At 73.0% G+C, this 339,644-nt stretch carries 329 protein-coding genes, 1 other RNA gene, 4 pseudogenes and 3 riboswitches; of the genes and pseudogenes, 136 read left to right on the top strand and 198 right to left on the bottom strand.

The genetic code is table 11. The features are described 5' to 3' along the window. Positions 1–173: 173 nt before the first annotated feature. Complete coding sequence (locus VFG42_RS08655; protein ID WP_324907330.1) at positions 174–923, top strand: glucose 1-dehydrogenase; 750 nt, start codon at positions 174–176, stop codon at positions 921–923. A 62-nt stretch (positions 924–985) separates the two neighbouring features. On the opposite strand, the gene VFG42_RS08650 is transcribed toward VFG42_RS08655, so the two are convergent. After that, complete coding sequence (locus VFG42_RS08650) at positions 986–1,549, bottom strand: molybdopterin-dependent oxidoreductase (protein ID WP_324907328.1); 564 nt, start codon at positions 1,547–1,549, stop codon at positions 986–988. Between the two features lie 115 nt (positions 1,550–1,664). On the opposite strand from VFG42_RS08650, the pseudogene VFG42_RS08645 reads away from it, so the two are divergent. Together VFG42_RS08645 and VFG42_RS08640 are read left to right on the top strand one after the other, a co-directional pair. Then, positions 1,665–2,435 (top strand): annotated as a pseudogene (locus tag VFG42_RS08645) (ABC transporter ATP-binding protein); the annotation flags it as partial. Between the two features lie 65 nt (positions 2,436–2,500). Beyond that, the gene (locus VFG42_RS08640) at positions 2,501–3,310 is read left to right on the top strand and encodes an ABC transporter permease (RefSeq protein ID WP_324907324.1); all 810 of its coding nucleotides are present in this window, start codon (positions 2,501–2,503) and stop codon (positions 3,308–3,310) included. Here VFG42_RS08640 and VFG42_RS08635 read toward each other — a convergent pair. Continuing rightward, the gene (locus VFG42_RS08635) at positions 3,297–3,638 is read right to left on the bottom strand and encodes a luciferase family protein (RefSeq protein ID WP_324907322.1); all 342 of its coding nucleotides are present in this window, start codon (positions 3,636–3,638) and stop codon (positions 3,297–3,299) included. The genes VFG42_RS08640 and VFG42_RS08635 overlap by 14 nt on opposite strands. A gap of 80 nt (positions 3,639–3,718) precedes the next feature. Further along, positions 3,719–4,747: a 3-deoxy-7-phosphoheptulonate synthase gene (gene aroF / locus VFG42_RS08630; protein ID WP_324907320.1), complete on the bottom strand. Its 1,029-nt coding sequence runs from the start codon at positions 4,745–4,747 to the stop codon at positions 3,719–3,721. A 57-nt stretch (positions 4,748–4,804) separates the two neighbouring features. Here aroF and VFG42_RS08625 point away from each other — a divergent pair, with 57 nt between their 5' ends. Together VFG42_RS08625 and VFG42_RS08620 are read left to right on the top strand one after the other, a co-directional pair. After that, on the top strand, positions 4,805–5,278 hold the full coding sequence (locus VFG42_RS08625) for a hypothetical protein (RefSeq protein WP_324907318.1): 474 nt from the start codon (positions 4,805–4,807) through the stop codon (positions 5,276–5,278). 3 nt (positions 5,279–5,281) lie between these two features. Beyond that, on the top strand, positions 5,282–5,950 hold the full coding sequence (locus VFG42_RS08620) for a YoaK family protein (RefSeq protein WP_324907316.1): 669 nt from the start codon (positions 5,282–5,284) through the stop codon (positions 5,948–5,950). Here VFG42_RS08620 and VFG42_RS08615 read toward each other — a convergent pair. From VFG42_RS08615 to VFG42_RS08595, 5 genes are all read right to left on the bottom strand, one after another. Then, positions 5,947–6,849: a sugar phosphate isomerase/epimerase gene (locus tag VFG42_RS08615; RefSeq protein ID WP_324907314.1), complete on the bottom strand. Its 903-nt coding sequence runs from the start codon at positions 6,847–6,849 to the stop codon at positions 5,947–5,949. The genes VFG42_RS08620 and VFG42_RS08615 overlap by 4 nt on opposite strands. Positions 6,850–6,940: 91 nt before the next feature. Further along, positions 6,941–7,801: a heavy metal-binding domain-containing protein gene (locus VFG42_RS08610; protein WP_324907312.1), complete on the bottom strand. Its 861-nt coding sequence runs from the start codon at positions 7,799–7,801 to the stop codon at positions 6,941–6,943. A gap of 11 nt (positions 7,802–7,812) precedes the next feature. Further along, the gene (locus VFG42_RS08605; protein WP_324907310.1) at positions 7,813–8,673 is read right to left on the bottom strand and encodes a heavy metal-binding domain-containing protein; all 861 of its coding nucleotides are present in this window, start codon (positions 8,671–8,673) and stop codon (positions 7,813–7,815) included. Continuing rightward, positions 8,670–9,041 (bottom strand): hypothetical protein, encoded by a 372-nt coding sequence (locus tag VFG42_RS08600; protein WP_324907308.1) that lies wholly within the window; start codon positions 9,039–9,041, stop codon positions 8,670–8,672. Before VFG42_RS08600 ends, VFG42_RS08605 begins: the two co-directional genes overlap by 4 nt. A gap of 31 nt (positions 9,042–9,072) precedes the next feature. Beyond that, on the bottom strand, positions 9,073–11,058 hold the full coding sequence (locus VFG42_RS08595; protein WP_324907306.1) for an ABC-F family ATP-binding cassette domain-containing protein: 1,986 nt from the start codon (positions 11,056–11,058) through the stop codon (positions 9,073–9,075). Positions 11,059–11,081: 23 nt separating this feature from the next. On the opposite strand from VFG42_RS08595, the gene VFG42_RS08590 reads away from it, so the two are divergent. Further along, on the top strand, positions 11,082–12,440 hold the full coding sequence (locus VFG42_RS08590; protein WP_324907304.1) for a hypothetical protein: 1,359 nt from the start codon (positions 11,082–11,084) through the stop codon (positions 12,438–12,440). 133 nt (positions 12,441–12,573) lie between these two features. Here the strand turns inward: VFG42_RS08590 and VFG42_RS08585 are convergent, their stop codons facing one another. Then, complete coding sequence (locus tag VFG42_RS08585) at positions 12,574–13,302, bottom strand: enoyl-CoA hydratase/isomerase family protein (protein ID WP_324907302.1); 729 nt, start codon at positions 13,300–13,302, stop codon at positions 12,574–12,576. Between the two features lie 29 nt (positions 13,303–13,331). Between VFG42_RS08585 and VFG42_RS08580 the strand changes: the two genes are divergently transcribed. The 3 genes from VFG42_RS08580 (at position 13,332) to VFG42_RS08570 (ending at position 16,462) form a co-directional block, all read left to right on the top strand. Then, on the top strand, positions 13,332–13,601 hold the full coding sequence (locus tag VFG42_RS08580; RefSeq protein ID WP_324907300.1) for a hypothetical protein: 270 nt from the start codon (positions 13,332–13,334) through the stop codon (positions 13,599–13,601). Positions 13,602–13,679: 78 nt separating this feature from the next. Beyond that, positions 13,680–14,435: a crotonase/enoyl-CoA hydratase family protein gene (locus VFG42_RS08575; RefSeq protein ID WP_324907298.1), complete on the top strand. Its 756-nt coding sequence runs from the start codon at positions 13,680–13,682 to the stop codon at positions 14,433–14,435. Between the two features lie 44 nt (positions 14,436–14,479). Further along, a complete protein-coding gene (locus tag VFG42_RS08570) occupies positions 14,480–16,462 on the top strand; it encodes an SDR family oxidoreductase (RefSeq protein ID WP_324907296.1) in 1,983 nt (660 codons plus the stop codon). A 1-nt stretch (position 16,463) separates the two neighbouring features. On the opposite strand, the gene VFG42_RS08565 is transcribed toward VFG42_RS08570, so the two are convergent. After that, complete coding sequence (locus tag VFG42_RS08565) at positions 16,464–16,979, bottom strand: PadR family transcriptional regulator (protein WP_324907294.1); 516 nt, start codon at positions 16,977–16,979, stop codon at positions 16,464–16,466. A gap of 21 nt (positions 16,980–17,000) precedes the next feature. Here VFG42_RS08565 and VFG42_RS08560 point away from each other — a divergent pair, with 21 nt between their 5' ends. After that, complete coding sequence (locus VFG42_RS08560) at positions 17,001–18,437, top strand: carotenoid oxygenase family protein (RefSeq protein ID WP_324907292.1); 1,437 nt, start codon at positions 17,001–17,003, stop codon at positions 18,435–18,437. Here the strand turns inward: VFG42_RS08560 and VFG42_RS08555 are convergent. After that, positions 18,427–19,431, bottom strand: coding sequence for an ArsR/SmtB family transcription factor (locus VFG42_RS08555; RefSeq protein WP_324907290.1), 1,005 nt, complete (start codon positions 19,429–19,431; stop codon positions 18,427–18,429). The genes VFG42_RS08560 and VFG42_RS08555 overlap by 11 nt on opposite strands. An 82-nt stretch (positions 19,432–19,513) precedes the next feature. On the opposite strand from VFG42_RS08555, the gene VFG42_RS08550 reads away from it, so the two are divergent. Then, on the top strand, positions 19,514–20,698 hold the full coding sequence (locus tag VFG42_RS08550; protein WP_324907288.1) for an MFS transporter: 1,185 nt from the start codon (positions 19,514–19,516) through the stop codon (positions 20,696–20,698). Positions 20,699–20,736: 38 nt separating this feature from the next. Here the strand turns inward: VFG42_RS08550 and VFG42_RS27515 are convergent. From VFG42_RS27515 to VFG42_RS08510, 8 genes and pseudogenes are all read right to left on the bottom strand, one after another. After that, a pseudogene (locus VFG42_RS27515) lies at positions 20,737–21,117 on the bottom strand (methyl-accepting chemotaxis protein); the annotation flags it as partial. An 891-nt stretch (positions 21,118–22,008) separates the two neighbouring features. Beyond that, positions 22,009–22,854, bottom strand: a complete 846-nt coding sequence (locus tag VFG42_RS08540) for a nuclear transport factor 2 family protein (protein ID WP_324907285.1) — start codon at positions 22,852–22,854, stop codon at positions 22,009–22,011. Further along, on the bottom strand, positions 22,851–23,660 hold the full coding sequence (locus tag VFG42_RS08535; RefSeq protein ID WP_324907282.1) for a phosphohydrolase: 810 nt from the start codon (positions 23,658–23,660) through the stop codon (positions 22,851–22,853). Before VFG42_RS08535 ends, VFG42_RS08540 begins: the two co-directional genes overlap by 4 nt. Next, entirely contained in the window at positions 23,657–24,562 is a 906-nt protein-coding gene (locus VFG42_RS08530; RefSeq protein WP_324907280.1) for a polysaccharide deacetylase family protein, read from the bottom strand. The genes VFG42_RS08535 and VFG42_RS08530 overlap by 4 nt, the downstream gene beginning before the upstream one ends. Positions 24,563–24,577: 15 nt before the next feature. Beyond that, a complete protein-coding gene (gene ppk1, locus VFG42_RS08525) occupies positions 24,578–26,761 on the bottom strand; it encodes a polyphosphate kinase 1 (RefSeq protein ID WP_324907277.1) in 2,184 nt (727 codons plus the stop codon). Next, positions 26,758–27,366: a CHAD domain-containing protein gene (locus tag VFG42_RS08520; RefSeq protein ID WP_324907275.1), complete on the bottom strand. Its 609-nt coding sequence runs from the start codon at positions 27,364–27,366 to the stop codon at positions 26,758–26,760. Before VFG42_RS08520 ends, ppk1 begins: the two co-directional genes overlap by 4 nt. Then, the gene (locus VFG42_RS08515; RefSeq protein WP_324907273.1) at positions 27,363–27,836 is read right to left on the bottom strand and encodes a CHAD domain-containing protein; all 474 of its coding nucleotides are present in this window, start codon (positions 27,834–27,836) and stop codon (positions 27,363–27,365) included. The genes VFG42_RS08520 and VFG42_RS08515 overlap by 4 nt, the downstream gene beginning before the upstream one ends. 10 nt (positions 27,837–27,846) lie before the next feature. Beyond that, a complete protein-coding gene (locus tag VFG42_RS08510) occupies positions 27,847–28,755 on the bottom strand; it encodes a hypothetical protein (RefSeq protein ID WP_324907270.1) in 909 nt (302 codons plus the stop codon). A 35-nt stretch (positions 28,756–28,790) separates the two neighbouring features. Between VFG42_RS08510 and VFG42_RS08505 the strand changes: the two genes are divergently transcribed. Together VFG42_RS08505 and VFG42_RS08500 are read left to right on the top strand one after the other, a co-directional pair. After that, positions 28,791–29,687 (top strand): ABC transporter ATP-binding protein, encoded by an 897-nt coding sequence (locus tag VFG42_RS08505; protein ID WP_324907268.1) that lies wholly within the window; start codon positions 28,791–28,793, stop codon positions 29,685–29,687. Continuing rightward, positions 29,680–30,432 (top strand): ABC transporter permease, encoded by a 753-nt coding sequence (locus tag VFG42_RS08500; protein ID WP_324907266.1) that lies wholly within the window; start codon positions 29,680–29,682, stop codon positions 30,430–30,432. The genes VFG42_RS08505 and VFG42_RS08500 overlap by 8 nt, the downstream gene beginning before the upstream one ends. A gap of 2 nt (positions 30,433–30,434) precedes the next feature. On the opposite strand, the gene VFG42_RS08495 is transcribed toward VFG42_RS08500, so the two are convergent. Further along, positions 30,435–31,034 (bottom strand): GNAT family N-acetyltransferase, encoded by a 600-nt coding sequence (locus VFG42_RS08495; protein WP_324907264.1) that lies wholly within the window; start codon positions 31,032–31,034, stop codon positions 30,435–30,437. A gap of 20 nt (positions 31,035–31,054) precedes the next feature. Here VFG42_RS08495 and VFG42_RS08490 point away from each other — a divergent pair, with 20 nt between their 5' ends. Beyond that, a complete protein-coding gene (locus VFG42_RS08490) occupies positions 31,055–31,741 on the top strand; it encodes a metallophosphoesterase family protein (RefSeq protein ID WP_324907262.1) in 687 nt (228 codons plus the stop codon). On the opposite strand, the gene VFG42_RS08485 is transcribed toward VFG42_RS08490, so the two are convergent. Then, entirely contained in the window at positions 31,738–32,829 is a 1,092-nt protein-coding gene (locus tag VFG42_RS08485; RefSeq protein WP_324907259.1) for a sensor histidine kinase, read from the bottom strand. The two genes, VFG42_RS08490 and VFG42_RS08485, sit on opposite strands and share 4 nt — an antisense overlap. A 78-nt stretch (positions 32,830–32,907) precedes the next feature. Here VFG42_RS08485 and VFG42_RS08480 point away from each other — a divergent pair, with 78 nt between their 5' ends. Together VFG42_RS08480 and VFG42_RS08475 are read left to right on the top strand one after the other, a co-directional pair. After that, positions 32,908–33,426: a hypothetical protein gene (locus tag VFG42_RS08480; protein ID WP_324907257.1), complete on the top strand. Its 519-nt coding sequence runs from the start codon at positions 32,908–32,910 to the stop codon at positions 33,424–33,426. A gap of 224 nt (positions 33,427–33,650) precedes the next feature. Beyond that, a complete protein-coding gene (locus VFG42_RS08475; protein ID WP_324907255.1) occupies positions 33,651–34,988 on the top strand; it encodes a reverse transcriptase family protein in 1,338 nt (445 codons plus the stop codon). Here the strand turns inward: VFG42_RS08475 and VFG42_RS08470 are convergent. The 9 genes from VFG42_RS08470 to VFG42_RS08430 all read right to left on the bottom strand — a co-directional run bounded on the left by VFG42_RS08470 (position 34,935) and on the right by VFG42_RS08430 (position 43,277). Further along, a complete protein-coding gene (locus tag VFG42_RS08470; protein WP_324907253.1) occupies positions 34,935–35,945 on the bottom strand; it encodes a GGDEF domain-containing protein in 1,011 nt (336 codons plus the stop codon). The two genes, VFG42_RS08475 and VFG42_RS08470, sit on opposite strands and share 54 nt — an antisense overlap. A gap of 134 nt (positions 35,946–36,079) precedes the next feature. Beyond that, positions 36,080–37,297 carry an acyl-CoA dehydrogenase family protein gene (locus tag VFG42_RS08465; protein WP_324907252.1) on the bottom strand — a complete coding sequence of 406 codons (1,218 nt, stop codon included), beginning with the start codon at positions 37,295–37,297 and terminating at the stop codon, positions 36,080–36,082. Beyond that, entirely contained in the window at positions 37,297–38,598 is a 1,302-nt protein-coding gene (locus VFG42_RS08460; protein WP_349260403.1) for an acyl-CoA dehydrogenase family protein, read from the bottom strand. Before VFG42_RS08460 ends, VFG42_RS08465 begins: the two co-directional genes overlap by 1 nt. A 17-nt stretch (positions 38,599–38,615) precedes the next feature. Continuing rightward, positions 38,616–39,311, bottom strand: a complete 696-nt coding sequence (locus tag VFG42_RS08455) for a TetR/AcrR family transcriptional regulator (protein WP_324907247.1) — start codon at positions 39,309–39,311, stop codon at positions 38,616–38,618. Between the two features lie 75 nt (positions 39,312–39,386). Continuing rightward, complete coding sequence (locus tag VFG42_RS08450; RefSeq protein WP_324907245.1) at positions 39,387–40,622, bottom strand: cytochrome P450; 1,236 nt, start codon at positions 40,620–40,622, stop codon at positions 39,387–39,389. A gap of 14 nt (positions 40,623–40,636) precedes the next feature. Continuing rightward, complete coding sequence (locus VFG42_RS08445) at positions 40,637–41,143, bottom strand: GNAT family N-acetyltransferase (RefSeq protein ID WP_324907243.1); 507 nt, start codon at positions 41,141–41,143, stop codon at positions 40,637–40,639. A 93-nt stretch (positions 41,144–41,236) separates the two neighbouring features. Then, positions 41,237–41,992 (bottom strand): hypothetical protein, encoded by a 756-nt coding sequence (locus VFG42_RS08440; RefSeq protein WP_324907241.1) that lies wholly within the window; start codon positions 41,990–41,992, stop codon positions 41,237–41,239. 17 nt (positions 41,993–42,009) lie between these two features. Further along, the gene (locus VFG42_RS08435; RefSeq protein ID WP_324907239.1) at positions 42,010–42,396 is read right to left on the bottom strand and encodes a hypothetical protein; all 387 of its coding nucleotides are present in this window, start codon (positions 42,394–42,396) and stop codon (positions 42,010–42,012) included. Next, the gene (locus tag VFG42_RS08430; protein ID WP_324907237.1) at positions 42,393–43,277 is read right to left on the bottom strand and encodes a hypothetical protein; all 885 of its coding nucleotides are present in this window, start codon (positions 43,275–43,277) and stop codon (positions 42,393–42,395) included. Before VFG42_RS08430 ends, VFG42_RS08435 begins: the two co-directional genes overlap by 4 nt. Before the next feature lie 427 nt (positions 43,278–43,704). Here VFG42_RS08430 and VFG42_RS08425 point away from each other — a divergent pair, with 427 nt between their 5' ends. Together VFG42_RS08425 and VFG42_RS08420 are read left to right on the top strand one after the other, a co-directional pair. Next, positions 43,705–46,713 carry an OmpL47-type beta-barrel domain-containing protein gene (locus VFG42_RS08425; RefSeq protein ID WP_324907234.1) on the top strand — a complete coding sequence of 1,003 codons (3,009 nt, stop codon included), beginning with the start codon at positions 43,705–43,707 and terminating at the stop codon, positions 46,711–46,713. Between the two features lie 87 nt (positions 46,714–46,800). Beyond that, positions 46,801–47,379, top strand: a complete 579-nt coding sequence (locus tag VFG42_RS08420; protein ID WP_324907232.1) for a hypothetical protein — start codon at positions 46,801–46,803, stop codon at positions 47,377–47,379. Here VFG42_RS08420 and VFG42_RS08415 read toward each other — a convergent pair. Further along, positions 47,336–48,022 (bottom strand): TetR family transcriptional regulator, encoded by a 687-nt coding sequence (locus VFG42_RS08415; protein ID WP_324907230.1) that lies wholly within the window; start codon positions 48,020–48,022, stop codon positions 47,336–47,338. The two genes, VFG42_RS08420 and VFG42_RS08415, sit on opposite strands and share 44 nt — an antisense overlap. Before the next feature lie 64 nt (positions 48,023–48,086). Here VFG42_RS08415 and VFG42_RS08410 point away from each other — a divergent pair, with 64 nt between their 5' ends. Together VFG42_RS08410 and VFG42_RS08405 are read left to right on the top strand one after the other, a co-directional pair. Next, positions 48,087–49,058, top strand: a complete 972-nt coding sequence (locus VFG42_RS08410; protein WP_324907228.1) for an ATP-binding cassette domain-containing protein — start codon at positions 48,087–48,089, stop codon at positions 49,056–49,058. Next, positions 49,055–49,861, top strand: a complete 807-nt coding sequence (locus VFG42_RS08405; RefSeq protein WP_324907226.1) for an ABC transporter permease — start codon at positions 49,055–49,057, stop codon at positions 49,859–49,861. Before VFG42_RS08410 ends, VFG42_RS08405 begins: the two co-directional genes overlap by 4 nt. Here VFG42_RS08405 and VFG42_RS08400 read toward each other — a convergent pair. Further along, positions 49,858–50,400, bottom strand: a complete 543-nt coding sequence (locus tag VFG42_RS08400) for a hypothetical protein (RefSeq protein WP_324907224.1) — start codon at positions 50,398–50,400, stop codon at positions 49,858–49,860. The genes VFG42_RS08405 and VFG42_RS08400 overlap by 4 nt on opposite strands. A 138-nt stretch (positions 50,401–50,538) precedes the next feature. Beyond that, the gene (locus VFG42_RS08395; protein ID WP_349260402.1) at positions 50,539–51,705 is read right to left on the bottom strand and encodes an acyl-CoA dehydrogenase family protein; all 1,167 of its coding nucleotides are present in this window, start codon (positions 51,703–51,705) and stop codon (positions 50,539–50,541) included. Positions 51,706–51,983: 278 nt separating this feature from the next. On the opposite strand from VFG42_RS08395, the gene VFG42_RS27510 reads away from it, so the two are divergent. The 6 genes from VFG42_RS27510 (at position 51,984) to VFG42_RS08370 (ending at position 55,860) form a co-directional block, all read left to right on the top strand. Beyond that, positions 51,984–52,241 (top strand): SRPBCC domain-containing protein, encoded by a 258-nt coding sequence (locus VFG42_RS27510; protein WP_414642346.1) that lies wholly within the window; start codon positions 51,984–51,986, stop codon positions 52,239–52,241. Next, complete coding sequence (locus VFG42_RS08390; protein ID WP_324907220.1) at positions 52,166–52,957, top strand: ABC transporter permease; 792 nt, start codon at positions 52,166–52,168, stop codon at positions 52,955–52,957. Before VFG42_RS27510 ends, VFG42_RS08390 begins: the two co-directional genes overlap by 76 nt. 19 nt (positions 52,958–52,976) lie before the next feature. Next, a complete protein-coding gene (locus VFG42_RS08385; RefSeq protein ID WP_324907218.1) occupies positions 52,977–54,017 on the top strand; it encodes an ABC transporter substrate-binding protein in 1,041 nt (346 codons plus the stop codon). Positions 54,018–54,036: 19 nt separating this feature from the next. Beyond that, a complete protein-coding gene (locus tag VFG42_RS08380) occupies positions 54,037–54,756 on the top strand; it encodes an ABC transporter ATP-binding protein (protein WP_324907216.1) in 720 nt (239 codons plus the stop codon). A 76-nt stretch (positions 54,757–54,832) separates the two neighbouring features. Beyond that, positions 54,833–55,450 carry a nucleotidyltransferase domain-containing protein gene (locus VFG42_RS08375; protein ID WP_324907214.1) on the top strand — a complete coding sequence of 206 codons (618 nt, stop codon included), beginning with the start codon at positions 54,833–54,835 and terminating at the stop codon, positions 55,448–55,450. Continuing rightward, positions 55,450–55,860, top strand: a complete 411-nt coding sequence (locus VFG42_RS08370; protein WP_324907212.1) for a hypothetical protein — start codon at positions 55,450–55,452, stop codon at positions 55,858–55,860. The genes VFG42_RS08375 and VFG42_RS08370 overlap by 1 nt, the downstream gene beginning before the upstream one ends. A 21-nt stretch (positions 55,861–55,881) precedes the next feature. Here the strand turns inward: VFG42_RS08370 and VFG42_RS08365 are convergent, their stop codons facing one another. Further along, positions 55,882–56,658, bottom strand: a complete 777-nt coding sequence (locus VFG42_RS08365; RefSeq protein ID WP_349260401.1) for an HAD-IIA family hydrolase — start codon at positions 56,656–56,658, stop codon at positions 55,882–55,884. Between the two features lie 34 nt (positions 56,659–56,692). After that, positions 56,693–57,475, bottom strand: coding sequence for an alpha/beta hydrolase (locus tag VFG42_RS08360; RefSeq protein ID WP_324907208.1), 783 nt, complete (start codon positions 57,473–57,475; stop codon positions 56,693–56,695). A 39-nt stretch (positions 57,476–57,514) separates the two neighbouring features. Between VFG42_RS08360 and VFG42_RS08355 the strand changes: the two genes are divergently transcribed. Then, positions 57,515–57,883, top strand: coding sequence for a hypothetical protein (locus VFG42_RS08355; protein WP_324907206.1), 369 nt, complete (start codon positions 57,515–57,517; stop codon positions 57,881–57,883). On the opposite strand, the gene VFG42_RS08350 is transcribed toward VFG42_RS08355, so the two are convergent. Beyond that, positions 57,884–58,633: a sulfite exporter TauE/SafE family protein gene (locus VFG42_RS08350; RefSeq protein ID WP_324907203.1), complete on the bottom strand. Its 750-nt coding sequence runs from the start codon at positions 58,631–58,633 to the stop codon at positions 57,884–57,886. Positions 58,634–58,771: 138 nt separating this feature from the next. Between VFG42_RS08350 and VFG42_RS08345 the strand changes: the two genes are divergently transcribed. The 3 genes from VFG42_RS08345 to VFG42_RS08335 are packed head-to-tail and all read left to right on the top strand — an operon-like array spanning position 58,772 to position 61,924. Beyond that, positions 58,772–59,737 carry an ROK family protein gene (locus VFG42_RS08345; protein WP_324907201.1) on the top strand — a complete coding sequence of 322 codons (966 nt, stop codon included), beginning with the start codon at positions 58,772–58,774 and terminating at the stop codon, positions 59,735–59,737. Next, positions 59,734–60,396 (top strand): ribose 5-phosphate isomerase A, encoded by a 663-nt coding sequence (gene rpiA, locus VFG42_RS08340; protein WP_324907199.1) that lies wholly within the window; start codon positions 59,734–59,736, stop codon positions 60,394–60,396. The genes VFG42_RS08345 and rpiA overlap by 4 nt, the downstream gene beginning before the upstream one ends. A gap of 4 nt (positions 60,397–60,400) precedes the next feature. Next, positions 60,401–61,924, top strand: coding sequence for an NAD(P)/FAD-dependent oxidoreductase (locus tag VFG42_RS08335; protein WP_324907197.1), 1,524 nt, complete (start codon positions 60,401–60,403; stop codon positions 61,922–61,924). Here the strand turns inward: VFG42_RS08335 and VFG42_RS08330 are convergent. Next, the gene (locus VFG42_RS08330; RefSeq protein WP_324907195.1) at positions 61,874–63,175 is read right to left on the bottom strand and encodes a S8 family serine peptidase; all 1,302 of its coding nucleotides are present in this window, start codon (positions 63,173–63,175) and stop codon (positions 61,874–61,876) included. The two genes, VFG42_RS08335 and VFG42_RS08330, sit on opposite strands and share 51 nt — an antisense overlap. Before the next feature lie 72 nt (positions 63,176–63,247). Here VFG42_RS08330 and VFG42_RS08325 point away from each other — a divergent pair, with 72 nt between their 5' ends. The 3 genes from VFG42_RS08325 to VFG42_RS08315 are packed head-to-tail and all read left to right on the top strand — an operon-like array spanning position 63,248 to position 65,570. Continuing rightward, positions 63,248–64,471 (top strand): EAL domain-containing protein, encoded by a 1,224-nt coding sequence (locus VFG42_RS08325; RefSeq protein ID WP_324907193.1) that lies wholly within the window; start codon positions 63,248–63,250, stop codon positions 64,469–64,471. Continuing rightward, positions 64,468–64,911 carry a GNAT family N-acetyltransferase gene (locus VFG42_RS08320; RefSeq protein ID WP_324907191.1) on the top strand — a complete coding sequence of 148 codons (444 nt, stop codon included), beginning with the start codon at positions 64,468–64,470 and terminating at the stop codon, positions 64,909–64,911. Before VFG42_RS08325 ends, VFG42_RS08320 begins: the two co-directional genes overlap by 4 nt. Positions 64,912–64,913: 2 nt before the next feature. After that, on the top strand, positions 64,914–65,570 hold the full coding sequence (locus VFG42_RS08315) for an HAD family phosphatase (RefSeq protein WP_324907189.1): 657 nt from the start codon (positions 64,914–64,916) through the stop codon (positions 65,568–65,570). A gap of 60 nt (positions 65,571–65,630) precedes the next feature. Here the strand turns inward: VFG42_RS08315 and infA are convergent, their stop codons facing one another. The 4 genes from infA to VFG42_RS08295 all read right to left on the bottom strand — a co-directional run bounded on the left by infA (position 65,631) and on the right by VFG42_RS08295 (position 68,862). Further along, positions 65,631–65,852, bottom strand: coding sequence for a translation initiation factor IF-1 (gene infA / locus VFG42_RS08310; RefSeq protein ID WP_324907187.1), 222 nt, complete (start codon positions 65,850–65,852; stop codon positions 65,631–65,633). A gap of 182 nt (positions 65,853–66,034) precedes the next feature. Beyond that, a complete protein-coding gene (locus VFG42_RS08305; protein ID WP_324907185.1) occupies positions 66,035–67,039 on the bottom strand; it encodes an acyl-CoA dehydrogenase family protein in 1,005 nt (334 codons plus the stop codon). Beyond that, complete coding sequence (locus VFG42_RS08300; protein WP_324907183.1) at positions 67,036–68,190, bottom strand: acyl-CoA dehydrogenase family protein; 1,155 nt, start codon at positions 68,188–68,190, stop codon at positions 67,036–67,038. Before VFG42_RS08300 ends, VFG42_RS08305 begins: the two co-directional genes overlap by 4 nt. 3 nt (positions 68,191–68,193) lie before the next feature. Next, entirely contained in the window at positions 68,194–68,862 is a 669-nt protein-coding gene (locus VFG42_RS08295) for a TetR/AcrR family transcriptional regulator (RefSeq protein ID WP_324907181.1), read from the bottom strand. On the opposite strand from VFG42_RS08295, the gene VFG42_RS08290 reads away from it, so the two are divergent. Both VFG42_RS08290 and VFG42_RS08285 read left to right on the top strand, forming a co-directional pair. Continuing rightward, a complete protein-coding gene (locus VFG42_RS08290) occupies positions 68,861–69,442 on the top strand; it encodes a hypothetical protein (protein ID WP_324907179.1) in 582 nt (193 codons plus the stop codon). The genes VFG42_RS08295 and VFG42_RS08290 overlap by 2 nt on opposite strands. 60 nt (positions 69,443–69,502) lie before the next feature. Beyond that, positions 69,503–71,467, top strand: coding sequence for an MDR family MFS transporter (locus VFG42_RS08285; protein ID WP_324907177.1), 1,965 nt, complete (start codon positions 69,503–69,505; stop codon positions 71,465–71,467). A gap of 25 nt (positions 71,468–71,492) precedes the next feature. On the opposite strand, the gene VFG42_RS08280 is transcribed toward VFG42_RS08285, so the two are convergent. Then, entirely contained in the window at positions 71,493–72,689 is a 1,197-nt protein-coding gene (locus tag VFG42_RS08280) for an ROK family transcriptional regulator (protein ID WP_324907175.1), read from the bottom strand. A 57-nt stretch (positions 72,690–72,746) separates the two neighbouring features. On the opposite strand from VFG42_RS08280, the gene VFG42_RS08275 reads away from it, so the two are divergent. The 3 genes from VFG42_RS08275 to VFG42_RS08265 all read left to right on the top strand — a co-directional run bounded on the left by VFG42_RS08275 (position 72,747) and on the right by VFG42_RS08265 (position 75,714). Beyond that, the gene (locus VFG42_RS08275; RefSeq protein WP_324907339.1) at positions 72,747–73,703 is read left to right on the top strand and encodes an ROK family protein; all 957 of its coding nucleotides are present in this window, start codon (positions 72,747–72,749) and stop codon (positions 73,701–73,703) included. Next, entirely contained in the window at positions 73,627–74,751 is a 1,125-nt protein-coding gene (locus tag VFG42_RS08270; protein WP_324907174.1) for a sugar ABC transporter substrate-binding protein, read from the top strand. Before VFG42_RS08275 ends, VFG42_RS08270 begins: the two co-directional genes overlap by 77 nt. A gap of 78 nt (positions 74,752–74,829) precedes the next feature. Next, on the top strand, positions 74,830–75,714 hold the full coding sequence (locus tag VFG42_RS08265; protein ID WP_324907173.1) for an HAD family acid phosphatase: 885 nt from the start codon (positions 74,830–74,832) through the stop codon (positions 75,712–75,714). On the opposite strand, the gene VFG42_RS08260 is transcribed toward VFG42_RS08265, so the two are convergent. Then, positions 75,702–76,862, bottom strand: a complete 1,161-nt coding sequence (locus VFG42_RS08260) for an MFS transporter (RefSeq protein WP_324907171.1) — start codon at positions 76,860–76,862, stop codon at positions 75,702–75,704. The two genes, VFG42_RS08265 and VFG42_RS08260, sit on opposite strands and share 13 nt — an antisense overlap. 87 nt (positions 76,863–76,949) lie before the next feature. Between VFG42_RS08260 and VFG42_RS08255 the strand changes: the two genes are divergently transcribed. The 3 genes from VFG42_RS08255 to VFG42_RS08245 are packed head-to-tail and all read left to right on the top strand — an operon-like array spanning position 76,950 to position 79,075. Continuing rightward, on the top strand, positions 76,950–77,897 hold the full coding sequence (locus tag VFG42_RS08255; protein WP_324907169.1) for a VOC family protein: 948 nt from the start codon (positions 76,950–76,952) through the stop codon (positions 77,895–77,897). Next, positions 77,898–78,551, top strand: a complete 654-nt coding sequence (locus tag VFG42_RS08250) for a phospholipase (RefSeq protein ID WP_324907168.1) — start codon at positions 77,898–77,900, stop codon at positions 78,549–78,551. Then, positions 78,548–79,075, top strand: coding sequence for a MarR family winged helix-turn-helix transcriptional regulator (locus VFG42_RS08245; protein ID WP_324907166.1), 528 nt, complete (start codon positions 78,548–78,550; stop codon positions 79,073–79,075). Before VFG42_RS08250 ends, VFG42_RS08245 begins: the two co-directional genes overlap by 4 nt. Here VFG42_RS08245 and VFG42_RS08240 read toward each other — a convergent pair. Further along, the gene (locus VFG42_RS08240) at positions 79,012–79,494 is read right to left on the bottom strand and encodes a hypothetical protein (protein WP_324907164.1); all 483 of its coding nucleotides are present in this window, start codon (positions 79,492–79,494) and stop codon (positions 79,012–79,014) included. The two genes, VFG42_RS08245 and VFG42_RS08240, sit on opposite strands and share 64 nt — an antisense overlap. Before the next feature lie 2 nt (positions 79,495–79,496). Between VFG42_RS08240 and VFG42_RS08235 the strand changes: the two genes are divergently transcribed. Continuing rightward, positions 79,497–81,167, top strand: a complete 1,671-nt coding sequence (locus VFG42_RS08235; protein WP_324907338.1) for an NAD(P)/FAD-dependent oxidoreductase — start codon at positions 79,497–79,499, stop codon at positions 81,165–81,167. A gap of 14 nt (positions 81,168–81,181) precedes the next feature. Here the strand turns inward: VFG42_RS08235 and VFG42_RS08230 are convergent, their stop codons facing one another. Further along, positions 81,182–81,397 (bottom strand): hypothetical protein, encoded by a 216-nt coding sequence (locus VFG42_RS08230; RefSeq protein WP_324907162.1) that lies wholly within the window; start codon positions 81,395–81,397, stop codon positions 81,182–81,184. A 24-nt stretch (positions 81,398–81,421) separates the two neighbouring features. Beyond that, the gene (locus VFG42_RS08225; protein WP_324907160.1) at positions 81,422–81,649 is read right to left on the bottom strand and encodes a hypothetical protein; all 228 of its coding nucleotides are present in this window, start codon (positions 81,647–81,649) and stop codon (positions 81,422–81,424) included. Positions 81,650–81,732: 83 nt separating this feature from the next. Between VFG42_RS08225 and VFG42_RS08220 the strand changes: the two genes are divergently transcribed. Beyond that, the gene (locus VFG42_RS08220) at positions 81,733–81,936 is read left to right on the top strand and encodes a hypothetical protein (protein WP_324907158.1); all 204 of its coding nucleotides are present in this window, start codon (positions 81,733–81,735) and stop codon (positions 81,934–81,936) included. Between the two features lie 31 nt (positions 81,937–81,967). Here the strand turns inward: VFG42_RS08220 and VFG42_RS08215 are convergent, their stop codons facing one another. Both VFG42_RS08215 and VFG42_RS08210 read right to left on the bottom strand, forming a co-directional pair. Continuing rightward, positions 81,968–82,504 (bottom strand): helix-turn-helix domain-containing protein, encoded by a 537-nt coding sequence (locus tag VFG42_RS08215; protein ID WP_324907156.1) that lies wholly within the window; start codon positions 82,502–82,504, stop codon positions 81,968–81,970. 72 nt (positions 82,505–82,576) lie between these two features. Beyond that, positions 82,577–83,863: a hypothetical protein gene (locus VFG42_RS08210; RefSeq protein ID WP_324907154.1), complete on the bottom strand. Its 1,287-nt coding sequence runs from the start codon at positions 83,861–83,863 to the stop codon at positions 82,577–82,579. 835 nt (positions 83,864–84,698) lie between these two features. On the opposite strand from VFG42_RS08210, the gene VFG42_RS08205 reads away from it, so the two are divergent. Together VFG42_RS08205 and VFG42_RS08200 are read left to right on the top strand one after the other, a co-directional pair. Next, a complete protein-coding gene (locus tag VFG42_RS08205) occupies positions 84,699–86,357 on the top strand; it encodes a hypothetical protein (protein ID WP_324907152.1) in 1,659 nt (552 codons plus the stop codon). A 66-nt stretch (positions 86,358–86,423) separates the two neighbouring features. Further along, positions 86,424–86,987, top strand: coding sequence for a hypothetical protein (locus VFG42_RS08200; protein ID WP_324907151.1), 564 nt, complete (start codon positions 86,424–86,426; stop codon positions 86,985–86,987). Positions 86,988–87,120: 133 nt separating this feature from the next. Here the strand turns inward: VFG42_RS08200 and ssrA are convergent. Both ssrA and VFG42_RS08190 read right to left on the bottom strand, forming a co-directional pair. After that, positions 87,121–87,486, bottom strand: a transfer-messenger RNA (tmRNA) gene (gene ssrA, locus VFG42_RS08195). Positions 87,487–87,504: 18 nt separating this feature from the next. Continuing rightward, the gene (locus tag VFG42_RS08190; RefSeq protein ID WP_324907149.1) at positions 87,505–88,041 is read right to left on the bottom strand and encodes a GNAT family N-acetyltransferase; all 537 of its coding nucleotides are present in this window, start codon (positions 88,039–88,041) and stop codon (positions 87,505–87,507) included. A 231-nt stretch (positions 88,042–88,272) separates the two neighbouring features. Between VFG42_RS08190 and VFG42_RS08185 the strand changes: the two genes are divergently transcribed. Together VFG42_RS08185 and VFG42_RS08180 are read left to right on the top strand one after the other, a co-directional pair. Further along, entirely contained in the window at positions 88,273–90,072 is a 1,800-nt protein-coding gene (locus VFG42_RS08185; protein ID WP_324907147.1) for a M3 family oligoendopeptidase, read from the top strand. Continuing rightward, positions 90,069–90,926: a site-2 protease family protein gene (locus VFG42_RS08180; protein WP_324907145.1), complete on the top strand. Its 858-nt coding sequence runs from the start codon at positions 90,069–90,071 to the stop codon at positions 90,924–90,926. The genes VFG42_RS08185 and VFG42_RS08180 overlap by 4 nt, the downstream gene beginning before the upstream one ends. Positions 90,927–90,928: 2 nt before the next feature. Here the strand turns inward: VFG42_RS08180 and smpB are convergent, their stop codons facing one another. Together smpB and VFG42_RS08170 are read right to left on the bottom strand one after the other, a co-directional pair. After that, positions 90,929–91,408: an SsrA-binding protein SmpB gene (gene smpB, locus VFG42_RS08175; RefSeq protein WP_324907143.1), complete on the bottom strand. Its 480-nt coding sequence runs from the start codon at positions 91,406–91,408 to the stop codon at positions 90,929–90,931. Beyond that, a complete protein-coding gene (locus tag VFG42_RS08170) occupies positions 91,371–92,204 on the bottom strand; it encodes an alpha/beta fold hydrolase (protein WP_324907141.1) in 834 nt (277 codons plus the stop codon). Before VFG42_RS08170 ends, smpB begins: the two co-directional genes overlap by 38 nt. Before the next feature lie 66 nt (positions 92,205–92,270). Between VFG42_RS08170 and VFG42_RS08165 the strand changes: the two genes are divergently transcribed. Beyond that, positions 92,271–92,801 carry a helix-turn-helix domain-containing protein gene (locus VFG42_RS08165; protein ID WP_324907139.1) on the top strand — a complete coding sequence of 177 codons (531 nt, stop codon included), beginning with the start codon at positions 92,271–92,273 and terminating at the stop codon, positions 92,799–92,801. Here the strand turns inward: VFG42_RS08165 and VFG42_RS08160 are convergent. The 5 genes and pseudogenes from VFG42_RS08160 to ftsE all read right to left on the bottom strand — a co-directional run. After that, complete coding sequence (locus VFG42_RS08160) at positions 92,786–94,588, bottom strand: ribonuclease R family protein (RefSeq protein WP_324907137.1); 1,803 nt, start codon at positions 94,586–94,588, stop codon at positions 92,786–92,788. The genes VFG42_RS08165 and VFG42_RS08160 overlap by 16 nt on opposite strands. 3 nt (positions 94,589–94,591) lie before the next feature. Continuing rightward, positions 94,592–95,776, bottom strand: a complete 1,185-nt coding sequence (locus VFG42_RS08155) for a S41 family peptidase (protein WP_324907135.1) — start codon at positions 95,774–95,776, stop codon at positions 94,592–94,594. Positions 95,777–95,812: 36 nt separating this feature from the next. Beyond that, positions 95,813–96,676, bottom strand: a complete 864-nt coding sequence (locus tag VFG42_RS08150; protein WP_324907133.1) for an alpha/beta fold hydrolase — start codon at positions 96,674–96,676, stop codon at positions 95,813–95,815. An 85-nt stretch (positions 96,677–96,761) separates the two neighbouring features. Continuing rightward, positions 96,762–97,655 (bottom strand): cell division protein FtsX, encoded by an 894-nt coding sequence (locus tag VFG42_RS08145; protein ID WP_324907131.1) that lies wholly within the window; start codon positions 97,653–97,655, stop codon positions 96,762–96,764. A 105-nt stretch (positions 97,656–97,760) separates the two neighbouring features. Beyond that, positions 97,761–98,441, bottom strand: a pseudogene (gene ftsE / locus VFG42_RS08140) (cell division ATP-binding protein FtsE); the annotation flags it as partial. Between the two features lie 143 nt (positions 98,442–98,584). On the opposite strand from ftsE, the gene VFG42_RS08135 reads away from it, so the two are divergent. The 3 genes from VFG42_RS08135 (at position 98,585) to VFG42_RS08125 (ending at position 101,276) form a co-directional block, all read left to right on the top strand. Next, entirely contained in the window at positions 98,585–99,847 is a 1,263-nt protein-coding gene (locus VFG42_RS08135; protein ID WP_324907129.1) for a pitrilysin family protein, read from the top strand. A gap of 93 nt (positions 99,848–99,940) precedes the next feature. Continuing rightward, positions 99,941–100,330, top strand: a complete 390-nt coding sequence (locus VFG42_RS08130; protein WP_324907128.1) for a hypothetical protein — start codon at positions 99,941–99,943, stop codon at positions 100,328–100,330. Between the two features lie 82 nt (positions 100,331–100,412). Further along, complete coding sequence (locus tag VFG42_RS08125; protein ID WP_324907127.1) at positions 100,413–101,276, top strand: hypothetical protein; 864 nt, start codon at positions 100,413–100,415, stop codon at positions 101,274–101,276. A gap of 61 nt (positions 101,277–101,337) precedes the next feature. On the opposite strand, the gene VFG42_RS08120 is transcribed toward VFG42_RS08125, so the two are convergent. Next, positions 101,338–103,176, bottom strand: coding sequence for a hypothetical protein (locus VFG42_RS08120; protein WP_324907126.1), 1,839 nt, complete (start codon positions 103,174–103,176; stop codon positions 101,338–101,340). Between the two features lie 165 nt (positions 103,177–103,341). Between VFG42_RS08120 and VFG42_RS08115 the strand changes: the two genes are divergently transcribed. Then, a complete protein-coding gene (locus tag VFG42_RS08115) occupies positions 103,342–104,052 on the top strand; it encodes a DsbA family oxidoreductase (RefSeq protein ID WP_324907124.1) in 711 nt (236 codons plus the stop codon). 42 nt (positions 104,053–104,094) lie between these two features. Here VFG42_RS08115 and VFG42_RS08110 read toward each other — a convergent pair whose 3' ends face one another. Genes VFG42_RS08110 through nadC form a run of 3 tightly spaced genes read right to left on the bottom strand, consistent with a single transcriptional unit; the run spans position 104,095 to position 106,641 of the window. Further along, positions 104,095–104,745, bottom strand: coding sequence for a DUF2461 domain-containing protein (locus tag VFG42_RS08110; protein WP_324907123.1), 651 nt, complete (start codon positions 104,743–104,745; stop codon positions 104,095–104,097). A 25-nt stretch (positions 104,746–104,770) separates the two neighbouring features. Further along, a complete protein-coding gene (gene nadA / locus VFG42_RS08105; protein WP_324907122.1) occupies positions 104,771–105,784 on the bottom strand; it encodes a quinolinate synthase NadA in 1,014 nt (337 codons plus the stop codon). Positions 105,785–105,792: 8 nt separating this feature from the next. Further along, complete coding sequence (gene nadC, locus VFG42_RS08100) at positions 105,793–106,641, bottom strand: carboxylating nicotinate-nucleotide diphosphorylase (protein ID WP_324907121.1); 849 nt, start codon at positions 106,639–106,641, stop codon at positions 105,793–105,795. 28 nt (positions 106,642–106,669) lie between these two features. Here nadC and VFG42_RS08095 point away from each other — a divergent pair, with 28 nt between their 5' ends. Together VFG42_RS08095 and VFG42_RS08090 are read left to right on the top strand one after the other, a co-directional pair. Beyond that, positions 106,670–107,224, top strand: a complete 555-nt coding sequence (locus tag VFG42_RS08095; RefSeq protein WP_324907120.1) for a hypothetical protein — start codon at positions 106,670–106,672, stop codon at positions 107,222–107,224. Beyond that, positions 107,221–107,985 (top strand): tyrosine-protein phosphatase, encoded by a 765-nt coding sequence (locus VFG42_RS08090; RefSeq protein WP_324907119.1) that lies wholly within the window; start codon positions 107,221–107,223, stop codon positions 107,983–107,985. Before VFG42_RS08095 ends, VFG42_RS08090 begins: the two co-directional genes overlap by 4 nt. On the opposite strand, the gene VFG42_RS08085 is transcribed toward VFG42_RS08090, so the two are convergent. Then, positions 107,972–108,256 carry a hypothetical protein gene (locus VFG42_RS08085; protein ID WP_324907118.1) on the bottom strand — a complete coding sequence of 95 codons (285 nt, stop codon included), beginning with the start codon at positions 108,254–108,256 and terminating at the stop codon, positions 107,972–107,974. The two genes, VFG42_RS08090 and VFG42_RS08085, sit on opposite strands and share 14 nt — an antisense overlap. 12 nt (positions 108,257–108,268) lie before the next feature. Between VFG42_RS08085 and VFG42_RS27505 the strand changes: the two genes are divergently transcribed. Both VFG42_RS27505 and VFG42_RS27500 read left to right on the top strand, forming a co-directional pair. After that, positions 108,269–108,538, top strand: coding sequence for a hypothetical protein (locus VFG42_RS27505; protein ID WP_324907341.1), 270 nt, complete (start codon positions 108,269–108,271; stop codon positions 108,536–108,538). Positions 108,539–108,576: 38 nt separating this feature from the next. Next, a complete protein-coding gene (locus VFG42_RS27500) occupies positions 108,577–108,963 on the top strand; it encodes an SDR family NAD(P)-dependent oxidoreductase (protein WP_324907336.1) in 387 nt (128 codons plus the stop codon). A gap of 65 nt (positions 108,964–109,028) precedes the next feature. Here VFG42_RS27500 and VFG42_RS08070 read toward each other — a convergent pair whose 3' ends face one another. Beyond that, complete coding sequence (locus tag VFG42_RS08070; RefSeq protein WP_324907117.1) at positions 109,029–110,033, bottom strand: tocopherol cyclase family protein; 1,005 nt, start codon at positions 110,031–110,033, stop codon at positions 109,029–109,031. Positions 110,034–110,110: 77 nt separating this feature from the next. Between VFG42_RS08070 and VFG42_RS08065 the strand changes: the two genes are divergently transcribed. Both VFG42_RS08065 and VFG42_RS08060 read left to right on the top strand, forming a co-directional pair. Then, complete coding sequence (locus tag VFG42_RS08065) at positions 110,111–112,312, top strand: ATP-dependent Clp protease ATP-binding subunit (RefSeq protein ID WP_324907116.1); 2,202 nt, start codon at positions 110,111–110,113, stop codon at positions 112,310–112,312. Positions 112,313–112,444: 132 nt separating this feature from the next. Continuing rightward, positions 112,445–113,620, top strand: a complete 1,176-nt coding sequence (locus tag VFG42_RS08060; protein WP_324907114.1) for a hypothetical protein — start codon at positions 112,445–112,447, stop codon at positions 113,618–113,620. On the opposite strand, the gene VFG42_RS08055 is transcribed toward VFG42_RS08060, so the two are convergent. The 5 genes from VFG42_RS08055 to VFG42_RS08035 form a co-directional block, all read right to left on the bottom strand. Next, on the bottom strand, positions 113,617–115,116 hold the full coding sequence (locus VFG42_RS08055; RefSeq protein ID WP_324907112.1) for an amino acid decarboxylase: 1,500 nt from the start codon (positions 115,114–115,116) through the stop codon (positions 113,617–113,619). The genes VFG42_RS08060 and VFG42_RS08055 overlap by 4 nt on opposite strands. Positions 115,117–115,156: 40 nt before the next feature. Beyond that, on the bottom strand, positions 115,157–116,269 hold the full coding sequence (gene prfB, locus VFG42_RS08050; protein ID WP_414642339.1) for a peptide chain release factor 2: 1,113 nt from the start codon (positions 116,267–116,269) through the stop codon (positions 115,157–115,159). After that, a complete protein-coding gene (secA, locus tag VFG42_RS08045) occupies positions 116,270–119,140 on the bottom strand; it encodes a preprotein translocase subunit SecA (RefSeq protein ID WP_324907111.1) in 2,871 nt (956 codons plus the stop codon). It abuts the gene before it with no gap. Between the two features lie 214 nt (positions 119,141–119,354). After that, a complete protein-coding gene (gene hpf / locus VFG42_RS08040; RefSeq protein ID WP_324907110.1) occupies positions 119,355–119,726 on the bottom strand; it encodes a ribosome hibernation-promoting factor, HPF/YfiA family in 372 nt (123 codons plus the stop codon). Positions 119,727–119,840: 114 nt separating this feature from the next. Next, positions 119,841–120,539: a ComF family protein gene (locus tag VFG42_RS08035; protein ID WP_324907109.1), complete on the bottom strand. Its 699-nt coding sequence runs from the start codon at positions 120,537–120,539 to the stop codon at positions 119,841–119,843. 123 nt (positions 120,540–120,662) lie between these two features. On the opposite strand from VFG42_RS08035, the gene VFG42_RS08030 reads away from it, so the two are divergent. After that, positions 120,663–121,568, top strand: coding sequence for a cytochrome c oxidase assembly protein (locus tag VFG42_RS08030; protein ID WP_324907107.1), 906 nt, complete (start codon positions 120,663–120,665; stop codon positions 121,566–121,568). Between the two features lie 51 nt (positions 121,569–121,619). Here VFG42_RS08030 and VFG42_RS08025 read toward each other — a convergent pair whose 3' ends face one another. The 12 genes from VFG42_RS08025 to VFG42_RS07970 all read right to left on the bottom strand — a co-directional run bounded on the left by VFG42_RS08025 (position 121,620) and on the right by VFG42_RS07970 (position 135,492). Continuing rightward, positions 121,620–122,984, bottom strand: coding sequence for a UTP--glucose-1-phosphate uridylyltransferase (locus VFG42_RS08025; protein ID WP_324907106.1), 1,365 nt, complete (start codon positions 122,982–122,984; stop codon positions 121,620–121,622). An 11-nt stretch (positions 122,985–122,995) separates the two neighbouring features. Next, positions 122,996–123,718 carry a PKD domain-containing protein gene (locus VFG42_RS08020; RefSeq protein ID WP_324907104.1) on the bottom strand — a complete coding sequence of 241 codons (723 nt, stop codon included), beginning with the start codon at positions 123,716–123,718 and terminating at the stop codon, positions 122,996–122,998. Between the two features lie 165 nt (positions 123,719–123,883). Then, positions 123,884–125,134, bottom strand: coding sequence for an adenosylhomocysteinase (locus VFG42_RS08015; RefSeq protein WP_324907102.1), 1,251 nt, complete (start codon positions 125,132–125,134; stop codon positions 123,884–123,886). 108 nt (positions 125,135–125,242) lie between these two features. Continuing rightward, the gene (gene ahcY / locus VFG42_RS08010) at positions 125,243–126,697 is read right to left on the bottom strand and encodes an adenosylhomocysteinase (RefSeq protein WP_324907100.1); all 1,455 of its coding nucleotides are present in this window, start codon (positions 126,695–126,697) and stop codon (positions 125,243–125,245) included. Then, on the bottom strand, positions 126,694–127,089 hold the full coding sequence (locus VFG42_RS08005; RefSeq protein ID WP_324907098.1) for a MerR family transcriptional regulator: 396 nt from the start codon (positions 127,087–127,089) through the stop codon (positions 126,694–126,696). The genes ahcY and VFG42_RS08005 overlap by 4 nt, the downstream gene beginning before the upstream one ends. 38 nt (positions 127,090–127,127) lie before the next feature. Then, a complete protein-coding gene (locus VFG42_RS08000) occupies positions 127,128–127,664 on the bottom strand; it encodes a hypothetical protein (protein WP_324907096.1) in 537 nt (178 codons plus the stop codon). Positions 127,665–127,701: 37 nt separating this feature from the next. Then, positions 127,702–128,766 (bottom strand): bifunctional phosphoglucose/phosphomannose isomerase, encoded by a 1,065-nt coding sequence (locus VFG42_RS07995; RefSeq protein ID WP_324907094.1) that lies wholly within the window; start codon positions 128,764–128,766, stop codon positions 127,702–127,704. Between the two features lie 41 nt (positions 128,767–128,807). Further along, a complete protein-coding gene (locus tag VFG42_RS07990) occupies positions 128,808–129,929 on the bottom strand; it encodes an NDP-sugar synthase (protein WP_324907092.1) in 1,122 nt (373 codons plus the stop codon). Positions 129,930–129,932: 3 nt separating this feature from the next. Next, the gene (locus VFG42_RS07985) at positions 129,933–131,222 is read right to left on the bottom strand and encodes a UDP-glucose/GDP-mannose dehydrogenase family protein (protein WP_324907090.1); all 1,290 of its coding nucleotides are present in this window, start codon (positions 131,220–131,222) and stop codon (positions 129,933–129,935) included. A gap of 30 nt (positions 131,223–131,252) precedes the next feature. Beyond that, positions 131,253–132,767, bottom strand: coding sequence for an LCP family protein (locus tag VFG42_RS07980; protein WP_324907088.1), 1,515 nt, complete (start codon positions 132,765–132,767; stop codon positions 131,253–131,255). Beyond that, a complete protein-coding gene (locus VFG42_RS07975) occupies positions 132,764–134,359 on the bottom strand; it encodes an LCP family protein (RefSeq protein ID WP_324907086.1) in 1,596 nt (531 codons plus the stop codon). The genes VFG42_RS07980 and VFG42_RS07975 overlap by 4 nt, the downstream gene beginning before the upstream one ends. Further along, a complete protein-coding gene (locus VFG42_RS07970) occupies positions 134,356–135,492 on the bottom strand; it encodes a M20 family metallopeptidase (RefSeq protein WP_324907083.1) in 1,137 nt (378 codons plus the stop codon). The genes VFG42_RS07975 and VFG42_RS07970 overlap by 4 nt, the downstream gene beginning before the upstream one ends. 40 nt (positions 135,493–135,532) lie before the next feature. Between VFG42_RS07970 and VFG42_RS07965 the strand changes: the two genes are divergently transcribed. From VFG42_RS07965 to VFG42_RS07955, 3 genes are all read left to right on the top strand, one after another. Next, positions 135,533–136,633, top strand: a complete 1,101-nt coding sequence (locus VFG42_RS07965) for a hypothetical protein (protein ID WP_324907081.1) — start codon at positions 135,533–135,535, stop codon at positions 136,631–136,633. Positions 136,634–136,735: 102 nt separating this feature from the next. Next, positions 136,736–137,062 carry a hypothetical protein gene (locus tag VFG42_RS07960; RefSeq protein ID WP_324907079.1) on the top strand — a complete coding sequence of 109 codons (327 nt, stop codon included), beginning with the start codon at positions 136,736–136,738 and terminating at the stop codon, positions 137,060–137,062. A gap of 219 nt (positions 137,063–137,281) precedes the next feature. Further along, complete coding sequence (locus tag VFG42_RS07955; protein ID WP_324907077.1) at positions 137,282–137,845, top strand: hypothetical protein; 564 nt, start codon at positions 137,282–137,284, stop codon at positions 137,843–137,845. A gap of 86 nt (positions 137,846–137,931) precedes the next feature. On the opposite strand, the gene atpC is transcribed toward VFG42_RS07955, so the two are convergent. The 9 genes from atpC to VFG42_RS07910 all read right to left on the bottom strand — a co-directional run bounded on the left by atpC (position 137,932) and on the right by VFG42_RS07910 (position 145,212). After that, positions 137,932–138,360 (bottom strand): ATP synthase F1 subunit epsilon, encoded by a 429-nt coding sequence (gene atpC / locus VFG42_RS07950; protein ID WP_324907075.1) that lies wholly within the window; start codon positions 138,358–138,360, stop codon positions 137,932–137,934. A 9-nt stretch (positions 138,361–138,369) separates the two neighbouring features. Beyond that, a complete protein-coding gene (atpD, locus tag VFG42_RS07945) occupies positions 138,370–139,845 on the bottom strand; it encodes a F0F1 ATP synthase subunit beta (RefSeq protein ID WP_324907073.1) in 1,476 nt (491 codons plus the stop codon). Between the two features lie 55 nt (positions 139,846–139,900). Further along, on the bottom strand, positions 139,901–140,806 hold the full coding sequence (gene atpG, locus VFG42_RS07940; protein ID WP_324907071.1) for an ATP synthase F1 subunit gamma: 906 nt from the start codon (positions 140,804–140,806) through the stop codon (positions 139,901–139,903). 3 nt (positions 140,807–140,809) lie between these two features. Further along, on the bottom strand, positions 140,810–142,450 hold the full coding sequence (atpA, locus tag VFG42_RS07935; protein WP_324907069.1) for a F0F1 ATP synthase subunit alpha: 1,641 nt from the start codon (positions 142,448–142,450) through the stop codon (positions 140,810–140,812). Between the two features lie 61 nt (positions 142,451–142,511). Further along, positions 142,512–143,042 (bottom strand): ATP synthase F1 subunit delta, encoded by a 531-nt coding sequence (atpH, locus tag VFG42_RS07930; protein ID WP_324907067.1) that lies wholly within the window; start codon positions 143,040–143,042, stop codon positions 142,512–142,514. Continuing rightward, positions 143,043–143,627 carry a F0F1 ATP synthase subunit B gene (atpF, locus tag VFG42_RS07925; RefSeq protein WP_324907065.1) on the bottom strand — a complete coding sequence of 195 codons (585 nt, stop codon included), beginning with the start codon at positions 143,625–143,627 and terminating at the stop codon, positions 143,043–143,045. A gap of 6 nt (positions 143,628–143,633) precedes the next feature. Further along, positions 143,634–143,924: an ATP synthase F0 subunit C gene (atpE, locus tag VFG42_RS07920; RefSeq protein ID WP_081854208.1), complete on the bottom strand. Its 291-nt coding sequence runs from the start codon at positions 143,922–143,924 to the stop codon at positions 143,634–143,636. A gap of 20 nt (positions 143,925–143,944) precedes the next feature. Then, complete coding sequence (gene atpB, locus VFG42_RS07915; protein WP_324907061.1) at positions 143,945–144,838, bottom strand: F0F1 ATP synthase subunit A; 894 nt, start codon at positions 144,836–144,838, stop codon at positions 143,945–143,947. Further along, positions 144,838–145,212: a hypothetical protein gene (locus VFG42_RS07910; protein WP_324907059.1), complete on the bottom strand. Its 375-nt coding sequence runs from the start codon at positions 145,210–145,212 to the stop codon at positions 144,838–144,840. Before VFG42_RS07910 ends, atpB begins: the two co-directional genes overlap by 1 nt. 630 nt (positions 145,213–145,842) lie before the next feature. Between VFG42_RS07910 and VFG42_RS07905 the strand changes: the two genes are divergently transcribed. The 3 genes from VFG42_RS07905 to VFG42_RS07895 are packed head-to-tail and all read left to right on the top strand — an operon-like array spanning position 145,843 to position 149,099. Further along, a complete protein-coding gene (locus tag VFG42_RS07905) occupies positions 145,843–146,043 on the top strand; it encodes a heavy-metal-associated domain-containing protein (RefSeq protein WP_324907057.1) in 201 nt (66 codons plus the stop codon). Next, positions 146,040–146,879 carry a hypothetical protein gene (locus VFG42_RS07900; RefSeq protein WP_324907055.1) on the top strand — a complete coding sequence of 280 codons (840 nt, stop codon included), beginning with the start codon at positions 146,040–146,042 and terminating at the stop codon, positions 146,877–146,879. Before VFG42_RS07905 ends, VFG42_RS07900 begins: the two co-directional genes overlap by 4 nt. Further along, positions 146,880–149,099 carry a heavy metal translocating P-type ATPase gene (locus VFG42_RS07895; RefSeq protein ID WP_324907053.1) on the top strand — a complete coding sequence of 740 codons (2,220 nt, stop codon included), beginning with the start codon at positions 146,880–146,882 and terminating at the stop codon, positions 149,097–149,099. Here the strand turns inward: VFG42_RS07895 and VFG42_RS07890 are convergent. Continuing rightward, entirely contained in the window at positions 149,092–150,420 is a 1,329-nt protein-coding gene (locus VFG42_RS07890; protein ID WP_324907051.1) for a hypothetical protein, read from the bottom strand. The two genes, VFG42_RS07895 and VFG42_RS07890, sit on opposite strands and share 8 nt — an antisense overlap. Then, positions 150,417–150,947: an RNA polymerase sigma factor gene (locus VFG42_RS07885; RefSeq protein WP_324907049.1), complete on the bottom strand. Its 531-nt coding sequence runs from the start codon at positions 150,945–150,947 to the stop codon at positions 150,417–150,419. The genes VFG42_RS07890 and VFG42_RS07885 overlap by 4 nt, the downstream gene beginning before the upstream one ends. A gap of 54 nt (positions 150,948–151,001) precedes the next feature. On the opposite strand from VFG42_RS07885, the gene VFG42_RS07880 reads away from it, so the two are divergent. Beyond that, entirely contained in the window at positions 151,002–152,411 is a 1,410-nt protein-coding gene (locus tag VFG42_RS07880) for a cytochrome P450 (protein WP_324907047.1), read from the top strand. On the opposite strand, the gene VFG42_RS07875 is transcribed toward VFG42_RS07880, so the two are convergent. The 6 genes from VFG42_RS07875 to VFG42_RS07850 all read right to left on the bottom strand — a co-directional run bounded on the left by VFG42_RS07875 (position 152,314) and on the right by VFG42_RS07850 (position 156,429). After that, complete coding sequence (locus VFG42_RS07875) at positions 152,314–153,312, bottom strand: hypothetical protein (protein ID WP_324907045.1); 999 nt, start codon at positions 153,310–153,312, stop codon at positions 152,314–152,316. The two genes, VFG42_RS07880 and VFG42_RS07875, sit on opposite strands and share 98 nt — an antisense overlap. Next, the gene (locus tag VFG42_RS07870; protein WP_324907042.1) at positions 153,309–153,689 is read right to left on the bottom strand and encodes a cupin domain-containing protein; all 381 of its coding nucleotides are present in this window, start codon (positions 153,687–153,689) and stop codon (positions 153,309–153,311) included. Before VFG42_RS07870 ends, VFG42_RS07875 begins: the two co-directional genes overlap by 4 nt. Before the next feature lie 129 nt (positions 153,690–153,818). Next, a complete protein-coding gene (locus VFG42_RS07865) occupies positions 153,819–154,010 on the bottom strand; it encodes a hypothetical protein (protein ID WP_324907040.1) in 192 nt (63 codons plus the stop codon). A gap of 134 nt (positions 154,011–154,144) precedes the next feature. Continuing rightward, on the bottom strand, positions 154,145–154,270 hold the full coding sequence (locus tag VFG42_RS07860) for a hypothetical protein (protein ID WP_324907038.1): 126 nt from the start codon (positions 154,268–154,270) through the stop codon (positions 154,145–154,147). Positions 154,271–154,542: 272 nt separating this feature from the next. Then, a complete protein-coding gene (locus VFG42_RS07855) occupies positions 154,543–155,436 on the bottom strand; it encodes a hypothetical protein (protein ID WP_324907036.1) in 894 nt (297 codons plus the stop codon). Between the two features lie 66 nt (positions 155,437–155,502). Further along, the gene (locus VFG42_RS07850) at positions 155,503–156,429 is read right to left on the bottom strand and encodes a ribonucleotide-diphosphate reductase subunit beta (protein ID WP_324907034.1); all 927 of its coding nucleotides are present in this window, start codon (positions 156,427–156,429) and stop codon (positions 155,503–155,505) included. A gap of 84 nt (positions 156,430–156,513) precedes the next feature. Here VFG42_RS07850 and VFG42_RS07845 point away from each other — a divergent pair, with 84 nt between their 5' ends. Further along, complete coding sequence (locus VFG42_RS07845) at positions 156,514–157,146, top strand: helix-turn-helix domain-containing protein (protein ID WP_324907032.1); 633 nt, start codon at positions 156,514–156,516, stop codon at positions 157,144–157,146. A 7-nt stretch (positions 157,147–157,153) separates the two neighbouring features. Here the strand turns inward: VFG42_RS07845 and VFG42_RS07840 are convergent, their stop codons facing one another. Then, positions 157,154–158,332 (bottom strand): MraY family glycosyltransferase, encoded by a 1,179-nt coding sequence (locus tag VFG42_RS07840; protein ID WP_324907030.1) that lies wholly within the window; start codon positions 158,330–158,332, stop codon positions 157,154–157,156. A gap of 49 nt (positions 158,333–158,381) precedes the next feature. On the opposite strand from VFG42_RS07840, the gene VFG42_RS07835 reads away from it, so the two are divergent. Continuing rightward, positions 158,382–159,389, top strand: a complete 1,008-nt coding sequence (locus VFG42_RS07835) for a glycosyltransferase (RefSeq protein WP_324907028.1) — start codon at positions 158,382–158,384, stop codon at positions 159,387–159,389. Between the two features lie 30 nt (positions 159,390–159,419). Next, positions 159,420–159,659 (top strand): hypothetical protein, encoded by a 240-nt coding sequence (locus tag VFG42_RS07830; RefSeq protein ID WP_324907026.1) that lies wholly within the window; start codon positions 159,420–159,422, stop codon positions 159,657–159,659. On the opposite strand, the gene glyA is transcribed toward VFG42_RS07830, so the two are convergent. The 12 genes from glyA to VFG42_RS07770 form a co-directional block, all read right to left on the bottom strand. Beyond that, a complete protein-coding gene (gene glyA / locus VFG42_RS07825) occupies positions 159,595–160,890 on the bottom strand; it encodes a serine hydroxymethyltransferase (protein ID WP_324907024.1) in 1,296 nt (431 codons plus the stop codon). The two genes, VFG42_RS07830 and glyA, sit on opposite strands and share 65 nt — an antisense overlap. A gap of 30 nt (positions 160,891–160,920) precedes the next feature. Further along, a riboswitch (ZMP/ZTP riboswitch) is annotated at positions 160,921–161,009 on the bottom strand. 11 nt (positions 161,010–161,020) lie between these two features. Next, entirely contained in the window at positions 161,021–161,485 is a 465-nt protein-coding gene (gene rpiB / locus VFG42_RS07820; RefSeq protein ID WP_324907022.1) for a ribose 5-phosphate isomerase B, read from the bottom strand. Positions 161,486–161,497: 12 nt separating this feature from the next. Continuing rightward, on the bottom strand, positions 161,498–162,118 hold the full coding sequence (locus VFG42_RS07815) for an L-threonylcarbamoyladenylate synthase (protein ID WP_324907020.1): 621 nt from the start codon (positions 162,116–162,118) through the stop codon (positions 161,498–161,500). Between the two features lie 7 nt (positions 162,119–162,125). Next, positions 162,126–162,971, bottom strand: a complete 846-nt coding sequence (gene prmC, locus VFG42_RS07810) for a peptide chain release factor N(5)-glutamine methyltransferase (RefSeq protein WP_324907018.1) — start codon at positions 162,969–162,971, stop codon at positions 162,126–162,128. A 21-nt stretch (positions 162,972–162,992) separates the two neighbouring features. Beyond that, the gene (gene prfA, locus VFG42_RS07805) at positions 162,993–164,039 is read right to left on the bottom strand and encodes a peptide chain release factor 1 (RefSeq protein WP_324907016.1); all 1,047 of its coding nucleotides are present in this window, start codon (positions 164,037–164,039) and stop codon (positions 162,993–162,995) included. A 47-nt stretch (positions 164,040–164,086) separates the two neighbouring features. Further along, positions 164,087–165,103 carry a DUF1385 domain-containing protein gene (locus tag VFG42_RS07800; protein WP_324907014.1) on the bottom strand — a complete coding sequence of 339 codons (1,017 nt, stop codon included), beginning with the start codon at positions 165,101–165,103 and terminating at the stop codon, positions 164,087–164,089. 94 nt (positions 165,104–165,197) lie between these two features. Beyond that, positions 165,198–165,416: a 50S ribosomal protein L31 gene (rpmE, locus tag VFG42_RS07795; RefSeq protein ID WP_324907012.1), complete on the bottom strand. Its 219-nt coding sequence runs from the start codon at positions 165,414–165,416 to the stop codon at positions 165,198–165,200. Positions 165,417–165,462: 46 nt separating this feature from the next. Further along, entirely contained in the window at positions 165,463–166,218 is a 756-nt protein-coding gene (locus VFG42_RS07790) for a CARDB domain-containing protein (RefSeq protein ID WP_324907010.1), read from the bottom strand. Between the two features lie 151 nt (positions 166,219–166,369). After that, entirely contained in the window at positions 166,370–168,106 is a 1,737-nt protein-coding gene (locus tag VFG42_RS07785; protein ID WP_324907008.1) for an electron-transfer flavoprotein:ubiquinone oxidoreductase, read from the bottom strand. Between the two features lie 4 nt (positions 168,107–168,110). Further along, positions 168,111–169,082, bottom strand: coding sequence for an electron transfer flavoprotein subunit alpha/FixB family protein (locus tag VFG42_RS07780; protein ID WP_324907006.1), 972 nt, complete (start codon positions 169,080–169,082; stop codon positions 168,111–168,113). 31 nt (positions 169,083–169,113) lie between these two features. Further along, positions 169,114–169,908 (bottom strand): electron transfer flavoprotein subunit beta/FixA family protein, encoded by a 795-nt coding sequence (locus VFG42_RS07775; protein WP_324907004.1) that lies wholly within the window; start codon positions 169,906–169,908, stop codon positions 169,114–169,116. 124 nt (positions 169,909–170,032) lie between these two features. After that, positions 170,033–170,461, bottom strand: a complete 429-nt coding sequence (locus VFG42_RS07770; RefSeq protein WP_324907002.1) for a cobalamin B12-binding domain-containing protein — start codon at positions 170,459–170,461, stop codon at positions 170,033–170,035. A gap of 126 nt (positions 170,462–170,587) precedes the next feature. Between VFG42_RS07770 and VFG42_RS07765 the strand changes: the two genes are divergently transcribed. Beyond that, positions 170,588–170,830 (top strand): hypothetical protein, encoded by a 243-nt coding sequence (locus VFG42_RS07765; RefSeq protein WP_324907000.1) that lies wholly within the window; start codon positions 170,588–170,590, stop codon positions 170,828–170,830. A 21-nt stretch (positions 170,831–170,851) separates the two neighbouring features. On the opposite strand, the gene VFG42_RS07760 is transcribed toward VFG42_RS07765, so the two are convergent. Both VFG42_RS07760 and VFG42_RS07755 read right to left on the bottom strand, forming a co-directional pair. Further along, on the bottom strand, positions 170,852–171,175 hold the full coding sequence (locus VFG42_RS07760; protein ID WP_324906998.1) for a cupredoxin domain-containing protein: 324 nt from the start codon (positions 171,173–171,175) through the stop codon (positions 170,852–170,854). A gap of 33 nt (positions 171,176–171,208) precedes the next feature. Next, the gene (locus tag VFG42_RS07755) at positions 171,209–172,870 is read right to left on the bottom strand and encodes a methylmalonyl-CoA mutase family protein (protein WP_324906996.1); all 1,662 of its coding nucleotides are present in this window, start codon (positions 172,868–172,870) and stop codon (positions 171,209–171,211) included. A 39-nt stretch (positions 172,871–172,909) separates the two neighbouring features. Here VFG42_RS07755 and VFG42_RS07750 point away from each other — a divergent pair, with 39 nt between their 5' ends. After that, complete coding sequence (locus VFG42_RS07750; protein ID WP_324906994.1) at positions 172,910–173,767, top strand: amidohydrolase family protein; 858 nt, start codon at positions 172,910–172,912, stop codon at positions 173,765–173,767. Here the strand turns inward: VFG42_RS07750 and VFG42_RS07745 are convergent. Beyond that, positions 173,692–174,954 (bottom strand): potassium/proton antiporter, encoded by a 1,263-nt coding sequence (locus tag VFG42_RS07745; protein WP_324906992.1) that lies wholly within the window; start codon positions 174,952–174,954, stop codon positions 173,692–173,694. The two genes, VFG42_RS07750 and VFG42_RS07745, sit on opposite strands and share 76 nt — an antisense overlap. Positions 174,955–174,957: 3 nt before the next feature. Next, entirely contained in the window at positions 174,958–175,119 is a 162-nt protein-coding gene (locus tag VFG42_RS07740; protein WP_324906990.1) for a hypothetical protein, read from the bottom strand. A gap of 86 nt (positions 175,120–175,205) precedes the next feature. Here VFG42_RS07740 and VFG42_RS07735 point away from each other — a divergent pair, with 86 nt between their 5' ends. Together VFG42_RS07735 and VFG42_RS07730 are read left to right on the top strand one after the other, a co-directional pair. Beyond that, on the top strand, positions 175,206–176,129 hold the full coding sequence (locus tag VFG42_RS07735; RefSeq protein WP_324906988.1) for a sensor histidine kinase: 924 nt from the start codon (positions 175,206–175,208) through the stop codon (positions 176,127–176,129). Then, on the top strand, positions 176,126–176,788 hold the full coding sequence (locus VFG42_RS07730; RefSeq protein ID WP_324906986.1) for a response regulator transcription factor: 663 nt from the start codon (positions 176,126–176,128) through the stop codon (positions 176,786–176,788). Before VFG42_RS07735 ends, VFG42_RS07730 begins: the two co-directional genes overlap by 4 nt. 8 nt (positions 176,789–176,796) lie before the next feature. Here VFG42_RS07730 and VFG42_RS07725 read toward each other — a convergent pair whose 3' ends face one another. The 3 genes from VFG42_RS07725 to VFG42_RS07715 are packed head-to-tail and all read right to left on the bottom strand — an operon-like array spanning position 176,797 to position 179,875. Then, positions 176,797–177,927, bottom strand: a complete 1,131-nt coding sequence (locus VFG42_RS07725) for an acyl-CoA dehydrogenase family protein (protein ID WP_324906984.1) — start codon at positions 177,925–177,927, stop codon at positions 176,797–176,799. Then, positions 177,924–178,697, bottom strand: coding sequence for an HAD-IB family hydrolase (locus VFG42_RS07720; protein ID WP_324907332.1), 774 nt, complete (start codon positions 178,695–178,697; stop codon positions 177,924–177,926). Before VFG42_RS07720 ends, VFG42_RS07725 begins: the two co-directional genes overlap by 4 nt. Beyond that, positions 178,694–179,875, bottom strand: coding sequence for an acetyl-CoA C-acetyltransferase (locus VFG42_RS07715; protein WP_324906982.1), 1,182 nt, complete (start codon positions 179,873–179,875; stop codon positions 178,694–178,696). Before VFG42_RS07715 ends, VFG42_RS07720 begins: the two co-directional genes overlap by 4 nt. A gap of 71 nt (positions 179,876–179,946) precedes the next feature. Between VFG42_RS07715 and VFG42_RS07710 the strand changes: the two genes are divergently transcribed. Both VFG42_RS07710 and VFG42_RS07705 read left to right on the top strand, forming a co-directional pair. Further along, positions 179,947–181,431 carry a leucyl aminopeptidase gene (locus VFG42_RS07710; protein WP_324906980.1) on the top strand — a complete coding sequence of 495 codons (1,485 nt, stop codon included), beginning with the start codon at positions 179,947–179,949 and terminating at the stop codon, positions 181,429–181,431. A gap of 25 nt (positions 181,432–181,456) precedes the next feature. Beyond that, on the top strand, positions 181,457–182,656 hold the full coding sequence (locus VFG42_RS07705) for a hypothetical protein (protein ID WP_324906978.1): 1,200 nt from the start codon (positions 181,457–181,459) through the stop codon (positions 182,654–182,656). Here VFG42_RS07705 and VFG42_RS07700 read toward each other — a convergent pair. Beyond that, on the bottom strand, positions 182,613–182,879 hold the full coding sequence (locus VFG42_RS07700) for a hypothetical protein (protein ID WP_324906975.1): 267 nt from the start codon (positions 182,877–182,879) through the stop codon (positions 182,613–182,615). The genes VFG42_RS07705 and VFG42_RS07700 overlap by 44 nt on opposite strands. 44 nt (positions 182,880–182,923) lie before the next feature. On the opposite strand from VFG42_RS07700, the gene VFG42_RS07695 reads away from it, so the two are divergent. Both VFG42_RS07695 and VFG42_RS07690 read left to right on the top strand, forming a co-directional pair. After that, entirely contained in the window at positions 182,924–183,631 is a 708-nt protein-coding gene (locus tag VFG42_RS07695; RefSeq protein ID WP_324906973.1) for a hypothetical protein, read from the top strand. Between the two features lie 2 nt (positions 183,632–183,633). Beyond that, on the top strand, positions 183,634–184,470 hold the full coding sequence (locus VFG42_RS07690; RefSeq protein ID WP_324906971.1) for a hypothetical protein: 837 nt from the start codon (positions 183,634–183,636) through the stop codon (positions 184,468–184,470). On the opposite strand, the gene meaB is transcribed toward VFG42_RS07690, so the two are convergent. The 4 genes from meaB to VFG42_RS07670 are packed head-to-tail and all read right to left on the bottom strand — an operon-like array spanning position 184,447 to position 187,694. After that, positions 184,447–185,427 (bottom strand): methylmalonyl Co-A mutase-associated GTPase MeaB, encoded by a 981-nt coding sequence (gene meaB / locus VFG42_RS07685; protein ID WP_324906969.1) that lies wholly within the window; start codon positions 185,425–185,427, stop codon positions 184,447–184,449. The two genes, VFG42_RS07690 and meaB, sit on opposite strands and share 24 nt — an antisense overlap. A gap of 21 nt (positions 185,428–185,448) precedes the next feature. After that, a complete protein-coding gene (locus VFG42_RS07680) occupies positions 185,449–186,003 on the bottom strand; it encodes a TetR/AcrR family transcriptional regulator (RefSeq protein WP_324906967.1) in 555 nt (184 codons plus the stop codon). A 33-nt stretch (positions 186,004–186,036) separates the two neighbouring features. Then, complete coding sequence (locus tag VFG42_RS07675) at positions 186,037–187,104, bottom strand: CU044_5270 family protein (protein ID WP_324906965.1); 1,068 nt, start codon at positions 187,102–187,104, stop codon at positions 186,037–186,039. Further along, complete coding sequence (locus tag VFG42_RS07670) at positions 187,101–187,694, bottom strand: RNA polymerase sigma factor (protein ID WP_324906963.1); 594 nt, start codon at positions 187,692–187,694, stop codon at positions 187,101–187,103. Before VFG42_RS07670 ends, VFG42_RS07675 begins: the two co-directional genes overlap by 4 nt. Before the next feature lie 65 nt (positions 187,695–187,759). On the opposite strand from VFG42_RS07670, the gene VFG42_RS07665 reads away from it, so the two are divergent. Further along, positions 187,760–188,449, top strand: coding sequence for an acyltransferase (locus VFG42_RS07665; RefSeq protein WP_324906961.1), 690 nt, complete (start codon positions 187,760–187,762; stop codon positions 188,447–188,449). A gap of 51 nt (positions 188,450–188,500) precedes the next feature. Here VFG42_RS07665 and VFG42_RS07660 read toward each other — a convergent pair whose 3' ends face one another. Continuing rightward, on the bottom strand, positions 188,501–189,871 hold the full coding sequence (locus VFG42_RS07660; protein ID WP_324906959.1) for a 1,4-alpha-glucan branching protein domain-containing protein: 1,371 nt from the start codon (positions 189,869–189,871) through the stop codon (positions 188,501–188,503). A gap of 3 nt (positions 189,872–189,874) precedes the next feature. Then, positions 189,875–190,672 carry a class I SAM-dependent methyltransferase gene (locus VFG42_RS07655; RefSeq protein WP_324906957.1) on the bottom strand — a complete coding sequence of 266 codons (798 nt, stop codon included), beginning with the start codon at positions 190,670–190,672 and terminating at the stop codon, positions 189,875–189,877. A gap of 46 nt (positions 190,673–190,718) precedes the next feature. Here VFG42_RS07655 and VFG42_RS07650 point away from each other — a divergent pair, with 46 nt between their 5' ends. Next, a complete protein-coding gene (locus tag VFG42_RS07650; RefSeq protein WP_324906954.1) occupies positions 190,719–191,627 on the top strand; it encodes a class I SAM-dependent methyltransferase in 909 nt (302 codons plus the stop codon). 113 nt (positions 191,628–191,740) lie between these two features. On the opposite strand, the gene VFG42_RS07645 is transcribed toward VFG42_RS07650, so the two are convergent. Then, on the bottom strand, positions 191,741–193,153 hold the full coding sequence (locus VFG42_RS07645) for a deoxyribodipyrimidine photo-lyase (RefSeq protein WP_324906952.1): 1,413 nt from the start codon (positions 193,151–193,153) through the stop codon (positions 191,741–191,743). 35 nt (positions 193,154–193,188) lie between these two features. Here VFG42_RS07645 and VFG42_RS07640 point away from each other — a divergent pair, with 35 nt between their 5' ends. Next, on the top strand, positions 193,189–193,812 hold the full coding sequence (locus tag VFG42_RS07640; protein ID WP_324906950.1) for an LON peptidase substrate-binding domain-containing protein: 624 nt from the start codon (positions 193,189–193,191) through the stop codon (positions 193,810–193,812). Here the strand turns inward: VFG42_RS07640 and VFG42_RS07635 are convergent. Beyond that, positions 193,757–194,683, bottom strand: a complete 927-nt coding sequence (locus VFG42_RS07635) for a DMT family transporter (RefSeq protein WP_324906948.1) — start codon at positions 194,681–194,683, stop codon at positions 193,757–193,759. The two genes, VFG42_RS07640 and VFG42_RS07635, sit on opposite strands and share 56 nt — an antisense overlap. An 85-nt stretch (positions 194,684–194,768) precedes the next feature. Here VFG42_RS07635 and VFG42_RS07630 point away from each other — a divergent pair, with 85 nt between their 5' ends. Beyond that, positions 194,769–195,515: a methyltransferase domain-containing protein gene (locus VFG42_RS07630; RefSeq protein ID WP_324906946.1), complete on the top strand. Its 747-nt coding sequence runs from the start codon at positions 194,769–194,771 to the stop codon at positions 195,513–195,515. Here the strand turns inward: VFG42_RS07630 and VFG42_RS07625 are convergent. The 3 genes from VFG42_RS07625 to VFG42_RS07615 all read right to left on the bottom strand — a co-directional run bounded on the left by VFG42_RS07625 (position 195,472) and on the right by VFG42_RS07615 (position 199,901). Then, positions 195,472–195,915 (bottom strand): hypothetical protein, encoded by a 444-nt coding sequence (locus VFG42_RS07625; protein ID WP_324906944.1) that lies wholly within the window; start codon positions 195,913–195,915, stop codon positions 195,472–195,474. The two genes, VFG42_RS07630 and VFG42_RS07625, sit on opposite strands and share 44 nt — an antisense overlap. Positions 195,916–195,979: 64 nt before the next feature. Further along, positions 195,980–198,337 carry an arylsulfatase gene (locus tag VFG42_RS07620; RefSeq protein ID WP_349260399.1) on the bottom strand — a complete coding sequence of 786 codons (2,358 nt, stop codon included), beginning with the start codon at positions 198,335–198,337 and terminating at the stop codon, positions 195,980–195,982. A 103-nt stretch (positions 198,338–198,440) separates the two neighbouring features. Next, positions 198,441–199,901 carry a gamma-glutamyltransferase gene (locus tag VFG42_RS07615; protein WP_324906940.1) on the bottom strand — a complete coding sequence of 487 codons (1,461 nt, stop codon included), beginning with the start codon at positions 199,899–199,901 and terminating at the stop codon, positions 198,441–198,443. A gap of 195 nt (positions 199,902–200,096) precedes the next feature. On the opposite strand from VFG42_RS07615, the gene VFG42_RS07610 reads away from it, so the two are divergent. The 4 genes from VFG42_RS07610 to VFG42_RS07595 all read left to right on the top strand — a co-directional run bounded on the left by VFG42_RS07610 (position 200,097) and on the right by VFG42_RS07595 (position 205,007). After that, a complete protein-coding gene (locus VFG42_RS07610; protein WP_324906938.1) occupies positions 200,097–200,450 on the top strand; it encodes a response regulator transcription factor in 354 nt (117 codons plus the stop codon). Between the two features lie 16 nt (positions 200,451–200,466). Next, on the top strand, positions 200,467–201,102 hold the full coding sequence (locus tag VFG42_RS07605) for a response regulator transcription factor (RefSeq protein ID WP_324906936.1): 636 nt from the start codon (positions 200,467–200,469) through the stop codon (positions 201,100–201,102). After that, complete coding sequence (locus tag VFG42_RS07600) at positions 201,099–203,351, top strand: PAS domain-containing protein (protein WP_324906933.1); 2,253 nt, start codon at positions 201,099–201,101, stop codon at positions 203,349–203,351. The genes VFG42_RS07605 and VFG42_RS07600 overlap by 4 nt, the downstream gene beginning before the upstream one ends. A 96-nt stretch (positions 203,352–203,447) precedes the next feature. After that, a complete protein-coding gene (locus VFG42_RS07595; RefSeq protein WP_324906931.1) occupies positions 203,448–205,007 on the top strand; it encodes a putative bifunctional diguanylate cyclase/phosphodiesterase in 1,560 nt (519 codons plus the stop codon). Here the strand turns inward: VFG42_RS07595 and VFG42_RS07590 are convergent. The 4 genes from VFG42_RS07590 to VFG42_RS07575 all read right to left on the bottom strand — a co-directional run bounded on the left by VFG42_RS07590 (position 205,004) and on the right by VFG42_RS07575 (position 208,598). After that, a complete protein-coding gene (locus VFG42_RS07590) occupies positions 205,004–205,321 on the bottom strand; it encodes a hypothetical protein (RefSeq protein WP_324906929.1) in 318 nt (105 codons plus the stop codon). The two genes, VFG42_RS07595 and VFG42_RS07590, sit on opposite strands and share 4 nt — an antisense overlap. A 202-nt stretch (positions 205,322–205,523) precedes the next feature. Beyond that, a complete protein-coding gene (gene ftsZ / locus VFG42_RS27410) occupies positions 205,524–206,612 on the bottom strand; it encodes a cell division protein FtsZ (protein WP_349260398.1) in 1,089 nt (362 codons plus the stop codon). Positions 206,613–207,330: 718 nt separating this feature from the next. Further along, positions 207,331–208,086: an AAA family ATPase gene (locus VFG42_RS07580; RefSeq protein WP_324906925.1), complete on the bottom strand. Its 756-nt coding sequence runs from the start codon at positions 208,084–208,086 to the stop codon at positions 207,331–207,333. 164 nt (positions 208,087–208,250) lie between these two features. Next, positions 208,251–208,598, bottom strand: coding sequence for a hypothetical protein (locus VFG42_RS07575; protein WP_324906923.1), 348 nt, complete (start codon positions 208,596–208,598; stop codon positions 208,251–208,253). 47 nt (positions 208,599–208,645) lie between these two features. On the opposite strand from VFG42_RS07575, the gene VFG42_RS07570 reads away from it, so the two are divergent. The 3 genes from VFG42_RS07570 to VFG42_RS07560 all read left to right on the top strand — a co-directional run bounded on the left by VFG42_RS07570 (position 208,646) and on the right by VFG42_RS07560 (position 211,544). Next, the gene (locus VFG42_RS07570; protein WP_324906920.1) at positions 208,646–209,560 is read left to right on the top strand and encodes an ArsA-related P-loop ATPase; all 915 of its coding nucleotides are present in this window, start codon (positions 208,646–208,648) and stop codon (positions 209,558–209,560) included. Continuing rightward, a complete protein-coding gene (locus VFG42_RS07565; protein ID WP_324906918.1) occupies positions 209,557–210,696 on the top strand; it encodes an ArsA family ATPase in 1,140 nt (379 codons plus the stop codon). Before VFG42_RS07570 ends, VFG42_RS07565 begins: the two co-directional genes overlap by 4 nt. 68 nt (positions 210,697–210,764) lie before the next feature. Next, positions 210,765–211,544, top strand: coding sequence for an arginase family protein (locus tag VFG42_RS07560; RefSeq protein ID WP_324906916.1), 780 nt, complete (start codon positions 210,765–210,767; stop codon positions 211,542–211,544). Here the strand turns inward: VFG42_RS07560 and VFG42_RS07555 are convergent. Next, on the bottom strand, positions 211,510–211,752 hold the full coding sequence (locus VFG42_RS07555) for a hypothetical protein (RefSeq protein WP_324906913.1): 243 nt from the start codon (positions 211,750–211,752) through the stop codon (positions 211,510–211,512). The genes VFG42_RS07560 and VFG42_RS07555 overlap by 35 nt on opposite strands. Positions 211,753–211,824: 72 nt before the next feature. Next, positions 211,825–213,087: a hypothetical protein gene (locus VFG42_RS07550; protein ID WP_324906911.1), complete on the bottom strand. Its 1,263-nt coding sequence runs from the start codon at positions 213,085–213,087 to the stop codon at positions 211,825–211,827. Between the two features lie 101 nt (positions 213,088–213,188). Between VFG42_RS07550 and VFG42_RS07545 the strand changes: the two genes are divergently transcribed. Together VFG42_RS07545 and VFG42_RS07540 are read left to right on the top strand one after the other, a co-directional pair. Further along, positions 213,189–213,767 carry a hypothetical protein gene (locus VFG42_RS07545; protein ID WP_324906909.1) on the top strand — a complete coding sequence of 193 codons (579 nt, stop codon included), beginning with the start codon at positions 213,189–213,191 and terminating at the stop codon, positions 213,765–213,767. Between the two features lie 35 nt (positions 213,768–213,802). Beyond that, positions 213,803–214,369 carry a nitroreductase/quinone reductase family protein gene (locus VFG42_RS07540; protein ID WP_324906907.1) on the top strand — a complete coding sequence of 189 codons (567 nt, stop codon included), beginning with the start codon at positions 213,803–213,805 and terminating at the stop codon, positions 214,367–214,369. On the opposite strand, the gene VFG42_RS07535 is transcribed toward VFG42_RS07540, so the two are convergent. The 6 genes from VFG42_RS07535 to VFG42_RS07510 form a co-directional block, all read right to left on the bottom strand. After that, positions 214,302–216,098, bottom strand: coding sequence for an N-acetylmuramoyl-L-alanine amidase (locus VFG42_RS07535; RefSeq protein WP_324906905.1), 1,797 nt, complete (start codon positions 216,096–216,098; stop codon positions 214,302–214,304). The genes VFG42_RS07540 and VFG42_RS07535 overlap by 68 nt on opposite strands. A 266-nt stretch (positions 216,099–216,364) precedes the next feature. After that, positions 216,365–216,736: a helix-turn-helix domain-containing protein gene (locus VFG42_RS07530; RefSeq protein ID WP_324906903.1), complete on the bottom strand. Its 372-nt coding sequence runs from the start codon at positions 216,734–216,736 to the stop codon at positions 216,365–216,367. A 43-nt stretch (positions 216,737–216,779) separates the two neighbouring features. Then, the gene (locus VFG42_RS07525) at positions 216,780–217,772 is read right to left on the bottom strand and encodes a Fic family protein (protein WP_324906901.1); all 993 of its coding nucleotides are present in this window, start codon (positions 217,770–217,772) and stop codon (positions 216,780–216,782) included. 147 nt (positions 217,773–217,919) lie between these two features. Beyond that, complete coding sequence (locus VFG42_RS07520) at positions 217,920–218,627, bottom strand: AIM24 family protein (RefSeq protein ID WP_324906899.1); 708 nt, start codon at positions 218,625–218,627, stop codon at positions 217,920–217,922. An 88-nt stretch (positions 218,628–218,715) separates the two neighbouring features. Next, the gene (locus VFG42_RS07515; RefSeq protein WP_324906897.1) at positions 218,716–219,873 is read right to left on the bottom strand and encodes a PilT/PilU family type 4a pilus ATPase; all 1,158 of its coding nucleotides are present in this window, start codon (positions 219,871–219,873) and stop codon (positions 218,716–218,718) included. Between the two features lie 165 nt (positions 219,874–220,038). Continuing rightward, entirely contained in the window at positions 220,039–221,145 is a 1,107-nt protein-coding gene (locus VFG42_RS07510; RefSeq protein WP_324906895.1) for a sigma-70 family RNA polymerase sigma factor, read from the bottom strand. 341 nt (positions 221,146–221,486) lie between these two features. Between VFG42_RS07510 and VFG42_RS07505 the strand changes: the two genes are divergently transcribed. Beyond that, on the top strand, positions 221,487–222,074 hold the full coding sequence (locus VFG42_RS07505; RefSeq protein ID WP_324906893.1) for a hypothetical protein: 588 nt from the start codon (positions 221,487–221,489) through the stop codon (positions 222,072–222,074). Between the two features lie 12 nt (positions 222,075–222,086). On the opposite strand, the gene VFG42_RS07500 is transcribed toward VFG42_RS07505, so the two are convergent. Further along, complete coding sequence (locus VFG42_RS07500) at positions 222,087–223,415, bottom strand: hypothetical protein (RefSeq protein WP_324906891.1); 1,329 nt, start codon at positions 223,413–223,415, stop codon at positions 222,087–222,089. Positions 223,416–223,563: 148 nt separating this feature from the next. Continuing rightward, a riboswitch (cyclic di-AMP (ydaO/yuaA leader) is annotated at positions 223,564–223,723 on the top strand. A 129-nt stretch (positions 223,724–223,852) separates the two neighbouring features. Here VFG42_RS07500 and VFG42_RS07495 point away from each other — a divergent pair. After that, on the top strand, positions 223,853–224,497 hold the full coding sequence (locus VFG42_RS07495) for a septal ring lytic transglycosylase RlpA family protein (RefSeq protein WP_324906889.1): 645 nt from the start codon (positions 223,853–223,855) through the stop codon (positions 224,495–224,497). Between the two features lie 155 nt (positions 224,498–224,652). Here VFG42_RS07495 and VFG42_RS07490 read toward each other — a convergent pair whose 3' ends face one another. Further along, the gene (locus tag VFG42_RS07490; RefSeq protein WP_324906887.1) at positions 224,653–226,011 is read right to left on the bottom strand and encodes a hypothetical protein; all 1,359 of its coding nucleotides are present in this window, start codon (positions 226,009–226,011) and stop codon (positions 224,653–224,655) included. Between the two features lie 85 nt (positions 226,012–226,096). Between VFG42_RS07490 and glp the strand changes: the two genes are divergently transcribed. After that, positions 226,097–227,278: a gephyrin-like molybdotransferase Glp gene (gene glp / locus VFG42_RS07485; protein ID WP_324906885.1), complete on the top strand. Its 1,182-nt coding sequence runs from the start codon at positions 226,097–226,099 to the stop codon at positions 227,276–227,278. Here the strand turns inward: glp and VFG42_RS07480 are convergent. Continuing rightward, entirely contained in the window at positions 227,264–228,109 is an 846-nt protein-coding gene (locus VFG42_RS07480) for a DICT sensory domain-containing protein (protein ID WP_324906883.1), read from the bottom strand. The two genes, glp and VFG42_RS07480, sit on opposite strands and share 15 nt — an antisense overlap. Positions 228,110–228,226: 117 nt before the next feature. On the opposite strand from VFG42_RS07480, the gene VFG42_RS07475 reads away from it, so the two are divergent. Together VFG42_RS07475 and VFG42_RS07470 are read left to right on the top strand one after the other, a co-directional pair. Then, positions 228,227–229,123 (top strand): NAD(P)H-binding protein, encoded by an 897-nt coding sequence (locus VFG42_RS07475; RefSeq protein ID WP_324906881.1) that lies wholly within the window; start codon positions 228,227–228,229, stop codon positions 229,121–229,123. A gap of 13 nt (positions 229,124–229,136) precedes the next feature. Then, complete coding sequence (locus tag VFG42_RS07470; protein ID WP_324906879.1) at positions 229,137–229,868, top strand: hypothetical protein; 732 nt, start codon at positions 229,137–229,139, stop codon at positions 229,866–229,868. Here the strand turns inward: VFG42_RS07470 and glpX are convergent. The 9 genes from glpX to VFG42_RS07425 form a co-directional block, all read right to left on the bottom strand. After that, a complete protein-coding gene (glpX, locus tag VFG42_RS07465) occupies positions 229,859–230,854 on the bottom strand; it encodes a class II fructose-bisphosphatase (RefSeq protein WP_324906877.1) in 996 nt (331 codons plus the stop codon). The two genes, VFG42_RS07470 and glpX, sit on opposite strands and share 10 nt — an antisense overlap. A 19-nt stretch (positions 230,855–230,873) precedes the next feature. Next, positions 230,874–231,281, bottom strand: coding sequence for a hypothetical protein (locus VFG42_RS07460; protein WP_324906875.1), 408 nt, complete (start codon positions 231,279–231,281; stop codon positions 230,874–230,876). Positions 231,282–231,303: 22 nt separating this feature from the next. Beyond that, on the bottom strand, positions 231,304–232,524 hold the full coding sequence (locus VFG42_RS07455) for a PLP-dependent aminotransferase family protein (RefSeq protein WP_324906873.1): 1,221 nt from the start codon (positions 232,522–232,524) through the stop codon (positions 231,304–231,306). After that, entirely contained in the window at positions 232,521–233,033 is a 513-nt protein-coding gene (locus VFG42_RS07450) for a hypothetical protein (RefSeq protein ID WP_324906871.1), read from the bottom strand. The genes VFG42_RS07455 and VFG42_RS07450 overlap by 4 nt, the downstream gene beginning before the upstream one ends. Positions 233,034–233,172: 139 nt before the next feature. Next, on the bottom strand, positions 233,173–235,503 hold the full coding sequence (locus VFG42_RS07445; protein WP_324906870.1) for a sulfatase-like hydrolase/transferase: 2,331 nt from the start codon (positions 235,501–235,503) through the stop codon (positions 233,173–233,175). 36 nt (positions 235,504–235,539) lie between these two features. Beyond that, complete coding sequence (locus tag VFG42_RS07440; protein ID WP_324906868.1) at positions 235,540–236,232, bottom strand: glycosyltransferase family 2 protein; 693 nt, start codon at positions 236,230–236,232, stop codon at positions 235,540–235,542. A gap of 17 nt (positions 236,233–236,249) precedes the next feature. Continuing rightward, a complete protein-coding gene (locus VFG42_RS07435) occupies positions 236,250–237,632 on the bottom strand; it encodes an NAD(P)/FAD-dependent oxidoreductase (protein ID WP_324906866.1) in 1,383 nt (460 codons plus the stop codon). Then, positions 237,629–237,889, bottom strand: coding sequence for an anti-sigma factor family protein (locus VFG42_RS07430; protein ID WP_324906864.1), 261 nt, complete (start codon positions 237,887–237,889; stop codon positions 237,629–237,631). Before VFG42_RS07430 ends, VFG42_RS07435 begins: the two co-directional genes overlap by 4 nt. After that, positions 237,886–238,527 carry an RNA polymerase sigma factor gene (locus VFG42_RS07425; protein WP_324906862.1) on the bottom strand — a complete coding sequence of 214 codons (642 nt, stop codon included), beginning with the start codon at positions 238,525–238,527 and terminating at the stop codon, positions 237,886–237,888. The genes VFG42_RS07430 and VFG42_RS07425 overlap by 4 nt, the downstream gene beginning before the upstream one ends. Before the next feature lie 60 nt (positions 238,528–238,587). On the opposite strand from VFG42_RS07425, the gene VFG42_RS07420 reads away from it, so the two are divergent. The 11 genes from VFG42_RS07420 (at position 238,588) to VFG42_RS07370 (ending at position 251,418) form a co-directional block, all read left to right on the top strand. Beyond that, on the top strand, positions 238,588–239,496 hold the full coding sequence (locus tag VFG42_RS07420) for an ROK family protein (protein ID WP_324906860.1): 909 nt from the start codon (positions 238,588–238,590) through the stop codon (positions 239,494–239,496). Between the two features lie 67 nt (positions 239,497–239,563). Beyond that, positions 239,564–240,673, top strand: coding sequence for a transaldolase (gene tal / locus VFG42_RS07415; RefSeq protein WP_324906858.1), 1,110 nt, complete (start codon positions 239,564–239,566; stop codon positions 240,671–240,673). 85 nt (positions 240,674–240,758) lie between these two features. Then, positions 240,759–242,369: a hypothetical protein gene (locus VFG42_RS07410; RefSeq protein WP_324906856.1), complete on the top strand. Its 1,611-nt coding sequence runs from the start codon at positions 240,759–240,761 to the stop codon at positions 242,367–242,369. A 3-nt stretch (positions 242,370–242,372) separates the two neighbouring features. After that, complete coding sequence (gene gnd, locus VFG42_RS07405; RefSeq protein ID WP_324906853.1) at positions 242,373–243,305, top strand: phosphogluconate dehydrogenase (NAD(+)-dependent, decarboxylating); 933 nt, start codon at positions 242,373–242,375, stop codon at positions 243,303–243,305. A gap of 11 nt (positions 243,306–243,316) precedes the next feature. Beyond that, the gene (zwf, locus tag VFG42_RS07400; RefSeq protein ID WP_324906851.1) at positions 243,317–244,873 is read left to right on the top strand and encodes a glucose-6-phosphate dehydrogenase; all 1,557 of its coding nucleotides are present in this window, start codon (positions 243,317–243,319) and stop codon (positions 244,871–244,873) included. 19 nt (positions 244,874–244,892) lie between these two features. Continuing rightward, on the top strand, positions 244,893–245,957 hold the full coding sequence (locus tag VFG42_RS07395) for a glucose-6-phosphate dehydrogenase assembly protein OpcA (protein WP_324906849.1): 1,065 nt from the start codon (positions 244,893–244,895) through the stop codon (positions 245,955–245,957). Positions 245,958–246,078: 121 nt separating this feature from the next. Beyond that, entirely contained in the window at positions 246,079–246,750 is a 672-nt protein-coding gene (gene pgl, locus VFG42_RS07390; protein ID WP_324906847.1) for a 6-phosphogluconolactonase, read from the top strand. Continuing rightward, positions 246,750–247,316 (top strand): histidine phosphatase family protein, encoded by a 567-nt coding sequence (locus VFG42_RS07385; RefSeq protein ID WP_324906845.1) that lies wholly within the window; start codon positions 246,750–246,752, stop codon positions 247,314–247,316. Before pgl ends, VFG42_RS07385 begins: the two co-directional genes overlap by 1 nt. A gap of 52 nt (positions 247,317–247,368) precedes the next feature. Next, the gene (locus VFG42_RS07380) at positions 247,369–248,991 is read left to right on the top strand and encodes a DUF1800 domain-containing protein (RefSeq protein ID WP_324906843.1); all 1,623 of its coding nucleotides are present in this window, start codon (positions 247,369–247,371) and stop codon (positions 248,989–248,991) included. 15 nt (positions 248,992–249,006) lie between these two features. Continuing rightward, positions 249,007–250,380 (top strand): DUF1501 domain-containing protein, encoded by a 1,374-nt coding sequence (locus VFG42_RS07375; protein ID WP_324906841.1) that lies wholly within the window; start codon positions 249,007–249,009, stop codon positions 250,378–250,380. A gap of 105 nt (positions 250,381–250,485) precedes the next feature. Beyond that, positions 250,486–251,418: a GGDEF domain-containing protein gene (locus tag VFG42_RS07370; protein WP_324906839.1), complete on the top strand. Its 933-nt coding sequence runs from the start codon at positions 250,486–250,488 to the stop codon at positions 251,416–251,418. A gap of 9 nt (positions 251,419–251,427) precedes the next feature. Here VFG42_RS07370 and VFG42_RS07365 read toward each other — a convergent pair whose 3' ends face one another. Both VFG42_RS07365 and VFG42_RS07360 read right to left on the bottom strand, forming a co-directional pair. Beyond that, positions 251,428–251,880 (bottom strand): hypothetical protein, encoded by a 453-nt coding sequence (locus tag VFG42_RS07365; RefSeq protein ID WP_324906837.1) that lies wholly within the window; start codon positions 251,878–251,880, stop codon positions 251,428–251,430. A 34-nt stretch (positions 251,881–251,914) separates the two neighbouring features. Next, on the bottom strand, positions 251,915–254,194 hold the full coding sequence (locus VFG42_RS07360; protein ID WP_324906834.1) for an MMPL family transporter: 2,280 nt from the start codon (positions 254,192–254,194) through the stop codon (positions 251,915–251,917). Positions 254,195–254,365: 171 nt separating this feature from the next. Between VFG42_RS07360 and VFG42_RS07355 the strand changes: the two genes are divergently transcribed. After that, a complete protein-coding gene (locus VFG42_RS07355) occupies positions 254,366–256,354 on the top strand; it encodes a glycoside hydrolase family 15 protein (protein ID WP_324906832.1) in 1,989 nt (662 codons plus the stop codon). Here the strand turns inward: VFG42_RS07355 and VFG42_RS07350 are convergent. Then, positions 256,311–257,522: an MFS transporter gene (locus VFG42_RS07350; RefSeq protein WP_324906830.1), complete on the bottom strand. Its 1,212-nt coding sequence runs from the start codon at positions 257,520–257,522 to the stop codon at positions 256,311–256,313. The genes VFG42_RS07355 and VFG42_RS07350 overlap by 44 nt on opposite strands. Then, positions 257,519–258,106 (bottom strand): TetR/AcrR family transcriptional regulator, encoded by a 588-nt coding sequence (locus tag VFG42_RS07345; RefSeq protein WP_324906828.1) that lies wholly within the window; start codon positions 258,104–258,106, stop codon positions 257,519–257,521. The genes VFG42_RS07350 and VFG42_RS07345 overlap by 4 nt, the downstream gene beginning before the upstream one ends. A 150-nt stretch (positions 258,107–258,256) precedes the next feature. Between VFG42_RS07345 and VFG42_RS07340 the strand changes: the two genes are divergently transcribed. The 5 genes from VFG42_RS07340 (at position 258,257) to VFG42_RS07320 (ending at position 263,380) form a co-directional block, all read left to right on the top strand. Continuing rightward, positions 258,257–259,360, top strand: a complete 1,104-nt coding sequence (locus VFG42_RS07340) for an SUMF1/EgtB/PvdO family nonheme iron enzyme (protein ID WP_324906826.1) — start codon at positions 258,257–258,259, stop codon at positions 259,358–259,360. Beyond that, complete coding sequence (gene egtD / locus VFG42_RS07335; RefSeq protein WP_324906824.1) at positions 259,357–260,364, top strand: L-histidine N(alpha)-methyltransferase; 1,008 nt, start codon at positions 259,357–259,359, stop codon at positions 260,362–260,364. The genes VFG42_RS07340 and egtD overlap by 4 nt, the downstream gene beginning before the upstream one ends. A 129-nt stretch (positions 260,365–260,493) precedes the next feature. Beyond that, entirely contained in the window at positions 260,494–261,486 is a 993-nt protein-coding gene (locus VFG42_RS07330) for a GGDEF domain-containing protein (protein ID WP_324906822.1), read from the top strand. An 88-nt stretch (positions 261,487–261,574) separates the two neighbouring features. Further along, a complete protein-coding gene (locus VFG42_RS07325; protein ID WP_324906820.1) occupies positions 261,575–262,609 on the top strand; it encodes a helix-turn-helix domain-containing protein in 1,035 nt (344 codons plus the stop codon). 9 nt (positions 262,610–262,618) lie between these two features. Continuing rightward, a complete protein-coding gene (locus VFG42_RS07320; protein ID WP_324906818.1) occupies positions 262,619–263,380 on the top strand; it encodes an SDR family NAD(P)-dependent oxidoreductase in 762 nt (253 codons plus the stop codon). Between the two features lie 65 nt (positions 263,381–263,445). On the opposite strand, the gene VFG42_RS07315 is transcribed toward VFG42_RS07320, so the two are convergent. From VFG42_RS07315 to VFG42_RS07305, 3 genes are all read right to left on the bottom strand, one after another. Further along, a complete protein-coding gene (locus tag VFG42_RS07315; RefSeq protein ID WP_324906816.1) occupies positions 263,446–263,919 on the bottom strand; it encodes an SRPBCC family protein in 474 nt (157 codons plus the stop codon). A 2-nt stretch (positions 263,920–263,921) separates the two neighbouring features. Continuing rightward, entirely contained in the window at positions 263,922–265,085 is a 1,164-nt protein-coding gene (locus tag VFG42_RS07310; RefSeq protein ID WP_324906814.1) for an acetyl-CoA C-acyltransferase, read from the bottom strand. 152 nt (positions 265,086–265,237) lie between these two features. Then, positions 265,238–265,771: an NUDIX hydrolase gene (locus VFG42_RS07305; RefSeq protein WP_324906812.1), complete on the bottom strand. Its 534-nt coding sequence runs from the start codon at positions 265,769–265,771 to the stop codon at positions 265,238–265,240. A 116-nt stretch (positions 265,772–265,887) separates the two neighbouring features. On the opposite strand from VFG42_RS07305, the gene VFG42_RS07300 reads away from it, so the two are divergent. Then, complete coding sequence (locus VFG42_RS07300) at positions 265,888–267,126, top strand: sensor histidine kinase (protein WP_324906810.1); 1,239 nt, start codon at positions 265,888–265,890, stop codon at positions 267,124–267,126. Further along, positions 267,114–267,776: a response regulator transcription factor gene (locus VFG42_RS07295; RefSeq protein WP_324906808.1), complete on the top strand. Its 663-nt coding sequence runs from the start codon at positions 267,114–267,116 to the stop codon at positions 267,774–267,776. Before VFG42_RS07300 ends, VFG42_RS07295 begins: the two co-directional genes overlap by 13 nt. A gap of 279 nt (positions 267,777–268,055) precedes the next feature. Here the strand turns inward: VFG42_RS07295 and VFG42_RS07290 are convergent, their stop codons facing one another. The 7 genes from VFG42_RS07290 to VFG42_RS07260 form a co-directional block, all read right to left on the bottom strand. After that, positions 268,056–269,030 carry a hypothetical protein gene (locus tag VFG42_RS07290; protein WP_324906806.1) on the bottom strand — a complete coding sequence of 325 codons (975 nt, stop codon included), beginning with the start codon at positions 269,028–269,030 and terminating at the stop codon, positions 268,056–268,058. Beyond that, positions 269,000–269,326: a hypothetical protein gene (locus VFG42_RS07285; RefSeq protein WP_324906804.1), complete on the bottom strand. Its 327-nt coding sequence runs from the start codon at positions 269,324–269,326 to the stop codon at positions 269,000–269,002. Before VFG42_RS07285 ends, VFG42_RS07290 begins: the two co-directional genes overlap by 31 nt. Further along, entirely contained in the window at positions 269,314–270,837 is a 1,524-nt protein-coding gene (locus VFG42_RS07280; RefSeq protein WP_324906802.1) for a GMC family oxidoreductase, read from the bottom strand. Before VFG42_RS07280 ends, VFG42_RS07285 begins: the two co-directional genes overlap by 13 nt. After that, on the bottom strand, positions 270,834–271,196 hold the full coding sequence (locus VFG42_RS07275; RefSeq protein ID WP_324906800.1) for a hypothetical protein: 363 nt from the start codon (positions 271,194–271,196) through the stop codon (positions 270,834–270,836). Before VFG42_RS07275 ends, VFG42_RS07280 begins: the two co-directional genes overlap by 4 nt. Then, positions 271,193–271,873 carry a FadR/GntR family transcriptional regulator gene (locus VFG42_RS07270; protein ID WP_324906798.1) on the bottom strand — a complete coding sequence of 227 codons (681 nt, stop codon included), beginning with the start codon at positions 271,871–271,873 and terminating at the stop codon, positions 271,193–271,195. The genes VFG42_RS07275 and VFG42_RS07270 overlap by 4 nt, the downstream gene beginning before the upstream one ends. Positions 271,874–272,040: 167 nt before the next feature. Then, complete coding sequence (locus tag VFG42_RS07265) at positions 272,041–272,667, bottom strand: metallopeptidase family protein (protein ID WP_324906796.1); 627 nt, start codon at positions 272,665–272,667, stop codon at positions 272,041–272,043. Positions 272,668–272,718: 51 nt separating this feature from the next. Further along, on the bottom strand, positions 272,719–273,870 hold the full coding sequence (locus VFG42_RS07260) for an acyl-CoA dehydrogenase family protein (RefSeq protein ID WP_324906794.1): 1,152 nt from the start codon (positions 273,868–273,870) through the stop codon (positions 272,719–272,721). 40 nt (positions 273,871–273,910) lie between these two features. Between VFG42_RS07260 and VFG42_RS07255 the strand changes: the two genes are divergently transcribed. The 4 genes from VFG42_RS07255 to VFG42_RS07240 all read left to right on the top strand — a co-directional run bounded on the left by VFG42_RS07255 (position 273,911) and on the right by VFG42_RS07240 (position 276,949). Continuing rightward, the gene (locus VFG42_RS07255; RefSeq protein WP_324906793.1) at positions 273,911–274,132 is read left to right on the top strand and encodes a DUF6458 family protein; all 222 of its coding nucleotides are present in this window, start codon (positions 273,911–273,913) and stop codon (positions 274,130–274,132) included. A gap of 66 nt (positions 274,133–274,198) precedes the next feature. Then, positions 274,199–274,987, top strand: a complete 789-nt coding sequence (locus VFG42_RS07250) for a GNAT family N-acetyltransferase (protein ID WP_324906792.1) — start codon at positions 274,199–274,201, stop codon at positions 274,985–274,987. Between the two features lie 52 nt (positions 274,988–275,039). Continuing rightward, positions 275,040–276,491: a methyl-accepting chemotaxis protein gene (locus VFG42_RS07245; protein ID WP_324906791.1), complete on the top strand. Its 1,452-nt coding sequence runs from the start codon at positions 275,040–275,042 to the stop codon at positions 276,489–276,491. Between the two features lie 107 nt (positions 276,492–276,598). After that, positions 276,599–276,949, top strand: a complete 351-nt coding sequence (locus tag VFG42_RS07240) for a rhodanese-like domain-containing protein (protein WP_324906789.1) — start codon at positions 276,599–276,601, stop codon at positions 276,947–276,949. Between the two features lie 155 nt (positions 276,950–277,104). Here VFG42_RS07240 and VFG42_RS07235 read toward each other — a convergent pair whose 3' ends face one another. From VFG42_RS07235 to VFG42_RS07225, 3 genes are all read right to left on the bottom strand, one after another. Then, positions 277,105–277,308: a cold-shock protein gene (locus tag VFG42_RS07235; protein WP_324906788.1), complete on the bottom strand. Its 204-nt coding sequence runs from the start codon at positions 277,306–277,308 to the stop codon at positions 277,105–277,107. A 148-nt stretch (positions 277,309–277,456) separates the two neighbouring features. Continuing rightward, positions 277,457–278,962, bottom strand: a complete 1,506-nt coding sequence (locus VFG42_RS07230) for a long-chain fatty acid--CoA ligase (protein WP_324906786.1) — start codon at positions 278,960–278,962, stop codon at positions 277,457–277,459. Positions 278,963–279,042: 80 nt separating this feature from the next. Then, positions 279,043–279,834: a SigB/SigF/SigG family RNA polymerase sigma factor gene (locus VFG42_RS07225; protein WP_324906785.1), complete on the bottom strand. Its 792-nt coding sequence runs from the start codon at positions 279,832–279,834 to the stop codon at positions 279,043–279,045. 92 nt (positions 279,835–279,926) lie between these two features. Here VFG42_RS07225 and VFG42_RS07220 point away from each other — a divergent pair, with 92 nt between their 5' ends. After that, positions 279,927–282,671: an EAL domain-containing protein gene (locus tag VFG42_RS07220; protein ID WP_324906783.1), complete on the top strand. Its 2,745-nt coding sequence runs from the start codon at positions 279,927–279,929 to the stop codon at positions 282,669–282,671. Here the strand turns inward: VFG42_RS07220 and arfB are convergent. The 4 genes from arfB to VFG42_RS07200 form a co-directional block, all read right to left on the bottom strand. Then, positions 282,631–283,050, bottom strand: a complete 420-nt coding sequence (arfB, locus tag VFG42_RS07215) for an alternative ribosome rescue aminoacyl-tRNA hydrolase ArfB (RefSeq protein ID WP_324906781.1) — start codon at positions 283,048–283,050, stop codon at positions 282,631–282,633. The genes VFG42_RS07220 and arfB overlap by 41 nt on opposite strands. 48 nt (positions 283,051–283,098) lie before the next feature. After that, entirely contained in the window at positions 283,099–283,824 is a 726-nt protein-coding gene (locus tag VFG42_RS07210) for a TIGR00730 family Rossman fold protein (RefSeq protein WP_324906779.1), read from the bottom strand. A gap of 93 nt (positions 283,825–283,917) precedes the next feature. Beyond that, positions 283,918–284,934, bottom strand: coding sequence for a peptidoglycan-binding domain-containing protein (locus VFG42_RS07205; RefSeq protein ID WP_324906777.1), 1,017 nt, complete (start codon positions 284,932–284,934; stop codon positions 283,918–283,920). 86 nt (positions 284,935–285,020) lie between these two features. Next, positions 285,021–285,189: riboswitch (cyclic di-AMP (ydaO/yuaA leader) on the bottom strand. Positions 285,190–285,248: 59 nt separating this feature from the next. Beyond that, on the bottom strand, positions 285,249–286,418 hold the full coding sequence (locus tag VFG42_RS07200) for a M20/M25/M40 family metallo-hydrolase (RefSeq protein ID WP_324906775.1): 1,170 nt from the start codon (positions 286,416–286,418) through the stop codon (positions 285,249–285,251). On the opposite strand from VFG42_RS07200, the gene VFG42_RS07195 reads away from it, so the two are divergent. Next, positions 286,417–286,905: a peroxiredoxin gene (locus VFG42_RS07195; RefSeq protein ID WP_324906773.1), complete on the top strand. Its 489-nt coding sequence runs from the start codon at positions 286,417–286,419 to the stop codon at positions 286,903–286,905. The two genes, VFG42_RS07200 and VFG42_RS07195, sit on opposite strands and share 2 nt — an antisense overlap. Before the next feature lie 33 nt (positions 286,906–286,938). Here VFG42_RS07195 and sufD read toward each other — a convergent pair whose 3' ends face one another. After that, positions 286,939–288,117 carry a Fe-S cluster assembly protein SufD gene (gene sufD, locus VFG42_RS07190; protein WP_324906771.1) on the bottom strand — a complete coding sequence of 393 codons (1,179 nt, stop codon included), beginning with the start codon at positions 288,115–288,117 and terminating at the stop codon, positions 286,939–286,941. Further along, positions 288,110–289,558, bottom strand: a complete 1,449-nt coding sequence (sufB, locus tag VFG42_RS07185; RefSeq protein ID WP_324906769.1) for a Fe-S cluster assembly protein SufB — start codon at positions 289,556–289,558, stop codon at positions 288,110–288,112. The genes sufD and sufB overlap by 8 nt, the downstream gene beginning before the upstream one ends. 200 nt (positions 289,559–289,758) lie before the next feature. Between sufB and VFG42_RS07180 the strand changes: the two genes are divergently transcribed. Further along, positions 289,759–291,420 (top strand): S8 family peptidase, encoded by a 1,662-nt coding sequence (locus VFG42_RS07180; RefSeq protein WP_324906767.1) that lies wholly within the window; start codon positions 289,759–289,761, stop codon positions 291,418–291,420. Between the two features lie 4 nt (positions 291,421–291,424). Here the strand turns inward: VFG42_RS07180 and VFG42_RS07175 are convergent, their stop codons facing one another. Next, positions 291,425–291,745, bottom strand: a complete 321-nt coding sequence (locus VFG42_RS07175) for a non-heme iron oxygenase ferredoxin subunit (RefSeq protein WP_324906765.1) — start codon at positions 291,743–291,745, stop codon at positions 291,425–291,427. Positions 291,746–291,792: 47 nt separating this feature from the next. Between VFG42_RS07175 and typA the strand changes: the two genes are divergently transcribed. Beyond that, positions 291,793–293,652, top strand: a complete 1,860-nt coding sequence (gene typA, locus VFG42_RS07170) for a translational GTPase TypA (RefSeq protein WP_324906763.1) — start codon at positions 291,793–291,795, stop codon at positions 293,650–293,652. Here typA and VFG42_RS07165 read toward each other — a convergent pair. Beyond that, complete coding sequence (locus tag VFG42_RS07165; RefSeq protein ID WP_324906761.1) at positions 293,649–297,344, bottom strand: hypothetical protein; 3,696 nt, start codon at positions 297,342–297,344, stop codon at positions 293,649–293,651. The genes typA and VFG42_RS07165 overlap by 4 nt on opposite strands. A gap of 24 nt (positions 297,345–297,368) precedes the next feature. On the opposite strand from VFG42_RS07165, the gene VFG42_RS07160 reads away from it, so the two are divergent. Beyond that, positions 297,369–297,596: a hypothetical protein gene (locus VFG42_RS07160; protein ID WP_324906759.1), complete on the top strand. Its 228-nt coding sequence runs from the start codon at positions 297,369–297,371 to the stop codon at positions 297,594–297,596. Here VFG42_RS07160 and VFG42_RS07155 read toward each other — a convergent pair. The 4 genes from VFG42_RS07155 to VFG42_RS07140 are packed head-to-tail and all read right to left on the bottom strand — an operon-like array spanning position 297,593 to position 300,602. Then, positions 297,593–298,021 carry an iron-sulfur cluster assembly scaffold protein gene (locus VFG42_RS07155; protein WP_324906757.1) on the bottom strand — a complete coding sequence of 143 codons (429 nt, stop codon included), beginning with the start codon at positions 298,019–298,021 and terminating at the stop codon, positions 297,593–297,595. The two genes, VFG42_RS07160 and VFG42_RS07155, sit on opposite strands and share 4 nt — an antisense overlap. Positions 298,022–298,041: 20 nt before the next feature. After that, positions 298,042–299,256: a SufS family cysteine desulfurase gene (locus VFG42_RS07150; RefSeq protein WP_324906755.1), complete on the bottom strand. Its 1,215-nt coding sequence runs from the start codon at positions 299,254–299,256 to the stop codon at positions 298,042–298,044. Positions 299,257–299,284: 28 nt separating this feature from the next. After that, a complete protein-coding gene (gene sufC / locus VFG42_RS07145) occupies positions 299,285–300,055 on the bottom strand; it encodes a Fe-S cluster assembly ATPase SufC (protein ID WP_324906753.1) in 771 nt (256 codons plus the stop codon). 37 nt (positions 300,056–300,092) lie between these two features. Next, on the bottom strand, positions 300,093–300,602 hold the full coding sequence (locus VFG42_RS07140; protein ID WP_324906751.1) for an Rrf2 family transcriptional regulator: 510 nt from the start codon (positions 300,600–300,602) through the stop codon (positions 300,093–300,095). A 67-nt stretch (positions 300,603–300,669) separates the two neighbouring features. Here VFG42_RS07140 and VFG42_RS07135 point away from each other — a divergent pair, with 67 nt between their 5' ends. From VFG42_RS07135 to VFG42_RS07120, 4 genes are read left to right on the top strand one after another with little or no spacing between them, the layout of a single operon-like run. Then, positions 300,670–301,338: an SDR family oxidoreductase gene (locus tag VFG42_RS07135; RefSeq protein WP_324906749.1), complete on the top strand. Its 669-nt coding sequence runs from the start codon at positions 300,670–300,672 to the stop codon at positions 301,336–301,338. Between the two features lie 57 nt (positions 301,339–301,395). Then, a complete protein-coding gene (locus tag VFG42_RS07130) occupies positions 301,396–302,169 on the top strand; it encodes a dienelactone hydrolase family protein (RefSeq protein WP_324906746.1) in 774 nt (257 codons plus the stop codon). Positions 302,170–302,222: 53 nt separating this feature from the next. After that, positions 302,223–303,047 (top strand): hypothetical protein, encoded by an 825-nt coding sequence (locus VFG42_RS07125; RefSeq protein ID WP_324906742.1) that lies wholly within the window; start codon positions 302,223–302,225, stop codon positions 303,045–303,047. A gap of 12 nt (positions 303,048–303,059) precedes the next feature. Continuing rightward, positions 303,060–303,239, top strand: a complete 180-nt coding sequence (locus tag VFG42_RS07120; RefSeq protein ID WP_324906740.1) for a hypothetical protein — start codon at positions 303,060–303,062, stop codon at positions 303,237–303,239. Between the two features lie 21 nt (positions 303,240–303,260). Here VFG42_RS07120 and VFG42_RS07115 read toward each other — a convergent pair whose 3' ends face one another. The 12 genes from VFG42_RS07115 to VFG42_RS07060 all read right to left on the bottom strand — a co-directional run bounded on the left by VFG42_RS07115 (position 303,261) and on the right by VFG42_RS07060 (position 322,058). Further along, entirely contained in the window at positions 303,261–304,433 is a 1,173-nt protein-coding gene (locus tag VFG42_RS07115) for an NAD(P)/FAD-dependent oxidoreductase (protein WP_324906738.1), read from the bottom strand. Positions 304,434–304,463: 30 nt separating this feature from the next. After that, on the bottom strand, positions 304,464–304,961 hold the full coding sequence (locus VFG42_RS07110; RefSeq protein ID WP_324906735.1) for a cysteine dioxygenase family protein: 498 nt from the start codon (positions 304,959–304,961) through the stop codon (positions 304,464–304,466). Then, complete coding sequence (locus tag VFG42_RS07105; protein ID WP_324906732.1) at positions 304,958–305,920, bottom strand: hypothetical protein; 963 nt, start codon at positions 305,918–305,920, stop codon at positions 304,958–304,960. The genes VFG42_RS07110 and VFG42_RS07105 overlap by 4 nt, the downstream gene beginning before the upstream one ends. Positions 305,921–305,959: 39 nt before the next feature. Beyond that, the gene (locus VFG42_RS07100) at positions 305,960–307,162 is read right to left on the bottom strand and encodes a glycosyltransferase family 4 protein (protein WP_324906730.1); all 1,203 of its coding nucleotides are present in this window, start codon (positions 307,160–307,162) and stop codon (positions 305,960–305,962) included. A 65-nt stretch (positions 307,163–307,227) separates the two neighbouring features. Next, entirely contained in the window at positions 307,228–309,285 is a 2,058-nt protein-coding gene (gene treY / locus VFG42_RS07095; protein ID WP_324906728.1) for a malto-oligosyltrehalose synthase, read from the bottom strand. Further along, positions 309,282–311,414 (bottom strand): glycogen debranching protein GlgX, encoded by a 2,133-nt coding sequence (gene glgX, locus VFG42_RS07090; protein ID WP_324906726.1) that lies wholly within the window; start codon positions 311,412–311,414, stop codon positions 309,282–309,284. The genes treY and glgX overlap by 4 nt, the downstream gene beginning before the upstream one ends. A gap of 81 nt (positions 311,415–311,495) precedes the next feature. Then, positions 311,496–313,283: a malto-oligosyltrehalose trehalohydrolase gene (gene treZ / locus VFG42_RS07085; protein ID WP_324906724.1), complete on the bottom strand. Its 1,788-nt coding sequence runs from the start codon at positions 313,281–313,283 to the stop codon at positions 311,496–311,498. Beyond that, on the bottom strand, positions 313,273–314,637 hold the full coding sequence (locus tag VFG42_RS07080) for an NCS2 family permease (protein ID WP_324906722.1): 1,365 nt from the start codon (positions 314,635–314,637) through the stop codon (positions 313,273–313,275). The genes treZ and VFG42_RS07080 overlap by 11 nt, the downstream gene beginning before the upstream one ends. Next, entirely contained in the window at positions 314,634–316,859 is a 2,226-nt protein-coding gene (gene glgB, locus VFG42_RS07075; protein ID WP_324906721.1) for a 1,4-alpha-glucan branching protein GlgB, read from the bottom strand. The genes VFG42_RS07080 and glgB overlap by 4 nt, the downstream gene beginning before the upstream one ends. A gap of 8 nt (positions 316,860–316,867) precedes the next feature. Next, a complete protein-coding gene (locus VFG42_RS07070; RefSeq protein WP_324906720.1) occupies positions 316,868–318,271 on the bottom strand; it encodes a maltokinase N-terminal cap-like domain-containing protein in 1,404 nt (467 codons plus the stop codon). Further along, positions 318,268–320,088 (bottom strand): maltose alpha-D-glucosyltransferase, encoded by a 1,821-nt coding sequence (treS, locus tag VFG42_RS07065; RefSeq protein WP_414642344.1) that lies wholly within the window; start codon positions 320,086–320,088, stop codon positions 318,268–318,270. Before treS ends, VFG42_RS07070 begins: the two co-directional genes overlap by 4 nt. Before the next feature lie 8 nt (positions 320,089–320,096). Beyond that, positions 320,097–322,058, bottom strand: coding sequence for an alpha-1,4-glucan--maltose-1-phosphate maltosyltransferase (locus VFG42_RS07060; protein WP_324906716.1), 1,962 nt, complete (start codon positions 322,056–322,058; stop codon positions 320,097–320,099). Between the two features lie 96 nt (positions 322,059–322,154). Here VFG42_RS07060 and VFG42_RS07055 point away from each other — a divergent pair, with 96 nt between their 5' ends. The 4 genes from VFG42_RS07055 (at position 322,155) to VFG42_RS07040 (ending at position 325,769) form a co-directional block, all read left to right on the top strand. Then, positions 322,155–323,402 (top strand): 4-alpha-glucanotransferase, encoded by a 1,248-nt coding sequence (locus tag VFG42_RS07055; protein WP_324906714.1) that lies wholly within the window; start codon positions 322,155–322,157, stop codon positions 323,400–323,402. Positions 323,403–323,415: 13 nt separating this feature from the next. Then, positions 323,416–324,066 carry an SGNH/GDSL hydrolase family protein gene (locus VFG42_RS07050; RefSeq protein ID WP_324906712.1) on the top strand — a complete coding sequence of 217 codons (651 nt, stop codon included), beginning with the start codon at positions 323,416–323,418 and terminating at the stop codon, positions 324,064–324,066. Positions 324,067–324,303: 237 nt separating this feature from the next. Next, positions 324,304–325,164: a sigma-70 family RNA polymerase sigma factor gene (locus VFG42_RS07045; RefSeq protein ID WP_324906710.1), complete on the top strand. Its 861-nt coding sequence runs from the start codon at positions 324,304–324,306 to the stop codon at positions 325,162–325,164. Between the two features lie 71 nt (positions 325,165–325,235). Next, positions 325,236–325,769: a DapH/DapD/GlmU-related protein gene (locus VFG42_RS07040; RefSeq protein WP_324906708.1), complete on the top strand. Its 534-nt coding sequence runs from the start codon at positions 325,236–325,238 to the stop codon at positions 325,767–325,769. Here VFG42_RS07040 and VFG42_RS07035 read toward each other — a convergent pair. Next, on the bottom strand, positions 325,762–326,502 hold the full coding sequence (locus VFG42_RS07035) for a hypothetical protein (protein ID WP_324906706.1): 741 nt from the start codon (positions 326,500–326,502) through the stop codon (positions 325,762–325,764). The two genes, VFG42_RS07040 and VFG42_RS07035, sit on opposite strands and share 8 nt — an antisense overlap. A 236-nt stretch (positions 326,503–326,738) precedes the next feature. Here VFG42_RS07035 and VFG42_RS07030 point away from each other — a divergent pair, with 236 nt between their 5' ends. The 3 genes from VFG42_RS07030 to VFG42_RS07020 are packed head-to-tail and all read left to right on the top strand — an operon-like array spanning position 326,739 to position 332,565. After that, positions 326,739–330,293, top strand: coding sequence for a M36 family metallopeptidase (locus tag VFG42_RS07030; protein WP_324906704.1), 3,555 nt, complete (start codon positions 326,739–326,741; stop codon positions 330,291–330,293). After that, positions 330,290–331,483 carry an MGH1-like glycoside hydrolase domain-containing protein gene (locus VFG42_RS07025; protein ID WP_324906702.1) on the top strand — a complete coding sequence of 398 codons (1,194 nt, stop codon included), beginning with the start codon at positions 330,290–330,292 and terminating at the stop codon, positions 331,481–331,483. The genes VFG42_RS07030 and VFG42_RS07025 overlap by 4 nt, the downstream gene beginning before the upstream one ends. 14 nt (positions 331,484–331,497) lie before the next feature. After that, positions 331,498–332,565, top strand: a complete 1,068-nt coding sequence (locus VFG42_RS07020) for a metallophosphoesterase (protein ID WP_324906700.1) — start codon at positions 331,498–331,500, stop codon at positions 332,563–332,565. Here the strand turns inward: VFG42_RS07020 and VFG42_RS07015 are convergent. From VFG42_RS07015 to VFG42_RS07005, 3 genes are all read right to left on the bottom strand, one after another. Continuing rightward, a complete protein-coding gene (locus VFG42_RS07015; RefSeq protein WP_324906698.1) occupies positions 332,540–336,172 on the bottom strand; it encodes an indolepyruvate ferredoxin oxidoreductase family protein in 3,633 nt (1,210 codons plus the stop codon). The genes VFG42_RS07020 and VFG42_RS07015 overlap by 26 nt on opposite strands. Before the next feature lie 106 nt (positions 336,173–336,278). Continuing rightward, positions 336,279–337,055, bottom strand: coding sequence for a FadR/GntR family transcriptional regulator (locus VFG42_RS07010; protein WP_324906696.1), 777 nt, complete (start codon positions 337,053–337,055; stop codon positions 336,279–336,281). A gap of 84 nt (positions 337,056–337,139) precedes the next feature. Continuing rightward, the gene (locus tag VFG42_RS07005; protein WP_324906694.1) at positions 337,140–337,340 is read right to left on the bottom strand and encodes a hypothetical protein; all 201 of its coding nucleotides are present in this window, start codon (positions 337,338–337,340) and stop codon (positions 337,140–337,142) included. A gap of 53 nt (positions 337,341–337,393) precedes the next feature. Here VFG42_RS07005 and VFG42_RS07000 point away from each other — a divergent pair, with 53 nt between their 5' ends. Both VFG42_RS07000 and VFG42_RS06995 read left to right on the top strand, forming a co-directional pair. Beyond that, positions 337,394–339,256: a glycoside hydrolase domain-containing protein gene (locus VFG42_RS07000; protein WP_324906692.1), complete on the top strand. Its 1,863-nt coding sequence runs from the start codon at positions 337,394–337,396 to the stop codon at positions 339,254–339,256. A 70-nt stretch (positions 339,257–339,326) separates the two neighbouring features. Next, positions 339,327–339,644 (top strand): annotated as a pseudogene (locus tag VFG42_RS06995) (hypothetical protein); the annotation flags it as partial.

Below are 339,644 nucleotides of genomic sequence, written 5' to 3'. Positions count from 1 at the left end.
GGGTCAACGGTACTGCGGCAATCTGTTTTCGGGGGCGCACCTGTACCTTCGGACAGGTATGAAAACAACGGGCCTACGGCCTCCGCCGGCGAGCCCGAAAAATCCTGAGTCGGGGAACATGGGCGGTCATCTAAAGCTTGGTTGATATTCGAAACTATTCAGGCGGAGGCAAAATGAACAGGCTCGAAGGAAAAGTAGCGGTGGTGACCGGCGGCAACAGCGGAATCGGCCTGGCGTCGGCGAAGCGGCTGAAAGACGAAGGCGCGCGCGTCGCGATTTCCGGGCGCAACCAGAAAACTTTGGACGAAGCGACGGCAATCCTCGGCAAGGACGTGCTGGCCGTCCAGGCGGACGTCTCGAAGCTGCCCGAAATCGACAAATTTTTCGGCGCTGTAGCCAAGAAATTCGGCAAGATCGATATTCTCTTTGCGAATGCGGGCGTCGGCAAATTCGTCCCACTCGACCAAACCACCGAGCAGGTTTACGACGAGATGTTCGACATCAACGCGAAGGGCACGTATTTCACGGTGCAGAAAGCGCTGCCGCATCTCAACGACGGCGCTTCGGTGATTTTGAACACGAGCGTCGTGAGCCACGAAGGGCTCGCGAACGGCTCAGCCTACGCCGCGACCAAAGCGGCGATGCGCTCGATGACGCGTTCGATGGCCGCCGAGCTCGTCGGCCGCAACATCCGCGTGAATGCGGTCGCGCCCGGCCCGATCGCGACGCCGATTTTCGACCGCGTGGGCGTCCCGAAAGAACAGATCGATGAACTCACCAAGATGCTGATCGCCACGGTGCCGATGAAGCGGATGGGAAAATCGGAAGAAGTGGCGGGCGCGGTGGCGTTTCTCGCATCGCCCGATGCGTCGTTCATCACCGGCGTCGAAATCGACGTCGACGGCGGGCGCGGCCAGATCTAAGCCGCCGCGGCCAATGCATTATTGCGCGACGTTGGGGGCGGGTTCGAACCCACCCCCTGCGGTCATTTCGGCACTTTCCCGATCGTGATGGAGCGCAGCATCCGCACCCAGCGCGCGGGTCGCTTGTCATGTGGCGCGATCAGCTTCAGCGGCCCCTCGCGTGCGCCCAGTGGCGCGCCGTCCATCGTGTCGGCGACAATTACATCCGAATCCTGAAAACTCGAGTCGAGTTCGGCGGCTGCGTAGAGCGCGCGATAACCGTCCGCACCCTCAGCGATTACATAGCTCGCCATCGCGGCGCCGCGCAGCGATTCACCCTGCGGCATCCCCGCGCGTTTCAATAACTCGGCGAGCGGCACTCCTTCGTAGGTCTCCTGCTTGTGCGTGTGCCCGTTTGTGACCGTAAGCGTTTTGCGCGGCATGTGGCGCAAATCGTCGAGCGAAAGCGACAGCGGCGTCGGTATGTCGCCATTGACGACGAGCGCGGGACCAGCCGCAGTCTGCGCCGCAGGAGGAGCGGCGGATTCCGCCGGCGCCTGCGCGCCAACAAATGCCGGCGCACCGCAAAGAAGCAATAGCGTCAGCGTGCAAACGATCCCCCGATATTTCCAGCGCGCACGTAACACGGTTTGGTCCCTCGCTGTGTTGAATTTCACGGGACAAATGGTAGCGCCGGCTGCCGAAAGTGTCGAGCCGGATGAGAACCGCTATACTGTTCCCTCAGCGAATGCGCAGGCGGCAATGGAGGTCAGGGGCGTGGCGGAAACGGAAACCGGAAGTTTGCAGCAGGCACAAAAGGGAACCGCGACAGCGCGGGCGGGCGAGTCAGGATCGGCGAACGCGGTTGAGACGCGCGGGCTCACGCGGCGATTCGGGACGCTGGTCGCTGTGGATCATCTGACGATCGCGTTTCCGCATGGCTCAATCTTCGGCCTGCTCGGGCCCAACGGCGCGGGCAAGACCACGGCGGTCAAGCTGCTCACCACGCTCCTGAAGCCGTCCGAGGGCAGCGCGACGGTGGCCGGCGTCGACCTCGCCGCCGATCCCCAGGGCGTGCGCGAGCGCATCGGCCTGGCCGGCCAGAACGCGACGGTCGACGAGCTGCTGACCGGCCGCCACAACCTCGAGATGATCGGGCGGCTGAACCACCTCGGCCGCGCGCGGTCGCGCGAGCGCGCGCAGGAGCTGCTGGAGCAGTTCTCGCTCGAGGACGCCGCGGGCCGCCTGGTCCGGACGTACTCCGGCGGCATGCGGCGGCGGCTCGACCTCGCCGCGTCGCTGGTCACCGCGCCGCCGGTGCTGTTCCTCGACGAGCCCACGACCGGGCTGGACCCGCGCTCGCGCAACGACCTCTGGGACCTGCTGCGCGGGCTGGTCGCCGACGGCACCACGTTGGTGCTGACCACGCAGTACCTCGAGGAGGCCGACCAGCTGGCCGACGACATCGTGGTCCTCGACCACGGCCGCGTGATCGCGCGCGGCACCCCGGCCGAGTTGAAGGCCATGGTCGGCGAGGGCGCGAGCCTCGACGACGTCTTCCTGCACCTGACCGACCGTCCCGCCGTGGAGGTGACGGCATGACGATGAACAAGATCAAGTGGGCGCTGGCCGACGGCTGGGTCGTCGCGCAGCGCAACCTGATGCACGTCCGCTACGTGCCCGAGAAGCTGCTGGACGTCACGCTCCAGCCGTTGATGTTCGTGTTGCTCTTCGCCTACGTCTTCGGCGGCGCCATCGGCGTGCCGGGCGGCGGCGACTACAAGGAGTTCCTGATGGCCGGGATCTTCGTGCAGACCATCGCCTTCACGTTCATGGGCGCGGGGATGGGCATGGCCGAGGACCTCCAGCAGGGTGTCGTCGACCGCTTCCGCGCGCTGCCGATGGCGCGGTCGGCCGTGTTGAGCGGACGCGTGATGGCGGACTTCGCGACGGGGATCATCGCCCTGTGCGTGCTTGTCCTCTCCGGGCTGCTGATCGGCTGGGGCATCCACACCGACGTGCTCCACGCGGCGGCCGCGTTCGGGATCCTGCTGCTGTTCCTGCTGGCGATCCTCTGGTCGGGCACGCTGATCGGGATGGTCGCCCGCGCGCCCGACGCCGTCCAGGGCCTCAGCTTCGTGATCCTCTTCCCGATGACGTTCCTGGCCAACACGTTCGTGCCGACGCAGGGCATGGACAAGGTCGTCCGGACGCTCGCCGACTACAACCCGATCTCGGCCGTCGTCGCCGCGCTGCGCGACCTGTTCGGCAACCCGAGCGCGGTGACCGACGGGGCGCCGTGGGTGTTGCAGCACCCCGTGGTCACCGCCGTGGCCTGGTCGCTCGGCATCCTCGCCGTGACCGTGCCGCTGGCGATCCGCCGCTACCAGCGCGTCACGACCGCCTGACCGCCCGCTCGTACTGCTCGCGCAGGATCGCGATCACGTCGGCCACGTCGCGGTCGTCCTCGATCCGCCGCGCCCCCGGGCCCCGGCGATCGGGGAAGACCGGGTGGTGGGTGATCCGGTGCTGCGCGAGGAGGTCGTCGAAGACGTCCTTCGGAAGCATGAAGTGCGCGGCGTGGTCGCCGTGCAGGTGCCCGATCTCGCGCTTGCCGAGCCGGAACGACCACTCGCCGCGCCGGCCATGACCTGCCGTGACGCCCGGCCACGAGGTCACCTCATCGGTGATGCGGGTGCTCGGCCGGGCGTCCGTCTGGGTGTGCTGGGGAGCCATGGCCGGGCATGGTGAAGGTTCAAGTGAGGTTGAAGTCAAGGGGCCGAGGTCGCGCGCGTGCCCAAGGCAGCGCGCGCGCCCTACGCCGGCTGCCCCGCCGCCACCGACGCGACCGCGCGCACCCGCGCGGCGAAGGCCGGCAGCGTGTCCAGCGTGATCGCCTGCGGCCCGTCGCACCGCGCGTTGCGCGGGTCCGGGTGGCACTCCACGATCAGGCCGTCGGCCCCGCAGGCCGCGGCGGCCAGCGCCAGCGGCTCGACGAGCGCGCGGCGGCCCGCGGCGTGCGACGGGTCGACGATGACCGGCAGGTGCGTGTGCTCCTTGAGCACCGTCACCGCGGCGAGGTCGAGGCAGGAGCGCGCCGGCGTCGCCTTGGCGTGGATGCCGCGCTCGCAGAGCACGACGCGCTGGTTGCCCTCGGTGAGGATGTACTCGGCGGCCAGGAGGAGGTCGTCGATCGACGCGCCCATCCCGCGCTTGAGCAGCACCGGCAGGCCCGCCTTCCCCAGCTCGGTCAGCAGCGGGAAGTGCTGCATGTTGCGGGCGCCGACCTGGATGCAGTCGGCGTACTCCACGACCGTCTCGATGTCGCGCAGGTCGGTCAGCTCGGTCACGATCGGCAGGCCGGTCTCGGCGCGCGCCTCGGCGAGGATCTCCAGGCCCGGCTGGCCGAGGCCCTGGAAGGCGTAGGGGCTGGTCCGCGGCTTGAACGCGCCGCCGCGCAGCAGGTCGGCGCCGGCCTCGGCGCACGCGCGGGCGGCGGTCAGCGTCTGCTCGCGCGACTCGACCGCGCACGGGCCGAGGATCAGGCGGAAGTCGGCGTCGGGCCCGCCGAACGCCACGCCGGCGACCTCGACCGGATGCGGCATGTCGCCGTGGCGGTGCTTGTGGGCGAGCTTGTAGGGCGAGGAGACGGCGACGACGCGGTCGACGCCGGGGTCGGCGTCCAGCTCCAGCGAGGCGATGTGGTCGCGGTCGGCGTCGATGACGCCGATGACCGTCTGCTCGGCCCCGACGACGCGCTGCGCGCCGGCGCCGGTGGCCGTGATCCGCTGGGTGACGGCCTCGATCTCGTCGGGCGTCGCGTCGGGGTGGAAGATGACGAGCATGGGTGTCGCCACAGTGCCACATCCGCGCCCCGGGCAGCGGCGTCGTACCCTGACACGATGACCACCAAGGCCTCGTTCAACGCCGAGGAGTGGGCGGTGGTGACGACCGCCCCGGCGCTCGCCGGCCTGTACGTCGCCGCCTCCGAGCCGGGCGGCCAGCTGCGCGAGTCGGTCGCGCTGTCGCGCGCGTACGCCGAGGCGCGGGCCAAGCAGCCGGGCGAGCTGCTGGAGGCGGTCCTGACCACGGCGCCCTCGCTGGGCCCGCAGGACGCGCCGCGCTCGCCCGAGGAGATCCGCGACCGCGCGCTCGCCGACCTGCGCCGCGCGGTGCGCACGCTGGACCGCCTCGCCCAAGATGACGAGTTGGTGGCCTACAAGCGCTTCGTGTACACCTTGGCCGAGGAGGTCGCGCAGGCCCACCGCGAGGGCGGCTTCCTGGGCATCGGCGGCAAGCCGGTCAGCGACAACGAGCAGGCCGCGCTCGACGCGATCGCGGCGATCTTCGACGAGCCGATCCCCGTCGAGGGCTGACCCGTGCCGGGCGCGCCGTCGACGCCGCGCCCCGCGGCGCCGCGCGCGATCGTCGCCACGCTCCTCGCGCTGACGGTGACCACCGGCGTCGTCGACGCGGTCTGCTACCTCGGCCTCGGGCGCGTCTTCACCGCCAACATGACCGGCAACGTCGTCCTGCTCGGCTTCGGCCTGGCCGGGACCGACGGGCTCCCCGTGCTCGCCCCGCTCGTCTCGCTGGGCGCCTTCGCGCTCGGCGCGGGCGTCGGCGGCGCGCTGATCCGCCGCCACGGCGCGCCGCGCCTGCACGTCGCGCTGGTCTGCGAGGCCGCGCTGGCCACCGCGGCGACGATCGTCTGCGCGGCCGTCCACATCCGCGGCGGCACGGTCGTCGCGGGCGTCGTGATCGCGTTGCTGGCCTCGGCGATGGGCCTGCGCAACGCGATCGTGCGCAAGCTCGCCGTCCCCGAGCTGACGACGACCGTGCTGACGATGACGATCACCGGCCTGGCCGCCGACGGCGCGGCCGCCGCGCGCTCCCACGTCCGCCGGCTCACCGCGCTCGTCGCGATGATCGCGGGCGCGTTCGTCGGCGCGCTGCTGGTCAGGCACACGCTGTGGGTGCCGCTGGCGCTGGTCGCCGCGACCGCGCTGGCGCTGACGCGCGCCGCGGCGACGTCGTCGTCCCGCTAGGCGGCGGCCGGGACCGCCGCCGGGCGGCGACGCAGCAGCGCGGTCGTGTCGGCCGCCAGCGCCGCAGGCGCGGCGCCGTGGGAGCGCTCGACCTCCAGCATCAGCGGCGCGCCGTGGCCGGCGAGCAGCGGCCCGAGGCGATCCCAGGGCAGGCAGCCCGCGCCGGGCGGCAGGTGGAGGTCGAGGCGAAGCGGATCGACCCCGGGCGCGCCGAGGTCGTGGCGCCGAGCGCCAAGGTTGTCGTGCACGTGGAAGACGACCACGTCGTCGAGCGCGTCCCGGACGACGCGCTCGGCGCTCTCGCCGCGCAGCGACGCGACGAGGTGGGCGTGGCCGACGTCCAGCAGCACGCCGACGGCAGGAGAGCCCAGGCGGCGGACGAGGTCGCGGACGGCGAGGACGTCGTGGCAGACCCGCGCGCTCCGCGACGGGTAGGTCGGCGCGAGGTTCTCCAGCGCCAGCACGAGGCCGAGCGCCTCCGCCCGCTGGGCGAGGCGGCGCAGCGAGCGCTCCTCGGCGGCCAGGCGCTCGTCGAGGCGCCGCGCGGCCGCGGGGCCCTCGGCCACCGGGAAGCTCATGGCTCCGACGCCGACCAGCTCCGCACCCGCCTCCGCCGCGTAGTCCATCAACCCGTCGAAGGCCCGGTCGTGCTCGATGGTCCCGGCGCTGAGGTCGTCGGGGCCGTGGAGGAGGAGCCGCAGGCCGTGAGGAGCGAGAGCGGCGCGAAGGGCACGCGCGTGGCGTCGGCCACGCTCTCGGTCGGCCAGCATCGGGCGGGGCGGGGTGTGGACCTGGACCCACGCGAACCCCGCCGACCCATAGGAGTCGAGGAGGGCGGCCGTGGGCCATTGGTCACGATGGACGTTGAGGCCGAGGCGGGTGCCGAGCTCGATCGTCACGCCCCGATGGTGCCCGCGATCGCCGCGACACCTGTGACCGCTCAGTGATGTAGGCGTGAACGACCCGTGAAGGCCGGTCCGGCCGGCGACCTCAGAAGCCGCGGAACCCGCTCTGGCGGCTGTCGTCGTTCAGGCTCAGCACCAGCGACGGCGCGGGGATCTGGTGGTCCTCGGACGTCGGGACGACGGCGGTGCCGACCGCGAAGTACTCCAACACGTGCGAGCTCCACCCGTGGTTGCCCTCGACCAGCTGCACGCCGACGATCCCCTCGGCCTCGGTGGCCTCGGCCTCGGCCTGCATCCGCTCCATCGCCAGCTCGCGCGCGTCGTAGAGCGCCTGGGTGAAGTTCGGCATCTCGACGTTGCGGCCGATGCGCTTCACCCAGCTGCCCATGCCCTGGTGGGCGACGTGGTAGACGCACGTCCCCATCACCATGCCCACCGGTCGGTACCCGGCCGAGAGCAAGGTGTAGAAGTCCTGGCCGCTGAGGTCGCTGGTGAACGGGCGGCCGCTCGGCGCGCGGTGCAGCTTGCCCTCGCGATGGCGGACGGCGGTGCCGATCGCGACGAACTCCGCGAGGTCGTTGCCCCACTCGCGCCGGCTGACGTCGAGGCGGACGGCGACGACGCCGTCGGCGCCGAGCTGGTCGGCCTCCTCCTCCATGCGCGTCATCGCCAGCTCGCGCGCGTGGTACATCGCCTGCGTCAGGACGTCCATCTCCTGGTTCCTGCTCCACGCGCCCGCCTGGAACCCGATGTGGTAGATCGACGAGCCGACGACGAGGCCCAGCGGCTCGAAGCCCGCGGCGCGCACGAGCAGGAACTCGTTGACCGACAGGTCGCTGGTGAACAGGCTGCGGTCGCGCATGCGCGCGAGGCGCTCGCGACCGGCCTCGGGGATGCCCGCCGTGCTGGTGGGGTCGTAGTCCTCCTGGTGCTGGTCGTCGGCCATGGGGGTTCCCTTCAGGTCAATGGCAAGGCGATGTTCTTCTCGGGCGGTGGCGGGCCGTCGGCGGCCTCGACGATCGCCGTCCCGAGCACGTGCATCGTGATGATCAGGTCGGTGAACTTGGTGTTGTTGACGTCGCGCTCGTACTCGTGCTCCGAGCGTTCGATCGCCACGCCGACGACGCCGTGCGCGTGCAGCGCGTGCGCGTCGCGCTCCAGCCGTCCCATCGCCAGCGCGCGGGCGTCGTAGATCCCGCGCGAGAAGTCCGGCAGCTCCTGGTTGGTCATCGAGGAGAGCATCCCGATCGTGCGCCGGCGCTGGTTCCATCCGGTCGCGACGTAGGCGACGGTCGAGCCGCCGACGATGCCCACCGGCCAGAAGCCGTGGGCGACGAGCTTGGCGACGTCCTGGCCGGAGAGGTTGCACAGCAGCGGCGCGTCGTCGCCGAAGTCGTGGGTCGTGCTGCGCACCGCGGTGCCGACCGCGACGAACTCCGCGAGGTCGGCGGCCCAGTCGCGGAAGCTGCGCCGGACGTGCACGCCGACGACCGCGTCGGCGCCGGCGGTCGCGGCCTCCTCGCGCAGGCGCGCGATCGCCAGGCGGCGCGCCTCGTTCCACGCCTCGGTCTGGGTGGACAGCTCGTGCGTCTCGCCGTCGCCGCCGCCGCGGCCGCGCGAGATCGTCCACGGCATGCTCTGCCAGCCGACCTTGTAGTAGGACACGCCCATCACCTGCGTGAGCGGGACGAACCCGGCCTGGCGGACGGCCAGGGCCTCGGCGGCCGACAGCGCGGAGGTGAAGCCCGGACCGCCCTTCTCGCGCAGGCGCGTGAGGCGCTCGCGCGCGGCGGGTGGGATGCCGGCGGCGTCGCTCACGCGTTCAGCAGGCCGTCGAGGGCGGCGCGGGCGTGGGCGCTGCGGGCGGCCTCCTCGACCAGGCCCGCCGACAGCTCGTCGATCCAGGCCCCGAGGTCGAGGTCCTCGCTCTTGAGCGCGATCCCGCGCACGACCGTGCGTCGCCGGCAGGCGACCTGTCGCCGTTCGCGCTCGGCCTCGTAGACCCGCTCGCCGAGCGTGACGGTCAGCGCCTCGGGCGCGCCGCGCCCGAGGAGCCCGCCGCGGCGGATCTCGACCTGCCCGGGCAGCACCTGCTCCAGCTTGGCCGCCAGGACGTCGAAGAACACGTCGACGTCCGCGGCATCCGCGCGCAGGGCCGAGGCCACGAGGTCGAACTCCGCCGCCATCGCGCCAGAGCGTTCCCCCGGGCGTCCGGGGCTACGCCTCGATTCTCTCGAGGTGCTCCTCGAGCGCGGCGTAGGCGTCCTCGACGGCGCGCTTGGCCGCGGTGTGGCGGGCCGTGCTCTTGGCCGACTCGTACTGGGTCGCCCACGCCTCGGGCGCCGCCAGCTCCTCCTCGAGCGTGGCCAGCGCGACCTCGGCGGCCTCGATCGCCTGCTCCAGCTTGGTGGTCTGGCGGGCGGCGTTCTTGGAGGGCTTGGGCGCCGCGGCGGCGGCGTTGCCGTTCCCGTTGGCCGTGGGCGCGGCGGCGGCCGGCTTGGGCGCCGCCGCCTTGGGCGGCGCCGGCTTGGGCTTGGCCTTCGCCTTGGGCGCGTCGGGCAGCGGGCCCGCGGGGTCCTCCCCGTTGGCGCGGCGCTCCTCGCGGATGCGCGCGTACTCGACCCAGCCGCCGAGGTAGGACCGCAGCCGCTGGTGCTCCAGCGCGACCGTCCGGGTGCCGACCGCCTCCAGCAGCGCGCGGTCGTGCGTCACCAGCAGCAGCGCGCCCTCGAAGCCCTTCAGCGCGTCCTCCAGCGCCTCGCGGGACTCCAGGTCGAGGTGGTTGGTCGGCTCGTCCAGGATCAGGACGTTGGCGCCCTGCGACAGCAGGATCGCCAGCGCCAGGCGCTTGCGCTCGCCGCCGCTGAGGCCGTCCAGCGGCTTCTCGGCGTCGTCGCCGGAGAACAGGAACCGGCCCAGCAGCGAGCGCGCCTGGTTGGGCGTCAGCCCCGTGCGCTTGACCGCCGCCTCGGCGACCGTGCGCGCCGTGCCCAGCCCCTCCAGCTCGGAGTCGTGCTGGCTGAGGTACCCGATCTTGAGGTTGTGGCCGGTGCGCAGCTTGCCGCCGTCCAGCGGCCGCTGCCCGGCCAGCGCCTCGATCAGCGTGGTCTTGCCGGTGCCGTTGGGCCCGACCAGCGACACGTGCTCGCCGCGCTCCAGCCAGATCTCGGAGTCCTCCAGCAGCAGCTTGTGGCGCTCGCCCTCGCCGACCTCCAGGCGCCCGTCCTCCAGCTCGAAGATCACGCGGCCGGTGCGCTCGGGCTTGGCGAACTGGAAGCCCATCTCGCGCGTGTCCTTCGGGTCGCGCGCGATGCGCTCGATCTTGTTGAGGGCCTTGACCCGCGACTGCGCCTGGCGGGCCTTGGTCGCCTTCGCGCGGAAGCGCTCGACGAACTGCTCCATCCGCGCGATCTCGGCCTGCTGCTTCTCGATCGCCTTGCCCAGCGCCAGCTCGCGCGCCGCCTGCTCCTTGCGCCACTGCGCCCACGTGCCCTTGAAGAACCGCGAGCGGCCGGCCTCCAGCTCCAGGACCGCGGTGCCGACGGCCTCCAGGAACCAGCGGTCGTGGGCGACGAGGACGATCGCGCAGTCCAGCGACGTCAGCGTGCTCTCCAGCCACTCCAGCGACTCGATGTCGAGGTGGTTGGTCGGCTCGTCGAGCAGCAGCAGGTCGGCCTCGACGGCCAGCGCGCGGGCCAGCGAGGCGCGCGTCAGCTGACCGCCGGAGAAGGTGTTCAACTTGCGGTCCAGCGCGTCGTCGGCGAAGCCGAGGCCGTGGAGGTAGTTCGACGCGCGGTCGCGCCAGCCGTAGCCGCCGGCCGCCTCGAACTTCGCGTACACGTCGGCGTAGCGGTTCATCGCGGCCTCGTCGCCCTCGGCCATCTTGACCTCCAGCTCGGCCAGCTCGGCCTCCAGCGCGAGCTGCTCCTTGCAGGCGGAGAGCACGTAGTCGCGCAGCGTGACGTCCTGGTCGCGCGGCGGGCGCTGGTCGTGCAGCGCGACGCGCACGCCCTTCTGGAAGACCAGCTCGCCGCCGTCGATCGACGTCTCTCCGGACAGCATCCGCAGCAGCGTCGTCTTGCCCGCGCCGTTGCGTCCGGCGATCGTCAGCCGGTCGCGGCGCTCGAGCTTGAACGAGACGCCCCGCAGCAGCGGGACGCCGGACATGTCCTTGGAGAGGTCGGAAGCGATAGCGACGGCCACGTCCCTCATGGTAGGTATGCGCGATGTCCCACCGCTCAGCGCTCGCGGCCGGCCTGGCCGCCGTCGTCTCGCTCGCGTTCGCCGCCGGGGCGCGCGCCGCCGAGACGCAGACCACGATCACCGGCTGGACCAAGGCGCCCGGGCCGCGCGCCTACGACCGGCTGGACGTCACGAGGTTCGGGTCGTCGTCGGCCAGGACCGTCCTCGTCCTGGTCCCCGGCACGAACGGCGGACGCGGCGACTTCACGCTCACCGCGCGAGAGCTGGTGCGCGACGTCCCCGGCCTGCAGGTGTGGGCGGTCGACCGGCGCTCGCAGCGGCTGGAGGACACGAAGGTCTTCGCCGACGCGCTGGCCGGTCGCGTGACCCCGAAGGCGATGTTCGACTACTACGCGGGCTGGATCGCGGATCCGAGCATCCAGCCGCACTACCAGCCGCCGGACCTCGCGAAGCTCGGCTTCGCCGCCGACTGGGGGCTGAAGGTCCAGCTGGAGGACGTCCGGCGCGTGATCGCGGCGGCGCGGCGCGGCGGCGCGCGGCGCGTGATCCTCGGCGGCCACTCGCTAGGCGCGTCGGTCGCGGTCGCCTACGCGTCGTGGGACTTCGCCGGGCACGCCGGCTACCGCGACCTCGACGGGGTCGTGCTGATCGACGGCGGGCTGCGCGGGTCGTTCGACAGCGCCGGGCTGGCGGACGCCAAGAAGCGCCTGGCCGCGATCCGCAAGCAGCCGTTCCTCGACCTGCTCGGGCTCGGCCTGCCGTGGGTGACCGGGATCCTCGCGGAGTCCGCGGCGATCCTGGCGATCAAGGACCCGACCGGCCCCTCGGTCGGCCAGGCCTTCCCGCTGCTGCCCGCCGCGTTCAAGCCGCCGATCCCCGCGACCAACCGCGGCCAGTTCGGCTACGCGTTCGACGCGTCCACCTCGCCGAAGGAGCTGGGGCTGATCCAGGTGCGGTCGGGCTCGCTCGGCGCGAACGGCGACTGGGTCGACGGCGAGGTCTCCCCCATCGAGCGCGTCGCCGAGACGTTCGGGCAGGAGCCGGCCAACGCGGTCGAGTGGTTCTACCCCGCGCGCCTGAACCTCGACGTCGACGCGGCGTCGCCGCTGGTCGAGAACGCCGCGGCCAAGTACCTGGGGTTGCGGTTGAAGTGGGCGCGGCAGTCCAACATCCCGGTCTACGCACTCCAGACGACGTTGACGAACGGTGCCGTGCTGAGAGGCGCCGAGTCGTTCGTCAAGCGGTCGAAGACGCCAATGGCCATGTATGTCAACGCCACCGGCCATAGCCATCTCGACCCGCTCACCGCCGCGCCGGGGAAGAACAAGTACCTCAGGTCGGTCGTCCCCTGGCTGAAGAAGGTGATGAAGGGCCGCTACTGACGCGCGCGGCGCGACGGGGCGATCCGCTGGACCACCGCGCCGCCAGGGCGGAGTCGCGCGGCCGCGGCAGACGCGGCGGCGGCGGGCGCGAGCAGGGCGGCGCCGCCGATCGCCACCGCCGCCCGGCGGCGGGTCACTTCTTCACACCGCCGTACGGCAGGCCGCCGCCCGTGCGCTGGAACTCCACGATCTCGGCGTTCTCGCGCGCGACGCGGTACTTGGTGCCCTCGTACTCGCGGAAGAGGTCCTTGAGGTGCCGCAGGCCCGCGGCCGGATACGGCGTCAGCTCCCGCGCCAGCGCGATCGCCTCGGCCTCGGCGTCCGCCGCCGTCGTCCGCCGCGCGAGCAGGCCCAGCGCCTCGGCCTCGTCGACCGCCACGACGCGCCCGGTCATGATCAGCTCGCGCGCCTTCGACAGCCCGACGAGCGGCACCAGCCGCGCCGGGCCGACCGGCACGCCGAGCTTCGCGCCCGGGAACACGAGCTTGAGGTTGTCGCCGCCGACGCGCAGGTCGCAGCCCGCCGCGACCTCGGCGCCCGCGCCGACGACGTTGCCGACGCAGACCGCGATCGTCGGCGCCGGGAACGCCTCGATCGCCGCGTAGAGGCGCGCGAAGGCCTCCATCCGGGCCACGCCCGCCTCGTGGTCGAGCTGCTCGGAGACGTCAGCGCCCGCACACAGCGCGCGCTCGTTCGTCGTGCTGACGACCAGCGCCTTGAGGGTCTCGTCGAGCGCCAGCTCGGCCAGGACCGCGTCCAGCTCGGCGAGCATCGCGCTGTCCATCGCGTTGCGCACCTCGGGGCGGTCGAGCCGCAGCACCTCGATGTCGTCGTCCAGCCGCTCACGCGTCAATGCCGCCATGGCGCCGCATTCAATACGATGCCCTGGCGATGCGCCGTCTGATCACGTCTCTGCTGCTCACCCTGTCGCTGCTGGCCCTGTCCGCGCCCATGGCGTTCGCCCAGGCGTCCGGCGAGGGCACCTACGGCGAGACCGACGACAAGGTCGTCACGAACGCGGCGTTCATCGTCCTCGCGTTCTTCCCGGTCCTCGTGCTCGTCGTGTCGCTGATCCAGGGCCGCCTGGAGAAGCGCAAGGACGCCAGGAAGGCCGCGATCAAGTCGGCCGGCGGCGACCAGCGCTGGCACGGCGGCTGGTGAACGCTCGCCCAGGGGGCGAGGTTCACTGGCGAAGAATCGCCTAGCGGCGATGTTCGCGGGGTCGCTTAGGCTCCGCCAATGGCTGTCTCTTCCGAGCGCGTCGGCGCCGCCTTCGTCGTCACCATCGACCGTCCGGAGCGCCGCAACGCGGTCGACGGCCCCACCGCGGAGGCGCTGCGCGACGCCTTCGACGCGTTCGAGGCCGACGACGACGCGCGCGTCCTGGTGCTCACCGGCGCGGGCGGGATCGCGTTCTGCGCCGGCGCCGACCTGAAGGCGATCGACACCTACGCGGGCCGGCTCGACCTCGCCGAGGGCCCGATGGGCTTCACGCGGCTGACGCCGTCCAAGCCGACGATCGCCGCGATCGACGGCTTCGCGCTGGCCGGCGGCCTGGAGCTGGCGCTGTGGTGCGACCTGCGGATCGCGACGCCGACGTCGTCGTTCGGGTGCCCTGAGCGGCGCTGGGGCGTCCCGCTGATCGACGGCGGCACGCAGCGGCTGCCGCGGATCGTCGGGATGGGCCGGGCGCTGGACCTGATCCTGAGCGGCCGGATCATCGACGCGGCCGAGGCCGAGCGCTTCGGGTTGCTGACCGAGATCGCCGACGACGCGGTGGCCCGCGCGCTGGAGTGGGCGCAGGCGCTGGCCGCGTTCCCGCAGGAGACGATGCTCGCCGACCGGCGCGCGGCGATCGAGGGCTTCGGCCTGCCGCTGGACGCGGGGCTGGCGCTGGAGGCGGAGACGGCGCGGGCGACGTTCGGCGTCGCGGTCGCGGGCGCGGCGCGCTTCGCGTCCGGCGAAGGGCGCGGCGGTGCGGGAGCGGGCGTATAGGGTAGGCCTCGTCCTGCTTGGAGGAGTCGAGGAGAGGTGTCTGCATGGCGTACTTCGTGACCGGCGCGACCGGCTTCATCGGTCGGCATCTCGTCGAGGAGCTGCTGCGCAATCGCGACGGCGAGGTCTTCGTGCTCGTCCGCGAGACGTCGCGGGGGCGGCTGGACGAGCTGATCGCCGACTGGCCGAACGCCGACCGCGTCACGCCGGTCGTCGGGGACCTCGCCGAGGCGCGCCTGGGCGTCGGCGACGACTGGATCGCCGAGCACCGCGGCCAGATCGACCACTTCTTCCACCTCGCGGCGATCTACGACATGACCGCCGACGAGGAGCGCAACGAGCGCCTCAACGTCGAGGGCACGCGCAACGCGGTCGAGCTGGCCAACGCGCTGGAGGTCGGGACGCTGCACCACGTCTCGTCGGTCGCCGCCGCCGGCGCGCACCGCGGGCTGTTCCGCGAGGACATGTTCGACGAGGGCCAGAAGCTCCCGTCGGCCTACCACCGCACGAAGTTCGAGTCGGAGAAGATCGCGCGCGAGGAGGCCACGACGCCGTGGCGCGTGTACCGCCCGGCGATCGTCGTGGGGCACTCGCAGACCGGCGTCATGGACAAGGTCGACGGCCCCTACTACTTCTTCAAGGCCCTGCAGAAGATCCGCGGCTGGCTGCCCGAGTGGGCGCCGCTGGTCGGCCCCGAGCTGGGCTGGACCAACGTGGTGCCGGTCGACTACGTGGCGAAGGCGATGGACCACATCGCCCACGAGCCCGACCTCGACGAGCAGGCGTTCCACCTCGCGCACCCCAAGGGCCAGCGCTCCGGCGACGTGCTGAACACCTTCGCCCGCGCCGGCCACGCGCCGCACATGGCGATGCGCATCGACAAGAAGCTGTTGGACATGTTGCCCAAGGGCACGTTGTCGATGGTGATGAAGCTGCCCGCGCTGAAGGGCGTGCGCGACAGCATCCTGATGGACTTCGGCATCCCGCCGGAGGTCGTCGAGCACGTCGGCTTCACCTGCCAGTTCGACACGCGCGACACCGAGCGCGCGCTGAAGGGCACCGACATCGCGGTGCCCGAGCTGGACACCTACGCGGCCAAGCTGTGGGACTACTGGGAGCGCGTGCTGGACCCGGACCTCTACAAGGACCGGTCCTTCGAGCACGCGGTCAACGGCAAGACGGTGGTCATCACCGGCGCGTCCAGCGGCATCGGCCTGGAGACCGCGCACAAGATCGCGCGCGCGGGCGGCATCCCGATCCTCGTGGCGCGCTCGATGGACAAGCTGGAGGAGGCGCGCGCCGCCATCGAGGCCGAGGGCGGCACGGCGTACGCCTACTCCGCGGACCTCAGCGCGTTGGACTCGATCGACGACCTCGTCCGCGCGCTGCTGGCCGACCACGCGTCGATCGACATGTTGGTCAACAACGCCGGGCGCTCGATCCGCCGCTCGATCGCGCTGTCGCACGACCGCTTCCACGACTTCGAGCGCACGATCCAGCTCAACTACCTCGGCACGATCAAGCTCACCATGGGGTTGCTCCCGCACATGCGCGAGCGCGGCTTCGGCCACATCGTCAACGTGTCGTCGATCGGCGTGCAGACGTCGCCCCCGCGCTTCAGCGCCTACGTCGCGTCGAAGGCCGCGCTGGACGCGTGGACGCGCGTCGTGTCGTCCGAGGTCATCGGCGACGGCATCACGTTCACGACGATCCACATGCCCTTGGTCCGGACGCCGATGATCGCGCCGACCAAGATCTACGACTCGTTCCCGACGATCTCGCCCGACGAGGCCGGCGACATCATCTGCGAGGCGATCCGGAGCAAGCCCAAGCAGATCAACACGCGCCTGGGGACGTTCGGCGAGGTGCTCTACGCGGTCGCGCCGAAGGCCGTCGACCAGATCCTGCACATGGCCTACAAGGTGTTCCCGGACTCCGCGGCGGCCAAGGGCGAGAAGGACCCGGACGAGAAGGCGTCGGTCGAGCAGATCGCGATGGCCAACATCATGCGCGGGGTGCACTGGTAGGTCACGACGCCAGGCCCTTCGCCTTCCAGATCTCGATCATCGCCTCCTCGTGGGCGATGCCGACGTCGAGGGCGAGGAGCTGGCCGGGCGCCACGAAGCCGGCGATCTGGGCGCGCAGCGCGCGGTACTCCGCGAGCTGGCGCTCGTGGACGGCGATCTGGTGGGACGCGACGGTCCGCGGGTCGGCGCCGAAGAAGAGCTTGAGCACGCCGGCGTCCCGAAGCTCGGGCGCGTCGTCGGGCGCCGTGGAGCGCCAGGCGGCCAGGGCCTCCCGACCGCTGTCGGTGATCGCGTAGAAGCGCCGGCGCCGGCCGCCCTCCTCGCGCCGCTCGGTGACGTAGCCGCCGCCCGCCAGCCGCTCGGGCTCGCGGTAGATCTGGGCGTGGGGCACCGACCAGAAGCAGTCGACGCTGATCGCCATCGCCTGCTTGAGGTCGTAGGGCGTGGCCTCGCCGTCGGCCGCTTCGAGCAGGCCGAGGACGATGTAGGAGGTCGGCGTCAGTTGCAATGGTCTCATTCGGACGGTACGGTTCGGATCATGTCGATCGTAGCCGCCGGTTCCGCAGTCTCGCAGTCGCACACGCTCGGCTTCGCCGACCAGACCGAGGAGGTGCGGGTCGACGCCCTGCCGGTTGCGGGCGAGGTGCCGACGTGGCTGCGGGGTGGGCTCGTGCGGGTCACGCCGGCGCAGATGGACTTCGAGAAGCGCTCGGTCACGCACTGGTTCGACGGCATGGCGATGCTCAACCGCTTCGGGTTCGCCGGGGACGGCACGGTCTCCTACGCGTCGCGGTTCCTGGACACCAAGGCCCGGCGCGAGGCGCTGGCCAGCGGCGGCGCGTCGATCGCCGGCTTCGCGACCGACCCGTGCCGCTCGCTGTTCCAGCGCGTGCAGTCGGTCTTCAACCCCGCGCTGACCGACAACGCCAACGTGAACCTGTCGCGCGTCGGCGACGAGTACATCGCGATGACCGAGACGCCGATCCCGGTCCGCTTCGATCCCGAGACGCTGGCGACGCTCGGCCACGACGAGGGCGTGGCGCGCTTCGGCCAGATCACGACCGCCCACCCCCACCACGGGGTGGGTTCGGACGGAGTCGCCGAGCTGATCAACTTCGCCGCCCACCTCGGGCGCAAGTCGGTGTACAAGATCTACGCGCGCCGCAGCGCGTCGGAGGCGCGCACGCTGGCGACGCTGCCGGTCCGCGAGCCGTCCTACATGCACTCCTTCGCGCTGACCGAGCGCCACGTCGTGCTGATCGAGAACCCGCTGGTCGTCAACCCGATCAAGCTCGCGCTCGGCGCCAAGTCGTTCATCCACAACTACGTCTGGAAGCCCGAGCTGGGCACGCGCATCCACGCGTTCGACCGGGCGACCGGCGCGCTCGTGCGGACCTGGACGGCCGAGCCGTTCTTCGTCTTCCACACCATCAACGCCTACGACGACGGCGACCGGCTCGTCCTCGACCTGTGCGCCTACGAGGACGCGTCGATCATCGACCTCCTGGAGCTGGACCGGCTGCGGGCCGGCGCGGCCGAGCCGGGCCTCGACGCGCGGCCGCGGCGGCTGACGCTCGCCCCCAACGGCTCCGTCGACACGCGCCCGCTGGCCGACGTCGACCTCGAGCTGCCGCGGATCAACTACCGCACCCGCAACGCCAAGCCCTACCGCTACGTCTACGGCGGCAGCTCCGGCGGCGCGCCGTTCCTGAAGCGCCTGGTGAAGATCGACGTCGCCGACGGCTCCCATCGCGTGTGGGACGAGCCGCACGCGTGGGCGGGCGAGCCGGTGTTCGTGCCGCGGGTCGACGCGACCGAGGAGGACGACGGCGTCGTGCTGTCGGTCGTGCTCGACGCCCTGGCGGGAACGTCGTTCCTGCTCGTGCTCGACGCCCACACGTTCACCGAGATCGCCCGGGCCGAGGCGCCGCACCACGTCCCGTTCGGCTTCCACGGGCAGTTCTTCAGCGCGTAGAGGCCTCGGTCGCCGCCGCGCGGGCCGTCCGGATCAGCTGGTCGCCCGCGCGCGTGCGCCCGTAGAGCACGTGGCGCCCGGCGCGGCGGCCGCCGACCAGCCCGGCGCGGCGCAGGACCTGCAGGTGCGCGGACACGCCGGCGGCGCTCGCGCCCAGCCGCGCGGCCAGCTCCAGCGTCGCGACCGGGCGGTCGAGTGCCAGGAGGACCGCGGCGCGCCGGGCGCCGAGCAGCTCGGCCAGCGCGCCCGACGCGCCGTCGGCGTCCTCGGGCGCCCAGAGGTCGGCGACGCCGCGCGGCGTGTAGACGATCGCGGGCTGCCACGGCGGGTCGGACATCGGCCAGACGTCGGGCCAGGCGAACGCGGCGGGGACGAGCAGCAGGCCGCGCCCGGCCAGGTCGACCTCGGCGTCGGAGTTGACCGTGTCCACCTCGACGCGCCCGTCGCGCCACCGCACGCGCTCGCCGAGGTCGTCGAAGGCCGCGGCCGGACCGACGTCGGCGAGCTGCCGGCCGCGTTGCGCGATCTCGGATTCGAGCATCGCGAGGATCGCGTCCCACTTCGGCGCCAGGAGGGCGTCCCACCAGGCGCGCATCTGGGCCACGAGCTGCCGCATCCCTCGCTCGGGATCGTCCACGAGCAGCCGCGCGGCGTCGGTCAGGCCGTTGGGGTGCGCGCGGCGGACCTCGGTGGCGACCTGATGCGGATCGGTGGTCAGAACCCTGCTCAACTCACCCTCAAGCTGAGCCTTAGGCTCGTGCGGCGGCGGGCTGAAGAAGTCCGGGTAATAGGCCGAATTCGGTGGGACCACCGCGTCGAGCAGGTCCCAGTCCAGCCCGGTTATCCGATCGCGCGCCCAGGCGGCCCACGGCGCGTGCACGGCGTGCTGCTCGGGCTCGCGGAACGCCTGGATCGAGCCCGAGAGCTCCATCAGCGGGGAGATCGCGAAGCGGGTGCGCAGCAGGTCGTCGTGGCCGAAGCGGTAGGCGAGCACGGCGCGCTCCAGGCTACTCCCGGATTCGGGCTGGCGCGAATCGATTGGCGCTCGGGCGGCCCGGCGGCGATCGTCCGCCGCCATGTTCGCGGTCCTCCGCCGGCCCGGCGTCCTCGCCCTCCTCACGCTCAACGTGCTGTCGCGCATCGCGCCCGCCGGCGCCGGCGTGCTGATCGTCGTCCACACCCACGCGCTGACCGGCTCCTACGCCGCCGCGGGCGCGGTCGCCGCCGCGAGCGCGCTGTCGCTCGCGCTGGCCGCGCCGCTGCTCGGCGGGATCGTCGACCGCCGCGGCCAGACCGGCGTGCTCGTCGTCTCCGGCGCGGTGTCCGGCGGCGCGTTCCTCGCGCTCGCGCTGCTCCCCTCCACCGCGCCGACGGTCGCGATCGCCGCGGTCGCCGCCGTCGCCGGCGGCTCCCAGCCGCCGCTGGGCGCCTGCCTGCGCACGCTGTGGCCGGACCTCCTCGACCACGACGAGGACGCGGTCGACGCCGCGTTCTCGCTGGAGGCCGCGGTGCTCGAGCTGACCTACATCGCCGGCCCGCTCGGGTTCCTGACTCTGGCCGCGCTGGCCTCCAGCCGCGTGTCGGTCGGCGTGCTGGGCGCGCTGGTCGTCGTCGGCACGATCGCCTTCGCGCTGCGGCCCGAGTCCCGCGCCTGGCGCCCGCACGACCACGGCGAGGACGCCGCGCGCGCCGCCCGCAGCGCGCTGGCGGCGCCCGGGGTCCGCATGGTCGTGGCGGTCATGGCGATGGTCGGCGTGCTGGTCGCGGCCGTCGAGGTCGCGGTCGCGGCCGCCTCCCACGACGCGGGCGCCGCCGGCGCCACCGGGCCGCTGCTGGCGCTGTGGGGCGTCGGGTCGCTGGTCGGCGGCGTCCTCGCGGCGCGCACGGGCGGCGTCCGCAACGTGCCGCTGCTGCTCGTCGCGCTGGCCGTCTCGCACGGCGCGCTGGCGCTCGGCGCCACGACGCCGGTCCTGCTCGGCGCGATCCTCGTCGTCGCCGGGGCGTTCATCGCGCCCACGTTCGGCGCCATGAGCGCGCTGACCGGCCGCGTCGCCCCGCCGGGCACGGCGACCGAGGCCTTCGCGTGGACGACGACCGCGCTCGGCGCCGGGGTCGCGGCGGGCGCGGCGATCGCCGGCGTGGTCGTCGACGCGGCCGGCCCGGCGGCGGCCTTCGCCGCGGCGGGCGCGCTCACGCTGCCGGCCGCAGCGGTGGCGGTCGTCTACGCGCCCCACGCGCGCGCCCCGCTGCCGGCCGGCTGACCGCCGGCCCGCGAGCGCGACGGCTGCGCGTCGCGGCGTCAGACGACGAAGCGCTCGACCATCCGCTCCAGCTCGTGGGCCGACCGCGCCAGCTCCGCGGTCGAGGCCGCGACCTGCTGCGTGGAGGCCGAGGACTGCTCGGCGGCCGCCGACACGTGGCCGGTCGCCTCGCCCGCCTGCCGGGCCACGAGCGTGACCTCCTCGGTCGCGCTCGCGATGCGGTTCACGCAGTCCGACACCTCGGCGATCGAGACCGCGAGGCCCTCGAACGCCTGCCGCGTCTGCGCGACGGTCCGGGCCGACGACTCCGCGAGCTTGCGGACCTCCTCGGCCACGACCGCGAAGCCGCGGCCCTGCTCGCCGGCGCGCGCGGCCTCGATCGCCGCGTTCAGGGCCAGCAGGTTGGTCTGCTCGGCGATCGCCGCGATCTCGGCGGTCAGCGTCACGCCCTCGTGGGCGACCCCGTCGGCGCGCGACGACAGCTCCACGGCCTCGCCGGTCACCGCGCGCGCCTCGACCACGAGGCGGATCTGGCGGTCGGCGCCCTCCGCGACGCCGGTCGACGCCTCGGCGATCTCCTGGATCGCCCGGCCGGTCTGGTCGGCGGTCGCCGCCATCTCGCGCGAGTGCGTGGCCACCGCCGAGGCGGTCGACCCGATCTCGCCGATCATCGCCGCCAGGCCGCCGCGCATCTCGTTGTAGCTGGCCAGGCCGCCCTGCGCCCGGCCCAGCATGACGTTGAACGTCTCCCCCAGCGTGCCGAGCCGCTCGCCCTCCCCGGGCGTCAGCGGCGTCGTCACCGGGACGGCGTCGCGCGTGAGGTCGCCGCGCGCGGTGGCGGCCAGCCCGTCGCCGAGCGCGACCAGGCAGTTGTCGCTCAACGACGTCAGCCGCTGCCGCAGCGGGCGCAGCGACGAGCGGTCGCCGAGCGCCTCCCGCAGCTCCTCCCGCAGCCGCTCGTACTTGACCAGGGCGTCCTGGGCCGTGGCCAACATGGTGTTGAAGAGGTCGACGAGCGCCGCCGCGGCGGGGTCGTCGGGGCGCCGGTCGATCGGCGCGGTGACCGGCGCGACGGCGACCGTGAGGTCGCCGGCGGTCATCGCGTCCAGCCCGGCGGCCAGGCTCGTGAGGCAATGGGCCTGGAGGCTGTGCAGCCCGGCCTCGACGGCGGCGACGTCGAGCGCCCGGTCCTGGGCCGGATCGGGCGTGCGCTGGTTCAGGAATCGCATTGCCCCACTTCTCGGCCCCCCGATCGGGGGATGTGAGCGGGAACGCGCCTGAAACATCGGTCAGGCTATGCGCGGCGGCGCCTACTCCTCGTCGGCGACGAGCATGGCCTGCGCCAGGAAGTCCTCCGCCTTGGCGGTCATCCGGACCAGCCCGTAGGCGTCGAGGACGGCGCGGGGCAGCTCGGTCGCGCCGGCGGCCCGCAGGCGCCGCATCAGCTCGGCGACCTCGCGCAGCGGCACCTCGTCCAGCGCGCGCGGCCCCAGCTCGCGCACGCGGATCTCCGGCGTGCCCACGGGCCGCAGGACCTCCGAGCCCTCCTCCATCTCGATCGCGCCCGCGCCCTTGAGGCGGAACGTCGCGCCCGACAGCGGCGCCCGCGCGATCGACGTCAGCGCCTTGCCGCCGCTGGCCTTCACGTAGAGCCGGTAGGCGCGCTCGGCGAGGATCGGGCCCTCGGCCGAGACGATCTCCAGCAGCACCGGGCCGATCGCCTCGCGGCCGGCCGACCGCGGATCCGGCACCGCGTGCGGGCTCCACGCCGTGTAGGGCTCGAGGTCGACGGTGATCGCCCCGGTCTTGCGCCCGCCGCCCGAGGCGACCGGGAAGACGCCGGTGACGTGGCGCGCGATCCGCTCGCCGCGCAGCACGAGCATGCCGTACTGGCGGACCGGGTCCTCCTCGCCCGCCGTGACCGTCGTCTGGTAGCTCAGGACGTCCTGGGCCTCCACGGCCTGGGTGACCTCGATCGCGGGCGCGGTCGCCAGCAGCGCGGCGAAGTGGTCGCGCAGGGCGGCGTGGCCGACCACCGGCCGGTCGGAGCGCAGCAGGAGCGCGTCGTCGTGGTACTGGGCCACGAGGGCCTCCAGCTCGCCTGCGGCGATCAGCCGCAGCTGGCGGTCGAACACGGAGCGGGGCGTGTTGCTCATATCTTGAACACCGGGACCAGGCGCGCCTCGTGCTCGGCCTCGATGCGCGCGATCACCTCGACGTGCTCGGCCAGCGGCGTCCCGCGCAGCTTGGTCCCCAGGCCCTCGTCGACCTGGTAGATCCCGGCGCTGTTGGACATCTCGATCTCGATCCGGACGGCCTTCTCCTCGCCGGGCGAGATCTTCACCGACTCGATCGCCTTGGACGAGACCGAGTGGATGTTCGGCAGCATCTTGTCGGCGCGCGACCGGCCCTTGGCCATGTCCAGCGCGTCGGCGACGCGGACGATCGCGCCCTCGATCGTGAACGGCGCGCCCTTGGAGCGGTGCGAGATGATCGCGTGCGAGGCCTCGGCGACGATGATCGTCCGCGCCGGGTCGTCGTAGATCGGCGCCAGCAGCTTGGGCAGCTTGTCGGCCGTCAGGAACAGCGAGAACTGCTCGTGGTCGGCGCGCTGGATCGACATGCCGACGCAGTGGAAGAGCGCCGCCGCGGCGATGATGACCTCGGCGTCGCGCTCGGTCAGGCCGTGGTCGGCGACGCACGACGGCACGATGCCGCGGCGGAACAGCAGGCGCGCCAGGCGCAGCCCGATGTTCGTGACGATCTGGATGTGGACCCACGAGTGGTCCGACATCTCCAGGCGCTCGGCGTTGATCGCCGCCGCGTGCCACCAGCCCTTCAGCTCGACGTCGTCGTTGACCGCGGCGATGAGCTTCTCCAGCTTGCGGTTGCCGCGGCCGGGCGCCCGGATGTGCGCCGCGAGGACCCGTTCCTCCAGGGTCTGCTCGTCGTCGCCGCTCATGCGCCACGGACCCTAGCGAGCACCGCGGCGGCGCTGTCCCCCGCGTTGACGCGGATGCGCGAGAGCGCGTAGCGGTCCTGCGACGGCGTGGCGCGGCCGGGCCGCTCGGTCGTCGCGGCGCGGTAGCCGGCGGCGCGCACGGCCTGCTCGACGGTCGGGTCGAAGCGCCCCGCCGGGTAGCAGAACGCGTCGACCGGGACGCCGAAGGCCTGCTGGATCTTCTGGCGCGAGCCGGCGACCTCGCGGCGCAGCGCCGCGGCGTCGAGCGTCGTCAGGTCCGGGTGGGTGATCGTGTGCGCGTCGATCTCCCAGCCGTCCTTGATCATCTGCTTGATGCGCGTGCGGGTGATCCCGCCCGGCGTGCCGAGGTTGTGCCAGGCCAGGTTCAGCACGCCCGGCCAGCCGCGCGCGGCGAGGATCGGGCCGGCGTCCTTGCCCTGGCTGAGGTAGCCGTCGTCGAAGCTCAGCACGATCGGCTTGGCGGGCAGCGTCGGCTTGCCCTCCCACGCGTCGAGGACCGCGTCGAGCGTGACCGCCGTGTAGCCGGCCTTGGCCAGCGCGTCGACCTGGGCCTTCAGCGCGTCGGGCGCGACCCACAGCCCGGCGTACTTGGCGCCGGGCGGGGCGGGCGCGATCACGTGGTACATCAGGATCGGGACCGCCGCGTGGCGGTCGGCGTGCAGCGGGACCTTCGCGGGCTTGGCTGCGGCCGACGAGGACGAGGGCGACGAGGATGACGAGGAGGACGACCCCGCCGGGCCGTTGGCGACCTGCTCGGCCGCGCCGTTGACGGCGGGCGTCGTGGCGGCGTGATCGCCGGAGCCGCCCCCGCCGCAACCGGCGAGCGCGAGGAGGAGCAGCGCGGCGAGCGCTGCGATCAAGACGGCGCGGGGGCGCGTCACCCCGAGGAGCCTACGTCAGGACGGGCTTGCGGGGTCCCGTTCGGCGGCTCGCGCGGTGTGGCCCAGCATCAGCTCGCGCTGCAGATCGCGGGGTTCGGGCCCGCCCTCCCCGCCGTCGGGATGCGTGCGGCGCGTCCAGCCGCCCTCGGCGTCGAGCACCCAGGCGTGCGTGTCGTCGGCGAACGCGCGCTCCAGCGTGTCGAGCAGGTCGTCGCGCAGGACCTCGTCCTCGACCGGCGCGACCAGCTCGACGCGCGTGTCGAGGTTGCGCGGCATCAGGTCGGCCGACCCGATGTACACGCGCTGCTCCTCGCCCCGCTGGAACGCGTAGATGCGCGAGTGCTCCAGGAAGCGCCCGACGATCGACACGACGCGGATGTTGTCGCTGACGCCCTCCACGCCCGGCACCAGGCAGCAGATCCCGCGGATGTTCAGCTCGATCGGCACGCCCGCCTGCGACGCCCGGTAGAGCGCCTTGATGCACGCGCGGTCCACCAGGGAGTTCATCTTCATCTGGATCCGCGCGGGCCGGCCCTCCAGGTGGGCGGCGATCGTCTGGTCGATCTCGTCGATGATCCCGTCGCGCAGGTGGTCGGGCGCGACCAGGGCCTTGCGGTAGCGGCGCGGCCGCGCGTAGCCCGTGAGGAAGTTGAACATGTCGGCGACGTCGGAGCCGAGGCGCTCGTCGGTCGTGAACAGGCCGAAGTCGGTGTACAGCCGGGCCGTCTTCGGGTGGTAGTTGCCGGTGCCGACGTGCAGGTAGTGGCGCACGCCGTCGCCCTCGCGGCGCACGACGAGGATGCACTTGGTGTGCGTCTTCAGCGCCGGGTGGCCGTAGACGACGTGGACGCCGGTCTCCTCCAGCTTGCGCGCCCACTCGATGTTCGCGCGCTCGTCGAAGCGGGCCTTCAGCTCCACCAGGCAGACCGCCTGCTTGCCGCGCTCCGTCGCGCGGATCAGCGCGGGCACCAGCGGCGTGTCGTCGGAGGTCCGGTAGATCGTGAGCTTGATCGCCAGGACGTCGGGGTCGTTGGCCGCCTGCTCGACGAAGCGCCCGACCGACGTGGAGAACGAGTCGTAGGGGTGGTGGACGAGGATGTCGCCCTGGCGCATGGCGGCGAAGATGTCCGCCTTGGTGTGGTGCTCGCCGGGGCGCAGGCGCGGCTGCGTGACCGACGACCACGGCGGGTCGCGCAGGTCGTCGTGGCCCTTCAGGCCGACGATCTGCCACAGGTCGGTGAGGTCCAGCAGCCCGCTGACCTCGTAGACCTGGCGCTCCTCGACCTCCAGCGCCTCGGTCAGCGCCTCGCGCAGCGCGGGCCGCATGCCCGCCTCGATCTCGACGCGCACGACCTCGCCGAAGCGGCGGCGGCGCAGCTCGTCCTCGACCGCGGTCAGCAGGTCGTCGGCCTCGTCGGAGATCTCGAAGTCGGCGTCGCGCGTGACGCGGAAGACGCCCTGCTCGACGACCTCCATGCCCGGGAACAGCGACTCGAGGTTGGCGGCGATCAGCTCCTCCAGCGGGACGAACGTCGTCGGCTCGCCCTCCAGCGCGACGAAGCGGTCGAGCATCTCCTTCGGGACCTTGACGCGCGCGAACGTCGTCTGGCCCGACACCGGGTCGCGGACGAGCACGGCGAGGCTCAGCGACAGGTTCGAGATGTAGGGGAACGGGCGGCCGAGGCCGACGGCCAGCGGCGTGAGCACCGGGAAGATCTGGCGGCGGAAGCGCTGGTCCAGCGCGCGGCGGGCCTCGGTCGAGACGTCGTCGATCGGCACGATGCGGATGCCGTGCTCGGCCAGCGCGGGCTGCAGGTCGTGCGAGAGCGCGACGCACTGACGGGCGTTCAGCGCGTCGACCTTCTCGCGGATCGCGTCGATCGTCTGCGACGGCGTGCGGCCGTCGAGCTTGGGCGCGGTGATGCCGGCGTCGACCTGGTCGTGCAGGCCGGCGACCCGGATCATGAAGAACTCGTCCAGGTTGGAGCTGAAGATCGCCGCGAACTTGCAGCGCTCCAGGAGCGGCTGGCTGGTGTCCTCGGCGAGCTGCAGGACGCGGTCGTCGAAGTCGACCCAGGACAGCTCCCGGTTGATGTACAACTCGGGCGCGTCGAGGTCCTCGGGCGCCGCGGGGGGCGGCGCGACGGGCTCGACGGCGCGGATCGACTCTTGCGTGAGCGGCTGCGGTTCTGACGTCATGGGGTGGACGCCTCCGACGTTATGGCGTGGTCCGGGGGTGCGCCGTTACCACCGTGTGAACGGGATGTGATCGCTTCGAGGAGCCGGTCGCGGAAGCCGTCGCGCTCGAGCTTCTCCCACCTGGCCAGGAAGCGGTCGAACAGCAGCTCGCGCCGGGCGCTCAGCGCGACGTCCATCGTGGTCAGGCCGCGATAGGCGGCGCGGTGCGGCGCGTCGGCGACCAGCGCCGGGTCGAGGTCCTTGGCGTCCGGGTCGGCCAGCGCGCGGACGGCGCGGGCGTCGGCGGCGCGCAGCTCCCGCGCCAGCGCGGCGATCCGCGGGCGGGTGACGTCGCAGTCGTGGATCTCGCCGAGGACGTCCTGGAGCTTCTTGGCCTGCTTGGCCGCCTCGACCGCGTAGGGGCCGAGCTGGTCGCCGAACAGCTCGAGGACGTAGCGCAGGCGCTTGGCGGCGATCCGCATGTCGTGCAGCGTGTGGACCGCCAGCGGGTCCCGCGCCTTGGGCATGAACGAGCCCAGCTCGTCGAGACGGACCGCGACGATCTTGGCGACCTGGTCGGCGGCCGCGCCGTCGGGGTCGATGCCCTTGACCTTGCGCGCCTTCATCCCGCCACCGCCACCAGCCGCTCCAGGCGGCCGCGCAGGTCGTCGTCGGCGATCCGCTTCAGCGCGGCGGCCAGCGTCGCGTTGCCGTCCCGCTGCTCGGTCCGGACGCGGTCGGCGAACGCCTCGATCCCCGCGCGGTCGGCCTCGGGCAGCGCGGCCTCCAGCTCCATGAGCGCGGCGAGCTGGACGTCGGGGTCGCGCCGGGCGCCGAGCGCGTCGGCCAGCTCCTTGACGTCCCGGAGCACCGCCTTGTGCTCGGCCCGGTCGAAGGCCGCCGCGAAGACCTCCAGGACCGCGCGCAGCCGCCGCGTCGCCACGCGCATGTCGTGGACGCGCTCGATGTCCTCGGTGTCCAGGACGCCCGCGGCATGCTCGAAGACCTCGGCCGCGCGCACCGACACCGACTCGCGGGCCACCGCCCGAAAGCTGTGGCGGCCGTCGAGGCCGGGGATGTCGCGGGCCTTGGCCATGGTGCTGGCCCTACGTGTACCCGACTTGCCCGAGCAGGTCCAAGATCACGCCCTCGCGCAGGCCGCCGCAGCCGACCCGCAGCGGGCAGCCCGCCGCGCGCGCGACCTCGGCGAGCAGCAGCAGCCCGGCGGGCAGCAGGCGCACGCGCTCGACGTGCAGGCCGAGGTCGACGGAGGTCGCCGGCGCCGGCTCGGCCACCAGCCGCTCCAGCGCGGCGTCCAGGACCGTGGCGGTCAGCGCCTCGCCGCACAGGCGCCGCAGCGAGGTCGCGCTGCCGCCGACCGCCCAGGCGACGTCGGCGTCGGGGCAGCCCGCGGCTGCGATCGCCGCCGCCGCGTCGGCGCGGGCGCGGGCCAGCTCGTCGCGGGACGGCGGGTCGGTGGCGAAGTGGTGCTCGGCCAGCGCGCCGGAGCCGACCGGCAGCGACGCCCACCACGACGGCGCGGCGCCGGGCGCGCCGCAGGCCAGCTCGGTCGAGCCGCCGCCGACGTCGGCGACGACCACGCGGCGGACGCCGTCGCGATCCGCTCCCGCCAGCCCCGCGGTCGCCCCCGCGAAGGCCAGCCGCGCCTCCTCCTCCCCGCTGAGGACGTCGACCGGGACGCCGGCGGCCTCGGCCAGGCGCTCCAGCAACGCCGCGCGCCCGGGCGCGTGGCGCAGCGCCGCCGTGGCCACGACGCGCAGCGCGTCGACGTCGTTGGCGCGCGCGGTCAGCGCCTGCTCGGCGACGGCGTCCGCGATCACCCGCGCCTTCTCCGGCGGGATCCCCCCGGCGCGCTCGGCGGCCGTGAGGCGCACGAACGCGCGATGGGCCGCGACCTCGACGACCGCGCCCGGGCGCGCGGGATCGGGCTCGGCGACCAGCAGCCGGGTCGTGTTGCTGCCGATGTCGATCACGGCCGCCCTGGGCAACGTCACATAGGTTCTCACGCGCGCGCTGCTTGAATGAAGGGGTGACCGCAACCGCCCCGGCGATCCTCGTACGCGACCTGCGCAAGTCCTACGGGGGCTTCCAGGCGGTCCGGGGCATCGACTTCGAGGTCGCGCCCGGCGAGGTCTTCGGCCTGCTCGGCCCCAACGGCGCCGGCAAGACCTCGACGGTCGAGATCCTCGAGGGCTACCGCCGGCGCGACGGCGGGATCGTCTCGGTGCTCGGCCAGGACCCCGCGCGCCGCCCGCGCGACCTGCGCCGCCGGATCGGCATCGTCCTGCAGTCGACGGGGATGTACCGCCACATCACGGTCCGCGAGGCGCTGACGCACTGGTCGCGCTTCTATCCGCATCCGCGCGACGTGGACGAGGTGCTGTCGTTGGCCGGACTTCAGGAGAAGGCCGACGCGATCGCCCGGACGCTCTCCGGCGGCCAGATGCGGCGCCTGGACTTCGGGCTGGCGCTCGTCGGCGACCCCGAGCTGATCTTCCTCGACGAGCCGACGACGGGCTTCGACCCGGCCGCGCGGCGCGCCGCGTGGGAGGTCGTGCGCTCGCTGCAGGAGCTGGGCAAGACCGTCCTGCTGACCACGCACTACCTCGACGAGGCCCAGGCGCTCTGCGATCGCGTGGCGATCGTCAAGGAGGGCCGGATCGTCGCCTCCGGTCCGCCGGCCGAGCTGGGCGCGTCGTCGTCGACCTACACGGTCGCGTGGCGCTCGGCGGAGACCGGCGACCTGGAGTCCCGCCAGACCGAGGACCCGACGGCGCTGCTGCACCAGCTGACCAGCGCGGCGCTGGCGCGTGGCGAGGGCCTGGTCGACCTGTCGGTCACGCGCCCGTCGCTGGAGGACGTGTACCTGGAGCTGACGGCCGAGCCGGTCGGCGCCCCCGAGCAGGAGGCCGCGCTCGATGGCTGACGCGCTCACGCTGGCGTGGCACCAGTACCGGCTGGAGCGCCGGATGTTCTGGCGCAACCCGACGTCGGCGTTCTTCAACTTCCTGCTGCCGCTGCTGTTCCTGGCGCTCTTCGGCGCGATCTTCAGCGGCAACCAGCACGACCTCAACGTGCTGATCCCGGGCATCGCGGGGATGTCGATCATGGCCACGACGTTCTCCAACCTGGTCATGAACCTCACGTTCCTGCGCGAGCAGGGCGTGCTGAAGCGGATGCGCGGCACGCCGCTGCCCGAGGGCTCCTACCTGCTCGGGATCTTCGCCAACGCGGTCGTCAACGCGGTCATCCAGGTCGCCCTGGTGATCGTGGCGGGCAAGCTGCTGTTCGGCACCGGCTGGCCCAAGGACTGGATCGAGCTGATCGTCTACGTCGCGTTCGGCGTCGTGTGCCTGGCGTCGCTGGGCGTCGCGTGGTCGCACCTCGTGCCCAACTACGACGCGGCCGCGGCCTACAACAACATCGTCTTCCTGCCGGTGATCTTCATCTCCGGCGTCTTCTACGACGTCGACAACGCGCCGCAGTTCCTGCTGCACCTCGCCCAGGTCCTGCCGCTCGTGCACCTGATCGACGGGCTCAGCGGCGCGATGGTCAGCGGACGGTCGCTGGCCGACAACGCGTCGGGCCTGTGCGTCGTGTGCATCTGGACGCTCGTCGGGGTCTTCTTCGCGGTCCGCGGCTTCCGCTGGGACGCCAAGCGCGACCAGTAGGACTAGGACTCGATCAGCGCCCAGGCCGCGGGCGGGCGGCCGATCGCGGTGACGCGCGTCTCGCGCAGCGGCCCGTCCTCCCAGTCGGCGCGCAGCATCCCGAAGACGTGCACGTCGAGCTGGCGGTCGCCGTGGCGGTGCCAGCCGCGCAGCGTGCCCTCGCGGGTGAAGCCGACGCGCTCCAGCGCGCGGGCGGAGCGGACGTTCTCGGGGTTGGAGTAGGCGCCGAGGCGCTCGAAGCCGCAGATCCCGAACGCGAGGTGGGCGATCAGCGCCTTGGACTCGGCGTTGGCGCCCGAGCCCCAGTGCGCGCGGCCGAACCACGTGCCGACCATCGCGCGGCGGTCGCGGAAGCTCAGCTCGCCGAGGCCGGTGACGCCGATCGGGCCGTGCTCGCGGTCGTGGACGACGAAGTCGAGCTGGAGGCCCTGCTCGCGCTTGGCCTGCTGCTCGGCGATCCACGCCAGCGGCTGCTCGACCGCGGTGTAGGGACCCCACGAGAACCAGCGGGTCACCTCCGGGTCGGAGGCCAGGGCCAGCAGCGTCTCGGCGTCGTCCGGGGCCGGGGGCTTGAGGGTCAGATGCGGTCCACGCAGTTCCATCCGCACGGCATCATGGCGACATGCTCGCGATCCTGTACGACATCCACGGCAACCGGCCCGCGCTGGAGGCGGTCCTGGAGGACGCGCGGTCGCTCGGCGCCGACCGCTGGCTGCTGGGCGGCGACTACTCCGCGTTCGGCGCCTGGCCGGTCGAGTGCGTGGAGATCCTGCGCGCGCTGGAGGAGGAGGCGACGTGGATCCGCGGCAACTGGGAGCGCTGGCAGGTCGAGGAGGACGCGCTGCCGGACGCCGAGGTCATCCGCGGCGCCTGGGTGGCGGTGCGCGAGGCGCTGGGCGACGGGCTGGTGGACGAGCTGTTCAGGCTGCCCGTGTCGGCGACGCTCGGCGACACGCTGTTCGTGCACGGCTCGCCGGGCTCCGACGTCGAGTCCTTCACGCCCGAGGCCTCCGAGGACGACGACCAGCTGCTGGCGGGCGTCACCGCGCCCCGCGTGATCTTCGGCCACACGCACCTGCAGTTCGCGCGGCGCGCCGCGAGCGGGATCGAGCTGGTCAACCCCGGCTCGGTCGGCCTGCCGTGGGACGGCGACCCGCGCGCGGCCTACGCGACGCTCTCCGACGACGGCGAGACGCTCGACCTGCACCGCGTCGAGTACGACGTCGAGGCGGCGGCGACCGCGGTGACCGCGCTCGGCGGCGCGTGGGCGGAGGCGACCGCGCGGCGGCTGCGCGACGCGCGCTTCTAGCGCGTCGCCAGCCCGACCGGCGCGTCGGGCAGCAGCGTGTGGAACGCGGCGCCGCGGCCGGGCTCGGACTCGACGTAGATCCGCCCGCCGTGGCGCTCGGCGATGCGGCGGCAGATCGCCAGGCCGATGCCGGTGCCCGCGTACTCCTCGCGGCCGTGCAGGCGCGTGAACATCGCGAAGATCCGCTCCTGGTCGGCCTCCGGGATGCCGATGCCGTCGTCGGCGACCGTGACGACGCAGCCGCCGATCGTGCGTCGCGCGGTGATCCGCACGACGGGCGCCGCGCCGTGCGGGTGGAACTTCACGGCGTTGCCGATCAGGTTCTGCAGCAGCTGGGCGAGCTGGCCGGGCTCGGCCTCCAGCGTCGGCAGCTCGCCGATCTCGATCGTCGCCCGCTCCTCCTCGATCGCCGGGCCGAGGATCGCCAGGACGCCGTCGACCAGCGCGCGCAGGTCGACCTCCTCCCGGCGCGGCTCCTCGTTGGCGACGCGCGAGTAGAGCAGCAGGTCGTCGATCAGGTGCCGCATCCGCGCCGCGCCGGCGGCCGCCTGCACGAGGTACTCGCGGCCCTTGTCGTCGAGCCGCGGGCCGTTGCGCCGCTCCAACAACCCCAAGAACGACGCGACCATCCGCAGCGGCTCGGAGAGGTCGTGGGAGGCGGTGTAGGCGAAGTCCTGCAGCTCGGCGTTGGTGCCCTGCAGGCGCTCGGCGCGCTGGGCCAGCTCGTGCTCCATCGCGAGGCGGTCGCTGACGTCGCGGCCGACGATGTAGAACGCCTCGTCGCCGGGCCCGCCGCTCCAGGCGTACCAGCGGATCGCCCCGTCGCGGCAGAGGATCCGGCAGACGTGCTCGGCGATCGTCTCGCCCTCGGCCAGCCGCGCGATCTGGTTCTGCGTCTCGGCGCGGTCGTCGGGGTGGACGATCTCCATGTAGGGCTTGGCCTCGAGCTCGGCGCGCGACCAGCCCAGCTGCGTCGCCCACGCGTCGTTGAAGCGCTTGAGGAGCCCGTCGAAGCCCGCCGCCGCCAGCAGGTCGGGCGACATGGCGAACAGGCGCGTCAGGTGCTCCGTCTCGGTGGCGGCGTCCATGGCGTGGGGGGCGGGGAGCGAGCCTGGATCGCCTCCCCGGGGCGCATCCTCTCACAGGGCCGTGACATCCTGAGTCCGATGACCGACGAACGCAACGACCACGCCGACGACGAGGAGATCGACCTCGTCGCCTCCGTCGGGCCGCTGGACGCGGTCGTCGAGACGCTCAGGGACGTGCTCCACCGCTCGGGCGCGCTGCGCGTCGCGGTGGTGGTGGACATGCCCGACGACGGCCCCGCCGCGCTCGTGGACGTCGGCCGCCTCGCGCCGGTCGAGGTGCGGATCGCCGACCGCGTCATGCACCTCCCCCACGCCATCGAGCTCGAGGCCGACGCGCTCTCGGGCGCGATCGAGCTGCGCCAGCTGCCGCCCTTCGAGGTCGAGCCCGAGACCGGCCAGGTCACCGGCACGCTCGGCGGCCTGGACATGCTCGCCGACGCTATGAAGGACCTCGCCGCCCTCCTCGGCGGCCGCTCCGTCGCCATCGCCGTCTACCAGACGACCACGCCCGGCATCGACCTCACGGTCACCGCCCGCGGCGAGGAGCCCGTGCTGGTGACGCTCGGCGACCAGGAGTGGGAGCTGCCGGAGCGCTGACCGCTCAGCGCGCTCGACGCGTATGCTCGGCACGCGCGGCGCCGAGCCCGAGCCGGTCCGCCCCGTCGCCCGCGACGGGGCCGGGCTCTTCCGGGGTCACCCCGGGGACCAGCTGGAACCACGGCACGGCAGCGCGTGCGCCCGTCCGCGACTTCCGCCGCGGTGCGGCGCACGCACGACGAAGGAGCGTCGGGAGCGGCGCCGCGCGATGCACCCCGACCGCCATGACCGACCGCTCCGACCTCCCCGACGCGCTCGCCGCCGCGTTCCTGTCGGGCGCCTGGACGGAGACCGCGCTGCGCCGCCGCGCGCGGGAGGCGCTGGCCCCGCCGCCGCGCACGCCGCTGCCGTGGCTGGGACCGCTCGTCGCCCGGGTGCTCGACGGCTACCCGCGCCCGCCGCACGACCGCCCCCGCGAGCTGCGCGCCTACGTCGCCGGCGCGCTGGACGCGCTGCGCGTGTGGCCGCGCCCGCACGCGCGTCGCTTCTTCCTGCCACCCGCGCGGATGGCCGACCGACGACCGTGGCCGGGGCTCCCCACGCTCGACACGTCCGGCGACCTAGCGGCGTTCCTCGACGTCGAGCCGGGACAGCTGGCCTGGCTGGCCGACGTGCGCTCACGCGAGCGGACCGCCGACGACCGCCGCCTGCGCCACTACACCTACGCCTGGATCGCCCGCCCCGGCGCGCCGGTCCGGCTGCTCGAGCAGCCCAAGGCGCGACTGAAGTCGATCCAGCGCCGCCTGCTGCGCGAGCTGTTGGTGGAGATCCCGGCGCACGACGCCGCTCACGGCTTCGTCCCGGGCCGCTCGGTCGCCGGCCACGCCGCCGCGCACGCGGGCGCCGCGACCGTCCTGCGCTTCGACCTGGAGGACTTCTTCGTCTCGCTGCCCGCGGGCCGGATCTACGGGATCCTGCGCCGCGCCGGCTACCCCGAGGCCGTCGCCCACCTGCTGACCGGCCTGACCACCAACGCCGTCCCGCCCGGCGCGTGGGCCGACATCCCGGTCCCGGACGACCCGCGCCTGCGCCGTGCTCACGGGCTCCTCGGCCGCCGCCTGGCGACCCCACACCTCCCGCAGGGCGCGCCGACCTCGCCGCTGCTGGCCAACCTCTGCGCGTTCACGCTCGACCGCCGCCTGGCCGGCCTCGCCGCCCGCCTGGGCGCGACCTACACGCGCTACGCCGACGACCTCGTGCTCTCCGGCGACCGCCGCCTCGCCCGCGGCGCCACGCGCCTCACCGAGACCGTCGCGGCCATCGCCGCCTCCGAAGGGCTGCGCCTCAACGCGCGCAAGACCGCGGTCATGCCCGCCGCCGGCCGCCAGCAGGTGACCGGGATCGTCGTCAACGCCCACCCCAACGTGGCCCGCGACGAGTACGACCGCCTCAAGGCGATCCTGCACAACGCCGCCCGCCACGGCCCCGAGTCCCAGAACCGCGACCACGTCCCCGACTTCCGCGGCCACCTGCGCGGGCGCGTCGCCTGGGTCGCGTCGCTCAACCCGTCACGCGGCGCGAAGCTCCGCGACCGCTTCGACGCCATCGCCTGGGAGCGCTGACGCGCACCGCACCGCGTCGCGCCCCTCCTGCTTGGCCCGGTACAGCGCGGCGTCCGCGCGGGAGTAGGCGTCGTCCCAGTCGAAGGTGCCCGGCGACGAGGCGGCGACGCCGAAGGACATGGTGATCGGCAGCGTGGCGATGGGCTGGGCGGCGATGGCCTCGCGGAGGCGCTCGGCCAGCGCGGCGGCGGTGGGCTCGTCGGCGCCGGGCAGGACGAGCGCGAACTCCTCGCCGCCGACGCGGTAGGCGAGGTCGAAGGCGCGCAGCTCCTTGCGCATCACGTAGGCCAGGTCGCGCAGGACGTGGTCGCCGGTCGTGTGGCCGTGGGTGTCGTTGACGGCCTTGAAGTGGTCGACGTCGCCGACGACGACGGCGACCGGATGGCCGGTCACCGACGCCTGGTGGGCGATCTCGTGCGTGCGCGCGTCCAGCGCGGTGCGGTTCAGCATCCCGGTCAGCCCGTCGAGGATCGCCGCGCTGCGGTGCTGCGCGTCGCTCTCGCGGATGACCGCCGACATCAGCACGACGGCCAGGACGGTGGCGATCGGCAGCGTCAGCAGGATCGGGTCGTGCAGGACGACGTCGCCGTCGAAGCCCAGCGACGCCACCAACATCAGCGCGATCGTGAACGCCGTGAACGCCCACACCACACGCGCCGCGAAGCGCCCGCCGGCCGCGACCAGCGGCCAGACGAGGATCGCCAGCCCGACCGAGTGCTGGCGGTCGTCGACGACCACCGCCGTCACCAGCATCAGCTGCCCGAACAGCAGCCCGCCCGCGATCAGCAGCTCGGGCCGGTCGTAGCGCGTCGCGTTGTGCTGCGCCCACGCGTAGCCGACCACCGCCGCGATCAGCGGGATCGGCGAGTACGGGCTGTCGAACGGGATCGTGGGCGCCAGCAGCAGCGCGATCAGCACCAGCACCCGCTGGTGGGCGGGCAGGATGCGCGCGTGCATGTCGAGGAACCGCTCGCGCTCGGGCTGATCGCGGCAGATCCAGGACGGACGTGACGATGGTGGCGCGACGGGTCGCACATCACCCTGATCGGCGTGTGCGACCCGATCTGAACATCTTTAGCCGTGAAGAACGCTCAACGGAGTTGCGCGGACGACAGCCCCAGCAGCTGACGGGCGATGATCAGCAGCTGGATCTGCTGGGTGCCCTCGAAGATGTCCAGGATCTTCGCGTCGCGCGCCCACTTCTCCAGCAGCATGGTCTCGCTGTAGCCCAGCGTGCCCGCCAGCGCGACGCAGCGCAGCGCCACGTCGACGCACGTCCGCCCCGCCTTGGCCTTGGCCTGCGACGCCTGCAGCGAGTTCGGCTTGCCGTTGTCGGCCATCCACGCCGCCTGCAGCGTCAGCAGGTAGGCGGCCTCGTAGTCGGCGTCCATCGCCAGGTACTCGGCGGCCGCCGCGGTCTGCGTCGCCTCCGGCGCGTCCCAGTCGGGCTCGACGCCCGCCTCGGCCAGGAGCTTCTTGGTCTCCTCCAGGCACGCGCGCGTCAGGCCGACGGCCATCGCCGCCACCAGCGGCCGCGTGTTGTCGAACGTCTGCATCGCGCCCGCGAAGCCGCCCGTGCTCTCCGCGACCTCCGGCGGGCCGAGCAGGTTCTCCTTCGGCACGCGGCAGTCCTGCAGCGTGAACGCCGCGGTGTCGGACGCGCGGATCCCCAGCTTGTGCTCCAAGCGGTCGAGCTTCAGCCCCGGGTTGGAGCGCTCGACCACGAACGACTTGATCGCGCCGCGACCCTTGGAGCGGTCCAGCGTCGCCCACACGACCACGAGGTCGGCGCGCTCGCCGGCCGTCACGTAGATCTTCTCGCCGTTCAACACGTAGTCGTCGCCGTCGCGCACCGCGGTGGTGCGGATCGCGGCGCTGTCGGAGCCCGCCTCCGGCTCGGTGATCGCCATCGCCGCCCACTGGCCCGCGAAGCGCTCCAGCTGCTCGTCGTCGGCGACCGACGCGATCGCGCTGTTGCCCAGGCCCTGGCGCGGCATGGACAACAACAACCCGACGTCGCCGCGGCACAGCTCGATGATGCTCAGGGCCGTCGACAGGTTCGACCCATTGCGATTGCCTTCCGGCCCGTCGCCGTTCTTGGAGCGACGGACGCCCGCGGCGCCCGCGCCGCCCATGTCGGACCCGTCGTTCATGCCGTCGACGACGGCGGCGAGCATGTCCAGCTCCTTGGGCCGCGCGTGCTCCTCGCGGTCGTACCGACGCGAGATCGGCCGGAAGACCTCGTCGGCGACCTGTCGCGCCTGGGCGATCAGCGGGCCGAACTTCTTGGGGGTCTCGAGGTTGTACATCAGACGACCAGGACGCCTTCCATCAGGCCGGCCGCGCGCAGGTCGCGGTACCAGCGTTCGACCGGGTGCTCGGTGATGTAGCCCGCGCCACCCAGGATCTGGACGCCGTCGGAGCCGATCTGCATGCCGTGGCGCAGCGCCAGCGAGCGGGCCAGCGCGGCCTCGCGGGCGAAGTCCTTGTCCTGGTCGGCGCGCGACGCCGCCTTCAGCGTCACCAGCCGCAGGCCCTCGTACTCGATCGCGATGTTGGAGATCGTGAACGCGACCGCCTGGCGGTGGCTGATCGGATCGCCGAACGCGATGCGCTCGTTGGCATAGGGGATGACGTAGTCGAGCACGGCCTTGCCGACGCCCGCGGCGACCGCCGCCCACGCCAGGCGCGAGCGCGACACGCACTCCGCGAAGACCTTCGGGTCGCCCTCGGCCAGCAGCGCGGCGCGCCCGACCGGCGCGTCCTGCAGCAGCACGCGGCCGAAGCCCGCGCCGCGCAGGCCCATCGCGGGCTCCTCCTTGACCAGCACGCCGCCGTCGGACGGCTCGATCAGGAACAGCCCCGCGGTGCCGCGGCCCTCGATGCGCGCCGCGACGAGCAGCAGCTCGGCGTCGGCCGCGCGCGGGACCAGGGACTTCTCGCCCGAGATCACGAAGCCGCCGGCCTGCGGGCGCGCGACGGTCTCCAGGCGCTTGACGGGATCGAACAGCGGGCGCGGCTCGGCGATCGCCAGCGCCGCGGCGGGCACGTCCTCGCTGACCAGCGCCGGCAGGTACGTGGCCTGCTGGTCGGCGTCGCCCCAGAGCGCCAGCGCGGTCGCCACGCCGGCGGGCGCCAGCGCGCCGATCGTGAGGCCCGCGTCGCCGTGGGCCAGCGCCTCGGCGGCCAGCACCGCGGTCACCGCGGAGCGCTCGCTGATCGCGCCGCCCAGCTCCTCGGGCACGCCGAGCATCGTCAGCCCCAGCTCCATCGCCTCGGCGTAGACCGCGGCGTTGCCCTCGCCCTTCTCGGCGGCCGCGGCGGCGGGCCGCAGGCGGTTGGCGGCGAAGTCCCGCCACGCCTCGACGAGCATCTGCTGCTCGTCGTCGGGCGTGAGGTCGAAGAGGCCCGAGCCGGAGCCGGCGGGCCGGGGGCGCGCGGGGCGGCCGAGCCGCTGCGTGGCGGCGAACGTCCGCCCGGCCCGGCCGACGACCTTGAACCCGTCGCGGGTGGCGCGGTACAGCGCGCGCTCGGCCGGCTTGCGGACGCCGAGGCGATCGACGACCTCCGATCCGGCCAGGCGGTTCAGCGCGCGCAGGCCCAGGCCCATGCTGCGCTCGGCGACGGTCATCGAACGGATTCCTCCTGTTGGGTGATGCGTGCGAGCCCCGGCTCGACGGTGTTGATCAAGAGCTTGGCGACGTCCCGCGCGGGCATCGTGCCGGTGCTCAGCCACCAGCGGGCGAGCCCTTCGGCGGCGGCCATCACCATCACCGACGACGCCTCGATCAGCTCGCGCGAGCCGGTGCGGCGGTGCGGCGGCATCAGCGCGACCATCGCCTGCGCGAGCATCTCCAGCAGGCGGTCGCGGTAGCGGGCGACGGCGGCGGCGATCTCGCCGGACTGCGGGACGGTCTCGTCGAACAGGACGCGCCAGGCGTCGCGGTCGCGGTCGACGAAGTCGTAGAAGGCGATGACGCCCAGGCGCAGGGCCTCGGCGGGGGTGCGGGCGCGGGCGACGGCCGCGGCGATGGCCTCGATGAGCGCGTCGCCGGCGGGCGCCATGCACGCCTCGTAGAGCCGCTCCTTGTTGCCGAAATAGGCGTACAACAAGGGCTTCTTCACGCCGACCTCGTGCGCGATGCCCTCCATCGTCACGGCGGCGAACCCGTGGCGCGCGAACCGCTCGCGCGCCACGCGCAGCACCTGCTGCTCGCGATCGGCGCGCGACAGGCGCCGGGAGACGCGCGTCGGCGCCTCGCCATCGGCGCGGCGTGACGAGGCGACTCCGCGCGCAGGGTCGTGTGGCTCGGTGCGGACCATCCGGCCGCGCACCGTAGCGCCAATTTATACGTCGGTCAACTGGCCGTCGCCGTTCGGACGACCGTGGGCGTTTCCCTATGCGCGCAGACGCACCGGCAGGGTCTTGAGCTGGTTGATGAACGGCGACTCGGCGTAGACCGGGCGACCGTCGAGCGCGATCTCCGGGAAGCGGGCCAGCGTCTCCTCGAAGAGGATCCGCAGCTCCAGCCGCGCCAGCGCCGTGCCCAGGCAGAAGTGCCGGCCGCCCGCCCCGAAGGCCTGGTGCTCGGGGTTGCGCGTGACGTCGAAGACGTCCGGGTTCTCGTAGCGCGTCTCGTCGCGGTTGGACGACACGTACCACATGGCGACCTTGTCCCCCTCCTTGATCCGCGCGCCGTTGAGCTCGACGTCGCGGGTCGCGGTGCGGCGGAAGTGCGCGAAGGCGGGGAACATCCGCAGCGCCTCCTCGACCGTGCCCGGGATCAGCGCCGGGTCGGCGAGCACCTGCCGCATCTGCGCGTCGTCCTCCATCAGCGCGCGCATGCCGGAGCAGAACGTGGCCTTGGTGGAGTCGTTGCCCGCGGCGACCAGCAGGAAGAACCCCATGACGATCTCGTGCTCCTCCAGGCGCTCGCCGTCGATCTCGGCGTGGACGAGGATCGACATGAGGTCGTCGGTCGGCTCGGCGCGCCGCGCCTCGATCAGCGCCTGGCAGCGGCGGAAGATCTCCGGGACGTCGCGCTCCATGACCGTCTGGATGCCCTCGGGGTTCATGTCCGGGTCGCCGGCGCCGAGCGTCTGGTTCATCAGCCGCGCCCAGATCGCGTCGTCCTCGGGCGCGGTGCCCATGAACGAGCCGATCACGCGCGCGACGACCGGCTGGGCGACGTCGCTCACCAGGTCGCACGTGTCGCGACCCTCGAGGCGGTCGAGGACGCCGCGCGTGATCTCGCGGATCGCCGGCTCGTGCTCGGCGATGCGCCGCGGCGTGAAGCCGCGCTGGAACAGCGCCTTGAGCCGGTCGTGCTTCGGCGGGTCCATGCCGATGAACATGGCCTGCATCAGCTCCAGCGGCATGATCGCGCTGGTCAGCAGCGTGAAGCCCGTGGCCGACGAGAACGTCTCCCAGTCGCGGGAGACCGCGTGGACGTCGTCGGCGGTCGTGACCGACCAGAAGCCGGCCTCCTCCGGGTACTCGCTGATCTTCGAGGTCCAGTGGACGGGGCACTCGCCGCGCATGCGCTTGAACAGCTCGTGCGGAGGCCCGTCCAGCCACTGCTCGCGGTCGGTGACCAGCGTCTCCGCGAGGGGCGTGATGGGATCGGCGGACATGGTTTGACACTGTGTCAGACTTTCCGCTCGAAGACCAGCTCTCGACCGTCGACCTCGTCGAGCTGCTCGCCGACCTGGACGAATTCGAGCCGGTCGACCAGCGCCAGCGACGCGACGTTGCCCGGCGCCACCGACGCGCGCACGACCGCCACGCCGCCGTCCGCGCGGGCGTGGTCGACCAGCCACGCGACCGCCGCCCGCCCGAAGCCGCGACGGCGGTGCTCGGGCGAGATCTCGTAGCCGATCTCGACCATGCCGCGCTCGTCGGGCGGCCCGTGGAAGCCCGCCAGCCCGACCGCCGTGCCGGTCGCCGCGTCGACGACGACGCGCGTCAGCCACGGCGCGTGGCCCGGCTCGCCGACGAGCTGGCCGAAGCGCAGCGTCCACAGCAGCTCGTTCTCGGAAAACCACGCCGGCAGCGCGACGCCGGCCGCCGCGGAGGCGGCCTCCAGGTCGCCGCGGACGAGCGCCTCCAGCGCCCGGGCGTCGAGCAGCGGGAGGTCGACACGGGGGACGGGCATCCGCCCATCCTGAAGGACCAGGAGGCCCTCCGGTGCGTCCATGAGGGGCCGGATCCTCACCGGCGGCGACCGCGCCCGCGCGCGGCTCCGACCTCAGCGCCGGAACGTGCGCTTGGCGGACGCGACCTTCGCGCCGCCCTGCGTGAGCGAGATCGTCGCCGTGTAGCTCCCCTTCGGCAGCGCCGAGGTGGCGGCCAGCTTGAGGTCGACGATCCCGCCCGGGAGGACCCGGACGGCGGCGATCGAGCGGTTGACGGTGCCGCGCGGGCCGACCAGCCGGACCGAGCCGGCGACGGGATCGACGGTGTTGCCGGTGTTGCGCACCGCGACGACCGCGGACTTCCCGGACACGCGCGCGTCGCCGATGCGGACGCCGTGCCGGGCGCGCGCCGCGGTCAGGCGCAGGCTGGAGATGATGCGGTACTGGGCGGTGATCCCGTTGCCGGGGGCCTTCTTGGTGGGCTTGCCCACGACCTCCATCGCCGCGTACAGCGCGCCGCCCGACGGCTTGCGCAGCAGCCGCACGTCGACCGTGCGCTTCGTGCCCGGGGCCAGCGTGAAGGACTTGGCGCTGACGCCGACGACGGACCGCAGCGTCTTGGAGCGGTCCGGCGAGACCGCGCCCGAGCGCGCCTGGCGCCACGGCCGCGGCGTCACCGTGATCTTCAGCGACGTGCTCGCGGTGTTGGACACCACGACGCTCCCGACGTTCCCGACCGCCGCGCGGTGCTCGAGGATCGCCGGCGAGATCGACAGGCCGCCCGCGGCGAAGGCGGACGGCAGGACGGCCCCGAGCGCGCAGACGGCGGCGAGGACGACGAGCAGGCGGGCGGTACGGCGGCGGAGCATCATGAGGTCCTTCGGTTCTACGGCGTCTGGGCCGAGACGGTGATCAAGAGGTAGGGGTCGCTCGTCTTGGCGTGGCCGCCGACGGAGATCGTCACCGGCTCGGAGGCCAGCGGCCCCGACCACGAGCGCAGCAGCGGGTCGATCGGCACGCCGAGCGGCTGGAACACCGAGCCGACCGCGGCCGTCACCCCCAGGCCGGGCGACCCGGCGACGGTCAGGCGGGTCGCGTCGACGGTCGACGTGATCTCGGTGTGGAACACCGACGGGCCGTCGTCCAGGACGGTCAGGCCGAGCGTCGCGTCGACCGTGCCGCCGATCTCCACCCCGTCGCGCGCGAGCGCGGCCGCGGGCGAGGCGACGGCGAGCGCGCCGGCCAGCACGGCGATCGCGGCCAGGCGCCTCATCGGCGGGCCACCGTCACGGGGATCTTCACGCGCGACGCGCTGCCGTCGGCGGACCGGTAGCGGAACTCGATCGTGCGCGACGAGCGGTAGGACAGCAGGATCGTGATCGCGCCCGCGCCCCGGACCGTCGTGCCGCTCTTGCCGAGCACGCGCTTGCCGATGACGTTCAGGAGCTCGACCTTGGTCCCGCGCGGCGCGCTGACGCGGCGCGTGCCGCGCCGGCAGGTCAGGCGGCCGGAGAAGCGGTAGCGCGCGTTGCGCTTGAGGACCGGCCGCCCGTGGGCCAGGCGCAGCGGCTTCTGCGCGAGCATCATCGACAGCTTGGGCGCCGCGCAGGCGACCGCCGTCGTGCTGGACTGGCCGCCGACCGGCGCGCCGGTCGAGCCGCCGCCGTCGCCGGCGCCGGCGCCGCCGACGTCGGTCGTCCCCGAGCCGGGGTCCGCGCCGCTGCCGACCGCCACGACCACCGAGGAGGTCGTCAGGATCGGCGCGTTGCGCACCGCGATCGCCTGGTCGACCGCCGTCGCGGAGCCGCCCGCGCCGTCGACGACCACGACCTGCAGGCGGTGCTCGCCGTCGGCCAGGGACGTGGTGTCCACCGCGAGCGCGAGGTCGGCGAGCTCCGGGCACGCCGTGCCCGGAGCGCAGCCGGTCGTCGCGGACGCGACCACGGCGCCGTCGACCAGCGCCGACGCGGACGCCACGCCCGCGTCGCCGTCGCTGGCCCAGACCGAGAGCGCCAGCGTCCCGGCCGCCGGGCTCACGAGCCCGCCGACCGCCGCGCGCGGCGCCGCCTGGCCCGCCGCGGGCAGGGCGAGCAGCAGCCCGGCCACCGCGCAAAGCGCGAGCAGGAGGCGCGATCCGTGCACCCGTGAGGTCAAGACATCGTCCATACGTCGAGAACACGCCGCGGCCCGAAGGGCTCGGGCCCTGCCCGCCGATGTCGGTGGGCACCCCCGCAGCGCGTTGCCGCGAGCACTATGACATCCCCGCCCGCTGTGGGGAAGGAATCCGCGTGCTTTGTACGACGTGGCGTTTCGAATTCGACAGCGGGGCCAATTCCCCTGATGCCTCGCGCCGTTTAGGGTGCGCGCCTTCTCGGCCACACGACGTGGCCGTCCGAATGGGGGAACTGATCCAGTGACCGGAAGTCGCGTCCGAACCGGGGCCATCGCCTCGTTCGCCGCCGTCGCCGCCAGCTTCGCGCTGCCGGCCGTCGGCGTCGCCAACAAGCCACACACGACCACCGCGAAGGCGCAGGTGACGCATAGGGCAAGCTCGCCCCGGCGCACCTTCTTCCCGACGCGGATGAGCTCCGTGCCCGCGTCGGCCCAGGCCGGCAAGGCGTACAAGCTCACCACCAAGGTCGTCAACCACGGCAACGCCGTGCGCAAGGCCACCTACAAGGTCCGTCTGATGAAGGCCGGGTCCAAGCCCATCGTCGTCGGCACCACCGCCGTCGCCGTCGAGCCGCACCGCTCCGACGTCTTCGACGTCTCCGTCACCCTGCCCAAGGGCTTGTCCAAGGGGTCCTACTCGGTCGTCGGCTGCGTGCCGCGCGGCACGCAGGGCTGGCTGGAGTGCATCACCGCCGCCAAGCACGTCGAGGTCGGGACCGCGTCGCGGGCGGCCAAGGCGCCCGTGCGGCGCTCCGCCGACGAGACCTGCACCTCGGGCGCCCGCACGCTCTCGCAGCCGGGCGACCGCGTCTACCCCGAGATGGGCAACGGCGGGTACATCAGCACCCACACCGACGTCCACCTCACCTACGACGCCCCGAGCAACGCGTTCCTGTCCGGGACGCACGTCGACCTGACCCAGGTCTCCACCCAGTGCCTGAAGGACTTCAGCCTGGACTTCGAGACCAAGTCGCCGACCGGCGCCTCCACCGGCCCCAACATGACGGTGAGCTCGGTCGAGGTCAACGGCAAGCCGGCGAGCTTCCAGTTCAAGCAGCCGACCTACCCCGGTGATCCCAACGGTCAGGACGACCCGGACCCCAACGCGCACCTGACGGGCCAGACCAACCCGGTCACGGCCGCCATCAACGTCCCGCCGGCCTGCTCGCCGGGCGGCACGGGCGCCGCGCTGCAGGGCCAGCCCTGCCCGGCCAACAAGCTGGTCATCACGCCGTCCGACGCGATCCCGACGGGCTCGCAGTTCGTCGTGACCGTCAACTACACCGGCAACCCCGGCCTGCACGTCGACGGCGACGGCTCGACCGAGGGTTGGTTCAAGAACGGCACCGACGGCTCGTTCGTCACCACGGAGCCGGTCGGCACCGAGGACTGGATGCCGCTGAACAACCACCCGACCGCGAAGCCGACCTACGACTTCTACGACACGGTCAACCTCGGCAAGCAGGCGATCGCCAACGGCGAGCTGGTCTCCAGCGAGGACAACCCGAACGACACGACGATCCCCGGCGGGACGTCGACCTGGCACTGGCACAACCCCGAGCACGTGGCCAACTACCTGATCACGAACTCGATCGGGTCCTACGACCTGAGCCAGCGCCTCTCCTCGACGGGCGCTCAGGCCGGCGTCGTCTACTACGAGGCGCAGGCCAGCTCGATCACCGCCACCAAGAAGGCCACCAACAAGGCCATCATGGACACGCAGCAGGACATCACGGACTTCCAGTCGCAGTTCAATGGGAAGTTCCCGTTCTCGACCAACGGCGTGATCATCGGCATCCCCTCGGCCTCGTTCGAGGAGGAGATGCAGACCAAGATCACGTTCGCGGGCGGGTCCATCAGCTCGGGCACGTTCAACCACGAGAACATGCACCAGTGGTGGGGCGACAACGTGTCGGAGTCGAAGTTCTCCGAGACGTTCCTGAAGGAGGGCTGGGCGACGGTGGGCGAGTACCTGAACACCGCCCGCAACGTCTCCCCCGGCAACCTCGGCCCCGGTGACGCAGGCTTCGAGACGAGCCTGATCAACCGGTTCAACACCAACTACAACGCGACGTCGTCGTCCACCTGGACGGGGGCGCCGTCGAACCCGACCGCGGGCAACCTGTTCAGCACCGCGAACACCTACACCCGTCCCGGCACCGCCTACCTGGCCCTGCGCCAGATCGTCGGCGGCGCCAACTGGGTGAAGGCGATGCAGCGGATGCAGTCGCTGTACGGCGGCGGCAACTTCACCGAGGACGGTGAGAAGGCGGTGTTCAAGGCGCTGCTGCCGAACCAGAGCACGGCCTGCCAGTCCAAGCTGGATCAGTTCTTCGTGCAGTGGTTCGACACGGCCTACCCGACGCCGAACAACGCCACGAACAAGCCGCAGATCACGGGCCCCGGCCTCGCCGGCCCCGGCTTCTACGACGCGACGGGCGCCTGCTCGCGCGCGGACGTCCCGACCACGACGGCGAGCTTCTCGCCGGCGCAGGTGGGCGGCTACTACAGCAACCCGACGGTGACGCTGACCGCGTCGACGCCGGGCGGCGCGGGCACGACGTACTACAGCCTCGACGGGGCCGGCTACGTCGCGTACACCGCGCCGGTGAAGGTCACCGGCGACGGCTCGCACACGTTGAAGTACTACTCGACGGACGCCTCGGGCAACCAGGAGCCGTCGAGCACGACGACGTTCGCGGTCGACGGCACCGCGCCGACGACGACGGCGACGGTGACCCCGAACCCGGTCAACGGCGCGATCGCCAACGGCCCGGCGACGGTCACGCTGTCGGCGACCGACGCGCTGGCCGGCGTCAACACCACCAGCTACGCGGTGGACGGCGGCGCGCCGGCGTTCTACACCGGGCCGATCACGGTCTCGGGCGGCGGTCAGCACGTCGTCTCGTACGCGTCGCTGGACAAGGCGGGCAACGTGGAGGCCACCAAGTCGGTGTCCTTCCAGATCCAGCCCGCGACGTCGGTCGAGGTGGGCGGCAACGTCCAGAGCACGCTCGGCCTGTCGCTGGGCAACGCCTCGCCGACGGCGTCCCTCGGGACGTTCGCGGCGGGCGTGGCGGCCGACTACACCGCCACGCTGCCGGCGACGGTGACCAGCACGGGCGGCAACGCCACGCTGACGGTCACCGACCCGAGCGGCAACGCCGCCGGGCACCTGGTCAACGGCGCCTACGCGATGCCGCAGGCGCTGCAGGTGGCCGCGACCGGCAACGGGGCGACGTCGCCCGCGTTCGCCGCGCTCGGCGGCTCGCCGCTGACGCTGCTGAGCTACACCGCGCCGGTCTCCAACGACCCGGTGACGCTGTGGCTGAAGCAGTCGATCGGCAAGACCGACGCGCTGCGGACGGGCAAGTACGGCAAGACGCTCGTCTTCACGCTGTCGACCACGCAGCCGTAGGACGAGAAGCAGGGCACACGCAGTCGACGCGGGCGGCCTCCGGGCCGCCCGCGTTGCGTTCGCGGCCGGTTGTTAGGCTCCGGCGCGATGCCCTCCGCGCGTGCCGAGACGTTCCTGCTGGTCGACGGGGAGAACATCGACGCCACGCTCGGCGGCTCGCTGCTCGGCCGGCGGCCCGCGCCCGAGGAGCGCCCGCGCTGGGACCGCGTCCGCGACTACGCGCGGGCGGTCTTCGACCAGCCGGTCCGGCCGCTGTTCTTCCTCAACGGCTCCGGCCAGGTGCCGATGCCGTTCGTCCAGGCGCTCGACGCGATGGACTTCCAGCCGGTGCTGCTGTCGGGCCCGTCAGACGTCAAGGTCGTCGACGTCGCGATCCAGCGCACGCTCGAGGCGCTCGCGCAGCGCGGCCACGGCGACGTCCTGCTGGCCTCCCACGACGGCGACTTCGCGCCGCACGTCGCCGAGCTGCTGCGCGAGGGGGACGGGCAGCGCCGCGTCGGGCTCTTCGGCTTCCGCGAGCTGGTGTCCAGCGCGCTGCGCGAGCTGGTCGACGAGGGCCTGGAGATCTACGACCTCGAGGACGACGCCGGGGCGTTCACCGTGCCGCTGCCCCGGGTCAAGGTCATCCCGATCGAGCGCTTCGACCCCTGGTCGCTGCTCGGCTAGGCTCCCGGCGCCGCGCCGTCGCCGGCCGCGGGTAGTCGCCGAAGCCGCCGGCCACCAGGTCGAAGGCCTCGTCGGCGCGCGCCAGCAGCTCGGCGAGGAAGGCCTTGGGGTGCTCGCCGGCGGCCAGGCGCGGCAGCGCGGCGTCGAAGACCGCCGACTGCGTGCCCAGCAGCGCGGCGGCCAGCGCGCGGGGGCGCAGGTCGTCCGGCTGCGCCCCGGCCTCCTCGGCGATCGCCCGCGCCAGGGCGTCGAGCCCGCGCGCGGTGACCTCGCGGCCGTAGGTGCGCAGCGCGGGCGTGTCGTGGATGAGCGAGAAGAACCCGGCCTGCGGGCGGTCGGGCGACAGGCCGGCGATCCGCTCCCAGAACGCGCGCGTGAATGCGCGGAAGGCGTCGACCGCGGTGGTGTCGGCGTCGCGCTCGCGCAGCGTCGCCACGATCGACGCCTCGATCTCGGCGGCGCGGTCGAAGACCAGGTCCTCCTTCTGCGGGAAGTAGTTGAAGACCGTCTGCTTGGCGACGCCCGCCGCCGCGGCGATCTCGCCGACCGTGACCTCGTGGAAGCCCCGGCGCGCGAACAGCCCGGTCGCGACGTCCGCGATGCGCGTGCGCGTCTGCGCCTTCTTGCGCTCGCGGAGCGACATGGGGTCCATGGTCCAACCACAGTATCACTTGCACTTGGACCCGGTCCAAAGTTAGACTCGGTCCATGACCATTGCTCCCCAGCGGGCGGTGGTGGCCTCGGGCCTGACGCGGCGCTTCGGCGACGTGACGGCGCTCGACGGCGTCGACCTGGAGATCGAGTTCGGCCGCGTCATCGGCCTGCTCGGACACAACGGCGCCGGCAAGACCACCACCGTCAACATCCTCACGACCCTCCTCCTCCCCACCGACGGCCGCGCGGAGGTCTGCGGCCACGACGTCGTCCGCGAGCCCGCCAAGGTCCGCGAGTCGATCGCGCTCGCCGGCCAGCAGGCGACGCTCGACGAGCTGCTGACCGGCCGCGAGAACCTCGTGCTGCTCGGCTGCCTGCTCGGGCTCTCGCGCCGCGACGCCAAGGCCCGCGCGGCCGAGCTGCTGGAGCGCTTCGGCCTGGCCGATGCGGCCGACCGCGTCTGCGGCGGCTACTCCGGCGGCATGCGCCGGCGGCTGGACCTCGCCGCCTGCCTGCTCGTGCCGCGCCCGTTCGTCGTCCTCGACGAGCCCACGACCGGGCTGGACCCCGCCAGCCGCATCGAGGTCTGGGCCGCCGTGCGCGAGCTCGTCGACGACGGCACCGCGCTGCTGCTCACCACGCAGTACCTCGAAGAGGCCGACCGCCTCGCCGACCGGGTCGTCGTGCTCGCCGGCGGGCGCGTCGTCGCCGAGGGCACGCCGAGCGCGATGAAGGACCGCGTCGGCGGCCGTCGCGTGGAGGCGATCCTGTCCGACGCGGCGCTGGTCGACGCGGCGCGCGACGCGCTGGTCGCCGCCGGGCTGGACGCGGCCGCCGAGCACCGCCTCTGCACCGTCAGCGCGCCCGCCCCGCGCGGGTCGCTGGACCTCGAGGCCGCGCTGGAGGCGCTGCGCGGCGCCGACATCGAGCCGGTCGAGGCCGGCCTGCGCCGCCCGACGCTCGACGACGCGTTCCTCGCGCTGGCGGGCGAGCAGGTGCTGGACGAGGCGGTCGCGGCGTCATGAGCGTCTTCGCCGACACCCGCCGCGGCGCGCGCGAGACGCTGTTGCTCGCCGAGCGCTCGCTGCGCCACATCCCGCGCGTGCCCGAGAAGCTCGCCGACGCGACGATCATGCCGATCGTCTTCATCTTCACGTTCGCCTACGTCTTCGGCAGCGCGATCAGCGTGCCGGGCGGCGGCAGCTACCACGAGTACCTGATCGGCGGGATGTTCGCCCAGGGCGCGCTGCAGCCGCTGCAGGGGCTGGCGGTCGGCGTCGCCGAGGACATGCGCACGGGCCTGGTGGACCGCCTGCGGGTGCTGCCGATCGGCCGCGCCGCGTTCCTCACCGGACGGAACCTCGCCGACCTCGCCGAGCGCGTGCTCGGCTCGGTCGTGTTCATCGTCCTGGGGTTGATCGTCGGCTGGCGCGTGCACTCCGGCGTCGCCGACTTCCTCGCCGCGTTCTTCCTGATCCAGCTGTTCGCGTTCGCGTGCTCGTGGCTGGGGACGTGGGTCGGGCTGAAGGTCCGCTCGGGCGAGGGCGCGCAGCAGCTGATCTTCATGTTCATGTTCCCGCTGATGTTCGTGTCGGGCACGTTCGTGCCGATCGGCGGGATGCCGCACGTCCTGCGCGTGCTGGCCGAGTGGAACCCGCTGACCGCGGCGGCGACCGCCTGCCGGCAGCTCTTCGGCAACCCGACCGGCGACGTGCCCGACGTGTGGCCGCTGCAGCACCCGGTGATCACCACGCTGCTGTGGTGCGCGGTGATCACCATGGTGTTCATGCCGTTGGCGATCCGGCGGTATCGGATGATCGGGCGCTAGCCGGTGATCGCCGTGCCTCCCGGGTTCACCATGTACCAGAAGGCGCCGAACGCGTCGAGGCCCTGGCCGTTGGTCTGCCCCGGCGCGGTGTCGCCGATGTAGCGGTACAGCGGGTGGCCGTCGTAGGTGACCTGCGTCGCGCCGTTGGAGCGCTTGGAGGTCTTCAGCATCGACGCCTTCGCACCGTGGACGGCCTTCGGCGTGCCGGAGGTCGTCACGGGCGGCCACGCGGACGCGCAGGCGCCGTTGCAGGTGCTCTTGGAGGTCGTGTCGGCCTCGAAGAGGTAGAGCGTGCGGCCCCTGGCGTCGACCAGGTGGCCGTGCGCGACGCCGATCGCCGCGATGGAGGCGGCGGCCGTCGCGGGCGCCGAGACCGCCTTGGTCGTCGACGACGACGCGCCGCCGCCGTACGCGCTGCCGTTGCCGCTGGATGCGGACGTGGTCGAGGACCCCGATGTGCTCGACGATCCGCACCCCGCGGCGGCGATCGCGACGGCGGCGGCGACGGCTGCGAAGGAGAGGGGCTTGAGTCCGGTCATGCACAGCAAGACCCCTCGGGCAGCGGGACCTTCCCCGCCGGCGCTCAGCTCAACATCTCGCCTGTGCGGGCGCGCGCCGCGACCGCCGCGGCGCGCAGCGTGTCCGGGTCGCCCTCCAGGACGAGCGCGAGCCGCCGCTCAGGCCCGCACCTCGCCGAGGCCGAGGTCGCGGCCGATGATCTCCTTCATGATCTCGTTGGACCCCGCCCAGATCTTGGTCACGCGGGCGTCCATCCACGCGTGGGCGACCTCGTACTCCTCCATGTAGCCGTAGCCGCCGTGGAGCTGCACGCACGCGTCGATGACCTCGTTCTGCACCTGCGCGCTCCACCACTTGGCCTTGGCGGCGTCGACCGCGCTCAGCGCATGGCGGGCGTGCGCGGCGACGCACTGGTCGACGAACGCCTGCGTGACGTCGAGGCGCGTCCGGAGGTCGGCGGCCAGGAAGCGCGAGTTCTGGAACGTGCCGACCGGGCGGCCGAAGGCCTTGCGGGTCTTGATGTACTCCAACGTGACCGCGAAGGCGTGTTGCGCATGGGCGGTGTTGGAGATCGCCGAGCCCAGGCGCTCCTGCGCGAGGTGCTCCATCATGTGGTGGAAGCCGCGGTCGACCTCGCCGATCAGCTGGTCGTCGGTGACGCGCACGTTCTCGAAGAACAGCTCGGCCGTGTCGGCCTCGTGCTGGCCGACCTTGTGGAGCTTGCGGCCGCGCGAGAAGCCCTCCATGCCCTCCTCGACGGCGAAGAGGCTGATGCCGCGGCCCTTCGGGTCGGTCGCCGTGCGGGCGGCGACGATCACCAGCTCGGCGTGCGCGCCGTTGGTGATGAACGTCTTGGAGCCGTTGATGACCCACTCGTCGGGGTGGGCGGGATCGCGCTTGGCGGTGGTCTTCAGGCCCTGCAGGTCGGAGCCGGCCTCGGGCTCGGTCATGCCGATCGCGGTGACGATCTCACCGGTGCAGAAGCCCGGCAACCAGCGCTGCTTCTGCTCCTCGGTCGTCAGGCGCGTGAGGTACGGCGCGCAGACGTCGGCGTGGATCGTGAACGACGAGGAGTAGGCCATCCCCGCGCGGGACAGCTCCTCGTTGAAGATCGCGTTGTAGGTGAAGTCGACGTCGCTGCCGCCGTACTGCTCGGGGATCGCGACGCCGAGGAAGCCCGCGTCGCCGGCGGTGCGCCACAGCTCCTTCGGGATCCGGCGCTCCTCGCGGATCGCCTCTCGGCGGGGCAGGATCTCGCGGTCCACGAAGGCGGCGGCCGACTCGCGGAAGAGCTTGTGATCGTCGTCGAAGAGCGTGCGCGGCATGGACATGCGGCCGAAGACTACGGACGCCGGGGCTCGGCGGCGCGGACGGCGCGGTGTCCCCTTCCGAATGGAGGCCGCCCGCCGCGACCCCCTGGTCAAGGAGAAGGAGCTGGCCCGCGCGCGGTACCGCCGCTTCTTCGAGCCGGGCGTCGGCACGTGGCCGGACGGCGGCCGCGTCGGCCGCTCGATGATGGCCGACAGGCCACCAACATCGCGCACATGCACGCCCGCGACACCACGTTGGCCTACATCTCGCGCGCGCGGAGGCCTCGGTCGACCTGCGCGTCGGCGGCGAGTACGGCGGCGGCGGGCGCTACGCCGAGATCGACCCGCCGCGCCGCCTGGCCTTCACCTGGCTGTGGGACCACGAGGAGACGCGGATGCTCGCGGAGGTGCCGGCGGAGGGCCGAGGCCTTTCTCTACATTCTTGGTCGAAATTAGGTAGGTTGCGCGGCGTCCGATGTCCGACGCCCTGCACACCCGCATCGCCCTCCGCGTCCTCTCGCTCGTCGTCTTCCTGGCGATCTGGTGGCTGATCGCCGAGCTGAACGTCTGGTCCGACCTGTTCGTGCCGGACCCGACCGCCGTGTTCGCCCGGCTGATCGACGGCGAGACGACGCACGCGGGCGCGCGGGGCCTGAGCGGCTACTACCTGCACGAGCACCTGTGGCATTCGCTGTGGCGGATCCTGCGCGGCCTGTTCTGGGCGATCGCGTTCGGGGTGCCGCTGGGGCTGCTGCTGGCCACGGTCAAGCCGTTCCGGGTGGTCGTCGAGCCGTACGTGACGTTCGTCCGCGCGCTCCCGCCCCTGGCCTACTTCTCGTTGTTGATCATCTGGTTCGGCATCGAGGACGCGTCCAAGGTGTGGTTGTTGTTCCTGGCGGCGTTCCCGCCGATCACGCTGGCGGTGCTCCACGGCGTGCGGTCGATCCCGGAGCGCCGGCTCGACGGCGCGCTGTCGCTGGGCGCGTCGCGCTGGCAGGTGACGCGGTTCGTCGTGTTGCCCAGCGTGCTGCCGGAGCTGTTCACCGGGATCCGCCTGGCGATCGGCTTCGCGTGGACGACGATCGTCGCCGCCGAGACCGTGGACGGGATCCCCGGGATCGGCGGCCTGGCGTGGGAGACCAAGAAGTTCCAGCAGACCGACGTCGCGGTGCTGTGCATCGTGCTGATCGGGCTGTCGGCCATCGTCCTCGACCAGCTGGTGCGGGCGATCGAGGCCCGCGTCGTGCCCTGGCGGGGCAAGTCATAGATCAAGGAGGAAGTGCGTCATGATGAACCACCGTCTCGGGGTCGCGGGCCTGCTGACCGCGGCCGCGCTCGGGCTCGCCGCCTGCGGGTCCGACGACAAGGGCGGCGACCAGGCGACCGCGGCCGCGAAGGCGAACGCGCCCGCCGCGCCCAAGACCATCACGATCGCCTACCAGGCGATCCCCAACGGCGACCTCGTCGTCAAGCATGAAGGCTGGCTGGAGCAGGCCCTGCCGGGGACCAAGATCGAGTGGAAGCTGTTCGACAGCGGAGGCGCGGTCAACGAGGCGGTCGCGGCGGGCTCGGTCGACATCGGCCTGGCCGGGTCGTCGCCGGTCTCGCGCGGGCTGTCGCAGCCGCTGCCCTACGAGGTGCCGTGGATCCACGACGTGATCGGCAAGGCGGAGGCCTTGGTCGTCAAGAAGGACATCACCTCGGTGGCGCAGCTGAAGGGCAAGAAGGTGGCGACGCCGCTGGCGTCGACGTCGCACTACTCGCTGCTGGCGGCACTGGGCGACGCGGGGCTGAGCGGCCAGGACGTCAAGGTCGTCGACGCCGAGCCCGACGACATCTACGCGGCGTGGAGCCGCGGCGACATCGACGGCGCGTACGTGTGGAACCCGAACCTGGCGAGGATCGTCAAGGACGGCGGGCACGTGCTGGTCACCAGCGAGGACCTCGCCAAGGAGGGCAAGACGACCTACGACCTGGCCGTCGTGACGAAGGACTTCGCGGGCAAGTACCCGGACGCGGTCAGGACCTGGGTCGCCCAGGAGGACCGGGCGGTCAAGTTGTACCGGTCGAACCCCGACGCGGCGGCCACGGATGTCGCCGCCGAGCTGAACCTCGGGAAGGACGAGGTGTTGCCGCAGATGAAGGACTTGATCTTCCTGGACGCCCAGGAGCAGGCGGGCGCCGAGTACCTCGGCGGCGGGCTGGCCAAGAACCTCTACGCGGCCGCGCGGTTCAACAAGACGCTCGGGCAGATCCCGAAGGTCGCCGACGAGGCGTCCTACGCGTCGGCCGTGAACGCGACGTTCGCCCGTGGCGTCGGCGGCTGAGCCCGTCCTGCTCCGCGGCGTGGCCCATCGCTACGCCGCGGTGCACGCCCTCGGGCCCCTGGACCTGGAGATCGCGGCCGGCGAGCTGGTGACGCTCGTCGGCCCCTCCGGCTGCGGCAAGACCACGTTGTTGGGGCTGTTGGCGGGCTTCCTGACGCCGACCGAGGGCGAGGTGCGGGTCGGCGGAGCGCGCGTGACGAAGCCCGGGCCGGACCGCGGCGTCGTCTTCCAGCAGCCGAACCTCTACCCCTGGTTCACCGTGCGCGACAACGTCGCGCTAGGGCCCCGGTTGCGCGGCATCGGCAAGGCCGAGCGCCGGGCCCTCGCCGACCGCGAGCTGGAGCGGGTGGGTCTGAGCGACTTCGCCGGCGCGCGCCCCTACGAGCTGAGCGGCGGCATGCAGCAACGCACCCAGATCGCCCGCGTCCTGGCCAACGACCCCGGGATCCTGCTCCTCGACGAGCCCTTCGGCGCCCTGGACGCCCTGACCCGCGAGCGCCTCCAGCACCAACTCCACGACGTCTGGCGCACCGCGACCAAGACCGCGCTGTTCATCACGCACTCGGTGGAGGAGGCGACGTTCCTCGGCACCCGGGTGCTGGTCATGTCGCCACGTCCCGGGACGATCGTCTTCGACGAACGCCCACCGTTCGCGCACGCGGAGCGCACGCCGGAGCTGCGGGCGGCGCCGGAGTTCGTGGCCTTCCGCGAGCGCGTGCGGGCGGCGATCCGGGAGTGAGCGTAATTCCGCTCACGTGAGCGTAAATCTGCATACTTGAGCGTCATTTCGCGCACATGAGCGCTATTCTGCTCATATGGACGTTGCCCACCCCTACCGCGCTGTCATCCCCTCGCTCGACGGCGACGTGCTGGTCGCCCTCGCCGGCACGACCCGGCCACTCACCGGCCGCCAGCTCGCCGCGCTCGCGCCTCGTGGCTCCCAGCGCGCGGTGGCCACCGTCCTCGATCGGCTGGTGGATCAGGGACTGGTCCACCGTGAGCACGCAGGCCGCGCCTACCTCCACACGCTGAACCGCGATCACCTCGCGGCACCGTCCGTGGAGGCGCTCGCGGGCCTCCGCACGGAGTTGCTCACGCGGATCCGCACCGTCGCCGCGGCGTGGACGATCCCGCCGGTGGCCCTGGCGATGTTCGGCTCGACCGCCCGTGGCGACGGCGACAGCGCCTCGGACATCGACCTGCTCGTCGTCAGACCGGCCGGCACCTCCGCGACCGACGAGGGCTGGCACGGGCAGATCGGAGACCTCCGGGACGGCGTGCATCGGTGGACCGGCAACCACGCCGCGGTCATCGACCTCGCCGAGGAGGAGATCCCCGCGCTGATCCGCGACGAGCGACCCGTCGTGGCCGAGATCCGGCGCGACGCCATCGACTTGGTCGGCTCACCGGTGCGGTCGCTGCTGAGGGCGTGATGGCGAGACAGGGCCGAACACAGCGCTGTGGTCAGGCGGAGGCGCGAACGCGCCTCCAGGACGCCCGCGCACACCTCGACCTCGCCGATCTGCACGGGCCGACGAGCGACGCCGCGGCCCGGAAGGCGGCGATCTCCGCGGCCGTCCTCGCGGGCATCGCCGCGGCGGACGCCGTCTGCTGCGCCGCGCTCGGCGAGCGGTCGCGCTCGCAGAACCACCGCGACGCCACCGAGTTGGTGCACGGCATCGCTCCCGGAGGTCCTGCCGCGGCGAAGCGGCTCGCCCAGCTGCTCGACGTCAAGGACGCCAGCCAATACGGCTTCAAGGACCTGACCGGACAGCGGCTCACCGCTGCGCTACGACAGGCTCACGCTGTCGTCGCGTGGGCCGAGACCATCGTTCTGCGCTGAGCTCGCGGGGCCCCAGCGCGGTCAGCCCTCCGTCGTCACCGTCCCCGTCTCCTCGATCTCCTTGGCCAGGTCGGCCACGGAGTCCAGGATGCGGGAGGGGCGGAAGGGGAAGCGCTCGGCGGACTCGCGGGTGGAGACGCCGGTGAGCACCAACACGGTCTCCAGCCCCGCCTCGAGGCCGGCGACCACGTCGGTGTCCATGCGGTCGCCGATCATGGCGGTGGTCTCGGAGTGGGCGTCGATGGCGTTGAGCGCGCTGCGCATCATCAGGGGGTTGGGCTTGCCGACGTAGTAGGGGTCGCGGTTGGTGGCCCTGGTGATCAGCGCGGCGACGGCGCCGGTCGCGGGCAGCGAGCCGTCGGGGCTCGGCCCGGTCGCGTCGGGGTTGGTCGCGATGAAGCGCGCGCCGTTCTCGATCAGCCGGATCGCGTGGGTGATGCGCTCGAACGAGTAGGTCCGGGTCTCCCCCAGCACCACGTAGTCCGGGTCGCGCTCGGTCAGCGTGTAGCCGCTCTGGTGCAGCGCGGTGGTCAGCCCGGCCTCGCCGATGACGAAGGCGCTGCCGCCGGGGCGCTGGTCCTCGAGGAAGCGCGCGGTCGCCAGCGCGCTGGTCCAGATCGACTCCTCCGGGATGTCGAGCCCGGAGGCCCGCAGCCGCGCCGCCAGGTCGCGGCGCGTGTAGATGGAGTTGTTGGTCAGCACCAGGAACGGGATCGAGCGCTCCTTCAGCGCGTCGACGAAGCGCGCCGACCCCGGGATCGCCTCCTCCTCGTGGACCAGGACCCCGTCCATGTCCATCAACCAGGACTTGATCTCGCGCCGCGTCACGCGCTCACACCCTTTCCAGGAACCGCACGACGACCGAGCTGCAGCGCTCCGGCGCGTCGTCGAAGACGAAGTGGCCGGCGCCGTCGACCACGACCAGCTCGCTGTCGGGCAGCTCGGAGGCGAACCGGGTCCCGCCGGCCAGCGGCGCGAACGGGTCGTTCTCGCCCCACAGCACCAGCGCGGGCGCGCCGACGGCGGGCAGGTCGTAGTCCTCCAACTCGGAGAACTCGCCGCTGCGGTACAGCTCCAGCTGCCCGCGGCGCCGCTCGGGCGAGCTGTAGGCCTTGAAGTACTCGTCGAGGCTGCGGTCGTCCATCCCGGAGCTCACCGCGCGGAGCATGCCGCCGAAGCCGTCGCGGTCGAAGCCGTCGACGAGCTGCTCGCCCTGACCGGGCGTGCGCATCGCCTCCGCCATCCCGTGCCACTTGCCGTCGGGGAAGAACCCGGTGTTGCTGATGACCATCGCGCGGACCAGCTCGGGATGCTCGCACGCCCACCGCAGGCCGATCAGCCCGCCCCAGTCGTGGACGACCAGCACGACCTCGCCGAGCTCCTGCTCGCGATGGAAGCGATCGACCGCCTCGACGTGCGCGCGCCACGACCCGTCGCCGGCGTACGGCGAGTCGCCGTAGCCCGGCAGGTCCGGCGCGACCGCCTGCCAGCCGGAATCCGCGACGGCCTCCAGCAGATGACGCCACATGTACGAGGACTCCGGATAGCCGTGCAGGCAGAGCACGGTCCCCTTGGGCTCCTCGAGCGGCAGCGCTTCCCGGTACACGAGCGGCACGGCGTGGAGCCTACCGGCGTCGCGATAGCGTGCCCGCCCATGCCCCGCCTTCCGCGCCGCGCCGCCGGCCCGACGTTCGTCGCCGCCGGCCTCCTGCACTTCGTCGCGCCGAAGACCTACGAGTCGATCATGCCGGACTACCTTCCGGCCCATCGCGAGTTGGTCTACGCGTCCGGCGTGGCCGAGGCCGCGGGCGGCGCCGGCCTGCTGTCGTCCAACCCGACGGTCCGCAAGTGGGCGGCGTACTGGCTCGTCGCGACGCTCGTCGCGGTCTTCCCCGCCAACCTCCACATGGCGCTGAACCCCGACCGCTACCGGCAGATCCCGAAGCCCGCGCTGTGGGGCCGCCTGCCGCTGCAGCTGCTGTTCATCCGCTGGGTGCTGGCCGCGGCGAAGCGGGCCGACTAGCTAGTTCCGGATCAGCAGCACGATCGCGACCGTCACGCCGAGCGCGATCACCAGGCCGCGCAGGACGTGGTCGGGCAGGCGTCGCGCCGCGTGCACGCCGACGCGCCCGCCGACCAGCGTCCCGGCGCCGACCAGGACCACGCCCAGCCACGACACCGGCCCGAAGAGCGCGACCGCGATCGCGCTGACGATCGCGACCGTCAGCGACAGCACCTGCTTGATCGCGTTGAGCTTCGGCAGCGGCTCCTCGAGCGTCAGCCCCAGCGCGGCCAGCAGCACGATCCCCAGCCCGGCGCCGAAGTAGCCGCCGTAGATCGACGCGATCCCGACGGTGACGACCAGCCGCGTCGGCGCCGTGTGGTGCTGGACGCGCGCGATCCAGCGCGACACGAACGGCTGCGCGGCCAGCAGCCCGCAGGCCAGGAGGACCAGCCACGGCGCCAGCGCCTTGAACGTGCCCTCCGGCCCGACGAGCAGCAGCGTCGTGCCGACGATCGCGCCCAGGCCGGCGGCCACCGCCAGCGCCCGGACCCGCGCGCGCTGCCCGGTCAGCTCCTCGCGCGAGGTCGCCGCCGCGCTCAGGTAGCCCGGCAGCGTCGCGATCAGGTTGGTCACGTTGGCGCTCAACGGCGACAGGCCCGTGGCCATCAACGCGGGGAACGACACCATCGAGCCGCCGCCCGCGACGGCGTTGATCGCCCCGGTGATGACCCCGGCGGCGGCGAGCAGTACGGCGTCGGCGACGTCCATCGAGCGGCGGATTGTGCCGCAAGCCGCCGGACGAGCTGTCCAAAGCGGCGGGCCCCGATCGCGCCACCACGCCTCCGAGCCGACCCCTCCGGGCGGTCCGACGATACGGAGCGCCCTTGATCGGGCAAGGTTCGAGGCATGGCAGACGCAGTGCTCCGCGGCGGCGTGGACCTCGGCGGGACGAAGATCCAGGCGGTCGTCGCCGACCCCGACCACCACGTCCTCGGCCAGGCGCGACGGCCGACCCCGACCACCGGCGGCCCGCCCGACGTCGTGGACGCGATCGCCGAGGCCCTCGACGAGGCCGCCGAGCAGGCGGGCATCAAGCCGGCGGAGCTGTCGGGCATCGGCGTCGGCGCGCCCGGCGCGATCGACGAGGCCAAGGGCACGCTGGCCAACGCCGGCAACCTCCCGAGCTGGAAGGACCCCTATCCCCTGGCCGGCGAGCTGGCGCAGCGCTTCGGCGCGCACATCGTCCGGCTGGGCAACGACGTCCAGGTCGCCACCGACGCGGAGTTCACCCTCGGCGCGGCGCGCGAGTTCTCCTCGCTGCTGGGCGTCTTCTGGGGCACCGGCGTCGGCGGCGGCATCGTCCTGGACGGCAAGCCGTGGCTGGGCCGCGGCGCCGCGGGCGAGATCGGCCACATCGCCGTGCACCACCACGGCCTGAAGTGCCCCTGCGGGCGCCACGGCTGCATGGAGGCCTACGCCGGACGGCGGGCGATGGAGCACCGCGCGCGCAAGGCCGTCGACGACGGCGAGAAGACGATCCTCTTCGAGATCATGGAGGAGAAGGGCCGCGACCGGCTGACCTCCGGGATCTGGTGGCGCGCGATCGAGCGCGGCGACGAGCTGGCCGAGCGGCTGATCGACGACGCGGTCGACGCGCTCGGGATCGCGGTCGCGAGCGCCTGCAACGTGCTCGACCCGGAGGCCGTGATCATCGGCGGCGGCCTCGGCGTGCGCTTCGGCGACCCCTACGCCAAGCGCATCGACCAGGCGATGATGCCCCACCTCTTCCACGACGCCCACCCACCCGAGATGCGGGTGGCGGAGCTGGGAGACCTCGGCGGCGCGCTGGGTGCGGCATTGTTGGTGGCGTGAGCACCGACGTCGAGGCGTGGAAGAGGGCCGCGGCGATCGCCGCGGCCGAGGAGATCGAGGACGGGATGCGGCTCGGGCTGGGCACCGGGTCGACCGTCGCCCACCTGCTGCCCGCGATCGCGGCGCGCAACCTGCGTGGGCTGCGCTGCGTGGCGACCTCGGTGGCCACCGAGCGCCAGGCGGCGGAGCTGGGCATCGCGGTCGAGCCGTTCAGCGCGCTGACGAGCCTGGACCTCGCGATCGACGGCGCCGACCAGATCGCGCCCGACGGCTGGATCGTCAAGGGCGGCGGCGGCGCGCACACGCGCGAGAAGATCGTCGCCGCGGCCGCCGAGCGCTTCGTGGTGATCGCCGACGCCTCCAAGGTCGTCGACGCGCTCGTCGCGCCCGTGCCGCTGGAGCTGTTGGCCTATGGGTTGCCCGCCACGCTGGCGGCGCTGGGCGCGGACGGGCCGACGGCCGTCCGCGCGGGCGCGCCGCCGAGCCCCGACGGCGGCGTGATCGCCGACTACGCCGGCGACGTCTCCGACCCCGAGGCGCTGGCCGCGCGCCTGAGCGCCACCCCGGGCGTGATCGACCACGGGCTCTTCCCGCCGTCGCTGACCAGCGAGGTGATCGTCGCGGGCCCGGACGGGCCGGTGCGCCGTGCGTTAGCTTGACGCCATGTCAAGCGCGTTGCGGGTGGTCGTCGTCGGCGCCGGGTTCGGCGGCATCGCCGCCGCGATCGAGCTGCGGGACCACGGCTTCACCGACGTGACCGTGCTGGAGGCCTCACCCGAGGGCCTCGGCGGAACGTGGCTGGCCAACACCTACCCGGGCGCGGCGTGCGACGTCCCGTCGCACCTGTACTCCTACTCCTACGCGCAGCGCCGGGACTGGTCGCGCCTGTGCTCGCCGCAGGCCGAGATCCTCGACTACGCGCGCGGTGTGGCCGAGGCCCACGGCGTCGACCGGCTCGTCGTGCCCGGCGCCGAGGTGACCTCCTGCGCGTGGGACGACGACGCGCGCCGCTGGCGCGTCGAGGCCGCCGACGGCCGTGCCTGGGAGGCCGACGCGATCGTGCTCGCCACCGGGCAGCTGCACCGCCCCGCGATCCCCGCGCTGCCGGGCGCCGACGACTTCGCCGGCCACGTCTTCCACAGCGCGCGCTGGGACCACGCGCTGGACCTCCGCGACCGCCGCGTCGCGGTGATCGGCACCGGCGCGTCGGCCGTGCAGCTCGTGCCGGAGATCGCGCCGCTGGTCGGCAAGTTGGTGATCTTCCAGCGCACGGGGAACTGGTTCATGCCGCGGCGCAACCGGCCCTACCCCGGCTGGTGGAAGAGGGTCGTCCGCCACGTGCCGGGCGTCCAGGCGCTGCGGCGGCGGTTCGTCTACCACTACACCGAGTCGCTGACGCTGATGATCCGCCACCCGCGGACGCTCGGGCTCATCGGACGCGCGCTGTCGACCACGTTCATGCGCTCGCAGCTGCGCCACCACCCCGAGCTGCGCGAGCGGGTCTGGCCCGACTACACCTTCGGCTGCAAGCGCATCCTGTTCTCCTCGGCGTTCCTGCCCGCGCTGGCGCGCGACAACGTCGAGCTGGTGACCGACGGCATCGCGCGCGTCGAGCCGCGGGGGATCGTGGACGAGCGCGGCGTGCGCCACGACGTCGACACCATCATCTACGCGACCGGCTTCAAGACCACGTCCTTCATGTTCCCGATGGAGGTCACGGGCGCCGGCGGCGTCTCGCTGGAGGCCGCCTGGGCGGGCGGCGCGTCGGCGCACCTCGGCATGACCGTCCCGGGCTTCCCGTCCATGTTCATCATGTACGGGCCCAACACCAACACCTCGGGCGGCTCGATCATCGTCTACCTGGAGGCCCAGGCGCGCTACCTGCGCCAGGCGCTGGAGCGCGTCCGCGCCGCCGGCGGCCGCGGCGCGGCGATCGAGGTCCGCCCCGACGTCGCCGCCGCCTCCGACGCCGAGCTGCAGGCACGCTTCGCCGGGACCGCGTGGGTCGGCTGCGACTCCTGGTACCGCGACGGCGAGGGCCGCATCGTCACCAACTGGCCCGGCTACATGCGCGAGTACGAGGCCGCCGTGGCGACGCTCGACGACGCGGAGTTCCGCGTCCTCGCGCCCGCGCCGTCAGCCGGCCTTGAGCGTGTAGGCGAGGGCGGTCGCGACCCGGTGGCCTGACGCCCTGACGACCGCGTAGAACGTCTGGCTCTTGCGGGTCGCGTTGCGCAGCTTGATGGTCTTGGCGCCGGAGGCCACGCGCGTCGTGCCGCGGTAGCCGACGAGGCTCAGCGCGCGCGCCGCCGTCGCCGTCGTCAACTTGATGGTCTTGGTCGAGCGCGCCTTGACGCGGACGCGGTACCAGTCGGCCGGGTCCTCGACCGGCGCGGCGGTCGCCTTCACCGTGCCCGTGAGGTACGGGTCCGGCCTGTCGAAGTCGGTGCCGTCGACCTGCGCGGCGTCGTCGTCGGGCTCGCCGTGGTCGGCGGGCGGCACCGGCGCGGCCAGCGCGGCGGCGAGGTCGACGGCCCCGAAGCCCGAGACGCTGTCCCAGCCGGGGGCGCCGACGTCCCGGGCCGACGCGCGCAGCAGGTCGGCGTACTGCGACGGCGACAGGCCGGGCCGCGCGGCGATCAGCCACGACGCGACGCCGCTGACCATCGGGGCGGCGAACGACGTCCCGTCCACGCGCGTGAGGCCGTCGGCCGTCCCGTCGCGGTCCAGCGCGGCGGGCAGCGCGACCGGGATCGCCTCGCCGGGCGCGACGAGGTCGAGGCCGCGGCCGCTGCTGGAGAAGCTCGCGGGCTTGGCGCCGAGGTCCAGCGCGCCGACGGTCAGCACGTGCGGGTAGGACGCCGGGTACTCGGTCGGGTCGCCGTGCTCGCGCTCGTTGCCCGCCGAGGCGACGACGAGCGCGCCCTCCCCGTAGGCCGCGGCGACCGCCAGCCGCATCGCGTCGCAGGCGTCCTCGGTCTCGAAGCTCAGGTTGATGACCTTGGCCCCGGCCGCGGCCAGCGCGAGGATGCCCTCGCTGACCTCCGCGCACGACAGCGTCTTGTAGCCCCACGACAGCAGCGGCGCGCCGGGCGCGATCCCGAGCACCCCTTGGCCGTCGGCGCGGCCCGCGGCGACGCTGGCGACCTCGGTGCCGTGCGCGACCTCCGCGCCGCCGCCGGTGTTCAGCCTCTTGCCCGGCGACCGCTTCAGCACCTTGACCTGCGCGACGTCCGGGACGTCGAGGCCGTCGACGACGTCGTCGACGATCCCGATCGGCGCGAACGCCGCCGGCGGCGCCAGGCCCGCGGGCACGACGAGCCCGCGCGCGTAGCCGGTGGGGTCGGACTCGTAGGCCGAGGCGGCCGCGCCGGCGGGGACGGCGAGGGCCAGCAGCAGGGCGCCGAGGACGAGCGGGCCGGTCGTCGTCCGTGACATGGACGCGGCAGGGTACCGGAGGTCGGCAGGACCGGTTGCCGTCGCCTCGAACACCACGCCGTGGAGGAGGACGTGCTGCTCACCCCTGCCGTGTTGACGGCGCCCGGCGCGCTGGAGATGCACTTCCAGCCGATCGTGATGGTCGCGACCGGCCGGGTGATCTGCCACGAGGCGCTGGCGCGCTTCCCGGGCCTGCCCGGCGTGCCGATCCCGGACGTCTTCGCGGCCGCCCACGCCCGCGGCTTCGGGCCCCAGCTGGAGGCGCTGGCCGCCCGCCGCGCCCTGGAGACGCCCGACCGCCCGCGCGGCACGGTGCTCAGCGTCAACCTGTCGGTCTCGACGCTCGGCTGCCCGGAGGTCTGGGACCTGCTGCCCGACGACCTCTCCGCCGTCGTCGTCGAGATCACCGAGGGCGAGCTGTGGGCGCTGGGCGAGGAGCTCGACCGGGCGCTGGCGCGGCTGCACGACGCGGGCGCGCGGGTCGCGCTCGACGACGCAGGCGCCGGGTACTCCGGGCTGCAGCAGCTCATGCGCGTGCGCCCCGACATCGTCAAGCTCGACCGCTCGCTGGTCCGCGGCGTGGCGAGCGACCCGGCGCGCGCCGCGCTGGTCGCGTCGTTCTCGTCGTTCGCGTCGCAGACCGGCGGCGCGGTCTGCGCCGAGGGCATCGAGGACGCGGCGGACCTGCGCGCGATCGCCGACCTCGACGTCGCCTACGCCCAGGGCTACCTGCTCGGCCGCCCGGCCGCGACCTTCGCGGAGCCCACGCCCGCCGCCGCGCGGGGCGTCGCGGCCGCGCTGCGCGGCGGGCTGCGCGCGCTGGACCAGGCGCCGCGCGACCGGACGACGTCGCTGGGCGGCAGCGTCCCCGAGCGCCTGGCGACGCTGATCGCCACGGCCGCGGGCGCCGACCGCGTGGACCTCTGGCGCCTGGACCGCCGCGCCGGCGAGCTGGTCGCGGTGCGCGTCCCGGACCGCGACCCGGGCGCCCGCGTGCCGCTGGGCGACGTGCCCGCGCGGGCGCACGCGCTCGCGCACGCCGAGGCCGGCCAGGTCCTGCGCACCGACGTCGACGCCGACCGCGCCGAGCGCCGGGCGCTGGCGGCCGGCGGCTACGACGGCGTGCTGCTCGTGCCGATCGAGGAGGGCGGCGTCGTGCTCGGCCTCGTCGCCGCGTACCGGCGCCGAGCGCGGCCGTGGAGCCGCGAGACCGTCGCGCGCGTGCGCGCCCGCGCCCTGCCGCTGGCGTCGGTGCTGTCGTCGTCGGGCGGCCTGTCGATCGCCGAGCCGGCGTGACCGCCGCGCGCGTGCGGCGCGTCGACCCGGAGGTCGTGCGGCCGCTGCGCCAACGCGTGCTGCGCCCGCACCAGACGATCGAGGAGCAGGTCTTCGCGGGCGACGACGACCCGCGCGCCGCGCACTTCGCGGCCTACCCCGACGACGACGACGCGGAGCACGCGATCGGCATCGCCTCGATCACGCCCGAGGGCGGCCCCGGCGCCTTCCGCGTCCGCGGCATGGCGACCGATCCCGAGCGCGGGCGGGGCACCGGCGCGGGCGGGGCGTTGTTGCTGGCCTGCTTGGAGCACGCGCGCGAGCAGGGCGCCACGCGCGTCTGGTGCAACGCGCGCACGCCGGCGCGCGGCTTCTACGAGCGCTACGGCTTCGTCGCCGAGGGCGCGGAGTTCGAGCTGCCGGAGATCGGCCCGCACCACGTGATGTCGCTACGGTCCTGACCATGCCCGCTCGCGCCGTCGTCCTCGACCTCGACGGCGTGATCGTCGACACCGAGGAGGTCTGGGACCGCGAGCGCCGCGCCTACGTCGCGGAGCACGGCGGGACCTGGACCGCCGCGGCGACGCGCGCGATGCAGGGGATGAGCAGCGCGGAGTGGTCGCGCCACCTCGTCGAGGAGCTGGGCGCCGACGGCGATCCGCCCGCGGTCTCGAAGGCCGTCGCGCGGATGGTCGTCGAGGAGGTGCGGCGCGAGCTGCCGCTGCTGCCCGGCGCGGTGCGCGCGGTCGACGCGCTGGCCGGCGCGTTCACGCTGGCGCTGGCGTCGTCGGCCAACCGCGAGGTGATCGACGCGGTGCTCGACGGCGCCGGGATCACGGCGCGCTTCGCGGCGACCGTCTCCTCCGAGGAGGTCGAGCGCGGCAAGCCCGCGCCCGACGTCTACCTGGAGGCGGCCCGCCGGATCGGGGTCGACCCGACCGCCTGCGCGGCGGTCGAGGACTCCTCGAACGGGCTGCGAGCGGCCCACGCGGCGGGCATGATCGTGATCGCCACGCCCAACCACGCCTTCCCGCCGTCCGCCGACGCGCTGGCCCTGGCCGCGGTCGTCGTCGACGGGATCAAGGACGTCACGCCGGAGCTGGTGACGTCGCTCGCGTGACGCGAAGATCGCCGCCGGGCGAAGCTTCGCGGCCGAGATCGCCCTCTGGGCGATGCTCGGCTACTTCATGCGGTAGACGATGCGGCCACGCGTGAGGTCGTACGGCGAGACCTCGACGCGCACGCGGTCGCCCGGAAGCACGCGGATGCGGTTGCGGCGCATCTTGCCCGCGAGGTGCGCCAGAACCTCGTGATCATCCATGTCGAGCTGGATGCGGAACAGCAGGTTGGGGAGCGACTCGACGACTTCGCCCTCGAGCGAGACCTTGTCCTCTACGGCCATGCAGTGGCCACCTTTCAGCGTTTTCGGGTTCGGGTTGCGCGAGTGAGCGTCACCGCGTCGACCTGCGCCGACGCGACCGGACCTTCGCGCGAGAGGGGGTTGGACCCCGGCGAACGCACGGGCTCCACCGAACATTGTACCCGTCCGGCGCCGGGATCCCACCATCCTCCGCAACCGATGCGTCAGGCCGCCGCCGGGGCCAGCCGCGCCGCCAGCAGCGCGGCGAGGCGCCGGCGGTGCTTCCCGGACGTTCCCAGCAGCGCCGCGTCGACCTGCGCGCGCTTGTAGAGCCAGTGGACGTCGGCCTCCCAGGTGAAGCCGATGCCGCCGTGGGCCTGGATCGCGGACGCGGTCACGTCGCGTGCGCCGTCGGACGCCGCGGCCTTGGCCAGCGCCGCGCCCTCGGGCAGGCGCTCCGGCTCCGCGTTCGCGGCCCAGGCCGCGAAGTACGTCGCCGAGCGCGCGCCCTCGGTGTCCTTGAGCATCTGCGCGCAGCGGTGCGAGACGGCCTGGTAGGCGCCGACCGGCGTGTCGAACTGCTTGCGGTCCTTGACGTAGGCCAGCGTCATCTCCAGCGCGCGCTGGGCGACGCCGACCAGCTCGGCGGCGACCGCGACGGTGGCGCGGTCGACGGCGACGGCAGGGTCGGCCAACGGGTCTCCCCCATCGGCGGACACGCGCGCGGCGCGGCGCGTCGGGTCGATCGCGTCCACCGGCGTGACGTCGGCGTCCGCGCGCGCCACGACGCGCGCCGTGCCGTCGTCGCCGACGAGCACGATCACCGCGGCCGCGTCGGCGTCGGGCACCAGCCCGCCCACCTCGCCCAGCGCGCCGGTGATCTCACCGGACGCCAGGCCCGGCAGCCACTTCGCCTGCTGCTCGGGCGTGCCGCCGGCGCCGATCGCCTCGGCCGCCATCACCGTCGCCAGGAACGGCGACGCGGCGACCGCGTAGCCCAGCTCCTCGGCGAGGATCGCCAGCTCGACGGCGCCCAGGCCCTGGCCGCCGTGCTCCTCGGCGATCGCGATGCCCGGCCAGCCCAGCGCGACCAGCTCCGTCCAGAGCGCGTCGTCGTACCGGTGGCCCTCGGCCGCCTCGCGGACCTTCGCGAGCGACGACCGCTGACCGAGCAGGTCCCGCGCCGTGCGCTTGATCTCGTGCTGGTCCTCGGAGAAGTCGAAATTCATGCCGCCGCTCCCTTCAGCCGCGGCAGGCCCAGGACCCGCTCCGCGACGATGTTCTTGAGGATCTCGGTCGTGCCGCCCTCGATCGTGTTGCCGCGCGAGCGCAGCAGCTCGTAGGCCCAGCGGTTGCCGTTGGTCAGCGCGTCGGGGCCGAGCAGGTCGGCGGCGAACTGCGCCAGCTCCTGGTTGGTCTCCGACCACATCCACTTGGTCAGCGACCCCTCGGGGCCGGGCGTCCCGTACTTCTCGATCGTGGTCAGGCCGCGGTAGGCGGTCAGCCGCAGGATCTCGGCCTTCATGTGCAGCAGCCCGATCTTGTCGGCGACGACCGGATCGTCGAGCAGCTCGCGCGCGGCGGCCTCCTCGACCAGCTCGTCCAGCAGCTGGCGCAGGCGGACCTGGAGGAAGAAGGCCAGGCCCGAGCGCTCGTTCATCAGCGTGGTCAGCGCGACGCGCCAGCCGTTGCCGACGCCGCCCAGGACGTTCTCGTCCGGGATCCGCGCGCCCTCGATGAACAGCTCGTTGAACTCCGGCTCGCCGGTGATCTGGACCAGCGGGCGCACCTGGACGCCGGGCTGCTCCATGTCCATCAGGAAGTAGGTCAACCCCTTGTGTTTCCCACCCGCCCCGTCGACGTCCGTGCGCGCGACCAACATGCACCACTTGGAGTACTGCGCCCCGCTGGTCCACACCTTCTGACCGGTGACGACCCATTCGTCGCCGTCCTTCACGGCCCGCGTCTTCAGCGCCGCGAGGTCGGAGCCCGCGTCGGGCTCGGAGAAGCCCTGGCACCAGATCTCCTCGGCGGTGAGGATCGGCGGCAGGTAGCGCTCCTTCTGCTCCGGCGTCCCGAACGTCATGATCGTCGGGCCCGCGAGCAGGATGCCCAGCACGTTGGCGGGCAGCGGGCGCCGCGCGCGGCCCAGCTCCTCGAAGAAGATCGCCGACTCGGTGATCGACGCGCCGCGGCCGCCGTACTCCGGCGACCAGTGCACGGCGGCGTAGCGGTCGTCGGCCAGGCGGCGCTGCCAATCGCGGCGCCACGCGTAGGCGGCGTCCTCGCCCTCGGGCGACCGGCCGGGGTCGTTGTTCTCGAACCAGGCGCGCAGCTCGTCGCGGAACGCGGCCTCGGACTCGGAGAAGGTCAGGTCCATGGGTCAGGAGCCTCCTTCGTGGGTGGGTGGGGTGATGGCCGCCGCGCCTTCCAGGAAGGCGACCGCGGTCCGCGTCAGCTCGTCGGTGAGGTCCGGCAGGAGGTCGAGGTGGCCGGCGCGCACGCGCGCGCACACCAGCTGGTCCACGCCGGCCGAGAGGATGAACAGCGCGTCGTCGGTGGGCATCCGCAGCTCCGGGCGTTCCTTCAGGGCGGCGCGGAACGACGACTTGTAGCGGTCGGCGAACGCGCGCAGCGCCGCGTCGCGCGCCGCGCCCGCGCGGGGCCCGGCCATGTGGACCTCGAAGAGGTGCGTGCGGGCGAAGCGCGGCTCGCCGGCCAGCGTCTCCAGGTAGGCCCGCAGGCCGGTGCGCAGGCGCGCGATCCAGTCGCCGTCCTCGGCCCGGATCGCGGCGCGGATCCGCTCGACGATCACGTCGATCCCGTACTTGTAGGCCTCCAGGAAGCACTCCTCCTTGGAGGCGAACTGCGCGTAGAACGTCCCGCGCGAGACGCGGGCGGCGCGCACCGCGTCGGCGACCGTCGCGGCCGCGTAGCCCTTCTCGGCGACCGCCTGGATCATGCCCTCCACCAGCCGCGCGCGCTGCGAGCCGCGCGCGGCGAGATGGCCGGAGACCTCGGGGTGGGAGGCGACGAGGGACAGGTCCGTCATGCCGCGTACCTTAGAGGTACGGATCGATACCCGCAAGGTACGCGGTCCGGACCACGGCGTCGTCGTCGAGCCGTCGGGCGCGATCGTCGTCGCCGGCGAGGACCGCCTGGTCGCCGCCGGCACGCAGGACGGCGTGATCCACGCGGTGCGGCTGACGTCCACCGCGCCGACCGAGCCGCAGGAGCAGCCGCAGGACGACGGGCACGGCGACCGGCCGCAGCCGTCGCAGGACCAGCCGCACCACGACGCCGGCACGCCGACGCCGCCGGGCGCGCCCGCGCCCGGCGGGACGAAGCCCAAGGGGACCGACAAGCAGCCGCGCCGCTGCGTCAGCCGCCGCTACGTCACGTACACGCTGAAGGCCGCGGGCCTGAAGCGCGGCACGCTGACCGCCAAGGACGCCAAGGGCCACCACCTGGCGGCCAAGCGCGTCAAGCGCACGTCCAAGGGCCTCCGGCTCGACCTCTCCGGCCTGGCCAAGGGCGAGTACCGGATCACGATCGCCGGCACGACGGCGAAGGGCAAGGCCCGCCGCGTGACCCGCACGCTGCGCACCGGCGCGCCGCGGTCGGCCACGTAGGCCCGCACGTCTCCGACCGCGCGGTTGCCTTCTGGCGACCGCGCGGGTAGGAACGCCTGCATGTCCTCCACCGCCGCCGAGGCCGAGCGCCGGCACGCATCCGTCGCGATCGTCATGTCGGGCCTGATGCTGGTGATGCTGCTGGCGTCGCTGGATCAGACGATCGTCTCGACCGCGCTGCCGACGATCGTCGGCGACCTCGGCGGGCTGGAGCACCTGTCGTGGGTGGTGACCGCCTACCTGCTGGCGGTCACGGTCGTCACGCCGCTGTACGGCAAGCTCGGCGACCTCTTCGGGCGCAAGCTCGTCCTGCAGGGCGCGCTGGTCCTGTTCCTGCTGGGCAGCGCGTTGTGCGGGCTGTCGCAGTCGATGACCGAGCTGATCGTGTTCCGCGCGATCCAGGGCCTCGGCGGCGGCGGGCTGATGGTCAGCGCCCAGGCGTCGATCGGCGACGTCGTCGCGCCCAGCGAGCGTGGCCGCTACTCGGGCCTGTTCGGCGCGGTCTTCGGCGTCTCGGCGATCGCCGGGCCGCTGATCGGCGGCTTCTTCACCACCCACATCTCGTGGCGCTTCATCTTCTACGTCAACCTGCCGCTGGGCGCGATCGCGCTGGCGGTGCTGGCGATCGCGCTGCCGGACCCGGGCGAGCGCGTGCGCCGGTCGGTCGACTGGGCGGGCACCGCGCTGCTGGCGCTCGGGCTGAGCGCGATCATCCTGCTGACGACGCTGGGCGGCAACTCCTACGCCTGGGGCTCGTGGCAGATCGTCGCGATGGGGATCGTCGGCGTGCTGGCGATCGTCGGCTTCGCGCTCGTCGAGCGCCGCGCGGCCGAGCCGATCCTGCCGCCCGCGCTGTTTCGCAACCGCGTGTTCGTGGTCTGCAGCGCGGTCGGGCTGATCGTCGGCTTCGGCCTCTTCGGCGCGCTGACCTACCTGCCGTTGTTCCAGCAGATCGTCCGCGGCCTCTCGCCGACCGCCTCCGGCCTGCAGCTGCTGCCGGTGATGGGCGGGTTGTTGGTGTCCTCGATCGCGTCCGGCCAGATCATCACGCGCACCGGGCGCTACAAGGCGTTCCCGATCCTCGGCACCGCGGTCGCCGCGCTCGGCCTGTACTTGTTGTCGTCCTTGGACGAGCACACCGGCACCGGCGTCGCCGCGCTGCACATGCTGGTGTTGGGGCTGGGCCTGGGCATGGTCATGCAGGTGCTCGTGTTGGCCACCCAGAACGCGGTGCCCTACGAGCAGCTCGGCGTGGCGACGTCGGGCGCGACGCTGTTCCGGTCGATCGGCGGCTCGCTGGGCACGGCGGTGCTCGGCGCGATCTTCACCGGGCGGCTGACCGCCGAGCTGCCGTCGGGCACGCCGACGACGACCGTCGAGCCCGCGCGGATCCACCACCTGCCGGCGGGGCCGCGCGAGACCTACATCCATGCCTTCACCGACGCGCTGAACGTGGTGTTCCTGGTCGCGACCGGGGTCATGGTCCTCGCGTTCCTGATGGCGTGGCTGATCCGCGAGATGCCGCTGCGCAAGACGGTGGAGACGTCGGCGGGCCTGGGCGAGTCGCTCGGCGCGCCGGTCGACACCGACTCGCTGCGCGAGGTCACGCGCGGGCTGATCCGGCTGGCCGGCCGCGAGCGCACGCTGGAGTTCATCGCGGGCGCGACGCGCCGGGCCGGCGTCGACCTGGACCCCGGCCCGGCGTGGCTGCTGCTGTCCGGCGGCGCGCCCGACGCGCCGGCCGACGTCCGCGCGATCCGCGACCGGCCGCACGTCCCCGGCGACCGCTTCGACGCCGCGCTGGCCGTGCTGCGGGAGCGCGGCCTGGTCGCCGACGACGGCGCGATCACGCCCGCCGGCCACGCGCTGCGCGACCGGCTCGTCGCCGCCCGCACCGACTGCCTGCGCGGCCTGGTGGACGACTGGGAGCCGGAGGCGCAGCCCGAGCTGGACCCGCTGATCGCGCGGCTGGCCGAGGAGCTGGCCGTGCCGCCGCGCGAGCGCGAGGCGACGCCCACCGCGTGACGCCGGCGCCCACGACGCTAGGGCGCTAGGGCGCGACGAGCCGCCCGTCGCCCGCGCGCTCGATGAACACCAGCTCGCGCGCGGCGTCCAGCGCGGTGGCGATCGCGCCGAGCAGGATCGCGTCGGCCCCCAGCTCGCTGAGCACGACCGGCGGGCGCAGCGGCGTGAGCGCCGCGACCGCGTCGTCGAGGTGGCCGAGCAGGACGTCGGCGTTGGCGCCGACCCCGCCGCCGAGCACGACCAGCGCCGGGTCGACGATCGCCGCGACCGCCGAGACCACGAACGCCAGCCGCTCGGCCTCGCGCCGCACGGTCGCGCGCGCCGTCGCGTCCCCGGCCGCGGCCGCGGTGAAGATCCGCTCCGGCGTCAGCGCGCCGCTCATGCCCATCGCGCGCGCCGTGCGCACGATGCCGCCCGCGCCCGCCGCCTCCTCCAGCGCGCCGCGCGGCGAGCGCCCGCCGCCCTCGGCCAGCGGCAGGAAGCCGACCTCCCCGGCGGCGCCGGTCGCGCCGCGGTGCAGCTCGCCGCCGATCACGACGCCCATGCCGACGCCGGTGCCGATCGACAGGTACACGAAGTCGTCGACCGCGCGGCCGCGGCCGTAGGCGCGCTCGCCCAGCGCGGCCAGGTTGATGTCGTTGTCGATCGCCAGGCTCGGCGTCAGCGCCGCGCGCAGCTGGTCGACCAGCCCCGGCCGCCCCCAGCCGGGCAGGTTGGCCGCGTAGCGCAGGCGGCCGGTCTCCGGGTCCAGGACGCCGGGGCTGCCGACGACCGTGTGCACGACGTCGTCCCACGCGATGCCGGCCTCGGCGGCGACCTCGTGGGCCAACGTGCGCACGTGCTCGACCAGCGCGGCCGCGCCGCGGGCGCGGTTGCGCGCGTCGCGGCGCGCGACGACCTCGCCGCCCAGGTCGGAGATCGCCACGCGCACGTACGCGCGGCCGACGTCGACGCCGGCGACGTGCGCGGCGGTCGGGTCGATCTCGTACAACCCGGCCGAGCGCCCGCGCTCGCCGGTCCGCCGGCCGGCCTCGCGCACCAGGCCGGCGCGGGTCAGGTTGGCCAGCGCCTGGCCGACGGTCGGCTTCGAGACGCCGGTCGCGGCGGCCAGCTCGGGCCGCGACGCGGGGCCGCCCGTCAGAAGGCGCTGGAGCACCGCGCGCTCGTTGATCGCCCGCAGCAGCCGCGGGCGTCCAGGGCGCAGATGCTCGTCGGCGGCCACGGCGGCAGCCTATCTCGCCTTGACGCCGCCGCCATTTGAAAAGTAGGTTTCCTTTCTATCTTCGTCCTCGCCTTCGACTTCGGCGGCACCAAGGTGGACGTCGCCACCGCCACCTCGGACGGCCGCGTCCTCGCCACCGAGCGGATCGCCACCGACGCCGCGCGCGGCGCGCAGCAGGTCGTCGACCGCGCGGTCGACGCCGCCCGCGCGCTGATCGCCGCCGCCGACGACGGCCCGCCGGCGGCCGTCGCCGCCGCGTCCCCCGGGATCGTGCTCGAGGACCGCATCCTGCTCGCGCCCAACGTGCCGGGCTGGACCGAGCTGGCGCTGGCCGCGCGGTTGCGCGCGGGCCTGGGCGTCGCGCGCGTCGTCTGCGCCACCGACGTCAAGGCCGCCACGCTGGCCGAGCTGCGCTGGGGCGCGCTGCGCGGCGCCGACCCCGGCGTCTTCCTCAACCTCGGCACCGGCCTCGGCGCGGGCATCGCGATCGGCGGCCGCGTGCTGAGCGGCGCCAACGGCGCGGCGGGCGAGATCGGCTACGCGCTGCGCGGCGCGGCGGGCGACGGCGTCCTGGAGGAGGCCGTGGGCGGGCGCGCGATCGGCGAGCGCGGCGGGGCGCGGTCGGCCGCCGAGGTCTTCGCGCGCGCCGACGCCGGGGACGACGCGGCCGAGCGGCTGCTCGACGAGGCGCTCGACGAGCTGGCCGTCCACGTCGCCAACCTCGCCGCGCTGATCGACCCGGCGCGGATCGCGGTCGGCGGCGGGATGATGGGCGCCGCCGAACGCGTGCTGGGCGCGCTGCGCCATCGTGTGACGCGGGCCGTCCCGTTCCCGCCCGAGGTCGTCGGCGCCCACTTCGCCCACGACGCCGCCCTACACGGCGCGATCGCCCTTGCGCTGCAAGCAGCAGGAACCACCGAGGAGGAGGAGCACCACCATGAGGATCACGACCACACGCGCGCTGTCGGCGCTGACGTGCGTGGCCGCGACCGCCGCCCTCGCGGCGTGCGGTGACAGCGGCGACGACGCGGCCGGCACGACCGACGGCGCGGCGGCCAAGGGCGGCGGCAAGGGCGGCACGATCGCCCTTCTGCTGCCCGAGACCAAGACCACGCGCTACGAGCTGCACGACCGGCCGAGCTTCACCGCCAAGGTGAAGGCCCTGTGCCCGGACTGCGCGATCGACTACGCCAACGCCAACCAGGATCCGGTCCGTCAGCAGCAGCAGGCCGAGGCGGCGATCACCAAGGGCGCCAAGGTGTTGGTGTTGGACGCCGTCGACGCCAAGGCCGCGGTGGCGACCGTCAACCGCGCCAAGGCGGCGGGCATCCCGGTCGTCGCCTACGACCGCCTGATCACCGGCGCGCCGATCTCCTACTACGTGTCCTTCGACAACGTGAAGGTCGGCGAGCTGCAGGCCCAGACGCTGATCGACAAGATCGGCGACGCCGGCCAGGGCAAGTCGGTGGTGATGATCAACGGCTCCCCCACCGACCCGTCGTCGGGCGACTACAAGAAGGGCGCGCACTCGGTCCTCGACCAGGCGCAGGTGAAGCTCGGCAAGGAGTACGACACGCCGGACTGGTCGCCCGACAAGGCCCAGCGCGAGATGGAGCAGGCGATCACCGCGCTCGGCAAGAGCCAGATCGTCGGCGTCTACTCGGCCAACGACGGCATGGCCTCGGGGGCGATCGCCGCGATGAAGGGCAACGGGATCGACCCCAAGTCCCTGCCGACGACCGGCCAGGACTCCGAGGTCGCCGCGATCCAGCGCATCCTCGTCGGCGAGCAGTACATGACGATCTACCTGGCCATCAAGAAGCAGGCCGAGGCCTCCGCGCAGATCGCCGTCGCGCTGGCCAAGGGGCAGGACGTCCCCTCCGGGCTGGTCAACGGCAAGACCGACAACCAGGCCGGCCAGGTCCCGTCGGTCCTCCTGGCACCGACCGCGGTGACCAAGGACAACATCAAGGACACGATCATCGCCGACGACTTCCTGAAGGCGTCGGAGATCTGCACGGCCAAGTACGCCAAGGCCTGCCAGGACGCGGGCATCTCCTAGCCCCGGCGCCGGACACCACGCGTGACGATCCCGTCACGCGTGGTGTGAGCGCCCGCGAAGCTGGGCATGGGAGGCGCCATGAAGCGCATCCTTGCCCTCCTGCTGGCGGCCGTGGGGATGGCCGCCGCCGCGCCGGTCGCCGGCGCCCACACCACGCCGACGCCGGGCCCCGCGCCCGCGTCCACGCCCGCCGACCAGGTCCCGGTCCCCACGCCGATCGTCACCAAGCTCGGCAGCACGCCGCTGATCGAGCTGTGGGACGGCGGCGGCGGGCTGCCCTACCTCGGCTCGTCGACGTCCTACAACGCGGGCGACCTGACGTCCGTGCTGACCCAGTACCACGACTCGGGCGTCTACGAGGCCCAGATCGCCAAGGTCGACGCGGTCGCCGTCCAGTGGCTGAACAAGCTCCGCACGCAGCGCGCGGTCGCCGGGCGCAAGCACGCGTCCAAGGCGCGCGCCAAGGCCCGCGCGGCGCACCATCGCCGCGGCGGCGGCAAGCAGCGGTGGTGGAGCAAGAAGCCCGCCATCGTCTTCGACATCGACGAGACCCTGCTGTCCAACTGGACCGCGATCCAGGCCGACGGCTTCGTCTACGGCCCCAAGTCGCAGGCCGAGGCCACCGACGAGATCGGCACCGCGATCAAGCCGTCGCTCGACCTGTACAACCTGGCCAAGGCCAAGGGCATCGACGTCTTCCTGATCACCGGCCGCCCGGAGGCGCAGCGCGCGCCGACCGACGACAACCTGCAGCGCGAGGGCTTCACCGGCTACAAGCAGCTGGTCCTCAAGCCCGCGGGCTTCACCGGCACGACGGTCGCCTACAAGGCGGGCGCGCGCAAGGCGATCGAGGCCCAGGGCTACGACATCCTCGCGACGGTCGGCGACCAGTACTCCGACCTGGCGGGCGGCTACGCGGACTCCGCGTTCAAGCTGCCCAACCCGTTCTACTACCTGCCGTGAGCGGCCGGCCTCAGCGCCCCGGCGCCGAGGCCGAAGCCCACGCAGAGCGTCGCGACGATCGCGAACGCCGCCGGCAGCGAGGCGGCGCTCGCGATCGCGCCGATGATCCCGGGCGCCGCGAGGCCGGCGCCGTAGGCGATCGTCGCCACCGCGGCGATCCCCTGGCCGGCGTGCGGGACCGCGCGCCCGGCGGCCGCGAAGGCCAGCGGCACGACGGTCGCGATCCCCAGGCCGATCAGCGCGAAGCCGGGGACCGCGGCCAGCGGCGTGCGGGCGACCACGACCAGCAGCGCGCCGAGCGCCGCCAGCGCGCCGCCGGCCCGGACGGTGGCCACCGGGCCGACGCGCGCGATCACGCGGTCGCCCACGAGCCGCGCGAGCGCCATCGCCGCCGCGAAGCCGGTGTAGGCCGCGGCGGCCGTCGCCGGGCTCGCGCCGACGACGTCGCGCAGGTAGACCGCCGACCAGTCCGCGCTCGCGCCCTCGGCGAAGACCGCGCCGAAGCCGACGACGCCGATGATCAGGACGGGGCGCGAGGGCCGCGCCAGGCGCGGCGGGTCGGCGTGGGCCCGCGCGGCGGCGCCGCCGGCGCCGGCGCCCGTGGCGGCCGCGTCCGGCAGCCGCCGCGCCGCGGCCCGGGAGACCACGAGCAGGACGACGGCCATCGCGCCGAGGTGGATCCGGGCGTCGAGCCCGGCGTGCGCGGCGAGCACGCCGAGCAGCGAGCCGGCCATGCCGCCGACCGACCACGCGCCGTGCATCCCCGACATGATCGAGCGGCCCGCGCGCTCCTCGACGGCGACCGCCTGCGTGTTCATCGCGACGTCGGCGCCACCGGCGACCGCGCCGAAGATCAGCAGCGCGAGCCACAACAGCGCGTAGGACGGCGCCAGGGCGGGCAGCGTGAGCGCGATGGCGAAGGCGCCGATCAGCGCGCCGGTCACGCGGCGGCCGTCCCGCCGGTGGACCAGCGCGCCCGCCGGCGGCATCGCCAGCAGCGCGCCGGCGGCGGGGGCCAGCAGCGCGAGCCCGAGCAGGCCCGGGTCGAGGTCGAGGCGGTCGCGGATCCACGGGATGCGGGTGGCGAACGAGCCGTTCGCGGCGCCGTGGACGGCGAACAGCACGGCCACGGGCATCCGTCCGGGCACGGCGCGCAGCGTGTTTGTTGCGGGCGCAATCATCTGCTATAGTTGCGCGGGCAACTACTCCTCCTCTGCTTCTCCGGAAGGCACGACATGCGTCTCGAGGGTCTCCACCACATCACCATGATCACCGGCGACGCCCGTTCCAACGTCGCGTTCTACGCCGACACGCTCGGCCTGCGCCTGGTCAAGAAGACCGTCAACTTCGACGATCCCAGCGCCTACCACCTCTACTTCGGCGACGAGGCCGGCGCTCCCGGCTCGATCCTCACGTGGTTCGAGTTCCCCGGCGCCGCCCCGGGCCGCGCGGGCCTCGGCATGATCCACACGCTGCGGCTGGGCGTACCCGGCGCGGCGTCGATCGAGTTCTGGGAGACGCGCCTGCGTGACCGCGGCGTGACCACCGAGCGCTCCGCGGACGGCGCCACGCTGACGTTCGCCGACCCCGACGGCCTGCGCCTCCAGCTCGTCGTCGCCGACGACGGCAACCCGCCGCTGACCGCCGTCCACCCCGAGGTCCCGGCCGCGCACGCGATCACCGGCCTGGAGGGCGCGCGCGCCTACTCGATGTTCAGCGGGGTCGAGGAGTCGGTCCTCACGGACGTCCTGGGCTTCACGCACGAGGGCGACGGCGAGTACCGCCTCCAGGGCGAGCGGCGCCACTTCCACTGGGCCTACGACCCGGCGCCGGCGCTCGCGCCGCGCCAGGGCGCGGGCACCGTCCACCACATCGCGTGGGCGTCGCGGGACGAGGACCACCTGGACTGGCAGGCGCGGATCCGCGAGGCCGACGGCTACGTCACCGAGGTCAAGGACCGCGACTACTTCAACGCCATCTACTTCCGCGAGCCGCGCGGCGTGCTGTTCGAGATCGCGACGCTCTCCCCCGGCTTCGCGACCGACGAGGACCCCGAGCACCTCGGCGAGGCGCTGCGGCTGCCCAAGCAGCACGAGCACCTGCGCGAGCGGCTCGAGGCGTCGCTGCGGCCGATCGTCAACCCGCGCGCCGCCGGCGCCGACGCTCGCGAGGTGACGGCGTAGATGTCGTCCTTGGCCTACCAGGAGCGCCCGGCCGCCGGGGACGCGGCCGGGTTGCTGGTCCTGCACCACGGGCGCGGCGCCGACGAGCACGACCTGCTCGGCCTCGCCGACGTCCTCGACCCCGAGCGGCGGCTGCACGTCGTCACGCCGGGCGGCCCGCTGACCGTGCCCGGTTGGCCGGGCAGGCACTGGTACGTCGTGCCGCGCGTCGGCTACCCGGATCCGGACACGTTCTTCGCCGCGCACCAGAAGTTGTCGTCCTTCCACGACGAGCTGTGGGAGCGCACCGGGATCGCCCCCGAGCGGACGGTCTTCGGCGGGTTCTCGATGGGGTCGGTCATGTCCTATGCCTTGGGGATGGACCCCGCGCGCCCCGCGCCGGCGGGCCTGCTGATCTTCAGCGGCTTCGTGCCGACCGTCGAGGGCTGGACGCCCGACGTCACCGGCCGCGCCGAGGGCGGCCAGCACGCGTTCGTCGCCCACGGCCGTCAGGATCAGGTCATGGACGTCGCCTTCGCCCGTCAGGCCGTGGGGCTGCTGGAGGCCGGCGGCATGCCGGTCGAGTACCACGAGTCCGACGCCGGCCACCACATCGACCCCGCGCACGTGCCCGCCGCCGTGCGCTTCGTGCGGGAGACGCTGGGCGCGCCATGACCGACCGCGGCTGGACGCCCGCCGAGGCCGACGCCTGGATCGGCCTGCTGGAGACGCACAAGCGGATCACGCGCGCGCTGGACGCCGAGCTGGACGCCGCCCACGGCCTCGGGCTGAGCACGCTGGAGCTGCTCAGCCGCCTCGCCGCGGCGGGCGAGGCCTGGCCGCGGCTGAGCGCGCTCGCCGCCGAGACCGGGCTGTCGCTCTCGCGCGTGTCGCGGCACATGGACGCGCTGGAGCGCCGCGGCCTCGTGGTCCGCCGCCGCTGCGAGACCGACTCGCGCGCGGTGGAGGCGCACCTGACCGACGACGGCGCGCGCGTCGTCGCCGCGGCCGAGGCCGCCCACGCCGAGGCGGTGCGCGAGCAGTTCCTGTCGCGCTTGAGCGCCGAGGAGGCGGCGACGCTGGCGCGGGTCTTCGCGCGCTTCGCGCCGCGGGCGGCGCAGGCCTGCGCGGTGGCTCAGGCGGAGTCCGGCGGGAACTCCGACAGCGCCCACTCGGCCGTCAGCTCCTCGCGCCGATAGGGGCGCCCGGCGATCAGCACGTACTCGCCGGTGCGCGGGTCCATCGGCAGCCTGCGCTCGACCGGGTACCACTCGTTGTGGTCGCGGATGAGGTCGTTGACGTCGTCGAAGGACCGCTCGGCGACCAGCGCGCGCCACGCGGCGGCGAAGGCCTCGGGGTCGTCGGCGTGCTGTCCGCGCAGCCACTCGCGGTCGGCGGCCAGCCGCCGACGGTGCTGCCGGACGCCGACCTCGATGTCGCGCAGGCGCTCCATCCAGCGCGGCATGACGCCGGCACGCAGGTAGCCCTCGACCGTGCGCTCGCGGTGCAGCTCCTGCTGGGGGATCGGCTGCCCGTGGCGATCCTCGCCGTCCAGGCTGCGGATCACGCGGCGTTCGACGGGCGACAGCTTCGGCTTGTCGGAACGGTTCTCGGCCACGTCTGCCGTTCACGCTAGCGCGCGACGTTCCGGGCTCAGCGCGGCGGGCCCCCGGCCGAGCGCCGCTTCGCCGCCCCGTTCGGCGCGCCGGAGGCGCGCGCCGAGCGGATGCCGTAGAACTGACCGCGATGCATGACGTCGTGATCGTCGGAGGCGGGCACAACGGGCTCGTCGCGGCCGCCTACCTCGCCCGCGCCGGGCGCTCGGTGCTCCTGCTGGAGCGCCGCGACGAGCTGGGCGGCGCGGCCGTGTCGGAGCGCCCCTGGCCGGGCGTCGACGCGCGGCTGTCGCGCTACGCGTACCTCGTGTCGCTGCTGCCGGCGTCGATCGTGAGCGAGTTGGGGTTGTCGCTGCGCCTGGTGCGCCGGCGCGTGGCGTCCTACACGCCGGACCCGCGCGCGGGCGGCGCGTCGGGCCTGCTCGTCGACCACGGCGACGAGGGCGCCACCGCGGCGTCCTTCGCGCGGGTGACCGGCGACGAGCGCGCGCTGCGCGCGTGGGGCGAGTTGTACGCCATGACCGCGGACGTCGCGCGCCGCGTCTTCCCGACGCTGACCGAGCCGCTGCGCTCGCGCGCCGAGTTCCGCGCGCTGGCCGGCGCGGCGTGGTCGCCGCTCTTCGAGCGGCCGCTGAGCGAGACGCTGGCCGAGCGCTTCGACGACGACCTCGTGCGCGGCGTCGTCCTGACCGACGGCCTGATCGGGACGTTCGCCGCGGCCGACGACGCCGAGCTGCGGCAGAACCGCTGCTTCCTGTACCACGTGATCGGCGGCGGGACCGGCGACTGGGACGTGCCGGTCGGCGGCATGGGTGCGGTCTCGGGCGCGCTGGCCGAGGCGGCGCGGGCGGCGGGCGCGGACCTGCGCTGTGGCGCCGAGGTCGTGCACGTCGCCGACGACGGCGAGGTCACGTGGCGCGACGCGGACGGCGCGGAGCACGCGGCGCGCGCGGGGCACGTGCTGGTCAACGCGGCGCCGATGGAGCTGGAGCGGCTGCGCGGGCGGGCGGAGCCGGGCGCCGCCGCCCCTTCGCCCGAGGGCGCGCAGTTGAAGGTCAACGTGTTGTTGTCGCGGTTACCGCGGCTGCGCGACGACGCGGTCGCGCCGGAGACCGCGTTCGCCGGGACGTTCCACGTCAACGAGACCGCGTCGCAGCTGCAGACCGCGTTCGCGGAGGCAGCGCGCGGCGCGATCCCGTCGCTGCCGCCGTGCGAGACCTACTGCCACTCGCTGACCGACCCCACCATCTTGGGTCCCGAGCTGCGCGCGGCGGGCGCGCAGACGCTGACGCTCTTCGGGCTGCACATGCCCGCGCGGCTGTTCCGCGACGATCCCGACGGCGCGCGCGAGGCCGCGCTGGCCGCGACGCTGCGGTCGCTGGAGAGCGTCCTGGCCGAGCCGCTGGACGACGTCCTCTGGCGCACGCCCGACGGCGCGCCGTGCCTGGAGGTCCGCACGCCGGTCGACCTCGAGCGCGAGCTCGGGCTGCCCGGCGGCAACATCTTCCACCGGGACCTGAGCTGGCCGTTCGCCGAGACCGACGCGGAGGCCGGCACCTGGGGCGTGGAGACCGACCACCCCAACATCCTGCTGTGCGGCGCGGGCGCGCGCCGCGGCGGCGGCGTGTCCGGGATCCCCGGGCGCAACGCCGCGATGGCGGTGCTCGGCCGCTAGCGGCGTCCGGGCCGTCAGGCCGGGCGCCGGCCCCAGCGGAAGTAGGCCAGCGCGCCGAGCGCGTTCAGGCAGACGAGGTGCCACAGGCGCTTGTCGCCACGGACCTCGCCGGCCGAGCGCCGGAAGAGGTCGCGCTGCGCGGCGCCGACGATCGCCAGCGCGACCGTGATCGCCACCCCGGCGGCGGCACGGCCGGCGGGCGTCTCCGGCATGTTGGTCTTGACCTTCATGAACGCTCCTCCTCTCCGGCGCGGTCAGCCCAGCAGCCGCGCGACGTCGGGATGCGCGTCGAGCAGCGTGCCGAGCGTCCGGGCCTGCTCGGCGTCGACGAAGACGCCGACGCGATCGCCGTCGCGCACCGGCTCGTCCCACGCGCGAGCGAGCCCCATCACCTCCGGCGTCATCCCACCGTGGTCGATCACGCGATCGCGGATCGCCTTCCACGCACCCTCGGACAGCCAGAGCGGCTCGGCCAGCGACATGGGTCCAAGGCTAGCCGTACCAGGGCCACCCACAAGGCCCGAAATATCCGGAGGGAGCCTCCGGGTCTGCTATGATTCGACGCGTGTCGAACCTCTCCCCCACCTCCCTCCCCATCACCGCGACGACCACGACCTCCGGCTCCCGCGCCCGCAAGCGCCGCGCCAAGCGCGGCATCGTCGCCAACTACATCCACGAGATCTCGCCGCGCCACCGCGCCGCCGAGGCGGTCACCCCGACCGTCGCGCCGACGCGGGAGCCGGCACCCGTGCCCGAGCGCGCCGGCTGACCGCCGGCGCGCGGCGCCGCCGCCGCGGTCCTCAGGCCGCGGCGTGCGCCGCCTCGGCGGCGATGTACCGGTGCACGCGGCCGTCATGGTCGCCCGGACCGGCCTCGGCGAGGAACACCTGTCCGCGCCGCTGCAGCTCGCGCAACGCGCGCGAGGCCTGCGAGGGCGCGATGCCCAGGCGCTCGGCGATCTCGCCGGAGCGGCTCCGCGGATGCGCCGCGACCCAGGCGTAGACGCGGTCCCGCACGCCGACGGCCTCCTCGCCACGCTCCCGCACGTCGCGCGCCTGCGCCAACGCGGCGGCGCGGCGATCCAGCCGGTGCAGCATCGCGGTCAGGTAGCCCGGCGCCAGCGGATCCTCGGGCAGGTTCGCGGCCAGGCGATCCAGCCGCGCCGCCCACTCCAGCACCCGCTCCCGGTCGTCGCCCTCGACCACGTGATCGACATGCCGGCCCAGCTCGGCCAGCCACTCGACCGCCTCGTCCCGATGGTCGCCGTCCAGCACCTTCAGCGCAGCGCGCTCCAGGGCCTTGTACGGGACCTCGAACTCGGTGCGCTGGGCAAGCATCTCCAAGCCAGCGTAAGCCCGGCTCCGAACCCTGTCAAGCATATTGTCAAGTATCGGCCGCGTGGCCGAGACCTACACCGTCCGGCCCTGCCGCAAGGAGAAGACCACCGGCGACGGCGCGGTCGCCGGGTGGCCCGTGGCCACGTCGCGCGGCTCGTACGGCCGAACGAGCGCGGCGGCCGGGTCGACCCACCCTCGGGGACCGTTGGCGACGACCGTCAGCGCCTGCGCATCGGCCACGTGGCCGTGTGCACGGGCGACGAACGGCTGCGTGGTCCGCGACAGCGCGGGCACCAGCAGCACGTTGGCGCCGACCCGGTCGAGCGTCCGCGTGACACGCTCGTCCAGGAAGTCCTTGCAGATCAGCAGCGCGAACCGAAACGCGCCCGCGACGTGCACGCGCAGCACCGGCGCCTCCGACGCGACGATCCCCTCGCGCCGACGCCGATCGGGGCCGGCCGGAAACAGGTCACCGAACTCGACGAGCTTGCGGTGCCGCATCCTGGCGCGCAGACCGGAGATCAGCCCGAGGCTCACGTTGGCCGGCGCCCCGTCGACGGTCTCGTGCCAGCTGCCGCACACGACCAGCCGCTGCCCCTCGTCCTCGGCCAGGCGCTCGACGACGCGCTCGACGATCGCCCGCGTCGTGGCCAGCTCGGGCAGGACGACGATCCGCGCCCCGGCCTCGATCGCCCGCTCGAGCTGCCCGAGCACACGACGCTCCTGCTCCTCGGGGTCGACCGGCGTCACCGGGAAGGCCACCGCGCGCGGCCGGTCCAGGCCCAGCTCGCCGAGATCCTCGTTGACGGTGATCGCGGCGATCCGATCCAGCCCGGCGGCGATCCGGCTGAGCGGGCGCCACAGGTCGAACGCGAACTCTACGGTCAGCAGACCGGCCCGGAACACCCGAACGTAGGGGTGGTCGCCGTCGTCGACGTTCATCGAGAACGGCGACGGCGTCCGCCGCCCGCCGTCCATCGACGGCGGCCACGGCGCGGCCGCACACGGGTAGACGTCCCCGATCGCCGGCCGATAGGGCTCGCCGCCGAGCCGCTCGCGCCAGCACTGGGCGAAGCCGAGCGACGACGACAGGTTGAGCCCGAATCCCACCGCGTCCACGCGGTGCGGGTCCGCCCCCGCCTCCGTCCAGCGAAGGATCTCGGCCCGGTCGGCGTCGTCGAGCTCCAGCTCCTGCGGACGGGCCTCGAAGTGCTCGCGGACCTCGTCGACCAACCACAGGAACTCGTCTCGGTCGCGGATCGGCACGACGCCGTCGGGCCGTGCGTTCCACGTCTCCAGTAGCACGACAGCGGCATCCCAGCGCGTCTGGGACGCGGTGATCCGATCAACGAACGTCATCGTTGCGCGGACAGTAGTGAACCGGAACACGACGAAGGTGGACGCCTGAAGGACACGGCCAAATTCTTGGCCCGAAGAGAGGCGGTTGACCGGGGCCGTCCTGGCCGATCCGTTGGCGGTCGGCAGCCATGCCCGAAGGGCATCAGGGACGGGAGACATCACGACCGCGTCGATCGTGTCCCCTCCCATGCCTTCCGGACCGACCTCGATGCGATCGAAGAACCACCGATTGAGCATCTTGCGATGAGACTCGCTGCCGTTGACGTAGTCGTCTTGCAGGTTGCTGAACCGCGACAGGGCTTTGTCTAGAGCGTCCATCAGGTCCGCGCGATCGCCGTCGGCTCGCTTGATGAGCGTCGCGATCGCTCGCTCCTCTTCGCGCAAGCGGTCGCGTTCCTCACGCAGGACATCCGGCGCTATGAGGTCCTCGTACGCGAGTTCGACGCCACGCCCACGCGCTCATGCAAACGTGCCTGCTCCGCGAGCTTGGCTTCGGACCGCGCCAAACCGAACGGCTCATGCATCGCCACCACCGCAACTGGCCGCTGCCGAGCGCACCATCAAGCTGGCGCCACGACGGAGATTAGGAGCCTCTCGCGCCGCCGAAAAACCGTCTAACCCGACCGCAGCGCCTCCGCCAGAACCTCCGCCCTAGAACCACCAAACCCCGGCTCCTTCTTCCGGAGCCGGGGTTCGTACTTCGTCAATATGGTGGACAGACAGCAGAGAGGTGATCGTGATCACGATCAGGCGCGCAGGAGGCCCCCAAGTGGTGCCCCGTCCAGCGGTCCGGGCCCTGGCCATCCGCTGATTATCCGTAGATAATTGAGTTGCAATGGAAGCAACGACCTCATCCCCGGATTGGTTCTCCTCTGATCCCGTGCAAGCGGCTGTTTGCACTGAGTTCACGCAAGAGGCGACAGGATCATGGGTTTGGCTTTACCGCCAGCGCGGCGATGTCCGGGCTCACTCCATCGGGCAGTACTCCGCCCTCCTATCACCGGATCGCGTAGAGCGCGGCATCGGGGGCCCAGGATGGGACGTCCACATCGGCGACGGAGGCTTCGGCTTCACGGAGTACTACGAGGATGGCGGTAAGCGAACCGTCTACGAACGGCACCCAGATAATGGCGTTGAGCTGTTGGTGGTCTACCGCGACTTTCACGGCGTACGACCGAGCGAGCTGGAACTGGTCGAGGAGTTCCGCTTGCTCTTCAACCTTTGGGAAGACCGGCCAACACGTTCGTACTACTACTTCGATGACTCCGGCAACCCGGTCAAGGCCGTCACGATCACGGACGAAGGTGTACGAGCACTCACGAGCCTGGTGCGGCGCTATCAGGCCGCAAAGCAGATGCACCTTGCGCTCTATATCGATTCGACCCTTCGGTCCGACGAGCTTCCGGCCACAGAGGAGAGCTGGGACGTCGCCGACGACGCCGGCGTCCTCAGCTACTACCGCGGCCAGCTGTCGCTCGGAGACGGGATGTTCTCGCGGTTCGATGGCAAGCGACTGCTCGCACCACCGCCAGTCGAGGCATCGGGCATCTACCCGTACGAGAAGGCAAGACAGTACGAGACCTTCCTCATCGGCGAAACACCGGAGGGAGAGCCGATGCGCTTTGCCTCAGATCCCGCGCAGCTGGCCAACTACTTCGGCGCCAATCCCGACAGCCCGCATTATCTGACGCCGGTCTACTTCCGACGCGAGGTCTTGAATAAGTACTACGCCGACACAGATCGCTACACGGTTGAGGATGGCCACCTGCGATGCGCTGGTCTCTGGGGGCTCCGGCTCGACAACGACCAGGCTGGCCACGTCATGGTGTTCCTCGGCGACCTGGGCCGAGACATCCCTCAGCAGGAAGCGCAGTACTGGCTCAGCTTCAACATCCTTCCCCCAGAAGAAGGCCCAAGCGAAACCTTGGTCCGCCGTGCCTTCGGGGGCCAGTTCGCCGATCCCAAATCGCTCGATCTCCGGTTCCCTCGCGCGTACCGTGAGGCTGACAAGGCTTGGGCGGCCGCATTTGGCGCTCCGTTGTTCCAACCCCTTCACGACGACGACAGGCACATCCTCAGCAAGTTGCACGTCCCGGTCGGAGACAGTGCCGCCGAGTTCGATGAGCAAGTGCTCTACCTCGCGAAGCTCGTCGTTGATTCCCTGAACGAGGCCGCGATTGAGGCATTGACAGGCAAGGGCGACAAGAAGGATGAAAAGGGGCTGGCGAAGCTCGAACGTTTGCTCGACGCCAAGGGAATACCGGATGCGCGTGGCGTCCTTCGGCCCTTTGCGAACGTCCAAGGTCTGCGCAGTCGAGGGGCCGCTCACCGCAAGGCAACGTCGTTCGACATCACGGAGGCGATCGGGGATCTAGGCCGTCAGGAAGGCTTCGAAAAGTTGTTGGCTGATGCGATGGGGACGCTTCAGGCGCTCAAGCAGTTCGCCGAGCAGCAATCGCCGTTGGATGATTCCGACGGCGGTCAGTCGAGTTAGCCTCTCCCTCAGCAAGACCTCACCACATACTCTCGCGTGTCCGCAGGACGCTGGAGAATCAGCGGCGTGCCGGACTCGAACACCATCGCGCTCGTATCGGTCGTCGGCGCGACCGCGACCGCCATCGCAGTCCCGCTGATCAACGGCGCGTTTGCCGCACGTGCGGACCGCCGGAAGTTCGAGCATGAGCGACACGAGAAAGACCTCGATGAGCGCCGAGCGCTGCTAGACGATTGTGCGCACGCCCTGACCACGTACATCGAGGCGACGCGCGACCTGTTGGGCCGATACGTCTTCTCGCACCCGGCGAACGCGGAAGCACGCGATCTTGACTTTTACATGGCCGCGATCGACGCGAACATCGCTGCCAAAGCGCACGCCTATGCCCTGAATCGACGCCTGGTCATCCGCTTGGGACGACACAGCGACGTTGTCGTGGCCTATGGCAACGTGCTGAAGCTGCTCGATGAGGCGACCACCGACATCGCCACGCGCATTACCGAACGAACGGCCAACAAACCGGATCGGCGAGACGATCTGGTTGTCGCCCAAGACAGCATGAACGCAAGCTGGTACGAGGCCCACGAGCGCTACCTCGACGCCGCCACAAAATCAGTCGGTTCGAAATAGCAAGCGCCGCAACGTGCCAAGCGGACCTCGGGTTCATCCAGTCTCCCCGCGAAGCGCTTGCGCGAGCAAAGCAGCCCTAGATAAAACAAACCCCGGCTCCTTGGTGGGAACCGGGGTTCGACCTTCGTGCAAAAGGTGGAGACGGCGGGAATTGAACCCGCGTCCGCGACCGCGTGCTGGCGGCTTCTACGAGCGTAGTCGGCACTCTGATCTCGCCCTTCGCTCGCCTTGCCGACCGGGTTGCGAAGGGCCAGCCTCCTGAAGATGTCCCCCCTTTGGCGGAGGCGGACCGCCGGGGGTGAGCCGACATGTCTGATTCCGAAGCCCGAGCGGCCGGCAGGCCCGGGGCGGAACCTCGATCGCTTAGCTAGTGGCTAAGCGGCGAGGGCGTACTCGTGAGAGTCCGCACGTATGGTTTTCCCGGTGTTTTACGAGGCCTCCGGGACCTCGGCTCGCGACCACCCGCACGGAACCGACCACGTCGAAGCCTGTCGTCCCCGTGTTGGTGAATCGCCGCTCATTGTAGCTGGCCGGGCACGATCCCGACGACCGTCAGGCGCCGGCGCGTGACCGGGTGCACGCGATCGGGGCGCGGCGTCATCCCGAGCTTCTCCGCGACCCGCAGCGAGCGCGCGTTCTCGGGATCGACGATCGCGATCACCTCGCGCATCCCGTGCTCCTCGAAGGCGAACGCCAGCGCCGCGCGCGCCGCCTCGGTCGCGTACCCCCGCCCCCACGCGTCGCGCGCGAAGCGCCACCCGACCTCCACGGCCGGCAGCACCTCGGGCAGGAACATCGGGACGGTCAGGCCGCAGAACCCGAGCAGCGCGGCGTCGTCGGAACGCGGGGCCACCGCCCACGGCCCGTAGCCGCGCTCGCGCCACTCCTGCTCGAAGCGGGCGATCAGGTCGTCGCTCAGCCCGCGCCCCAGCACGTGGCCGCGGCCGATGTGGCGCATGACCTCGGGGTCCGCGTTGATCGCGGCGAAACGCGCCGCGTCGCCCACCCGCCAGCGACGCAGCACGAGTCGGTCCGTCACGCGTTCCGCGGTCATCGACCGCGGAACATAGGAGACGCAGGACCGGTCCGCATCGAGGACCCACTCGCTCTCGCGCCCCGAAGGGCCAAGCGGTGAACGGCGGGTGACGGGCCTCGCACCTCTGGCGGCCTCGCTCTTGCGCGGTCCGGTCCCGCGCCTTGAGAACGACGGTACGCCCCTGCCGCCCCGAAAGTCAATGGCCGAACGGCTCGGGTCTCGCACGTTCCGGGCAATATCGTGCAGACCATGAGCACGACCGCACTCGAAAGCGTCGCCTGGGATCTCGACCCGCTCGTCGACGGGGAGGGCGAAGCGGGGGCCGATCGCCTTCTCGACGAAGCCGACCGCCGCGCCACCGACTTCCAGAAGGAGCACGCCGGGAAGGTCGCCGACCTCGACGGCCCCGGCCTCGCCGCCGCCGTGGCCGAGCTGGCGCAGATCTCCGAGCTGGCCGGCCGCGCCGGCAACTACGCGATGCTGCGCTTCGCCGTCGACACCGCCGACCCCGCCAACGGCGCGCTGCTGCAGCGCGTCCAGGAGAAGGGCACCGCGATCGAGACCAAGCTGCTGTTCTTCGACCTCGAGTGGGCGGCGCTGCCCGACGAGCGCGCCGAGGAGCTGCTCGGCGCCGACGGCCTCGACCGGGCGCGCCATCACCTGGCCACCGCGCGCCGCTACCGGCCGCACCTCCTCAGCGAGGCCGAGGAGAAGATCATGTCGGAGAAGTCGGTCACCGGCGGCGCCGCGTGGTCGCGCCTGTTCTCCGAGGTCACCTCCGCGATCAAGGTCGAGCTGGACGGCGAGGACGAGCCGGTCGCGCTGGACGTCGCGCTCGCGCGCCTGATGTCCCCCGACCGCGCGCTGCGCCAGCACGTCGCCGAGCGCGTCACGACCGCGCTGCAGCCGACGCTCCGGATCAGGGCCTACATCTACAACACGCTGATGGCCGACAAGGCCACCGACGACCGGCTGCGCTCCTACCCGTCCTGGATCTCGTCGCGCAACCTCTCCAACGAGGCCTCCGACGAGTCGGTGCAGGCGCTGGTCGAGGCGGTCCGCGAGTCCTACGAGATCCCGCGCCGCTGGTACCGCCTCAAGGCGCGCCTGCTCGGCCTGGACCGCCTCGCCGACTACGACCGCATGGCGTCGGTCGGCGGCGGCGAGGAGCGCACCTACGAGTGGGACGAGGCCAAGGACATCGTGTTGTCGTCCTTCGGCGACTTCTCCGACGTGCTGGCCGACGGCGCCCGCCGCTTCTTCGACGAGGCGTGGATCGACGCGCCCGTGCGCCCGGCCAAGCGCGGCGGCGCGTTCTGCGCCTACACGGTGCCCAGCGCCCACCCCTACGTGATGCTCAACTACACCGCGCAGCGCCGCGACGTGCTCACGCTCGCGCACGAGCTGGGCCACGGCCTGCACGCCTACCTCGCGCGCGACCGCGGCGTCTTCGAGCAGCACACGCCGCTCACGCTCGCGGAGACCGCGAGCGTCTTCGGCGAGACGCTGGTGTTCGCCCGCCTGCTCGACCAGGCCGACACGCCGGAGTCCCGGCTGACGCTGCTGGCCGAGAACATCGAGGGGTCGATCGCGACGGTCTTCCGCCAGGTCGCGATGAACCGCTACGAGGACCTCGCGCACACCGCCCGCCGCGCGGAGGGCGAGCTGAGCGTCGAGCGCCTGAGCGACCTGTGGAAGCAGTCGCAGGAGGAGCTGCTGGGCGACGCCGTCGAGGTCACCGACGGCTACCGGTCGTGGTGGTCCTACGTCCCCCACTTCATCGGGACCCCGGGCTACGTGTACGCCTACGCCTACGGGCAGCTGCTCGCGCTGAGCGTGTACGGCAAGTACCTCGAGGAGGGCGAGTCGTTCGTGCCCAAGTACGTGGAGCTGCTGAGCGCCGGTGGCTCGAAGTCGCCGGAGGAGCTGGCCGCGATCGCCGGCCTGGACCTCACCGACCCGGGCTTCTGGCGCGCGGGGCTGGACCTCGTCAAGGGCCAGCTCGAGCAGGCCGAGGCGGCCGCCGAGGAGGTCCTGGCGAAGCGATGACCGACGACCGCTGGCTGCCGCCGCGCGCTCCCGCGACCGAGCCGACCGCGGTGCCCGAAGGGGTGCCGTCGGACGACCGCCCGCGCCGCGAGGGCCTGCTCGGCAAGCTGGCGGCGCCGTTCGCCGCGCTGATCGCGTTCCTGAGCAAGATCAAGGTCGTCCTGCTGGCGCTGGCCAAGGTGAAGTTCTTGGCCACCGCCGGCTCGATGCTCGTCTCGATCGTGGCCTACGCGTCGCTCTGGGGCTGGAAGTTCGGCGTCGGGTTCGTGCTGTTGCTGCTGGTCCACGAGTACGGCCACGTGATCCAGCTGCGGCGCGAGGGCGTCAAGGACGCCAGCGCGCCGATCTTCATCCCGTTCATGGGGGCGTTGATCTGGTCGAAGTCCCTGGGCGGCGACGCGGCCGCCGAGGCGCGCGTCGGCCTGGCCGGCCCGGTGCTCGGCTCGATCGGCGCCGCGCTGTGCGTGGTGGTCTACGCGCTGACCGGCGAGGAGTTCTGGCGCGCGCTGGCGTTCACGGGGTTCTTCCTCAACCTGTTCAACCTGCTGCCGGTCGGCTTTCTGGACGGCGCGCGGGCCGCGGCGGCCCTGTCGCCGTGGGTCTGGCTGCTGGGCGTGTTCGGCATGGTCGTCCTCGTGCTGACGGTGCCCAACCCCATCATCATCCTGATCGCCGTGCTGGCGATCTGGGAGACCTACCGCCGCTTCAAGCAGTTCCGCTCCGGCGACCCGGCGGTCAAGACCTACTACTCGATCGCCAAGCGCGACCGGATCCTGATCGGCGCGACCTACCTGGTGTTGATCGTGGCGCTGGTGATCGCGATGGACGCGACCCACCTGGAGCGCAGCCTGTAGGGCTAGCGCCCGGCCTCGCGCAGCGCCCGCTGCGTGTCGCGCTCCTGGTCGCGCTTCTTGATCGACTCGCGCTTGTCGAAGCGGTCCTTGCCCTTGCCGAGCGCGATCTCGACCTTCGCGCGGCCGTCCTTGAAGTAGATCCGGGTCGGCACGAGCGTCAGGCCCTTCTCGGTCGTGCGGCCGGAGATCCGGTCGATCTCGCGGCGGTTGAGCAGCAGCTTGCGCGTGCGCTCCGGGTCGTGGTTGTCGCGCGACGCCGGGCCGTAGGGCGGGATGTGCACGTTGTGCAGCCAGACCTCGTTGTCGCGGATGATCGCGAACCCGTCCTTGAGCTGGGCGCCGCTCTCGCGCAGGGCCTTCACCTCGGTCCCCTGCAGCACCATTCCCGCCTCGAGCTTGTCGAGGAACTCGAATCGGTGCGACGCCGTGCGGTTGGTCGCGACGTCACCGGGTGCCACCTTGCGCTTCTTGCCCTTGGCCATGCCCGATCGAGTCTAGGTGGTGGACGATCTCGGCCGCCACGCCGTCGGGGTCGGACGTGTGCGGCTGATGGCCGGCGTCGAAGGCGACGAGGCGCGCGCCGGGGATCAGCGCGGCCGTCGCGCGGGCGACCTTGGCGGGGATGACCGGATCGCGGCGGCCGTGCAGGACGAGCGTCGGCGCGGCGATCGCGGGCGCGTCGGCGCGCAGGTCGTGCTCGGGGCCCGCGAAGGAGCCCCAGACCTCGGCCACGACGCGCCGGCCCGGGTCGGCGCGGGTGGTGGCGATCGCGGTGGCGCGGGCGCGGCGGTCGGCCGCGGTCCGGCAGCGCATGTAGGACGCCGAGAACGCCGGGTAGATCGCGCGCAGGAACGCGGGGCGCGCCATGAGCGCGCAGAACGCGCGGACGTGCGGCGGGCGGGGCGCGAAGCCGCCGCTGTCGATCAGGACGAGGCCGCGCGCGAGGTCCGGCCGCCGGATCGCCAGGCGCGCCGCGGAGAAGCCGCCGACCGAGTTGCCGACGACGACGGCGCCCTCGGGCGCGACCGCTTCCACGAGCCGCTGCGCGACGTCCGCGAAGAGCGTCGCCGACGCGGGCACCGTCGGCGCGCTCGACGCCCCGTGCCCCGGCCAGTCCAGCGCGATCGTCCGGAAGCGCGCCGGGTCGAGCCGGTCGCGCAGCTCGTCGTAGTCGTGGTGGTCGTGGGCCCCGCTGGGCAGCAGGACGATCGGCGCGCCGCCGGGCGCGCCGCGCTCGTCGTAGAAGACCGGGCCGGTGGCGGTGTCGAGGGTCGGCATGCCCACAACATGACCGACCGGTCGGTCACTGTCAATGACCGATCGGTCACGTTAGGGTTCATGGCCATGCCCCACGCCACCGCCGACGCCCTCCTCGACGCCGGGGTCGCCGTCGCCGAGCGCCACGGCCTGGCCGGCTTGAGCGTCAACCGCGTGGTCGCCGAGGCCGGCGTCGCCAAGGGCACGTTCTACGTCCACTTCGCCGACCGCGACGCGTTCGTCGACGCCCTCCACGCCCGCTTCCACGACGCGGTCGACGCCGCGGTCGGCACCGCCATCGCCGGCGTCCCGCCCGGCGCCGAGCAGCTGCTCGCCGGCGTCAACGCCTACCTGGACGTCTGCCTGCGCGACCGGACGGTCAAGGCGCTGGCCCTGGAGGCGCGCTCCGATCCGGCGCTGTCGGCGGCGATGGCGAGCCGCCACGACCGCTTCGCCGCGATCGCCGCGCCGTCGTTCAAGGCGATGGGCTGGCCGGACGCGAGCGCGTCGGCGCAGCTGCTGTCGGCGATGGTCTCCGAGATCGCGGTCCGCGAGCTGGACGCCGGCCGGCGCCTGCCCGCCCAGCGCCGCGCGCTGCGCCGCTACCTCGGGGGCTGACCGCGCTCCGCGACGTCCAGCTCGACCCGCCCGCGCGGCGGGTCGACCTTGCGGATCAGCACGCGGACCGGGTCGGCGATCTTGATGGTCTTGCCCGACTCCTCGCCGGTGAGGATCGTGCCGACCTCGTTGAGCTCCCACCAGTCGCCGCGCAGGCGCCGGGCGGGCAGGAAGCCCTCGAAGCCGTCCCCGAACGCGACGAACGCGCCGGCGCCGACCAACCCGATGACCTCGCCGTCGTGCTCGCGGTCGATCTCGCCCTCGAACAGCGCGCGCTCCAGCAGGAACGCGCGGGCGACGTCGTCGGCGGCGCGCTCGATCGACATCGCGTCGCGCTCGCGGCCGGACGTCCACTCGGCGGCCTCGTCGAGCGTCGACGCGCGGGGCGCCTCCTCCCCACCGCCGACCGCGCTCAGCAGCGCGCGGTGGCACACGAGGTCCGGGTAGCGCCGGATCGGCGAGGTGAAGTGGCAGTAGGCGGTCGAGTGCAGCCCGGCGTGGCCCTTGTTCTGCGGCGAGTACCGCGCCTGCTTCAGCGACCGCAGCACGAGCGACGTCAGCCCCAGCCCGCGCCCGTCGCGGCGGCGGATCTCGGCGGCCACGAGCTTCGAGGCCTCCGCGATGATCCCCGCGGCCGCTCCCGGCTCGACGTGCTCCGGCGCCGGCGGCGTGGCCACGCCCAAGGACGACAACTGCTCCAGCAGCCGCTCGGCGGCACCGGGCTCCGGCCGCTCGTGGACGCGGTAGAGCGTCGGGACGTCGCGCTCGCCCAGCAGCCGCGCGACCGCCTCGTTGGCGGCGATCATCAGGTGCTCGATCACCTGATGGGACTCGGTCTGCACCGAGCCCTCGGCGCTGGCCACGTGGCCCCGGCGGTCGAACGCGAACTCCGGCTCGGAGCTCTCGACGGCCAGCGCGCCCGCGGCCTCGCGACGCTCGCGCAGCGCCGCGCTCGCGGCCCGCGCCGCGGCCAGCGGCCCGGCCACCGCCTCCGGCGCGGACTCCTCGCCGGCGAAGATCCGGTCCACGCGGTCGTAGTCGAACCGCTCGTCGCTGCGGACCCGCGAGCGGTAGAAGGCGCTGCGCACGACCTCGGCGCCCTGTAGCTCCATCTCGACCGTCACCGCCAGGCGCTCGACGCCGGGCACCAGCGAGCACGCGCCGTTGGACAGCACCTCGGGCAGCATCGGCTCCACCGCGCCCGGCACGTACACCGACGTCCCGCGTCGGTAGGCCTCGCGGTCGATCGCGCTGCCCGGGCGCACGTAGGCGCTGACGTCGGCGATGTGGACCCAGACGCGCCGGCGGTCGGAGCCGAGCGCCTCGCACGAGATCGCGTCGTCGAAGTCCTTGGCGGTCGTCGGGTCGATCGTGAACGTCGCCAGCCCGCGCAGGTCGCGGCGCGACGCGCCGCCGGGATCCCGGTCCTCCACGCGCTCGACGGCCTCCTTGGCCGCGCGCTCCACGCCCGCCGGGAACGACCGTCGCAGGCCGCGGTCGTGCATCAGCGCCTCGATCGCGTCCCGCGCCACGTCGGGCTGCCCGAGCACCTTGACGACCTTCGCGTGCCGGCCGCGACGGCCGCCGACGCGCACGAGCACGAGCTGCCCCGGGCGCCCCAGCTTGCCCGACTCGACCGCGATCTGCCCGCCGCCGAAGCGCCCCGCGAAGAACGGCTCGGCGACCATGTGGCGCCCGCGCTTGGCCAGGACGCCGACGGTGAAGGACTCCCCTTCGTCGTGCCGCGCCCGCCGCTGCCGGCCGTGACCCGGCCCCCGCCCGCTCACGGCCTAGGACACCTTGCCGGCGAGCACGTCGAGCGCCTTGTCCAGCGCCTCGTCCTTCTTGGTCTTGGCGTTGTCGGAGGCCTGCACGGTGGGCGTCAGGCCCGCGCCCGTGTCGACGCCCGCGCCGCCGAGGTTGCGCCCCGACGGCAGGAAGTACTGCCCGGCGGTGATGTCCAGCGCGCCGCCGTTGCTCAGCTCCAGGACCTCCTGGAAGACGCCCTTGCCGAACGTCCGCGTCCCCACCAGCTCGGCGCGGTGGCGGTCCTGCAGCGCCCCGGCGACGATCTCGGCGGCCGACGCGCTGTTGTGGTCCACCAGCACGACGAGCGGCAGGTTCGGCGCGGTCGGGTCGCCGGTCGCGTCGAACGTCCGCGACGCCACCGCGCGCCCCTTGGTCGTGACGATCTTGCCGCTGGCCAGGAACTGCGAGGCGACCAGCTGCGCCTCGGTGATCAGCCCGCCCGGGTTGCCGCGCAGGTCCAGCACGACGCCCTTGACCTTGTCCTTGATCCCCTTCTTCAGCGCCGCGGCGACCTCGCCGTGCGCGCCCGAGGAGAACTGATCGAGGTGGATGACCTCCAGCTTGTCGCCGTCGACCGTCCGCTCCGAGGACTCGACAACTGGCACCGAGATCGTCGCGCGCTCGACGGTCACGGTCCGCGACGTGCCGTCGCGGTCGAGCGTCAGCTTGACCGGCGTGCCGATCCGGCCCTGGATCAGCGACACGGCGGCGTCCTGGGACTTGCCCTTCAGCGGCGTGCCCTCGACGGCGGTGATCGTGTCGCCGACCTTGATCCCCGCGTCCCTGGCCGGCGAGCCGGCGTACACGGTGACGATGTGCAGGCCCTCGGCGACGCCGGTCACCTGCACGCCGATGCCCGCGAACTCGCCGTTCTGCTGTTGGTTGAACTTCTTGTACTCCTCAGGCGTGAAGTAGTTGGAGAACCGGTCGTCCAGCGACGACACGATGCCCTTGATCGAGGAGTCCGCGAGCTTCTTCTTGGAGATCTTGCGGTAGTACGTGGAGTTGACGCGGTCGATCGCCTCGTTGACCACGCGCGTGTCGGAGTCGCCGACCAGCGGGTCGCGGACGAAGCCCGGCAGGCCCGAGGGATGGGCGCCCAGGTAGATCCCGCAGGCGAGCAGGACGAGGCAGAGGACCAGCGAGGCGATGGCGCGGCGGATCATGGTCGTCGGGACAGGCTAGTCCTGCACGACGCGGCTTTACGCAACCTGAAAGTGCTCGATCAACAGCGTGCTGACGCGCTCGGGCTCGTCGTGCTGGACCCAGTGGCTGGCGTCGGGCAGCTTGACGATCCGGACGTCGGGCACCCAGCGCGGGTCCGGCTCGGCCATCCGCTCGGTCAGGAAGCGATCCTGGACGCCCCAGATCACCAGCACCGGCGCGGGGATCGGGCGGAAGAGCGACCGCGCGCGGCGGGGCGACCGGCGCAGCGCGGCGCGGTAGTAGTCGATCGGGCCCTTCAGCCCGCCCGGCGAGTCCAGGAGCGCCGTCTCGTAGCGCGCGTAGTCCTCGGCGGTGAACGCGCCGGGCCGCGCGTCGCCGTAGGCGCCCTCCAGGAAGCGACGGCGCATCAGCTTCGCCAGCCGCTCCGGCAGCCACGGGATCTGGAAGAAGAACATGTACCAGCTGTGCAGCAGCTGCTTGGGGGACGAGCGCAGCGTGCGCAGCATCGTGTCGGGGTGCGGCACGTTGAGGATCGCCAGGCGCTCCACGCGCTCGGGGTGCAGCGTGGCCACCATCCACGCGACCGCCGCGCCCCAGTCGTGGCCGACGACGAACGCGCGCTCCTCGCCGAGCGCCTCGATCAGCCCGGCGACGTCGGCCGCCAGCAGCTCCATGCGGTAGTCGCGCCACGACGGCGGCGCGTCGGACTGCCCGTAGCCGCGCATGTCGACCGCCACCACCCGGAAGCCCGCCTCCGCGAGCACGGGGATCTGGTGGCGCCATGACCACCAGAACTCCGGGAAGCCGTGCAGCAGCACGACGAGCGGCCCGGAGCCCGCCTCGACGTAGTGCAGGCGCACGCCCGTGCCGACGTCGACGAACCGGTCCGCGAGGTCCATGGCGCCAGAGCCTAGTTGAACACGCGGGTTTCGCCCTCTGGGCGACCACCCGCCAAAGGAACCTCGCCCTCTGGGCGAGCGTTCCTCAGACGCGCAGGAACTTGCGCAGCGAGAGGCTCGACCCCGCCGCGCTCACGCCGACCGACGCGAGCAGCAGCAGCGCCGCCAGCAGCGGCAGGCCGATCGTCTGCGGCGCGCCGAGCAGCGCGAAGTCCGAGGTCAGCGGGTCCAGGAACGCGACCTTGCCGACGCCGAGCAGCAGGATCGCCACGACGCCGCCCAGGCCCCCGAGCACGACGCCCTCGATGACGAACGGGATCCGGATGAACGAGTCGGTCGCGCCGACGAGCTTCATCACCTCGACCTCGCGGCGGCGCGAGAACAGCGACAGCCGGATGGTGTTGGAGATCAGCAGGATCGAGGCCACCACCAGCAGCACGGCCAGGCCGCCCATCGCGAGCTTCACGACGCGCGTGGCGGTGAGGATCTTGGTGGTCTCGTCCTTGCGGTTCTTGACCTGGTCGATCGCGGGGTCGACCGGCGAGCGGCCGCCGGAGGCCGCCGTCGGCGCCAGCGCGTCGCGCAGCTTGAGCACGTTGTCGGGGTCGTCGGGCGTGACGCGGAACGTGTCGGGCAGCGGGTTGGTCCCGAGCAGCTCGTAGGCCTCGGGGTTGCGCTTCTTCTCCTGCGCGTAGGCCTGGGCCTTGCTGACGTACTCGACCTTGCCCGCGTGGTCGACGTGCTGGAGCATCGCCTGCACGCGCGCGATGTCCTGCTTGGTCGCGTCCTTCTTGAGGTACACGTCGACGAGCACGCGGCCGCGGACCTCGTTGGCGGCGCCGGTCGTCGCCTGGACGACCGGGATGAAGACGCCGAGCACGAGCACGGTGACGAGCACCGAGGCCATGGCGGCGAAGGACGGGATGGCGTTACGCGAGATCGAGCGGAATGCCTCCTTGACGAAGAACGCGGGCTTCATATGGGTCTACGAGAAGATGTCGTCGATGTCGTCCGCGACGCTCTTGCGCCGCGGCGCGGGCGCCGGCTCGCGCAGCAGCGCGCCGAACTCCGCGGTGTTCATGTCGCTCGGCGCGTAGCCGGCGTTGTGCTCGTCGCGGATCAGCTGGCCCTTGTGCAGCTCCAGCACGCGGCGGCGCATGCGGTCGACCATCGTCGCGTCGTGCGTCGCGACGAGGACGGTCGTGCCGGTGCGGTTGATGCGGTACAGCAGCTGCATGATCCCGACCGACGTCTCGGGATCGAGGTTGCCCGTGGGCTCGTCGGCCAGCAGGAGCGGCGGGTGGTTGACGAACGCGCGCGCCACCGCGACGCGCTGCTGCTCGCCGCCCGACAGCTGGTCGGGGAAGGAGTGCAACTTGGTCGCCAGGCCGGTCAGGCGCAGGATGTCCGGCACCTTGGCGCGGATCTCCTTGCGGCCGTGGCCGGTGACCTGGAGCGCGTAGGCGACGTTGTCGTACACGGTGCGGTCGGGCAGCAGCTTGAAGTCCTGGAAGACCACGCCGATGTTGCGCCGGTAGAACGGCACCTTCTTGCGCGTGATCTCCGCGAGGTCGCGCCCGGCGACCTGGATCGTCCCCGCCGTCGGCTCGATCTCCTTGATCAGGAGCTTCATCAGCGTGGACTTGCCCGAGCCGGTGGAGCCGACCAGGAACACGAACTCGCCGCGCTGGATCGAGAAGGACGCGTTGTCGAGCCCGCCGTTGGTGGGCCCGTAGGACTTGGACACCCCACGGAACTCGATCACCGACGGCGCGCGGTCCTGCGGCGCGGCGCGGCGGTCCAGCTCCTGCTTGTGCCGTTCGACGATCGCCATGGTCTGACCGACGTTAGCCCGAAGGCCGCCGATTCCTGCCGATGCAGGGCGTCATGCAAGCTAGATTGCGTGGGGTGCCCACCATCACCAGCGAGACCCTCGCCAACGGCCTGCCGCTCCATCGCGTCGCCCTGCCCGGCACGCGCGCGGTCACGATCCTCGTCGCGTTCGACGCGGGCGCGCGCTCGGAGCGCGCCGAGGAGAACGGGATGGCGCACTTCCTCGAGCACCTGGTCTTCAAGGGCGGCGAGAAGTACGACCACTACAAGAAGGTCAACGAGACCGCCGAGCGCATGGGCGGCTCGCTCAACGCCTACACCTCGCACGACCTGGTGGCCTTCCACATCACGGTGCGCGCCGAGGCCGCGATGGAGGCCATCGACCTGCTCACCGACTTCGTGGGCCGCCCGCTGCTGAACGCCGACGAGCTGGACCGTGAGCGCGGCGTCGTCATCCAGGAGATCCAGCGCTACAAGGACCAGCCGTCGGCGGTCGCCGAGGAGCTGATCGACAAGGCCGCGTTCGGCGACCACCCGCTGGGCCGCACGGTCCTGGGCCCCGAGGAGCACCTGCGCACGTTCTCGCGCGAGGCGATCGTCGCGTTCCGCGAGCGCCGCTGGGCCGGCGCGCGCGGCGGGGCGTTCGTCGTCGGTAACGTCGACCACGTCGCCGAGGGCGACCCGGCGGTCGCCGAGCTGTTCCAGCGCTTCCCCACGCTCGACGTCCCGGGGCCCTACGAGGCGGCGCCCAGGCTCCAGCTGGAGACGCTGGTCGAGAAGCGCGACTCCAACCAGTCGCACCTGCGGCTGATGTACGCGCCGGACATCGACGCGACCGACCCCGCGCAGCGCGCCGCGCTGACGATCTACTCGACGCTGCTGGGCGGCTCGATGGGCTCGCGCCTGTTCGACGAGATCCGCGAGCAGCGCGGGCTCTGCTACTCGGTCTACGCGATCGACCACGCGCTGAGCGATGCCGCCGTGCTCCAGCTCGGGGCCGGCCTGGAGTCGTCGAAGTGCGACGAGGCCTACAAGCGGATGCGCGAGATCGTCGCCGAGCTGCACGCCGACGGGCCGACCGAGGAGGAAGTCGAGCGCGCGCGGGCCTACGCGGCCGGGCGGCGCGTCCTGGCCTTCGAGAACACCAACGCGGTGGCGCGCTTCGCGGCCTCCCAGGCGATCGTCTTCGGCGAGGACATCGACCCCGATCGGGCGATCGACGCGCTCGACGCGGTCACGTTCGCCGACGTGGCGGCGATCGCCAAGAAGGTCGATCCGACCGCGGCGGCGGTCGCGTGCGTCGGCCCGCACGAGGTCGCGGAGTTCGCGGCCGCGTGACCACCTCGTGTCGAGCACTGGCGCTCGGCGCGAGGGTGTGCCACAGTCAGCCTTCGAGGCGGCGGCATTGAGAACGTGACGACAACGAGTGACATGCCGTTCGTGGCGGAGATGCTGAACGAGCGCGAGCTGCGCCGGTACGTGAACCGGGTCGACGGGCGCTGGCCGCTTGAGCGAGTGCTGCTCGGCGGCGCGCGGGTCGAGGACCTGCACGGCGCGCTGCCCCAGCGCGAGCGCGGCAGCGAGTACGTCGTCGTGCTCATCAGCGAGTACTTCGCCGGCGTGCCGTGGCTGGAGCGCGTCTACCAGGCGGCGAGCCTGTGGGACGCCGACGAGATGGCCGGCGCCGCCGACGTCCACTGCTACACGCCGGACGAGTTCGCGCGCCGGCGCGAGACGCTGCCGGTCGTGCGCGCGGTCGCCGAGCACGGCATCGAGCTGGCGGGCGCCGGGCCGTCCGGGCCGAGCGCTCCCCAGAACTGACGACGTCAGCCTCCGGACGACCGTCCGGAAACCGGTCCGGAACGTCAACCCGCCGCGGAGCGCCGCCGATCCCCGGGGCACCATGCCCCTTGCCCCCGCCCCTGCGCGCGTCGGCGCCCTCTGCGCCGTCGCGCTCTGCTCGCTCGCGCTGCCCACCGGCGCGTTCGCCAAGAAGAGCGCCACCCCGAAGCTCCCCGCCAAGTTCCAGAAGCGCTACCACGTCAAGAGCGCGCTCGCCGACCCCGATCACGACGGCCTGACGAACTACACCGAGTACCGGGCGCACACGAACCCGAAGAAGGCCGACACCGACCGGGACGGCATCCCCGACGGGTCCGAGGACTTCGACAAGGACAAGCTCGACAACCTGACCGAGCAGCGCGCCGGGACCGATCCGGGCAAGAAGGACACCAACCACAACGGCAGGTCCGACGCCCTCGAGGACGCCGACCACGACGGGCTGAACAACCTCGCCGAGCAGAACACCGCCAACGATCCGGGCGACCCGGACTCCGACGACGACGGCATCAAGGACGGCAACGAGAACGCCGGCCAGATCGTCTCGTTCAGCGGCGCCGGCGTCCTGAGGCTGCGCCTGGCCTCGACCGGCAAGGTCATCTCGGCGCCGGTCGACGAGAGCACGAGCGTCGACTGCGCCACGACCGACGGCTACGACGGCGGCGCCGACGACGACGCGGCCGACGACGTCTCCGACGACTCCGGCGACGACGACGCCTCGGCCGCCCGCGTCCAGCGCGCCGACGACGGCGACGACGACTTCGTCCCGGCCGACGACTCCGACCTGACCGACGACGACGCCTCCGACGACGACGGCTGTGCCGACCAGCTCGCGGCCGGCGCCTGGGTCCACGAGTCCTCGCTGGGCAAGGACGACACGGGCGCGACGGTGTTCGACGCGGTCGCGCTGGTCGGCGACGACGAGTAGACGGCCATTCCGGAGTGACGCGGCGCCGCGGCCAAGGGAAAGCGGCGCCGCGTTCCACTCACTATGCCGCGGGTTTGACGTCGCGAACGGATCCGAGCTTTGCGCCGAGCGTGCGCTTCACGTTGATGTCGACGTGATATCGCTGCAGCACAGCGGCGGTCAGCGCCTCCTCCGACCACAGCCGCCCGATGTCCTCCATCGTCCACTCACGCGATCCTTGGAGCGCCTGAGCTCCGATGACGGTCTCGACGAGCCCCTGCTCGAACCACTCGTGGACGACCTCTTCGACCGTCGTCCGGACTGCCGCCGTGTTGCCGTAGGCACTCGACCAGCGGTCGATCATGTCAGTGAAGACGCGGAAGTCTGCGTTGATCTGCAGCAGGTTCTGGTCAGCGAGGTATTTCGCCGCGCGGTCCTCGAGCAGGTCAGCTGTCCGGGTCGGAGGCGTGTGGCGCTCGCTGATCCACATCACGTCCGGCATGGGATCGGGCTGCGTCTCCTCGCCCGGGTCACCGTCCTCGACGACGAACATCGCGTAGACGCTGCCCGCTCGGCCGCCGCGGCCTCCCGCCCCACCGCCGCCGCCATTGCTCTCGCTCTCGATATCGCGTTCGCGCGCCCTGCCGCCGGGCACGTCGCCAGAGACGGCCAGCGCGCCGCTCGGCGTCCGGCGGTAGCGGCTCGGGTGCCGCAGGAGCTCACGGATCTGCTTCAGGCGATCGCGAATCGCCTGCTTGTGATCGTTTGAGACGGTGCCCGACGTGATCTCGTCCATCAGCTCTTTGACCTCTGACGGCATGCCGGTACGGAATTCGGCTGCCCACTCAGTCCAAGGCAGCGGCTCGCCGTTGACGAGAAGTTGCGTCCGAGCCGTATTGGATCCGAGCTGGTCATGGACGTCCGGCTCCACGTAGATCACCACCCGCTGATGACCGAAAATCACCCCGAACTGCTGGAGCCGTGCAACCCCGGCCCGGCCGGTCGTCAGCTCGTACAGTTCGTCCTGGTACAGAGCGGCGACGTGGCCCGTGGTCGCGAACATGTCTCCCTGCTTCGACCGCTCCGCACGTTCGGTGAGGATCCAGACATGCGCAGTGGCGCCCGTCAGATCGACTGAACCGCGCCACGCACACTCGTCATCGAGGAACTTCTCCATGCCGCTGACGTTCCGCAGAAAGTTACGACGGGTGTCATCGCGCGGCGCCTGGTAGCCCTCGCGTACCTTCACGTCGATGCCCTTCGGGAATCGGAAGTAGCGCGTATTGAGGTACTTGACGATCCACCGCTGCCGGCCCTCTACCCCGAGCGGCGGCTCCATCGTGTTCGCGTCCTGGGTCATCCCCAGAAGCACAACCTTCGTGCCGTGCGTCTTGACCATGTCCGGCTTGACGTCGTTCGTGAGGGTCGCGTAGTCCGCGAAGGACCCGTCCGGGCGCTCGACTCGGGCGATCCCGTACTGCTTGGTCGTGGGATCTCGCCAGAGGTGCGTCATGTGCCCTTCTCCGCCGTCCTTCCACGACAGGTAGATCAACCCGGCGTGATTCCGCGTGGCGCCCGCGACCTTCGCACCGACGCCGAAGTTCTTGTCGTGATCCTGCTCGTGCCCTGACGAGCTGAGCTGGTTGATGAACCTGATCTGCTCGTCACCATCCATCCCGATGCCGGTGTCGACGATGCACAGTTTCCAGTTGCCCGTGAGGTCATAGGTGTTCCAGTCCGCATCCCAGATAATCGTGCCCCGTCGCCCGGGTGTGTCGCTGATCGCTTCGATCGAGTTCTGGGTGAACTCACGGATGTATTGCAGCGGGCCGCAATCGCGACCGATCCGGTCCACGATGAATCCGGTGTTGTCGATGCCCATCGCCAGGGTCTTGCCCCGGCCGGAATCGCCTGCGCTCATGTCGCTGTCTCCTGACGAGATGACGTGGGCCCAATGACCAAGGACACCTCGATCCGAGTGGGTTCGCTTGATCGGAGCGACGGAAGAGGCATGCTCTTCGGACAACTCCGACAACCGAACATTGAATGACGGATGCTACAAGCTCTGGCCACTACCCTCGACGTCATGGACGTCGAGATCTGGTCCGACATCGCCTGCCCGTGGTGCTACGTGGGCAAGAAGCGATTCGAGGCGGCGCTGGCGTCGTTCGCGCACGCGGACGAGGTCAGCGTCACGTGGCGCTCGTTCGAGCTGGATCCGAGCGCGCCCGCGGACCGCGGGCTGCCGCACGACGAGCTGCTGGCCAAGAAGTACGGCCGGTCGCTGGAGGAGGTCCACCAGATGGACGCCCAGCTGACCGCCGTCGCGGCCGCCGAGGGCATCGAGATGAAGCTCGACGCCGCCCGCTCCGGCAACACCTTCGACGGCCACCGGATCGTCCACCTGGCCAAGGCGTCCGGGCTGGGCGAGGAGATGAAGGAGCGCCTGTTCCAGGCCTACTTCACCGAGGGCGAGCTGATCGCCGACCACGACGTGCTGCTGCGCTGCGCGGTCGAGGTCGGGCTGGACGAGGCGTCGGTGCGCGAGGTCCTGCTGACCGAGCGCTTCGCCGAGGACGTCCGCGAGGACGAGCTGACCGCGCAGTCGGCGGGGATCTCGGCCGTGCCGTGCTTCGTCATCGACCGCAAGCTCGGCGCGAGCGGGGCGCAGCCGCCGGAGGAGCTGCTGCGGTTCCTCGAGCACGGGTGGTCGCAGCGGCAGCCGGCGCCGCCGATCGCGTTCGGCGAGGGCTCGGGCGTGGCCGAAGGCGACGCCTGCGGGCCTGAGGGCTGCTGAGGCGGGAGCGCCGCCGCCGAGGGTGGCGCGGGGGGCAGACCGCTACCCCTTCGCGCCGGCCTCCGCCCCCTCGCCCACATGCTCGTCCAGCCACGCCAGCAGCGGCGCGCACGCCGTCCACGTGTCGCGCAGATGCTCCACGCAGGCGTCACGCGAGAGCCCGCGGGCCGCGTCCGGCGGCGCGCTCGCCCCCGCGATCAGGAGCTTGTGGCGCAGCAGCGCCACCCGCGGGTGGTCTCGGGGATAGCCCCGCGGCGCCGTCTTCAAGGACTCGCCCCAGACGTCCAGCCCGCCGGCGTCCAGAGCCCCGACGATCGACTCCAGGGCGCCGCCGGACGTCTCGTCCACCACCGCGTCCCGGAAGCGCGTGAGCTGCCCCGCGTCCATCCGGTAGGCGCCGGTGCCCGCGAACAGCCCGGCCGCGGAGATCTGCGCGTACAGCCGACCGTCGATCGTCCCGTAGCAGCGGTCCTTGTAGGGCCGCGACCTGTCCTTGGCGAACCGCAGGTCGCGGTTGGGCCGCGCGACCCAGACCGGCGCGTCGCCGGCCAACTCCTCCAACAACGCGGTCAGCGGCCCGCGGACCTCGTGGTCGTACGCCTCGCGGTGGGCTCCGAACCAGTCCCGCGAGTTGTCGGCCTCCAGCCCGGCGAACCAGTCGAACGTCGCCGGGCGGAAGCCGTCGAAGGACATCGGGTCGCCCGAGCCGCCGCGCGCGCTAGCCGATCGCGACCATGCGCTCGATCGGGATCCGCGCCCGTTCGGCCAGGGCCGGGTCGACCTTGACCTCGCCGGAGAGGTCCCGCAGCGCGTCGCGCAGCTTGGGCAGCGTGATCATCTTCATGAACTTGCAGGACGCGCGCTCGTTGGCGGCGACGAAGTCCACGTCGGGGGCGGCCATGCGGAGCTGGTGCAACATCCCCGTCTCGGTCGCCATGATCGCCGTGCCGCCGCGGCCCGCGTGCTCCTTGGCGTAGTCCAACATCCCGCCGGTGGAGAGCATGTGGACGCCGCGCGAGTCGATGTCGCCCGCGGCCACGTACTCCATGACCTGGGTCGTGCAGCCGCACTCGGGATGCACGAGGAACTCGGCGTCCGGGTGTGCGGCGCGCACGGCGCTGATGTCGTCCGGGCGGATGCCCGCGTGCACGTGGCACTCGCCGTCCCAGATGTGGAACGTGCCGGACCCCTGCAGGCCCAGCTCCTTCTGCACGAACGCGCCGAGCCACATGTCCGGCCCGAACAGCACGGGCGTGTCGGCCCCGTGCGTCGCGTAGATGTGCTCCACGACCTTCACGGCGTTGGACGACGTGACGCAGTAGTCGGTCAAGGCCTTCACCTCGGCCGTGGTGTTCACGTACATCACGGTCACCGCGCCGGGGTGCTTGGCCTGCCAGGCGCTGAGCTGCTCCGGCGTGATCGAGTCGGCCAGCGAGCAGCCGGCGTCGAGGTCCGGGATGATCACCCTCTTCTCGGGCGACAGGATCGACGCCGTCTCGGCCATGAAGTGCACGCCGCAGAAGGCGATGACGTCGGCGTCGACGGCGGCCGCCTGACGCGACAGGCCGAGCGAGTCGCCGACGTAGTCGGCGGCGTCCTGCACCTCGGGCACCTGGTAGTTGTGGGCCAGGATGACCGCGTTGCGGGATTCGGCGAGCGCACGGACCTCCGCGGTCAGCGCGCTACGTTCGTCGGCCGTCAGGGCCGGGGAACCAGTGGGGCTGGGGGCCATGGGGAGGTTCATGGCAGACGCTCCAATATGAGGGAGAGGTCTAGGGCACTGGCGGAGTGCGTGAGCGCTCCGACCGAGATGAAGTCTACCCCGGTCTCCGCCGCGGCCCGGACCGTGTCCAGGTCGATGCCCCCGGAGGCCTCCAACTCGGCCCGTCCGGCGACCTCCTCGACGATCGCGCGCATCTGCTCCGGGGACATGTTGTCCAACAGGATCCGGGGCGCCTGGGCGGCCAGCGCCTCGCGCACGTCGTCGGCGGTCTCGGCCTCGACCTCGATCGCGATGTCGGGGTACCTGGCCCGCGCCGCGGCCACCGCCGCGGCGATCCCACCCGCCGCGGTGATGTGGTTCTCCTTGATGAGCACCATGTCGAACAGGCCGAAGCGGTGGCTGACGCCGCCGCCCGCGACGACCGCGGCCTTCTCCAACGGCCGCAGCGTCGGCGTGGTCTTGCGCGTGTCGAGGATCCGCGCGCCGGTGCCGTCGACGGCCCGGACGTAGCGCGCGGTCAAGGTCGCGACGCCGGACAGGCGCTGCAGGAAGTTCAGCGCGGTGCGCTCGGCGGTGAGGATCGCCGCGGCCGGTCCGGTGATCCGCGCGACGACGGTCCCGGGCTCGTGCCAGACGCCCTCGGGCGCCAGGCGCTCGAACGCCACCGCGTCTCCCCCGGTCCGCGCGAACGCCGCCTCGGCGACGTCGAGGCCGAAGACCACGCCGGGCGCCTTCTGGGTGATCGTGGCGACGCCACGGGCGTCGGGCGGGACGGTGGACAGCGTGGTGACGTCCCCCGCGCCGACGTCCTCGGCGAGCGCGCGCGCGACGACGTCGGCGACGAACTGCGGATCCAGCTTGGACATTGGCGCGGAAGGATATGGAGGAGTGACCGTGCCTGACCTCGACCTCGACGCCTGGCTGTCCGATCCGGCGATCCGGACGCGCCACCGCCGGACCGCCGACGGCGCGTCCCCCGACGCGCTCTGGGACGCCGCCGGGGCGCTGCGCGTGGACGCCACCGGGCCGCTCGGGCGGCTGATCCGCTGGCGCATCCCGGGCCTGCCGCCCGCCGTGACCTTCGGCGAGCTGTTCGCCCAGCCGCCGTTCACGGTCCTGGCCGAGGGCGAGCGCTGGTCGGTCAGCGGCCTCGTCGGCCGGATCTGGACGCTGCGCCGCGACTACCCGCGCCTGGAGAGCGCCGACGCGTTCGCGTCCTGGTCGCGGCCCGGGACCGCGCGCGTGCTGTTCGCCCACTGGGTCGAGGAGGACCCCGACGACGGCGGTGCCGCGCTCGTCTCCGAGGCCCGCGTCGCGCCCGTCGACCGCGGCGCCGCGCTGCGCCTGCGCGCGCTCTGGACGGTCGTCGGGCCGGCGGAGCGCCTGATCGGCGGGGAGGCGCTGGGTCGGGCGGCGCGGGTGGCGGCCCGCGCTACGTTGGATCCGTGACGACCGCATGGATCGACCTGGAAGGCGCCGTCAACGCGAGGGCCGTCGTGCCGAACCGGCTGCTGCGGTCCGACAACCTGCAGGACCTGACGCCGCGGGACGTCCAGCACCTGGTCGAGGACCATCGGCTGAGCGCCGTGATCGACCTGCGCACCGGCGCCGAGGTGCGGCTGGAGGGCCCCGGCCCGCTGACGCGCGTCGAGGACCTCGTCATCGAGCACCGCTCGCTCTACCCCGAGGCCGGCGAGCGCACCGACGCGATCGAGGCCGACACGATCGTCCCGTGGCAGAACGGCGGCGACCGCGGCGCGAACCTGCCCGGGGAGACGCCGACCGTCCGCGCCTACTGGGGCTACATGGAGAAGCGCCCGGACTCGATCGTCGCCGCGCTGCGCACGATCGCCGCGCCGCCCGGCGACGGCGCCGTGCTCGTCCACTGCGCGGCGGGCAAGGACCGCACGGGCCTGGTCGTCGCGCTGGCGATGGAGATCGCGGGCACCGACCGCGACGCGGTCGTCGCCGAGTACGCGCGGACCGGGGAGCGCATCGAGCGGATCGTCGCGCGGCTGGCCTCCTCGCCCACCTACGCGCACGACATGCGCACCGACGACCCCGCCCACCACACGGCCCGGCCGGAGTCGATGGCGCGCATCCTCGAGCTGCTGGACGAGCGCCACGGCGGCCCCGCCGGCTGGCTCGGCGAGCACGGCTTCGACGGCGACGACGCCCTGGCGCTGCGCGCGCGGCTCAGCCCGTCGTAGCACCTGGCACTCCAGCTCCAGGCGGCCGACCTGCGGGTGCAGGAACGTCCGCGTAGGACCGCGAGAGCCGGTCGTGCTCCTCGGGCGCGTGCAGCGCGCGCTCGCGCGCGTCGGTGAACCAGCGGTAGATCCGCGAGCGGTCGAGGTCGCCGGGCGCGAAGCGCGTCTCGTCGCCGACCAGCGCGACCGAGAGCGCGTTCTGCGCAAGCGCCTCGCCGAGGTCGTTGAGGACCATCGCGGGCGTGTCGAGGCGATCCAGGACCTTCAACATGCCCGGGCTGACGTGCCCGCTGCTCCAGGCGCGTGTAGTAGTCGGTGGACATGCTCGCCGGCAGCGCGACCTCCTCGCGGCGCAGGCCGCTGGTGCGCCGGCGCGGCCCGCGGCCGCCGCGGCGCCGCGCTGGCGCTCGACACGAGCGACCTCTCGTCCTTCCCCGCCTTCGCCGACGCCCTGCGCGCCGAGCTGGGCGACCGCGAGGCCTTCGACGTCCTCGTCAACAACGCGGGCACCGCGCTCTACGCGCCGCTGGCCGAGGTCACCGAGGCCCAGTAGACGCGGTCTTCGCCGTCCACGTCAAGGGCACGCTCTTCCTGACGCAGGCGCTCCTGCCGCTGATCGCCGACGGCGGCAAGATCATCAACATCAGCTCGGGCCTGACCCGCACGTCGTTCCCGGCCTCGGGCGGCTACGCGGCGGCCAAGAGCGCCGTCGAGACGCTGACGCGCTACATGGCGCTGGAGTGGGCCGACCGCGGCATCACCGCCAACGTCGTCGCCCCCGGCGCGGTGCCGACCGACTTCGGCGACGGCCACCTGCGCGAGAGCGAGCAGGTGCAGGGCGCGGTGATCGCCAACACGGCGCCGGCGCGGCTCGCGACGCCGGAGGACATCGGCGTCGCGATCGCGGGCCTCGCGCTCGCGTCCGGCGGCTGGATCACCGGCCAGCGGATCGAGGCGTCGGGCGGCCTGCGGCTCTAGTGTCGTGATTCATTCATTCGGTCGCAGTATTCCGGAGGCGGCCGGCGAATTCATGAATCACGACACTAGGGCGTCGGCGCGGCGCCGCGCTCCAGCCCCGCCAGCGTGGACGTGCCGTCGAAGACGGTGCGCCCGCGGCGGCGCAGGACCACCCGCAGCTCCCCGGCCAGATGCTGCGCGGCGGCCCCCTGGCGGTGGCGCCGCGCGCGCGGCTCGGGGACCGGCAGCAGGTGCGGCGGCGTGCCGTTGGCGTGGCCCTCGACGGTGACCGCCACGCCGGCGGGCGTCCGCCCGCGCAGGCGCCAGCCGCCGTCGCCGACGTCCACGCGCAGCGGCTGCAGCGGGCGGACGAGGCGGTGCAGCTCGCCGCCGGCCGAGACGACCAGCGACGTCGCGGTCAGCCGCAGCGGCCCGATCCCGGCGCGGCCGCCGGCGAACGCGACGCAGGCGTCCGGGTCGGCGTCGAACGCGTGCGCCTGGCCCCACCACCACGTCTCCGGGAAGCCGCCGTTGGACCAGTTCTTCTCCGCGTAGGCGATCGCGCCGTCCAGCGGCACCTCGCGCCCGCCGACGACCATCCCGCCCCGCACTCGCGCGCGCAGCAGCCACGGGTGCCAGTACTGGCTGAGCCCCGGGATCGCCTGGGCGGCGCCCAGGCCGCCGAAGGCGCGGCCGCGCGGCCAGCGCGCCGGCGCCTCCAGCGCGACGTCCAGCGACGCGGCGCCGAGGCGGACCGAGACCGAGCGCGCGTCGCCGCGCAGCCACGCCACGCCGTCGGCGCCCTCCGCGTCGCCGTCGCCGGCGCCGATCGCCACCGCGCCGTCCGCGGTGGCCCGCGCGTCCGCGACCAGCGCCGACGCCGCGAGGCCGCCCGGGTGCGCGGCCAGCCCGACCGTCCCCCACGCCCGCCCGGCGCCGTCGCGGTTGACGCCCGCCAGCACGACCGCCACGTCGCCGCTGCCGGGGTGCGTGAAGCGCCAGAACCAGCCCTCCATCGCGACGCCGTGCGGGCGGCGCGGGTCGCCGAACGGCAGGTCGGCCCCCGTGCGCCGGTACGTGTCCGAGATCACTCGTGTAACGATCTCACACCTCGCTAGACTTCAGTCTTGTCGACTCAAGTTTTCGACCTCCAGATTGAGAAGGAAAGATGCCTGAACAGCCCTTCACCAACCTCGTGCCGTGCTCCGTCTGCCAGGAGCGTCCCGGCACCCTGCACATGGTCGTCCAGACCGAGTCCGGCCGCCAAGGCGCGGTGATGTGCGAGAGCTGCGCACGCGACCTGATGGAGGGCTTCGGCAACGCCGGCTTCGGCCCCTCGGCCGCCGGCTCCGACGCTCCCGCGTTCGGCGCGGGCCGGGCCGCCGGCCTCGGCGGCGCCGCCACCGCGCAGCGCACGCGTCAGCCGTCCCAGCCGTCCGACACCCCCGCGCTGGACGAGTTCGGCCGCGACCTCACGGGCGACGCCCGCGACGGCCGCATCGACCCCGTGATCGGCCGTGAGGAGGAGATCGCCCAGACCGTGGAGATCCTCGCCCGCCGCCGCAAGAACAACGCCGTCCTGATCGGCGAGGCCGGCGTCGGCAAGACCGCGATCGTCGAGGGCCTGGCCCTGCGCATCGCGACCGGCGACGTCCCCGAGACCCTGCGCGACGCGCGCGTGGTCGCCCTCGACATGGGCAGCCTCGTCGCGGGCTCGCAGTACCGCGGCCAGTTCGAGCAGCGGCTGAAGGCCGTGCTCGCCGAGGTCACCGCCTCCGACGGCAAGATCGTGCTGTTCGTCGACGAGCTGCACACGGTCCTGGGCGCCGGCGGCGCCGAGGGCGCGATGGACGCCGCCAACCTGCTCAAGCCGATGCTTGCCCGCGGCGAGCTGCGGATGGTCGGCGCGACCACGCTGAGCGAGTACAAGAAGATCGAGCGCGACGCCGCCCTGGCGCGCCGCTTCAGCGCCGTCATGGTCGAGGCCCCATCGGTCGAGGAAACCGTGGAGATCCTGCGCGGGCTGCGCTCCGCCTACGAGGAGCACCACGCCGCGACGATCACCGACGAGGCGCTGGACGCCGCCGCGCGGCTCAGCGACCGCTACCTGACCGAGCAGCACCTGCCCGACAAGGCCATCGACCTGGTCGACCAGGCCGCCGCCAAGCTGCGGCTGGCCACGCCGCGCCCGGTCGACGTCGCGTCGCTGCGCGAGCAGCTCGAGCGGGCCGTCGCGTCCGAGGACTACGAGCAGGCCGCCACGCTCAAGACCCAGATCGCGCGCGTCGAGGCCGCCGAGGCCGAGGGCGGCAGCGGCTCGGCCGAGCGCGTGACGGTCGGCGAGACCGCGGTCGCCGCGGTGGTCGCCGCCCGCACCGGCATCCCCGTCGGGGAGCTGGTCGAGGGCGAGCTGGCCCGGCTGGTCGAGCTGGAGGACGACCTCCACCAGCGCGTGGTCGGCCAGGACGAGGCGGTCGAGAAGGTCGCCGACACGATCCGCCGCGCGCGGGTCGGGCTGAGCGAGCCGGACCGCCCGCTGGGGTCGTTCCTGTTCCTCGGGCCGACGGGCGTCGGCAAGACCGAGCTGGTCAAGGCGCTGTCCGAGCGGCTGTTCGCCACCGAGGACGCGCTGGTCCGGATCGACATGTCGGAGTACCGCGAGCCGCACACGGTCGCGCGGCTGATCGGGTCGCCGCCCGGCTACGTCGGCTACGGCGACGGCGGCCAGCTGACCGAGCCGGTCCGGCGCCGTCCGTACAGCGTGATCCTGCTCGACGAGATCGAGAAGGCGCACCCCGAGGTGTGGAACGTGCTGCTGCAGCTGCTCGACGACGGTCGCCTGACCGACGGCGAGGGCCGCACGGTCGACTTCACCAACGCGGTGGTCGTCATGACCTCCAACTTGGGTGCCGGCCGCGCGAAGCGGGGCCTCGGCTTCACCGCGACCGAGCCCGGCGCGGCGGACGACCGCATGAAGGACGCCGCCAAGTCCGCGTTCCTGCCCGAGTTCCTGAACCGGATCGACGAGGTCGTGACGTTCCAGGCGCTGGGCGAGGAGCAGGTCGAGGCGATCGCGCGCCTGATCGTCGCGCGGGTCGCCGACCGCCTGCGGGTCGAGCGCGGCATCGAGTTGACCGTCGACGACGCGCTGGTCGCGAAGCTCGCGGCCGACGGCTTCGACGCGGAGTTCGGCGCCCGTCCGCTGCAGCGCCACGTGCGCCGCACGCTGGAGCGGGAGCTGACCCGGGCGATCCTGTCCGGGTCCCTGACCGACGGCGCGCAGGTGCGTGCCACGGCCGGCGACGACGGTGGCGTGGCGCTGGAGGTCAACGCCGCCGTCGCGCCGATGCACGAGACGGCGGCCGCCTGAGTCGCGGCGGCGCCGTCCTGTGAAGGAGAGGTGGGACCGGTGGAGCCGGCGCTGTGGCAGGCGCCGGCTTCGCCGCGTCCGGAGGGCCGTCGATCAGGCTTCCGTCCTCGGCGGGGCGGGTAGGCGGTCAGCATGGCGACCGACATCACCACCGACCGCCTCCGCGAGCTGGCCGAGACGCGCAGCGCAACGGGCAAGGTTCTGAGCGTCTTCATCAACCTCGACCCGCGGGAGTTCGCCGCGCCGCCCGCGCGGGCGACCGAGATCAGCTCGGTCCTCGACGAGGCGTCGCGGGCGATCCGCGACCTCGACACCCTCACCCACGACGAGCGATCGGCCCTGGAGGCCGACGTCGAGCGCGTCCGCGACGCGCTGTCCAACGGCTTCGACGCCGAGGGCGCGCGCGGCGTGGCCGTGTTCGCGTCGCAGCCGGCCGGCCTCTTCCAGGTCCACAAGCTGCCGCGGCCGATTGCCCACAAGGTCTCCATCGGAGACAGCCCTTGCGTGGAGCCGCTGGCGCGGATCGGGACCGGCGAGCTGTGGTGGCTCGTGCTCGTCGACCGGCGCCACGGCCGGCTCCTGGTCGGCACCGAGGACGGCCTGGTCGAGCTGTGGCGCGCCGACGAGCCGATCAGCGGCGTGCGCCAGCAGGCCGGCTTCTCGCAGTCGCGCGGCGACCAGCGCGGCGGCGGCGAGAGCCGCTACGAGAAGGGGATCGAGAAGGACGTCGACGACCACCTGCGCCGGGTCGGCGACGAGCTGCGCAAGCGCCTGGCGAAGGTGCACATCGCGGGCATCCTCGTCGGCGGCCCGGTCGAGGCCGTGTCGCGCTTCGAGGGCCTGCTGCACGCCGACGTCAAGAAGTGCCTGAAGGGCCGCTTCGACAGCGACGTCTGGAACTCCGGGGCCGACGACGTCCTGAAGGCCGCGCGCGGCGTCCTCGAGGAGCTCGTCGTCGCCCGCGACAGCGAGCTGCTGGACCGGATCGACGAGGGCCTGGCGACCGGCGGCCGCGCCGTGTCCGGGCTCAACGACGTCCTGCCTGCCGTCCACGAGCGCCGCATCGACACGCTCGTCGTCGAGGAGGGCTTCTCCGCCAAGGGCGTCCGCTGCCCGCAGTGCGGCTGGCTCGGCGTCAGCGCCGGCGGCCAATGCCCCGCCGACGGCACCATGACCGAGATGGTGGACAACGTCGTCGAGGTCGCGGTCGCCCGCGCCTTCGGCCAGGACGCCCGCGTCCGCTCCCTGCCCGCGGGCGACGTGACGCGCAAGGTGAAGGGGTCGATCGCGGCCGTGCTGCGGTTCTAGCCCTCAGCCAGCACGTGGATCGTCCGGATCGTCGGGTCCGCCGCGCCGTGCAGGCGCGCGCCGGAGTCGACGAGCTCGCGGAGGTAGTCGGCGGTCTCGGCGGTGATGCGCTCGCCGGGCAGCAGCGCGGGGATGCCCGGCGGGTAGCCGGCGATCGACTCGCAGGAGATGCGGCCGATCGCGTCGGTCAGCTCGACCACCTCGGACCGGCCGAGGAACGCGTCGCGGGGCGGGACGACCATCTCGTTCTTGAGCGCGTCGGGTGAGCGGGTGAGCGCCTCGACCGGCGCGTCGGGCTTGATGATGCGCTTGACGGTCTCGTCGACGTCGCCGGCGAAGCGCACGAGCGCGTCGGCGGGCTGCCCAACGCCCAGGACGCAGACGATCGTGGCGACGGTCGCCAGCTCGGGATGCACGTCATAGGCATTGCGAAGGGCCTCGGCGACCTCGTAGCCCGTGCAGCCCGTGCCGCGCGTGTCGAGGACGATCCGCAGCGGGTCGTACGCCGCGACGCCCGCGCGCCCGACCATGTCGTAGTCGATGGTCCGGATGCCGGGCGTCGTGGCGAGCTTCTCGCGCGTCGCCTTGGCCGCGGCGATCGTCTCGTGCAGCAGCGCCTCGCCGTGCACGGCCAGCTGGCGGCGCGCGCCGTCCAGCGAGGCCATCAACAACGACGACGGCGACGTCGAGCGCACCAGCCGGATGGCGCGGCCGACCGTGCCCGGGTCGATCCGACCGGTCGGAGCGACGTGCAGCATCGCGCTCTGCGTCAGCGACCCCACGATCTTGTGCGTCGACGTCAGCACCGCGTCGGCGCCGAGGCGCAGCGCGCTCTCGGGCAGGTCGGGATGGAAGCCGAAGTGCGGCCCCCACGACTGGTCGACGACCAGCGCGACGTCGCGCGCGTGGGCGACCTTCGCCAGCGCCTCGACGTCGGCGGCCATGCCGTAGTAGGTCGGCGAGACCAGGAACGCGACGCGTGCCTCGGGGTCGGCGGCCAGCGCGGCGTCCAGGGCCTCCGGCGTCACGCCGTGCGCCATGCCCAGCTCGCCGTCGTAGGCCGGCGCCACGAACGACGGCAGGCCGCCGCTCAGCACGAGCCCGTCCACGATCGAGGCGTGCGAGTTGCGCTGCGCGACGACGTGCGTCCCCAGCGGCGCCAGCGCGAGGCACAGCGCGTGGTTGCCCTGGGTCGCGCCGTTGGTCAGGAACCACGTCCGCGCCGCGCCGTGGGCCTCGGCGGCCAGCGCCTCGGCGCGCTCGTAGGGCGTCGGCTTGGGGCCGAGGTCGACGCCGTTGATGTCCTGCGGGATGTCGAGCCCCAGCGCGCGGTCGCCCAGCGCGTAGCGCAGGCCGGGGTCGGCGCCCGGGCCGCCCTTGTGGCCCGGGACGTGGAACCGCCCGGGGCCGCGGAAGCCGTAGGCGACCACGGCGTCGAGGTAGGGCGCCGTCGGCTGCTCGGACGGTCCGGTGCGCGGGGTCGTGGCATCGCTCATCGCCACGCGATGCTAGGCGACGAGCCCTACGCCGGACCGTCTAGTTCGGGCCGGCGGCCTTCAGCAGATACGCGCGGACGAACCCGTCGAGGTCGCCGTCCAGGACGCGCTGGGCGTCGCCGACCTCGCGGTCGGTGCGGTGGTCCTTGACCATCGTGTACGGGTGCAGCACGTAGGACCTGATCTGCGAGCCGAAGTTGACGTCGAGCGTCTCGCCGCGCTCGCGGGCGATCTCCTCCTGGCGCTCGCGCTCCTGGCGCTCCAGCAGCTTCGCGCGCAGCATCTTCATGGCCGTGTCCTTGTTGGCCGACTGCGAGCGCTCGTTCTGGCACTGCACGACGATCCCGGTCGGCCGGTGCGTGATGCGCACGGCCGAGTCGGTCTTGTTGACGTGCTGGCCGCCCGCGCCGGACGCGCGGTAGGTGTCGGTCTGGAGGTCGTCGGGGTCGATCTCGACGTCGCCGGTGTCCTCGATGACCGGCGCGACCTCGACGCCCGCGAACGCCGTCTGGCGCCGCGACTGCGCGTCGAAGGGCGAGATCCGCACGAGCCGATGGACGCCCTGCTCGGCGTTGAACAGCCCGTAGGCGTTCTCGCCCTCGGCGCGGAAGGTCGCCGACTTGATGCCGGCCTCCTCCCCGTCGGACGCCTCCAGCAGCTCGACCTTGAACTTCCGCGACTCGGCCCAGCGCATCATCATGCGCAGCACCATCTCGGCCCAGTCCTGGGCGTCGGTGCCGCCCGCGCCGGCGTTGACGGTCACCAGCGCGTCGCCCGCGTCGTAGGGACCGGAGAACAGGCGCTCCTCCTCGAGCGCGGCCAGCCGCTCCTCGACGGAAGCGAGCTGGTCATATAACTCGCTCTCGAGCTCCGCGTCTTCGTCGGCCAGCTCGACGAGCCCGTCGAGGTCCTCGATGTCGGACTCCAGCTCGGTGAAGGTCTTCAGCTTGCGCGTCGTGCGCGCGTACTCGGTGTTGACCTTCGCGGCGGCCGCGGCGTCGTCCCAGAACCCGGGAGCCTGCATCTGCTCCTCGAGCCGGGCGACGTCAGCGGTCAGCGCGTCGGGGTCGGTCCCGGAGCGCAACAGCGCGAAGCTCGACTTGATGGCCTCGATCCGCTGGGGGACCGGTGTGTCGGACGACGTGGCGGCCACCTACGCCCCGTGGCACTTCTTGTATTTCTTGCCGCTGCCGCACCAGCACGGGTCGTTGCGGCCGAGCGTCTCGTGCTCGTCGACGCGCCGCTGCTGGACGATCGGCACCGCCTGCTCGTCGGCCGCCTGCGGCACGCCGGCCTCCTGGGCGTAGGCCACGCCCCCGCCGCCCTGGGCGGCGTCCATCAGCGCCGACGGCTGCTGCGTGCCGACGCCGCCGGAGTACTGCACCTGGCCGACGCCCGGACCCGCCTGCGGCTGCGGCGGCGGGGCGCCCTCGACCTCGACCTCCACGTGGAAGATCATGCGGGCGAAGTCGCCCCAGATCGAGTTCATCAGGTCGGTGAAGAGGTCGAACGCCTCGTTCTTGTAGGCGACGAGCGGATCGATCTGGGCGAACCCGCGGAGGTGGATGCCCTCGCGCAGGTAGTCCATGTCGTACAGGTGCTCGCGCCACTTGTTGTCGATGACCTGGAGCAGCAGGTAGCGCTCCAGCGCGCGCATGAGCTCCTCGCCGAGCTCCTGCTCGCGGCCGGCGTAGCGCGACAGCGCCTCGTCCTGGAGGCTCTCGATCAGCTCCTCGCGCTCCTGCGCGGAGGTGAGCCGCTCGGGGTCGATGCCGCCCGGGAAGATGTCCGACAGCGCGGTCATCAGGCCGTCGAGATCCCAGTCCTCGACGTACTCGGAGACCGTGTAGTCGTCCACAGTGCGGCGGATGACGTCGGCGAGGTTCTCCCGCGCGACCGGGCCCATGTCGCGGCCCTCGAGCACCTCGTCGCGGTACTTGTAGACCACGCGGCGCTGCTCGTTCATCACGTCGTCGTACTCGAGGACGCGCTTGCGGATGAGGAAGTTCTGCTCCTCGACCTTCTTCTGGGCCTTCTCGATCTGCTTGGAGAGCATGCCGGCCTCGATCGGCTCCTCATGCCCCTCGTCGTCGACCGTGCCCAGCTTGTCGAGGATCTTGTAGATGCGGTCGCCCGCGAACAGGCGGACCAGGTCGTCCTCGGCGGAGAGGAAGAAACGCGACTCGCCGGGGTCGCCCTGGCGGCCGGCGCGGCCGCGCAGCTGGTTGTCGATGCGGCGCGACTCGTGGCGCTCGGTGCCGCAGATGAACAGGCCGCCGGCCTCGAAGACCGTCTCGCGGTCCGCGTCGACGCGCTCCTCGATCTTGGGGAAGATCTGGTCGAAGCGCTCCTGGTAGTCCGGGTCGCCGGGCGTCAGGCCGAGGTTGCGCAGCTCCAGCTCGGTGCGGTGCTCGGCGTTGCCGCCGAGCTTGATGTCGACGCCGCGGCCCGCCATGTTGGTGGCGATGGTCACCGCGCCGGGACGACCGGCCTCGGCGACGATGTCGCCCTCGCGCGCCGCGTGCTCCGGCTTGGCGTTGAGGACCGCGTGCGGGATCCCGAGCTTGTCCAGGCGGCGCGAGATCATCTCGGAGACCTCGACCGAGATCGTGCCGACGAGGACCGGCTGCGCCTGGGCGTGGCGCGCCTCGATCTCACGCAGGAGGGCGCCCCACTTGCCGTCCTTGGTCTTGTAGACCTGGTCGTTCTTGTCCTGGCGGATCATCGGCCGGTTCGTCGGGATCTGGACGACCGGCAGCTTGTAGATCTTCATGAACTCCGTGGCCTCGGTGAGGGCCGTGCCGGTCATGCCGGCCAGCTTGGAGTACATGCGGAAGAAGTTCTGGTAGGTGATTGTCGCGAGCGTCTGGTTCTCCTCCTGGATCGCGACGCCCTCCTTGGCCTCGGTGGCCTGGTGCAGGCCCTCCGACCAGCGGCGTCCGTCCAGGATGCGACCCGTGAACTCGTCGATGATCTTGACCTCGCCGTCGACCACGGCGTAGTCGACGTCGAGCTTGTAGAGCGACTCGGCCTTCAGCGCTTGGATGAGGTGGTTGACCAGCGGGCCGTTCTCGGCGCGGTAGAGGTGGTCGATGCCGAGGAACTTCTCGGCCTTCGCCACGCCCTGCTCGGTGACCGCGACGGTCTTGTGCTTCTCGTCGAACTCGAAGTCGAAGTCGGCGACGAACTCCTTGCGGGCGCGCGGGTCCATGCCCTCGGGCGTCTTGCCCGGGATCATGACCTTGGCCAGCTTGGCGAACTGGACGTACCAGTCGGCCGCGGCCTCGGGCGCGCCGGAGATGATCAGCGGCGTGCGCGCCTCGTCGATGAGGATGTTGTCGACCTCGTCGACCAGCGCGTAGAAGTGCATCGCCAGCGGCCGGCCGTCCTCGCCGATGCGCCCGCCGTGCTGGACCTTGTCCTCGATCGTCTGCGCCATGTTGTCGCGCAGGTAGTCGAAGCCGAACTCGGAGTTCGTGCCGTAGGTGACGTCCGCGGCGTAGGCGGCCGTGCGGTCCTCGGGGTCCATGTCGTGCTGGATGATCCCGACGCTGACGCCGCAGCCCTCGTAGAGGGGCAGCATCCACTCGGCGTCGCGCTTGGCCAGGTAGTCGTTGACCGTGACGACGTGGACGCCCTTGCCGGCCAGCGAGTTGAGGACGACGGCGAGCGTGCCCGTGAGCGTCTTGCCCTCACCGGTGCGCATCTCGGCGATCGAGCCGCCGTGCAGGACCATGCCGCCGATCAGCTGCACGTCGAAGTGGCGCATGTTCATGCGCCGCTTGCCGACCTCGCGCGTGATCGCGAAGCACTCCGGCAGCACCTCGTCGAGGGCGTCGTTGATCTTGTCGTCGGTGGGCTGGCTGCGCACGTGCTGGCGCAGCGCGTCCATCCGCTCCTTGAGCTCCTCGTCCGACTCGAGCTCCAGCTCGGGCTCGAAATCGGCAATTCGCGCCACACGCTTCTCGTACTGGCGGAACTGCTTGGACTCTCCGATATTCAGCGCGCGGTCGAGTAGACCCATGGATCGGAGTGTAGTCGGCGGGCGCGGGGCGAAGGCCACGGACCGATGACGATCTGTCCGCCCCTCGCGGACCCGCCGCGCGAAGCGCGGCGGGGAGGGCGGTCGCGCCCTCGCGGACCCGCCGCGCAAAGCGCGGCGGGGAGGGCGGTCGCGCCCCGTGCGTGGGGCGCGACCGGGAGGGCGCCGCGCATGCGCGGCGCCACGGCGGACGCGGCTACATCGCCGCGCTGATGCCGCCCGCGCCGCCCGGCGCCATGCCGGGCTGCTGCATCGCCGCCGCTCTTGACTCCCTTCGCTTTCGCCGCTTGTCGCGGTGGCGCTTGACCTGGACGGCGAGCTCCTCGGAGACGAGGTTGATCGAGTGGGCCATGTCGCGGGACTTGTCGCACGCGCGGAGCGTCGTGCCCTTGACCCGGAGCGTCACCTCGGCGCGGTAGCAGTCCGGGGCGTTCGGCTCCCGGCTGAGCTCGACTTCCAACGTCGCGAGCTCGGACACCTGCTTACCCACCTTGGCGAAGCGCTTCTCCACCTGCTCCCGGATCTCGTCCGAGATGGTCATGTGGCGGCCCTTGACCTCGATCTGCATAGCTGCCCTCCTGGGGCTGGGATCACTAGGTCTTCACGAAGTTACCCCTGACCTGGGATAGAGGCAACGTCTTTCGACGAAGTTCGCGGGGTTTGCCCAGGATCGCGCGGAGGACTACGCAAGGGCCCGCGCGTAGGTGACCGCGACGACGCGTCGCACGCCGGAGTCCTTGAGCGCCAAGGCACAGGCGTGCAGCGTGGCGCCGGTGGTGTGGACGTCGTCCACCAGGACGGCGACGCCGACCGGCCCGTCAGGCCCGCCGCGGCCGGTCCGGACCTGGACATCGGCCGGGTCGGCGCGGAGACGCTGGGCCCGCCGTCGGCCCGCCTGACGCGGACGGCGCGCCGACCGGGCGAGGATCGGCGCGACCGGCAGGCCGGTCCGCGGCGCCAGCGCCCGGGCCAGCCGCGCGGTGTGGTCGATCCCGCGCCGGCGACGCCGCCACGGGTCGCCCGGGACGGGGACGAGCGCGGCGCCGCCGTCGTCCGGCGCCGGCCACAGGTCCGGCGGCGCGGTGGCGACGAGCTGGGCGGCCATCAGCCCCGCCAAGCCGAGCGCGCCGCGCTCCTTCAGCGCGTTGACGACCGCCGGGACGGGGCCGGCGTAGCCGAGCGGTGCCCAGGCGCGAGCGAACGCGTGACGCGCGGCCGGGCAGCGCCCGCACGGCCGCGGCTGCGCGCACCGCGGGCAGACGCGCGGGCCCAGCCAGGGCAGCGTGGTGCGGCACGGGGCGCACAGCGGATCGCCGCGGCGGGCGCAGGTGGCGTGGCGGCAGGCGATGCAGAGCGGAGGGACGAGCCAGTCGAGGAGCACACCGAGGACGATGGCGGGCGACGTGTCACGAGACGACCCGCGATCGTCACGAAACCGCGCAGAAGCAGCGGACAGCGTGCCCCGTCCGTATCCCGCCACCCCCTTGATGGCACACTCCCCGCAGTGCTCGCGGCGACCGCCGACACCTCGTTCTCCCTCGCCCCCGGTCCGATCCTCATCGTGCTGCTGCTGCTGGGCGTCTACGTGCGGCGCTGGCGGCAGGTGCGGCGCACGAGCGGTCCGCGCGGGGCGACGTGGACGCGGCTGGCCGCGTGGGTCGGTGGCGTGCTGTGCCTCGCCATCGCGCTGATCTCGCCGATCGACACGCTCGCCGACCAGGTGTTCGCCATGCACATGGTCCAGCACGTGCTGCTGTTGGACTTCGCGCCGATCCTGCTGATCGCCGGGCTGAGCAAGGTCCTGCTGCGGCCGGTCGCCCGCACGGTCCTGGACCTCGAGCGCGCGCTGGGCCCGATCTCCCATCCGGCGTTCGCGGTCGTCTTCTACGTCGGGATCATGTGGGTGTGGCACGTCCCGGCGCTCTATGACCTCGCGCTGGAGCACTCCGGCGTGCACGTCCTGGAGCACACGTTCTTCATGAGCGCGGGCCTCCTGTACTGGTGGCACCTGCTCTCCCCCGTGCGCGGCCGCCACCTCACGGGGCTCAGCCCGGTCGTCTACATGGTCTCGACGAAGGTGTTCGTCGGCCTGCTGGGCATCTTCCTCACGTTCGCCCCGACCTCGATCTACAGCTTCTACGAGCACCGTCCCCAGGTCTGGGGCCTGCACGCCTCCGACGACCAAGCGCTCGCCGGCGCGATCATGGCCATCGAGCAGTCGATCGTCATGGGCGTCGCGCTCGCCTACCTGTTCGTGCGCGCCCTCGGCGAAGCCGACCGCGCGCAGGAGCGCGAGGACCGCTACCTGGATGCGATGGACGCGGCGACGGGCACGAGCGCGGGTGCGGGTGCGGGTGCGGGTGCGGGTGCGGCGAACGCGAGCCCAGGCGCGCCGCCCCCGGCCGTCTGAGGTCCGGGCGCGGACGCACCGCCTCCGGGCGCCGCGCACCGCCGCGGCGCCTCAGCCCTCCAGGACCGCGCCGTCCTCCACCCGCTCGACGCCCTCGACCGTCACCTCGCCGCGGACGACGACGTCGGCGCCGAACGTCACGTCGCCCACGACGTGCAGCGCGTCGCAGGCCACCAGCGAAGGGGCTCCGGACGGGAAGCGGGCGTCGAAGTCGGCGACCAGCTTGTAGTGGTCGCTGTCGAGGTCGACGAAGGGCGGGACGCCGTGGCGCTCGGCCGCGAGGTGGACGGCGCGCCCGTCGCCGATGACGTAGGCGTCGGAGCGCAGCGAGAGCAGGTCGTTGGTGGTCTTGACCGGCACGAAGCGCGAGCGGGGCACGCGCAGCGCCGCCGCGCCCTCGAAGACGCCGATCGCCGCGCCCATCGCGGTCTCCAGCTGGATGACCGGCGTCGAAGACGTGTCGCCGGGGTCGACCGTCTTCTTGTTGACGATCATCGGCAGGTCGATGACGCCGGAGCCCGACAGCAGGTCGCGCAGCGCGCGCAGGTCGATCCACAGCGTGTTCGTGTTGAAGTACTTGTGCCGCGAGGTGTTCTGGAAGGCGTCGACGTCGGCGTCGGGCGTCTGGGCGATCTCGCGCAGGACCAGCCCGCCGTCGGACTTCCGGCGCGCGAGGTGCCCGCCCTTGCGGTCCGACGAGGTGCGGTCGGCGACCTCCATCAGGAACGGAGCGCCCGAGGACGCCAGCCAGGCGAGGATGCGGCGGTCGAGCACCGCGCCCAGGTTGTCGCTGTTGGACACGAAGGCATAGCGGTAGCCGGCGTCCAGCAAGGCCTCCAACATGCCGGAGGTCACCAGCGCGGTGTAGAGGTCGCCGTGGCCGGGCGGCGCCCACTCCAGGCTCGGGTCGGCCTCCCACGCCACGGGCTCCAGCGTGTCCTGGCGGATCTTGGGGACCTTGTTCTGGACGAAGTCCGGCGGCAGCCCGGCCGAGAGGTCGTCGTACGCGTCCAGCGCGGCGAGCGAGTCCTCGCGCGTCGCGAACGAGCTCATGAGGATCAGCGGGATCCGCGCGCCCGAGGCCTCGCGCAGCGCCAGCACCTGCTCGGCGATCAGGTCCAGGAACGTGCGCCCGTCCTTGACCTCCAGCAGCGACTTGGCCTTGGTCATGCCCATCGACGTGCCCAGGCCGCCGTTGAGCTTGATGACCACGGTGGCGTCCAGCAGCTCGGCGTCGGCCTCCGCGGTCAGCTCGTCGGCGTCGGGCAGCGACGCGACCGGCTCGATCTCCGACTCGGCCAGCGTTCCCGTCTCGCCCTCGCGCAGGCGCTCGTACTGGCGCGCGAAGCTCTCCACCGCCGCGTCGCCGAGGCCCTCGGCGCGCATCTTCTCGACCGCTGCTTCCAACCCGGACACGGCCGCAGAACCTACCGCTCGGCGCGCACTCGGTAGTCCATCACGCCCCAGATCGCGGCGGTGCGGACCTTGCCGCCGCGGTACATCGTCGCCCGCACCGACCCGCCGCCGCCCAGCCGTCGGCGCCCCTTCGGCCCGAGCTTGACGTGCACGACGCGCGGGCGGCCCGACTTGACGCTGACGTAGCGCTGGGTCAGCAGGTAGGGCGTCTGGTGACGGCCCTTGAGCGCGACGATGCGCAGCATGCCGCCGCAGCGCGTGGCGCGGCGGCAGCTCAGCACCAGCCGCAGGCGCTTCTTGTACAGCTTGATCCGCGGCGCCGTGACGACCACCTCGGGCGTCGTGGCGGTCACGCCGGCCACCACCGAGCCCAGCGGCTTGAGCGTCGACGGCAGCCGGTCGACGCCGGTGAGCACGATCGTGTGCGACGCGGTCGCCGAGGCGCCCGTGGCGTCCGTCGCGGTGAGCGTCACCACGTGCGTGCCGGGATGCGCGAAGGACACCGACAACCACGGGTTCTCGACGTCCAGCACCTGGCCGTCGATCGTCCAGACGTAGGTCATCGACTGGCCGTCGGGGTCGGTCGTGCCGTCGCCGTCGAAGGGCACCGGGTCGCCGGTCTGCGCGGTCGCTGGCGCGTCGATGACGACCACGGGCGCCGCCGCGTGAGCGGCGCCGGCCGAGACGATGGCGATGGCGAGAGCGGCCAGGGCCGCGCGAACGGTTCGGGACACCACGACGGGCCTCCAAGGTGCGAGGCCGGGCACAGTACTACGGCCTGAGGCGACCGCCCTCGCCGTTGGTCCAGCTGCGCCCGGCGAGCCGACGGGGCGACGGCAGCGACCTCCCGTGGCGGCACGCGGCACGCGGGACGCGCGCGCCGTGCCGGAGAGCCCTGGCTATTCCCAGGAGCGGCGGTAGCGGCGCTGCTCAGCGGTCAGCTCGTCCAGCTCGACGCCCAGGGACATCAGCTTGAGGCGCGCGACCTCGCGGTCGATGTCGTCGGGCACCGGCTGGACGCCCGTGGGCAGCGCGCCCTCGGCGGCCACGAGGTGCTCGACCGAGAGCGCCTGGAGCGCGAACGAGAGGTCCATGACCGACGCCGGGTGGCCCTCCCCCGCGGCGAGGTTGACGACGCGCCCGGAGGCCAGCAGGTTCAGCGAGCGGCCGTCGGGCAGGCGGTACTGCTCGACGAGCGGACGGACTCGGACCCCACCCGTCCCGCCCGCCGACTCGCGCAGCGCGGCGAGGTCGATCTCGACGTCGAAGTGCCCGGCGTTGGCGAGCACCGCGCCGTCCTTCATGCGCGCGAAGTGCGGACCGCTCAGGACGCCGGGCGCGCCGGTGACGGTGATGAAGACGTCGCCGCGCTCGGCGGCCTTCAGCGACGGCATCACCTCGAAGCCCTCCATGCGCGCGTCCAGCGCGGCGACGGGGTCGACCTCGCAGACGACGACCTGGGCGCCGGCGCCGCGGGCGCGCAGCGCGATGCCGCGGCCGGTCGGCCCGTAGCCCAGGACGACGACCGTGCGGCCGGCGAGCAGGAGGTTGGTCGCGCGCAGGATGCCATCGAGCGTCGACTGCGCGGTGCCGTAGTGGTCGTTGAAGACGCGCTCGGCGCGTGCCTCGTTGACGGCCAGGACCGGGACCGCGAGGCGGCCGTCGGCCTGCATCGCGCGCAGCCGGACGAGGCCCGAGGTCGTCTCCTCGGTGCCGCCGACCAACCCCTTCAACAGGTCGGGGCGCGCGGCGTGCAGCGTGACGAGGAGGTCGGCGCCGTCGTCCAGGGTCACGCGCGGCGCGCGGTCCAGGACGTCGGCGACGTGGCCGGCGTAGGTGTCGAGGTCCTCCCCGTGGCGGGCGAAGACCTCGACCCCTTCATGTTGCGCCAGCGCCGCGGCCACCGCGTCCTGCGTGGCCAGCGGGTTGGCGGCGCACAGGGCGACCCGCGCGCCGCCGGCGGTCAGCGCCGTCACCAGCCCGGCCGTCTCCGCCGTGACGTGCAGGCACGCCCCGACGGTGACGCCCGCCAGCGGGCGCTGCTCGCCGAAGCGCTCGCGGATCGAGCGCAGGACGGGCATCTGGGCATCCGCCCAGGCGATGCTCGTCCGGCCCGCCTCCGCGAGCGTGGTGTCTGCGATGTCACTCATTTGAGGCCCGGATCGTCGTCGCTGGCGCCGCGCGCCGGCCGGGAGGCGTGCGCCAGCACGTCCCCGGTGAGGCGCGTGGCGTCCAGCGGCGTCGAGACGGCCCTCAAACTAGTAGCGGTAGTGGTCGGGCTTGTACGGGCCCTCGACCGGCACGCCGATGTAGGCGGCCTGCTCGGGACGCAGCTCGGTGAGCTGGGCGCCGACCGCGTCGAGGTGCAGGCGGGCGACCTTCTCGTCGAGGTGCTTGGGCAGGACGTAGACCTGCTTGTCGTAGTCGTCGTTCTTGGTGAACAGCTCGATCTGGGCGATCGTCTGGTTGGTGAACGAGTTGGACATCACGAACGACGGGTGGCCCGTGGCGTTGCCGAGGTTCAGCAGGCGGCCCTCGGAGAGCAGGATGATCGAGTGGCCGTCGGGGAAGCGGTACTCGTCGACCTGCGGCTTGATGTTGATGCGCTCGATGCCGTCGATCTTCGTCAGGCCGGCGACGTCGATCTCGTTGTCGAAGTGGCCGATGTTGCCGACGATGGCCTGGTGCTTCATCTTGGCCATGTCGGAGGCCATGATGATGTCCTTGTTGCCCGTCGTCGTGATGAACACGTCGGCGGTCGAGATGACGTCCTCCAGGCGGGCGACCTGGTAGCCCTGCATCGACGCCTGGAGCGCGCAGATCGGGTCGATCTCGGTGACGATGACGCGCGCGCCCTGGGCACGCAGCGACTCCGCCGAGCCCTTGCCGACGTCGCCGAAGCCGCAGATCACGGCGGTCTTGCCGGCGAGCATGACGTCGGTCGCGCGGTTGATGCCGTCGACCAGCGAGTGGCGGCAGCCGTACAGGTTGTCGAACTTGGACTTCGTGACCGAGTCGTTGACGTTGATCGCCGGGAAGAGCAGCTCGCCCTGCTGGGCCAGCTCGTACAGGCGGTGGACGCCCGTCGTCGTCTCCTCGGTGACGCCCTTGATCCGCTGACCGATCTTGGTCCACTTGCCGGGGTCCTCGGCCAGCGACCTCTGCAGCAGCGTCAGGAAGACCTGGAACTCCTCGGACTCGGCGTCGGCCGGGTTCGGCACGGCGCCGGCGGCCTCGAACTCGGTGCCCTTGTGGACGAGCATCGTGGCGTCGCCGCCGTCGTCGAGGATCATGTTCGGGCCGTCGCCGTCAGGCCACGTCAGCGCCTGCTCGGTGCACCACCAGTACTCCTCCAGCGTCTCGCCCTTCCAGGCGAAGACCGGGATGCCCTGCGGGTTCTCGGGCGTGCCGTTCGGGCCGACCGCCACGGCGGCGGCGGCGTGGTCCTGCGTCGAGAAGATGTTGCAGGAGACCCAGCGGACCTCGGCGCCGAGAGCGGTCAGCGTCTCGATCAGGACCGCGGTCTGGATCGTCATGTGGAGGGAGCCCATGATCTTGGCGCCCTTCAGCGGCTGAGAAGCGGCGAACTCCTCGCGGGTCTTCATCAGGCCGGGCATCTCGTGCTCGGCGAGACGGATCTCCTTGCGGCCGAAGTCGGCCAGGGACAGGTCGGCGACCTTGAAGTCGAGGGTCGTCTGCTCGGTGGCGCTCATGCGGTCTCCGTGGGAGAGGTGGGTTGGGTCTGTCGGGCGCGGACGGCCTCCAGCAGCCGCGAGTGCTTCTGCTGCTCGAAGCTGAGCCAGTCGTCGGCGGGAACGTCCGCGGGACGTTCCGGCTTGGCCTCGAACCACGCCTCCACCGCGTCGCGAAGCTCGTGCTCGCGGCGCAGGCGTAGCGCGAAGCCGATGTCACCGAGTCCGAGGTCGTAGTCGCCGAGCAGCTCCTTGAGCGTGCGCAGGCGCTGCAGCTCGGCCGCGCCGTAGAGGCGGTAGCCAGCGGCTGAGCGCTGCGGCTCGATGAGGCCGTTGCGCTCGATGTAGCGGAGCATGCGAGGGGACCAGCCCGTCGTCTCCGCCGCCTCGTGGATGGTGAGGGCGTCCGTCACTTCGCCCCAACCTTACCACGACTGTGTCAAGGTTTTGCTCAGCCGGTCGCGCGCAGGACCGTCGCGCGGTTCTTGTGGCCGCGCTCGTAGAGGGCGACGACGGCCTTGGTCGCGGCGTCGGCCCCGCGCAGGCGCGTGACGATCGACGACGCCGACTGCGACGCGTAGCCGTCCCACGGCTCGTCGACGGTGATCGTGCCGCCGCGGTCGCCGACGTCGTCCGACGGGCCGAAGGACTCGACGATCGACGGCTCGGTGTCGACGTGGCCGTCGTCGCTCTCGGAGATCGGGCGCAGCGGGGTGACCGAGCCGGCGGTCGCCGTGGCGTCGCGGTCCTCGCGCCGCGCGAGCACCTCCTCGACCGTCGGCAGGGGCGGTTCGGCGGCGGTCGACGGCGGCGCGGCGGTGGCGGCGGTGGCGGCGGGCGCGCCCGTCTCCCCCACGAACGGCGGATCGGGCGGCGGGGCGGGCCGCGCGCCCGCCGCCGCCGCGGCGTAGCGGTCGTCGCCACCGCCGAGCACGCGGCGCAGCAGCCACTCGAAGATCAGGAGCGGAAGGCGGAAGAGCAGGCCCATGGGTGGACCGGTGCCCAGCGGCCCGCCGCCCTATGCGTCAGCGGTCGGCCAGGCGCTGCTTGAGCGCTTCGATGCGCTCGACCGGCCCGGGATCCACGCCGCGCAGGGCCGCGTGGTAGACCGACGCCAGGTCGCCGAGCAGCACCAGCGAGAACACGCGCTCGAACGCCGTCGTGCCGAGCGTCCGCACGCGGAACGTGCCGGCGGCCGCGTCGCGGATCAGCTCGTCGGTCAGCTCGACGCGATCCGCGATCCGCGGGTGCGTGTCGGAGTCCTCCAGGAAGACCGCGCTGAAGCGCCCCAGCTCGGCCGCGCCCGACCAGCCGACCAGCTCGTTGTGGTCGGCCTCGGGCAGCTCGTGGCAGAACGCCGGGACCTTGGCGTTCTCGTTGAACTGCGTCTTCCAGCGGTAGGCGATCGCGGTCGACGCGCCCGCGCCGTAGAAGATCGGGATCGAGCCGACGAGGTTGCGGGCCAGCGCCTTGGCGGCCGAGTCCTCCGCGGACTCCGGGCCCCACTCCACGACCAGCTCCTCGAGGTGCTCGGCGGCGACGTCGATGTCGGTCGTCGACCGCGGGCCCGCGCCGCAGCGCGCCGCGACCTCCAGGGCCGCGACCGTGATGTAGGCGACCGCGGCGCGCGGCTGCAGGCCGCCCGCGATCGGGATCACCGGGACGCCGTCGGCGCGCGCCTCCTCGGCCAGCTTGCCGCCGGACGTCGCGACCACGCGCGTGGCGCCGAGCGCGCCCGCCGCCTCGTAGGCGGCCAGCGTCTCCTCGGTGTCGCCGCTGTAGGACGCGCAGAGGACCGTCGTGTCGGGCGTCGTCCACGGCGGCAGCCCGTAGGCGCGCGCGGACAGGATCGGGCGCGACGCGGTGTCGCCGAGCGCGGCCTGGGCGAGCATGCCGCCCATCGCCGAGCCGCCCATGCCGGCCACGACCAGGCCCGCGGGCGAGTCCCACTCCTTCAGCTGGGCGGACTCCGCCTTCCAGAGCGCGTCGCGCAGGTGCTCGGGAATCGCGAGCACGTCGGTCAGCTGGTCGGTCGTGTCGACCGTCGAGATCGAGTCGCGGTCGAGCTGCTCCAGGTTGGTCGTCGTCACCGCGCGCTCCTCATCCCCGTGGCCATCGGCCACACAGTCCATCAGAACTTGATCGCGCCCGGCGGCAGGGTCGTGTCAGGGAAGACACGGATGCCCGACGCGAGCACGTTCCCGGCCCCGATGCGGACGTCGTCGCCGATGACCGCGCCGCCGCGCAGCACGGCGCCGTCGCCGATCGTCGCGCCCGGCGCGACGATGCAGTCCGAGACCACGGCGTTGGCGCCGACGGTCACGCCGTCCAGGACGACCGACCGCTCGACGCGCGCGCCCGGGCCGATCGTGACGCCGCGCCCGAGCACGACCAGCGAGCCGACGTGCGCGCCGGCGCCGATCTTCGAGCCCGCGCCGACCACCGCCGGCGGGACGACCCGGCCGTCGGCGACGACGTCGTCGGCGATCGCCGAGTAGGAGGCACCGAGCAGCTCGGTGACGCCGGTGCGGACGTTGCCCTCGAGGATGTCGAACGTCCCCTGCAGGTAGCGCTCGGGCGTCCCGATGTCCATCCAGTACGCGCCCTCGGCGTGCGAGCCGTGCAGGCCGTGGCCGACGAGCGCAGGCCAGATCGCGCGCTCGATCGAGACGTTCTGGCCCGACGGGATCAGGTCCAGGACCGAGTGCTCCAGCACGTAGACGCCGGCGGAGATGTAATAGCGGTCGATCCCGTCCAGCTGCGACGGCGCGGGCTTCTCCAAGAAGCCCGTGACCGCCTTGTGGCCGTTGCACAGCACCAGGCCGTAGGCCGACGGGTCCTCGACCGGGACGAGCCCGAGCGTGCCGACCGCCCCGGTCTCCTCGTGCTGGGCGATCTGCGCGGTGACGTCGACATCGGTGAGGACGTCGCCGTTGAGCATCAGGAACCGGTCGTCGAGGCCGCCGACCTGCTCGTCGGCGTACTTCAGCGCGCCCGCGGTGCCGCGCGGCTCGGGCTCGACGACGTAGCGCAGCTTCAGGCCGAGCTGCGTGCCGTCCCCCAGCGCCTCGCGCACCTTGGTCGGCTCGAAGCCGCAGGACAGGATCACGTCCCGCACGCCGTGGCCGCGCAGCCACTCGAGCATGTACACGAGGAACGGCCGGTCGACCAGCGTGATGACCGGCTTGGGCTGCCGCGACGTCAGCGGCCGCAGACGCGTGCCCTCCCCACCGACGAGGATGACGGCCTGCATGGCTCAGGCGCCGCGGCCGATGCCCTCGTAGGCGAGGCCGGCGGCGCGGATCTCGTCGGCGTTCAGCGCGTTGCGCCCGTCGATCAGGAGGTCGCCCTTCATCTTGGAGGCCACTGCCCCGAAGTCGAGCTGCTTGAACTCGTCCCACTCGGTGACCAGCACGACCGCGTCGGCGCCGTCGGCGACCTCGAGCGGGCCGGGCGCGAACTCGACGCCGGTGATGAGCTTGCGCGCCTCGGCCTCGGCGATCGGGTCGTAGGCGACCACGTGCGCGCCGGCGGCCTGCAAACGAGCGCTGAGGACCAGCGACGTCGCCTCGCGCATGTCATCCGTGTTGGGCTTGAAGGCGAGGCCGAGCAGGCCGACGCGCTTGCCGACCAGCGAGCCGAGGTGCTTCTCGAGCTTCTGCATGACGCGGCGCTTCTGCAGCTCGTTGACCTCGATGACCGCGTTGAGCAGCTGGAAGTGGTAGCCGGAGTTGCCCGCGAGCTGCTTGAGCGCCGTGACGTCCTTGGGGAAGCACGAGCCGCCGAAGCCGAGGCCGGCCTGCAGGAACTTCGGGCCGATGCGGTCGTCCAGGCCCATACCGCGCGCGACCTCGACGACGTCGGCGCCGGTGGCCTCGCACACGTTGGCGATCTCGTTGATGAAGGAGATCTTGGTGGCCAGGAACGCGTTGGACGCGTGCTTGATCATCTCGGCCGAGTTGATGTCCGTGCGGACCAGCTCGGCGTCCAGCGGCGCGTACAGCGCGGCGACCGCGTCGCCGGCCCAGTCGCCGTCGTCGCCGATGACGACGCGGTCGGGCTCCAGGAAGTCCTTGACCGCCGAGCCCTCCTTGAGGAACTCGGGGCACGACACGTAGGAGAAGTGCTCCTTGCCGGTCTCGGCGAAGAGGCGCTTGATCGACTGGCCCGTGCCCGCCGGGACCGTCGACTTCATGACCAGCGCGTGGCGGTCGGACGCGGGCATGGCGGCGACGACCGCGTGGACGGCGCTCAGGTCCGCATCGCCCGAGTACGTCGGCGGCGTGCCGACCGCGACGAAGAGCAGCCGCGCGTTGGACAGCGCGTCCGCGATGTCGGTGCTGAAGTGCATCCGCTCGCGGTTCTTCGCGATCAGCTCTTCGAGGCCCGGCTCGTAGAGCGGGACCTCGCCCTGCTTGAGGCGCTCGATCTTGTTCGCGTCGATGTCGATGCAGTAGACGTCGCTGCCCAGCTCCGCGAAGCCCGCCGCGGTGACGAGACCCACGTAGCCGGTACCGATGACGCCGATAGGTTCTGGTGCTGCCATGAGTCGCGAGAGGCTAGCGGAGCGGATGGGCTAGCGGATCTTCCCCACGCTGCGCGCCAGGGCCAGCATCTGCTGGTTGGAGAGCGTGCGGGACAGCGTGTTGGAGATCCAGTAGACGGCCTTGCCCGAGCGCCAGGAGACCAGGCGCAGGTGGCTGCCGTCGTAGAACAGCTCGTAGGTGCGGCCGACCATCTGGCGGCGCTCGCTGGGATCGTCGAGGATCGGCGGCCCGGGCCAGCTCATGCCGGTGACCCCGTAGTACTGGCCGAGGTCGTCGGTCTTGATGACCATGCGGTACGCGCGGTACTTGTGCCCGCCGCGGTCGTAGATGTCGTAGGCGCGGCTGTCGTCGGTCTGCAGCGACGCCCCGGCGAGCGCGGCCTTCGGGTAGTAGACGGCGAACGGCAGCTTGGCGGCCAGCTCGACGGCCTCGTCCTCGGCGCCCGTGCCCGCCTTCTGCATCCCGGCGGGCAGCGTGCCCGACGACGACTTCTTCTTGCTCTTCCTCTTGGAGCCGGAGCGCGACGAGCCCGAGGCGCTCGACTTCTGCTTGGGCGTGCTCGCCCCGCGCGTGACGTTGAGGAAGTCGTGGGCGACCTCCCGCAGGTGCTCCGGCGTGGCGGTCACGTAGTCGCCGGTGATGTCGCCCGGGAACGGGATCTCCTGGACCGGCTTCTGCGCGGACTCGAACGCGAGCTTGAGCAGCCGCAGGATCGCGTCGCTGTTGTTGATGTCGGTCTGCGTGTAGCGCCCGAAGATCTTCAGCAGCGCCTTGCGGTCGCTGAAGATCTTGCCGACCCCGATCTGGCTCTTGGCGTCGGAGAGGAACTGCTGCTGGCGCGCGGCGCGGACGAGGTCGGTGTCGAAGTGGCGGTAGCGGACGAAGTCCAGCGCGTCCTGCCCGCAGAGCTTCTGGTAGCCGGCGCGGAGGTTGATCGTCGCGTAGTCCGGCCCGCCGCCGTAGGGCGGGTTGTTGTCGTTGAAGTAGCGACGGTCGACGTCCGTGTAGACGCACCCCAGCCGGTCGACGGCGCGGCGGAAGCCGCCGAAGTTCACGTTGACCACGTGGTTGATCGGGATGTGCAGCAGGTTGCGGATCGTCTGGACCGACAGCGACGGCCCGCCGATCGCGTAGGCGGCGTTGATCTTGTCGGTCCCGTGCCCGGGGATCCGCACCTTCAGGTCGCGCGGCAGCGACATCACCGCGGTCGCGCCGCGGTCGGGGTCCAGGCGCATCAGGATGATCGTGTCGGACCGGACCGGGTTCTTGTCCTTGATGTCGATCCAGCGCTGGTCGGAGCCGAGCACCAGGATCGTCTGCGGGCCGCCGGCGTCGACGTCGTCCAGCGCGTCCTTGGTCGCCTTGTTGAGCCCGCCGCCGCCCTGCCCCAGGAAGATGTCCGCGTCGTCCTTGATCTCCAGCAGCGCGGCGGTCGCGACCGTCGCCGCCGAGGCGAGCACGACGACCAGCGCCGCCAGCAGGAAGCGCTTGTACATGCCCAGCGCCAGGCGCGGGGGACGGTCGTCGACGGGGTCGGTGCTCACTTGAGGTAGGTCAGGCTGCTCGCGATCGCCAGCATCTGCGCGTTGGACAGCGTCATCTGCAGGCTGTTGGAAACCCAGTACACGGCCTTCTTGCGCTTGTAGGCGACGTAGCGCAGGCGACTGCCGGACTTGTACAGATACAGCTTCTTGCCGCGGACGGTCAGCGTCGAGGTCGGGTTGGCCAGCAGCGGCGGGCTCGTCCAGCTCATGCCCTCGATGCCGTAGTAGGCGCCCTCCTGCATGTTCTCCAAGACGACCAGGCGGTAGGCCCGGTGCTTGCGGCCGGCGCGATCGCGGATCGTGTAGACGCGCGGCGCCGGGTCGACGAGCGAGGCGTCCTTCTCCGTCGAGGCGTAGCGCCCGTTCGGCGTGAGCTGCGTCGGGAAGTAGAGGCGGAAGCCGAGGCGGTGCTGTGCGACCGTCGGCGCGACGACGTTCTCCCCCGTCTTGCGCGCGGAGGTCACCTTGGCGTTCTTGATGCGGCTGTTGCCCGAGACGGCCTTGGACGCCTTCTTGCCCTTGCCCTTGCCCTTGGACGAGGACGACGAGGAGGACTTCTTCTTGACCTTGGGCGAGGCGTGGAAGAACTGGTTGCGCAGCCGCGCCAGCTCGTTGGCCGAGGCCTCGACGTACTGGCCGGTCTCGGGGTCGCCCGAGTACACCGGGTCGAACTTCAGCTGGACCACGGGATGGCCGGCCGAGAAGATCCCCAGCTTGGCGAGCTTGAGCGCGCCCTTGACCGAGCGCAGCGACTCGTCGGTCTGGGTGTTCTTCTTGAGGATCTTGATGAGGTCGCCGCTCTCGTTGATCAGCGACGACTTGCTCAGCTGGTCCTTGGCGGCGCGCAGGAAGTCCTGCTGGCGCGCGGCGCGGACGAGGTCGGAGTCGGCGTGGCGGAAGCGCACGTAGTCCAGCGCGCGCTGGCCGCAGAGCTGCTGGTAGCCGGGCTCGACGTCGATCTCGGCGTAGTGCTGGGAGACCGGCAGGCCGAGGTTGGAGTGGTAGTAGCGACGGTCGACGTCGGCGTAGACGCAGCCGATCTCGTCGACGACCTCGCGGAAGCCCTTGAAGTTGACGTTGACGATGTGGTTGATCTTGAAGTCGCTGCCGAACAGCTGCTTGATCGTCTGGGCCGTCAGGCTCGGGCCGCCGAGCGAGTAGGCGGCGTTGATCTTGTTGACGCCGTAGCCCGGGATCAGGACCTTGAGGTCGCGCGGGATCGACATCACCGCGGTCGCCTCCTGGTCGGGGTCCATGCGGATCAACATGATGGTGTCGGACCGCGCGGGGTTGGACTTCGCCAGCGCCGGGTTGTTCTTCTTGAGGTCGCTCCAGCGCCGGTCGGAGCCGAGGATCAGGATCGTCTGCGGCTTGCCGGGCTTGACGTCCTCGTCGATGACGTGCGGGGCGGCCTTGATCGGCGGCGGCGCGTCGGCCGGCGTCTCGATCTCGTCCTTGATCTTCATCAGGCCGGCCGTCGCCGTGGCGGCGGCGGCCAGGACCGCGATCAGGACCACGCTGCCGAACGCGCGCCCCAGGAAGCTGAGCCCCGGCCGCGGCGGGCGCTCGTTGGGGTAGGTGAAGCGGCTCACGCCAGGCCGCCCTCGACCGCGCGCAGGTCGGGCCCGCCGCCCTCGCGCTCCAGCCACGTGGGCAGGAGCGAGACGAAGTCGGTCAGCGCCCGGCGATAGCGGCGCAGCGAGGAGATCGACACCCATTCCTCCGGCCCGTGATGGCCGGCGCCGACGGGGCCGAACTCGACCGCGGGGACGCCCGCGTTGAGGAACGCGATCGCGTCGGAGGCGCCGTCACGGCCGACCGACATCGCCTCGCCCTCGATCGAGCGGCCGATGCCGTCGCGCAGCGCGCGGACGAAGGGGTTCTTGCGCGACACCACCGCGGGCGCGCGCGTGAAGCACTTGAGGACCTCGAGGTCCGGGATCGCACGGATCTGGCTGAGGATGTCGCCAGCGTCCTGCGTGGGCAGGAAGCGGATGTCGACGTCCATCGTGCAGCGGTCCGGGACCTTGTTGAAGGCGTCGCCGCCCTCGATGCGGGCGAGGTTGATCGACGGGCGGTCGAAGAGGTCGGAGGACTCGCGCGAGAACGGCAGCGTCTCGATGCGGCGGAACGCGTCGTGGGCCTTGAGGATCGCGTTGTCGCCCAGCCACGGCGTGGAGCCGTGGGCCGCGACGCCGTGGACCGCGACCCGGACGGCCAGGACGCCCTTGGCCTGGACGCCGATGTGGAGGTCGGTCGGCTCGCCGGTGATCGCGAAGTCGCCGCGGTAGCCGGAGGCGACGAGCGCGTCGACGGAGCGCGACGAGACGTCGTCGGACTCCTCGTCGGGGACGCAGACGAAGCGGACGCGGACGTCGGGGTTGTCGGCGACGTCCTTGAGCGCGCACATCATCGCGGCCAGCGCGCCCTTCATGTCGTAGGCGCCGCGTCCGATGAGGCGGTCACCCTCGACCCGAGGCTCGAACTGGGACGCGTAGGCGGGCACGACGTCGAGATGGCCATGCCATACGACCGTCGGCGGATCCGGCAAGTTGCGCGCGCCCACGTCGACCAGCACGACGGGGAGCCCGTCGTGGTCGTGGCTGCGCACGGGCAGCTCATGCGACTCCAACCACCCCTTCACGAAGCCCGCTCCGGCCTTGAGGCCGTCCAGCGTGGACGTGTCGTAGGTGATCAAGCGCTCGGCAAGGACGCGCTCGTCCATCCGGTCCAGGGTATCGATCGCACCGGTTAGGGTCCGCCGCATGCCAGGTCGCATCGTGCTGTTCGGGGCCACGGGCTACACCGGCGCGCTGACCGCCCGCGCGCTCGCGGGGATCGGCGAGCGGCCGGTGCTGGCCGCGCGGGACGGCGCGCGCGTGCGCCGCCTGGCCGAGGAGCTGGGCGGTCTGGAGTGGGCGGTCGCCGACGTGGGCCGGCCGGAGTCGGTGCGGGCGCTGGTGGGCGCCGGCGACGTCCTGATCTCCACCGTGGGGCCGTTCTGGCGCTGGGGCGCGCCGGCGGTGGAGGCGGCCATCGGGGCGGGCGCGGCCGCGTATCTGGACTCGACCGGCGAGACGCCGTTCATCCGCCGCGTGTTCGAGGACCACGGGCCGCGCGCGGAGGCCGCGGGCGTGGCGCTGCTGACCGCGATGGGCTACGACTGGGTGCCGGGGAACCTGGCCGCCGGGCTGGCGCTGCGCGACGCGGGGCCCGGGGCGTCGCGCGTGGCCGTGGGCTACTTCTTCCGCGGGCCGGTCGGGATGAGCGGCGGGACGCGGGCGTCGGCGGCCGGGACGATGCTCGAGGGCTCCTACACGTTCCGCGACGGGCGGCTGGTCGACGAGCGCGGCGGCGCGCGGGTGCGGACGTTCCTGGTCGGCGATCGGGTGCGCAAGGCGCTCTCGGCCGGGTCGACCGAGCACTTCGCGCTGCCGCAGGCGTATCCGGGGCTGCGCGAGGTCGACGTCTACCTCGGATGGTTCGGCGGCGCGTCGGACACGCTGTCGCGGGTCTCGGCGGCGACCGCGCTGGCCACGCGCGTCCCGGGCGTGCGGAGCGCGCTGAACGCGCTCGTCGGCCGGGTCGTGAAGGGCTCGACCGGCGGCCCCTCCGAGGCGGAGCGCGCCGAGACCGGCTCGGAGGTCGTCGCCGAGGCCACCGACGCGTCCGGTCGCACGTTGGCCCGCGCGCGCGTGTCCGGCGTCAACGCCTACGACTTCACCGCGGGCATGCTCGCCTGGGCGGCGCACGCCGCCGCCAACGGGCGGTTGCACGGGGTCGGAGCGCTGGGCCCGATCGCGGCCTTCGGCCTGGACGCGCTGGAAGAAGGTGCGCGCTCGGCGGGGATCGAGCGGGTCGTCTAGCGCCGCTGGACGCTTCCCGATACACCGGCGGATAGTTCGACACTCGCCGATCAAGCGTCCAATTCGCCACAAGTTCTGCGGCCGGGCTCCGTTCAAGGGGTCATGGCTGAGGACTTCGGGATCGCGGCGAAGCAGCAGGGCTTGGAGACGTGCGCGGGCTGCGGCAAGCCGTTCGTCGTGCCGGTCGCGCTGCTCGACCTCGTCGACGAGGGCCTCTACCTGCTGGCGCTGCACTGCAAGAACTGCGATCGCCTGTCGACCGGCGTCCACGAGGACGCCGAGCTGGAGGCGCTGGAGCGCGCCAACGAGGTCGCCGAATCGCAGGTGCGGTCGGCGCTGGAGATCGTGTCCGTCGCGCGCTTCATCGACGACGTCGGCGACTTCACCCGGGCCCTGGAGGCCAACGTGGTGCTGCCGGAGGACTTCTAGTGTCGTGATTCATTAATTCGCTGGCAGCCTCCGGGCGCTCGCCGCCGCCATGCGCCCGCCGCTGATCCTCAACGACCCAAAGGGTCGCCTGCGGTCATCGACGACCGCCTGACGGGGCCGAGCATCCCGGAATGCTGCGACCGAATGAATGAATCACGACACTAGGCACGAGACCGCCCGCGGGGGCGAATCTCCGCGCATGTCCGCCTCAGGGCGGTCATGCACCTCATCCACCACGTCGTCGGCCGTGGCGCCGACGGAACACGCCTCTTCGCCGACGACCGCGACCGCGACCGCGTCGAGTACCTGGAGCGGCTCGGCGTGATCGCGGAGCGGTATGGCTGGCGCGTCCTGGCGTACTGCCTGATGGCCAACCACACGCACCTGCTGGTCGAGTCGGCGCGTGCCGACCTGCGCGTCGGCGTCCGGCGCCTGCGCCGCGCGCACGGCACCGCGCTCGCCTTGCGCCACGGCCTGCCGGGACCGATCTGGTCGCCCGCGGCGCGACCGCTGCGGATCGCCACGGAACGCCGGCTGTGGGCGGTGGCCGCCTACGTCGCCGCCAACCCCGTCGACGCCGGCCTCTGCCCCACCGCCGCCGACTGGCGCTGGTCCTCCCACCCTGCCGTGCTCGGCCACGCGATCGCGCCGGAGTGGCTCGACCTCGCACGGCTCCTGGAGCTGCTGGGCGGCGTGACGCGGGCGGAGTACGCCCGCTACGTCGCCGACCGCGGCCGCGCGGTCAAGGCCGTCGCCGCGCCCTGGGAGCGGGCGCGGCGCTGAGGCCCGCTCCGTCCGAGGGGCGCCGAACGACGACGGGCGCCCCGGAGGGCGCCCGTCGGAAGGTGCGATGTGAGGCGGCGGCGCCGTCAGTGCGACGGGCCGCTGCCGCCCTCGGCGAGGCGTAGGAACGCCTCGGTGCGGCGCTTGTCGCGCGCCGCGATGCGGGCGGCCTCGGAGTTCTCGTCGGCCTGCTCCAGCTCGCGCTCGGCGGTCTGGAGCTTCTCGCGGAGCGTGGACACGTCGAGCGACGAGGGCTCGATGGCCTCCTCGACGAGGATCAGCACGCGGCCGTCGGCGACCTGGACGTAGCCCTCGCCCTGCGCCAACGCCACCACGTCGTTCTCCGACCTGTACAGCCGCAGCTCGGTCGGCTCGAGCATGCCGAGCAGCGGCTGGTGGTTGGCGAGGATGCCGATGGAGCCCACGGTCGTGCGGGTCGAGACCATCTCGACCTCGTCGTTGAAGACCTCGCCCTCGGGCGTCAGGACCTCAGCGGTGAACGTCGTGCGGGCCATCCAGAACGCCTACTTGTCGCCCTTGGCCGCCGCGACGACGTCGTCGATCGTGCCCTTCAGCAGGAACGCGGACTCCGGCAGGTCGTCGTGATCGCCGTTCAGGATCTCCTTGAACGAGCGGATCGTCTCGCCGATCGGCACGTAGGCGCCCGGCGTGCCCGTGAACTGCTCGGCCACGTTGAACGGCTGCGACAGGAAGCGCTCGATCTTGCGGGCGCGCTGCACCGTCACCTTGTCGTCGTCGGAGAGCTCGTCGATGCCGAGGATCGCGATGATGTCCTGCAGCTCCTTGTAGCGCTGCAGGATCGACTTGACCTGGTTGGCGACGTTGTAGTGCTCCTCGCCCAGGATGTCGGGCTTGAGGATCGTGGACGTCGAGTCCAGCGGGTCGACCGCCGGGTAGATGCCCTTCTCGGAGATCGACCGCGACAGCGTCGTCGTGGCGTTGAGGTGCGCGAACACCGAGGCCGGGGCCGGGTCGGTGAGGTCGTCCGCCGGGACGTAGATCGCCTGGACCGACGTGACCGAGCCGGTGCGCGTCGAGGTGATGCGCTCCTGCAGCTGGCCCATCTCGGACTCCAGCGTCGGCTGGTAGCCGACCTGCGACGGCATGCGGCCCAGAAGCGCGGAGACCTCGGAGCCCGCCTGCACGAAGCGGAAGATGTTGTCGATGAACAGCAGCACGTCCTGGCCCTGGTCGCGGAAGTACTCCGCCATCGTCAGGCCGGTCAGCGCGACGCGCATGCGCGCCCCGGGGGGCTCGTTCATCTGGCCGAAGACCATCATGGTCTTGTCGATGACGCCGGACTCCGTCATCTCCAGCCAGAGGTCGTTGCCCTCTCGCGAGCGCTCGCCCACGCCGCAGAACGCCGACAGGCCGCCGTGCTCGGACGCCAGGTTGTGGATCAGCTCCTGGATGAGCACCGTCTTGCCCACGCCGGCGCCGCCGAACAGGCCGACCTTGCCGCCCTTGGCGTACGGCGCGAGCAGGTCGATGACCTTGATGCCGGTCTCGAACATCTCGGTCGTCGGCGTCAGGTTCTCGACCGTCGGCGCCGGGCGGTGGATCGCCCAGCGGTCGTTCTCGGTCGGGATCTCGTCGCGCTGGTCGATCACGTCGCCCAGCACGTTGAAGATGCGGCCGAGCGTCTTCTCGCCGACGGGCACCGAGATCGGCGCGCCGGTGTCCTCGATCTCCAGGCCGCGGGACAGGCCGTCGGTCGTGTCCATGGCGACCGCGCGGACGCGGTCGTCGCCGAGGTGCTGCTGCACCTCGCAGACCAGCCACTGCGCGCCGGCCTCGGCCGAGACGCCCTCCTCGGCCTGCGCGGCCTCGGGCAGCTTCACGCGGATCGCGTTGTAGATGTTGGGCAGCTTGTCGGGGAAGACGGCCTCGATGACGACGCCCTGGATCTCCTCGATCCGGCCGACGTTCTTGCCGCCGTTCTCCGCGCCCGCGGGGCGCTCGGTGATGCTGGCTTCCATGGTCTCTAAATCTCCTGGAACGTTCTAAGTCTTGGTGTAGGCCTAGGCCGGCCCGCTAGGTCAGCGCCTCGGCGCCGCCGACGACTTCCATGATCTCCTGCGTGATCTCCGCCTGGCGCGCGCGGTTCATCTCGAGCGTCAGGTCGTCGATGACCTCGCCGGCGTTCTCCGACGCGTTGCGCATGGCGGTCATGCGGGCACCGTGCTCCGATGCCGTCGACTCCAGCAGCGCGCGGAAGATCGAGATCTCCACGTAGTCGGGGACCAACCGCTCCAAGATCACGGCGGGGTCGGGCTCGTACTCGACGAGCGCGTGGTGGCCGCTCTCGCCCTCGGCGCCCTCGGTGTCGCGCTCGTTGCCCTCGAGGATCGTCGCCTCCTGCAGCGGCAGCAGCGTCTCCCGCCGCACCTCCTGCACCAGCGGCGACACGTAGCCGTTGTAGAAGATCTCGACGCGGTCGACCTTGTCGTCGACGTACATCGCCATCAGCGACTCGGCGACCTCGCGGGCGTTGGCGTACGCGGGGCGGTCGGTGAAGCCGGTGAACGCGCCCTCGGGCTCGCGGCCGCGGAACGTCAGCGACGACACGCCGCGGCGCCCCGTGGCCGAGAAGATCACCGTCTTGCCCTGCTCCTCGTACTCGACCGCCGCGCGGATGCCCGCGCGGATGATCTGCGAGTTGAAGGCGCCCGCCAGGCCACGGTCGGCGGTGACGAGCAGCAGCCCGATGCGCTCCTCGCGCTCGTGCTGCTTGAGGATCGGCAGCGTGCCGATCTCCCCGCCGGCCGCCTCGGCCGCCTGCCGCGTCATGCGGCGGATGGCCCCGGCGTACGGGCGCAGGTGCTCGATGCGCTGCTCCGCGCGACGCAGGCGGGCGGCGGCGACCATCTCCATCGCCCGCGTGATCTTGCGGATGTTCTGGACCGAGGCGATCCGGTTCTTGACGTCGCGCTGCGACATGGGTTAGGCCGCGGCCCCCGCGGTCTGCTCCTCGGCGGCCTGGTCGGCGGCCGACGCGTTGCCGTTGGACGAGCTGTCGCGCGTCGCGACGCGGTCGCTCTCGCCCTCGGCCAGCGGCTGGCCCTCCTCGTCGAGGTCGTAGCCGAAGTCGTCGGTGAAGGTGGCGATGGCCTGCTTCAGCGAGGACTGCGTGTCGTCGGACCAGTCGCCGCCGGCGATCTTGTCCAGCAGGTCCTGCGACTCGGCCGACAGGCGCTGCGACAGGCCCTCGAGGAACTCGGTCACGCGGTCGACGTTGATGCGGTCGACGAACCCGTTCGTCGCGGCGTACACCTGGGCGACCTGGAGGCCGACCGGCAGCGGCTCGCGCTCGTTCTGGTTCAGCGTGGCGACCAGGCGGGCGCCGCGCGACAGCGTGCGCTGCGTGTCCGGGTCGAGATCGGAGCCGAACTGCGCGAAGGCCTCGAGGTCGCGGTACTGCGACAGCTCGATCTTCAGGCGGCCCGCGACCTTCTTCATCGGGCTGATCTGCGCGTTGCCGCCGACGCGCGACACCGAGATGCCGACGTTGATGGCCGGGCGCACGCCCGAGTTGAACAGCTTGGGCTCGAGGAAGATCTGCCCGTCGGTGATCGAGATGACGTTCGTCGGGATGTAGGCCGACACGTCGCCGGCCTGCGTCTCGATGATCGGCAGCGCGGTCATCGAGCCGCCGCCGAGGTCGTCGCTCAGCTTCACCGCGCGCTCCAGCAGGCGGGAGTGCAGGTAGAAGACGTCGCCCGGGTACGCCTCGCGGCCCGGCGGGCGGCGCAGCAGCAGCGACATCTGGCGGTAGGCGAACGCGTGCTTGGTGAGGTCGTCGTACGTGACGACCGCGTGGCCGCCCTTGTACAGGAAGTACTCGGCCATCGCGGCGCCCGCGTACGGGGCCAGGAACTTGATCGGGGCGGCCTCGTCGGCGCCCGCGGCCACGATGATCGTCTTGTCGAGCGCGCCGTGCTCGGCGAGCGTCTCGGCGATGCCGACGACCGTCGCCATGCGCTGGCCGATCGCGACGTAGACGAAGACGAGGTCCGAGTCCTTGTTGTTGATGATCGTGTCGATCGCGATCGCCGTCTTGCCCGACTGGCGGTCGCCGATGATCAGCTCGCGCTGGCCACGGCCGATCGGGATCATCGAGTCGACGGCCTTCAGGCCCGTCTGCATCGGCTCGGTGACCGGCTGACGCTGGACGACGCCCGGAGCCTTGAACTCGGCCGGGCGGCGCTCGGAGACGTTGATGTCGCCCTTGCCGTCCAGCGGCACGCCGAGCGGCGAGACGATCCGGCCGAGCATGGCGTCGCCGACGGGGATGTCCATCAGGCGGCCGGTGCGCTTGACCGTGTCGCCCTCGACGACCTTCTCCCACGGGCCGAAGAGCACGGCGCCGACGTTGTCGGACTCGAGGTTGAGGGCCAGGCCGGTCACGCCGTGCGGGAGCTCGAGCGTCTCGAACGACATGCAGTTCTCGAGCCCGTGGATGCGGGCGATGCCGTCCGCGACCGACAGGACGGTGCCGACCTCGGTCAGCTCGGCCTGCCCCTGGTCGAGGCCCTCGATGCGGGACTTCAGGATGGAGGTGATCTCGTCGGGCTTGATCTGCATGCGGTTCGGATTCCTTGAAGGGGTGGAAGCTCGGGGTCGGCGCGCGCGGTCCTAGACCAGGCTAGGACGACGCGACGCTGCGGCGGAGGTTCTCGAGGCGGTTGCGGATGGACGCGTCCAGGATGGAGTTCCCGACGCGGACGATGAGGCCGCCGAGCACGTCGGGGTCGACGTTGGCCGTCAACTCGACCTGCTGGCCGGTCTGACGGCCGATGGCGTCGCCGATGGACTTCACCGTGGCGTCGTCGAGGGCCACCGCGGACGTGACGGTCACCGGGAGCAGCTTGTGCTCCTCCTCCCAGAGCGCGTCGTACTCGCGACGCACCCGGAAGACGACCGGCATGCGGTGGTTCTCGATCAGCAGCGCGAGGAAGTTCTCGACCGTCGGGTCGACCCCCTCGAGCAGGCGGCCCAGGCCCTCGGCCTTCTCCTTGGTGGAGAAGTACGGCGAGAAGAAGTAGATCGACAGCTCGCGGTTGCCGTCCAGGGCGTCGGCGAACTGCCCGAGCTGCTCCTTGACGACGTCGAGCTTGCTCTGCTCCTTGGCGACCTCGAAGAGGGACCGCGCGTAGACCTGGGCGATCTCCTCCATCTAGCGGCGCTCCCCCAGGGCGGAGAAGTCCAACTCCGACAGCGCGTCCTCGACGAGGCGGCGCTGGTCCTCCTCGTTGAGGGTCTTGCGGGTGACGCGCTCCGTGGCGGCGACGGTGAGGTCGGCCACCTCGCGGCGGATCTCCTGCAGGGCACGGGCCGTCTCGGCCTGGATGTCCTTGCGGGCGCGCTCGAGCTGCTCCTCGCGGATCTCGGCGGCCTGCTCGGCGGCGGCACGCTCGGCGGCCTCGCCGTTCTTGCGCGCGCGGGTCACGATCTCCTCGGCCTGGACGCGGGCCTCCTTGAGGCGCTCGCGGTACTCGGCCAGGATCTCGTCGGCCTCCGCCTTGGTGCGCTCCGCGGAGTCGATCGACTCCTCGATCAGGTGCTGGCGCTTCTCGAGCGCCGCGGAGATCTGCGGGAACGCGTACTTGCGCAGGATGAACAGCGCGACGAGGAACGCGAGCACCGTCCAGATCATCAGCCCGACGTCCGGGCTGACGAGGAAGTTGGAGCTCTCGTCCTCGCCGCCACCGGAGGCGGCGAGCGGCAGGGCGACCGCGTGGATGATGCCGGTCAGCAGCATCGGGACCTAGCCGAGGAAGAAGGCGATCAGGCCGAAGATGAACGCGTAGAACACGATCGCCTCGGTCAGTGCGAAGCCCAGCCACTGGATCGAGGTGATCTCGTCGCGCATCTCGGGCTGACGGGTCACCGACTCGATGACCTTGCCGAAGATGAAGCCGACGCCGACGCCCGGGCCGATCGTGCCGAGGCCCGCGCCGATGCCGAGCGCGATGGCCTTGCCGGCCTTGCGGCCGTACTCCTGCGGATCAGCGGCCTGAGCGAGGGTGGTGACCTCGTTGATGACGGACAGGTCCACGGTACTTGTCTCCTTGGGGGTTAGTGCTCCTCGGCGACTGCGCCGCCGAGGTAGATCGCGGTAAGGGTGGCGAAGATGAAGGCCTGAAGCGTTGCGACCAGGCCCACCTCGAAGAGGAAGAAGGCCACGGCCATCGTGCCGGTGACGAGGCCGAGGACGACCGAGCCGCCGATCGCGAGGTTCAGCAGGACGACGAGACCGCCGCCCATGAACAGGATCAGCAGGTGCCCGGCCAGGATGTTCGCGAAGAGACGAACGGAGAGGCTGACGAGCCGGACGAAGTGCGAGATGACCTCGATCACGAAGATCGGGCCGACCGCGGGGCCCTCGACGCCGGCCGGGACCCAGGACTTCAGGTAGCCGATGACGCCCTTGGCCCGGACGCCCTCGACGTGGTAGCTGATCCACACGAAGAGCGTGAGGACGAGCGGCACGGAGATGTTGGCCGTGGCGGCGAACAGCGCGAGGCTCGGGATGTGCGCGCCGAAGATGTCCACCTTGTGCTCGGTGTTCGTCGGCAGCGGCAGGTAGCCGAGCATGTTCGAGAACCAGATGAACAGGAAGAGCGCCCCGATGAACGGGAACCACTTCGCGGCCATCTTGGTGTCCATGTTGCCGCGCGTGATGTTGTCGCGCATGAGCAGGAACACGGTCTCGACCGCGGTCTGGACCTTGTTCGGGCGCTCCTGCATGCGCTTGGCGACGTAGACCATCGTCCAGCACATGAGGGCCGTCGCCACGATCACGTAGAAGACGGCCTTGTTGATGGACATGACGCCGAGGTCGATCCACGGATCGAGCTTGAACTCGTTCTGCGGCTTGAAGCTCTCGTTGATGTTCAACGCGAACGCGCCGGCCGGGGAGGCCAGGAGCGCGACGAGCGGCGCGAGGAGGATGGCAACACGCTTGGGCATCAAGAAGGCAGCTCTCGGTGGTTCTCGAACGGGCGGAGGATCAGGGAGACGGTGAAGTACGCCGTGAACAGCACGACGACGAGCACGGCGGCGGCCAATCCGACTGCGTCATCGCTCCCGGCGATCAGGTATGCGGCGAAGATCGTAAGGGCTACGAGCCATCCGCGTCCGATCATCGACCCGGCGGTCAGTCCGACGACGGTCTTCGGGTCGTCCGAAGCGGCCGCGCGACGCTCGGTGTAGTGGTGGATCGCGGACTGCGCGATCCACGCGATCGCGGCCGCGGCGTAGCCGCCCAGCGGCCAGCCGGCGACGATGAAGATCGGCAGCGCGAGGACGAGCAGGACCAGGTCGAGATGCTTGATCGCGAACATCGCGGACCTCAGCGGAGCGGGTTGCGGTCCGCGCGCGGGCACGGCCGGACGTGACGACGAGCGAGCCGGCCGGCCGGAGCCGCGACCGCGCAGGTCCCCCGCGCGCCGGGGCGCGCGTGCCGCACGATCGCGCGGCGCAGCCGGGAAGGGCGGCGCGAGGCGTCGTGAGCGAAGGGGTCGGGGTCGAGGTTCTCGTGGGGCTCGTTCATGGCGTCAGGCCGCGTCGGTGCGGGACCTGCTCGATGACATGGCACGCCGTCCGCTCTGCTCATGACGGCGACCCTTCCGGAGGCGGGGACCTTGCCTCCTTGGCGGCAAGCCGGAGACTACCGAAGTCGCGGACTTTGTAACAACTTCGTGACAGTCGCCTCTAAGAGTCTGACGCGCGCACGTGAAGATAGGCAGCATGACTGTTGTTAGGCGACCCTTCGTCAGATCGCCGGGTTCGAGCCTGGGTCGGAGCGGCGACGCGGACGGCCGCGCGGCGACCTCGGGGTCGTTCGACGAGGGTCGCTCAGGCGCGTCGCCGCGTGCGTTTCGCGGTCGGACGTCTGACACGGCGCGACGTCTCGGAGCGGCGAGCCCCCGGTCGTCTTGTTACCCCCCGGGGGTATCTGCTACGGTAGAGGCATGACCACCACCTACTCCGTCTCCGGCCTGTCCTGCGAGCACTGCGTGCGCTCGGTCACCGAGGAGGTCGCCGAGGTCCCCGGCGTCGAGGGCGTCGAGGTCGACCTGGCCAGCGGGCGCATGGTGGTCCGCGGCGAGGGCGTCGAGGACGACGCGATCCGCGCCGCCGTCGACGAGGCCGGCTACGCGCTGGTCCCATGACCCGGCCCGCCGCCTACCTGACCGCGCTGCTGGCGCTGTTCGGCCTGGCCTACCTCGCCGGCGGCGCGCGGGTAGGCGTCGGCGAGGGGGCGCGCGCGACGGCCGAGCGCGGGCACGGCGGCGCCGACGGCGCGATGGCGATGGGCGACGCCCACGACGACGCGTCGGTCCCGGGCCTGGCCGTCGCCGAGCGCGGGCTGCGCCTGGTCGCGCCCGCCACGCTGCGCGCCGGCGTCCGCGAGGACGTCGCGTTCCGGATTGCCGACGACCGCGGCGCGACCGTCCGCGACTTCGACGTCGAGCACACCAAGAAGCTGCACCTGATCGCGGTGCGCCGCGACCTGACCGGCTTCCAGCACCTCCACCCCACCCAGGCCGCCGACGGCTCGTGGCGCGTGCCGCTGACCCTGCGCGACCCGGGCGCCTACCGCCTGCTCGCGGACTTCACGCCGCGCGGCGGCCAGGCGACGACGCTGGGCTCCGACGTGCTGGTCGGCGGGGACTTCGCGCCGCGCGCGCTGCCCGCGCCCTCGGCGCACGCGTCGGTCGACGGCTACGACGTGGCGCTCGCGCCCTCGACCGGGCGCGAGGCGACGCTGCGCTTCGCGATCTCCCGCGACGGCGCGGCGGTCACGCCCGAGCCCTACCTGGGCGCCGCCGGCCACCTCGTCGCGCTGCGCGAGGGCGACCTCGCCTACCTGCACGTCCACCCGGACGCGAACGGGAAGGTCGCGTTCGGCGCGCGCTTCCCCAGCGCCGGCCGCTACCGGCTGTTCCTGCAGTTCCAGCACGAGGGCCGCGTCCACACCGCGGCGTTCACCAAGGTGGTGTCCTAGATGTCCAACGTCGAGCTGCCGATCACCGGCATGACCTGCGCGTCGTGCGCCAACCGCATCGAGCGCAAGCTCAACAAGCTCGACGGCGTGACCGCGACGGTCAACTACGCGACCGAGCGCGCGGCCGTCGAGTTCGACCCCGAGGCGGTGGCGCCCGAGCAGCTCGTCGAGACCGTGCGCTCCGCGGGCTACGACGCGACGCTGCCGGCGACGGGCGACACCGACGCCCGCGCCGACGCCCACGACGAGCCGGCGCCGCTGCGCACGCGCCTGATCGTCTCGGCCGCGCTGACGCTGCCGCTGCTCGTGTTGTCCATGGTCCCGCCGCTGCAGTTCGACAACTGGCAGTGGCTGGCGCTGCAGCTCGCCACGCCGGTGGCGCTGTGGGGCGCGTGGCCGTTTCACCGCGCCGCGTGGGTCAACCTGCGCCACGGCGCGGCGACGATGGACACGCTGGTCTCGGTCGGCGTGCTCGCCGCCTACGGCTGGTCGCTCTACGCGCTGTTCCTCGGCGACGCCGGGATGACCGGCATGACCATGACGTTGTCCTTCACCGGCTCCGGCGGCGACGAGCTGTACCTGGAGACCGCGGGCGCGGTGACGACGTTCCTGCTGGCCGGCCGCTACTTCGAGGCGCGCGCCAAGCGCCGCGCGGGCGCCGCGCTGGAGGCGCTGCTCGCGCTCGGCGCCAAGGACGTCGCGGTGCTCGACGACGACGGGCGCGAGACCCGCGTGCCGGTCGAGCGGCTGCGGGTCGGCGACCGCTTCGTCGTGCGGCCGGGCGAGAAGGTCGCCACCGACGGCGTCGTCGTCGAGGGCGCGAGCGCGGTCGACCAGGCGCTGCTGACCGGCGAGTCCGTGCCGGTCGAGAAGGCGCCGGGCGACGAGGTCGCGGGCGCGACCGTCAACGTCGGCGGGCGGCTGGTCGTCCAGGCCACGCGCGTCGGGTCCGACACCGCGCTGGCGCAGATCGCGCGCCTGGTCACCGACGCGCAGACCGGCAAGGCGCCGGTGCAGCGGCTGGCCGACCGCGTCTCGGGCGTCTTCGTCCCGGTCGTGATCGCGATCGCGGTCGTCACGCTCGGCTACCGGCTGGGCGCCGGCGAGGAGACCTCGGCCGCGTTCGCCGCCGCCGTCTCGGTGCTGGTCATCGCGTGCCCGTGCGCGCTCGGGCTGGCGACGCCGACCGCGCTGCTGGTCGGCACCGGCCGCGGCGCGCAGCTGGGGCTGTTGATCAAGGGCCCCGAGGTCCTGGAGTCGACGCGGACGATCGACACCATCGTGTTGGACAAGACCGGCACGGTGACGACCGGTCGCATGGCGGTCACCGACGTGGCGGGCGACGAGCGCACGCTGCGGCTGGCCGCGGCGATCGAGGCGGCCAGCGAGCATCCGGTCGCCCGGGCGATCGCGAGCGCCGGCGGCGACGGCGTCGCGGCCGGCGGCGGCGCCGCGGCCGGCGGCGGCGCGCTGCCGCCGGTCGAGTCCTTCGTCAACCGCGAGGGGCTCGGCGTGGAGGGCGTGGTCGAGGGCCACGGCGTGCAGGTCGGCCGCCCGGCGCTGATGGCCGACTGGGGCCTGGCGGTCCCGGACGAGCTGGACGCCGCCCGCCGCGACGCCGAGGCGCGCGGCCGGACCGCCGTGCTCGTGGCCTGGGACGGCGCGGTGCGCGGCATGGTCGCGGTCGCCGACACGGTCAAGCCGACGTCGGCCGAGGCGATCGCGTCGCTGCGCGCGCTGGGGCTGACGCCGATCCTGCTGACCGGCGACAACGCGACGACCGCGCGCGCCGTGGCGACCGAGGTCGGCATCCACGAGGTCATCGCCGAGGTCCTGCCCGCCGACAAGGCCGCCGTGGTCCAGGGCCTGCAGGACCAAGGCAAGGTCGTGGCCATGGTCGGCGACGGCGTCAACGACGCGCCCGCGCTGGCCCAGGCCGACCTCGGCCTGGCCATCGGCACCGGCACCGACGTCGCGATCGAGGCCTCCGACCTGACGCTCGTCTCCGGCGACCTGCGCGGCGCGGCCGAGGCCATCCGCCTCAGCCGCGCGACGCTGCGCACGATCCGCCAGAACCTCGCCTGGGCGTTCGGCTACAACGTCGCGGCGATCCCGCTGGCGGCCGCCGGCCTGCTCGGCCCGCTGGTGGCCGGCGGCGCGATGGCGTTGTCCTCGATCTCGGTCGTCGCCAACGCGCTGCGGCTGCGGCGGTTCACTTGACCAGCCGCGCGGTGGCCGACGCGACGGGCGTGCCGGGGTAGACGAAGCCGGTCCCGAACACCGACCCGTCCTCGACCACGCGGTAGACGAGGTCGATCCGGTAGCGGCCGCGGCAGCTGATCCGCGACATCTTGATCGCCGCGCCGACCCGCTGGCCGGCGGCGACGTCGCGCTCGAGGTCGTGGCCGATGATCCCCTGGTGGCAGTGGCGCCCGCGCGTCGGCCGGAGCATGACGGTGTAGGTGGCGCGCGACTTCTCGGCCGCCACCCGCGCGCGGAACGCGACGTGCAGGACGAAGTTGCCCTCCGGCGCGCGCTCGATCCGCGCGGTCATCGGCGTCCTCACCTCGGCGCGCGTCGGCACCCGCACCTTCACCGGCGCGTACCCCTTGGCCGGGCAGCCGCCGCGCGGCTGCATGGTGTGGCGGACCGTGCAGGTCGTCCCGTCGTCGTAGGCGACCGACACGATCCGGTCGGCCCCGGGCGTGCGGCCGATGATGTAGGCGTTGCGCGCGATCATGCCGCGCCGCTTGGGCAGCGTCAGGCGCTCGCGCGGCGTGACGATCAGGAAGGCCCCGCTGCCGGGGGCGACCGGCACCGTCCGGCGCCCGCCGTCCGGCAAGGTGTAGGTGATGCTCTTGGCGCGCGGGCCGAGCAGGCCGTAGTCCACGGAGCGCATGCCCCGCGTCGGGCAGGCCTTCGTCTTGGGCGGCACGCGCCCGCCGAAGGCGTGCACCCAGCTCGGCACCATGCAGTCGTGCATGGCGGACGCGGGCATCTCGGCGTCGTGGATCGCCAGGAAGCCGTGCGCGTGGGCGTCCAGCGGGGCGCAGCCCGCGCGGTCGAGCACCTGCGGCCCGAGGGCGTGGAAGAGCCCGTCGTCCTCGAAGGCGCCGTCGCGACCGATCAACCCCAGCTTGCCGCCCTGGACGCGCCCGAGCTGCAGGCACGCGTAGCCGCGCGTGGTCGTGAACGTGCGCAGGCCCCACTTCAGCGCTCCGCCGTCGGGGTCGTCGACGACGATCGGCGGCGCGACGGTCCCGACCGGGACGCCGAAGCCGGTCTTGGGCGTCGGCGCCTTGCCCGAGCGCGGCTGGACGTCGGAGCCCGAGCCCAGCAGGCCGGTCGCGGCCGCGCCGATGGCGGCAAGCGCCAGCGCGGCCAGCAGCGCCAGGGCGAGCACGCGCGCGGCGGGCAGGCGACGCCCACGGCGACGGGACGGCGGCGACGGCGGCGGCGGGGCCGCGAGCCCCGCGCCCTCCTCGTCCAGCCGCGCCGCGGCGGCCACCAGCTCGTGCCGCAGATCCGGGAGCCGGGTCATGCGCGTCCTCCTTCCAGTCGTGAGCGGAGCGTTCGCAGGCCGCGCGAGACGCGCTGGCGCACGACGCTCTCCGAGCACCGCAGCGCGGCCGCCAGCTCCTCGTAGCTGCGCTCGTCGACGACGCGGCCGGCGACCGCGGCGCGCTGGTCGGGCGGCAGCTCCTCCAACGCCGCCAGCGCGGGCGCGCCGGCCAGCTCCTCCACGCGCGCCAGCGCGGCGTCGTCGAGCACGAGCCGCTCGAGGCCCAGCCGGCGGCGCGCGTCGTCCTCCACGCGCCCGCGCCGCAGCGACCCCGACAGCACGTTGCGCGCGATCCCGAACAGCCAGCCGCGCGCCTCGCCCCGTGACGGGTCGTGCGCGCGGCGGCTGCCGAGCGCCGCCGCGAACGTCTCGGCGGTCAGGTCCGCCGCCAGGTCGGCGCGGCGGACGCGCCGCAGGAAGAACGCGAGGACCGCGTCCTCGTGGCGGGCGTAGAAGACGCCGAAGGCCTCGGCGTCTCCCGCGAGCAGCTCGGCGTCGTCGGGCATCTGGGGACTGCTTGTCGTGAGGGGCACCGGCTGTGACACGGACGGGTGTCTGGGATGATCGCCGAGCGCATGCTCGTCGACGCCTCCCCCACGACGCTGCCGCCCGGGCCGTCGGTCGGCCCGGCCCGCCAGGTCGCCGCCTGGATCTTCCGTCCCGAGGCGCTGATGGAGCGCGGGCGGCGCGAGCGCGGCGACGTCTTCACGCTGCACCTGCCGCTCGGGCCGATCGTCGTCGTCGCCGACCCCGCGCTGGTCAAGGACGTCTTCACCGGCGACCCGGACGTGCTGCGCGCCGGCGAGGGCAACCGGCCGCTGGAGCCGGTCGTCGGGCCCGACTCCCTGCTGCTGCTCGACGGCCCGCGCCACCTGCGCCGCCGCCGGCTCGTGCTGCCGCCGTTCCACGGCGAGCGCCTCAAGACCTACGAGAACGACATGGCGGCGCTGACGCTCGAGTCGCTGGCGACGTGGCCGCGCGACCGCCCGTTCGCGCTGGAGCCGCACCTGCGCGCGATCACGCTGGCGATCATCGTCCGCGTCGTCTTCGGCATCGAGGACGACGAGCGCGCCGCGCGCATGCAGGCGCTGATCCCCGAGCTGGTGCCCGACGGCGGCTGGTCGTCGCTGCTGCTGCTCCCCGCGCTGCGGCGCGACCTCGGCCCGCGCTCGCCGTGGCGCCGCTTCCTCGCCGCGCGCGCCGCCGTCGACGCGCTGCTGCACGAGGAGATCGCCAAGCACCGCGCCGATCCGAACCTCGCCGCGCGGACCGACATCCTGTCCTTGCTGCTGCAGGCCCGCGACGAGGACGGCGCGCCGCTGACCGACGAGGAGCTGCGCGACGAGCTGATGACGCTGCTGCTGGCCGGCCACGAGACGACGGCCTCCGCGCTGGCCTGGGCGTTCACGCTGCTCGTCCACGCGCGGCCCGACGCCCTGGAGCGCGCCCGCGACGACGACGCCTACCTCGACGCGGTCGCGACCGAGACGCTGCGCCTCGAGCCGCCGCTGCCGATGGCCGTGCGCCGCGGCGCCGAGCCGGTGGCCGTCGGCGGCCACGATCTGCCCGCGGGCACGCGGATCGCGCCGTGCATCTACCTGATCCACCGCCGCGAGGACCTCTACGACGCGCCGCGCGCGTTCCGGCCCGAGCGCTTCCTGGACGGCAAGGCCGAGACCTACGCGTGGCTGCCGTTCGGCGGGGGCATCCGCCGGTGCGTCGGCGCCGCGTTCGCCCAGCTGGAGCTGCGGACCGTCCTGCGCACGGTGCTCGACGCGCTCGACGTCCGCGCCCCGGACGCCGGTGGCCGCCCGGAGCGCACGCGCCGCCGGGCGATCGTCCTCGCGCCGGACCGCGGCGCGCGCGTGGTCGTCAGGACGCGGAGCCGCTCGGCGACGGCGACGGCGACGACGGCTGCGACTCGGCCTGGCGCCGCGCCGCCGCCTCGCGCCGCTTCTGCAGGATCTTGAGCTGCGAGCGCACGACGGTCAGGGCCGGACGGCCCTTGCCCTTGAGGTCGACCAGGCCCGAGTCCCAGTTCTCGCCCTTGGCCGAGCTCCACTGGTACAGGTAGACGCGGGTGATCCGGCGGCTCAGCGGCACGAGCTTGTTGAACACCCAGCGCGTCGCCGTCGCCGCGTGCGCGGTGGACTCCGGGAACGTCACGGTGTTCTTGGTCTGGCGGCGCTTGACGATCCCGCCGGTCTCGGTGAACCAGACCTGGCCGGTCGTGTGCTTCAACAACGTCTTGGTGCCGGTCGTGCGCAGGCGGTTGGCGTCGAGGTAGTTGTGCAGGCCCCAGTAGCGCGGGCGCGGTGACTTCCGCCTGCCCAGGTGCCGCTGGTACTGGTCGACCCAGCTCGCCATGTTGGGCATGTCCAGCAGCTCGGCGCCCAAGATGGTGCACTTGGGGCAGGCGCGGCGCAGCGAGCGGTAGTAGGAGGACACCAGCTCGGGGCGATGGCACGTCGGCTCGCCGCAGTGGTTGGCCTCGTTCCAGGTGGCGAACGTCGTCACCCACGGGTAGCGCTTGCGGAACTGCTGGAAGTCGTACTTGAACCGCGACGGCGTCGGCAGCTTGCGGCGGTTGGTGCGCGAGTGGCCGAAGCCGACCAGCGGCATCACGCCCGCGGCGCGCGCGCCGTCCATCCACGCGTCGACCTCCGCGGTCTCCCACGGGTGCTCCATCGCGTCCCAGGACACCGACACGCGCGCGTACTGCACGTTCAGGCTCGCGAACAGCGGGCTGTAGAACATGTCCGGCTTCTGGTCGGCGATGCCGACGACCAGCGCGCTCGCGCTCGCCGGGACGATGAGGGCCGCCGTCGCGACGCACGCGACGACGAGCCGGGTCAGGCGCGCGGATGTCACGGCGCGGCGTCGGGCCCCTCGGTGAGGACCGTGTCCTCGTGCGCGTAGGACGGCGAGCAGCAGCACAGCAGGACCAGCGGCTCGTCGTTGGGGTTCTCGAGCTTGTGCTCGGTGCCGGGCGGCAGGACCGCGCAGTCGCCGGGCCCGACGTCGGTCCACTCGCCGCCGACCATCAGCCGGCCGCGACCCGCGGTGAAGAAGTACAGCTCCTCCGACTCGCGGTGGTAGTGCGCGAACGTCGAGCCGCCGGCGGGCACGGTGGCCTCCGCCAGGCTCTGGTTGCGCGACGGCAGCGTCCGCGGCCCCGCGATCTCGCGGATGGTCGAGCCGTCCAGCGTCGTGAACGGCGTCTGCGCTTCGAGGTTCCCCACGTCCATGTCGACACGTGACGGTACCCATCGGAGCGGTCCGACGGTTCGCACCCGCCCCGGCCGCGCGAGGGTGGCGCGGCCGGGACGGGGTGCGGAGGGAGCGAGGGGTCGAGGGGTGTTGCGGACTACGGGGGACTACGACGCGAGCGCCCGGCGGGCGGACTCGCGGTCGACGCGGGCGGCCGACGAGGCCAGCGTTCGGGCCACGTAGGCCCGTACCGGTCCCGGGGGAGGTTCGGCTCGGCTCCGCTCGGCCAAGTGGCGCGTCGCCGCGTCGATGCGCGGAGCGGCGGCCTTGGCGTAGTCGGTGTGGAGGTGGAACTGCATGACGGTGGTGCTCCTTCGGATGGGTGTGAAGGTGCCACCGCCCGTTGGGCTGCCGCGACGCCGGTCGTGATGCTGCGTGGCCGGCGGGAGAAGAAGTCCGCTGGGCGATGGACGCCCGCGAACTGGTGAGGGACCTAGCGCGCGAGCGTGGACGGAACGAGGCCGCCCTGAGAGCCGTTGCCGACGGCATGGACCGTCGGGGCGGTCGTGAAGACCGCCTTGGGCATCTTGGGGAGGATGTCGCGTCGGGTGACTCGCATGGAGATCCCCTCCTCTCTACTTGTAGGCTTTGATCGCCTATCTGTAGGAGAAGTCCCGGAGACCGTACCGGTCGACCGCACGTCGCGCAAGTACGGCTGTCCCCACTTTCGAAGCTGCTTCAGGAAGAAGCCGGTCTCAGCGAACCGTCTCGCGGCGCCGGATGACGATGCGCGCGGATCGCCGGGCCACCAGCACGCCTCACCGCGCGCATCGCCCCCGGCATCCACGATCCGGCCACGCTGAGCCACGCCTTCTGATCCTGAAGCAGCTTCTAGCCCGGCTTCACACCGAGGTACCGCTGAAGGACCGTGAGCGCCGGGCGTGGCTGATCGTCGGGGCCGACGAAGCCGGAGTCCCACGTCGGGCCGCCCTCGGTGCCGGTGTCCCAGTGGTAGAGGTAGACGCGCTGGATCCGCGGCGAGAGCCTGACGAGCTTGTCGAAGATGAACTTCGTGACCTTGGCCGCGTGGGCGGCGCCGGTCGGGAAGACGACCGCGGACGCGTTGGAGCGGCGGACGATGCCGCCGGTCTCGGTCAGCCAGACGTTGCCGCCGACCGAGGCCAGCAGCTTCTTGGTGGTCTTGGTCGACAGCGTGTTGGCGTCGACGTAGTTGTGCAGGCCCCAGACCTTCGGCGTGCGCTTGGCCGCCTTCACGAAGCGCCGCGCCCAGGACACCATGTTGGCCTTGTCGAGCAGGTCGGTGGCCAGGACGTCGCAGGACGGGCACGCCCGGCGCAGCGCCAGGTACCACGCGGCGACGAGCTCGGGCTTCTTGTTCATGTTGGCCTCGTTCCACGACGAGAAGTCCTTCACGAACGGGTAGCGGGCCCGCAGCGCCTTCAGCGCCGCGGCCAGCTGCGCGGGCGTCGGGTTGTAGGCCGGGCGCCGGGGCGAGCGGTCGAAGGTGATCAGCGGACGGGCGCCGGTCGCCTGGGCGCCCCTCATCCACGCGTCGAGCCCCGCGGTCGCGACCGGGTCGCTCAGCACGTCCCAGCGCAGGTCCAGGCGCGCGTAGCCGAGGTGCAGCGCCTGGTAGCGCGGGTCGCCGAACATGTCGGCCTTGTTGTCGGCGATCCCGACCTTCACGGCCGCGTGCGCGGCGACGGGCGCCAGCAGGGCGAGCAGCGCGAGCAGGGCGGTCAGCGGCAGCAGGAGGCGACGCATGACCCAGAGGTCGGCGCCGCCTCCCCCGCCTTGACGTCAAGCGCCTGACGCGGACGGCCTGCCGCCCTACGAAACGGTGGAAGGCTCGGGCTCCGGGTCCGGCGCCAGCGAGACACCGATGACCTTCAGCCGCCGCGTCAGCGCCTGGAAGGCGAAGCCGTGGACCTCGTCGGAGCGGACGCCGAGGATCTCGTAGGCGTCGCCGACGTCGTAGCCGCGCGGCGTGAGCACGCCGGCCGCGATCGGGATCAGCTCGGCCAGCGTCTGCTGGATGCGGCGGGCCAGCGCCGGGTCCTGACGCGCCTTCTGCTGCAGGAACCAGGTGCCGAAGGCGACGTGGCGGTGCTCGTCCTGGGAGATCTTGCGGAAGCCCTCCAGGAAGCCGGGGAGGATCCCGCGCTCCTCGAAGACGCGCGTGAGCGTGTCCTGGCCGGTCAGCGCCAGCGTCCCCTCGATGACCATGTGGTAGGTCGTGACGAAGTCGACCTTGGCCTCGAGGTCGGTGGGATCGGCGAGCAGCCGCTGGTTCGCGCTGACCAGGACGTCGTCGAACAGCACCTTGAACGCGTCGTTGAGGTCCTCGCGGGCGTGGGCGAGCCGCTCCTCGAACGTGCCGTCGTGGCCGATGACCTCGCGGTAGAAGTTGTTGAAGTGCTGGGCGTGGCGCGCCTCGTCGACCTGCTGGGTCGTCAGGAAGTGCTCCTCGCTCTGGGTCTCGTACGCGCCGACCAGCCCGTTGAACTGGGTCGCGACGCGCTCCTCGCCGATGAAGAACGACGACAGGAACCACACGATGTGGTCCTTGTCCTCGTCGGAGAGCGCGGCCCAGTCCTCGCGGTCCCGGGCGAAGTCGATCGTGTGGCTGGACCACGGCTGGCGCTCCCACAGCTCGTAGAGCTGCTGGGGCGTCATGAGCACGACCTTGGAGAGCTTGGACTCGTCGCTGATGGTCGCGACGTCGCCCTGGGAGGTCAGTTCGAGGAGGTTGGCCATGCGCGCGACTCTGACACCCCGTTTGACAGGGTGTCAAGCGATCCTTGACAGGGTGTCAGCGCTGCCCGGGTATGTTGGAACGAGATGGCCGCCGACGACGAAGCCCGCACGACCTCCCCCGTCGCCCACCGCGAGGGGCCGGCGACGGCCAAGCGCGCCCAGGTGCAGGCCGACGTCCTGCGCGCCACCGAGGAGCTGCTGGCCTCCGGCTCGTCCTACGCCGACCTCAACGTCGAGCGGATCGCGAAGGCCGCGGGCATCTCGCGCACGGCGTTCTACTTCTACTTCCGCGACAAGCGCGACCTGCTGATGCGGCTGGCCGGCGACGTGACCGAGCTGCTCTACGCGCAGGCCGACATCTGGTTCTCGGGCGACGGCGACCCCGACCAGGAGATCCGCGAGGCGCTGACGCGGATCGCCGCGCTGTACCGCGAGCACGGCGTGCTGATCCGGGCGATCGTCGAGGTCTCCACCTACGAGGAGGACATCGCGACGTTCTGGCGCGGGCTGCTGCAGCGGTTCGTCGACGCGACCGCGCGGCGGATCGAGGAGGAGGCGCACATGGACTCCGACGCCGCGCGCGCCACCGCCTTCGCGCTGACCTGGATGGTCGAGCGGAGCTTCTACCAGCAGTTGGTCCAGGACGCGCCCGTCCCCAACGAGCAGATGATCGAGGCGATCGCGCGGATCTACCGCGGGACGGTCTACGGCGCCTAGATGGCGCCTAGTCCCGGTTGACGGCCTCGAACTCGCCCGTTTCCATCTGGCGCTCGACGTCCGCGTCGACCTCGTGCTCGTGGGCCTCGGGGCGCACGCGGCGGATGCGGATCGCGCTGAGGCGGCGCAGCTTGAGGATCTCCAGCACGTACACCAGGTAGACCGACGCGGCCGCGACGACCAGCGCGAGGACCGCGACGACCGCCGCCCACCCCGCGTTGAGGTGGCCGTGGTTGTCGGAGTAGGGCACGAAGCGCAGCGAGACCGCGAAGGCGCCGAGCAGCAGCGTCCAGGCGTACAGGTAGATCAGCGTCTTGCGCTCGCTGAAGCCGATGCGGTTGAAGCGGTGGTGGAAGTGGTTGGCGTCGGCGACGTAGACCTTGCGCTTGTACTTCATGCGCTTGAGGACCACGAACGTGGTGTCCAGGAACGGCACGGCCAGGACGACCAGCGGGATGACCAGCGCGAGCACGGCCTGCGTCTTGACCGCGCCCTCGACCGCGACGCAGCCGAGCAGGAAGCCGAGCAGGTTCGCGCCGCAGTCGCCCATGTAGATCGACGCCGGCGGGAAGTTGTGCACCAGGAACCCGGCGGCCGCGCCCGCGGTGCAGGCGGCGAGGATCGCGGCGTGGGAGCGGTCGAGGTCGAAGGCGATGATCGCGAAGGCGACCGCGCTGATCGCGCAGATCCCGGCGGCCAGGCCGTCGACGCCGTCGGAGAAGTTGACGACGTTCATCATCGCCACCAGGCCGACGACCGTGATCGGCCCGGCGGCCCCGCCGAAGTCGACCGCGCCGATGAACGGCGCCGTGATGTTGCCGACCTCGACGCCCGCGCTGACCGGGATGACCGCCGCGACGATCTGGCCGAGCAGTTTGATCGCCGGGTGCAGGTCGAAGCGGTCGTCGATCGCGCCGACGATCGTGATCAGCGTGCCGCCGACGAGGATCCCGACGAAGCGGTCGTGCGTGCGCGCGGTCGTCTCGATGAACAGCAGCCCGGCGACCAGCGCGCCGGCGTAGATCGCCAGCCCGCCGAGCAGCGGCGTCGACTCCCGGCCCAGGCCGCGCGCCTTCGGCTGGTCGACCGCGCCCACGCGCCGGGCGAAACGCGCCGTCAGCGGCGTCAGGACCACCGCCACCGCGAACGCGGCGACGAAGGCGTAGACCGCGTCGAGCTCCGTCATCGACGCTGGAGGTTATTCGGCGCGTCGGCGTGGGAGGCTTCAGCGACCCGTGCGCATCCTGCTCGTGACCCAGATGTGGCCGACGCCGGCCGAACCCGACCTCGGCAGCTTCCTGCTCCCGCTGCGCCGCGAGCTGGTCGCCCAGGGCCACGCGGTGGAGGTCGCGGCGATCGGGCAGCGCGGCGGCGGGAAGGCCAAGTACGCGCGGCTGACGGCCGACGCGGTGCGCGAAGCGCGCGCGTTCCGGCCCGACGTGGTCTTCGCGCACTTCCTCTTCCCCGCGGGCGCGGCGGGCCTGGCGGCGGCGCGCGCGGCGCGGGTGCCGCTGGTCGTCATGGCCCACGGCCAGGACGTCGCCAACCTGCGCCGGGCGCCCCTGCGCGCCGCCACGCGGCCGGTCGTGCGCGGCGCGGCGGCGGTGATCGCCAACTCGCGCTGGCTGGCCACGCGGCTCGAGGCCCACTACCCGGGCCTGGAGTGCGAGGTCTGCGACCTCGGCGTCGACCTGGAGCAGTTCGACCCCGCGACGGCGCCCGCGGCGTGGGACGGCGAGCACCCGCGCTTTCTGTGCGTCGGCTCGCTGATCGGCCGCAAGAACGTCATCGCCCTGGCCGACGCGTTCGCGCAGCTCGGGCGCGGGTCGCTGGCCTTCCTCGGCGACGGGCCGCTGCGCGGCGACCTGGAGGGCCGCCGGGGCGTGACGGTCGTCGGCCGGGTCCCCCACGCCGACGTCCCGTCCTGGTACGCGGCCTGCGACGTCCTCTGCCAGCCGTCGCTGAACGAGCCGTTCGGGCTGGCGACGCTGGAGGCGATGGCGATGGAGCGGACGGTGGTCGCCACCTGCGAGGGCGGCCCGCCGGAATTCGTCGCGCCGGGCACCGGGATCCTCGTCGACCCGCGCAACCCCTCCGCCCTGCTGGCCGCGCTGCAGCGGGCGGCCGCGATGCCGTCGCCGAACCCGGCCGCCCGCGCCGCGGCCGCCGAGCACGGCGTCGCGCGCCAGGCCGGCCGGATGGCCGCGATCCTGGCGCGTACGGGCACCGCGAACGTTTCCTGACCCGGGCGCGGCGGGCACCAGAGACGGGTCATGTCCCGTCTGCTGCTCGCCGCCGCCAGCTGGCTCGCCGGCCTCGCGATCTCCTGGACGCTCTACGTCTACGTCGTCGGCGCGATCGGCCCGGTCGAGCTGGTGGAGGTGCTCCTGCTGACGATCCCGATCGCGCTCACGCTCGACCGGCTCGCCCGTCAGGCGACCGCCGCGCTCAGGCGGCCGCGCCTGCCCGCCCCAGCGCCTCGTAGAGCGGGTACCGCTCCGCGATCGCGCTGACGCGCTCGGCCAGCTCGTCGCGCTTGGCCTCGAAGTCCGGCGTGAGCGCGGTGGCGATGATGTCGCCGACCTCGGCGAAGTCGTCGGCCTGGAGGCCGCGGGTGGCCAGCGCGCTGGTGCCGACGCGCAGGCCGGAGGTCACCATCGGCGGACGCGGGTCGAACGGCACCGCGTTGCGGTTGACCGTGATCCCGACGTCGTGCAGGCGGTCCTCGGACTGCTGGCCGTCGATCTCGGACTCGCGCAGGTCGACCAGCGCGAGGTGCACGTCGGTGCCGCCCGTGAGGACGTTGACGCCGTGGCCGGCGCCCATCAGCGCGGAGGCGACGGCCCGCGCGCCGGCGATCGTGCGCTCCTGGCGCTCCTTGAACGACGCGGAGCCCGCGATCTTGAAGGCGGTGGCCTTGGCGGCGATGACGTGCTCCAGCGGCCCGCCCTGCTGGCCGGGGAACACGGCCGAGTTGATGGCCTTGGCGTGCTCCTCCTTGCAGAGGATGAAGCCCGAGCGCGGGCCGCCGAGCGTCTTGTGCACGGTGCTCGTCACGACGTCGGCGTAGGGCACCGGGCTCGGGTGGACCCCGGCGGCCACGAGGCCGGCGAAGTGCGCCATGTCGACCATCAGCAGCGCGCCGACCTCGTCGGCGATCTCGCGGAAGCGCGCGAAGTCCAGCCGGCGCGGGTAGGCCGACCAGCCGGCGAGCAGCAGCTTGGGCTTGCGCTCCTTGGCGATGCGCTCGACCTCGTCCATGTCGATCAGCGACGTCTCGCGGTCGACCTCGTAGGGCGCGATGTCGTACAGCCGGCCCGACACGTTGATCTTCATGCCGTGGCTGAGGTGGCCGCCGTGGGGCAGCGACAGCCCCATGATCGTGTCGCCCGGCGTCAGCAGCGCGTGGTAGACGGCCGTGTTGGCCTGGGCGCCCGCGTGCGGCTGGACGTTGGCGTGCTCGGCGCCGAACAGCGCCTTGGCGCGGTCGATCGCCAGCTGCTCGATGATGTCGACGAACTCGCAGCCGCCGTAGTAGCGCTTGCCCGGGTAGCCCTCGGCGTACTTGTTGGTGAGGACGCTGCCCTGCGCCTCGAGGACCGCCTGCGGGACGAAGTTCTCCGAGGCGATCATCTCCAGCGTCGACTGCTGGCGGTGCAGCTCCTTGCCGATCGCGTCGGCGACCTCGGGATCGAGCTCGGCGAGCGACTGGGTGAAGAAGTCAGGGCTCAGATCGGAAGACACGGCAGCGGCTCTCCTTTGGAGGGTTCCGATGGTTTGGGCCCAGGCGCGCGGCAGTTCGACGGCTTCAAGTCGCTCCCCGGAGGTCGATTCCTCCCTCGGCGCCAGTCGCGACTTTGCGCCACCGAAGGTATCAGCAGCCGGCCGCGGATTGAACGGCGCTGCCGTCCAGCTCCGCGATCTGCGACACGCGGCGGGCGTGGCGGCCGCCCTCGAAGGCGGTCCGCAGGAAGCGCTCGACGATCGCGTCGGCGTCGGCGGGCGCCAGGCGGGCGCCGCTCAGCGTGACCGCGTTGGCGTCGTTGTGGCGGCGGGCCATCTCGACCTCGGACGGGTCGTGCGCGTTGACCGCGCGGACGCCCGGGACCTTGTTGGCGACGATCGCGACGCCGACGCCCGAGCCGCACGCCAGCACGGCGCGCTCGGCCTGCCCGCCGGCGACCATGCGCGCGGCCTGCTCGGCGAAGGCCGGGTAGTCGACCGAGTCGGGCGTCGGCGTGCCCACGTCGACGACCTCGTGCCCGGCCGCGCGGAGCACGTCCTTGACGTGTTCCTTGAGGTGGTAACCCGCGTGGTCCGACCCGACGGCGATCACCATGGCGAGCGGAATCTACAGCGAAGACAGCGTCGCCGCCACGCAGCTCTCGGCGACCGCGCCCTCGCGGATCACGACCCAGGCGCCGTCGTCCTCGAACCGCCGGAGGTCGATGACCGTCGAGGCGGTCCCGGCCAGCTCGCCGGCGTCCAGGAGCAGGTCGGCGGCGGCACGGATCGGCGCCGGGATGTCCTCCAGGCGCCGGGCGTCCGCCCCGCCCGCCGGGTTGGCCGACGACTGCAGGACCGGCCAGCGGACGGCGGCCAGCGCGGCGGCGCTCGGCGCCAGCGCGGGGACGCGGAGGCCGACCGTGTCCGGATCCGGCCCGCACGCGAGCGGGAAGCGGTGGCTGGGGTTGGGCAGCAGGAGCGTGACCGCGCCGGGCAGCAGGCCCTCCAGCGCGGCGGTCGTGCGCGGGCCCAGCTCGGGCAGCGCGGCGAGCGCCAGCTCCAAGTTGAAGAACATGACGGCGGCGGGCTTGTCGGGCCGCCGGCCCTTGATCGCGTAGAGGCGCTCGACGGCCTCGACGCTCGCGGCGTCGCAGGCCAGGCCGTAGACGGTGTCGGCGCCGAAGATCGCGACGCCGCCGACGGCCATGCAGCGCTCGAAGGTCGCGGCCTGCTCGGTGGTGATCATGGGGGGCTCAGCGCTCTCCGACGACGACGCGCTCGTGGCCGGCGAGGTCGGCCACCGTGTGGACGTCGGGGAAGCCGGCGGCGGCGACCAGCGCGCGGACCGTCGGCGCCTGGCCGGCGCCGATCTCCAGCGCGACGCGGGTGGCCCGCGTGGCGGCGGCCTGGGTGAGCAGCGGGCGGATCGTGCGCAGCCCGTCGGCGCCGGCGAAGAGCGCGAGCTTGGGCTCGTGGCGCGTGACCTCGGGCATCATCGTCAGGCGGTCGCCGTCGGGGACGTAGGGCGGGTTGGAGACGATCGCGTCGACGTGCGGGTCGACGCCGTCCAGCAGGTCGCCCTGGGAGAAGGCGACGTCGAGCCGAAGGCGTTCGGCGTTCGCCCGGGCGACGGCCAGCGCGTCGGGCGAGACGTCGGAGGCGGAGACCCTCAGGTCCGGGCGCTCGTCCTTGAGCGCGAGCGCGATCGCGCCCGAGCCGGTGCCGACGTCGTGGACGCGGGCGTCGGCCGGCAGGTCGAGCAGGGCCTCGACGAGGTGCTCGGTCTCGGGGCGCGGGACGAGCACGCGCTGGTCGACGAGCAGGTCGAGGTGGCGGAAGCCCTTGTGGCCGACGAGGTAGGCGACCGGCACGCGCTCGACGGTGCGGCGACGGATCGCGTCGCGGAACCAGCGGGCGGCGTCGCCCGTGACCTCGCGGTCGGGGTCGAGCCAGAGCGCGGTGCGGTCGACGCCGAGCGCGTGGCCGAGCAGGATCTCGGCGTCCAGGCGCGGCGTGTCGACGCCGGCGGCGTTCAGCGCGACGAGCGCGCTGTCCAGCGCCTCGCGGACACCGACCCCGGCGAAGGGCGACGAGGCCATCGGTCGACGCGGCGCGGCGGCCTAGGCGGCCGCCTGGCTCTCCAGGCCGCGGCGCTTCTCGTCGTCCTGCAGCGCCGCGGTGAACTCGTCCAGCTCGCCTTCGAGCACGGCGTCGAGGTTGTGGGCGGTGAGCTTGATGCGGTGGTCGGTCACGCGCCGCTCGCCGTAGTTGTAGGTCCTGATCTTCTCGGCGCGGTCGCCGGTGCCGACCTGCGAGCGGCGGGCGTCGGCGGTCGCCGCCTGCTGCTCGGCCAGCGCGCGCTCGTAGAGGCGCGCGCGCAGGACGCGCATCGCCTTCTCGCGGTTCTGCAGCTGGGACTTCTCGTCCTGCATCGCGACCGCCACGCCCGTCGGCTTGTGCGTGATCCGGACCGCCGAGTCGGTGGTGTTGACCGACTGGCCGCCCGGGCCGCCGGAGCGGTAGACGTCGACCTGCAGGTCGTTGGGGTCGATGTGGACGTCGACGTCCTCGGCCTCGGGCAGGACGGCGACCGTGGCGGTCGACGTGTGGATCCGGCCCTGGGACTCGGTCGCGGGAACGCGCTGCACGCGGTGCGTGCCGCCCTCGAACTTGAAGACCGAGTAGGCGCCGTCGCCCTTGATCGCGAACGTGTACTTGCCCTCGCCGACGTCCATGGCCTCGGTAGAGAAACCACGTCGCTCGGCGTAGCGGGTGAACATCCGGTAGAGATCGCCGGCCCACAGCCCGGCCTCCTCGCCGCCGGCGCCGCCCTGGATCTCGACGATGACGTTCTTGTCGTCGTTGGGATCGGGCTCGACCATCGCCAGCCGGATCTCCTCCTCCAGCTCCTCGATGCGCTGCTCGGACGTGCGCAGCAGCTCGCGAAGCTCCGGGTCCTCGCCCTCGGCGAGCAGCTCGCGGGCGCCGGCCGCGTCGTCGGCCGCGCGCCGCCACTCCTCGGCCAGCTTGGCCGCGGGCTCCAGGCGCCGGTACTCCCGGCCGACCTCGGCGTACCTGTTGCGATCGCCGATCACCTCCGGATCGGTGATCTGGCGGCCGACCTCGGCGAAGCGGGTCTCGATCTGCTCGACGAGGGACTCGATCATGCGACGTTTGAGGCTACCGCCCGGGACGCGGGGGCGGCGGGCGGCGGCTAGGCCACGACTTCCATGCCCACCTTGTCCTCGTCGGAGGCGCCCAGGGGGTTCTCCAGCTCGAGGACGGCGTTCATGGCGGCGATGGCGACGGCGAGCTGGTCGAGGTCGGGCTCGCGCGTGGTCAGCTTCTGGAGCATGAGGCCCGGGTACATGATCGCCCGGACCCAGGAGCGGCGGCGGTTCTTGCCGGCGAACTTGATCAGCTCGAAGGAGATGCCGGCGATCAGCGGCACGCCGACGATGCGGGTCAGCACGAGCCAGTACCAGGCGGGCAGGCCGATCGGGGCGAAGATGAAGATCGCGACGATCATGACCACGAGCAGGAAGCTCGTGCCGCAGCGCGGGTGCAGCCGCGAGAAGCGCTGGGCGTTCTCGGGCGTCAGGTCCAGCCCGGCCTCGTAGCAGGAGATCGTCTTGTGCTCGGCGCCGTGGTACTCGAACACGCGCCGCAGGTCGCGGAGCTTGGAGAGCATCAGCAGGTAGCCGAGGAAGATGCCGGTGCGCAGGACGCCCTCGACGATCCAGAACAGCAGCGAGGAGTTCAGCTGGTCCTTGATCAGCGACGTCAGCCCGACGGGCACGACGAAGAACAGGCCGACGGCCAGCACCAGCGCGGCGAAGACCGTGCCGAACCAGACGCCGCCCGAGATGTCCTTCTCGTCCTCGGGCAGCTGGGCGTTGGCGCTGATGCCCAGCGCCTTGAAGCCGATCCCGAGCGACTCGCCCAGCGCGACGACGCCGCGCACGAGCGGCAGCCGCAGCAGCCGGTGCTTCTTGAGCACGCTGGTCAGCGGCTGGCTGGTGACCTCGATCTCGCCGAGCGGGACGTCCTCGGCGTCGAGGCCGCCCTCCTTCAGCTGCTCGGGCAGCGGCTTGCGGACCGCGACGGCCCACGTGGAGACGCCGCGCATCATCACGCCCTCCAGGACGGCCTGGCCGCCGACGGGAGCGTCGCGGATCGCGACCAGGTCTCCGGAGAACGCGCCCTCGCCCTGCGCGACCGCGGGGGTCACGCTCTGGGGCGGGGCGGAAGCGAGGGACGCACCGTCGCCGGCGGCGGGTGCGCCGTCGGCGGGGCGCGGTGCGTCCGTCATGGCTGAGAGCGGGCTAGGCCTTCTTGCCGGCGGCGGCACGCGCCTGGCGCCGCTTGAAGCGGTCGATGCGGCCGCCCGTGTCGACGAGCTTCTGACGGCCCGTGTAGAACGGATGGCACTGCGCGCACACCTCGACGTGGATCTCGGGCTGCGTGGAACGCGTGTAGAAGTCGTTGCCGCACGTGCAGGTGACGTGCGAGACGACGTACTCGGGGTGGATTCCGGTCTTCATGGTCGCCCCTCAGTGTAGCGTCATGCCACCGTCCGGAACCCGTCCCTCAGGCCAGCGGGCAGGGGCGTTGGACGACGTCGTCGGCCTCGTGGCTCTCGTCGACCGCGTTGGCGGCGTCGAGCGTCACCGTGATCGTCGACCCCGGCGCGCAGCGCGGCGCCGCGACCGCCCCGCTCGCGCGGTCCCCGGCGGTCAGCGGCCCGAGGATCACCGGCGCCGACGTCACGCCGCCGACGGTCACGGTCACCGCGAACGGCGCCGCCGTCGAATGCCCGTCGTTGGCGACCGCGAGCGTGTAGGCCGCGCGGCCGGGACCGGTCGCCACCGCGTCGATCCCGCCGAGCGAGAGATCCGGCCGCGGGTCGGCGACCTCGCAGGCCGGCGAGGTCCGCGTCGTCGTGCGCAGCACGTGGTTGCGCCCGTCCAGCCACCGGAACGTGACCACGACGCGGTAGGCGGCGGGCGCGGTCAGCGCCTCGATCCGCTTGGTGAAGACGAACGCGCCGCGGCCGGGGTCCGCCTTCTCCCAGCTCCCCCAGTCCGGGACCGCGACCTTCTTGAACGTCCCCTTCGGGCCGGGCCCCAGCCGCTGCTGCAGCGCGAAGCGCATCTGCATCCGCTTGGCGCCCGACGCCGACATCGAGCCGGTGAACGCCGCGGCCCGCTCGTCGTCGGCGGCGCCCGTCGTGCAGGCGGCCACGCGCGCGGCCGGCGTCGCCTTGACCGCGGCGGCGGCCGTGGTGGGGACGATCAGCGAGAGCGCGGCGAGCGCGGGCAGCGACAAGGTGCGACGGGACGGCATCTGGCCTCGGTTGAAACAGCTCGGGGCCCGAATGGTTGCGCACACGACGAGGGGCGCCTTGCTCAGGCGCCCCTCGTCCCTGCTCGCCGAAGGTCTCGCCCAGAGGGCTCGCCTTCGGTCGCGGGCGTTGCCCAGAGGGCAACCCGCCAGGTCAGGTCTGCTGGTACAGCGGCCCGTCGCCGCCCTCGGGCGTCGTCAGGCGACCGCCCTTGGCCGTGATCGCGCCGCACTGCACGCAGTTGGTGTAGTTGACGATCACGTCGACGTTGCCGTGCTCCGGCGCGTCCTCCGGGAGCTCGTAGACCCCGGCCGGGCACATCCACCGCCACGTCTCGGCGACCTCGCGCGGGACGTTCTTGCGCACGCGGATGTGGTTGGGCGCGTCGTCACGGGTCGCGTTGCCCGTGATGAACACCGAGGACAGCTTGTCGAACGTGTACTTGCCGTCCGGCTTGGGGTAGCTGTCCTTGGTCTTGCCGACGAACATCGGCTTCTGGTCCTGCTTGTGCCACGCGAGCTTGCCCGGCGGGAGCTTGCCCTTCGTGACGATGCCCAGGTTGACCATCGGGCCGCCGCGCAGGAAGCCCTTCTGGAACGGCTGGCGCGTGTTGCGGACCTCGTAGAGCTCCTTGCCGATCGACGACTCCTCGACGGCGTCCTCGTAGGGCTCCAGCGAGGTCTCGCCGTTCTTCAGGGCGTTGTAGATCGCCTCGCCGGCCAGGATGCCCGACTTGATGCAGTGGTGGACGCCCTTCAGCGCCACCGTGTCGACCATGCCCGCCGAGTCGCCGACCAGCAGCGCACCCGGCATCGTCAGCTTGGGCATCGACCAGTAGCCGCCGCCCGGCAGCGCCTTGGCGCCCCAGCCGACGCGCTCGCCGCCCTCGAGGATCTTCTTGACCAGCGGGTGCTGCTTGAACAGCTGCAGCAGGTCGTGGACCGAGGTGGTCGCGTCCGCGTAGTCGAGGTCGACGACGAAGCCGATCGAGACCAGGTCGTCCCCGGTCTTCTCGTCCTTCATCGGGTAGATCCACGAGCCGCCGATCTGGCCGTACTTGGCCGAGATCTTGACCGGCCACGGGCCGATCGTGTGGATCAGGCGATCCAGCGGCTTGGGGACCTTCCAGATCTCCTTGACCCCGAGCTCCCAGGTCTGCGGCTCGGCGCCGGCGGCCAGGTCGAACTCGCGGATCGCCGGACCGGTGAGGTGGCCCCAGCAGCCCTCGGCCAGCACCGTGAACTGCGCGGTGATGTCCGTCCCGGGCTCGAAGTTGCCCAGCGGCTCGCCGTCCTTGCCGCGGCCCTTGTCGCCGGAGCGCACGCCCTGGACGCGGCCGTCGGTGACCAGCAGCTGCGTGGCCGCGGTCTCGGTCAGGATGTAGGCCCCGCCCTCCTCGGCCAGCCGCTGCTGGAACCGGGCCAGCGCGGAGACCGAGACGACCTCGTTGCCGTGGTTCTTGAACGGCGGCGGCGGCGGGATGCGGATCGACGTCTTGGCGGACGGCGTCATGTAGACCGCCTCCTTGTGGACCTCGCCGAACGCCCACCCCTCCTTGCGCCAGTCCTCGCGCGAGTACTCGGGGTAGAGCTCCTCGAGCGGCCCCGGGCGGACGACCGCGCCGGACAGGTTGTGCCCGCCGCAGGTCTTGGCCTTCTCGATGACCGCGACCGGGACCTCGCCCAGGCGCTCCATCGTCTCGGGATCGTCCGCGAGGAGCTGCAGGAGCCGGTTGGCCGTGGCGAGGCCCGCCGTCCCGCCGCCCACGATGGCGACGCCGACGTCGATGCGCTCGTCCTCGGGATCCAGCTCCCGCTTGATGAACTCCTTCTGGGGGTCGACCGGCGGCGGGTACGCCGCCGGCACCACCTTGCCGTTCCGGCCGGCCATGGCGCTAGCCCTTGCGGGCCTTCACCGCCTCGGTCAGCTTCGGGAGGATCTTGTTCAGGTCGCCGACGATGCCGAGGTCCGAGAACTCGAAGATCGGGGCGTTGGCGTCCTTGTTGATGGCCACGATGTTCTCCGAGGCCTGCATGCCGACCTTGTGCTGGATCGCGCCGGAGATGCCCGCCGCGAGGTACAGCTTCGGGGCGACCGTCTTGCCCGTCTGGCCGATCTGCGCCGCGTACGGGTACCAGCCGGCGTCGACCACCGCGCGCGTGGCGGCGACGGCGGAGTTGCCGCCGAAGGCCTTGGCGAGGTCGTCGCAGAGCTGGAAGCCCTCGGCCTTGCCGAGACCACGGCCGCCGGCGACGAGGATGCTCGCGCCCTCGATGTCGACGTCGGCGCCGCGCTGCTCGCCGCGGGTGACGATCGTCGCCTGCTGCGCCTGGGGCGACAGCTCGACCGAGATGTTCTCGACCGGCGCGTCGGAGCCCGTCTCCTTGGCCTCGAAGGCGTTCAGGCGGGCGATGATGATGCCCTTGCCCTTGTAGCGCGAGGTCGAGATCGACGAGTCGCCGAGGATCGGACGCTCGGCGGCGAGCTTGCCGCCGTCGACGTTCACGCCCGTGACCTCCATGGTCACGCCGGCGTCGATGCGCGCGGCCAGGCCGGCGCCGATCTCGAAGCCCAGGAGGCCGCCGCCGAAGATGGCGTACTCGTAGCCGCCGTCGTCGAACAGCTTGCCCAGGACGCCGATGACCGGGCCCGCGAGGCCCTCGGGGCCCTCGGCCTTGATGACCTTCTTGGCGCCGTACTTGCCGAGCGTGGCCGCCAGCTCGTCGCTGATGCCCTCGCCGACGACGACCGCGTGGGCCTCGCCGCCCAGCTCGCCCGCGAGGCGCGAGGCCTCCGAGACGGCGCCGAGCGAGTTCTTGTTGAAGGCGCCCTCGTAGTGGAGCGCGTAGACCAGGATGTTGCTCATCGCTGTGGTTCTCCTATCTCAGCTCGTCGGGCTAGGCCAGGAGCTTGCGCTCGTCGAGCCAGGCGATGATCTGGGCCACGGTGTCGTCCGTGTCCTCGTCCTCGATGATCTTGCCGGCGGCCTTCGTCGGCGGGGCCTTGAAGTCGCCGCACTGCACGTTGGAGCCGTCGGCGCCGACCTTGCCGGCGTCGATGTCCGCGTCGCCGGCCGAGACCGTCTCCAGCGGCTTCTTCTTCGCGCCCATGATCGCCTTCAGCGACGGGTAGCGCGGCTCGTTGATCGCGTCGCCGACCGAGATGACGGCGGGCAGCGTGACCTTGACCGTGTCGTAGCCGTACTCGGCCTGACGCTCGCAGGTCAGCTCCGTGCCGGCGATGTCGAGCTTGATGACCTGCGTCAGCGACGGCTGGCCGAGGTGCTCGGCCACGACCGCGCCGATCGTGTAGCACTCGCCGTCGTCGCTCTGCTGGCCCAGCAGGACGAGGTCGGGGTTCTCGCGCTTCAGGACCTGGGCGAGCGCGTAGCCGGTGGCGGCCACGTCGGAGCCCGCGAGGGCCGCGTCGCTCAGGTGGACGGAGCGGTCGGCGCCCAGCGAGACGGCCTTGTGCAGCGCGCGCACGGCGGACTCGGGGCCCATGGTGACGGCCACGATCTCCTCGACCGGGACGGCGCCCCCCTCCTTGATCTGCATCGCAGCCTCGATGGCATGCGTGTCATACGGGTTCAGGTTCTTCTCCCCGCTGCGGTCCAGACGACCCGTGCTCGGGTCGATGCGCTTCTGGACGGCGGCGTCCGGGACTTCCTTGACCAACACGGCGATCTTCACGGTGTCAGGGCCTCCTCTGGCGAACGATCTCTCGGCATGGTACCTGCTTCATTGACTGACGAGTCAATCGGGCGCAGAGACCACAAGATTCCTGCGCTTCCCACGTCCGGTCCCCGCGTCGTACCTAGACGCCCTGCCGAGGCGAGGCCTCGACGGCGGACCGGATGAAGTCGATGATGGCCTGCGTCGGCGCACCGGGCGTGAACACCTCGGCGACACCCAGGTCCTTGAGCGGCGCGATGTCGTCGTTGGGGATCGTCCCGCCGACGGTGACCAGCACGTCGTCGACGCCCTGCTCCTTGAGCAGCTCGACGATGCGCGGCACGAGCGTCATGTGCGCTCCGGAGAGGATCGACAGCCCGACGGCGTCGGCGTCCTCCTGGATCACGGTCTCCACGATCTGCTCCGGCGTCTGGTGCAGGCCGGTGTAGATGACCTCCATCCCCGCGTCACGCAGGGCGCGGGCGATGATCTTGGCTCCGCGGTCGTGTCCGTCCAGGCCGGGCTTGGCGACGACGACGCGGATCTTGCGCTGGGTGGGAGTCGCAGACATGGCAGCTCCTTCCGGCCGCTCGCTGTTCAGGACGGTCCGGAGGCGCGCGGATCGTAGCGTCCGGAGGCCGGAACGCGCGTTCCGGTGCACGGCCGCGTTCACCAGCAGGCGGATAGGCTGCCCGCGATGGCGGATATCCAGGTCGGGGACGTGGTGCTCGCGCGCGGCGCGACAGGGCCGTTCCATGCCGTCGTGTCCGGCATCCGCCTCGGCCGGCTGGCGGTCGAGCGCTGCGACGGGCGGCCGTCCGGGCCGCTGCCCGTGCGCGACGTGGTGACGGTCTTCAAGCCGTCGGGCCGGCCGGGCCCGGAGCCGCCGCGCACGCAGCGGCTCCGGCCCAGCGCGCAGCTGAAGCTGGACCTGGACTAGGTCCCGCCCGTCCCGCGGGTCCTACTTGACCTTGATGGTCATCCGCATGTCCGGCTGGTGGATCGTGCAGATGATCGTGTAGGTCCCCGCCTTGGTGAGCTTCTTGGAGAAGCTGCCGGAGGTCTGGACCGAGGACTTGAACTTGGCCGGGCCCTTGGCGACCGAGACGTCGTGGGGCGCCTGGCCCTTCCACACCCACTTCACGGTCGTGCCCTTCTTGACCGTGATCGACTTGGCGACGAACTTGTTGTCCTTGACCTGGACGGTCTTGGTGGCGGCCAGGGCGGGCACCGCGAGGGCGCCTGCGGCAACGACGGCGACGCCGCCGGCGACGAGCTTCTTCATGGGACGGTTCTCCTCCGGGATCGGGACCGTGGCTCAGAACACCGGGGTCTCGGTGTAGGAGCCGAACACAGCCTGCAGGGCGTGGATGATCTCACCTTCGGTGGCATGAACCCGCGCGGCGTCGACGAGGTGCGGCATCAGGTTCTCGCTATCGCGCGCGGCGGCGTCCTTCAGCGCGGCGAGCGCGGCCTCCACCCGCGCGCCGTCGCGGCGGGCGCGGACCGCCGCCACGCGGCCGATCTGCTTGCGCTCCAGCGCCGGGTCGATCCGCAGGATCTCGGTCTGCCCGTCGTCGCCTTCGGTGTGGCGGTTGACGCCGACGACGATCCGGTCGCCCGCGTCGATGCGGTTCTGCAGCTCGTAGGACGCGTCGGCGATCTCGCGCTGGCAGAAGCTCTGCTTGACGGCCTCGACCATGCCGCCGAGCTCGTCGACGCGGCGGAAGTAGTCGCGGGCGGCGGCCTCCATCGCATCGGTGAGCGCCTCGACGAAGTACGAGCCGCCGAGCGGGTCGATCGTGTTGGCCACACCCGTCTCGTGGGCGATGATCTGCTGGGTGCGCAGCGCGATCCGGACCGCGTCCTCGGTCGGCAGCGCGAGCGCCTCGTCGTAGGAGTTGGTGTGCAGCGACTGCGTGCCGCCGAGCACGCCGGCCAGCGCCTCGATCGCCGTCCGCGTGACGTTGTTGAGCGGCTGCTGCGCAGTCAGCGACACGCCCGCGGTCTGCGTGTGGAAGCGCATCAGCCACGACCTGGGGTTCTCGGCCCCGAACGTGTCGCGCAGCTCGCGCGCCCAGATCCGGCGGGCCGCGCGGTACTTGGCGATCTCCTCGAAGAAGTCGATCTGCGCGTTGAAGAAGAACGACAGCCGGGGCGCGAAGTCGTCGACGTCCAGGCCGCGGTCGACCGCCTGCTGGACGTAGGTCAGGCCGTTCTTGAGCGTGAACGCCAGCTCCTGCTGGGCGGTCGCCCCGGCCTCGCGGATGTGGTAGCCGGAGATCGAGACCGGGTGCCAGCGCGGCATGTGCTCCGAGCACCACTGCACCATGTCCCCCATCAACCGCATCGCGGGGTCGATCGGGAAGCACCACTCCTTCTGGGCGATGTACTCCTTGAGGATGTCGGCCTGGATCGTGCCGCCGAGGCGGTCGGCCGGCACGCCCTGGCGCTCGGCGGCGACGACGTAGAAGGCCATCATGATCGCGGCGGGCGCGTTGATGGTCATCGAGACGCTGACGTCGCCGAGGTCGATGCCGGCGAACAGGTCCTGCATGTCGTCCAGCGTGTCGACCGCGACGCCCTCGCGCCCGACCTCGCCGAGCGACATGGGGTGGTCGGAGTCGTGGCCCATCAGCGACGGCATGTCGAACGCGGTGCTCAGCCCCGTCTGCCCGTGGTCGAGCAGGTAGTGGAAGCGCTCGTTGGTCTCCTCGGCGGTGCCGAAGCCCGCGAACTGGCGGAACGTCCACAGGCGCCCGCGGTACATCGACGGGTAGACGCCGCGCGTGAACGGGAAGCCGCCCGGGACGCCGATGTCGCGCGCCGGGTCGTCGGTGACGTCGTCGGCCGTGTAGAGCGGCTTGACCTCCTCGCCGGAGAGCGTGAGGAACTCGGCGTCGCGCTCCGGGGTGGCGCCGTAGGCGGCCAGCCACTCCGCGTGGGTCGTCGGGACGGCAGGTCGACGGCTGACGGCCATCGTCCAAGGCTACCCCTCGTACGGCGTAGGGTCGGCCGGGTGACGACGACGCCGACGACGATCCCGGGCGGGCTGGTCGACGCGCACGCGCACCTGACGCTCGACCTCGGCGCGGGCCCCGGCGTAGCGGCCAACCGCGCGGCCGCGCGGGCCGCGGGCGTCCTGGCCGTGCGCGACGCCGGCTCGCGGCACGGCATCCCGCCGGACGAGCTGGACGGCGCGCGCGAGGTCGCCGCGGGCGCGTTCCTGGCCCCGGCGGGCGGGCACCTGCCGCACCTGCTGGAGCCCACGCCGCCCGCGGCGCTGGTGGACGCGGCGCGGGCCCAGGTGGCGGCCGGCGTCCCGTGGATCAAGCTGATGGCCGACTTCCCGGGCCCCGACCACGACTGGTTCGCGCCGGCCGTCAACTACGACCTGGAGCTGGTCGCCGAGGTCGTGCGCGTCGCCCACGCGGGCGGCGCGCGGGTGATGGCGCACGTCTCCGGGCCGGTCGTCGGCGACCTCGTCGCCGCCGGCGTGGACTCGATCGAGCACGGGCCGATGGTCGACGAGGCCGTCGTCGAGGCGATGGCCGAGCGCGGCACGGCGTGGGTCCCGACGGTCGCGACGATCGCGCGGCGCACCGGCCCGCTGGAGGTCTGGCGCCGGACGCTGCCGCGCGCCGTGGCGCTCGGCGTGCCGGTGCTCGTCGGCACCGACGAGCTGGGGCCGGCGGGCGTCGCCGCCGAGGCCGAGGCGCTCGTGCGCCTCGGCGGCCTCTCCCCCGCCGACGTCCTGCACGCCGCGACCGAGGGCGCGCGAGCCGTGCTGCGCCTGCCCGCTCAGGACGGCGACGCGGTCACGTTCGCCGGCGACCCGGCCGCCGACGTCACGTCCTTGGCCCGCGTGCTCCGCTGAGCGCGCTCCGGCGTCTCGCCCATCACGTCCAGGCGCCGCGCGAGCGCCTCGAACGTCGTCCCCTGCACGACCGTCGACAGCAGGACCGCGAAGAACGCGATCGCGAACAGCTCGTGGGCGCGCGGCACGCCCGCCAGGACGGGGAACGTCGCGAGCACGACCGGCACCGCGCCGCGCAGCCCGGCCCAGCCGAGCACCGCGCGCTCGCGCACGTCGAAGCCGAGGCCGGTCGTCGCGACGTACACCGCCAGCGGCCGCGCGACGACCGCCGCGAGGATCGCCAGGACCGTCCCCTGGACGGCGACCGAGCCGAGCGCGTCCGGGAAGACGAGCAGGCCGAGCGTCAGGAACATCACCAACTGCGCGACCCAGGCGAGGCCGTCGTGGAACGTGGCCATCGCCTCGCGCTCGGCGATCGGCAGCGAGCCGAGCGCCAGGCCGGCGAGGTAGACGCTCAGGAAGCCCGAGCCGTGCAGCGCGTCGCCGACGCCGAAGGCCAGCGCGGCGGTGGCCATCGAGGCGACCGGGTAGAGGCCGGGCGTCGTGAGCGGCTTGCGGGCCATCAGCGCGGCGCTCGCGCCGCCGACGACCAGGCCCGCGACGGCGCCGACGGTCAGCTCGACGGCGAAGGCCTCCGCCATGTTGATCAAGTTGTAGCCGTCGGTCGTGATCCAGGTGGAGAAGCCGATGACGAGCAGGACGGCGACCGGGTCGTTGAGGCCCGCCTCGCCCTCCAGCGTGCGCGCGACGCGCAGGCGCAGCGGCGAGCCGCGCAGCACGGCGAAGATCGCGGCGCCGTCGGTGGCGGCGAGGATCGAGCCCAGCAGCAGGCCCTCGAGCAGGCTGAGGTGCAGCAGCCAGGACGCGGCGAGGCCGGCGAAGATCGCGGTCAGCGTCGTGCCGAGCAGCGCGAGGGAGAGCGCGGGCTTGAGGACGGGCCGGATCTCCGGGAAGCCCGCGGCCAGGCCGCCCTCGAAGAGGATCGCGGCCAGCGCGACGATCCCGATCGACTTGGCCAGCTCGTAGTCGTCGAAGTGCAGCCAGCCGAGGCCGTCGGAGCCGATCAGCATGCCGAGGCCGATGACCAGCACCAGGCCCGGCACGCGCAGGCGGTCCCCGACCTGGGAGACCGCGATGCCGCCGGCGAGGAGCGCGCCGACGGTGAGCAGGAGCGTGCCGTCCGCCATCCGCTAGGTCGCGATGGCGGCGATCGCCACGAGGACCGCGCCGCCGGCGAAGAGCGAGGTGAGCATGATCCAGCCGCGGCGGGCCTCGGCCTTGGCCGCGTCGGGGTCGAGCAGGAGGCCGTCGGGGCCCCGCTTGGTCTTCGGATCGTTCTTCGCGTCGGTCATGCCTTCATGGTCGGAGCGGCCGGGTCGCGGGTCGATGGGGAACGCTCCCCATCACGGACGTCTTCCGCGCGCGGCACCATGAGGGCATGACGTTGCTGCAGCGGGTGATCGCGGGGAACGCGCTCGTGGTCTTCGCGTGCGCGCTGGTGCTCGCGATCTCGCCCGCGACGGTGAGCGCGAACGTGACGGCGGGCGAGGCGCTGCTGCTGGCCGTGGGCGTGATCGTCGCGATCGCGATCAACATCATCTTGATGCGGCGGGCGCTGGCGCCGCTGCGGGCGCTGGCGACCGAGATGGCGGCGGTCGACCTCCTGCATCCGGCGCCGCCGCGAGCGGCGTCGCGGGACGGCGTCGGCGAGGTCGCGACGGTCGCCCGCGCCTACGACGCGATGCTCGAGCGGCTGACCGCCGAGCGGCGCGCCAGCGGGCGACGCGCGATCGAGGCCCAGGAGGCCGAGCGGGCGCGGATCGGCCGCGAGCTGCACGACGAGGTCGGCCAGGCGCTGACCGGCGTCGCGCTGGAGCTCCAGGCGGGCGAGCTGGACGCGGCGCGTGAGGCGCTGCGGGCGGCGTCCGACGGCGTGCGCGAGATCACGCACGGGCTGCGCCCGGAGCCGCTGGAGGACTTCGGGCTGCGCGGCGCGCTCGTCGCGCTGGCCTCGACGTTCGCCGACCGCTCGCGGCTGCGCGTGCGCCGCGAGCTGGCGCCGGCGCTGCCCGGGCTCTCGCCCGAGAGCGAGTTGGTGGTCTACCGCGTGGCGCAGGAGGCGCTGACCAACGTCGTGCGCCACGCGGACGCTCGGCAGGTCGTGCTCGGCGCGACGGACGCCCACGACGGCGAGGCCTTCGTGCTGACCGTGCGCGACGACGGCCGCGGACGCGACGGCGCGGCGGAGGGCACCGGCCTGCAGGGCATGCGCGAGCGCGCGCTGCTCGTCGGGGGGCGCCTGGACGTGCGCGACGCCGACGGCGGGGGCACCGAGGTCCGGCTGGAGGTGCCGGTCGCATGAGCGGCGGTGGCGGCGGGGTCCCGCTGAAGGCCGGCGTGCTGATCGCCGACGACCACGCGATGGTCCGCCGCGGGCTGCGCCACGTCATCGACGCGGCGCCGGACCTGCACGTCGTCGCCGAGGCGGGCGACGGGATCGAGGCGGTGGAGCTGGGCCTGCGCGAGGACATCGACCTGGCGATCCTCGACGTCGCGATGCCGCGCCGCACCGGCCTGGCGGCGGCGCGCGAGCTGAGCGCGCGGCGGCCGGGCCTGAAGATCCTGATGCTGTCGATGCACGACGTCGACCAGTACTTCTTCGAGGCGTTGAACGCCGGCGCCGCGGGCTACGTGCTCAAGAGCGCCGCCGACCGCGACCTGCTGGAGGCCTGCCGCGCCGCGCTGCGCGGCGAGCCGTTCCTCTATCCCCCGGCCGTCCGGACGATCATCCGCGAGCACCTGGAGGCCGGCGACACCGACGGCGAGGTCCTCACGCCGCGCGAGCGCGAGGTGGTGAAGCTCGTGGCCGAGGCCTACACCACCGACCAGATCGCCGAGCTGCTGGTGATCTCGCCGCGCACGGTCGAGCGCCACCGCGAGAACATCCTCAACAAGCTCGGCATGCGCGACCGCGTCGAGCTGACGCGCTACGCGGTCCGGCGCGGGCTCGTGGAGCCGTAGGTCTCGTCCTAGTCGGTCGCGCGCGCGGCCTCGCCGAGCAGCGCGCGGGCGATGACCAGGCGCTGGATCTCGCTGGTGCCCTCGTAGATCTCGGTGACCTTGGCGTCGCGGTAGTAGCGCTCGGCCGGGAACTCGCGGGTGTAGCCATAGCCGCCGAGGACCTGGATCGCCTCGCCGGTCCAATGGCGGGCGACGCGGGAGGCGAAGAGCTTGGCCTGCGCGCCCTCGACCGTGTGCGGGCGACCGGCCTGCTTGAGGCGCGCGGCGCGCCACACGAGGGCGCGGGCCGCCTCGATCTCGGTCTGCATGTCGGCGAGCTTCTGCTGGATCGCGCCGAAGCCGCCGATCGGACGGCCGAAGGCGTGGCGCTCCTTCGCGTAGCCCGCGGCGACGTCGAGCGCGGCCTGGGCGATGCCCACCGCCTGGGCGGCGATGCCGATGCGCCCGCCGTCCAGCGTGGAGAGCGCGATCCGCATGCCGGCGCCGCGCGGGCCGAGCGGCTCGGACGGCGTGGCCTCGAAGGCGAGGTCGGCGGTCGACGAGGAGTTCAGGCCCAGCTTCTCCTCCTCGCGCGTGACGCGGAAGCCGTCGGCGCCGCGCCGGACGACGAAGGCGCTCGCCGCGTCCGGATCCTGGGCGAAGACCGTGAAGACGTGGGCGTGCGAGCCGTTGGTGATCCACTGCTTGGTGCCGGTGATCGCCCCGTCGTCGGTCGCGCGCGTGCGCATCGCGCCGGCGTCGGAGCCGCTGCCGGACTCGGTCAGGGCGAAGGCGGCAAGTTCATGGCCTTGGGCCAGCGGCGGGACGAGGCGGTCGACCTGCTCGGGCGTCCCGTTGGCGAGGATCGGCAGCGTGCCGGCGCTGGTGTGCACCGCGACGGTCACCCCGACGCCCGCGTCGGCGCGCGACAGCTCCTCCAGGACCAAGATGTAGGACAGGAAATCCGCGCCCGCGCCGCCGTGCTCGGCGGGCACGCAGGTGCCCATCAGGCCCAGCTCGCCCAGCGCGGCGAAGACGTCCTTGGGGAACTCGTGCGCGCGGTCCCACGCCGCGGCGCGCGGCGCGATCTCCTCGTCGGCGAACCGACGCGCCAGGTCGCGGATCTCCCGCTGCTCGTCGTCCAGCTCGGAGTAGCTCATCGCTTCGCCCCCACCTTCCGTCGCGCGGTCGCGCCCGCCGCGCCCAGCAGCGTCGCGCCCGCCAATCCGCCCAGCATCTTCAGCCGCCCGCCGAGGCGGTCGAAGCGCAGGACCTCCCATCCCTCCTCGCGCGCCACGCGCGCCAACGGCCCGTCCGGGTTGACCGCCACCGGATGGCCGACCGCGCGCAGCATCGGCAGGTCCGACTCGCTGTCGGAGTAGGCGTAGGACTCGCTCAGGTCGATGCCGTTGCTCGCCGCCAGCGCGCGCATGAGCTTCGGCTTGCCCTCGCGGTAGGCGAACGGCCCCGACAGGCGGCCGGTGTAGTGGCCGTCGGCGTCCTCCTCCAGCGGCGTGCCGAGGCCGCCGTCGAAGCCGAGCACGTGCGCGATCATCGCCGCGGTGTCCTGCGTGGCCGCGGTGACGATGTACACGCGCCGCCCGGCGTCCTGGTGCGACCAGGCGATGTCGAGCATCTGCGGGTACAGCCGCGGCAGCACGCCGGCCAGCACCTGCGGCCCGAGCCGCTGGAAGTCGCGGGCGGCGCGGCCCTCGAGCATCGCGCCGACCCGCGTCATCACCCGGTCGGTCGACGCGTCGGTCGACCCGCGCAGGCGGAACTTCACGTTCTCCCACGCGTCGAGCGCGAGCCGCCGGCGGGAGATCATCCCCGCCCGCGCGGCCGCTCGCGCCCAGAAGAACCCGGAGGACCCGGACATCAGCGTCCGGTCCAGGTCGAAGAACGCCGCGCTGTGCGCCGTGGCGCTCAGCCGTGCACCTTCAGGATGACGGCGTCGCCCTGGCCACCGCCCGAGCAGATCGCGGCGACGCCGTAGCCGCCGCCGCGACGGCGCAGCTCGTGGACGAGCACGCCGAGGATGCGGGCGCCCGACGCGCCGATCGGGTGGCCGAGCGCGACCGCGCCGCCGTTGACGTTGACGCGGTCCTCCTCGATGCCCAGCTCGCGGATCGACTGCAGCGTCACGGAGGCGAACGCCTCGTTGATCTCCCACAGGTCGACGTCGCCCGGCTGCAGACCGGCCTTGTCGAGCGCCTTCTTGGCCGCGCCCGCGGGCGTCGTGGCCAGGTAGGCGAAGTCGTTGGCGAACTGCGCGTGGCCGACGACCTCGGCCAGCACCGTCTTGCCGTTGGCGGCCGCCCACTCGTCGGAGGACAGCACCAGCGCGCCGCCGCCGTCGTTGACGCCCGGCGAGTTGCCGGCCGTGTGCGAGCCCTCCTTGCCGACGAGGCCCGGCAGCTTGGCCAGCGCCTCCAGCGAGGAGCCGCGGCGCGGGCCCTCGTCGGTCTCGACGACCGTGTCGCCCTTGCGGCCCTTGACGGTGAACGGGACGATCTCGTCGGCCATGCGGCCGTCGTCGATCGCCTTCAGCGCCAGCTCGTGGCTGCGCAGCGCCCAGCGGTCGAGGTCGGGGCGGGTCAGCTCCAGCTCGTCGCCGATCTCGGTGGCCTCGACGAACATCTGCTTGCCGCTGAACGGGTTGGTGAGGCCGTCGTGGACCATCGAGTCCAGCGCCTTGGCGTCGCCCATGCGGTAGCCGAAGCGGGCCTGCGGCAGCAGGTACGGCGCCTGCGACATCGACTCCATGCCGCCGCCGACGCCGACCTCGACGTCCCCGGCGCGGATCGCCTGGTCGAGGATCACCGTGGCGCGCAGGCCGGAGGCGCACACCTTGTTGACGGTCTCCGACGAGACCTCCTTCGGGATCCCGGCCTTGATCTGCGCCTGGCGCGAGGGGATCTGGCCCTGGCCGGCCTGGATCACCTGGCCCATGACGACGTGGTCGACCTGCTCGGGGTCGACGGTCGCGCGCTCCAGCGCCGCGGTGATCGCGGTCGCGCCGAGGTCGGTGGCGTCGACGGAGGACAGGCCGCCGCCGAGCTTCCCGATCGGGGTGCGCGCGGCGCCGAGGATGACGGTCTTGGGCATCGGTTCTCTCTCGCTCTGTGTCTGGTCAGGACGGCTGGGACCGGAACCGTAACGAAGTAGCGTCCCGTGCCATGCGCGTGACCGCCACCACCGAGGCCGCGGGGTCCACCGCGGCCGACACGATCGTCGTCGGCCTGCTCGAGGACGAGGCCGTCGTCCACGACGTCGAGGACGGCGTCCTGCAGGCGCTCGTGGACGCCGGCGAGGCCAGGGCCAAGCCGCGGTCGCTGGCCGTCGCGCACGCCGCGGGCAAGCGCTGGATCCTCGTCGGGCTCGGCGCGCGGGCCTCGCTGGACGCCGAGGCGCTGCGCGTCGCGGCCGCCGTCGCCCACGGCCGGGCCCGCGACCTGGGCGCCCGGACGCTGTGCTGGGAGCTGCCGCACAAGGCGGGCGAGATCCACCCGGCGCGCGCGGTCGTCGAGGGCACGCTCATGGCCGCCTACGCGTTCCGCGCGTTCAAGACCAAGGGCAGCGGCAACGGCGACGGCGACGGCGACGAGAACGGCGGCGGGATCGAGGAGCTGATCGTCTCCGACCACGAGGACCGGACCGCCGCGGTGGCGCGCGCGGTCACGGTCACCGAGGCCGTCAACGCCGCGCGCGACCTGCAGAACACGCCGGCCAACGCGATGACGCCGACCGCGCTGGGCGAGCGCGCGCGGTCGGTCGCCGCCGCGCACCCGGACACGCTGAGCTGCGAGGTCGAGGGCCGCGACGGGATCGTCGCCCGCGGGATGGGCGCGTTCGCCGCGGTCGCCCAGGGCAGCGACGAGGAGCCCGCGCTGATCACGCTCCGGTACGAGCCGCCCGCCGCGCCGGCCGACGGCGTGCCGGTGCTCGGCCTGGTCGGCAAGGGCGTGACGTTCGACTCGGGCGGCCTGTCGATCAAGCCCGCCGGGTCGATGGTGGACATGAAGTACGACATGACCGGCGGCGCGGCGGTGATCGAGGCGCTCGGCGCGATCGCGGCGCTGGAGCTGCCGGTGCGGGTCGTCGGCGTCGTCGGCGCCACCGAGAACCTCCTGGGCGGGCGGGCGATGAAGCCCGGCGACGTCTTCACGTCGGCCTCGGGCCTGACCGTCCAGGTCGACAACACCGACGCCGAGGGCCGGCTCGTGCTCGCCGACTGCCTGCACCACGCGATCGGCCAGGGCGCGCAGCGGCTGGTCGACGTGGCGACGCTGACCGGGGCGATCATGTCGGCGCTCGGCCGCGTCTACGCGGGCTTCTGGGCCGACGACGAGGCGTGGGCCGCGCAGGTCGCGGGCGCGGCCGCCGAGGGCGGCGACCTGATCTGGCGGATGCCGCTGCACGACCGCTACGCCGAGCTGGTGAAGGGGTCGACGGCCGACGTGGCCAACATGTCGCCGCCGCGCACCGGCGCCGCGTGCACCGCCGCCGAGTTCCTGCACAACTTCACCGGCGGCGTGCCGTGGGCGCACCTGGACATCTGCGGGACCGCCTGGGACTCGGGGCGGGCCTACGCGCCCAAGGGCGGGACCGGGACGCCGGTGCGCACGCTCGTCGCGCTGGCCGAGCGGGTCAGCCGCGGGTAGGCGTCGCGGCGTAGGGTCCGCGACGATGCTGCCGGGTCCCCTCCGCCGGGCGCTGCCGCTGTGGGCGGCGCTCGTGGCCGTGTACGCGCTGACGCTCGCCGTGCCCGGCCACGCGACGACCAGGCCGGAGGCGCACCGCCTGCTGGCGGTCGACGCGCTGGTCGCCCACGGCAGCATCGACGTGCGCCGCTCCTACGCGTCCGGCGCGTGGCGGGACTTCTACGACGGCGAGCTGCCGCGGCCCTCCGACGCGCCGGCGGTCGGGCGCTGGCTGGAGCCGGTCGGCCTCGGCTTCGTGGTCGCCGTCGCGCCCGCGTACTGGATCGGCGGCGAGCTCGCCGTCCGGATCTTCTTGTTGATGATCTTCGCGCTGGGCTTCTGCCTGGCCGCCGCGCTCGGGCGGCGGCTGGTGCCCGAGCCGTGGGCGACGCGCGCGGCGCTCGTGCTCGGCCTGTCCCCGCCGGCCGTCGGCGCGGCGACGGCGATCGCGCCCGCGACGCTCGGCGCGACCTGCCTGGCGGGCGCGGCGCTGCTGGCGCTCGCCGTGCGCGAGGAGCCGCGGCAGCGCACGGCGTTCCTCGGCGCGGCGCTGGTCGCCGCGCTGCCGTGGCTGGCCACCGAGCTGCTGGCGCCCGCGGCGGTCGTGGCGCTCGCGCTGGCGCGCTGGCTGCGGCGTCGTCAGCGCGGGTTGGCGGGCTTCCTCGCGCTGGAGGTCGTGCTGACCTCGGCGGTGGTCTACGTGACGATCTCGGACCGGCTGTTCGGTGGGCTGACGCCGAACGACGTCGCGGCCGGCGGGGCGACGGGCGCGACGGGCGTCGTCGCGCACCTGGAGCGCGCCGGGCGGCTCGGGACCGCGTGGGTCTCCGACCAGGGCCTGCTGCTGTGGGCGCCGGTGACCGCGCTGGCCGGCGTCGCGCTGTGGCGGCTGTGGCGCTCGCGCCGCGAGCGGCTGTCGGTCGCGGTCTTCGACCAGGGCGACGTCGAGGTCGCGGCCTTGTTCTATGCCTTGATCGTGGTCGCGATCTGGCTGACCGCCGTCTTCGCCGCGCCGTCGCTGGACGGCGCGGGGCGCGCCTGGGCCCACGCCCGCCACCTCGTCCCCGCGCTGGGACCGCTGGCCGCGCTGGTGGCCTGGGGCTGGCGCTTCGCGCCGCGCACGGGCACCGCGCTGGCGGCGGTCACCGTCGCGGCGAGCGTCGCGCTGCTCGCCGCGCACGCCTGACCGTGGAGCGCTCCTGCTCGGCGACCGCGTTGCCCAGCAGCCAGAACATCGACGGCCACAGCCCGACGAAGATCGCACGCCGCTCGGCGTTGTCGCGCTCCTCCTGGTCGACGGTCTTGGCCCGGATCCACAGCGACAGGCAGAGGCCGATGCAGCCCAGCGACGTGACGTGCATCGGCACGCTCCGGACTCCGGCGGCGTAGAGGAGGCGCGGGATGACCATGGCGTCCGCTCTACCCGCACGCCGCGGCGGGTAGAGCCGCGAACGTGCCCGCTTCGCCGCCCGTCCCCCGCCGTCTGCTGACCGCGCTGCGCTGGCCGCCCGGCATCGCGCTGACCGCCTGGGCCTACGTCTGGCGGATCACCGTGCTGCACCGGCGCGAGCAGGACGGGACGCTGTCGCGGGACGGCCCGCCGCCGTGGCCGCCGGGCACCGACCTGACCGGCGTCCAACAGCCCGCCGACGGCACGGGCGCGCTGCTGCACCGGACCTACCTGAGCCGGATCCGCGAGTCCGAGCTGGACGCGGCGGAGCTGATGGCGCGCGTGCGGGCCGACCCCGACGTCGTCGCGCCGGGCGCGCTCGCGCGCTTCCATAAGGCCGCGGGCGCCGAGGGCCGCATGGCCGCCGGCGACGAGTTCCTGATCAGGATGCCCGGGCCGTGGGACGGGCCGGTGCGCTGCGTCCACGTCGACGAGCGGTCGTTCCGGTTCGCGACGCTGAGCGGTCACCTGGAGGCCGGGCAGATCGAGTGGGGTGCCGCCGACCTCGGCCCGCCGGGCGCGCTGGCGTTCCGGATCGAGTCGTGGGCGGCGCCCGGCGATCGCCTCTCGAACCTGCTCCATCATCATCTGCGCATGGCCAAGGAAGTGCAGTTGCACATGTGGACGTCGGTCCACGAGCGGGTCGCCAAGCTCTGCGGCGGCCGCCTGGACGGCGGCATCGACATCGAGACGCGGATCGTCGAGCGCTGAGCGTGCGGGTCCTCGGAGCCGCGGACGTGGCCGCCGCGCTGGACGCGCGCGGCGCGGTCGACGCCCTGGAGGACGCGCTGCGCGCGGGCCTGGACGTCGACGCCGACCCGCCGCGCGGCAGCCTGCCGGTCGGCGCGGGCGAGCTGCTGGTGATGCCGTCGTCGCAGGGCGCCGTGAAGCTCGTCACGGTCGGCGGCGACCCGCGCATCCAGGGCGTGTGCGTGGTCTTCGACCGCGAGACGCTGGCGCCCGCCGCGATCCTCGACGGCATCGCGCTGACGAACCTGCGCACGGCGGCGGTGAGCGCGCTGGCCGTCCGGTGGCTGGCCGCGCCGGACCCGCGACGCGCGCTGATCCTCGGGCGCGGGCCGCAGGGCGTCGCGCACGCCGAGGCGCTGCGCGCGGTCGCGCCGACGCTGGAGGTCGTCGACGTGGTCGGGCGCGGCGCCGCGCCGGAGATCGAGTCCTATGACCTGATCTGCTGCGCCACGACCGCGCGCGAGCCGCTGTTCGACGGCGCGCGCGTGGCCGACCACGCGACGGTCGTCGCGATCGGCTCCCACGAGCCGGACGCGCGCGAGGTCGACGCGGCGCTGGCGGGCCGCGCGACGGTCGTGGTCGAGTCGCGCGCGACCGCGCTGCGCGAGGCGGGCGACGTGGTGCTGGCGATCGGCGAGGGCGCGCTGGACGCGGGGGCGCTGATCGAGTTGGGGTCCTTGATCCGCGGCGAGTCGGAGGCCGCGACGGCGGTCGACGCCGCGCGCCCGCGCCTCTTCAAGTCCACCGGGATGGCCTGGGAGGACGCGGTGGTCGCGTCAGCCGTCGTCGCCGGCGCGTGAGGCGTCGGCGGCGTCGAGGCGCTCGAGGATCCGCGAGGCGGCGGTCGCCGGGTCCAGCCGCCGGCTGACGACCTCCTCCAGCAGCTCGGCGAAGCGCGGGTCGGCGTCGAGCTGCCGCTCGAGGCGGCGGCGCAGGCGGAAGGTGCAGATCGCGACGACCTCGGAGCGGAGGTTGCGCCGGCGGCGCTCGGAGAGCGTCCCCTCCTCCTCGATGTGCTTGCGGTGCTCGTCGAGCTTGGCGACCAGCTCGTCGACGCCCTCGCCCTTGTGGGCCTGGGTCTTGACGATCGGGACGCGCCAGCCGCGCTGCGGCGCGAGGCTGAGGACGCCGCGGATCTCGCGGACCATCGTGTCGGTCAGCGGGTGATCGGCCTTGTTGACGACGATGATGTCCGGGATCTCCATGACGCCGGCCTTCAGCGCCTGGATCGAGTCGCCGGAGCCGGGCATGAGGACGAGGACGATCGTGTCGGCGTGGTCGATGATGTCGACCTCGGCCTGGCCGACGCCGACGGTCTCCAGGAAGACGTCGTCCTTGCCGGCGGCGTCCATCAGCAGCGCGGTCTGCAGCGCGGCCTCGGACAGGCCGCCGAGCGCGCCGCGGTTGGCCATCGAGCGGATGAAGACGCCGGGGTCGAGGAAGTGGTCGGTCAGCCGGATGCGGTCGCCGAGCAGCGCGCCCTGCGTGAACGGCGAGGACGGGTCGATCGACAGGACGGCGACCTCGTGCTCCTGCGCGCGCCGTGCCTTGGTCAGCGCGCCGATCAGCGTCGACTTGCCCGCGCCGGGCGCGCCGGTGAGGCCGACGATCGCGGCCTTGCCGGTGTGCGGGTAGACCTCGCGGACCAGCTCCCAGCCCGCCGGGTCGTCGCTCTCCACGAGCGTGATCGCGCGCGCCAGGGCGCGCTTGTCGCCGTCGAGGAGGCGCTGGGCGAGGGTCTGCTGGGCCTGCGACATGGGCGGCGGATGATGCCGCAGTCAGTCGCCGGAGGGCGGGATGAGCTGCCGCGCGATGTGCTGGGCGACCTTGCGCTCGTCGTCGAGGAGGTCCGGCGCGTCGCGGCCCAGCAGCGCGCGGCCGACGTAGGCGCTGTAGGCGAAGAGCGCCTGCGGGCGGGCCTGGGCGGGCGTCAGGCCGAGGTCGGCGAAGGCGCGCTCCAGGAACGCGACGCGAAGCTGCGCCGCCCGCGTGACCGCCGCCTGGACGACCGGCTCGTCGACGCCCTCGAGCATCTTGAGGAAGATCGTCGGCGGCTTGCTCGACGCGGCGCCGAGCAGCGTGTCGAGGCGCTTGCGCGGGTCGGCGATCGCGCCGGCGGCGTCCAGCGGCGCGTCGACGTGCAGGCGCTCCCAGCGCGCGACCGCGGCGGCCAGCAGCGCCTGGCGGTTCTTGAAGTGCCAGTAGAACGAGCCCTTGGTCACGCCCAGCGCGCGGGCCAGCGGCTCGACGGCGACCGCGGCGGCGCCGCCGCGCTCGAAGGCCTCCAGGGCGGCCTGCTCCCAGCGCTGCGCGTCGAGGCTGTCGGGCGACATCGCCCCCAACCATACGCCGCCGTATCGCCGGGGCTACGGCTGCTGCCCGGCGGCGTCGACCACGCCGGTGCGCTCGTAGGCGGCGTCGCCGATGACCGTCCCGAGCGGCGCGCTGACGGTCTCGTGCGGGACGTGGGCGACGAGCGTGTCGCGCTCGCCGAGCAGGACGCCGGTCGCCGGGTCGAGCAGGATGTCGCGGCGCGTGCCGTTGGCCACGCGCGAGATCGCGAACGCGGAGCGGCCGAGGCGGTCCTTGGCGTGGCCGTCGAAGCCGATGCCCGGGACGAGCGCCAGCGCGCGCAGCACCGCGGCGCGCATCCGCGGCGCGAGCGGCTGGTCGCGCAGCGCGTCGTCGAGCAGGACGAAGACCTCGCCGTCGGGCGACGGGCCCTGGCCTGGCCGCAGGCCGTCGCGGACCTGCCGGAACAGCTGGGCGCCCGAGCCGTCGAAGTCGCGCATCTGCTGGGCGGAGTAGCGCCGGTCGCCGACGTGGTAGACGCCGTCGGGGTGGGCGTGGGTGACGCCGTCGCCCGGCGCGGCCAGGCGCGGGCGTCCGGCCGCGATCCACTTGCGCCGCTCGGCGGGCGACGGCCACGAGACGCCGAGGCCGACGGTGCGGATCTCGCCGCGGCGGGTCTGGGAGATCCACGCCTCGCGGCGCGAGCTGGACAGCGCGCAGTAGGAAGCGTCGCGATCCATCGAGCAGGCGAGGTAGGTCGCGATCGACTTGGTGTAGAAGAACTGGTCCGGACGCGGGAACGCGGGCGACGCGGTCTCCGCCCCGCGGGCGGCCCGCTCCAGCGCCGCGGCGGCCGTGGTCGGCGCGGTGGCGTACGGGTGGCGTCGCGGCGGCTCGACCTGGCCGCTGGTGCCCAGCGCCACCACGAGCGCGACGACCAGCGCGGCGAGCGCCGCCGCCGTCGGGACGGTCACGAGCAGGCGGCGGCGCCACCGGGCGCGGCGCGCGGGCGGCGCGGCGGCGATGTGCGCGTGCAGCGCGACGCGGGCGCGGGCCCGCGCGGCGCCCGCCGCGCCGTCGGGCGGCGGCGGGGCCACGTCGGGCGGCGCCCAGGCGCGCAGGATCTCCAGCTCGTCGGTCATCGGTCGCGCTCCTCGCTCTCGCCCAGCGCCGCGCGCAGGCGGCCGCGGGCGCGGTGCAGCCGCGAGCGCACGGTCCCGATCGGGACGCCGGTCGCGCGCGCGACCTCCTCGTAGTCCAGGCCCGCCCAGGCGACCAGCAGCAGCGCGTCGCGCTCGGGGGCGCGCAGGTCCGCCAGCGCCGCGGCCACCGCGGGGCCGAGCGCGGCGGCGTCGGCGCGCGCGACCGCGCCCGCGGACGGGTCGCTCTCGATCACGGCCTCCCAGCGCTCGGCGCGGGCCAGCGCGCGCAGGCGGCGCAGCTCGGAGCGCCGGTGGTCGTGCACGAGGTTGGCGGCGATCCCGAACAGCCACGGGCGGGCGTCCTGGCTGATGCGGGCGTCGAAGCGGTCACGGCGGTCGAACGCGCGGGTGAACGTCTCGGCGGCGAGGTCCTCGGCCAGCGGCGCGCCGACGCGGCGGTGCAGCCAGCGGTGGATCGCCGTGAAATGGCGCTCGAAGACGGCCGCGAAGGCCTGCGGATCCGACACCGACGCGGCGAGGATCGCGGCGTCGGCCTCCGCCGCCATCGGCTCGTCCTCGGCCTGGAGCATCGGTGCCATCATCGCTGCTTCGCCGCAGGGCCCGATCGAGTTCCCGAGCGCTACGCTGCCCAACCGTGGAACCGGTGCTGTCCCCGCCCGCGCTCGCGCCGCCCGCGCCGCCGGTCCACCTGCGCGGCGATCCGCCGCCGCTGTCCGGAGGGCCGTTGACGCTGTGGCGGTTCGCGCGGCGCAACGGCATGGTCAACTGGAAGTACGCGCGGCTGATCGCGCGGCTGGGCTACTGGAAGCTGCGGCTGGGCAAGCGCCTGCAGCTCGACGGCCTGGCGTTCGTCTGCCCGGGCGTGAAGCTCGAGATCGGCAAGGGCGCGGTGCTGAGGCTCGGCCGCTGGTCGTGGCTCGGACACGGCTGCAAGATCCGCGTGCACGAGGGCGAGTGCGTCGTCGGCGCCAAGACCGTGCTCGGGCAGGAGTGCACGATCAGCGCCTTCCAGCACGTCTCGATCGGCCGCGAGTGCATCCTGGCCGACCGCGTGATGCTGATCGACTTCGACCACGGCGTCGTCGAGGTCGACCGGCCGATCCGCGCGCAGGGCATCTACAAGCGCGACGTCCGCGTCGGCCACAACGTCTGGGTCGGCTACGGCGCCTGCTTCCTGCGCGGCGCCACCGTCGGGGACAACTGCGTGGTGGGCACCAACTCGGTGATCACCAAGGACGTCCCGGCCAACGCGGTGATCGCCGGCGCGCCCGCGAAGGTGCTGCGGATGCGCGAGACGCCGCGGACGCTGCGCTGGGCCCCATAGCCGATGCGGGTCACCGCGAACGTCCATGCGACGTTCGCGGTGACCCGCATCTCAGGGGACGCGCAGCATCGCCGGGTCGGCGAAGGGCGCCAGCGAGCGCAGCGTGGGGTCGTGGGCGCCGGGCGCCGCGAGCGCGGCGTCCAGCGCCGCGAGATGGCCGTCGGCGCGCTCGCGCGGGTACGGGCCGGAGATGTCGCGGGTGATCAGGAACGCCCAGTCGGAGGACTGCAGCGCCAGCAGCTCGCGGACGGCGCGGGCGTCGGCGTCGCCGCCGGCGGCGACCGCGCGCAGCTCGGCCGCGCGGGTGGCGAAGGCGAGGTCGGCGACCTGCGGTCCGTCCCACGTCCACAGCGTGCGCGGCGTGCCCCACGTGGTGACCGGCAGCTCGGCGGGCGCGGCGATCACCGGCGTGTCGTGCAGCGCGTCGTCCAGCGCGACCAGCTCGACGCCGGCGCCCGGCGCCTCGTCCAGGACCGCGGTCAGCCAGTCCAGGCCCTCGTACCAGTGGTGGCCGAGCAGCTCGGTGTCCAGCGCGCAGACCGTCAGGTGCTCGCGGCGCGCGACGTGGGCGAGGAAGTCGCGCGCGTCGGCGACCGCCTGCTCGCGCGCCCGGTCGCGGTCGTAGACGGCGCCGTCGTTGGCCCACGGATGGTGGTGGTGGACGGTCATCCGATGGGTGTCGCGGTAGGCGGGCCCGGCCGGGTAGCCGCCGTCGCTCCAGACCAGCTCCATGACCTCGCGGTCGATCGGCGCCAGCAGCGGCCCGTCGTCGGTGGCCAGCGGCGGGTGCGCGCCGGGCCCGAGCACGTCGGTGAGGTCGACGCACGTCGCGTGGACGCCGGCCTCCTCCAGCAGCGGGTGCAGCCACGGCGCGTGCGCGCACTCCGGCAGCCAGAAGCCCCCGCCCCACGCGCCGTCGCGGCGCGCGCGATGGGCCTCGATCCCGGCGCGCAGCTGGAGCCGGACGCCGGCGTCGGTGGCGACCAGCGGCAGGACCGCGTGGGTCGCCGACGACGTCCAGGCCGCGTGCCTCAGCAGTCCGCGGGCCAGACCGCCGTCGCCGAGGCGCTCCAGCGCGTCGGCGGCGCGCGCGTAGTCAGCGCCCGCGCGCTCGACCTCGGCGCCCAGCGCCGGCGCGCCGCCCGCCCGGCAGCCCGCGGCGTCCAGCGCGTGCGTCGTGACCCGCAGGTCGCGCAGGAACGACAGCAGGCGCTCGTGGACGCCCGGCGCCAGGAGCTGGTCGGCGAGGACCGGCGTGACGCTGAGCGTCAGCGGCGCCGGCGCGCGCTCCTCCAACAACCCCAGCAACGGCACGTAGACCGTCGCCGCCGCCTCGAACAGCCACTCCTCGCCGAACGGCCACGTCCCGAAGCCCTCGACGTAGGGCATGTGGGTGTGGAGGACGAGCGAGAGCCGCGACATGCCCTAGGGCCGGCAGACGGCCACGAAGTCCAGCGCGCCCGTCAGCGGGCGGTCGGCGGTCAAGGTGAAGTCCTTGGCCGAGATCGCGGGCGTGAACCAGTTGTAGAACTTCTTGGTGAGCCCGAGCTTGGCGTGGATCGCGTCCCAGCCGAGGCGCTCGATCGCGAGCTGGTGCACGGCGAGCTTGCGCGCGTGGAACAACCCGTACATCTCGACCGACGAGAAGTGCGCGGCGCACAGCGCGTGGAACTCCTCGGGCCGGTACTCCTTGACGTGCCACGGGTTGCCGGACTTCTCGGCGCCCTCGGGCGCCAGCGTCAGCACGTTGGGCGTCGAGACGTAGACGACCGGCGACGGGCTGTCGGCGACCAGCGCCTTGAAGCGCTCCAGGATCTCGTCCGGGTTCTGGACGTGCTCGATCGTCTGCAGGAAGACGACGGCGTCGGCGGGCTCGGCGAACGTCTCCACCAGGTCGCGCGCGAAGCGCACGCGGTCGTCGGTGTAGCGCAGCCGCGCGTGCTCGTGGGCCTCGGGGTTGGCGTCGACCCCGACGACCTCCCGCGCCGCGGCGCCCAGGACGCCGGAGCCGTAGCCCTCGCCGCAGGCCATGTCGATGACCTTCAGGCCGCCGACCTGCTCGCGGATCCACTCGTAGACGATCAGATGCCGGCGGTACCAGTAGTTCTCCTCCGGCACGTCGGGCAGCGTGCGCTCGCCGGTCAGCGCCAGCGGCGGCACGCCCTCGGGCTGGTCCCGCTGGAGGTAGACCTGGGGCTGCGCTTCGGAGATCTGATCGGCCATGTGAGGGCGCGCACGCTACACGGCCTCGGGTAACCTGCCGCGCCTCATGAGCCCCGCCCCTGCCACCGCGGAGGAGATCCGCGACGTCAACACCCGCTACCACGACGGTGCCGCCGCCGACTACGACGCGAAGTGGGGCATCGACTTCGGCGAGATCGGCCGGACGCAGGTGCTGGGCAAGCTGCGCAAGGCCCTGGGCGGCGACCTGCGGTCCTTCGACCGCTCGCTGGAGCTGGGCGCGGGCACGGGCTACTTCAGCCTCAACCTCCTGCAGGCGGGCGTCATCAGCGCGGCGACGTGCACCGACATCTCGCCGGGGATGATCGACGCGCTGAGCGCCAACGCGCGGCACCTGGACCTCGACGTCGACGCGCGCGTCGCCGACGCCGAGGCGCTGCCGTTCGAGGACGGGTCCTTCGACCTCGTGCTCGGCCACGCGGTCCTGCACCACCTGCCCGACCTCGACCAGGCGTGGCGCGAGATCCATCGCGTCCTGGCGCCGGGCGGCGTCGCGATCTTCGCGGGCGAGCCGTCGGAGTACGGCGACCGCATCGCCAACGTCCCCAAGCGGACGGCGAACCGCCTGGCCCCCGCGTGGCGCGCGCTGATGCGCGCCCGCCCCGCCGCCGAGGGCAACCTGGACGGCGGCGCCGAGAACCACCAGCTGGAGTCGATGGTCGACGTCCACGCGTTCACGCCCGAGCAGATCTCGTCGTCGCCGCGCGCCGCGGGCTTCGCCGACGTGCGCGTCCGCGGCGAGGAGCTGCTGGCCAACTGGTTCGGCTGGGCCAACCGCGCGCTGGAGGCGACCGCCGACCCCGAGACCGTCCCGTGGGCGTGGAAGATGTACGCCTTCCGCGGCTACGTCGGCCTCCAGCACGTCGACCGCGTGCTCCTGGAGCCGCGCCTGCCGTCGGCGATCTTCTACAACCTGATGATCACCGCGCAGAAGTGACCAGCATGCGGAGCATCCCGTCGACCAGGCCCGCGACGCGATCGTCGCGCGGCTGAACGCGTCCTTCGCACCCGCCGACGCGAGCTACCTCGCCGGCACGAAGACCGCGGCGGCTACCCGATGGCGTAGCGCGCCATCGCGACGCGGCGCTCGGCCGCGTGGTCGACGATCGGCGCCGGGTAGTCGGTGCCGATCGCGCAGCCGGCGGCGGCCTGCTCAGCGTCGCTCATCGTCCAGGGCTCGGCGAGCTTGTCGACCGGCACGTCGCGCAGCTCGGGCACCCAGCGGCGGACGTAGACGCCGTCGGGGTCGAACTTCCGCTGCTGGGTGATGGGGTTGAACAGGCGCCGGAAGTACGGCGCGGGGTCCGCGCCGGTGGAGGCGATCCACTGCCAGTTGCCGTTGTTCTGGGCGGGCTCGCCGTCGAGCAGCAGCCGCGCGAAGTGGCGCTCGCCCGCGCGCCAGTCGATGTGCAGGTCCTTGGTCAGGAACGAGCCGACGACCAGCCGCGCGCGGTTGTGCATCCAGCCGCTGCGCGCGAGCTGGCGCATCCCGGCGTCGACCAGCGGATAGCCGGTCGTGCCGGTCTGCCAGGCGTGCAGCGCGTCGGCCGCGTCGGACCACTCCAACGTCCCGCGATAGCGCGCCTGGAACTCGCGGTGGGCGTTGTCGGGGAACATCAGGAGCTGGTGGGCGTAGAAGTCGCGCCAGGCGAGCTGGCGGGTGAAGGCCGCGGCGCCGGCGCCGCCGTGGCGCCGCGCGCGCTCCTCGCACTCGCGCGCCGACAGGCAGCCCCAGCGCAGGTACGGGCTCAGCACGCTCGTGCCGCCGGAGAGGTCGTCGTGGCGCTGGTCGTAGGCGTCGATCGGACCGCGCAGGAACGCGTCCAGCGCGGCGCGGGCCGCGTCCTCCCCGGGCTCGACGACCGGCTCGGGGACGCTGTCGTCGTCGACCCCGAGCGCGCTCGCGGACGGCAGCCGTCCCTTGCGCAGGGACGACGGCAGCGGCGGCAGCGCGGTCGGCGCGCGGTGCACGGGCCGGCGCGCCACGGCGTCCAGCGCGCGGTGAAACGGCGAGAACACCGTGTAGGGCCGGCCGGCCTTCGTGCGCGGCTGGGAGGGGTCGGCGAGGTAGCCGCCGCCGTGCGGGCGGGCCTCGACGCCCGCGTCGCGCAGCGCCGCGGTCACGCGCGCGTCGCGTCGCCGGGCGTAGGGCGCGACGTCGCTGGTCCAGTGGACGGCGCGCGCCGACACCTCGCGCGCGAGCGCGGCGACCTCCTCCTCGGGCCGCCCGTGGCGGACGACCAGCCCCGAGCCGCGCTCGCGCAGCGCCGCGTCCAGCGCGCGCAGGGCGCCGAGCATGAACCGGGCCCGCGCCGGGCTCGCGTAGCGGCCGCGCAGCAGCGCGTCGTCGAGCACGAACAGCGGGACGACGCGCTCGTGCTCGGCATGGGCGGCGGCGAGAGCGGGCAGGTCGTGCAGGCGCAGGTCGCGCCGGAACCACACGACCGCGGTTGAAGCGGGCACGTTGACGGGTACGGGCCCGACCTAGAATCGGATCCATGGGCGAGCACCGCAGCGACTTCCCGCTCTTCCCCCTCGGCCTGGCCGCCGTGCCGCACGAGCTCGTCCCGCTGCACATCTTCGAGGACCGCTACAAGGAGATGATCGGCGAGGTGCTGGAGGACGCGCTGGAGTTCGGCATCGTCTGGGCGGCCGAGGACGGCCTGAAGGCCAACGGCTGCGCGATGGAGGTCGCCGAGATCCTCGAGCGCCACGACGACGGCCGCCTCGACATCCTCGTCCGCGGCACGCGGCCCTTCCGGATCGTCGAGGAGCACTTCGACCACATCTACCCCAGCGGCGAGGTCGAGTTCCTGGACGACAAGGACGAGTCGCCCGACGCGGGGACGCTCGACGCCGCGCACGAGGCCTACGGCGACCTCGTCGAGGAGGCCACCGACAAGGTCCTGGAGCCCGAGATCCTCGAGCCGCTGAGCGCCTACGAGATGGCGGCGACCGTCGACTTCGGGCCCGACGCCAAGCAGGGGCTGCTCGACCTGCGCTCCGAGAACGCGCGGCTGCGGCTGCTGACGCGGCTGTTCCGCGCGGCGGTCAAGCGCCTGGACTTCATCGAGCGCGCGCAGGCGCGGGCGCGGTCGAACGGGAAGGTTCGCTTCGGCTGATCCACCCGGGCAGGCGGCCCGACGCCGCCAGCCACGAGCCCGCGAGGATCAGCGCCAGGCCGCCGACGGTGCCCGCCGTGAGGTCCTCGTTCAGCAGCGTCACGCCGTAGACCACGCTGAACGCGGGCGCCACGTAGGAGACGATCGACGCGCGCGCCGGGCCGATCTCGGCGATCGACGTGTAGAACAACAGGAACGCGAGGCCGGTGCCGCCGACGCCGAGCGCGAGCATGCTGAGGATCGCCTCGGCGCCCGGGGAGCGGGTCGGCAGCGTGGCGAGCGCGAACGGCAGCCAGAAGACCGCGCTGATCGTCAGGTTGGACACGACGACGCCGACCGGCGGCACGCCCGTGAAGCCGCGCTTGGCGATCAGGACGGCGATCGCGTAGCAGAGGCCGGAGCCGACGATCATCAGGCCGCCGACGAGCGTCTCCGCGTCGCCCGAGAGATCGACGCCGAACAGCAGCACGACGCCGAGCATCCCGAGCAGGACGCCGACCAGCGCCCAGCCCGACGAGCGCTCCTCGGGATCGACCTTGATCGCGAGCAGCACGATGAACAACGGCGCGGTGGCGACGAGGATGCCGGCGAGGCTGCTCGGCACGTGGTTCTCGCCGTAGGTGATGAGCGCGAACGGGACGATGACCTGGGTGGCGGCCAGGGCGAAGGCATAGCCCTTGCGTTGCCAGAGCAGCGGGATCGCGCCGGAGCGGATCGCCAGCGGCATCAGCACCGCCGCGCCCATCAGCGTCCGGGCGCAGATGATGAAGCCCTCGCTGAGGTCGCCGTCCAGCGCGACCTTGATGAACATGTAGCTGGCCCCCCAGAGGGCGGCGGTGATCGCGAGGCTGAGCCAGGTCCGGGCGGGCACGCAGGCGAGTGTGGCAGTTGCGATGCGGGCTCGTGATGAGGATGTCTTGCCGGATGGATCAGGCGTGCTTATACGGTGGAGCGCGATGGACGCCCGAGCACGCGAGGCCTACGACGCGATGGCCGACGCCTACGTCGCCGACGAGCGCAACGCCTACAACGCGCTCTACGAGCGGCCCGCGACGCTGGCGGCCCTCGGCGACGTGCGCGGCCGGCGCGTGCTGGACGCCGGCTGCGGCGCGGGCGCGCTGGCGGCCGAGCTGGTGGCCCGGGGCGCGACGGTCGACGGCGTGGACGTCAGCCCGCGGATGGTCGACCGGGCGCGGGCGCGCGGGCTGGACCGGGACGCGGCGCGGTTCGCGGTCGGCGACCTCGCCGACGGCGCCGCGCTGGCGGCGTTCGCCGACGACGCGTTCGACGCGGCGGCCGCGTCGTTGATGGTGCACTACCTGCGCGACTGGGCGCCGCTGCTGGGCGAGCTGGCGCGCGTCGTCGTCCCCGGCGGGCGCGTCGTGGTCTCCACCCACCATCCGGCGCTGGTCGCCCGCCAGTGGCCGGACGTCGACCCGGAGGCGACCGTGCTGCTGCACGACCGCTGGGTCAAGGACGGCGCGGCCTACGACGTCCGCTTCTGGCACCGACCGCTGAGCGCGATGCTCGACGCGTTCGCGGCGGCGGGGCTGGAGGTGGAGGAGTTGGTCGAGCCGGCGCCGCTGCGCGAGTGCCGCGCGGCCGATCCGGTGGCGTGGGAGCGGCTGACCAGCGGGCCGTGGTTCCTGGTGGCGGTGCTCAGCGCGCCAGGCCGCACGACTGCTGGGCGACGTCCCGCGTGAGCTTGGCGAGCCGGTAGAACGCCTTGGGCTGGTGCGCGGACGTGTCGCTGAAGGCGACCGTCCCGTTCTCCGAGCGCACGCGGTAGGACAGCGTCGTCACGTGCCCGGGTGGCAGGTCGATGTGCTTCTCGGCCAGGCCGACGTCGTCGTCCTTCTCGCCGTCGAGCTCGCGCCGCAGCTCGCGCGCGGTGATCAGCTGCGCCGAGGTGATGTCCTTGCGCGGCCCGCGGTTGCACGAGACGCCGCCGTCGTCGATGAAGCGCAGGCTCAGCTTCGCGCCCGGGATCGTGCCCGTGCGCGAGACGACGAACAGGTCGGCGGGCTCGGGGCCGCTGCAGGCGCTCAGGGTGGCGAGCGCTGCGACGGCGGCGGCGAGGGCGAAGGCGGGGCGGCGGCGCATGCGGGACGCTGCATCCTTGCGCAGGCGGCGCCCGACGGGCGCCGCCACCCCCGCGCCCGGGCCGTCACTGCCGCGTCATCGCCAGCTGGGCCTTGATCTCGTGGTCGATCAGGTGGTCGTGGCTGTCGTCGCCGAGGTCGATGCGCAGGAACCTCAGCTCGCCGGTGAACGCGTTGGCGGTGCCCGCGGGGTAGTCGTCGCAGACCGGCGAGCAGGAGTCGACGCCGACGTCGCTGGTCTCGTCGAGCGAGAAGACGTAGGCGCTGGTGTGCTCGACGCGCGTGGAGCCGGCCTCCTCGCCGTCGACGTAGAGCGTCGCGGTGCCGCCCTGGCCGAGGCCGCCGCCGTCGTAGGCGAACTCCAGGCGCACCTGGTGCTCGCCGGGCGGGATCGCCTCGCCGCCGGCGACCTCGTAGTGCTCCAGGCCGGCCCAGCTGTAGTGGTACTTGGGCCGGCCGTCCTTGAGGTACAGCGCCCAGCCGCCCGTCACGCCGCCCTGGGAGAACAGGACGCCCTCGGCGCCGCCGTCCGGGACGACCAGCTCGGCCGTGATCGCGTGCGAGCGGTTCTTGACGTTGATGACGCAGTCCTCGTTGAGCGCGCGCATGCCCGGGAACAGCACCTGGCTCGTGCCCTGGACGATCTCCGGGCGGCCGGCGACGTGCGGGTCGGTGGTCTCGGCGAGGCGGTCGTCGAGCGGCAGGACGTTGTAGCGGGCGGCCTCGATGAGGAACAGGCGCTGCAGCTCGTGGAGCTTGTCCGGCCGCTCGGCGGCGAGGTCGCGGGCCTGGCTCCAGTCCTCGGTGGTGTCGTACAGCTCCCAGACGTCGTCGTCGAAGGCGACGCCGTGGCCGGTGATGATCCACGGCGTGCGGTGGCGCGTGACGGCCGTCCAGCCGCGGTGGTAGATGCCGCGGTTGCCGATCATCTCGAAGTACTGGGTCTCGTGGCGCTCGGCGGCGGCCGCGTCGTCGAAGCTGTAGGCCATCGACACGCCGTGCATCGGCTCCTGGGTGACGCCGTTGACGGTGTCGGGCTCGGGCAGGCCCACCACGTCGAGGATCGTCGGCGCGACGTCGATGACGTGGTGGAACTGGTGGCGGACCTCGCCGCGGGCCTCGATGCCCTTCGGCCAGCGCACGATCGTCCCGTTGCGGGTCCCGCCGAAGTGCGAGGCGACCTGCTTGGTCCACTGGTAGGGCGTGTTCATCGCGTGCGCCCAGCCGACCGCGTAGTGGTTGTAGGCCTTGGGCGTGCCGATGTCGTCGATGCGCTCGCGCAGGTACTCGTGGGTCTCGACGCCGGGCGCGTTGGCGATCGCCAGCTCGTTGAGCGTGCCGTTCAGCGTGCCCTCGGCGCTGGCGCCGTTGTCGCCGATGATGTAGATGACCAAGGTGTCGTCCAACTGCCCCAGCTCGTCGATGGCGTCCAGGACGCGGCCGACGTGGTGGTCGGCGTAGGACAGGAACCCGGCGTAGACCTCCATCTGGCGGGCCAGCACCGGCTTGAAGTCGTCGGGCATGTCGTCCCAGGCGGGGATCTCGTCGTGCCGGGCCGTCAGCTCGGTCTCGGGCGGCACGACGCCCAGCTCCTTCTGGCGCGCCAGCGTCGCCTCGCGCAGCGCGTCCCAGCCGCCGTCGAACCTCCCCCGGTACCGGTCGGCCCAGTCCTTGGGGACGTGGTGCGGCGCGTGCGTGGCGCCGGGCGCGAAGTACGTGAAGAACGGGCGGCCGCCGCCGATCGAGGCGTTCTGGCGGATCCACGCGATCGCCTGGTCGGCCAGGTCCTCCATCAGGTGGTAGCCGTCCTCGGGCAGCGCGGGCTGGTCGATCGGCGTCGTGTCGCTGTGCAGCACCGGGTACCACTGGTTGGTCTCGCCGCCCAGGAACCCGTAGAAGTGCTGGAAGCCGTTGCCGGGCGCGGGCCAGCGGTCGAACGGGCCGGCGGGGCTCAGCTCCCAGACCGGGACCTCGTGGCACTTGCCGAAGTGCGCGGTCGCGTAGCCGTTGAGCCGCAGGATCTCCGGGACCGGCGCGGTGAAGTTGGGGCGGACGCTCGTGCGCCCCGGCGAGGCCGACGCGTTCTCGGTGATGTGCCCCATGCCGACCGCGTGGTGGTTGCGACCGGTGATCATCGCCGCGCGCGTCGGCGAGCACAGGGCGGTCGTGTGGAAGCGCGTGTACTTCAGGCCCTGGGCCGCGACCCGCTCGGCGGTCGGCATCGCGCACGGCCCGCCGAACGCGCTGCCCGCGCCGAAGCCGACGTCGTCGAGCAGGACCAGCAGGACGTTCGGCGCGCCCTCGGGCGGACGCAGCGGGGCGATCGGCGCGAACGCGCTGTCGGGATCGCGCGCGTCGTAGGCGATCAGCCCCTCGTACCGGCGGTCGGGGATCGGGAGGCTTCCACGCTCAGGGGTGCTCATCGTCTTCGGCTCCGGGTCGTCGCGGTGGGACGTCGCGACGATGATCCGGGCCACGCGGGTGACGGCGGCTCACCCGACGCGGGTGAGGGCCGCCGCGCCGCCCTCAGGCCCGCGCCGCCGCCCCGCCGCGGCGCGGGTCCCCGGCGCCGTTGAGCGCGCCGCCGGCCCGGTCGCGCTCGACGGCCTGGGCGCCGCCGAAGAAGAGGTTGCGCGCGCGGAAGGGCGCGAGCGCGAGGCCCCGCGCCGCCAAGGACGACAGGTCGATCCCGGGCTCGGCGTAGACCGTCGAGCCCTCCAGGTGCAGCCGCGGCGCCTCGACGGCGGCGCGGGCGTCGAGGCCGTGGTCGGTCACGCCGACGATCACCTGCAGGATCGCGGAGCGGATCCGGTTGGAGCCCGCGCTGCCGAGCACCAGCTCGACGTCGCCGTCCTCCCCCAGCACGACCGTCGGCGCCATCATCGACGGCATCCGGCGCCCCGGCGGCGCGGTGAAGAAGCCGAGCGGGTTGAGGTCCTCCTCGCCCATGACGTTGTTGAGGTGGATGCCCGTTCCCGGCACCACGAGCCCGGAGCCCTCGCCGTTGGTGCACGTCACCGCGCAGGCGCGGCCGTCGGCGTCGATCACGCTCACGTGCGTCGTGGACCCGAGCTGGGCGCGGAGGAAGCGCTCCAGGAACCCGGGCTCGGCCAGCCCGGCGTCGAACTCCGGCGTCCGCGCGCCCTGGGCGCGCGCCATCGCGTCGACCAGCGCGGACGGCGTCGGCGGGCCGGACGCGTCGAGGTGCGCGAGCGCCAGGGCCAGCAGCGTGCCCCCGGCCGACGGTGGCGGGTTCGTCAGCACCCGCCGGTCGCGGTAGCGGACGGTCGCGGGCGCGCGCACGACGGCGTCGTAGCCGGCGAGATCGGAGCCCGACAGCGTCCCGCCGCCGTCCGCGACGCACGCGACGATCGCGTCGGCCAGGTCGCCGCGCACGAACGGCGCCGCGCCGTCGCGCCCGAAGCGCTCGATCGTCTCGGCCAGCTCGTCGGAGCGGAAGGCCTCGCCCGCCCGCAGCGCGCGCCCGTCGCGCGTGAACGCCGCCGCGGCCTCGGGCGTCGAGAGCAGGATCCCCTCCAGGATCTCCGAGACGTAGGCCTGCGCCTCGTTCAGCGGCACCCCGGCGCGCGCCAGCGCCGCCGCGCCCGCCGCCAGGTCGGCCAGCGGCAGCGACCCCCAGCGCCGCGCCGCCTCCTCCAGCCCGCTCGGCGTCCCCGGCACGCCCACCGACGCGGCGCCCACGTGGAAGACCTGGGTCGCGTCGCCGAACGACACGACCACCGGCGTCAGCGGGGCGCGCTCGCCCGCGCTCGGCGCCGCGACGAAGAAGTCCAGCAGCGCGGGCTCCCACCCGCCGCCGGCGACCATCAGGTAGCCGCCCGCGCCCGGCCCGGTCAGCAGCGGCTCGGCCGTCCACGACGCCAGGCAGGCGGCGATCGCGGCGTCGACCGCGTTGCCGCCCTCGCGCAGCACGGCGGCGCCCGCCTCGGCGGACACCGGGTGCCCGGCGGCGACGATCCCGTCCATCAGGCGACGCATCCTCGCACGCGCCCCCGCGGGAAAGACCCGCTCTTTCCAGGAACCCGCGGCACCCATCCCCCGATGGACCGTCCGATCGGTGGATAGCGCGCCTGACCTCATCACGACGAAATGAGGGGTGTGCTGTATCCCGCTGTAGCCGCGTTGGATGTAGGCGGCCAGCGGCCGACCCCCCGCGAGACCATGCGCATCGTGATCGCCGACGACCACGAGACGTACCGCCGGGGCCTCGCGAGGGCCATCCGGCGCTTCGGCACGCTCGACCTCGTCGGCGAGGCCGCCGACGGCGCGCAGGCGCTGAAGGTCATCCGCGAGGCCTCGCCCGACGTCGCGCTGCTGGACGTCCGCATGCCCGAGCTCGACGGCCTGGAGGTCGCCCGCCGCCTCAGCGAGCTGGGCGGCGTGATCGTCGTCCTTCTGACAGGGAGCAACACCGACGAGCTGACGGCGGCCGCCGAGGCCGCGGGGGTCCACACGCTGCTGAGCAAGGACCTCTCGCGGGACGACATCTGCCGTCGCTTGCTCGCCCTGCGTTGAGCAGTTATAAGGCGGCATGAGCCGCGTCCGGGTGTTCGTCGCCGACGACCACCCCATGTACCGCGAAGGACTGGTGCGGGCGATCAAGGAACGTCCCGATCTGGAGCTCGTCGGCGAGTCCGCCGACGGGCGCAGCGCGCTGCCCGAGATCCGGCGTCTGACGCCGGACGTCGCCGTGCTGGACGTGCGCATGCCCGGCCTGACCGGCACCGAGGTCCTCAACGCGATCGCCCGCGAGCGGATCTCCACCCGGGTCGTGTTCCTGTCGGCCCACGTCGACTCCGAGCTGGTCTACCGCGCGGTCGCGCTCGGCGCCGCCGCCTACCTCTCCAAGGAGGCCGACCGGGCGACGATCTTCGACGCGGTCGTCGCCGTCGCCCGCGGCCAGACCGTGCTCTCGCCCGAGATCCAGTCGGGGCTGGCCGCCCAGATCCAGCTGCGGGAGACCGAGTCGCGGCCGGTGCTCTCCCCGCGCGAGCAGGAGGTCCTGCGCCTCATCGCCGAAGGCGGCTCGGCGCCCGAGATCGCGCGCCAGCTGCATCTGAGCCCGTCCACGGTCAAGACCCACCTCCAGTCGCTCTACGAGAAGCTCGGGGTGTCGGACCGCGCGGCGGCGGTCGCCTCCGCGATGCGGGCAGGACTGCTGGAGTGAAGAACCGCACCGCCGAGCAGATCCAGAGCCTCTTCGAGGTCAGCCGCGACCTGCTGGCGATCCTGGAGCACGGCAAGGGCGTCGTCGCGGCCAACCCGGCGTGGGAGCGCGTGCTGGGCCGCAGCCCGGAGTCGCTGATCGGCACCCAGCTGATCGACCTCGTCCACCCCGACGACGTCGAGCGCACGCAGCGGATGATCGACCAGCTCCGCGAGGGCGACATGGACCTGCCGCCGATCGAGAACCGCTACCGCCACGCCGACGGCAGCTGGCGCTGGCTGCGCTGGAGCTCGGTCGCCCGCCGCGAGAACGGGTTCACCTACGTCGCCGCGCACGACATCACCGCCGAGCGCGAGGCGATCCAGGAGGCCCGCGAGGCGATCGCGCGGATGGAGCGCTCCCAGCGCGTCGCGCACGTCGGCAGCTGGGAGCGCGACCTGCGCACCCGCCGGCTCACCTACTCGCCCGAGATGTACAACATCATGGGCCTGGACCCCGAGCGCGACGAGCCCCTGGGCATGCGCGCGCTGCTGCCGCGGATCCTGCCCGCGCACCACCCGCGCGTGCACGAGGCGGTCGAGCGGCTGTGGTCGCGGCCGGGCGTGCCCCACGAGCTGGAGTACGAGCTGGTCGAGCCCGAGGGGCGCGTGCTGTGGACCGTGCTGGAGCTGGACCGCGACGCGGCCGGCGAGCCGATCGTCCTGCGCGGGACCACCCAGGACGTCACCGTGCTGCGCGAGAACGAGCGACGGCTGGAGGCCGCCGAGCGCGTGGCGGGCATCGGCAGCTTCGAGCTGCGCCAGAACACCGGCGCGGTCGTCTGGTCGCCGGGCACCTACCGCGTCTACGACCGCGACCCCGCCGAGGGGCCGATCGACATGGAGGCCTTCTGGGCGGGCTTCGGCCCGGAGGAGCTGGCGGGCCTGCGCCGGATCGTCCGCCATGAGGACGAGCACGTCACCCGCTGGGAGCTCGAGTACCCGTGGCGCGACCAGGACGGCCGGCAGCGCACCCTGCTCAGCCGCGGCGAGACCGACGACAACGCCGGCGACCCGATCGTACGCGGCACCGTCCAGGACGTCACCCGCGACCGCCGCATCCGCCGCCAGCAGCAGGAGATCGCGCGCCTGGGCCAGCTCGCGCTCGGCGGCACCGACCTGCGCCTGCTGTTCGACGAGGTGTGCCGCGTGACGCTCGACGTGCTCGACACCGACATGGTGTCGATCCTCGCGCTGCAGAACGACGGCAGCTACGCGCGCGCCGCCAGCCTCGGCATCCCGGACGTCTCGGGCGGGACCGCGATCGACGCCGCCCGCGACTCGATCGTCCGCCACGCGGTCGCGGCCGACGAGCCGATGATCGTCGAGGACTGGCACGCCCAGGACGAGTACCCCTACACCGACACGATCGCCGAGCACGACGTGCGCTGCTCGATGATCCTGCCGATCCGCGGCCGCGACGCGCCGTGGGGCGCGCTGACCGCCCACTCGCTGACGCCCGGCGTCGAGGACCCGGTCAACGACATCGCGTTCCTCGACGCGCTCGGCTCGTTTTTGGCCACCGCGATCGAGAGCGCCCGCCACGAGACCGAGATCGCCGCGCTGGCGACGCTGCGCGGCCGGCTGGTGGCCGAGAACCTGGAGGCCGAGGAGCGCGTGCGCCAGCGGATCTCCGAGCAGCTGCACGACGGCGCGCTGCAGGATCTGCTGGCGGCCCGCCAGGACCTCGTCGAGGCCGCGACCGCCCAGGGCGACGAGATGCGCACCGAGATGCTCGGCTACGCCCGCGAGGGGGTCGAGCGCGCGGTCAAGCTCCTGCGCGAGGCCGTCCACGCGCTGCACCCGGTCGTGCTCCAGCACGGTGGCCTCGAGGCGGCCATGCAGGCGGCGGCCGACCAGGCCGCGCGCCAGGGCGGCTTCCGCGCGGCGGTCGTCGTCGAGCCCGAGGCGACCGGCCTGCGCGACGAGCTGGTGATGTCCTTGGCGCGCGAGCTGTTGAACAACGCGGCCAAGCACGCACAGGCGCACACCGTTCGCGTGCACGTCGTGCGCGACGACGGCGCGGTGCGGCTGGAGGTCGTCGACGACGGCGTCGGCCTCGATCCCCGAGCGGTGGAGAACGCACCGCTCAACGGTCACATCGGCTTGGCGTCGCTGGCCCAGCGCATCGAGGCGGTGGGCGGCACGCTGACGCTCGGTCGCGGAGACCGTGGAGGGACGACGGTCGTGGCGCGCCTGCCGATCGGCTGACCCTCGCGCTCCTCCGATCGGTGGAGGTCGCACACCCGCCGTCAACCGCCTGCCCCGCCGGTGGCCCGCGCGACGACTTCGCGCGATCCTGGTGTGATGTCCTCTCCCCTTCGACAACGAAGGTGGTGGCCTCCCCTCCTCCTGGCCGCCACCGTCCTCGCCGCGCTCGCGCTCGGCGCCCTCCTCCGCTCCACCGTGGCCGGCGCGGCGATCGCCCTGGCCCTCGGCCTCGCCGTCCAGCAGCTGGTCCCGGGACACCGGACCGCGCGGGACCCGACCTCGGCCGAGGTGCCGCTCCCCACGCCGCCGCGGGCCGCCGCCCCCGCCGCCATCGCCGGCGTCGCCGCGCCGCGCGAGCTGGACGTCGCCGGCCACGGCGCCCACACCGACGACCTCACCGGCCTGGCGAACCGCCGCGCGCTGCACCAGCGCCTGGAGACCGCGCTGGCCGAGCCGGGCGCCCGCGCCGCGCTCGTCCTGCTCGACGTCGACGCCTTCAAGGACGTCAACGACACGCTCGGCCACCACGCGGGCGACCGCGTCCTGCGGCTCGTCGCCCAGCGCCTGGAGCACGTCGCGATCGAGGCCGACCTGCTGGCGCGCGTCGGCGGCGACGAGTTCGCCGTCCTGCTGACCGGCGACGGCGCCGACGACGCCAACGCGATCGGCCGCCGCGTCCGCACGCTGCTGGAGGCGCCGCTGGACGTCGAGGGCCTCGCGATCCGCCTCGGCGCGAACATCGGCATCGCGCTCGCCCCGCGCCACGCCACCGACGCGACCGGCCTGGCGCGCCGCGCCGACGTCGCGATGCACCTGGCCAAGACGCAGCGCACCGGGATCGAGGTCTACGCGCCCGAGCGCGACCGCCACTCCCCCGCGCGCCTGGCGCTGACCTCCCAGCTGCACGGCGCGATCGACGGCGGCCAGCTCGAGGTCCACTTCCAGCCGCAGGCCGACACGCGCACGGGCGCGGTCACCGGCGCCGAGGCGCTCGTGCGCTGGCGCCATCCCGAGCACGGGCTGATGCCGCCGGCGGCGTTCCTGCCGCTGGCCGAGCGCGCCGGGCTGATGGGCCCGCTGGCGCTGATGGTCCTCGACGAGGCGATGGCGGCGTGCGCGTCGTGGCGCGCGGACGGCCACGACCTCACGGTCGCGGTCAACCTCTCGGTGACCAACCTGATGGACCCGGACCTGCCCGCCGAGATCGCCGCGCTGCTGGCCGAGCGCGAGCTGGACGCGGCCCACCTGGAGCTGGAGATCACCGAGGACGTGGTGATGGCCGACGCGGTCGGGCCGATCGGCGTCCTGCACGAGCTCAAGGAGCTGGGCGTGCGCCTGTCGCTGGACGACTTCGGCACCGGCTACTCGTCGATGGCCTACCTGAAGCACCTGGCCGTCGACGCGCTGAAGATCGACCGCTCGTTCGTGCGCGACATGGCCGAGTCGGCCGAGGACGCCGCGATCGTCCGCTCGATCGTCGCGCTGGCCCACGCGCTCGACCTGACCGTCGTCGCCGAGGGCGTCGCCTCCTCCCGCGCCTGGTTCGCGGTCCGCGACGCGGGCTGCGACCTCGGCCAGGGCTACCAGATCGGCCGGCCGATGCCCGCGCCCGCCTTCGGCGACTGGCTGGCCACCCGCTCGGGGCGCGCGGCCTAGGGCCGGAGCTTCGGCACGATCAGCGTCGCGACCACCGCGCGGTGGTCGGTGTCCGGGATCGTGTGCACCGACACGGCGTCGGCCCGCATCCGCGGGTCGACGAGCACGTGGTCGATCGCCATGAACGGCGGCGGGTGGACGACCTGGACGTCGACCGGCTCCGCGCCCGGGATCCGGATGAGCGCACGCGGCTCGCCGTTCTGGTTCAGCGAGTTGTAGGGCTTGCGGCGCTCCAGCGGGAACCGGGAGAACAGGCCCGAGCCCTGCGCGCCGGAGCGCGTGTCGACGGCGCGGCACGGGAGCGCGCGCCGCAACCCGGCCGCGTCCAGCCGCGCGACCTCCTCGGCCGGCAGCCATCACCTCGATCCGCGCGCCGCCGTGGACGGCCGGCCGCGGGCCGGGCAGCGCGCGCGGCGCCACCGCGGCCGCGAGCCAGCCACGGCCCCCAACGACGAACGAGGGCCCGCGCACGGCGCGGGCCCTCGAAGTGCTGCACCTCGGTCGCGTTGTCGCCGGCTAGCGACGCGGCAGGAACTCCGGGACGTCGAGGTCGTTCACGACGCCCCCGCGGCTCGCCGTGATCCGCTCGCGCGGCGGAGCGGCGGCCTCGCGGCTCGACGGCGTGCGGCGCTCTATACGCGGCTCGCCCGCCGGCTCCTCCAGCGGCTGCGACGGACGGCGCTTGGGCGCGTCGCCGTAGCGCGTGGCCACGACCGTCACCCAGACCTGGTCCTCGAGCTTCTCGTCCACCATCGCGCCGAAGATGATGTTCGCGTCGGGGTGCGCGGCCGCCGCGACGGCCTTGGCCGCCTCGTTGACCTCCCACAGCGACAGGTCGCGGCCGCCGGTGATCGACAGCAGGATCGACCGGGCGCCGTCCATGCTCGTCTCCAGCAGCGGCGAGGACACGGCCTGCTCGGCCGCCTCCAGCGCGCGCTTGTCGCCCACGCCCATGCCGATCCCCAGCAGCGCGGCGCCCGCCTCGGACATGATCGTCCGGACGTCCGCGAAGTCGAGGTTGATGATGCCCGGGAGCGTCACCAGGTCCGACACGCCCTGCACGCCCTGGCGCAGGACGTCGTCGGCGACGCGGAAGGCGTCGACCATCGACGTGTGCTTGTCGAGCACGCTCAGCAGGCGGTTGTTCGGCACGACGATGAGCGTGTCGACCTCGTTGTGGAGGTGCTCGATGCCCGCCGTCGCCTGCTGGGAGCGGCGGGAGCCCTCGAAGCCGAACGGCTTCGTGACGATCCCGACGGTCAGCGCGCCGATCTCCCGGGCGATGCGCGCGACGATCGGCGCCGCGCCCGTGCCCGTGCCGCCGCCGGAGCCGGCGGCGATGAAGATCATGTCGCTGCCCTTCAGCAGGGACTTGATGCGGTCGTACTCCTCCATCGCGGCCTGACGGCCGAGGTCCGGGTTGGATCCGGCGCCGAGGCCGCGCGTGACCTGCGGCCCGATGTGGAGCGTGATGTCGGCCGTCGACTGCTGCAGCGACTGCAGGTCGGTGTTGATGGCCAGGAACTCGACGCCCTGGACCTCGGCCTCGACCATGCGGTTGACCGCGTTGACGCCGGCGCCGCCGACGCCGACGACGCGGATCACCGGCGAGCCGGCGACCTTCGCGCCCCACGGCGACTCGTCGTGGCCGGGCGCGCTGCGGGCGAACGGGTCCGCGGCGGGCGCGGCCGGAGCGGCGGGCGCCGCCGGGGCGGGCTCGGGCTCGGGGGTGACCTCGGGAGCGCGGGCGGCCGGCGCCGGAGCGTTCTCCGGCACGGACGGCGCGAGGATGTCGTCGGGCAGGTCGTCGGTGCCGAACGCGTGGCGCAGGCGGTCCTGCGCCGACGTGCGGCCGGCGGCGCGCTCGGCCCGACGGGCCTCGCGCTCGGAGTCCAGCGACGGGTGCGGGTAGCCCGTCTCGCGCGGGTGCGCGGGCGGGTCCGACGGGCCCTCGTCGATCAGCGGGTCGGGCTCGTGGCGGCGCTGGGCGGCCGGCGTCGCCGGCGGCACCGGGGCCTCCGGCAGCGGCGGCTGCTGCGTCGCCTGCGGCTCGCTGGGCACGGCCGGCGGCGCCGGCGGCTCGACGCGCGCGGACGGCGCCTCGGGCAGCGGCGGCTGCTGGGTGGCCTGCGGGCGCGCGGGGGCGGCGGGCTCCTCGGCGCGCGGCGCGGCGGCCGGCGTCTCCAGGTCCGCGGGCGCGGGGGCCTGCTCGGGCGCCTTCGGCGCCTGCGCCTCCGGCGTGCTCGGCGTCGCCTGCTCGGGCGCGTCTTCGTCGGTACGACGGAAGAGCGCCGCCAACGGGCCCTCCCTCATGCTGGCGCGCTTACCGCTGGCCATTGGCGAGAACCTCCGTCGCGAGATCGCGATAGGACTGTGCGGCCACCCCGTCCGGATCGTACTTCAGGACCGACATGCCCTTGACGGGCGCCTCCGCGAACCGGATCGTCTTCTTGATCCGCGACGCGAAGACCCGGTCCCCGAAGTTCTCCTCCAGGATCTCGATGGCCTCTTTTGCGTGAACCGTGCGCGTGTCCATCAGCGTAGGCAGGATGCCTTCGATCTGGACGTCCGGGTTCAGGTTCTCCCGGATCATCTGCAGCGTGTTCTGGAGCTGGATGAGCCCGCGCATCGACAGATACTCGCACTGCACGGGGACGATCACCTTGTCGGCGGCCGTCAGGGCGTTGATCGTGAGCAGCCCGAGGCTCGGCGGGGTGTCGATGCAGACGAAGTCGTAGTCGTCGGCGACGGCCTTGAGCGCCTTCTCCAGCGAGCGCTCGCGGCCGATCTGCGCGGACATCGCGATCTCCGCGCCGGCGAGGTCGATGGACGCGCAGGCGACGTCCACCTCGCGGGTCCGGATGACGTCGCGGATCGGCACGTGGTGCACGAGCACGTCGTACATCGACGTCTCGACCGTGTCGGGATCGATGCCCTGCGACATGGTCAGGTTGCCCTGGGGGTCCATGTCGATACAGAGGACGCGGTGGCCCTTCTCGGCGAGCGCGACGGCGAGGTTCAGGGTGGTCGTCGTCTTCGCGACGCCGCCCTTCTGGTTGGCGAAGGCAATCACCTTCATGACGCTGCTGTCTCCCTCTGCACGGAAGGCCGGAGTCGAGGTCGTTGCGGACCCATCGACGCCGGTATTCGCAACGCCCGCCGGGATTCCTCCGTGGCGGCGCCCACGGATGGACCGCCCCGGCTCCGGACGCCGGGACGGCCCGTGGTGCCTCGTCCGTCTGTCTAGACGCGGACGTCGACGCTGCGTCCGCTCGTCGCGCCGGCCGACGAAGAGGCGGAGGCGTCATCCCCGGACGCCGAGCCCGACCCCGTGTCGGAGGACGACGAAGACGATGAGCCCGACGGCTTGGCCTTGGCCACGGCGTCGGGAGAAGGCGCGGCATCCGCCGGCTTGGCCGGATGGGCAAGGGCCTGCAGCAGCTCGCCGTCGGCGAACGGCTGCGGCGGCCGGGCGAAGGCGCGCTGCAGGAGCACTTCGGCCAGCGTCGGTGCTCCCTGCGGGAAGCTGGGCGAAAGAGACATGGTCATCGGGGCATCGAGCGCTTCGACGCGCGCCTTGAGCGCGGTCATGCCGTGCTGGACGGCAGTAGGGTCAGACGCTCCGGATGCGGGATCTGTTGAGCAAGCCCCTGGTCGTCGTCACCGGCAAGGGCGGCGTCGGCAAGTCGACCGTGGCGGCCGCGCTGGGCATGGCCGCGGCGAGCCGCGGGCTGCGCACGATCGTGGCCGAGGTCAGCGCGCGCGACGACGTCTCGCGCGCCCTGGCGACCGACGCGCCGGCGCCCGGCACGACGTTCGTCGAGCGCGACCTCGGCGACGGGCTGCACCACATCTCGATCGACCCGGAGTCCGCGCTGGAGGAGTACGTCCGCGACCAGCTGCCGCGCGGGGTCTCGGACCTGCTGACCTCGTCGCGGATGTTCGCCTACCTCGTGGCGGCGACGCCGGGCCTGCGCGAGCTGCTGACCGTCGGCAAGGTCTGGGAGCTGGCCCAGCCCGACCGCCGCACGCCGGGCGCCCACCCCTACGACCTCGTCGTGCTCGACGCGCCGGCCACCGGCCACGGCGTCGGCGTGCTGACGGCCCCCGGGACGTTCGCCGACGCCGCGCGGATGGGCCCGGTCGCGCGGCAGGGCGGCAAGATCCACGCGATGCTCGCCGACCCCGAGCGCACCGCGATCGTGGCGGTGTCCCGGGCCGAGGAGATGCCGGTCAACGAGACGCTGACGCTGCGCGACGCGTTGGCCGACGACCCGCTGCGCCAGCGCCTGGCGGCCGTCGTCGTCAACGGGGTGCTGCCCAACCGCTTCCGCGGCGCGGAGCTGCGGGCGCTGGAGGCGGCGCCGCCGTCGCGGGCCGTCCGCGCGGCGCGCACGGAGGCGGCGCGGGCGCGCGCGCACCGCTCGCAGCTGGCGCGCCTGCGGCGCTCGGTCGGCGACGTGCCGGTCCGGACGCTGCCGTTCGTCTTCGGCGACGCGGGCGACCTGGACGGCGCGGCGGTCGCGCGGCTGGGCGAGGAGCTCGTGCGATGAGCGGCGATCTCCTCGATCGGCTGGCCGAGAAGCGCGTGGTGATCTGCGCGGGCTCGGGCGGCGTGGGCAAGACCACCACCTCGGCGGCGATCGCGATGGGCCTGGCGGCGCGCGGCGCGCGCGTCTGCGTCGTGACGATCGACCCGGCGCGGCGGCTGGCCGACGCGCTGGGCATCGAGCAGCTCGGCTCGGTCCCCCATCGCGTCGACGCGGGGCGGCTGGCGGGGCATGGCATCACGACCAACGGCCAGCTGTGGGCGATGATGCTCGACCCCAAGCGGACGTTCGACGAGCTGATCGAGGGGCTGGCGCCCGACGCGGCGACGCGCGACGAGATCCTCGACAACCGGATCTACCGCGAGCTGTCGGGCGCGGTGGCGGGCTCGCAGGAGTTCACCGCGGTCGCCAAGTTGTATGACCTGGAACGCTCGGGTCGCTTCGACGTCATCGTGCTCGACACGCCGCCGTCGCGCAACGCGCTGGACTTCCTCGACGCGCCCGACCGGCTGACGGGCTTCCTGGAGGGCCGCGCGCTGCGCGTCCTGCTGGCGCCCTCCGGGCTGGCGGCGCGCGTCGTCGGCCGCGGCACGGCGGTGATCTTCAGCGTGCTCGGCCGGCTGACCGGCGTGGACCTGATGAGCGACCTGAAGGTCTTCTTCGCCGCGTTGTCCACCGTGTTGGACGGCTTCCGCGAGCGCGCGACCGCGGTCAAGGCCCTGCTGGCCGACGACGCGACGACGTTCCTGATCGTCACCTCGCCCGAGCGCGAGCCGGTCGCCGAGGCGATCTTCTTCCGCGACAAGCTGCGCGAGGCGCGGATGCCGTTCGGCGGGCTGGTCGTCAACCGCGTGCACCCGCTCGCCGACGAGGAGCCGGACGCCGACGGGGAGGTCGACGGGCTCGACGCGCCGCTGGCCCGCAAGGCCCTGCGCACGCTGGCCGAGCTCCGCGCGCTCGCCGCGCGCGACGCCGCCGCGATCGACCGCCTGCGCCGCGCGGTCGGCGACGACGATCCCGTGATCGTCCCCCACCTCGCCGGCGACGTCCACGACGTCGACGGCCTGGTCGCGATCCACCGCCATCTCTTCGCCGTCGGCGACGAGCGCGCGCGCTTGCTGAGCGAGGCGGCGTTCTGACCGGCGCCGGCGACCCGCCGCTGGCGGTCATCTGCTGGCCGTTCGACCAGGCGCGGCCCGACCACGCCATGGGCGCGGGCGCGTCGCTGCTGGCCGCCGACACGACGCTGCACGACCTGCTGGCCGACGTCGGCTGGGCGCCGACGCTGGAGCGCGTCGCCGCCGCCGACCCGTCGCTGGGCGAGGTCGCGCGGACGTTCGACCTGCTGCGCGCGCAGGCCCAGGCCGTGCGCGGCGCCGTGCGGCGCGGCGCGTTCCCGCTCGTGCTCGCGGGCGGCTGCCTGAGCGCGGCGGGCACGGTCGCGGGCTGCGGCGCGCGCGGCGTCGTCTGGCTGGACGCGCACGCCGACCTCGACACGCCGGAGAGCAACCTCTCCGGCAACCTCGACGTGATGGCCCTGGCGATCGTCACCGGCGGCGCGTGGCAGGCCGCGGCGGCGACGATCCCGGGCTTCCGTCCGGTGCGCGAGGACGCGGTGGCGTTGTTGTACGCCAGGGATCTGGCGGACCACCAGCGCGACGCGGTGGCGGCGTCCGGCGTGCACACCGACGCGGCCGCGCTGCCGCTGCTGCCGCGGGACCTGTACCTGCACGTCGACCTCGACGCGCTCGACACGTCGGTCGGCCACGCCAACCGCCATGCCGCGCCGCGAGGGCCGTCGCTGGAGGAGCTGCTGGCGACGATCGACGCGGCGTTCGCCTGCGGGACCGTGCGGGCGGCGGCGCTGACGGCCTACGAGCCCGAGTACGACCGGGGCCACCGGATCGGCGGCGCGGCGCGCGAGATCGCCACCCATGTCGCGCGCCGTGCCCTCACCCAGCGAGGAACAGCTCCCGTCCCGCGCTGAGGTCGAGGCCCGCGGCAGTCGCGATCGCCTCCGGCGCGGTCGGGGCATGGAACCACCGGCCATCCGGCAGGACACGCGCGTAGGCCGTCTGGGCGTGACACGGCCCGGCCCCCATCACCGCGAGCACGCCGCCGTCGGGCAGCCGCACGGGCCACCACTCGAAGGCGTCGCCGGGCAAAGCCATGTCCTTGTCTTGCACTCCCCACATCAGGCCGTCGACCGTACGACGGTCGGCGGTGGGGCGCCAGAGCCGGGCGTCAGGACGCCCGGAGACCAAGGCCTACACGATGGTGCGCTGGCGCGCGTCCTCCTCCGCCAGCAGCTCGTCGGCCACGGCGCGCAGGTCGGAGTCGAGGTGGCCGCAGAGCACGTCGCGCAGCAGCGCGCGCAGCCAGCCGGTCAGCTCGTCGACCAGCGGCTCCAGCGCGTGGTCCTCGGGCGCGACCCCCGCGACGACCGAGCGCTCCAGCGCGACGAGGTGCGCGATCCGCTCGGTCACCTGGGCGCGCGACTCGGGGATCGCGCACAGCGCGGCGACGCGGCCGGCGAGGCGGCCCGACGACAGGCCCTCGGGCTCCAGCAGCGCGCGCAGCGCGAGCAGGACGTCGGTCAGCGCGTCGGACGGGCGCGGGCGCTCGGTGGCCAGCTCGAAGCGGCCCAGCGCCCAGGCCAGCTCGCCGGCGCGCGGCGTCCGGCGGGAGATCAGCGACAGGAACGCGCGCAGCTCGTCCTCCTGCTGGACCGGGATCACGCAGACGCCGCGCATCGCGGCGCCGGCGGAGATCGCGAACGGCTGCCACGGGTTGCCGCCGGTGCGGGTCCAGGCGGTGCGCGCCAGGACGATCCCGGCCGAGTCGTAGAGGCGCAGGCCGGTCAGCAGGCGGCGCAGGCGCACCTGGGCGTGGCGCAGCGGCGCCTCGTCGCCGGGCGCGGCCTCCCAGGTCAGGCGCGCGAGCACGACCTGGTGATCGTCGTCGTCGAGCGGGCGGCACGCCTCGGCGGGCGCCTCGGCGCAGCGGTCGGCGCGCACGAGGCTGAGGCCGTCGCCGAGCGGGATCTCGTCGCTCATCAGCGCGAGGCCCATGATCGGCGCGACGACCTCGGTCACCGCGCGGCCGTCCATGACCAGCGACTCCAGCTCCTCGTAGGCGCGGGCGAGGCGGTCGGGGTGCAGCTCGAAGTCCGTGGTCTCCTCGAAGACGCGCGTGAGGAAGTGGCGCAGCGCCTCCTCGGCGCGGGCGCGCGGCTGCGCCGGGACCTGCGCCTCGCCGCGGGCGACCAGGTACGTGTCGATCCCGCCGCAGGCGGCCAGCGCGTGGACGGCGGGCAGGTAGGAGGCGAGGCGGCCGAGCATCGACAGGCGCTCGTCGATGAACGACGCGGTCAGCGGGCGGTAGCAGTACAGCGGGGCCTCGCGGCGACTGCCGCCGAGCTCGACGACCTCGAACGGCACCTCGGCGCCGTCGGCCGTGTCGGCGGCGAGCGTGAAGGCGGCCTCTTCCGCGAAGGCGGCCAGCGCGGCGTGCAGCGAGCGGTTGCGCATGTGCCGTCGGTTCGTTCCCTAGCACGCCGGTCCTGCATCACGCACGAGCCGTTGCAAGGGTGGGTCCGTCCCGGCAGCCGCCGAAGACCAAGGGGGAGCTGATGTCCCTCCGGTCCTTCATCGCGCTGCTGTTCGCCGCCGCCCTCGTGGTCATCCCGGCGCGGGCCGACGCCGCGAGCGCGCCGACCGGCGGCACCGCGTACCAGACCCCGCCGGCCACGCCGAAGAGCACCAAGAGCCCGGGGACCGCCAAGCGCGCCCAGGCGCCGCTGCCGACGGCGACCGTCGGCGACGACGGCCTCGCGGTCGCCCCGGCGGGCGCGCCGCCGCAGGTCGCGGCGCTGATCGCGGCGGGCAACGTCATCGCCTCCACCCCGTACCGCTTCGGCGGCGGGCACGGCTCCTTCGACGACACCGCCTACGACTGCTCGGGCTCGGTGTCCTACGCCCTGCACGGCGCGGGCCTGCTGGACGCGACGCTCGACTCGACCGGGCTGTCGAAGTGGGGCCTCAGCGGCGCCGGCACGTGGATCACGATCTACGCCAACAAGACGCACACCTACCTGATCGTCGCCGGGGTGCGCTTCGACACGTCGGGCGCCAAGGCCGCGGGCTCCCGCTGGCAGGCCGCGCCGCGGTCGTCCAAGGGCTTCAAGGTCCGCCACCCGGACGGGCTGTAGGCCGCCCGCCCGCCCCGGTAGGCTCGCGCCCCGCCATGGGCCGCGTCCCGCCGTTCGACCCCGACCAGCCGCGCTCGCGCGCCTACCGCGCCTCGGAGGCCTTCGCCCAGACGCGGCCGGGCCGCTGGGTGGCGATCCACGTCGCGCCGCGCCTCGACCTGATGGCGATGAAGGCGACCGGCGGGCGCTTCGCGTCGTTCCCGGGCGCGCGGGTGGCGCTGCTGACCGCGCCGGGCCGGAGGTCCGGCGTCCCGCGCACGACGCCGTTGCTGTACTTCACGGAGGGCGAGGACGTGGTCTTGATCGCGTCCTCCTACGGCCGCGAGCGGCATCCCGCGTGGTACTTGAACGCGCTCGCGGCGGAGGTCGTCGACTTCCGCGTCGGCGCGCGCGGCGGCGACTACCGCGTCGTCGAGGTGGTCGACCCGGACGAGCGCCGGCGGCTCTACGACCGCGCCTGCGGCGTCTTCGCCGGGTACGCGGGCTACGAGGACCGCGCGGGCGCGACGGGCCGGACGATCCCGGTGCTGCGGCTCACGCCGGCGTCCCGCCCGGGCCCGGGCCCGGAGCCGGGGTCGAGCCCGCGCCCGAGCGCGAGCTGAGCGACGAGGTCTTGCGGACCGCGCGGACGTAGAGCGCGGCGGCCGACGCCTTCGCCTTCCCGCTGCCGGTGTGCGGCGTGACGCGGTAGAGCCCGGGCTTGCTCAGCGGCACGCGCGCGGTGAACTTCGCGGTCTTGGGCGTGACCTTCTGCGTGCGGATCGTCCGCCACCTGCCGTCCTTGCCCTGCTGCTCGACCTTCACCGAGACGGGCGCGATCGGGTGGATCGACCCGGACACGGTCAGCGCGCGGCCGGCCTTGACGCGCGTGGTCGTCGCCTTGGCGGTCAGCAGCGGCGTGCAGCCGACCTGGATGCCGCTGGTGGCGGTCGTCCCGCTGCCGGGCACGGTCACGCGCGCCCGGACCTTGCCCGCGGCGCGCCAGGTGGCGTTCGCCGTCCAGGCGCCCGCGTCGTCGGTGTCGGCGCGCGCGACGGTCACCCAGCCGGACTTGCCCTGCTTCTGGACCAGGACGCGCCGGCCGGCGATCGGCGTGCCGTCGGCCTGCCGGATCGTGCCCGAGACCGTCAGGTCGTCGCCGTAGACCACGTCCTTGGCGAGGCCGTCGAGCGCGATCGCGACGGCCGCCGCGGGCGTGACCGCCGGTGCGATCGCCGTGGTGCGCCGGCGCAGCTCCGGCAGCTGGGCGTACAACATGTCGCCCGGGCACTCGGTCTGGTCGCCGTCGCGGTGGCCGGAGATCCGCTGCAGGGTCACCGGCGTGCCCGACCTGTAGCGGTTGGTGTCGCCGCCGGCGCTGGTGAGCACGACCTCGCCGGTGACGGGCGCGCCGTGCAGCGGGAGCTTCCACGCGATCAGCCTGGCCATCGCGTCCAGCGCCGCGTCGGTCTGGCCGACGCCGGTGAACGTCCCGATGTTGGCGATGCCGGTCGAGTGGCTGTTGTAGCCCTGGGCCTGGGCGCCGATGACCGCCTGGTCGATCCCGCCGGCGCGGCCCTCGAAGATCTGCCCGTACTTGTCGACGACGAAGTTGTACCCCAGGTCGTTCCAGCCGTTGACGTCGCGGTGGTACTTGGCCATCGACAGCACGATCCCGGGCGAGTCGGTGGGCGCGTAGTCGTTGGCCGAGACCGTGTGGTGGACGAACGCGACCTGCACGTCGCCGAAGTCGGGCGCCGCCCGCGGCTTGACGCCGTCGCCGCCCCAGCCCGAGCGCGGGATGATCGCCGGCTGCGCGCCGCCGCCGGCGGCCTGGGCGGCGTGGGCGGCGGCGATCGCGGCGCGCGCGCCGCGGCGCTTGGCGGCCGCGGGGACCGCGACGAAGTGGACGCGCAGCGCGCGCTTGACGGCGGCGCGGGAGCCGTGCGGGACGCGCAGCTGCAGCTCGTCGGCGCCGCCCGCCCAGACCGGGTCGGAGGCGTGCGCGCCGGTGCCGGTGTCGGGCCGGTGGTCGTGTCCGGCGCCGAGCGGCACCCACGGCGACCACGGGCCGCCGCGCCTGCGGACGCGGACCTCCAGCGCCGCCGCCGCGCCGGCCAGCCCGTCGCGGACGCCGAGCAGGTCGAAGCGCCGCGGCGCGCGCAGCACGCCGGTGCGGCCCTGGGCGTCGAACGCGCCGCGCGCGACGGTCAGGCCGAAGCCGCGCGGCGCCGCCGCGGCGGCAGGCGTGCGCGCCCAGGCCGACGGGACGGCACGGGACAGGACGGAGGACAGGCCGGCGGCCGCACCCAGCGCGAGGGCACGCCGCCGCGTGAGCGACGGGGCGTCCACGACTCCGAGGGTAACCGCGCTCCCTTGCCCTTCAAGGCTTGCAGGGTTCCGTGCCGTGCGGTGCGCGCGTCCCATCCGAGACCGGAACCCACGAGTTCCGGATTCGATGCGATTGGGACCGCAAGTTCCGGGACACAAGCGCGTTGCCGCTTCTGAGACTTCCCGAGAGCAGGACGCAAGGGGTACGTCCGCGATGGTGGACCACGGCGACGGGTGCGGGCCCGTCGCCCACCATCGTGAGGATGAGGCGCTCCGCCCGGCTCGGGCTAGGCGACGACCGCGACGACCGGCACGTCGTCGCCCGCGGCGGTCTCGCCGCCGCCGCACTCCGCGCCCAGCCACCGCTCGCCGTAGGACCGCATGTCCTCGATGATCGGCAGCAGCGCCTGGCCCTTGGCCGTCAGCGCGTACTCGACCCGCGGCGGAACCTCGCCGAACGTCTGCCGCTCGACGATCCCCTCGTCCTCCAGCGCGCGCAGCCGCAGCGACAGCGTCCGCGGCGAGATCCCCGCCAACGACCGCTCCAGCTCGCAGAACCGGCTGTGCCCCTCCGCGAGGTCGCGGATCAGCAACAGCGTCCACTTCCCGCAGATGATGTCCGCCGTCTGGCAGACCGGACAGGTGGGATCCACGGGCATTCGGCCCATAACTATACCGAGTGAAGCGCACCTGCCGGTGCGGCTATCCGGCCGCGACGGCCTTCCGCAGCGCCTCCGACGCGCGGTAGCGGCGGTTGCGCGTCTGGCCCTCCGACACCACGAGCCGCGCGTCGATCAACCGCCGCAGGTCGTTCGTCGCGGTCGGCAGGGAGACCACCGCCTCGCGCGCGTAGCCGGCGCGATCCACGCCCTCGAACAGGCTCTGCTCCAGCGCGACCACCAGCCGGTCGGGCCACCCGCGCTCCCCCACCAGGCGCTCGAGCGCCGCCCAGCGCGCCGCCGCCTGCGCGACCTGGTCGAGCCGCCGCCGCGCCTGCTCGACGTGCGCGGCGACGCAGAAGCGCACCCACGGACCCGCGTCGCGCTCCGGCCGGTAGCGGCCGCCCTGGACCTGCTGGAGCACGCGGTGGTAGTCGCCGGTGTGGCGCCCGAGATGCTCCTCGATCGAGCCGAGCTCCGGCAGCAGCAGGCCCTCGCGCGCGAGCACGAGCGACTGCACGATCCGCGAGATCCGCCCGTTGCCGTCGCGGAACGGATGCACCGAGACCACGTGGAGGTGCGCCATCGCGGCGCGCACGGCGACGTGCGCGTCGAGGTCGCCCTCGTTGAGCCACCTGACGACCTCGCCCATCAGCCGGGGCACGTCGTCGCCGTCCGGCCCGACGTAGGCCGGCGGCGCGTCACGGCCGAAGCCGGTGACCGAGATCGGCCCGGTGCGCCACAGGCCGGGCGACCGGTCGCGCTGGAAGGCGCACACGTCGAAGTGCAGGTCCTTGATCAGCCGCTCGGACCACGAGAAGCAGGGGTCGATGCCCAGCGTCCCCACGCGATCCATCGCGCGCCCGTAGTCGGCGACCGCCAACTGGTCGTCGTCGGTGGGATCGGGCGGCGTGTCGCCCGAGGCCAGCGCGACCTCCAGCTCGCCGTCGACCGAGAAGCCCTCGATCGACACCGAGCTTCCGACGGACTCGGCGCGCGCCTGCCGGCGCAGCTGCCCGAGCCACGGGCCCGGCACGCCGGTGGCGTCGCGAACAGCACGCGACGGCCTTACGCGAATATTCGAATATTCGTCAAGCCATGAACCCCGCGCACGCGCTGCGCGCCGGCCGACGGCGCCTGAACTCGCCGCCGGCCGGTGTCGCGCGTGCCCGCTCGGCGGGATTCAGCCGCCGAGCAGGTTCCCCAGGGGGGAGTTGGAGGAGCTGGAGGAGGCGGAGGTGACGCGGCCCTCGGAGGGCTGGACGAGGACCCAGCCGGTGCCGGAGAAGGCCATCTGGATCGACTCGCCGGAGCCCTTGCCGATCAGGTTCTTCATCTTGAAGTCGGTGCGCACCGCGGTCGTGACGCCGGCCGACCAGGTGATGGCGGACTGGGCGTCGGCGTAGGTCGGAGCGCCGGCGACGTCGAGCAGGACGGGCGGGCCGTCGCTCAGGATCGCCACCCAGCCGGTGCCCTGGAGCGACGTGTTGTACAGCCCGGCGCCCATCATGTTCGACGCGCCCTGGACGCGCTCGATGTCCCAGTCGATGTCGGCGTCGAAGGCCAGCAGGTTGGGGCCGTTGACCGTGATCTTCTCGCCCTCGAGGTAGACGAGGTGGATGTCCTGGGCCTGGTCGGCCAGGAAGACCTCGCCGTTGCCGGTGACCCTCATCAGCTCCTGGCCCTCGCCGGTCACCGCCTTCTTCAGCATCCGGCTCATGCCGCCCGAGCCCGCGTGCTCGAAGCTCGCCTCGCCCTGGTAGGCGACCATCGACCCCACCTTGGCCTGGATCGTCCGGCCCGCGAGCGACACCTTCAGCAGCTTGGAGCTCTGCAGGGTGAAGGTGTCGGTCGACGGCGTCTCGTTGTACTGCGCGAGTGTCGTCTGCATGTCGCACGGCAGCGTTCCGGACCGCCGCCGGCCCGGCAAGGCGGTTAGCCGTACGTGGGCGGCAAGACTGGGGACTTCCCCAGTGCGACTACCGCAGGGCCGAGCCGTACTGCGGCGTCGAGCGCTGGTCCTCGGCCTGCGAGAGGTCGTCCATCGTCGTGCCCTTGCGGCCGTCGGAGGCGACCAGCAGCTTGAAGTCGTGCGGCGAGGACGCGAAGTTCATCGCCTCGTCCATCGTGATCCGGCCGGCCTTCAGGTGGTGGAACAACGCCTGGTCGAAGGTCTGCATGCCGTAGTAGCCGCCGTCGGCGATGACCTCGGGCAGCTTGCCGGTCTGCTGCGGGTCCATGATCATGTCCTTGACGCGGCCGGTCATGCGCAGGACCTCGCAGACCGCGACGCGGCCGTTGCCGTCGGAGGTCGGCACCAGGCGCTGGGAGACCGCGCCCTTCAGCGTGCCCGCGATCATCGCGCGCACCTGGTTGTGCATGTGCGGCGGGAAGAACTCGATCAGGCGGTTGACGGTCTCGGCGGCGTCCACGGTGTGGACGGTCGAGAAGACGAGGTGGCCGGTCTCCGCCGCGCTCAGCGCGGTCTGGACCGTCTCCTCGTCGCGCATCTCGCCGATCAGGATCACGTCCGGGTCCTGGCGCAGCACGCGGCGCAGGGCGGACTTGAAGTTCGTGGTGTCCATGCCGATCTCGCGCTGGTTGATCACCGAGCGCTTGTCGACGTGCAGGAACTCGATCGGGTCCTCGATCGTCACGATGTGCCGCGACCGCGTCGAGTTGATGTGGTCGATCATCGACGCGAGCGTCGTCGACTTGCCGGAGCCCGTCGTGCCGGTCAGCAGCACGATCCCGCGCTCCTCCTCGGCCAGCTCGCGGATGACCGGCGGCAGGTCGAGCTCCTCGATCGTCTTGATCCCGTAGGGGATCGCGCGCATCACGATCGAGACGCTCCCGCGCTGGCGGAACGCGTTGACGCGGAAGCGCGCCAGGCCCGACACGGCGTAGGCGAAGTCGACCTCGCCCTCGGCGTCGAACTCGCCGATCTTGACCTGGTCCTCGCCGAGCATCATGCGGACGGCGCCGTCGGTGTCCTCGGAGCGCAGCGGCTCGGTGCCGGCGATCGGCACGAGCTCGCCGTCGACGCGGCACAGCGGCTGCGACGGCACCTTGAGATGCAGGTCGGAGCCTTGCATCTCGATGAGCTTGATCAGCGCGCGATGGAGGTCGAAGGACACGTCTCCTGTGATCGGCAGCTCCCTCGATCGGGTGAAGGTCGCAGAGCGGTCGTTGGACGAACCGCCCAGGAACGCGGAAGGCCCACTTTCGCGGGCCTTCCCGAAGACGTGCGACTTCGCCCCTGGGCGAACGTCGCGACCTGATCGCGGCCCCCTGGGCCGTGATCAGGCGACGTCGCGGAGCTTCTGGGCCTCCGCGAGGGACTGCAGCTTCTTCAGCGACTGGTTCTCGATCTGGCGGATGCGCTCGCGCGTCACGTTGAACGTGCGCCCGACCTCGTCGAGCGTGCGCGGGTGCTCGCCGCCGAGGCCGTAGCGGAGCTCCAGGACGCGGCGCTCGCGGTAGGAGAGGTTCTCCAGCGCCTCGCGCAGCGCCTCCTTGGTGAGGATCTCGGCGGCCCGCTCGTAGGGCGACTCGGCGCGCTCGTCGGCGATGAACTGGCCGAACTCCGACTCCTCCTCGTCGCCGACCGGCTTCTCCAGCGAGACCGGCGCCTGGGCGGAGCGCTTGATCGAGTCGACCTCCTCCGGGTCGATCCCCGTGACCTCGGCGATCTCCTCGGCGGTGGGCTCGCGACCCAGCTCCGTGACGAGCTTGCGCTCGGCGCGGCCGATCTTGTTGAGCTTCTCGACGACGTGCACCGGGATGCGGATCGTGCGGGCCTTGTCGGCCAGGGCGCGCGCGATCGCCTGGCGGATCCACCAGGTCGCGTACGTCGAGAACTTGAAGCCCTTGCGGTAGTCGAACTTCTCCGCAGCGCGGACCAGGCCGAGCGTGCCCTCCTGGATGAGGTCCAGGAACGGCAGGCCCTGGTTGCGGTAGTTCTTGGCGATCGAGACGACCAGGCGGAGGTTCGACTCGACCATCTTCTGCTTGGCGTCGAGGTCGCCGCGCTCGATGCGCTTGGCGAGGTCGACCTCCTCCTGCGCCGTGAGCAGCCGGACCTTGCCGATGTCCTTCAGGAACAGCTGAAGGCTGTCCGTCGTCATGTCCGGGCGGAGATCCAGCGCCTTGGCCTTCGTGCGGCGACCGCCGCGCTTGTCCGGGGCGCGCTCGACCTCGTTGGCGGCGGTCGTGGCCGGGTCGATCTCCTCGACCAGCTCGATCTCGCTCTTCTCGAGGAAGCCGTGGAGGTCCTCGACGTCCGACTCGTCCAGGTCGAGCTCTGAGACCGCCGTAGCGATCTCGGCGAAGGTCAGCACGCCCGTGACCTGGCCGCGAGCCAGAAGGCCCTTGATCTCCTCGAGTTCCTGCAGTTCAACTACTGACATCGACGTCCGTTCGGGTTTGCCGGCGAGGCGCCGCCGGCTGGGGGGTTATCGGGTTTCGGAGGACGCGTTTCGGATCACAGCCGGGCGTCAGCTATAGCGACGCTACTGTCCGAGCGTAGGACCAAGGGTAGTCGCTGTTTTCGACCGCGGCAACGGTGTGTGACCGCCGTCACACAGATTCGCCGCTCCTCTGGGACATCTACGCCGAACGTCCTCGTTCGTTTCGGTTTCGGGTGTGAGTGGAACATCGGCGTACCGGTGCCGACCCTGGAGTCGCGACAGCGCTCTCTCAAACGGTGGACGAGCGGGGAACTGGCGCGTATCGCGCGTAGGATGGGCCCATGAGCCCCGCCGAGCGCGACGTCCTGTCGAGCCTTCCGAGCAAGCGCCCGACGCGCCGCAGCGCCAAGCGGGCCGACGCCGCGGGCGCCGAGCCCGCCGCCAAGAAGGCGCCGGCCGCGCGCAAGGCGACGCCCAAGGCGCCCGCGAAGGCCGCGGCGACGAGCAAGGCGGCGCCCAAGGGCGCGGCCAAGCCGAAGGCGAAGGCGGCGACGGCGGCGGCGGCCAAGAAGACGGCGGCGGCCAAGCCGAAGGCGACGGCGACGGCGACGGCCGAGAAGGCGACGCCGGCCAAGCGGACGACGGCCGCCAAGGCGCCCGCCAAGGCCGGGGCGGCCAAGCCGGCGCCCAAGGCCCGCGCGAGCGCGAGCGCCGCCGCCGAGGCCGCGCCGCGGAGCACGCCGGCCTCCTCCCCGCCCCCGCCGGCGGCGGGCTGGGCGACGCCCAAGCCGGAGCGCGGCTCCGAGCGCGAGGGCGGCGGCGACCTGATCGGCACCGCGATCCAGGCCGTCGGCGAGATCGCCCAGATCGGCCTGACCTACGGCGGCCAGGCGCTCAAGCAGGCGCTGTCGCGCCTGCCTCGCCCCTAGCCGCCGCAAGCGCTACTTCACCTGCTGCACCAGCTTGCCGTGCCGGTCGCGCACGGTCAGCTTCAGCGTGATCTGGCTCGTGATCGGGCCGGGACGGAACGCGCGGTAGGCGAGCACGATCCGGCGGGTGTCGAGGTTCAGCGGCAGGATCAGCGTGAGGCGCCCGTCGGGACGGGTCTTCAGGCCGGTCTTGCCCAGGCGGCGGAGCTTGCCGCCGACCAGGTGGTAGACGTCCAGCCGCGCGCCCGAGACCGCCTTCTTGGCCTTCGTGCGCAGCTGACCGCGGATCACGACGCGGTTGCCGTAGCGGTTGGTGTACGCCGTCTTGTGGTTCTTGACGAAGTACGCGCTCAGCTTGGCGTCCTTGCCGGTCGCCGGCGTCGAGGCGCCGTCGACGCCCGCGCCGCCGCTGCCCGTGTTCTTGGCGCCGGGCACCGAGCCGTTGGCCTTCGGCAGGACGACCGGGCCGTAGACCGGCGTCGCGTTGCCGGCGGCGTCCTCGACGTCGATCTGCACCGAGTGCTCGGCCAGCGGGAGCTTGAGGACGTCGAAGTCGACCGCGCGGGTCGCCGACGCCGGGCACGGCGCGGGCGCCGCGAACTCGTAGGGGTCGTCGTCGGTCGGGTCGACGTCGGCGCACGCGCCGCCGACCGGATCGGAGCTCACGACCTTGCCGTCGACGCGCACGAGCGTGCGGTAGACGCCGCCGCCGACGTCGTTGGCGACGTAGCTGAGCCTCACGCGACCCGACGACGCGCCGTCGTCGGCGACGGCCTTGGACGCGATCGTCGGCGCCGCGGTGTCGTGCAGGACCACGCGCGGGTCGGTGACCGTCGCGCTCGGCGTGCCCTGCGTGGCCCTGCAGACGTTCGGGTCGTCCGCGCCGCAGCCGAACGAGAACAGCACCGAGCCGGCGTCGAGGCCGACCGCGTCGAACTTCCCGGTGACGTTGCCCGTGCACGTGTCGGTCGGGCCGGGGGCGCAGGCCTCGAGGGTCTTGCCGTCGGCGCTCACCGCGTAGGAGAACGAGCGCACGGTGCCGACCGGCATGCCCTGGGTGACGCGGCCGAGCGTGACGCGCGAGATCCGCGTGCCCGCGGGGGCGGTGAACCGGTGGTAGGCGAACGTGCCGCCGTCCCACGGCCCGGGGCCGACGAGCGCCGCGGTGAGGCCGCCGCCGGTCGAGCACGTGTCGGTGGCCGCCGAGCCCGTGTCGGCGTGGGCCTCCCAGCCCGCGGCGCACCCACGCACCGTGTAGGTGTCCGCCCCGGCGCTCCCGGTCGCGCCGAGGACGATGGCGACCGCCGTGATGGCGAACGCCGTCCCTGCCTGCCTGATCAATGTTCCTCCGGATTCTGGATGATGAAAGGCCGGGTCCGCCGCATCGCCGACGCCCGGCAGCGCTCGTGGTTCGAGCCAGGCGGCAGCATTCCTGCGAACGCCGGCTCGCCGATGCGGCGTGACGTTGTTATGCTCCCGCGCCGTCAGCCGAGTTCGTGCGCCACCTCAGCGCGCACGGAGCGGGGGAACCACCTGTGGGACGCGTCTGCTGTTGCGACCCACCGGGGCGAATCGGTCCATCTAAGCCGTAGCGCCGTCATCCGGCGCGAGCCCGTCAGCTCACCCCGTAGGCCGTTGGATGAGGACCGAAAACGCACGTGCCATACAGGAACCTTCTGAAGCTGGGCGCCGCCCTGGGCGCTCTCTCCATCGCTGGGCCCGTCGCGGGAGCGTCGGCCGACGCCGCCGCGCCGGCGGCCGCTCCGGCGGCCGGCGGGATGACCTACGTCGACCCGACCGAGCCGACGGTCTTCGCCGACGGCTCGACGCTGACCGCCCCGCTGGGCCAGATGCTCGGCGGCGCCGTCTCCGTCAGCGGGTCCGTGGCCGGCAGCAAGCCCGGCGACGCGATCGCCGTGCAGCAGGTCGACGCGACCCGCGCGTGGGCGACGGTCGCGACGGCCGTGGTCGACGGCGACGGGCGCTACAGCGCCACCTGGACGCCCGCCCACTCGGGCAAGACGACCGTGCGCGCGGTGCTGGCCGCGGGGAACGCGACGACCGCCACGCGCGTGGCCGCCGCCTCGGCGACCGGCGTGGTCGAGGGGCGCGCGCTGACGCTCTACCAGCGGGCGCGCGTCACCTGGTACGGCCCCGGCTTCTACGGCCGCAAGACCGCCTGCGGCAAGCGCATGTCGCGCAAGCTGCTCGGCGTGGCCAACAAGACGCTGCCCTGCGGGACGCTGGTCGAGCTGTACAACAACGGCTCGGTCGTGACCGTGCCGGTCGTGGACCGCGGACCCTTCCGCAAGGGCACGAGCTACGACCTCACGGCGGCGACCGCCCAGGCGCTGGGCGTGCGCGCGACCGCGACGATCGGCGCGGTGCGCGCGGCGTCGCCGGCCGCCGCAGCCGCGCGCTAGCTGCAAGTCCCGAGCAGGTTGTTCAGGCGGTCTTCATGATGCGGGTCGGTCTATGACGGCTATGCAGTCATAGACCGACCCGCATCCGGCTCCTTCCGGCTCGCGGCACCACCAGCGGCCGCGCTCGGCGCCACAGGCGCCGGCGCCCACCGCCGCTAGGTCAGCGGCACGCCCGCGGCGCGCGCGGCGAACATGCCCTCGTCGGCCCGGCCGGACAGCGCGTCGATGGTCTCCCCGTCGTCCGGGCAGACCGCGAGGCCGATGGACGCCGCCAGCGGCACGCCGCCGACGTCGGCGCCGCCGATCGCGGCCGCGACGCGCGACCCGAGGTCGCGGGCGCCGGCGGGGTCGCGGTCGGGGCTGGTCAGCCACCAGCGGCCGAGGCGCTCGCGGACGATCAGGTCGGCGGGCGCCAGCTCGGCGGTCAGGCCGCGCTCGGCGGTCTCCAGGGCCAGCGCGACCTCGCGGCCGCTCTGGGCGGCCAGCAGGCGATCGAGGTCGTCGACCTCGACGACGAAGACGGCGAACGGCAGCCCGTCCTGCTCGCGGCGCTCGAGACGGCGGGCGATCGCGGCCAGCCACGGCGGGCCGGCGTCGCGCGTGGCCTCCCAGGTGGTGTCGATGCGGCGCAGGCGCGTGACCGACGGCGCGTCGGCGGGCAACGCGTACATCTCGTCGTCGGCGGCGGTGCCGTTGACGCCGGCGGGCGGCGCGGCGGCCAGCTCCTCGGCCAGCGACGAGAGCGGGTCGTGCGCCTGCTCCTCCCGCGGCCCGGGCAGGTCGACGACCTCGACGCCCGCCGGCGGCGGCGCGAGCGGCTCGTCCTCAGGCGCGGGGACGTGCGAAGGCGGCGGCGCGGGCGCGTCGCGGCGCGCGTGGGCGGGGAAGCGACCGTCCGGCGCCGGCGTCGTCGGCTCGATCGGCCGCACGCTGCCCGCCGGGCTGGGCGCGTAGGCCCGGATGCCCTCCGCGCCGGCGGCCGCCGTGCGGGCGCCGGGCGCCTCCGGCGGCGCGGCGGCCAGCGCCTCGGCCAGCGGCCCCTCCGCGCGGCCCGCGCCGTCGGCGACCGGCTCGGCCAGCGCGGACTCGACCACGCGCGCGCACACGTAGGCGAGGCGGTCGGAGACGTCGGCGACGACCTCGGGGTAGGCCTCGCGCAGCTCGGCGCGCAGCGCGCGCCAGGTCGCGGCGCGCAGGGCCTCGACGCCCGCCGTCAGCGCCGCGGGCGTGCGCGCGCCGGTCAGCCGCGCGGCCGAGGCGCCCAGCGGCGCGCGGCCGTCGGCGCCGACGACCAGACGCTCGAGCTCGCGGTCGCTGCCCAGCGCGGCGAGGATCGCGCTGCACAGCGCGGGGCCGCCCCGGGCCAGCTCGGCCGCGGGGACGTTGCCCGCCTGCGCCAACGGGGCGTCGGCGACCAGCGAGAGGAGCCACGCCTTGGCGACGCCCGCGGCATCGACCGTGGGCGCGTCCGCGACCGGCCGCGGCCGGCGGCCAAGTGGAACAGCTCCATCCATGGAGCGCGCATCTTTGCACCAGAAGATGACGGTTTGGTGAAGGACCAGGGACAAACCTGAACGACCGGATGGGCACAATGCCCTCGTGCCCCCGCTTCCGTCCGTCGACGAGGCCCGCTCCGCGCTCCTGGCCGCGGTCCGCCCACTCGCCCCCGTCAACCTCCCGGTGGCCGACGTCCTCGGCCTCGTGCTCGCCGAGGAGGTGACCGCCGCCCACGACGTCCCGGCCTTCGCCAACAGCGCGATGGACGGCTTCGCGACCCGCGGCGGGCGCGCCGGGGAGCGCCTGCGGGTCGTCGGCGAGTCCCGCGCGGGCACGCCCTTCGACGGCACGGTCGAGCCCGGCCAGGCCGTCCGGATCTCCACCGGCGCCGCGCTGCCCGACGGCGCCGACGGCGTGCTGCAGCTCGAGCGCGTCCAGGACGACGGCGACACGGTCACGCTCGGCGACGACGTGCCCGCCGGCCGCAACGTCCGCGCCGCCGGCGACGACCTCAAGGGCGGCTCGCGCGTGCTGAGGGCCGGCACGCGCGTCGGCCCCGCCGAGCTGGGCGTCGCGATCGGCGCCGGGCGCATGCAGCTGCTGGTCCACCCCCGCCCCCGGCTGGCGGTCGTCACCACCGGCGACGAGCTCGTCCCGCCCGGCACCCCGCTGCGGCCGGGCCAGATCCACGACTCCAACGGCCCGACCTTGTCCGCGCTGGCCGCCCGCGCGGGCGCTGAGGTCGTCGGCCACGGCCACGCCGTCGACGACCCCGAGGCGACCCAGGCCGTCATCGCCGGGGCGCTGGACGCCGCCGACGTCCTCGTCCTGGCCGGCGGCGTGTCGGTCGGCCCGCACGACCACGTCAAGGCGTCGCTCGACGCGCTCGGCGTGCGCGAGATCCTCTGGCGCGTCGCGCTGAAGCCCGGCAAGCCGACCTGGCTGGGCGAGCGCGACGGCAAGCTCGTCCTCGGCCTGCCCGGCAACCCGGTCAGCGCCTACGTCACGTTCCTGCTCTTCGCCCGCCCCGCGCTCAACGCGTTGCAGGGCGCCGACGCCGCCGTCCCGCGCTCGGAGGCCAGGCTCGCCGCCGCCGTCCCGCGCAACCCCGATCGCGACGAGCTGATCCGCGTCCGGCGCACCCCCGACGGCACGGTCGAGCCGACCGGGCCGCAGGGCTCGCACGTCCTGTCCTCGCTGCTCGGCGCCGACGGCCTGGCGATCGTCCCGCGCGGCGAGGGCGAGCTGCCCGCGGGCGCGACCGTCGTCCTAGAGCCCGTCTAGGTAGGCGATGATCCGGTTGGTCAGCGCGCTCAGCGCCGGCGCGGGCTCGTCCAGCGCCAGCGGGCGGTCGGTCAGCAGCTCGCCCAGGCGGTCGCCGAACGCCGGGTCCGCCCGGCCCGCCAGCCGCGCCGCGACCTGCGCCGCGCGCCGCGTGGCCTCCGGGTCGATCGTCCAGATCGCCTCGAAGCGCCGGTCGCCGTCGGATCCGGTCCGCCCCGCGTCGTCGGGCTGCTCCCAGGCCAGCAGGCACGCCGCGTAGCCCGGCGCGTCGACGATCACCGCCCACTCGTTGCCCATCGCCGCGTCGGACGCGACCGGGATCTCGACCGGCCCGCCGTCGGGATGGCGCAGCCCGCCCGGGAAGTCCGCGAAGACCGCCGCCGCGTCGGCGTGGGCGGCCAGCCGCCGGTAGCGCGCCTCGACGTCGCGGTAGAAGCGCTCCTCCTGGAAGGCCGCGAAGACCACCGGCGCGGCGGCCAGCGCCAGCGCCTCGTGCTCGATCGCCCGCGACAGCGCGATCAGCGTCCGCTTGCGCAGCACGTGCGGCCGCGTGGACGGGTCCTGCGCGGCGACCGCGGCGTAGATCGACGGGTGGTCCGACGCGCCGCCGGTGTCCTGCGCGCGCGAGATCGCGGCCGGCACCGACAGCCCGCGCTGGCGCAGCGCGATCACCTTGCGCAGCGTGTCGACGTCGTCCTCGGTGTAGCGCCGGTAGCCCGACGGCGTGCGCTCGGGGACGGGGAAGCCGTAGCGCTGCTCCCACATGCGGATCGTCCCGGCGGCGATGCCGGTGCGCTCCGCGACGTCCTTGATGGCGAGATCGGTGCTCATGGATGGCGTGCGAGAAGGTTCAACGGCCTGTTGAGCGTTCCCTGCACCTCGTCCTCGATGTACGGACGCCGACGTCACCGAGTTCATCGATCGGACGAGGTGGCTCGTACCGGTCGCGTGCCCGCTCGCCGGACGATCCTGCTCACGGGCGCCACCGGCTCGATCGGCGGCGTCCTGCTCCCCCGCCTGCTCGACGCCGGCCACGAGGTCCGCTGCCTGGTGCGCGACCCGGCCCGCGCCCGCGCCCGCCTCCCGGACGCCGCGACCGTCGTCGCGGGCGACGTGGTCACCGGCCAGGGGCTCGACGAGGCGGCCCGCGACGCCGACGTCGCGTACTACCTCGTGCACTCGATGGGCGGCGGCGCGGGCAAGGACTTCGCGCGGCGCGACCGTCAGGCCGCCCGCGCGTTCGGCGAGGCGATGGCTCGCCACGGCGTCGGACGGACGGTCTACCTCGGCGGCCTGGAGGGCGGCCACGACTCCGAGCACCTGCGCTCCCGCGCCGAGGTCGCCGACGTGCTGGCGCGGACGGCGCCCGGCGCCGTGCACGTCCGCGCCGCGATGGTCGTCGGCGCCGACTCGGCCTCCTTCCTGATGCTGCGCGGGCTGGTCGAGCACCTGCCGCTGATGCTCACGCCCAAGTGGCTGGAGACGCGCTCGCAGCCGGTCGCGATCGAGGACGTCACCAAGACGCTGGCCGCGCTGGCCACCCACGACGACCCGCCCGCCGAGGTCCAGCTGGGCGGCGCCGACGTCCTCACCTACCGCGAGATGATCCGCCGCTTCGCGCGCGTCGCCGGCCGCCGCCGGCCGCTGCTGATCAAGGTCCCGCTGTTCACGCCGCGCCTGTCGTCCTACTGGGTCGCGCTCGTCACGCCCGTCGAGCTGGGCGTCGTCCAGCCGCTGGTCGAGGGCCTGCACGCCGAGACCGTCGTCCGCACGCCGCCCCCGCCCGGGCTCAACGACGCGCCCATCGGCTTCGACGACGCGGTGCGCGCGGCGCTGGCGGGGTAACGTCACGTTCACGATGGTGTGGCTGATCGTCCTCGTGGTGGTCGTCGTGGCCGCGCTCGCGCTCGCGATCACGCTCGTGCGCCGCCTCGGCGGGCCGATGGAGGTCGCGGGCGTGATCGTCCGCGACCCGACCGACGACACCCGGATCGACGGCTCGGGCGCGGTGCGCTCGGTCCAGGGCGCGGACATCGTCCTGCCCGACCGGCTGTTCGGCGAGCTGTGGTCGACCGAGACGCTGGAGCGCCTCGCCCGCACCTACTGGTCCTACCTGACCTACGTGACGCTCGGCGTCATCCGCGTGCACTACACCGAGGGCGAGCGCTACGTCTGCCTGCTGTTCAAGCGCTTCAAGCTGCTGACCTTCGCGGCGCCCGAGTACCGGACCGTGGCCGACCACGGCGTCGTGCGCTGGCGGATCGACAAGGGGCTGCTGGTCGCCCAGCGCGGCCGCGGACGCGACGGCTTCCTGGAGATCGAGGTCCGCCGGCTGGACTGCGACGTCCCGGGCAAGCAGCGCATCAACGTCGAGGTCGAGGTCGCCAACTTCTACCCGCAGATCGCCAACCGCCTGGGCCGCTGGTTCTACACCAACACGCAGTCGCGGATCCACGTGCTGGTGACGCACGGCTTCCTGCGCCGCGTCGCCCACCGCGAGCTGGACGAGTCGGTCACCGGGAAGTACCGGCGCCGCGCCGCCGGCGACGAGCGCGGCGGCGGCGCGGTCGCCTCCAAGGCTCAGCCGTAGCGGCCGGAGACCAGCGAGCGCAGCTTCGTGCGGTCGTGGCGGGCGTGGATGCGGCGCACCGTGCCCGACCGCGAGCGCATGACCAGCGACTCGGTCGTCGCCGACCGCGCGCCCTGGTAGCGCACGCCCTGCAGCACGTCGCCGTCGGTCACGCCGGTGGCGGCGAAGAAGCAGTCGTCGCCCTTGACCAACTCATCCTGGTTGAGCTGCTTGCTCAAGTCATAGCCCTCGGCGATCGCCGCGTCGCGCTCCTCGTCGTCGCGCGGCCACAGCTTGCCGACGAGGCCGCCGCCGAGGCACTTGATCGCCGCCGCGGAGATGACGCCCTCCGGCGTGCCGCCGATGCCCCACAGCAGGTCGACCGGCGAGCGGTCGCTCACCGCCAGCATCGAGGCCGACACGTCGCCGTGCTGGATCAGGCGCACGCGCGCGCCGAGGTCGCGGACGGCCTGCAGCTGCTCGGTGTGGCGGTCGCGCTCCAAGGACACGATCATGATGTCGCCGACCTCGACGCCGCGGCGCTCGGCGACCAGCTCGATGGTCTTGGTCAGCGGGCGGTCGAGGTCGAGCAGGTCGGCGATGTCCTCGGCGCCGGCCAGCTTCTCCATGTAGACGATCGGGCCCGGGTTGAACATCGTGCCGCGCTGGCTGAGCGCGATCACGGCCAGCGCGCTGGGCATGCCCTTGGCGGCCAGCGTCGTGCCCTCCAGCGGGTCGACGGCGATGTCGACCTCGGGCGGCGTGCCGTTGCCGATGTGCTCGCCGTTGTAGAGCATCGGCGCCTCGTCCTTCTCGCCCTCGCCGATGACGACGACACCGTCCATCGAGACCGTGTCGAGGACGAGCCGCATCGCGTCCACCGCGGCCTGGTCGGCGCCGTTCTTGTCGCCGAGGCCGACCATGCGCGCCGCGGCCAGCGCGGCGGCCTCGGTCGTGCGCACGAGCTCCAGCGCGAGGTTGCGATCCGGGTGCGTGTGGTCGGCCATGAGGCCGGAGCCTATGGATTCAGCCCACCGATTGCGCGATCGCGACGAGGACCGCCACGGTCCACGGTCCCTGCGCGGTGAGGCGCAGGTGCAGGCCGTCGTGCACCCAGGTCAGCTCGTGGACCGGCTTCAGCGACGCCTGCGCCTCGCTCAGCGGCGCTTCGCGGTGAGTGAGCCCGTCGGCGACCGCGTGCGGCGCGGTCGCGTCGGGCAGCTCGCGCGCCGGCGGCGGCTGCGCGCCGGCGTAGAGCGCGAAGCGCCCCGGCTCCCCCGCGCGCGAGTCGTCCAGGTTCCAGGCGACCTCGACGCCCTCCGGCCCGACCGCGTGCACGTCGACCCAGCGCGGCAGCGGCAGCGCGACGCGCGGCAGCGGCACGGGCCGGCCCAGGTGCGCGTCGGCTTCGGCGATCCCTTCCAGCGGCTCCATCGACCACGGAAGGGTGACGGCGCTACCGGCGGCTGTCGAATGCCGCTTGACGCAGGCGGTCGAGGCCGGTGGCGATCTCGGCCTCGGTGTGGCTCGTGAACGACAGCCGCAGCGTCGCGCGGTCGGGGACCGACGGGAAGAACGGCCAGCCCGGGACGAACGCGACCTCGCGGTCGAGCGCGCGCTTCAGCAGCTCCTCGGCGTCCCAGCCGTCGGGCAGCCGGGCCCAGACGAACATGCCGCCGTCGGGCCGCGTCCAGCGCGAGCCCTCGGGCAGGGCGTCGGGCAGCCCGTCCAGCAGCGCGTCGCGCCGCGGCGCGTAGACCGCGCGCAGGCCCGCGATGTGGGCGTCGAGGTCGCAGGTCGCCAGCCAGCGCGCGGCGGCGGCCTGGTCGATCGTGGACGTGTGCAGGTCGGCGGCCTGCTTGGCGACGACCAGCGCGCGGCGCAGCGCCTGCGGCGCGCGCAGCCAGCCGATCCGCAGGCCCGGGACCAACACCTTCGACAACGTCGACAGCGCGATCGTGCGGTCCTCGGCGCCGGGCAGCGCGGCGACCGGCGGGATCGGCTCGCCGCGGTAGCGCAGCTCGCCGTAGGGGTCGTCCTCGACGATCCACAGGCCCAGGCGCGCGGCGGCCTGCGCCAGCGCGCGGCGGCGCTCCAGCGTCAGCGTGCGGCCGGTCGGGTTGTGGAACGTCGGGACCGTGTAGAGGAGCTTGGGGCTCTCGCGCCGGATCAGCGCGGCCAGCGCGTCGGGGTCCAGCCCGTCGTCGTCGCAGGGCACGGGGACGCAGCGCGCGCCCGCCATCTGGAAGCACTGCAGCGCGGCCAGGTAGGACGGCTCCTCGACGAGCACGGTGTCGCCGGGCTCGATCAGGACCGCCGCGATCAGCGTCAGCGCCTGCTGCGAGCCGGAGGTGACGAGGACGTCGTCGGCCGCGGTCGGCAGGCCGCGTCGGCCCAGGCGCGCCGCGATCGCCGCCCGCAGGCTCGGGTCGCCCTCGGTCGTCGAGTACTGCAGCGTGTGGCCGAAGCGGTCGTCGGCCAGCGCGTGCGCGAACGCCGCGCGCAGCCCGGGCGCGTCGAACAGCTCGGGCGCCGGCAGGCCGCCCGCGAACGAGATCACGCCCGGTCGCTGGGTCAGCGCGAGGATCTCGCGGACCGGCGAGGAGGCGACGTCGCGCAGCCGCGCCGCGGCGGGCGGCGGCGCGGCGCCGAGCTGCGGAGCGCTCTCGCCCGTCATCGCACCGGCCGCGCGGCCAGCACACCGGAGACCACCAGGCCGTCCTCCAGCTCCAGCAGCGCGCCGATCTCGGCCGCCGCGCGGTGCGCGCACGGCAGCGGCGCGGCGTCCATGCCCTCGGCGCGCAGGCCGTCGGCGAGGTCGGTCAGCGCGGTCGTGCGCAGCGAGCCGCAGGCGCGGCCGAGCAGGACGAGGTGGACGGGCGCCTCGTGCAGCCGCAGCGCGAACGTGTCGGCGACGCGCAGGTCGCGCGCCTGCCGGGCCGGGGCGTCGGCGGCGAGGATGCGCGCGCCGCCGGTCTCGGCCAGGTGCGCGCGCCAGTGCGGCAGGTGCGCGTCGCGGATCTCCTGGCGCGTGGCCGGGTCGGTGACCGTGATCAGCCGCCACTGCGCCAGGCGCGCGCGCTCCAGCGCGGCGCTCAGGACGGTCGGCTGGACGGGATCGGGACGGAACGGGCGGAACGTCGTCGGCGCCGTCCGCAGGTCGTCGGTGTACGACAACGTGGACATCAGGGGGACCTCCGAGGAAAGGATTCGAGAAGCGATGCGGGACGGCCAGCCGCCGGACCCGCGTTCCGCGGGCCGCTAAGGGGCGCTGGCGATCGCTACTCGGAGGACCTGCATCAGGCCGTCGATCGTACCGGACCGATCACTCCCGCGCCAGCATCGCCTCGGCGGTGCGCTCGAGGTCGATGTACTGGTCGTCGCCCAGCGCGACCTCGACCTGGAGGATGCGGCCGCCCGCGAACGGCGCGGGCGCCGTGTACAGCGCGGTGACCGCGTCGGAGGAGTCGCGCCCGACGCAGAGCCCGTCGCCGCACAGGTTGAAGTTGCTGATCTGCGTCCGGACGTCCTCCTGGGCGACCGCCCGGTCGTCGACGTAGAGCGTGGCGGTGCCGTGCGTCTCGCCGTGCTCGCCGGTCGAGCGGCGATCGAACGCGACGCCGAGGACGTGGCGGCCGGGCGCGACCGGGTCGTCGCCGACCAGGACCTGCTCGGGCGGGATCCCGAGGAAGTTGTAGACGTAGTGCAGCTTGCGGTCCCGCAGGAACAGCGCGTGCCCGCCGAAGCGCGACCCCTGCGCGAACAGGACGCCGCCCGCCTCGGGCGTCGCGATCTCGACCTCCGCGAGGATCCGGTAGGACCGCCCGCGGATGTTCGGCGCGACCGCCTCCGGGACCTCCGCCGTCTCGGGGAAGTAGATGTAGGTGTCGCGCGGCGGCTCGGGCTGCGGGCGCGGGTCGCCGAGGATCTCGGCCGGGCGCCGGTCGTCGAGCGGCAGCACGTCGTACTTCTCGGCCTCCTCGAACCAGATCCCGACCAGCTCCTTCAGCTTGTCCGGTAGCTCCGCCGCGAGGTCGCGCGCCTCGGAGTAGTCCTCGGCGAGGTGGTAGAGCTCCCACGCGTCCTGGTCGAAGTGCCCGAGGCCGGACGTGGGCCCGTGCACGGCCACGGCCTTCCAGCCGTCGGCGTAGATCCCGCGCGTGCCGAGCATCGCGTAGTACTGGCGATCCTTGCGCGACGGCGCGGCGGCGTCGTCGAACGTGTAGCGCATCGACACGCCCGGCTGGGGCTCCTGCGCGACGCCGCCCACCTCGGCGGGGAACTCGCCCAGCCCGAGGCAGTCCAGCAGCGTCGGCACGACGTCGGTGACGTGGTGGTACTGCGTGCGCACCTCGCCGCGCGCCCGGATCCCGGCGGGCCAGTGGATCACCAGCGGGTCGCAGGTGCCGCCCGCGTAGGAGTAGCGCTTGAACATCTTGAACGGCGTCGAGAACGCCGCCGCCCAGCCCGTCGGGTAGTGGTTGTAGGTGTTGGGCGAGCCGAGGTCGTCGAGGTGGGCCAGGTTGTCGGCCATCTCGTCCGGGAAGCCGTTGAAGAACTTGTTCTCGTTGACCGAGCCGTTCGGCGACCCCTCCCCCGACGCGCCGTTGTCGGCGCAGTACAGGATGATCGTGTTGTCGAGCTGGCCGGTCTGCTCCAGGTGGTCGACGATCCGCCCGACCTGCGCGTCGGTGTACTCGCTGAAGCCCGCGTAGACCTCGGCCATCCGCGCGAACAGCCGCTTCTCGTCGTCGTCGAGCTCCGCCCACGGCCGCACGTCGTCCAGCGGCGAGTGCGTCCCCTCGGGCATCGGGTTCAGCGGCGTCAGCTCGGTGCCCTCGGGCACGATCCCGCGCTGCACCATCCGCGGCAGGACCCACTCGCGGTAGGCCTCGTAGCCGGAGTCGAACTTCCCCTTGTACTTGTCGATGTACTCCTGCGGGGCGTGGTGGGGCGCGTGGTTGGCGCCCGGGCAGAACCACATGAACCACGGCCGCGACGGCGCGGACTGGCGCGTGTCGCGCAGCATCGACAGCGCCTGGTCGGCGAGGTCCTTGGACAGGTGGTAGCCGTCCTGCGGCAGCGCGGGCTGGTCGATGAAGTGGTTGTCCTCGACCAGCGTCGGATACCACTGGTTGGTCTCGCCGCCGAGGAACCCGTAGAAGCGGTCGAAGCCCTGGGCCAGCGGCCAGTAGCGCTTCGGCGCGCCCGCGTGGACCTCCTCGGACGGCACGTTGTGGTTCTTGCCGATCCAGAACGTGTTCCACCCGCGCCGCTGCAGCACCTTGGCCAGCGGCGCGCAGCTCTCGGGCAGCCGCGCGTGGCCGCCCGGGTAGCCGATCGCGCCCTCGGTGATGCACGCGAAGCCGTTGGTGTGGTGGTTGCGGCCGGTCAGGAAGCACGAGCGCGTCGGCGAGCAGAGCGCGGTCGTGTGCCACTGCGAGTAGGTCAGCCCGCCGTCGGCCAGCCGCTGCATCGTCGGCATCTCGATGCCGCCGCCGTAGGGCGACCACGCGGCCAGGCCGGTGTCGTCGTAGAGGACGACGAGCACGTTGGGCGCGCCCTCGGGCGCGTCCTGCGGCAGGTACGGGGTCCAGTCCGGCGTCGAGTCGCGGACATCGAGGTTGATCACGCCGTTGAAGGGTTGGCCGGCCATGCCGGCGACCCTCTCGGCCCGGCGGGTGGCTCCGCCTCACCCTGCGCGGGTGACCCGCACGCGCAGGAGCACCCACACGGCGCGGAAGCCGTCGCGCCAGGTGATGTTCTTGCCCTCCGCGTAGGTGCGCCCGTAGTAGGAGATCGGCACCTCGTAGATGCGCAGGTGGCGGCGGCAGATCCACCCGGTGATCTCCGGCTCGATCCCGAACGCGTCCTCGGTCAGCGGCAGGGACTTCAGGATCTCGGTCCGGAACGCCTTGTAGCCGGTCTCCATGTCGCTCAACGTCGTGTTGAACAGCACGCCGGCGACCAGCGACAGGAAGCGGTTGCCGACCATGTGCCAGAACAGGTACGCGCGCTGCGCGCGGCCGCCGCTGAGGCGCGAGCCGTAGACCACGTCGGCGGCGCCCGACTCGATCGGCGCGACCAGGTGCGGGACCTCGGCCGGGTCGTACTCGAGGTCGGCGTCCTGGATGACGACGACGTCGGCGTCGACGTGCGGGATGCCGTGGCGCAGGGCCGAGCCCTTGCCGCCGTTGGGCTTCTCCAGCAGCAGCACGCCGTCGTGCTCGGCGGCGTAGGCGCGGACGATCGCGGCGGTGTCGTCGGACGAGCCGTCGTCGACGACCACGATCTGGCGGTCGATGCCCAGGGCGTCGATGCGCTCCAGGACGTCGCCGATCGTCGCGGCCTCGTTGTAGGCGGGAACCAGGAAGGCGATCTTCATGTGGGGAGGCGCGGACCCTACAGCCCGTACGCCTCCAAGAACTTCAACCAGATCTCCGACCGCGTCGGGAACGCGGGGGTCGCGTGCCAGAGCGTGTCCAGCGGCACCTCGGCGACGACCGCGATCGTGGCGGCGTGGACCCACTCGGCGACGTCGGGGCCGACGAACGTCGCGCCGACGATCACGCGGCGGTCCTCGTCGACGACGATCCGTGACGTCCCGCCCGCGCCCTTGCCGTGGAACGACGCGCCGGCGGTGGACTCGGTGCCGACGTCGACGGCGCGCACGCGCAGCCCGGCGGCGATCGCGCTGTCGAGCGTGTGGCCGACGGCCGCGACCTGGGGCTCGGTGAACGTCACGCGGGGCGCCGGACCGCGGTCCTCGCGGATCCGCGCGTCGGCGTGCCCCAGGATCTGGTCGGCCGCCGCCCGCGCCTGGTACTTGCCCTCGTGGGTCAGCAGCGCCTTGCCGTTGGCGTCTCCGACGACGAACAGCCAGTCGTGGCCCGCGACGCGCAGGTCGTCGCCGACCTCGATCGCGTCGCCGGCGCGGTCGCCGAGGCCGACCTGCTCCAGCCCGAGGTCGTCGGTCAGGGGCCGGCGTCCCGCGGCCACGAGGATCTCGTCGGCCTCCACCACGCCGTGCGTCGAGGTCGTCACGGTCACGCGCCCGTCGGTCCCGCGCTCCACCCGCTCGGCGACGACGTCCAGCAGGACCTTCACGCCGTCGCGCTCCAGCCCCTCCTGGACGAGCGCCGCCGCGAACGGCTCGTCGCGCCCGAGCAGGTGCGACTCGCGCTCCAGCAGCGTCACGTCGGCGCCGAGCGTCGCGAAGGCCTGCGCCAGCTCGGACCCCACCGGCCCGCCGCCGAGGACGACCAGCGAGCCCGGCACGTCGCGCACCTGCGTCGCGTCGCGGTTGGTCCAGGGATCGGCGTCGGCCAGGCCCTCGATCGGCGGGATCGTCGGCGCGGTCCCGACCGCGACGACCACCGCGCGGCGCGCGCGCAGCTCGACGTCGCCGACGTGGACGACCCGCTCGCCCGCCAGGTGCCCGTGGCCGCGGAACAGCAGGACGCCGCGCTCCTCCAGCCACGGCAGCTGCGCCGCGTCGTCCCAGCCGTGCACGACCTCGGTCCGGCGCTCCAGCGCGGCGGCGACGTCCAGGTCGCCGGCGATCGCCTCGCGCGCGCCCGGCACGCGCCGCGCCTCGGCCAGCGCCTGCGCCGGGCGCAGCAGCGCCTTGGACGGCATGCACGCCCAGAACGAGCACTCGCCGCCGACCAGCCGGTCCTCGACGACCGCCACCCGGATGTCGTGCTGCCCGAGCCGCCCGGCGATGACCTCGCCCGCCGGGCCCGCGCCCAGCACCACGACGTCGACCTCGTGAACCTCGCTCAACCCTCGTCGTCCTTCGTCAGCTTCCGGTACAGGTCGAGCAGCCCGCGCTCGAGGGCGGGGTCCACCGACTCCGGAGGGATGTCTCCGACGACGCGCACGGTGATGCGGATCTGCTCCAAGTAGGCGCGACACCAGCCACAGCGGTCCAGGTGCGCCTCGACGGCGGCGCGGCGCTCGGCGTCCAGCGCGCCGTCGAGGTACTCGCTCACCAACTCGGCGACGTCGCGGCAGGGAATCAGGTCAGACGGGCAGCTCATGCGGCGATCCAGTCCTCCAGCGCCTGGCGCACCTTCGTGCGCGCCCGATGCAGAAGAACGCGTTGGTTGGTCTCGCTGACGTCGAGAACGTTGCGCACCTCGTCCGACGACAGCCCTTCCAGGTCGCGCAGCGTGATCACGATCTTCTGGCGCTCGGGCAGCTCGTCGATCGCCGCGCGCACGATCCGCAGCGCCTCGTCGGACTCCAGCGACCGCTCGGGGTCGTCGCGCCAGTCGGCGGGCGCGCTCGTCCACGCGCCCTCGCTGGTGAACCGCGACGGGTCGACGGTCGGGCCGTCCTCCGCCTCGATCCCGGCGCCGTCCGAGCCGCCGCCCACCGACGCGAACGGGATCGACCGGTGCTCGCGCACGCCGCGCGTCTTGGCGCGGTTGACGAGGATCCGGAACAACCAGGTCTTGAACGACGAGCGCCCCTCGAAGCGCTCCAGCCCGCGCACGACCGCGACCCACGTCTCCTGCACGACGTCCTCGGCCAGCGCGTCGGTCGGCACGTACATCCGGGCCAACCGCATCAACATGGGCGTGTAGCGCCGGACCAGCGCCGCGAACGCGGCCTCGTCCCCGTCCCGCGCTCGGTCGACGAGGCTCTCGTCGTCGCTGGGTTGGAGGGACGGCATCCGTGGCGACAATAGCCTGCACGCGGTCGGGCAAGTTCGCGTGAGAGGGTCTGGAGCTACATGACGCAGCGGTTCATCGGGGTCGACGTGGGCGGGACGAAGGTCTCGGTCGCCGTGTTGGAGGGCAAGGAGCTCAGCGAGCCGACGCTGCGGCCGACGGTCCTCGACAGCAGCGACCGGCTCGTCGACCAGCTCGCCGAGCTGATCCAGGAGGCCGGGCCCGCCGACGCGGTCGGCATCGGCGTCCCGTCGGTCGTCGACTTCGCCACCGGTACGGCGCGTCACTCGGTCAACGTCCCGCTGCGGGACGTGCCGCTGCGCCGCCTGCTCACCGAGCGCCTGAAGATGCCGGTGTTCGTCGACAACGACGCGACGGTCGCCGCGCTGGCCGAGGCCCACGACGACGAGCTGCACCAGGCCGCGCAGTCGCTGGTGCTGTTCACGATCGGCACCGGCGTCGGCGGCGGGATCGTCATCGGCGGGCGCATCTTCCGCGGCGCGACGGGCGGCGCGGCCGAGCTGGGCCACCAGCTGATCGGCGCGGACCTCGGCGCCGGCGCGCCGCCGCACTCCGACGAGGCGCCGCAGCCGGGCTCGCTGGAGCGCCTGGCCGCGGGCCGCGCGCTGGACGCGCTGGGCCGCGAGCGCGGGTTCCCGGACGGACCGGCCGTGGTGACGGCGGCCCGCGCGGGGGATGCCTCTGCCCTGGAGGCCGTTCGCATCCTCGGCGAGCGTCTCGGCGTCGGCATCGCCAATGCCATCAACGTGTTCGATCCGGAGCAGGTCGTCATCGGCGGCGGCGTCAGCGCCGCCGGCGAGCTGCTGCTCGAGCCCGCGCGACAGGTCGCCCGGCGGTTCGTCCTGCCGGGCGTGGGTACCCGCACGGAGATCCGCCTGGCGCGCTACGGACCCCGCGCGGGCGTGCGCGGAGCAGCCCTATTGGCTGGTCAGGAAGTGCTCAACTCGTGAATTGACCGGTTGCCCCTGCTACGACGGTCGTAGGATCGAGTGAGAGAGAAACCAGGAGGCAACCACCATGAGCGACACAGCATCCGTCAACGAGCGCCTCGCGCGGCTCACCGCGTTGGGCACGAGCATCTGGCTGGACCAGATCGAGCGCAAGCTCGTCGAGGGCGGTGAGCTGGCCCGGCTCATCGAGGAGGAGTCCCTGCGCGGGATGACCTCCAACCCCGCGATCTTCGAGAAGGCGATCCTCGGCTCCGAGGAGTACGACGACCAGATCTCCGCCGTGGCCCACGAGGGCGGCGACCAGCGCGCGATCTACCAGGCCATCGCGATCCAGGACGTGTCGTCGGCCGCCGACGTGCTGCGCGGCGTCTACGACTCCACCGACGGCTACGACGGCTACGTCTCGCTGGAGGTCGACCCCGACCTCGCGTTCGACACCGACAAGACGATCACGCAGGCCCAGGAGTACTGGGAGCGCGTCGATCGCCCCAACCTGATGATCAAGATCCCGGGCACCGACGAGGGCCTCCCGGCGATCACCGCGTCGATCGCCGCGGGCATCAACGTCAACGTGACGCTGCTGTTCAAGGTCGGCCAGTACGAGAAGGTCATGGACGCGTGGATGTCCGGCCTCGAGCGCCGCGTCGCGGCCGGCGAGCCGATCGACCGCATCCACTCGGTCGCGTCGTTCTTCGTCTCGCGCGTCGACACCGAGGTCGACCAGCGCCTGGAGGGCACCGACCACGAGGACCTCCAGGGCACCGCCGGCCTGGCCAACGCCCGCGCCGCCTACCAGGCCTACCTGAAGGCGGTCAAGAACAGCGAGCGCTTCGCGAAGCTCGCCGAGAAGGGCGCGAGCGTGCAGCGGCCGCTGTGGGCGTCGACGGGCGTCAAGAACCCCAAGTACCCGGCGACGCTCTACGTCGACGGCCTGGCGGGCCCCGAGACGGTCAACACGATGCCGGTCGCGACGCTGGAGGCCGCGGGCGAGCAGAGCGCGGTCACCGAGCCGACGGTCACGATCGACCCCACCGACCAGCTCGAGGCGCTGGCGGACGCGGGCATCGACCTCGACGACGTCACCGACAAGCTCCTCAAGGACGGCGTCGACGCGTTCGTCACGCCGATGGAGAAGCTGCTGGACGCCCTGGGGACGAAGGCGAAGGCGGTCGCGTAATGGCGGGACACCTCGCCTGGCGGCTCGGATCCCGGGCGCGAGCTCGCCTGGCGGCTCGCTCGCACAGCGGTGGGAGGGCCGACGCGTGAGCGCGGAGACCGAGGGCGTCACCGCCTCGATCCCGTCGCTGTACCAGGCGGCGATCGACCGCCGCCTGGAGCGGGCCGGCCGTGAGGAGGTCGCGCGCCGCGTCTTCGACCACGACGACACGCTCTGGGGCGAGGCCGGCCAGCCCGAGGTGTCCAACCGCCTCGGGTGGCTGGACGTCCACGACCGGCTGCTGGCCCAGGCCGACGACCTGGAGGCCTTCGCCGCGGCCGCCCACGCCGACGGCCTGACCGAGGCCGTCGTGCTCGGCATGGGCGGATCGTCGCTGGCGCCGGAGGTCTTCCGGCGCTCGTTCGGCACGCGCGCCGACCGGTTGATCCTCCACGTCCTGGACTCCACCGACGCCGACGCCGTGCGCGACGTCGAGGCCGAGATCGACGTCAGCAAGGCGCTGTTCGTGGTGTCGTCGAAGTCCGGCGGCACGGTCGAGACGCTGTCGGCCTTCCACTACTTCTGGGAGCGGACGGGCGGCAACGGCGCGCAGTTCGTGGCCGTGACCGACCCGGGGACCTCGCTGGAGGCGCTGGCCTCCGAGCGCGGCTTCCGGCGCGCGTTCGTCAACGACCCCAACATCGGCGGCCGCTACAGCGCGCTGTCGTTCTTCGGCATGGTCCCGGCCGCGCTGCTGGGCGCCGACCTGCGCGGGCTGCTGGGCGGCGCCGCCAAGTTGGAGGAGTCGCTGCGGGCCGGCGCCGACGCCGACGCCAACCCCGGCCTCTGGCTGGGCAGCGTGCTCGGCGAGCTGGCGATCGCCGGCCGCGACAAGCTGACGTTCGTCGTCGACCCGCCGATCGAGTCCTACGGGTTGTGGGTCGAGCAGCTGATCGCCGAGTCCACCGGCAAGCACGGCACGGGCATCCTGCCGGTCGCCGACGAGCCGGTCGGCGCGCCCGAGGCCTACGGCAACGACCGCGTCTTCGTGCACCTGCACGACCGGGGCGGCTCCGAGAACGACGCCGCCGTCGCGCGCCTGGCCGAGGCCGGCCAGCCGGTCATCACGATCCCGACCCACGGCGCGAGCGACCTCGGCCGCATCATGTACCTCTTCGAGTTCGCGACCGCGGTCGCGGGCTGGGTGCTGGCGATCAACCCGTTCGACCAGCCCAACGTCCAGGCGGCCAAGGACAGGACCAAGGAGGTGCTGGCCATGGCGTCCCCGCCGGAGATCGCCGAGGCCGACGCCGCCGCGCTGGCGAAGCTGATCGACGCGGGTCCGTCCTCGTACCTGGCGATCCAGGGCTACGTCGCCCCGTCGCCGGAGTTCGACGGCGAGGTCGAGGCGCTGCGCGAGCAGCTGCGCGACCGCACGACCATGGCCACCACCTTCGGCTACGGCCCGCGCTACCTGCACTCCACCGGCCAGCTGCACAAGGGCGGCAAGCCCGACGGCCGGTTCCTGCAGCTCCTGCACGTGGCCGACGACGACGTGTCGATCCCGGGTGGGGATCCGTCGTCCTTCGAGACCCTCAAGCGCGCCCAGGCGGACGGCGACCTGCTCATCCTGCGTGAGCACGGCCTGCCCGCCGAGCGCATCGTCCTGCGCGGCGACCCCACGACGGCGCTGCGCACCCTCAAGGAGAACCTCTAACTCATGGCGCAGATCGGCTTCATCGGCCTCGGGCGGATGGGCGGCAACATGGTCCATCGCATCAAGCGCGACTCCGAGCACGAGGTGATCGCCTTCGACTTCGACAAGGGCGCGGTCGACAAGGCGGTGAAGAACGGCGCCGTGGGCGCGAAGTCGCTCGCCGACCTCGTCAAGAGGCTCGAGGCGCCGCGCACCGTGTGGGTCATGGTCCCCGCCGGCGACGCGACCCAGCAGACGGTCGACAAGCTCGCCAAGCTGCTGGAGAAGGGCGACACGATCGTCGACGGCGGCAACTCCAAGTGGACCGACGACATGGCGCGGGCCAAGGACCTCAAGAAGCTCGGGATCCACTACGTCGACGTCGGCACGTCCGGCGGCGTGTGGGGCCTGGAGGTCGGCTACTGCATGATGGTCGGCGGGCCCAACCCGGCGATCAAGCGCCTCAAGCCGTTCCTCGACGTGCTCGCGCCGCCGCCCGACGAGGAGCACGGGCCGGGCTGGGGCCACATGGGCCCGACCGGCTCCGGCCACTACGTCAAGATGGTGCACAACGGCATCGAGTACGGGATGATGCAGGCCTACGCCGAGGGCTTCGGGCTGTTCGACGCCTCGGAGTTCAAGCTCGACAACGCGAAGATCGCGCACCTCTGGATGCGCGGCTCGGTCGTCCGCTCGTGGCTGTGCGAGCTGGCCGCCAACGCGTTCGAGCAGGAGGGCAACGACCTCGAGGCGCTGGAGCCCGTCGTCGCCGAGTCCGGCGAGGGTCGCTGGACGGTCGAGGACGCGGTGGAGAAGCGGATCCCGGTGCCGGTCATCACCGCGGCGCTGTTCGAGCGCTACGACACCCAGGGCCGCGGCGACTTCGCGGCGAAGGTGAACGCCGCGCTGCGCGCGCAGTTCGGCGGGCACGCGGTGCAGCGGCGCGCGGACGGCTAGATCGGCGCTCGATGGCGACGACCACCGAAGCCAAGCTGGGCCAGACGCCGGGCCAGGGGGCCAACCCCCTGGTCGAGGGCCTGGAGCGGTTGCCCGTCCACCCCACCACGCTGGTGATCTTCGGCGCGACGGGCGATCTCGCCCGGCGCAAGCTGCTGCCGGCGATCTACAACCTCGCCCACGAGGGCGCGCTGCCCGAGCGCTTCAACCTGATCGGGTCGTCGCGCTCGGAGATGAGCCATGAGGAGTTCGCCGAGCAGGCGGCCGAGGCGATCCGCCAGTTCAGCCGCCGCCCGGCCGACGACCAGGTCCTCAAGGTCCTGCTGGCCAACATGCGCTACGTGGCCGGGACGTTCGACGAGGACTCGGTCTACGACGGCCTCGGCGAGCTGCTGGACGGCTTCGACCAGGAGGCCGGCCAGCCGCTCAACCGCGTGTTCTACCTGTCGACCGCTCCGGAGTTCTTCCCGGTCATCATCGAGCAGCTCGGGAACCACGGGCTCAACGACCACGAGGGCTCCGACGTCCGCGCGGTCATCGAGAAGCCGTTCGGGACGACGCTGGAGGAGGCGCGCGAGCTCAACCGCCGCGTGCTCTCGGTCTTCGCGGAGAAGCAGCTCTACCGCATCGACCACTACCTGGGCAAGGAGACCGTCCAGAACCTGATGGCGTTCCGCTTCGCCAACGGGCTGTTCGAGCCGGTCTGGAACCGCAACTACATCGACCGCGTGGAGATCACCGCGGCCGAGGACCTGACGATCGGGACGCGCGCCGGCTACTACGACCGCGCGGGCGCGCTGCGCGACCTGGTGCAGAACCACATGCTCCAGCTCCTGTGCAACGTGGCGATGGAGCCGCCGGTGCACTTCGAGGCCGACGAGATCCGCGACGAGAAGGTCAAGGTCCTGCGGTCGGTGTTGAAGCCGACGGCGGAGACGGTGGATCAGATCGCCGTCCGCGCGCAGTACGCGGCGGGGACGATCGGCGGCGAGGCCGTGCGCGGCTACCTCCAGGAGGACGGCGTCCCCAGCGACTCCAACACGGAGACCTACGCGGCGATCCGGCTGGAGATCGACAACTGGCGCTGGGCCGGCGTGCCGTTCTACCTGCGCACCGGCAAGTCGCTGGCGCGCAAGGTCACCGAGATCGCCATCACCCTGAAGCCGGTCCCCCACCTCGCCTTCCAGCAGGAGGGCTCGGTCGGCGTGCGACCCAACCAACTCATCTTGACGATGCAGCCCAACGAGGGCGTGTCGCTGTCGCTGGGGGCCAAGATCCCCGGCACGCGCATGCGCATCCGGCCGGTCAACATGGAGTTCTTGTACGGCACGTCGTTCATGTCGCAGTCGCCCGAGGCCTACGAGCGGCTGATCCTCGACGCGATGCGCGGCGACGCCACGCTGTTCACGCGCAACGACGAGGTCGAGGCGCAGTGGGAGATCTGCGACCCGATCGTCCAGAAGTGGGAGGCGACGCCGGGGCCGCTGCCGCAGTACGAGGCGGGCACGCAGGGCCCGGCCGAGGCCGACAAGCTGCTGGAGCACGGCGCGCGCTGGCGCGCGATCTAGTGCCGGGGTCGTTGTAGGCATGGCCACGATCGACACCGTCTGGCGCGCCCGGGACACCAAGCCCGGCGACATCGACGCGGCGCTGCGCGCGTCGCTGGCGCAGATCCACCGCGACAACGCGGGCTACGTGCCCGCGCGCGTGCTCAACCTCGTCTGCGTGGTCGACAAGCAGTACTCGGGCGAGATCGCCAACCGGCTGCGGCGCGTCGGGCGCTACCACCCGTCGCGCACGATCGTCTGCAGCGTGGACCCCAAGCGCACGACGCTCGACGCGGTCGCGACGATCGCGGCGCCCAGCGAGGTGCGCGAGGGCGAGATCGGGCTGCTGCGCGAGACCGTCGTCGTCGAGTGCGGCACCCAGCACCTGAAGAACCTCGACCGGATCGTCGACCCGCTGGTCGTCACCGACCTGCTGACGTGCGTGTGGGCGCCGCACGGCCACGGCGAGGCGGTGGACTCGCTGCTGGACCTGTCGCAGATCGTGCTGCTGGACAGCGTCGACGAGCCCGACCCGGCCGAGGCGCTGCACCGCGCGCGCGACCTGTCCGAGCAGGCCTACGTGGTCGACCTCGCGTGGCTGCGCTCGACGCCCTGGCGCGAGCGGCTGGCCGCGACGTTCGACCCCGACACGGTCCGGCCCGAGCTGAACACCATCGACGGGATCACGATCCGCCACCACCCCGAGAGCACCGCGGCGGCGCTGCTGCTCGTCGGCTGGCTGGCCTCCCGGCTGGGCTGGCGCATCGACCCGCTGTTCGCCGGGCGCGGCGGCGTCCTGGAGGGCAAGGTCCGCGCGCGCCGCCAGGACGTCAAGGTCCGCCTGGAGCCCGACGCCAAGCAGCACGTCCGCGGCCTGGCCGGGCTGACGATCTCCACCGCCTCGGGCCGCACCTACTCGCTGGATCGCGGGCCGGGCGGCCTGCGCGCCCACTTCGAGAACCGTCGCGGCGAGACGCGCGACTGGACGATCCTCGGCGCCTCGCGCGGCGAGGCGGGCATCCTTGGCGAGGGCATCCGCCAGGCGCTGCTGCGCGACGGCACCTACGGCCCGGCGCTGGCCTGCGCCAACGGGCTGCTGCGCTAGCACCGCCGCCGGCAGCACGCGGTCGGTGGAGCCGCGGTGGCGGCCGGCCGGCGGATCGCCCACTGACCACCGGGATCGGAGAAAGGGCCAGGACGCGGGCGCGGTGCGCGAAGATGTCGGTGTGCCCCTCCAGCTCGTTCGCCAGCCCGATCCCGAATCGCTCGCGCGCCACGCGGCGCGGGACCTCGTCGCCTCGATCCAGCAGGCCCGCGAGGCGCGCGGCGTCGCCCACGTCTGCCTCGCCGGCGGCTCGACGCCGATGCGCTGCTACGAGCTGCTCGACGGCCAGCTCGACGACTGGACCAACGTGCACCTCTGGTACGGCGACGAGCGCTGCGTCCCCTACGACGACCCCGAGTCCAACCACGGCCAGGTCAAGGAGCGCCTGAAGGCCCGCGGCGCGACGTGGCATCCGATGCCCGGCACGCTCGGCCCGGCCGAGGGCGCGCTCGAGTACGGGCGCGAGCTCGGCCCGACGATCCTCGACATCACGCACCTCGGCATGGGCCCCGACGGGCACACCGCGTCGCTGTTCCCCGACCACCCGCTGCTGGACGCCCACGGCGTCGCGGCCGGGATCTCCGACTCGCCCAAGCCGCCGCCGGAGCGGATCACGCTGACGCTGCCCAAGCTCAACGAGTCGCGCCGGATCGTCCTGCTGGTCACCGGCGAGGGCAAGTCCGACGCGCTGGCCCGCGTCCAGGCCGGCCCCGACCGCGGCACGCCCGCGTCGCTGCTGGACCGCGCCAAGCTGCTGGTCATGGCCGACTACGCGGCCGCCCCGCCGTCCTGATGTCCGAGATCTGGCTCGTCCGCCACGCCGAGACGGAGTGGTCGAAGGCCGGCAAGCACACCGGTCGCACCGACGTGCCGCTGACCGACGCGGGCCGGGCGCACGCCGAGCAGCTGCGCGCGCGGCTGGAGGACGTGACGTTCGCGGCGGTCTTCGTCTCGCCGCTGGGCCGCGCGCGGGAGACCGCGCGGCTGGCCGGGCTCGGCGAGCAAGCGCAGGTCCGCGACGACCTCGCCGAGTACGACTACGGCGACTACGAGGGCATCACCACGGCCGAGATCCGCGAGCGCCGCCCGGGCTGGTTCCTCTGGCGCGACGGCGTCCCCAACGGCGAGTCGCCCGACGACGTCGGCCTCCGCGCCGACCGGATCCTGGAGGAGGCCGCCGCGGCGGCGGCCGACGGCGACGTCGCGCTGGTGGCCCACGGCCACGTGCTGCGGGTGATCGGCGCGCGCTGGGCCGGCGAGCCCGCGAGCTTTGCCGGGCGGCTGGCCCTGGACACCGGCGCGCTGTGCCGCCTGGGCACCGAGCGCGAGGTCCGGGTCATCCGCGCTTGGAACTTCTGAGTGGACGTCCGTACGACGCGGAATGTCCGCGTATGGACACTGTGCGGCGCTCATGCCCACCGTCCATGCCGCGAAGAAGAAGCGCAAGCCGGTCAAGGCCAAGAAGCACTCGACCGCCAAGCAGCGGACGTGCAAGGTCGTCACCAAGAAGGTGCACGGCAAGCGCAAGCACGTGCGCGTCTGCACGCCGGTCAAGAAGAAGAAGAAGGCCGCGCGCACGCCCGCCGCCACGCCGGTCGGCTACACGCCGACCGCGCCCGCGTTCCCGCCCTCGACGCCGGTGCCCACCCCGGCCGGCCCGTCGCTCACGGCGCCGGTCGACCCGATCGGCTCCTGGACGCCGCCGCCGACGCCGATGAGCGAGGCGCGCGCCGAGCGCCTGCTGTGGCGCGCGGGCTTCGGCCCGCGCCCCGGCGACGTCCAGCGCTTCGCGGTGATGGGCCTGGACGGGGCGATCGCCGAGCTGGTCCACCCCGTCGGCGAGCCGGTGCTGGACGGCCCGGCGCCGCACGACGACGACGGCAACGCGCTGCAGCCCTACGACCTCTGGGGCCACGACCACCTCTGGTGGCTGGACCGCATGGTGCGCTCCTCGCAGCCGCTGGTCGAGCGCATGGCGCTGGTCTGGCACGACTGGTTCGCGTGCTCGCGCGACAAGGTCCAGGTCGACCTCATGTTGGGGCAGAACGCGCTGTTCCGCCGCGCCGGGCTCGGGTCGTTCGCCAACCTCCTGCGCGACGTCACGGTCGATCCGGCCATGTTGGTGTTCCTGGACGGCATCGACAACCGCCGGGGGTCGCCGAACGAGAACTACGCCCGCGAGGTCATGGAGCTGTTCACGCTCGGCGCCGACCGCGGGGCCTACGTCGAGGACGACATCCGCGCCGCCGCCAAGGCGCTGACCGGCTGGACGGCCGACTGGGTCGACGGCGTCGGCATGACGAACTTCCGCTTCGTCGCCTCGCGCCACGACACCACCAACAAGACGGTCTTCGGCCACACCGGGAGCTGGTCCTGGCCGGACGTCTGCCGGCTCTGCCTGGAGAACCCGTACCACGCCTCGTTCTTCGTGACCAAGCTGTGGTCCTACTTCGTGCCGGTCCCGCCGGACGAGGCCACGCAGGCGACGCTGCAGCGCGCCTACCTCGACAACGGCTACGCGGTCGCGCCGGTGCTGGAGCTGATCTTCCGCCACCCGGTCTTCCTCGACGGCCCGGCGATGGTCAAGCCGCCGGTGGTCGCCAACGCGGGGCTGTTGCGCGGCCTGGGCCGCTACGTCGACACCGACGACTGGGCCTGGCTGAGCGAGGAGACCGGCCAGACGCTGTTCTTCCCGCCCAACGTCTCGGGCTGGGACGACGACCGCTGGATCGACACCAACACGTGGCGCGGGCGCTGGCACGTGACCGGCGTGGCGCTGGCGCCGTCGCAGGTCAAGACGAGCGCGCCGAGCACCTACAGCGACGTCGAGGACGGCGCGACCGCGGTGAGCGGCGCGCTCGCCGCGGTCGGCGCGCCGCGCCTGACCGGCGAGACGTACGGCAAGTTGGTGTCCTTTGCCGACGGCGCGCTGCCGGCGACGATGAACGCCACCCAGAAGCGGACCTACCGGGCGATGCGCCAGAACGCGCTGCGCCTGCTGATCCTGACCTCCGCCGACGCCCAGACCTGCTGAGAGGACCGATCCGCGATGGCCCCGCGCACCTGCTGCAACGAGTTCACCCGCGCGCGCTTCCTGCGGCGCGACGCCGCCGCGGCCGGCTCCGGCCTGCCCGCGATCGAGGCCGGGATGCCCGCCCCGGCCGGCACCGGCCTGTCGCGCCGCACGTTCCTGTCGCGGTCGCTGGGCGCGGCGCTGGCGGTCTACGGCGGCTCGCGCCTCGGCGTCGACGCGCTGGAGGCCGGGATCGCCCAGGCGGCGGCGTCCGGCCGGACCGATCGCGTGCTGGTCAGCGTCTTCCTCGGCGGCGGCATGGACGGGCTGTCGGTGCTCGCGCCGACCGGCGACGCCAAGTACGCGGCGCTGCGCCCGACGCTCGCCCAGCCGCTCGACGGCACGCGCGCGTTCGCCGAGGACCCGACGCTGCAGTGGTCGTCCTCCGCCGACGCGCTGCGGACGCTCTACGACGAGGGCAAGGTCACGGTCATGCCCGCGATCGGCTACGACCACCCCAACCAGTCGCACTTCACCAGCCGCCACTTCTGGGAGGTCGGCGAGCTGAGCGTCGACGGCAACTTCGGGTGGCTGGGGCGCTTCCTCGACCGACACGGCGTGGCCGACAACCCGCTGCAGGGGTTGTCGATGAACTCGTACCTGTCGCCGGGGCTGGCCGCGGCGCGGGTCCCGGTCGCGGCGGTGTACCGGCCCGACCAGTTCGGGCTCTACGTGCCGGGCGTCGGCAACGCGATGCTCGCGCCGCTGTACGGCGCGATCGGCGGGCTCGGCGCGCTGCCCTCCGACGACGCGGCGATCGGCCAGGCGCGGCTGGTCGCCACCGAGGTCGACAGCATCCGCACGACGCTGCTGCCCTTCCAGGGCACGTCCGGCGTGCCGCACAGCGCGTCGTACCCCGGCGGCGACTTCGCGCGCAAGTTGGAGGTCTTGGGCGCGATGCTCGCCGCGGGCCTGCCGGTGCGCGCGGTCGCGGTCGACGCGCCCGGCTCGTGGGACTCGCACGCCGACCAGGCGACGACGATCCCGCGCGACGTCCAGGCCGTGTTCGACACGATCCTGGCCTTCCAGCGCGACCTCGAGGCGCGCGGCATCGCCGACCGCGTCCTGGTCCACGTCTGGACCGAGTTCGGCCGCCGCCCGCAGGAGAACGCGGGCGGCACCGACCACGGCGCCGCCGGCGCCTCGTTCCTCATCGGCACCAAGGTGAAGGGGTCGATGGTCGGCGAGTTCCCGGGCCTGACGTCGCTGGACGGGCAGTCCAACCTGAAGGTCACCAGCGACTTCCGCGGCGTCTACTGCTCGCTGCTGGAGCAGTGGTACGGCGTCGACGCGGCGCCGATCGTCCCCGGCGCGGCGGCGTTCGCGCGCCCGCAGCTGATCGCGGCCTGACGGGCCCCCGTCCGGGCCCAGACGGGCCGCTGAAGTTCCGCTTGGCCCGGACGATCACCGGAGAAGATGGCCTGCGTCGCCGCCGACCTTCCCATCGATCCGCTGATGACGGACCCGCGCCCCACCGGCTCTCGATCCCCTGAGGTCAAGGCGCTCACCGCGCTGCTGTGCGGCGCCGCCGCATGCCTGCTGGCCGCCGTGCTGTTCCCGATGAGCGCCCGCGCCCCGGTCACGATCGGCTGGTGGACGCTCGGCCTGGCGGTCGTGCTCGCGTGCGGGACGTACTGGCTGGGCGACCGCGTGCCGCGCTGGACGCTGGTCGTCGAGAGCAGCGTCATCACCATCATCAACAGCTTCCTCGTCACGCGGGCCGCGACGACCGGCGGCGCGGTGATCGACGCGTTCGCCTACATCTGGCTCGCCGTCTACACGGCGGCGTTCTTCCCGAGGTGGTGGCTGGCCTTCGCGACGCTGGTCTCGGCGAGCTTCGGCATCGCGCTGCTGTTCACCGACCTGCCCGGGATGTTCACCGCCTGGCTGCTGCTGACGATCAGCGTCATGACCGCCGCGGCGGTCGTCAGCCAGGTCAGCCGGATCATGCAGCGCGACATCGCCACCGACGCGCTGACCGGCGCGCTGAACCGCAGCGGCCTGGCCGAGGCGGCCCGGCGCCTGCACCTGCGCCGCCGCCGCACGATCCGCCAGGTCACGGTCGCCGCGCTGGACCTCGACGGCTTCAAGGCCGTCAACGACCAGACCGGCCACGCCGCCGGCGACCGCCTCCTGGCCGACGCGACCGCCGCCTGGCGCGCCGTCCTGCGCCACGAGGACGTCCTGGCCCGCGTCGGCGGCGACGAGTTCATCGTCCTGATGCCCAACACCTCCTCCGCCGAGGCCGCCGCCGTCCTGGAGCGCCTCCGCGACTCCCACCCCGTCGCCTGGTCCGCCGGCCTGGCCTCATGGCAGACCGACGAGCCGCTGGAAGCCTGCATCCAGCGCGCCGACCGCGAGCTCTACGCGGTCAAGCACGCGCGCTAGCCCTCCGCGCTAGCCCTCCAGGAAGCTCCCGCGCGCGCGGATCATCGCGGCCGCGGCGTCGAGCCGGGACGCCATCGGCGCGGCCGTGTCGGCGCCCAGCGCGTCGCGCGCGACGTCCGCGGCCAGCTCCAGCGAGCGGGCGAGGCGCAGGATCGGGAACGAGCGGGACTCGAGGATGCGGGCCAGCCAGGCGACCTGGTCGTCGAGCGCGACGTGGCCGGCGACGTCCAGCGCCGCCCAGTTGAGCAGGTGCTGGAGGTCGTGTTGGCACCAGAGCCGGCCGACCTCGCCGTAGACGGCGTCCTCGTCGGCGAACTCGACGTAGTACCGCCGCACGGTCGCGGCCGCCAAGGCGTACAGGTCGATCTCGGAGCCGTCACCGGACGGCGACGGCGCCGCGGTGGGCGGCGCCGTGCCGGACGGCGGCTCGACGCGGCGCGGGGGTGGCAGCTCGCTCGACATGCGAACCGCACCGTACCCGCGCCGCGTCGCGCGATCACACGCCGACCAGCTCGCGCTCGGCGTCGTGCTCGTCGGCGCGCCGCGTGCCGGGCCGCGGGCGCGCCGGCTCCTCGTGGCCGAGCGACGGCAGCCACTCCAGCCACGTGGGCAGGTACCAGTTCCAGTCGCCCAGGAGCTTCATCGTGGCGGGCAGCAGGACCGCCCGGACGATCGTCGCGTCGACCAGGATCGCCGTCGCCAGCCCCACGCCCATCATCTTGAAGTCGAGGTAGCTGAGCGTCGCGAAGATCCCGAACACCGCGACCATCACGATCGCCGCGCTGGTCACCGTCCCGGCCGTGGTCTTGATCCCATGCGCGACCGCGTCCTCGGTCCTCATCCCGCGGTCGTAGGCCTCGCGGACCCGGCTGAGGATGAACACGTGGTAGTCCATCGACAGCCCGAACAGGATCACGAACAGGAACATCGGCAGCCAGCTCGTGACCGACCCGGTCGAGTGGAAGTTCAACAGCCCCTCGCCGTGGCCGTCCTGGAAGACCCACGTCAGCACGCCGTAGGCGGCGCCGACCGACAGCAGGTTCAACACGATGGCCTTCAGCGGGATGACGACCGAGCGGAAGGTCATCAACAGCAGCACGAACGCGAGCGTGAGCACGAACGCGAACACGAGCGGCCAGCGCGCCTTCATGAGGTCGTTGAAGTCCTTGGACCCCGCGGTCATGCCCGTCACGTAGGCGTCGACGCCGGCGCGGTGCTCGAACCTCGGCACCACGTCGCCGCGCAGCGTCGCCAGCGCGCGGTTGGAGGCGTCGTCGGTCCCGGTGCCGACGATCGGCATCGAGATGTCCATGACGGTCTTGTCCTTGCTGACCTGCGTGGTGATCGGCTGCTTGACCTGGCCGGTCGCCAACGCGTCCCGCTTCATCCGGGCGACCGCCGCGGTGATCTTCGGCGACGTCACGTCCTTGGCGTGGAGCACGACGCCCGCCGGGATCTCGCCGCCGGGGAACGCGGCCTGCATCTTGTCGTAGACCTTCATGATCGGCAGCGAGCGCGGGATCGCCTCGGTGCCGCTGTCGGCCGTGTGCATGTGCAGCAGCGGCGAGGCCATCGCCAGCAGCAGCGCCGTCGCGGAGACGATCGCCACGACCGGGTGGCGCAGCACGCGGTCCAGGATCAGCGACCAGCCGCGCGAGCCGGTCTCGACGTCCCGCGCGCGGGACGCGGCCATGCGCTTGCCCAGGAACGGGATCTTGCCGCGCTCCAGCCACTTGCCCGAGCCCGACAGCAGCGCCGGGATCACCGTGACCGAGCCGATCATCGCCACGAACACGACGAGGATCGCGCCGATGCCCAGCGCGGTGAACGTCGAGTCGCCGGCCATCAGCATGCCCGCCATCGCGACCATCACCGTGAAGCCGGAGATCAGCACCGCGCGGCCCGAGGTCGCCGCCGCGATCGCCACGGCGTCCTTGGGCGTGCGTCCGCGGGCCTTCTCCTCGCGCTCGCGCCGTAGGTAGAACAAGGAGTAGTCGACGCCGACCGCCAAGCCGACGAGCAGCACCACCTCGTTGATGAACTCGTCCAGCGCGAACAGGTGGCTGATCGGGCCGAGCAGGCCGATCGTGCCGACCACGGCCGTGACGCCGAGCAGCAGCGGGACGCCCGCGGCGATCAGCGCGCCGAACGTCACCACGAGGATGATCAGCGTCACCGGGACCGACAGCATCCCGGCCTTGCCGAAGTCATCGCTGAACGCCTTGGACAGGGCCTTGTCGGCCGACGCGTCGCCGAACTGGCCGACGAACAGCGCCTCGTGCCGGGCGCCCGCGGCCTTGACGGCGTCCTCGACCGCGTCGACGCGGTCCTCGGCCTTGTTGTCCTGGTCGTCGATCTTGAAGGTGATCAGCGCGCTGCGCCCGTCCTTGGAGAGCTGGCCGCCGTTGCCGGGCGCGTAGGGCGACTGCACGTCGACGACGCCGGGCTTGCCGGACACGCCGTGGACGACGTCGCCGACCGTCGCCCGGAACTCGGGTGATGTCACCCGGGCTCTGGAGCCGTCCTTGGCTTGAACCAGGACGGTCTCGTCGGCGCGGTCCGGGAAGGCCTTGCTGGTGAGCTGGTCGCCGATCTTGGAGTCGCCGTGTTGGCTGCCGTCGTCGTTGCGGTGGACGGTGCCGACGGCGCTGCCGACGAGCAGGGCGGCCAGCACGAAGGCCAGCCAGCCGACGATCGCGAAGCCGCGGTGCCGGGTGCTCCAACGGCCGATGCGCGCGGCCAGGCTGGGGGAATGCGGCGCGTGGGAAGGGGTCATGGCGGCAGCATCGTCGGAGGCGCCCGCGTGCGCCATGCGGGGGACTGCCGTCTGGTCGTGGGGGAATCCCCACCCGTAAGGGTTCGTCGGGTCTGAACCCTTGGACAGGTTCTGAGGGAGCGTTCTTGCTGGGATTCTGAGGTCGCGCCGCTACTCTGGGCCGTTCTCGACATGGACCCCAACCTCGACATCGCCTCCGCCCCCGGCCCGACCCCCGCCGATGGCCATCCGCCGCGCGCCGGCGCGATGGACCCCGGCTTCGTCGAGGTCCGCGACACCACGCCGTTCGTCGAGCGCACGCCGGTCAGCTCGGCGTTCCCCGCGATCGCCGACTACGGCTTCCTGAGCGACTGCCACACCGGCGCGCTGGTCGCGCCCGACGGCACGATCGAGTGGCTCTGCCCGCCGCGCTTCGACTCGCCGAGCGTCTTCGGCGCGATCCTCGACCGCTCCGCCGGCGGCTTCCGCCTCGGGCCGTCCGCGATGGGTGTCCCCGCCGGCCGCCGCTACGAGCCGGGCACGATGATCCTCGAGACCACGTGGATGACCCCCACCGGTTGGGTGGTCGTCCGCGACGCGCTGGTCATCGGCCCGTGGCGCGAGCGCACCCAGGGCTCGACGACCGCCCACACGCGCCCGCCGACCGACTACGAGGCCCACCACGTCCTCGTGCGCACGATCACGTGCATCCACGGTCAGGCCCAGATCGAGCTGCTGTGCGAGCCGATGTTCGACTACGGCCGCGTGCCCGCGACGTGGTCGACGGTCCCGAACGACCCCTACGCCTTCGACGCGACCGACGGCGGCCGGACCGTCCGGCTGATGAGCGACCTCAACCTCGGCATCGAGGGCGGCCTGGCCCGCGCGCGCCATCGCCTGGAGAAGGGCGAGACGCGGTTCTGCGCGCTGTCGTGGTCGCGGCTGCTGGACGGCCCGCGGACCGCCGCCGACGCCGAGCACGCGCTGCAGATCACCAGCGAGTACTGGCGCGGCTGGCTGGCCGACGCCGACTTCCCCGACCACCGCTGGCGCAACCACCTGGAGCGCAGCGCGCTCACGTTGAAGGGCCTGACCTACGCGCCGACCGGCGCGCTGGTCGCGGCGCCGACGACGTCGCTGCCCGAGACGCCCGGCGGCGTGCGCAACTGGGACTACCGCTACACGTGGATGCGCGACGCGACGTTCACGCTGTCCGGGCTGCACTCCCTCGGGCTGAACTGGGAGGCCGACGACTTCATCCAGTTCGTCGCCGACCTCGGCCGCAACGAGGACGGCGCGCTGCAGATCATGTACGGGATCGGCGGCGAGCGCGTGCTGGAGGAGGAGACGCTCGACCACCTCACCGGCTACGAGGGCGCGCGCCCGGTCCGGGTCGGCAACGACGCCTACCGCCAGCGCCAGAACGACGTCTTCGGCGCGGTGCTCGACTCGCTGTGGCTGCACGCCAAGGAGTACGGGCACAACAGCGCGCGGCTGTGGCCGGTCATCCACGACCAGGTCGAGCAGGCGATCGCGTCCTGGCGGCTGCCCGACCAGGGCATCTGGGAGTCGCGCGGCGACCCCCAGCACTACGTCTCCAGCAAGTTGATGTGCTGGGTCGCGCTGGATCGCGGCGCACGCCTGGCCGCCCGCCGCGGCAAGGACGACCTCGCCGACCGCTGGCGCGAGGTCGCCAACGAGATCCACGCCGAGATCCTCGCGCGCGGCGTCGACGAGAACGGCCGCTTCACGCAGTACTACGGGTCCAACAACCTCGACGCGTCGCTGCTACTGATCCCGCTCGTCCGCTTCCTCCCCCACGACGACCCGCGGGTGCGCAGGACGGTCCTGGCGATCGCCGAGGAGCTGACCGAGGCCGGCCTGGTGCTGCGCTACCGCACCGACGAGACCGACGACGGGCTCACCGGCGAGGAGGGCACGTTCCTGATCTGCTCGTTCTGGCTGGTGTCCGCGCTGCTGGAGATCGGCGAGCGCAAGGCGGGCCGGCAGCTGTGCGAGCGGCTGCTGTCGCTGGCGTCGTCGCTGGACCTCTACGCCGAGGAGCTGGAGGCGTCCACCGGCCGCCACCTCGGCAACTTCCCGCAGGCCTTCACGCACCTGGCGCTCATCAACGCGGTCATGCACGTGATCCGCGACGAGCAGGCCAACCCGGTCGGCTGAGCCCGACGGCCTCGCGCGAGAGGCGGGGCTCGGGGAGCGAGACGGCCGCGACCAGGGCCAGCAGCGCGAAGACGGGCAGGACCTCCATCGTCGTCGTCAGCGAGGTCGCGTCGGCCAGCGCGCCCAGCGCCGCGGCCGCCAGGCCGCCGAGCCCGATCGCCAGCCCGAGCGTGATGCCCGACGCCAGGCCGTGGCGCCCGGGCAGGTACTCCTGGCCGAGCACGACGGTCGTCGAGAACGGGCCGTCGATCGCCAGGCCGGTCAGCGCGACGAGCACGACGAACGGCACGAGCCCGACGTGCGGCAGCGCGAGCAGGACGACCGCCAGCGGCGCCATCGCGGTCACCAGCACCGAGCGGCGCCCGAAGCGGTCCGCGCAGCGCCCGCCGATCAGCGTCCCGGCCGCGCCCGCGGCGAGCATCACGGCCAGCACCGCGTCGCCGCCCGCCTTGCTGCCGTCGAGATGGTGGACGACCCACACGGGGATGAACGCCTGCAGCGCGAAGAACGCCGCGGTGCGCGAGACGGCCGCGGAGACCAGCCGCGTGAACGGCCACCAGGCGGCGGCCTCGGGGTCGTCGGTCACGGCCCGGGGCGCCACGGCGCCCGCGTCGGCGGTCAGCGCGGGCAGGCGCCGCCAGGTGAGCACCGCGGCCACCAGCCCGGGCAGCGCCAGCAGCGGCGTGAAGCCCAGGCCGAGCAGCGCGCAGGTCGGCGCGGTGAGCAGCGGGCCGCACGCGAAGCCCGCGTTGCCGCCGACCGAGAAGTAGGACATGCCCTTGCCGCGCTCGTCGCCCGACGCCGCGCCCGCCAGCCGGGCGCCCTCCGGGTGGAACGCGGCGACGCCCAGGCCGCTGACCACCAGCGCCAGCGCGAGCAGGATGTAGGAGTCGCACAGGCCGACCGCGCCGAGGCCGACCGCCGAGCCGGCCAGCCCGACGGGCAGCAGCAGCGGCGACGACAGGCGGTCGGCCCACAGCCCGAACAGCGGCTGGACGATCGACGAGCCGATCGTCGCCGCGGTCAGCAGCGCGGTCGCCGACGCGAGGCTCAGCCCGTGCGCGTCGATGAGGAACGGCAGCAGCGCGGGCACCGCGCCCTGCCCGAAGTCCACGGCGCCGTGGCCGGCGGCCAGGAGCCCCAGCCGGCGGCGATCCAGCGGCCTCATCGGCCGGGACCGAGGCCGTCGACCACCAGCGCGACGACGCGCTCGCGCGCCTTCTCGGCCGGCCAGCGGTGGCCGGTGCGCAGGTGGCGGTAGGTGTGGCCGGCCGCGTTGAACAGCAGCGTCGCGGTCTCGGCCGGATCGTCCTGCGGCGGGATCGAGCCGTCGCGCGCGCCCGCCTCCAGCAGCCGCGCCAACACGCCGGTGAACGGCTCGCGCGTCAGCACCGCGCCATCGCCCCGCTCGTGGAAGACCTGCTCCAGCGCGGTCGACAGCGCGGCGAAGACGCCCAGGTAGCGCTCGTCGATCGCGCAGATCGCCGCCAGCGCGCCGCGCAGCCGCTCGCGCGCCGACCCGGCGGCGGCGAGCGCCGGCAGCGCGGCCTCGCGGAACTCGGTCTCCAGCAGCTGCCCGAGCGCGACCAACACATCGTCCTTGCCTACGCCGTGGCGGTGCAGGGTCATCCGCGAGACGCCGACGGCCTCCGCGATCTCCGCGACCGTCACCTCGCGCCAGTCGCGGTGGCCGAGGCGGTCGCGCAGCAGCGCGAGGCGGTCGGCGTCCAAGAGCGTGGTGGTCGGCGTCATCGTGACGCGACCGTATCAGGTCTGTTACACGCATGTCACAGACGCCGACCGCCCGGCCGACCCGCCGCCCGGCACTCACCCGCACCGGGTGCGCCAGAAGCCGCAAGCTCAGGTGTAACGTCTGAGCCGTTGGGCAGGACGGACCCGATCATGACGGTCACGGACACCGCCACCCTCGCCGAGGATCTCGCCGCCGCGCGGCGGCGCACGTTGGACCTCGTCGCCCATCTGGACCGCGCCGACGTCGAGCGGCAGATCGCGCCGATCATGTCGCCGCTGGTCTGGGACCTCGGGCACATCGCCGCCTACGAGGACCTGTGGCTCGTCCACCGGCACGCGGGCCTGGACCTGCTGCGCCCGGACCTCGCCGCGCTCTACGACGCGTTCGAGACGCCGCGCGCGGTCCGCGGCGACCTCGAGATCCTCGGCCTCGACGAGGCCGTCGCCTACATGGCCGAGGTCCGCGCGCGCACCTTGGCCGCGCTGGACCGCGTCGGCCCGGACCCGGTCATCCACGAGATGGTCCTGCGGCACGAGCTGCAGCACACCGAGACGATGCGCCAGGCGATGAGCATCGCCGGGCTGCTGCCGCCGGGCGAGCCGCGCCTTCCGTCGTTCGGCCCCGGGCCGGCCGCCGACGAGTGGCTCGACGTCCCCGCCGGCACGTTCGGCCTCGGCGCCCCCGACGGCCGCTTCTCCTATGACAACGAGCGCCCGCGGCACGCGGTGGACCTCCCCGCGTTCTCGATCGCCCGCCGCCCGGTCACCAACGGCACGTGGATGCGGTTCGTCGAGGGCGGCGGCTACGAGCGTCGTGAGTGGTGGTCCGACGAGGGCTGGGCGTGGAAGGAGGAGTACGACATCACGCATCACGCGAGCGTGGAGGCCGGCGACGAGGACGCCCCGGCCTGCCACGTGTCCTGGTTCGAGGCGGAGGCCTTGGCCCGGTGGGTCGGAGCACGGCTCCCCACCGAGCCCGAATGGGAGAAGGCCCGCGAGCGCCTCGACGGCGTCGGCCTCGTCTGGGAGTGGACCGCCTCGGAGTTCGGCGGCTACCCCGGCTTCGTCGCGCACCCGTATCGCGAGTACTCCGAGGTCTTCTTCGACAGCGAGTACCGCGTCCTGCGCGGCGGCTCATGGGCGACCCATCCCCGCGTCGCCACCACCACCTTCCGCAATTGGGACCTCCCCCAGCGCCGGCAGCTGTTCGCCGGCGTCCGACTGGCCCGCGACCCCGAAGGACTCCCCCGATGAGCATCATCAAGACCCGTGCCACGACCGACCGCGTCGTCGTCGAGTCGTTCCTCGGCGGCGGCGACCACCGCACGCTGGCCGACGACGTCCTGGACGGGCTCACGCGCCCGTTCAAGGAGCTGCCGCCCAAGCACTTCTACGACTCGGTCGGCGCCGAGCTGTTCGACCGGATCTGCGAGCTGCCCGAGTACTACCCCACGCGCTGCGAGCGCGAGATCCTGGCCACGCGCTCCGGCGAGATCGCGTCGCTGACCGGCGCCGGCGAGCTGGTCGAGCTGGGCTCGGGCACCGCGGCGAAGACCGCGCTGCTGCTGGCGGCCATGCACGACGCCGGCACGCTGGAGCGCTACGTGCCGATCGACGTCACCGAGTCGATGGTGCGCGCGTCGGCGACGCGGCTGGTCGAGGAGTTCGACGGCCTGCGCGTGCACGGGATCGTCGGCGACTTCGAGCGCCACCTGGACCGCGTCCCGCCGTCGGTCGACCGCGTGCCGCGGATCGTCGCGTTCCTGGGCGGCACGATCGGCAACTTCACGCCGGGCTCGCGGCGGCGCTTCCTGCGCACGCTGGCGCGGCTGCTCGGCCCCGACGACTTCCTGCTGATCGGCACCGACCTCGTCAAGGACCCCAAGATCATCGAGGCCGCCTACGACGACTCCGCGGGCGTGACCGCGGCGTTCAACCGCAACGTCCTGAACGTCGTCAACCGCGAGCTGGACGCCGACTTCGTCCCGGAGTCCTTCGACCACGTGGCGTTCTTCGACCGCGACCGCGAGTGGATCGAGATGCGCCTGCGCGCCCAGCGGCCCCAGCGCGTGACGGTCGGCCGGCTCGGGCTGCGGCTGACGTTCGCCGCCGGCGAGGAGCTGCGCACCGAGATCAGCGCGAAGTTCACGCGCGAGCGGATCGAGGGCGACCTGGCCGCCGCCGGCCTGGAGCTCGTCGACCAGCTGACCGATCAGGACGGCCTCTTCGCGCTGAACCTCGCGCGCCCCGGAACCTGAACGATCGTCCATAAAGCTGGGCTTCCCACGGGGAAGCTCCACATCTAGACTGTCGCGCTCCGGCCCAGCCGCGCCAGGCACGGACGACCTGATGCCCGCGGCGGCCGCCTCACAGCGGAAGAGAACCTGATGCAGCGGCTCCTGCAGAGCGTCGAGCGGCTTGCGCGTCTCGCCCAGCGCGACGCGGGTCTGCCTGCGGTCCAACGCGCGCTCGGCGAGGAGCTCGTGGCGATCTGCGCCGTCGACCAGGCGCACGTGATCGTCCTGTCGGGCGGCCATCCGGCCTACGGCGTGGTCGTGCGGGGCGAGGGCGGCTGCGCCGAGTACGTGCTGCGCCGCGAGGACGGCACCGACGCGCTGCGGTGGGTCGCCGACGCCGGGCAGGCCGCGACGATCGCCGACGCGACGGTCGACGGCGCGCTGCCCGCGCAGCTGGTCGAGGCGCACGGGCCGGCCAGCGCCGCGGTGCTGCCGCTGCGCGCCGGCGACGCGGTGCGCGCGGTCGTGGTCCTGGGGTCGGCGTCGCCGCGGGACTGGACGGCCGAGTGCCTGCACGCGGCGGCCGCGCTGGCGGACCTGGCCGGGACGGCGCTCGCGCTGCGCGACGCGCGGCTGGCCGCGGCGATCGACCCGCTGACCGGCTGCCTGAACCACGGCGCGATGCGCGAGCGCCTGGCCGAGGAGATCGCGCGCGCCCGACGCCAGGGGACGCCGCTGGCGGTGACGATCCTCGACCTCGACGACTTCAAGCGCGTCAACGACACCTACGGCCATCCGACCGGCGACGCGCTGCTGCGCCACGTGGCCGAGGCGCTGCGCGCCGAGTACCGCTCCTTCGACCAGGTCGCGCGCTACGGCGGCGACGAGTTCGTGGTGATCCTGCCCAACGTGCGCGGCCCGCGGGCCGACATCGCCGCGGCCCGCGCGCTGACCGTCCTGCGCGAGATCCACATCGAGCGCCCCGACGGCACCCACGAGGGGATCACGGTGTCCTGCGGCGTCGCCGAGTGGGTCGAGCCGGAGGGGCCGGCCGAGCTGCTGGAGCGCGCCGACAAGGCGCTGCGCGGCTCCAAGGCGGCGGGCAAGGACGGCCTCGTCCGGGCCCCGACGCCGACGCCGTAGGTCGTCGCCGGCCGGCGCGGGCGATACCCGTGAAATCCGACCTGCTATTCTCTATAGAGTCAATGGGTAACGAAGACTCACCTGTCGGATGTCCGCCGTCCCGCGTCTTCACGACCCGTCGCGCCTGCAGGAGCTGCACGGCCGGATGGTCCAGGCGCTCCTCGACGGCGGCGGGCTGCACGCGGTAGCCGAGCTGGCCGCGCGCGCCGCGGGCGGTCGGGTCGTCGTCGACCTCGCGCGCGACGGGCTGGCCGCGACCGGCGGCGCCGGGGACGGCGCTCCGATGAAGGTGCCGATCGTCACCGGCGGCGACGTCGTCGGGACGGTCACGCGCCACGGCGAGCCCGGCGCGGGCGCCGCCGACGCGCTGCACGCCGCGGCGATGGCGACGCTGACCTACGTCGCGCTGCTGCGCGACGACGAGCCGCGCGACGACACCGGCGCGCGCGTCGTCGAGGCGGTGCTGGACGACGTCGCCGACGCGAGCGCCCGTGCGGCCGCCTACGCCGGCGGCAGCGCGCTGGTCGTGCTCCTCGGCGCGGCGCCGACCGGGCGCGTCCTCGCCGCGATCGCCGACCACGCGCCGGGCGCGGCGCGCGCGGTCCGCGACGACCGGCTGTGGACGCTGCTGCCCGCCGAGACCGACGGCGTGGCGCTGGCGACCGCGCTGCACGAGCGCCTCGGCGCCCCGGCCGCGACCGCCGAGGGCGGGCCGTCGCGCTTCGCGCTGGACGTCGCGGCGCTGGGCGCCGCGCTGGTCGCCGACGGCGCGGTCTCCCCCGCCGACGCGGCGCGCGGCACCTGGCGCCTGCTGCTGCGCGACGCGGTCCGGGCGCCCGGCGACGTGCGCGCGCTGGCCGCCACGCTCGGGCCGCTGCTGGACGACCGCACGCCGCAGGCCACCCAGCAGCGCCGCACGCTGACGACCTACCTGGCCAACGACTGCAACATGAACGCGACGGCCGCCGCGATGCCGTCCCACCGCCACACCGTCGCCTACCGCCTGGAGCGCATCCACGAGCTGACCGGGCTGGACCCGCTGCGCGCCGAGGACCGCGAGCAGCTCGGCATCGCGCTCAAGGCGCGAGCGGTCGCGAAGGTGACGCGGACGCCGCCTCACTAGGGTGCGCGCATGGACATCAACGGGAGTGGAGCGCTCGTCGTCGGCGGCGCGTCCGGGCTGGGCGAGGCGACGTCGCGGCGGCTGGCCCAGCAGGGCGCGGTCCTGACGATCGCCGACGTCAACGCCGAGCGCGGGCAGGCGGTCGCCGACGAGCTCGGCGCGCGGTTCGTCAGCGTCGACGTGCGCGAGGAGGAGCAGGTGCAGGCGGCGGTCGACGCGGCGGCCGAGGCCGACGGCGGGCTGCGCGTCGCGATCACCTGCGCGGGCACCGGCTGGGCGCAGAAGGTCGCCAACTCCAAGGGCCCGCACCCGCTGCAGCCGTTCGAGATCATCGTCGCCATCAACTTGATCGGCACGTTCAACGTGCTGCGGCTCGCCTCGGCGAAGATGATCGGCAACGAGCCCAACGCCGACGGCGAGCGCGGCGTGCTGGTCAACACCGCCTCGGTCGCGGCCTTCGACGGCCAGATCGGCCAGGTCGCCTACTCGGCCTCCAAGGGCGGCGTCGTCGGCATGACGCTGCCGGTCGCGCGCGACCTCGCGCAGTACGGCATCCGCGTCAACACGATCGCGCCCGGCCTCTTCGACACCCAGCTCCTGGCCGCCCTGCCCGAGGAGGCCCGCGAGTCGCTCGGCAAGACGATCCCGTTCCCGCCGCGCCTCGGCCGGCCGTCCGAGTACGCGCTGCTGGCCGAGCAGATCGTGCTCAACCCCATGCTCAACGGCGAGACGATCCGGCTGGACGGCGCCATCCGCATGGCGCCGCGATGATCGCCTGACGTCGGGCCGGCGGCGGCGAGGCGCGTCGTCGCCGCCGCCGCCGCCGGAACCGACACCTACAAGATCTTCTTGATCCCGCCGATCGCGACGGCGTTGCCCTTGATCAGCGCGGGCTTGAGGAACGCGGGCGGCGCGGGCGCGCCCTTCAACCCGATGGCCATGGTCCACGTCAGCGCCGTGCCGCCGCCGGGCCGGGCCTCCAGCGCGAAGTCCTCGGCCAGGCCGTCGAGCATCCGCCGCGTCTGGTGGGTCACGCGGAACGTCGCGCGGACGCCCTCGTCCCAGCGGTAGAACTCCTCCGAGATCGTGTTCACCTTGAACATCCGCAGGCGGCGGATCGACCCCGCGGCGTGCGGCCGCGGGGTGATCCACTCCACCCGGTCGATGATCGGCGCCCACGACCACATCGCGTCGGAGCCGAGCGCCTCCCACACCCGCTCGACGGGCGCGTCGAGCTCGACGGTCGCGGGGACGACGAGCGGCGCGGTCTCGAACCACTCGTCGCCGATCGGCTTCAACGCGTAGGCCATGGCTAGTTCAGGCGCTCCACGATGAGCGCCTCGCCCTGGCCCTGGGCGACGCACATGGTCTCCAACCCGATCGTCTTGTCGAGCGTCTCGAGGTCGTTGAGCAGCGTCGTCATGATGCGCACGCCGGTCATGCCGAACGGGTGGCCGAGCGCGATCGCGCCGCCGTGCGGGTTCAGCGCGTCGAGGTCGATCCCGATCTCCGACGCGATCGGCAGCACCTGCGCCGCGAACGCCTCGTTGAGCTCGGTGACGTCGATGTCGGAGGCCGACATCCCGGCGCGGTCCAGCGCCTTCTTGATCGCCCCGATCGGCGCGACGCCCATGTACTCGGGCTCGTTGCCCCACGTGGCGGCGGTGATGACGCGGGCGCGCGGCTTCAGGCCCAGCTCGGCGGCCTTCTCGGCGGACATGATCAGCGCCGCGGCGGCGCCGTCGTTCAGCGGGCAGGAGTTGCCGGCCGTGACCGTGCCGCCCTCCTTGAAGGCGGGCTCCAGCGACGCGAGCTTCTCGTAGGTCGAGGACGGGCGCGGGCCGTCGTCCTTGGAGACGACCGTGCCGTCGGCGAGCGTCACCGGGACGATCTCGCGGTCGAACACGCCGGCCTCCTGGGCGGCCACCGCACGCTCCTGCGAGCGCTGCGCGTAGCGGTCCTGGTCCTCGCGCGAGACGCCGTACTTCTCGGCGACGTTCTCGGCCGTCAGGCCCATCGCGATGTAGGCGTTGGGCCGGCCGTCGTTGCCCTGGAGGTTCTCGTTCTGGTCCTCGGGGTGGGCGGCCTCCTGCGCGGCGTTGTAGCGCGAGACGAACTCGACGCCGCCCGCGATGTAGATGTCGCCCTGGCCCGCGACGACCGCGTTGGCCGCGTTGCGGATGGCGTCGAGGCCGGACGCGCAGTAGCGCGAGACCGTCGAGCCGTTGGTCTCCTGGCCGAGCTTGTCGCTCAGCAGGACCGCGATGCGGGCGATGTTGTTGGCCTGCAGGCCCTGCGGGAGGCCGCAGCCGGCGATGAGCTCCTCGACCTTCGAAGGATCGACGTCGGGGTTGCGCTCCAGCAGCTGGTCGACCACGAACGCGAGGGTCTCGTCGGGGCGCAGCGAGGCGAGCGAGCCCTTGAAGGCTCGGCCGACGGGCGTCCGGACGGCGTCGACGATGACGGCTTCGGGCATTTCGGTATGGGTCCTCTCGGAGATGAAGCCCGGCGGTCGCACACCACGGGCAGGTTTATCCCCCGGCGGTCGCACTCCACGGGGCCTACGTGTTCATCAAGGATAGCGGTCCATAGCCCGATCGGGCTATGCGGCCGGCGCGGCGCGGCCCGCTAGCGGAACTCGTCCCAGTAGGCGCGCGCGACCATCCGCCGCGTGAACGTGGTCGCCGGCGCGGGCAGCGCGTCGTGGGGCGCCCAGCAGACCGACGCGATCTCGGCCTCCGACGGCGTCACCGCGCACCCGGGCGCGACGTCGACGGCGAAGACGTGGATGACCTCGCGCTTGTGGTCGAAGCGCGACGGCGTCAGCGCGATCGGCGTGACCGGCCCCGGCTCGACGCCCAGCTCCTCCCGCAGCTCGCGCCGCAGCGTCGCTTCGGCCTCCTCGCCGCCGCGCACGAACCCACCGGGCAGGTCCCACTGCCCGCGCCGCGCGTAGGTGTGGCGCACGAGCAGGACCTCGTCGCCACAGCGGACGACCGCTTTCATCCCCTGCGTGCGCGGGCGCGTGACGAACCACCACGGGCGCAGGACGAGGTAGCCCGCGCGGTAGGCGGCCCGCAGGACTCGGGGCGAGACCCGGCGGCGCAGCTGCGCCTCCACGGCCTCGACGACGCGTGGGGTGAGGTCCTCGCGGTCGCTCATGGGCGAGCGCCGAAGGGTAGAGGGTGTTGGCGCCCGGACGCTGCGGATTTCCCCCGCTCGCGCTCGGCAGTCGTCCTCATGGCGCGACGCCGCCGCGCCGGTCATGCTGGACCACAGTGTTGTCCCGGATCGCCAAGCTGCCCCTCACCGCCACCCCGTGGAAGGACCTCGCCTACGTCTCGCTCGGGCTGGCGTCCGGGATCTTCGGGCTGACGTGGGTCTTCGTCGGGCCCGTGCTGTCGCTCTGCTTGATCATCACCTTGATCGGCATCCCCAAGCTCTACGGGGACGTCTGGATCACGCGCTGGTGGTGCGACCTGGAGCGGCTGCGCGGCGGGCTGGCCGGCGTGCCGGTCGAGCGCTCCCATCGCACGTGGGCCGGCGACGGGTTCCTCGCCCGGCTGCGCGGCGCGCTCACCGACCCGATGACGTGGCGCGAGCTGGTGTGGCTGGCGCTGTCCTTCGGCGTCGGCACCGCGTGCTTCGTCGCCGGGGTGACCGCGTGGTCGATCGGCCTCGGCTTCCTGACCCTGCCGCTCTGGGGCTGGGCGCTGCCCGACGGCGTCGAGCTGGGCGTCGCGACGATGCACTCGGTGTGGTGGATGATCGTCTTCGCCGCGATCACCGGCCCGCCGCTGGCGATCCTCGGCGCCTGGGGCCTGCGCGGCAGCGCGTGGGGCCAGGCGAAGCTGATCGAGGTCCTGCTGGAGGGCAACGAGCAGGAGCGGATCGCCGAGCTGCAGGTGTCCCGGGCGGGCGCCGTGGACGCGGCCGCGATCGAGCTGCGCCGCATCGAGCGCGACCTGCACGACGGGGCGCAGGCGCGGCTGGTCGCGCTGGCGATGGAGATCGGCATGGCGCGCGAGCAGATCGAGCGCGACCCGGAGGCGGCGGCCGCCGCGCTGGCCAACGCGCACGAGGACGCCAAGACCGCGCTGGTCGAGCTGCGCGACCTCGCGCGCGGCATCCACCCCGCGATCCTCACCGACCGCGGCCTCGACGCGGCGGTCAGCGCGCTCGCCGCGCGCTGCCCGGTCCCGTGCACGGTCTCGCTCGACGTGCCCGACCGGATGCCGGCGGCGATCGAGTCGGCCGCCTACTTCACGATCGCCGAGGCGCTGGCGAACGTCGCCAAGCACAGCGGCGCCACGCGCTGCGAGATCAGCGGGAGGATCGACCAAGGCATGTTGGTGGTCAAGGTGCATGATGATGGGGTCGGTGGCCTGGACGCCGCGCGCGGGACCGGGATCCTCGGGCTGCGCGGGCGCGTCGAGGCGCTCGACGGCAAGCTGCTGGTCGCCTCGCCGGCCGGCAAGGGCACGCTGCTGCGAGCGGAGCTGCCGTGCGGATCGTGATCGCCGAGGACCTGGTGCTGCTGCGCGACGGGCTCGTGCGCCTGCTGCACGCCCACGGCCACGAGGTCGTCGCGGCAGTCGGCGACGGCCCGTCGCTGGTGGAGGCGATCGAGGAGCACCGCCCCGACATCGCGATCGTCGACGTGCGCCTGCCGCCGTCCCAGCGCGACGAGGGCCTGCGCGCGGCGCTGGAGGCCCGCGCGCGCGTGCCGGGCACGCCGGTGCTCGTGCTGTCGCAGTACGTCGAGGAGTCCTACGCCGCCGAGCTGCTGGCCGACGGCACCGGCGCGGTCGGCTACCTGCTCAAGGACCGCGTCGCCGACCCGTCGGACTTCGTCGCCCAGGTCGACCGCGTCGCGGCGGGCGGAACGGCGATCGACCAGGAAGTGGTGAGCCAGTTGCTGGCAAGACGGCGCGCCGACGACCCGCTGCAGGAGCTGACGCCGCGCGAGCGCGAGGTGCTGGAGCTGATGGCGCAGGGCCTCTCGAACGCCGCGATCGCGCAGAAGCTCGTCGTGACCGACGGCGCGGTCGAGAAGCACGTCACGAACATCTTCGGGAAGCTCGGGGTGCACACCGCGGCGGGCGGCAACCTCCGCGTTCTTGCCGTGCTGGCATGGCTTCGTGCCGAAAGCGGTACCACGCCGTAACGCTTAGCGCCGTTCAGCGCTCCTAACAGCGATCCGATGGCAGAATCTGCCCTTGACGTCGGACTTACGGTGTCCTTACAGTCAGAACATCGATGGAAAGCCTTGGACGATCGTGTCGCCCAAGAGCATCTAGGACCACCGGGCCGAGGCCTCGCAACCTCGGGCCGGGCACTTGGTGCGGCCGCGGCCTTGCCGCGATCCACCAGCGCGACGAGGCGGTGCTCGCCGGATGCGGAAGCCGGCGAGCACACTTAGCGACGGACGAGTCGTCGGCGTCGCTCACGGATCGGAGAACGGCAGCACCGGCAGGCCCGCCGGTGCCTCCCGTGCGCCCAGCTCGTACGTCGCCCCGTGCGCGGTGCGCAGGACCTGCGACGTCCGGCCGTGCGGGATGACGACCGCCTCCAGCTCGGCGATCGAGCAGTTGGCGACGTGGTGCTCGTGGCCGTCGGGGTCCGCGTAGCGCCAGACCGCGGTCTGCGCGCGGTTGCCGTGGACGGTGAGCCGCACGTCGGCGTCCGGCCCGCCGACCCGCAGGTCCAGCGCGGACGGCTGCTCGTGGACGTGCGGGATCGCGGTCCCGCCGACGCGCAGCCGCTCGCCCCGGATCGAGATCACGCCGTTGGCGACCCACGGCGTCAGCACCGGGCCGACGCGGACGCGGCCCAGCGCGAGGTCGAGCCAGTCGTCCGGGCGGTCCTCGAACAGCGTGCCGTGCAGCCAGATCCAGCGCTCGGCGTGCTGGGCGCCCCAGTTGTGCCCCACCATGCCCGGCCACCCGTCGAGCGTGACCGTGCGCTCGCCGAGCGTCACGCGGCCGGAGACCGCGACCGCCGGATGCGGCGACTCGAGCTTGGTCTTGGGCAGCGGCGCCACGTACATGAAGGACTTGGGCAGGTGGCGCAGGACCGGCTCCGAGCCGTGCCAGTCCAGGTCCCACTCCGCCGGGCCCGCCGCGCCGTGGACGCCGGAGGGGCCGAAGACGCTGTCGCCCACGCGCATCCAGCCGTCGGTCGACGGGTCCGACTCGGAGGCCTTGTAGGCCGCCACCTCCGGCTGGTCGGCGTCGAAGATCGTCAGCCAGGACGAGCCGATCGGCGGGCCGCCGGGCGCCTGCAGGACGGTGTGGCGCAGCCACACCGAGCGCGGCCGCTCGGGGTCGACCGCGCGGACGTAGAACGACTCATAGCCGCCGTCGGCGCCGAAGGACGGAAAGCGGGCGGTCAGCCCCGACCGTGTCGCAGACCCAGCCACAGCCAGAGAGGATAGGTGGCGAAGAGGGCTCCGGACAACAGGTGGGTGGGCGTTCCGGCCTGCTCGGGGTCGAGCCTGAGGACGCCCGAGTTGAGCATCCAGTCCCGGCCGGACCGCGCGCGGCACAGGCGCCAGATCGGCATGGTCCACCGGGCGTCGAGGTAGAGCGAGACGCTGGTGACCACGAAGACGCCGAGCGTGGCGGCGGCGAGCCGGTCGCGCCGGGGCGGCTCGACGCGCGCGGCCAGCAGCCGGCCGTTGGCGTACAACCAGGGCGGGTCGATCAAGAACGACATGTCGGTCCTTTCGCGATGAGGCGGTCGGCCAGGCGGGTGGCGAGGGCGAAGATCGTCAGCTGCGGGTTGACACCCAGCGGGCCGGGGACGGCCGCGCCGTCGGCGACGTGCAGGCCCTGGACGCCGTGGACCGCGCCGTGCGGATCGACGACGCCGTCGCGCGCCGTCCGCGCCATGCGCGCCGTGCCGAGCGGATGGAAGGCCATCAACTTGAGGTCACGTGGCTCCACCGAGGCCTCCCGCAGCGGCGTGAGGTCGCCGTCGCGCAGCTCGGGCACGGTCGCCACGGGCAGGATCACGCGCCGGGCGCCGGCGGCGAAGAGCAGCTGGGCGAGGCGCTCGACGCCCCGACGGATCGTCGCGGCGTCGGCCTCGTTCAGGTCGTAGCGGACGACCGGGCGCCCGCGACGCGCCAGCGCCCCGGTCGCCACGTGCCCGCGCGACGTCTCCTTCAGCATCAGGCCGAACTGCGCCACGTGGCGGTAGCTCAACATCAGCTCGCGATGCGCCGGGCCGCTGAACGGCACCGCCATCGCCAGGTAGTCCGGCGGTCCGGCGATCCCCTCGAGCATCAGGCCCTCGCCGGCGAACTCGTCGATCCCGTAGGACTGCGGGACGCCGCGCGCCATGTCGACGACCTCGTCCATGATCGCCCAGGCCGCGGTGGCCGGGTGGATCGTCAGGTGGCGGCCGAGGTGCGGGTTGGCGACGTGCGACGCGGCGAGCAGCAGCGGCGTGTGGAGCGTTCCGGCGGCCAGGACGACGGCGCCGGCGGTGACCGTGAGGCGACCGCCGCCGCGCGTGCGGGCCTCGACGCCGGTGGCGCGGCCGCGCCGGATCGCGACGCGGGTCGCCCGCGCGCACGCGTAGGTGGTCGCGCCGGCGGCGTGCGCGGCGTTCATGTAGGCCTCGCCCGCGTGCCGCTTGGCGCCGGTCGGGCAGCCGAAGGCGCAGACGCCGGAGCCGACGCAGCCGCGCGCGTTGCGGTCGAGGAAGCGGCCCGACCAGCCGAGGGCCTCCGCCCCGCGCCGGGCGATGCGGGCGTTGGCGCCGGCCAGCTCGGCCGGGACGCGGGCGACGCCCAGGACGTGCTCGACGCGCTCGTAGTACGGGTCGAGGTCTTCGAGGTCCAGCTCGTCGCGCCAGCGCTGCCGCAGGGCGTCGGGCGCGCGGAAGCAGGTCCCGGAGTTGACGAGCGTCGTGCCGCCGAGCGCCCGACCGGTCGGGAGCATGATCGGCGGGGTGCCGAGCGTGGCGAACTGGCCGCCGTCGCGGTACAGCAGCGCGGTCATGTCGCGCGGGCGGGCGGTGAGCCGCGTCGTCGCGAACGCCTCGCCGTCCTCGACGACGACCACGCGCGCGCCGGCCTCCGCCAGCAGCCGCGCGACCGGCGCGCCGCCGGCGCCGGAGCCGACGACGCAGACGTCGGCGCGCACGTGGCGCTCGCCGGTGACGCGGCGGCCGTCGACGACGCCGCCGGCGGGAGCGCGCGGCTCGGCCAGCAGCGTCATCGCGGCGTGTACCCCAACAGCTCGGAGACGCGCGGGTCGCCGTAGTAGGAGACGGCGGCCGCCGCGCGCAGGGCCTCGATCACGCCGCGCCCGGCGGCGCCGGCGCGCGCGACGCGCTCCAGCGACGCGAGCCGCTCGCGCGGCGGACGGCGGCACCAGCGCAGCGCGCCGAGCGCCAGCAGGACGGCGCGCGCGCCGAGCCGGTTCAGGCGCGGCGCGGTCGCCAGCCACGCGTCGAAGGCGGCGACGGCGTCCGTGTCGGCGATCGGCGGCAGCGGCGGCGCCGGGGCCAGCAGCGTGTCGGCCAGGCACGCGAAGACGCGAGCCTCGCGCGGCGAGAGGACGGCCGCGCCGGTCATGGCGTCCCGACCATCCGCGCCTCCTGCTCGGCGGCGAGGCGCTCGATCGCGGTGGCGGCGCGGGCCGCGCTGCCGTCGGCGATCGCCTTCGCGGCGCGCCGGTACAGCGGGATCAGCTCGTCGCGGTCGGCGACCAACGGCGCGAAGCGATCCAGCTGCGACAGGTACAGCTCGCGGATCGAGTTGAGGATCAACGAGAAGATGAGGTTGTCGGACGCGTCGATGATCGTCGCCATGAACATCAGGTCGGCCATCTGCGCCGCCGCGTCGTCGGGCGCGTTGGCGACGCCGTCGGCGAGCGAGTCGAGCGCCTTGACGTGCCCGTCGGTCCGCCGCTGCGCCGCCAGCCGCGCCGCCTCGCGCAGCAGCAGCCTGCGCGCCTCGAACAGCGGCCCGGTCAGCGCCGGATCGTCGGCGACCGCGTGGGCCAGCACGTCCAGGCCCGCGGTCGTCTTCCAGTCCGTGACGCGCATCGCGTCGCCGTGACGCACCTCGACGAGCCGCAGCTGCTCCAGCCGCTTGATGCCCTCCCGCAACGACGCCATGTTGACGCCGAGATCCTGCGCCAACGCCCGCTGCGGCGGCAACCGCTCCCCCGCCTCATACCGCCCCTCCAGGACGGCCGCGACCAGCTGACGAAACACCTGCTCGGGGACGTTCGAGCGCTCGACCGGCATGACCCGGAAGTGTTCCGGTGTTCAGAACAGTTGTCAAGTACCGACGACGACCGGCGATCCGAGGCGCGGATCGATCGTCGTCGCTCGCCAGGAAGAGCGCCGGACATCGTGCGCAAGCACCTGTCCGGTGCGATGACGCCGCGAGCGGCGGCGAGGCGCCCCTCAGATCACAGGCCGAGGTCCCGCACGCCCAACTCGTCGAACCCGATGTGGTGCGCCAGCTCGTGGCGCACCGTCACCGTGACCTGGTGGCGCAGCAGGTCCGCGTCGTGCCCGAAGTCGCGGCGCAGCGTGTCGCGGAAGATGATGATCTTGTCCGGGTAGTCGTCCCGGGTGGCGCCGTCGCCGTTGTAGAGGCCGTAGGCGCCGTGGCGCCGGCCCTGGTCGGAGATCACGACGGCGACGTTGCGGTCCAGCGCGGCGCGCAGGAGGTCCGGGAGGTCGTCCATCGCGTCGCGGACGAGCTCCTCGAAGTCGCGGTCGTCGTAGGGGTCGAGCTGCATGAACTCGTCCTCGGTCGGCTCGGCGGCGGTGCCGTCGCGGGCCAGGCGCTCGGCGCGCAGGACGACGCGGTCGAAGTCGGCCTCGGACTCGGGCTCCGACCAGCCGGCGAGCTTCACGCCGACGACGGCCATGGCGCCGAGCAGCGCCGAGGCGGCGACCACGACGATCCCGAGGCCCTCGACGATCCGGAACACCCGGATCGTGGAGAACCGGCCTTCCAACAGCACGACCGCCGTCAGCCCGATGCTCGTGGCGATCAATGCGGCGAAGAGGGTGCGGCGCAGGCTCATGGCGTCTCTGGCAGATCAGCCTACTGCGCCCGCTCCCGCTTCACCGAACGACTACCTGGCCAGCTGGCGCGCGATCACCACGCGCTGGACCTCGTTGGTGCCCTCGTAGATCTGGGTGATCTTCGCGTCGCGCATCATGCGCTCGACCGGGTACTCGGTCACGTACCCGTAGCCGCCGAGCACCTGGACCGCCTCGACCGTCACGTACATCGCGGTGTCGCTGGCGAACAGCTTGGCCATCGACGAGTACATCGCCTTGTCGCTCTCGCCGCGGTCCATCTTCGCGCAGGCCTTGTAGAGCAGCTCGCGCGCCGCGGCCGTGCGGGTCTGCATGTCGGCCAGCTTGAACTGCAGGCCCTGCAGCTCGAGGATCGGCTTGCCGAACGCCGTGCGCTCCTTGGCGTACTGGACCGCGTAGTCGACCGCGCCCTGCGCGATGCCGACCGCCTGCGCCGCCGCGCCCAGCCGCGTCCGCTCCAGCGTGCCGAGCGCGACGCTCATCCCCCGCCCCACCTCGCCGATCACGTTCTCCGGCGGCACGCGCACGTCCTCGAAGACCGGCTGGCCCGTCGGCGACCCGTGGATCCCCAGCTTGTGCTCGTACTTCGGCACGCTGAGGCCCTCGCGGTCCTTCTCCACGACGAACGCCGTCACGCGCCGGTTCTCGCGGTCGGTCACCGCGAACACGACGTAGAAGTCCGCGATCCCGGCGTTGGTGATCCACGACTTCGTGCCGTTGATGACCCACTCGTCGCCGTCCAGGCGCGCGGTCGTGCGCATCCCGGCGGCGTCGGAGCCCGACTCGCTCTCGCTCAGGCAGAACGCCGGCGAGAACTCGCCCGTGGCGCACCTCGGCAGGAAGCGCGCCTTCAGCTCGTCGGAGCCGAACAGCGCGATCGGCAGCGACCCCAGCTCCTGGACCATCAGGATCAGCGCGACCGCGGCCGACTGCTTGGCCAGCTCCTCGACCGCCATCTGGAGCATCAGCGTGCCGGTGCCGGTCCCGCCGTGCTCCTCGGCGTACGGGAGCGCGAGGATGTCGTTCTCGGCCAGCAGCTTGCGCAGGTCCCACGGGTACTCGTCCTTGGCGTCGATCTCCGCGGCGCGCGGGCCCACGCGCTCGACGGCGACCTGCCGGACGAGGTCGCGGAAGTCCTTCAGCTCCTGCGGGATGTCGTAGACGTCGCTCACGGTCGTGCTCATAGCGCGTTGAAGCGTATTGATCGGGGGTACACCGAGCCTCATGGGCCTTGGAACGTCCCTCTTCCTGATCGCCGTGGGCGCGATCCTCAAATACGCGGTCACCGACTCGCTCAGCGGCGTGAACCTGTCGACCGTCGGCCTCATCCTCATGATCGTCGGCATCGTCGGCCTGGTCATCTCGCTGTTCCTGATGCTCGCGCCGCGCCGCTCGGAGACCGTCGTACGCCGCGACCAGTACACGGACCCGCCACCGCGTTACTGAGCCGCGCTGGGTAGATTCCGGCCGGTGCGGCTCGCCTCGGCCATCCGACCGGCCATGGACCGCGAGGTGCCCCTCGCGGTGGACGTCCTGCGTCGCGCCGGGTTCGGCTCGCAGGTCGCGCGGCTGATCGAATACCCCCGCCGCTCGCCCGACGCGGCGATCCTCGTCGCCGAGGGCCCGGGCCACAGCGTCGTCGGCGTCGCCTGCACGGCCGCGTTCGCGATGACCGGCTGGATCGGCGCGGTCGGGGTCGCCCCCGAGGCGCGCCGCGCGGGCCTGGGCACCGCGCTGACCGAGGCCGCGGTCCGCTGGCTGCGGGCCCGCGGCTCCCAGTCCGTCCTGCTCTACGCGACCGAGGCCGGGCGCCCGGTCTACGAGCGCCTCGGCTTCGTCGCCGAGGAGCGCGCGGTCGCCTGGCGCGGCGTCGCCGGCGCCGCTCCGCCGCTGGACCTCCAGCGGCTGGCCGACATCGACCGCGGCAAGATCCGCGGCCTCGACTTCGGCGCCACCGGCGAGCGCCGCGACGCGGTGCTCGACGCGATCCACCCGCTGGCGGGCGTCGGCGCGCCCGGCGGCGTGCACGGGCTGGCGGGCTACGCGATCGCCTCGCCGTGGGGCGCGGGAACGGCGATCGCCGCCGACGCGCCGGAGGTCGGCGTCGCGCTGATGGCCGCCGCCACGTCGGGCCCGGCCGCCGGCACGCTGATCGTGCCCGACGGCAACCTCGCGGCGACCGACGCGCTGCACGCGTGGCGCTTCGTGCGCCTGAACGACGCGCTGCGGATGCGGCTCGGCAAGCCCGTCGCGTGGCGTCCCGAGCGGCAGTTCGGGCTGTTCAACCTGTTCTGGGGCTAGACACCCGTCCCCCACCGCTCAAGAGTCGTGCCCGCTGGCCGACCAGCTGAGCATGACCGAGGTGGAGGGGACCCATCAGGTCAGCCGTCTGGCGTCCACGCGGACGCGTCTCGTGCTGGCCGTCGTCGCGCTGCTCGTGTTCACGGGCGCGGAGATCACGATCGTGCTGGGGAAGATCTCCGGCATCGACCCGCAGCATCCGTCCGACGGAATCCACGCCGCCAAGCTGTGGTTCCTCGGCGGCACCATCTTCTTCCTGCTGAGCGTCGCCGCGATGGCGTTGTGGTCGCAGCTGGAGATCAAGAAGCGCCTGAGCGAGATCTCGCACGCGGCGAACTCGATCGCCGACGGCGACCTCGACCCGCGGGTCGACCTGCGGGTCCACGACTACGACGAGGTCGGCCGCAGCGCCGGCGCCGTCGCGCGGATGCTCGACGAGCTGCGCGAGATCGCCGCCCACGCGGGCCGGATCGCCGAGGGCGACCTGTCCGGTGAGCTGCGGCCGCGCTCCGAGCGCGACGCGCTGCGCCGCTCGCTGGCCGCGATGACCACCGGCCTGCGCGGCATGGTGACCGACCTGACCGAGGCGGCCGAGACGGTCGCGTCGGTGTCGGGCCGCGTCGTCGTCGACGCCGACGAGGCCGGCCGCGCGGTCGACGAGATCGCCCGCGCCGTGGGCGACGTCGCGTCGGGCGCCGAGCGCCAGGTCGCCGCGGTCGTCGAGGTGCGCGGGCTGAGCAGCGGCGTGGCGCACGCCACGCAGGACTCCGCGTCCGGCGCCGCCGAGGCCGCCGGCCAGGCGGGGCGCGCCCGCGAGCTGGCCCACGAGGGCGCGGCCGCCGTCGGCGCCGCGTCGGAGGCGATGCTCGCCGTCAGCGGCGCGTCGGCCGAGGTGACGTCGACGATCCGCTCGCTCGGCGAGCGCTCGTCGCGGATCGGCTCGATGGTCGACACGATCGGCGGGATCGCCGAGCAGACCAACCTGCTGGCGCTGAACGCGGCGATCGAGGCCGCCCGCGCCGGCGAGCAGGGCCGCGGCTTCGCGGTCGTCGCCGAGGAGGTCCGCAAGCTGGCCGACGAGTCGCAGCAGGCCGCGTCGCAGATCGCCGGGCTGATCGCCGAGATCCAGACCGAGACCGGCCGCGCGCTGACCGTCGTCGAGGACGGCGCGGCGCGCACCGAGGACGGCGTCGCGACCGTCGAGGCCGCGCGGGCGTCGTTCGCCGAGATCGGCGAGGCGGTCGAGGTGACCTCCGGGCGCGTGGCGGAGATCGCCGCGTCGATCGGCGCGATCGCCGCGAGCTCGCAGAAGGTCGACGCCGACGTCGGCGAGGTCGCGAGCGTCGCCGAGCAGTCCAGCGCCGCCGCCCAGCAGGTCGCGGCCTCCAGCGCCCAGACCGTGGCCTCCACCAAGCAGATCGTCGCGTCCGCCCAGGAGCTGACGCGCAGCGCCGATGAGCTGCACCGCCTGGCCGGGCGGTTCGTGCTCGAGCCTTCGGCGTAGTCCAAGACCCAGTGACGGGGGGACCGGGCGGGGCGGCACCCTGGGGATGCCGTCCCGCCCCTTTCCGTCGTCCTGGATCAACGAATCACGACGTAGACTCCAGCTCGATGGCCGACAACGAGAACGACATCGAGATCAGCCCCGCCGACGCGCGCGCGAAGTTCGAGGCGGGCGAGGTCCAGCTCGTCGACGTGCGCGAGCAGTCCGAGTGGGACGTCTCGCGCATCCCGGGCGACGTCAAGCACATCCCGCTCGGCGAGCTTCAGGCCCGCGCCGGGGAGATCCCCACCGACAAGCCGGTGGTCTTCCAGTGCCGCTCCGGCGGCCGCTCCTCCATGGCCGCTCAGGCGTTCCGCGCGGCCGGCATCGAGGCCTACAACCTGACGGGCGGCCTGCTCGACTGGAACGCGCAGGGACTGCCGGTCGAGCCGGCGGGCGCGCCGGTCGCCGAGCACTAGCCGACGCCACTCATCTTTCCGGACCGAAACCTCGCGTGGCGGTCCGGGCACAGGGGTACACCGAGTCCATGTACATCGGACTCGGCACCCTGTTGATCATCATCATCCTCGTCATCCTGCTCACCTAGCGGTGAGCGGGATGATGTGGGTGAGACCTACGAGCGCTGGACGTTGACGGCCTTGGGGCCCTTGTCCCCGGCCTCTTCCTCGTAGGTCACGCGCGCGCCCTCGGGGAGGGAGCGGTAGCCATCGGCGACGATGGCGGTGTGATGGACGAACAGGTCCTTGCCGCCCTCGTCGGGCGTGATGAAGCCGAAGCCCTTGTCGTCACTGAACCACTTCACGGTTCCGCTGGCCATGTCAGCGAGTTCCTCCAAACACTGCTTCGCCGGATCTCATCCCCGGCCGGTCGGGCGCAACGTACCAGGAACGACAACGTCCGTCAGTGAATGGACCGTGAAGCTCAGCGCTTGACCGAGCGTGTGCTAGGCGCGCGAGGGGCCCGGCCTAGGCCTGATCGGCCTTGGCCGGCACCTCGATCTCGCGCTTGAGGATCTTGCCCGTCGGGCCCTTGGGCAGCTCGTCGACGAACCAGATCGCGCGCGGGTACTTGTAGGCCGCGACGTTCTCCTTCACGTAGGCCTGGAGGTCCTCGGCGCTCACGCTCTCGCCGTCCTTGAGCACGACGGCGGCGCCGACCTCCTCGCCGAGGTCGTCGTGCGGCACGGCCACGACGGCGGCCTCGCGCACGGCCGGGTGCTCGTACAGGACCTCCTCGATCTCGCGCGGGTACACGTTGTAGCCCCCGCGGATGATCATGTCCTTCTTGCGATCGACGATGAAGAAGTAGCCGTCCTCGTCCATCTTGGCCATGTCGCCGCTGTGGAACCACCCGCCGCGCATGACCTCCTCGGTCGCGTCGGGCCGCTTCCAGTAGCCCTTCATGACGTTGTGGCCCTTGATGACGATCTCGCCGACGTCGCCCACCGGGACCTCGTTGCCGTCCTCGTCGACGACCTTCATCTCGACGCCGTTGATCGGCGTGCCGATCGACCCCGGCTTGCGCTCCTTGTCGGGGTGGTTGAACGACGCCACCGGCGACGTCTCGCTCAGCCCGTAGCCCTCGAGCACCTTGCACCCGAACGCCTCGTCGAAGCCCTTCAACAACTCGACCGGCAGCGCGGCGCCGCCGCTCGCGCACAGCTCCAGCGACGACGTGTCGTACTGCTCGCGGTCGGGCAGGTGCAGCATCGCGCCGTACATCGTCGGCACGCCCTCGAAGACCTGGACCTTGTCGCGCGCGATGATCTCCAGCGCCTTGGCCGGGTCGAAGCGCGGGATCAGCGACAGGCATCCGCCGCGCGAGATCGTCGCGTTCATCCCGCACGTCTGGCCGAAGGAGTGGAACAACGGCAGCGCGCCCAGCACGACCGCGGTCTCCCGCAGGTCGAACAGCGACGCCGCCTCCTCCGCGTTGCGCTTGAGGTTGGCGTGCGTCAGCTCCGCGCCCTTGGGCTGCCCGGTCGTCCCCGACGTGTACAGGATGACCGCGGTGTCGTCGTCGGCGACCTCGGCGACGTCGAAGTCCGGCTCGTGCTCGAAGATCAGCGGCTCGATCTCACCCGGCTTGACGTCGATGACCTCGGCGCCCGCCTCCTCGGCGCCGGTCTGGGCGGCGTCCAGGAAGTCGTGCCAGGCGAAGACGATCTTCGCCTCGGGATCCTTCAGGTAGAACCCGACCTCGCGCGCCTTGAGCAGCACGTTCATCGGGACGACGACCCCACCGGCGCGCAGCACGCCGTAGTAGGCGACCGGGAAGTACGGGACGTTGGGCAGCATGATCCCGACGCGATCGCCGGGCTTCAGGCCCTTGGCCTTCAACATCGCCGCGACGCGCGCCGCGGCCTGGTCGAGCAACGCGTAGTTGAACTCAACGTCATCCAGCTTGATGGCCAGGCGGTCGCCGAACGCGGCGGCCGAATCGGTCAGGATCGAGGCGAGGTTGCCGCTCATGGGCAGACCCTATCCCCGATCCGCCCGCACGGGAACTGACTCGTTCGTCACTTCCGGACGGCCCGGCCCCAGGCCCGGGCTCAGACGTCCCCGCGCGCGGCCGACAGCTTGGCGATCGCCCCGCGGATGATGCGCGACACCTGCATCTGCGACACGCCCACGATCTTGCCGATCTGCTCCTGGGTCATGTCCTCCTGGAAGCGCAGGCGCAGCACGCGCCGCTCGCGCTCGTCGAGGCGCTCGAACAGCCGCGAGATCGTCGCGCGGTGCTCGGCCCGCATCAGCTCCGGGTCGAGGATGCCGTGCGCGTCGGCCAGCGTCGCGTCCTGGTCGTCGCCGTTGCCGCGCGGGGCGTCCAGCGACGCGGCCCGCATCCCCTGCTGGGCCTGCAGCGCCTCCAGCACCTGCTCGTCCGCGAGCTCCAGCGCCTGGCCGATCTCGCGGACCGACGGCGAGCGCCCCAGGCGCGAGGTCAGCTCGGTGCGGTACTTGTCGACCTCCAGCGCGCGCTCCTGCAGCTCGCGCGGCGGGCGGACCGACCAGCAGCGGTCGCGGAAGTGGCGGCGCAGCTCGCCGACGATCGTCGGCACGGCGAAGGACGAGAACGCGATGCCGCGGGCGGGATCGAAGCGATCGACGGCCTTCAGCAGACCGAGGCTGGCGACCTGCAGCAGGTCGTCGAAGGGCTCCTCGGCCTTGCGGTAGCGCTTGGCGATCGAGCGCGCCAGCGGCAGGAACCGCTCCACCAGCGCCTCACGCAAGTGCGGGTCGCGGGTTTCGGCGTACGCGGCGAGCAGCTGGGCGTCGGTCCGGGGCGCGGGGATCGCGGCCTCTCGGGATGCGGAGCGGGTCGTCGTGGTCACGGACGTCATGGGCGTCATGTTCCCGAGCGGACGGACCGGTAAACGGTGTCCGGATCCTGGCATTGCTGCTCAAGGCTTCCGGTAAGCACCCCGATCGATCGATGAAGCACGTGCCGCCGGTCCCGTCCACCCCACGCGCCCTCTCGCCCGAGGGCCGCGCCGCCGCGCTCGCCGACCTCCTCCGGCAGGCGACGCAGGCGAGCCTCGACCCGGACGCGGTCCTGGAGGTCGCGGTCCGCTGGTGCACGCGCGTCCTCGGCGACCGCGCCGGCGTGTGGACGCTTCCGCACGACCAGGACACGCTGAAGCCCGGTCCGCACGCCCACGCGCGCGAGCAGGCGGCCGGGTCCGCCGGGTCCGCGCCCTCCGTCCCGCGCCTGGACGGCGCGCTGGCCGAGCACGCGATCGAGCGCCACGCCGCGGTCGCCGACGGCGGCCGGATGGTCGCGCCGCTGCGCAGCCGCGGCCGCGTCCTCGGCGTGCTGGCCGTCGAGCACGAGGATCCCCGGCGAGCGTTCCGGCGCGAGGACCTCGCGCTGCTCGGCGAGGTCGCCGCGCGCGTCGGCCTCGTCCTCGACAACGCGCGCCTCTACGAGCGCGTGCGCGTCCAGGCCACGACGCTGGAGCACGTCGACGCCGCGGTCTGCGCGGTCGACGGCGAGGGCGCCATCACGTCGTTCAACCCGGCCGCCGAGCGGATGTTCGGCTACGCGGAGGCCGAGGTGCTCGGCCGCTCACCGCTGGAGCTGTTCTCGGCGGAGCCGCCCGAGCGCGTCGCCGAGGCCTTCGACGCGGTCGTCGCCGACGGCCGCCACGCGTCGCCGTGGCGCCTGCGCCGCAAGGGCGGCGAGCCGTTCGACGGCCACATCCACACGGTCGCCGTCGAGGACGAGGACGGCGGCATGAAGGGCATGGTCGCCGTCTACCAGGACCTCAGCGAGCGCCTCGCGCTGATCGCCGCGCTGGAGCGCAAGGCCGCCCAGCAGGCCGCGGTCGCCGCGCTGGGCGAGCGCGCGCTGGAGGCCGAGCACCCGAGCGCGCTGGCCGACCGCGCGGTCGAGATGGTGCGTCAAACCCTTCAGGTCGAGTTGGTGGCCTTGTTCGAGCTGGTCGACGAGGGCCGCATGCTCGCGCTCGGGGCGGGCGCCGGGTTCCCGGACAACTACGTCGGCCACGCGACGGTCCCGGCGGGCTGGGCCGACGGCCAGGAGGGCTTCACGCTGATCCGGCGCGAGCCCGTGATCGTCGACGACGCGCGCCGCGAGCGCCGCTTCGTCCAGGCCGCGCTCGTCGGCGACCTCGGCGCGATCAGCGGCGTCAGCGTCGTCGTCGGAGGCCACGGCCGCACGCACGCCGTGCTCGCCGCCTACGCCTCGCGGCCCGGCGCGTTCACCCCCGACGACGTCACGTTCCTGCAGTCGATGGCCAACGTCCTCGGCGACGCGCTGGACCGCTTCGCCGGCGAGGAGGAGATCCGCCACCGCGGGCTCCACGACCCGCTGACCGAGCTGCCCAACCGGGCGCTCGTGCTCGAGCGCCTCGCCGAGGCGGTCGCGCGCGTGGACCCCGAGCGCGGCCCCGAGCGCGGCCGCGTCGCCCTCCTCTTCCTCGACCTCGACCACTTCAAGCTCGTCAACGACAGCCTCGGCCACCGCGCCGGCGACGACGTGCTCTGCCAGGTCGCCGACCGCCTGCGCGCCGCGGTGCGCCCGGTCGACACCGTCGGGCGCTTCGGCGGCGACGAGTTCGTCGTGCTGTGCGAGGACGTCGCCGACGAGGCGATGGCGCGCGCGATCGCCGGCCGCCTGGCCGCGGCGTTCGCCCGGCCGTTCCGCGCCGGCGGCGACGACCACGTGCTCGGCGCGTCGATCGGCGTCGCGCTGATGGACACCGGCCACGACGCGATCCTCGACCCCGACGCGCTGCTGCGCGACGCCGACGCCGCGATGTACCGCGCCAAGGAGGCGGGGCGCTCGCGCATCGAGGTCTTCGACATGGGCATGCGCGCGTGGGCCGTCGACCGGCTGGCCACCGAGACCGCGCTGCGCCGCGCGCTGGAGGCCGACGACGAGCTGGTGGTGCGCTACCAGCCGGTGGTGGACCTGCGCGACGGGTCGATCGCCGCCGTCGAGGCGCTGGTGCGCTGGCAGCATCCCGAGCGCGGGCTGCTCGGCCCGGACGCGTTCGTCGGCGTCGCCGAGGACAGCGGGCTGATCGTGCCGCTCGGCCGCCGCGTGCTGGAGCTGGCCTGCGCGCAGGGCGCCGCGTGGTCGGCCGCGCGCGGCCCCGACCGCCCGGTCCTGCCCGTCCACGTCAACCTCTCGCCGCGCCAGCTGCTGGACCAGACGCTCGTCGAGACCGTGCAGGCGGCGCTCGGCGACGCCCCGCCCGGCGCGCTGACGCTGGAGATCACCGAGGGCACGCTGATCGACCGCGGCGTGGACCGCGTGGCGCTGCTGGAGCGGCTGCGCGACCTCGGCGTCGCGCTCGTCCTGGACGACTTCGGCACGGGCTGGTCGTCGCTGGCGCGGCTGGCCGAGCTGCCGATCGGCGGCCTGAAGGTCGACCGCTCGTTCGTCGCCGACATCGCCCACCGCGGCGGCCCGATCGTCGAGGCGGTCGTCCGGCTGGCCCGCGCGTTCGACCTGCCGGTGGTCGCGGAGGGCATCGAGACCACAGACCAGCTGAGCGCGCTGGCCGATCTCGACTGCGGCCTGGGCCAGGGCTTCCTGTTCGCGCCGGCGCTGCTCGCCGCCGAGCTGACGCCGCTGCTGGTCGCCGACGCACCGGCCTACGGCGCGATCGTCAGTCGTCCGAGCCGGTCGGCCGCCGCCGATCGCGCTTGACCGACGACCGCTGCGCCTTGGCCTCCAGACGGCGCTTCTTGGAGGCCTTGGTCGGCTTGGTCGCGCGGCGCGGGCGCGGCACGTGCAGCGCCTCGGCCAGGCGCTCCTCCAGGCGGCGCAGCGCCAGCTCGCGGTTGCGGATCTGCGAGCGCGCGTCCTGGGAGATCGCGCGGACGACCGGGCCGGACTTGGCCATGACCCGCCGCTTCTGGTCGTCGGTCAGGTGCTCGGAGGCGGCGACGTCGAAGCTCGCCTCGATCCGCGAGGACGTGACGTTGGCGTGCTGGCCGCCCGGCCCGGACGACCGCGACGCGCGCACGACGACCTCGTCGAGCGGGATGCGCACGGAGCGCGTCGGGTGCAGGGCGTCCTCGGGCATGGGCGGCGGACGCCCGAATCTAGCGCCGCGCGCGGGCGGCGCGGCGGCTCAGGCGGCCGTCTGCTCCTGGAGGTCGCGCGCCGCGCACACCCGCGCCACGACCTCGTCGGGGTCGTCGGTGACGACCAGCAGCCGGGCCTCGTCGGGGCGCGCCATGCCGTCGGCGACCAGGCGCTCCTCGATCCACCGGACCAGCCCGCCCCAGTACTCGGTCCCGAACAGGATGATCGGGAAGTCGCGGATCTTGTCGACCTGCTCGAGGACCAGCGCCTCGAACAGCTCGTCGAGCGTGCCGAACCCGCCGGGCAGGACGACGAACGCGGTCGCGTAGCGCACGAACATCATCTTGCGCGTGAAGAAGAACGAGCACGTCAGCGCGACGTCCTGATACGGATTGGGCCGCTGCTCGAACGGCAGCTCGATGTTGAGCCCGACCGAGGTGACGCCGGCGTCCTGGGCACCGCGGTTGGCCGCCTCCATCAGCCCGGGACCGCCGCCGCTGATGATCGCGAAGCCGCACTCGCCGACGCGTCGGGCGAGGTCGCGGGCCGCCGCGTAGCGCGGGTCGTCGGCGGGCACGCGGGCCGAGCCGAAGAACGTGACCGCGGGCCCGAGGTCGCGCAGCGCGGCGAACCCGGCGGCCAGGTCGGCCTCGATGTGGTCGAGGCGCTCGGCCTCGCTGCGCTGGGCGATGACCGCCCGGCGCTTGGTGCCCAACAGCTCCTCGTCGGGCGTGGCGGGCGGGTGCGGGCGCTTGGGCGTCGGCGGCGTCATCGGCCCACAGCATGCACTTCGGACGGCGGACGAGCCTTCCGGCCGCCCGCCGCCCTGCTTCTCGCACCCCTGCCAGGAGTGTGGTCGCCGGGGCTAGAGCCCGGGCGGGTGAATGGCGGTGTAGCCGCTGGAGGAGCGCATCGACGTGTGCCAACGCGAGCCGTCCTGGGCGCGACCGCTGGTGTCGTAGCGGATGCCGGCGATCACCATGTACATGTGGGTCGAGTTGGCGTACAGGGTGACCCACTGGCCGGGACCCTTCTCGCCCCACGAGGTGAAGTTGCCGGACGGGAGCGCCTGGTCGAGCAGGTTCGCGCCGTGCAGCGCGTAGGAGACGGAGCCCGAGCAGTCGTAGCCCTTGTCCTCCCACTTGCCGTGGCCGCCGCCGTAGATGTAGGGCAGCTTGGCGATGGCGTTGCCCGCGGCGATGATCTGCTTGACGGCGTCGGGCGCGTCGGCCGGGGCGATCGCGAGGCCGTCGGAGCCGACCGTCGCCTTGCTGCCGGGCGTCGTGGCGGCCGGCTGCGTGGCCGAGACGCCGCTGTCCTCGCCGTCGACCAGCGAGCGCAGGAGGTCGATGTCGGCCGCGTCGACGACGCCGTCGGGGGCGACCTGCTGGTCGGTCTCGAACTTCTTGACGGACTTGACCGTGCCCGAGCCGAACTCGCCGTCCACCGAGGTCGCGTAGCCGGTGCGCTGGAGGAAGTCCTGGAGGATCTTGACGTCGTGGCCGCTCATGCCCTTGCGCAGCGGGATGCGGTCGCCGAGATGGCGCGAGCTCGTGCCGATCGCGCGGACGTCGTAGCCGCCGGAGGTGTTGGCGGCCGAGCCGTCGGTGGCGTTGACGAGCGAGACGATGGTCTTGCCGTCGGCCACGCCGCTGGCCTTGAGGTTCGCGGCGCGCTGGAAGCGCTTGACGGTCGCCACCGTCGACGAGCCGTACTGGCCGTCGGTGGCGGTCTTGAAGCCGGCGGTGCTCAGGAGCGTCTGCAGCGCCTTGACCCGCGGGCCGCGCATGCCCTTGCGCAGGGTCTTGCTGCCGACCTTCTTGGCGGCGACGGCCGCCGGGGCGGTGCTCGCGGTGACCGTGGACGTGTCCGCGGCGGCCATCGCGGGGACGTACAGGGAGCAGGCGGCCGCCACGGTGGTGGCCAGGCCTGCTAGGGACGAGCGGTACGACAGCAAAACGTTTGGGCCCTCTCTTTGACAAGGCGCCTACGGGGTTAGCTGTCGGGCTCGCGCCAAGAGAGCGGCGCTACTTCACCTGGTGAAAGGCGATGATTCGCCCCTGGTCCCGGTCTCCCGGGACCCATGGGTCCCCCGCCCCCCGGTGATGGCTCACCGGAGATTCGGCTGGTGCAAAACGACCGCGGGAGCGTAGCGCAGCTCCCGGACTTATGTCGTCTTGATGAGGGTCCGGCTGCTTACGCCGTCGGGGTCAAGACGGCCAGGGCCAGCGCCAGCGCGACTTCCGCGCGGGTGCGCAGCGAGGAGATCGACACGAACTCGCCCGGGTTGTGCGCCGCCCCGCCCCGCGGGCCGAGGCCGTCGACGGTCAACGGGATCGTGGAGGCGAAGTGCGAGGCATCGGAGGCGCCGCCGCGGTCGGCGGCGACGATCGGGCGTCCGAGCAGGCTGGACGCATGTTCGAGCAGCGGCGCGGTGCTCGCGCGCGCGTCCATTCCCGGCCACTCGCGCTGCAGGCGCGCGCTGAGCGTGGCCCCGCCGACCTCGGCGGGCACGGCGTCGAGCACGCGCGCGAACGCGTCGAGGCGGTCGGCGCGGACGTCGGCGATCAGCGTGCCCTCGGCGGGCACGACGTTGAAGGCGTCGCCGGAGCGCACGACGGTCGGGACCGCGGTCAGGTGGTCGGGCCCCTGCGGGTCGTGCTGGGCGGCGATCGCCTGCGCGGCGGCGGCGAGCGCCAGCAGCGCGTTGCGGCCGCGGTCGGGCGCGGCGCCGCTGTGGGCGCTGCGGCCGTGGGCGACGACCTCGATCGTCCCGGCGGCCTTGCGCTTGACGACGACCGCGTCGTCGCCGCCGGGCGCCAGCTCGCCGGCCTCGAAGCACAGGCATGCGTCGAAGCCCGCGAAGCGCTCGACGTGCGAGAACGGCCCGACGCGCCACTCCTCGTCCATGACCAGCAGCAGCGCGACCTCGGCGAACAGCTCGGGGCGCGCGGCCAGCGCGTTGAGGACGCCGAGCGCCAGGACGTCGCCGCCCTTCATGTCGACGGTGCCTGAGCCGTAGAGGCGGTCGGCGTTCTCGGGGTCGGGCTCGATCGGCCGGTGGTGCTCGTGGGAGACGACCGTGTCGAGGTGGCCGAGCAGCAGGATCCGGCCGGTGCCCGTCCCGGCGACGCGCGCGAGGAGGTCCGGCGCGTGGTTCGGCGAGGAGCACGGCGGGCGTTCGACGACGGCGTGGTCGGGCAGCAGCGCGGCCGCGATCGCCGCGGCCTCGTTGGCGCCCTCCACGTCGCCCGACGGCGAGGAGATCCCGACGAGGGCCTCCAGGTGCCGCACGGCGCGCTCGGCGATGGAACCTGCACGTTCGACGATCCACTTCTGCACGGGATCCCTAGAGTTGCACGTCATGGCCAAGGGACCGCGCGTGGGCGACATCGCCCCCGACTTCGAGCTCGAGGGCACCGAGGGCCGCTTCACGCTCTCCGAGCACCGCGGGCGGCGCGTTGTGCTGCTCTTCTACCCCGGCGACGAGACGCCGGTCTGCACGCGCCAGTTCTGCTCCTACCGGGATCGCTCGGAGGACATGGCCGCGCTCGACGCCACGATCGTCGGCATCTCCGGCCAGGACGTCCGGTCCCACCGCGAGTTCACGTCCCACCACGGCCTGACGGTCCCGCTGCTGGCCGACCCCGACAAGGCGGTCGCGCGCATGTACGGCGTCACGCGTCCGGTGCTCGGCACCCAGCGCGCGACGTTCATCGTCGACGAGACCGGCACCGTGGCCTGGTGCAAGATCCACGCCCTGGGCCTGGACTACGTGGACGCCGACGAGCTGTCGGCGACGCTGGCGGCGCTGCCGGAGCCCGGCGGGCCGGTGTCGCCTCGTGGTGACTAGCTCACCACGAGACGACACGGACCACGAAAGGCCCTAGGCCAGGACCTCGCTCAGGCGGCCCTCGATCGCCTCGGCGATCGCGTCGCGCAGCGGGCCCTCGTCGTAGCGCTCGACGATCGCGCTGAGGAAGCCCTCGACGATCAGGCGCGCGGCGGTGGTCTCGCTCAACCCGCGCGAGCGCAGGTAGAAGATCTGCTCGGGATCGATCTGCGCGATGGCCGCGGCGTGGGTGCAGCGGACGTCGTCGGCGAGGATCTCCAGGCCGGGGATCGCGTCGGCGTGGGCCTTCTTGCCGAGCAGCAGGTTGCGGGCCTCCTGGAAGGCGTCGGTGCGCTGGGCGCCCTCGTCGACCTTGATCATGCCGCGCCACACCGTGGACGACCGGCCGGCGATGAGGCCGCGGAACGCCAGGTCGGAGACCGTGTCGGCCGCGACGTGCTCCTGGAGCGTGTCGTAGTCGACGTGCTGGCGGCCGCGCGTCGCGTAGGCGCCGGTGACCTTGGCGGTCGAGCCCTGGCCGTCCAGCGTGGACTCCAGGAAGACCTTGCCGTTGGCGCCGCCGAAGGCGAGCGTCGTCCAGTCCAGCTCGGCGTCGCGGGCGACGATCGCGCGCTGGGCGCCGAAGACCCACGTCTTCTCGTTGACCGACTGCGCGCCGATGTAGCTCAGCTTCGCGTTCTGGCCGACGACGATCTCGACGACGCCGTTGACGACCGCCTCCTCGTCGTGGGCGCTGGAGACCTGGTCCCAGACCTCGGCCTCGGCGCCCTCCTCCAGCACGATCAGCGTGCGGTGATGGAGCGACGTCCCCGCCCGCTCCTGCACGGTCGTGATCAGGATCGGCGCGTCGACCTTGACGTTGCGCGGGACGTAGACGAGCGTGCCGTCCGTCCACTGGTCGGCGTTGGCCTTGGCGAAGTAGCCCGGGCGCACGACCGTCCCGAAGTGGCGGCCGACGAGCTCGGCGTGCTGCTCGAGCGCCACGCGCAGCGGCGCGACGATCGGGCCCTCGGACGTCATCTCGCCTGCGGACGCGATGACCGCGCCCTCCGGCTTGAAGAGGCCGTTGACCGCGCCCACGGCCGCCGGGGCGGCCGGGAACCGCTCGAGGTCCAGCTTGTCGATGGGGGTGAACTCCCAGCCGGGGACGCCCTTGTGCGTGGGCATCTCGACCGAGACCTGCGGCACGCTCGCCGCGACCGCGTTAGCCAATGGATCCCTCCATCTGAAGCTCGATGAGGCGGTTCATCTCGACCGCGTACTCCATCGGCAGTTCCTTGACGATCGGCTCGATGAAGCCGTTGACGATCAGCTTGCCGGCCTCCTCCTCCGTCAGGCCATGGGCCATCAGGTAGAAGAGCTGCTCGTCGCCGACCTTGGAGACCGTCGCCTCGTGTCCGACGTCCACGTCGTCCTCGCCGATGCGGATCGTCGGGTAGGTGTCGGAGCGGCTGTGCTCGTCGAGCAGCAGCGCGTCGCAGACGACCTTGGACTTCGAGCCGTGCGCGCCCTTGGCGACCTCGAGCAGGCCGCGGTACGAGGAGCGCCCGCCGTCCTTGGAGATCGACTTGGCGAAGATGTTGGACGTCGTGTTCGGCGCCGCGTGCACGATCTTCGCGCCCGCGTCCTGGTGCTGGCCGTCGCCCGCGAAGGCGATCGACAGGACCTCGCCGTGGGCGCGCTCGCCCATCAGGTAGACGGCCGGGTACTTCATGGTCAGCTTGGAGCCGAGGTTGCAGTCGACCCACTCGACCGTGGCGTCGGCCTCGGCGATCGCGCGCTTGGTGACCAGGTTGTACACGTTGTTGGACCAGTTCTGGACCGTCGTGTAGCGGATGCGCGCGCCGGGCTTGGCGATCAGCTCGACGACCGCGGAGTGCAGCGAGTCCGACGACCACGTCGGCGCCGTGCAGCCCTCGACGTAGTGCACGTAGGAGCCCTCGTCGGCGATGATCAGCGTCCGCTCGAACTGGCCCATGTTCTCGGTGTTGATCCGGAAGTAGGCCTGCAGCGGCATCTCGACGTGCACGCCCTTCGGGACGTACACGAACGACCCGCCCGACCACACGGCGCTGTTCAGCGCGGCGAGCTTGTTGTCGTTCGGCGGGATGATCGTGGCGAAGTGCTCGCGGACGATGTCCTCGTGCTCACGCAGGCCCGAGTCCATGTCCATGAAGATGACGCCCTGCTTCTCCAGGTCCTCGCGCACCTGGTGGTACACGACCTCGGACTCGTACTGGGCGCCGACGCCGGAGAGGAACTTGCGCTCGGCCTCGGGGATGCCGAGGCGGTCGAACGTGCGCTTGACGTCCTCCGGGACGTCGTCCCAGGAGCGCGACGGCTTCTCCGTGGAGCGAACGAAGTAGTGGATGTCGTCGTAGTCGACCTCGGCCAGCATGGGCGAGCCCCACGTCGGCTGCGGACGGTCGAGGAAGTTCTGCAGCGCCTTGAGGCGGAACTCGAGCATCCACTCGGGCTCGTTCTTCATGCGCGAGATCGTCTCGACGACCTCGCGGTTGATCCCCTTGGGAGCCTTGTAGAGGTAGTTGTCGGCCTCGTGGAACCCGTAGCGCTCCGTGTAGTCGGAGCCCAGGGTGCGCAGCGCCGCCTCTTCGGGCGTGAGGATCTTGGTGCTTTCAGGTGTGGCGGCCAATCTAATCCCTACTCTCGCAGTCGGTGTTACCAGTCTAGCGAGACGGGGCATGTCACCTCGTTCGGCCGAGGGGTACGTAGTTCCTACGTAGTTGGGCAGAGCATTCACCCGGTCGACCTTCGCGCACCGGCTTACGGTGCGATGTCATGCGTTCTCCAGGTCCTGCTCTCCTGTCATCAGCGCTCCTGGCCGCCTTCGCGGTGTCCGTCGCGCCCGCCTCGGCGGCCCCGATCGTGCCCGCGACCGGTCCCAGCGTCTTCCCGGCCGCTCCCGCGACGCCCGCGCCGGCGCCCGAGCTGTCGTCGCCGACCGTCCTCGTGAAGACCGCCTCCGAGGCCGTCGCGCAGGCCGTCGCCGCGCGCCACGGCCTCACGGTCTCCCGCGGCTTCCCGTGGATCGGCTGGTACGAGCTGGCGACGCCGCCCGGGACGACCGACGCCACGCCGGCCCGTGACGCGCTGAGCCATGACGCCGACGTCGAGGCGACCGACACCGTCGCGCCCGGCGAGACGGTGCAGCCGCAGTTCACGCCGCGCGATCCCGCCTGGGATCCCGGCGCGGTGCTGCAGACGGGCGAGCAGGCGCAGTGGCAGCTGGCGAAGGCCAACTTCCCGGCGGCGTGGGATCGCTCGACCGGCGCCAACGCGTCGATCGGCATCATCGACAGCGAGTTCGACACCAACCACCCCGACCTGCAGGCCAAGGTCCGCAACCCCTACAACGTGTCCAGCGGCTCGGCCCAGTACCACACGGGCGACGTGCAGGCGCAGTCGCCCAACGAGCTGCACGGCACGCACGTGGCGGGCATCGCGGCGGCCGTGACCGACAACGGCGTCGGCGTCTCCGGCGCCGGCTTCGACGCCACGTTCGTGCCCGTGAAGATCAACACGTCCTTCAACCCCGGCAACGGCAATCCGGTGGACTCGAACTTCGTCGCCGACCTCACCGAGGCGCTCGGCTACATCGCCAACCAGCCGGTCTCGGTCGTGACGATGTCGCTCGGCGGCACGCGCCCGCACCAGCCGTTGGCCGACGCGATCGCCGCCGTCCGCGCCAAGGGCATCCCGGTCATCGCGTCCGCCGGCAACTTCCAGCAGACGAACCCGAACGCCGCGATCTACCCGGCGTCGTACCCGGGCGTGATCGCGATCGCCAACACGCAGGCCGACGACACGATCGCGCCGAGCTCCTCGAACGGCAACTGGGTCGACGTCGCGGCGCCGGGCACGAACATCTTCTCGACGTGGGACGCGCGCGATCCGAAGATGTCGTTCAACGGCAGCGCCGGCAACTACAACGTCGAGACCGGCACGTCGATGTCCGCGCCGCTCGTCGCCGGCCTCGTCGCGCTGATGAAGTCGATCCGCCCGGACCTCACCCCCGACGAGGTCGAGGCGATCCTGAAGGGCACGGCTCGCGACCTCGGCAGCGCCGGCCCCGACCCGCAGTTCGGCGCGGGACGCATCGACGCCTCCGCGGCCGTCAACGCGGCGGCCTCCTACGTCCGGCCCGTGCCGCCGCCGGCACCCGCGCCGATCGTCACGCCTCCCGCCCCCGCCCCGCCGCGCGACACCGTCGCGCCGAAGGTGACGATCGCCGGCCTGGTGACGGTCGCGGGTCGGTCGGTGACCGTGCGCTTCAAGTGCAACGAGGCGTGCAAGGGCACCGCGCGCGTGCGGAGCACCAAGCGCAAGCTGCTGGCCTCGAAGTCGTTCACGGGCAAGGCCGGCAAGACGGTGACCGTGCATCTCAAGACCAAGAAGAAGCTGAAGGCCCGGTCGACGGTGATCGTCGAGATCGCCGCCAAGGACGGCACGGGCAACCTGGCCACGAAGGCCGAGCGGCGCAAGCTGCGCCGCTAGGCGCTCACTCGACCTCGACGCGCACGACCCCGTCGTCGCCCACGGCGACGGGGAACGTGTCGACCGGCTCGTAGGCCGGGAGCGTCAGCGGCTTGCCGCTGCGCAGGTCGAAGAGCGACCCGTGGCGCGGGCACTCCAGCGTGCAGCGCGACTCGTCCAGCTCGCCCTCGGCCAGCGGGCCGTCGTCGTGCGAGCAGCGGTCCTCGATGGCGTACAACGTGCCCGCGCAGTTGACCACGGCGATCTCGAGGTCCTCCCACTCGAACACGCGCATGGCGCCGGGCGGCAGGTCGTCGAGCGGGCAGACGTCGATGGTCTCGGCCATGGCCCGGACCGTATCGCGAGCGCGCACCCCCTACCCTTCGGCCGCGCATGCCCCAGAACACCGCCACGCGCGACGACCTCCGCAACGTCGCGATCATCGCCCACGTCGACCACGGCAAGACCACGCTGGTCGACGCCATGCTGCGCCAGTCCGGCGCGTTTCGGGAAGGCGCGGCGGTCGAGGACCGCGTGATGGACTCGATGGACCAGGAGCGCGAGCGCGGGATCACGATCCTCGCCAAGAACACCGCGGTCCAGTACGACGGCACGAAGCTCAACATCATCGACACGCCGGGCCACGCCGACTTCGGCGGCGAGGTCGAGCGCGGGCTGACGATGGTCGACGGCGTGCTGCTGCTGGTCGACGCGTCCGAGGGCCCGCTGCCGCAGACGCGCTTCGTGCTGCGCAAGGCGCTGGAGGGCAAGCTGCCGGTCGTCCTGGTCGTCAACAAGATCGACCGCCCGGACGCGCGCATCGACGAGGTCGTCCACGAGGTCGAGGAGCTGTTCCTGGACCTGGACGCCGACGAGGACCAGCTGGAGTTCCCGATCGTCTTCACCAACGCCAAGGCGGGGACCGCGTCGCTGGACGCCACCAAGCCCGGCGAGGACCTGCGCCCGCTGCTCGACCTGCTCGTGCAGACCGTGCCGCCGCCGGCCTACGACCCCGAGCACCCGGCGCAGGCGCTCGTGACGAACCTCGACGCCGACCCCTACCTCGGCCGCCTGGCGATCCTGCGCGTCCGCCAGGGGACGCTGCGCAAGGGCGACATCGGCTGGTGCCGCGAGGACGAGACCGAGGGCCCGACGGTCACCCGCGCGAAGATCACCGAGCTGTTCGTCACCGACGGGCTGAACCGCGTCCCGGTCGAGGAGGCCGGGCCGGGCGAGATCTGCGCCGTCGCCGGCATCCCGGAGATCACGATCGGCGAGACGCTCGCCGACGCCGAGGACCCGCGGCCGCTGCCGGTCATCCACGTCGACGACCCGTCGATCGGCGTGACGATCGCGACCTCCACCTCGCCCTTCGCCGGCCGCGACGGCAACAAGCTGACCGCCCGCCAGATCCAGGCGCGCCTCGATCAGGAGCTGATCGGCAACGTGTCGATCCGCGTCGTGCCGACCGAGCGCCCGGACGCGTGGGAGGTCCAGGGTCGCGGCGAGCTGCAGCTGGCCGTGCTCGTGGAGACGATGCGCCGCGAGGGCTTCGAGCTGCTCGTCGGCCAGCCGCGCGTGGTCACCCGCGAGGTCGACGGCGTGGTCCACGAGCCGATGGAGCACATGTCGATCGACGTGCCCGAGGACTACGTCGGGGCGGTCACGCAGATGCTCGCGCTGCGCAAGGGGCGCATGGAGCAGATGACCAACCACGGCACGGGCTGGGTGCGGATGGAGTTCCGCGTCCCGGCGCGCGGGCTGATCGGCTTCCGCACGGAGTTCCTGACCGAGACGCGCGGCACCGGCATCGCGCACAGCGTGTCCGACGGCATGGAGCCGTGGCACGGCGAGCTGCGCACGCGCCCCAACGGCGCGCTGGTCGCCGACCGCCAGGGCGCGGTCACGTCCTACTCGTGCTTCCAGCTGCAGGAGCGCGGCACGCTGTTCGTGTCCCCCGGCGACGACGTCTACGGCGGCATGGTCGTCGGCGAGAACGCGCGCGCCGAGGACCTCGACGTCAACATCGTCCGCGAGAAGCACCTGACCAACGTCCGCTCCTCGACGGCCGACGAGCTGGAGCGCCTGGTGCCCGCCCGCGTGCTGTCGCTCGACCAGGCGATGGAGTGGCTGCGCGAGGACGAGTGCGTCGAGGTGACGCCGAAGTCCGTGCGCATCCGCAAGTGGGCGCTGGACGCCAACGAGCGCCAGAAGGCGGCGCGGCGCGCCAAGCAGGGCGCGGCGCCGCGCTAGCGCCGGCCCGCCGTCCAGACGCCGGCGCGCGCGGCGGCGGCCTTCCCGGCCTTCTTGCCCCGATCGACCGCGCGCGCCCGCGGCCCGGCCACGCCGGCCGCGTCGATGCCGCGCACCGTCACCGTCGCCGTGGTCGTCCTCGCGACCGCCGCGATCGTCGTCTGCGGCTTCTTCAGCAACAGCAGCAGGACGCGCCCGTCGGTCAGCCGCGCGCGCACCTCGTAGCGCTTGGCGAGGGGGTCGCGGTGCCAGCGGACGACGAGCTTGGAGCCCGTCCGCTTCACGGTCACCCGCGGCTTGGCCGGGTGCGCCCGCGGCGGCGCGACGTAGCGCGCGACGGTCAGGTTGACCCGCGGCATGCCGTTCTGGGTGACGGTCGCCACGATCCTGCGCGTCCCGCCCTCGCCGGTCGTCGGCGTGAACGCGAACGTCCCGGTCGCGGCGCGCGTCGGCTTCCCGATCTGCGCCGCCGTCCCCTTGCCGACCTCGGCGAACGTGACCTGCTGGCCGGGCCGGGGCGTCATCTTGTAGGACAACACGCGCCGGCCGCCCCGGCCCCGCCGGACGCCGGCCGACACCTGCGGCTTCGGCAGGCCCTCGGCCTGGCGGACGCTGACGATCGGCGTCGAGTCGGCCTCGGGCACGATCTTCCAGCGGCCCGCCTTCGGCGCCTTGACCGCGAACCACGTCAGCCGCTGGGCGACCGCCTGGAACGCGAACGCCTTGCCGTCGTTGACCGGCGCGCCGGGCTGCGGCTCGACGCGCGTCCCGTCGGGGCCGACGAGCGCCACGTGCGGCGGCCCGTCCTGGCCGATGACGCCCACGACGCCCGCGGGTAGGCCGGCCCTGAACGTCACCGACCGCTCGCCGCCCACCTGGGCGGCCGCCGCGGTCGCGCGGTAGCCGCTGACCGAGCACCCGGTCGGCATCACGTCGATCCGGCTCAGCAGGACGACCGGGTTGACGAGGCCCGCGAGGAGGTCGTTGCCCCAGGTGATGCCCGCGCCGATGTCGAGGATCGGCGTGCGCGCGCACGCCGCGAAGCCCTTCGACGACACCAGGACGCTGCCGCCGATGCAGACCCCGATGCAGACGTCGGCGCTGCCCTCCAGGTTGAACGCGCCCTTGTAGAACCAGCCGTCGATCGCGCCCTCCACGTTGACCGGGCCGAACCCGGCCTTGACGCTGCCGCCCGCGCTGATGTGCCCATCGGTGATGAACTGCACGTAGGCCTTGGCCAGCGGGATCCCGAGGACGCTGCCGACGCCGTCGCCGCGGATCGTCACCGGCTTGTCGTCGGGCAGCGTCACCTTCACGTCGCCGTCGACCTTGACGAAGCGGTCCGATCCGCTCGCCTTCATCGGCGGCCCGGCGCCGAGCGTCACGCCGCCGCTGAAGATCAGCGGCGAGAACGACACGCCGCCGCGGATCGCGGTGAGGTAGGCCACCGAGAACGGGTCGAGCGGGTAGCCGGGCGCGGGCGGCACGAACTCGCCGCTGAGGTGCTCGATCGTCCCGTCGCGGATGCCGAGCGAGGCGGACAGCGCCATGCCCGGCGGGACGTTCAGCTTCAGGGAGCCGGACCAGAGGTTCGCGTCGGCGTCGAAGCCCAGCGCGGCGTCGGCCAGCTCGAGCGGGCCGAGCTTGGCCGTGGAGAAGCCGAAGTGCAGCTCGCGGACGTGCAGGCCCGCGATGTTGTCGGCGCGCATGACGAGCGCGGCGCTGACGCCGCCCAGGAGGTCCGGCAGGCCGATGTTGGCGTGGACCTCGACCGCGCCGCGGACGAGCTGGACGTCGGCGTCGCCGACCAGCTTGAAGCCGAAGACCTTGGACCCCAGCTTGCCGACGTTGAGGTCGCCGAGCGGGAAGACGTTGCCCTTCGGGATCGTCCAGTCGATCGTGCCGTGGAACAGCTTGGTCGCGCCGATCGAGATGTCGACGGGCCCGGTCGAGGTCACCTTCAGCTTGGTGGGGTCGAAGCGGATCTCGGCGCCGGCCATGCTCAGGCCGTTGACCTTCACGTTGCCCTTGGCGATGAAGACGCCCTTGTCCTGCGTGAGGCAGGCGTCGGCGACGACGTCGATCGCGGCGAGCTGCAGGACGCGGCAGCGCCGGTCGTCGGGGTTGACGGGCGGCGTGGGCGCGGGCGTCGGCGTGCCACCGCCCCCGCTCGGCGGCGGGGGCGTGTCGCCGCCGCCGCTCGGCGGCGGGGTGCCGCCACCGCCACCGCCGCCATCGCCACCGCCGTCACCGCCGCCGTCACCGCCGCCGTCGCCGCCGCCGGTCGTCGGGGGCGGCGACGTCCCGGGGAGCACGAGGCCGCCGAACGTGTAGCCGTAGGGGTCGACCGGCTGGCCGACCATGCCGTTGAAGCCCTGCGTGCCGGTCGCCTCGGAGAGCCACGGATCCCCGTTGTCGCCGAAGTACGCGGCGGTTCCGAGGTCGTGGTGGTTGCCGTCGTCGCGCGCGCCCGGCGGCAGCACGTTCTTGCTCCAGCCGATCCCGTCGTCGGAGGTCTGGTACTGGACGTGGTTGTAGCCGCCGCTGATGGACGGCAGCCAGCGCGCGAAGTGCAGGCGCCCGTTGGCCTGGTCCTCGACGAGCGCGGCCGAGCTGTTGGGGTCATAGCCCCAGAACCGCACGTCGTTGCCGCCCGCGACGGACAGGTCGGGCTCCGGGATCTGATGGGCGGCGCCGAGCGTCGTGCCGTCGATCCGCCGCAGCCACCAGGTCGACGGGACGCGATCGTCGTCGAAGTCCGAGATGCGGTACATCAGGAACGTCCCCAGCGGCCCGGTGACGAGCTGCGGCCGGTTGACGCCGGTCTCGCCCGGCCCGCCCATCGCGTGCCAGTTCGCCTTGTCGTTGATCGCGGTCAGCGGCGCGCCGGGCATGTCGAACGTGCGCAGCTGGATGTGGTGGTCCGGGTCGTCCCAGGCGACGATGAACGAGCCGGGGCCCCGCTGGACGACCGAGGGGTGGTAGCCGCCGCCGTTGCGGTTGCGGGCGTCGGTGGGATCGGTGAGCTGCGCGCGGACGCCCGTGTACGTCACGCCCTCGGCGCTCAGCGGCGCGCCCTGGACGAAGACGCCGCCGTACTGCGACCCGTCGCCGAAGCCCCAGTCCTGCGACGTGACCGTGACGATCCGCCGGTCGGAGAGGTCGAGGATCGAGTCGGTGCTCACCCGGCGGTAGGTGCCGTTCTCGCTCGTCGTGATCGAGCTGCGCAGCGCGAGCTTGACCGGCGCCGCGAACGTGGTGCCGCCATCGGTCGACTGGTAGACGACGAGGTCGTCGTTTCCGTTGGGATAGGAGAAGTCGCAGAGCGCGTGCGTCACGAGGATCACGTCGCCGAACTGCGAGATCAGGACCTTGGGGCGGTCGACCGGGCGCGGGCCGGCGCCGTAGCTCTCATCGGTCTCGCCGCGCAAGCAGTTGGGTGGCAGCGTGAAGAAGCGCGTGTCGCCGGCCTGGCACGTGTCGGTTCCGGGCGCGATCCGGCAGTAGCCGATCTGGTCGTTGCCGGTGTCGGACTTGACCCCCCAGACGAGGTGGGTCGTCCCGTCGCGGTCGGTGGCCGACGACGGGCCGTAGCCCGTGGCGATCGACGGGTTGGCGAGGACGGAGGCGGGCAGCAGCAGACCCACCAGGGCGGTGGCGACCGCCAGCGCGACGACGACAAGACGGGGCACCGCGCGACCGTAATCGCTGCGCCGATGCCGGGGAACTCCCCATTCGTCGTGGATGTCGCCCGGTCGGTGCGGTTCGCTGAGCGCTGGATGGTTGATGCGAAATCGACGGCGGGCGTGATCGTGCGCCCGGCGGATGCTGGGCGCCGCGCGGTGCCGCAGCCGATCCTGGTTGGATCGGCAAGGCATCGCGTGGCGATCCAGCGCCGCCGGGCGTGCGAGCACGCCCGCCGGAATTTCGCAGCAACCGTCTAGAGGCGGTTCGGGTCCGCCGGCGCGGCGGCGTCCGGCGTCTCGGGCTCCCAGTCGACCTCGTGGCCGAGGCCGGCGGACTTCAGGACCTTCAGCGACAGCAGGGCGCACTTCATCCGCGTCGCGGAGATGTCGATGCCGAGCAGGTCGAGGATGAAGGAGCGGTCGAGCTTGAGCAGCTCCTCGACGGGCATGCCGACGACCTCGTCGGAGGCCATGGAGGCGCTGGCCTGGGAGATCGCGCAGCCGTGGCCCTCGAAGCGGACCTCCTCCACCCGCGCGTCGTCGCCGACCTTCAGCATCACCTTGAGCTGGTCGCCGCAGAGCGGGTTGTGGTCCTCGGCCTCGAGGTCGGGGGCCTCCATCGGACCCCAGTTGTGGGGCCGCTTGTAGTGCTGGAGGATCTCCTCGCGGTACAGGTCGTCCATAGGGACCAAAGCCTCCCGGGCTAGGCGAAGATGCGGCGGACTTCGGCGAGGCCGTCGACCAGCTGGTCGACCTCCTCGCGCGTGGTGTGGACGGCGAACGACGCGCGGGTCGTCGCCGACTCGCCCAGGTGCTGCATGAGCGGCTGGGCGCAGTGGTGGCCGGCGCGGACGCAGACGCCGCGACGGCCCAGGATCTCCGAGACGTCGTGCGGGTGCACGCCATTCAGCGCGAAGGACACCAAAGCGCCACGCGCCTCGACGTCGCGCGGGCCGTGGATCGTGACGTCGTCCTCGGCGCCGAGGCGCTCCAGCGCGTACGCGGTCAGCTCGGCCTCGTGCGCGCGGACCGCCTCCATGCCCAGCTCGCCGAACAGCCAGTCGATCGCGGCACCGAGGCCGATGACCTCGGCGATCGCCGACGTGCCGGCCTCGAAGCGCGCCGGCGGCGCGGCCCACTTGACGTCGTCGAACGACACGCTGGAGATCATGTGCCCGCCGCCGATCAGCGGCTCGGTGTCCAGCAGCGCGTCGTGGCGGCCGTGCAGGACGCCGACGCCGGTCGGCCCGTAGGCCTTGTGGCCGGTCCAGGCGTAGAAGTCGGCGTCGATCGCGCCGAGGTCGACCGGGATCTGCGGCACCGCCTGCGAGCCGTCGATCACGGTGACCACCCCGTGCGAGCGCGCCTCGCGCACGATCTCGGCGACCGGGTTGATCGTCCCGACGACGTTGCTCACGTGCGCCACCGCCAGCACCTTCGCGCCCGGCAGCAGCGCGCTCAGCGCCGCGCGGTCCAGCAGGCCCTCGGCGTCGACCGGCACCTCGACCAGCTCGGCGCCGACATCGCGGGCGAGCATCCACCACGGCACGAAGTTGGAGTGGTGCTCCATCCGGGTGACGAGGATCCGGTCCCCCGCACCGACGTGCCTGCGGCCCCAGCCGTGCGCGACGACGTTCAGCGCCTCCGACGCGTTGCGCGTGAAGACCGTGTCGCGCGCCGCCCAGTTCAGCGCCCGCGCGATCCGCGTGCGGGCGCCCTCGAACAGGTCGGTCGCCTCGACGGCCAGCGGGTAGGTCCCGCGGTGCACCGAGGCGCGGTGGTGGCGGTAGTAGTCGTCCATCGCCGCCAGCACCACGTCGGGCGTCTGCGACGTCGCGGCGCTGTCGAGGTAGGCGACGCCCTCACGCGCGAGCGTGGGGAACCGCGAGCGGACGTCGAGCTGGGTGGTGGCGGCCATGGTCTGGAACGACTCCCGACGAGCGAGGCTAGGCGCTGACGCCCGCCTCCTCCTTGATGTTGGCGTAGCCCTCGCGCTCCAGCTGCTCGACCAGCTCCGGGCCGCCCTCCTTGATGATGCGGCCGTTGAACATGATCGACACGCGCTCGGGCTGCACCAGGTGCAGGATGCGCTGGTAGTGGGTGATGATCAGGACGCCCATGCCGGAGCCCTTGGCGATCGTGTTGACGCCGTTGGCCACCACGTTGAGCGCGTCGATGTCGAGGCCCGAGTCGGTCTCGTCGAGGATCGCCATCGCCGGCTTCTGCAGCGCGAGCTGGAGCGTCTCCAGGCGCTTCTTCTCGCCACCGGAGAAGCCGTCGTTGAGGTAGCGGGCCGCGAACTCCTTGGGGACGTTCGTCAGCTCCATCGCGGCCTCGACCGTCTTGCGGAAGTCCTTCAGCGAGATCTCCGGCTCGCCGGCGGCCTCGCGGTGGGCGTTGAGGACCATCCGCAGGTACTTGGTGATCGTCACGCCCGGGATCGCGACCGGGTACTGGAAGGCCATGAACAACCCGGCGCGGGCGCGCTCGTCGGGGTCGGCCTCGGTGATGTCCTCGCCCTTGAAGAGGATCTGGCCCTCGGTGACCTCCAGGCCCGGGTGGCCCATGATCGCGTTGGCCAGCGTCGACTTGCCGGACCCGTTGGGGCCCATCAGCGCGTGGATCTCACCCTTGTTGACGGTGAGGTCCAGGCCCTTGAGGATCTGCTTGTCCCCGGCCTGGACGTGGAGGTTGCGGATTTCCAGCTCGGCAGCCATAAAGCGTTCTTGTAGTCCTTGATGCGTGCGGTCGGGGTCAGGCGACGGCCGCGGCGTCCGCGACGGCCTCGGCGGTCTGGGTCTGGGTGGGGCGGTTGGAGAAGGTGACGAGCTCGGCGAGCGTGGTCTGGGCCAGCGCCTTGACGACGCCGCCCTGGACCCGTGTCCACAGCAGCTTCGTCGCGCAGCCATGGCCGCTGTCGGCCTCGTGGTTGCAGACGACGCGCCCGTGCGAGGACTGTCCGTCCTCGGCCACGAAGCAGGTCATCGGCGCGACGACGCCCTCGAGGGCGAGGACGACCTCGTCCATCGTGATCTCCGAGGGCTGGCGCGTGAGGCGGTAGCCGCCGTGCGCGCCGCGGGTGGCCTCGACGAGGCCGGCCTTCTTCAGCAGGGCGACGATCCGTTCGAGGTAGGCGAGCGGCAGGGCCTCCGCCTCGGCGATCGCCTTGAGCGACACCGGAGTCGGAGCGCCGGCGCCGTCGTGCTGGCGACCCAGCTCGACGAGGAGCCGCACGCCGTACTCCGCCTTGGTCGTGAAGATCATCGCGTCTAATCCTACCGCGTAGGTCGGAGAAGCTTGCCGCCACCGGCGATCGGGCAGCTCCTGACGCATGCCTGCGGCGATCGTCACGGCCGGGGACTCCGGCATCGGCAGGGCCACCGCGGTCCGGCTCGCCCACGACGGGTTCGACGTCGGGATCACGTGGCGCAGCGACCAGCCCGGCGCGCGGACGACCGCCGCGGAGATCGAGGGCGCCGGACGGCGCTGCGAGATCGCCCACCTCGACCTGGGCGACGCGTCCGCCGGCCCGCCGGTCGTCGCGGGGCTGGCGAGCGCGCTGGGCGGCGTCGACGCGTTCGTCAACAACGCGGGCACGGGCGACTCGACGCCGTTCCTGGAGGTCGAGCCGGCGACGTGGCGCCACGTGCTGGAGGTCGACCTGACCGGCGCGTTCCTCTGTGCCCAGGCCGCGGCGCGGCTGATGGTGGCGGCACGGCGCGGCGGCCGGATCGTCAACGTCACCTCGGTCCACGAGCACGTCCCGCTGCGCGGATCGGCCGCCTACTGCGCCGCCAAGGGCGGCCTCGGCCTGCTGACCAAGGTGATGGCCTTGGAGCTGGCCGAGCACGGGATCACGGTCAACGCGGTCGCGCCCGACGAGATCGCGGCGACGATCGCGTTCCTGGCCTCCGACGGCGCGTCCTACGTGACCGGCGCGTCCTACGTGGTCGACGGCGGGATGCTGCTGATGGCGGCGGTGGCCAACCAGGAGGGCTAGGAAGCCCAACCGCCAGGACGTGCATGGGGAGAACGGCCCAGGGGGAGCAACAGCGCCATGTGCTTCGACCACGACGCCCTGCCACCCGACCTGCCCGCCGACGTCCCGCGCCTGGCGGGCGGCGCCGCCGCCGAGCTGACCGAGGCGACCTCGGCCGACGGCACGCGCTTCAGCGTCGCGCTGGCGCTGTCGCCCGAGCCACAGGGTCCCGCCGTCGTGATCGTCCCCGACGTCCGCGGCCTGTACCGCTTCTACGCCGAGCTGGCCGAGCGCTTCGCGGCCGCCGGGCACCACGCGGTGGCCATCGACCCGTTCGGGCGCACGGCGGGCACCGGCGAGCGCGAGGGCGAGTGGGACTACTGGCCGCACGTGCGCGAGACGACGCCGGCGCAGATCCAGGCCGACGTCGCGGGCGCGATCGTGCTGCTGCGCGAGCGCGCCGGCGCGAGCGTGACGAGCGTCGCCGTCGTCGGCTTCTGCTTCGGCGGCGCGCAGGCGTTCCTGGCGGCGATCAACCCGGACCTGCCGATCGACCGCGTGGTCGGCTTCTACGGCGCGCTGCGCGGCGACCGGCTCGGCATCCCGGCGCCGCGCGCGGAGATCGCCCGCGCGCGGGTGCCCGTGCTCGGTCTCTTCGGCGGCGCCGACGAGGGGATCCCGGTGGGCGACCGCATCGAGTTCGAGCGCAACCTGCGACGGGCCGGCGTCGAGCACGAGATCCACGTCTACGACGGCGCGCCGCACTCGTTCTTCGACCGCAAGCAGGACCAGTTCGCCGAGGCCTCGGCCGACGCCTGGCGGCGAACCCTCGGGTTTCTGGCCGCCAGGTGACAGACTGCCGCGCCGTGCCGGTCCGACGTTCCCTCGCCGCTGTCCTCGCCGTCGTGCTCGCCGGAGCGGCCGCCGCCGCGCCGACGGGCGTCGCCCAGGACGAGCCGCCGCCGGCGACGCCACAGACGCCGGCGGCCCCCGAGACGCCGGAGCCGCCGGACACCAACCCGTGCAACGACCTCGTCCTGCGGCTCGTCTGCCCGGACCTGCGGATGGCGCCGCCGACCGACCTGCACGTCGAGAAGGTCGGCAAGGTCGTGCGGCTGATGGCGACCAACCGGATCGTCAACGTGGGAGAGGGCGCGCTGGAGCTGCGCGCCGAGCACACCGGCGACCCGAAGACCGCGGGCTACCGCTTCGCGGAGGCCACCCAGGTCATCCGCGACCGCTCCGGCGACCCGGTCTTCTTCCCGATGGCCGGCTGGATCTACTGGAAGGCGATCCCGGGCCAGGGCCACTACTGGAAGTACTGGCGCGCGGCGCGCTTCGAGCTGTGGACGCTCAACGCCGACGGCACCCGCGACAAGCTCCAGCGAACCGGCCCGAAGCTGTCCTACTGCTTCCGCGACCTCAAGCGCGTGCGGTCATGGAAGCGCTCGCCCAAGGACCGCGTCTTCCCCGGCTGCTCGCAGACGTTCGGCCGCAAGGAGCTGCGCCTGGGCGTCTCGCCGGGCTGGGCCGACATCTACCCGTCGACCTACCACGAGAACTGGATCTCGGTCACCCACCTGCGCGGCTGCTTCGCGTTCGTGCACCGCGCCGACCCGCTCGGCGAGATCATCGAGCAGCACGAGGACAACAACATCGGCCAGCGGATCATCCGCCTGCCTCCGCGCGGCGGGTCCGTCGCACCGCGCGGTTGCCCCTCTCCCAAGTAATATCCGGGACGCATGTCGCTCGTCATCGCCCTCACGGCCTTCAAGGCCACGTTCGGCCTCGTCGTCGTCTTCTTCGTGCTGTTCCCGGTGCTCCTGCACGGGCTCATCGGCTTCGCGCTCGCGCAGTCCGCCGGTGAGCACCAGGACAACCTGGAGCTGTTCGAGGGCGATCGCGACGCCAGCGGCGTCTAAGCGCGCCGCCCCCGCCGCCGCTCAGCCGCCCGAGATCCGCGCCCGCGCCGCGTCGAGGTCGCCGTGGCCGTTGGCGCTCAGGTACGCCACGACCTCGCCGTCACGCCGGTAGGTGATCGCGAACTGCCCTGAGGGCAGGTCGCCGTCGACCTCCTCGTCGTCCCAGCCGTGCGCCGGGCCGACGTACTCCAGCCACGCCCAATCGGCCAGGTCGCTGAAGAAGTAGGGCACCTCGGTGTGCGGCGCGTCGGCGCCGAGCATGTTGCGCGCGGCCGTGCGCCCGTGCGCGGCGGCAACCTCCTCGTGCTCGATCCGGACGCTACGCCCGTGGACGACCGAGTCGTACTCGGCGATGTCGCCGGCGACGTACAGCCCCTCGGTCCCGGCGGCGCGCAGGCGCGCGTCGGCCACGACGCCGCCCTGCGGCCCGATCTCCAGCCCGGACTTGCGCGCCAGCATGACGTCGGGCTGGGCCCCGACGCCGATCACGACGGTGTCCGCCTCGACCACGTCGCCGCCGGCCAGGACCACGCGCTGGACGCGGTCGCCGTCGCCCTCGAAGCGCTCGACCTCGACCCCGCCGCGGACCTCCACCCCGTGGGCCTCCAGCACCGAGCGCACCCAGGCCCCGGCCCGCAGGCCGAACGCGCGCTCCAGCGGCTCCTCCTCCAGCAGCAGGACCGTGACCTGCTTGCCGAGCGTGGTCAGCGTCGCGGCCGACTCGCAGCCGATGTAGGAGCCGCCGACGCAGACGACGCGCTCGGCGCCCTCGGCCTGGACGTCGGCGCGCAGCGCGTCGGCGTTGCCCAGCGCGCGCAGGTAGTGCAGGCCTTCGAGCTGGGCGCCGTCGATCGGCAGGCGGCGCACCATCGCGCCGGTCGCCAGCAGCGCCGTGTCGTAGGAGACGGTCTCCTTGGTCGACAGCGTCGCGGTCCTGGCCGCCGGGTCGAGCGCCATCACCGACGTCCGCGTCAGGACCTCGACGTCGTCGGGCAGCTCGATCGAGGCATCGTCCTTGCTCTCCTGGCCGCCCAGGTAGCCCTTGGTGATCGGCGGGCGGTGGTAAGGCGGGTCCAGCTCGCGCCCGACGAGCAGGATCGCACCCGGCGCTCCTTCCGCGCGCAGCTCCTGGGCGCAGGTCGCCGAGGCGATCCCACCCCCGATCAGCAGGTGCTCGACGTGCCGGTCGGCCATGCCGGCAAGTCAACCACGAACGCGCCCGCCTCAGCGTGCGGGCGCGACCAGCTCCTCGGCCGCCGGGATCGAGCGGCGCGCGAGGCGGCCGTCCTCCAGGACCTCGTAAGCCCCCATCCGGCGCAGCGGCGGCGAGTACAGGTGGATGGTCACCGCGGCCTCGTCGCCGATGTGCAGGACGCGGTGGATGTCGGTGGCGTCGAAGGAGAAGACGCCGCCGGGGCCGACCTCGCGGACGACCGGATCGCCGCCCAGCGCCAGCGTCTCCTCGCGCACGTGGCCGGCCGCGACGCCGACCGCGCCGTGCGAGTCGTCGTGGTCGTGGAAGCCGGTGTCGTTGCCGTCGTTCCAGCAGATCAGCCAGGCCTCGAGGTGGTCGTCCTTCTCCAGCAGGTGGTAGGTCCGCAGGCCCGAGGGGTCGTGGTGGACGTGGTCGCGCCACGCCTCCGGGCGGTTGAGGATGTCGACGGCGGCGAGCTCCAGCTCGGCCTGGGACAGGTCACGGTCGTGGTGGGGTCGACGGATCATGCGCGCCTCCCGCGCGGTGTGCCCAGCAGCCGCTGGACGTTGGTGGTGGTCATGAGCGCCTCGGCCGGCGCGCCCAGCGGCGGCACCAGCGGCGGGTCGACGACGGGACGGTCCGAGCCCGTCACCAGCTGGTCGACGCCGACGACGCCGGCCATGGCCGCGATCGCGCGCGGGCCGTAGGACGACGTGTCGTAGAAGAGGTTGGGGTCGTTGATCGCGGCGGCCGGGCCGCCGCGCAGCGCGAGGCGCTCGGCGTGCAGCGGCGCCAGCCCGGCGAGCATCGCGAAGCAGACGCGCAGCGTCGGATGGTCCGGTCGCCCCCACCCCAGGAACGCGTGCCAGGCGAGGTGGACGTCGCCGACGTAGGTGGTCAGCGCCGGCCACCAGGCCGCGTCGCCGTCGTCGCGCGCGGTGGGCGGCGGCCCGGCCGGGCCGGGATGGACGAACAGCGGCGCGCCGCGCCGGGCCAGCGCGGCCAGGACCGGGCCGGCGGCCGCGACCAGCGCGGGCGACGCCAGCGTGGCGGCGGGCAGCGAGATCCCGACCGCGCCGCGATCCAGCAGCGCGTGGACGTCGGCGGGTGTGGCGCCGTGCACGGGCAGCGCGCCCCAGACGCCGAACGCGTCGCCGGCCGCGAAGACGCCGTCGTGCCACGCGTCCAGCAGCGGGCGCGCCTGGTCCTCGTCCAGCGCCTCCACCCCCAGCGGCGTCGACATGCACAGCAGCGCGCGCCGCAGGCCGGACGCCCGCAGGCTCGCGGCGCGGACCGCCGGGTCGTGCGTGGCGTCGCCGAACGGGCTGTCGGGCTCGCCGGGGACCGCGACGACCCAGCCGCGTCCGTCGCGCTCGCGCCGGACGGCAGGCGCGACGTCGCGGCGCGCGAGCGCGGCGACGAAGTCCTCCGGCCAGAGGTGCTGGTGGACGTCGGTGGCGACCATGGTGCCCGTGTGATCGGCCATCACGGGCAATTCTACACAATCTCTGTGGGATTTACAGGATTACGCCACGGGCACGCCGCGCAACAGCGAGCGGTAGGCCGCGTGCGTCTGGCGCGCGACGTCGGACCAGTCGAAGCGCAGCACGTGCTCGGAGGCCTCGGCGACGAGCCGGTCGCGCAGCGCGTCGTCGGTCAGCACGCGCTCCATCATGCGCCCGAGCGACTTGGGGTCCTTGCTCTGGAAGCGCAGGCCGACGCGCTCGTTGGGGACGACCTCGCGCAGCCCGCCGGTGTCGGCGACGATGCACGGGCAGCCGCTCGCCATCGCCTCCAGCGCCACCAGCCCGAACGGCTCGTAGATCGACGGCACCACCGTGAGGTCGGCGATCCGGTAGAGCGAGTGCAGGACGTCGTCGCCGATCCACCCCATGAACGTGCCGTGGTCGGTCAGCCCGAGGCGGCGCGCCTGGTCCTTCAGCTCCCACTCGTGCGTGCCCGAGCCCGCGACGAGGAAGCGCACGCCGCCGACGCGCGCGATCACGCCGTCGTCGCCGGCCAGCGCCTCCAGCGCGTGCTGGAAGCCCTTCTCGTAGACCAGCCGGCCGACCAAGAGCACCAACTTCTCGTCCGGCCGGGCGAACCGGGCGCGCAGCGCGTCGAGGTCCTGGACCGGCTGCAGGTCGCCGGGGTCGATCCCGTTGGGCGCCACGACGACGCGGTCCTCGTCGATGCCGAAGACGTCGGCGACGTGCCCGCGCATGTAGTGCGAGCAGACGAGCACCTGGTCGGCGACGTGGACCATCCAGCGCTCGGTGCGGTGGATGTCGGACTGCGGCGGCTTGTGGACCCAGCCCTGGTGGCGGCCGTGCTCGGTCGCGTGCACCGTGGTCACGAACGGGATCCCGGCGCGGTCGGCCAGGCGCTTGGCGGCGACCGCGACCAGCCAGTCGTGGCCGTGGACGAGGTCGAAGTCGTGCTCGGCGACCAGCGCGGCGCCGCGCTCCAGCAGGTCGTGGTTCATCCGCCCGACCCACTGCACGAACTCCGGCAGCGCCGACGGGTAGTGCGGCTCGCGCACGCGGTGGACGTGCACGCCGTGCCGGATCTCGTCCAGCGGCCCGTGCTCGCCCGCGCGCGTGAGGACGTGGACCTCGACGTCCTCGTCGGCGACCAAGGCCTCGCTCAGCTTGCGGACAGCGCGCGCCAGCCCGCCTTCGACGATCGGCGGGTACTCCCAGGAGACGACGAGGACACGCAGCGGCACCTGCCGCACAGGCTACTTGGCCGACTGGCCAGGATGCGACTTCGCCGTCCCGCGCGGCACGTCGCTCAGGCGACGCGTTCCAGCAGCGCCCGGCCGGTCGGTCCGAGGATCCCGCCGAGCGTGGCGCCGTCGGGCAGCTCGTACTCCTCGCCGCCGAGCACGTCGCGCCAGCGGCCAGCGGCGCTCGCAGGCAGCTCCCAGCCGCCGGCGCCGGTCGCGCCGTCGCGGATCGTCACCGCGACGAGCACGGCGTCGCCGCGCAGGAACGCGAGGACGTCGTCGCCGGCCGGCACCGGCGTGTAGGTGGACGCCGCGAAGGCCTCGGGCCGGCGGCGGCGCAGCTCCAGCGCCGCGGCGACGAGGTGCAGCTTGACGGTCTCGGCCGTCGGCGGCGCGCCGTCGCGCAGCGCCGCGAGCGCCTCGCGCCGCGCGGCCCAGTCGACCGGCCGGCGGTTGTCGGGGTCCACGAGCGAGTAGGCCCACAGCTCGTCGCCCTGGTAGACGTCGGGCAGGCCGGGCACCGTCAGCTTCAACAGCGTCTGCGCCAGCGCGACGCGCGCGCCGAGGTCGGCCACGCGCGACGCGATCACGTCGAAGCCGTAGCGGAACGGGCCGTGGTCGAGCAGGTCGACGGCGAAGGCCTTGGCCGCCGCCTCGTGCTCCACGTCGGGGTCGATCCAGCTCGACGACACCTTGGCCTCGCGCAGCGCCTTCTCCAGGTAGGGCTCCAGACGGTCGGCCTCGATCGGCCAGGCGCCGATCAGCGTCTGGTAGACGAGGTACTCCTCGGCGGGCGTGGGCGCGCCGAGCCGCGCGTCGCGCAGCTGCGCGTTGACCTCGAACCACGAGCGCACCGCGCCCGCCCACTCCTCGGCCATCCAGGTCAGCGCGCACAGCCGCGCGCGGACGTCGCCGGAGCGCTTGGTGTCGTGGGTCGACGACACCAGCAGGTTGAACGGCAACCGCCGGGCGTTGCCCTGGTGGAACGCGTCGACGTCGATGCCGAAGCGCGACGGGTCGCCGCCGACCTCGTTGAGCGCCAGCAGCCGGACGTAGCGGTAGAACGCCGTGTCCTCGACGCCCTTGGCCATCACCGCCGGCGTCGTCTGCTGGAAGCGCCAGACGAACTCCGCGGGCACCGACGGGTCGTCGAGCGTCAGCGCGCGGCGGACGCGGTCGGGCACGTCGACCAGCGCCTCGCGGTCGGCGCCCTCCACGCGCGCGGTATCCGGCTCGACGTAGGTGCGGTAGACCGGCAACGCGCTCAGCGCGCCCGGCAGCGCGTCGGCGACCTCGGGCCACAGCCGCGCCAGCCGCTCCACCTCCGGCGTGAACGACGTCGTCGCCTGCTGGAGCTTGGCCTCGTCGGCCAGCGCGCCGAACGGCCGCGGGTCGCCGGTGAGCGACACGTACAGGTCGGTCAGCGTCTCCTCCGCGCGACGGTCGACGAACAGCGCGGCGACGTCGTTGGCGAACTCGTAGCCGACGGTCCCGGACACGGGCCAGTCGCCGCGCAGGGGTTCACCGGGGTCGAGGATCTTCTCCACCCATACCTGTTCGACCCCGCGCTCGCGCAGGCGCCGCAGGTACTCCAAGGGGTTCCGCAGCCCGTCGGGGTGGTCGATCCGCAGCCCGTCGACCACGTCCTCCTCGACCAACCTGATGGCCAACCCCGACATCGCCTCGAAGACCTCGGGGTCCTCGATCCTCACGCCCGCCAGCTCGTCGATGTCGAAGAACCGGCGCCACCGCCCGGAGACCGGGTCGACGTCGAAGAACCGCTCCCGCAGCTCGGGGTCGCTCCAGTAGCGGTTGGCGTCGTCGGCGGCCATGTGGTTGGGCACGACGTCGAGGATCAACCCCATGTCCAACTCGTGGGCCGCGGCGGCCAGCGCGCGCAGCCCCTCCTCCCCGCCGAGCGCGTCGCTGACGCGCCCCGGGTCGATGACGTCGTAGCCGTGCGTCGAGCCCTCCCGCGCCTGGAACGACGGCGACAGGTAGAGGTGCGAGCAGCCCAGGTCGGCGACGTAGGGCAGCAGCTCCTTCGCGGCCGCGAAGTCCAGGTCGGTGCCGAGCTGGAGCCGGTAGGTGGCGCGCAGCGGCGCGCGCCGCGCGCCGCTCACGCCGCCCTCCGCAGCACGGTGATCGACCGCGACGACACGTAGCAGTCGCCGCGCGCCCGGTAGCCCTCCGCCCCGGCCTCGATCCGCGGCGCCGCCGTCGTCAGCTCGACCGCCCACTGGCGCCCGAAGCGCTGCGCCGGGATCCGGAACACCTGGTCCTCGTGGTGGGCGTTGAACAGCACCAGGAACGAGTCGCCGTGCACCGGCTGGCCGTGGCGGTCGCGCGCGGCGGTCGCCTGGCCGTTGAGGAACACGCCGAGCGAGCGGTGGTCGGGGTTCTCCCAGTCGCGCCGCGTCATCCGCCGGCCGTCGAGGCGGAACCACCACACGTCGGGCAGCCCGGGCTCGGCCTGCTCCCCGGCCAGGAAGTGCTCGCGCCGGAAGACCGGCTCGCCGCGGCGCAGGCCGATCAGCCGCCGCGTGAACTCCATCAGCGCGCGGCCCTCGTCGCCGATCTCCCATTCGTACCAGGAGATCTCGTTGTCCTGGCACCACCCGTTGTTGTTGCCGCCCTGCGTGCGGCACAGCTCGTCGCCGCCGAGGATCATCGGCACGCCCTGGCTGAGCAGCAGCGTCGTCAGGAAGTTGCGCTGCTGCTTGGCGCGCAGCGCCTTGATGCCCTCGTCGTCGGTGTCGCCCTCGGCGCCGCAGTTCCAGGAGCGGTTGTCGTCGGTGCCGTCGCGGTTGCCCTCCTGGTTGGCGTCGTTGTGCTTGTCGTTGAACGACACCAGGTCGCGCAGCGTGAAGCCGTCGTGGGCGGTGATGAAGTTGATGGAGGCGAACGGCGACCGCCCGTCGTCGGCGTACAGGTCGCTGGATCCCGCGAAGCGCGCCGCGAAGTCGCCGACCGACGCCTGCCCGCGCCAGAAGTCGCGCATCGTGTCGCGATAGATCCCGTTCCACTCGCTCCACAGCACCGGGAAGTTGCCGACCTGGTAGCCGCCCGGCCCGACGTCCCACGGCTCGGCGATCAGCTTGACCTGCGAGAGCACCGGGTCCTGGTGGATGGTGTCGAAGAACGACGAGAGGCGGTCGACGTCGTAGAACGAGCGCGCCAGCGTCGAGGCGAGGTCGAAGCGGAAGCCGTCGACGTGGCACTCCAGGACGAAGTAGCGCAGCGAGTCCATGATCAACCGCAGCACCGCGGGCTGCACCGCGTTGAGCGTGTTGCCCGTCCCGGTGAAGTCCATGTAGAAGTGCGGGTCCTCGGGCGACAGGCGGTAGTAGGCCTGGTTGTCGACGCCCTTGAACGACAACATCGGACCGAGGTGGTTGCCCTCGGCCGTGTGGTTGTAGACGACGTCGAGGATGACCTCCAGCCCGGCGCGGTGCAGGGCCTTCACCATCCCCTTGAACTCCTTGAGGTTCTCGCCCGGGTCGCGGTTGGCCGCGTAGGGCGAGTGCGGCGCGAGGTAGCCGATCGTCGAGTAGCCCCAGTAGTTGGACAGGCCGTGCTCGTGCAGGAACGCCTCGTCGGCGATGTGGTGCACGGGCAGCAGCTCGACCGCGGTGACGCCGAGGTCCTTCAGGTAGGCCACCAGCTCGTCGGAGGCCAGCCCCGCGTAGGTGCCCTGCAGCTCGCCCGGCAGGCCCGGGAACTTCTTGGTGAGGCCCTTGACGTGGGTCTCGTAGATCACGGTCTCGGTCCACGGGATCCGCGGGTGGCGGTCGTCCTCCCAGTTGAAGGACTCGTCGACGACCACGCACTTGGGGATCGCGGGCGCGCTGTCCTCGTCGTCGAACTCGAAGTCGGCGTCGTCGGTGATCTCGCCGTCGGGCGGCGTGTAGGGCAGCGCGTTGGCGGCGTCCCAGTCGATCGTGCCGTCGATCGCCTTGGCGTAGGGGTCGATCAGCAGCTTGTTGGGGTTGAAGCGCTTGCCCCGCGCCGGGTCGTACTCGCCGTGGACGCGGTAGCCGTAGCGCTGGCCGGGGCCGACGCCGGGCACGTAGCAGTGCCAGTTGTGCGCGGTCTGGTCGACCACCTCGACGCGCTCCTCGTGGCCGTCGCGGTCGAACAGGCACAGCTCGACGCGCTCGGCGGCCTCGCTGAAGATCGAGAAGTTCGTGCCCTGGCCGTCCCACGTCGGGCCGAGCGGGAACGGCTCGCCCGGCCACGCCTCACGCGACATCGGTGCCCTCCTGCAGCGCGCGAGCGAGCCCTCCGGGCGAGCACGCGCCCGGAACCTCGCCCTCTGGGCGAGCGTTCCGCCTCATGCGCGCGCTCCTCCGGTCGCGACGCTGTCGTCCGGGCGCACGCCGGCCACCAGCGCGCCGGCCAGCGGCGGCAGCGTCACGTGGCCGTCGGGGCGCAGCGCGACGCCGTCGTGCGTGGCGAGCACGATCCGGCGAGAGCCCGGGGCGGGCGGGTTCGACAGCGTCTGCTCGACGTCGGCGAAGTTCATGAGCAAGGTGTAGTCCCCACGACGGACGCGCAGCCAACGCGCTTGCGCGTCGGCCCGCACGTCGTCGACCGGCCCGCGCGGCAGCGCGCGGCGCGCCTCCAGCAGCTTCGCGTACAACGCACGCAGCGAAGGATCCTCCATCCGCGTCAGCTTGGAGCGCGCGAACGTCGCGGGGTCCTGCGGGTCGGGCACCTCCTCGCCCGCGAACCGCGCGAACGCCGCGAACTCGCGCCGGCGCCCGTCGCGCGTGGCGACCGCGATCTTTTCGTCGATGTGGTCGGTGAAGAACTGAAACGGCGCGTCCTCGCCGTACTCCTCGCCCATGAACAGCATCGGCGTGTAGGGCGACAGCAGCGTGGCGAACGCGGCCAGCGGCCGGGCCGCGCGCGGCAGGCGGTCGCCCAGCGCGCGGTTGCCGACCTGGTCGTGGTTCTGGTCGAAGACGACGAAGCGCTCCGGCGGCAGGCCCTGCGCCGGCGCGCCGAAGCGGCGCTTGCGGAACTCCGACCAGCGGCCGTCGTGGACGTGCGGGTCGCGCAGCGCGTGGACGAGATCGCCGATCGTGCCGAACTCCGCGTAGTAGCCCTCGCGCTCGTCGGTGACCAGCGTGCGCAGCGCGTGGTGGACGTCGTCGGCCCACGCCGCGTCGCAGCCCCAGCCGCCGGCGCTCGCCTCGCGCACGACCTTGGGGTCGTTGAGGCCGGACTCGGCGATCACCAGCGCGCGGCCGTCGCGCGCGTGCACGCGACGGGCGACCTCGGCGACGACGTGCTCGGTCGACGCGTCGAAGATCGCGTGGATCGCGTCCAGGCGCAGGCCGTCGAGGTGCAGGTCGGCCACCCACATCTCGCAGGCCTGGACCGCCCACTCCCGGACCGGGCCCGACCACGCGTCGTCGTAGTTGATGGCCTGGCCCCAGAAGGTGGAGTACTTGTCGGTGAAGTAGGGGCCGAAGGCGCGGATCGCCTTCTCGCCGGAGGCGCCGACGTGGTTGAGCACCAGGTCGAGGATCACCCCGAGCCCCGCGCGGTGGGCGGCGTCGACCAGGCGCTGCAGGCCGTCGGGACCGCCGTAGGCCTCGTGCGCGGCCCAGAAGTACACGCCGTCGTAGCCCCAGCCGCGCCGGCCCGGGAAGTCGGCGACCGGCATCAGCTCGATCGCGGTGACGCCCAGCTCGGCGAGCCCTCGCAGGTGCGGGATGACCGCGTCGAACGTGCCCTCCCGCGTGAACGTGCCGACGTGCAGCTCGTAGACCACGAGGTCCTCCAGCGCGACGCCGCCCCAGGCCTGGTCGTGCCACGTCCAGGCGGCCGGGTCGACGATCCGCGACGGCCCGCGCAGGCCCTCGGGCTGCAGGCGCGTGTGCGGGTCGGGCAGCCGCCGGCCGTCCAACACGTACCGGTAGTCCTCGCCCGCCGCGGCCTCGACGGTCGCGACGTACGTGCCGTGCCCCTCGGGCTCCATCGCGTGCTCGCGCCCGCCGACCGTCAGCGTCGGCTCGTGGTCCAGCGAGAACACGCGGAAGCGCACGGTCCCGTCGCCGAGCGGGACCGCGCCCAGCGGCCGCTCCCACGGCAGGGTCGTCTCAGAAGACATGCGCCGACAGCCAGTTGGAGGCGAAGAACGCGACGAACATCGGGACCAGCATCCACATGATCGGGTGGATCTCGCGGACGCGGCCGCGGGCGATCATCGTCACGACGTAGCCGAACACGCCGAGGCCGATGCCCGCCGAGATCGAGAACGTGAGCGGGATGCCGGCGATCGTCAGGAACGCCGGGACCGCGTCCTCGGGCCGGTCCCACTCGATCTCGCGCACGAGCTGGATCATCAGGTAGCCGACCATCACCAGCGCGGGCGCGATCGCCGGGTGCAGGGTGGTGTCCTTGCCCACCGTCACGCCCTGCCCGACGACGGCGATCAACGGCACGAAGAAGATCGTCAGCGCGAACAGCAGCCCCGTGACGACCGACGCCAGGCCGGTGCGCGCGCCCTCCGCGACGCCGGCGCCGGACTCGACGTAGGTCGTCACCGACGAGACGCCCATCGCGCCGCCGCCCGCGGCCGCGGCCGAGTCGACGAGCAGGAGGTTGCGCACCTTCGGGATCTCGCCGCGCTCGTCGAGCAGGCCGCCGGCGCTCGTCACCGCGTAGGCCGTGCCGACCGTGTCGAAGAAGTCGGTCATGAACAGGCTGAAGATGATCGGCACCAGCGCCCACGTCAGCGCGTCGCGCAGCGCGCCGGGCGCGAGGCCGTCCCCGATCGTCGAGAAGTCGCCGGACGTGGGCCAGCGCGCGACCGCCGAGGGCCCGTCGAGCACCCCGAAGACCAGCCCCAGCACGGTCGACGTCGCGATGCCGATCAGGATCGCGCCGCGCACGTTGGCCGCGGCGCAGCCCAAGGCCACCAGGATGCCCGCCAGCGCGATCAGCGCCGGGCCGGTCGACAGGTCGCCGAGCGCGATGCCCGTCGACGGGTCGTTGACGACGATGCCGCCGTCGCGCAGCCCGACCAGGGCGATGAACAACCCGATGCCGACGCCGATCGCCAGCTTCAGCGACGTCGGCACCGCGCGCACGACCGCCTCGCGCATGCCGGCCAGCACGAGCACGACGGCCAGCAGGCCCTCGAGCACGATGCACGCCATCCCGACGTCCGGCGAGACCTTGCGGCCCAGGATGATGTCGAACGCGACGACCGCGTTGATCCCCAGGCCGGAGGCCAGCGCGAACGGCAGGTTCGTCGTCAGCCCCATGATGATCGTGAAGCCGCCCGCCGCCAGCGCGGTGGCGACCGCGACCGCGTCGAACGGCAGCCCGGCGCTCGACAGGATCGCCGGGTTGACGAACACGATGTAGGACATCGTCAGGAACGTCGCCAGCCCGCCCAGCGCCTCGGTGCGAGCGTCGGTGCCGCGCTCGCGCAGCGCGAAGAACCGCGACGCCCTCAACTCTCGGGAGCGATCCACAGCACCCCCAGCGGGGGCAGCGTCATCGCGGCCGAGTGCGGCTGGGCGTGCCAGGGCAGGTCCTCCGCCTCGACGCCGCCGAAGTTGCCGACGCCCGACCCGCCGTACTGGGTGGCGTCGGTGTTGAGGACCTCGCGCCAGCGCCCGCCGCGCGGCAGGCCGACGCGGTAGCCCTCGCGCGGGACCGGCGTGAGGTTCATGACGCAGACCAGCACGCGGCCCTCCGACGAGACGCGCGCGAAGGCCACCACCGAGTTCTCGGCGTCGTTGGCCTCGATCCAATGGAAGCCCTCGGGATCGCCGTCGCGCTGCCACAGCGCGGGCTCGTCGCGGTAGGCGTGGTTGAGGTCGCGCACGAGGTTCTGGACGCCGACGTGGGTCCCGCCCTCGCCGTCCGCCGTCGGGTCGTCCTCCAGCAGATGCCAGTCCAGCGAGCGCTCGGCGCTCCACTCCTGGGTCTGCGCGAACTCCTGGCCCATGAACAGCAGCTGCTTGCCCGGGTGCGCCCACTGGTAGGCGTACAGCGCGCGCACGTTGGCCATCTTCTGCCAGTGGTCGCCGGGCATCCGCGAGTAGATGGTGCCCTTGCCGTGGACGACCTCGTCGTGCGACAGGGGCAGGATGAAGTTCTCGCTGAAGGCGTACATCAACGAGAACGTCAGCTCGTGGTGGTGGTAGCGCCGGTGGATCGGGTCGTGCGCGAAGAAGTTGAGGGTGTCGTGCATCCACCCCATGTTCCACTTGAACCCGAAGCCGAGCCCGCCCACGTAGGTCGGCCGCGACACGCCCGGCCATGCCGTCGACTCCTCGGCCGCCGAGATGATGCCGGGCTCACGCGCGTAGAGGGTCTCGTTCAACTCCTTGAGGAAGTCCACCGCCTCGAGGTCCTCGCGCCCGCCGTGCTCGTTGGGGATCCACTCGCCCGCCTTGCGCGAGTAGTCGAGGTACAGCATCGACGCGACCGCGTCCACGCGCAGCCCGTCGGCGTGGTACTCCTCGCACCAGAACAGCCCGGAGGCCAGGAGGAAGTTCCTGACCTCGTTGCGCCCGAAGTTGAACACCAACGTGCCCCACTCCGGGTGCGCGCCGCGGCGCGGGTCCTCGTGCTCGTAGAGCGCGGTGCCGTCGAAGCGCGCCAGCGCCCAGTCGTCGCGCGGGAAGTGCGCGGGCACCCAGTCCATCAGCACGCCGACCTCGTGCTCGTGCATGCGGTCGACGAAGGCCTTCAGGTCGTCGGGACCGCCGAGGCGCGGGTCGGGCGCGAAGTAGCCGGTCACCTGGTAGCCCCAGGAGCCGGTGAACGGGTGGGCCATCACCGGCAGCAGCTCGACGTGGGTGAACCCCATGTCGGTCGCGTAGGCGGCCAGCTGGTCGGCGACCTCGGCGTAGGACAGCAGGCGCTCGGGGTCGTCGGGGTCGCGCCGCCACGAGCCCAGGTGGACCTCGTAGATCGACATCGGGCGCTCGTGCTGGACCTGGCGCCCGCGTGCCTCCAACCACTCGTCGTCCTGCCACGCATGGCCGGAGCGCGCGACGATCGCCGCGGTCTTGGGCGAGATCTCGACCTGCCGCGCGTAGGGGTCGGTCTTGACGCGCAGCGCGCCGCCGTGCGTGCGGATCTCGAACTTGTACAGCGCCCCGGGCTCCACGCCGGGTAGGAACAGCTCCCAGATCCCGGACGAGCCCAGCGACCGCATCGGGTGCAGGCGGCCGTCCCAGGAGTTGAAGTCGCCGACGACCGCGACCGAGCGCGCCGCCGGGGCCCAGACCGCGAACGCGGTCCCGGCCAGGCCACGGACCTCGCGCGGGTGCGCGCCGAGGCGCTCGTAGATCTCCTCGTGGCGGCCCTCGCCCGCCAGGTGCAGGTCCAGCTCGCCGACCGTCGGCGGGAAGTTGTAGGCGTCGGCGACCGTCACGTCGAGCCCGTCCGGGTAGCGCGTCCGCACCTCGTAGCGCAGCGGCGGCTTGGCGCCGTCGACGTGCGCGGCCCAGACGCCGGCCGGGTGCACCAGCTCGGCGCCGTGGTCGATGCCGTCGACGACCTGGATCGTCACGTGCTCGGCGCCGGGGCGCCACGCGCGCACGATCGCGCCGCCGTCGCCGTCGGAGTGCGCGCCCAGCAGCGCGTGCGGATCGGCCAGCTCGCCGGCCGCCAACGCGTCGGCGTCCCGCTGCCAGGCCTTCGTGAAGCGCTCGTCGCTCATCGCTCGCGTCATGCCTCCGGCTCCGTCGTCTCGGGTTGCAGCAGCCGCGCGATCCCGGCCACGGGGATCTTCACCCAGTCGGGCCGGTTGTCCAACTCGTAGCGCAGCTCGTACACGGCCTTCTCCAGCTCGAAGACGGCCAGCAGCCGCTCCACCGCGGCCCGTCCGGGCGGCAGCAGCGACTGGTCGGTCTCCTCGAGGTACCCGTCCAGGTAGGCCTGACGCACGGCGTCCTCCCAACCCTCGGGCGCGGGCGCGGCGTGCAGCAGCTCCGACGCGGTCGCCGCGTAGGCGAACGACCGCAGCATGCCCGCGACGTCGCGCAGCGGCGAGCGCTTGCGGCGCCGCTCGATGAGCGTGCGGGCGGGCTCGCCCTCGAAGTCGAGCACGACCCAGTCGCCGTCGGCGTCGTGCATGACCTGGCCGAGGTGGAAGTCCCCGTGGTGGCGGATCACGCGCCCGGCCGAGCCGACCTGCGTCAGCCGGCGCAGCTGGTCGCGCACCTCCTGGCCGCGCCCGCGGATCGGCTCCAGGACCTCGTCGTCGTCGGGCAGGTCGACGAACATCCGCTCGATCTCCTCGTCGACCGTGGCGGTCAGCAGGCCGAGCGCCTCGGCCGAGGTGTCCTCGGGCGCGAAGGCCGGGTCGGCGTTCTCCGAGCCCAGCGTCGTGTGCAGCCGGCCGGTGACCTCGCCCAGCGCGCGAGCGCGCGCGACGAACCGCCGCGGGTCCTCGCGCAGGTCGGCCAGCGCGAGGTCCCAGCCGTCGGTCGCGCCGGTCAGGAAGTCCTGGACGATGCCGAGCGTCGCGTCGATCAGCCGGCCGCTGTGGCCGTACCAGCCGCGCAGCGCGGCGATGTGCGGGAAGTCGCGCTCGGTGAGGAAGCGCAGGATCTCCAGCTCCGGGTTGGGGCCGGCGCCGAGCTTCCTGTAGGCCTTGAGGACCAGGCGCTCGTCGATGACGATCGAGGAGTTCGACTGCTCGGCGCCCATCGGGCGCACCGCGCCGATCTCGGCGGGCAGGGTCGAGCCCTCGACGGTGTGGAACTCGGCGACGCCGGCGGCCGTCTCCAGCTCGGTGTCGTTGGCCATCAACCTGATGAGCGCCCGCGCGGTCTCGGGGTCGCCCATCGCGTCGTAGATCGCCATGCCCTCGTTGACGCAGATGACGCCCTCGGCCCACTCGCCCTCGGGGCGCGCGCCGATCGGCAGCTGGTACAGCTCGTGCGTGCCGGGCAGGAACTCGACCTCCAGCACCGACAGCCCCAGCGGCTGCTCGGTCAGCGGGATCGTCTCCAGCAGCCGGAAGTGCGCGACCTCCCGGGACTTCGACCCGAACCAGCGTTGCGCGAGCACGAACTCGCGCAGCGCGCCCTCGTCGGGCAGGCGCAGCTCGCGGGCGGACGCGCTCATGCCCCTCCCCCTTCCCGGTCGTCCTCGTCCTCCTCGGCGGGCTTCTCCAGGATGAACCAGAAGAAGCCGCGCGGGGCGAGCGTCAGCAGGTAGGTCAGCTCGCCGATCCGCGGGAAGCGCGAGCGCCCGAACATCTCGACCGGGATGCGGCCCTCGTAGGCCGACAGGTCGAGCTCGACGGCCTGCGCCGAGCGCGCGACGTTGTGCACGCACAGGATCACGTCGTCGGCGTAGGTGCGCAGGTGGGCGAAGATCCGCGCGTTGTCGGTGGCCAGGTGCGTGTAGTCGCCCAGGCCGAAGACCGGGTGCGCCTTGCGCAGCGCGATGAAGCGGTGCAGCCAGCGCAGCAGCGACGTCGGCGTGCGCAGCTGCGCCTCGACGTTGACGGCCTGGAAGCCGTAGACCGGATCCATGAGCGGCGGCGCGTAGAGCTGGGCGAAGTCCGCGCGGCTGAAGCCGCCGTTGCGATCGCCCGTCCACTGCATCGGCGTGCGCACGCCGTCGCGGTCCCCCAGGTAGATGTTGTCGCCCATCGCGATCTCGTCGCCGTAGTACAGCACCGGCGAGCCCGGGAGGCTGAACAGGATCGCGGTCATCAGCTCGATCTCGTCGCGGCCGTTGTCCAGCAGCGGGGCGAGCCGCCGGCGGATGCCGACGTTGATCTTCATGCGCGGGTCCTTGGCGTACTCCCCGTACATGTAGTCGCGCTCCTCGTCGGTGACCATCTCCAGCGTCAGCTCGTCGTGGTTGCGCAGGAACAGGCCCCACTGCGCGGTGCGCGGGATCGACGGCGTCCGTTGCAGGATCTCGGCCATCGGCGTGGCGTCCTCGCGGCGCAAGGACATGAACATGCGCGGCATGACCGGGAAGTGGAAGGCCATGTGGCACTCGTCGCCGTCGCCCTTGCCGTAGTACTGGACGACGTCCTCGGGCCACTGGTTGGCCTCGGCGAGCAGGACGCGGTCGGGGTACTCGTCGTCGACCGTGGCGCGGACCTTGCGGAGGAACTCGTGGGTCTCCTCCAGGTTCTCGCAGTTGGTGCCCTCGCGCTCGTAGAGGTAGGGCACGGCGTCGAGGCGGAAGCCGTCCAGGCCGCGGTCCAGCCAGAAGCGCAGCACGTCGAGCATGCGCTCGTGGACGACCGGGTTGTCGTAGTTGAGGTCGGGCTGGTGGGAGAAGAAGCGGTGCCAGTAGTACTGGCCCGCGACCGGGTCCCAGGTCCAGTTGGAGGTCTCGGTGTCGGTGAAGATGATCCGCGCGTCGGCGTACTTCTCGTCGGTGTCCGACCAGACGTACATGTCGCGCTCGGGCGAGCCCGCGGGCGCGTTGCGCGCGTCCTGGAACCACTGGTGGTCGGAGGAGGTGTGGTTCATCACCAGGTCGGCGATGACGCGGATGCCGCGCTCGTGCGCGGCCAACATGAAGGTCTCGAAGTCCTCGACGGTCCCGTAGTCGGGGTGGATGGCGTAGAAGTCGGCGATGTCGTAGCCGCCGTCGCGCAGCGGGCTGGCGAACATCGGCAGCAGCCAGATGCAGTCGACGCCCAGCCACTGCAGGTAGTCGAGCTTCTCGGTCAGCCCGACGAAGTCGCCCGACCCGTCGTCGTTGCCGTCGTAGAAGCCGCGCATGTGGATCTCGTAGAACAGCGCGCGCTTGAACCACAGCGGGTCGCGCTCGAACCAGTGCGACGGGTCGGCGGGATGCAGCTCCTTCTCGGGCTTGGCCGGCGACTCGCTCGCCGGCGGCACGGTGCCCTCGGCCGACTCGAAGCGCGTCGGCGTGTCGTCCTGGGCCACCTCGCGGGCCTCGGTCGTCATGCGCTCGGTCACCCCCGCACCACGCGGAAGAGGTGGGCCTGCCGGTCGCCCGGGGCCAGCCGCACGTAGTTGGGGCCGACGTGCCAGTCGTAGCGGCTGCCGTCGAGCAGGTCCTGGACCTGGAAGTCCCAGGGCAGGCCGAGGTGGTCGGGCACGTGCACGGAGCCCTCCTGGGCCCACTGGGGGTCGAGGCAGACGACCACGAGGATCGCGTCGTCCCCGGTCTGCTTGAGGTAGGCGATGAGGCCGTCGTTCTCGGTGTTCAAGAACGTGATGTTGGAGAGGTGCCGGAGCGCCGGGTGCGAGCGGCGCGCCTCGTTGAGCAGGCGGATCAGGCCGTTGAGCGGCGCGCCGTCCAGCGTGCGCTCCTTGACCTCGTACTTCTCGGAGTCCAGGTACTCCTCGCTGCCGGGCTTGACCGCCGTGTGCTCGACCCACTCGTAGCCCGAGTAGATCCCGTAGGTCGGGCTGAGCGTCGCGGCCAGGACCAGGCGCGCCTCGAACATCGCGCGGCCCCCGTGCTGGAGCTGCTCGGTGAGGATGTCGGGGGTGTTGGCGAAGAAGTTGGGGCGGTAGTAGTCGGCGGTCTCGTAGGCCAGCTCCTCGACGTACCGCTCCAGCTCCCAGCGCGAGTACTGCCAGGTGAAGTAGGTGTAGGACTGGTTGAAGCCGAGCTTGGCCAGCGTGCGCATCACCGCGCGGCGCGTGAACGCCTCGGCCAGGAAGACCGTGTCGGGGTGCTTGGCGCGGACCTCGGCGATCGCCCACTCCCAGAAGGCGAAGGACTTGGTGTGCGGGTTGTCGACGCGGAAGACCTTCACGCCGCGGTCGACCCACAGCAGGATCAGGTCGCGCAGCGCGTTCCAGAGCCCCTTCCAGTCCTCGCACTGGAAGTTGACGTTGTAGATGTCCTGGTACTTCTTGGGCGGGTTCTCGGCGTACTTGAGGCTGCCGTCGGGTCGGTGGTGGAACCACTCCGGGTGCTCGGTCAGCCACGGGTGGTCGGCGCTGCACTGGATCGCGAAGTCGATCGCGATCTCCATGCCGTGGTCCTTCGTCGTGGCCACCAGCGCCGCGAAGTCCTCCAGCGTGCCCAGCTCGGGATGGACGGCCTCGTGGCCGCCGACGCCCTTCAGCCCGATCGCCCACGGCGAGCCGGGGTCGCCCTCCCGCGCGGTCAGCGCGTTGTTGGGGCCCTTGCGGTTGGTGATCCCGATCGGGTGGATCGGCGTCAGGTAGAGGACGTCGAAGCCCAGCGCGGCGATCTGCGGGACGGCCTCGGCCGTGCCCTGGAAGCCGCCCCACGAGCGTGGGAACAGCTCGTACCAGGCGCCGAAGCGCGCGCGCTCGCGGTCGGCGTCGAGCGTCAGCGGCGCGTCGAGCGTCGCGCACTGCGAGCGGTCGGGGTGGCGGTCGATCGCCGCGGCCAGCTCGGGCTCCAGCGCGGCCTGGTGCTTGAGCGACTCGTCGATGTCCGGGTCCCGCAGCGTGTCCAACGCCGCCTTGACGACCTTGCGGTCGCCGCCCTTGGCGCGCTCCTGGGCGTCCTGAAGCAGCAGCACGCCCTCGCTCAGCTCGCCGGCCAGGTCGGTCTGGCCGAAGTCGACCTTGCGGCGCAGCTCCTCGCGCCACGACGCGAAGGCGTCGATCCACGCCTCGATCGTCCATTGGTGACGGCCGAGCGCCTCGACGGGGAACGTTCCGGCGTAGGTGTCGCCGGCGATCTCGCGATCGATGTGGCTCAGCGGGTACTCGACCCACTTGCGGCTTGTGGGCGCCTTGACCTTGGCGACGGCCTTCAGGACGTCGTGGCCGTCGGCGAAGATCGTGGCCTTGACCGCGACCTCCTCCCCGACCGTGCGCTTGGGCGCGTACCGGCCGCCGTCGATCAGCGGCGCGGGCTCGAGGATCACGATGCGCGGCGGGGCCGCCGCCTTGGTGCGCTTGGAGGCACCGCCGTTCTGCTTCACGAGACGCGAGGGGGGTTCGGTGGGTTGGTCGACGGGTCGAGCGGGCACGTAGTGGCGACTCTTCCCAGAATGGCCCCCGACGAACGCAAACATCCAGTGACCGAACGCACGAACCTGTCCGCCACGCGGTCGAGCGGGGTCCAGCTGCACCTCACGTCGCTGCCCGGCGGCCGGCTCGGGCCGGAGGCCCGGCGGTTCGTGGACTGGCTGGCCGAGGCCGGCCAGTCGTGGTGGCAGATGCTGCCGCTGGGACCGCCGGATCGCTACGGGTCGCCGTACAAGGCGTCGTCGGCGTTCGCGGCCTGGAACGGGTTCCTGGAGGCGCCCGCCGCGGAGGTCGCGCCGGAGGAGCTCGACGCGTTCGGGGAGCGCCACGCGTTCTGGGCGCGGTCGCTCCCGCGGCGGATGTGGGCCGACCAGGTGCGCTTCGAGCGCGAGTGGGCGGCGCTGAGGACCTATGCGCGGGAGCGTGGCGTCGGGCTGATCGGCGACGTGCCGATCTACGTCGCGCCCGGCGGCTACGACCAGCGGGCGTGGCCGGAGCTGTTCGTCGACGGCGTCGTCGCCGGCGTGCCGCCCGACGCGTTCACGGCGGCGGGCCAGCGCTGGGGCAACCCGCTCTACGACTGGCCGGCGCTGCGGCGGCGCGGGTACCGCTGGTGGGTCGAGCGCTTCCGGCGCGTGTCCGAGTTGTATGACATCGCGCGGATCGACCACTTCCGCGGGTTCGTCGCGTACTGGGCGGTGCCCGCGGGCGACCGCGACGCCCGCGGGGGCACGTGGCGGCGCGGGCCCGGGCGGGCGGTCTTCGAGGCGGCGCGGCGCGAGTTGGGGTGGAACGACTACGGCGGGTTCATCGCCGAGGACCTCGGGGTCATCACGCCGCCGGTCACGCGGCTGCGCCGGTCGCTCGGCTACCCGGGGATGGTCGTCCTGCAGTTCGCCTTCGACCCCGACGACCCGCGCGGCCCGCACCGGCTGGAGCACCACCGCGCGGACGTCGTCGCCTACACCGGCACGCACGACACCGACACGCTGCGCGGCTGGCTCGACGCGCTGGAGCCCGCGCGGCGCCGGGAGGCCGAGCGGGCCGTGCGCGACGCGGGCATCGTCGACGACGACATGGACTGGGCCTTGATCCGGTTGTGGATGTCCTCGGTCGCGCCGCTGGTGATGCTGCAGGTCCAGGACGTGCTCGGCCTGGGCTCCGAGGCCCGGATGAACCTGCCGGGGACGGCCGGGGGCGCGTGGAAGTTCCGCCTGGAGGCGGGGCAGCTGACGGCGTCCCACGCGCGGCGGCTGCGCGCGGCGACCGAGCAAGCGGGGCGACGTGCGAAGCGGTGACGAACGCGGCGCGGTGCTCGCGCTGGGCGACTCGATCATGTGCGGGCCGGAGGAGGGCGCCTATGGTGTTCCTCCACGGGCGTGGCCGCAGTGGATCGCCGAGCTGCTCGACCTCCCGTTTCACCGAATAGCCCGACCGGGTGCTTCTGCGCCAGATCTCGTCGCTCGGGATCTGTCTCGCATCCGAGACGACTATGCGATCGCCTGCCTCGGGATCGGCACCAACGACGTGCGCTCGATCGCGTGGGATCCGGCCCGCTATACGCGCGCGCTCGACACCCTGTCGAGCGCGGTCGGCGTCGCCGCGCGGCGGGTCTGCGTCGCGACCGTGCCGCTCGACCTCGGCCGGCCGCGCGCGGGCGCGAAGGTCGCCGAGCTGAACGCGATCGTGCGTCAAACCGCGCAAACATGCGGTTTCGCGGTGGTCGCGCTGGACGACTTCGGCGGCTGGCGCCAGTGGTTCCCCGACGCCGTCCACCCCACGGCGCTCGGTCAGCTGGAGATCGCGCGGCGCGCGGCGCGGGCGCTGGAGCTGGGCCGGGATCCGGCCGAGTTGGCCCCGCCACGGACCGGACCGCGGTCCGACCTGCGCTACGCGGCGACGCGCCAGATCGGACATCTGTGGCGGGATCACCGCCGCCGAACGGCCGACCGTAACGTTTGACCACGGGCAGGAGACGTATCAATGTGGCCCGAAGAGGGCACCACCTCACTCCTTAGGCGCGCTTCACCTGAGGTTGGGAAGGTTTCGGTGTCGCTCGTCGGGGTGACCCCGACCCCTCCCCTGTCTCTCCCCACCGCAGCCGTGCGATTGTGACCCGTTGCACAGTTGCACAAGCAACGAATCTGGCGTAGAATTCCGAGTGCAGTTATCGGGATTTTGCCCGGGAAAGGACCTTAGTTGACCCCCTCCACCCTCACCCCCACGTTCACCAACGACGTCCTGGCCTCCCCGCTGGATCAGCTCCTGCGGCGCGCGAGCCAGTACCAGCTCCTCGACCCGACCATGGAGATCGACCTCGCCAAGCGCATCGAGCGCGGCGATCTCGACGCGAAGGACCTCCTGGTCAACTCGAACCTGCGCTTGGTCGTCTCCGTGGCGCGGCACTACGTGGGCCAGGGCCTGACGCTGGACGACCTCGTCCAGGAGGGCATGCTCGGCCTCATCCGCGCCGTCGAGAAGTTCGACTACCGCAAGGGCTACCGCTTCTCCACGTACGCCACGATCTGGATCCGCCAGGCGCTGCAGCGTGGGCTGGACAACACGGGTCGCACGATCCGCCTGCCCTCGCACATGTCGCAGCGCGCCCGCCGCATCGCCCGCGTCGAGCGCGAGCTGACCGCCGAGCTGGGCGAGCCGCCGAGCGACGAGAAGGTCGCCGCGGCCGCGGAGCTGGACATCGAGGAGGTCGCGCTGCTGCGTGAGCGCGACCGCGCCCTGGCGTCCCTCGACCAGACCGTCGGCGACGACGGCGAGACCGCGCTGGGCGCCCTGCTCCCCGCCGACGGCGAGACCGTCGACGAGGAGGTCGAGCGCGAGACCGAGGCGTCCTCGCTGCGCGAGGCCGTCAACCGCCTGCCGGAGGACGAGCGCGAGGTCATCCACCTGCGCTTCGGCACCGGCGGCGACGGCGAGCACACGCTCGTCCAGGCCGCGCGCCGTCTGGGCATGCCGCCCTCCAAGGCCCGCCAGGCCGAGGAGCGCGCGCTGCGCCGCCTCGCGGCCGACGGCGACGTCAAGTCGCTCCGCGTCGCGGCCTGATCGGACGACGGCGGCCCCGACGGGTCCGCCGCCTCACCGAGTCATAGAAGTTGCCTACGATGGGCGGCGCCATGTGCGCCGCCCTTCGTCGTCCTGAGGCCGCGTTCGCCTCCGATCCGGACGCGGTCGCCCCGCCGTCCGCCCTGCCGCGCGCGGCGGGGTGGCGCGACCGCCTGCGGACGCGGCGGCGCGGGGTGCGGGCGTCCGCCGGCGTGGTCGTCGGACGGGGCGTCGTCTTCGACGTCGCGCGCGGTGGGGGCGTGACGCTCGGCGCGGGCGCCGTGCTCGGCGACGGCTGCCGCTTCCACGTCGCCGCCGGCGCGACCGTGGCCGTCGGCGCGGGCACGTGGCTGGGCGACCGCTGCGTGCTCACCGCGCGGCGCGCGATCGCCATCGGCGAGCGCTGCGTGCTGGGCGACGAGGTCGTGCTGGTCGACGCCGCGCCGGTGACCGCCGACGTCGAGCGGCCGCTGCGCGAGCAGGGGCTGACGGCCGCGCCGGTGCGCGTCGGCGACGACGTGCGCATCGGTCCGTCGGCGGCGCTGACGGCGGGCGCGACGGTCGCGTCCGGCGCCACGGTCGCCGCCCACGCGATCGTCAGCTGAGCTCGGCCGCCGCGCGCTCGGCGCGCTCGCGCCGGTCGCGCGCCTCGGCCAGGGCCGTCCGCGCCTCCTCCAGCTCGCGGCGCCGCGCCGCGACCGTCGCCTCGACCTGCTCCAGCGAGCGCCGCGCGCCGTCGACCGCGGACTCCGCCTCGGCCTCGGCCTCGTTGGCGCGGCGCAGCGCGTCGCGGCGGCGGCGGACCTCCCGCGGGTCCGGCCCGGGCGGCGCCGCGGGCGCGGCGGCGGCGGTGGCGGCCGCGCCCGAGCCCACCAGCCCGTCCAGCCCGCCGAAGCCCGACGCCGCGCGCTCCTTGAGCACGCGCCCCGAGGCCACCTCCGCGCGCGCCTCGGCGTCCACGGTCGCCGCGTGCAGCGTCGCGCGGACCTTGTCGCGCGTGGCGCCGTCGACCGGCGCCTGGGCGGCCAGCGCGTCGACCAGCGCCCGGGCCGCCTCGGCCGCCTGGCGCAGGACGCCCGGCTCGGCGCCGCCCAGCAGCTCCTCCTGCGCGCCGGCCAGCGCGGCGCCCGCGTCGACCAGCGCGCGGACCTCGTCGGCGTGCGAGCGCGCCAGCTGGTTGACCGCCCACGCCGCGCGCGTCGGCTTGGCGAGCCTCTTGATCGCGGCGGCCCGCTCGCGGTCGCCGCCGGCCCGCGCCTCCTTGGCCAGCGCGTCGCGTGCCGCGACGAACTCCTCCAGCGGGAGCCCGTAGAGCTGGTCGATCGGATCGTCGGCCATCCGCCGATGGTGTACCCGATCGCGCCGACATGTCCGAATCCGAACCCGGATCGGCCCCGAACCGTCACGACGCTCCGAAAAGCGGGAGGCAAGCTGCACGAGATCTCTCAGGCGGGACGGCCCGCCGGCCGATAGAACCTGCACTGGTGGGCAGGCGCAGCAGGCATCGGCTTGCGGTTCTGACGGCGTGTGCCGTCTTCTCGGCGACGGCGCTGACGGCCGCCCCTGCCCTCGCCGTGGCGCCGTCCTCCGGCACCGGCGCGCGCCCCGACTTCGACGCGCGCGCGGGCGACCGCGCCGCCGTCCCGGCCGCGGTCTCCGACGCCCGCGCGACGCTCGCCAAGGGCCTCGGCGCGGAGGCGACCGTCGACGCCGACCCGGTGACCGGCGGCCTGCGCTCGGTCCTGCGCACCGACGGCTTCCTGACCGGCCCGTCGCGGGCCGACGCCGGCGCCGTCGCGCTCGCCTACGTGCGCGCCCACGTCGACGCGTTCGGCCTCGACGGCGGCGACCTCGGCCAACTGCACCTGACCAACCGCTCGACCTCGCCCGACGGCGTCACCCACCTCGCCTTCGCCCAGCGCGACGGCGGCGTCGCCGCCTACGACTCGGCGCTGACCGCGTCGGTGACCTCCGACGGCCGCCTGCTGGCCGTCGGCGGCGCGCCGGTCCACGACCTCCAGCCGCCGTCGACCGACCCGCCGATCGGTCCCGCCGCCGCCCGCGCGGCCGCCCAGAAGGACCTCGGCGTGACGCCCGACGGCATCGTCGGCGACGTCGGCGCCGACGCGGCGCGCACCACGACGTTCCCGGGCACGAGCGACGTCGCGACGCTGACCACGCTGGCCGACCCCGGCGGCGACCACCTCGCCTGGCGGCTGACCGTCGCGGGCCAGGCGCCGTACGTCTACGAGGTCCTGGTCGACGCGGCCACCGGCGCGATCCTCACGCGCCACTCGCTGACCGACTTCGCCGAGGCGCCCGCCAACGTCCACGAGCTGCACCCCGGCGACGGCACCGACCACGAGGCCGACCTCGCGGGCCCCGGCGGGTCGTGGCTGACGACGACGCCGATCACGCGCCTGGACGGCCCCAACGCCCACGTCTACGCCGACCGCGAGGAGCCCGACGGCATCGACCCCGACGGCGAGATCGTCCCGAGCACGCCCGACACGAGCGAGTTCCTCTACGACGTCGTCCCGGCCACGGCCGCCCGCGGCGCGCGCTGCCCGTCGGTCTTCTCCCACGACTGCACGTGGGACGGCGCCGACCCCGACACGGCGGCCGACAACGTCGGCCAGGTCGGCGCCCAGGTCTTCTACTACGTCAACCAGTACCACGACTGGCTGGCGCGGGCCCCGATCGGCTTCACCGCCGACTCCTACAACTTCGAGACGACCGACCCGATCGACGCCGAGGTCGACGACTACGACGGCATCAACAACGCCAACTTCTCCACGCCGCCCGACGGCCAGCCGGGCAAGATGCAGATGTACCTGTGGAGCACGCCCTACCCGGCGGTCAACGGCGGCGACGACGCGTCGGTCGTCTACCACGAGTACACGCACGGCATGACCAACCGCCTCGTCGGCGGCGACGGCGAGGCCAACGGCCTGCTGGCGCGCCAGTCGCAGGCGATGGGCGAGGGCTGGAGCGACTTCTACGCGATGGACTACCTCGTCCGACAGCGCCTGGTCGACGACACGGCGGCGCCGGGCGACGTGGTGATGGGCGCCTACGTCACCGACGACGCCGACACCGGCATCCGCCACAACGCGCTCGACTGCCCGGTCGGCGACGTCGCCGACCCCGAGCACTGCCCGGGCTCGACGACCGCCGGCCCCGGCGGCTTCACGTTCGGCGACCTGGGCCGCGTCGCCGCCTACTCGGCCGACCACCCGACCTTCGAGGTCCACGCCGACGGCGAGATCTGGGCCGAGACGCTGTGGGACCTGCGCGAGAAGATCGGCGGCTGGCCGGCCCGCGCGCTGATCACCGCCGCGCTGCGGATCACGCCCAAGCAGCCGTCGTTCCTCGACATGCGCGACGCGATCCTGGCGGCCGACACCGCCGCGGGCGGCGCGCACCACCAGGACATCTGGTCGGTCTTCGCCGCGCGCGGCATGGGCTACAGCGCGTCGGTCAGCTCCCCCAACGCGACGCACGCCACCGAGGCCTTCGACCTGCCGCCCGTCGCCGACGCCGGCGTCCCGTCGGCGAGCGCGCTGACGCTGGAGCAGGACACGCCGGTCACGATCCCGATCGTCAACCCGTCCACCACGCCGCTGACCGGCGTGCGCGCGACGCTGTCCGCGCAGACCGGCGGCGTGTCGGTGCCCCAGGCCACCGCGAGCCTCGGCACGGTCGCCCCGGGCGCCTCGCGGCCCGCGGCGTTCGCGCTGCGCACGGCGGCCGCCGCGGGCTGCGGCACGGTCGCCGCGCTCACGCTCACGGTCACGTCCGACCAGGGCACGCGGAGCATCCCCTACAACCTGCCGATCGGGACCGGCACGACGACCGTCGGCACGCGCGGCTACGCGACGCCGGCCGCGATCCCCGACAACCAGCCGGCGACCGGCCTGGTCTCCCAGCTCACGGTCCCGACCCACGGCCGCGTCGGCCACCTGCGCGTCACGCTGGCCGCCACGCACGACTGGGTCGGCGACCTGCACGCGTGGCTGACCTCGCCGAGCGGCACGACCGTCGACCTGCTCGAGCGCCCCGGCGTCGGCACGTCCTCCAACTACTCGCCGAACCGGCTGCGGCCCGCGACGCCGCTGATCCTCGACGACGCCTCCGACCGGCCGGTGCAGGAGCTGGGCAACGCCGCCGTGGCCGTCGGCGGGCTGTTCGAGCCCAACGAGCCGCTGTCGCGCTTCGCCGGCGAGGACCGCGCGGGCACGTGGACCCTGCGCATCACCGACGGCGAGCAGGACAACGCGGGCACGCTGACGTCGTGGTCGCTGGACACGTCGGCCCCAGCCTGCGCGATCACCGACCAGCCGACCGGCCTGGACCAGGACACCGCGACGTTCCGCTCGCGCGTCGACCCGGGCCCCGCGAGCGCCACGAGCGTCGCCTTCGAGCTGGGCGCCACCGACGCCTACGGCGCGCGCTCCCCCGCGGTGACGCTGACGGCCGGCAGCGGGCTGCAGGCCTACACCGTGACGACCGGCGGGCTGGCGCCGGGCCGGACCTACCACACGCGCGTCGTGCTCCTGCGCGGCGGCCAGGTCGTGGCCGCGGGCGCCGACCGCGTGTTCGTCGCGGGCTCCGAGCCCCAGCAGCGCGACCCCGGCCAGGGCGGCGGTGGCGGTGGCGGCGACGGCGGCGGCACCGGGGGCGGCGGCGACAGCGGCGGCGGCACCGACGGCGGTCGGGTCGGCGGCGGCTCCGACGGCGGCGGCAGCAGCGGAGGAAGCTCCGAGAAGCCGATCACGTTCGAGGTCCCCAAGGCCACCGTGAAGGGGCTGGCCAAGACGCTGCGCCTGGACCGCAAGGGCCGCGCGACGCTGTCGTTCCGCGCGACGCCCACCAAGACGCGCGGGACGGTCAAGCTCAGCTTCGGCAAGAAGACCAGCGGCGGCAGCGGATCGTTCACGATCCCGTCCAGCGGGAAGGCCAAGCTGACGGTCACGGCCTCGGCGAAGCTGAAGACGGCGCTGCGCAAGGCGCCGTCCAAGGGCGTCAAGGTCACGGTCACGATGCGGATCGGGGTCACGACGTTCACCGCCAAGCTGACGATCAAGCCCTACATCAAGCCCAAGGCCAAGGCCAAGAAGCACGCGTGACGTTCGACGTCGCGACGGCGGCGCGCGCGCTGCTGGAGCGCAACTGGCGCGAGGGCGAGTACCGCGGGCGCCGCTACGCCTTCTCGGTCCCCTCGCCGCGGTCCTATCCGTGGCAGTGGTACTGGGACTCGGGCTTCCACGCGATCGTCCGGCGGCGGTTCGACCCGGCGGGCGCGCGCGCCGAGCTGGAGACGCTGCTGAACGCCGCCGATCCCGACGGCTTCATCGGCCACACGGTCCTCTGGGGCCACCCGCTCGACCTCCAGCGGGCCGTCCGCTACAACATCGCCTCACGCGCCGACCTGATGACGCGGACGATCCAGCCGCCGCTGCTGGCGTGGGCGTGGGCGTGGGCCGTCGGGGACCCGCGCGGCGCGGATCCGCGCATCGACGCCCACCACGCGTGGCTGCGCGAGCACCGCGCGCTGACCGACGACGGGCTGCTGTGGCTGATCCAGCCCGACGAGTCCGGCATGGACGCCTCGCCGAAGTTCGACCACGTCTGGGGCCGGCTGGCGCAGGGGCGGCCGTCGTTCCCCTTGTTGATCGCGCGCAACCGGCGGCTGGGCTTCGACGCGCGGCGGATCCGCGCGGCCGGACGGCCCGTGGTCTGCGAGGTGCTGACCAACGTGGTGTGGTCGCTCAGCGAGCGGGCGCTCGGGCGGCCGTCGCCGACCCCGGCGCTGATCGAGCGCCTGTGGGACGGGCGCGCCGGGCGCTTCGCCGACGACGTGGTCAACGCCGTGCGGCCGACGCCGCCGGCGGCGCGCCCGCGCACGTGGGACACGCTCGCGCCGCTGGCGCTGCCCGACCTCCCCGACGCGATCGCCCAGCGCCTGGTCGACGAGGTCCTGCGCGCGCCCGGCTTCGCCGACGGCGTCCCGCTGCCCGCCGTCGCGCTCGACGACCCCACCCACACCTCGCGCGAGACGTGGTGGGGCCGCCACCGCCACTGGCGCGGCCCGTCGTGGGTCAACAGCGCGTGGCTCGTCTCGCTCGGCCTGCGCCGCCTCGGGCTGGACGCCGAGGCCGACGCGCTCGCGGCGCGCCTGGCCGCGGTCGTGGCGCGGGAGGGCTTCCGCGAGTACTACGAGTCGCGCCTGGGCTACGGCATGGGCGCGCGCGACTTCGGGTGGTCGACGCTGCTGTGGGAGCTGCTGGACCCGGTGGACCCGCCGCGCGCGTCATAGCCTGATGCGCTGACGTGCGCACGCTCATCATCTCCGACCTGCACCTCGGCTCTCGCCTCGGCCGCGACGTCCTGCGCCATCGCGAGGCGCTCGATCGGCTGCTGGCCGCGCTCGACGACCTCGCCGTGGACCGCCTGGTGCTGCTCGGCGACACGGTCGAGCTGGCCGAGGGCCGCCCGCGCCAGGCGATGGCGGTCGCCGAGCCGGTGCTGCGGGCGCTGGGCGCCGCGCTGGGCGCGCGCGACGGCGAGGTCGTGGTCGTCCCCGGCAACCACGACGCGCGGCTCACGCGGCGCTGGGTGCGCGAGCGCGGCGACGCGCTGACGCTCGACACGCTCGTCCCCCACGACGCCTCGCCCACGCTGGCCGAGCTGACCTCCTGGCTCGCCCCGGCGCGCGTGACCGTCCGCGCGCCCGGCTTCTGGGTGTCGGATCGCGTGTGGGCGACCCATGGCCATCATCTCGATCGCCACCTGCTGCCCGAGTCGGCGTGGGGCCTTCCGCGCCGGGCCGTCCGCAGCGCGCCGCTGGGCGCGGTGCCCGTGGTCGGCCCCGCGGCCTACGAGCGGCGCCGCCGCCCGCGCGCCGGGCTGGAGGCGCGCCTGACGCGCTCCCTCCCGCGTCCGCTGGCGACGCTGGTCGACAACGTCGCCGAGCTGCTGCGCGCGTGGTCGATGCCGAGCGCGCGGCAGCTGCAGGCCCACCGCGCCGCGCCGGTCATGCGGCCGCTGCTCGGCCGCCAGATGCAGCGCTCGGCGATCCCGGCGCTCCTGCACGCCGCCGCGCGGATCGGCGTCGACGCCGACTGGATCGTCTTCGGCCACGTCCACCGCAGCGGCCCGCGCGCGGGCGACGACGCGGCGCTGTGGACCGGGTCGGACGGGCGGACGCGCGTGGCCAACAGCGGCTCGTGGATCTACGAGCCGCTGCTGCTGCACCACCGTCGCGCGCCGCATCCCTACTGGCCCGGCGGCGCGATCGTCGTCGACGACGACGGCGACCCGCGCGCGATCGGCCTGCTCGACGACCTCGACGCGCGGGCGCTGTTCGCGCGCGTCAGCCCTGGATCACTGGGAGGGTGAACCCGCCGCTCTGGGCGCCGCGCGCCAGCTCGTCCTCCAGCCGGGCGGCCCGCTGCCGGAAGGCCTCCACGTTGGCCAGCTTGACGTCCTCGTAGCCGCGGACCAGGTCGGGCAGGTCGGCGATCGCGGCGACGGTGGCGTGCGTGACCGGCGTCAGGCGCTCCAGGGCGCGGTCGACCAAGGCCTGGTACTCGCCCGGCAGCGCGCGCTCGATCCGGCGCACGTGCGCGCGGCCGAACGGGTCCAGGCGGGTGCCGCGCAGGCCGTTGGTCGCGCGCAGCGCCTTGAACAGCGGGACGGCGACGCCGCGGCGCAGCTTGACCTTGTGGTCCAGCCCCATCGCGCGCAGCAGCGGCGGGTGGAGCATCACGGACACCTTGCCGTCGGCGGCGTCGCGCGCGGCGAGGCCCTCGAGGTGCAGGCGCGCGACCTCGTACTCGTCCTTGTAGGCCAACAGCTTGTGCAGGCCGCGGGCGTAGGCCTCGGCGACCGCGGTCTCGCCGGGCGCGCCCTTGGCGGCCTCGGCGGCCGCGACGCGGACGACGTCCTGGGCGTACTCGCGCGCCAGGGCGACGCCGCCGTAGGCGATCAGCTCGGGGACGCGGACCTCCAGCAGGCGCCGCAGCTCGCCGGTCGTGCCGGCGGCCTCGACGATCGCCGCCGCCGCGCCCTCCAGCGCCGGCCGCACGGCCTCGGGGCGCTCCGGCGAGGTCGCCGCCGCGACCGCCTCGGGCGCCGCCACGACCGCGCGGCCCCAGGCGAACGCCGCCAGGTTCTTCTCCACCGCCGCGCCGTTGAGCCGGATCGCCTGCTCCAGCGCGTCGGCGCTCAGCGGCAGGCAGCCCGCCTGGTAGGCGGCGCCGATCAACAAGGTGTTGGTGGGCATGTGGTCGCCGAACAGGGCGATCGACAACGCCTCGGCGTCGAAGAACACGTCCTCGCCGGCGCGCGTGGCGGCCTCGATGGCCTTGATGTTGCGGTCGCGCGCCGGGAAGCGCACGCCGGTGTCGGTGACCATCGCCGCCGTCGGCGTCGCGTGCGTGTTGACGACCGCGACGGTCCGGGCGGGATCGGCGACGAGCAGGTTGCGCGGGTTGGCCGCGCCGAGGACGTCGAAGCCCAGCAGCAGGTCGGCCGCGCCGGCCGAGGCCTTGTTGGAGCCCTCGATCGGGTCGCGCGCGATGCGCACGTCGGAGACGACCGGGCCGCCCTTCTGGGCCAGGCCGGTCTGGTCCAGGCCGTAGGAGTGCTTGCCGTCGAGCATCGCGGCCATCTGCAGGATCTGCGAGACCGTGACGACGCCGGTGCCGCCGACGCCGGGCATCCGCATCAGGAAGTCGTCGCGCGGGACCTTCGGCGCGGGGTCGGGGAGCGCGTCGCGCGGCGGCAGCGGGAACCCGGCGGGCGTCGGCGCCTTCGCCCCGGCCCGCCTCTTGGCCGGCACGACCGTCAGGAACGACGGGCAGTCGCCCTTCAGGCACGAGAAGTCCTTGTTGCACGAGGACTGGTGGATCTGCGTCTTGCGGCCGAACTCGGTCTCGACGGGCAGCACCGACATGCAGTTGGACTTCGTCCCGCAGTCGCCGCAGCCCTCGCAGACGCGCTCGTCGATCTCCACGCGCTGGGCGGGCTCGGGCGCCTTGCCGCGCTTGCGCGCGCGGCGCAGCTCGGCCGCGCAGTGCTGGTCGTGCAGCAGGACGGTCACGCCCGGCGTGCGCGCCAGCTCGGCCTGCGCCTCGGGCAGCCGGTCGCGGTGGCGGACCTCGGCGATCGGGTCGAGCCCCGCCTTCTTGTAGCGCTTGGTGTCCTCGGTCGTGATGATGACCCTGCCGACGCCCTCCAGCGCCAGCCAGCGCGTGAGCTCCGGCACGGTCATCCCGCCCACGATGTCCTGGCCGCCGGTCATCGCGACCGTGCGGTTGTAGAGCAGCTTGTAGGTGATGTTCGCGCGCGACGCGACCGCGAAGCGGATCGCCAGCGACGCCGAGTGGTGGAACGTGCCGTCGCCGACGTTCTGGACGAAGTGCCGGTCGTCGGTGAAGTCCTGCATGCCGACGAACTGCGCGCCCTCGCCGCCCATCTGCGTGATGCCGGTGATCGTCCCCTTGCCCTCGGGCGAGAGCAGGATCATGGTGTGGCAGCCGATGCCGGCGCCCAACAGCGTGTCGTCGGGGTTGGCCGTCGAGGTGTTGTGCGGGCAGCCCGAGCAGAACATCGGCGTGCGCGCGAGCGTCGCGGGCGTGCGGGCGATCGTCGCCCGGCGCGCCTCGATCAGCGCCACGCGGGCGTCGACCGAGTCCGGCGCGCCGCGGCCGCCGGCGCGCAGACGCGAAGCCAGCGCCACCGCGATCGCGTCGGCGTCCAGGTCGGACTCCGGCGACAGCAGCGGCGCGTCGTGCTCGTCGCGCTTGCCGACGATCCGCGGCGCGTCGGGCGTTCCGTAGAGCGCGTCTCGCAACGCGGTCTCCAGGAACGGAAGCTTCTCCTCGACGACCAGCACCTCGTCGAGGCCGCGGGCGAAGGAGCGGAAGGCGTCGCGGTCGTGCGGGTAGAGCATGCCGACCTTCATCAGGCGGATGCCCGCGCGCTCCAGCGCGCGCTGGTCGAGGCCGAGGCCGTGCAGCGCCTCGACCAGCTCGTAGTAGACCTTGCCCGCGGCGACGACGCCGAGCCAGGCGTCGCGCGTCGGGACCGTCTGCGGGTTGAGCTGGTTGAGCGCCGCGTACTGGCGGGCGATCTCCGTCCGCGGGCCGAACAGCGTGCGCTCCAGCTCCATCGAGGCGGGCGCCAGCAGGTTGCCGTCGGGCGCGTGCACGTACGGCCGCCCGTCGTGCTCGACCGTCGGGATGACCGGGCCGACGCGCTCGGGCCAGACCGCCACCGTGCCCGCCGCGTCGGCGATGTTCGTGACGATCTTCAGCGCGCTCCACAGGCCCGACGCGCGCGAGCAGGCGATCGCGTGCGCCCCGAAGTCCAGGACCTCCTGCAGCGTGCCGGGGAAGAACGTCGGCATGTGCAGCGCGGCCAGCGTCGCCTCGCCGGCGCTGGGCAAGGTGGAGGACTTGCACGACGGGTCGTCGCCGACGAGGGCCAGCGCGCCGCCGCGCGGGTGGGTGCCCGCGAAGTTGGCGTGGCGCAGCGCGTCCATCGCGCGGTCGAGGCCCGGGTTCTTGCCGTACCAGACGCCGGTCACGCCGTCGACGCGCGCGCCCGGCAACGAGGGCGCCATCTGCGAGCCGTAGACCGCGGTGGCCGCCAGCTCCTCGTTGAGGCCGGCGGTGAAGTGCAGGTCGTGTCGGGGCGCGATCTCCCCGAGCCCGAGGATCTCCTTGTCGACGGTGCCCAGCGGCGAGCCCTGGTAGCCGGAGACGAACGTGGCGGTCCGCAGGCCGCGGCGGCGGTCGGCGCGGACCTGGTCGAGCAGGATGCGCACCAGCGCCTGGGTGCCGGACAGGAAGACCGTGCCCTGCTCGAGCAGGTACTTGTCGGTCAGCGCGACGTCGGGGCGGTGCAGCTTGACCGGCCGCCGGGGTCCGGTCCGCGGCGCGGCGGCGCCGGGCGTGGTCGTCTCCCGATCGTTGGCGATCCCATCCGTCGTGCGCGGCACGTCCGGCATCCCCTCTCCTCGCTGGCCAGGTACCCGACCCGGTATGGGTCAAGAGACCTTACCACCGGGACGAAGGTTCTAAACGAACGGTCAGTCGCGAGGACGCCTAGACGGCGCCCTTGGTCCGCGCCGAGGCGGGCAGGAGGAACTCCGGCAGCGGCCGCACGAGCGCCCGCGCCGTCTCCTCCTCCCAGGTGCGCTCCAGCTGGCCGACGTGCTCGTCCATGACCGCCTCGACCTCGTCGAGGTCGCCGGAGCGCACGGCCGCGAGCGTCCGCTCGTGGATCTGGATCGTCCACGCGGGCACCAGCGGCAGGTGCATCGCCATGTCGCGCGCGATCTCCAGCTGGCGGAAGAGCACGCGCATCAGCGACTCGACGGTCGCGTTGCCCGACGCGCGCGCGAGCGCGAGGTGGAACTGGACGTCGAGCTGCAGGAAGCGGTCCTCCTGCTTGAGCGCCTTGCCCGCGTCGACCAGCGCGCGCATCGCATCGATCGAGCGCTGCAGGGCCGCGAAGTCCTCCTCGGTGGCCCGGACGGCGGCCAGCTGGGCGACGCGCGGCTCGAGCATCCGGCGCGCCTCCAGCACGCCGGCGACCTCGCCCAGGCGCAGCGTCGAGCGCTGGCGGACCAGCTCGACGCCGACGACGTCGGTGGCGACGAACATCCCGCCGCCCGGGCCGCGGCGGACCTCCAGGAGCCCCGCGTCGACCAGGACCTTGACCGCCTCGCGCAGCGTCGGGCGGCTGATCTGCATCTGCGCGGCCAGCGCCCGCTCGCCGGGCAGCTTGTCGCCGACGCGCAGCTCGCCGACGCGGACCTTGTCCGCGATCTGCTCGGCCGCCTCCTCGAAGGTTCGACGCGTCTGGACCGGCGTGAACACGCCGGGAACATACACGTCAACCGGCCCGTGGTCAGCCCCCCGGACCTATCTGGCCGGTGGGCTAGACCAGTTGTGGACGCGGCCTTACGGGGCGTTCGGGGCCGGATCCTCGTTGTCGCGCTCGTCCTGCCCCTCGGGACCGTCGCCCTCGAAGTCCGTGTCGCTGTCCAGCGGCTCGGCGTCCGGGTAGATCATGTCGTCGTCGTCCGGCGGGTTGGACGCCTGCGCGTCGCCCAGCGACGCCTCGCCGCCGCCGACCCGGTCGGCTCCGTGATGCTCGCTCATGGTCGCGGCCCTACCCCGCTAGCGTGGCGGCGATGCGAGCGGGGGCGACCGTCATGGCCGTTGCGACGGCGTTCGCCGCGCTCGCCGCGGCCGACGGCGCGCGGGCCGTCGCCGTGGACAACGTCGACCCGCTGATCGGGACCGGCTCGCGCGAGCCGAGCATCCAGCGCGGCGGCGGCGCGGGCGCGACCGTCCCCGGCGCGGCGGTGCCGTTCGGCCTCGTGCAGATGAGCCCCGAGACCGCGCCCGCGCTGAACGCCTTCGGGGCCGGCTACGCCTACGACGACACGCGGATCCGCGGCTTCAGCCCGACGCACGTCAGCGGCACCGGCTGCGCGGCGTTCGGCGACGTGCCGATCCTGCCGCTGGCGCGCGCGGCCTCCGCCCCGCCCACGCGGCGGCCGACGTTCTCGCACGCCGGCGAGTCCGCGGCGGCGGGCGCGTACTCGGTCACGGTCGGCGGCGTGCGGGTCGCGCTGACCGCCACGGCGCGCGTCGGCGCGATGCGGATGACGTTCCCGCGCGGCAGGGCCGCGACCGTGCTGGTCGACGCGGGCGGCTCGCAGAACGGCACCGACCGCGCGACCGTGCGGATCGACCCGAAGCGCGGCGAGGTCGTCGCGACCGCGCGGTCCGGGCGCTTCTGCGGGGCGGCGGGCAATGCCTATGACATCCACGTCGTGGCGCGGTTCGACGCGCGGCCGCGCGCGTGGGGCACGTGGCGCCGCGCGACCGGCGCCCCCGGCGCGGAGGGCGGGCCCTTCGCGGTGCGCGCGGGGTCGGCGCGCGCGAGCGACGCCCGGCGCGCGACCGGCCGGCGCTTCGTCCCCGGCGGGCTGCCCGCGGAGCCGATCCGCGGCGCGCGGGCGGGCGCCTACCTGCGCTTCGCCCCGGGCTCCACGGTCGAGGTCCGGCTCGGCGTGTCGCTGACCGGCGTGGCGGGCGCGCGGCGCAACCTCGCGGCCGAGGCGCCGGCGCGCGTGGCGTTCGCGACGCTGCGGACGCGGGCCCGCGCGGCGTGGGCCCGGCAGCTCGAGCGCGTGGACGGACCGCCGGGCCGGGTCTTCGCGACCGCGCTCTACCACGCGCTGCTGCATCCCAACGTGATCGCCGACGTGGACCCCCGCCGTGGCTGGGAGCCCCGGTCGACGATCTCGGGCTGGGACGTGTACCGCACGCAGTTCCCGTTGTTGTCCATGTCCTACCCGGAGCAGGCACGCGACGTCGTGCGGACGCTCACGCGGCAGAGCTGCGCGCCGCGCTGGGCGATCGGCGGGCGCGACGCCGACGTGATGGTCGGCGAGCCCGGCGCGATCCTGCTGGCCGAGGCGCTCGCGTTCCGCGTCCCGGGCATCGACCGGGCGCGGACGCTGGCCGTCGCGCGCCGGACGCTCGAGCCGCCGTGCCGCTCGTCCGACGGCGGCGACAGCGGCGTGCTGGAGCGCGCGATCGCCGACGACGCGGTCGGCCGCGTGGCCGGCGATCCGGCGCTGCGCGCCCGGGCCGCGGCGGCGGTCCGCGGGCTGGACCTCGCGGCGCGCGACCCGGCCGCGCCGCAGGGGTTGGTCGAGGGCAGCGCGGGCCAGTACGCGTTCGGCGCGCCGTTCGCGGTCGACGACGACCCGGCGACCGTCGCGCGCCTGGAGCAGGTGCTGCGACGCCTCGACGGCGGGCCGTTCGACCCCTACGCGGGGCTGGGCAACGAGCCGTCGTTCGCGATCCCGTGGATCGGCGCCGCGATCGGCCGGCCGGACCTCACCGCCGACGCCGTCGCGCGCGCCATGGCGCTCTTCGACGCCACGCCCCAGGGCCTGCCCGGCAACGACGACGCCGGCGCGCTGTCGGCCTGGTACGTCTTCGCGGCGCTCGGCCGGTACCCGCTGTGGCCCGGCAGCGCGCGGCTGGTCACCCGCTGAGGCCCGTCGGCGTCGTCCGTCCGTCTTGCAGGCCTTTCCCCGACGGGCGCGATCGGGTACGGATTCCGTCATGCCCCGAATCCCCAAGAGACTGCTCGTCCTCGGCGGCCTGCTCGCCGCGGGCGCCGCGATGTTCAAGAAGCGCCGCGCCGCGCAGCTGCCGGCGCCCGCGCCGAGCGCCGCCCCCACCCCGCCGGTCGCGCCGCCCGCGGCGCCGCCCGTCGCGCCCCCGCCCACCGAGGCCCCGGGCCCGTCGGTGACGCCGCCGACCGCCACGCCCGCGAGCACGACCGAGGCCCAGGAGCAGGCCGACGCCACGCGCCCGGTCGTCCACACCGACGCCGACTTCGTCGCCGCCGAGGAGGCCGCCGCCGCGCGCGAGGCCGCC

It is taken from the genome of Baekduia sp., from assembly GCF_035685985.1.
Lineage (GTDB): Bacteria > Actinomycetota > Thermoleophilia > Solirubrobacterales > Solirubrobacteraceae > Baekduia.
Note: the sequence above shows the minus strand (reverse complement) of the source record. Positions and strands in the feature narration are given on the sequence as shown.

Bases quoted from the DNA above. Each gene is read 5' to 3' on its own strand.
- VFG42_RS07490 (WP_324906887.1), bottom strand. From the start codon at position 226,011: ATGGATGGAGCTGTTCCACTTGGCCGCCGGCCGCGGCCGGTCGCGGAC.
- VFG42_RS08150 (WP_324907133.1), bottom strand. From the start codon at position 96,676: ATGGACCTCGCGGACCGGTTCGTCGACGTCGGCACGGGCGTGCGCCTG.
- VFG42_RS07680 (WP_324906967.1), bottom strand. From the start codon at position 186,003: ATGTCGCCCGACAGCCTCGACGCGCAGCGCTGGGAGCAGGCCGCCCTG.
- VFG42_RS08470 (WP_324907253.1), bottom strand. From the start codon at position 35,945: ATGCACGCGCGCATCCTGCCCGCCCACCAGCGGGTGCTGGTGCTGATC.
- VFG42_RS07210 (WP_324906779.1), bottom strand. From the start codon at position 283,824: ATGACGCCGCCGACGCCCAAGCGCCCGCACCCGCCCGCCACGCCCGAC.
- VFG42_RS07495 (WP_324906889.1), top strand. From the start codon at position 223,853: ATGACCTACGTCGACCCGACCGAGCCGACGGTCTTCGCCGACGGCTCG.
- VFG42_RS07905 (WP_324907057.1), top strand. From the start codon at position 145,843: ATGACCACCACCTACTCCGTCTCCGGCCTGTCCTGCGAGCACTGCGTG.
- atpF (WP_324907065.1), bottom strand. From the start codon at position 143,627: ATGCTGCTGACCGGCATCATCCACGCGGTCGCCCTGCCGCTCGCCGCC.
- VFG42_RS07275 (WP_324906800.1), bottom strand. From the start codon at position 271,196: ATGACCGGCGCGGCCGTCCTCTCGCCGCGCGAGGCTCGCGTCTTCGCG.
- VFG42_RS07860 (WP_324907038.1), bottom strand. From the start codon at position 154,270: ATGCGAGTCACCCGACGCGACATCCTCCCCAAGATGCCCAAGGCGGTC.
- VFG42_RS07855 (WP_324907036.1), bottom strand. From the start codon at position 155,436: ATGCGTCGCCTCCTGCTGCCGCTGACCGCCCTGCTCGCGCTGCTCGCC.
- VFG42_RS07890 (WP_324907051.1), bottom strand. From the start codon at position 150,420: ATGACCCGGCTCCCGGATCTGCGGCACGAGCTGGTGGCCGCCGCGGCG.
- VFG42_RS08205 (WP_324907152.1), top strand. From the start codon at position 84,699: ATGGAAGCAACGACCTCATCCCCGGATTGGTTCTCCTCTGATCCCGTG.
- VFG42_RS08500 (WP_324907266.1), top strand. From the start codon at position 29,680: ATGGCTGACGCGCTCACGCTGGCGTGGCACCAGTACCGGCTGGAGCGC.
- glgB (WP_324906721.1), bottom strand. From the start codon at position 316,859: ATGAGCGACGAGCGCTTCACGAAGGCCTGGCAGCGGGACGCCGACGCG.
- VFG42_RS08185 (WP_324907147.1), top strand. From the start codon at position 88,273: ATGAGCACGACCGCACTCGAAAGCGTCGCCTGGGATCTCGACCCGCTC.
- VFG42_RS07245 (WP_324906791.1), top strand. From the start codon at position 275,040: ATGACCGAGGTGGAGGGGACCCATCAGGTCAGCCGTCTGGCGTCCACG.
- sufC (WP_324906753.1), bottom strand. From the start codon at position 300,055: ATGGCTGCCGAGCTGGAAATCCGCAACCTCCACGTCCAGGCCGGGGAC.
- VFG42_RS08225 (WP_324907160.1), bottom strand. From the start codon at position 81,649: ATGTCGCTGGCCGAGCCGCTCTGGCTGTCCGAGGGTGCGTGGAAGGCG.
- VFG42_RS08370 (WP_324907212.1), top strand. From the start codon at position 55,450: ATGGCGAGACAGGGCCGAACACAGCGCTGTGGTCAGGCGGAGGCGCGA.
- tal (WP_324906858.1), top strand. From the start codon at position 239,564: ATGAGCGACACAGCATCCGTCAACGAGCGCCTCGCGCGGCTCACCGCG.
- VFG42_RS07360 (WP_324906834.1), bottom strand. From the start codon at position 254,194: ATGACCCCTTCCCACGCGCCGCATTCCCCCAGCCTGGCCGCGCGCATC.
- atpD (WP_324907073.1), bottom strand. From the start codon at position 139,845: ATGGAAGCCAGCATCACCGAGCGCCCCGCGGGCGCGGAGAACGGCGGC.
- atpG (WP_324907071.1), bottom strand. From the start codon at position 140,806: ATGTCGCAGCGCGACGTCAAGAACCGGATCGCCTCGGTCCAGAACATC.
- VFG42_RS08145 (WP_324907131.1), bottom strand. From the start codon at position 97,655: ATGAAGCCCGCGTTCTTCGTCAAGGAGGCATTCCGCTCGATCTCGCGT.
- VFG42_RS07785 (WP_324907008.1), bottom strand. From the start codon at position 168,106: ATGGCCGGCCGGAACGGCAAGGTGGTGCCGGCGGCGTACCCGCCGCCG.
- prfA (WP_324907016.1), bottom strand. From the start codon at position 164,039: ATGATCGAGTCCCTCGTCGAGCAGATCGAGACCCGCTTCGCCGAGGTC.
- VFG42_RS07700 (WP_324906975.1), bottom strand. From the start codon at position 182,879: ATGGTCATCCCGCGCCTCCTCTACGCCGCCGGAGTCCGGAGCGTGCCG.
- VFG42_RS07345 (WP_324906828.1), bottom strand. From the start codon at position 258,106: ATGACGCCGACCACCACGCTCTTGGACGCCGACCGCCTCGCGCTGCTG.
- VFG42_RS08580 (WP_324907300.1), top strand. From the start codon at position 13,332: ATGCGCCGTCTGATCACGTCTCTGCTGCTCACCCTGTCGCTGCTGGCC.
- VFG42_RS07745 (WP_324906992.1), bottom strand. From the start codon at position 174,954: ATGGCGGACGGCACGCTCCTGCTCACCGTCGGCGCGCTCCTCGCCGGC.
- VFG42_RS07705 (WP_324906978.1), top strand. From the start codon at position 181,457: ATGCTGCCGGGTCCCCTCCGCCGGGCGCTGCCGCTGTGGGCGGCGCTC.
- VFG42_RS07790 (WP_324907010.1), bottom strand. From the start codon at position 166,218: ATGCCGTCCCGTCGCACCTTGTCGCTGCCCGCGCTCGCCGCGCTCTCG.
- VFG42_RS07660 (WP_324906959.1), bottom strand. From the start codon at position 189,871: ATGTCGCGGCTCTCGCTCGTCCTCCACACCCACATGCCCTACGTCGAG.
- VFG42_RS08560 (WP_324907292.1), top strand. From the start codon at position 17,001: ATGTCGATCGTAGCCGCCGGTTCCGCAGTCTCGCAGTCGCACACGCTC.
- infA (WP_324907187.1), bottom strand. From the start codon at position 65,852: ATGGCCGTAGAGGACAAGGTCTCGCTCGAGGGCGAAGTCGTCGAGTCG.
- VFG42_RS07575 (WP_324906923.1), bottom strand. From the start codon at position 208,598: ATGACCGCGCTCAAGGCGCGCGTCGAAGCGCTCGATGCCCCGATGACC.
- gnd (WP_324906853.1), top strand. From the start codon at position 242,373: ATGGCGCAGATCGGCTTCATCGGCCTCGGGCGGATGGGCGGCAACATG.
- hpf (WP_324907110.1), bottom strand. From the start codon at position 119,726: ATGCAGATCGAGGTCAAGGGCCGCCACATGACCATCTCGGACGAGATC.
- VFG42_RS07620 (WP_349260399.1), bottom strand. From the start codon at position 198,337: ATGAGCACCCCTGAGCGTGGAAGCCTCCCGATCCCCGACCGCCGGTAC.
- VFG42_RS07565 (WP_324906918.1), top strand. From the start codon at position 209,557: ATGAGCGGCGATCTCCTCGATCGGCTGGCCGAGAAGCGCGTGGTGATC.
- VFG42_RS07770 (WP_324907002.1), bottom strand. From the start codon at position 170,461: ATGTCTGCGACTCCCACCCAGCGCAAGATCCGCGTCGTCGTCGCCAAG.
- VFG42_RS07815 (WP_324907020.1), bottom strand. From the start codon at position 162,118: ATGATCACCACCGAGCAGGCCGCGACCTTCGAGCGCTGCATGGCCGTC.
- treZ (WP_324906724.1), bottom strand. From the start codon at position 313,283: ATGTCTTCTGAGACGACCCTGCCGTGGGAGCGGCCGCTGGGCGCGGTC.
- VFG42_RS08410 (WP_324907228.1), top strand. From the start codon at position 48,087: ATGACCATTGCTCCCCAGCGGGCGGTGGTGGCCTCGGGCCTGACGCGG.
- zwf (WP_324906851.1), top strand. From the start codon at position 243,317: ATGGCGACGACCACCGAAGCCAAGCTGGGCCAGACGCCGGGCCAGGGG.
- VFG42_RS08415 (WP_324907230.1), bottom strand. From the start codon at position 48,022: ATGTCGCTCCGCGAGCGCAAGAAGGCGCAGACGCGCACGCGCATCGCG.
- VFG42_RS08170 (WP_324907141.1), bottom strand. From the start codon at position 92,204: ATGCCGACCCTCGACACCGCCACCGGCCCGGTCTTCTACGACGAGCGC.
- nadC (WP_324907121.1), bottom strand. From the start codon at position 106,641: ATGTCCAAGCTGGATCCGCAGTTCGTCGCCGACGTCGTCGCGCGCGCG.
- atpH (WP_324907067.1), bottom strand. From the start codon at position 143,042: ATGGAGGAGATCGCCCAGGTCTACGCGCGGTCCCTCTTCGAGGTCGCC.
- VFG42_RS08065 (WP_324907116.1), top strand. From the start codon at position 110,111: ATGCCTGAACAGCCCTTCACCAACCTCGTGCCGTGCTCCGTCTGCCAG.
- VFG42_RS08250 (WP_324907168.1), top strand. From the start codon at position 77,898: ATGTCGTCCTTGGCCTACCAGGAGCGCCCGGCCGCCGGGGACGCGGCC.
- VFG42_RS07740 (WP_324906990.1), bottom strand. From the start codon at position 175,119: ATGACCGACGCGAAGAACGATCCGAAGACCAAGCGGGGCCCCGACGGC.
- VFG42_RS08490 (WP_324907262.1), top strand. From the start codon at position 31,055: ATGCTCGCGATCCTGTACGACATCCACGGCAACCGGCCCGCGCTGGAG.
- ppk1 (WP_324907277.1), bottom strand. From the start codon at position 26,761: ATGACGTCAGAACCGCAGCCGCTCACGCAAGAGTCGATCCGCGCCGTC.
- VFG42_RS08585 (WP_324907302.1), bottom strand. From the start codon at position 13,302: ATGGCGGCATTGACGCGTGAGCGGCTGGACGACGACATCGAGGTGCTG.
- VFG42_RS07730 (WP_324906986.1), top strand. From the start codon at position 176,126: ATGAGCGGCGGTGGCGGCGGGGTCCCGCTGAAGGCCGGCGTGCTGATC.
- atpA (WP_324907069.1), bottom strand. From the start codon at position 142,450: ATGCAGATCAAGCCCGACGAGATCACCTCCATCCTGAAGTCCCGCATC.
- VFG42_RS07900 (WP_324907055.1), top strand. From the start codon at position 146,040: ATGACCCGGCCCGCCGCCTACCTGACCGCGCTGCTGGCGCTGTTCGGC.
- VFG42_RS07725 (WP_324906984.1), bottom strand. From the start codon at position 177,927: ATGAGCTACTCCGAGCTGGACGACGAGCAGCGGGAGATCCGCGACCTG.
- VFG42_RS07895 (WP_324907053.1), top strand. From the start codon at position 146,880: ATGTCCAACGTCGAGCTGCCGATCACCGGCATGACCTGCGCGTCGTGC.
- VFG42_RS08450 (WP_324907245.1), bottom strand. From the start codon at position 40,622: ATGTCCGCCGATCCCATCACGCCCCTCGCGGAGACGCTGGTCACCGAC.
- VFG42_RS08535 (WP_324907282.1), bottom strand. From the start codon at position 23,660: ATGAGCGGCGACGACGAGCAGACCCTGGAGGAACGGGTCCTCGCGGCG.
- VFG42_RS08230 (WP_324907162.1), bottom strand. From the start codon at position 81,397: ATGAAGGTCAAGACCAACATGCCGGAGACGCCCGCCGGCCGTGCCGCC.
- VFG42_RS07350 (WP_324906830.1), bottom strand. From the start codon at position 257,522: ATGAGGCCGCTGGATCGCCGCCGGCTGGGGCTCCTGGCCGCCGGCCAC.
- VFG42_RS07330 (WP_324906822.1), top strand. From the start codon at position 260,494: ATGCAGCGGCTCCTGCAGAGCGTCGAGCGGCTTGCGCGTCTCGCCCAG.
- VFG42_RS07755 (WP_324906996.1), bottom strand. From the start codon at position 172,870: ATGGCCGTCAGCCGTCGACCTGCCGTCCCGACGACCCACGCGGAGTGG.
- VFG42_RS08000 (WP_324907096.1), bottom strand. From the start codon at position 127,664: ATGGGCCTGCTCTTCCGCCTTCCGCTCCTGATCTTCGAGTGGCTGCTG.
- VFG42_RS07445 (WP_324906870.1), bottom strand. From the start codon at position 235,503: ATGGCCGGCCAACCCTTCAACGGCGTGATCAACCTCGATGTCCGCGAC.
- VFG42_RS07650 (WP_324906954.1), top strand. From the start codon at position 190,719: ATGAGCCCCGCCCCTGCCACCGCGGAGGAGATCCGCGACGTCAACACC.
- VFG42_RS07910 (WP_324907059.1), bottom strand. From the start codon at position 145,212: ATGTTCGCGATCAAGCATCTCGACCTGGTCCTGCTCGTCCTCGCGCTG.
- VFG42_RS08180 (WP_324907145.1), top strand. From the start codon at position 90,069: ATGACCGACGACCGCTGGCTGCCGCCGCGCGCTCCCGCGACCGAGCCG.
- VFG42_RS07160 (WP_324906759.1), top strand. From the start codon at position 297,369: ATGCCGGGGAACTCCCCATTCGTCGTGGATGTCGCCCGGTCGGTGCGG.
- VFG42_RS07320 (WP_324906818.1), top strand. From the start codon at position 262,619: ATGGACATCAACGGGAGTGGAGCGCTCGTCGTCGGCGGCGCGTCCGGG.
- VFG42_RS08290 (WP_324907179.1), top strand. From the start codon at position 68,861: ATGCCGCGTACCTTAGAGGTACGGATCGATACCCGCAAGGTACGCGGT.
- VFG42_RS07655 (WP_324906957.1), bottom strand. From the start codon at position 190,672: ATGGCCGATCAGATCTCCGAAGCGCAGCCCCAGGTCTACCTCCAGCGG.
- VFG42_RS08295 (WP_324907181.1), bottom strand. From the start codon at position 68,862: ATGACGGACCTGTCCCTCGTCGCCTCCCACCCCGAGGTCTCCGGCCAT.
- VFG42_RS08265 (WP_324907173.1), top strand. From the start codon at position 74,830: ATGAAGCGCATCCTTGCCCTCCTGCTGGCGGCCGTGGGGATGGCCGCC.
- VFG42_RS08125 (WP_324907127.1), top strand. From the start codon at position 100,413: ATGCCCCTTGCCCCCGCCCCTGCGCGCGTCGGCGCCCTCTGCGCCGTC.
- VFG42_RS07625 (WP_324906944.1), bottom strand. From the start codon at position 195,915: ATGCGCCGCCGCCCCGCCTTCGCCCTCGCCGCCGCCGTCGCAGCGCTC.
- VFG42_RS08480 (WP_324907257.1), top strand. From the start codon at position 32,908: ATGACCGACGAACGCAACGACCACGCCGACGACGAGGAGATCGACCTC.
- VFG42_RS08445 (WP_324907243.1), bottom strand. From the start codon at position 41,143: ATGCCCGTCCCCCGTGTCGACCTCCCGCTGCTCGACGCCCGGGCGCTG.
- VFG42_RS08215 (WP_324907156.1), bottom strand. From the start codon at position 82,504: ATGCTTGCCCAGCGCACCGAGTTCGAGGTCCCGTACAAGGCCCTGGAG.
- VFG42_RS07270 (WP_324906798.1), bottom strand. From the start codon at position 271,873: ATGCCGGTCGAGCGCTCGAACGTCCCCGAGCAGGTGTTTCGTCAGCTG.
- VFG42_RS07830 (WP_324907026.1), top strand. From the start codon at position 159,420: ATGTCCCGTCTGCTGCTCGCCGCCGCCAGCTGGCTCGCCGGCCTCGCG.
- VFG42_RS07610 (WP_324906938.1), top strand. From the start codon at position 200,097: ATGCGCATCGTGATCGCCGACGACCACGAGACGTACCGCCGGGGCCTC.
- VFG42_RS07760 (WP_324906998.1), bottom strand. From the start codon at position 171,175: ATGAAGAAGCTCGTCGCCGGCGGCGTCGCCGTCGTTGCCGCAGGCGCC.
- VFG42_RS07480 (WP_324906883.1), bottom strand. From the start codon at position 228,109: ATGAGCACCGATCTCGCCATCAAGGACGTCGCGGAGCGCACCGGCATC.
- VFG42_RS08455 (WP_324907247.1), bottom strand. From the start codon at position 39,311: ATGGTCCGCACCGAGCCACACGACCCTGCGCGCGGAGTCGCCTCGTCA.
- VFG42_RS08350 (WP_324907203.1), bottom strand. From the start codon at position 58,633: ATGGACGTCGCCGACGCCGTACTGCTCGCCGCCGCCGGGGTCATCACC.
- VFG42_RS08460 (WP_349260403.1), bottom strand. From the start codon at position 38,598: ATGGGCCTGGGCCTGCGCGCGCTGAACCGCCTGGCCGGATCGGAGGTC.
- glgX (WP_324906726.1), bottom strand. From the start codon at position 311,414: ATGTCGCGTGAGGCGTGGCCGGGCGAGCCGTTCCCGCTCGGCCCGACG.
- VFG42_RS07670 (WP_324906963.1), bottom strand. From the start codon at position 187,694: ATGCTCCAGGCCGAGGACGAGCCGATGGCGGCGGAGGCCGACGCCGCG.
- VFG42_RS07070 (WP_324906720.1), bottom strand. From the start codon at position 318,271: ATGAGCGCGTCCGCCCGCGAGCTGCGCCTGCCCGACGAGGGCGCGCTG.
- VFG42_RS07305 (WP_324906812.1), bottom strand. From the start codon at position 265,771: ATGAGCGACCGCGAGGACCTCACCCCACGCGTCGTCGAGGCCGTGGAG.
- VFG42_RS07005 (WP_324906694.1), bottom strand. From the start codon at position 337,340: ATGAGCGAGCATCACGGAGCCGACCGGGTCGGCGGCGGCGAGGCGTCG.
- VFG42_RS07850 (WP_324907034.1), bottom strand. From the start codon at position 156,429: ATGGCCAACCTCCTCGAACTGACCTCCCAGGGCGACGTCGCGACCATC.
- VFG42_RS07550 (WP_324906911.1), bottom strand. From the start codon at position 213,087: ATGCGCAACCGCTCGCTGCACGCCGCGCTGGCCGCCTTCGCGGAAGAG.
- VFG42_RS07530 (WP_324906903.1), bottom strand. From the start codon at position 216,736: ATGCCCGTGGATCCCACCTGTCCGGTCTGCCAGACGGCGGACATCATC.
- VFG42_RS08055 (WP_324907112.1), bottom strand. From the start codon at position 115,116: ATGAGCGATGCCACGACCCCGCGCACCGGACCGTCCGAGCAGCCGACG.
- VFG42_RS07955 (WP_324907077.1), top strand. From the start codon at position 137,282: ATGCACCTCATCCACCACGTCGTCGGCCGTGGCGCCGACGGAACACGC.
- VFG42_RS07710 (WP_324906980.1), top strand. From the start codon at position 179,947: ATGCGCGTGACCGCCACCACCGAGGCCGCGGGGTCCACCGCGGCCGAC.
- VFG42_RS08330 (WP_324907195.1), bottom strand. From the start codon at position 63,175: ATGTCACGGACGACGACCGGCCCGCTCGTCCTCGGCGCCCTGCTGCTG.
- VFG42_RS08485 (WP_324907259.1), bottom strand. From the start codon at position 32,829: ATGGACGCCGCCACCGAGACGGAGCACCTGACGCGCCTGTTCGCCATG.
- VFG42_RS08115 (WP_324907124.1), top strand. From the start codon at position 103,342: ATGGACGTCGAGATCTGGTCCGACATCGCCTGCCCGTGGTGCTACGTG.
- VFG42_RS08015 (WP_324907102.1), bottom strand. From the start codon at position 125,134: ATGAGTGACATCGCAGACACCACGCTCGCGGAGGCGGGCCGGACGAGC.
- VFG42_RS08395 (WP_349260402.1), bottom strand. From the start codon at position 51,705: ATGCCGCGCACGCTCTTCGACGACGATCACAAGCTCTTCCGCGAGTCG.
- VFG42_RS08440 (WP_324907241.1), bottom strand. From the start codon at position 41,992: ATGCTCCGCCGCCGTACCGCCCGCCTGCTCGTCGTCCTCGCCGCCGTC.
- VFG42_RS07175 (WP_324906765.1), bottom strand. From the start codon at position 291,745: ATGGCCGAGACCATCGACGTCTGCCCGCTCGACGACCTGCCGCCCGGC.
- VFG42_RS08635 (WP_324907322.1), bottom strand. From the start codon at position 3,638: ATGGCTCCCCAGCACACCCAGACGGACGCCCGGCCGAGCACCCGCATC.
- arfB (WP_324906781.1), bottom strand. From the start codon at position 283,050: ATGCCCGAGGACGCCCTGCACCCGACGCGCTCCGTGCGCATCCCGCTC.
- VFG42_RS07355 (WP_324906832.1), top strand. From the start codon at position 254,366: ATGGACCCCAACCTCGACATCGCCTCCGCCCCCGGCCCGACCCCCGCC.
- VFG42_RS08625 (WP_324907318.1), top strand. From the start codon at position 4,805: ATGACCACCAAGGCCTCGTTCAACGCCGAGGAGTGGGCGGTGGTGACG.
- VFG42_RS07325 (WP_324906820.1), top strand. From the start codon at position 261,575: ATGTCCGCCGTCCCGCGTCTTCACGACCCGTCGCGCCTGCAGGAGCTG.
- VFG42_RS07255 (WP_324906793.1), top strand. From the start codon at position 273,911: ATGGGCCTTGGAACGTCCCTCTTCCTGATCGCCGTGGGCGCGATCCTC.
- VFG42_RS07115 (WP_324906738.1), bottom strand. From the start codon at position 304,433: ATGGCCGACCGGCACGTCGAGCACCTGCTGATCGGGGGTGGGATCGCC.
- VFG42_RS07455 (WP_324906873.1), bottom strand. From the start codon at position 232,524: ATGACGGGCGAGAGCGCTCCGCAGCTCGGCGCCGCGCCGCCGCCCGCC.
- VFG42_RS08085 (WP_324907118.1), bottom strand. From the start codon at position 108,256: ATGTTGAAGGTCCTGGATCGCCTCGACACGCCCGCGATGGTCCTCAAC.
- VFG42_RS07105 (WP_324906732.1), bottom strand. From the start codon at position 305,920: ATGGCCGATCACACGGGCACCATGGTCGCCACCGACGTCCACCAGCAC.
- glpX (WP_324906877.1), bottom strand. From the start codon at position 230,854: ATGGCCGACCACACGCACCCGGATCGCAACCTCGCGCTGGAGCTCGTG.
- VFG42_RS07865 (WP_324907040.1), bottom strand. From the start codon at position 154,010: ATGCAGTTCCACCTCCACACCGACTACGCCAAGGCCGCCGCTCCGCGC.
- VFG42_RS07970 (WP_324907083.1), bottom strand. From the start codon at position 135,492: ATGGACGAGCGCGTCCTTGCCGAGCGCTTGATCACCTACGACACGTCC.
- VFG42_RS07220 (WP_324906783.1), top strand. From the start codon at position 279,927: ATGAAGCACGTGCCGCCGGTCCCGTCCACCCCACGCGCCCTCTCGCCC.
- VFG42_RS07240 (WP_324906789.1), top strand. From the start codon at position 276,599: ATGGCCGACAACGAGAACGACATCGAGATCAGCCCCGCCGACGCGCGC.
- VFG42_RS08245 (WP_324907166.1), top strand. From the start codon at position 78,548: ATGACCGACCGCGGCTGGACGCCCGCCGAGGCCGACGCCTGGATCGGC.
- VFG42_RS08165 (WP_324907139.1), top strand. From the start codon at position 92,271: ATGCCCCACGCCACCGCCGACGCCCTCCTCGACGCCGGGGTCGCCGTC.
- VFG42_RS07130 (WP_324906746.1), top strand. From the start codon at position 301,396: ATGTGCTTCGACCACGACGCCCTGCCACCCGACCTGCCCGCCGACGTC.
- VFG42_RS08285 (WP_324907177.1), top strand. From the start codon at position 69,503: ATGTCCTCCACCGCCGCCGAGGCCGAGCGCCGGCACGCATCCGTCGCG.
- VFG42_RS07780 (WP_324907006.1), bottom strand. From the start codon at position 169,082: ATGAGCAACATCCTGGTCTACGCGCTCCACTACGAGGGCGCCTTCAAC.
- VFG42_RS07640 (WP_324906950.1), top strand. From the start codon at position 193,189: ATGGGCGAGCACCGCAGCGACTTCCCGCTCTTCCCCCTCGGCCTGGCC.
- VFG42_RS08110 (WP_324907123.1), bottom strand. From the start codon at position 104,745: ATGTCCTTCGACGGCTTCCGCCCGGCGACGTTCGACTGGTTCGCCGGG.
- VFG42_RS07985 (WP_324907090.1), bottom strand. From the start codon at position 131,222: ATGGCAGCACCAGAACCTATCGGCGTCATCGGTACCGGCTACGTGGGT.
- VFG42_RS08435 (WP_324907239.1), bottom strand. From the start codon at position 42,396: ATGAGGCGCCTGGCCGCGATCGCCGTGCTGGCCGGCGCGCTCGCCGTC.
- VFG42_RS08550 (WP_324907288.1), top strand. From the start codon at position 19,514: ATGTTCGCGGTCCTCCGCCGGCCCGGCGTCCTCGCCCTCCTCACGCTC.
- VFG42_RS07260 (WP_324906794.1), bottom strand. From the start codon at position 273,870: ATGAGCACGACCGTGAGCGACGTCTACGACATCCCGCAGGAGCTGAAG.
- VFG42_RS07200 (WP_324906775.1), bottom strand. From the start codon at position 286,418: ATGACGTGCAACTCTAGGGATCCCGTGCAGAAGTGGATCGTCGAACGT.
- VFG42_RS08375 (WP_324907214.1), top strand. From the start codon at position 54,833: ATGGACGTTGCCCACCCCTACCGCGCTGTCATCCCCTCGCTCGACGGC.
- VFG42_RS07880 (WP_324907047.1), top strand. From the start codon at position 151,002: ATGATCGCCGAGCGCATGCTCGTCGACGCCTCCCCCACGACGCTGCCG.
- VFG42_RS07615 (WP_324906940.1), bottom strand. From the start codon at position 199,901: ATGGACGGGATCGTCGCCGCCGGGCACCCGGTGTCCGCCGAGGCGGGC.
- VFG42_RS08385 (WP_324907218.1), top strand. From the start codon at position 52,977: ATGATGAACCACCGTCTCGGGGTCGCGGGCCTGCTGACCGCGGCCGCG.
- VFG42_RS07135 (WP_324906749.1), top strand. From the start codon at position 300,670: ATGCCTGCGGCGATCGTCACGGCCGGGGACTCCGGCATCGGCAGGGCC.
- VFG42_RS08400 (WP_324907224.1), bottom strand. From the start codon at position 50,400: ATGACCGGACTCAAGCCCCTCTCCTTCGCAGCCGTCGCCGCCGCCGTC.
- VFG42_RS07460 (WP_324906875.1), bottom strand. From the start codon at position 231,281: ATGGAGCCGCTGGAAGGGATCGCCGAAGCCGACGCGCACCTGGGCCGG.
- VFG42_RS07230 (WP_324906786.1), bottom strand. From the start codon at position 278,962: ATGAGCGGCAACCTCGCCTCGATCCTGACCGATTCGGCCGCCGCGTTC.
- VFG42_RS07340 (WP_324906826.1), top strand. From the start codon at position 258,257: ATGACGGTCACGGACACCGCCACCCTCGCCGAGGATCTCGCCGCCGCG.
- VFG42_RS08365 (WP_349260401.1), bottom strand. From the start codon at position 56,658: ATGGACATGGACGGGGTCCTGGTCCACGAGGAGGAGGCGATCCCGGGG.
- treS (WP_414642344.1), bottom strand. From the start codon at position 320,088: ATGACGACCGAGGCCCGCGAGGTGGCCCAGGACGACACGCCGACGCGC.
- VFG42_RS07310 (WP_324906814.1), bottom strand. From the start codon at position 265,085: ATGCCCGAAGCCGTCATCGTCGACGCCGTCCGGACGCCCGTCGGCCGA.
- VFG42_RS07510 (WP_324906895.1), bottom strand. From the start codon at position 221,145: ATGTCAGTAGTTGAACTGCAGGAACTCGAGGAGATCAAGGGCCTTCTG.
- VFG42_RS07140 (WP_324906751.1), bottom strand. From the start codon at position 300,602: ATGATCTTCACGACCAAGGCGGAGTACGGCGTGCGGCTCCTCGTCGAG.
- meaB (WP_324906969.1), bottom strand. From the start codon at position 185,427: ATGTCGCAGGCCCAGCAGACCCTCGCCCAGCGCCTCCTCGACGGCGAC.
- VFG42_RS07545 (WP_324906909.1), top strand. From the start codon at position 213,189: ATGTCCCTCCGGTCCTTCATCGCGCTGCTGTTCGCCGCCGCCCTCGTG.
- VFG42_RS08425 (WP_324907234.1), top strand. From the start codon at position 43,705: ATGAGCTCCGTGCCCGCGTCGGCCCAGGCCGGCAAGGCGTACAAGCTC.
- VFG42_RS07155 (WP_324906757.1), bottom strand. From the start codon at position 298,021: ATGGACGACCTGTACCGCGAGGAGATCCTCCAGCACTACAAGCGGCCC.
- VFG42_RS07420 (WP_324906860.1), top strand. From the start codon at position 238,588: ATGACGCAGCGGTTCATCGGGGTCGACGTGGGCGGGACGAAGGTCTCG.
- VFG42_RS07000 (WP_324906692.1), top strand. From the start codon at position 337,394: ATGGCCGTTGCGACGGCGTTCGCCGCGCTCGCCGCGGCCGACGGCGCG.
- VFG42_RS08300 (WP_324907183.1), bottom strand. From the start codon at position 68,190: ATGGACCTGACCTTCTCCGAGTCCGAGGCCGCGTTCCGCGACGAGCTG.
- VFG42_RS08570 (WP_324907296.1), top strand. From the start codon at position 14,480: ATGGCGTACTTCGTGACCGGCGCGACCGGCTTCATCGGTCGGCATCTC.
- VFG42_RS07675 (WP_324906965.1), bottom strand. From the start codon at position 187,104: ATGACCGACGAGCTGGAGATCCTGCGCGCCTGGGCGCCGCCCGACGTG.
- VFG42_RS08155 (WP_324907135.1), bottom strand. From the start codon at position 95,776: ATGATCCGCCGCGCCATCGCCTCGCTGGTCCTCTGCCTCGTCCTGCTC.
- VFG42_RS07520 (WP_324906899.1), bottom strand. From the start codon at position 218,627: ATGCAGACGACACTCGCGCAGTACAACGAGACGCCGTCGACCGACACC.
- VFG42_RS08355 (WP_324907206.1), top strand. From the start codon at position 57,515: ATGCCCCGCCTTCCGCGCCGCGCCGCCGGCCCGACGTTCGTCGCCGCC.
- VFG42_RS07370 (WP_324906839.1), top strand. From the start codon at position 250,486: ATGACGGACCCGCGCCCCACCGGCTCTCGATCCCCTGAGGTCAAGGCG.
- VFG42_RS08130 (WP_324907128.1), top strand. From the start codon at position 99,941: ATGCCGTTCGTGGCGGAGATGCTGAACGAGCGCGAGCTGCGCCGGTAC.
- VFG42_RS08315 (WP_324907189.1), top strand. From the start codon at position 64,914: ATGCCCGCTCGCGCCGTCGTCCTCGACCTCGACGGCGTGATCGTCGAC.
- VFG42_RS07375 (WP_324906841.1), top strand. From the start codon at position 249,007: ATGGCCCCGCGCACCTGCTGCAACGAGTTCACCCGCGCGCGCTTCCTG.
- VFG42_RS08515 (WP_324907273.1), bottom strand. From the start codon at position 27,836: ATGGCCAAGGCCCGCGACATCCCCGGCCTCGACGGCCGCCACAGCTTT.
- VFG42_RS08120 (WP_324907126.1), bottom strand. From the start codon at position 103,176: ATGAGCGCAGGCGATTCCGGCCGGGGCAAGACCCTGGCGATGGGCATC.
- egtD (WP_324906824.1), top strand. From the start codon at position 259,357: ATGAGCATCATCAAGACCCGTGCCACGACCGACCGCGTCGTCGTCGAG.
- atpC (WP_324907075.1), bottom strand. From the start codon at position 138,360: ATGGCCCGCACGACGTTCACCGCTGAGGTCCTGACGCCCGAGGGCGAG.
- VFG42_RS08475 (WP_324907255.1), top strand. From the start codon at position 33,651: ATGACCGACCGCTCCGACCTCCCCGACGCGCTCGCCGCCGCGTTCCTG.
- VFG42_RS07580 (WP_324906925.1), bottom strand. From the start codon at position 208,086: ATGAAGGTGATTGCCTTCGCCAACCAGAAGGGCGGCGTCGCGAAGACG.
- rpmE (WP_324907012.1), bottom strand. From the start codon at position 165,416: ATGAAGACCGGAATCCACCCCGAGTACGTCGTCTCGCACGTCACCTGC.
- smpB (WP_324907143.1), bottom strand. From the start codon at position 91,408: ATGGCCAAGGGCAAGAAGCGCAAGGTGGCACCCGGTGACGTCGCGACC.
- VFG42_RS07365 (WP_324906837.1), bottom strand. From the start codon at position 251,880: ATGTCGAGCGAGCTGCCACCCCCGCGCCGCGTCGAGCCGCCGTCCGGC.
- rpiB (WP_324907022.1), bottom strand. From the start codon at position 161,485: ATGGTGATCGCCGTCGGGTCGGACCACGCGGGTTACCACCTCAAGGAA.
- VFG42_RS07430 (WP_324906864.1), bottom strand. From the start codon at position 237,889: ATGAGCTGCCCGTCTGACCTGATTCCCTGCCGCGACGTCGCCGAGTTG.
- VFG42_RS08405 (WP_324907226.1), top strand. From the start codon at position 49,055: ATGAGCGTCTTCGCCGACACCCGCCGCGGCGCGCGCGAGACGCTGTTG.
- aroF (WP_324907320.1), bottom strand. From the start codon at position 4,747: ATGCTCGTCATCTTCCACCCCGACGCGACGCCCGACGAGATCGAGGCC.
- VFG42_RS07235 (WP_324906788.1), bottom strand. From the start codon at position 277,308: ATGGCCAGCGGAACCGTGAAGTGGTTCAGTGACGACAAGGGCTTCGGC.
- VFG42_RS07315 (WP_324906816.1), bottom strand. From the start codon at position 263,919: ATGGCCTACGCGTTGAAGCCGATCGGCGACGAGTGGTTCGAGACCGCG.
- VFG42_RS07845 (WP_324907032.1), top strand. From the start codon at position 156,514: ATGGCCGCCGACGACGAAGCCCGCACGACCTCCCCCGTCGCCCACCGC.
- VFG42_RS07965 (WP_324907081.1), top strand. From the start codon at position 135,533: ATGCCAGGTCGCATCGTGCTGTTCGGGGCCACGGGCTACACCGGCGCG.
- VFG42_RS07265 (WP_324906796.1), bottom strand. From the start codon at position 272,667: ATGAGCCTGCGCCGCACCCTCTTCGCCGCATTGATCGCCACGAGCATC.
- VFG42_RS08210 (WP_324907154.1), bottom strand. From the start codon at position 83,863: ATGACGTTCGTTGATCGGATCACCGCGTCCCAGACGCGCTGGGATGCC.
- VFG42_RS08655 (WP_324907330.1), top strand. From the start codon at position 174: ATGAACAGGCTCGAAGGAAAAGTAGCGGTGGTGACCGGCGGCAACAGC.
- VFG42_RS07195 (WP_324906773.1), top strand. From the start codon at position 286,417: ATGGCCAAGGGACCGCGCGTGGGCGACATCGCCCCCGACTTCGAGCTC.
- VFG42_RS07540 (WP_324906907.1), top strand. From the start codon at position 213,803: ATGGGCCGCGTCCCGCCGTTCGACCCCGACCAGCCGCGCTCGCGCGCC.
- VFG42_RS08540 (WP_324907285.1), bottom strand. From the start codon at position 22,854: ATGAGCAACACGCCCCGCTCCGTGTTCGACCGCCAGCTGCGGCTGATC.
- typA (WP_324906763.1), top strand. From the start codon at position 291,793: ATGCCCCAGAACACCGCCACGCGCGACGACCTCCGCAACGTCGCGATC.
- VFG42_RS08575 (WP_324907298.1), top strand. From the start codon at position 13,680: ATGGCTGTCTCTTCCGAGCGCGTCGGCGCCGCCTTCGTCGTCACCATC.
- VFG42_RS07630 (WP_324906946.1), top strand. From the start codon at position 194,769: ATGGACGCCCGAGCACGCGAGGCCTACGACGCGATGGCCGACGCCTAC.
- VFG42_RS07870 (WP_324907042.1), bottom strand. From the start codon at position 153,689: ATGGACGTGGGGAACCTCGAAGCGCAGACGCCGTTCACGACGCTGGAC.
- VFG42_RS07110 (WP_324906735.1), bottom strand. From the start codon at position 304,961: ATGATCCGTCGACCCCACCACGACCGTGACCTGTCCCAGGCCGAGCTG.
- atpB (WP_324907061.1), bottom strand. From the start codon at position 144,838: ATGCCCAAGCGTGTTGCCATCCTCCTCGCGCCGCTCGTCGCGCTCCTG.
- VFG42_RS07960 (WP_324907079.1), top strand. From the start codon at position 136,736: ATGGCTGAGGACTTCGGGATCGCGGCGAAGCAGCAGGGCTTGGAGACG.
- VFG42_RS07560 (WP_324906916.1), top strand. From the start codon at position 210,765: ATGGGCGCGGGCGCGTCGCTGCTGGCCGCCGACACGACGCTGCACGAC.
- VFG42_RS07120 (WP_324906740.1), top strand. From the start codon at position 303,060: ATGTCGCTCGTCATCGCCCTCACGGCCTTCAAGGCCACGTTCGGCCTC.
- VFG42_RS07555 (WP_324906913.1), bottom strand. From the start codon at position 211,752: ATGTGGGGAGTGCAAGACAAGGACATGGCTTTGCCCGGCGACGCCTTC.
- VFG42_RS08565 (WP_324907294.1), bottom strand. From the start codon at position 16,979: ATGAGACCATTGCAACTGACGCCGACCTCCTACATCGTCCTCGGCCTG.
- VFG42_RS07385 (WP_324906845.1), top strand. From the start codon at position 246,750: ATGTCCGAGATCTGGCTCGTCCGCCACGCCGAGACGGAGTGGTCGAAG.
- ahcY (WP_324907100.1), bottom strand. From the start codon at position 126,697: ATGAGCGCCACCGAGCAGACGACCCTCGACTTCAAGGTCGCCGACCTG.
- VFG42_RS07765 (WP_324907000.1), top strand. From the start codon at position 170,588: ATGGCGGATATCCAGGTCGGGGACGTGGTGCTCGCGCGCGGCGCGACA.
- VFG42_RS07150 (WP_324906755.1), bottom strand. From the start codon at position 299,256: ATGGCCGCCACCACCCAGCTCGACGTCCGCTCGCGGTTCCCCACGCTC.
- VFG42_RS07735 (WP_324906988.1), top strand. From the start codon at position 175,206: ATGACGTTGCTGCAGCGGGTGATCGCGGGGAACGCGCTCGTGGTCTTC.
- VFG42_RS07205 (WP_324906777.1), bottom strand. From the start codon at position 284,934: ATGGCCGCCGCGGACACGTCCACGGTCACCGCGAGCACCGCCCCGGCG.
- prmC (WP_324907018.1), bottom strand. From the start codon at position 162,971: ATGGCCTCGTCGCCCTTCGCCGGGGTCGGTGTCCGCGAGGCGCTGGAC.
- VFG42_RS07280 (WP_324906802.1), bottom strand. From the start codon at position 270,837: ATGACGCTGCTGGCCGAGCCGCGCGCTCCCGCCGGCGGCGTCGTCGAC.
- VFG42_RS07035 (WP_324906706.1), bottom strand. From the start codon at position 326,502: ATGGCCGACGATCCGATCGACCAGCTCTACGGGCTCCCGCTGGAGGAG.
- VFG42_RS08420 (WP_324907232.1), top strand. From the start codon at position 46,801: ATGCCCTCCGCGCGTGCCGAGACGTTCCTGCTGGTCGACGGGGAGAAC.
- VFG42_RS07040 (WP_324906708.1), top strand. From the start codon at position 325,236: ATGTGCGCCGCCCTTCGTCGTCCTGAGGCCGCGTTCGCCTCCGATCCG.
- VFG42_RS07840 (WP_324907030.1), bottom strand. From the start codon at position 158,332: ATGACGGAGCTCGACGCGGTCTACGCCTTCGTCGCCGCGTTCGCGGTG.
- VFG42_RS08390 (WP_324907220.1), top strand. From the start codon at position 52,166: ATGTCCGACGCCCTGCACACCCGCATCGCCCTCCGCGTCCTCTCGCTC.
- VFG42_RS08060 (WP_324907114.1), top strand. From the start codon at position 112,445: ATGGCGACCGACATCACCACCGACCGCCTCCGCGAGCTGGCCGAGACG.
- VFG42_RS07380 (WP_324906843.1), top strand. From the start codon at position 247,369: ATGCCCACCGTCCATGCCGCGAAGAAGAAGCGCAAGCCGGTCAAGGCC.
- VFG42_RS08610 (WP_324907312.1), bottom strand. From the start codon at position 7,801: ATGGCCGACGACCAGCACCAGGAGGACTACGACCCCACCAGCACGGCG.
- VFG42_RS07285 (WP_324906804.1), bottom strand. From the start codon at position 269,326: ATGTCGTTCTTGATCGACCCGCCCTGGTTGTACGCCAACGGCCGGCTG.
- VFG42_RS08600 (WP_324907308.1), bottom strand. From the start codon at position 9,041: ATGGCGGCGGAGTTCGACCTCGTGGCCTCGGCCCTGCGCGCGGATGCC.
- VFG42_RS07440 (WP_324906868.1), bottom strand. From the start codon at position 236,232: ATGAAGATCGCCTTCCTGGTTCCCGCCTACAACGAGGCCGCGACGATC.
- VFG42_RS07990 (WP_324907092.1), bottom strand. From the start codon at position 129,929: ATGCAGGCCGTCATCCTCGTCGGTGGGGAGGGCACGCGTCTGCGGCCG.
- VFG42_RS08255 (WP_324907169.1), top strand. From the start codon at position 76,950: ATGCGTCTCGAGGGTCTCCACCACATCACCATGATCACCGGCGACGCC.
- VFG42_RS08520 (WP_324907275.1), bottom strand. From the start codon at position 27,366: ATGAAGGCGCGCAAGGTCAAGGGCATCGACCCCGACGGCGCGGCCGCC.
- VFG42_RS07505 (WP_324906893.1), top strand. From the start codon at position 221,487: ATGAGCCCCGCCGAGCGCGACGTCCTGTCGAGCCTTCCGAGCAAGCGC.
- VFG42_RS08270 (WP_324907174.1), top strand. From the start codon at position 73,627: ATGAGGATCACGACCACACGCGCGCTGTCGGCGCTGACGTGCGTGGCC.
- VFG42_RS07450 (WP_324906871.1), bottom strand. From the start codon at position 233,033: ATGTCCACGTTGTCGTACACCGACGACCTGCGGACGGCGCCGACGACG.
- VFG42_RS07595 (WP_324906931.1), top strand. From the start codon at position 203,448: ATGTCCTCTCCCCTTCGACAACGAAGGTGGTGGCCTCCCCTCCTCCTG.
- VFG42_RS07225 (WP_324906785.1), bottom strand. From the start codon at position 279,834: ATGACGTCCGTGACCACGACGACCCGCTCCGCATCCCGAGAGGCCGCG.
- secA (WP_324907111.1), bottom strand. From the start codon at position 119,140: ATGGGTCTACTCGACCGCGCGCTGAATATCGGAGAGTCCAAGCAGTTC.
- VFG42_RS08495 (WP_324907264.1), bottom strand. From the start codon at position 31,034: ATGGAACTGCGTGGACCGCATCTGACCCTCAAGCCCCCGGCCCCGGAC.
- nadA (WP_324907122.1), bottom strand. From the start codon at position 105,784: ATGGCCCCCAGCCCCACTGGTTCCCCGGCCCTGACGGCCGACGAACGT.
- VFG42_RS07885 (WP_324907049.1), bottom strand. From the start codon at position 150,947: ATGCCCGACGACGCCGAGCTGCTCGCGGGAGACGCCGAGGCCTTCGGC.
- VFG42_RS08305 (WP_324907185.1), bottom strand. From the start codon at position 67,039: ATGAATTTCGACTTCTCCGAGGACCAGCACGAGATCAAGCGCACGGCG.
- VFG42_RS08190 (WP_324907149.1), bottom strand. From the start codon at position 88,041: ATGACCGCGGAACGCGTGACGGACCGACTCGTGCTGCGTCGCTGGCGG.
- VFG42_RS08640 (WP_324907324.1), top strand. From the start codon at position 2,501: ATGACGATGAACAAGATCAAGTGGGCGCTGGCCGACGGCTGGGTCGTC.
- VFG42_RS07395 (WP_324906849.1), top strand. From the start codon at position 244,893: ATGGCCACGATCGACACCGTCTGGCGCGCCCGGGACACCAAGCCCGGC.
- VFG42_RS08335 (WP_324907197.1), top strand. From the start codon at position 60,401: ATGTCAAGCGCGTTGCGGGTGGTCGTCGTCGGCGCCGGGTTCGGCGGC.
- VFG42_RS08345 (WP_324907201.1), top strand. From the start codon at position 58,772: ATGGCAGACGCAGTGCTCCGCGGCGGCGTGGACCTCGGCGGGACGAAG.
- VFG42_RS07715 (WP_324906982.1), bottom strand. From the start codon at position 179,875: ATGCCCAAGACCGTCATCCTCGGCGCCGCGCGCACCCCGATCGGGAAG.
- VFG42_RS07605 (WP_324906936.1), top strand. From the start codon at position 200,467: ATGAGCCGCGTCCGGGTGTTCGTCGCCGACGACCACCCCATGTACCGC.
- VFG42_RS07425 (WP_324906862.1), bottom strand. From the start codon at position 238,527: ATGCCGTCCCTCCAACCCAGCGACGACGAGAGCCTCGTCGACCGAGCG.
- VFG42_RS08465 (WP_324907252.1), bottom strand. From the start codon at position 37,297: ATGTACAACCTCGAGACCCCCAAGAAGTTCGGCCCGCTGATCGCCCAG.
- VFG42_RS08590 (WP_324907304.1), top strand. From the start codon at position 11,082: ATGTCCCACCGCTCAGCGCTCGCGGCCGGCCTGGCCGCCGTCGTCTCG.
- VFG42_RS07470 (WP_324906879.1), top strand. From the start codon at position 229,137: ATGGTGTGGCTGATCGTCCTCGTGGTGGTCGTCGTGGCCGCGCTCGCG.